This window comes from Litoribacter populi (genome assembly GCF_007483685.1).
Lineage (GTDB): Bacteria > Bacteroidota > Bacteroidia > Cytophagales > Cyclobacteriaceae > Litoribacter > Litoribacter populi.
In genome coordinates this window covers 2,110,777-2,471,538 of the sequence record NZ_VMKN01000001.1, presented here as the reverse complement: position 1 = coordinate 2,471,538, position 360,762 = coordinate 2,110,777, and the positions used below count along the sequence as shown (strand labels likewise).

Here is a 360,762-nt window from a genome sequence, read left to right as displayed (position 1 = left end):
TCCCGTCATACTAAGTTAGAGGTCAGAAAAGTGTTGGTAAATTATCAGAATATTATTTGGTTTGCCTAGTAAGCAGGGCGCTGCTACCAGGTAAAAGCAGAAGGATTAAGAACCGTACCCGTCATTCGTCATTAAAGACTCTTCGCAATGCTGTTCCCTTCTGCTGCTTTTTACCGAAATCAGGACAATTCATTAGGTCAATGAACCTGTTTTAAGTATAGATTGATACGGTAAAAGTCCTCCTGATAGCAACAACCCCATTTGGATCACCGTAAAGTTAACAAGTTTATGCCAAAACCTATACATGTATTTATAGGAGTCGATATCTCAAAGGATAATTTTGATTTTTATTTTAAACCAACTGATGGAAAAGCACTTAAGGGAAAAGTAGTCAACAACGCCGAAGGCTTTCTAGAGTTTTTCTTGAAGTTACCAGAGAATTCTTGGGTGGTTATGGAAGCTTCAGGTCCTTACTATTACCAGCTGGCAAGTTTTCTTTATGACAAAGGAGTGAAGTTGTCCGTCATCAACCCACTGGTTATTAAGAGATTTACCCAGATGCAGCTGAAAAGGACAAAAACCGATAGCGCAGACGCTCACAGCATCGCCACCTATGGAGGTTTGATGGACATTAAACCATGGGAACCATTAAAAGAGTGTTATATGGAGATCAAGCAGTGGTATGTATATAGAAAACAGCTTTTAAAACACCAGCATGCAATCCTGATGAAATTGGAAGCTTTTATAGCCACCGGTTCGGTTAATAAACTCATTAGAAAATCTATGGAGGAGGAGCTTCTAAGGGTGGAAGAAAACATCAAGGATGCTGACAAACAGATGAATATGTTAATAGAAAAGGAAAACGGTGCATTAAAAAAGCAACTGGAGTCCGTACCAGGTATAGGCCCCAAAACAAGTTTACTACTGATAGTAGCTCTAAGGGGATTTGACAGTTTTGAAACCTACAAACAGGTCATATCGTACCTGGGCCTTTCTCCACGAATTTATGAGTCGGGAACTTCTGTGAAGGGAAAAGCAAAGATATGCAAGATGGGCATGGCAGAGGTACGGAAATGTCTCTATATGGCAGCAAGAGCAGCCAAAATACATAATAACACTTGTAAGGACCTTTACCTAAGGCTAAGGGCAAAAGGAAAAGCTCACAGAGTGGCCATGATTGCTGTAGTGAATAAGCTAATCAAGCAGGCATTTGCCATTGCCAAATCAGGTATTGCATATGACAAAAGCTATTCAAACTTCAATGCTGTAGCGAAATAAAATTTGGACTCAAAACTTGACATTTAACACAATTCATTGCGATCCCGACCACCTGAGCTTCCAGAAAGTAATTGTCGGGAGAAGCAATCTAGAGCCGTGAACTAAAAAACGACCCAGATAGCTTCTCCCGACTTAAGCTCTGGAAATACAGAAGAGTCGGGATCGCTATGACGCGGTTGCAGGTTTTAACCTACTCTTTGATCAGGTAAACCTCATGATTTCCTGAGGAGGATAGGAAATAGCTTTTCGAAAACCGGTCGGTATAGATATCCTCTAGTACTGATTTGTCTCCATGTAGGACAGCTACCATCTCGCCCTCCTTATTGATAAAGGTAACACTGGACATTTCCTCCGGAAGGTCAAGTACGATTTCATCTACAATCAGCTCATCCTTTTTCTCCTCTTTGGCCAATGGGAGGACCGAACTTTCGGACATTTTCCATTCCGCTATTCTTTTATCCGGATCTTGTGCATTTATTTATCCCTACTGTCAGCGCCAACATTACCCCTAATACGGCACCTACATTCATTCTGCTAAATATTGACTTTTTCATGGTTTCTGTGATTTAAAGTTTTTGATCATTCTACTTCATATATGCCAAGAAACCTACCAATTCTTAAAATGCCCTTCTGGGGTTCCCTAGGGGCAATTAGCATAAAAAGGCTGTACGGTAATGGACAGTATAGGTCTGAAAACCAGACACTTTTGAAGAAAGAAGAGATTTAACTTTAAGACCCTCATGAAAGAGAAAACGACCGCGACAATTACCCTATATTGCCGGGAAGATGGTTGGTTTTTGCACTGGAACAGCAAAGGTAAATAAGGAACGAGGATAAAAGGATGAGATGAAGAAAACCCTGAAGATCAGGAATGCAAAGTTCCATTTTAGTTTAGTCAGAAATGATTTCTATATCTTTCCATTCCTTTCTGACAATGGTAGCGGAATGGGCATCCATGATGATGTACTCAGCAGAATATTTACCGAATCCTTTATGATGCAGGAGTTCAAATTGGTGGACAATCGATCCAGATGCCGAGTCAAATAAAGTTTTGGAGTTGTATCTGCCTGGAAGTAAATCCATCTTCTTCGCCAATACGGTAGTTTCCGATAAGGACATGATATGGGCTTTTTCGGGAAAATTAACTATATCGGGAAGTTCTATTGGTTTGGCCAGATTTCCATTTTCATCCAATGCCAAATTGAAACTATAGAGATGTTCTCCGCTATTATGGTTGGTAACCATAAAGCAGAGGGAATAACTATATGGAATATTTCCCCGTTCTTTGGCTCCTGGGTTTAATTCAAAAAATCGGTCAAGGTTCACCAGTTGTCCTCCGTTTAATTGGAGCCTGTCATAAAACTCTTCTCCAACTTTTTCAACAAGGACTTTATTCAACTTTTCCACAATTTCAACAGGAAGTTCATCTAAAGAATATGGCTGTTTGGCCACGTAATTGGAATAAGATATTGAAGAGCAAGTATTAGGTACGGAGGAGTCCGTTACTTCCACCAATATTTCCGAAAGGTCTTGTTTTGCGGGGAAAAACTCGTGTCTTCCAGATTTTACCAAGTTCTGTCTCTGGTTTAGGATTTCCATATGATAGCTGGATGTCTCCTCAAAATTCCTGATAATAAAGCTCAATACCCCATCCTCATTTGTATTGCCACAATTGACAAATTGATCATGGTCCTTAAGGATTGTGCAGAATATTCCGGGCAATGGTTTACCTGTCTGTTCATCTAAGACTTTGATTTGGACTTTCATTTGTCCAAAAGCAAAAGTTGTTAAGAAGAGGCAAAGTGCAAAATTGAAAAGCTTCATTAGGCAGATTTATTACTAAAGAATTAAATATAATATAAATCTTAGTTCTCAGCAAGTATGGTTTGCAATGGATGGGGAAAGGTGCTTGTTTAGCTATGGTGTTCAAAACCATAGATAGTAAATAAAGTTAACCTAAGAGTTGCATCTATTTGATCAAAGTAAAACAGTAAGAAATGAGATTATGGAAGACCCGCAAGTTTACAGTGTAGTTCCTGCTATATTACCACCTGACCAATTGTTTGGGCCTTTGTTCCACGATGTTCAGATGAACCATGTTTTTGATGATTCCATAACTTTTGCCGACTGTTTCCCCAAGCGGTCCCCAGAAGAAATCCTCAGCTTATATGAAATTGAAAAGCATAAGAAGGATTTTGATCTGGGTGAATTTGTCGATGAATATTTTGAAATTCCATCACCTATTAAGTGTGATTATGAAAGTGACCAGCAACTGCCGGTCACAGAGCATATCAACAAAGTATGGCCTCTTTTGACCCGGAAATCACAGGAAAATTGCTCCATGTTGCCTGTCCCCAAGTCCTATGTGGTACCCGGGGCAAGGTTTAGGGGATTGTATTATTGGGACAGCTACTTTACCATGCTCGGTCTGCAATGTGCCGGGGAGCATGGATTGATCAGAGACATGGTGGAGAATTTCGCCCATTTGATTGATACCTATGGCCATATTCCCAATGCCAACCGCAGTTATTATATAGCGCGTTCACAGCCACCTTTTTTTGCCAAGATGGTCCGCCTTCTTGCTGAAATCGATGGTCCGGATGTTTTCACAAAATATCTGCCCCACATGCAAAAGGAATACAACTATTGGATGGGCGGGTACTTTCGCCTTTCGGACAGGGAAAAGTGTTTTCGCAGGGTTTTCCTCATGCCGGACGACAGCATATTGAACCGTTACTGGGATGACCTTCCTGCACCCCGCCCTGAATCCTACGTGGAAGATGTGGAAATGGCGCATAGTTCCGCCTCCTTTGGCGTTGAGCCAGGGATCCTCTACAGGCATATTAGGGCGGCCTGTGAATCCGGATGGGACTTTACCTGCCGCTGGTTCAGGGACGAGACCAAAATGGAAACTATCCACACCACAGATATAGTACCGGTGGATCTTAACTGCCTGCTGTACGACCTTGAAATGACTTTATCCCAAGCTTACGGGCACAGCGCCTTTTCAGAGCCTTCTGATTATTTCCTTGAAAAGGCAGAGAAGCGAAAAAAAGCATTGCTGGAAAATCTTTGGGATGATGACCGGAAGTTTTTCATGGATTATGATTCCGAAGCGAATAATCCCACGAAAATAATGTCGCTGGCCGGGGTGTTCCCCCTTTTCTTCAAAATCGCCACGGAAGAACAGGCAAAGCATGTACACAAGCATATTAAAGAAAGCTTTTTAAAGAGAGGGGGAGTAGTTTCCTCACTTCACGAGAGCGGTCAGCAATGGGACTATCCCAACGGCTGGGCCCCCATGCAGTATATGACCTATGTGGCCCTGCGCAATTATGGGTTTGATGACACTGCAGAGGAACTGAAAAGGAGATGGATCGCAAATAATGATAAAGTTTTTAAAGAAACCGGCAAGATGATGGAAAAATACAATGTGGTAGATCCTGATACCGAAGCCGGTGGGGGAGAATACCCCAATCAGGATGGATTTGGGTGGACGAATGGGGTGTATCTTTGGTTGAAGAATAATTAAAAGGGGGCCACTAAGGAGCGAAGACGCTAGGAAAATAGAGGGAGCTTGCCACGAAGGCGCGAAGACGGAATTTTTGAAGCGGACTTACTACGAACCGGATTTTTCCCTCAACACCAAGGGCAGAAATGACGTGGTGATCCACAATGGTAAAAGTGCCAATAGCAATGTTGGTGTGATCCTGGAAACCAAGAAGCCAACAAACCGGGGGGAAATGGTTGCCTTGAAGGAAGTGGCCAGTGACAACGGTAAAAAGGTTTATGAGCTGAAGGCAAAGATTTAAGGGGGGATCTAAGCCTCTAAAGCTAATTCCAATTGGAACAATAATGTATATCTCAGTTTCAATGCTAGGCTTTTTTGGAAAGTCTAAGCCTTATGTTAATTTTCAAATTTTGAAATCCTGTGAAACGAACAGAAATAATTTTACTATTTAGCTGGATTGTGTTTTTTCTTCTAAAAGGGGTATACTTTACTGGGAGTACTGCTTTATTTGTTCTAGCTACTTTCATTTTGAGTTTATATTACCTTATTCAATTACCACGGCATTATTCTAGTTCTAAACCCGAAAAAATCATATCCATAATTGCGGGGATATCAATTGAAACATCTATAATATCAATCCCTTTTAATATTTTTCTTCAAAATTGGTCAGGGCTTCAAATTCTTCCTTACATCAATATTATCTTCACATTATCACTCACGGCCTGGGTTTGTCTAAAATTGTTTCGAAAAAGCAGGTTAGAAAGTAATCTGAAACACATTTTCCTACGTGTTTCAATTGTGTTATTGATCACTTCATTTTTTGCCTTTCGTTTATCCGAATTTTCATTTTACCGGGATACCATTATTTATCTGAACGCTGGAAATGAGGACTTAATAAGCAACATGAAAATGTTCAATTTCCTAGAACAGGCTGAAAGGGAAATTGGTCGAAATAACTGTTACGAGGCCATTGAATATTCCCTCAAATCTTTAGAGGAGGGGTTGAGTTGGCTTTTTATAGATGATGAGGACATCCAAGATAGTGACTTTGAGGAGCTATGGAAAATTCAAGGTGTTAGAGGCTTAAACAATGGCTTTGGAGTCGGAGACTCCTGACTCAGGGTGCACAAGTCGGAGACTTGGCACAACGGGGGCTTTCCGTATTTTCCGCATTTTCCTAATTTTACCTAAGATTCCGTATATTCCGGGTGCATTTGGGAGGTAGATTAAAGTGTTGTTATTTAGGGGGTTGGGTAGGCTTGATAGTGGGTTAAACACGCGTTGAACACGGATTAAACACGCATTAGGGATTACTCGACTTGAAGGAAATTTCAACTTTAATCCAACAATCCAATGGCAAAAGCAAGGGGTATTATCTCCCTGATCGGGACTATTTCGGACATTACATTCTATAGAATGAATGGAAAGTACTTTGCCCGGCAGAAAAAAACATTCAATAGAAAGGCGTTTTGGGATAACGACAGTTACGAGGGAAGCAGAAGGTCCTGCGCCGAATTTGGGACATCAAGTTCCTTTAGTGCGGCACTGCGAAGGGTGTTGTATCCAATGATCTGCACCATACGGACGGGTTATTTCCCTTCCAGACTGACTGCTTTACTACGGAAAGTAATGAAAGGAGATCTGAAAAATGATCTTGGCGAAAGAAAGGTTTTGGAGGGGAATCTTGGCTTACTTAAGGGGCTGGAAGTTTCCACCCATGATAAGGTGTCTCTGCATTTGAGAGGGAAAGTTACTGCGGAAATTGATACCAGCAGGGAAACAGTCATTTTTGATTTCAGCCAAGTAAAGGGCCTGTCTAAAAAGCATCTTCCACCATCGGCAACACATTGCAGGATCATCCCAGGTGTGGTGCTGCTAGGGGAAAACAGCAAGCGGATGGGCCAAATTTTCAATCCTGAATTTTTTCAAGAAAATTTTAAGGAAATACGCAACCTTGGACGGGAGGAAAACCGTATTATCCAGTTCAGTCAGAAGTATTCCAAAATGCTATGCTGCCCCGTTGTGGGGATTTATTTTTACCAGCTCGTCAATGGGGATTATTATGAACTGAAAACCGGTGCTGCCTTACAGATATTGGATGCCGTCAGGCTTCAAAGGCCTGATTTGCCCGAAGATAAGGGGCGCAATTGGAGAGATTGGATCAGGGGGCTGGCATTTGGGGTCCTTTAAAACCCACTTTCCTTCGAGGTTCCCCCGTATCAGTTACGGATCACTTACGGATCACTTACGCATCACTTACGGATCAGTTACGGATATTTCCGAAAATTGACTAGGAAATCGGCCGTAGGAGCTTGGTAAGCTTGATATTGGGTGATTATCGATGGGGGCTTCCGTAGATTTTCTTGGAATAGTTATATAATGAGTGATTAGTTAGCCACAAAGTCGCTAAGGCGCTAAGAAAAATGGAGGAGGCTTGCCACTAAGGCGCGAAGACGCTAGGAAAATAGAGGGAGCTTGCCACGAAGGCGCTATGTCGCAAAGATAAACCTGCCAAGTTTTTCGGGATTTTGATTTAAACGTGGCAGGTTTTCTACGTTACTTCCCAATACAGAACTTACTAAATATATTCGCCAACAGATCATCTGTCGTAATCTCTCCTGTAATCTCACCAAGGTAATGCAGCGACCTTCTGATGTCCATGGCGAGGAAGTCGTTGGTGATTTCGATGTCGAGGCCGTTCAATACATCCAACAGTGACTGACGGGTTTTAACCAGGGAATCGTAGTGGCGGATGTTGGTCACGATGGTGTTGCCGGTCTTGAACTTGTCGAGGTTGACCAGCTCGAGGATCTTGTTTTTAAGGTCATCCAGGTTTTCCTTTTGACCTGCTGAGATGAAAAGGCTGTCGGGGTGCTTTTCCTTTAAGTCACTGATTAATTGAGCATTGGCTTTGTCTATCTTATTTCCTACTTTAAGGAAAGGTACGCCCAGATTTTCCAATTTGTTGACGTCTCGGTTGATTTCCACCATATCGGTGTCCGTCAGGTCGAAAAGATAGAGGATGAGACTGGCAGTTTTCATTTTTTCCTGGGTTCTGCTCACTCCGATGGCCTCTATTGTGTCGGTAGTTTCCCTCAATCCAGCTGTGTCGATGAATCGGAAGATCACTCCTCCGATATTAATTTCATCCTCGATAAAATCCCGGGTGGTGCCTGCAATTTCAGAAACGATGGCTTTTTCTTCGTTCAACAATGCGTTTAAAAGTGTGGATTTTCCGGCATTTGGCTTGCCGGCAATGACAGTGGGAACCCCGTTTTTGATCACGTTTCCTAGGTCGAAACTTGCAATCAACTGCTCAATTACGCGCAATAATTTCTCTATTAAAACCCTCAAATCGTCCCTGCTGGCGAACTCTACGTCTTCTTCCACGAAATCCAGCTCAAGTTCTATCATAGAGGCAAAGTGTATCAACTTTTCTCTGAGTTGTTGTATTTCACCACTGAAACCACCTCTCATTTGATTGAGAGCAGCCTGGTGTGAAGCTTCAGAGTCAGAATGGATCAGGTCGGCTACAGCTTCTGCCTGGGCTAGGTCAAACTGTCCGTTGATGAAGGCCCGCTGGGTGAATTCTCCCGGCTTGGCTGGTCGTGCTCCTTTGCGAATAAAAAGCTTGATGACTTGGTTGACTATATAGGAGCTGCCGTGCGTGGAAATCTCCACCACGTTCTCTTTGGTGAAACTTTTTGGAGCAATGAAAAGCGAAACCAACACCTCATCGATGATTTTTTCCCCATCACGGATGGTACCGAAGTGAATGGTATGGGAATCTTGAGTTTCCAGATTTTTTCCCTTGAATACACTATTGCATAAACTAATGGCCTCAGGGCCGGAAAGGCGGATTACTGCAATTGCACCGACTCCTTGGGGGGTAGCCAATGCCACGATGGTGTCATTTTTTTCGCTTAGATTAAAGCTCATGCTTTAAGGGTTGAATTGTTTAAGTACTGCTTGAAGTGTCTCTAGGAAATTAGCTGCTTCTCTGTATCCTGGCATCTGGGTGATATTCTCCATGGCAGCATCCATGATGATGAAGTTAGGGTAGGAACTTATACGCATTGCTCTTGACATGGATTGCTCGGTGTATTCGTGACCGCGGAAATTGAATTTGCGCTTACTATCCTCAGCATTCATTTTTACCGGATAAAAATTATCGTTTACATAACGGATAACTTCAGGATCGGTAAAGGTACCCTTGTCCATTTTCTTGCACCAGCCACACCAGTCCGTATAGATATCGACCAACACCATTTTAGGGGTTTCCTGATTTTTCTCAACGGCCTCTTCAAATGTCAACCACTTAATTTCTCCTTGCGCTTGGGTGGAAAGGTTAACTGCCAGAAGAAGGGTCAGCGTAAGCAATAGTTTCTGCATCATACTCGAATAAATTTACTTTAATTGGCTTTCGCCAATATTTATCAAATTTAGTAATAAAAACTTTATGCCTTTAGTTCCGTCGGCATCGCGATAGGTTTTCTACTTGTTCTTTTTTGCAAGGTGACGTAAACTATTGCCACTAACAAGAACAATCCTGAAACGCTGGCCATTGCACCCGCAATGGAGCCATCAATAAAGTAGGCAAGATAATACCCGATCAACGAAGTCAGGAAGCCAATCAAAATGGTCAATAACAACATTGGCTTCAATTTTTTGGTGAGAAGGTAAGCCGTGGCAGGGGGCACTACCAAAAGTGCCAATACTAAAATAGCCCCAACTGCCTCGAAGGAACTTACAGTGGTATAGGAGACCATGCCCATAAGACTCAGGTTTATGAAAGAAGTAGAAAATCCTATGGTTTGGGCAAACTGTCTGTCGAAGGAAGTCAGTTTTAATTCCTTATACATAAACCCCACATACAGAAGCACCAAGATCACATTGATGACAGCAATCCATAAGACCCGTGGACCAAGGATGGTGTTGTTTTCAGTAACGATAAGATCTAAGGGAATGTAGGCAATTTCCCCATAAAGCACACAGTCTTGGTCAAGATCAATCTGCCCGGCAAATACCGTGATCAGGATGATGCCGATTGCGAATAGCCAAGTAAATGTGACCCCGATAGAAGCGTCGTTCTGCAGCTTCACTTTGTTGCTGAGGTAGTCGATGATGATAGTGGCAAGGATTCCCAATAGTCCAGCGCCGATAATGATGGCAATTCCTTCACGTTGCCCGGAAAAGAAAAAGGCCAGCACGATACCTGGAAGTACGGCGTGAGAAATGGCGTCGCCAATCATGGCCATGTTGCGCAGGATCAGAAATGAGCCAAGCAAGCCACATGAAATTGCGATCAAGGTTCCGGTCAGGATAATCAGAAATGCGTTAACATCAAAGGTCATTGTCTCTCGGGATTTTGGAGTGATGCGGATCTTGAGTAGGGTAATCTAGAGAAGCGTCAAGTTTGGCTTCCAGTTCCGGAGTAAGCAAATGTTCCATCTTTTCGGCCATATCGTGCACGTGGTCCGGTGCCAGGTTCAGATATTGGGCCAGGTAAAGTTCCCAAAGACGGTGAAGCCTTACTACTCTTTTGGCCTCAACCAATCCGGAAGGGGTGAGCTTAAGTTTTTCACCTTCGAGTTCAATTTTGTTTTCCTGCTCCAATTTTGAAATGTAAGTTCGGGTTAGCTTTTCTTTGCCAGGAAAATATTCCATGATCTCATCTTTCTCCAGGGTTTTGGAATTTTTCTCTAAGGCTTGAAATAATGATTTTAAAATATGGTCCCTATGGATCTTCTGCTGATAATTTCTTTGGTTGTACCATTTGGAGAGGATGCCTTTTTTCCCCGCAAAGAAAAAGGAAGCGAAAGCGATAAAGGAAATAGCCATAACCACCCAGGGCCCAGTAGGCATGTGGGGCACGGCAAAAGAAATGAAAGCGCCGGCAATTCCAGATAGCACCGCAAATAAAACTGCCAACATCAAAATCACATGTAAACGGTTAGACCAAAACCTCGCCGCCGCTGGAGGAGTGATCAGAAGTGCCGCCATTAAAACAACCCCAATGGCTTGAATACCAGTCACAACAGCCATTACAAGTAAAGTATTGAACAGGAGTTTAAGTCTTTTGACCGGAAGTCCAACGCTTTCGGCAAAGCTGGGATTGAAAATTATCAGCTTGAACTCCTTGTAAAACACCAAAATGCATATGATAACCAAAAGAGCCAGAATACCATATACCATCAAATCTTCATAGACTATGGAAATGGCGTTCCCAAAAAGGAAATGGTCAAGCCCAGATAAGGCGGCGTCTCCTGTTTGTTGAAGCTGGGTTAACAATAGAATTCCTATACCGAAAAAGACTGAAAGTACTGCGGCAATCACAGTATCCTCCTTGAGTTTGGTCGAATTGCTGATCCATTCGATGGCATAGGTGGAGATGGCACCTGTAATAAAAGCCCCCAAAACTATCCAGTAGGGGTTTTTGCTTCCGGCAAACATGAATGCTAGACAGACCCCAGGAAGTACTGCATGGGAAATGGCATCACCCAACAGAGCCTTTTTGTCCAAAAAAGTAAATGTACCCACCATGGCAGCGCTGATGGAGAGCAACGTGATGCCTGCCACCACCATGGCCACATTGGGGTCCTGAAATGAAAAAAAGTAAACGAAGTCCTCCATATCAGCTTTTCAATGGGTTAAACCCTTTCTCTTTAATTAATTGTGCTGCGTCAGAAAGTAGACTCAGCTTTCCTCCAAAGGTTTTTTCTAATAGCGCCTCGGTCAAAACCTTCTCTGTAGGACCGGAAGCAACCAAATACATGTTGAGCATGATGATCCAATCGAAGTATTTTGGCGCTGAATGAATGTCGTGATGGACCACAATGACGGTTTTGCCTTCCGCGGTCATGTCTTTTAAGAGGTCGACAATCATGTTTTCGGTGCTGATATCCACCCCGGCAAAGGGTTCGTCCATAAAGTAGATTTCAGCCTGTTGGGCCAAAGCCCTTGCTATGAAAACCCGCTGCTGCTGACCACCGGAAAGCTCAGAGATTTGACGGTCACGGTACTTTTCCATGCCTACTTTTTTGAGGCAATCGAGTGCAAGCGCTTTTTCTGCTTTACCAGGCCGGCGGAAAAGTCCAAGCTTATGATAGGTTCCCATTTGAACGATGTCCAATGCGGAAGCAGGAAAATCCCAGTCCACGGATTCCCTTTGGGGCACATAACTTATTTTCTTCCTGACCTCATTTAACCCTTGGTCAAAGACTTTGATATAGCCGTTGTTGATTTCCAGCAAACCCATAATGGCCTTAATCAAAGAGGATTTGCCGGCTCCATTGGGACCGATGATGCCGGCCAGTGAGCCTTTGGGTAAAGTAAAATCTATATTCCAAAGCACAGGATTTCTTCCGTAACTCACGGTCAAGTCATGAACTTCCAATACAGGTTTTTGAACTTGAGTTATCATGCTATTTAAGGTTTTCTACGATAGTTTCCATGTTGTACATAAGCATATCGGTGTAAGTACCGGCTGGGCCGTCCTTTTCGCCGAGGCTGTCGGTGTAGAGCGGGCCTGCAAGTAGGACTTCCTGACCCCGTCTTCGACAGCCTTCCACCAAAGCTTTAACACCCCTTGGAGAAATGCTTTGTTCCGAAAATATGGCCTTGATCTGATTTGTTACAATAAAATTTACCAGCTTGGATACATCATTCAAGCCGGGTTCGGATAGCGTGGAGAGGCCCTGTAGACCGTGAACGTCCAGTCCATAAGCTCTGCCAAAATAAGCAAAGGCATCATGGGCGGTCACCAATATCCTTCTGTCTTCAGGTAATGCCTCAACCTGCTCTTTCAATCTGGAATGCAGTGAATCAAGGATTTGACTGTATTCTGACACGTTTTGGTCAATGTATTCTGACCATTCAGGCTTGGCCTCCTTAAGGTCAAAGGCCAGGTTTTCGATTGTCTCCTTCCATATCATAGGGTCAAACCAAATGTGGGGATCATATGCCCCTTCGAACTCCTCGTCTTCTAGCAATAGGGTGGGGGAGAGTCGACTTTCGACAGATACCACCGGATTGGTTCGAGAGAATTTTTTCAACACCTCATTCATCTTTCCTTCAAGAAAAATACCCTGATAAATGACCAGATCCGCATCAAAGAGTTTGTCAAGATCTCTTTGGCTGGCCTTGTAAAGATGTGGATCCACACCAATCGCCATCAATGACTGCACCTCTGCGCTGTCCTTCACAATATGCCTTACTGCATCCGCCAGGATATTGGTGGTAGTGACGATGAGGAATTTCTCGTTCCTCTTGCGGTCTACGGATTTACAGCCCATAACTAGCACAAGGATGATAAGGGCGGTGTATTTATTGAAGTTCATTTAATTTCATGTGAATTTAGGGTTGTACTAAGTACTAGGTACTATGTACTATGTGTTTTTAGCAATTGCCCATAATTTTAGCCATTTGGAGTTTCCTATATTTCCATTCTTAACATCACGATCCATTCCCCCATAAAACAACAATGGCCTATTTCCCGCTACCTAATATAATCCGGCAGCCTTCATCTGTACTTAGTACTTGGTACTTAGTACAAAGTTATTGCTGCAACACCAATATATTCTCCGCTACATCCTTCGACATAAACAGCGTCTTCTTATTATCCACTAAGATCTCTAAGGAGCCATCAAATTCAACTTTGTCCAACACCTTTACCCTTGCGCCAATGTAAGCGCCTACTTTGTCGAGGTAGCGGAGGAAGGCTGCGCTGCTGTCCTTCACCGCAACTATCTGACCACCGTCATTTAGAGCTAGTACATTGAGAGGCAATCGAGGTCTGGCCTTTACGTCACCAAACTCATCGGGGATGGGGTCGCCGTGGGGGTCAAACTTAGGATGCCCCAAGAATTCATCCAGGCGTTGTATCAAAATAGGGCTCTTGATATGCTCCAATTCCTCTGCCACTTCGTGTACTTCGTCCCAAGCAAACCTTAGCTTTTCTACCAGAAAGACCTCCCACAAGCGGTGTTTACGAATGACCTGAAGGGCATACTTTTTACCCTCATCGGTGATGTTAACCCCATAATATTTTCGATAGTCTATGACCTTTTTATCCGACAGTTTCCGGAGCATATCGGAGACGGAGGCAGGCTTGGTTTTCATCTCAGCCGAGATGTCGTTAGTGGAGACGTTTTTCTTCCCTTCTTCAGAGAGGTGGTAAACGGCTTTCAGGTAATTTTCTTCAGCAGAAGTAAGCTTGATCATATAGCCCGGATTATAGGGGTGTATAATATTGTTTAGGCAATACTAAAAAAATATTTCCATATAACCTAATCCCATTGTGGAAAACTCATTTTGGAATGTGAACTCGGGATCAATAGTGGCTAAATATAAGTTTAGACCAAACTAAAATAATTTGTAAATAATTGACAACTAGTTGTATATAGAAGTAAGGAAATAGATAAATAGGGAAATAGGAGTGATGTTCTTGCGGGAAAAGGAGTTTCCGGTATGGTTGGATGGGTTTCTGAAAAGGGTATAAAGTTGATAAGTGTGGACAAGATTGGGTTACCCCAATAAGTTATCCACAAGAGTGGTCCATCTAGTGGATTCAGGGGTCCAGGAAATGCTTTCCCCGGGAGAGTTTTGGTAGAAGGTGTGAGCGTGTAATTGCCTTAGGAAATCTAGGCTTGAAGGAGGGTTCAAAAAGTCAAGTTCTAGGCTTGCAGTATACGGTGCTGATATGTCTTTCCATAAAGCATTTGGGCTATGAATTATTGGCTTTCCAAGGGCTAAGGATTCATAAAGTTTGGTAGGTATTTTATACCTAATGCTGGCAATCTGCTGATAAGGTAATAATACTACGTCTGCCATACTGGCAGTAGTTAGAATTTGTGGATAAGATATAGGTGTGGATGAAAGATTATGATGGATGTTCACATTTCCTTCTACCTTTTCTAATATTGTTTGATGGAAACTTTTGAGCGGAACATGGCCTACTATGGTAAGGCGAAAAAGTGGTTCGTGTTGACTCAGATTTAAGAACCAATCAATTGCTTCTTCAACACCATACACTGGGGTGAGCGTACCGTATATTACGAATGTCAAAGCTTGACCAGAGGTCAGTTTGAATGGAGATACTTTGACTGGCTGAATGGTGGTTTTATTTTCAAGGATGGTATAATTATCTCTTAACCCCAATTCAAGTTTGTAGCTTCTTTCGGCTAAGACAAAATGGTCTATAGATGAGAATGCCTTTTCCTCCAAATAGCCAACTGACCCACCCAGTATTCTGCCTAGCCAGCTGGGAAGAGTTTTGTTTGACTTGATGTTAAGGGAGTAATTTTCCTGCACATCATAAATGAGTTTAAATCCCATCCGTTTTTTGAGGTAAACAGCAGCAGGGAGAAGTTCATAGGTGGTTACCACCACTAAGTCCGGTTTGTAACTTTTAACAAAATTAATAAATCTTAATGATGCAGTTAGCCGTGTGTAATGTAAACGGTGGTTGTGCTGGAGGGTGGTGAAAACTATATTTGGCTCGTTCGGTGTATTTTTTGCAAAAAATCCTATGATGTTAACATGGTATTTATTTGTTTCACGCAGAGATAGGGCAAGCTTATGAAAAGCCCGGGTATCGTTGACCGGTTTTAGGACTGATGCGATTATTACCTTCTTCATCTATAGAAAAATCAAACTTAGCGAATCTACCAAATTTTATGGAATTAAAGACGATTATCGAGAAAGCCTGGGACAATAGGGAATTATTGAAAGAAAAGGACGTTATAATAGCTATAAAGACCGTTATCAGTGAGCTTGACCTTGGTACCCTTCGTACCGCGGAGCCAACTGCCGATGGTTGGAAGGTAAATGATTGGGTCAAAAAGGCCGTAATCCTTTATTTCCCTATCCAAAAAATGGCAACCATTGAAGTGGGACCTTTTGAGTTTCACGACAAAATGGCTTTGAAAACTAATTATGCCAAACAAGGTGTAAGGGTTGTTCCTCATGCAATTGCCAGATATGGAGCTTTCTTGGGCAGAAATGTAGTAATGATGCCTTCCTACGTTAACATTGGTGCTTATGTGGACAGTGGAACTATGGTGGACACTTGGGCTACCGTAGGTTCCTGCGCGCAAATTGGCAAAGATGTTCACCTTAGTGGTGGTGTAGGTATAGGCGGAGTTTTGGAGCCTGTACAGGCCGCACCAGTTATTATTGAAGACGGGGCATTTATCGGTTCCCGTGCCATCATTGTAGAAGGTGTGCGGATTGGTAAGGAAGCGGTAATTGGAGCAGGGGTGACTTTGACTGCCAGTTCTAAGATTATCGATGTGACTGGAAGCGAACCAAAAGAATATAGCGGGTACGTACCGGAGAGGTCTGTTGTGATTCCTGGATCCCGTACCAAGAAATTCCCGGCAGGGGAATATCAAGTTCCTTGCGCTTTGATCATCGGTCAAAGAAAAGCCTCAACAGATAGAAAAACTTCACTTAATGAGGCTCTGCGGGAAAACAATGTAGCAGTTTAATCAAATGAATAATTAATGAATTTCAAAAAAAGTATTCTTATCATGTTTGGGGCGGCCACCCTTATGTTTGCCTGTGGTCAGGATGATTCTGAGCAAGGGGACACTTATTATGCCCAAGGGCAATATGAGCAAGCCGTGTCTTCTTATGATAGCTATTTAGAAAAATCCCCCAGAAATGTTAAGGCCCTTTACAACAGGGGCCGCGCCCATGAAGAGCTGGGTAATTTGGAACAGGCAGAAGCCGATTTCAAAAAAGCTCTTGAACATGATTCAAAAAATGTACAGGTGATGATGAGCTTGTCTAATTTATACCAAAAGCAGAAAAACCATTCTGCAGCTTTGTTGTATGCAGACTACGCTACTGAGACTTCCGGAGCTCCGGCCATGGCTAATTTCCTAAAAGCGAGAGCCCTTCATCAATTGGGCAATACAGATGAAGCACTTACTGAATATAGTGCTGCTATAAAAGCGGATAAAGGTTTTTCCCAAGCTTATCATTATAGGGGAATTCTAAAATTGGGAACTAAAAATAAGAAAGGTGGTTGCGATGATTTGAAGCAAGCGGTGTCAATGGGATATGCTCCTGCACAAAGCGCTTTGGACAAATATTGCAGTTAAGAGTTGAAATACTTAAACCAAAAAAGTAAAAGGGCTTCCTGGATATTCCGGGAAGCCTTTTTTTGTGGTCAACTTTGATTGTCTTCATGGCTACATAACTTGTCGGAAGTCACTCTTCCGCTGCCTTTACAGGTTTTGCAGGTTTTCAGTTCTGTTTTGCTGCCCTCGCATTCCGGACAGGTCAACCTTCCTTCTGCATTACACCGGTCGCATTCGTAATATTCGACCAAATTAAAGACGTTTTTTTTGGTTATCATGCCCTTTCCTGCACATCGGCTACAGCCCACGATACCTTTACCCTTACAGTAGCTGCAGTCTTGAGGAGTGTGGGCATGACCTTCACAAGTTGAGCAGGTTTCATATGCATAGCCTTTCCTATCACACAATTGACATGCTCTTATTTCTGCTAAGGGGCCTTCAAGTCTAGTTTGCAGCTCCCTTGCTTCCTCATAATTTTCTCCATTGAAGCCGTTTATTTCCATATATTTCTGCAAGAAATTGGAGCTGTTGTCATATTGCTTAAGGTGGAAAAGGGTTTCCGCAAAATGATATGGCATTTCTTGAGGAATAGGAGCATTACTATCAATGATATGCCTAAAGATGTTGTTGGCCTTATCGTAATCCTCTTTGTCCATAGCATCCTTGGCAGAATTCATCATTCTGGAAGAAGTGCCGAGGTTTGGCCTCTGAGCATAACTTTCCTGCAGATTGCAGAAAGTAAACAGCAAACAGAGAATTGCAAAATATTTATTCAAACCAAATTTCATGATTGTTACTTTTTTCTAGTCGTTTCTCCAAAGAGTCTGGAAGCATAGGGAAGAAATCCAGTCCGGCAAATCTCTCTAAGCTATCCACAGTAATAGCAAAATCCAACAAAGGCCGGTTGGACTTTTCGTTTTTCATCAAAAAGGCAATCGCCTTGTATTCCGGGGGATGGATGTCCAATATCACCTTATAGAAATACTCGGGAACTGCCACCTTGTTTTGACCTAAAGTTAAACTATTTTCCTTAATCACAGGTCCTGTCACCACAAAGATTTGCTCGTTGGCCTGTGCCCAGTAGCGAACCTGATCCTCCAGTTTTTTCCAGATTCCACGGTTAAAACCTGGCAACTGGGGGGACATGTTACTCATGTAGAAGCTTTCGTCCATGGCAGTCTTGGAATAGGTGAAATCACCGGCAGGAGCCAAATGCCCCCGGTCATATCCCGAAAGTCTATAATCTAGCGGAGATGCCGATGAGGTTGAAACGGTCGGATCCTCCCGAAAATTGTTTCCTCTTTTAATTCCCCCGTTGAGCATGTCGGCGGTGAGTTTGTAGCTTACCCAGTAGGCCTGCTCGTTTTCCTCATCGTAGGAAAGGCTATATGCACTGTGAGAAATTAATTCACCGTTTTGATCCACTGAAAAGGTGGGATGGGAAAACTCCGGCATCTCGGTTAAGTCCATAAGAAATGCTTCAAGTTCGAAAACCTCTTTCTCCGAGACTGTTATTGGGGTAGGTTTTTCCTCTTCCTTGCCAGGCTCTGGTTTGGATATCTCCCTGCGGACCTCTGGAGACTTGATGGTTGGACCCTCGAAACCTTTCAGGTAATTCATGGTGTAGATGGTGAGGGAAAAAATTGTCAGCACCAAAAGAAAAAAAATTAGGAAGGAATACTTATTCTTCTTTTTCGGAACCTTTCTTGATCTTTTCGTCTTCGCCATGTCGCTACAAAAAAATGGGATAAAAGTGGATTTGCAAAGTTATGTGAGATAAAAAAAGGACAGAGACTTTAAAAGTAAGTTTTTCGGAAGCTCCTTTTTCGAAATATAGGGGGCTCAAAGAAAACAAAGGAAAGGAAGGGCACAAAGATCGCTATGAGGGAAATATGCGACAACTTGTGAACACGAAGGTTATGGTCAAAAAAGAATTAAGTTTAAAAGTGCTGGGTAAAGTGTGTGGAACTGCATGTGCTTGTTACCAAGTACTTGGTACTTTGTACAATCTAAAATAAACCTCCAACTCTTGACTCCTTTACAAATGTATTGTCTATTTTTGCGGCATGGTAAAAGTAGGTGTGATAGGAGGAGGGGCTGCAGGATATTTTGCGGCTATTACTGCGGCTCAGCAGGGTGCCCAGGTCACTATTTTTGAAAAAAGCCCAAAGACTTTATCGAAAGTCAAGGCTTCGGGCGGAGGAAGATGTAATGTCACTCATGATGCCCGGGAAGTATCAAAGCTTCTAAAATCTTATCCACGGGGTGAAAAATTCCTCAAAAAAGTCTTCCGGCACTTTTCCGTTCCCGATACTATTTCATGGTTTGAAAGCCGGGGCGTAGTACTTAAGACCGAGCCAGATGGAAGAATGTTTCCTGTGACCGATTCCTCCCAAACAATTATCAATGCACTCAGAAATGAAGCCGAAAAGCATGGGGTTGTCCTTCATTCCAAGACTCCTATAGATAAAGTTGAAAATGGGTCGAGTTCATTTGACCTTTATTCAGGAGAAAGTAAATACACCTTCGATAAAATCATCATCACCACGGGTGGTGGTCCCAAAATCACTGCATACAGCATTGTAGAGCAATTAGGTCACAAAGTCGAACATCCCTTACCATCTCTTTTTACATTCAACACCCCTAACGAAAGTATCAAAACTTTGCCGGGTATAAGTGTGCCTTCTGCACATGTTAGACTTGAGGGGAGCAAACTGGAATATACAGGGCCTTTGTTAATAACCCACTGGGGAGTAAGTGGTCCGGCGGTATTGAAGCTTTCTGCTTTCGGGGCCAAGTGGCTTGCGGAGAAAGAGTATAAGGCAAAAGCCCATATCCGATGGGATAGCGGAATAAATGAGGAGGATATAAGAGCTCAACTTACCATTTTCAAAAAAAATCACCCTAAAAAGAAAATTATTTCAAATCCTTTGTTTAATTTACCTTCCAGACTTTGGGAGCACCTTTGTGAAAGAGCATCCATTGAAAATACTGCTTTGTGGTTAGATTTACCTAAAAAGCAGTTTAATAAGCTAGTAGAATGTCTTTTTAATTATGTACTTACCATTGAAGGCAAAACTACTTTCAAAGAGGAGTTTGTCACCGCGGGTGGGGTTGAGTTGTCACAAGTCGACCCCAACACGATGGAGAGTAGATTAACCCCGGGCGTTTATTTTGCCGGTGAGGTATTGAACATTGATGGAATAACGGGCGGCTTCAATTTTCAGGCCGCTTGGAGTACGGGGTTTTTGGCAGGAGTTTCAGTAATAAAATAAAAACATATGGATAACAATTCTACAAATTTAGATTACCAGTTGGTTTTGGATATGGCAGAAGGAGACAAGGACTTCGAAAACGAGCTCTTGGATGCCATCATTACTTCTGTTCAAGATTTAAGGGATAAATATTCTACGGGCTTGGACAATGCGGATGATGAAATGATCATGCAGGCCCGACATAAAATCAAACCTACACTTTCCCTGTTTGGACTCGATAAGTTGACTAACATTCTTAACGAAGGGAAGGAGATAATCGAGGGACAAGGGTTTGGTGCTCCTGCCATCCAGCCCCACAGGGAGGAATTTATGATTGCCACCGGTGAACTTCTTGAAGAGTTGACCAGCATTCAGCAATAAGAATTAATTATGTGAATCTCGAAGGAAATCAGTTAGCTGTCGAATATTCAACAGTAACTGACTTGTGGAAGAAGCTTTCTTCTTCGTTCATGTTAAATTTATCTATTAACATGAATCCGATTAGCAGCATGGTTGCTGCTAGGGTGATTTTAATTTTCATTATTTAAAAATTTAAGGTATAAAATTTATTCAGTTCAAAAAGGCTTCTGAGAGGAATTGGGGTATTAACCGCAATACTGATTAGCAAAGTTCCATCCTGCATAAAATAAAATAAGGATATCTGGAACTGATCGCTCCGGATTATCATTTTGATACAAAAAATAAGCATGCCTTTAATAGAGTCTTCAACTTACCAGGGTCCACCGGCCTATCTTTTTAATGGTCATTTTGAAACCATAATTCCAAGTATTTTTAGAAAAATTGAAGGTGTAAAGTATCACCGTGAGCGGTTCAACACAACTGATGGTGATTTTTTGGACTTGGATTGGTCTAAAGTAAACAGCAAAAAACGTCTTATTATATCCCATGGCTTGGAAGGTAGTTCCGACAGGCACTACGTAAAAGGATTGGTAAAATTAGCCAATTCAAAAAACATGGATGCTTTGGCTTGGAACAATAGATCCTGTAGCGGTGAAATAAACATTGCTCCCAAACTTTATCATCATGGAGCTTCTGATGATTTAAAAGCTGTAATTGACCATGTCATTGCTCAGGGTAGCTACAATGAAATTTACCTTACTGGTATAAGCATGGGTGGAGCCCAAACACTAAAATATTTGGGTGAGTCAGGCCGAAATCTGCCATCTCAAATTAAGAAAGCGGCTGTATATTCCACTCCTTGTAACCTTGCCTCGAGTGCGGCAACCTTGAAACTCAGAAAAAATGCTTTCTATAAGAAAAGGTTTTTAGGTAAGTTAAAGGTAAAAATGATCAATAAAGCCTCACAATTTCCAGATTTGATTGATTTGCAACTTCTGGAAAAGGTTAACAATTTTGACCAGTTTGATACTCACTTCACAGCGCCATTGCATGGTTTCAGGGATGCTTCTGATTTTTACAAATCTGTAAGCGCCGATAATTGGATGACTGAAATTCAGATCCCTACATTGGTGGTCAATGCTTTAAATGATCCCCTTCTTGGCGATGCATGTTTCCCAGTTGAACTTGCGAGGAATCATCCCCATTTGTTTTTGGAAACACCAAAGCGTGGCGGCCATACAGGTTTTGTGCTCAAGAAGCAGGAATTTACCTGGGTAGAAGGTCGGATCATGCAGTTCTTAAAGGATTAAAATCTCTTCAGGGCCATTTCGGCGACGGTGTTTCCAATGGACAAAGAACTCGTCGCTGCTGGAGAAGGTGCATTGAGCACATTTATAGAATGCATGCTTTCTTTTATGCTGAAATCATCCACCAAGCCACCATCACGGTCACAGGCTTGGGCTCTTACTCCAGCGCCACCATCTACCAAGTCGTCTTCGGTCAATTCTGGAATCAACTCCTGAAGGGCCTTTGTGAATGCTGCTTTGGAAAAAGATCTATACATTTCGCCTATTCCTGTTTTCCAGTATTTCCCTGCCACTTTTTGGAATCCAGGCCAAGCCAATGATTCGGCAAGTTCGCTCAAGTTGACATCAGAACGCTTATAACCTTCCCGTTTGAATGCCAAGACGGCATTGGGGCCAGCTTCCACGCCACCTTTCATCATGCGGGTAAAATGCACGCCTAGGAAAGGAAAATTGGGGTCTGGGACAGGGTAAATCAGGTTTTTGACAAGATACTCCTTCTCCGGTTTCAATTTATAATATTCACCTCGAAAAGGAATGATCTTTACGTTGGACTTTTCTCCAGTTATCATCTCGGCAATTTTATCCGAGTAAAGCCCCGCACAATTTATCACCAAGTCTGCACCATAAACATTGTTGCTGGTGATGATTTCTACTTTTCCATTCTTGGTTTTGACTTTTGTTACTTTTTGACCCAAATGGATCGTACCGCCTTTATCCTGGAACTTTTTGGCGTATGCTTCAGCAACTTTTTTGAAATCCACGATACCGGTCTGAGGTACATGGATGGCCGCCAGTCCAGCACAATGAGGTTCATATTCTCGGAGTTCTGTGAGGCTGATTTCTCTAGTTCCTTCTAAGCCATTTTCTATCCCTCTTTTAAGTAAATTATTGAGGAGGGGAATTTGGTTTGATCTAGTTGCCACTACCACTTTGCCTGTAAGTTCAAATGGAATATTTTCTTCTTCGCAAAACTGGATTAAATCATGATAGCCTTGGATGCAATTAGAGGCCTTAAGGGATCCAGGTTTATAATACAGTCCTGAGTGAATCACACCGCTGTTGTTACCGGTTTGATGTTTGGCTAGTTCAGGCTCTTTTTCCAGTAAGGTAATATTTAAGGATGGATTTTTTTCCAAGATCTTCAATCCTGTAGCCAGTCCTACGATTCCTCCTCCGATGATGATGATGTTTTGCAATGTGATGTGGGTTTAGAAAGAACAAATATAATCAAAACAAAAAAAAGCCTCCCTGGTTAGGGGAGGCTCTTTTCAAAAATTCCTCTTTACTTTTCCGTAATCGTGACACGGCAAAAAGAAGTAAAAATTAAAAAAGGTTGTGTAGTGGTTAATCTTAAGTGGTTTTAATCCTTTTTATTAGGGTTGGATACTTCTGGGAATTTATCATCTTCCCTGTATTCATCCTCTTTTGGAGGTCTTGGACCACCGCTATTGGGATCCTTCTTTTTTTTCTCTTCTTCTTTCACTTTTTTCTTGTCCGGAATCGCAGGACCTTCCAAAGCTTCCAGTCTTTCGATATCCTTACTTGTAAATCCTAAAATTTGGGCTTTTGAAAACCCTTTTGAATAGAAGCCTAGATCAAAATCATAGTTCAACATTCCCATAAATTATTCCTTTTAAATTCTCAATATTTTTCAGTTCCTATGCTCTAATGCTTCGAATTATATTCCAAAAGTATTCCAAAAATCTGAAAATACCATGGGATCTGTGATAAAAAATAAAGGAATTTTCATAAAATAGTTTTATCAAAAACGTAAGTCACTGATTTTAAAAGTTTTAAGAGGTAATTTTTCATTCGTTTATGGAAATCGAGTCTTTATATGCCTTATCAGGTTATAAATTTTCTTTTTAGAAGGGCTTTTTTATCGGGATTTCTGCCTTTAAATGCTTTAAACATATCTTCCGCTTCCTTACTTCCGCCTTTTTCGAGGATTTCATACCTTAATTTCTTGGAAAGGCTAGTGTTAAAAATTCCCTCCTCCCGAAAGGAATCGAAGACGTCAGCATCCAAAATTTCGGAATACATATAACTATAGTAGGATGAGGCATAACCTCCAGAAAATATATGCGAAAAATAAGTACTTCTGTATCGGGGAAGGATAGGAAGGTAGTTTTTCAGTTTTTCGTTAAGCTCCGTCTCAAATTGTTCAGGGGAGAAAACCAATGGAGATTTTTGGGTATGATAGGCCATATCGAGGTAGGACGCCAATAGATACTCCGTCAAAGCAAAGCCCTGATTAAACCTCTGGCTTGCTTTCAATTTGTCTACCAACAATTCGGGGATCACGTTTCCTTTTTGAGCATGAAAAGCATAACTCTCTAAAACTTGTGGCTCCATTGCCCAGTTTTCCAGAAGTTGTGAAGGCAATTCCACAAAATCTCTTGGCACAGCCGTGCCTGCTAGACTTTCAAATTTTACATTGGAAAGGAGTCCATGAAGCGCATGTCCAAACTCGTGAAAAAATGTATTGACCTCGTCAAGCGTCAACAAACTAGTGGATCCAGGAGCAGGAGGGGTAAAATTGCAAACAATGGAGATAACAGGTGTCACACGTACACCTTTTTCATATTTCTGGGCCCGATACTTGGTCATCCAAGCTCCACCTTGTTTTGTGTCGCGAGCGAAAAAGTCCATATAAAGTAAGCCAATGCATTCACCAGATTTTTCTTTGACTTCATAACACACCACACCTTGATGATAAACGGGGACCTGATTCAATTTTTTGAATTCAAGGCCAAATAATTTGCTGCAAGTAGAAAAGATGCCTTGTTGCACATTGCCCAGGGAAAAGTATTCGCTGATTTCCTTTTCATCCACCTCATATTTCTGTCTCCTTATCCGCTCAGATAAAAAGTACCAATCGTAAGGTTCCACACTATTTAGTCCCATTTCTTTTGCAATTCCCGCTAACTCCTCATATTCCGAATTGGCCTGCTTAATTGCCGAGGGCCAAAGGCTGTCTAGCAAGTCATAGACAGTGGCAGCATTCTTAGCCATTGAATCTTCAAGTGTGAAATCAGCATAATGTTGAAAGCCCAGCATATCGGCCTTTTCCAACCTCAAGTCCACAATATTTTTGATGAGTTTATCATTGCGAGCTTTTCCTCTTTGAGTATAGGCCAGCCAAATTTTCTCTCTCAAGTTTCTGTTTTCGGCATAAGTTAGGAGACTTAAATAGGTGTTTTGATTTGGGGTGAAAAGGTAGGAGTCTGTGTAACCTTTACTTTTTGCCAGTTCTCCAGCTGCATCAATGATGTTATTAGGGAGTCCATTTAATTCATTAAAATCACTGATTAGTAGCTGATTATTATTTGTGTCTTCAAGTAAGTTTTGCCCAAATTCCAAAGTGGCTTTTGCCAATTGACTGTTGATTTCCTTGAGTCTTTCTTTTTTCTTTTCAGGCAACCCAGCTCCATTTTTTTGAAACACATTATAGAATTTCCTCAAAAGCATTTCTTCTTCTTTCCCCAAGTTTAATGTTTCCTTTTCTCTCCACAGTTGCTCAAAACGTGCAAATAGCTGGACATTCATCTTGATGGCATCCCCGTGTCTGGAAAGAATCGGATTCATTTTTTTGGCGGTTTCCTGAAGTTTAGGACTGGTTCGGGCAAGGTTGAGGTTTGAAAAAATGTTCAGTATCTGTCGGATTTCCTTTCCTGAATCCTCAAATGCGATAACCGTGTTTTGGAACGTAGGAACCTCATTGCTTTGGGCTATTTGGGCTATTCGGTCGGCTTGCAACTTCATGCCATGAGTAAGAGCTTCTTCAAAATGGCTGTCTTTGATAAGTTCAAATGGTGGAAGAGAATAGGGGGTGTCAAAAGATTGCAATAATGGGTTCATATAGATTTTGAATTGATTAGTTGAAACTACAGGATATTTATGGGATTGGTCAATGTTTTGAGGCTTTATTGGAAATAATAAGAACTCCGATATGATTGTTTTGGATAGAGGCACCCATTTTAGCATCATTTATCAAAGGGCCCATGGAATGCTCGCTGCAAAAATTGCCGAAAAACTTGAACCTGCCTTGAGGCCGCCCGCCAAATATTGGTTAGAAACATTGGTGGCTATAGCCGATCACGATGACGGCAGGAGAGAATGGAACGATGATTTCCACCTCAATGAGCATCATTTTCCCAAGGATTTTACCGAGTATCAATTTGACTATGAGCAAGTCACCAGAGTAGTTAATACAGCCGAATGTAAATCTTCCTGGGTTTGTTTGATGGTTTCCATGCATTTAGTAGAGCTGTACAGCGATCTGGAGGAAGCTGCAGAATTGATTGATGATGAATTAAAACGGCAAAAAAATCTTAGAGAACAGTTACATCTTCCAAAAGATGATGCAGAGGCTTACTATAGGATTGTAAAATGGTGTGATGAACTCTCACTGAGAATCTGCAAAGAGCAGTTTCCGGACAATTTCCCTGGAGAATTTTTGGAAAAGTTGCCACGGGGTAAATCCTCATATTTAGGAAAAAAGGCTGATTTGGTAGTCTACCCCTGGGTTTTTGAAAAGGAGAAAGTATGTTTCGAATATGAGTTTCGAAACATCCCCAAACGGGAATACAAGAATGATTCAGACTTGAGGCAGGAGCTTAACAAAGCCAAAATAAACACCTCCCCAGTTGAGTTCAAAAGGGGAGATGCCACTAGATTATTCAACGTAGAGCACCAGCCCTTTTAGGTATTCGGTTTCTGTGTGATAAATGTTGATAGGGTGATCGGCCGGTTGTGAGAGGTAATGCAAGATTTTCACATTTCTACCCACCTCAATGGCTGCGGCCGTAACCGTGTTGGCAAACAGTTGCTTATCCACTACCTGAGAACAGGAAAAAGTAAACAAGATTCCGCCTGGTTTTATATGCTTGAAGGCTTCTGCATTTAGCCTTTTATATCCCTGTACTGCATTATGGCGGCTTTTAATATTTTTGGCGAATGCCGGAGGGTCGAGAACAATCACATCATAATCAGCATCAATTTCACGGATATACTTTACCACATCTGCTACAATTGACTGATGCAGGCCAGAATGGTTTGGGTTCAATGCGACGTTCTTATCTGTCAACTCAATAGCCTTCTCGGAGATATCCACAGAATGGACCTCTCTTGCTCCCTCATTCAATGCAGCGATTGAAAATCCCCCAGAGTAACAGAAGGTGTTCAAAACCTTTTTATCCTTACTATATTGGCCAAAAAGCTTTCTGTTTTCCCTCTGGTCAATGAAGAAGCCGGTTTTCTGACCTTTCTCCCAATCGATTTCATATTTATCCCCGTGTTCCAAAACCTGATTGGTTTCGGGTTCGCCAAAAAGGAAACGGTTTTCGGTTTCCACCACGTTTTTCGAAAGGGTTTCAGCACTTTTATCGTAAACAGCTTTTAATTTTTCACCTATGACCTCCTGAAGGGCAGTAGCTATATCCTCAATGTGGCGGTACATACCGATGCTGTGGGTTTGGATTACCGCTGTTCCGTTATAGAAATCGATGATCAACCCCGGTAGCATGTCTCCTTCACCGTGGACCAGGCGAAAAACATTGGTTTGGCTGTTGTTGGCCAAGCCAATGTTGTGGCGCATTCTATAGGCATTTCCGAGTTTTTCCACCCAGAAAGCCACATTTATTTCTTTGTCTTCAAAACTGATCACTCGAATCATGATGGACCAATTTTGGAAATGTCCGATCCCGAGAAATTCCTCCTTGGAGCTGAGAACTTTCACCAATTGACATTTTCCAAATCCTCATCTCTTCTAGCAATGGCGCCTGAGAAAACCCAGTGGTGACGTCTTTTTAGTGATATTTCCTTACCTTTTTTAAGATATACTTTCGGGTACATATTTTTTTGTTTTAATTTTTTTAGGCTTGAGGAAGGATCCAATTAGCATTCCTGCGGCACTTATAAATAATGCGATAACATGTGGGTAGACGGGTAGGGGCACCATCAGCAATAACAAGTAGGAACCTGTGCCCATGAAAATTGCCATCACCGCCCCAAATCGGGAAGCTTTTTTCCAATACAATCCGGCCGTCAAAGGAACGAATAATGAAACGAGAAGCAATATACTTGCATCGGCCACGAGTTCATAAATATTGGCTTTCCAGGATGCCATGAATATGGCTACGACTGCAACCGCAATGACGGTAATTCTAAGCACCCAAAGAAATTGCTCATCCTTCCAATTTTTTCCAAAAGTCGGCTTGATGAGGTTTTCAGAAATGATGGCCGCTGGGGCCAATAATCCCGAGCTGGTAGTGCTCATAATTGCCGAGAGGAGGGCTCCAAAAAACAGCACCTGTACGGTCAGCCCGCCATGTTGAAGTACCATTTCTGGAAGCAACATTTGTTTGTTTTCTAGGTAAATTTCCGGATATAAAACCTTGGCACCAAGAGCTATAAATAGGGGTAGCAAACCAAAGCTTAAATAGAAACCGCCTGCCATATAAGTGGATCGGACGGCAACCTTTTCCGATTTGGCGGACATTACCCTTTGATAAATATCCTGGCTGGGAATACTTCCTAAACCCAAAATCATCCACGCCCCAAGGTAGTTAACCCAAGAGTCCCAACGGGGTTCAGGAAAGAATTGAAAACTTCCCTCTGGTGCGGATTCCAAAATGGGCATCACTCCACCTGCCTGATTCGCTACCATGGTGGCTACCCAAAGCAATCCGACTACAATCATGGTGGTCTGAATAAAATCGGTAATTGAAATCGCCCACATGCCCCCAAGGAAAGTGTAAAATACTACGATGGCGGCACTGATTATAATTCCAGTAGTCAGGGGAATGGATACAATGGCTCCAAGGATAAGACTAAGGGCTACCAATTGAGCAGCCACATAACCGAAGTAGGCCGGAACCATAAATAAGGAGGAAAGGAATGCGACCCTTTCGCCAAAAAGCTTTTTGAATACATCGCCGAGCGTGAGCACATTCATCCTGTACATGGGACGAAGATAGAACATGCCGAAAAGTATCAGACAAAGGGCCCCTCCAAATGGGTCTTCCATTACTCCCTGCAGGCCATGGTCCAGGTATTCGGATGAGGCCCCAAAAATGGTCTCAGACCCAAACCAAGTGGCAAATAGGGCAGAGGCACTTAGGAATAAAGGAAGTTGCCTGCCCGCCAAAACAAAGTCCTTAGAACTTTTTACAAGTTTTGACGACCAGGCACCTATGCTGACCGTAATCAGGATGTAAATGATTACAGCGGTTAGTAACAATTTATTTTAAGCCTTTTGGTACATTTTTTCTCTTAGGGCTTTCACTTCCTCACTTTCCAAGTAATCATCATACGGCATGCGACGGTCAATAGTCCCGTTTGGCGTAAATTCGATGATCCTGTTGGCAGTTGATTGCACGAAAGCATGATCAAAAGATGAAATAAATACCGTGCCATTAAAATCAATGATGGCGTTGTTAAAGGCGTGAATTGACTCCAAATCCAAGTGGTTGGTAGGTTCATCCATTACAAGAAGGTTAGGGTTTTGAAGCATCATTTTGGAAATCATGCAACGAACTTTTTCACCCCCAGATAGAACAGATGATTTTTTCAGGGTTTCCTCGCCTGTAAATAGCATTCTTCCCAGGAATGTCCTCACATAAGCTTCTTCCTGATTGGTAGAATATTGTCTTAACCAGTCGATTAGGTTCTGGTCAGAGTTGAAGTATTTGCTGTTGTCATTTGGCAAATATGCCTTATTGATCGTCACACCCCATTTGAAGCTGCCTTTCTGAACAGGAAGGTCATCCATGATGGTTTGGAAGAATTTGGTAACCGCCTGTTTGGTTTTGGAGATGAAGGCAATCTTGTCTCCCTTGTCCACCATGAGGTTTACATCCGTAAAATAAACCGTGGTATCATCTTTAAGTGAAAGTTCCTCAGACATGAAGATCTGGTCACCGGCTTCTCTTTCAGGTTTGAAAATGATGCCGGGATATCTTCTTGTAGAAGGTTCAATGTCATCCACATTGAGTTTTTCAAGCATCTTCTTCCTAGCAGTGGCCTGCTTGGATTTGGCCACGTTGGCGGAGAATCTCTCAATAAAGGACTGAAGCTCCTTTCTTTTCTCCTCTGCTTTTTTGTTCTGATCGGTTTTCTGCTTGGCAGCCAATTGGGAAGACTCGTACCAGAAGGTATAGTTACCAGAATATATTTTGATTTTTCCAAAGTCAATATCCACGATATGGGTGGATACTGCATCCAGAAAGTGTCTGTCGTGAGAAACCACGATCACCAAGTTTTTGAAGTTGACCAAGAAATCCTCCAACCAGTTGATGGTGTCTGAATCAAGGTCGTTGGTAGGTTCATCAAGAATCAGGATATCGGGGTTGCCGAAGAGTGCCTGGGCCAAAAGGACCCTTACTTTCTGGTTACCGGCCAGCTCCTTCATTTTCATGTAATGCAAGTCTTCGCTGATACCAAGGCCAGAAAGCATGGATGCAGCATCTGATTCGGCGTTCCAGCCGTCCATTTCTGCGAATTCACCTTCCAGTTCAGAAGCTCTAATTCCATCGGCTTCGGAAAAATCCTCTTTCAGGTAGATAGCATCCTTTTCTGCCATGATTTTATAAAGGTCTTTATGGCCCATGATCACGGTTTTGAGGACTTCCACCTCATCAAATTCAAAGTGGTTTTGGGAAAGCACAGCCATTCTTTGGCCGGGGGTGATGTTAATTTGGCCCGAGGTGCTGTCCTGGTCTCCGGAAAGGATTTTCAAAAAAGTAGATTTACCGGCTCCATTGGCACCGATCACACCGTAACAGTTGCCCGGGGTGAATTTTAGGTTTACATCTTCAAAGAGTGTTCTTTTCCCAAATTTGAGGGATAAATTATCTACTGAAATCATTTAAGTCGTCGCTTTTTTTTGAATTTGCAAAGATAAGAAATTTGGATGGAAATATAAGATGTGAGTAGAAGGGTTTGAGTAGAGGGAAGGTATAATAGAAATAAGGAAATCAAAAGGGACACAGAGTTACTCAGAGTTTAAATGGAGTTTCGCAGAGTTTCCTTATTCCCAGATTCTCTAGCGGGTTTAATTAGAAAAAGTGTCAAGTAAACTTAAGACTTGATATAAGAAAATAGTGGAATTTATGCATGGTGAAAATAGGGTTGTATGAAATATACTAATAGGAATGCTAATTATTATTGGGAAATATAAATTTATATCTCTGACATTAAGTAATGTAGATTCTAGGCAAGGTTTTTTTTAATCACTTGTTTTGCAATAAAAGGAAGAACTGCTACCTTTGCAACACTTCAAACGAGAAGGAATAAACGGAGTGGTAGTTCAGCTGGTTAGAATGCCTGCCTGTCACGCAGGAGGTCGCGGGTTCGAGTCCCGTCCATTCCGCATAAAAATATTGTCAATTTATAACACATTGGAGTGGTAGTTCAGCTGGTTAGAATGCCTGCCTGTCACGCAGGAGGTCGCGGGTTCGAGTCCCGTCCATTCCGCAAAAATTACTGTAAATTGACAACACTGGAGTGGTAGTTCAGCTGGTTAGAATGCCTGCCTGTCACGCAGGAGGTCGCGGGTTCGAGTCCCGTCCATTCCGCAAGCCTTAGAATTGATTTTCTAAGGCTTTTTTTGTTTTATGAGAAGTTGTTTAGAAGTTGATTGTCCCTGCGGGACGGTTTAGGAGGTTAGATCCCGCTAATTTGCTTTCGTTGCTCTGTTTCGTTTTTTTAGAAGTTGATATCCCGACGCTACGCGTTGTGGGAGATTTAGGGGGTTAGTCGCGATGCGTGGCGAAGGGGTGCAGTTTGGGTATGATGCTGCTGGAATCATCAAGAGTTGACCCCGGCAGGCCTTCATTACCTAAACCTCTAACCCGTCCCGATTCGCGTCAGCGCTAATCGGGACATAAACACCTAACCCGACAAATCAAATTTCTAAGTTCTCCGCATCCACCAGCTCCATCATTCCTAAACCCTTCAACCTTCTCGATATGCGCAGCACCCATCGGGAAATAATCTCCTAAACCACCAGAAATCCCTATCTTTGGTCTTCTGATAAATAAACGAAATGGTTTCAAAGCTCGACATTCGTACTGTAAATGTAGAACGGTATATTCTGCCCTTGCGGGAAGGGGGTTCTTTGCCGGCCTTGGCTGATGCTGATGATGGGTTCAAGTATGTCATCAAGTTCAGGGGGGCAGGTCAAAGGGAAAAAGCATTGATTGCAGATTTGCTTGGAGGGGAAATCGCCCGGATGCTAGGGTTCAGAATTCCTGAAATAGTTTTTGCTCAGCTGGATGAAGCCTTTGGGCGTTCTGAGGGGGATGAGGAGATTCAGGATCTTCTCAAGGGTAGCCAAGGCCTGAACCTCGCGCTACATTTTCTTTCGGGTTCGGTCAATTATGATCCGGTTGCGATGAACATTGATGCGGAACTGGCATCGAAGATAGTCTGGCTGGATGCCTTTATTACGAATGTGGATCGTTCTTTTAGAAATACCAATATGCTCATTTGGAAAAGGGAGCTTTGGCTTATCGATCATGGGGCTTCGTTTCTCTTCCACCATTCCTGGACCAATTGGGAGAAGCAAGCAAAGAGTCCGTTTCCTTTAATCAAGGATCATGTGCTTTTACCGGCTGCAGCAGATCTGGAGCAGGTTGACCAAGCCTTTTGCGCTTTGTTGAAACCAGAAGCAATCCATAAAATTGTGGCGACCATTCCGGATGAATGGCTGCTGGCAACAGGAGAATCTGAAGATCCAGAGGAAATGAGATCGGTGTATGCGTCTTTCCTTACCACTAGACTAAATCATTCCGAAACTTTTGTTAATGAAGCTAAAAATGCCAGAAAAGCACTTGTATGAGTATGCCGTCATCCGGGTGGTACCTCGGGTAGAGCGAGAGGAGTTTATAAATGTGGGAATACTGTTGTGCGCATGGAAAAGCAATTTTCTACAATGCAAGATTGCCCTCAACCAGGAAAAACTTAAGGCCTTGGACCAAGAAGCAGACCTTGAACTATTGGAGGATCATCTCAACTCTTTTGAAAAAATCTGTACGGCTTCTCCAGATGGCGGCCCTATATCCAAATACGATCTGGCTTCCCGCTTCCGGTGGATGACAGCCGTCAGAAGCTCCATCATCCAAACTTCAAGGCCACATACTGGGCTGACTGATGATTTGGAAGGGACGTTAGAGAGGTTATTTCGGGAAAACGTTTTATGATCCAGTGGAGCGAGTTGGATTGGTTTAGGAGGTTAATGTCCCTGCGGGACGGTTTAGGGGGTTAGATTCCCTCCAATTGCCATCCCTAAACTTCTAACCCTTCCTGATGTGCGCAGCACCAATCGGGATATAAACTTCTAAACCACACAAAGTATTTCGCTCTTTCTCAATCATTTTTGAAACAGCCAGGGGAGTATCAGGTTCTAATAGGTAAGACTTTCGGTTATATTAATTTTAGGGCTGTTTGATAGGCAGAGTTCAATGTTTCATCCCTGAGTTTTAAGCAAATGGAAACTGTGTTGCAAACAGAATATTATTCTTAAAATTAATTTTTATCTTTGTCATCAGCTTAAAACTTTTACTATGGTATTAGAATTTGAAAAACCAATTGCCGACCTAGAGCAGAAGCTTCAGGAAATGAAAGACTTGGCCCAAGGCAAGAGCATTGATTTATCAGCAGATATACAGTCTTTGGAAGAAAAAATAAAGGCTTTGAAAAAAGAAACTTTCCAGAACCTCACCAGATGGCAGCGGGTTCAGTTATCACGTCATTCCGACAGGCCTTACGCCCTTGATTACATCTACGAGATTACCCAGGATTTTATTGAGATCCATGGTGACCGTAGTGTCAAGGATGACAAGGCTATGATAGGTGGTCTTGGTGATATCGATGGTCGCTCAGTGATGTTTATTGGACAGCAAAAAGGTAGAAATACCAAACAGCGTCAGGAAAGAAACTTTGGAATGGCCAACCCAGAAGGGTATCGCAAAGCTTTGAGGCTGATGAAGATGGCCGAGAAATTTGGAAAACCAATCGTAACTTTAATTGATACTCCAGGTGCCTTTCCAGGTCTTGAAGCCGAGGAAAGAGGGCAAGGAGAAGCTATTGCCAGAAACCTTAAGGAGATGTTCAAGCTTACCGTACCGGTTATCTGTATCATAATAGGTGAAGGTGCCTCAGGTGGAGCTTTGGGTATAGCCATCGGTGACAAGGTATTTATGCTTGAAAACACCTGGTACTCTGTCATCTCTCCGGAGTCTTGCTCTTCCATCTTGTGGAGAAGCTGGGACTATAAGGAGCAAGCAGCTGAAGCCCTCAAGCTTACGGCGAATGACATGCTTTCCAACAAACTTATTGATGGCATCATCGAGGAACCACTTGGTGGGGCACACAAGGATATGAAAGCCATGGCAAAGAATTTGAAAGAAGCTATCACAAAAGCCTTGACCGAGTTGGATAAAATGAAGCCTGAAAAACGCATTGAGTCTCGAATCAATAAGTTCTGCGCTATGGGCGTGGTAAATGAATAATTGAATTAATATTTTAATCAAACCTCTGTTTTAAAATCGCAGAGGTTTTTTTATTTAATAGCTATGAATCTACATGTGATTGATACCGGTTTTTTTAAACTGGATGGAGGAGCAATGTTTGGCGTTGTGCCCAAAGTTTTGTGGGAAAGAACCAATCCGGCTGATGAGAAAAATCTTTGTACGTGGGCAATGAGGTGCCTTTTGGTGGAAGAAGGTGACCGATTAGTCCTTATCGATAACGGCATTGGAAACAAGCAGGATGCAAAATTTTTTAGTCATTATTACCTTCATGGAAATGCAAACCTGCATGATTCGCTACATGGTGCCGGTTTTTCCGCAAATGACATCACAGACAATTTCCTGACACACCTCCATTTTGATCATTGTGGGGGAGGAGTTCAGTATAAGAATGGAAAGATGGACATGCCTGAGATGGTTTTCAAAAATGCCAAGTATTGGAGTAATAAGGACCATTGGCAGTGGGCAACCGAGCCAAATGCCCGTGAAAAAGCCAGTTTTCTAAAAGAAAACATCCTTCCAATCCAAGAAAGTGGTCAGTTAAACTTTACTGACATGGAGTCAAAAAAGCTGTTTGACGGCTTTGAATATTTCTTTGCTAACGGTCATACTGATAAGCAAATGATTCCGAAAATCAACTATAAAGGGCATACTTTGGTTTTTGCTGCTGATCTTTTGCCATCAGTTGGCCATATTCCGCTTCCATATGTAATGGGCTATGATACAAGACCTTTACTCACTCTAGATGAAAAGAAAAGATTTTTGGAGGAGGCAGCCTCCGAAGAGTATGTGATCTTTCTGGAACATGATTCTGAAAACGAGTGTTGCACCGTGAAAATGACAGAGAAAGGAGTAAGACTTGACAAAACGTTTAAGCTTAGTGAAATCTAAGAAGAAAATTGGAATTGCTTTATCGGGGGGTGGTGCTCGTGGGGTTGCTCATTTGGGAGTGCTAAAGGCTCTTAATGAAAAAGGTATTTTTCCTACCAGGGTGTCCGGTACTAGTGCCGGAGCCATCGTGGGTAGTATGTACTGTGAGGGTTATTCCCCCGACGATATCTTTGATATCATTGTACACACTAAATTCTTTAAATTCCTCCGACCTGCAGTAAGTCTTGTAGGGATTCTTAAAATGGAAATATTGGAGAAGTTATTTGCTCAATATTTGGAGCATAATGATTTTGCCAAACTCAAAATACCTCTTACTATAGCTGCAACAGATATTTGCAAAGGCAAAGCCGTTTATTTTTCCGAAGGAGAAATTATTCGGGCAATCATGGCCAGTTCATGTATCCCAGGCATGTTTGATCCTATTTTGATCGACGGAAATTATTATGTGGATGGGGGAGTGTTGAATAATTTACCGATAGAGCCTTTGGATGGTGTATGTGATGTGATCATAGGAGTTAATTGTAATCACCTACCGGATTCACCTAATATTCAAAACATTAAGAAATTGATAGAGAGGACGGTGATACTTTCCATGAATTTCAATGCCTATAGCAGAAGGGAAAAATGTGATTATTTTATCGAACCTACGGGAATGGCAAGGTTTGGGGCTTTTGATATTAAGCGGGCAAAGGATATTTTTACGGCAGGATATGAGGGTGGACTAGAATATTTGGAAAATACACCTTCCCTTTTAAAATTAGCATCCGCACAGTAAACATTATGATGAAATTATTAGCAAAGTTTGTTTTATGGATTGCCGGCTGGAAAGTGGTCGGAGGTTGGCCGGAAGGCCTCAAAAAGGCCGTCTTGATAGCCATTCCCCACACTTCCAATTGGGACCTACTCTATGCCAGAGCGGCGTTTTTTATAATGGATGTGCCGGTGAGGTTTACTATAAAAAAAGAAATTATGGTGGGACCCCTGGGCTGGTTAATCAAAGCCTTAGGAGGGATCGCCATTGACCGGAAAAAGGTGTCAGGTAAGCGTAAGCAAACCTACACTGAAGCTATGATCAACATGCTCAAACAAAGAGACGAGCTGGTAATCATGGTGACTCCAGAAGGAACCAGAAGTTATGCCCCTAGATGGAAGACAGGGTTTTATCACATAGCTATGGGGGCAGATGTGCCTGTTGTGATTGGGTTTTTGGATTACAAGAAAAAAGAGGCTGGTATAGGACCTGTAATTTATCCTAATGGGATGATTGATGAGCAAATCCAGGAAATGATGGCTTTTGGACGGACAGTGACTGGCAGACATCCAGAAAAAGGCATAAGATAATCGCATTTAATAAACATTTTGAGAATAGGTCTATTTTATATAAAAAGTAGACCTATTTTTTTATGATCAAAAAAGGGATTAGCAAAATCAAGAATTTCACAGCCTTCCAGATTATTAAGGAAAGCATTAAGGATTTCACTGGAAGTGACTCCATGACCTTTGCGGCAAGCACTGCTTTTTATACCATTTTCAGCATGCCGGGGCTTCTCATCATTGTTCTTACGATTGCGGCTGCATTTTATAGCGAGGGTGAGGTGAGAGAAGAGATGCTCAATCAAATAAGTGAAACCCTTGGTAGCGATAGTGCGGAGACTTTTGACATGATCATGCAAAACGCTGTTGTGGATGAAACCAGCATGTGGGCCAAAGTGGTGGGGATTGGAGTTCTAATTTTTAGTGCCACTACGGTATTTGTAAGCCTTCAAAACAGCATCAACCATATCTGGCACATTCGTCCAAAACCTGAAAAGGGCCTGCTCAAATTTATCATTAACAGAGCTTTAAGTTTTTCTATGGTGGCTTCCATTGGGTTTGTACTTATCGTTTCCCTTGTAGTAGATGCTTTGATAGTTATATTCTTCAGGTATTTATCCAATTTGATTGATGAAGGCACATTATGGTTGGCCTCAGCGGCAAATTTTTTGGTGGCCCAGGGAATTCTGGTTGTAATTTTCGGCCTGATGTATAAAATACTTCCCGACGCCAAAGTGAGGTGGCGGTATGTATGGATGGGCGCCTTTGTGACCATGTTGATGTTTGCATTTGGTAAATATTTACTCAGCTTTTATATGGCAAATTCAGACGTGGGAAGTGCGTATGGTACAGCGGGCTCATTAGTTTTTGTTCTGATTTGGATTTATTATTCCGTGGTAATTTTTCTGTTCGGTGCCCAGATCACTTTCTACATCGCTGAAAAGACCGGTGGTAATATTAAGCCACTTAAGGAAGCTGTCAGGGTTGAGTTGATGGAAGTAGATTGGAAGAGTGGGAAAATTATTAAAAATGCGGAGGATAGGGATGAGGAGCAGGCTGATCAGGATGAAAAAATAAAGCCGCAGAGACGTAAAGGGGAAAATTAGTAAGAGGTTTGAGTAAATGTAAGAGAGAAAAAAGGCGATCGTTAAGATCGCCATTGTATTACTTTATTTTCTTGTTATGATCAGCCTCCTCGCGGTGAGTCTTGCTTTCATCCTTACCTTCTATCTTTTCGTCTCCGGTTTTATGGTCAAAGTGATGGACTTCTTTTTTCAAGACTTCATCACCTGACATCCTTTTTTTTGTAAACACTTTTTTGAATATCAGAAAAAGCACTAAGGCCACACCGAGAATTATAAGTGCTCCATACAATAGAGTCATATTCTTGCTATTTAGTTACACAAAATTTAATTGTTGATAAATAAATAACAATAAAAATGCCTGAAATGTTAATCTCAACCATTTTATTTAATTTTTCACCAATTTAAGGTTAAAATAAACTCCCTTGTACTGCCGCAGTTTTGGGAGAGGCCAATGAGCCACGTAGCATCACATGAAGCAGCCTAAGAAATCCATGCTTCCAAGTTTCACTGTTGATTTTTATATCATTTCTGTCCATATCTGCTGGTCCATATAATCTTTCAAACCCGATTAACATTGACCAAATGGTATAAAAAGTAATTTCTGGTTGAAGATCAGGTCGCATGCTTCCATCTCTTACACCTTGTGATATCATTTGAATTCCAATCTTTGCCGGCTCATGCTGTAGATCCAATAATTTAAGAAAGTTAGGACTCTCCATTATTAAAGGATCAATTTTTTCTCTGCTTAATGCATGGTTATAAAGGTTCATGATTCCCATGAAATTGACAATGGCATCATGATACATGGTATTTTCCCGGATATAAACGAAATAGGTCTCCACCAACTCATCGACAATTTCGATACCTTTCTTAGTTTTACCTTTTAAAGCAATTTTTGAAAAAATATCAGTAAGCTCATCGTAAGCCTTTTTGGTTACAGCCATATACAAGTCTTCCTTATTTTTGTAATAAAAATAGATCAACCCCTTACTCATTTTTGCCTGCTTGGCTACATCGTCCATTTTTGTGGCATGGTAACCCTTTGCCGTGAAAAGTTTGATAGCTGCGCTGAGTATATCTTTTTCCTTTTGCTGTCTTTCGTAAACACCCATTTTAATAGAATTAGCTGCTTAAATATAGTTTAGATTTCTTGAATCTAATTTAATTTCTTTAACGAATTAAGGGGAAATATTTCAACTTCCCCTTAATTCATCTAGACAATCTCTATGATGTAATAATTCTTTTTACCTTTTTGAATAAGCATATACTTATCTTGCAAAAGATTAAAGTTCAAATCTTGGTTTGGATCTGCTAATTTTTGCTTGTTGATGCTGACCCCTCCACCTTGGATCATTTTGCGCGCTTCCCCCTTTGAAGAGAATACAAGCCCTTGTACTTTATCGCCCAATAGATCCAGCACATTCTCGGCTTCTTGAAATGAGGTTTTAGCCAGTTGTTGTTGAGGAACCCCATCAAACACTTGAAGGAATGTACGCTCGTCAAGCGAAGCTAAATCTTCCGTTGATGATTTTCCGAAAAGAATGCTAGAAGCTTTTAGAGCCATTTCATAATCTTGATCGCTATGAACCATAATCGTTACGGCTTTGGCAATTTCCTTTTGCAACACTCTCAAATGTGGCGCTTCCACATGTTCCTTTTCTAGGCTTTCAATGGTTTCCTGATCTAAAGTAGTGAAAATCCTAATGTATTTTGCAGCATCCTCATCCGACACATTCAGCCAAAACTGATAGAATGCATATGGAGATGTCTTTTCTGGATCCAACCATACACTTCCACCTTCTGTCTTTCCAAATTTTGACCCGTCAGCCTTTGTAATCAAAGGGACTGTCATGGCATGTGCACTTCCGCCTTCTACTCTTCTGATAAGTTCTGTCCCGGTTAGGATATTGCCCCATTGATCGGAACCCCCAAGTTGTACACTACAATTCTTCTCCTTATAAAGATGAAGAAAATCATAACCTTGTATAAGTTGGTAGGAAAATTCAGTGAAAGAAAGACCATTTCCTTCTTCTAGACGTCTTTTTACGCTATCCTTAGACATCATATAATTAACGGTGATGTGTTTGCCAATGTCTCTTATGAATTCCAGAAAGGAGAATTTGGACATCCAGTCATAATTGTTGACCAATTCGGCGTTGTTGTCACTCTGAGCGTTGAAGTCCAAAAATTTAGAAAGTTGTTTTTTCAGTCCTTCAATGTTTCTATCCAAAGTTTCAGCGTCCAAAAGGTTTCTCTCTGCAGATTTGAAGGAAGGGTCGCCTATCATACCGGTTGCACCACCAACTAAAGCTAATGGTTTATGGCCAGCCCTTTGAAAATGCAACAAAGTCATAACGCCGACAAGGTGGCCTATATGCAAAGAGTCTGCTGTGGGGTCAAAACCAAGATAGGCCGTGGCCATTCCTTTGGCCAGGTGCTCTTCGATTTCAGGAGTCATGTCCTGCATCATGCCTCTCCACTTCAGCTCTTCAATAAAATTATTCATAGTGTCTGTTCGTGCTTTTATAAATAAAGCTGCAAATATACATTTTGCAGCTTAAGAAATGAAGGATTTTAAAATGCTTTCATTGCAGGATATGTTAGTTTTCGTGGCGGTCCATAACCAGAAGAAGCTTATTGTTTTTTGGACTTATGGCCATTCTGGAAATGTTTGAATATCCATGTATCTCCACTTTTCCCAATTTTTGCCAATCACCGTTTTTTCGTACGTTTTTGACATACAGTACATCATCTTTGGACATAAGAATCTGATGTTTGTCTACCCAGATGAAATCCTCGGAGTCGGTCAAAGTCAGACCAATAACCTTTCTAGTCCTTTTTTCAAGATCGTAGGCCATAATTTCATAAACCGGTTTGCCGTCAATAACCACATTGTTTGCCTTGTTAATGTAAGTAATCTGGTCGGTTTTGGGTCTTTTTCGAATCGAGCGGCCGATGTTTTCAGCTATGGTTACCACCTCTTCGCGACTGTAAGGGTAAATTAATTTGTGCGGCTGTCCTACGATAAACATGGCGGCCTTGTTATCATACCAGTCATAATATCCCACAGGAGCGATATCATCATACAGCACCTCAGGTTCTCCCATGTTGATGGGGTAGAGCCACAAGCGCTGTGTACTGTCTTCCTCTACAGTAACGGCTGAAATATACTGCCCACAGTCCGTCAGGGATGGGGAAAATTCACTCTTGGATTCCGTACGGGTTATGTTGGTGAATTTCTGGGTTTCAAAATTAAAGAGAATTATATCATGGTAACCAGTTTCGTCTTGACTGGAAAATACCATCTGTTTGTCATTGATGAATCCTGGCTGATTGTCGTATCCTTTTCTATCAGTTATTTTTTTGGCTGAACCAGTGTCAACTTTAAAGTTTCCAAGTACTGGAAGGTAATTGGTCTCGACTGAAATAATGTCTGTTGAACCTTGGGCAATCACTTGGATATTGATTACCAAAACTAGCCCTAGAGTAAACGCTATTAATCTACACATCAATCTTATAAAATTATTGAAAACCTAAATTAACAAATAGGGGTTGAATTTAGGTGGAGAAATTAAAATTATATGCTTCGAAGGACTTGGAAGAGTTAAGAAATCTGCAAGACCCATTGGCTGATAAAGCCGTTAAACCTTTAATTGACAGACCAAATCTAATTGATACTATTAACGAATGGAAAAAGATTCCAGCACAATTGCCGGGAAATTTTCCGACCGAATTGGCTTCATTTTTTGAATTTTATCAAAGTGATAACACCTTATTGGAGCTTCCAAAGATTTTAGCCAGCCAATCGTATTTTGCTCGTGAAGGGAATAAGTACCTGGCATTATTGGGCTTAAACAGCCTTCCTTACTGCTATGCTTTTGCCGACGGTGCCCAGGTGCTAGCTAGGTCTAAACGAATACTTAACCATCCAGGGGAACGACTCCTAGAAACCGCGTGGTTTGTAGTCGATTCTTTTAAGCCGGGGGCATTCCTTCATGAAAGTGGTCCACTTTTATCAATAGCCAAGGTTCGCTTAATTCATGCTATCTCCAGGTATTTTATAAAAAATCATGATCGTGGCTGGAACCCATCTTGGGGGCTGCCCATAAATCAGGAGGATATGTTGGGTACTAACCTAGCCTTCAGTCTGATGGTTTTTAGGGGACTGAGAAAAATGGGAAAACCATTATCAAAAGATATAGCAGAAGCCCTACTACATTATTGGAAAATAATTGGACACTATTTGGGCTTAGAGATTAAATATTGGCCTGAAAACATGGCTGAAGCCAGTTATTTGGAAAAAGCGATTAGAAAGCGACATTTGAAAGCATCCGCTGAAGGTCAGATTCTAATGAAAAACCTGTTAAGCTTTTATGAAATGGGTAAGCAGCCCTTTGCGCCCCTGTCCAAATATCTGGTCCGATACTTTTTAGGACCAGAAATATCCGATTGCTTAAAGATTTCCCAAGGGCCAATCCCGGAAAATTTAACCCCTGTACTTTTGAATTTAAGTTTTACCCGTCCATTTTATACCAGCAGCCATCAAAAACTAGCATTCGAACTTCAAAAACAAGCTAAGGAGATCTTTGGGAGAACCGTACAGCTTTCTTTGCCCAAACTCACATAAAACTGTTCAATATCGTACGATTTTATGTATTCTAACCGTGCAGTAAGAATTACCAAAAATGCCTGTATTTATCCTAATGGCCTATTTTTTCTAATGGCATTCTTTTCGTACTTTTCTGTACGGAATGAAGCAAAGCATTCAACATATCGCACGGAAGTTCCCACTTGAGCTACTGTTTTGGGTTAGCGCTCTTATACTAATTTGGTATTTAGAACCAGCTGGTGACTCCCATTTCTCTCTGTGTCCGCTAGACATGATGGGCGCCACCTGGTGTCCAGGTTGTGGCTTGGGCAGGGCAATGAATCTGCTTATGCATGGAGAATGGATTGCCTCATTCAAAATTCACCCCTTGGCCGGATTCGCTTTTGTGGTAATCTTGCTTCGGATAATTAATTTGATTAGAAACATTAAAATTTATTATTATGGCTAATGTATTGAGACACCTGCCCGAATTGGAAGGTATGGAGCTTGGGTATATCCAAGGTATCCTGAAAAACATGAATGAAGAGCAAGCGCATATGTTTGCCCAGGTCTATAGGGCCCGTCGCAAGGATGCCCAAATGGTGCTGATCCTTTCCCTGGTTGGTTTTGTGGGGTTTGCAGGTCTTCACCGTTTCGTTCTTGGACAGATAGGCTTAGGTATCCTTTATTTATTGACAGCAGGTCTATGTTTTATTGGTACCATAGTCGATTTAGTAAATTATAAGAGTTTGGCTTACGAATATAATGTGAAAGTAGCTCATGAAACACTTTCCATGATGTCCCATATGAACAACCCAGAAAACCCAGCTAGTAATGAACCGATTATTTAAAGTTTGTCTATACGGCATATTCGCACTCTTCCTTTTTCCTTCATTTGGGTTTTCTCAGATGAACACTCTTGTCGATATAGAGAAGACCTTCCATGATGTTGAAGAAATTGAAATTATAGGAGGCCCTCTAGAAGTAACATATGAAGGCAGGTCAAATGATAAAAATGTGTTTCTGAACGCCTTCTTGGAGTCAAATAGGGATAACAGTCATGATATAAAATATACTGTCTCAGGGAAAAAGTTGAAGGTGGAGCTTGAACGAAAAAATACTGGAAATGTGAATATGAAAGGATTCATTAGCCTTACTGGTCCTGAGCGAGTTAAAGTGAATATCAGGTCAAGTTCCGGGCGAGTATATCTCAGTGGCATTAATCATCGCAGTGCGGAAGTTAGGGTTAGTTCTGGCCGAATGGAACTAAGTGATATTATGGTTGACAAACTTAAAGTGACTTCTTCTTCCGGTCAAATCAAAGGTCGGATGATAGGCGGAGATGTTGAAGGGTCAGTTTCCTCAGGAAGAGTAGAGTTGGAAGGAGTTGACGGTAATGTGGACTTCAAAGCTTCCAGCGGCAGAATTAGTCTAAAAGAGGTCAACGGGATTGTAAACGCTACAGTTAGCAGTGGCTCAATCAATTTGCAGGATATCAATGAAGTAGGTAATTTGTCTGTTTCATCCGGCAAAGTGAGCGGTAATAATGTTGGTTTAGGTCCTAATACTAACCTTAAAGCCAGTTCCGGCAAAATTGATATCACCACAAGTAGTGAACTTTCAGATTACAACTTTAACTTGAGTGCTGGAAGCGGAAGCTTGGTTGTAGGAAATGTGAAAACTGGCAAAAGACTGAATTTGGACAACGGTTCAAATCATACAATTTCCGGAAATGTAAGCTCTGGCAAAATCAGTATTGTAAAGTAGTAGGTGAGAGACTTAAAAAAGTTCGACGATAAAACAAAAAGGGATGCTTTAACGGCGTCCCTTTTTGTTTTGTTTAAAACTCCAAGCCAACATACGGCTTTTTTTATGGCCTTGTGACATGTCAACGATGCGATATTTAGCGCCAATATTCTCAACGCTTCTTATCAAAGATGGGAGGCTATCCTTTTTTGAAATCAAGGAAGTAAACCAAGTACAGTTTTCCTTGAACTCAAGACTTTCCCTGATCATTTGAGAAACAAATTTCTTTTCTCCTCCTGGACACCAGAGCTCGTTGTTTTTTCCTCCAAAATTTAGGGTTCTTGGACTGATTTTAAGGTTCCTATTTTTTCTTTGGGTACCTTGGATGGCTTCTTTTGCCGAAGAATGAAATGGGGGATTGCAGACAGTGAAATCTATTATTTCGTTTTCATTTAGGATATTTTTAAAAATATGTGAAGCGTTAGGCTGATGCCTCAATTCTATTTTATTCGAAATTGAGGGGTTTTGGGTAAGAATTTTAGCTACATTTTTTAGAGACTTTTGATCAATATCTGATGCTAAAAAGCGCCACCCAAAAAGGCTTGTTCCCAACAAAGGGTAAATCCCGCTTGCCCCAGTGCCTATATCCAAGCCAATTAATTCAACTTCGGAGTCAAATAAGTCTCGGATGTAGTACAAATAATCTGCCCTCCCTGGGATGGGAGGGCAGAGGTGTCCCGGTGGAAGATCCCAGGCTTGAATATGATGATAAGTCAAAAGCAGTGCCCGGTTTAAGGCCAGCACTGCTTTTGAGTCAGCAAAATCGATTGAAAGGTCTCCATAAGGATTGGGTTTAACAAATGCTTTCAAGGCTGGATCAGCCTTCATAAGTAGCATAAAGTCATATCCAAACCTATGAATGTTATCAGGGTGTAGATTTTGCTTAATTTTCCTCATTTACTGCTTCCATACCATATAACTCCCTTCCGCCTTCTTCATATTTGTCGCCTGGTAACCAAAATGGGCTTTCGTCCATATCTGCCACATGTTGTGCTGACAATAGATAGCTCTTCCAGTATAACATGGCATAATCAAGGTCGAAATTTTCAACTCTATCAGCCTGCTGGTGATAATACTTCCCGATTTCATCATCAAATGCTGTGAAGCCTAAGCTATAAGTTGGAGAAGGAATACCCTTTCTGGCAAAGTTCACATTATCAGACCTATCATATAAGCCTTGCTCAGGTGAAGGGTCAGGTGTGGGTTTCAAGTCAAATGCCCTAACAGCTTCTTCTATCAAAGGGTCAGCAGTCGTTCTGCCCAGACCAATCACCGTGATAAGGCTGGTGTCATTGTATCCGCCGTTGTCAATATTCATGTTGAACACAATATTTTCCAACGGAATTAAAGGATTGTCGGCAAAATAAGCGCTACCCAATAGGCCTTTTTCCTCGGCTGTCCATGCACCAAGTAACACCGATCTTTTAGGTGGGTTTTCTGCGAAATATTTGGCGGCATTTATTACAGCTACTGTTCCCACAGCATTGTCTCGGGCTCCGTTATAGATAGAATCACCTTCTGCATTTGGTTGTCCTACGCCGATATGGTCATAATGGGCCGATAGCATGATGTATTCATTTTTCAATTCTGGATCGGTTCCTTCGATTACGGCGACTACATTTCTACCTTGGATCCGACGGTTCACTTTTCCTTCAATGGTTATTTCCGCTTCTGTTTTATTTCCTTGATTAACTGAAGCATAATGCTCTCCACTTAAATCTTTCAACCAAATGTAGGGTAGGGAGGATTCGTCTTCAGAAGCATCGACAGTCATTTGAATTCTATTCAAATAATTGGTCAACATTCCCCAAGGGGCAGTAGGGGCATTGAACATTTCAATCAATCCTGCTGCTCCATGTTCTTTAGCTAAAGCCTTCTTTCTTCTGCCCAGAGCCATCAACTCTGCAGGGCTCAATTGGTCAGGAGCGCCTACTTTAACTACCACGATTTTCCCATCTACGTCAATATTTTCGTAGTCACCTTCTAAACCATGGCCAGCGGCTACCATGGTGAAGGAACCACTTAAGTCATTGCCATCTAGCACCAAAATATCGGTGCCTTGCTCGTATTTTTGGCCATCAATGGTAACCTCACCTTTTGAAGGAGGACCTGAAACCCGGAATGGCACAAATTGATAAAAACCATCAGCTCCATCAATTTCTTCGGCTCCATAGCGCCAAAATTGCTCTGCTATGTAGCGGGCTGCAAGGTCAATTTCGGGCCGCATAGGATCCCTGCCTTTCATCTCATCAGAAGCCAGGTATCTAAAATGAGAGAGTGCCTCCTTTCTTTCAACGGATTGTTCGATTTTCTCCTTGTGATCTTGGGCAAAAGCCAAGGAACAGGAAAGTAAAAAACTTAAGGTAAAAAGGTATTTTTTCTTCATTTTTCAGATTTTAGTAACACCCCTAAATATAAGTAAAAATGTCGATAAGCCTTATTTTCTGTTTTTATCAAGGGATTTCTATAATCTCAGGGGCTTCCATTTTTTTAAGGATTTCCTGGAAATAAGAAGGCAATGGAGCTTCTACTTTTATTTTTTCCTTTGTGAAAGGGTGAATAAACTCTACCTGCAAAGCGTGAAGCAATAGCTTGTGTAGGTCAAATTGACTTCTAAAAAACTTGTTTTGCTTGTTGTCACCATGTGAGGTGTCGCCTACGATGTAGTTTCTGAGATGACCTAAATGCCGCCTAATCTGGTGGGTCCTTCCCGTATGCGGAAAAGCTTTCACCAAAGAGTAACGGCTGGTCGGATGTTTTGGAGAGGAGGGAAGGGGAACTTCAAACTGAGCAATTTTCCAAAAGGACGTTTGGGCTTCCTGCATCTCCTCGCTCTCCTCTTTCTTCAATGGATAATCCAAATACACTTTATCATCACTGAAAAATCCCCTAACAAGTGCTAAGTAATACTTTTCTATTTTCTTTTCGGAAAACTGTGTTTCGAAAGCACTTGCGGCTTCCGATGACTTTGCAAAGATCAACACCCCGGAAGTGGGACGGTCAATACGGTGCAGCGGATAAACCCATTGCCCGATCTGATCGCGTAGCAACTGCATGGCGAATTCAGCCACATCGTGCTTGGCAAGTTTGGTGCGATGAACCAGCATTCCTGAGGGCTTGTCAATAATAATATAATGTTCGTCTTCGAAAAGAATATTTAGCATATTGTCCCAGATCCTATTGTTTCATCATCTCTATACCAAGCCACAAACTGACCGGATGCAATACCTTTTTGAGCTTGGTCAAATATGACGTAAAGGCCATTTTCTTTCATGATCAATGTGGCTCCTGAAAGTGGTTGCCTATAGCGGATTCTGGCCAAATATTTGGCAGACTCCCCAATGGCTAACTTTAGGTCATTTCTAACCCAGTGGATATCTTCAGTTTTCACGAACAATCCTTTCCTCATCAGTCCAGGATGGTCTTCACCGAGACCTGTATAAATGATATTGTCTTTGGTGTCGGTGTGAATCACGAAAAGTGGCTTTCCAGTCCCCCCTACATTCAATCCCTTTCTTTGACCAACTGTAAAATAGTGGGCACCGTTGTGCTCACCAATCTTTTTACCTTGATCGGGGCTGTAGTGGGTTGGAATACAAATGGCGTCCAAAGCCTCTTTAGGCCAAGTCTCCGGTTCACCCTCCGGAATGGTTTGGTTTTGATATATAGCCAAATCCTCGGGCACCACCTTTATTTCCCCTTTTTTAGGTTTGAGTTGTTGCTGTAGAAAATCAGGAAGCTTCACTTTACCAATGAAGCAAAGGCCTTGACTGTCTTTCTTATCCGCAGTTATCAAATCCCTTTCCTTAGCAATTGCTCTTACTTCGGACTTCTGAAGGTGCCCGATTGGAAATAGGGCTTTAGATAACTGAGCTTGGTCTAGTTGACAAAGGAAATAACTTTGATCCTTGTTGTTATCCTCCCCGGCAATGAGACGATGAACTTCTGTACCGTCTTTTTCTATGGTGTCCTTTTGGCAATAGTGGCCGGTAGCCACAAAGTCGGCTTTGAGCTTTTGGGCGGCTTTGAGGAAAATATCAAATTTAATTTCTCTGTTGCAAAGAATATCAGGATTAGGAGTCCTGCCCGCGCTGTATTCGGCAAACATGTAATCCACAATCCTTTCCTTGTATTCTTCGGAGAGGTCAATTGCCTGGAAGGGGATTCCAAGCTTTTCTGCAACCAACATGGCGTCAGTACTATCTTCCATCCATGGGCATTCGTTGGAGATGGTGACCGTTTCGTCATGCCAGTTTTTCATAAACATTCCAATGACCTCATATCCTTGGTCAAGCAATAAACTTGCAGCAACGCTGCTGTCGACACCTCCGGAAAGGCCCACGACTACTCTTTTCTTTGTGTTCATCTTTGAAAATTTTCATGGGTTCAAGGCCCATGAGGTTTCACATTTAACAGTTAGGTGACTGTTTTGGGTTCACAAAGATAGGGGAGAAAAAGTTACTTCTCTTCAATCGTCTCCAATTGCTTTTCAAACCGGTCGAGAATTTCGCTCATTAGATCGATTTTTTGTTCTGTTCGGCTGTTTGCCGCAAGGGTATTTCCCTTTTTATTTCCCGTATTATCAAGCATATCCAGCGATTGCCTTCGGAATAGGTCCTGATACTTGTTGCGGAATTCCCTTGCTCGTTTGATTTTTTGGTTCAACTCAGCTGCTGATTGGTTTTCAAGCTTTCTTCCGATGCTTTCATCATAAAGTTCCAGTTCTGCGGAATTACAGATCTGTTTAGCGGTATTTCTGTCAAATTTCATGATTATAGAGGTTAAGTTATTTATAAAATCTTTTAGGCGAACAATTGTTTGACTCCTGATGGATCATTCACTTCATCAATTTTTCCCTACTTTTGTGGCTATGAATGATTTTGGACAAAAAGGAAAGGTTGTCATTACCTGCAAGGACAGGTTTGCTCCGTATTTGGAAAAAGAGCTTGTTGATTTGGGTTTCAAGCCCAAAACGGTGAACAGGACCAGTATTGAGCTTTATGCCTCATTGAACGAGTGCATCTATTTGAACCTTCATTTAAGAACAGCTAGTCATGTACTTTTTGAGATAAAGTCTTTTTATCTGCAGCATGCCGATGATATTTATAGAAGGGTTAAGGCTCTTCCGTGGGAAAATTACATAGCTAACGATACTTATTTTTCAGTTTCCAGCCATGTGGAGAATGAAAGTGTTGACAACCCATTGTTTGTGAATGTGCGGATAAAGGATGCCATTGTGGACAGGTTTAGGGAAAACACAGGTTCTAGACCCGATTCGGGTTCGGAATATCTCGGTGCGGTTTTTCAGATGTACTGGAAGGAAAAGCAGGCTATTTTATACATCAATACTTCTGGAGACACTATAGCCAAGCACGGATATCGCAAAATCCCTGGAAAAGCGCCCATGTTGGAGGCCTTGGTTTCGGCTACGCTTATGGCAGCAGAATGGAATGGTGAAGGAGTTTTGGTCAATCCGATGTGTGGTTCAGGAACGGTGGCTATAGAAGCTGCCATGGTTGCTACTAATAGATACCCTGGCCTTTATCGAGATGAGTATGCTTTTCAGCATGTCGTAGGGTATGACAAATCTGTGTTTGATCAAATGAAGGAAGATTTGAAGGCCAAGATAACCGATAATGTTTCTCTCACCATTATTGCCAATGATATCAGTGAGGTCTCTATCAATGGCGCCATTGAAAATGCCAAGGTTGCTGGAGTGAAAGACCATATTGAATTTGATACTGGCGACTTTGCCAATGTGGACCTTCCGGAAACAGAAAATGGGATAATATTTATCAACCCTGAATACGGGGAAAGATTGGGTGAGGAAGATGCTCTTGAGGAGACGTATAAAAGGATAGGCGATTACATGAAGCAGAAAGGGGCGGGGTATACCGGATATATTTTTACGGGCAACATGGACCTAGCCAAGAAAATCGGGTTGAAAGCAAAGAGAAGGATGGAGTTTTACAATGGAACCTTGGATTGTCGCCTTTTTAAATATGAACTTTATAAAGGCAGTAAAGAAAGCAAAGAGTAATAAAAAGGCCGGGTGATCATTTCATCCGGCCTTTTCTGCTTTATAGCGAGTTATTTAACTCTTCAATTTTAGAATTTAGATCAGCTATAGCGGCCGAGTATCTCTCATCCCATTCGGCCAAGCGTTCGGTTTCCTTTTGCTCAACTTCGTACATGATGCCAGGCAACATCCATGAAGCATAACCACTGAATGGATCTGTTGAGGCATAAAGAGATCGGTACCAAGATCCAAAATACATACCCTTAGGGTCAATGAAGCTTTTCTCCAGGGATAGAAGCTTTGTGTTAATCTCATTTCTTGCATCTTGAGATAAGTCTTCACTCGCCATTTTGGAATTCAGTGAGCTCTTATATTGATTTCCCAATTCGCTAAGTCTTTCCAGTTCTTTTTGAGTTTTTACGAATCCTTCAAAATCTGATTTGTATTTTTTGACCAAGCTTTCTGCATTATCGAAATGAAGTTTTAAATCCTTCCCATACCTTGCTACATCATAAGGGATCACTTCCGCATTGGCCAGTCGGAGGGATATCAACCCCATCAACTGTTCTACTGCTGGTCCCATCTTGAAGGTGGGGTCTACGAATTTTTCATAGAAGTGAAAGGTGTCGTAATTGGTATGATAAAGAGTAGGACCCCCGGTACCTCCACTTAAAGAAGGTATGCCGACATGCATATAAAATGCAATATGATCAGATCCACCACCAAGGTTTCCAATAGTAGGTTCATCTTTTTCACCAGCCCAGATTTCAAATACAGTTTTGGAAGAATCCGGAAATGTTATTTCTTTGGAGGACTCTATTATGAGTTTTTTTAAAGTAGGAGAGGAGGATGCTCCGAAATTTCTTCCTGAAACAGCAGCATCAAGATTTATATAAGCCACTGCTTTGGCTTCCAGTTCCTCCTTCATTTGTTCAACCCATTCTGTTGAACCAATAACTCCATGCTCTTCAGCGTCCCAATGGCCGATCAAAATGGATCTTTTTGGCTTGTTGCCCATTTGACCTAAAGTTTCGGAAAGGCTCAAAAGCATCGCTGTGCCTGAATTTGGGTCAGTAGCTCCATGGCCCCATGCGTCGTAATGACAACCTAAGATAATCCACTCATCAGGTCTTTCAGTTCCTTTTAACGTGCCTACAACATTGTGGACTCTTACAAAATCCCTAGGCTGATCGACTTTTACTCTAACTTTTAGGTTTTGTCCACCCTCCAGTCTATAAGTGTAAGGTAGCCCGCCTTGCCAGGTCGGAGGAACAGGCTTTCCTTTCATGTGTTCTAAGATTTGGCTTGCGGAACCATAAGGGATCGGGGTCACGGGGATTTTGTGAAGGTTGGTCTCCTCTGGATCCAAGCGCTCCACCTGAGTGTCTCCATCTAATGGCAGCGCTGGCTCAAATGGAGTCAGAGGGTCACCGGTAAAGTCTTCCGTTAGCAATGAACCTCTTTGGATGGCGCTTTCGTTATAAAAAAGCCCCTCAGGGTATACGAGTCCTCGTGCGAAACCGCTGTCTTTTGGGTCCGTGAAAATCAAAAGGCCTGCGGCTCCGTATTCTTGTGCAAACTTGGCCTTATAACCACGGAAATTTCCACCATATCTGGCCAGTACTATCTTGCCTTCTATGTCGATACCCATTTCTTTCAGCAACTCAAAATCCGCTTTGGTCCCATAATTTGCATAGACCACTTCGGCGGAAACATCTCCGCTACCTGAATAGGCATTCCAACCTTTTAACAAATTAGGATCTGCAGAATAGGGATCTTCTTCTAAAATGTACTCTTGCTGGTTTAACGGCTTGCGGATTGGCAATACTAGTTCTACAACTGACTCTCCGGGCTCCTTTGACATGTAAACATCATAGGGGTAAATCTCCACATCCCAACCGGCAGCCTGCATAGTTTTGGCCATGTAGTCTTTGACCCTTTCGTTGGCTGGACTTCCAGCAACATGTGGTTCCTTCGTCAATATTTTGAGATGCTTTTTGAAACTATCAAAATCAACCGTTTTCAAAAATTCTGCTTCCACATCTTTTTGACGTGAGACACTGCTTTGATAAAACCCATTATAATCCTGGGCTTGTAAAGAGCCCATAAAAAACAAAAGTAGACAATTGAATAAAAGTTTGTTCATATAATAGTCAGGGTGTTAGATTGAAATGGTTAAAGTAAAATCTAATTTATTGAATGAATTTTTCTACTGCCAGAATGTTTTGGCTTTCCTTTCCAAGCACCCTATTTGTTCTTAAATACCTATTTAGTTCATATTCATCATAATGCTCACTTTCCGGATCAAAAGAGCTAATTCTAACGCGTCCGCGAGAATGGATGAACTCATTGTTTCCGATCCACATTCCCACGTGGATGACTCTTTCTGGCGTGGTGTCAGTGGCAGGTTTGCCAAAAAACAATAGGTCGCCAACTTGGAGATTATCCCAGCGTTTATCCCTATCCACTTCTTCACCTTCGTGAATTTGCTGGCTGGCATCACGAGGGATTATTTGACCATTTAGAAAGAAAATGGTTTTGGTAAAACCACTGCAATCCACGCCTTTGATGGAAGTTCCGCCCCAAAGGTAGGGTACACCCATCATGTTTTTGGCTGTGGAAATTAGGTTTTCGTGGCTGGTCTCACGGCTTGCAAGCCAAGTGTTCAAAGGTTCAGACTTGCTCTTCTCCACGATGCCTTTCCTTCCATCGGGAAGCTTAACTTCATAAACATTGCCTTTATCCTGAATTAATTCAAGAACATTTCCTGCAGTAAGGTCAGAGACCATTTGATTTTTGGAATCATCAGTATAAACATATCCCACTAGGGAGGTGAAAACTACTTTGGGAGCGGTATTCCATAGCTCAAGTTCTTCTTTAGTTATAATTTCCACCCCTGCTGCGTCTACCCAAGAGATATATTGATCGGGAGTTTGAATTAAATACCATCCGTTTTCTTTTTTCAGAACATTTACCGGAGTTCCTAAGGTGGCTTGGGTGGCTAGTTCAGCACTGTGTTTAGGCGCACTTCGGATATTGGCTACAGAGATGGTCACCAAACCAAAATTCTTTTCCCCTTCCATCTTGGGAAGTACTTCAACTTGATCCAAGTAATTGATGCTCCTTTCATCTAACCTGTTTTTTAGGTCCTCCAAAGCCTGAGGCAGGTTTGTCTCACCCATCAAAATTCCATCATCATAAGTGATGTCAAATAGGGCCACGCGTTTGTCGGGAGCATATTCCTTTCTTGTTTCGGAAATAATGTCTTCAGGATCCTGCTTGTTTTCTTGACAGGATGAAAATGCATATATAGCTACAAATAGTGCGAAAAATAAATTGAATTGTATTTTTTTATTTCTGAAATGCATATTATTGTTTTTGAACTTGGGTGTGTATGGATGGGTTCAAAAGGAAAAAAGCCCTTGAAAACATCCAAGGGCTTAATTTACTATTATTTTGAATGCTTTTCCAAACCTGGATCTCTTTCCAGAAATTCTTGGTAAAGTTGAATGTGTCTGTTACTCATTGGAACTCGATACCCGTCGATAAATACGTGCTTTATCTGTGTTTTAGTTTCGAAAGGATCACCATCTGCTACGAATAATGTCGCTGATTTTCCGTCTTCCAAAGATCCAAGATTGTCTGAAACTCCAAATATTTCAGCCGGCACTATGGTTACAGCTTTCAAAGCTTCTTCCTTACCCATTCCATATGCGGCGGCAAAACCTGCATTGAAAGGTAAGTTTCTTACATTTTCAGTATCGTTGGTTCTTATGGCCACTTTTACCCCAGCCTCAAGTAATTTGCTTGGGTTTGTATAAGCAATATCATAGCGGTCCGAACCACGAGTTGGGATGGAAAGCATTGGTCCGGTGATAACTGGATATCCAGCCTCGGCGATTTTGTCCGCCACTCTCCAGCCTTCGGCTACCCCGGTCAGGATTACTTTAACATTCTCTTTATCCTCGAGCCATTTGAGAGCCTCCAAAATATCGTTGGCCGCATTTACTTCGATAAGAAGGGGCAATTCTCCTGTAACGGCTTTTGCAAGCTGCTCCATTTCCGGATAATATTCTAACTCGCCTTCAGCGGATTGAATTTCATTATAGGTTTTAGCTCTTTGCCATACTTCATTGATGTTTTTAATAGCTTTTTCAGCATCTTTTTTAATATCCTCGTCGCTTCTTCTATCCCAAGTACTTCTTCTGGCTGAAGAGGGATAGTTCATAACGATGCCTTTAAAGCCTGCATACATTTGATCTGGTGTATAACCATTCAAATTGATCAAGGCTGCGGTACCGGAAAATATTCCGCCACCTGGCACGGCTAGGGTAGTAGTCACCCCACTCACTCTAGTTACTGGTATGGCTACCGCATTTGGGTTGATGGTAGTCAAGGCCTGCATGTTCGGCGTTACTGACCCTAATTCGGTGTGATCAACTGTTTCCTGTACAGAATTAATCTCCACCATGCCCAGTTTGGTCCCCGAATCAAACATACCTGGGTAAATGTAATGACCGGTGCAGTCAATCTCCTCAGCTCCTTCGGCTGAAAGGTCAGTACCTATACCTTGGATTTTGCCATTTTCGATCAGAAGGCTGGCGTTTTCCATGGTGCCATTAGTGACTGTGACGATCGTGGCATTGGTCAGTAGGAATTTTCCTGACCTAGGCTTGATCACCTCCCCATCAATTTGGGCACTTGCCATAAAGGGCAAGAGGGAGGCAAGGAAGCATAATATGATTAAATTAATTTTTCTCATGTCGATGATAATTATTTTTAAATCAGATGATTATCAATGGTTGTGTAGATTGAATAAGTTTTCTGTCTCAGTGTACAGAAAATCCAAATCATGCATGCATTTGTGATCATGCTCCTTAAGGAAAATAGGCTCCACCAATTCGGTTGGGTTTACTCTTAACCTTTGGTCATCTTTATCTTCAGAGATATCAAAATATTTCACTCCATCCACAAAGGTCATCTGAGGAATAGCATAAACAGAAAGCGGGTGGTTATCAAAAATAACCAAATCAGCTTGTTTACCCTCTTCAATAGATCCTACCATGTCACCGATTCCCAATTGCTTGGCAGGATTAATGGTAATCAAGGCCAAAGCCTCGTCATCAGATAGGCCACCATAGCGTTGGGTCTTGGCAGCCTCATGGTAAAGGTGTCTGATCAGCTCACCGCTATCGGAATTGATAGAAGTCAACACGCCATTCTCATTAAGGATAGCAGCGTTGAAAGCGGTGGAATAATAAACTTCAAACTTATAAGCCCACCAATCTGCAAAAACCGAAGCTCCCATGGTGTACTCAGCCAATTCCGGCGCTACTTTGAAGCCTTCGTTAACGTGTGAGAAAACGATGTTTGTGATGTCAAACTCTTTACAAACTTGAATAAGCATGTAAATCTCATCAGCTCTGTAGGAGTGGCAATGGATGATGATGTCACCATCCAAAATGTCGACCAAGGTCTGAAGTCTAGAATCATATTTAGGGGCAATTGCCTTGCTATTTCGTTGCTTGCTGGCCTGTTCGTAATCTTCCCATCTCTTTTTGTATTGAAGAGCTTCATTAAAACCATTTCTGATCACAGCTTCTACACCCATCCTTGTTCTTGGTTGGATATTGTTTCCACGGCCGTGAACCCTGGTAGGGTTTTCGCCTAGTGCAAATTTAATTGTACGTGGGGCTTCTTTCATGAAAAGGTTTTCTGGATCGTGCGTTCCGTAACGGTGTTTCAAGGTTACGTTTTGGCCTCCAATGGCATTTGCTGATCCGTGCATGGCGTGCGAAATTGTAGTTCCACCAGCCAATGCTCTGTATATTCCTATATCATATGGGTCTACCACATCACCCATCCAGACTTCTGAAGTGATGGGGCTAGTTGCCTCATTTACCACGTCTAGACCAATATGGGAGTGGGCATCGATGATTCCGGGCATCACATATTTGCCAGCGGCGTCTACTGTAGTTACGTTGCTACCTGCAGAAAGGCCTTGACCAATGCTTCTGATCACTCCGTTTTCTACCAAGATGTCCGTGTCTTCCAAAGTGCCATTAGTAACAGTAAGAACTGTGGCGTTTTTGATTAATACTGACCCTTTGTCTGTCTGTGCTTCTACTGCATTCCAGCACATTAGGGCAGCGATTGCGTATATAATCTTTTTCATCTGTATCAATTATTTAGTCTCAGGTTGTTTGGTGGCTCTCATAGGGAAGCTTCCAAAGTCCGCAACCGTCAGATTTCCATCAAATTCATTTCCTGAAATGTCCCCAGAAACATTAAAAGTAATATTATTTCCCCCTGCGTCGATGTTGAACTCAAATCTAAGGCTGCTGCCATCGAGTGTGATATTTTTCAATTCAGAGGTAATCTGTCCGCTTCCAGCTGGGTTGTCGAGGGTAATTTCCCCTCTGTAATCGTCCCCATCTTTTTGGAAAACCAAGAGACCTTGAGAATCACCCTGAGGTGATTGAGCACTATAATCCCACTTTCCTTCAAGTTCAGCAGCCTCACCATTACCGTTTGACTTCTTCTTTTCGGAGGTTTCATAATCAAACATATATCCATCCGCAAAAACATGCTTTATTTGGCTATCTTCTTTGAAAATGCTATCTGTGGAAATTACCATATTGGCCAGTTTCCCTTTTTCAAGCGTTCCGGCATAATTGTCGATTCCTAAAATTTTAGCGGTGTTAATGGTCAAAGCAGCTAATGCAGCTTCTTCTGACAATCCATTTTCTATCATCAACCTGATGTTTTTTCTAACATCGCTGGTTTTGGCTCCTTGGGTGGTAAATCCAAACGGCACGCCAGCTTCATGGAATTTGGCTGCTTCCGCTAATCTTTCCTTATATGCTTCTTTCACTCTTTCGATTCTAGCTTTACGCTCTTCGTCGCTTTCGCTATCTTCCATTTTAGAGGATTTGTCTTCAGGTAGTTCTAATGTTAAAAGTACGCCTACTTGACTGTTCTTGATCTGAGGTAGAATTGGGTAAGCGCCTGACACACCGCTCAAAACCAATTTGAAGCCTAATTCTTCTTGAAGTCGTATAGCTCTTCTAGTTGTAAGATCATCCTCGACTGCAAAGATAATAGGAGTGGAACCGTCATGGGAACTGTAAAAGGCTTCCAAGGTCTTATCTCTTTCAGGTCGTCTGATGCCTGGGTTGCTCGCGAAAAGGTTAGCATGTTGGCTATTGTATTCCGAGTTTTTATATAGGTCACGAAATTTGGCCATAACACCTAAAATAGTGGCAGGATACATTCCTCTTGAACCTTTGAAAGTGGCCAACATTGCGGCGTTTTCTTTATAAATGTTACTTGAGGATTTATGGCCGTAGACCACGATTGCCGTTTTGCCAGGAAGCATTCCACCTTCTGGAAGAATTTGCCCTATTGTGAAACCCGTTTTTCGCCATTCGTTGATTTGGTTGCTATTTCCGTCAAAGTAATCAAGTACATTTCTAAACGGTGTTATTCCTGCTACCTCGTCCGGAGGGGAGGAAGCGTTGAAGTTAGATGGCTTTTCTACATCCTTGGGTCTCGATACTCCTGCAGAAGATGCCCCGTCAATGAACCCCGGATAGATATAGAGAGAATCTCCCGCAATACGGTGTGCATTAGATGGTATGGATACATTGGGCCCAATGGCTTCAATAAGTCCATTTTTAATAATTATAGTGGTGTTTTGCTGGGATTGCCCAGGTGATGTGAAAACCGTGGCATTGGTGATGGCAAAAGTGCCGGTTACCCGCTTTTCTCCTGTGTTGTCGCTTTGTGCTTTGACTGGAGAAATGTGGAGAAACCCTACCAAAACCAACAAGCCTAAAAGTAGGCGCAGGTTGTAAATGTTACTCATGCTGATTGGTTAGTTGTTGTTTATTCTGTAAACTAATAAAAGATTTAGGGAATGTAACCCGTTTTTTTTGTCAGTTGCCCAGTATTTTGAGGAACGGCAAAAAAAGCACATTCTAAATCAAGGGCTTGGGGACTATAACTTGGAACATGAAAAAATATTCAATTTTTTTAAATTGTATTTTATTTATTCGGGAATTGTATATATTTACTGCCAGAAGACTGCAATATGAAGAACATTTTACTGATTGAAGACGATGCGCTGATTTCAACAATGGTAAGGTTCCGACTAAAAAAAGACGGATACAATATCACAGTGGCTGAGGATGGGAATGCGGGGATTGAGGCCATACATAAATGTTCTCCAGATCTAATTATAACCGACGTGATGATGCCATTCAAAAACGGTATCGATATTATTAACTACGCACAAAAACACAAGCCGAATTGTCCGATAATCGTGCTGAGTTCTTTGGGAGAAGAGGAAAACACGGTATTGGAAGCTTTTAATCTAGGGGCATCTGACTTTGTCCCTAAACCTTTTAATCCTAATGAACTGGCCATTAGGGTCAAAAGATTAATCAAAAATTGATATAATCAATTTTAATAAATTTTCTATTCTCCAATCTTCTTATATGGCATATAAGGTTGAAATTGCAGCTATTGCTGTATGCGTGTTAGTATGTGGGAATCTTCAGTTGTCTTTTTCGCAAGGATTGGACCCGCATCATATAGATAGCCAGGTTTATATAGAAAGTGGCAATCCTGTCTCTGGACTTTCTTATAAAGTCCAACTGGCAAGTTATTCGGATCCCGTTCCCCATGAGCATTTCGAATTGGAAAGTCAAAATGATGGATTTATTTGGACTTTTGGGGAATTTGAGGATTTCCGTGAGGCCTTAGAGGTACGTGATTCGTTACTTGCTGACCATCCTGATGCATGGGTAAGTTATTATTTTGATGGTGAAAAAGCCACTTATCAAAAAGTGGATTCATTAGTACAATCCCATTTAATTCAATCTCAGAAAGATGAATTGAAAGAAAGCCTTTATTGGTTGGAAAGCGCTGGATATTTGCCTGACGTGAGATACAAGGTGCAGGTAGGAAGTCACAATAAGCCAATCAATAAAGAAGGATTTTCAACGGAAACTTTTGAAGGAAATCATCTATTGCTTTATGGTGAGTTTGTGGATTATCATGAGGCATTAGTTGCAAGAGATAGTTTAATTAATGTGGGATTTAAAGATTCTTGGGTGTCTTTTTACCTTTCCGGCTCCCGTGCTAGCCTTGCAGAGGTCAGCCAACATATAAAAAGTAATTTTGTACAAACTGAAGTACCTGAGGTGAAAGTTGTCGAAAAAACTGACCGGTCCATCAGGCAGGAAATGGAAACTATGCTTTATGCAGATGCAGATAAATCATTTGTTAAGAAGCTGCTATACTTTGAGGGAGAAAGAAAGATTTACAGCATTGCACTTTATTTTATTATTATTTTCTTTGGCACTACGATATCACTTATCATGGTATTGATTTCTCACCGTAGATCGGTGGAGATGGCCAAAGCCAGAAAAAAAGTTTATCAACGAAAAATAGATGATTTCCTTTCCAGTTTGCTATTAGAGGATGATTTGAACGATGAGCTTCTGGATAAAAAGCTTCAGAAATTTAAAACCAAGATTCCTTTTGAGAAGGACTGGTGTAAAGAGCTTTTGATTAAAAATATTGTAGATCTCAAGAAAAACTTCAAAGGAGAAATGGCTGATATGTTTATCACTATTTATCTTAAACTTGAGCTATTGAGCTACACAGAAAAATTAATCAATGATTCAAGTTGGTATGTAAAGACCAAAGGCATTTTTCACTTTCAAGAACTCGGCTATACGAAAGGCCTTCCCATCATTAAAAAATACACGAAAGACCCTAATGATTTCTTAAGAAACGTGGCCATCATTGCTTATATCAGCTTGGAGCCAACTGAGCCCTTATCAATATTTAATGATTACAAAGGTCAAATAGATAAAATTGATGAGTTGAAAATTTTGGATACTATTAAGAAAAGTAGAATTAAGGTTCCAAAAAATATTATCAATTGGCTTAATTCTAAAAATGAGTCCTTAGTCTCCATGACACTCAAAATGGTAACCTACTTTAACCACTTAGAAGCCGGAGATTCAGTGATCAGCTTGTTAGATCACCCTTCCTCAAAAATAAAGAACGAGGCCATAGTGGCTTGTGGCAAACTTTATCTTTCTCAAGCGGAGGAAAGGCTATTGGAAATTTTTAATAAAGAAAATGAGAATAATCAAATTGAAATACTCAAAACATTAAGAACAATCGGATCAATTACCTCTACCTTTTTCCTAGAACAACTGTTAGATGAAAAAAACAGCCGAGAGGTTAAAATTGAAACCATGATTACACTCAAGGAACTTGGAAGCGAAGTCTATGAAAGGGAATTTGAAGACAATTCCGAGCTTGGCCTTATCAAAATGCATGTTGAAAATCCTTTTATCCAATGATTCAGAATTTATTTTCCGATTTCTTAAGAGGTTATGAAGTCTTTATAGGCTTTTACGCTCTTAGCTATATACTATTTTATTTCGGCTTATCAGTGCTTTCATTTATTGCAATCAAAATTTACAGCAATAGAAAGTACAACATCAAGGACGATATCCTCATTAAATCCAACCATGTAGTGGGAGTGTCTGTAGTAGCACCAGCATTCAATGAGGGCGCAAATATAGTCTTCAACGTGCAATCGCTATTGTCCCTCAATTATCCGAAGTTTGAAGTGGTAATCATTAACGACGGTAGTACAGACGACACATTGGAAAAATTGATTGAAGAATTTGAATTGGTAAAAGTTGATTTTTTTTATGAAAGTAAGATCCACACGCAACCGGTCAAAGGACATTATAAATCCACCAATCCAGTATATAGTAAGCTATTAGTAGTGGACAAGGTCAATGGTAAGAGTAAAGCTGATGCATCTAATGCTGGTATAAATTCAGCTCAATATCCGCTTTTCTTATGTACCGATGTGGATTGTATTCTCAGAAAGGATACAATCGTAAAGCTGGCAAAGCCTTTCATGGAAAATAAAAGACGTGTAATTGCGACAGGTGCAGCCATCCGGGCTAGTAATTCGTGCGAAGTAAGAGAAGGCTTTTTAGATAAAATTCACTATCCTAAAAACTGGCTAGCAAGATTTCAAGAGCTTGAATATATAAGAGCATTTTTGTTGGGAAGAATGGCATGGAGCAAAATCAATAGCTTGCTTCTGGTTTCAGGTGGACTAGGCCTTTTTGACAAAGACATTGCGATAAAAGCCGGTGGCTATTGGCACAAATCGCTGGGGGAAGACATGGAGTTGATCACTCGGATGAGAAAGCACATGTATAGCATAAAAGAAGATTTTATAATTCAGTATATACCGGAATCATTATGTTTTACAGAAGTTCCAGCTACTATCAAAGTACTTGTACGTCAACGATCCAGATGGGGCAGGGGGCTTATTCAGACCCTTTATCTACACAGAGATGTGTTTTTCAACAAGAAATATGGAAGAACGGGCTTTCTTATTTTCCCACATTTTCTTTTATTTGAATTTTTGGTGCCTATATTGGAAGCAATTGGCTTTATAACTCTATTGGTAAGTTTTATCATATTTAACACTGACTATGAGCACCTTCTTTTGCTTTCCATTTTTGTGTATTTCTTTTATTTGACGGTAACCTTATTCTCCATTCTATGGGATGAAATCTTGTATAATCACTACGCCAATGTGAGAGAAGTTGCAATTTTGATTGCTATGGCTTTTATTGAGCCGTTCGTTTACCATCCAATCAATATATTTGCTACTTTAAAAGGCTACTACCATTTCTTTAGAGCCAAAGAGCAAAAGTGGGGAGATATGGAAAGGCAGGGATTTGTAAAAGTGGAAAAAGTGGCCAAAGCAGCCTAGTTCATTTATGAAAAGAGTTTTATTAATAGCGTTTGCCTTTCTTGGCGCACTGAGTTTTGAAGTTCAGGCTCAAAAAATTAATACCGATAGTCTGTTGTATAAGTCTTTGGAAGACTTTCAGAAGGGATCTTATGATCTAGTAATCCAACAGGCTCATCAAGCAATAAAGGTGGCCCCAGATTATTTGGATTTTCACCTACTTTTGGGTCGCTCACATTTGATGAAAAATAATTATGACAGTGCCAGATATTATTTGACGCATGTGGTAGAGCAAAATTTAGAATATGTGGAAGCCTTCCAATTTCTTATTGATACCGAACTTAGGGATGGTAAACCTGAAAAAGCCGGATTGGTGGCAGAAGAGGCATTGGATAAGCATCCTGAGGAAAAAATTTTTTACAGGAAAAAAATAGCCTCTCTACAGCTTCAGGAAATGGAAAAAGAGGAAAGGCAATTTATAGAAAGATCTCTCGAGAAATTCCCTAATGATCCTGAATTTCGCCAAAGACTTTATTTTCTTGAAACCAAAAACAAGGCCGATAGGATCGGAATAAATTATAGTATTACGACTTTTGACCGAGAAAATGTAGGTCCTTGGCATTTAGTGGGAGCTCAGTACATCCGAGAAAGGAACTGGGGCAGCCTTATCGGCCGAGTCAATTATGCCGATAGGATGTCTGCAGGTGAAAGTATCACTTCTGGTTATCAATTTGAACTGGAATCCTATGTCTTTATGGGTAAAAATGGATATAGCCATTTTTCAGGAGCATATAGCAATAGTATCGTGTTCCCTTCAATTCGTGCTGGATATTCCTATTATCACAACTTTCGAAATGGTTGGGAAACAGAGGTTGGTGCACGTTATGTAGAAATGGCTGGCAGAAATTTTAGGTCAGGTATACTTGGTGTAGGTAAATATTTTGGATCTTTTTGGCTTAATGGACGTACTTTTTTACAAAACGAAGGTTCTCAGTACTTTCCTGCGTTCCAGCTTACTACTAGATATTATTTTGAAAGCAGATTTGATTATTTGAACTTTATCGTAGGCTACGGTACTTCACCTGATGAACGGGCTACTCTTAATCAATTTGAGTCTCGAGTAGCGATGGATAGTTATCGTACTGGGATAGGTTATTTTCGGCTTTGGAATGACCGAATTTTAACGGGGACTCAATTCACGTTCAATTACCAGGAATTAATGCCAGGGTTGCAACAAAACGAATATGAGGTTTATCTAATGGTTCATTACAAGTTTTAATAGCATATAATAAACCTATTTCAAAAGCCTTGCATATAAAATATGCAAGGCTTTTGTTTTATAAAATCTGTGGTTTATATTTATAAAAATGTACTTTGATATTAATTTAGAAATTTTTCTCTATTTTTGTTTAAAGTAAATTTTAGAAAATGAAGAGAATTTTAATAGTTGAGGATGACCCTTTGACCCTCAAGATTACAGAGAATAAGCTTAAGAAAGAAGGTTACCAGGTTTACATCAGCAAGGACGGTAAGGACGGTATCGAAAAACTTCATACTTTAAAACCTGACTTGGTGATCACAGATCTCATGATGCCCTATAAATCTGGGTTAGAAATCACCTATTATGTGAAAAAGCATTTCCCTAATGTCCCTGTGATAGTTTTTTCAGCATTAGGAGAGGAAGAAAAAACGGTGGTGGATACGTTTAATGTGGGTGCCAATGATTTCATATCTAAACCGTTCAACCTAAATGAACTTGCTTTAAGGGTTAAAAGGCTAATTAAATGAAGAAAATTTAGTAAATTTATTCATTGTAATCATCTGAAAATTTTATAATCAATGGATAAAAGCCTTCTTCATAAAGAATTATTCTCCAATATTAAAACTACAGGAGCCATTACATTTAGTTCCAAGGCTCTTGTCAATAAAATGCTCTCCTACGCAGAATTGAAAGGAGCAAAGACTATCGTCGAACTTGGTGGTGGAGATGGCAGTATTACCCGAGGCATTGTTGAAAAAATGGATAATGATGCCAATTTGTATGTCTTTGAGATTAGTGAAAAATTCTGCGATTCCTTGAAAAAGGAATTTCCTCAGAAAAACATCCACATTATCTGTGATTCAGCTTCAAATTTTGAAAACCATATCAATGGTAGTCAGCCTAATGTAATATTTTCTTCCCTTCCTTTTAGCCTTATACCCAAAGAAGAAAGAGAGAAAATCTATGCGGTAAGCTCCCAAAAGCTAAATGGAAAAGGGCCCTTCATACAGATATGTTATTCCTATCTTCTGAAGTTTCAATTTGCCAAACATTTCAGTAATGTGAAAGCGAGCTGGACAATGAAAAATTTCCCGCCAGCCTTCATTATGGTTTGCAACTAATTCCAGCCAAATTGCCTTCTATAAGTAATGATTGAAGTCATTAATTAAGGCATTTTAGATTAGAATGGAGTCGGACAAATTCAAGGGTAGGGGATCCCACATACATCCAGAAAACAGGTTTTTGAAAAGAAGAGAGGTAACTCAATTCTCTGAAGGTCTGGATGTGCCCAAATATGAGGACAAACCCATTACCAAGTACTTTTCGGAATCGGTGAAAAATCCCTTGAGTAAGAATGATAGTCCCGATCTGCCATTGACATTTTCCATTAATCCTTATCAGGGTTGCGAACATGGCTGTATTTATTGTTATGCCCGGAATAGCCATACCTACTGGGGTTTCGATGCCGGACTTGGTTTTGAGACTAATATCGTGGTCAAGCACAACATTGCCGAAAAGCTGAAAGAAACCTTTGAAAGGAAGGGGTATCAGCCTTCCCCAATAATGCTTTCAGGGAATACTGATTGTTATCAACCAGCAGAGAAAAAATTTCAGCTTACACGTAAGATTCTTCAAATTTGTTTGGATAATAAGCATCCAGTGAGTTTGATAACCAAAAATTCTCTGATTGAAAGAGATATGGATATCCTTATTGAATTGGCAAAGCTGCGGTTAGTTCATGTATATTTTAGCATTAATCATCTTGATCCAGCATTAAAGCAAGTTCTCGAGCCTAGAACGGCCACAGCGGAAAAGAAAATCAAGTTGATTGAAAAATTCACTTTAAATCATATTCCTGTGGGAATAATGATTGCTCCGATTATACCAGGGATTAATAATAACGATATTCTTGAAATCTTACGCCTGGCTTCAAGGGCTGGAGCACTATGTGCAGGCTATACAGTGGTAAGGCTTAATGGGCAACTCGAAGAAATTTTTACAGAATGGCTGGAAAGGGAGTTTCCGGATAGAAAGCATAAAGTTCTCCACCAAATCAAAAGTTTGCATGGAGGGAGTTTAAAAGACAATGAATGGGGCCGAAGGATCAAAGGAGATGGACCTATTGCAGAAGTTATCAAAAGAATATTTGACCAAGGGGTGAAAAAGTATATGGCAGAAAGGAAAATGCCTGATTATGATCTTTCACTTTTCAATCCCAGAAAACAGTTGAGATTATTCTGATATGCAAAAATTGAATTCAAGCAAAAAATATAACTCTTCAGAAACCCTAACGGAAGAGGGGAAAATTTCCTCTGTTTTAGAATCAGCCATTATGGAAATGGGAAGGCAAAGGGGGGATAACACTTTTTGCCCCTCCGAAATTGCAAGATGGATATTTCCCCAGGCCTGGCGTGAATTCATGTCAGATGTCCAGCAGGAAATGATGAGACTTTATCGGGATGGGAAAATCTCCGTTATGCAAAAAGGAATTGAGGTTCATAAAAACCAAATGCCCACTGGCCCAGTTAGGATAAAGGTTCCTAAACCCTAATTACCAATTGAGAAATATCAATGGAAAGATTAACTGTATTTATTTTCGCATTTCTTATGGCTTTTTCCGCCTGCGGACAAAAGTCATCCAACAAGTCCAACAAACCCATGAATGATTTACCCAAAACAGAAGTGAATATTCCCGATGGATACGAAGTGGCCACTTTGGGCAGCGGTTGTTTCTGGTGCATTGAAGCCATCTATCAAGACCTTGAGGGTGTAGAAGAGGTAAAGTCCGGGTATAGCGGTGGACATATAGCCAATCCAGCATATCAAAAAGTAATCTCCGGAACTTCTGGTCATGCTGAAGTTATACAATTTTATTTTGATCCTAAAGTCATTTCCTATAGTGATATATTGGAGATTTTTTGGTCAACTCATGATCCTACTACTTTAAATCGACAAGGTAATGATGTAGGTCCTCAATATAGAAGCGCAGTGTTTTATCACACTGAAGAACAGCGTAAACAAGCGGATCACTTCAAGAGTAAATTGAATGAAGAAAAGGTTTTTGAAAAGCCGATTGTAACAGAGATTACCCCTTTCTCAAACTTCTACCTGGCAGAAGAATACCACCAGAATTACTATAAATTGAATGCAGGGCAGGCCTATTGTCAATATGTAATAAGACCAAAGGTTGAAAAATTCAAAAAGGTTTTTGCTGATAAACTAAAATAAAAAAAGGGACCCTAATTTAGGGTCCCTTTTGTCAATACTGAAAACATCAAAGTTTCTAGAAATCTCTTTACTTTCGGTTTACTGTCTGAATTTTGAAATTCAGTAAGGGTTTGAAAATGCTGTGAGAAATAAAACTGCTCGTAAGTTGTTTCAATAAGGTTGCAGGCTAATGCACGTGGAAATTCATATTCATCATTTACCTCAATAAAGATTTTTGAAATTGTATCAACCAGCTTTTCATAGCTTTTGAAATAACCTTGTTGATCTTCAAGGTCTACTTTTTTTGTCAAGTAAGCTTTTGCGGATTCTGAAAGAACAATTTCGTGAAGACTTCTGATATCCATGTTTTTGATGGAAGGTGAGGCCGATTCAATATTTACTAAAATATCAATTACCCTGTCAAGTTTGTCTTTCGGTGTGACGGTGAATTCTGTAGAAAACTCAATTTTCATATTCAACACTTCCCAATAAACAGAAATCAGATATACCAGCAAGTTATGCTTATTAGTGAAATAGCGGTAAATTGATGCTTCATTAGACTTGATCTCTCGCGCCAATTTTTTGAAAGTGAAATCCTCAATTCCCAATTCTCTGATCATACCAATACTTGAAACGATGATTTTTTTGCCCAAAGCCGAATTTTCCGGATTAATGAGGTACAAATTCTCATTTTTTGGTAAATGAATATCTATTTCCATACGATAATTGAAGCTTAATTCTGTTCCTGTATTTCGTGGGCCGGACGTTTAATTTTCATGATGGTCTTTTTGGTTACTAGCATGGTCATGTCATAATAGGCCACAAATAGCATAATAGCTGCAACTAGATAAAATACGTGAAAGTCAAATCTTAAAAAGAACCATCCGCCTACCAGTCCTCCGAAAATATAGAATGACAATATAGTAAATCTCAGAGTAAGTCTGTCCTTCAAAATCTTGGTGCTTTCCGTTTTAGGATGAAACCACTGGGACAATTCAGCTCCAAGGTCAGTAAAAAGGCCGGTAACGTGCGTAGTTTTGACAACTCCTCCAGTTATAGTGGATACAAGGCTATTTTGAAGTCCCATGCAAAAAAGTAGAGCCCCCACGAGCCATTCTGTTTCTCTTAAGGTTTCTGAATAATAATTATGCCCATAGAAAGCAACACCCAGCAAAACGATAATTTCTATAATAACTGGAACAGAGTGAGCAACGTAAGTTCCTTTTCTAACTACTGAATAGATTAGGTAATTCGCTAAAAAAGCTCCAAAGAGAAAAAGTAATAACCAAATCAAGACGATATACACTTGATGCCAATGGCCTTTCACTATTTCTTCGGCCAAAATTGCCACATGACCGGTAACATTTGAAGTAAAAGCAAAAAAGGCTACCACACTTGCTACATTGACCATACCAGCTGCGGTAGCAGTAGAGCCGGCAAGCATAAGGTTGTCCTTGGTTGATCTTTTTTTCTGATCGTTTCTTAACATTCTGGGATGTATTATTTTTTAAAAGTTAATTTTGCTATACCTCGTGACTCCATACCAATATCAAAATTCAAGATCAATTCATTGTCATTCAATTCTTTAATATCATATCGCTCCACATGACCATCTTCATGGGTCAATTTCAAAATATGCCCACGACCTTTTAATATCCATTTACCTTTTCCTACGACTTCATCATTTTTCATAAATATGATGGTATTATCATCTCCAAAAATCCAATTTTCAGCCTCGTGTTTTCTTACAGTAGTGAGATCATAATAAAACATAGAGGGTTCGTTGGCCTTTTCATAAGTCCAAGCAGCTTCTTCCCAATCCCCGATGATGATATTTTCAGGATTGTTAGAAACAAAGCCAAGGGAAACAGCCACACTAACTATGATGACTCCGGCTGTAATAATGATATTGCTGAACTTAGGCATGTGGTTTAATTATAGGAATAACTCCTTTCATTCGTGAAAGTAATACTATTATTGCTGAAAGTTTAACGTTAGAACCAGTATTTTGGTTTCAATGGCCTATTTCACCTATTTCTCTAATTATTTGGCTGATAAAGAAGCGCTAAAGTCCAATACCTGAACTATTAAAGTTTTGGGTAAACTTTTTTATTTAACTTTGTAGAATTTTAATCTTATATTATTTGCTATGAAAAGAACTAGAGCACAAGAATCCCGGGCAGCCATTGAGAAACTTTATATTACCATGCGGCATTTGTTTACCAGAGGAACTTATAAACCAATGGGGGTTTCAGGGGAATCCTTGATTAGTTCACTTTTAGTGTTAAGTCCAGAGATATATGGTCTTATTACTGATAAGGAAAAAATAGAACTTGATGGCCTTCTATATATTATGGAAAGGCTGCCTAAAGGTATTGAGGAATGCCGTTTTGTAAGATTAATTAGCCGTGAGGGATATGAACACAGTGATTTCCCGACACTGGTTCCACCACGAAGAAAACGTAATTGCTACAGAGTGGATAAAAGCCAGATGTATGTAGAGATGACAAGGGGAAAAAGTGATATCTATGATATTTTAACCCATTTGACTTTTCTTTATATCGAGGCGGAAATAATTCGCCACAACAGCACTGACCATAAAGGCAAGGAAAATCTGAATTGGCAGAAACTTGCCGAAATTGTGGATAAGGAAAAAAGAGGGGAGGAGTTTGACCGAGAGGCGGCATGTTCTTATCTGAGCCATATCACGGGCAGAACTTATGAGGAGACGATTCAAGCGGTTCGCAAATTTGATGATTCTTCTAATAGCAACAGTCTTTTTTCTATTATTTACTACTTAGGCAAGCTCTCCATTGACGAAGCTGTCAATGCTAATGATCGGGAAATAAGTTTTTCTGCAACCTTAAGAGAAAGAGTAGGTCATCATGTCTACGGTGAGTTATGGGCGAATCGAATTAAGGCTTTCCTTGAGGAGGAAAAGCTTATAGATAGACCTATTCATATTATCTCTGCAAATCTTCACAGCGTATTAAATCTCGTGTATGGACACCAGGCTTTGGGGCTAGACACTTACGAAGAATTGGAAACCAGTGCGATGGACATATCTGTAATGTCTAAAACTAATAAGTCGAAGGAAATTGCTTCTTATGCCAAATCACATGGCTTTTATGACCTTCCTGATCTATCGGGAACCAATATTGGCGTGCAGGTTTTTGATACAGCCAAAATGAAGAAAGACACCTTGATTCCGGGTGTTAAAATACCTTCAGACAAAAAGAAAAAACCCGTATTCGTAGTTATGGATTATGCTTTTGGAGAGCAAGCCTATGAATGCATGGATGAACTGCTAAAGCCATATGAATCTGGTGAGGATAAAATATCCTTGGACGTGGTTTCTGTGTCAATTATGGGCAAGGCCGGGATTCTCAAAGGGAATAAAGGTGATATTATGATTCCTGATAGCCATGTTTTTGAAGGCACTGCAGATAATTATCCACTGAAGAATGAATTATCTGTGAAAGACTTTCAAGGGTTTGGTTTAGGAGTATATGAAGGTCCGATGATCACTGTATTGGGCACTTCGCTTCAAAACAGAGATGTTCTTACCTACTTCATGGAGTCTAGCTGGAAAGCTGCCGGTCTAGAAATGGAAGGCGCTCATTATCAAAAAGCCATCCAAGCTGCTAGTCAAATTAGGCACAGCATCCGGAAAAATGTAAAAGTGTTGTATGCTTATTATGCCTCGGATAACCCATTAGAAACAGGAAGTACATTGGCATCAGGAGCCTTGGGAGTGGAAGGCGTCAGGCCGACTTACTTGATAACTTATAAAATTTTGGAAAAAATAATGAAGTAATACAATCATTTGATCTTGATCCTTGGCTTAAATTTTTATCTTTAGGCTGAGGATCATTCATTTTTTTATAAATATTGAATTGAATGATTTTTATCCTTCTATTGTTAGGACTAGAAATATGAAGGATTCTCTTATATTTCTTTGACTTATTCACCATTAACAATTATTGATTTTGACTTTTGATAAATTTAATTTCGTAGACTCATTACAAGAAGGTCTCGATGCAATGGGTTTTGACAAACCTACCCCCATACAACAAGAGGCCATTCCCGCTATTATGGAAGGTAAAGATCTTATCGCCACAGCCCAAACCGGAACCGGTAAGACAGCAGCTTTTATTCTTCCAATTTTGCACAAGATTGCCAAGAGTGGTTCTTCAGACATTAATACTTTAATTTTGGCGCCAACCCGGGAGCTGGCTATTCAAATCGACCAACAAATCCAAGGCTTTGCCTATTTTCTTGGTATTAGTTCGATTGCCGTCTATGGTGGTGGTGATGGTGTTGTGTGGGAACAGCAGAAAAGGGCTTTGGAAACTGGTGCTGAAATAGTGGTAGCAACCCCAGGTAGATTAATTGCACTTTTGGCTAGTGGCAAAATCAAGTTCGAAAATTTGCAACACCTAATCCTCGATGAAGCTGACAGGATGATGGACATGGGATTTTCCGAAGATCTTCTTAAGATAGTCACTTATCTTCCTAAGGAAAGGCAAACTGTGCTTTTCTCAGCAACTATGCCTCAAAAGATTAGACAATTCTCTTCTAAGATTTTGAAGGACCCAATTTCCATTAGTATTGCATTGGGCAAAACAGCCAAAGGTATCACCCAAAGTGTTTATCATGTGCATGATAATCAAAAGGAGGGCTTAGTGAAACATATATTGTCTCAAAAAGCATTTGAAGCTGTGATAATCTTTGCTTCTACTAAAGATAAGGTGAAATCCCTTTATAAGGTTCTTAAAAAAGATTTTGAGGTTGAGGCTTTCCATTCAGACCTTGAGCAGCTGGAAAGGGAGAAAATCATGTCCGCATTTAAAAATCGTGCGATCAAAATTTTGATTGGGACCGATATTATTTCGCGTGGAATTGATGTAGTAGGTATTGAGTTGGTCATTAACTATGACACCCCGTCTGATCCAGAAGATTATGTTCACCGAGTTGGTAGAACAGCCAGGGCTGATAGCCAAGGTGAAGCTATTACTTTTGTAAACTCCAAAGACAAGTTTAAATTCAACAACATTGAGAAGTTGATTGGATTGGAATTAGAACAGCATCCTTTACCTGATCATTTGGGTGAGGCTCCCAAATTAGATAATCAAGGTAGTGGCCAAAGGAAAGCAAATTTTGATCGGAAGAAACCAAATGGCAATAAGAAGTTTTCAAAGCCAAGAGGGAAACAAAATAGGCCAGCCAAAAATGAAGGCGGTAGTACTCCAAATCCTAGTACTGAAAACAATATCGGTGAGGCAAAAAGTAGCTCCCACCAAAAATCTTCCTCAAAACCCAAGTTTAGAGAAAGGAAGAATGTAAATTCAGAAATAGATTAAAAAAAGGGAAGTTTTACTTCCCTTAATTATTTAAACTCTCCAAAACTTTTTTTATAAAGCCGTTCATATGAGGTCCTTCCAGCCACCTGGTGACCACTACCAGATCGTTTTCTTTATCCACATAGATCATGTTCACACCCGCTCCTAAATGGTAAAATGCTGATTCTGGAGCATCAGGGAGTAATGATTTGTCAGTGTTTAGGAAATAATTCATAAACCCATATGTTGGCTGTGCCGATGTGGGAGTTAATGATTTTTTAATCCACTCTTCAGATAATATCTGCTTTCCATTCCAAGCGCCATTTTTTAAAGTCAAAAGCCCAAACCTAGCCTGATCATACGCATTAATAAACATGCCGCCTCCCCAATGGGATCCGCCACTCACCGCTTGAAGAATTTGACCGTCAATTATCACAAAACTGTTTTCATACCCAGTCCATCTCCAAGTGTCACTTGCGCCAATTTTATCCATCAGGTTTTCTTTTAACACCACAGGCAGGGCTTTTCGCCAGATATTCATGCTGGCTAGCGCCAAAACGTTAACTCTAGTATCGTTGTATTCGTAAACCGACCCTGGCTCATTTCTTTCTCTATCTATCCAATTTTCTGAATCTTTTTCCGGCCTATCGGCCCAGTCAGGTTTTCCCCACAGCGTTCCTTCCCAGTCAGACGTCTGCCTTAAGAGGTGATCCCAAGTTATTTTGCGGTTGTGCTCGGTATTGAAAAGCTCGAAAACATCTTCCTCCTCCAAATTATCAGCCTTGTTTCTTTGAGCTTGAAGGGAGGAGTAGGGAATTATAGGAGCCATATATGGGTAAACCAAGTCATTTTCACTCTTTATTAGCCCTTGGTCATAACCTAGCCCCACTGTGGCAGACACCAGGCTTTTCGCAACGCTAAAAGTAAGATCCACTCTTTCAGGTTCTCCCCACTCGGCAATAATATAACCATTTTTAATTACCAGGCCGGTAGGCTTGCCCCGTTGCTTCATGGGCCCGATAGGGTATCCAAAGGGTTCCCGTCCAAATGCCGATTGATAATGAGCTTTTTTCAGGTTTTTATCTGCTTTACTGGCGTTCTGTTGCGCATATTGGATGGCTTTTTGCAGTAATTTTTCATTCATGCCGACATCCTCAGGCTTTTTATTTTCCCAGTAGTTTTTTTCAGGGAAATATTGCTGGGATAGTCCGTATTCAGTAATTCCACAAAGCAAAATGCATGTTGCTATGATGAAGAGTTTGATTTTCATTTTTAATAGGTTGGTTTTATCGATAGAAATAATTCATAGAAACATTTTTTTGAATAGGCAGTAATATAAATAAATCAAAGAATATAATGAACGATAAAAAGGTTTACATTATAGGAGCTGGGATGGCCGGGCTGGTGGCTGCTTATGAGCTAGAGGCGGTTGGATATCGCCCCGTCATTTTAGAGAGTTCTGACAGTGTTGGTGGCAGGGTTAGAACGGATCTGAAAAATGGTTATTTGTTGGACAGAGGGTTTCAGATATTTTTAACCGGTTATCCCGAGGGAAAACGGTATTTGGATTATGATGCCCTCAATCTAAAATATTTTGATCCTGACATGGTAATTTTGCGATCAGATGGCTCCATGCACGTGACAGATCCTTTTCTCAATCCAGCGGGAATTTTCTCTATGGCTTTATCTAAAGTGGGTAACACCAAGGATAAGATCAAACTTTTTACAATTTCTGCGGGGCTGATGCAAAAATCGGAAGAGCAGATATTCAAAACCGATGTGCTTACCACCAGGGAGTATTTTTTAGCCCGAGGCTTTTCTCCGGAAATTATAGCCAATTTCTTAAATCCTTTATTTAAAGGAATCTTTTTGGAAGGTGAATTGAAAACCCCTTCAAGTATGTTTGAATTTGTATTTAAAATGCTTCATAAAGGAAAAGTTGCTATCCCAGAACTTGGTATGCAGGAAATTCCTAACCAGCTATACGGAAAGCTGAAAAACACGGCAGTCCGCTTTAACACCATGGTGAAATTTGTGGATGGTAGCGTTATTACATTAGAAGACGGTGAAGAAATTGTTGCTGATGAAATCATTTGTACAACATTACCAACCTATTTGAAAGATTTCAAGAAGGAAGGTGAGTTTAATTATCATAAGGTAACTAATATTTATTATGCCATTTCCAGGTCCTTCTTAGCTCAACCATCTATTGGTTTGGTACCAGGAGAAAATTTCTTGATCAATAATCTTGTTTTCCACACAGATGTGAGTCCATCGTATTCAACAACGGAAAAAGCCTTACTTTCTGTCAGCATAGTAAATGATACTGTAGGAGTTGAAGATCTTGTTGCCAGAGTGGCAAAAGAACTACAAGTATTGAGTGGTATTCGATCCGAATACTTTGAGCATATCCATACTTATGAAATTGAAGAAGCATTACCCGATATTCCTGTTTTGAAACATGATATACTTGCCGTGGACTGTAAGATTGGGGAAAATGTACATTTGGCTGGGGATTATCTGTTAAACCCCTCTTTGAATGCTGCAATGAGGTCAGGGCGAAGGGCCGCTGAATCCATTATTCTTAAACACAATATGGAGCAAAATGGAGGATTAAAGCCTATTGTAATGGAGACTGAGTTAAAATAAGATTTTCTCTCTGCAAATTGTAGTATCACTTTTGATAAGTAAACGCAGGAGACTTCATGTTAATTTTTAAAGAAATATTATCCAATGAAATCAGTAAAATTTGAGAATGGGGATGAGATGCCCATATTAGGTCTTGGTACATGGAAAAGCAAGCCAGGAGAGGTGTATGATGCGGTGCTTCATGCCTTGAAGTGTGGATATAGACATATTGACTGTGCTCCTATTTATCAAAATGAAAAAGAAGTAGGAAAAGCCCTGCAAAAAGCTTTTAAAGATGGAATAGTTAGCCGAGAAGAGGTTTTTGTCACTTCAAAACTTTGGAACAACGCACATAAAAAGGATCAAGTTATCCCTGCATTGAAAAGAACATTGAAGGACTTAAAGTTAGATTATCTTGACTTATACCTTATTCATTGGCCTGTTTCTCACAAAGAAGATAAGGTTAATATTAGTGAGCCAGGGGATTTTTTATCTTATGATGAAGCACCACTAATGGAAACTTGGGAAGGCATGGAAGAGGCATTTCATGAAGGATTGGCCAATCATGTAGGTGTTTCAAATTTTAATGTGAAACACCTAACTGAAATCCTCGATAATTGTGAAGTAATGCCGGAGATGAACCAAATTGAGCTTCATCCTTTGCTTCCTCAAGATGAGTTAATAGAGTTTTGTCATGAAAATGGAGTTCAAGTAACTGCATATTCTCCTCTAGGAAGCACTGATAGAGCCTCAGCAATGAAGAAAGATGATGAGCCCAATTTGTTGGATAATGAAACAATTAAGAGTATTGCTCAAAAACATCATATTTCACCAGCCCAGGTTTTGATTGCTTGGGCAATTGAAAGGGATACTGTTGTAATTCCTAAATCAGTAAATGAGTCAAGAATTAGGGAAAACTTTAAGAGTTTGGATGTTGAACTAAATCAGGTTGATATGGAAAAAATATCCAAATTAAAAGGGCCTTATCGATTTGTGGATGGCTCTTTTTGGACAATGGAGGGATCCCCCTACAAAATGGAAGATTTATGGGATTAAAATAAAAACCGGATTCAGTCCGGTTTTTTTTATGCCGTTCAAATAGTATTGGTGCTAATTCTTACTTGGACTTTTTTATATTGACACATGAATTATAAATTATTGTTTGCCATCCTGATTTGGTTTGCGTTTTTCTGTAATCTCTCATGCGCACCTAATGCAACTTTTAGGACTTTTGATAAATTTATCAACTATGACGAGGAAAGGATTGAATTAAGTTTAAAATACTTGAATGATCGTCATGGGATTGAAACAGAGACTGTTGAAATTGAACCGAAGATGGTGGTCCTTCACTGGACCGTGGTCCCGACAATTGAAAAGACTTTCGATGTGTTTGACCCATCAGTCTTGCCTGCAGCTAGAGATGGTTTGCAGGGAGCTAGTGCCTTAAACGTTTCTAGCCAATACCTTGTAGACCAAGATGGGACCATTTTTAAGTTGATGCCGGAAAATCATTTCGCTAGACATACCATTGGCTTGAACCACTGTGCCGTAGGGATTGAAAATATAGGTAGTGACGAGATGCCCCTAACAAAGGCTCAAGAAAAAGCCAATGAACAGATCATTCGCTATCTGAAAAGTAAATATGACATCACGCATGTGATTGGTCACCATGAATACCAATTATTCAAAGAGCATCCTTATTGGAAAGAAACCGATCCGGGGTACCTTACCGTCAAAACTGACCCTGGGGATAAGTTTATGAAAGCAGTCCGGAAAAGGATAGCAGATATGAATTTGGCAGGAGTAACGGAATTGGAATCATCAAACAATCAATAGTCCAACCGACCTTAACTCGTTCCATACCCTGGATTGGTGGAGCCTATCCCAAGATGGATTTTGATTTTCTTGCAGATTTTCCTGTAGAGCTGACCAGGCAATGGAGTTGTGTCCTTGAAGATTGTCGAACAGCCATTTTAAGATGGCTTCATTATCTTTTTTAAACCTAACTTGAAGGGAAGAAGTCTTATTTTCAATAAAGAGGATACCTTTATTTTGACCCGTGATCTTAAGTTCAGGCTGATTTCCGATCCATACAAGTTTTGAATTTGAGCTCAATTTTTCGGCCGCCTCATCAGTAATGGCATTATAGATAAAATTGCTGGGAACGGATGTTTCTGGAATTTCAAAATCGAACCATTCCTGTAAGTCAAAATCAAAACCTAAACCATGCATATAATTAAATAGGGCCTTTTTAAGTCCATCGCTGTACCATTCATGTTCGGCCCCTGTTGGATCTTCATGAATGAGATCATTGTCGGCAAACCCACCGAAATCAGGACCGACCCTCGTCACACCAAATTTAGCAGGTTCATGACCGATAGGACTGTGCGCGGTCATGGCAAATAAATGCCAAAACCCTGATTGAAGTACATTGTATTGAAAGAGTTGTCTAACCATTTCTAGACTATCAATCGTTTCCTGATCAGTCTGGGTCGGAAATCCGTACATTAGGTAGGCGTGTACCATAATGCCGGACTCAGTAAAGTTATGAGCCACTTTTGCGACTTGCTCGACCGTTACACCTTTTTGCATGAGTTTCAGCAATCGGTCAGAGGCAACTTCCAGACCTCCCGATACAGCTATGCAACCGGAAGCTTTAAGAAGGCGACAAAGGTCCAATGTAAACCTTTGCTCAAAGCGAATATTAGTCCACCAGGTAATCTTTAAATCTCTCCTGAGAATTTCTATCGCCAATTCCCGCATCAGGGCTGGTGGTGCCGCCTCATCGACAAAGTGAAATCCTGTCTGACCAGTTTGCTTAATCAACTCCTCAATCCTGTCACAAATCAACTGTGCGCTAATTGGTTCATAATGTTGAATGTAATTCAAAGAAACATCGCAGAAGTTGCATTTCTTCCAATAGCAGCCATGGGCCATGGTAAGCTTGTTCCATCTTCCATCTGACCAAAGTCGGTGCATGGGGTTGACAATCTCGATGACAGAAAGATAATTCTGTAAAGGTAGACCTTCGTAGTCAGGCGTTCCTACTTTGCTGAATGGAACGTCCAATGACTGACCTATGGAATAGGCGATCTTCTCTCCATTCTTAAAAAATGTTCTTTTGAGTTTTTCCTGTGGGATTTCCCCATTTAAATATTGAAGTAGGTTCTCAAGAGGCCTTTCGCCATCGTCAAGTGTGATAAAATCCACAAATTCAAATATTCTAGGGTCTTTAATTGACCTCAGTTCAGTGTTGGGATATCCGCCTCCCATGGCTATGGAGACCTTGGGATAATTGGCTTTAATAAACTGCCCAGCTCTTAAAGCCCCGAAAAGATTTCCAGGAAACGGGACTGAAATACAAACAGTTGTTATGCCCTGCATTTTGGGCTCCAACAGTTCAAAAATCATTTTATCGATAAAAGAAGGAGCTGATTGGATCGCTTCATATAACGGATCGAAGGAGCTAGCTGATCTCCCGAGCCTCTCTGCATAACGGCTGAACCCAAAATTGGGATCCACTGCCTCTTGGATAAAATCGCTTAAATCTTCCAAATATAGGGTCGCCAAGTGCCTTGCTTTATCTTGAATCCCCATAGTCCCAAATGCCCAATCAAGCTCTTCCAATTGTTGAAATCTGGAAGCCTGGGGAAGGAAATCCTCATCACAGATATTGTAGGCCAAGGTTGGATTTTTGAACTGAAGAAAACTGATAACCGGATCAATGGTATCAATATAATCCTTCTTCAATTTAAATATACGGTTGGAATTCGGGGTAAGGGTTTCTTTTCGGTCCTTTGGGATTTGAGCGAACATTTCCTCAAGTCCACTTCTAGAAAAAAGTCTCAATATCACCTCAATGCCAAGATCAGCCTGTTTTGCTGACACTCCAATCGTATTAAGAAAACCCTTAAGGTAGGCCGTAGCGGGATATGGCGTGTTTAATTGGGTAAAGGGCGGGGTGATGAGGAGTACTTGTTGTTGCACGACGGTCGATTTTACTGCAAAGTTCGACAAGGTTTTCTCTGAAACCAAATATTACCAGTTTTCATCCTCCTCTTCATCCGGATTAGAACTCAAATTTGACTCACTCGAAATTAAGCCTTTTAGCAACTCCAGGGCTTCCGGCTTATACCTTAATTCCCCCTTTTTCAGAAATTCATTGGTGGCCATCAACGCCTCGAAAGTAGGGTTTTGGATATGACGGGGAACAGTTTTAATCCGAGAATCGCTTTTTTCAAATGGGGTAGGAGTCTTGCTATTGAAAAGGTAGGGTATAAGCGTGGTGGAGCAACTTAGAGCAATTTTACCGACAAAATATTGAGAAAAATATTGGTCAAGCCTTTCATTAATCTCTTCAAAAAACTCCAAAGTTTCAGCCAAACGGACCCGTGAACCCGCCCGGCTTTTGCCTTTTGTCTTGAGATGTTTGATTTGGCTCTTTCCCTGTTTTTTTCTGACCATATATGATCTAAAAACCTTGTGGTCAATGTTTTCCCCATTTTCGAAATAGCCGATAGACGCGATACCTGATCTTATTAGAAGCACGATGTAATTCTGGAGATCCTCTGACTTCAACCGTCCCTCCTCATCCAAATCGAAATGAATAGGAGGACGAAATTTCAAGACGGTCTCATTTTCTTGGAAAAAATACCACTCATGATCCTTAAAATCCTTGTCAGAAGGAATATGGTGAATTATCTCCAATAAATGAGAACTCTCCGCGGCTGAAATTAATTTTTGATCCATGTCAAGGTTTACGGCAATCGTTTTTTAGGCTTATATTTGTAAAAATAGTTTGGATTTACCTTATGGAAATAAATATAGATAGTTTACTGGAAAAAATGTGTAATCCTCAGGAAGAGGAGGCGTATAAATATGCCGATGAATTGGCTGAAGTTGGAGGAGAAGAGACCATAATTAAATTAGTTGAACTGATACAGGGGGCAGATAAGGAGTGTGCATTTTTGGCCGCTAGGGCACTTTCCAAAATGGAAAACAACCAATCTGCTTTAGAACCTCTTTTAGAGGCAATCCATGATAAGGAAAATAAAAATCAAAATGGGGCCTTTGTACAGGCATTGGAGGGATTTGATATCAGCGAAAAATTTGTGGATGTTTTAAGAATCTACTTGTTTGGCAATTTCAAAGCCTCAGCTATTGCCAAGTATTACCTTGATTATACAGAATTTGACATCACGCCCAGGGTAATCAAGAAGGCTGAAAAGCATTGGAATCATTTCACTAACAACAGCAAGTTGGATGAGGCATTTGAGTTGAAAAAAGCAGAAGTAGAGGAAATGCTTTCAGAAATGAAAGGCATGTTTGAGGAAGAATAGGGCCTAAAGCTAGCATTTGAGGGGAAAGAATGGTAGATTTAATAAGCAGATTTTAACCATAAACTTAATATTTTATGAAAGCCATATCTCTTTTTTCATTATTGCTTTTGATGAGTCCGACTCTTTGGGCTCAAAATGTTCCATCAGCTGATTCGCAGATCAAAACAGCTGTTTTGGCTGCTCCCGAGGAGTTTCGGGAAGGAGCCAAAGTCTATGGCTACGATTCCAACGGTGAATGGACGGTTTTAAGAGAGGGTTCAAATGAGATGGTGTGTATTGCCAGTGATCCAAAACGGGAAGGCTTTAGTGCATCCTGCTATCACAAGGACTTGGAACCATTCATGGAACGTGGACGAGAATTAAGTAAAGAGGGTAAGGCATTTCAGGAAATCTTTGATATCCGAGAAAAAGAAGTAAAAGACGGTAAATTAGAAATGCCTAAAGATGGTGTAACCTTGTTTGTACTCTCTGCTGATAAGGAGGATTATGACCCGGAGAAAGGGGAGGTGCGAAACACTAATTTTCGATAGGTGGTGTATATTCCGTTTGCTACTGTGGAGAGTACAGGTTTGCCTTTGAAACCTCAGGCTCCAGGGATGCCTTGGATAATGGATCCGGGAACGCACAGAGCACATATTATGATCACTCCTCCTCCAAGGGATAAGGAATAATAAAAAAGAGGTGCTCAAATGCACCTCTTTACCTTATCAAGCTGATTTCTTTTTCTCCTCTTGCTTGGCTTTCTTGGCCACTCTTTTTTCCTTTAAGTTTTTAGCAGGCTCTTTTTTCCCGCCCTCTTTTTTGATACTTTTCTCTTTTGACATGATGCTTAAATTTTTTTGGATTTATAGAACTTAAAGTTCTCTATACATCATAAAGTAGGTTTGGATAATCCTCCGTACTTTAAGGGAATATATTGAATCTGTATGAAATTTAGCAAACAAATTCCTGATATTTTGTTAAAATAGCTAATTTATTTTATTCGCGAGTTTGCATACTTGTTTTAGATCCATGTACAGTTAGGCATATAAAATTGGTGGAATAATGTTACTTTTGTGACATGAATGATAAAACTCAACTAAACAACCCTCTTCATGGCAAAACTCTCGAAGCAATTTTAAGTGCTTTGGTAGATTATTTTGGATGGGAGTCTTTAGGGCAGAGAATAAATATCAGGTGCTTTACCCATAATCCTAGCATCAAAAGTAGCCTTACATTTTTAAGAAAAACCCCTTGGGCTCGGGAAAAAGTTGAAAACCTTTACATCCGGTTTATAGTAAATTCATAATGACAACAACAGCCTCATTGGTCCAAATAAAAAAAGAATTGAAATTTCTCTGTGAGGAGGATCTTTTTAATTTAATAATAAGATTGGCAAAGCTGAAAAAGGATAATAAAGAGTTGTTGAGTTACCTTTTATTTGAAGCTGAGAACGAGTTCCATTATATAGAAGGCATAAAAAGGGAATTGGATTCGGAGTTTGATTCCCTAAACCCAGGTATTTATTATGCGAAAAAAGGACTCCGCAAGATATTAAGAAATCTGAAAAAGCAGATAAAATACTCGGGAAAGAAAGAAACTGAGGTAGAATTACTCATCTATTTCTGTAAAAAAATGAAAACCTCTTCAATTAGATTTTCAAGCTCTACGGTTTTGCAAAACCTGTATAACAATCAAATAAAATCTATTGAAAAGGCTATTAGCAAACTGCATGAAGATCTACAGTTTGACTTCAAAGGGATGATGGAAGAGCTTTAAAGCTATTCTTCGGTTCTCTTTTTATTCTTTTTGTCTTTTTCCTCGACAGGTGGCTCAGGCGGAGTGTCGGAAATATTGCCGAATTCATCGACATAAGCAATCATGTCCTCGAGTTTACCACTGCTAGGCTGTTCTTTTTTCTCTAGGCGGTTAACGAGTTTTTCTTTACGCTTCTTCGCCTTTTTATCTGCTTTTAATTTTTTGATAAAACTGTTGTTCGATCTTCCCATAAGTGTTTTTTAGGGTTGTAAAATAGAAACACCCCAAAAACAACATCCTGGAAGGAACCTATTTATTCTGAGCGAAGGTGTAAAGCATCGAGCATGATAAATTGAAAAGTATAGTCCTGTACAGATAAATTGTATGTTTTGGAATATTTCTTAATGAGGTACAAAGGTCTTGAATATACTTGACTTTAGCTAATTGTAGCCCATAATTATTCTTTAAGTGCTCAATGCTTCCTTTTTACACCCCGAACAGCCTCCGCCTCTTTAGGGTCTTCTGGCCAAAAATGTTTTGGATACCGCATTTTCAGTTCCTTTTTTACTTCAAAGTAGGTGTTTTGCCAAAAACTTTTTAAATCGGCTGTTACTTGCACTGGTTTATACCCTGGGGAAAGCAAATGGATCAAAACTGCCTGTTTCCCACCATTAATTACCGGTGTCTCCAGCATCCCAAAAAGTTCTTGAAGACGAACAGCCAATATGGGTGATTCCCCGTTATGGAGATATTGCAGTTTGATGAATGAACCACTGGGGACTTCAATCCTATCTGGAGCTAACTCAGCCACCAACTGTTGCTTATCCCAAGCCATTGAATTTGTTAAGATCTCTTTTAAGTTTAACCTGAAAAGATCCTCCTCACGTCGTATTTGGGAAATATAAGGAGAGAGCCACTCAGAAGCTCTTTTTAATATCGAATCTGTGGAAAAATCCTCAAAAACTTCTATGCCGTTCCAAGCCCTTAAGCTCATAACCCTGTTTTGCAATTGGATAACTTCTTCGGTAAAGTTTAACAGTTTTCTACCTTCATTTTTCACTGCTTCGAGAATAGCCTTTTCAGCCTTTACCGGATCAATTTGCTTCAACGGCTGTGATTTCAGCACAATATTTCCAATCCGCATCACTTTCTCGGCCACCAACTTACCTTGCTTAAAGTCCCAATCAATGATTTCCTTATCTTCGACTAAAGGCATCAAATCCTTGGGATTGATCGGAGAGGCTAGAAAAATTTTCCCCATTCCATCTTTGGCGTCCATATTCGCAACAGCCAACCAAGGCTCATGTGCCAAATCATCCCGATGGCCGATCATGGCTAATCTTCCATTGGAGAGTTGGAATTGAGCATTGTTGCCTGGCCGGGCACAGGCAATCCTGTCAGGGTAGGCGTAGGCCAATAGAATTCCCGTTTCAAAGATGTCATAAAAATCATTTGAGGCCTCAATACCCAGCATCCTTCTATAATGTTGAGCAACAGTTTCCACCTTCCGGAAAGCTCCATCAACGTTGTTTTCTTTTCTAAGCCTCCTCAGTTTTTCAATCCGGTGATTGATATCTGTGCCTGCATCTTTACCAAGTGGGTCTTTTTCCTCAATAATTGCGGCCAAATCACTAGCAAGAGACTGCTGTCCGATTTCCTCTGACTTGACCAGCATGTGAGCGATTCTTGGATGGCAGGGGAGACGTTGCATCTTTTTGCCGTGATCGGTAAGCTTGCCGTAGCGGACGGCTTCAAGGCTTTCCAAAAGTTCCACTGCTTGCTCAAAAGCTCCTTGAGGAGGCGGCGTGAGCCAGGCCATATGCCGATAACCCTCAATGCCCCAAGAGTAAAGATCGAGGACCAAGCTTGCCAGATCTGCTTCCAAAATTTCAGGTGTTCTGAAAAGCTCTAGCCTTTCATGGGTGGCTTTGCTCCATAACCTAATACAATTACCGGGGCCCAAACGTCCAGCTCGACCAGCCCTTTGATCGGCGGCATCTTTAGTTATTTTGATAGTTTTCAATCTAGACAACCCTGACCTAGGGTCAAATTTTGATGTTTTACCAAAGCCACTATCAATAACTAATGTGATTCCTTCTATGGTAAGGCTGGTTTCGGCGATACTTGTGGATAGCACAATCTTACGCTTATTTGGATTGGGCAAAATGGCCGACTGCTGCTTATGGAAGGGCAATAGTCCAAACAACGGATGTATGGCAAAATGGGGAAGAGTACTTTTCAAAAAATCATGGCATTGCATAATTTGCGCCTGACCAGGTAAGAAAACTAAAATATCACCTTCAAACTCGTTCACTGCTTTTAAGACAACATTATTAACGGTCTCCACTATGGTCCATTCATCTGTATCACCCCAATATTTTACTTCTACGGGAAACTGTCGCCCCTTACTTTCGACCTCTTTGGCTGAAAGCATTTTAGCCAATTGAGTGAGATCAATGGTAGCGGACATGATCATAATCCGCAGATCTGGCCTCAATACCTGCTGAACTTCCCGGCAAAGCACCATGGCTATATCGGCATGAATGTTTCTTTCATGAAATTCATCAAAAATTACCATCCCGACATTTTCCAGGCTATTGTCCTGTTGGATTAGCCTAGTCAAAATACCTTCTGTCAACACGTCAATTCGAGTGCTTGGAGAGGTGCGGTTTTCAAATCTGATCATATAACCGGTCTGATCTCCAATTTTCCCTGATTGAAGATCCGCCATTCGCATAGCGATGGATTTGGCAGCCAAACGCCGAGGCTCCAACATGAGGATCTTTTTCCCTTTCAACCAAGGCTCATTAACCAGAGCTAGAGGCAGTAACGTACTTTTACCCGCTCCAGGAGGAGCTTTTACAATTAAGGTATTCTCTTCTGCCAAAATATTTTTGACAGAAGGAATAATGTCTGTAATAGGGAGGTCAATTGAAAACGGATCGAATGTCAAGGAAACTGGGATTGATTAGCATGCAAATTTAGCGGAATGGCTTAAAAGAAAAAAGGCTATCAAATTTGATAGCCCCTTTCACTTTATTTTTTGGTTATTTTAACAGGAACTTCAAGTCTTTCCCATTTCAAGACAAATCCATCTGAAGTGACATCGTAGGTTAGTCTTTCATTCATTTCGGCGGACTCTTTTGGAGTAACCTTTACTCTTAGAGCATCCTCAGCTTCTTGGTATTTCATTGATCCCCATTGGGAAGCTTCTTTGTTAAATATAATTGTCCATTCATTTTGTCCAGGAATGGTAAAGAGTGCATATCGACCAGCGTCCAATTCCTTACCTTCTACTTTGATGGCTTGATCAGTTGTAAAAGTAGTGGCTTCATTTGCTCCTGAGCGCCACACTTGATCATATGGAACCAGCCCGCCCCAAATATTCCTGTCATTGACTGCAGGGCTACCATATCCGATTTCTATATTTGCACCATCAACAGTACCCTGAGCAGTACGGGCAGGGCTCGCCTTTTCCTGATCCTGACCTATGGCTAGATGAGAAACTACTAAAAAGGCGCAAATCAGAGTAAGGGATTTCATAAAAGTTTTGCTTTTCATAATTTAAGGTTTTAAAGTTCTGTACTAATTTAAATAAAATCTACTGCATAAATCCCAAAAGCCTACAAAAGGTTTTGAAATATTCTTACCGTTGAGAGAAGGAGTTATAGGTTTGGTGTAAATGCTCAGGAAAATCTTGGCCAAGATAAGCGTCTACTTAAGGATTTTGTTTAAATTATAGCTTCATTCACCAATAAGATGAACATGGCTAATTTTAATCTTAAAATCAACGGTAGGCAGTTTCAGGTTGATGTAGAGGAGGATACTCCACTTCTGTGGGTCCTGCGAGACCATCTAGGGCTGGTAGGCACCAAATATTCGTGTGGAATTGCTCAATGTGGTGCCTGCACAGTCCACATAAATGGAGAAGCCAGGAATTCCTGTGTCACCCCAGTATCAAGTCTGGAATCGGATGAAGTTATCACGATTGAAGGTCTTTCAGAAGATGGTAAGCACCCTGTTCAGCAAGCTTGGGAAGAAGTTGACGTGGCCCAGTGCGGCTATTGCCAGGCAGGGCAAATTATGACTGCTGCGGCACTTTTGAAATCAAACTCCCAACCAAGTATGGCGGAAATCGAAGATGCGATGAACCGAAATCTTTGCCGTTGTGGCACTTATCATAAAATTAGAGAAGCTGTGGCATTAGCCGCTAAAAAATAAACGATATGGCTAGTTTTAAAACTAACAGAAGAGACTTTTTAAAAATGGCCGCAACAGCAGGCGGTGGTTTGTTCATCGGATTTCAATGGTTCAGTTGTGATTCTCCGAAAATGAAGGTGCTGAGCAATGAAGAAATTCTAGCATCAGCTAAGCAATTTAACGCATTCCTCAGCATTACCCCGGAAGGTGATGTAGTCATTTACTCTCCAAATCCTGAATTAGGACAAAATATTAAAACTTCATTCCCCATGGTGGTGGCTGAAGAATTGGATGCTGACTGGGAGAGGGTTCGTGTAGTTCAAGCCAATCTTGATCTCGATAATTTTGAACGACAAGTTACAGGTGGCAGTGGAGCCATGCCCCATTCTTGGGAAAGGTTGCGGAGAGCGGGTGCTACAGCCAAATATCTACTTGTGAGCGCGGCTGCTGATCAATGGGATGTTTCCTACGATTCCTTGTCTACTGAAAAGGGCCAGGTTGTGCATGCTGCTTCAGGCCGAAAAATCAATTATGGCGAGTTGGTGAATGCCGCTTCACAATTGGAGGCACCGGAAGATGTAAGGTTAAAAGATCCAAAAGATTTTAAAATTATCGGGACTCCTGTCAAGAATGTGGACAACAAGGCCATGTTTACAGGTCAGGCTTTATTTGGTCTTGATTTCTACCGAGAGGGAATGGTACATGCCATGATCCAAAGGCCCCCGTTTGGGATGAAGGTAAAGTCTTTTGATGATTCAGAGGCCAGAAATATTAAAGGAGTGTCGGATGTCATCCAATTTGGTGAAAATGTAGCGGTGGTAGGTACTTCCACATGGCCATTGATGAAAGCCAAAAAGGCTTTAAATATAGCGTATGAACCAATTTCTGAAGAAGAAAGTACCGTAAATCACGATAGAATTTTCCGTGACTTACTGGATGGTGATCAGGCAGAGATCATGCGCCAAGACGGAAATGTTGATCGTGCGTTTCAAGGTGCCGCCCAGATAGTAACCAGTGAATATCAATGTCCTTTCCTATCACATTCTCCTATGGAACCCATGAATTTCTTTGCCCATGTAAAAGGTGACAAAGTGGAATTGGTGGGACCAACTCAGACCCCTGAAAGAGCGAGAAATGAAGCGGCAAAACTGCTTGGAATTGAGCCTGAGAATGTATCAGTAGAGATTACCCGATTAGGAGGTGGATTTGGAAGAAGGCTGAGAGCCGATTTCGTTGTGGAAGCTGTAGAACTCTCTAGAATTCTTAATAAACCAGTGAAAGTAACGTGGAGCCGGGAAGATGATATGACAGGTGGGGCTTACCGTCCAGCTGTAAGATATAGATTTCAAGCTGCATTGGATGCTTCAGGAAATATGATCGGTTATAAATTGCGGGGAGCCGGTATAAATGCCGGTAACACCACTCGTCAGGACAACTTTCCATCAGGAGCAGTTGATAATTTATTGATTGAGTCTGTAGAGCACAAGTCCCATGTGACAACCAACGCCTGGAGAGCACCGATCACCAATTTCTTAGCCTATGCCGAGCAATCCTTTTTGGATGAGGTGGCTGAGGTAGCAAAAAAAGATCCTGTTAAGTTTAGGCTTGATCTATTGGCCAGAGCAAAAACAGAACCTGTAGGTGAAATTCATTATGACATAGACCGGATGAAAGGGGTTATTGAGTTGGCTGCTGAAAAATCAGAATGGGGGAGAGACTCTTTAGTAAAACAGGGCTTCAGCGTTTATTTTTCTCACCGATCGTATGTAGCTCAAGTGGCTAATGTGGTAATGGAAAATAACCAGCCGGTGCTGAAAAAAATCATCGCAGCTACCGATTGCGGGATTGTCGTCAATCCTACAGGAGCCAACCATCAGGTTAGAGGTGGTATTGTGGATGGTATGGGGCATGCCATGTTTGGGAATTTGACCTTTCAAAACGGCAGTCCAAAACAGAAGAATTTCGATACCTACAGGCTTATCCGAATGAAGGAAGTGCCTGAAATCGATGTTCATTACATTGATAATGGTATTGACCCAACTGGATTGGGTGAGCCCGCATTGCCGCCAACTGGAGGTGCCATTGCGAATGCAATTTATAATGCTACAGGTAGGCGTTTGAGAAGTCAACCGTTTATTGAGCAAAAGGAGTTTTCCGATATGGAGATAAAAATGGAAAGAGTGTAAGCTCAGCTATATTTTAAATTATTAGTTTAAAAGGCAAGGAGAGGAGCGTATTTAAATTTTCTCCTTGTCAAATTTTAGTATACGGGTAAATAACATTAACTGGCCAGTATGATAGGAGTTGTGCTCTATCAAGATCAGTGCTTCCCGTAAAAGATTATGGTTTTCATTCCTTTGGATAGGCGTGAAAAGTTGTTGGTTATGATTGCTTAACCATTTATTGAATTTTGAGCGATCTTGATAGAAACTATCCTTTATAGATTCCCATTTTTCTTCTGTAATCGTTTCATTGGATTTGGGCCAATAATCATCCGGCCATCTTAATTCCTGATAATTATCGCTGCAGCAATAATCTAGAATATCTTTTTGTGCAATTCGCATGTGCTCTAGGATATCATAAAATGTATAAGGAACACCTGGGACATTTATCTGAATCAACTCAAATGGAATCTCATCCAGAATGTCTTCCAATTTCTTGTAGGCATGTCCTCCCAGAATATGAGTGATGAGTTGAGTTACCGTTCTATAATTGTATAAAATCTCCATAGTATATCAACCGCAGCCTGAAATCAAATGTTTACCTAATTTGTTGTATAATTTATATTATGTTAAATTATGATTAAAACCATAAGCCCCACTTTGGGGCTTATGGTTTTAATGCTTTCTCAATCCTCTCTAATTTGCCATCAATCTCTTCTGATATTTTCAATTCAAGAATTTTAGCTATCAACGGATATACATCTGTGTTCTCCACGGATTCTATCTCAATCCCACTCCGAAAAGCAGGTCCATTTGCATAAAAGATTCCATGCATATCCTTATGTGATGGATCATAACCATGTTCCCCAAAAGCCTCTGTGTCAAACATACTCGCCTTCTGTTGATAACGCATCATGTCTCTGGGAAAAGCCAGGTAATAACCTAAATCTGGAAGAATCAGAAAATCTCCCAACAGGTCTCTGTATTTGTCTATATTCTTGTAGTATTCTTTGTCTTCAATATCAGCTACCGTAAAATTTCCTTTATTCTTATTTAAGGCCCTTGAAACTTTCTTTTTATCCTTTGAATTTTTAAGATGAATATGTGCTAAAGCGCCGTTGTTATACACTTCAACTGGCAAGTCTTTTACAATTTCATCCAGCGCAATTAATCTATCTTTAGTCACATCCGTCATTCCATGATCTGATACCAAAATAATGTTTACATCCAAGTCAAAGCTTTTAACTCCCTCAAACAACGCTCCTAATTGAGCATCCAATGTGGTGAGTTTTGCTTCTAACTTCTCATCATTATTTGGTCCGTAGATATGACCCACATCATCCATGTCGGAAAAGTATAAAGTTATCATTCGTGGCCTCTCCTCATCCGGCATATTTAGCCATTCGAAAACTTTACTAATTCTTTGAAGATTTGGAATTTCCCCATCATACTGATGAAAATATGTTGGGTATGTATCCTGGACAGGTGCTTCAGAGCCAACGAAGAAATAACTTGCAGAAGTAATCCCTTGCCGTTCTGCCAAAACCCAAATCGGCGTTCCGCCATACCAGTATTTGTCTTGTACGACTTCTCTGTTGCCTATGGAATAGATTTGATCTTTTTTTGGATCATAAAATGTATTGTCCACCAAACCATGATTTTCTGGCTTAAGTCCTGTGGCAATGGTATAGTGATTGGGAAATGTCTTACTAGGAAAGGAAGGAATCAACGATTCAGCAGCCACTCCCCCATTGACAAATTCAGTTAAGTTTTTCGGCTGAAATCTTTCGATATAATCATGACGGAATCCATCAAGACTGATGAGGATTACATGAGGTTGCTTGTTTTGGGCAAAAGCATTAGTTAAAGTTAAAGTAACAAGAAAGAATACCGAAAGAAGTCGCAATTGAATAGTTAACATAAATATCTCTTTATTCTACAAATAAAGGCTAATTTTAAAAAATAGGAAATAAAAAAGGCCACTAATTAGTGGCCTTCTATTTTTTGAATTATCCTTCCATCCAGTCAGGACCAAGAAGTTCCTGCAGCTTTTGGTCGTATTCTTCAGCTTTCTCAGTGTTTTTCAACCTAGTATGAATTTGGAAAAGAATTTCCAAAACCTCTGTGTTCTCTGGTTGTAATTCTGAAGCCTTAGTAAAATAAGGTACAGAACTTTCATATAAGTCGTCTGCCTCTTTCAACATATCATCAGATTTAGCTTCCCACTCATCATCAGGAAGGTTGTTTACATCAGAGATAATACCTCTTGCTTTATCAAGATAGATTGCACCTGCGTAAAAATTACCTTCAAAGAAATCAGGATCAGCTTCTACAGATTTTTTATATTCTTCAAGTGCCCCTTCAAGATCACCAGATTGCTCTTTCAAATAACCATATCTCAAACGGATAGCCGTGTCATTTGGATCATCTTCCAATGCCTTTTCAATAGAAGCCATTGCTTCATCCATTTTATCTAATTGTAACAACAATTGGATCTCAAATTCTTGAAGCCCTTTATCTGTAGGATATTCTTCTCTTGCTTCAGATACTAGTCTATAAGCCTCTTCCTGATCATCGTCTACAGAAGTAGCAATCTGGATAAGGAAGTAATAAGCATTAAGCTTGTTGTATTCTTCATCATCAAGTAATTGAGTGAAGTATTTTTTAGCAGGCTCGTATTTTTCGATCATATTGGCAGTGTAGCCAGCATTGAAAACCATAGAAGTATCAGCAGGATCAATATCAGCAGCTATGGCAAAAAACTCATGTGCTAACTCCATATCATCCTCTTCATATCTTTCGATAGCTTTCTCAAGGGAAGCTGCCTTCAATCTCATGATGCCTTCACCTTGCAGGTTTTCAGGCATACCTGGCAATACATCCTTATAGATTTCTTTACCAATTTTGCTTGACTGATCATTTCCATCAAGTTCCATTGCTTTCTCAAAAGACTCATAAGCATTTCTACCTGTAGTAACAGTTTCTTGATTATTGTTTTCGTCCTGCTCAAACATCATGGTTTTGATTTTTCCTTTAACCATGTGGGTATTTGGATCATCACCTGTGTCTTCACTTTGAAGGGCTGCTTCGATATCAGTCAATGCCTCTTCATATTGCCCTTTTTTAAAATTTCGTTCTGCAGAACGAACCACCTTCTTTTGCGCGAAGGCTACCGTGGCAAAGGCCACTAAGATTAACGATAGAATTAATTTTCTCATTTGTCGTATGTTTATTCTATATTGTTTGGTTTTTCTGTATTGTTGTCTTCAGCGTCATTGTCGGTCTGGTCGTTAGCCTCATCAATGGTAGCGTCCACTATTTCTTCAATTCGCTCAATTTTCTCTATAGACGAAATTTCATCATTTTCGTTTAGTTTGATCAACCTAACACCTTGAGTTGCCCTTCCCATAACCCTCAAATCGGCCACTGGAGTTCGGATTGTGATGCCTGATTTGTTAATTATCATTAAATCATCCGTATCTACCACTTCTTTAATTGCAACTAGACTACCAGTTTTTTCGGTTACGTTCATGGCTTTCACACCTTTTCCTCCCCTATTGGTGATTCTATATTCATCCAAAGGTGAACGTTTTCCATAGCCTTTTTCTGAAACAACCAAAAGGGTCGCGTCTTCGCGTAAGGCACAAACCATGCCAACGACATAGTCATTTTCGTCCTTTAAAGAGATGGCTTTTACCCCTGTAGCGGTCCTACCCATCGGTCTTACTGTGGATTCATGGAAGTGAATCGCCCTACCGGATTTAGCTGCTATGATGATGTGTGCATCGCCATGGGTCATTTCCACATTGAGCAATTGATCGTCCTCGCGGATATTCAATGCAATGATTCCATTGGTTCTAGGACGGGAATATTGCTCTAGGGTTGTCTTCTTGATGATACCATTTTTGGTCACCATCACCAAGAAATTATTATTGATGTAATCCTGATCGTTGAGATCGGTCACTTGAATGATCGAGCGGATCTTGTCATCGCTTTCGATGTTCATCAAGTTCTGGATTGGACGGCCTTTGGAAGTTTTGCTGCCCTCAGGAATAGCATAGGTTTTCAACCAGAACAATTTCCCTTTATCAGTAAAGATCAAAAGGTAATTGTGGGTGGAAGCAGTAAACATGTACTCCGTAAAGTCGTCTACTTTGGTAGAAACGCCTTTGGACCCAACGCCACCTCTACTTTGAGTTCTATATTCGGTAAGAGGAGTCCTTTTAACATAACCATGATGAGATACAGTGATTATCACCTCTTCATTTGGAATCATATCCTCATATGAGAAATCTTCCGCGTTATGCTCAATTTCCGTACGTCTAGGATCGGCATAACGGTCTTTCATTTCCTGAAGCTCATCCTTGATAATCTGCATTCTCTTACCTTCATCGGCCAAAATTTCTTTTAGCTCTTCAATAAGTTTCATGATTTCATCATACTCATTCTGGATTTTCTCACGCTCCATGCCCGTAAGCCTCTGAAGCCTCATGTCCAGTATGGCTCTCGCCTGAATTTCGCTAAGCTCAAATCTTTCCATCAAGCTAGTTCTAGCTGTTTCAGGATCCTTTGAACTTCTGATTAGAGAAATCACCTCATCCAAATGATCCAAGGCTATCAAGTAACCTTGAAGGATGTGGGCTCTCTTTTCAGCTTCCCTAAGTTCGTACTCAGTCCTTCTGACCACTACCTCATGACGGTGGTTTACATAATGGACGATAAGATCTTTGAGGTTTAATGTATGTGGGCGGCCTTTTACTAAGGCTACATTATTGACACTGAATGATGTCTGAAGACCTGTGTGCTTATAAAGGTTATTAAGAATGACATTTGAAATTGCATCCTTCTTCAACTCATAAACGATACGCATACCCTGACGGTCTGATTCGTCACGGATGGCGGAAATTCCTTCTAGTTTCTTCTCATTTATTAATTGAGCCGTTTTCTCGATCATATTGGCCTTGTTGACCAGATATGGGATCTCGTGGATCACGATCATTTCCTTACCGTTGTCCTTGGTTTCCACGGTAGCTTTACCTCGCATGACTACGCGGCCTCTTCCAGTTTCAAAGGCGGATTTTACCCCATTGTAACCGTAGATGATACCCCCAGTTGGAAAATCTGGGGCGATAATAAATTCCATCAGCTCCGCAATGGTAATATCACGGTTGTCGATATAGGCAGTAATACCATCCACGACCTCACCCAGGTTGTGGGGAGCCATGTTGGTAGCCATACCTACCGCAATACCACTGGCACCGTTAAGCAAAAGGTTAGGAATCTTAGCAGGTAAAACTACAGGCTCCTTTAAGGAATCATCGAAGTTCAATTGAAAATCAACTGTTTCCTTATTGATATCCACCAATAACTCCTCAGCGATCCTTTTCAATCTTGCCTCAGTGTAACGCATGGCTGCAGGGGAATCCCCATCTACGGAACCAAAGTTACCCTGTGGATCGACCAAAGGGTATCTCAAGGACCAATGCTGGGCCATCCTAACCATGGTCTCATACACGGCTGAATCACCATGAGGGTGATATTTACCGAGTACTTCACCGACTATTCTTGCTGATTTTTTATAAGGTTTGTTATGGGAAACACCCAATTCCTGCATTCCGTAAAGAATTCTTCTGTGAACAGGTTTTAGGCCATCCCTAACATCAGGCAATGCTCTAGAGACGATAACTGACATCGAATAATCGATGTACGCTCCGCGCATTTCCTCTTCTATATTAATTGGTATAATGTTCTCGTTTTGTCCTTGAGCCATAAGTAAATTTCTCAATATTAGTTTGCAAGATAATAAAAAGAATAAGGTTTTAAAACTGTAAATAAGCGTGATTTAACCAAAAATAAGGATTTCATTCTACCACTGGCCTATCTTTCGGTTTTGCATGTTGAATATAGAACTACCGCGATATTCTACGCCGTCATGTATGTGCTTCATTTTCACCCCACAGCCACTGACCTTACACCTTTTTGTGCCCGGCAACCGCAATGAGATTCCAGCATTTAAGGTGAAAAGCTGTTGGGAGAAAATTTGACTTTCTTCGAGTGTTGGATGTTGTAATTCCATTCTTCTAACTTCAAAGTTCGGCTTGGCATACACTTTCACGTAATCAGAAAGGTCTCGTTCTATTCTTACACCGACACCATAAAATGGATCAACGGACACCAAGTTGGGGTCAAAAGATTCCCGTATCATGATCTGTCCGGCCTCCCCTTCCAAAATGAACCTCCAAGGGTAATGCTGCCTCAATCTAAGTTTCCGTTCAGCTTGCATATAGGTGTTGCTTCCTGAATACTTTCTATAGCGCCAATTAAGAAACGAAGCCCTTTTTCTAGCATCGTATATGATAATTCCCACAGAACCATACAGCTTATCAAATACATAAGCGTGCGTGGCATAGTTAAATGCATAATCCCCAAATGTGGGAGCATTCATTCTTCCCCATTCTCGGGCGACCCCTCCTCCAATGGTTGCTATGCCGAAAAGGTCGATTTTGACAGCTGCATTGACAGGAAGGGCAATGTTTGATCCTCTGAAGCTTACTTCCTCCCCCATTCCTATACCTGGGGCGCTTTCTTCACCTAAATAGGAAATAGGATAAGCCAAGTAATCGGTTGAAATAAAATCTAATTTATGAAAATGGTATCCATAGCCGCCAGCTACATCCAAACTGATGCTACTAAGCACATTCCGAGCTGCATTTCCAAAACCAGTATGGCTCTTTGGTTTCCGTGCTTTGGTGTCAATCCCAAAATAGTCCTCCTGAGCCTCTGCCGTAATGGCCAAAAAGGAAAATAGGACAATTAATAATCCAGGTAGCTTTGTTGTAACTTTCATCATTATCGGTCAAACTGAATTTCTAAATTACGGCTAATCGCTCAATAATGGAAATAAAAAAGCCTTCTGTGTGACAGAAGGCTTTTTTATAAGTTTATTTTACTGATTTGTATTACTCAGCATCAGTTGCATCTGACTCCTCACCTGCTCTGGCTTCTCTCTCCTCTTTTTTCTCAGCAATTTTAGTGTCTACCTTTTCTTTCATCTCAGGATCTTCCTTCATAGCTTTGTTGATCTTGTTATAGGTTGCCGCCCCTAATTGATCTTTGTCCATGATGATGTTCGTTTTCAACTCTCTCACTTCTTTGGCTAGTTCCTCCATGAAGTCAAGGATTTCTTGGTAAGCCTCTTTTTCCTCATCAGTTACATTTGCAGCTTCCATTTTCTCCTCATCACCCCAAGCAGCTTTGATCTCATTGTATCTTCCTGCACCTTCGATAGTCTCGTTGTTTTTGATCATGTCAACAAGCTCTTCGTTCTTACTTTCATAGAAGGCCATTACAGAATCTTCCATGGCGGCAAATTTCTCAAGCTCTTCCTCAGTAATCTCATCGGAATTGGCTTCAGTCTGCGCATAGGCATTAACATTCATCAGGCCGGCAAGTAAAATAGCTAATACAAATAATCGCTTCATCGTATTTATTTAGTTTAGGTTAATTTTCGTAATTCAAGGTTTCAATTAAATTGATTCCGGTTAAGATAACAAGAAATATTTCAAAAAATGCGCCATTTCGTTAGTTAAAGCTTCTTAAATCAAAATAAACACATTTTTTATTGTACTTATCTAATATTCTTCAATTGGGCAATAGTTGCTTTTGGATCACTGGCGCTGAAAACAAAACTTCCTGCTACCAATACATCTGCACCTGCTTCAAATAACTTAGGTGCATTCTCCTGGTTTACTCCCCCATCTATCTCAATTAGAGTAGATGACCCTGCCTTTTTGATCATTTCTTTGAGCTTTCGAACCTTCTTATAGGTGTTTTCAATAAACTTTTGCCCTCCGAAACCAGGATTAACAGACATTAAACAAACAAGGTCAATATCTTGGATAACATCTTCCAGCAGGTCAACCGATGTATGAGGGTTAACTGCTACCCCGGCCTTGCAACCAAGATCCTTTATTGCTTGAAGGGTTCTATGCAAATGGTTGCAGGCCTCTACGTGTACTGAAATTATTTCCGCACCGGCATTTTTGAAAGCTTCCAAATATTGATCTGGATTGACTATCATCAAATGGACATCTAAAGGCTTTTTAGCATGTTTTTTAATTGCCTCAGTTACTGGGATACCAAATGAAATATTGGGGACAAACACCCCGTCCATGATATCAACGTGGATGTAGTCTGCTTGGGAATCGTTTAGCATTTCAACCTCGCTTTGGAGATTGGCAAAGTCAGACGCCAGAACTGATGGCGCAATTAATACACTCATTACTTGGGGGTTATATGTAATTGATTAAACTATTTTTTTACAAACTTAATTCGTTGCGGGCGATTTGATTCCCTAACTTGGATGATATACATACCTGCCCGCAGATCTCCAACTGAAACCGAATAGGGCTGGTCGTAAGAGTTTCGGTTGAGGCTAGCAGTGGAAAGTAGTTTACCGTTTATATCATAAAGGCTAAACTCACATTCATTTAAGCGACCGTAATTGATATATAGCTCATTCCCGTCTGATGGGTTTGGGAAAATATTCAATTTTGCCTCTTCAATCTCTCTTTCCACTTCTGTTACTATCCCAAAATAAGCCCTGGTAAAGTTAGGTATGCCATAACCCAAATCATTGTCTGGCTCTTCAGCCTGGCTAGAGGTGGTAAGAATGAGATCTAAAAGTTCGTTTTTGGTCAATTCTGGTTTCGCTTCCCACAAACCAGCTGCCAATGCTGCCACTTGAGGAGCAGAGAAAGATGTTCCACTCGCTGTTCCGATGGCAGAATTATTTCTCCAAAGGGTAACACTGCTTCCAAGTGCGGAGACCTCTGGTTTTATCCGACCATCTGAGGTTGGTCCTATACTGCTAAAATTTGATTTCTGCAGGCTATTGGTCACTGAGCCCACAGAGAGTATTCCATACGCATCAGCAGGAGCTGTTATGCTTTTCCAAGAACCGTTTCCTTCATTTCCAGCACTTGACACAACCATTATTCCCTTTTCAGCAGCAATATTCGCCCCTCGGGTGATCACCGCAGTTTTGCCATCTAGTTCCTCTTTCGTATAATTCATTGAGGACTCATTAAATATATTATAACCTAAAGAGCTGTTGATAATATCCACGCCCAGGCTATCGGCAAATTCTGCTGCTCTGACCCAGTTATATTCTTCAATTCTATATTCTGAACTGATGTCCTCAGTAATGCAAAGAATGTAATTGGCATTATAGGCGCCTGCCACCAATGAATTTGGGTCAAATGCTGCTATTAGTGACAAAGAACCCGTTCCATGTGTGTCAGTACGGTAAACCTCATCAGATCCTGGAATAACAAAATCTTGAGTGGCAATGATCCGGTCATTATCGAAAAGATGCTTCAAAGCATCAATCCTATCCGCATTTTGGAATCCCCCATCAAAAACAGCAATGGTGACACCTTCTCCGGTAAAGCCTTCCTCGTGCATTTCCGGTATGCCCAGTAATTCATTCTGGAATATGTAGGCTTTATCATTTTTTGATTTTAACCTAATCTTAATTGGGATTTTAAAAGCTTCTTTTCTAGCGGATTGGCCATAATCATAAAATCCCCGTCCTACCAGTTCGACATTTTCGACAAAAGGCAATGTTTTTATCTCTTCTATTTGTGCTTCAGAGGCCACCACAATAGATGAATTCAACCATTTGGTATGGTACTGAATTTTGTCCACTAGGGGTTCAATAATTTCAATGTACTTTTCCGAAACAGGAAGGTCTAAACTATCTAAACTAACCTGCTCCCTAACTCTTCTTTTCAAAGTCTCCTCTGTTACAAAATCTAGTGGAGAATCAAGTTGGAAAGAAGTTTGAGGCTTGTACTTGTACTGTATGGCAAACCTATCCTGAGCCATCAAGGTAAGACTCAGTAGGCAAAAAGTAATCCCAAGAAAGGCTATTTTACTATTGATCATATGAAAGCAACTTTATATGCGTTAAACGGCCCGATTCTATCCTTTGTTCCCCAAGGCAATCATTTCGTGAACAGTAGCTAAATCTCTCATGGAAACTTTCCACCATTCCAATGTTTTTGGCAAACACCTCAAAGCGAATGTCCCGTGAAGTAATTTTGTCATCGAAATCCTCATGTAAAACCTTTAACACCTCTGAAAAGTTAAGCTGTCCCACCCTATAATTTTTCTCTTTCAAAATTTCGAAGATTTCCTCTTGAGAAGTACTATAAAGGTTTCCGTCCCACCGTCGATTCTCATTAGGCGGAAATATTAATGGAACGATAAATTCATTTTCCATTCTTCTCAAAAGTTTACCTTGATCTACGTGCAGGGTATATTGACTATCAATTTCCCAAATTCTTCTATCTGTGGATTTTTTCCTGACAATTACAAAGATATCCAACTTGTTTTCGGATTTGTAGCTTTGTGCTACGGAGTCTCTTAGAAAAAAACTATCCGATTCACAGTCATTTTCACCAAAACAAATGGTCTCTGCCAACTCATAAGTCCATCTAAATCCTTGCTGAAGTGGCTGATAATCATACCCATGGTCCAAAGGCATGTCCTCGGATTTCTGACAGGAGAAAAATACAAAGAAGAGAAAGACTAAATAGAGAGCTTTCATGAATTGGGATAGATTCCAGTTTGTTCCAAAAATACATCTTTCTTTTGAAAGTGGTCAGGCAAAAGGAAGAAAATAAATTCTGTGTATCTTTGAATTTTACAGGAAAAACGAACAACTAATGGCTTTAAAAACCTTTGTTAAAATCAGCAGCGTAAACAATCTAAGTGATGCACGCTATTGTGCTGGCATGTATGTCAATGTGATGGGCTTTGCTTTGGAAGAAAACGACTCAAATTATATATCACCACAAAAATTCAAGGAATTGTCCGACTGGGTTTCAGGTGTCGAGTTTGTGGCAGAATTCAAACATTCCCATCCGGAAAATATTCTTTCGACTCTGCAAAACTATGAAGGCTTCTCCTTTATCCAGATTGAAGAGGAGGCGCATCTACAAATGCTCTTAAATACTAATTATGGGTTGATTTGGAAGGTCGAGCTTGAAAGTGTGGATCGTTTGGATGAAATCCTAATCCTTGCTGAATCTCTCAAAGACGGTGGAATTGTCGTATTACTTGAGGGAGATATTGAAATGGATGAGGTGGCGAAAGAAAAAATCAATGAGCTGAGCGCCAAATGTGATGTTTTGGTTGGTTTTGATATAAATGCTGAAAATGTGAAAGGCATTGTGGAGAACACACAGATCAAAGGAATAGCTTTAAAGGGAGGTCATGAAATCAAACCTGGTATTAAGGACTTTGATGAATTGGCTGACATTTTGGAAGCGCTGGAAATAGAGGAATAATTTATATTTCTTCATTAAAAAGCTCTCGCTAGAATATGGCGAGAGCTTTTTAATTTTTACTTGAAAGAAAATCTCAAATATTTGATCTTTTCACCCATGTCGCTGAAGATTTTCTCATACCTGGTTTTTATGCCAAAATGCTCTTTTTGATATGGAGATTGGTAAAAATCAAAGGTATGTTCCAGTTTTTCTATATCCACTCTTGAGTTTAATAGATCCAAGGTATATTCAAACAAGCCTGTATTGTCTGTTTTCAGATGAACGATTCCCCCCTCATCAAGCATAGATTTGTACATTTCCAAAAATCTTGGTGATGTCAGGCGCTTCTTTTCATCACCGTCTCTTGGTCTTGGATCCGGAAACGTTATCCAAAGCTCGTGGATTTCATTTTGGTCAAAAAACTTATCTAATTGTTCTATCTGCGTTCTCAAAAAGGCGACATTTTCCATTTTTTCAGCAATGGCTGTCTTGCTGCCTTTCCATATTCTTGAACCTTTTATGTCTACCCCGATAAAGTTCTGCTCGGAATTTTCTCTGGCCAATCCAACGGTGAATTCTCCCCTACCACAGGCGAGTTCCACGACGATAGGATTTTGGTTTTCAAAATGTTCTGCTTTCCAGTTTCCCTTTATGGTTTCAAATGAAGGTTTCCCTTCCTGAACGACGTTATAATTTTCCTCGTTTTCCTTAAACCTGACGAGTTTGTTTCTACCCATTTTTTATAAATTCTCGATTTCTGCGACCACAAAGGTACTTCCTCCGACAAAAATAAAATCATTTTTCCCCGCCTTTTTCAAAACTTCCTCAATTGCTTGATTCACATCAGGAACAATTGAACCGGTCAACCCTGCTTGAAAAGCAGCTGAATGAAGATCTGAAGCCTGCATTGCTCGAGGAATGTTTGCTTGGCAAAAGATATACTCAGCTTTTTTAGGCATCATTGCAAGTACCTTACTCACATCCTTGTCATTGACCATGCCTAAAATCATGAATAGTTTCTCATGCCTGGTCTCTTCTATCTGTTTTAAAACATATTTGAACCCTTCAAAATTATGCCCAGTATCACAATACATTAAAGGCTGATTATTAATCTTTTGCCATCTACCTTTTAAACCAGTATATGATACAACATTTCGTAGTCCATCAGCTATGTGCTTTGTCTCAATTTTTAAACCTTTCTCTTTCAATACATCAATTGCCTTCAGTATTCCCGCAAGATTCTTCTCTTGGTATTTTCCGGTAAGGTCTAAAAATATTGGTTTTCCATTCGCCTGAAATATTGCTCTCCCCTCCTCATCAATATCATAAAATTGGACTTGGTAAAACTCTTCTGCGAAATAAATTGGGGAATCATTCTCATCCGCTTTTTGGATGAAAACTTTTAGCGTGGCGGGCTGAAGTTCTGAAATAACAACTGGAACTCCAGGCTTGATAATTCCAGCTTTTTCGGCGGCTATTTTGGGTAATGTATCGCCCAGAAACTGGGTGTGGTCTAGCCCTATATTGGTAATGATGCTTAATTCAGGTTTGATCACATTGGTACTATCCAATCTGCCGCCTAGCCCAACTTCCACTATCGCATAATCTACATTTTTCTGAGCAAAGAAATCAAAGGCCATCCCAACCGTCATTTCAAAAAAGCTTGGTTGAAGGTCCTCCAAGAACTCTTTGTTTTTTTCTACAAATTCCACTACAGCCTCTTCCGAGATTTCGTTTCCATTGATTTTTATCCTTTCGGTAAATGATTTCAAATGGGGGGAAGTGTAAAGGCCGACTGTATAGCCGGCCTCCTGTAATATCGCCGCAAGTGAATGGGAAGTACTACCCTTCCCATTGGTTCCGGCGACATGAATGGATTTGAATTTATGCTGTGGATCTCCCAAATGTTTGCATAAGGCAATCGTATTGGTAAGATCTGTCTTATAAGCCGCCGCACCGATTCTCTGGTACATGGGTAAAGCATTGAACAGATAGTCCAATGTTTCTGGATAAGTCATGCAGTTGTTGATTAATCTACTTGGATGACAAACGTGATTTTTCCGGTGGAATACTCGGCTGAAGGGTTTCCGCTTTGCCTCTTAAAGGTCAATTGATTAACAACAGTTCTGTAGTAAGCCAACACATCATTGGAAACATTGTATTCCAATGGGATCGCCTGTACAATCTTCCCGCTGTCATCAATAGTGATCCTAAATACGATTCTTCCGTTTCGAGAAGAAACCTGGTCTTTAATGTTTGGTTTTGATGCAAAATCCCATCCAGCAAGTTCCAGGTTATAACCTGCACCACTGCCAGCACTTCCAGCTCCAGATTGCATCAGCGCTCTTCCATCAACGGAACCAGTGGGGTTGCCCTCATCGCCACGTTGATTTGATGTGCCTTGATTACTGCCAGCTGATTGTTGTGGGCTACTTCCTGTAGAACCGCCAGCTCCAAAAATGGCTCTTTGGTCAATTTTCGGAGTCTCTTCAGCCTGCTTTACTGTCTTTTCGTCCTCAGCTTTTTGAGGCTGGGTGACAGGTTGGTCAGATTTGGCTTTCGCTGTACTTTCCTTGGTTGCCTCAGTTGCGGTTTCGCCGCCTTTTAGAGGACTAGCAACTTTAGACTGGGTTTCAAAGGTAGTTTGCGATTGACTAGGAGCCGGTTTTGCAGTTTTGGTTTCAGGTTGAGGAGCAGGCGTTGCTGGTTCGCTCGGCTGCTGAGTTACCTCGCCCGGGGCCGGAGATTCAGGTCTCACCACTTCACTTTCTGAAGGGGGTGCGGTGGTTTGAGTGGTCCCGCTACCTAAATCAGTAAAGCCGAGGCTCAATTCAAGTCCAAATTGAGGGATAGGTGGCACAGGCGGTTTCCAAACCACTATGAAATAGATGGCCACCAATATTAGGACGTTGACAATAATGGTAATTATCCACGCCTTTTTATTGCTGTCAGCTTCATCTTTACTTAATTCCCAGTAAGCCATTGTAAATAATTATTTATATGGTTTAGTGGCGATGGACACATTTGCCTCCAAAGTGGCCGCTATGCCCCCGATTTCAACAAGGTATTCAACAGGAACCTCCTTATCAATATGCAACACCACTGTTCCTTTGTGTTCCTTCAACAACGCAGTTAACTCATTTTTAATTTCATCACGATTAACTGTTCTGTCATTGACTGAAAATTTCAAGTCCTTGGTTACAGTGACTGTCACTTCCTGCATCACGATATCCGAGGTCTCACTGCTGGGCAGGTTGACCGGCAAACCGGATGGCGTGATAAAGGAAGAGGTCAACATAAAAAAGATCAGCAACAGAAATATGATGTCCGTCATGGAGGACATGGAAAATGCCGCTTCGATCTTGTTTTTGGATTGCAATGCCATATATTATTTCTCCTGTAAAAGGTCAATAAACTCTACTGTGGTGTATTCCATACTGTGGATCAGCTTGGAGACTTGTCCCACTAAGTAGTTGTATCCCAAGTATGCAACGATACCAACCACCAAACCAGTAGCAGTGGTGATCATGGCCTCATAGATACCCGTAGAAAGAAGCTTTGGAGATACCATACCCTCCTCTTGAGCCACACCGATAAATGCACGGATCATACCGGCTACAGTACCAAGGAATCCGATCATAGGTGCCGCACCAGATACGGTTGCCAAAAGGCCCAGATTTTTTTCCAACTTGTAGATTTCAATCTTGCCCACGTTTTCAATGGCCACTTCAATGTTTTTCAAAGGACTCCCGATACGGTCAAGACCTTTTGCGATCATGTTTGCTACAGGAGTATTTTCGCCATGGCATACCATTTTGGCACGTTGGATGTCACCACCCTGCACCATCATTTTTACCTGGTCTACAAGGCCTTTTGGAGTTTTGGCTGCCTTGCGAATCGTGATGACCCTTTCAACGAAGATGAAAATAGCTAGAATAAACAACAAATAGAGGGGAATCATCATATAGCCACCTTTGATCATCAGATCTAGTAGGCCAATGTTTGAACTCGCGGAATCTAAGTTGGTTAAGGTGTCGGCAACTACTTGGTTGTCGGTTGAGATTGTTTGTAATAAGATCATGTTAATATTTCAATACCCATAAATTTTCTTGATAATCTGCTTGAACTCTATTGAGTTCTTCTAATGCCGAGGCGACGTTTTCAAACTCCCCGACGGCTAACCTGTAATAAGCTATCTGTCCATATGGATAAATCAAATAAGTATTTTTCTCATTTTCATTTAAGCGCTCAGAGTAATCCAGCGCCATGTCTTCATCAATAAAGCTGCCAACTACTAAGAAATAACGTGGAGCATCCACTCTTGATTTTATTTGGGTCAAGGTAAATGTTTCAGGCTCCTCTTCTACTACAGGTTCTTCTTCTATTACAGGTGGCGGAGTTGGGGCAGGTTGCTCAGCTACTTGGGGCTCTGGCTCCTGTTCCTCAGTTTGCACATACCAAAATAGTACTGCTGCAAAGCCTAGGAACAAAAGAATCAATGCTGCCCACACCCATCCTTTTTTGCGGCTCTTCTCTTCCTTCTTAGATTCCTCTTTTTTGGAAGTAGAAGCAAAAGTTGAGGTTTTGTCTTTGTTTTCAGCTTTATCCTCAACTTTTGGAGCTGCGGCAACTGGAGTACTTTGCTTCTCCTGCTTTTCAGGTTCAGGCTTTTTAGATTCCTCGGCTGACGGTTCATTTTGCTCCGGTTTGCTTACCGGGGCAACAGGCGGTTCTGAAGGTTTTTCCTCCTTGCTGTCTGAAGATTGCAAAGGTGTAATCTTCACCTTAGGAAGTCCAAAATCCTTGTCTGCATCGTCATTTGACGGAGTATTTTGGTTATCTTTTTCAGCCATTTTTAAAAATTATATGGTGACAATTAATCTACTAAGCTAAGACAAAAGCTTTAATTAGCCAATATTGCCTACAATATTTATAAATGGCCTGGATTAGACTAAAACTTGAAAGTAATCCCCCCAATTCCCTGAATCCCTCGCACTCTGTAATTCCAGAATCGCTGATAATTTTGATTCAACAAATTGTTTCCCATTGCAAAAGCCGAGAATTGTTTGGTAAAGGCATAATCAACTCTTGCACTTAAGTCGAAAATTGGACCTAGCTTATCCTGCCGTCCCGATTCCAAATTAATAACTCTGATTCCACCCATTGCCATTGCAGATGCATTGATAAGCAATTTTTCGTTAGGAGTGATGTTGTTGTTAACTTTCAATTCCCACTCTGGCCGGTGCCAGGCTCCTGTCAAGTCACTTAGGTTATATTGGTAATAATCCGCCGTAGCTTCCAATTGATACCAATCCTCATAATGCCAACCCATCCCAGCATTGATATTTAGCACATCGGATTGATCATCGTACATGAGCTCAAATCTAGTACTGTCGTTGCTGTTGTTTCCGTAGAAATGCATATTGCTAAACCTGCCATATTTGGCTCCGAGAGTGTAAGTAACTTCGTCGTAAATGTCTCCATTGATGCCCGCACTTATCTGAAAGTTTTGAATGGTATTTAACAGACCCTGGCTGGGACCCAAAAATGGATTTTCCATCACAAAATCATAATAGGTGTTTCTGATAACATCTCCTTCCAATCCTGCGAAAATTCCAATTTCTTCGGTAAACTTATAGCTTGCATATACGGTCGGGAAAATATGGAAGTCAGAATTCTTATTAGATACCACATCATTTTCTACTACAAAGTTGGCCCCAGCTTTGATTTTTAACCCATCCCTGATGTACGTAACCTTCGGAGTCACTCGAAGGAAATTTCTGTTGATATTATCATAAAATTGGTCCTGAGGAGTTGTAAAGAAAGCATCTGTATTAACATAAGCTCTTAAATTCTCATTGGCTCTGAAACTCATATATGCCTTAAGCCCAAGTTCAGCCTCTCTGGCCAGGTAAGAATCCCTGAAGATCCTTGATGAAAATGCCGCATCATAGTTAAATGATTGCTGCTGATTGATGTTGCGGATTCCTACATCACCATAGGCCGTATGCATAACCTGTGCAATATCCTCAGCATTGACTTCCAATCCTGGCGTATATCCGTAGAAATGATATTTGTCTCTATTATAGCCTACATGGCCATAAACCTCAGCTGTTTCCAAATAATAACTACCGTCCAACCTTACCGTGGTGTGGTCCTCAGCAGAGTTTTCCCCATCTACAGGTCCTTGATAAAAACCTTGGTGCTTGATAAAAGCTCCAAAATTCATGTAATCACTTTCCTTGCTGTTCAAATGGATTTCGGCAAGTGGAGACATGTAATTACCAAAACCCAGCTTCGTATAGCTGTTGAAAAGCTCTGGCTTGTGGCTTTCAAATCTTTTTTGATAGGCTTGAATATTGGTCTCTACAGGCGGAAGTGTCAAAAAGAAGTTATGCACATCATACCTTAGATTTCCTATACCCTGGGCTGAAGGCAAATTTGGGGTTCGCTGAAAATTGCGCGGCATGGTAGGCAAGGTCAAAACCCTGTCTTTGCGAATTACAAACTCTTGGTCCTTTACCTCCCCTCTCGTGTCCTGCCCAATTGCCGTTTGTGCTATCAAACCCAAACATAAAGTAAAGAATATTAATGGCTTATTCATTGTTTTCAAAATATAACTTCAAGGATAGGTTTAAAGGTTTTCCAATTTCTTCTTGGCCTCTTCTTTTACTTTTTCATTGTTGGACCGCTCGACGATGGACTCCAAAGTAGCTTTCGCCTGGAAGGTCTCCCCTAGTTCGATATAGTTTTCGGCAAGAAGCAGGAAGCTTCTTCCATACCAATAATCGTAAGCACCATAAGGTCCGGACAGGTCGAAAATTGTTTCATTAGATTTATTGAAACGACCACTATCATGATGGCTTTTGGCCAGAAGGAAAAGCGCTTCGGCCCCCTGTTCACTTGGTGAAGCCTTCACTAAATTGGATAGCACCTCTTCAGCCTGTGAATCTTTTTTCTGCTTTTTATAAGCTTTCGCCTTAAGCAGCATCGCCTGGCTTTCGGCATCTGCAGTTACGTTCCCGAGAGCGATTACCTGGTCAGAAAAATAGATGGCAGAGTCATATTTATCCAATTGATAATAAGACTGCATCAGCCTACGGTTGGCCTCAAATTCCTCAATTTTATTTCTGGCATTTTTGGAAGATGTTCTCAAAAACGGTATGGCTTTTTTATAATTTTCTGCCTCGTATTCTATTTCTCCAATTTTGGTTGTTGCCCGCATTGCTTGGGCGGATTCCGGACCTTTTTGAAGATTATAGAAGTATTCCAAGGCTTTGTTTTTATCCCCCATTCGGTAATAAGCATCACCGATAAAGTAATTGGCTTCATGCTGCTGCCCACTTTGGGGATAATTTCTCAAATACCCCTCGAATGCGCCAATTGCTTCTTTGTAAGATTGATTGAAGAAAAGATTTTTAGCGGACTCAAACTCAACGCCTTGAAGACTTTCATTTCCGGGGTTTGCATTTCTATAGGTAGCCAAGTAATTAGAAAACTCTCCTGACCTGCCTTGCAATGATAAGGCTTCCTGTAGACCAACCAAAGCTGCATTGGCATTGGAAGAATGCGGGAAGTTGTCCAAGATCCTTTTGTAATCGCTTATGGTTTGGTCGTACCTTTTCAGGGAATAATTGGCTACAGCCCTACTCTCAAGTGCAAATGGCACAAACGGGCTGTTTGGTCTCGAGTTAATTAAGCGGGTGAAACCATCCACAGCCTCACTGTATCTGGTTTCTTCCATGTTAATCTGAGCCTTTTGGAAAATGGCATCCTCAAGGTAACGGCTATTTGGATAATTATCCGTCACTTGCCCCAATGATCGAATGGCATCCGTGTTTCTGTTCTGAAAATTCAAAACGACACCATTCCTGAAGTAAGCATAATCGCTGTTTCGATTACCTTCATTGATGGCCCTGTTAAAAGTGGCTTCTGCCTGTCCAAATTTCTTCTGAACATATTGAGCGTCTCCCAAGCGCATCATCGCATCCTCATAGTTTTCCCGCTCCACATTAGGGTTTACTTTATCGGTAAACTGCTTGAATTGTTCTTCAGCTCTGCTGTAATTTTCATTATTGAAATAAGCATAACCCAATCCGTAATGTGTACTCACTAGGATTGGCTCTTTTCCCCTAACATTGGAATTGATAACAGCCTCATACGCCCTGATTGCGGCAGGTAATTCTTCCAAACCTGAATAAGCCTCCCCTTTCCAAAAATTGGATTGATTGACCAAGTCTCTGTCCAAGGGGTAAGTCTGGCTTTTATCAAAATAGCTTATGGCCTGCTTAAACTTGGAATCGTTGAAATAGGTGATTCCCTGATAAAACGCCACTTTTTGATAGGCACCCTTGATTCGGTCCGATTTACGTGGCAGTCGTTCAATATGCTCAATGGCTTTTAGGTAATTGTTGGTGTTTACCAATGCATCACTTAGCATCTCTCCCACTTCCTGCACATGGGTACCGGATGGATAACTTTCCAGATAGCTATCAAGGGCCAAAATAGCATCTTGAAACACTCCTCTTTCAAGACTCACTTTAGCATAATTGTACAAGGCTTCTTCGGTGATTCGGCTATCATGGTTGCTTTTGTAAGCCGCGCTGAAGCTATTAACGGCAAATTGCGGATTGTTGAGCTTTAAATAAGAATGACCTAAATAATAGCTGCTTACTTGACCTAGCTTGTCATTTTCTAAGGCTACTTCCTTAAAATAGCTTGTTGCCTGTTCGTGATTTTTGGTTTCAAATTGAGCTACACCCGCCTTGTATTTTTGATCTCGGGACATTGGTCTTCTTTTAGCTGCAACAAAAGCGTCGTAAAATCTAGCTGCATTTGGGAAGTCTCTGCGCTCAAAATAAGCCTCAGCCATTAATAGATAAATTTCCTCCTTTCGGTCCAAATTATTTCTGCTGTTAATAATGGGTTCCGCGTATTGGATTAGCTCGTTATAGTAGCCTTGACGGTAATACATGGCCGAAAGCATGTATGGAACCTTATCAGAATAGGTCCTGCTTTTATCCGCTTCTTTAAAATCAGAAATCGCCTTGTCAAAATTACCCTGTTCCATGGCTATATAGCCAGAGTAGTAATATGCATCCGGAACTAGATTAGTTCTGGACCTTTTAACTCTTTCAAAATAAGTCTGGGCATTACGGTAATCCTTCAGCTGGAAAAATGAATACCCCAACTTAAATGGAACCTGCTCACCATCCTCATCCCTCAAAGCAATTTCATTGACCTTTTGGAAACTAGCTATTGCAGCCCTGTAGTCTCTTTTTTCAAAATGGAAATTTCCCAATACCCAAAGTGCCTCATTTGCTTTAGGATGGTCAGGGTTTGTTTCCGTAAACTCCATCAGCCTACTTGGGCCGTCTGGGTTATCAATCTTAAGGGCCGACACAGCATGAAAATACTCTGATGCCGCTTCTCTGTTTTCGGAAAGAATTCGGTTTCTCAGATGGTCAAAGCTGAATTTTGCGGCAGTGAGATGCTCTTTGTGAAAAAGCTCATAGGCATCGTCAAACTGTTTGAGTGTGCTGGTCTGGTATAAAGTGGACTGCGCGTTGGTTTGCAAATAAAGGCCACACGCAATGAGTAATAAGGAAGACTTCTTCATTCTTGGGTCAAAACGGAAAATAATAAGCTTAATGGGTGAGTTTAAACACCAACTCCTTGAGAATCTGTGCATCGTCCAGTCCGGCGGAATCTACACCTTTGGACCTTAAATCGGCCTCTTTCAAATAGGCCATATTATCAATAACCTTGCCTAAGGCGTAGTTTTTAGCCGCTAGGGTATATTCTTTCACGAAATACGGATTTACCTTCAACATGGATGCTAACGCTGAATCTGGCTTATCCTTGTTACCGTGCACCAATAAAATTCTTGTGAAATGTAAGTACAGCAAAGCAATGATCGGAATCAAGGGATTATTTTTGGTATTTTGGGCAAAATACGAAATAATCTTGTTTGCTTTTATCACATCTCTGTAGCTCAAAGCCTTGGTTAGTTCAAAATTGTTGTACTCCTTATTGATGCCAATAAATTGCTGGATATGCTGGCTATTGATCTCAACCGGCTCCGAAAAGTTGATAAGCATTTTATCCACTTCATTGGTCAACACTTCTAGGTTGTTGCCTATAGATTCTGCCAAAATCTGGGCGGCCTTCACATCGATAGTGAAGCCTTTGGTTTTGAAATAATCATTTACCCATGGGGCCAGTTTATATTCCGGCACCTTATCCGACTTAACCAAAATGGCTTTTTTATCCAACTCTTTTGCTAATGGTTTTCTGCCATCAAGGGTTTTATATTTATGGGAAAAAACCAAAATGGTGCTTGGAAGTGGATTTTGAAGGTAAGACAGCAATAAACTGTCCCCAGCTTCCTTCCCAAGGTCGGAAATTGTCTGAGCCTCTTTGACGATTACCAATTGTCTCTCAGCCATCATCGGGAATCGCTTGGCGTTGGTAATCACGGTGCTCATGCTGGCATCCTTGCCATACATCATGACCTGATTGAATCCCTTTTCATGTTCAGGGATAGCATTTTTTTCAATAAAGTTGACAATCTGATCTATAAAATAGGGCTCCTCTCCTTGCAAAAAGTAAACAGGTGCATACTTACCTGCCTTTAAGTTCTTGAGGACTTCTTCTGGTTTTGCGGGCATAAGTCGGAATTTGACTCAAATATATAAATTATTAGCCTTTTTAAAAGGGATATTGAACGGCTATAACTGCCGATTAAACTTAATTCCTGTTAAATTTGTATTCTTATCAAACCAAACCAATAATTGTGAAAAAACTAGAAATAGCAGTAGGACTATATAAAATAGGGAAGTTTGAGGAAGCACTTGTTCATTTCAATGAATTGGTGAGCGAGGATCCTAAAAATACTGAATACATGCTGTTTAGAGGCCGCATTTTATCCCGTTTAGGAGAATTAGATAGAGCTCTGAATGATTTTGAAACGATCACCGGGATGGAACCCCACAACACAGATTTTATAAGCGACAAGGCTGTGGTCCTGCACCTCATGAAACGTAATGAGGAGGCTTTGGCAGCTTTCAATAAAGCGTTGAACTTGGATCCGCAAAATCCATACAGATACTCAAGCCGAGCCTACTTCAAGGATAGAATCGGAGATCTGCAGGGTTCTATCGATGATTATGAAAAAGCCATACAAATGGATCCAGAGGATGCTGTTTCCTACAATAATAAAGGCTTGGTAGAAGAAAAGCTCGGTTATCAACAGAGGGCCAAGAAAAGTTTCAACAGAGCAGATGAGCTGGTTGGCTACAAACCGAAAGAAACCGAAATACCACAAAAAAACCCTGAGGACCTTCCAACCATTGGTGGCAAAGAAGATTCTCAGGAGGCAAAGATCAATCTCAAGAATTACCTTTCTACCGTTAAGGATGTATTCACTGATGCTAATACCCGAAAGGAGTTTTTCGATTTCTTATTTAGGAAAAAGAATTAAACTGATTTGATAACCCACAAGGGCTTATTGATAAAATAGGACATTTTCTTAGACAAGTTTTCAGTAAAGAGTTGGTCAAACCAGCTCTTTTTTTTGCTTAAAGTGACCAGTACATCGCCTTTCGCTGTGATTAGATAATTTTCCAATCCAAGTCCAGGCTCATCACGATAGCTTTTCAATACATAATTGACTTTCTCGTAGCGAATGAATGGCTCTAATTCTGCCATCATGGTCTGGTGAAGCGCCTTGTCAATTTGTTTCTTTTTGGTGCCCACGTGAACAATGTCGATCTCGCTGTCATAAAAGCTAGCCAGCTCCACCACTTTTTGGATGGCCAGCTTATCTTCTTCCATGTAGTCGGTGGCATAAACAAACTTGCGAGGGCGCTTGAAAAATACTTTTCGCGGAACCACGAAAACATCATGATCGGATTTGGCCACCACTTTAGAAGTCCGTGTGCCTATGTAATTGGCCTTAAAATCATTAATGCCTTCAGTGCCCATGATGATCATATCAACTTTTTGTTCGTCAGCAAACTCCAGAATGGTAGAGCTGGTTTTGCCTTCACGTATGTGACTGGTAACTGAAACCAATCCATTCGGAATGCTTTCCTTTTCCACTTCAGCCACTAGGCTTTCAATCTTTTTCTCTGCGAAATTGAGAAGGTCATATACCTTGGGGTCTTTCGAAAGCAGTTTTTGATAATCATCCGTATTCGGCACATGGAAGAGAATCAGTTCAGCTTTATATTTTTCGCCTAATTTTGCCGCATACTCAATTGCATTAAGTGAGCATTCAGAAAAATCGGTCGGACATAAAATTTTAAAAGTAGTCATAAATGCTCGTTCAGTTTAATAGCCTCTTTCCTTATTAACTACGTTAGTTAATGGTTCACCTTTCAGCCAACGTCTGCAATTTTCGGCGATCTTTGGCGCGGCCGCCTGTGGGTTGGTCACACTAGCAATATGAGGCGTCATGGTGATTTTTTCATTTTCCCAGAAAGGATGGTCTTTTGGAAGCGGCTCCTTGCTATAGACATCCAGCAAAGCACCGGAAATCTGTCCTTTATTTAAGGCCTCAATCAAATCCTCTTCTACCAAATGTTTGCCTCGCGCCACATTAACTAAGTATGTTCCCTTTTTACATTTTTGAAAAAACTCTATATCCAAAAACCCTTCCGTCTCCTCTGTCAAGGGTAACAGGCAGGCAACTACATTCACACTCTCTAAAAAGGGTTGCAACCCCTCCTTTCCATGTAAATATGGGTAAGGAAAATCTTCTTTTGGACTGTTGCCATAGCCAAACACCTCAAATCCCAAATATGACAACTTGTCCAGGACATCTCCGCCCAAGGCGCCTACGCCCATTACACCAATCTTCACTTCCGTCTCGGGATTTTTCATGTCCCATCTCTTTTTCTTTTGGTTAGTTCGAAAATGATCTAACCTGCGATGAAAATTAAGCACCCCCATGATTACATAATTGGTCATGGAGAAAGTCAGCTTCTCATCCTTGATCCTAGTTACCGGCACGTCTTTGGGTAAATGTGGGTCATTTAATATATGGTCCACTCCCGCCCCCATGGAGCTGATAAATTTCAGATTTGGAAATTTTTTCAATATTCCTTTTGGATGTTGCCAAAGCATCACCATATCTATACTCTCTGGGGAGTCTATTTCAGGATAAACCTGAATATTGACCCCATCGGCTTCCCTTTCTATTGTTTCTTTCCAAGCCGCGACATCTCTGCCCGGCGCTATAATAGCTACATTCATTTTTTGCTGATAAACTGGTTATCTTTAATATAATATCTCCAAGGTAAGGCGGCATCTTCCTCGGCGTAATCCACTCCAATTCTTGTGGTTTCTACAATTTCAAACTCAGGTTCCGATTCTAATTTGCCTATCCAAATTGGAGACTCTGTATTATAAAGAAGTGTATCATTGTAATGTTTATGAATCCCCATCGCTTTGGCCAACTTACCGGGACCATTGCAAAGCATTTTAATTTTCTGCATTCCCCTTCTAACTTTCATGACTTCGACACCCTCTAAGGGTTCAAGTGCCCTAATAAGCACCGCATTGGCCTGATTATGCAAGTGGGTCACAATATTAAAAAGATGATGGATTCCATAACAAAGGTATACATAACTACGGCCTCCCTCTTTGAACATTACTTCAGTTCTTTTCGTATTTCGATTGAGATATGCGTGACATGCTTTATCTTTATTACCGTCATAAGCTTCGGTTTCCACAATTCTTCCTGCGGTAATGGCGTCTCCAATTTGAGAAACCATTACTTTGCCAAGCAGCATTTTGGAAATATGGGTAACCTCATTTTCCAAAAAGAATGTTTTAGGCAAGACAGTTAGACTTTCGACCATAGAAAAACTAGCTTAATTTAAGAATAAATTGAATTATAAGCAATAATTTTACCACAATATAAGTCATATTATTAATTAATAATAAAATTTTATGAAGAGAAATTCTATCCTGTTTGTTATCCTGTTGACTATGATAGGATTCACATCTGTAAACGCACAACAAATCCAAATGCCACAAGCCAGCCCGGCAGCAACTTTAAGTCAAAAAGTTGGCCTAACTGATGTTAAAATTGAATACAGCCGCCCTAGCATGAAGGGTAGAAGGATTTTTGGGGAGCTTGTTCCTTTTGGACAAGTTTGGCGGACTGGCGCCAATGCTGCAACGATTATCACTTTTTCAACAGATGTAAAAGTGGAAGGTAAGGATGTGAAAAAAGGCAGCTATGCCATTTACTCTATTCCTCAAAAAGACGACTGGATTATCATACTTTCTGAAAATACGAAACTTTGGGGCTCAATAGGTTATGACGAAGTTGATGATGTTGCAAGATTCAGGGTTAAGCCTTCTCGAACTGCCAATAATTATGAAACCCTAGAGTTTAACTTTGTGGATATGTCAGACACCGGGGCTTCTTTAGCTATGAAGTGGGAAAGAACTTCTTTTAAATTTAGAATCGAGACTGAGGTCGATCCCATTGTGATGAAGCAGATACAGGAAATGGTAATAGATCAAGACCCAGAAAATCCCGGATTATATTACCAAGCTGCCAATTACTATTATACCAATAAGAAGAATATGAACCAGGCGTTAGAATGGATCAACAAGTCAGTAGATGACGATCCTAAATACTGGACGCTTCACCTTAAAGCGAAAATCGAAAACGAATTGGGTATGAAAAAAGAGGCCAGAGAAACGGCTCAGCGCTCAATGGCCATGGCAAGGGAAGCTAAAAACCTGGATTATGTGGGATTGAATGAGAGATTGATCAAATCGATCAGGTAAACTTACTTCTTACTAGATGGATTTATAGTAAAAAGTAAACGGTAAGAAGTGGGGCACTGCAGAGAACGCCCCCTTTTTCTGACCTTTTACCACTTACTTATTAAAGAGGGAGCTCCGAGGCTCCCTCTTTTATTTTACCACCATGATGGGATAATCCTTGTCATTGGAAATGAGTTTTTCGGCCACACTGCCGATTAGCAATTCGCTGTCTCCGGTTCTCCCCTTTTGGCCGATTATAATCAGGTCGGAGTCAATCTCCTCTATATATTTGTAAAGTTGTATGCTGATCTTTTCTTCTTGATTCCCCAGAATGGCCATGTCCTTCAAAAAGGGATATTTAGACTGATATTTCTTGAAATTCGCTCTGGCTTCCTTTTCCAATGTGGACTTGATTTCATCGGTGTTTTGGATAAATGGGAAATATTGGATACCCACTTTCAATGCATGAACTGGATAAATTTCACCTTTGGCCTGGCTGGCGATACTCTGAGCCATTTGGATTACTTTATCCGAATAGGTGGAAAAGTCCACTGGGACAACAATCCTGTCAAACTTAGGCTTTACAGTTTCCGGGAGGAACAAAGTGGTGCAGTTGTTCAGCCGGATTATTTTCCTGCTGAAAATCCCCGAACCATTGTGGCTGGCTTTCAGGCCCAGGATGGCAAGGTCAAACTTTTCCTTTTCAAACCATTCAATGAGGGCCTCAAGGTCGTTTTCCGGCTGGATGTACACTTTGATGTTTTCATTTTTCCTACCAAAGAACTCCACCGCAGATTCTCTTACCTCTTCCTCTATCAAGGCCGTGAGAGGTTTGCCCAAAGAAGGCAATAAATCCAGGATTTCTTTGGAAACCCCTTCCATCTGGATAAAGTGGATCAGGTACAGCTCCTGAAAGTCAAAAAAATCATCCAGACTTTTGATATAGTCCAGCATTAGCGAATCCATCTCTGAGAGATCCACAAAGAGGGCAATTTTCTTCAGCTTATTCATTCTTTTTCTTTTTTGCAAGGTTCTTTAATATGACATCTGAAAGCCGCTTCTCATAATTTTTCCTGTCATGTTCTTTCCCGATCACGACGGTTCTTGCGTATTCAATTTTCAGTCCCTTGTAAAGGGAATATACCATGAAGAGCAACACAAACAGAAATGGCAGACCAGTGGAAATGGCAGCAGTCTGTAATGCCACCAGCCCACCGCCGAAGATCAGCACTGCAGCAACCGCTCCTTGGGAAAGGGCCCAGAAGATCCTTTGGCCCACCGGGGCATCCGTTTTTCCGCCAGCCGTAATAGTGTCAATTACCAGTGACCCTGAATCGGAAGAGGTAACGAAGAAACTGGTGACCAAAAGGATACCTATTAAGCTGCCCAAGGTGGAAAAGGGAAATTCGTTCAAGAAAACAAACAAGGCAGTGGATTCATCTGCCACTATAGTTTCTGCAAGTTGGTGCCCTTCCTGCTGCATATCCAGGTAAATGGCCGATCCTCCAAGAGTAGTAAGCCAAAAGAAGGTTAAAATCGTAGGTACCAAAAGTACCCCGAAAATGAATTCCCTGATGGTTCTACCTTTGGAAACCCGGGCGATGAACATGCCTACGAAAGGTGACCATGAAATCCACCAGGCCCAGTAAAACAATGTCCAGTCTCCTTGCCAGCCCTCCTCTTGGTAAGCCTCAGCCCATGTGGAGACCGAAATGATGTTGTCAATATAGTTTCCGAAGTTTTGGATAAAAGACTTAAAAATGAACAATGTAGGGCCAACAATCAGCACAAACAACAGAAGAATGCCGGCAATCCTGACGTTCCATTCACTGAGAAACTTCACCCCTTTTTCAATCCCGGAAAAGACAGAAATTGTGGCAACCAAGGTAATTCCAATTAAAAGCATGATCTGTACACCAGCAGTGTTTGGCAATCCGAACAGGAAGAACAGCCCACCGCTAATCTGTTTGACGCCAAGCCCTAATGAAGTAGCCAGTCCAAACAGAGTGGCCAAAACGGCAAACACATCTATGGTGTCTCCCATCCAGCCGTAAATCTTATCTCCCAATACAGGGTGGAAAACAGAGCGGATGGTCAGAGGAAGTTTTTTGTTGTAACTAAAGAAAGCCAAAGACAAAGCGACCACGGCATATATTGCCCAAGCGTGGAAACCCCAATGAAGAAATGACAGATTCATGGCCCGAGTGGCAGAAGGTATGGAAAAGCTTTCCCCGGAAGGTGGATTTGCATAATGGGAAACCGGCTCAGCCACCCCCCAAAACAATAAACCTATCCCCATTCCTGCACTGAACAACATGGAAAACCAGGCCAGAGTTGAGAATTCAGTTTCGGCCTGTTTACCTCCCAATTTGATTTTTCCATACTTGCTGAACCCTATGTAAAAGCAGAAAATAATAAAGACATTCACTCCTATGATAAATGCCCAGCCTGTTTTTTCTGTAATGAAGGCTTTGATACCCTGAAAAACATCCTCCATGGGTTGGCCCACTACTAAAGTAATGGTGATGAAAATCACTATCAGTACAGTGGCCGGCCAAAAAACAGGTTTATGTATATCGAAGTATTTCTTCTTGATCATGAGCCATTGGTTTTAAAAATAATATCCAAGATTAATATTCAAGCGGATATTCCATCCTGGGTTGCTGTCAATAGGATTTTGGTCACTGATCGGCTCCCTGAAATCCAACCCCCGGCCTGTTCCCAAGGCATTGCCCCCAAAGGCATCCGTGATCCATGGATGGTTGTAGCCGGATGCCATATCAAAGTATGCGAAAATCTTTCCGGCTGTAACCAGCGCACCAAGCACGTTCTGCTGAGTGGGTGCAAACCTGACCGACTCCCCCCTGATGATGGTGGTATTGAACTTTTGAGTGTAAGTGTAGTCATTGTAAAACTGTATATGGCTGATGGGGCCCCAGCTGACTGGAAGATTATAGGCCAATCCGGCCACATACATGGCGGCTTCCGCGACCACGTCATATGAGCCGAAACCGTATGCTCCCATTTGGACGACATTAAGCATATTCCCGTCATTGTCCCTCACATTGCTGTAATTGTAGTACAAAGCTTCGGTTTTCAGGTTCCATCTTCCTAGATCCTGCTCATAATGTCCGGCCACGGCAAACTGGTTACCAATATTGCGGGTCACCAGATTGTAAATCTGCAGCCTTTGCAAGGAAAGCCCCAACTCTCCGGCCGGGATGACACAAGCAGCCCGGACATTAAACTGGTTTCTCTCGATATTGGAGTTGCCTTTAACAGGAATTACATCATAGGAATAGCGGGCAGACGACAGCTCACCGAAGCTCGGTTCATTGGTCCCCCTCGGTTCTGAAAGCGGGAAATAGGCCAGATTAAGCCTCCAGATATCTAATCTGTGGGTGTAATTAAAGCCCATCTGATGATCATCTTCCAACCCGACATAATATGGTGCCTGGAACCACCAACTATGGGAGGCATAGGTCAAAAGCCCAAACGGAACTTGTGTAATGCCGAATTGTAGATTGGACTCGTTATTGAACCTATAGCCTATCCAGCCATATTTGATGAAGTGGGTATTGAAAGTGGGGTAAAATCGGTATTCAAAAGAGAACTGCAGCCCTTGAGAGTAGGAATCTATATTGAGCCTCCAGGTATCCCAAGTCCAGTCATTTCTCAGTTCTGTTCCCAGCGGAAAAGTTTGCCCTTCAAAATAAGTATAGATTGCATTGAGCCTAAATGCTCCCCCTACCTTGAGCCAAGTGGTATCTTTGTTTTCTTCCCTTAGGGCCCAGTTTCCAAATTCAATAGTCTCTTTGGTAAAGCCATATTCCTTATCGAAGATCCCTTTATATTTGGAGGCCCTGTTTAAGCTGTCCATAGTGTTTCCCCCCAGACAGTCAAAAAGGGTACAAATGAAAAGTAATAAAACCAATTTGAGGATTTTCATAAACTTTACTTTTTTGACTCTTTATCAGTAGGATTAGGAATGATGCTTACTGAACAGGCAAGGCAAAAGAAAGTTTTGCAAGAATGCCTCCGGAAGTGATTTTGGAATCAGAAAGTTTATTTTTTGACCCCTTGGATGAGCATGGATAACCCCATCACTAAAAGGCAACCTATCGCATTGTACCACAAGAATCCTATATCGATTGGCACGCCTAAAAGTGTACCCCCATTGTGCCAGTGAATGATAAGAATGAAGGCTTCTGAAAGAAGCGCAGCAATAAATACAGCGTTACCCTTTACCCATTTCATATAAAAGCCCACTAAAAAAATTCCCAAAATTGTGCCATAGAAAAGTGACCCCAAAAGATTAACCGCCTGGATTAGGTTCTCAAATAATGAAGCATAAGTGGCAAAAATGATTGCAAAAATCCCCCATATCGCTGTAAACCATTTTGATGAAAGCATGTAATGAACAGAACTCTTATCCTTGTTTATTGAGCGTTTATATACATCCACAGTCGTAGTAGAGCCAAGTGCATTTAGTTCAGATGCGGTGGAAGACATCGCTGCGCTAAAAATTACGGCAAACAATAGGCCTATCACCCCGGTAGGTAGGTAATCCATCACAAAACGCATGAAGACATAATCTGTATCTCGAGTCTCGGCAGCTGGATTGTTTTGCAATATCAAAGACTTCACCTCAGTCCTGATAGCCTCCTGTTCCTCAGTTGTCCTTTGGATAGCAGCCTGATAATTCCTGATTCTGACCTCATCGTCAGCCTTAACAGCTTCCAACATGGACATAATATCCTGATTTTTTTCAGTAAACTTTTGATCATAAACCTCCTGAAGCTGTAAAAAATCATCTTGATAAGGAGTCCCAATTATATTTTCAGTTTGTACTTTGTTGAAGAAAATGGGTGGTTGATAAAATTGATAGAATACAAAAACCATAACCCCGATAAAGAGAATTACAAACTGCATGGGGACTTTCAAGAATCCATTCATAATAAGTCCCATTCGGCTCTCTGCTAAAGATTTTCCCGTTAGGTAGCGCTGTACCTGACTTTGGTCGGTACCGAAATAGGATAGAAAAAGGAATAGTGCCCCCGTCAATCCTGACCAGAAATTATACCTATCGGAGAGGTCGAAGTCAAAATTGACAATATTGAGTTTCTCCATTTTTCCAGCGACATGGAGAGCCTCTGTGAATTTGATCGGAAGTAAGTAAATAACAAACCCACCGGCCAGGATCATCCCGCCCATCATCACAGCCATTTGCTGCTTCTGGGTAATGGATACCGCCTTGGTACCTCCAGAAACGGTGTAGATGATTACAAGCACCCCTATCAATATATTTGTCCACGTCAGGTTCCATCCCAACAAAGTGGAAAGGATAATTGAAGGCGCATAGATGGTAATCCCTGCAGCTAATCCTCGCTGAATGAGAAATAAAAGAGCGGCAAGAGTTCTGGTTTTTAGGTTAAATCTATTTTCCAGAAACTCATAGGCTGTATATACTTTCAGTCTGTAATAAAGAGGTATGAAAGTAACTGAAAGAATAATCATGGCAACTGGCAAGCCAAAATAGAACTGAATAAACCGCATTCCATCCTCAAATGCCTGCCCCGGAGTACTTAAAAAAGTGATAGCTGACGCCTGGGTGGCCATTATTGACAGCCCAATTGTCCACCTGTTCATGTCGTTGTTACCTTTCAGGTAGCTTTCCATATCCTTGGCACCATAGGTCTTATAAACACCATAGGAAACAATGGAAATCAAAGTACCGAATAAAATAATCCAATCGATATTGCTCATGAGTAATATCGGGTCATCCAATAAAACAATATTATCAAAAGAGCCAATACTCCAACCAGGCCTACATAATATTTATTCCAGTCAATCTTGTCCATCCTGAGCTTGTTCGATTAGGTTTACGAAGATTTTGATGGCACCAGGCACCCCAGCAGGAAGCAATCTGAACCAGCTGATGCCAGAATAGGCGAAAGTTCCTAGTCCGTAATCTGTATAAATTAATGAACCTTTTTTAGGGCTTTCTCCCGGATCGTTCATAGTAAATGGAGTATTGTATTTCGCATCCCATTCCCCCACAAAGTACAAACCTCTTTCTTGAACCCAATTTTCAAAATCATGCTCAGAAATGCGATTTGGATAGGTCATTATTCTACTTTCGTTATCAAATTTCACGGGTGCCTCTTCCACCGATACGCGATCTCTAGAAAGCTTGAGTGGAAAAGGCCCTAGCTGGCTGGTAAGCAAGGGAGAACTGGTATTATATTGTACAATCATATTCCCCCCCTCTTTTACATAGTCCATCAATTGATCCATGTTGTTCGCAAGATTTTCATTGACGTTGAACGCACGGATTCCTGTGATGATAGTCGAGTATTGCTTCAAGTTATTGGAGGTCAGGCTACCATTTTCCAGCATGGAAACTCTATAGCCCATTTGCCCTAGAACTTCTGGTATGTCATCTCCTGCACCAGGGATGTAGCCAATGTGTTGTTCGCTTAATTGCAAATTCAAATCAAGAACGTTGAATTTGCTTTTGGGGAAATAGGTGAGGTTTGGAATGTGCTTGTATTTGATTCTAATGATATCTTGATCAAATGACCTACCATCTTCTACGGTATATTTGGCAACCACTTCTTGTTTTTCGACACCTGCAGCTAGTTCACCGATGGCAATGGTAAACATCTTCTTCTTTTTTACCTCATCGGTTCTATTGTGTAAGACTTTGTATTGCTGTGGTCTTAAGCCTTCCAGTGTCAAGGTTCCGTTTTTCACCTCATCAAAAAATCCTACTTCGATTTCAATTCTAGTTTCCTCCCCTTTTTTGAGAAAAATATTTTTGGTACTCACATGAACGACCACTTCTGGGGTTATGGTAAAAGGCTGCTTAGTTTCGCCGTCCACTTGGTCATTAAACTTATACATTAGAGGCAATTCGTACTGAAAATTCTGACCCTCAAGTTCAAAGGCCAATAAACCCGAAAGGCTTGCTTTATTGAAAGGCTGTCCTACGCTCTGTTGGTTACTGATCGAAAATACGTTATCCAAAATTTCCTCTTCTAGCCAATAAGGTTGGCTAACAGGATATTCCAATGGAAGTGTGATTTTAATTTCTTTCTTAAATGGATTGTTCTCGTTTACTTTTGCAGAAATGTCCAGCTTTTTATCCAAAATGGTATAGGACTCTAATTTTATACCGGCCTTGGATGGGGAATTGAACACCAGGGTTGATTTAATTTCCTTTCCAGGAAAGGACAATTCTTCATCTGCATTAAATTCAGCTGTAATTCCAAGCACATCAAAAATGATTTCATCAAGTGCTTGACGTTTTTCGGTGAGCCAATTTTCCTTGCCTTCTGCTAATTGCAGTTTTCTTTTTAAATCTAAAAGCCCCTTTAGGTTAGCATCTAAGTTAAAGAAATCAAATTTTTCCAGAACCTGAGAAATCAATGAATCAATTTCATTTCCACCTTTTATAGCATCCCAACGGCTGGATACATTTTCAAATGGGTCATCTGAAAATTTTGGACCATCCACAAGTTGCAGGTGATCTTTTCCTGCGCCTATTTGGGCAGTTGCTCCAAACCCCTGAGATTTGTGCATAGTACGACTCTCAGCTGCAATCTGAGAATATGACCTACCCAATAGATAGTTGTAATCACCTACAGGATAAGTGTGATAAACTCTATTCTCTTCAGGTTCGTAGTCCCCACCCCAGTTGTACGCATTCCAGAAGATTCGCTTAGGCTGCCAAGTGGAAGTATGAATCAGCTGTTCAGGAAATTTGGTACTGTCCCCAGCTATTTTGAATGCTTCTCCGGCTAATATCGCAGAACTGGTATGGTGGCCATGAGTCCCCCCAGCATCAGTATTGAATCGCGTGATGATGATATCCGGGCGGTAGTTTCTTATTACCCACACCACATCACTTAAAATCGTTTCTTTATCCCAGTTATTGAAAGTTTCATCTGGATTTTTACTAAATCCGAAATCAATGGCTCTGGTGAAAAACTGTCTTCCACCATCTACCTTTCTGGCTTGCAGCAGTTCCTGTGTTCTAATCATCCCAAGCTCCAATCCTAGTTCTTTTCCAATAAGGTTTTGTCCTCCATCTCCTCGGGTGAGCGACAAATATGCCACTTGAGCATGCTTTTCATTGGCTAGAAAAGAGATCAGACGGGTATTTTCATCATCCGGATGGGCTGCCACATAAAGGACCCTTTTGGTCTCCTTCAGCTTTAATAGCTCATGGTAGATTTCTGAAGAGGTCCTATTACGGTGTTGAGAAAATGCTTCTGGTAATAAGATCAAGCAAAGCAGAAATGCCAGGAAGAACGACCGCATAAAATTTATCATAGGGTTCAAATACTAATTGGATTTAAATCTAAATGAATAAAGCCAATATTTAAAAGTATTTTATATAAATGGGAAGTAATTCCCGAAGGGATATAAACTAAAAAAAGCAGTCCAAAAGGACTGCTTTCATAAATTTGAGCCTCTTGTCGGGATCGAACCAACGACCTACTGATTACAAGTCAGTTGCTCTACCAGCTGAGCTAAAGAGGCAAAAAAAAAAGAGAGCCTCCTGTCGGGATCGAACCAACGACCTACTGATTACAAGTCAGTTGCTCTACCAGCTGAGCTAAGGAGGCTTTTCTATTTTTAATAAGGGCCTTTCCCCTTATTGCGAGTGCAAATATAGGCCGAAGGCATAGTTTATTCAAATATTTTGAAAGAAAATTTAGGGAGATTAGACTATCTCCCTAAATGTGAAGACCTTAAAATTCCCTGATAATGGAAAGTTTTTTCTTCAATCTGTAAATTTCTTTTTCCGCTTTCTCAATTTTTTCATCAAACTGATCCTTCAATTTGTCTGCAGTTCTTGAAGCAGCAAAAAACTCAAGGTTGTTTTTCCAAAGCGTAATATTGTTTTCCAAATCAGCAATCTGCTTTCTGATTCCGTGCTCTTTTTTGTTCAACTCTCTACTACCGTGAGGATCAGCTTGAAGTTTTGTAAGGTTAAGTCTAAACAGGAATTCATCCTTGTTCCCACTTTCTACTCCCAATTTATCCACATATTGATCCACCGCTTCATTAAACTTAGCGGCAATATCTTTAATATTTTTTCGTGGTACAAAGCCGATATTGTTATACTGCGCTATGTAACCCTCCAATTCCTCTTGAGAAAGATTGTCTCCAGATGCAGAAGCCGTCTTGATTTTTTCGCAAAGTTCTTCTTTCTCCTTAAGGTTTTGATCAAATTCTTTGTTAAGCTCCTTATTTGCCTGTCTCCTTTTATTAAAGAATGAATCACAAGCCTTTTTAAATCTTTTATATAGATCATCTCTAACCTTTTCAGGTGTTGGCCCGATATTTTTCCAATCCTGCTGAAGTTGAATTAACTCTTTACCAGCAGCCTGCCAGTCTGTGCTTTCAGAGAAAGCATTAGCCTTTTCGATCAGAGCTTCTGCTTTTGCTTTGTTTTGAAGTCTTATTTCATCCAGCTCTTTGAAAAACAGGTTTTTATTGTGGAAAAATTGCTTGAACAATCCCCAGAATTTTTTATTGATTTCTTTGCCATTTTCGCGTGGAACTGGACCGATAGCCTCCCACTGCTTTTGGATATCGAGAATTTCTTTAGTCTTATTATTCCAGTCCTTGATGCGATCAGCCTTATATTCCTTATAAGTATCAAGTTTATCGATAAGAGCCTCTTTTTGAACCTGGTTGGCTTTGAATACTTCTACTTGATCTTCGTAGTAATTTTTTCTTCTAGCATATACTGCGTCAGAAGCAGCTTTAAATCTTTGCCATACTTGCTCTTGATCTTCTCTTGGCACTGGACCAATATGCTTAAACTCATCATGAAGGTCGTTAAGAGATTTAATGGCTTCTTTCAAGTCTTCAGATTTCACAAGGTTTTCCGCCCTTTGGCAGATTTCCAGTTTGTGTTCTAAATTCTTTTTGCGATCAAGTTCTTTTAGTTCGAAGTAAATACTTCTATTATCATAAAACCTGTCCATCAGGGCATTATAAGAAGCCCATAGATTTTTGTTTTGTGAAGCCGGCACAGGTCCGATCTTCTTCCAATCTCCCTGAATATCTTTAATTGTGCTGATGCTGTGAGTGGTTTCTTCACTATCTACAAGTTCACGCAGTTTTTGTAGGATCTCGTTCTTAGCACTAAGGTTTTTCTCCTTATTTTTTTCCAGCTCTTTAAGCTGGTTGGACCTTCTTTCTCGGAATTCGTTATAAAACTTAAAAAATTCTTTATCTTCTTCAGTATTTCGATATTGAAAGTCATCGGGATTGCCTTCCTCCTGCTCAAATTTGGCTGCAGCTTCCTTTTTTTCTTGATGATAAAATTCATCAAAGTGGTTTTTAATTTCATGAACTTCCGAATCCTTCTTAATGAGTTGATCTGATGCCACTATACCTTTTAAGGCATTGATCAAATCCTTTTTAGAATGGTTAGAATAATCCACATGATGGTCATCTTCCTCATGTTGGTTATCATCGGAATCATGCTCCAAATTTTGAGCTGCTTGAATACCCTCTTGAGTTTCATTAACTTCTGGGGTCACCTGATCTTGCTTTGACATTTCTTTATCGTTGTCCATAAAAACGTGGGTATTATAAAACTTTTGAAAAGCTATAAACAAAAGTAATAAATTTCGGCTAATTCAATCTTGGATCGATTGGATAATTTGCCAGAAGTTGATATTCCCCTCCCATATTCTTTAATATAATTTTCCAAAGTTCATCGGGATCAGAATTAAAAATGTGTTGGGAATGCTCCGATGGACATACGATCCAAGTCTTTATATCTATCTCTTCTTGCAACTGTCCTTCGGACCAGCCACTATAACCCAAAAAAAACCGAAACTTATCTACATCTAAATCATTGCTTTTAAGTTTATCTACCAATTCAGTAAAATTGCCACTCCACCAAATATTCGGCGCAACCGGAATGCTACCGGTAATCACTTGATCTCCATGATAAATGAAGTGCAGGGTATTTTGCTCAACCGGCCCTCCTACATAAACAGCCGTATCATAATTGCCCAAATCTTGAATCAAATCTCCTAGCCTTACTATTGATAATTTGTTCAACACAAGCCCAAAAGATCCTTGTTCATTGTGCTCACAGAGCAAAATGACTGACCTTACAAAATTTTCGTCTCGCAAAAAAGGTTCGGAGATCAAAAGATCGCCTGCTTCTGGACTTTTATTAGAAGTTAATCCCATGAAAAATAACGTTTACATTATTCTGTCAATTTATACAAAATTTTTTAAATGCAATAAGTATAGTAATTTTATATCATTATCCAACTATCAACTTTTACACATGAATATAGCTGCACTTAGGAATGAATACTCCCTGAAAACTCTTGATGTGGATCATGTCAACCATAATCCAGTGGATCAATTTAAGGAATGGTTTGAAGAAGCTTTGAAAGTAAAGGCCGTTGAAGCGAACGCCATGAACCTCGCTACTGTCAATGATAATAACAAACCCTCTGCCAGGGTAGTCCTTTTGAAGGGCGTGGATCATGGTTTTGTGTTTTTCACAAATTATGAAAGCCGAAAGGGGGCGGAAATTTCCAAAAACCCCCATGCTGCCCTCACTTTTTTCTGGCCGGAGTTGGAAAGACAAGTGAGAATAGAGGGCAGGTTGGAGAAAATTTCTACGGAAGAGTCAGATGAATATTTTTCTTCCCGACCTGTAGGCAGCCAAATTGGGGCCATCACTTCCCCCCAAAGCAAAGTAATTCCTAATAAGGAGTTTCTGCAGAACAGACTTTCTGAATTAAAGGAAACATACAGGGATAAAAAAATCGAAAGGCCTGCGCATTGGGGAGGCTATCGACTAATTCCCAATTTGATTGAATTTTGGCAAGGAAGACCCAGTAGGTTACATGACCGTTTAGAGTTTCAACTTGATGAAACCGGAAGCTGGCAGATCAATCGACTTGCGCCATAATACAAAGGCCTGGGAATATCCCAGGCCTTTGTATTACTTTATATTAAAGAGATCATCAGTCCCAATGGTTCTTTCCACTGTAAAACCCTCCCCATATTTTACATTGATGCTGTGGCCAAATTCTTTAGCCCTAGCTTCAATGAAATCCATAAATTCGGGTGAGGAGATGAAACTTTGAGGTTCATTGCTGTCTGGGTCATGAAACTGTGATTTGAAGGCCTTTATACTGTCTACCTTTTTGTCCCAAAATTCAGAAATATCCATTACAAAATCAGGTTTGATATAATTATTCTGAATGTAATGATAGACATATTTTGGTCTCCAAGGTTCCTGCTCTAGTCCATCCATTTCAGTTACTACTCTTCTTAAGCCGCTGGTAAAGCAAGCTTTTGTTGCAACTTGCGCACCCTTTCCGTGATCGGGGTGGCGATCAGATATCGCATTAGCTAAAACAATTTCCGGCTTATACTTCCTAATGTATTTTACAATTTCAAGATGGTGGGTTTCATCATCCGTGAAAAAAACATCTCTAAACTTTAGATTTTCACGCATGCTTAACCCCAAAACTTCGGCTGCTGCTGCGCTTTCCTCAAGACGGATAGTTGGAGTACCTCTGGTACCCATTTCGCCTTGAGTGAGATCAAGTATCCCTACTTTATGTCCTTTGGCTACATGAGCAGCTAAGGTCCCTGAGCAGGAAAGTTCTGCATCATCTGGATGGGCTGCAATTGCCAAAATATCAAGTTTCATAGTTAAAGGATTAAAAAGGTGCTTATTTGATTTTCAATCGTTGCCCTACCCTAATAACTGATCGGGTAGAAATTCCGTTTAGGCGGGCGATTTGATTTATAGAGACGCCATATCTTCTGGCGATCACGCCAAGGTTCTCCCCACTTCTCACCCTATGAAATACCGCCTGCTGAGCCTTAATCACATGGTCAAAACTGTTGGCTGTAATAGTATAGGAGTCGCCTTTTATCCTGCCTATATTAAAATCAAAGATCTCAGTTGGGTTGATGGATAGTCCCTGGTAGCGGATCTCGTAATGCAAATGTGGCCCAGAGCTTCTTCCAGTGCTTCCACCTAGCCCCAGCACATCTCCTGCTCGAACCTCCTGACCCACTTCCACCAAAATCTTGGACATATGCCCATAGAGCGTCTCTAGTCCATTTTTATGCCTTACTACTACATAGTACCCATAGCCGTTCCTGTCATAAGATTTTATCCTAACGATACCATCAAAAGTGCTGTGAATCGGATCTCCGGTGTTTAGCTTCAAATCTGTTCCGTGATGCCACCGGATTCTCCGAAAACCGAAATCTGATGTAATCCGTGTTTCGAGTAAGGGCACATGCCAGTTGCTTCCAAAAAACGGATCATAAAGCTTAATCTGTACTGTATCCTTAAAATCCTTGGGATTGAAATTGTATATATTAATCTTCTGACTATCCCAGGATGAATAATACTCAAAGGCTGTCACCCAAATGCTATCGATCATAATCTGTTCAGAAACCTTGACTAATTGATTGGTGGGTGCCCATATCAAAGTAGTGGTATCCTCACTTATGGGGCTTAGTCTTTTTTTCAGATTAACGTAATCTTTATAAATCAGGGAATCTGTTTCCTTGCGAAGATTTTTCAGATATTGTTGAACATCGAAAGTTTCAAGGCTCCTAGTAGAAGGGGCCTCGATGGGTTGGGTTTTGGGGGTGTTTTTTTTAAACAAACGTGGAAATTGCTGTGCCTGCAAGCCAAAGCTACTCAGACACAGCAATCCTATTAATAAAACTCTAATTTGGATACTCATTCGGTTACCTAAGCAAGCTCTTTTTCAGCCATATACCGTTCTGCATCCAAGGCGGCCATGCAGCCAGTTCCGGCAGCAGTAACTGCTTGACGATAAATATGGTCTTGAGCATCTCCACAAGCAAATACTCCTTCTACATTGGTTTTAGTACTTCCTGGTTGAGTGATGATATATCCAGACTCGTCCATATCAATGTACGATTTAAATATATCTGTATTGGGCTGGTGACCGATTGCAACGAAGAAGCCACTTACTTGTAGCTCTTTCTTTTCTCCTGTTTGATTGTTGTATAATCTAACTCCCGTAACTTCGTCTTCTCCCAATATCTCTTCAGTTTCAGAGTTCCAAAGGACCTCGATCTTGGGGTTATTCATTACCCGTTTCTGCATGATTTGGGAAGCTCTCATCTCATCTCTTCTCACAATCATATAGACCTTGTTGCAGATATTGGCTAGATAACTTGCCTCCTCGCAGGCAGTATCTCCCGCGCCTACAATTGCGACATCTTGCCCTCTAAAGAAGAAACCGTCACAAACTGCACAGGCAGAAACTCCTCTTCCATTTAGGCGTGTCTCACTTTCCAAGCCAAGCCATTTTGCAGAAGCTCCCGTGGAAATCAAAACGGTATCAGCATGAATTTCTTTTTGATCATCAACAATTACCTTATGCGGCCTTTGGGAAAAATCAACTTGGGTAACCAATCCGTATCTCACATCTGTCCCAAATCTTTCGGCTTGTCTTCTGAAGTCCTCCATCATTTGAGGGCCCATCACCCCTTCTGGGTATCCAGGATAATTCTCTACATCTGTAGTAATGGTCAACTGTCCACCAGGTTGGCCTCCAGTATATAAAATAGGCTTTAGACCAGCACGTGCAGCGTAGATTGCAGCCGTGTAACCCGCAGGACCTGACCCAATAATCAAAACTTTTATACTTTCTATATCTTGGCTCATGGATTCATAAAATTTAAGGTTGGCAAATTTTAACAATTTATCTCTTTTAACAAAGGTTATTCTTGTTAAAAATAGCTAATAAAAGCGAAAAACCTGATAGGCTTTTTACGTTTTAAACAATAAAAAAAGGGGATAGAAATCCCCTTTTCACGTTGTTTTCCAATATGAAATTGTATTAACCGAGGTAAGGCTTCAAAGTCTTGCTTCGGCTGGTATGGCGTAATCTTCTGATTGCCTTTTCTTTGATCTGTCTTACTCTTTCACGGGTAAGGTTGAATTTTTCACCAATCTCCTCAAGAGTCATGGCATGTTCACCGTTCAATCCAAAGTAAAGCGTAATCACATCAGCTTCTCTCTGGGTCAAGGTAGATAATGCTCTTTGAACTTCTTTGCGAAGAGAGTCATTCATCAGCCCATCATCAGGCTTTTCCTCTCCATCATTCTCCAAAACATCCAAAAGGCTATTTTCCTCACCTTGAACAAACGGAGCATCCATTGATACATGTCTACCTGAAATTTTCATGGTATCCACTACTTCTCCGGCAGTAACCTCTAGCACTTCGGCAAGTTCCTCAGGAGATGGCTCTCTTTCAAACTTCTGCTCAAGTTCTGAGAAAGTTTTGCTGATCTTGTTCAAAGAGCCTACTCTGTTCAATGGTAATCTTACAATTCTAGACTGCTCGGCCAAAGCCTGCAGAATTGATTGCCTGATCCACCAAACGGCGTAGGAGATGAATTTAAAACCTCTAGTTTCGTCAAATCTTTGGGCAGCTTTGATCAAGCCCAGGTTACCTTCATTGATAAGATCCCCAAGAGACAAACCTTGATTTTGATATTGCTTAGCTACAGAAACGACAAACCTTAAGTTGGCTTTTGTCAATTTTTCAAGAGCAAGTTGGTCACCTTCACGGATTCTTTTAGCCAGAATCACCTCTTCATCGGCTGTCAAAAGGTCAACCTTACCTATTTCTTGTAAATATTTATCAAGAGACTGACTCTCTCTGTTAGTAATCTGTTTGCTAATTTTAAGCTGCCTCATTCAATTTCTTTTGTTTTGTAAAGACTGGTGATATAACAGATGTATATTGAAAATAAGTTCAAAATACAAAAATGGTTTAAGATTATTTTAATCTTTCTTCTCCTGCTTCTCTGGTTTAGGTAATAGGACCTTTCTGGAGAGCTTGAATTTGCCGGTTTTCTTATCTACGTCAATCAATTTGACCATGATTTCTTCACCTGGCTCAAGCACGCCTTCCATATTTTCCAGTCTTTCCCATTTGATTTCAGAAATATGCAACAGACCGTCTTTGCCTGGCATGAATTCTACAAACGCACCAAATGGCATTATATTTTTCACCTTGCCGGTATATGTCTCCCCTATTTCTGGCTGAGCGACAATTCCTTTGATTCGGCTGATTGCAGCGTTCATTGAATCCTCATTGTTTGAGAATACATTGATCTTACCTGCATTGTCCACTTCCTCAATAATGATGGTAGCACCAGTATCCTTCTGGATTTCCTGGATCACTTTTCCACCTGGCCCGATCACAGCACCGATCAATTCCTTAGGAATCATCATGTTGAATGATCTTGGAGTATGAGGCTTAAGTTCTTCTTTCGGAGCGGCTAGAGTTTTGTTGATTTCTCTAAGGATATGCAATCTACCTTCTTTCGCTTGGTACAAAGCTTCCTTCAGCACGTTGTAATCAAGTCCTTCCACCTTAAGGTCCATCTGACAAGCAGTGATTCCTTTTTCAGTTCCGGTTACCTTGAAGTCCATGTCTCCAAGATGATCTTCGTCACCGAGAATATCAGAAAGAATGCTGTATTTCCCAGTTTTTGCATCGGAGATCATACCCATTGCAATACCAGTTACTGGAGCCTTAATTTTAATACCAGCATCCATCAAAGCCAATGAACCTGCACAAACGGTGGCCATTGATGATGAACCGTTTGATTCCAAAATATCAGACACGATTCTGATGGTGTAAGGGTTTTCAGCTTCAGATGGCAATACTTTTTTCAAAGCTCTCATGGCAAGGTTACCATGACCAACTTCTCTTCTTCCCGGACCTCTGTTGATCTTAACTTCACCTGTAGAGAAACCTGGGAAATTATAGTGAAGGAAGAATTTGTTGTATCCGGAAATAGTAGCACCATCCACCATTTGCTCATCCATCTTGGTACCCAAGGTACAGGTGGTTACAGATTGTGTTTCACCTCTGGTAAATACAGCTGATCCGTGAGCAGATGGCAAGTAGTCTACTACCGACCAGATTGGACGGATTTCATCCGTTTTTCTTCCGTCAAGTCTTTTCTTTTCATTCAAAGTCAGGTTACGAGCTGCTTCCTTATGGATCTTGCTGAAGTAAGGGCCGATTAGGCTTGCTTCATATTCATGCTCGTCCCCTAATGCTTCTACGAATTCAGTTTTGATGGCTTTTACCAACTCCCCTCTCTGGGATTTGTTGGCCAGCTGTCTAGCTACCACTTCGTAGATTTTATCATAAAGCTCAGATCTCATTTTTTCAAAAAGAGCTTTATCTTCTTTTTCGTGAGAGTATTCTCTCTTAGTTTCTTTGCCAACTGCCGCTTCTAGTTCTTTTTGGACCTGACAGTGTCTTTTGATTTCCTCATGCGCAAACTGAAGGGCTTCAACCATTTCATCTTCTGAAATTTCGTCTCCTTCACCTTCTACCATAAGGATATACTCCATAGAACCGGCCACGATCAACTCCATAGAAGCTGACTGCAATTGGGTTGGAGTAGGGTTAATTATTAGATTGCCATCGATTTTGGCAACTCTAACTTCGGAAATAGGCCCGTTGAAAGGAATGTCAGAAACAGCCAAGGCAGCTGATGCAGCCAAGCCTGCAAGGGCATCCGGAAGTACATCTGCATCACCTGACATCAAAGTGATTGCAATCTGGGTGTCAGCATGGTAGTCATCCGGGAAAATTGGACGAATAGCTCTATCTACAATACGGCTGATAAGAATTTCATAATCGGAAAGTCTTCCTTCTCTTTTAAGAAATCCTCCTGGGATTTTGCCTGAAGCAGCAAATTTTTCTTGATAATCAACTGACATCGGCAGGAAATCCACACCTTCGGCAGCTTCTTTTTTAGAAACAACAGTGGCTAATAGCATGGCATTACCCATCCTTACCACTACAGCCCCGTCGGCTTGTTTGGCTAAGGCACCTGTTTCAATAATAATTTCTCTCCCGTCCTCTAATTTGATGGACTTTGAAATGACGTTTGGTAACATACGATTGTGTTAAGAATAACTTAAGATAGTTTTAAAAGTAAGGTTTAATAGCTGGGGGGTAATAGAATCAAAAAAGTAAGGTTCTCCCTAGGAAGAACCTTACAGTCAAGTTTTTATTTACGTAATCCTAAGTCGGCAAGTACAGCTCTGTATCTTTCGATATCGTTTTTGTAAAGATAATTCAAAAGACTTCTGCGTTTACCTACCAATTTCAAAAGGCCAAGTCTAGAAGAGTGGTCTTTTTTATTGGTTTTTAGATGGTCAGTTAAGTGCTTAATTCTGAAAGTAAATAAAGCGATCTGAGACTCTGGAGAACCAGTGTCTTTATCAGATTTTAACCTACCATGATTTTGAAACAACTCTGTTTTTTTCTCTGATGTTAAATACATGCTTAGTTAATTAGATAATGATATTTTTTAAATCAGCTACAAAGATAGCGGTTTTATTTTTAATAATAAAAGCCTATTTTGAACTTTTGAGCCTGATCCGGCCCCAGAGCCCTTTTATATTAGAAAATACCTTTTGGTACATTTCTGCTTCAAATAGACGTGCATCTTTTCTTGCTTGCTTTAAAAAGAAGAATCCAACTGGAATCAGACAAAGATTTGCAAACCAAGTTCCTAACATTGGATCGACTATTCCTTCTTTAGCCCATTTTTCCCCCGTTATAGTCAACATATAAAAGATAATGAAGAAAATGATGGAAAAAAGAACCGGCATACCAAGGCCTCCCTTCTTTATAATAGCCCCAAGTGGCGCTCCGATCATAAACATCACGATGCATGCAAAGGCCTGGGTATATTTTTGATACCAAGCGATTTCAAACCTTCTGAATTCTCTCTCCAGGTTGTCGATCTTGGTTTTTTGGATATTGAACTGGTTTTTCATCGTCCTGGCCGAATTGAGAGCAATGGAAGCCCCTCTCACATTGGTGTGAGAATTTTCGAACAAGGAATCCAGGTCCGCTATTTTCGTTTTCGGAAAATCCATCCATTCAGGCTGAGTAACTGCTGGGGCTGGGACATCCTCCTCTCCAATTTCAGCAGGAATGGTATCTGTATTTAAAGTGTCCGCATATACCTCTCCCACGGATGTTTGGCCCTCCCTAATAGCTCTTAAAGTATCTGCTGCCGCCAATGAGTCAGGGATGCCTTCCATATATTCCTCTTCATCCTCAAATTCATCAAATTCCTGTTCTTGATAAAACAGCTCTACATGGTCAATAGGGATATTAAGATCAACTTCTTCCAGGGACGTAGAGTCTCCTTTGGCAAGCGCTACGCTGTCCACTTGCTGTGCTTCTTCTATGAGTTTTTGTTTCCATCGTTCATTTCGGATGGAATCTGCTCGTTCTTTCTTGGTTAGAATATCCCTAGGAGCCGATATTTTTCTATTCTTGGTGAAATAGGAATAATTTGACTCGGTGTTAATGTAATTGTAATATTGAAAAGAGTTTAAGTCTCTGTCCATGGAATCGAGGTCAAAACGAATTTCTCTTATGTTTTTGATACTACGATTGTTAGACCATTGATCATCCGTAGTCCTGTTAAGATTAAAGGCATCCAAACTAAAAATCATCTCGTTTTGGTTGAAGCTTGTCCTGCTGAAATCCACTGGTTTTTCCTTGATGCTACGTTGATTACCACTTTCTTGGTAACTATTACCCCTGAAAAGTGTCAATTTCATGTACCGGTCATTGAAAAATGGCTCCATTCTTCCGGAATCCGCCAAAGTTACGCTTGTATTACCTTGTCCGGCAGAGTGGTCATAAATGATAATATCCTGCAAAGTAACATCATCAAGCTTCCTGTTAACTTTAATGCTGTAATTAGGAATACCATTATAAAACACCCCTTCCTGAATGTCCAGAGCAGGAGATTTCATCCGTATATCATATAAAAGACTAAAGGTTTTTAGGTTGACCTTTGGGACCAAGTAGTTGTTTGATAGATAGGCGAGGAAAGTAAGGAACACCACAAAAATTCCAATTGGCAATAAGGCCCGCAGAAGGGATATGCCGCTGCTTTTGATGGCAGTGAGTTCAAAATGCTCCCCTAAATTCCCAAATGTCATTAAAGCAGAAAGCAAAACGGCCAGAGGGAGGGCCATAGGACTTATACTGATCACAAAATAGCTGATCAGTTCCATGTAGATACCAAAACTTAACCCTTTACCGAATATCTCATCAAAATACTTGAGCATATTAACAGTAAGCAGGATAAAGTCTACTACTATGAAAGTAAGGAGAAAAGGGCCAATAAATGACCCAAGTATTAATTTATCTAATTTTTTCATGAAGTGCTTGAGCGCTCCTTTCCTGATTTATGACGCTGCAAAGGTCATAATATTATGGCAAAAAAGATAATTGATGTTAAATTATCCTCCAATGATCTCTTTTAGATTGTGGATTAGACTTTCCCATATAGACTCCTGCTCATCTTCATCATAGCCGTTGCTATAATCTACTACTCTAAGAAAAAGTGTCTGCGTGAGTTCATTTTCATCAAGCCGGAACTCCAAATAACTCTTGTCAGTTTCATCAGGCATTGCGGGATCAAAAAATTCAAATTTTACACTGTGGTTGGAACGTAGACCGACCATTTTGGCGTAATGTTCCTCACCATCATAGGTGAAAATATAACTCTTATCCTCATTGATCGTGACATTATCTGCAAACCATTGATTAAGTCCACTGGCAGAGCTTAAATAAGGGAAAATTACCTTTTTGGAAGTATTCACCTGATAGTCAGAAACAAACTTATATTTTACCATATCAGTTGATTAATCATTGAATAAAAATCTAATAATTTTATGCTTTAGCACTTGCATTTATATTGGAAAGCCTCCATATTTGCAGTCCCAATTGAGAGCAGCAATACTCTCAGGCGGCCTAAAAATAGGTTTCTAAACGATAGAAACATAATTTACTTAAAAAATAATTAATTTATTTACTTTTAAGTAAAAAATTAACAAAACGGCGAGGTAGCTCAGATGGTTAGAGCGCAGGATTTATATCCGCCGCGGCGGACGGCAGTTCGATTTACGTATCGAGTAGCTGAATAAATTGAAATAAAAATATTAAATGGCGAGGTAGCTCAGATGGTTAGAGCGCAGGATTCATAACCCTGAGGTCGGCAGTTCGATTCTGCTCCTCGCTACATAAAACCTCCAACTGGAGGCTTTTTTTATTTTCGAACTTTGAAGTAGAGCGCAGGATTCATATCCGCTGCGGCATTCTGCTCCTCGCTACTCAATAGGCTTCCATTGGAAGCCTATTCTATTTATTAATATTTCCTTATTTTTAAATAAACTTTTTAACCTACTCAATATGGATTACTCCGTCTACGTCCTTTACTCCTTTTCCGCAGGAAAACTTTACACCGGGTTTTCCTCCGATCTCATCACAAGATTTAATTTTCACAATTTCAAATCGACCAAGGGTTTTACCAAGAAGTATAGGCCTTGGTATTGTATTCATGTTGAGGTTTACAAGTTTAAATCCTCTGCTATGAAAAGAGAGAAAGAGCTTAAATCTGGCAAAGGAAGGGAGTGGATCCGGTATAACATTCTTCCCAATTATTTAATACTTACTAGAGAGCAAGATCATATCCATCCATTCTCATAAGATTTCATTACTCAATTTTTCAACAACCTATAGTCTACCAAAGCCTTTACCAAATAGTTTTTATATTTGCGCATATGGCTAAATCCATTCAAGAGGTCAAAGAAGAATTAATCGAGAGAATAAATAATATTGATAACCCCTATCTGCTCCATCAGCTGGTAACGATTACAAAAAGGGATAGGTCTGTCTTTGCATTAAAGCACTTTTCAGAAGAATTTCCACTATTATTAGAAAATGGCCTGTCTAGGGATTTGAGAATCAAAAAAAGAATCCCTGGTCCAAAGGACAATCCACTATCCGTCTATGACACCAAAGTGACGCCATACTTTTTCTTTATCAGCTTATTTATGCTGATGCTAATTGCTGCTATCCTAAACTCTATATCCCATACTGAGGAAAACTTATTTGTTGAAGTCTTTCAAGCCAAAACGGCATTAGTTTATTGGTTGGTTTGGCTTATTTACTTAGTAGATTTTGGACTTATTATTTTTCTGGCTCGAAAGCACCAACAAAAAATTGCCAGTGGTGAGTTTGTGTTCCGGGTATTTGCCCTTGCCTTCCCCCCACTTCGGATGGTTTCGAGGCATATTCAAAAAGTAGAATTAGTTTGGATTCCGTTTTTTGGTTGGAGCAAAAGCAATGAGGGACTGCTTAAACTTCTTAAAAGGAAGTTTTCCATTCCCATGATATTTATTGCATTGTTAATTTTACCTGTCTTGGTTGTGGAATGGAAATTTTACGATGAAGTATCCGCATTCCTTAACACAGATTTATCTTTTGTACTCGATATGGTACAAGCCTTTATCTGGATGGCCTTTGCATTTGAGTTTATCTTGATGATTTCAGTTTCCAATGAAAGATTAGAATATGTCAAAATCAATTGGATAGATGTGGTCATTATCCTTTTACCTTTCATTGCTTTTGTACGCTCTGTTCGACTTATAAAAGTAGCCCGATTGACTCAGTTGGCTAGGGGATACAAGCTCCGAGGAATTCTAATGAAAGCGAGACAAGGGTTTATTTTTGCGAGTTTCTTTTATCGGATTCTAACAATTAAACCCGGATATCAAATCAAGAATCTGAAGAAAAAACTTGATAAAAATCAATGGGAAAGGGAAGAGATTGAAGAGGAATTAATTGAGTTATATAAAGTTATAAAAGAAAAAAGAGCGTCCTGATTTCCGAACGCTCTTTCCTCCAATAGCCGGAAAGATTTAATTATTGTCTGGAATGGACAGCAATTTTATTGCCTTCTGTGTCCTGAAAGATTCCCATAAATCCGATATCAGGCGCAATTTCTTCCTTTTGGGTGAGTACTTTACCACCAGCCTCTTCCACTCGTCCCAATTCCATACTTACATCTTCGGAACTGAAATAAATTAGGCTTCCTTGATCGCTAGGCTCATAATATTCAACATGCTTTACCAAGCTTCCACCAGCGCCTTTTCCATTCTCGTCCCAAGGAAACCAAGCCATATCCAGATCCCCCATTTTGTTGCGTGAAAGCTCACAGTCAAATACCTCCTCGTAAAATTTCATGGCTCTTTCCATGTTATGGACAGGGATTTCAAACCAGCCTACAGTTACAGATTTCATAATTTCAAAGGGTTAAAAGTTCTTATAAAAATAACCATTTATTGGCACAATTGAAATAAAAAAAAGCGGGTCATAAACCCGCCATATTTTATTTTCGTATGATGGCTCTGCCAGCCAACTTGCCCGAATACTCTCCTTCATCAATGGCAAATTCCCCATTTACTAAGACATATCGCATGCCTCCTGAAAAGGCACTTGGATTATCGTAGTCTGCATTATTTTCCAGTTCATCAATTTTGAACAATATCAAATCAGCATAATAACCCTCTCTGACAAATCCCCGCTCCTTTAAGCCTAAAGTTTCAGCTGTTAGTCCTGAGGAGCTATGAATAGCAAACTCCAAAGGAATGACATTCTTTTCCAAACTGTATTCTACCAGCTTTTTGGTAAATGAACCATACTTTCTTGGGTGGGCTACCACGCCGTCCGAACCTGTCATCATCCAGGGTTGCTTCATGAAATTGATGATATCTTCTTCTTGCATGTTAAATGAAACTACGCGTACCGCAGAAGATTCCTTTAGAATCTTAAATGTAGCTTCCCAAGGTTCCAATTCCCACTCCTCGGCCATTCTCTCCAATGACTTTCCGTCTATTTCAGGATATTTCGCATCGCTAAGAATAAGAGAAGATGGTCCGCCTCTCCTCCTTATGTTTTCGGTCATGCCTTCGGCAAGCGTGTCAATTAAGCTAGAGTCATTGATCCTTTCCAACAAAGCTTTATACCCACCATCCTCGGCCCAACGGGGGACTACAGCAGCGATTAAACTGGTTCTACTTGCTTCATATGGGTATTGATTGGCAGTTACTTTTAATCCTGAAGATTGGGCAGCCTCGATTTTTTCAATTACCTGATCGCTCATCCCCCACACATCAGCACCTAAGGCTTTCAGATGGGAAAAATGGATCGGAATCCCACTTTCCCTTCCTATTTCCAAAGTCTCCTCTATTGAGTTTAACAAGCCGATGGAATAACTGCTTTCATCCCGCATATGGGTATCATAGATGCCTCCAAAATTATTGGCGACTTTGGCTAATGCTACCACTTCGTCTTTATTGGCAAAGCTTCCTGGGCTATAGAATAAGCCGGTAGAAAGCCCAATGGCGCCATCACCCATACCTTTTTCCACCAAAGCTTTCATTTCCTCGAGTTGGGCGTCGTTGGGAGCGATATCGTTATTACCTAACACTTGACGCCTAACGGTACCATGGCCTACAAATAGCCCAGCATTGGTTCCTATTCCATTTTGCTCCCATTCATCAAGTTTTTCACCGATTGGAAATGGTCCACTTCCATCATTCCCTCCGATAACAGTCGTGACTCCCTGCATAAGATAGGCCAGGTTGCTTTTTCTTTCAGGATGGCTCAGATCACCTTCCACATGGGTGTGGGGATCTATAAACCCAGGAGCTAACACCATTCCTTCAGCATCAATTTCTCTTTGAGCTGTGATTCCATTGGTTTGTTCTCCTACGAATACTATCCTATCCCCTTTTATACCAACATTCTTTACCTCGCTTGTCTCTCCGGAACCATCATAGACTGTAGCTCCTTTAATCAAAATATCAATTTCCTGAGCAGCAAGGTCACTTGCGAAAGCAACTGCCATTGCTACTAACGTGGCTCTAAATAACTTATTCATTGTATCCTTTCCTCTCTAGCTAAACTGGAAGTTTTTTCACTGCTGCTGTTGAACTCTGAAATGATTTGATAGGTGGTAGGGACGGATTTTTTCAACCTTTCCAAGGTTTCATCGGGGATGTTTGAATTATTAAAAGGAACCCTTTTCACGTATTGCTGAACCTCTCCGGCATTTCGGCCATACTTGAAATCATAAGGAAAACGCCCCTTTTCATCCACTTTGACATTTGGATTGTCAATATTGGGAACACTGATGTAAAACTCACTTTCTTCCATGTTCCCATCCAAATTGAAAAGATCTTGCTCATCCAAGAAGGCATAAAGCTCCTCTGCCACATTTATAGCTGGATCCACAATGGCAATGTTTTCAGCCATGAATTCTCGGTATACATATTCACCATTCTGCTGATATTCCCGCAATTCGTTAAGCACTTCCTCGATCTCTTGGGTCAAATATGGATAATGTGTACAACCTAACATCACCACTTTTAAAGGTTTGGGATCCTCAGCTTTTCTGATTTTCTCCATCATCGATACTAGGTGGTAACGAACATAGTTGTCCGAGCTGTTGATTTGTAAAACCTCACAGTCACCACCACTTTGGGCATCGCATAGCATTTTGTTATGGTCAAAATCAAAGTTATAGACATCCATTAAGGTTTGGTCAATTTTAAACTCATCATGGTCCAAAGAAGGTCCTCTATAATCGCCCCTTGGCCTTTCTAAGTCTCTATTGATATAGTCCGGCTCCTCATCGACTGCCTCGGCAATTCCATGTCCACCTTGATTGTAAACCTGGATATTACCCTTATACCCCATTTCTTCCATTTTCTTTAGTATGGTATTTTCATAACCTTTGGAAGCAATAGTACCGACTGTAGCAAAAACAGCAATAGAACCATCTTCATCCTCCTCAAAATGACTTAGGGCTCCTTTTGCCCCAGCGTCTATTACCCCAATAATTTTTAAGGGTAGTCCGGATTTTTGAATGAATGCCTCTATGTTTTCCTTGCCATACGCAGTAGCGGTATTGCAGGCAATTACCATGGCCTTTACCTGTTGTTTGTCTGTACTGTAATTTTCAGCATACTGATTTGGGTAGTATTTATCAGAAAGTAAAAATTGGGCATCTTTGAGGATATGCTCGATCAATAAATCAGTTTTGTTTTCCGCGTAATAATTACCGTAAGGCATATTAGCTTGATCGGCCAGATAGATGAATTTCTCGTTAGAAAAATCTGGAACCTCATCTGCTCCTACTTTCCGGCTTAAATTGTCATGTTCATCAAAATCCAAAAGTGAATTCAAAATGGTAAGCCCCCCAGTGCCAGAGTCAAATACTCCAATGGGCAAACTCTTGTCGCGGTGAGGATAATTCTCAAAATCAATATGGAAGAAGCTGTCTTCCTCTTCAAAAATTGCCTTTTCTATAGGGGTAAGTTCAGAACCTTCTCTAATTGTCTCCTGTTGTTGACAACCTTGAAATGCTAGTGCTGCTGCAATGCCAAGTAGCACTAAATTATGTTTTTTATTTTTGATCATGAGGCCACTCAGGGTTTAATGATATAATTTTCAATCAAATCGGCAATTGAGCGGAAATGCTCGCTGGGAGCACTGCCTTTTGGTTTGGAAGTTAGTACTACAATCATGTCCAGATCAGGAATCGTCATCATGTATTGACCTCCAAAACCAATAGCACAATAAGTAGGATACCCAGCTGCTTCAATTAACCACCAAAGATAACCATATCCGAGGATTTCAAATGGTCTTGAAATCCCTTGCGGTTCAACTTGATGGGAAATGCTTTTTTCAATCCAATCCTTGGAAATAATTTGTCTCCCATCATACATCCCATCATTTTTGACCATAACGCCAATTTTCGCAAAATCTATGGGTTTTAGATGAATGTTGTTTCCTCCTTCGTTGTATCCATTTGGATCTTCACTCCACTCCCCTGGCTGAATATCCATAGGCTCATATAAATACTTTATGGCAAAGTCATGTGCAGACGTACCTACCGCATGGGTTAATGCAGCCGCCAAAAGGTGGGTATCACCTGTGCTATAACCATAGTGTGTACCTGGATCAGCTTCCAGTTCTTGATCCAAGGCAAACTGTAACCAGTCTTCACTCGCTACCCAGGGGGCGTAATTGCTCAGGCTAGTTGGTTTAAGTCCGCTTTGCATCAACATCAAGTGGCGGATTGTAATTTCTTTCTTAGCGGGATCGATACTCTGATGATACAATTGGGGTAAAAAATCTATTATCGGTTGGTCAATTGATTTGATATAACCATTTTCGATGGCCAATCCAATCAATAAGTTCAAAACACTTTTTGACCCTGATTTAATATTGCTAAAATCATTTGGATCAAAGTTGTTGTAATACTCCTCAAAAATCACGGAGTCATTTTTCAATATTAAAAGGCTGTGGATTCTTTCCATTTTCCCAGCTCTTTCATTTATTTTATTTACCTGCTCAGGGGTAAAGCGGTTATTTTCAGAATATGGATTAAGAATTTGTCCTTTCAAATTACCCGCAAACAACATTAATATATATATGGCGATAATCTTTTTCATGCTTGAGGAATTAACATTTATGTATATCCGCTTTATGGGCAAAAGCTCCCATGTACTAATGGATAGATGGCTTAAAACAAGATCCGTGGCCACTTCGGTCATCGGTCTTCTGACTTCCGGCTGCTTAATCAAGGAATTTAATGGTTACTGACATTATTGTGGATAATCATATTAGTATAAGTGCCCCCGACCGGTCCTTTACGGCCAGGGGCTGAATTGTTAATTTAACACTACACCAATTCGCTTATGGTTATTGCTGGCTTCTACTTGTTCGTTACCTACTAGCTCCAAGACCAGAACAATTTGATCATCTTCTTCAAATTCAAGCCTTTCCACCACTACTTCTCCAAAGCTGCTATTCGCCTCAATTTCAAAGTAATCGTCATTAGGCAAAGTATAATGAGTTCCTTCTACTGCATTTGAAGCCTCTTGAGCTACCCTAAATTGAAGGTTCACTGGAGAATCAAGCTGACCGCCGAATAAATTGACCTGGTAACCGGCGTCCCCCAATGCCTGAGTAGGCAACAAGGGATAATCTCTTCCAGGCGCATTGTTTCGCACTACTGCTTCTTGAAATTCAATCCTCAGATCAGTGAAAAGATACCTCTCTTCATAATTTTCAAAGCAGGATGTAGTTAGGGTCATTAACCCCACCAACACCAATAATATATGTCTTTTCATGTTCAGTTTCATTTAATAACCTGGATTCTGTTCTAAGTTAGGATTGATGTCTACCTCACGGATAGGAATTCTGGCTAAAGTTCTAAAGTCCTCAAATGGAATCGTGCCAGACTCTTTTACAATATCCCTTCCATGACGCTTCAAGTCAAAAGACCTGTGACCTTCAAAGGCTAGCTCCACTCTTCTCTGTCGAAGGATTTCCTCAAAAAGTTCCTCGCCTAGAAGCTCCACATCATCGAGCCCAGCTCTGGTTCTGATTGTGTTCAGGTCGGCATTTGCCTCAGCATCTAAACCAAGCATAGCATAAGCTTCAGCTCTATTTAAATAAACCTCTGAGATTCTGATGACCGGTACATTGTCAAGGTTGTTGATACCTCCTCGGCTGAAGAACTTCGTGATTTCGTACTTGTCGCTGTTGTCACCTAACCCCATCCATACTAACTCCCTTCTCACATCTCCTTCGTCATACTGCGCTAAAAGATCCTCACTAAGTACAGCTAGACCTTGAGAAGTTGCCGTAGTGGCAGTTTCATTAAACCTTGTTGTGAAAGTAGCTCTTAAAGACTCATTTTGTCCAATGTTTTCATTCGTCATAAAAACCACTTCAAACATGGATTCAGGATGAACTTCTTGCCTCCAAGCGCTAATGTAATTGTCATTTGGCTGAAAGCTGCCAACCCCTGAGGACAAGGCATTTTCGGCTTCCGCAATCACTCTATCATAATCGCCGTTGTATAGTGCTACCCTAGTAAATAATGCCGAAGCAGCTCCAGAAGTAGCATAGTGAGGAGCTCTTGAATTTGGAGTATCTCCAAGTAAATTTTGAGCAGCCTCTAGGTTAGTGTATATGTAATCGTACACTTCACTGATTGGAGCTCTGGCTTCCAACTCTATCTCATTTGTTCCTCTTACTCCTTGAGTCATTAATGGAACACCTCCTCTATTTGAAGCTTCCACTATTGCAGTTGGGTCATAAGCATATGATCTCATGAGATCATGATAGTAAAGGGAAATAAGAAAACGCATTTGACCTTCTATCCTGTTTCTAAAATCGGGATTCACCTCGACTTCATTGAGTGCTCTAAGGATGAGGTTTGCCTCGTTTATCGCATAATAAGCCGATTGCCAATTGGACAAATGTGCTCCTGCCTGATTGTTGGCTTGACCAACTAGACGAATGCCTGTTCCTGCTGGTATGGAATTATCCGAAAGCACCTCTGGAACTGCAATCATGTCCCTTCCATATTGACTTACCAGCCTAAGACGAGAGTATACCGAATTACTGGCCGCTTCAATTGCCTCAGGGCTTGTCAATGCCTCTGTGGCATCGATGGATTGTTTGGGGTTTACTTCTATGAGCTCCTCGCAGGAGGTAGCGAATAGTAGTAAAGCCGAACTAAATATATATATGATTTTTCTCATAATGTCATTAATTAAAATCCTAACTGAACACCAAAAGTATAGCTTCTAGTCTGTGGCACCACACCTTGGTTGTTTGTGAAATTGCTACCATCAGAATAAAACTCAGGATCATATCCCGTCCATTCTGTCCACGTCAATAGGTTCATCGCTTGGGCATAAACTCTAGCATTGGTCAATCCGAATCTTCCCAAGAATTGTGGGCTGATATCGTAGCCAAGTGTAACTTGCTTAAGTCTGATGAATGAAGCATCTTCCAAGAATCTGCTTGATCTTCTGATGTAGCTATCACCGTTTACTTCAGCGCCACCTTGCATTGGTCTCGGGTGTGCAGTGACTTGTCCAGGCTCCTGCCATCTGTCTTCATAAACTCTCGCCAATGAATTTCTGATGTTGAACCCGTTTCTATACCAGCCTACGTTTGCCTGGTTATAGAATTCTCTACCCATATCGTATGTGAAGAATATATCCAGGTTGAATCCTTTATAGGTAAAGTTGTTACTCCATCCACCAAAATAACTGGACAGCTCGTTGCCGAATACAGCATAATCGCTTGGATTCAATGGATTATAGGTAATGTCTCCTTGCGCATCATACCACATTGGTCGACCAGTCGCCGAATTAACTCCTGCATATTGCGCTTCAAAATTGGTTCTTAGGGGATGGCCCACTCGTATAGATTGGTTACCAGGAAGTACATCTTGATCATCCAATAGTTGAGTCACCTTGTTGTCCAAGAAAGTAATATTAAATGCAGATTTCCATAAAAAATCCTGTCTTCTCACAATATCCGAAGCTATTTCAATTTCCACACCTTGATTGACCACTTCACCAATATTTGAACTTATGTTTCCATATCCACCTATCCAAGGAAGAGGTTGGTTCAAAAGAAGATTGGAACTGGTTCTATGAAAGACATCAATTGCACCATACAGCCTTCTTTCGAAGAAGGAGTAATCCACACCGATGTTTGAGGAAACGTTTCTTTCCCAACCTAGGTCCACGTTGGCTACTCCACTAGGCTGGATGCCAGGATTGCCACCATAATTACCAGCACCACCGTAAAGCCCTCTCGCAGCAAAATTACCCACTTGGTCATTACCGGTCTCACCATAACCTGCTCTCACTTTCAACTGGTCTAACCAGTTGTTGTCCTGAAGGAAACCTTCCTGGGACATATCCCAACCTGCTGAAATAGCAGGGAAGAAACCAAACTTGTTATTAGCACCAAACCTTGAAGAACCATCATATCTCATCGTTCCGCTTACGAAGAACTTTTTACGGAAATCATAATTGGCTTGGGTAAAGACCCCAAATCTTCTGAATCCGGTCCAAGTTCCGAAAGCCGTCAATGGCGTAGATGCGGATGACATTTTTCTAAACTGGTGAGTAGGAAAACCTTCAGCGGTAGATCCTTCTCTTTCCCTAATGTCACTTCTATATTCAACACCAAATAAAACAGACAAACTGTGACCACCGTCAAAAGTGGTGTTATAGTTCAAAGTTTGATTGGTGATGAAGTTGGTATTTTGCATGTTTTCTACTTGCAAAAAGCCTTGACGTCCATATCCACCCTCTGTCCTTGGGTCAATATAGAACTCCGAAGACATCAATCTGAAATCAATTCCGTAGAAAGACTTAAATGTCAAGTTGTCAAGAATTTTATAATTCAGACTGAAGTTACCGATAGCAGATCTACTTCTTGTTTGTGCTGTATTTAGCTCTGCTGTCTGAACAGGGTTGTACCTTAATGTACCTGGCAAACCTCCCAAAGGAGCATTCCACGAGCCATCATCCAAATAGAAAGGCTCTGTAGGGATAATCATTGGTGAAGCAAATTGAGGGGCTGCGAACAAACCTGTTGTCCCGACACCATCATTACCGTTTTGAACGATGGAGCTTAGATTCATATTCATATCCAAGGTAAGCCTTTCATTGGCCTTATGGGTAACACCCAATCTTGCTGTGGCTCTTTCAAAATCAATTCCTACTACATTTCCCTCATGTGTGTTATATGACCCCGACATGATAAAATTAGTACGGTCGTCTCCTCCAGAGGCTGAAAGTTCAATATTATCTACAACACCTGTTTTGAACCCGACATCCTGCCAATCATAAGTAGGCAACCCGGCAATCTGAGCATCAGTCAAATCAGGAGACAATCTTGACTCATTCAATACACCTCTACGAATGGTTTCTTGAGTTCTGCCTGGATACCTGTTGGCCATAGCTTCCATCCTAGAGTTGAGGTACTGCTGAGAGTTCATCATGTCCACTTTCGGCATTGGCTCGGTTACACCTTTATAGTAATTAAGGTTAAATCGAGTCTTACCGGCTTTACCTTTTTTGGTGGTGATCAAAACCACTCCATTGGCTGCTTGGGCACCATAAATGGAAGCTGCTGCTGCATCCTTAAGAATCTCCATAGACTCTATATCATTGGGATTCAAAAAGGAAAGCGGGTTGTTTTCAGTCCTGTTTGTGTTTTGGCTTTCAGCATTGATCTGAACACCATCCACAATATAGAGGGGCTGGTTACCTGCTGTGATGGAACCCTGACCACGGATATTAATATTTACTTGTCCGCCTGGAACCCCAGAAGAGGATTGCACCAAGACACCTGCTGCTCTACCTTGTAAGGCTTTGTCAAAAGACTGAACTGGCATGTTTTCAATTTCCGCTCCGCTCACCTGTACCATTGATCCGGTTATGGCTCTTTTTTCTTGAACTCCATAACCCGTAATCACAACTTCAGATAGATCTGATACATCTGGCGTCAAGGAAATATTAAACTCTGTTTGGTTACCTACCCTTACTTCTTCTGTTCGGTAGCCCATAAATCTAATTACCAACGTGGCGTTATCCGGGACGTCAAGGGTGAAATCACCATCTATCCCGGTTGATGTTCCGGTGGTTGTCCTTCTGACCATAATAGAAACACCCGGCATTGGCTCACCATTTTCATCGGTAACAACCCCTGTAATTGTCTGATCTTGATCAATTGCTTGGCTTTTGGGTTTTTGCGAAGGGTTAGAGGCTGTTACGATTGGTGAAGCTTCTAAAATGGCGATTTGTCTCCCTGAGATCTTGTAGGTTAGGGATCTTTCATTCAAAACTTCTTGAAGAATATCCTCTACATCACGGTTTTCAGCACTTAAATTTATTTTTTTGCCTTGATTTTTTTGAATCACGGCTTCCTTATAAAGGACCAGAAAATCACTGTTTTCCTCAATCTTCTCAAACAATTCAAAAAGAGATCCGTCTTGTATTTGTAGGCTGATGCGGTTGTTTTGGGAATAGCTCTCAGCAGCTACTCCAAATATGCCCACAAAAATAAATAAGAAAGTCAGTTTCATACATAGAAAGACTTTGTACCCCATCCCCGTGGGATACGGTTTTGAATAGATTTTTTTCATACTTTTGTATTGACTTTTGTTTACATAAGTTAATGTGCCTCAGTAAGTATTAATAGTACTTAAGGGGCGGTATACGGGATGTGTTGGCGCACATTCCGTGTACTTTTTTTAATCGGTTTCCATCATTTCATCAATAGATACCTCCTTTCGTTTTTAGTGAATTTTAATGAGGTTGTCGCTGTTAGAATTTCCAGCACCTCTTCTAAATCTTGTTTTAAGTCCAATTTTCCTGTAAAAGTCTCCTCACCAATCGATGGGTCCGCGAGCTCAATTTTTACATTGTAAAACTTTTGCAGCTTTTGCGATATTTGGTTTAGGTTACTTTTTCTTAACTTCATATACCCCTCTTTCCAAGCTACATAATATTCAATGTCCACAGGCTTGACTCTTAACTCCCCAGTTGAGGGACCAAAGACAGCACGTTCGTGGGGCTTTAGTACTTGCTTCTTCTTGTTAAAAAGTGATTTTTTGTCCACAGTCAATTCCACGCTACCAGTAACCAATACAGCTGAAACGGTAGGCTCATTGGCATAAGAGGAAAGGTTAAAGGAGGTGCCCAAAACTTTGAGATCCATGTTTTTACTTTGAACCAAAAAAGGTCTGGATGCATCAGGGGCAACTTCAAAAAATGCCTCCCCTTCTATATATAACTTTCTTTCCTTCTGACTGAAGGCAACTGGATAAATTAACTTTGAACCAGAATTGACCCATACTCGAGTGCCATCTTCCAAGGTGACCTTGCTTTTCTTTCCATAAGGCACAATTAAAGTATTGTATTCACTTGAAGTTTGAGTTGACTTTTCTTGGTTGATACTGATTTGCCCTTTATCCGAATAATCGAGATCAGATTCGTCATTTTCCAATAACAAGGTCTCACTTTCCGAAAGAATCAACTGGGTTTCTGTAACCAATTCAACATCACTTAGGTCTGCAAGTGATTCCATGGAATCCATATTTTCGAAAATAAACTGATAGGTGAAAAATGCCATCAGCAAGCTTACAGAAGCTGCCAGTCCAAGTTTCATCCAGGGGAATTGATTTTTGGCTGGATTATCCAATTTGCTTTCAATCCCTTCCCATATCACTTGTTTCCTATATGCAGAAACTTTTGACTTACGGAAAATCTTGATTATTTCCGATAGGTGTTTTTCAAAAAATCCATCGGGCTCATTAAAGCCATTTTTCTGATCCTTGTCTTGCATTCTCTATTTGCTTCTTTTACTAATAGAGGGAGCATCAACATTCTTATAGACAAGAATTCACATTTATTTTTAAAATACTTTTCTGGAATTAAAACAGGAGAGGTAAAAATGACTGCAGGACTTTGCTAAGAGAGCTTTTTTGAAGGGTGGGGTTTTGAAGAATTTGCATTTCCTGCAATTCTTCTCGTAGATTTTTGGAAGTTCTGTACATTAAGGTCCGGCAGGAGGAAACTGACATTTGCATAATATCCGCTATGTCATCATAGTTCATATTCTTTACAAATTTCAAAAAAATGATTTCCTTTTGGCGTGCTGATAATTTCTCCATTGCCAATTTTAACTTGAGCAATATCCTCTCGTCGGTTTCTTCACTGATCAACTCTTTCTCAAGACTTTCTTCAGCTTTCAAGTCCAATTTCTCAATCTTGAGGCTGAAGGCTTTGAATTTTTGGATATTGGCCAGAAGTTTTCTCCTTAAACAGGAAATCAAATATGCCTTTGGATTTACGGTTGGTGATAGATTCTCCCGATAATGGTGTAGATCCACAAAAACATCCTGAATGGCATCTTCCACCAAATTAAGGTCTTGGCACATACAGCAACCATAATGATGTAGATCATCAAAGTATAATTCATAAATATCCTTCAAAGCACTTCGCTTACCCTCACGAAGCCCTCTCCACATATTTTGCTGTTGTGCAGAATTGACCATTCCTTATTTTGACCTAATTAAAATATCCTTTAACTGAAAGTTATCAAATTGTTAAACCTTTAAATTTAGATCTTTAAACTTAAGCCCCAAACCAATTATGAAATAAAATGACAAACGGTAAAACTTGATAAATAAAAAAAAGGACACCGTGTTAGATGTCCTTCTTTCAAATAGTTTCTTATTTCTCTAGCAGCGGTGATTTATAATAATTGATCCCCATGGCGTCCCAGCGTTTCATGTGAGTTCGGAGCCGATTTTTATAATTATCAAATTTTCTGAGACTTTGCGGAGTCCACCCGATTTCGGCGAGGGCGGTAATTCGAGGGAAAACCATATATTCGATATCATCACGGTTTTCAACGCTCTCTGTCCATAATGGAGCTTCCACGCCTAAAATAAGTTCTTTTCCAACGCCTTCCACTAATTGAGTCGGATTCCAGTTATAAGATTGGTCTATCTCAATTAAGCCTGCCCAAGTGTGGCCAATCCTCGTGGTGGTGTCGTATTTCATGTCCAAGTAGATATGCTTGGATGGTGACATGATGATCTTGTTGCCTTGGTCGGCAGCAAGTTTGATATTCTTTTCCTTTGCCCAAAACTGAGCAATGGTCCCCTCCTCTAAATCAGCATGTGCTATTTCATCCCAACCAATGCTAGTTTTGCCATACTTAGTTACAAGAGCTTGCGCCCTTTCAATAAATGGCTTATAATCCTCCAGTTCCGTAACCAAGGATTCATCCCCGCCAATGTGAAAATATGGTCCCGGTGTAATTTCGGCAATTTCACGAATCACATCCTCTATAAATTCATAAGTAATTTCCTTTTTGGTATCTAATGTACTGAATCCTACCTTGATCCCTGTATACAAATCACTGGCATTGGAATCCTCTCCATCCACTCCAAGGGCTTTCCTATCCACAGGAACCCTTCCGGTTTCCGGTAGCTCCACGCCTGGATTAAACTCTCCGTATGAGGCTAGAACTGCATTGGTATGTCCTGGCATGTCGATCTCAGGAATCACAGTAATGAACTTTGAAGCGGCATACGCCACAATATCCTTATAATCTTCTTGCGTATAATAACCGCCATCGCCACCACCAACTTGGGTGCTTCCGCCAATTTTGGTAAGGTTCGGCCAAGATTTGATCTCAATTCTCCATCCCTGATCATCGGAAAGGTGTAAATGCAATTTATTGACCTTGTATTTTGCCACTTGGTCAATGAGACTTTTTACATCCTCAACTGGAAAAAAATGTCTGGAAACATCCAGCATCACACCTCTGTATTCATACTCGGGCTTGTCGTTAATCTTTCCCGCAGGAATGGAAAACCCATTGCCTCTTCCCTTTTCAGCATCAGCAGGTAATAATTGTCTTATTGTCTGGAAGGCATAAAATAAACCCTGACCGTCGGCTGCAGTCACTTTTATCCCATTGGGATTAATGTTCAATTCATAGCTTTCCGCAGCTCTACTATCATCCATGGAAATTTGAATCTTTCCATTTTCTTTCTGATCTAATTTAATTCCCATAGATTTTTGAGCAAAATCTTTGAAAAAGTCAAGTGCATAATTCAAATCATCAGCTTCTCCAATCAACTGGTAACCCGTACCCTCTTTAAAGGTAAATACACCCTCTCCCTCAGTCACCTCCAAAGGCTTAGGAATTATGCTATGCTCTGATAATTTAAGCTCCTCTTTATCTTTAGGCAAGCCTATAAAACCTACCATGCAAAGTGAAGCCATGGCTAGGAAAAATTTCAATCCATTCATAAGTTTTTTAATTGATTACCTAAACTTAATTAATTTTTTTATAAAAGTATGCTTTAAACTTTTCTTAATCCACTTTATCTAAAAGCAACTTTATCATTTCCTCAGCAGCCACTCTGCTTTTTTCTTCCAAGAAATCACGCGGAGTATTGTCTCCAATTTCATAGACAAGTGACTCTGCTCCAAAAGTTATATAGAAATAATTGCGGGATACCAAAGTGGGCTCCATCTTATTATTTGGGCTTATATTGGGCTCATAACCAGGGATGGCAGACTGAATGTTCACTAACCATTCGGATACCATTCCCGGAATATTTCCTGTTTGGTAATCATCTCCAACTGTGTAATAAATGTCATCCCAAGTGGAGTGAAAATCTATCCCGAAATAAAATGTAGCGTCGTTTTCCTCTGCTTTTTTATGCATAAACTCTTTAACAGCTCTTGTTTCAGGTTGATGAAAATCTGCCCAATCCCGATTCAAATCCACTCCATGCATATTGTGACGCCAATGCCCATTATCCACCCCATCAGGATTCACCATAGGAACCACCAGGATGGTGAAGTTTTCCCTAAACCTTTCAGATAGTTCTGAATCATTTGTCAAAGTTTCTACAAATGACTGCATGGCCAATTGTCCGGTGACCTCTGGCGGGTGTTGTCTAGCGATCACCATCACGAGTTTATCATTCTGGGGTTTACCGATGGTCAAAGCGGAAATCTCACGTCCCTCTAGACTTTCTCCGATTTTCTCATGCTGGACAAATGGCTTGGAGCTGATTAGGTCTGCCCAGGCTTTCACTCTTTTGGAATCATGGATCTCTTGTCCAGCCACCCAAGTGGTATCCTTAGTAACGTTTAGTTTTAAAGTAGCAGCCTCAGGACGGTTTCTGAAGTTGAAGTTTTTCAAACTATCGGGCACCAGAAAATTAGCAGAATCCAGGGGAGACCAGAAGTTGCCGTCATAGCTTATTTTGGGATAATACCGGTGTTTGCTTCCGGCTTGATAGGTCAAACGCACATAAATATCCTTCTCCTCTTTCCCCCAAATCTGAAAGGCATACCAGGGACTTTCATTTATTGGTGTGTTTTCGGCAGTAATTAATGCTACCAAAGTGCTATCATTTTCCTGAAACATTCCATTGAGGCTACCCATGGGAAAATCATTGCTTACCGTTACCCCCATTTTCTCAAATTCATATTGCCCGCGCCATTGCTTTTGCACCGGTCGCGACATGGTAACCGTGCGAACCGAATCTGGAACTTCTGGTAAAACAGTTGTTTGAGCATGGCTTTGAAAGGAAAGAATGAGAAGTAAAGGCAGAAAATATCTTTTCATATCAAGTAGGTTAATAGACATATCAGGAAGACCGAAAAAAGGCAACATTCTTAGCAGATAAAACTTTTATTAAAAATAGCACATTAAAAAAATCAAAAGTAGTAGACCCAGTTCTATCTGGTAGATTAAATGACCCTCGGTACTAATATGGGATAAATGGCAAGGATAAAAAAGTGTCCGAGAAGCCATTTAAAATGTCCGCTGTCGTACATTAGAATAAGCGCTTTCACCTCATAATGAGCAGAATAAAGGTTTTTACGGTTCGGCATAGCTTTTATATTAATACGGTTATCTACCTTTATTTATCCTGTTATGAAAGCCTCTACTATTATTATATTCTATATGGTGTTTTTCATCAACCCTATCATGGGGGAAGCCAAGATTAACACTCAAATCTCCGGACAAGTTTTAGATTCACAGGGAGAAGCCCTTCCTTTCGCCAACGTGGCCTTAGTGGAAAAGGAAAGTGAAAAACTCATTACCGGAACCGTATCTGAAGACGATGGAAAATTCGATTTTTCTACCTCCCAAAAGGGGATTTTTCAGCTTAAGATTACCTCAATAGGTTTTCAGCCCTATCTTTCCGAACCGTTTGAAATTGAAAATGACGGGGCCAGGGATTTCGGGACAATAGTCTTGGAAGAGGAAATGGCCGACCTTGGGGAGGTGACTGTTCGATCATCCCGACCTTCAGTGATCATACAAGCGGATAAGACCATTGTGAATGTAGAAGGAACTGTAATGGCGGAAGGTAGCACAGCTCTCGATGTTATCGGCCGCTCGCCTGGCGTTTATGTAGACAGCGATGGCAATATCAACCTCAACGGGCGCTCTGGCGTAATTGTGCTGATCGATGACCGGCAAACTTACATGAGTGCAGCAGACCTAGCTAATTTTTTACGTTCAATGCCTGCCGACAATATCAAAAGCATAGAAGTAATCAATAATCCTAGCTCTAGGTATGATGCCGAAGGATCTGGTGGAGTGCTCAACATCAAACTCAAAAAGAACACCATGAACGGGGTAAACGGCAGCGTACAAATGGGTCATCAATACAATGGAATGCACGCCCCTTTTGCTGGTGCAACTGTAAATGTTCGGTCAGGTAAATGGACCACACATGCCAATCTAAACTATAATGAATGGGCTCGAATAATTGACTTGGACATTTATAGAAGATTCCAGGTTGATGGCGGTACGTCTAATTTTGACCAAGAGGCCAACATCAACATACGCAGGAGAACACTATTTTTTAATGGGGGCGCTGATTACCAAATCAACGACAAGCATTCTGTGGGCGTGAATATACAAGCTTCCAAATCAGATGGACCCGACCGGGGCATTTCCCTTACCAATATCAGCAATCCTATCTCATCGGACCTCAATTTCTTGGAGGCCATCAACAATAACAATACACACAGCCAGCGAATATTTACTAATTTTCATTATATCGGTAACCTAGATACGCTCGGCACCAAGATCACGTCTGATTTTGACATCACCCGTATGGAAACAGGCAGCCTCGGATATTTAGATAATTTTTATTGGTTAAATGAAAGGATAAACCTGGAATCCGACCGCATTAGAACTGAAAACGACATGCTCTATACTATTTATACCGGCAAAGTGGATTTCACCAAAGCTTTTAAGAATGGTAATGTGGTAGAAACGGGAGTAAAAGGCAGCTTTGTAAGGTCCGATAACAACCTTGACATTCAGCGAGGAGTGACCGGAGAGCCCCTCCAACCCGACCCAAACAGCAACATGTTTATTTACCATGAAAATGTATTGGCCGGATATGTAAATTATAAAGGCAAGTTCAGCGAGAAGTTTGAATATCAAGCAGGCTTGAGAGGGGAACACTCCGACATCACGGGCAACTCAGTCACCATGAATCAGGTCAATGAGCAACGGTATTTTGACCTTTTCCCAAGTGCTTATTTGAAGCAAAACGTGAGCGAAAATTATAATATCGTTTACAATTATAACAGACGCATTACCCGCCCAAATTACAGGTTGCTCAATCCATTCGTCTTCTACGTCGATCCATTGACTACTGAGCGTGGAAATCCAAACCTGCAACCTCAATATGCGCAAAACTTTGAAATGAGCCACAACATCAAAAGTGCTTATCAGATCACTTTGGCTTATGCAAGGATCACCAATTCCTTCAACCAGATCATGTCCCAAAATGAAGAAACCCGGGAGTCTGTGTTCCAAGTTCAAAACCTTGACCGAGCAGATAATTTTAGCTTACGGTTTACCCTTCCATTTGAGCTAACCGAGTGGTGGAGCACCAACAATATGCTTCAAATATACTATAATCGCTTCCAATCTCCTCTTGGTGATGAAATGCTGGACATGGAGCAATGGTCCGGCATGGTTAGATCACAGCACAACATTACTTTGCCGAAGGGCTTTAAAGTAGAACTTATGGGTTTATACCTGTCACCATTTCTTGAAGGTCAGGCCAGAATCAGAGGGGTAGGTTGGGTAGACGCGGGTGTGACCAAATCCTTCAAGGACGACAAAATCAGTTTAACGGTAAACGCTACCGACATTTTCAGAACTCAGGTTTTCCGTGTCGATGTTCTATTTGACCAGATAGACACCTCCGTCCAACAATACAACAGCAACCAGGCTATCAGATTTACCCTACGTTATAAGTTCAACAGAGGTGAAAACTTCAATGTCCGCAGCCGCTCCGGCAGCACGGAGGAACAGAAGAGGCTGGATTAAAAGTAAAAAGTGAGAAGTAAGAAGTAAGAAGTTTCACCTTTTACTTCTTACCTTTTACTTCTCACTTACTACCCACAAAAAACTCTGCGACCCTTGTGGCTCTGCGGTTACTAAGTCTCTACTTAATATCAACTTTGTAAACCCTAAAAAAGTCCTCCTCCTTCTCAGCGTTTGGCTCGCCCATGAACCAAAGTTGGTCATTTCTTACAATGAACTGACGGTTATTTAGTTTAGTGGGCACTTCCATGTTTTTAAGGGGCTCCAAATCTGCATTCATGATATGAAGCCTAGCAGGGTATTTTGCCCCCAACTCATCTAACTGCTTATTCCGCTTTTGTTCATCTGATTCACTTTTTAACCTTTCACTATCAACTTCATTAAAACTTGGCAGATAACTTAAGATCAAATAATCGCCATACTTTTTCAAACTAATAATTTTTCCAGCTTCTATATTTATTCTGATCATATCTGGATGCAAATCATTAAAAGAAACCCCTGGATCTTGTTTGAATCCTTCCAGCTCCAAATCAGCTGATTTAAGTAATGTATATGGTGGATAAGCTTCATACACATGTAGTCTAGCATCCTTTCCCACCACCATGTAGATTTTCCCATCTTCATAATGCATTGCTGGAATCATATCCGGAAGTTCATGCCCTTTCCCATTTTTAAAAATACTGTTCTCCTCGAGGTTCATAAAATGTGTATTGGACATGGAGTTTACATCTAACCAATTTAGAAGCTTAAAATTTTCATAGTATTCCGGGGTATTTCTGGGATGTTCACTCCAAGCTTGCAGACCGACCGACAAAATGCTGTCCTCTCCTACTTGGTAAAACTCCCATTCAGCTGTACTTCTCCCCATATAGCTGACCGGTTGCTCATAGGTATTTTTGCTCACTAAGCTACCTTCAATGTCATACTCGAAAATCCCATTGTAAGTAAGTATGTTGAAATTCCCTTTCGAATTGAACTTCCCAGGTGTGGTCGGAAAATTTCCAAAACTGTCAGGCCCATCCCCCGTTTTATTGAAAGTGTTTATTTTTTCACCCTCCCAGTCAGTTACTATGAAATCCCGCGTTTGAAAATCAAATAACAGCATGCGCTCATTTTCGGGATCAATATCCATCAAAACCAACTGCCCCATATGCTCAATTTGCACGGAGTCCTGGATTGTTAATCCCAATTCTCTATCAGTTGTAGACTCCTCCGTGGGGCCAGAACAGGCCATTAAAAACCCCATAAGGGAATAAAGATATCGTTTCATAGTAAAAAAGGTTAGTTAAATAATATTTAAAACTAATGATTAAATATTAAATTTAAAATATTTCCTAGACCACTTATAAAAAAAATCCTGCAAAGAAAATAAGGTTCTTTGCAGGATTATTAATTCACTTCAAAATATCAACTAAAAACCGTCTGATGTTATTTCCTTTTCGACCGTTTCCCCGTATTTTTCCGCAATTGTTCTAATATCCTCAGCCTTTCCAATTAAAAGCAACTGCAGGTTTTCCTTCGGAAAATACTCGGCAATTATTTGTTGGGCTTTTTGGGTATCTAGCTCTTCTACATTCGCTTGAAACGTATTGATATAATTTTCATCAAACCCATACCAAAACATCTGGGTCAATAGGGTCGCTAATTGACGGGATGTCTCATAATTTGGAGGGAATTGACCCTTGACATAATTTTTTGCAGAGGTAAGAGTTTCTTCATCTATGCCTTCCGTATGCATTCTTTCATATACCTGCAAAGCCCTATCTATGGTTTCTTCAGTGTTTTCGGTAGCAGTAAAGGTTGAAATGGCAAAAGTCCCAGCATGCTTCATAGGAGTAAACCTGCTGTTGGCCCCGTAAGTCAACCCCGTATTCACCCGCAACTCATCATTGAGCCAAGAGGTAAATCGACCGCCCAAAACCGTGTTGACCACCTGGATGGCCACATAATCTTGGTTGTCTCTTTTCACTCCTTTTCCTCCAATCAGAAAGGTAGTTTCCCTGGCATCTCCCTTGTTGACCAACATGACCTTGCTGGATTCCAAAGCCAATTCAGGCTCTCCAAAACCCTCTGTAATTTGATCTCCTTCATTTTCCCACTCAGAGAACATTTCCTCAATTTTAGATTTCATATCGGCAACTGAGAAATCACCCACAAGTGCAATCGCTGAACTACCCGGCTGATAATAGTTGCTATAGAACTCTTTTAAATCCGAAGTATTGAAAGACTCCACAGATGTTACAGTTCCTCGTGATGGATTTCCATAAGGGTGATTGGCAAAAATAAACCTGTCCCAATACGAACCGATTACAGAACGAGGGCTCTCCCTGTCCCGCTCCAAATTGGAAATCATCCTCTTTCTTTCCTTTTCAACCTCCTCTTCCTCAAAAACAGGAGCAGTAATCACATCTTTCAGAATAGGAAGAACAGTATCCATGTCCTTTGTGGCAAATCTTGCCGATACTTGCGCATACTCCTTCGTGGAAGATGAATTGATGTTAGCACCAATAAAGTCCAGCGCCTCCTCAATATCAGATTTGGTATAATTCTCCGTTCCAAACTGTAAAGCGGTTGCCGTCAAAAAAGACAACCCGGATTTTTCTCCGTCCTGAATGGCTCCGGCAGGGATTATAGCCGCAAAACTTATTGTCGGAACTTCGGATTGTTGCATCAGATAAACGGTCAGCCCATTTTCCAAGGTGAATTTCTCGTAGTCCGGAAGCTTAAAGGTCCCGGCAGTTTGCGCAAAGGTCAATTGGGATATCATCCCTAAGGCCAACATCAGCGCACTTACTCTATATATAATATGTCTCATAAAAATTAGTCTTCAACATTAGCTTTTAAAACTCCCACAGTACGGTTGGATTTCTTGAAATATTCATTTGCCACCCGCTTGATATCCTCTTGGGTTACCTTTTCATATTCTTGTGGGGCATCAAACATTTTCCTGAAATCTCCAAAAAACAGTTCGTAGGTCCCGATGTTGTTGGATTTTCCATTGATGGTTTCAATCTGGCCGTAAAAATCCATCAACTTTTGGTTTTTGGTCTTCTGTAATTCGTCCTCTCGGATGCCTTCGGATTTTATTTTTTCTATTTCTTCGAAAATAGCTTTTTCGAGATCTAATTCTTCCACGCCACTCGCTGACACCGCATATATTTGAAACAGGTTTGGATCAAAGCTTTCTCCCATATTAGTAAAGACTGATGTGGCCAATTGCTTTTCGTCCACCAAAGCGGAATATAGACGGGAAGTGTTTCCTCTAGATAAAATGGAGGAAAGAATGTCAAGTGCATAATAATCCTCATGCTGGGCCTCTGGGGTATGGTAGCCTATAAGCATGTATGGACTGCTTACCTCCTTTTGGACCGTAATTCTCCTCTCCCCTGTTTGCGGTGGCTCTACCAAATGCACCGGCTTTGGCTGTCTGGTAGATGGGATGGGCTCCATATATTCCTGAGCTAACCTTTTGACCTCATCATATTGTACATCCCCAGATACTACAACCACACAATTGCTCGGGTCATAATAGGTATTGAAGTATTCCTCCAAGTCTTCCTTTTTCCAGTTTTTAATATCCGACTCGTAACCGATAACGGACCAATTATAGGGATGCTCTAGAAAGGCAGTGGAATTTACAGCTTCACCAAGGACTCTCCAGGGCGAATTTTCCAAACCAGTACTTCTTTCTGAAAGGACCACTCCCCTCTCGCTTTCCACCATGGCAGAATCAATACTCAAACTACCAATACGGTCTGCCTCCAAGTCAAATATCACTTCCATAGAAGAGGAAGGAAACCAGTTGGTATAGACAGTGACGTCTTGTGTAGTATAGGCATTATTGGCCCCACCGTTGTATTCCATCACCCGGTCAAATTCCTTTGGCCCATATTTTTCCGCTCCATTGAACATCATGTGTTCAAAGAAGTGGCTAAGCCCAGTGATGCCGGGATGCTCATTGCGGGAGCCCACCTTATAAAATAGATACATGTTGGCATTTGGGATAGATCCATCCTCGATGACCAAAAACTTCATCCCATTATCCAGGGTGAAGGTCTGCACGTCATCAGCTTTCATCTGCCCAAAGACGGGCACGCTGAGACAGACACAAAGAATGCTTAATAGCTTTTTCATCAGTTTTTTCTTAAAAACACATTATTCCGATGAAATTTAGCGATTTTTAGGTTAAAAAGCTTTGCTGTGGGGGAAATTAATGGCCTTCCTCCTATTTGTCCTCAGAAGACCCAAGGTACAAAAGGTAGATTTTACGCTACTTGGAGATACAAATCCCCATAGTTAGGAAAACATCTCTTTTCACTGCACCATGATTTCTGTAGGTCTTATACATGGCTTTGCTATGCCTTTTCCCATAGAGGACTCGAAGAGGAGTCATACTGGAGGCGAATTGGTGGCATAGTAGAAGTAAGGTCAAAGTAGCTTAAAGGAAGGTACAACGTTTCTGGTTTTTATCGCATACCTACCTAAGGCTAGCAAGAGGGTGGATCAGGACCTGAAATGTGGAGAAGCTGTAAATGAAACAAGCTGCCTTTAGGAAAAGCAGCTTGTCGTGGTAGGTTAGTTGGTTATTATGAGGTAAATCTTAATTTGTGCCTCGGGTTCCGACTCTTATTGGAGTGGAAGAGTACCCCGAGGGCTTAAGGTCTTATATATTTGAGTTTCTTTTCGTTTCGTAATTCGAGATATCATTAGTAAGAATAGTGCCATAAATAATTATCCATATCTTTTTTTATATTATTCTAAGCTTTAACCTAGTATTTTGAATATATTTAATATTGAATATATGGTTGATTTATTATTTTACAGCCCTATTTTAAGGCTATACTTGGATGTTTTCCAAAGCAAAAATTATATTGTACAGAATTTTTTATCGAAATTAGCAGAATTACTTTTTGAAGGTTTTCCTTACACAACTTGGCTTTAATAAGGTGCAGAGCAACTTCCAGCCTGGGTATTCATTTCTCAATCTAGGGATATTTGGGTAAGAACTCCCCTAAATTAAAGACTTGTTCCAAGGAAAATCGTATTAAGGGGGATTTATGTTGAACCTAATAGCTCTTATTTTAAACAAGATGATTTTATTGAATATTAGCCCTATTCTACACTTTGTACCCTCAAATTATACTTTTACCTGATTTTTGGGGACTTTAATCAAAAAAAATCTTTACTTTGCGGTTAATCCCGTTTTAACCTATTGAATTAAGGGTATAGACATCATCCTTTAGACTTACACATAATGTTACAAGCCTATCAGAAAGTGTTCAAAGAGTCATTGGTTCCTACAGCGATATTTGATGTTGATGCTCCCACGTTCACGATTTTGGACGTGAACAAAGCTTACACAGAGGTCGTCAAATCTACCTTTGACAAAATTGTAGGAAAGAGTGTCTTCGAAGCTTTTCCCGATTTGGGAGAAGGTGAAAACCACGGCAGTAGTGATCTTTTGAATGCTCTGCAAGAGACCATTGCCTCAAAAGAAACCTTTAAAATGCCCGTCCTCAAGTATGATGTAATCAACCAGAAAACGGGACATCGCGAAGAAAAATACTGGGAACTTAGCTCCTCTCCTATGATAGATGATTCTGGAAATGTGAATAATATCCTTATTCAAATTAATGACATTACCACAGACATTCAAGGACTTATGGGGAGTAAGTCAGGGTCTTTATTTGAAGAGATTGATTTTAAATTTAAAAATATATTCGACCTTTCCTCTGCGGGTATTGCATTACTGGACTTAGAAGGCTATTGGATGGAGGTGAATCCCAAAATCTCCGAAATGTTCGGCTATAGCCGTTGGGAGCTTCTTAAAATGAATTTCCGCGAAATGGCCCATCCGGCTGATTTAGATGCTTGCTTGCAAAGCTTTGAACAATTGGTCGAAGGGGAAACCGATTCATTTAAATCCGAAAAAAGGTTTTACCATCGGGATGGTAAAGTAATATGGGTTTTTACCAGTGTAGCCTTAGTACGGAAAAGTAGTGGTGAACCCTATTATTTTGTCGCCCACTTTCTGGACATTACCGAGAAAAAAGAAGTCGAACTTGCTCTCCTAGAAAGCGAGCAAAGACACCAGTCTTTGATCACACATAATCCAGACGCAGTATTTTCATTTGATTTGGAAGGACGGTTTACCAGTGTTAACGAGAACACCTGCAAATTGGTCGAGGCAACGGAAGAGGAGATAATTGGTAATTTGTTTTTACCCTACATTCCATTTGAAGATAAAAGAAGGGTGTATGAAAATTTTTTGAAAGCAACCGAAGGCGAGACCGTCACCTATATTTGTGGCGCCACCACTTCTACCGGAAAGGAAAGAATAACGCAAGTCACCAACATACCCATATTTTCTCAGGATAAAATTGTAGGTGTTTACGGTATCACAAAAGACATTACAGACAAAGTATTGGCAGAGAGGCAAATCATAGCGGCCAAAGACCAATACGAACAGTTAATATCAACGGTGGATGAAATAGTATGGGAATCTGATGACAACTTGAAGTTTCATTTTGTCAGTCCCCAAACGACAAAGATTTTGGGATACAGTCCTCAAGACTGGTATTCAAATGACAATTTTCTGATGGATCATCTCCACCCTGAGGATAAATTGAGGATTTGGAAGGAATTTCTCAATGGTATGGAGAAAGGAGCCAATTTCAGTTTCGAATTTAGGATGATTGATTCTAAAGAAAACACGGTTTGGCTGAGAACCAATGTGGCTGTAATTCGCCAAAGGAAAAAAACCTTGCTCCGTGGTGTTCTGTCTGACGTCTCTGAGGCTCGAAAGGCTATTAAAGCTTTGGAAATCAATGAGGCTAAATTGACAAAAATCATTGATAGGTCTGTAGATGTCATCTGCACCATCGATGGTGAAGGGACATTTGTTGACATCAATCCTGCCTGTGAGGATATGTGGGGCTATAAGCCGGAGGAAATGAGAGGCAAAAAAATTTATGACTTCATCTATGAGGAAGACCTTGCTAAAACCCATGCCATAGCAGAGGCCATTGTAAACGGTAAAAGTGTCAAGACTTTTGAAAACCGATACGTACATAAAAATGGCTCTTTAGTAGACAATATCTGGTCGTCAAGTTATGACCAAAAGGATAATTTGATGTTCTCTGTTGCCAGGGACATCACCGAAAAAAAAGCCGTGGAAATGCAGCTGCACCGCAGCGAACAACGCTTCAAAAACCTAGTACAAAATGGTGCTGATATTGTTGGCATCATAAACGACCAAGGTATTTTTCAATATGTGAGTCCCAATACAGAAATCATCACTGGCTTTAAAAGTGAAGAAATTGTAGGGGTCAATGGGTTTGACTTTGTCCATCCTGATGACATTGAGAAAGTATCCAATTTTGATGAAGAATTAGCGGTAACCAACAAGATTTTACTGCCACCCCATAGATTTAGATGTAAAGATGGCTCCTATATATGGGTGGATAGTGTGATCACCAACCACCTCTCCGATCCAGCTATCAACGGCTTGGTCTTCAACAGCCGGGATATCACTTTAAAAATACAAGCTGAGCAGGAATTGCGTAAATCAGAAGAAAGGCACAAGCTATTGTTCCAGTTAAGCCCAATCCCTCAATTTGTATATGATAGTGAAACCCTCCGAATAATTGATGTTAACCAAAAAGCCATCAGTTTTTATGGATATTCATTCGAGGAGTTTACATCCCTATCCGTAAAGGACATTCGGCCAAAAGATGAAGAATCAAAATTTCTTGCCTCATTAGAAAAATTCAAAGGTAAACAATCTAAGGCATTCGGAATTTTTACCCATCTCAAAAAAGACGGAACTCAGGTAAGAATGGAGATCTCCGGCTATGAGGTGGATTTTTATGGAACCAGCAGTGTGATGATTGTGGCCGTAGACGTGACGGCTAGGGAAAAAGCACTTCGTGAAATAAAGAACCAAAAGGAAAAGCTAATCAAAGCTCAGGAAATGGCTAAAATGGGCTATTGGCAAATTGATTTGAAAGACAATTCACTTTATTGGAGTGAGGAAACTTACAAAATCTGGGAGCAATCTGTCGAAAATGTTACCGATGTAGATTGGTTTTATACCACTGTGCATCCGCAGGATTTACATATTATACAAGAGGCTTTTGAGCACTCTATCAATACGGGCAAAGAGCTGGACATAGAATTCAGGATACTTTTTAATGACAACCGCATAAAATGGATTCATGAGCTCGGGCAAATGGTAACCGACAAAAATGGAAAACAGGTTTTCTTTGAGGGAACCGTTCAGGATATTACAGACCGTAAGATTACTAAAGATAAGCTTGCTGAAAGCAACCAACGTTATGAGCTGATCACGCAGGCTACTTCAGAGGCCATTTTCGACTGGGATATGGTCACTGGGGAGGTATATCACGGGCAGGGTTTCGAGAAAATTTTCGGGCTTTCCACTGATACACTTGGCCAATCTAGGGAGGAGTGGAATAAATATATTCATCCCAATGACAAGAAGGAGCTAGACTCTAAATTGGATGATTTTCTGGAAAGCACTGATAAAACTTGGGAACATGAGTGCCGATTTATTGGGGATCAAGGATCTACTTTCCATGTTAATATTAATGCCATTGTAGTTAGAAATAATGAAGGTATTCCCCTGCGTTTGGTAGGCAGTCTCCAAAATATCACTGGCCACAAACAACAGGAAAAGGAAAAACAATTGAAATTTGAATTGGGCCGGGCTTTTACAAAAACAGACTCACCTCAATTGGCTATGGCTAATTGTTTGGAAAAGTTGTTAAAATATGCTGAATTGACATATGGAGAAGTCTGGTTGACTTCTTTTGAAGACTCTAATAAACTTACATTGTTGGCGCATAAGGGAAAATTGAAGGTTGACCCATCCGTTTTCCCAACAATTATGAAAAATAACCAAGGTTTACAAGGTTTTGTATGGGATCACGATAACATCACCTTGATCAATGACTTACCTGAAAGTCAACATTATTATCGTAAAGAGTTTGCCAAGGCAAATAAACTGAAAGCTGCAGTAGCTTACCCAATTAATTCGCTTGGAAAAAGCCTAGCTGTCCTTGTACTGTATTCTAAAAATAAGATTAAGAGTTTGGATGAACTGAACTCAATCAGCCCATCCACTTTAGAACAATTGGCCAGTGATATATACCGCAAGTTAGCCGAAACTGAATTAAATCTCTTCTTTGACTTGTCCAAGGATATACTGGCAATTGCCGGATATGATGGGTATGTTAAAAAAGTTAACAACGCAATCTATTCCATCATCGGGTATACTCCGGAAGAGATGATGGAAATGCCTTTTGAAAGTTTGATTCATCCCGAAGATTTGGATAAAACTAGAGAGTTTATATTACAAACAAAGCAAAATAAATCCTTAGCCCACTTTGAGAACAGGTATAAGCATAAAAAAGGACATTCAGTCTGGCTATCGTGGACAGTGAGTCCTTACGAACAGGAAAACGTGATGTTTTGCGTAGCTAAGGACATTACCGAGAGTAAAAAGAAAGAAATGGAACTAAAGGAAAGTTCCGAGCGGGTTTTCAATATCTTGGACAGTATTCAAGATGCCTTCTATGCATTGGATAAGGATTTCAAAGTGACCTATTTCAATGACGAAGCAGAAAGAATGCTAGGTAAGAAAAAAGAAAATGTCATTGGGAAGTCGCTATGGGAGGAATTTCCAGAAGCCAAAAGTCAAGACCTTAAATTTTATAGCGAATATAAAAAGGTAATGGACACCCAAAAACCCTCAAACTTTCTAGAATATTATGCCCCCTTACGGGGCTGGTATGACCTTACCGCCTACCCTTCTGAAAATGGCATTTCGGTTTATTTCAAAAACGTAACCGATAAAATTAAGAAAGACGAGGAAATTGAGCGTTCCAGAAAAAGAGTAAACCAAATCCTTGAAAGTATTCAAGATGCTTTCTTTGCTGTGGAAAAAGATTGGACAGTGACTTATTGGAATAGAGAAGCCGAAAAACTTCTTGGTCTTGGTAGAGATAAAGTTATAGGAAACAATTTGTGGGAAGTCTTCCCTGATGCCGTTGAGCTACAGTTTTATCCCAAATACCATGAAGCCATGGAATCAAACACTAAAGTTACATTTACAGAATATTTCCCCCCAGTGGACAAATGGTTTGAGGTAACTGCCTATCCGGCCGAATCAGGGCTATCTGTATACTTTAAGGATTATACAAAAAATAAGAATATGGAATTGGAATTACAGCGATTTAAGGAGGCGTATATTAAAAATCCTGAGGATTTCAGCATGTCCGATTCTTCATCAAAATAATGGTTTAATTTTTGCCCCCTGAAATTAACGATCCATTTATATGCCGTGATGAAATTCAGAATATTCCCTATTAAAGCTTGGCTCAAAGGCCAGGCTTTTGTGTTATATTATTAAAAGAAGGCTTTTAGCCCAAATTTACCTATTTTGGCTAAATTGCCACATAACCTAACCTTACTAAGGCTTTTATAAGCTATGGATAAGATATACTCTCAGATTTTCCAGCATGTATCTACACCTGCTGCCATTTGTCTAGCTGATGACCCAATTTTCACCATTCTTGATGCTAATCCCTCCTACCTTTTAGCAGTTAAAGCTGAGATCGGAGATTTGGTTGGAAAAAGTATTTTTAAAGCTTTCCCAGACATTGGAGAGGATAAGAATGTGGGTGGCGGCTCTACTCAGCTTTATTCTGCTTTGAAGAAAGTAATTGATACTAATAGTGAGGTTAAATTGCCTATTATCCGATATGACATCACAGATCCCAAATCGGGAGAACCAATTGAAACTTATTGGGAAAGCGTATATGTACCTCTTTTTGACAACACAGGTGGGGTCTCTAGGATTTTAGCTAAAATTGAAAATGTAACTGAACACGTCAAGTCCGTAGTCTCCCCACCCACTACTTCATCCCTTTTAGATGAAGTAGACCTTAAATTCAAAAATATTTTTGACCTTGCTTCCGAAGGCATTGCTTTGGTAGACCTAGACTTAAACTGGAAAGAGGTAAACCCAAAAGCCTGTAAAATCTTGGAATATAGCCGTTGGGAAATTCTTAAAAAGAACTTCAAGCAAATGATCCCCCCTTCTGATTTTGATGAATTAGAGGCAGGGCTCAAAGAGGATGTGGATAATTATAAATCCGAAATCAGGTTCTACAGCAAGCAAGGGGAAATAGTTTGGACATTTGTCAGCATGAACCTTGTTCGGAAAAAAGATGGGGAGCCTTTTCATTATGTAGCTCATCTGCTTGACATCACAGAAAAAAAGGAAATTGAACTGGCCCTGCAAGAAAGTGAACAGCGCTATCAATCCCTTTTCTTGAATAATCCTGATGCTGTATTTGCATTCGATATGGATGGCCGTTTTGTCTCAGCAAATGAGGCAACACTTAACCTAAGTGAATCAAAAATGGAGAGCCTTATTGGATCCTATTTCCTTCCTTTTATCCCTTTTGATGATAAGCGAAGGGTTTACGAAAATTTTCTGCAGGCTTCCATGGGAAACCCCATCACCTACAATACCGGGCTAGTTTCTGCAAAAGGAACGGAACGTACTTTGACAGTAACTAATATGCCTATCAAAACTGGTGGAAAAATAATTGGGGTATTCGGCATTGCCAAGGATGTCACTCAGAAGGTCAAGGCAGAACAAATTGTTCAAAAAACTAAAGATCAGTACGAGCAACTTATTTCCACCATTGACGGTATTGTGTGGGAAGCTAATGAAAACCTCAAAACCATTTTCATTTCCCCTCAGTCTCAAAAGATATTAGGATTTAAACCTGATCAATGGTATAGAAATGAAAATTTCTGGATGGAGAGAATACATCCTGATGATCATCAAACCTTCTGGATGCAATTTTTGGAAGGAATGGATAAAGGGTCAAACTTTACCTTTGAATACCGGATGATAGGATCCTCAGGCCAAACGGTTTGGTTCAGAAACCAAGTCACCGTAATCAAAAGACCTGGTAGAGCCACCGTACTAAGAGGCGTGATGACAGACATCACAGCGGGTAAAATAACCGCCCAGGAACTGGAAGCACAGCAGGGAAAACTTTCCAAAATCATGGAAAGATCCCTAGATGTCATTTGCACGATAGATGAAGATGCGAAATTCGTTGATTTGAGCGATGCGTGTGAGAGGGTCTGGGGATATAGTAAGGATGAACTAGCGGGGACTTCCTTTTATAACTATTTGCACCCTGATGACTATGATAATACAGTAAGGGCTACCGGTCAGATTCTTTTAGGTGAAGACCTTAAATCCCACGAAAACCGGTATATTCATAAAGATGGACATGAGGTTCCAATGATATGGTCTGCACACTATGACCCGGAAACCAGACTTATTTATTCGGTGGCTAGTGATATAACGGTCCGAAAAGCTGCAGAAATCAAAATGCAACTGAATGAGAGAAGATACCGTAACCTAGTCCAAAACGGGGTCGATATCATCGGCATCGCCAGCCAAGATGCAAAATTCATCTACATAAGTGATAATGTGGAAAAAGTCACTGGGTATAAACCCGAAGACCTTATAGGTAAAAGCGGGGATGAACTGATCCATCCAGAGGACAAGCACATCCTAAAGGAGGCTTTACAAAGAATACACACAGAAAAGCAAGTCACCATTCCACCTCACCGCTTCGTTAAGAAGGATGGTAATTTTATTTGGGTGGACACTAGTGCCACCAACCTCTTGGACGATCCAGCCATTGAAGGACTTGTTTTCAATTCCAGAGATATTACCCAAAAAATTGAATCTGAACAAGCCCTTAAGCTTTCCGAAGAAAGGCATCGCCTACTTTTCCATTCAAGTCCCATTCCTCAATGGGTTTTTGAAGAAGAGACCCTAAAATTTCTTGATGTAAACCAAACCGCCATTAATAAATATGGCTATTCGAGAGAAGAATTTCTCTCCATGACTATAAAGGACATCCGGCCAAAGGAAAACGTTAGTAAACTTAATAAAGCTCTGAATGAATATGACCCAAGTAATGGTGTTCACAACTATGGGGTTCATACCCATCTCAAGAAGGACGGAACTCCAATAGAAGTTGAAATAAGTGGGTACGATTTTCATTTTTATGACAAAAAGGGGATAATGATCGTATCAGTGGACGTCACCGAACGGGAAAATGCTCTAAAACGAATTCAAGAACATCAAAAACAATTACTTACCGCCCAAAAAATGGCTCAAATGGGCTATTGGGAAGTTCGCATGGAAGACAACCGCCTTTATTGGAGTGAGGGTGTCTATGAAATTTGCGAAATGGATAAGGATGAAAGAGTCAGCTTAGATTCCTTTTTCTCCACGGTACATTCCTCCGATGTTAATTTTGTAAGAGAAGAAATCAATCATTCTCTTGAAACCGGAAACCCACTTGATATTGAGTACAGGTTGGAACTTCCGCAATTTCGAACCAAATGGGTTCAATCGATTGGAAAAGTCGTAAAAGATGAAAGCGGGAATGCTAGAATCTTCGAAGGGACAGTACAAGATATTACCAATCGAAAGAAAGCTGAAGCTGAACTGGAAGAAAGCAATAGAAGGTATGAATTAGTAACCTATGCTACCTCTGAGGCTATTTATGATTGGAATTTGGAGAAGGAGGATATACTTTTTGGTGAGGGATTTTTAAAAATATTTGGTTATGAGAAGGCTCCTTTCAATAGCCTGGAAGAATGGGGAAAAATGATCCATCCAATGGATCAGAAAGAATCATTACAAAGTATTGCTGCTTTTTTAAGCAGTACAGCATTGCATTGGGAGTGCCGATACAGGTTCAAAAAGGCCCATGGAGAATACGTCATGGTTTTAGACAAAGCCATGGCAATACGGAATCAAAACCAGGAGGTCATCAGGTTGGTGGGCGCCATGGAGGATATATCGAAGCAGACTTCACACGAAGATGAGGACAGGCTACGCATAGGCTCGACAGATATTTTTTCCGAAAACGTTTCCCCTCAAGATGCCTTAAATAAATCTTTGAAAATGCTCTTAGAATTTACCGAGTTGGATTATGGAGAGGTTTGGCTACCTGAAAAGCAAGATGGATCCAAACTTACCTTAATTGGGACGGCCGGAAAATGTGATGCAGGTACAAATCATCAAACCATGGACGCCGACAAGCATGGTTCTCTTCCAGGCAATGTTTGGGATAATAAAAAGATATCTTACTTCAAAGATTTAACTCAAAATCCCTTGTTTCTCAGAAAAACATTTGCCAAAACCAACAACCTAGAAAGTTGCGTTGGATACCCAATGATATTTAAGGATAAGGTCAAAGGTGTAATGTTGCTGTTTTCTCAAAATAAGAATTGGGAAATAGAGAAAACTACACCTATCTATCAGAATATTTTAGACCAGTTGGCGAGAGATTACATCCGTAAAAAGACTGAACATACGCTTAACTTGTTCTTCGATCTTTCTGAAGATATTCTTATTATTTCCGATTTTGAAGGTAGGATCAGGAAAATGAATAAAGCCGCAGAGGAAAAATTTGGCTATTCAGAGGCTGAAATGAAAAAAATCACAATTAAAGAAGCCATCCATCCCGATGATTACGCTGCATCTATGAAAATGATGGAGGCCTGCCTTGCAGGCCATCCTGTTCAACAGTTTATAAACAGAATTCGCACAAAATCCGGAACTACACTTAAACTTTCCTGGACTACCAGTCCAGGGATGGATGAAAGGCTAATGTTCTCAATAGCTAGGGTAATCACACATTTGTAGAATTTAGGAATCAATTTACATCCTCAATTTACATCTATCAACCCCATTTTACTTCAGTATGATTGGGTTGTTTTTGTTTAATATTATGCTAAAATCATTGACAAACTCGCAATTTTTAAAAATAAAACCCTATTTTTTGTAAATAAATGAAATTTGAAATTCCCAACAAATTGGTCTATTTTTGAGAATCAACCTTTTATAAAGGATAATCTAAGTGATATAACCTTTTCAAAATTTTGTTTTATTTCCAGCGTAAAAATTTAATTTTGTTTTTATAATTGACCATATTGTACATTTTTTATTTTAATAACTATACAATTTACAGATGTTTATTCTGATTTATATATTTTAATAAAACTTGATAAGGAATTTTAACCATTTACAAAATTACTTAACAATTCGCTTTTCCCAATATAATTCTATGATAAGGGAATTTATTAGACACTTTACCCCTTATGAACATCAAATAATAGAATAATTATCAGTAATTTACAGCAAATTGAATCACTGGCATAGTATTCAGTTTCCTTAAGTTTATAATTTCGCATTCCTATGGATCTTATTTTTAAGCAAATATTTAATCATGCCGATACCCCATCAGTGGTATTTGATATTGATTCCCCTCAATTTACCATTGTGGATGTCAATGATGCTTACCTTAAAATTGCTTTTGTCTCGCACGAGCAAATAATTGGAAAGACCTTGTTTGAAGCTTTTCCTACATTGGAAAATCAGGAGCAAGGGGCGGAGGATTTACTATTCGCCCTTGAACATACGTTAAATTATAAAGAACATTATAAACTGGCCGTACTTAGGTATGATATTTACAATCATATTTCCGACCAAAAAGAAGAAAAATACTGGGAGTTTTCCAGTCAACCCATTTTGGATGAATCAGGTGAAGTTAAACTTATCCTTGTCAAAGCGTATGACATCACCGACCATATCATCAATCTGATGGCTCCAAAAATCCAATCTACATTATCTGAGGAGATTGACTTTAAATTCAAGAACATATTTGAACTCTCATCGGTCGCCATTGCCTTGCTCAACCTGGACGGTATCTGGGTGGAGATCAATCCAAAGATGACGGACTACCTGGGATATAGCCACTGGGAGTACCTTAACCAAAGATACGCTAAGATTGTCCATCCTGGAGACATCGATGGATTCGAAGCTGGTCTTGACCAACTCCGGTCAGGAAAGAAAACTATATTCAACACGGAAATGAGGTTTTACCATAGAACAGGTAAGACCATTTGGTTTTATGCAAGTATTACACTGATCAAAGACCGCAAATACAAACCCCTTCATTATGTGGCGCACTTTATTGATATCACTGACCGCAAGGAGATCGAACTTGCCTTACTGGAAAGTGAGCAAAGGTATCAGTCACTATTCCATCATAACCCAGACCCTGTTTTTGCCTTCAATCTTGACGGAAAGTTTATCAGTGCCAATGATGCGACCTGTAAATTGATCCAACTTTCTTTGGACGAATTGTTGGGCAACCTGTTCTTGCCTTATATTCCGCTGGAAGACAAACGAAGGGTATTTGACAACTTCCTGCAAGCTTCAGAGGGAAAATCTTTAAGTTACAACACAGGCTTTTTAACCTCTACCGGGGAAGCAAAGACTATGCATGTCACCAACATGCCAATAATTTCGAATGGGAAAATTGTAGGTGTCTATGGTATTGCCAAAGACGTTACCGACAAACTGCAGGCTGAGACTGCCATACTTAAAGCCAAAGATCAATATGAACAGTTGATCTCAACCATAGATGGGATGGTATGGGAATCGGATGAAAATTTAAAAACCATCTACGTTAGCCCCCAAACTAGGGAAATCTTAGGATTTTCTCCGGAGGAATGGTACAATCATGAAAACTTCTGGTTTGAGCACGTCCTGCAAGAGGACCGAAATGCCTTGTGGAAGGCATTTTTAGAAGGTATGGAAACCGGGAAAAACTTCACCTTTGAATCTCGTATGATTGCCGCTAATGGAAATACGGTATGGTTACGTAACAACGTGGCCATAATCAAAAGGAAAGGCCGAACAACGATTCTTCGGGGTGTAATGACCGACATTACCAAGGCCAAAGATGCACAGCAAGCTCTGGAGGGAAATGAGGCCAAGTTGAAAAAAATACTTAACCAATCATTAGATGTTATATGCACAATCAGTCCTGATGGTAACTTTATTGACGTTAGTAATGCCTGCATGAAGGTTTGGGGATACTCTCCCGAAGAGTTGGCAGGTCAACCCTATGAAAATTACTTGTTTGAAAATGATAAGGTTAAAACCGCCCAGGCCGCTTCGGATATACTTTCAGGAGTAGATCTTACTAATTTTGAAAACCGGTATATTCATAAAGATGGTCATTTGATTGATATGGCTTGGTCTGTACATTTCGACTTCGGAGAGAAAATAATGTTTTGCGTAGCCAAGGACGTTACCGAGCGGAAATCGTATGAGGCTGCTTTAAATCAAAGTTTTCACCGATACGAACTGGTGACCCAAGCCACCTCAGATGCCATTTGGGATTGGGATTTAAAAACCGGCCATGTATTCCGAGGTTCTGGTTTTCTCAAAATATTCGGTCATGATCATGCAATTATGGATAACGACACCGCAATATGGAAGAAGCTAATACATCCTAAGGATCAGGAAAGAATAACAGAAAGTATATCCAGATTTTTAGCTAGTGAGGAGACTAATTGGGAAGAAGAATATCGCTATATGAAGGCGGATGGTGACTATGCATATGTCCTAGATAAAGCCATGGCCGTAAGAGATCATAATTATGAACCCCAAAGAATGGTGGGGGCACTAGCAGATGTGACCCAAGATAGATTCTTGGAAAGAGAAGATAAGCTAAGAATAGATTTAGGGGCGGTGTTTCGAAACGAAAATACCCCACATAAGGCTTTGCGCCAGTCCCTGGATGTGATTTTGGAATTTACCGAGTTGACCTATGGAGAAGTATGGTTCAAACCATCCGACAAGGATGAACTCACCCTGTCTGCATTTACCGGTAACATAATCCATTCACCAAGAGATTTTCCAATTAGCTTTGCAAAAGGAGAAGGAATTCATGGAAAGGCGTGGGATAAAAATCAAAAACTTTTCTTTACTGATCTTAAAAACTCTGATGAATTCGAAAGGAAGGAATTTGCCATGGCCAATGAGCTTGAAAGCGCAGTCGTATTCCCTATTGGCTGTAACGGAGAGACCATAGCCATTTATTCCCTATTTGCCCAGGATAAAAACACCTTAATTCGCTCCACTTCACAGATCAGTTTGAGCATATGTGAACAGTTGGCCACAGATTTTGTCTGCAAGAAAGCTGAAAATGACCTCAACCTGTTTTTTGAAATCTCCGGTGACATGCTCTTTATCGCAGGCATGGAGGGGAAATTTAAAAAAGTCAACAAAGCAGCCAAAGATTTGCTTGGCTATTCAGAATCCGAGATGCTCAATTCCTATTTCATGGACTGGGTCCACCCTGAAGACTTAGCCAAGACAAAAGAAGTGTTTAAGGGTATGACAGATGGCGCAACTGTTCAGAAAATTGAAAACCGAATTTTAACCCAAGCTGGTCAATATATTTGGGTTTCTTGGACTTCCACCTCAGTCATTGAGGAAGGTGTGATTTTCTCGGTTGGCCGGGACATAACTGAGCGCAAGGCATATGAAGAACAACTCAAAGCCTCCAAAGATGAGGTGACAGAGACCTTGGATAGTATTCAGGACGCCTTCTATGCTATGGACAAAAACTGGACAGTAACCTACTGGAACAAAGAAGCAGAAAGACTCTTGCATCGAACCAAAGAGGAAATGATCGGTGCTAATCTATGGGAAGAATTCCCTGCCGCTGTGGAGCTCATGTTTTATGATAAGTATAATGAAGTTTTGGAAACCAAAACCCCCGTTTCATTTATAGAATATTTCCATCCCTTAGAAAACTGGTATGAAATGAGCGCCTATCCAAAAGCAGACGGGGTGAGCTGTTTTTTCAAGGAAATCACTCAAAGAGTAGAGCAGGAGAAAGAGTTAGAAAAAGCCCATCAAAAAGTAGGACAAATATTGGAAAGTATCACTGATGCCTTTCTTGCATTGGATCGCAATTGGAATATTACATATTGGAATCAAGAGGCAGAAAGGTTCTTGGGAGTAAAAAGGGATGATGTGATAGGCAAAAGCATTTGGGACTCATTCCCGGAAGCAGTCACGCTTGCCTTTTATGAAAAGTATCACAAAGTTATGAATGAGAGAGTACCGCTAAACTTTGAAGAGTACTTTCCTCCTGTCGAAGGTTGGTTTGATGTGACGGCATATCCTTCTGAAGATGGCATTACTGTGTATTTTAAAAATATTAATGACCGCAAGCGACTCGAGCTGGAGCTATTGCAATTCAAAAAAGTGATTGAAAACTCTAAAGAGGGTGTTGGAATTGTGAATTTTGAGCAGAAAACTCACTACCGCAACCCTGCCCTACTTTCAAAACTTGGCTATTCGAATGAAAATTTTGCTGGGATTGACCGCCCATCCCAATTTTTTAAAGATCCTAAAAAAGCCAAAGAGGTTTTTGATGTGCTTTTGGAAGGAAACTACTATGACGGAGTGGTCACCTTAATCAGAAATGATGGCGAAGAGGAAGAATTTCACTTGAGTGCCGGACCTATACTTGACGAAAAAGAAAGAGTGGTGGCTGTTTTTGGAATCCATTCGGAGATAAAAAAAGAAAACCATATTCTTCAGTAGAATTGCATTTGGATCCCCAGTTTCCAAAAATGTTGCTGATCAAACCGAAATATATTATTTGAAACCAGAATCCCCATGAGTCATACATTATGGGGATTTTTTATTTTGCCTCTTTTTTACAAACTTAGTAATACTGTTTTATAAAATCACCATCTCAGTCGCCTTGCCACATGGATCAAAATCTTTTCAAGACTATTTTCGAGAATGTCCCTACCTCCTACCTTCTATTAAATGCAAATAGTCCCACATTTACCATACTATATGTCAATAAATCCTACTTACATGATACAAATAGAGAGGAATGCGATTTAATCGGCAAAGGAATATTTGAAGCGTTCCCCGAATTGGGGGACAGCAATGGACCGATAAATTTGGCCAATAGTTTAAATAGAATCATCCGGGAGAAAAAGTCCCACGAAATGCCCATTGTCAAATATGATTTGCGCAACAAACGTACGGGCAAAATTGAAGATCATTATTGGGAACCTATCAACACGCCAATTTTAGATGATAAAGGGGAGGTTTCTTGTCTACTTCACCAAGTCAAAGAAGTTACCGCTTATGTTAATCTTCAAATTAGAAAAAACTCCGCTAAAGCACAATTAAAAGAAACGCAACTGAAATTTGAATCCCTTTTTAACTATAGCTCTGCGGGCATAGCCATGTTGGACCTGGAGGGCCGATGGATTGAAGTAAATCCCAAGCTCTGCGAAATGACAGGATATTCCCGAAAAGAATTTTTTGAAATGACTTTTCAGGATCTCACCCATCCTGATGATTTGGAAAAAGATTTGGAAGAGGTCAAAAAGCTTATCGAGGGTGAGAAAGAATCCTATAAGCTTGAAAAAAGATATATAAAAAAAACGGGGGAAACGATCTGGACTTGGCTAAGTGTCACTTTGGTGAGAAAAGGGAATGGGGAACCCTATCATTTTGTCTCCCACATTTTAGACATTACCGACAGAAAAAACGATGAAATTGCCTTAAAGCAAAGTGAAGAAAAATATGAATCTCTTTTTTTCCATCACCCCGATGCAGTTTTCTCATTTGACAAAGATGGGAATTTTATAAATGCCAATTCGGTATCAGTAGATTTGGCCGAGGGAACCCTGGAAGAAATTTTGTCAACTGATTTCATGACTTTTCTTCCAGAGAAGGAAAAAGATCGGGTTTTTAGCTTTTTTAGCCGGGCCAGAAATGGCGAAAAGCTGAATTACAACATGGACTTCACTTCCTTTAAAGGCACCAAAAGAATCCTGAACATTACTAATCTTCCCATTTATAAAAATGATGAAATTGTAGGGGTATATGGCATCGCCAGAGACGTAACAGTTACTGAAAAAGCTAAAACTGAAATTGTGCGGTCCAAGGAACGGTTAGAGAAAGTTTACAGCAGGTCCTTGGATGTGATTTGCACCATTGATGGAGAGGGTAAATTTCAAGAGGTCAGTTTAGCGTGCCTAAAAATGTGGGGATATACTCCAGAGGAACTTACCGGCAAGCTTTATATGGAGATGGTACACCCAGATGATAGGGATCTTACTATCGCTGCTGCCAAAGCCATAATGGAGGGCACCGATGTGACTGCTTTTCAAAACAGATACATAAGAAAAGACGGGACAATTCTGCCTGTGATATGGTCAGCCCACTACGACAAGGAAGAAAACACAATGTTTTGTGTGGCCCGTGACGGAAGAGAAAAAATGGAAGCTGAGGTCATTTTAAGACGCAATGAAGATAGGTTCCGTAAACTCGTACAGGACGGCTATGACCTTATTGCCATTCTAGATTACCAAGCCAATTACACCTACGTTAGCCCTACATCCTTTACAGTATTGGGAATGTATCCTGAAGATTTCATTGGTAAAAATGCTTTTGACTTTATCCATCCCGAGGATGTGGAGTACGTAGGTGAATATTTCACTAAACTAGAAACCGAAAAGCGGATCAGTCTGCCTCCATTCAGATTCAAAAACAAACAAGGCCAATGGAGGTGGCTGGAAACTGAATTGACCAACCGATTGGATGATACTACAATTAAAGGGGTGGTAGCTAATTCCAGAGATATAACCGAAAGAATCGAGGCTGAGGCAAATTTACAGCTAACTGCAGAAAAATACTGGACACTGTTCAATTCCAGCCCCTTGCCGCAGTGGATTTATGACTTGGATACTTTGAAGTTTTTGGACGTCAACCATGCTACGGTGGAATTCTATGGATATTCTGCAAAAGAATTTCTTAAAATGACCTTAAAGGATATCCGTCCTGAGGAGGAAATTGAAAAGATGGTTGCCTCACATCAAGAAATGCTTCACCAAAATGTTACGCATAAATTCGGGATCTTTACCCATAGAAAGAAAAATGGGGAATTAGCCAAGATGGAAATCTTTGGATATGCGCTTTCCTATCATAATATCCCAGCGAAAATGATCATTGCCATAGATGTAACCGAGCGGGAGGAGGCTTTAACACAACTCCAGGATAGGGAAGGAAAACTCTTAGCAGCCCAAAAATTAGCCAAAATCGGTTATTGGCATGAGGATATGGAGGAAAAAATTATCGAATGGTCTGATGAGGTTTACGATATTTTTGGAGTTCCTAAGGGGACTGTGATAACTGATGAGTATTTCTGGACCCTGATTTTAGATACCGACAAGGAGAAGTTCAAAACTATTGTAAATAATTGTATTAAGGAGAAAGGGTCCTATCAATATGAGCATAAGATTAAACTTTCTGATGATACATTCAAATGGGTAAGGGAAAACGGAACCTTTAAACAAGATCCTCATGGAAACTGGGTTTTATCAGGGACAATCCAGGATATTACAGCCGATCGACTGACAAGAGAACTGATTATAGAAAGTGAGTCTCGCTACAGAGCTATCATTGAATCGCATACCAGTTACGTCATTCGAACAGACTTGGAAGGAAAATACACTTTCTGTAATGAGAAATATGAAGAGACCTTTTCATGGTTACATCCGGATGGAGTCCTAATCGGAAAAAGTGCCAGTGATTCCATTATGCCTTATCACATGGAAAGATTGCATCGGACTATAGAAAAATGCCTACAGGCAACAAATGAGCCATTTAAGTTAGAAATTGATAAGAAAACCAAAAGTGGCGAGCCTATTACCAGCATTTGGGAATTCATGGCCCTTTCTGATTATAGCGGTAACATCACAGAAATCCAATGTGTAGGGATAGATATTACGGAACGGAAAAAGGCTGAAATGGAGTTGATGGCCAGTAATCAGCGGTATGAATTGGTGACAATGGCCACCTCGGACGCTGTTTGGGACTGGGATGTGATCGAAAATAAAATTTATAGATCGGAAGGGTTTAAAAGCATGTTCGGATTTTCTGGTAAAGAAATCACTCTTGGCCATGATTTTTGGCAAAAGAGGATCCATGAGAAAGACGTTCATTGGCTTAATGAGTCAATATATAATTTTATCCATCATTCAAAGGACAATAACTGGGAAGCAGAGTACCGCTTTTACAATGCTTTTAATGAAGTTATTTACGTAAAGGACCGTGCGGTGGCAGTTAGGGACAAACAATGGAAGGCTACGCGATTGGTGGGGGCCATTCAAAACATCACAGCTGAAAAGACCAAGGAGAAAGAAGACAAAATAAAACTTGCCCTTACCAATATCTTTGCCCAAGAGGAATCAGTAGAAAGAATCTTTCATGATTCATTAGGGGAGCTTTTAGCATTTACAGAACTGGACTATGGGGAGATTTGGGTTACCAATTTGGAAAACACCAAATTGAAGCTCATTACTTATAAAGGTGATTTGGAAACCTCCCCTACCCATTATAATATGACCTTTAAGCACGATGAAGGACTTCCAGGAATGGTTTACCAATCCGGTGAGATAGTTCTTTTGGAAAAACTTGAATCTGAAGAGAAATTTATCCGTCAGGAATTCATAGTTAACAACAAGTTTACTTGTGCAATTGGATACCCCATTAAATTCGAAAAGGAAATTATTGGAGTGATTTGTTTATTTAGGCATGAGAACAACGACCCAATTAGTAATCATCCGCGTATTTCCCTAAGTACTCTTCAACTACTTGCCCTTGATTTTAAGAGAAAAAAGGCAGAATTAGATCTCAACCTTTTCTTTGATCTTTCACCCGATCTCCTGTGTATTGCCACCTTGAAAGGTTACTTTAAGCGAGCTAATAAATCATTGACTAACCTCCTTGGGTATAATTTTGAAGAAATTAAGGAATTGAATTTTCTGGATATTATACATCCAGAAGACCTTGATAAGACTAAAACTGCATTAACCAATCTAGAACAAGGCAAAACTGTCTACAGCTTTGAAAATCGGTACATTAAAAAAGATAAAACAGTAATTTGGTTGTCTTGGACAGCCACGCCACTGGCTGGTGAAGAGCATATATTTGCAATTGCAAGGGATATTACGGAAAGAAAAAATTATGAACTAGAATTAGAAGCTTCCAATAAAAGAGTCACTGACACTCTCGAAAGTATTCAGGATGGCTTTTATGCCTTGGATGACAATTATATAGTTACCTTTTGGAATAAAGAGGCTGAAAAGCTTCTCTATCGAACCAAAGATGAAATTATAGGGACAAAGCTTTGGGATCACTTCCCAGAGGCATCAAAACTGGCATTCTTTGATTCTTATGAACAGGTAAAAAATACAGGTATACCCAAAAGGTTTGAGGAGTTTTTCCCACCCCTAAATGCCTGGTTTGGAGTTAGTGTATTTCCTGCCGAAGGAGGTCTCACTGTATATTTCAAAAATATCACTAAGGAGAAGTATGCCGAAAGGGAGCTGTTAAAATTTAAAAAGGTAATCGAAAACAGCCAGGAAGCCATTGGTATTATTAATTTGAACCCTAAAAGTATCTATCTCAACCCTACTTTTGAAAAGGACCTAAAAATGTCTTCAAAGGAACTTGAAGAATATGGGGAAGTAAAACTATATGCAGACTCGAAGAAAGGAGAAAAGGTTTTTGAACGGCTTTTAAATGGAGAATTTCTAAAAGAGGAGGCTGAATTGCTTAGCAAAGTTGGAGAGTCGCTCCATTACTCTTTGAGTGCAGGTCCTATCTATAATGACAATGGAGAATTAATGGCTATCTATGGTATCCATGCAGATATCAGCGAGAGAATCAAAAACGAACAAAGGTTAAAGGAACTCAATCGAGAACTCGAGAACCATTCCCGAGAACTTGCCCTTTCTAATTCCGAACTGGAACAGTTTGCCTACGTGGCCTCACATGACCTTCAGGAGCCGCTTCGAATGGTAACAAGTTTCCTCAATCAACTCGAGAGGAAGTACAATGACCTGCTGGATGAAAAAGGGAAAAAATACATTTATTTTGCTGTTGATGGTGCCAAAAGGATGAGACAAATTATTCTCGACTTATTAGAATATAGTCGTGTTGGCAGAATGGAAGATAAAGTTGAGGATGTGAACCTTAATGTTATAATTGATGAAATACAAACTCTTCATCGTCAACAAATTGCTGAAACCCATGCAGAAATCCAAACCCAGTCTCTGCCCACCATTATAGCCCCTAAAGCGCCAATCAGACAGGTATTTCATAACCTAATTAACAATGGACTGAAATACCATAGCCCTAAAAACAAACCTTTGATACAAATAAGGGTCAGCGAAGATGAAGATTCTTACGAGTTTGCCATTCAGGACAATGGCATTGGTTTCAACTCTGAATACAGAGATAAAATCTTTATTATTTTCCAAAGGCTTCACCAACGTGAAGAGTATAGCGGAACAGGTATGGGGCTGGCAGTCACCAAGAAAATTATTGAAAATCTTAACGGAAAGATTTGGGTTGAATCAGAAGAGGGAAAAGGAAGCACTTTCTATTTCACCATTCCCAAATAATTCTTTATCTTGGGTCTTATGAATGCTATTAAAATTCTTTTAATTGAAGATAATGAGGGTGATATCCTTTTAACGCTTGAAGCCTTCGAAGAAGGGAAAATTTTTAATACAATAGAGGTCATCAGAGATGGTGAATCTGCGATAGACTATTTGGAAAAAAGAAATGATCATATTCGCGCTTCTCGGCCAGATCTCATATTATTAGATGTCAACCTTCCCAAAAAGAATGGACATGAGGTATTGAAGTATGTAAAGCAAACCGAACATTTAAAAAGCATACCAGTCATCATGCTTACCACATCTTCCTCCCAAAGCGATATCAACAGTGCTTATAGTAATTACGCTAATTGCTATATCACAAAGCCTGTGGAAGTTGAGGAGTTTATCGAGGCGGTGAGCAAAATAGAAGATTTTTGGATCAACATTGTTCAACTACCAACCTACAAGCAATAGTGTACAAAGACCAAAAGAAATACAGGATATTAGTCATAGAAGACAATCCCGGGGATTTTGCGTTGATACAGGATTATCTACAGGAATACATTGCTACCCCTGACATCCTACAAGCCAAAAGTTTTAAGGAGGCAGAAACTTGTCTTTGCGCTACTGTAGAATGCCCTTATGATGTAGTCTTACTTGACCTTTCCCTGCCGGATGTTAGCGGGGAGAGATTGATAAACGACCTAGTAGCCCTTGACCCTGGCTGTCCTGTAATTATCCTTTCAGGCTATTCAGATTTTGAATTCAGTGTGCGATCCCTGTCCATGGGTATTGCTGACTATTTAATCAAAGATGAACTCTCTCCTTCCATTCTATATAAGAGTTTGGTTTACAATATTGAAAGGAAAAGAATTCGTCAAGATTTAGAGGAATCCAAAAGACGGTATAGTAACCTTTTTCATTTGAGTCCACAGCCCATGTGGGTTTTTGATTTGGAGACATTTCAGTTTCTGGATGTCAACGAGGCTGCACTTAATCATTATGGTTATAGCAAAGAAGAATTCATTTCTATGTCTATTAAAGAAATTAGACCAGCAGATGAAGTAGCCAAATTGGAAAACCATATACAATCTTCTATCCTAACTCAGAAACCTTTCTATGGAATGGCAAAGCATAGGAAGAAAAATGGAGAGATAATTAATGTGGAAGTGAAAACCAACCTTATTCAGTTTAAGGACAGAAAAGCTGTGCTCGTCCTCTGTTCAGATATCACTGAAAGATTAAAATATATCAAAACTATAGAAAAACAAAACCAACAGATTAAAGAAATTGCTTGGATACAATCCCATGTGGTGCGTGCTCCTATTGCCAGGTTGATGGGACTAGTTAACCTGATTGACTTAGAAAAGGCTACTGATACAGACCATAAAAATCTACTCTCCCATATTATGGATTCTGCTAATGAGCTTGATCAAATTGTACGGGACATTAATACCAGGACAAAAGAAGTGTAAAGTCTTACACTCATCATATTTAAAAGGCCAATGGAAAATTTCTATTGGCCTTTTATTTTTATACCCAACTACAGATTCTATTTATTTATAGGGTCCAAACTTACATTAACACACAATTTAAAGTTCCTCATACCTTAAGCTACCATATTGACAATAAAAATAAATTATAACGTTTAATTTAAAAATTTGTAATTATTTGCTAAATTTACATTATATCTTAATAAAATCACTTAAAGTTGTTAATTAATGAGTAAGATTAATCCCTTAATTATCATTGGACTTTTTGGAATAGGAGTTACCTTGTGTATGCAGCTTTTTCTTTTAGCTTTTTATGACATACCTTCTACCCAAAAATCCTTCATGGCAATCCATCCCATATTTGTTTCGATGATAGCTATTGGATACGTAAAAAATGCGTCTTCTAAGCCTAAAAATAGGTTGGTTAAGCGGTAAAAAGTTTAAATACTATATACTAGGTTCAAAGTCTCTCAATTCTTCATTCATCATTCTTACTTTCAATTTCCTTTTCCAATTTTTTACTTACGATGTAGTTTCTCTATATTTGGTTATGGATGAATTCTACAAAGAGGCCTTAAAGGAGGCAAAGAAAGGGTTGAAAGAAGGCGGTATACCAATCGGAAGTGTTTTGGTTTTCAATGGCCAAATCTTAGGTCAGGGTCACAACAAACGCGTACAAGAAGGCAGCTGTGTATTGCACGGAGAAATGGATGCCTTGGAAAATGCCGGAAGGCAGCCTGCTTCAGTTTACCAAAATTCAGTCATCTACACCACCCTATCCCCCTGCCCTATGTGCACGGGTGCAATTTTACTTTATGGCATTCCCAAAGTGATTGTGGGTGAAAACCAAAACTTTCTGGGTGCCGAAGATCACCTCAGAAATAACGGAGTAGAAGTAGAGGTAATCCAAGATCCAGCTACGATCCAGATGATGCGCCAATTCATCGAGGAAAAACCCGAGCTGTGGAATGAGGATATTGGGGTTGATTGAAATAGTTAGAAGTAAGAGGTAAGTAGATGAAAATCTTTCCCTTTTCACTTATCGCTTAGCTTTTTCTTCAACATCTCATTCTCCACTTCGAGTGCTTCAATTTTCTCCAATAATTGCATTATAGCCCCAATTCCTTCAGCGTTGATACGAAGTTGCTTGTATAACCTGACCATCCTTTCCAATTTGCTCAATTCTTCCTCCCGAATGAAGGTCTCCTCTTCTATTTGTAACAACTCCAAAAGCCCCTCTTCCTGCACTTGAATTACAAAAGAAACTTCTATTTCATGAAAGTGACAAAAACTTCGGAGGGTTATCAATTCGTTTCTATTTCTATCCATGACTGATTTCTTTTAACTTATAAAACAACTCCTTTTGTGACTCAGTCAAATTTTCAGGAATTTTGACCTGTAATTCCACATATAAGTCTCCAAATTGGTTTTCCATCTTGTACTTAGGAAATCCTTTTTCTTTCAATCGAATAGTTGATCCTGATTGAGTACCAGGCTTAATTTTGACCTTTACCTTGCTTTTAAGTGTAGGAATGATTACTTCTCCCCCAAGGACAGCTGTAAACAGATCAACATCAAACTTGCCATATAAATGATCTCCATCTCTAACAAAATCCGTATCATTGCTAATTTTGAAGGTTATATAAAGGTCACCATTCGGCCCCCCATTAATACCTTCCCCTCCATAACCTCTAATCTTAATGGTTTGCTCGTCTGAAATTCCTGCTGGTACTGTAATTCGGATTTGCTTTTCATTTACGGTCAAGGTATGTTTCTTTGTCTCCAATATATCGGTCAAATTTAAGTGAAGTTCGGCCTTGTAGTCTGCACCTTTATATTTTACACCAGCACTTCCACCTGCCTTAGAAAAACGACTCCCCTGTCCTCCGAACATAGAATTGAAAAACTCTGAAAAATCCTCTTCAGTATAATGTCCAGAATAAGCACGTTGTTCTCCGCCAGAAGCATAGGTTTTACGCTGGGACTGTTCTTTTTCAAAAGCATCAGCATGTCTCCAATCCTTACCATATCGATCATATTTTTTCCTTTTCTCCGGATCACTTAACACCTCATTGGCCTCATTTACTTGCTTAAACTTGTCCTCTGCAGACTTGTCTCTAGGATTGAGATCTGGATGGTACTTGCGTGCCAACCTCCTGTAGGCCTTCTTTATATCACTCTCACTTGCCTTTTTGTCGAGCTCTAAAATCTTATAATAATCAATGAAATCCATAGCTTATTTTCATCAATTTTCATTTAGTAGTCATACTCCTTTTTCACCCAGCCAAGAAGTAGGTGTTACCTTTGATCTTGGCTTCAAATTAAACCCCTTTACTGCATAGTGATAAATATGGTCTTCCATATCATCCACGCTGTCGGTCAGCAAAAACAACTTCAAGTCCTCCTTTTTAATAGTGCCATATTCTGCCATAAACTTAATATGCTCATAAATCTTCGTGTGAAAATCACTGCACATCAACACAACTGGAAATGACCGCATCACCCTGGTCTGGATCAAAGTCAAAGCTTCAAAAAATTCATCCAAAGTACCAAACCCACCAGGTAACACCACAAATCCATAACTGTATTTAGATAGCAGGACTTTTCTAACAAAAAAGTAATTGAAGTTCATATATCTGTCCAAATACGGATTAGGATGTTGCTCAAATGGGAGTACGATATTGCAGCCCACTGATCTGCCTCCAAATTCCTTGGCACCACGATTGGCAGCCTCCATGATTCCAGGGCCGCCACCTGTCATGACGGTAAAGCCCATCTTGCTCAGTCGCTGTCCTACATTCATTCCGAGCTGATAATATTCATCTTTTTCCTCGAATCTTGCAGACCCGAAAACTGTTATACACGGACCCACAAAGTGAAGGGTCCGAAATCCTTTTACGAATTCCCTCATTACTTTAAGGGCAAACTTAAAATCCTTGATTCTACTCTGTGGACCAGCAAAAAACTCCTTTTCATCCGGACGAGCCAATGGAGTAAATTCTTCCTTACTTTTCTTCATCATAAAAAATCTGGTTTGTCCTATTAATGTAATTAAACCACTGCCAGTATCCATTGTTTTAATAAAGGGTACATCAAATAGGAATCATCAAGAAAGTCTCTAAAATTCAATTAAAAATTTAACTTTGCCTACTTAATCTTTCGATACCATCCAAAAAGTATAAAACAGTAAACCGTGACCAATATTCTTTTGGTATTTTTCTTTTTAGGACTAGGTTTAGCCCTCAGCCGATCAAGAATATTGCCGGCCCAGACCCCAAGTTACCTAAACTGGTACCTTATCTATCTGGTCCTGCCTGCGGTTGCGTTGCGTTATCTGCCTGCTATCGAATGGAGTCCTGAACTCGCCTTGCCAGCACTTTCAGCATGGCTTTCGTTTTTGGTAAGTTGGATGCTTTTTGGTTATTTGGGAAAAAGATTTAGCTGGAAAAAATCCACAACAGGTTGCCTAATTCTCACTGCAGGCCTATCAAATACTTCCTTTCTTGGATTCCCCATCATCGAAGCATTATACGGTTCTGAAGGGTTAAAAATAGCCTTTTTAGTAGATCAACCAGGATCCTTCTTGATTGTAAGTAGCCTTGCTGTAGTAGTTGCCGCTTTATATGGTGACAAAAAGTTGAGAAAGCGGGATATCAGTAGAAAAATATTACTCTTTCCTCCATTTCTTTTCTTCTTTTTAGCCTTGGTAATGGGCATTTTCAATTTGGAAGCAAGAGGAAATTTTGCAGATATGTTGGATCTTCTCGCCTGGACCTTGAGTCCCGTAGCCTTAATTTCGGTAGGCATGCAAGTGAAACTCGCAGTAAACGACCTAAAGGAAAAAAAGCTATGGCTCGGTTTAGCTTATTCCCTTTTATTAGCCCCATTTATTATTTGGCTTGCGGTCGGAAGCTTATTAAACTTTGAAGGGATAGTCTACAAAGTCACCGTTATGGAAGCCGCCATGCCTCCCATGATTACCGGCTCCATCGTAGCTATTTCCTACAACCTTAATCCACGGTTAGCTTCACTAATGGTCAGTTTTGGATTATTGGTGGGGATGGTGACGCTGGCGTTTTGGTACGTTTTAGTGTAACGTAAGTTCACTTCATTATTCATTAATTCACCATTCATCATTCATTATTATTTTGGTACTAAGTACCAGGTACAAAGTACTAAGTACACCGCATGACGATCTGCTTTCCTAGGCCAATTGTGCGTCATTGCGAACCCGGCGCAATAATATTTTTCAAACTGCCGGGTGAAGCAATCTGAACCAGTTATTCAAAAAAATAGCCACTAATGCACGATTAATATTTCAATATATCTCCCTATTTCCTTATTTCATCCCTTCCCAATTAGCGCATTCGTGGCAATAACTTTTATCAAAAAATCTTCCTTTTTACCTTTGCGTTCCTTAGTGCCCTGTGCGATTTATATTTTTTTTATTTTGTATTTTCTCTATGCCCTCAGTGGCTCTGTGGTTAATGTGTTGTTTACTCCTAAACTCGGGGTCACTTCGTACCTCCCACTTCGTACTTCGTACTTCCCTTCACCCCGTTTTCTCCACATTCAACGGAATCTTCCTACCATCGGCTGTAAGGCTAAGAATGCGGTGTAGATCATCCCATACATACAGATCTCTTGGAATTTGAACCTGATAATCATTTTTATCCTCCGAAGCTTTGATACACAGCTCAAATTCATTGAGTTGCAGGCTCCGTACCTCTTCCCATGGAATATAGTTTTTGCCAAAGAACATGTTTCTCTTGATAATTATACCTTGGCTGCCGAATCGAATCTTAGGGGTAAGGAAATTATTCGGACGGGACAGCAACAAAAGAATCAAGGCAACCAATATCCCGGTCACCATCATACCTGACCCCACCAAGAGCTTAAGGTCGGAAACCCGCTCCCTGGAAAGCAACCAAAGGCCTGCAGCAAAACTGCCGATGCCAAAAAGCAGCATGATCAACTTATAAATTCTCGGTGTCAACTGAATAATTGTCTTCATGGTAAAAATTTAATTAATTTTATTCAAAACCTTTATCATGCAAAAACCATGAAAAAGTTGGTGATAAAACATTAAACTTTGAAATTACCAATCAATTACTAAAAACCCTGCCTGGCTATGGGTTTCTGCACAAACTATTTCACCTGCTAATATTTAAGTCTTTTCTCCTTGTCCTTCTGACTGTTAGGATAGGCAAGAATTAAAATCCTGAATTCTCATCTATTCCAAATAAGAAAAAAAATAATTAACTTTTGTATGGTTTTATACACCCAAAGCCATGAAAAACAATAACACTAGACTTGTGGTAATACTTTCTTCCGCAGTTCTAATTCTAATGCTACCTTTAGTAGCCATGCAGTTTACAGATGAGGTGTTCTGGACAGCGTCCGACTTCATTATCGCCGGAATCTTACTTTTCTCTACAGGCTTAGGAGTTGAGTGGGCCCTCCGGAAATTACAGAAAGCTACCCATCGATTGGCCGTTTGCGCCATCATTTTGCTGGCCTTTTTTCTAGTTTGGGCGGAACTGGCAGTTGGTATTTTCAATTCGCCAATTGCTGGATCATAAAACTTGTTGAAAAATTAAACCTGCCAGGTTTTCGTGAATATTTGATTAAAACTGAAACCATCCAATTTTTCGTGATATTTGATTTAAACCTGGCAGGTTTATTCCCATCAAAACACCTAGTATTTTCGTAAAAATTGATTTAAACCAAACAGGTTTCTTACATTTCCCAAATCATTTCACCTTCCAAATCACTTATACATATATCTGCCATCCAGTGCAAGCGGATAGCAGCAGACATCGGTCATCTGTCATCCGTTATCTGACATAGTTCATACGTCAACCTCAATTTAAAAAAACCACTAAATGAAAGCCTCAGACCTATTTGTAAAAGCCCTTGAAAACGAAGGGGTTGAATATATTTTTAGCGTTCCAGGTGAGGAAAATCTGGATTTCCTCGAATCCCTCAAAGACTCCAGCATCAAACTTATCCTAACCCGACACGAGCAGGGAGCGGGATTTATGGCCGCCACATATGGGCGGTTGACGGGTAAACCTGGCGTCTGTCTGGCCACACTTGGCCCAGGAGCTACAAACTTGATGACCCCAGCAGCCTATGCCCAGCTTGGAGGTATGCCCATGGTCATGATCACCGGTCAAAAACCAATCAAGAAAAGTAAACAGGCACGCTTTCAAATTATAGATGTGGTTGAAATGATGGGACCGGTGACCAAATTCACCAAACAGATCGTGGATTCCAATGTCATCAGCTCCAATATTCGGGAAGCTTTCCGCCTGGCAATCGAAGAAAAACCCGGAGCGGTCCACCTTGAATTTCCGGAAGACATAGCCCAGGAGGAGTGCGAAGAGAATATTTTCGAAGTGGTCGGCCATATCATCCCCAAACCAGATGATAAGGCCATTGCAAAAGCTGTAGAAATGATACAGGCCTCCAAGAAACCCCTTCTCCTTATCGGAGCAGGAGCAAACAGGAAAATCACTTGTGAAGCCTTAAGGGAATTCGTAGATCATACCGGCATATATTTCTTTACCACTCAAATGGGAAAAGGTGTGATCGACGAAAGGCATGAGCAATATCTCGGCACCGCAGCCTTGTCCAGCAATGACTTTCTTCATGCCGGAATAGAGGAAGCAGATCTTATCATCAACGTGGGACATGATGTTATCGAAAAGCCACCTTTCTTTATGGAAAAAGGTGGCAAAAAAGTCATTCATGTGAACTTCGATCCAGCAGAGGTTGACCCGGTTTACTTCCCCCAACACAATGTGGTCGGTGACATTACAAGTGCGGTTCGCAAACTGTCAGACGAAGTGCAAAAACAGGATTCTTGGGATTTTTCATTTTATAAAAAAGTCAAAGAAGAAGTGGACCAACATCTCAGCAAATATGTTAAGGATGAGCGCTTCCCAATGCTTCCCCAGCGATTGATCCATATTCTGAGAGAAAAATTAGCTTCGGAAGACATCATTACCCTCGATAATGGTATTTACAAACTGTGGTTCGCCCGAAATTACACCTGCCATAAACCCAATACATTGATATTAGACAATGCCCTGGCATCTATGGGCGCTGGGCTTCCTTCAGCTATGGCGGTCAACATAGTTTATCCGGACAGAAAAGTTGTGACCCTATGCGGAGACGGTGGCTTCATGATGAACTCTCAGGAATTGGAAACGGCAGTACGCTTGAACCTAAATCTAACCGCAATCATACTGAATGATGAAGCATATGGTATGATCAAATGGAAACAGGAAGACATGGGTTTTGCCGATTTTGGATTGGATTACAAAAACCCAGACTTTATCAAATATGCCGAAAGTTATGGGGCCAAAGGGTTCAGACCAAGCAATGACCAGGAGTTTCAGGAGATTTTGTACAAGTGTCTGGAAATAGACGGTGTAAAAATCATTGATCTACCGGTGGACTACTCTCTAAATCACCCTATACTAAATGTGAAACTTAAAGAAAAATCAAAAGAACTATGAGCAAAAAATTAAAGGTTTACGCTCCATACGACCAATCATTAATCACGGAAATCTCCATGGTGGGTAAAGATGAAGTCGAAAAAACCTTGCAAATCGCCCATAATCTATTTTTGGATAAATCTAAATGGATTCCCGCTTTCGAAAGGAAGGCAATACTAGAGAAGGTAGCTGCTCTGATGCAAGACCGCGTCGAAGAACTGACCAAAACAGCAGCCCAGGAAGGCGGCAAACCTTATAAGGATTCTAAAGTTGAAGTCATCCGAGCCATCAATGGAGTCAAAATCGCCAATGAGGAAATCTCCCATCTAAAAGGGGAGCAAATCCCCATGGGCTTGACAGAAGCATCCACAAACCGCCTAGCTTTCACCATGAGGGAACCTATTGGTGTGGTCCTGTCCATTTCCGCTTTCAACCATCCGCTGAACCTCATTGTGCATCAGACCATTACCGCTTTTGCAGCCGGATGCCCCGTAATCATCAAGCCGGCAGCCAACACTCCCCTATCTTGCCTCGCTTTTATGGACATCCTCCAAGAAGCAGGATTGCCCAAGGGATGGGTTCAATGCGTCATCTGTGACAACGAGGTGGCCGAATATATGGTTACTGACGAAAGGGTAAACTACCTTTCCTTTATTGGTTCAGCCAAAGTGGGCTGGTACCTAAAGACCAAAGTAGCCCCAGGTACAAGGGTAGCCTTAGAACATGGTGGTGTGGCACCAGTAATTGTGGAGAAAGATGCAGATATGGATGAAATGCTTCCTATGTTGTCAAAAGGTGGTTTTTACCATGCTGGGCAGGTTTGCGTTTCAGTTCAGAGAGTGTTTGTTCATGAGGAAATCGCCGAGGATATGGCAAATAGATTGGCGGAACTTGCTGACCAACTCAAAGTAGGTGACCCCTTAGACGAAGAAACCGAGGTTGGACCTTTGATCTCTACCGATGAGGTGGAGAGAATTGAGGAATGGGTTCGGGAGGCCGAAAAAAGCGGCGGAAATATCCTTTGTGGAGGAAAGAAGCTTTCCGAAACATGTTATGCTCCTACCGTAGTATACAATCCACCCCAGGACATACAGCTAAGCCAAGAAGAGGTTTTCGGCCCAGTTGTCTGCATTTATTCCTATTCTGATCGAGAGGAAGCCATCCGACTGGCCAATGAAATGGAATACCACTTTCAGGCTGCCGTCTTCACCAAAAATATCGACACCGCCTTAGAGTGCGTAGAAAAGCTCAACGCCACCGCCGTCATGGTCAACGACCACACAGCCTTCCGCGTTGACTGGATGCCATTCGGAGGCCGGGACGCCTCAGGCGAGGGTCTTGGCGGCATCCCCTACTCCATGCACGAAATGACAAGGCTAAAAATGATGGTTATCAAACGTTAACCACTTCATCATTCCCGCCACAGCGGGCAAGCATCATTCGCTACTCATCAATCATTATTATTTAAACAGAAATATAAAAGACCTAGCAGGTTCTAAAGACCTACTAGGTCAACTTTTTTTTACTCATCCTTCCGCGCCTTTCACTTCGTACTTCGTACCTCGTATTTTCGTACTTCATATTCAAAACTTCATCCTCCAATTCCTACGCTTCAGTCAGCTTTAATTTTTCCTTGCTCGGTTTCTCTCCAAATTTGAATTAAACAAACAGGGCATGAAAACACTGATTTTTAATAGCATTCTATTTTTACTTCTACCGTTTTTCACAAATGGCCAGACACAGCTTACCGGTATGGTAAAGACCTCATATGGGGAGACGGTGCCAGGGGTGAGTGTTTTTCTTAAGGGGACTTATGATGGGACCACCACTGACGTAGATGGGAAGTTTGCTTTCGAAACTCAGGAAACCGGACTGCAGATTCTCGCCTTCCAGGCCATGGGATTCAAGTCGCAAGAATTGAGTATAAACCTTAATGAAAGCGCTCCCTCATTTTCAATTATTCTTAAAGAATCCATAAACGAACTTACGGCAGTGACCATTTCCGCAGGTGCCATGGAAGCTTCCGATGAAAAGAAGGCTGTGGTTCTTAGGCCACTGGATATTGTAACCACACCTAGCGCCATGGGAGATATCATCGGGGCATTTCAGACCCTACCAGGCACAAGTACCGTTGGCAATGATGGTCGACTATTTGTTCGTGGCGGGGATGCTTCGGAAACGGCCATTTTCATCGACGGCATGAAAGTAGGGAATGCGTTTGGCACCACTGCAAACAATGTTCCTACCCGAACACGATTTAACCCCAATCTCTTCAAAGGTTCCTTTTTTTCCACTGGAGGGTATTCAGCCGAATACGGGCAGGCTTTGTCATCTGCTTTAGCCTTGCAAACCATTGACCTTCCTTTACGAAACCAAGGGGACATCAGTCTGATGTCAGTGGGAATGGGTTATACCCAAACTCTTGCAGGAGAAAAGAGCAGCCTCACTGCGTCTGCAAATTTTATGGACCTCTCCCCTTATCAGGCACTGATCAAACAAAACTTTGACTGGGAAAGGAGCCCCTACAGTTGGGATGCGGAAGTTTCAGCCAGAAGGAAGTGGGGCAAAAACGGGATGGTAAAGGCCTATTTACACACCGAAGCGGGAGGAATGCAGCTTTGGCAACCTCAACCAGGACAGGAAGGTCGTGGTCAAATGATTACCATCCACAACCGCTACACCTTTGCTCAAACCTCCTTTCGGCAGAGTGGGAAAAAGGATTGGAATTATTATGGTGGCATTTCTTATTCGGACAATTCAGATAAAATTAACCTGAACACTATTGATGTAAAGCAAAGAAACCGTTTAATCCATGGGAAAATCGTTGGAGTCAAAGGCTTTTCAGACAGGTTTTCCATTAAAAACGGTCTGGAAACCTTTACTCACAACTATGTAGAGCACTTGGTAGAAGAAGGGTTGAGCCGCTCCTATCTGGACCAACAGGTCAATATTTTTACCGAAACGGATTACTACTTTAGCAGCAAAATGGTTTTCAGAGGGGGACTGAGGTCAGGCTATAGTAGTTTGGCCGGGGAAGGTTGGTTGGACCCACGGGTATCCCTGGCCTATAAACTTGAAAATGAGGGCCAATTTTCCTTTGCAGCAGGTACATTCAGCCAGTTGCCCTTAGAGCAGCAAAGGGTTATCAATCCGGAGCTGGGAAACACAAAGGCCAGCCACCTCATCCTTAACTATTTCATTTCCAAATCCGGCAGGACTTTCCGGGCAGAAGCATTTCACAAAGACTATAAGCAACTGGTGACCTTTGAGGGCTTGCCTCAGGCAGCGTTAAACCTGCGGCAAGATGGTGCCGGATATGCAGGGGGCATGGATGTGTTTTACAGGGACCGGAAAACAATCAAAAACACCGATTTCTGGATCACCTATAGCTATGTAAACAGCAGAAGACAATTCGCCCACTTCAGCACTAAAGTTCAACCAGGTTTTGCCCCCGTGCATAACGGTTCAGTGGTGGTCAAGCATTTCATTCCAAAATTACAATCCCAACTTGGTACCTCATCTTCCTTCAACGATGGCTATACTTTCACGGATCTAAACCATCCTGGGGAGATGAACAGTAAAACTAAAAGCTTTCAAGACCTGAGTATCAGCTGGAGCTATCTTCCTAAGCCTAACCTTATCATCCACCTGGCCTGTTCCAATGTACTGGGAAGAAATAACATTTTCGGACACCAATTCACCCAAGAACCAAACGAAGCGGGGCAATTTGAATCACTGCCCATCCGTCAGGGCGCTCCGAGATTTCTATTCCTTGGGATATTCCTTACCCTTTCAAAAGACAAAACAGCTAATCAATTAAATAACCTATGAGACGGACATCGGTCATCCGACATCGGACATCATTATCATTTATCCAAAACCCTATAAAAGATCAAAATCATGAAAACATCAATCCTAACACTCGCCTTATTCATTTCTTGGGTTTCCTTGGCCTTTGCAAATGATCCTGCCTATGAAAAAGCTATGCTCACTCAGCTAGAAAACCTGAAATCAGCAAACAGCAAAACTGAATACCAAGCCGCTGCAAATGCATTCGAAAGAATCGGCAACATGAATACCGATGCCTGGCATCCCCCCTACTATACTGCCTTGGCCTATACCCAGATGGCAATGAGAGCAGAGGGAAGCATGAAGGAAAAAGATGCACTTTTGGATAAGGCTATGGAACATGTCAAAAAAGCTGCTGATATTTCACCTTCCAATTCCGAGATTGTCGCAATGGAAGGTTATGTTATCATGGCCAAATTGAGTGCCGATCCAGGTAGCCGTGGCCAAAGTTTGTCGCCTATCGTTCTACAGACCTTTGGCAAAGCTATGGGGCTTGACAAAACCAATCCTCGAGCAATGGCCTTGATGGCTCAAATGGAAAACGGAATGGCCCAGTTTTTCGGTCAAGGCCCCGAAAAAGCTTGCCGACTGGCAAAAACCAGTTTAGAACTCTTCGACAAAGAATCAGAAACCACCCTGTCAAACACACTCAACCCAACCTGGGGCCGGGAATTAGCTGAAGGACTAGAGAAAAGCTGTTAATAAGCCGGAAGACCGGAGACGGAAGACCACGCTATTCCGTCTTCCGTCTCACCCGACATCGGTCATCCATGTCACGTCCTAAATTTACTTGACACTTTTTTTCTTTCAACTCTCTCCTAAATGCAACACCAGTTTTAGCCGGGGTTCTGTCAAGGCCGGAGCGGAGCGGAGTTCATTTAGCCTTGACAGGTTCTCGGCTAAAACTATCTTTGCGTTTATGGGAGGGGTGAAGTTCCGGCCGGTCATGAACCCTTGCTGGAATTTCCAACTTAAGTGACCAATGTGGCCTTCCCTCATTGTAAAACTTTACCGCCTGCTTGACAGCCGTAAAAGCTTCTGCACCGCTCTGATAAGTCAAATCCAACCCATATTCTTCTTTTAGAATACCGTTGACCCTCTCAGCCATTGCATTATCGTAACAGTATCCCGCCTGGCCCATGCTAGTGATAATACCATTCTTTTTCAACAGGTTTATATAGTTTTTGCTGCAATACTGGAACCCCCTGTCCGAGTGGTGCACCAGCCCAGCCGTACTGGAACACTGTTTTATGGCCATTTTTGCCGCCTCTACAGCCCACTTAGACTCCAATGTCCCAGCCAGGTGCCAGCCGACAATTTTGCGGCTGAATGCATCTGTCATCAAAAACAGGTATTTAAACGTATCCCGCACCCTGATGTAGGTAATGTCGCAAACCCAGGCTTGCCCAGGCATATTCCAGGTCTTACCGTTGAAATGGTCTTTGTACTGGTGGTACCTGTAGAAGGTCTGGGTGGTTACCGCATATTTCTTTTTGCGGATTACCAAAAGCCCTTCCTGTCTGAGCAAGGCTAGAAACTTGTCCCTTCCCATCCCAGGGTCAATATCCCTGATATTAGCTTCCAGAAGCCTGTAGACCTTTTTACTGCCCATCCTGGGGTGGTTTTTCCTTACCCTGCGGGCCATTTCAAGAATAAGGGTTCTGTCCACTTCTTGTCTGGCCAACTGCTTCACGCGGCTGTAATATGCTGAAGTCGAGTAACCGAAATACCTGCAAAGTGTCCTTATACTCAGTTCTCCCCTTTTTTTGCTGACGCATCTGACCCAAAGTTTTTTTTTAGATCAGTTTTATACTCCTTGTTGGCCTCTTCTATTAGCGCCTCAAGACACTGTTTAGCAATCAGGGAGTCAGCCAGGGCAATTTTTGTGGCTTTCAGTTCTTCCTCAAGTTTTTTTAACCTGTTCTGGTCAGACATATTCTCTATCCGTACAATTTTGTTCAACAATTGGTATTTACCGAAACGCTTGGCCCAACCTTGGATGGTGGCAGCCCCGCCTATTCCGTACTTCTTTTGGAGGAAGCCAACCGAGGCTCCCTCCTCTAATTCCGAAACTACCATTTTTTTGAATCCAATGCCGTACCGGACCACTTTTCTTTCACTTTTTGCCATAATCTGTCATGTTTATCTGTCAATAACAGTCAAGCTATATCAGGACATGACACCAACAACCACCATCCGACATCGGTCATCCAACATCCGACAATTTTATTTATCTTTAACCAAAACACCTGTCCTCCTTGGAAAAGACTATTAAGAAAAAAAGCACAACCGGCATCTTCAATTCCCTTTGGAAATTCCTGCTTCTTAACCTGGGCATTGTCGTAGTCTTGTCGCTATTTTACTGCCCTACATGTCTGATGTCATTTTCAGGTTTTCTGGAAGTATTGGATTTCCTAATACTTTCCTTCCTGCTGTCCTGCTCCCTGAGTTTCGGTGGGGAAAGAGTGGATACCTATTTTGAGGAAAGGATCTCTTGGGTGGAGTACCCCATTCGAAGACTCCTTTTCACTGCTGGCACATACTTCCTTTACACCTTTATCATCAGCTTTATATTATTTACCCTCTTTGTGGTTATCACTGTCGACGGCATTGGCTTCCACAACATGCCGTGGGATAAAATGATCGAAAATACCAAGCAACCTATTGCCATTGCCTTTGTCATTATCACGATCTTCATCACCCGCTCCTGGTTGGTGGAATGGAGAAAGGCAGCCATCGAGGCTGAACAGCTCAAGACGGAAAGGATTGCCAGCAGGTACCAATCCTTAAAGGACCAATTGAACCCACATTTTCTTTTCAATTCCCTGAATGCACTTTCCCATCTGGTATATGAGAATGCTGACAAGTCGGCTCACTTCATCCGGCAGCTTTCTAACATTTACCGCTATGTACTGGATGTGCAGCAGGAAGAATTGATCCCGCTGGAGCGGGAGCTTGAATTTGCTTCACATTATCTTACTCTGCAGAAATTGAGGTTTGAGGAAAGTCTGCGGTATAATATAATGGTCAACGGAGCCAAAGATTTATATCTACCACCCCTCTCTCTTCAGTTGCTCTTGGAAAATGCAATCAAACATAACGTTGCCAGTATGGCCAAGCCACTTATTATTGAAATAGAACAAAAAGGCAATCAACTGTGGGTGAGCAATAATTTTCAGCCTAAAAGTTCAAAACCAGAAGAGAGTTCCGGTATTGGTTTGGACAACATCAAAAGCCGCTATGAGCTACTCAGCAACCAAGAACCAGAAATCGCCCAAGAGAACAGTACCTATACAGTAAAACTTCCCCTATTAACTTTGTCATCATGAGAGTACTAATCATTGAAGATGAAAGACCCGCTGCCAATAGGCTCAAACAGCTATTAAAGGAGATGCTTCCCGATGCAGAGATTTTCGGGCATATGGACAGCATTGAAACAGCTATGGAGTGGTTAAATTACCACCCAGCTCCTGACCTGATATTCTGCGACATACAATTGGCCGATGGACAGAGTTTTGAGATTTTCGAAAAGGTCAAAATTGAGAGCCCCATCATCTTCACCACAGCCTTTGACCAATATGCCATTAAGGCTTTCAAGCTCAATTCTGTAGATTACCTGCTCAAACCCATTGACCCCAAAGAGCTGGATCAGGCCCTAAGCAAATTTAAAAGCTTAAAAATGGTCCCTACGCTGGATGCAGGTTTACTGAAATCCATTTTACAGCAAAACGAGAAAACTTATAAGTCTAGATTTATGGTGCGCTACGGAGAAACCATCCAGAGCATTGAAACGAATGACGCTGCCTATTTTTTCAGTCAGGAAAAGATGGTTTTCCTTCAGACAAGGCTCGGAAGAAAGTATGTGCTGGACTACACCTTGGACCAATTGGAGGAAATGCTTGACCCCAAGCGCTTTTTTCGTCTCAACCGAAAGTATTTAGCAGCTGTGGACGTGATTGACGGGATTTACACCTACTCCAACAGCAGGCTTAAAATCAAATTGCAAAAATGCGAGGACAATGATATTTTGGTAAGTAGGGAAAAGGTGGGGATGTTTAAGGATTGGTTGGATCAATAAAAATGAGGCTTCAAAATCCTTGCGGTGTTCAATGACAATTGCCCATTAAGATTTCAACAACTTTTAGCATACAAATTGAGCCAATAGGTTCAAACTTAATTTTTGAAAATGGCAGAAAAGAAAAAACTTGGCAAATCCAAGTGGCCTATTTACCTGTCTCTGGTGTTGGTATTGGGTTCAGTTTTGCTTTATTTCACCATTCCAGCTGTAAAAGATTTTGTCACAGAAGCATACGAAGTGCTTAGCAGTGGAGATGAGAATCGAATTTCCGAATGGGTGGACCAGTTTGGTTGGACAGGCCCCCTTGTACTGATTATGGCAATGACAGCACAAATGGTGGTGCTAGTGGTACCTACACCTCTAGTAATGGTCGTATCTGTTTTGGCCTATGGACCCATTATTGGTTCGGCAATTATTCTTGCCGGCATATTTATAGCTTCTTCAATTGCTTATGCCTTGGGGTCCGCATTAGGTAATCCTATGGTTGAAAAATTTCTCGGCTCCAAATCCAAGAACAACATAAAGGGGTTTCTTTTGGATTACGGTTTTTGGGCGGTCGTTGTGGTTCGCTTTTCCCCCTTTCTGTCCAATGACGCCATCAGTCTTGTCGCTGGAATAATGAAGATGGGGTACTGGAAATTTATAGGAGCCACCATGCTTGGGATTCTACCACTAACCCTACTGATCGCTTATTTCGAAGAGGCTGAAAGGTTGCGTACAGGCCTGATATGGATTGGTACAATCAGTATTGTAGGCTTCATTGGATATGTCTGGTGGGACAAGAAAAAGAAAATTAAAGGCAAACATTGACGAAGGAAAACAACAGAGTGATGTCCAACTGTTTCCAAACGCACTAAATCCATCCTACTGCCCTCCTAGTGAGATGATGCCGCGTACTCTTGCCATAGATTTGATTGGGTTAAAGTTGATTCTCCTTTAAAGTCGAATAGCCCCCATCCCGTGTTTAACCCGTGTTCAACGCGTCTTCATCCCGTCACAATGTCCATCCAACCACCTAATTAACAAACCTTTAAACTCCCCTACAAACGAACGTGGAATATATGGAATCTATGGAAAAAAAAAGGTAAAAATCGGACTTCTCGGTAAGGGAAATGACCCATCCCCCCGAAGTATCTCTATATTTTTATTCCAAATCCGTGCAATAATATTAATCGAATACCAACATAAAACACAAGGATTGAAGTAAGAATACCCAGAAATTTTAGATTAAATTTTTTACTGGAAAGATACGAACCAATGATTCCGCCAAGAATTACTGCAATAATTAATTTATATATTAGGTCGTAGTTTATTTGAAAAGTCCCAGCCATCTGTAACCCAACCAGCCCAGCTATAGAGTTGACCAAGATGAATACTGAAGCCAGTGAAGCGATAATTCTGGGGTTTGCCCAATTAACAATGTTTAAAACAGGAGATAAGAATATCCCCCCTCCTATGCCTGAAATCCCTGAAAGTAAACCTACAAATCCTCCCAATAAGAATTTCTTATGATTAAGAAAGTCTTTTGATTCTATGGTATGCTGAAGAAATTTAAGCATCAGAAATAATCCCGAAAGGACCAAAGCGCCACCTAAAATCAAAAAAAAGATTTGTTGCGATAGATTGAATTGAGCTCCTAAAAAAGCAAGTGGAATGCTGGAAAGTAAAAACGGCCAGAATAACCTAAAGTTAAATACCCGATGCCTTATAAATATAATAGTGCTCATACTTACCACACAAATATTAAGCAATAGTGCAGTAGAACGTATCTCATAAAAGTCTGTAAAAAAAATACTAAGTATGGCCAGGTAACTGGATCCGCCTCCAAAACCTACCGAGCTGTAGAATAACGCAATAAAAAAAAATATCAATGGGAGATACTCTAGGGGCATATCAGGAAATTTAAGTGAAATTTACATATTTCCCCATTTTCCACCCATCTTTCAGCAAAATGATTTTCGGTCCTTTGTATAGGTGATTGAGCGGGAGAGACTGGCTGACTTTTCTTGAATAGAATCGGAAAGTTTTGATGGTACCACTCATCTGCTTGAAGCCTAGGTGGAACAGGATGCCTAGATTGTTTAGGTAATCCTTCTGCAGGTGGGCTTAGGCAACTCCACATTGAAATTATAGACGGCTATCCGGTACAGCTTTTTTGTAGCTGGGCATATTAGATCGATTTGAAAATCTTCCTTTTGTTTTATGGTTTGGCTAAAGTCTGGCATGTTTGTAAAAGGGCTACTACCAGCAAAAGTGAGTTACACTGTAATGCTAATAGCAGCCCTTCAGTCAATTATAAAAAATTAAACCTATTTTAGATTTCCGGCAGCCGCAGATCGATTTATATTAACCAGTTCTTCGTTAGAAGGAAAGGTCTTAAAATGCTGGATTTTATCCATTATAGCATCCCATACGGCAGGGGCTTTTCCTTTTTCAGCTGCAGCAAGCGCTTGGTTTAATTCTGCAACATTCAGTTCTGTGCAATAGGCAGGTGTCCCAGGTTCTTGTCTCCATGATTCGGCAAGACTTCCGCCGTCCACGGTATTAAAACCGGTCTGGTCTACCAGTTCGGCGGCTATTTTTTTGTGTGCATCGTTATCCCCGGCAACCGAAATAGCTATTCTGCCATCCTCACCGGCAGCTTTCCCTTTATGTTTCAGGGTGTATTCCATGATATTGTTGAAAACCTTGATAACAGGTCTTCCCAGGGTTTCAGAAATGTATTCACTTTCTGTCTTGCCTTCGAGGCCGGAAAGCTCGCCATCACGAAAAGGATAATAATTAGAAGTATCCATAATGATAACCTCCTGGGGTACGTCCTGAAGGAGATTCTTCGGCAGGTCCTTATAAGCATTGAAAGGGATAGAAAAAATAATAACCTCTACCTCTTTTACTACATCTTCAAGTCTAGCCGCTTCGGCACCCAGATCGGCAGCTATATCTCTGAGTGTAGCCATATCCCTGGTGTTGGTTACTTTCACCTGATGCCCTGCACTGGAAAATTTTCTTGCAAGGATGCTTCCAATAGCGCCTGTTCCAATAATTCCGATTTTCATTTTATATTTCATTTAAATTGTTAATCAATATTATAAATACTAATGCTTTCTTGGTGGCAGATTATTGATAGAGCGGACAATGTCTACTGCATGGTCTACGAAACCTTCAGGGTAATCTCCTGACAATATGATTTTAAAGTATTCCTCGCCTATCTCCTGCATTTTACTAAACAACAGTTGTTGCTTTTCTATTAGTGTTTCTCTGTTGGCTGACGCCCGGGCTTGGACAAGCTCAGGTAATATCAGATCTGTGCAATAAGCCGGCGAACAAGCCTGTTGTCGCCAAGAATCTTCCAGCTGTCCGGCATCTACTGCGTCGAAACCTGCGTCATCCACTAGGCCTAGTACCACATCTTTTGATCTTTGTTCATCTCCGGAGACAGCCAAGGCAATCCTGTCTTTATTCCCTTTGGGTTTACCTTCTACTGCCAGACTGTACGCGCCAATATTGCTGAACGCTTTTACTACCGGTCGGCCAAACTGCTCCTGTACCCATACACTATTCACCATCCCGTTTTCAACCGCTTCTACTTTATTATCCCGGTGCGGCCAGTAGTTAGTCGTTTCAACGATCACTACATCATCGGCAATCTTGCCTTCCAGTGTTTTTACCAGGTCTGGAATATTGCCAAACGGAATGGATACAACAAGCACATCCACATCCTCTACAACATCATCTACTTCCACTGCTTTTACACTAGCCCAGTTTGCAATTGCCTGAATACTTTCCACGCCTCTGGCATCTGCGAGTGTAACTTTATGTCCGGCTTCACTAAACTTCTTGGCCAATGTCTTGCCAATTACTCCGGCGCCAATGATTCCTATTTTCATATGTTATCTATTTTATTTTAATCTATCGAGGGTTACTTATTTCTCTCTAGTTTATTTGCGCTGTGTAGAACACGAGGGTGTTTGATAGTCTCACTTTCAGCTATTGCAAATTTACGAATTTTTACTTTCCTTTGTATAGTCCTTTCCTAAAGGAAAGTGAAAAACAAGCGTACGAAGACCTATGGCAGCAAAAAAAAATTATCTACCCTGTCTTGAGACAGTAAAGCCCGTGCGGGATGCACTCGATGTAATCAATGGTAAGTGGAAATTGCCTATCATCATCTCTGTTACTGTTGGCAATGAGCGATTTACCGATATACAGGAGAGTATTCCCGGAATTACTCCGAAAGTTTTGGCTAAGGAACTTAAAGATCTTGAACAGCACCAATTGATAAAAAGAACAATAATAGAAGATTACCCGGTTAAGATTCTGTATAAAGCAGAACCTTATGCCGATACCTTAACTCCCATTATTTATGCCTTGAAAGATTGGGGGCTAAATCATAAGAATAAGTTATTCGGAAGGGAATAATTTGGTTTATAAACCTTTCAGTGACAAAGAAGCTTCTAATTGAACAAATGCATTTTAAAATCAATCTCACTAATGAATAAGACAGCCTTAATAGTCGGTGCCAGCGGTATTACCGGTAGCAACCTGGCTGAAGAACTGATATCACAGGGATGGTCAACCTATGGTTTGTCACGTAATCCCAACAATAATATAAAAGGGCTCCAACCTGTCCCGGCGGATCTACTCCGTCCAGAGGGTCTAGAAGTTGCCCTGACTGATATAGCCCCTACCCATGTCTTTATCACCACTTGGATGCGTATGGATACGGAAGCCGAAAATATCAGGGTCAACGGTACCATGGTGCGAAATCTTCTGGATGCTTTATCTCCTAAGAAATCAGTACAGCATGTTGCCTTGGTCACTGGTCTTAAGCACTACCTGGGGCCATTTGAAGCCTATGCAAAGGAAGGGTTTCTACCGGAAACACCTCTACGCGAAGAGCAGCCCCGCTTGGACATAGAGAATTTTTACTATGCACAGGAAGATGAAGTATATGCTGCTGCGGATCGGGATAATTTCACCTGGAGTATCCATCGGCCCCATACGGTCATAGGAAAAGCGGTCGGTAACCTCATGAACCTTGGTACCACGCTGGCCATATATGCCAGCATATGTAAGGAAACCGGGCGCCCCTTCAGATGGCCGGGTTCCGAAGCACAATGGAACGGTCTATCTGATGTGACAGATGTGCGGGTACTGGCCAAACATTTGGCATGGGCGGCAACTACAGAGCAAGCTAGCAACGAAGCTTTCAATGTGGTCAACGGGGAATACTTCCGTTGGAAATGGCTTTGGGAGAGACTTGCTGGCTATTTTGGGATAGAAGCTGTTGGTTTTGATGGTACCATCCATCCCCTTGAAGCCGAGATGGCACAGGATGCATCTATCTGGCATGAAATCGCAGAAAGGCACGATCTGATAGAATCGGATCTTAACAAACTGGCCTCACCATGGCACACAGATCTGGATCTGGGCCGCCCCATAGAAGTGATGACAGACATGACAAAGAGCCGCAAGCTCGGCTTTACTGCATACCAAAGTACGGAAGAATCGTTTTTTGATCTGTTTGATCAATTGCGTGCGGATCGTTTGATTCCGTAGAAAATGAATTAGGACGGTATAAAATCCCATCTTTCTTTTATAGATACTTCATTCAATAACCATACATCTCATATAGATACTTAGTTGGTGTCCTATAGATGAAGCATAGGTGTCCCATAGGTGTCCCATAGGTTCGTTAGTATTTGGCTAAATCCCAAGAATACATATAATTTTTTCAAGCCAATTGTAGATCTTGTAAACTACTTGACTAAACAATCCCTCAAACTTGCTCTTTTAGGCTAAATTGGCAATATTTGATAGACTAGTATTGACAAAATGATCTCCAAACCAATTTACCTTGACTTCAACTCCACAACTCCCTGTGACCCCAGAGTGGTGGAAAATATGCTACCCTACTTCACCCAGCATTTTGGCAATTCAGCAAGTAAGGACCACTTTTACGGTTGGCAGGCCCAAGAAGCAGTCGATGACGCAAGGGAGCAGGTCGCTGGCTTGATCAGAGCCAAGGTGGATGAAATAATTTTCACTTCAGGTGCAACAGAAGCCATTAACCTTGCACTTAAAGGATTGGCTGAGAATACACAGGGAGAAAAAACACACATTATCACCTGTAAGACAGAGCATGCAGCAGTACTTGACACCTGTGTCTATTTGGAAAGCAAAGGCTTCATGGTTACCTACCTGAAAGTCAATGAACACGGGGAAATTTCCCTTCAAGATCTAGAGAAAGCCATAACGCCTAAAACTCTTTGCCTCGCCCTTATGTGGGCTAACAACGAAACTGGGGTTATACATCCAATAGACAAAATCGCCGAACTCGCCAACAGGCATAATGTGGCTTTCTTTTGTGATGCAACCCAGGCGGTAGGTAAAATCCCTATAGATGTCAAGCATGTAGGCATTGATCTTATGGCCTTTTCATCCCATAAAATGTATGGACCCAAGGGAGTAGGTGCACTTTATTTCAATCAAAATTCAACACTATCCAAAATCATCCCTCACCTTCATGGGGGCAGTCATGAGTGGGGACTCAGAAGCGGTTCGCTCAATGTCCCGGGAATAGTGGGTTTTGGGCATACTGCCAAGCTATGTAGAACAGAAATGGCCACTGAAAACAGCAAACTTGTAAAGCTACGTGACAGACTAGAAACGTCCCTTTTAACCAATATTCCAGGTTCTCGGATCAATGGCCTGTCAACACGTCTTCCCCAAGTGACTAACCTGCGATTTCCTGAAGTCAATGCCGAAAATTTACTTCTTTCCCTTTCCCAAGACCTGGCCTTGAGTCGGGGAAGCGCCTGTTCGAGTAATGTCCAGAGGCCTTCACATGTGCTGAAAGCCATGGGTTTGACTGACCAAGAAGCCTTCGGTTCCATTAGGATCAGTTTGGGAAGGTTTACCACAGAAGAGGAAGTAGAATTTACTATAGACAAGCTGACTACCTCCATCCTTTCCTTATCTCCAGCTCAACAATAAAATGAAGGAAATCAAACAAATCATCCAAGCATACCAACAGGCTCACTCCAACGGAAAAAAGGCTGTACTGGCCACGGTCGTCCATATTGAGGGTTCTTCTTACCGGGCTCCAGGCGCACGAGTGTTGGTAGCTGAGGACGGCTCACTGACCGGGGCCATCAGTGGTGGATGCCTGGAGGGAGATATCCTACGAAAGGCCCTGATGGTTATGACTACTGGTAATCCTCTTCTGGTCACTTATGACACATCGGATGAAGAAAGTAACATCATCACCGTCAATTTGGGCTGTAATGGGATCATCCGTGTACTATTAGAACCAATTCAGGAGGAGAATCCTCTTAATCCTATCAAGCTGCTTGAAAAAGCAGTCCATAAAAGACATAAGACGATCCTGGTTACTTTTTTCTCCACCGAGGATAAAAAGAACCAAGCGCAAGGTACTAAATTGCTTTTTACCCCAACCGGCATCTTTACTGATGAAGAAAGATTGCCGATGAGATTTCCTGATTTAGAACCTGATATTCAAAACGCATGGAAGCAAAAGCACTCCATATTTGTGAAATACCCACCTATCGGGGCTGGCGAATCTGTTTTCAATGCATTCTTTGAGTATATAGAACCCACCCCTGCCTTGATTATAGCAGGCGCAGGTAATGATGTTTTTCCTTTAGTGGCAATAGGAGAAACCTTAGGCTGGGAAATCACCATCGTGGACGGGCGTCCCATGTATGCCAATGAAAACAGATTTCCAAGTTGCCAGTTGGTCCTAACAGAACCGTCAGAGGCCATTTCAAAAATCAACATTGATGAAAAGACAGCTTTTGTACTGATGTCCCATAACTACGATTATGACAAAGCGGTGCTCAAAAGCATTCTGCATAGTCCTGTCAAATACATAGGCCTACTAGGCCCTACAAAAAAGCGGGACAGGATGTTGGAGGAATTGGCACAAGAAGGCATACAGCTTCCTGAGGCTATGGAAATTCCAGAAAACCTTTATGCACCCACAGGCCTGCAGCTTGGAGCCGAAACCTCAGAGGAAATCGCCCTCTCAATCATCGCAGAAATTCAGGCAACCTTCACCGAAAACATAGGCGGGCCATTAAGAGACCTCAAAGGACATATCCACCATAGAAAAATGGGAATGGTACTTTCCAAAAAAGCTTACGGAGTGTTACTGTTGGCTGCCGGGGAGTCGAAAAGGCTAGGTTCTCCAAAGCAGGCCGTGCCCTTCAAAGGCTCTACCCTATTGCAACATGCCATCACTCAAGCGTCTACGCTCAAAACAGCAGTAACCCTAGCAGTGATTTCCGCAGGAGACGAAACTCTTTTTGATCTGGTGGAAAAGACAGGTGCTGAAATGGTAGAAAACCCTGATTACAAAGAAGGCATGGCAAGTTCCATCAGGGCGGGAGTCAATCATATCATGATTCATTATCCTCAATTGGAGTATCTGATGATCATGCTCTGCGATCAGCCCTATGTGGAAAGCGACCATCTCCAAACCCTGATTGACACTCAGCAAAAAACCGGAAAGAAAGTAGTGGCAAGTCTATATGAAGGGAGAAAAGGAGTTCCGACACTTTTTCATAAATCTTTATTTCCGCAACTATTGGAACTCCAGGGTGACACAGGTGCCAAAAATTTGATTGAAGCATTGGGCAATGAAGTAATCAGCGTGGCCTTTCCATTAGCCGCCTTCGATGTCGATACCCAAGAAGCGAAGAAACGACTAGAAGGGGGGGTAAAAAAGATCACAAAAGACCCTCATTAAAGGAAGCTGATCACAGAATAAGCGGCCGTACTGCAGGGCACTTTATGCCTACTTCATCGTGCTTAGTACTATTTTTTCACCATAGTAAACATCACCGCCCCCGCATTTCCTTCCGCATCCCAAAGCACTTCCTCATTTCGAACTACCTGAATAAGTTTTTTCTCACTATTGAACCTATGATCTAATATATCTCTATCGCCTTCAGACCATTGGATGATACTTGTAAAATCTTCGGTGCGACCCTCAGAGTCATAAAAAAGCCTCAACCGTTTTTCATCTCCAACCTCAACTGTCACTACTCCATGACGGCTTTCAATCTCTACTCCACCCTCTTGTCTGACCATGACTTCTTCCCCGTTTTCAACAATAAAAATTCGGATATCTGATGGAATAATATGGTTTGGTGTTTCTTCCGAAATGAGATTTCTACCCTGTTCATCCACCACACTCATATCATAGTGAAAACCCGCCATATCGACACAACCGCATAAATCACCTATGCAGCTAGAAAGGAATAAAATAGGACAAGCAAATAAGAAAAAGATTTTTTGAGAAAAGTTCGATTTAATCATGTCAGTAGTTTAAAATTAAAAATCATGAATGCAACAATATTGCTATTGGGTATAACGAAGATAGTAATTATAATTAAAACTCCATACATTTTGGTACGAATTTGATAGTTAGGGTAATGAAACAACCAAATTCATAAACAAATGAACTAAAGGGCATACCGGAAACATCAATTTACAACCACTCATAACCATTTTAGAGCAGATCATCACTTATGAATAAATAAGTTGATTTAAACATGAATAAATATAATTCTTTTTATCCCATATTTGCTTTTTGGTAATTAATAAAAGAATGTCTGCCTTTTGAGTTTGAATAGATATTTAAGGTACACTAACCGCAAAAATGAGCCTAGCAACCCTTATAAGGAGGCTGGATTTTCCGATAAGGAAGATTTTTCAAAATTCTGTACCCGTTGTGAGTATAATTTTTTGGATGCTATTAGTTCCCACCCCAATCGGACCTTTATGCTAGCTTGTTTCAATATCGTAATCCTTCAACACACTTATAATGCTGTCAAACCAGAAGTTGGCCCCCTTTTCTCTTTGGTGGAGTATCATTCAGTTGTGTATTTTCTCAAGTTTGATGAAAATAAGAGCTTCTCCGTCAATCGCCTCGACTCTCACCTAACCTTTGAAAGTCCAAAAGTCCAAACCTTTCTTCAATATTCATACGCCAATAAGCTTGCTATCCAGTTGGATAATTCTATGTTAAAAGGTGATTATGATACTTTTGAGGATGTATTTGAAGCTTTGCTAATCAAAAAGTAAAATACCAGACGAGAGACCCGCTCCTAACTTCTAACAGAAACCTTTGAAAAGCCTCAACACTAACTTAGTTCAAATGCTAGGGATCAATTATATTCAGCGGAAAGCCCATTATTTCAATAAAACCAGCCATTAAGGAGGCAATATAGTGGTCTATGAAACTTTCATCCTCCTCTTTTTGCCGATCAAAATCGACCTTCTTAGGTGGGTCGGATTTATCTTCGGACTTATCTTCATCTAGAACCAAGGCATTGGCTAAATAAGCCCCAATCTGGAAAATCACTCCCGCAGGGTCTGGAGAATCACTTTCACTCAACTGAATGCTCAGGTTCTCATAGCTCAGTCCAAAAATTCCAGCTGCGTGATCATTCCCAGCATTAAAATCCCATCTTAAAGTATATATCATTCCGCTTTCGAAGCCGAAAAGTGATGTGTATTCAGTATACCTATTCAATGCTACCAGATTCAAAGAATCGATATCTCCCGAGAACCTAGCTTTAGCATATTCATCATGCATTGGGATCGAAAGTTGGGCTTGAAAATGTCCTTCTCCCATCACGTGAGCGTCTAAATTAATCCTTGTTTCGGAGTTTTCGGCAATTTTCTCATCCACATTAGTAACATTGTCCATATTGACAAAAAGCTCCTCCAAAGTAAATTTCCCAGGTACTTCCCCTCCCTCAGCAAGTTCCTCATAGGTTATATGGCCATTGTTCAACGTAAAATCACCAAGATAAATAGGCATTTCAATATCCATTATCAGCTTCTGAATTGTCGCCGGCAACTCTTCTTCGCTTTCCTCAGCAGGGAAGTTGTTGTCCAAAAACACTCCCACATCTAGCCCGTCAATTGTAATTGCATCTGCAAACACCCCCTCCAGGCTCATGGCTTGGGAGAAGTCGAGCCCTTCAATTAGGAACTTCTCATTTCTGGCCTTAAACACCATGTTGGTCTCGGGGCCTTCCATAATTTTAGGATAGTTTTCGTTGTAGTCATAAAGAAATCCATCGGCTTGAAGATACCTTTCACCAGTGCTGATATCCAAAAGATCCAATTTTACCCTATGTACGTTGTCAGGAAGAGGCATATCTATATCCTCCATCCTCAGAGCAATATCATCAGCGTGTAGAATTTTGCTATTTTGGAAAGCTGTCCCTTCGGCAATTTTAATATCAGTCACCCGCAAATTGATCATTGGCAATTGTCCCAACATCTCCATATCATCCGAGAGCCCAGCCAAAGAAATATCCGCTTCCTTCAAGGCAAAATGATAAATTTGCAACTCGTCCAGGTAATCTTTGATGGCTGGATAAAAATCAAGATCCATATCCTCCTCATCGGTTTCTGCCTCATCATTCTCCTCACCCATACCACCAAGGTCAGCTATAATTTTGGGATAATCGATGGATATGGAGTCAATGCTAAACTTTCTATCCATTAACTCTTGGGTATTGATACCTGTAATCTTGAAGGCATCCACTTCTGCCTCTAGTTCCATATCACCATCATGATCCTCTTTATGCTTAGCCTTGATGTTGTGAATTCCAAATTCCCCTTTACCATTATCTATGGCAAATTTGAAGTCTTCCAATGCAAACTGAATATCCTCAACCGGCTCGATATAATTCAGAGAATCTATAGTTAACTCTAAAGCTTTGGTATGGAGAAACCTGTTTTCAGCAAAAGCTGGACGCTGGTCAACAACAAACTCCTCGACGGAAAATCCAAACCCTTTTAATTTCACTAAATCTTCTTGCTGTAAGTTGATATCTTCTAAGGAAATCCGGCCTATAGCCAACCGCTTCATCCCCTCAGGCAATACACCTAGCATAGAGTATTCAGAAATTTCCATCAAATCCATATTTTCAATCTCTTTCTCAGCTTCTTTAGCAGCTTCCTCTGAGGCTTCTTTTACCGCTTCTGGAATCTCTCCAAAAATCTCCACACCAAGCCCATTCAGATTAATGGAGCCAGCAATGAATTCGTCTTTCATCAAGCGGGAGAATGATAGATTTTCAATTGAGAAATACTTGTTTGTGATGGTAAAAACCTGGTCCATATCGCCTTCATCCAAAACTTCCTCATGATCTCCTCCATGCCCATATTTGAAGCCATTTGCTCGAATAAAACCCTCCCGGGTACTCATTCTGAACAGATCCAATTCGATTCGATGTGCATCTTCTGGAAGTGGAAAGTCAATTCTTTCAAGCCTCAACGCAATATCATCGGCGTGCATGAACCTGCTTCCGGCAAACGCATTGCCTTCAGCGATATGCAGATCGGAAACCTGAGCATAAACGGCCGGCAACCGGGCCGTTTCACCATTTTCTTCGAGCCCATCCACACTAATATTGGCCTCAATTAATGCAATTTTATTTATTCTGAATTCTCTTAAATACTCTTCTATGGCAGGATAAAAATCCAGGTCGATTTCTTCCTGAGGTGTCTCTGCGTTTTGCTCCCCCTCGTTTGCCATTCCTCCCATGTCTACATAAAGTTGCGGGTATTCAATAGAAATACTGTCGATGGCAAAAATCCTCTCATATAATTCACGGGTATCAATTCCCGTGATGTTGAAACCACTTAATTTGGCTTGAGCAAACAACTCTCCTTGCTTTCGCTCTGTGTACTTCGCTTGAATATTATTGAGACCAAAATCTCCCACACCATTCTCTATATCCAGTTTCAAATCAGAAAATCCAAGATGCATCATCTGATCAGGTTCATAAAAACTTAATGTATCAATAGAAAACTTAAATTCCTCTGCATGTAAAAACCTTTCATTCCTAAAAGCAGGAACTTTGTCAATTACCATATCCCGACTTTCAAAGCCAATGCCCCAAACTTCTATATCTTCCTTTTGGCGAAAGTCTATATTCTGAAGCGAGATTGTGGTAATCTTCACCTTGTCAAGCAGCTCTGGTAAAAAATCACCTAATGTGAATTCGCCCAGATTAATATCAGGGGTTTGTTCCTGCCCTTGCTTTACTTCCTCCTCCTCTACTTCCATATTGTTGATTACCCTCATCCCATCGAGCAGTATACTTTGAATCGAGGCAACACTATCTTCCTGTACTCGGTTGAGGTCAAGTTCATTGACATCAAACTTTTCGGCAAGTGCAAAGAAAACTGTATCCTGGGGACTCGTTCCTTTTTTGAAAAAATAGGCATTTTCCGACAACATGCCGAAATCACTTTCCCTTGTTTCAAACTCTATAACACCAAGACCAATTTCATATGGATTGAGTCCTGATCTGATGACATGAATATCCTTGCCGTCTATATCTATGCGGGAGGCGAAAAATGCTCGGCCATCGGTAAAAACCCTGTCCGCATCTATCAAAATATCATCAGTGTTAACATGAAATTGTTCGGCATCAAAAAAGAGCGTGTCATCCGTATCAATATTGATCAAAGTCAAGTCAATATTTCCAAAAGTGATATCCCTAAGTCGCACACGGTCCACCTGGTCTTTAATCATCGGGTAAATATCCAAATCCTCCCAGCGGAATGGGCCTGCATCTTCATCGTCGTCATCACCTACTGTCCGAACTTTGGCTTCTACAACTAGGTCCAACATTGCGATTTCACCAACGTCCACTTTGTCTCTAAGGAGATAATTAAAATAAGATAAACCTCTAATCGAAAGCTCCTTTGCTTGAAAGTCTATAACTGGAGTTTCATTTTCTCGAGCCACAGCAGTATCGGTTTGTATCCTAACCCCATTCACCACCACATTTCCCCAAAGTAGAGAAATGTTAACATTGTCGATTTGTGCAGAATACTGCCCCTGATCAGCTTCATTGATTTGGTCTACCATCATATTTTTGGCAATAGGGTCAATGATGATCCCTGCTACCAAAAGCAATAGCATTATTCCTACAAGTATAAAACCTACTATTTTTAAAGTTTTTCTTAAAATGCTCATGGGATTTTACCTGATTATCAGATGGTTCACTTAGAGATAGTGACTAGGAGTTTCCATGTATTAAAGCATAAACTATAGGCTTTTGTTTAGAAAAATTTGGATTAATCTCCACGAATTCACAAAAAAAAATAAAGCACAGCAGCATACAGTCATGTTAATCCTCTATGAACTCATCTGCAAACTCTGCGAACCACTAAGTCCCTTTTATCCTCCCGAATTCACTTCTTTTGGAAACCCTGTCTAGTCATTTCACCCCAAGTCTTTTTACCTCTCATTTTTTCCCAATACCCAAGTAAGGAGGAGTACACACCCAGTGGATGAAAATAAACAGGTTCAATTATTGCCGCCCCCAGCAATTTTAGGAAGTCCCGCACCTTGGGATATTTGTGATAGGTTAATTCCTCACTGAGCAAACCCAATACAGAAAACATCACCGCAAAAACATATACAAATAGTAACAACAAAAGAAAAAGTTTCCAATTCAAAAGTCCTAAAACAAGAAATACCAACGTGATTACTACTCCAATAAACTCTATTAATGGAGCCAAAAACTCAAAAAAGGTCCAATATGGCACCGATATTATCCCCAAAATCTTATACTTGGGATTCATAAACATTTTTTTATGTATAAATAGTGTCTCAATAGTTCCCCGCATCCAGCGACTCCGCTGCTTTTTAAAAATATTGACACTTTCCGGCGCTTCGGTCCAGCAAAGAGGGTCCGGAATATAAGAAACAGTATATGGGAGCTTGTTTTCCAACATGTACCTTCTCATTCTAACCACCAGTTCCATGTCCTCTCCGACGGTCTTGGTATTATATCCACCCGCCTGAATGGCAATTTCTTTGTCAAATGCTCCAAATGCACCACTGATCAACAATAAACCGTCAAGCCTTTCCCAAGCCATCCTTCCCAATAAAAATGCCCGCAGGTATTCCAAAACCTGAATCCTGGGAAGCATGCGGTCAGGCACATTTACTTCGATCAAGCGCCCATCTTTGATTACACATTGGTTAGCAATACGTACCACTCCACCGGTTGCAATCACCCGTTTACCATCATTTTCCATGAAGGGTTTAGCCAGTTTCAGAAGGGAATCTTTATCTAAAATGCAGTCCACATCAATACAAACGGCATAAGGATTACCGGCAATGTTTAACCCAACATTGAGGGCATCAGCCTTACCACCGTTTTCCTTATCTACTACAATTAGCTTTTTGAAGGCTTGGTTTTTGGATTTATATAAGCCTCTTACTGGTTTGGTGGCCAGCTTTATATCCAATTCCATCTCCACAGGTTCCAAATCATACGTTTTGATAAGGATATCCATGGAATTGTCCTTACTACCATCATTGACCACAATGACTTCGTAATTGTTATAGTTTAGAGAAAGCAGGGATTTTACATTTTCCTCAATGGTCAAGCCCTCATTGTATGCCGGAGCAATCAAAGAAAGTCGGGGCGCGAATTCACTGGACAACAACACTTCATAATTTACAAAGCTGTTTCGGGTGAGATAATCCTTCAATTCTATCACCGACAAATATCCCAGCACCATATAAGATCCCATAATGGTCACAGCATAGAGCAGTATCAAACCGAGGTAAATTTCGATAATCCAACTTAGTTCGAAACCTAAAGTAAAGGTATCCAGCATCAATTTAGATTTTCAAGTTTTTCCATTACCCTACGTGCCTCCGTCTTGATCATAAGGTTTTCTGTTTTGCTATGGAGATTAATTACCGCAGAAGTGTTTTCGGATAGTTTTAGGGCTTGGATAATCTTTAGTCCTAAGCTTACTACCGATTTGTTTGATGAAGTAAGCAATTTGTCTATACCCTTTGTAGTTTCAATATCTCCTTTTTTCAAAGCATGAATGATGGATAACTGCGTCCAGGTGTCAATTAGATTTTTGTGTCTGACCAAATGGCCAAGCCCTTGAGTTCCATTCAATTTGATACATCCTTTGATAGCGGCAATTTTAAGGGGGCGGACCTTGGATTTTGAAAGTTGAACGAAAGTATTAAATGCCTGCCCTACTTCCATTTCAGCCAGCTCCTCTATTCCCTGACAGTTTTTCGCCCAATTTCTGTGTTTGATTTTTTCGAAGGAATCCCGAATCAGGTGAGATTCGGCGTAGAATTTTTCCAATTTTTGGGCATACTGACCCTCATAATTTCTATGTAGGTTAAGCGTTCCTTCCATTAAAGTGTCCCTAAACAGGCGACTGCGAAAAAGTTTCGCTATGGTGGCATCATTTACCATAGTTGCATAGATGCTATCGGAAAACATAACACCCATCAGGATTGCCTCTATTGTCACCTGATATTCTGTAACTAAAGTTTGTCGATGTATCCTTCTATAACGAATCAGGATAAGTGTCAAAAACATCATCACGGAACCTAATACAAATATGGCGATTGAATAAACCAAAAATGATTCCACCCAATTTTTGTCGGCATACAAGTCCCAAAATTTCTCCATCAACCCAATCCTAAATATTCAAGCTTAATTTACCTGTTTCAGTAATTTATTCATTCTTACCAGCAAAACTGCAGGACTTACAGGTTTAGGAATAAATTCATTAGCACCTATATCGAAGGAGTCTAACTCTGTCTGCTCAATATTGGAAGAAGTAAAAATGATAATTGGGGTTTGATGCTTTAATACCGTCCTCACATATTGGGTCATCTCCATACCGTTAATGCCCGGCATATTAATGTCAGTGAGGATAATATCATATTCATGGGTCTTTATCGCCTCCAAAGCATCCTTCCCATTATCAAATTGATCCACCTCAAAGCCTTTAGAGCCTAAAAAGAAGGATAGGGATTTGCGTAGTAGGTCGTTAACTTCAGCGAGTATTATCTTCATTATTCATCATTTTTTGGTACTAAGTACTAAGAGTACCATGTACCAAGTACATCGGAGGACAGACCGTTGAATTTAGCACTTTTAGCCTTGTTTTTTGGTCACTTTTACATCTTTCGTACTTCGTACCTCGTCCTTCGTACTTTTACAAATATTCTTTCTCCAGCAATTCCAACAAACTCTCCTTGGTCTCGATGAATCTTTGCTTAAGTTCCACCAGTCCGTTTTGGACTTCTTGAGAGAGTTCAGTGGCTTCGGATTTCCAGAGTTCGGTAGCTTCTTTTTCCGTTTGGTTCAAAATATAAACACATTTTTCCAAAAGAAACAAGGATGCGCTGGATTTCATTGCATGTGCAAATTCCTTTACTCCTTTAAAATCCCCTTCTTTCACTGCCAATTCCAAAACCTCCATCTCGTTTTCCACCTTCTGGCAAAACATTGTGATGATCTCTTTCTCAAACTCTTTGTTATTATCTGAAAGCTCCTTCAGGTAACTCAAATCTATCTTTGAATCTAACTTGTGTGTAGCGTCCAACTTCTCCCCGTTCAAATTCTCCACTTCCTGCTTTCCTCCATGCTGATCCAAAACCTCCAGGATTTTGGTATATAGTTCTTCTTTTCTGAATGGCTTCGGGACATAGGCATTCATTCCCATGTCGAAACATTTTTGCCTTTCCCCAATAAACGAATGGGCTGTCATCGCCACTATAGGAATGTCGGATTTTAATTCTTTCCTAATATGAACAGTGGCCTGATAACCATCCATAAGTGGCATTTGCAGATCCATCAGAATGAGGTCAAATTGCTTGGTGGAGAACAACTCTATTCCTTCCCTTCCATTATGAGCTATATCCAGATCAAATCCAAAACCTTCAATAACTTTTCTCACCAATCGCTGATTGATTACATTATCCTCGCATAATAAAATTGAGACTTTTTGAGAAACCTCAGGAAGTTCAACTATTTTTTCTTTTCCGATAGTTAAATCATTGGATTTCTGATAAGTAAGAGAAAAATAGAATTCCGATCCAAATTCCAGTTTACTTTTCACCTCCAATTTTCCATCCTGCAATTCTATAAGTTGCTTGGCTATGTTAAGACCCAATCCTGTACCCCCAAAGTTGCGGGAAGTACTTTCTTCTCCTTGGGAAAAACGCTCAAAAATACTTTCCAATTTACTTTCCGGAATTCCTATACCGGTATCTTTTATGGTAAACTTCAAAGTGATTTTATTATCGTCTTCCTTTAGCTTCTTTACTAAAATATTGACTTCACCTTCAGACGTAAATTTGATGGCATTTCCGGCCAGGTTCATTATTACCTGATTAAGTCTACCCTTGTCCCCGATGATCATTTCAGGAAGTCCAGCATCTAAGAAAAGGTTAAATTCTAACAGCTTTTCATCTGCTCTAATTTTTAGAAGCTCATAAATATGCTTCAGGTCCTCTTTAATTTTGAATGGCTGCGGATCAATTACCAACTTGCCTGATTCAATTTTGGAAAGATCCAGTATGTCATTAATAATCAACATCAGGTTTTCTCCGGCCATTTTAACATGACTCACATACTCCTCCTGAGACTGACTGAGCGGTGTCTCTGATAATAGGTCAGTAAACCCAATGATGGCATTCATAGGGGTGCGAATTTCATGACTCATGTTAGCCAAAAAGTTAGCCTTCATGGCTACTGCCTGTTCAGCAAGCAATTTTGCCTCGATGAGTTTGGATTCAGCTTTTTTCTTTGAGGAATAATCTTCCGCTACACTTAAATACCCCTGAACTTGTCCCTCTTCGTCATTGATGCAAGTAATAGTTTGCCATACGGGGATACGTTTGCCAGATTTGGTGATGAAAGTCCATTCCCGAGAATCAGCTGAATTTTCCCTCTGGGCTTTTCCTACCAGCACTTCAATTTCACTGGACAATTCATTGCCCCACTCCATTTCGAGTTCTGCCTTCCTGCTTTGTAACTCCAGCGGATCATGAAATATTAAAGGCGATTTTACCTTGACCAGTTCATTTTCCTGATAGCCCAACAGTTGAAGCCCAGCCTTATTGATCCTTCGGATATAACCTTTGGTATCGGTGAAAATAATACTATAACTTGCACCATTAAAGATAGAACGCTGAGTTTTAATAAGATTGAGGATCCTTTGCTTTCTCTGCTTTTCTTCAGTAATGTTCCGCTTTATGGACACAAATTTATAAGGCTTTCCCTGGGGATTGAGAAATGGAACTACAACTATATCTTCCCAGTAATAGGTCCCATCCTTAGCCTTATTCTTAATCTCATTTTTAAAAACCTTGCCTGATAAAAGAGTTTTCCAGAGGTTTTCAAAAAAATCTTTGCTGTGAAAACCGGAATCAATGATTTTATGGGTCTGCCCTAGCAATTCCTCTCTTCTATATTGAGAGATGGCACAAAACTTATCGTTGACGTAAGAAATCACCCCAGTCTCATCTGTGATTGAGACAATAGAGGTTTCGTCAATAGCCATTTTGTAATAATCAAGTTCCTTGGCGATGCCGTCCAAGGCTTTTTCTGCGAGCCTACCAACTTCCCCTTTAAGTTTCTTGTTTTTCCTCTTCAGCTCCAAATGGGCCATAATATGGTTGGCCAAGGTTGCTAGAGCTGACTTTTGGTTTTCATTCAGCTCTTTTGGTTTGCTATCAACCACGCATAAGGTACCTATATGATGACCACTTGGGGTGGTAAGCGGCGTGCCTGCGTAAAAACGAACCAATCCCTCTCTTACTGACGGATTGTTTTTTAGGGTTGAATGTTCCGCAGCATCGGGCACATAGGTAAGGCCATCATCCATTATAGTATATTGGCAAAAAGTCAGGGGACGAGGGGATTCAGCAACACCATCCATTCCAACATTGGCTTTGAACCACTGCCGCTCCTCGTCAATAAAGGAAATAAGTGCAATGGGTACTTCGCAGATATAGGAGGCAAGTTTGGCTATACTGTCAAATGTCTCTTCTTCTGAGGTATCCATGATCTTGTATTCGCGTAAAGCTTGGAGTCTTTCCTGCTCGTTTGCTGGAATGGGTGGGTTGGATGCTGACATGCTACTGGTAGTATGAAAAAAAGTCCCTTAGGACTTTTTATTGTATTTTTCGTAATTCTCTTTTGATTCAAAATAGAGCACTCCTCCATAAGGGTGGCCTGGCTCCAAAGTGATAAAAGCTTTAGACTTGTCCACTTCCTTACCTGTCAAAGGATCCTTGGCATATCTTACACTACGGTCATTTTGGATTGTATTTACGCACATTTCACAGCAGCCATAGTACATCTTGTCGCCAAATTCGACCGGAAACTGTTTTTTGCCCATAAAGGCATTGTTAACCATACAAACCAGCTCTTTCTCAAGACCGTCCTCATGCATTTCGGCTTCAAATGTTTCCAAATTTGAGGCTACAGGTGTAGTCTGAGGTTCGTGGTGATTAAAAACTTCACCGTTTTCCCCTGTAGTTACAGCATCCACTTGTTGGCTGGAGTTTTGGGAACAAGAAAACAAAAAGACAAAACATAAAACCGGAAGTACAAATAAGATTCTTTTCATTACTATAATGGGGTTATTTCGTTTGAGATTGAGAATTCAACATCCGCTACTATACACGATTGTCTATCCAAGTAGTTCCATGATTGTCTGTTTCTTGCCACGAAAATATGACAGTAGGATGATAATTGAAAGTAAATAGATGTTAACTAACCTATAATTGTGAGCATTTTCAGTTAATAACGTCCTGATTCCTCATTTCCTGTTATTTGAACTTGATTTTCAGCTTCTTTCCGGCTGATGCCCTGAGTGAAAATTCTCCAGACTAGATTTTTATTTTTAAGCTACCGGCACTTGGGTTCTGTTCAAAGCTCCTGCAAGATAAGCCATTGGCAGGTAGGCTAGAAAGAGATCAGCAAGAATAAACCACATAGGTGCGGGAATCAATATTGCACTCATTATTCCTCCCAGCAGAAAAAAGCATCCCACAAATATGGCCATTTTCTGTTTATGACTGACGGCAATATAGGCTGCTATAAATGCCCCTACAAAAGTCCCTAGGGCATGAGCTAGAAAAGGCATAAAGAAATGTCTAGCCTCAAAAAGGTGTATGGATGCCTGAAGTCCTTCCTTGGTGGTCACATCAGCACCTTCAGGGGGTGGAATGACTTGTCCGCTAATCATAATGATCCCCATATTGACCAAACTGCCTATTACGATACCTGCAATTAGCCCTATTACATTTCTTAATGTACTACTCATATCAATTGTATTAAGTAAAAACAATCAAATTTTGACTAAATATAAACCTTTTCAGTTAAAATCTTGGTAAGCTTAGGTTCTCATAACTGCTTAGCCAAATAAAAAGCCCGAGGACAGCATCCTCAGGCTTTTTGGCTAATAGGTTTAATAGGTATAGTTTATTATTCTGCTTTCGACATAGGGCTTAATCCTTCTGAAACACTCTCACATAGTCCACAACCAATTGCTGCGGAAATATGGTCGAGTCGTCTGGACTCCCAGGCCAGTTGCCTCCAATGGCCAAGTTGATGAGAATGAATTGCGGATCTCTGAACTCATCCATGTGGTCTGGAGTGATATCAATGGTATGATATTCCTCCCCGTCCAAGAGCCAAGTGATCTTTTTTTCATCCCAGATAATGGAAAATACATGGAAATTATCATTCAGAACCCCTTCCGGCAGACTTTTCTTTCCCCCTGCAGTCGCATAGGTTCCATTGTTTGACCAATGCAAGGTACCATGGGTAGTGTTGTCTCTGCCATTGGCATTTCCACCCACCATTTCCATAATGTCAATTTCACCACAGGCGGGCCAGCCGATCTCCGTGATACTTTCTCCAAGCATCCAGAAGGCAGGCCAAATACCTTGACCTTTTGGCAAAACAGCACGGAAATCAATTCTTCCAAAAGTAAAGGATTGCTTGCCTTGCGTCTTCATTCTAGTGGACGTGTAATTCTTGCCACCAAAATTCTCCTCCTTGGCTGTAATGATGAGCATACCATCTTTTACTTCCGCATTTTCACGTCGATAAAACTGCAACTCATTGTTACCCCAGCCACAAAGGGAAGGGCAACCATCCCCAGTTTCAAAGGTCCAGTCTGGGGAGATTGCTTCCTTAAATTCATCACTCCAAACCAAAGTATATCCCTCATATGCCTCTGGGCTTTCATATCCCTCAGTCGGAATTCCCAGCCCAAGAGCCTGTTCGGTGATTTCGATTTGAGTATCTTCAGTTATGAAGTCATCCTCAGTGGTATGCGCTTGTACTGTGATAGTGTAATTACCAGGCGATCTATAGCTGTGGGTAGCCTCACGTCCTTCAGCACGCTGCATATCAGCTTTGGCTTCCCCAAAATCGATTCTAAAGAAATTGACGTCTCTGGCAGAGAAAACGGCTTTCACTTTCCCGTTACCCAACTCCTCCACCTGGACTGTCAGGTCGGATGGAAGGGTAACCCCTTCATCCGATTCCTGTTGTTGACAGCCATTTACCCCAGTAAGGAGTAGAAATACTATTATAATTAACTTCATTCGTTCTCTCATTCTTTAAAATTACTCTGCTGGTACTAATACAAATGACCAGAATATTCCTCCTTCTCCTGAGATATCAATGGTAATTGTCATCTCCTCAGACTCTTCTTGGTAATCTATAATCGTATAAGTTACTGATTGGTTAGCAGTAGGAGGACCTGTTTCGTACTCCCCTCCGTTAAATGCTTTAGGCAAGGCTATAAATGCACCTGTTCCGGTTACAGTAATGGTTGGGTTGCTCTCAGGAGTGCCTTGCTGGAAGGCAAACTCGTGGACACCTGGACCCCAAGCCTCACCTGGAGTTCCCTGCAGATTGTCCACACTTTGACATCCGTCATCTACTCCCATATAGGCCTCACCGTAAATATCTCCCTGAGGATCATACTCGTAGTAACCACCCTCTCCGAAAATGAATAGGTCGTTGAACAAGCATTCACGCTCACTTGAAATATCTGCACCACCAGGATACCACTCATCACTGCCTGGATTTGGACCTACGCCGAAGGCTCCGGCAGCTGGCTTAAGCTTCCAGGCTTTTTGACCGCTTCCGATCAAATCACCCAAAGTAATCGCAACATCTCCCAAATCTGGTTCTGGCTCAGGCTCTGGTTCAGCCCCGCTATCGTAACCTTCAGGGACAAGCCTGATATACCAAGCAAGCCCATTATCGGCCTGGTCAACAAACCTTAGGGACAACTCATTTTCCTCAATATTCACGATCTGGTAAGTTCGCCCACCGGCATAGTAACCTATGAAACCACCATTTGAGATTGTCAATTCAGGATAGGAACCTTCTGGCTCGGCCATGGACCATGATAGACCATCTGGAGCCGTATATGGTGCGGTATAATCACCAACCTCAGAAGCAAATGAACCTGGGAATTCACCAGCTTGAGCGGCGTTGATATACACATTCCCATTTGTTTCCATCACATACCTGAAATCCGCCAAGAAGAAAGTGTATTTGTCATCATACATTCCACCACCTTCTTTTTCAAAAGGTCCAGCCTGATACCACTCAGGAATATCACCCGCACCTGAAGATGGGTTCGGACCTACACCAAAGTGGCCAGACCTTGCAGCATCTATTACCCAAGTCTTCCCCTCAGGGGCATCAACGCCACCAGTTAGCATGTTGTAAAGCGGCTTGTCAAGCAAAAGCGGATCTGTGTTTTCAATCACCACATCTTGGCTGAAGGTAGCACTCCCTCCTTTGTTGAACACAGTCAAAGTAACCGTATAAGTACCCGCCATCGGATAAGTTGCCGTAACATTTCTTCCAGAGGATTGAGCTCCATTGCCAAAATCCCAGTTCATCATGAAAAACTCCTTTGAAGCAGAGAATTGGATGATGTTGTCATTTTCCTCTGTAGACTGAAAGGAAAATTGCGCATCTTCCTCGGTAGGCGGATTTGCCTCCAAGGTATAATCTTCCACGCAGGCTGCCAATGCAATGAAAGGCAACAGGAGAAGCAGATATTTAAAATATTTCTTAATCATTTTTCAGAAAATTAATAGTTAGGATTTTGCTGCCAGTTGCCTCCTGCAAGGTCGATTTCCACCTGAGGGATCGGGAATAGCTCATGCTTGCCTGGGACAAAGCCTTGAATAACATCAGATGCTCTACCAGTTCTTACCAAGTCGAAGAATCGGTAACCTTCACCAGAAAGCTCCAATCGTCTTTCTCTATAGATGTCTTGCAGTAGCTGGTTGCCTGAGCTAGTTATGGCCGGCATGTCAACACGCTGTCTGACTTTGTTAAGCTCGGTTCTGGCTCTTTCGTCATTTCCACTTTGCTGGAAAGCCTCAGCCGCCATCAACAACACATCAGCATAACGGATCACTCTGTAATTCAACGGGCTGGTCAAGTCATCATCAGGAAGACCTCTTTCGTCAAGTCTTTTGATATACTTGTTGTTGAAATAGCCAGTATGTCCACCTGCACCGACAGCATAGGAAATCTCGCCAGCATTTGGTTGGGATGAGATAAAGGCATCAATGTCCAAAATAGTACCTTCTCTCCTAGGATCATTTTCGCTGAAGAAATCGTAAAGATCTTGGGTTGGAAGGTTGTAGCTGTTTCCATCCCCGTAGAAAGGACCAGTGTACTGTCTTACGCCATGAAAACCTACAGCAGGATTGCCTTGAAGACATACGAAGCATCCGTAATCCCCACCTTGTTGGCCAGAATACTGCACAGTAAACACATCCTCACTGTTGTTTTCGTTGATCACATAAAACAGAGTTTCAAAGTCAGGGAAAAGGTCGTAACCCGCCTGGTTTTGACTGATGATTCTATCCAAAGTTTGGGCAGCCTCACTGAACTTGTTTTGGTACAATTGTACCTTCCCTAAAAGAGCAATAGCAGCACCTTTGGTAATTCTACCAATTTCAGCTTGCTGATCAGGTAACACATTGATTGCATCGTTGAGATCTGCTTCCACCTGTGCATAGACTTGTGAACGAGGAGTTCTTTCACTTGCAGAAACTTCAGAAAGTGAAAGTCTTCTGTCCACAATCAATGGTACATCGCCGAAATAAGTTGTCAGCACAAAATGATAATACGCCCTGAGGAATTTGGCCTCAGCTAGGATTTGGTCCTTACCTTCGAAATCGATTTTATCCTTATGCTCAAAGATGTAATTAGCCCTGGCAATACCGGTGTAGTTCCATCTCATGATGTCCCTCAACTCAGTGTTTACGCCCCCATGGGTCATGTTGTCGATTTCGTGAAGTCCCCGACTATCATTCACACTTTCACCTCCAGCAATGGAATTGTCAGAAGCAATTTCCCCAATCCAAATATGCAGGTAGCTAGTTTGAAGTAGGTCATAAACCCCCACCAAAGCCCTTTCGTAATCCTCGGGCGTATCAAAGAAGTTTTCGGCATCCTGAGTATATTCCGGCTCAATGTCCAGAAGGTAATCACAAGAAGTGACCATAATCCCCATTGCCAATATTATGGATAAATATATTTTTCTCATCTCAATTAGAATTTAATGTTTAGACCTCCCATTACTGTTCTGGCTTGCGGATAAATACCGTTGTCAACACCAGCAAAAAGCGGGTTGCCAGCTCCCACATCCGGGTCAAAGCCCATGTAGCGAGTAAGAGTAAACAGGTTGTTGGCAGCTACATAGAATCTTAAGGATGAGATTTTCAGGTTTTCGGTTACTGTTCTAGGAAGTGTGTAACCCAAGGTCACGTTTCTTAATCTTACGAAAGAACCATCTTCCACATAAAAATCAGAGAACACTGTGTTTCTGGTCTGTCCAGTAGTTAATCTAGGATAGGTGTCAGTAGTACCCGGACCAGTCCATCTTTCTAAATTGTAAGAAAGCATGTTGGCATAAGGCTGCTGACGCTCATAGTTTCTGATGATGTCCTGTCCAAGTGCTGCATAAACATTGGCAGAAAGATCAAAGCCCTTGAAATCCATTGCCATATTGAAGCCCATGATCACATTAGGAATTGGTGAACCGATCATGGTTCTGTCGGAATCATCCCCGAAATTGATTTGACCATCTCCGTTTTGGTCGACGAATCTAAGATCACCTGGTCGAGCTCCGGGTTGGGCAACGGAACTAGAAGCAATTTCCTCTTCTGATTGCCAGATACCGTCGGTCTGGTATCCTACGAAGTAACCGATTGGATAACCAACCTCAAATCGGGTAGCTACACTCCCGCCCACTCCAAATGGAGCACCTGGAATAAAGTCTAAACCTGTAGGCACGCTTGTTACTTTGTTATCAAGGAAAGTCACGTTGTAATCCAACCTGATGTTAAGACCGGATGCTCTTCTCAGGTCATATCCTAGCTCCAATTCGATCCCTCTGTTTCTAACATTACCGGCATTGATCACAGGTGGGAACCCACCGGCACCATAAGAGCCAAGCAAGGCAGATACTTCAGGCTGGAACAAAAGGTCTCTGGTATTTTTGATGAAGTAGTTTGCGGTGAAATCTATCCCACCGAAGAAGGTTGCATCTACACCAAAGTTTGTCTGTTCGGTGGTTTCCCACTTCAAATCAGGATTGCTTGTAGTACCGATAGCGGCACCGTTGACAATAAGATCATTGAAAACATAACTCGCTTGACCATTCAATAGGCCTCTATAGCGGAACAGCCCAATCTGATCATTTCCTGAAAGTCCATAACTGGCTCTAAACTTCAAGAAATCGATAGCACCTGACCCAAAAAAGTCTTCTTCAGAGATTATCCAAGCAGTAGAGATGGATGGGAAATAACCGATTCTGTTGTTGGCTCCAAAGTTTGAAGAACCATCTCTTCTTACGATTCCAGAAATAAAATATCTTTGCTTGTAATCATATTCAGCTCTGGCAAATACTGAAGTTAATCTTTGTCTGGTTTGGAATGAACCTACGTTGTTCAAAAATCCTCCAGCAGCTTGGTTTGCTGAAATGTCAGCCAAGGCAGGATCGTTGTTTGGTATATTGAAACCAACACCACTTAGCCCCATACTGCGATTACCTATATAGGAAACCCCCGCTGTACCTCTTACTCTATGATCCTCGTCGAAGGTCTCAGCGTAATTCAAAAATGCCTCAAGATTGTAATCAAAGAATGTGTTTCTGGCCTCAGACACGTTTGCACCTCTTTCGATTTCCAATTCACCGATATTCAGAATAACCGGATCCAAATTGGCATTTCGAGCTGTGTTAGGAGCTTTACCTGTACCGTACCAAACCAATGGATTGAAGTTTTTGGTATCTACTAAAGCGTAGTTATAACCTGCTCTACCTACAGCTGTAAACTTGTCGTTGATCTCATAGGAGATTTCCTCCTTACCCACAATTTTGTTTACCCAAGCATCATTGTAGGTATTAGCCATCTGAGCTAATGGGTTGATGATGTCGTTTACATTGTCAAGATATGAGTATCTCCCATCAATCCTAAGAGGCTCGGTTGGATAGGCATTGACCGTATTGTAAAGGACCGAGCCTATACCTCCTTGCGGAATGGTGGAACTTTGCTCATGCGTGTAAAGCAATACGTTGGTAAGCCTCACTCTAGGCGCTAGTTCAGTAGTGAAGTTGATTCTGGCATTGTATCTTTCAAAATTGGCTTTTGGACCACCCACAATACCTTCTTGAGCAAAATAAGATCCTCCTATTGAATAGCTTGACTTAGCTGTACCACCTGTCACAGACATGTTATATTCCTGAATTGGCGCTTCAGCAAATACGGCGTTTTGCCAATCAGTACCCAATCCTAAATTGGTATTCCCAAAAGGAAGTGGTTGACCACCTGCTGCAAATGCCTCATTTTTGAGTATGGCATACTCTCTGGAATTCAACAAATCGAGTTGGCGTGCTGTAGATTGCACACCGTAATAGGCACCTACATTGAAGGATGGCTTGGAGTTAACTGCTCCTTTTTTGGTTTCAATCAAGATCACACCGTTGGCAGCTCGTACTCCATATATACCGGCAGTACCATCCTTAAGAACGTTTACTGACTCAATATCATTTGGGTTCAAAGCGTTCAAGCCCTCTGCGTCATAAATTACCCCGTCGACAAGGATCAAGGGGTTGTTTTGACCTGATGTACTGACACCCCTTATACGTATGTTTGAGGTTCCCCCTGGAGCACCAGAGTTAGTGGAAATATTCACTCCGGCGATTTTACCCTGAAGGGCTTGATCCACACGTGGCATGTTCATTTTCTCAATACTTTCCCCTCTTACCTGGGAAGTTGCTCCTGTAAGTTCTTTTTTCTTGGCCGTACCGTACCCCACTACGACCACCTCATCAAGAGAAGAAACATCAGAATCCATTTCCACATCTATAGTAGTGGAAGAACCAACCGTTCTGGTAACGGTGGTAAAGCCGATAAAGCTAAACCTCAATTGATCTCCTTGGGAAGCATTTATATTATACCTTCCGTCAAGATCAGTGACCGTACCAACGGTGCTGTTTACTTTTAAGACACTCACGCCCGGGAGCGGTTCCCCGGTTTCGTCAGTGACTGTGCCAGATATTGCAATCGTTTGCGCCCAAAGGCTACAATTGATGCACATGGCAAGACAAAACCATAAAATTTTTTTCATGCGGTAAATTTTGGATTTATGAAATAATCCCCGAAATCAAATCATTTACCGCCCCACCGCAAAAAAAACAGTTACAACAATACTACATCAACCCCTCTTTTTCCTTTTCACAAAAACACATCATTTTGTCCTAAAATCCAGCTTAAATTAATTTATTGGCTCTTTTTCAGTTTAATAGAGACCCTAACTTTACAGCTCATATCACTACATCATGAAAAAATTACTACTTTAGTCCTCTTAATCCGCCAAAATGAAGTATTCGTTAATTCTATTCCTTTTCTTAACATTAAATTTTTCTGCCTCAGCCCAAAATCTGGGTCTCCCCTTCTCTAAATATTACTCAAGCGAAGAGTACCAAGGGGGCATTCAAAATTTTTCCATTGCCCAGAGTGAAACAGGACTTATCTATGTGGCAAATAACTTTGGACTCCTAGAATATGATGGTACCACCTGGAGGCGGTACTCCTTGCCCAACAGTACCAAAGTAAGAGATGTTGTTATTGATGATTCAGGAAAAATTTTGACGAGTGGCCAGGCGGATTTTGGCTATTTTTCTCCAGACCGAAAGGGTAATCTGGAATTCTTTTCCTTGATAGAAAAGATTCCTTCTAAGCTTCAAAATGTCAATGAGGTCTGGAAAATCTTCAAAGTCCACGATCGCATCTACTTTTGTACAGTGGAACACATCTTTATTTTCAACCATAACTTTGATTATATAGGAAACATTGAAAGTGATGGTGCCTTTGAAAGCTATCACATCACTGGAAATCAAATCTATATAAATGATTCCTATAAAGGAATTCATGTTATTGGAAAAGATAATTTAATACCCATGCCGAATGGTCAGAAACTTGCAGGATCCATTCTCTCAGGAGTCATTTCCCTTTCCCAAGACCAGCGACTGGTTTTCACTAGAGATGAGGGGATTTATTTACACACTGCCTCCAGTCTCAAAAAATGGAAATATCAATTACCGAGAAACTCTAAAATCAACAAGGTTTTTCGACTGAAGGAAGGAAGCATCGCTGTCGGCACACAAAATGACGGCATGTATCTCATCCATGAACTGGAAGGCATCACCCAGCACCTTCATAAAGGTAACGGAATACAGAACAACACAATCCTCTCCTTTTTCGAAGACATAGGTGGCAACTTGTGGATGGGTCATAATAATGGTATTACCCTACTCGAATTGAACCTGCCTTTCAGGAAAATAGACCAGTTTTCAGGCTTAGAGGGGACGGGTTACGATGCGCATATGGCACAGGGAAAATTGTATTACGGCACCAATGATGGCGTTTATATGCAAAGCTTGGAAAAGCCTCAAGGTAATGTCACTGCCCTTCCCAAAACCGATGGGCAGGTTTATTGGATTTCAGACCATCAGGGTGAGTTGCTGGTAGGGCATAACGATGGAGCATTAATTTATAAAGGTGACCAATTATCCAAAATCCAAGAAACAAGTGGTATTTGGAATTTTCAACCTTTGAAAAACCATCCCAATCTGGTTCTAAGCGGAGGTTACAACGGGTTATTTCTTTTTGAAGAGCACAATGGAGAACTCAAGTTTAAAAAGAAGCTGGGGGAGTTCAGTGAAAGTTCCAGAATTGTGGAGCAGGATGAAGATGGGACTATTTGGATGGCACATGGTTATAAAGGTGTATACAAGTTGCAGTTGGATGAAAATCTGGATAATTTGACCGTTCAACATTTTGGCCAAGAGCAGGGATTGCCCTCAAATCTGCTCAACGGTGTGTGGAAAATCAACAATCGCATCGTATTCACAACCGAAAACGGGATCTATACATTTAACTCTTCTAGCGAAAGTTTCGAAAAAGACGGAATGTTCAGCGCCTATTTTGATGAAGGCACAGTAATCACCAGCATGGCTGAAGACCCTTTGGGCAATATTTTTTATATAGCCAGTCAGGAAGTGGGGGTTTTGGAAAAGCAGATAAACGGCGGATATCTAAAAAATCATCAGGTCTTCAACAAAATCAAACCCTTACTAAATGACGACCTACAGAACCTAGCACTCATTCAATCGAATGAAGTGCTCTTTGCTGCCAAGGAAGGGTTTATTTGGTACAGGCTAGACCAAAACAAACCTGCTTCCCCAGCCTACCCGACTTTGATCCGGTCGATTTATCTCACTAACCCTGTCGATTCGCTAATTTTCAACGGCAATTATGGAACGGTAGAAAATGAGACCATCATTTCCTACCCATATGAAAATGGCAACATTAGATTTGAGTTCAGTAATCCAGTACCAAACCAAGAAAATTCCACACAGTTCCAGGTTTGGCTGGAAGGGCTCGAAAATGAATACGGAGAATGGTCACCCAGACGGGATCGCTCCTACACCAACCTAAAGGAAGGGGATTATATCTTTCATGTTAGAAGCAAGAATCTGTACGGAGAGCTTGGCGAGGAAGCTAGATTTGCTTTTACCATTCTACCGCCCTGGTACCGCTCCTCATGGGCTTATATCCTTTACGGGTTGATAGCAATTTCTGGAATCTACTCATCCTATCAATGGATCGAAAAGCGCAATAAACTCAAAACAGCCAAAATAACTTCCGTTCAAAGACAGGCTTTGAAGCAAAAGGAAATGGCCCTTAAGGACTCTCAAGCCGAAATCGAAAGGCTCCAAACCGAAAAGCTTGAAAACCAGATTCAAAGCAAAAACAAGGAGCTAGCCTCAGCCACTATGCACCTAATCAACAAAAACGGTTTTATCAACCATTTAAAAACTGGAGTGACTTCTGTAATCAAGAAAACCAAAAACCAGGAGGTAAAGCACGAGTTGGAAAAAGTGGTCCAAAGCATAGAAAAGAACATCGCAGCTGATGCGGACTGGGAGCAGTTTGAGATTCATTTTGATCAGGTTCATGGTGATTTCTTGCAGCGTTTTAAAAAAAGGTATGAAAATCTCAGCCCTCAGGAAATCAAACTTAGCGCCTACTTGAGGATGAACCTTTCCTCCAAGGAGATTGCCAACTTGATGAACATTTCTACCAGAGGAATTGAGATTGCCCGCTATAGATTGAGGAAAAAGCTGCAATTGGAAAGGTCAGAAAACCTACAAGAATTCATTCTCAAGTTTTGAGTTTAGGTGGTATGGTGAAAAAGATAGTCGGAATTATTAACTTGCCACTTCAAAAATAACGGCTAAATGAACAACAACGACATACTTCGCGCCATTCGGTACGCATTCGACTTCAATGATGATAAAATGATGAGCTTTTTGCCCTTGGCGGTTATGACGCATCCAGATCCGAAGTCAGCGATTGGATGAAAAAGGAGGATGACGAAGCTTTTATACCTTTATACGATAAGGATCTGTCCGCCTTCCTTAATGGCCTTATCATCGATAAACGTGGAAAGAAGGATGGTGAGCAACCTAAACCAGAGAAAAACCTTAACAATAACCAGGTATTCAGAAAGCTAAAAATAGCCCTTGAGCTAAAAGACGAGCATATCCTGGAGATCCTCATGCTCGCAGATTTCCGCTTCAGCAAGCATGAACTGTCAGCCCTCTTTAGAAAACCCACCCAAAGTCAATACCGAGACTGCAAGGATCAGGTATTGAGAAATTTTCTTAGAGGATTGCAGGTTAAATTGAGAGGGTGAAAAAGCACCCTATCTCACCAATGTTGCCAAGCCATTCTCCACATCCTCTGCCAGTTCACGGATCGAACGGGTTTGGAGGAGTTGGGTGAGGTCGTCACGGATGGCCTTGAAATCTTTGTGGATGGGGCAAGGGTTGGTTTCAGAGCATTGCTTTAACCCAAGGGCACAACCTTTAAATATCCCATCCCCATCAATAGCTACCACTAAATCGATGAGCTTGATCTCTTCCTGCTCCTCGTCTATGTAGAACCCTCCATTCGGCCCCTTAGCTGAACTTATGATGTTCAACCTTGCAAGGGATTGCAAAACCTTTGCCGTAAAAAACTCCGGTGCATCGATCTCCTTACAGATATCCTTTACACCCATTTTGAGACCTTTATTACTTTGGCCCCATATATAAATTACGGCGCGTATGCCGTATTCTGCTGCTTTTGAAAACATATTCTTTCTAAATATTTTGGCCCAATCAGATTAAACTGTGCCGATAATTACATTATTCCCAGAACCGGTCGCTCCAGGTATCCTCAACTTTTCTATGAATAAAAGCTAGTTTTTCTTCCAGCTCCTCGAGCTTATCTTCTGGAATTACTTGCTGTATATGTTCAAAAAGTTCGCGCTCCTCAAAGCGGATATGCTCTTCTAGCTTTTCTGCGAAGTCACTAAGCTCCTCACCTACACCTTTAGGAAGGTTATTTATCCCTTCAACTTTTGTCCTCAAATCCTTATGCTGCCTTTCGGCCACCGTTCGCATAGGATGATCTTCATCTAAAAAGGTGAATATGTACTTTTCTTCAAGCTCGAAATGAGGTTCCAAATGCTCAGCAAAGAAATACTCCAGATATCGAACAATCCTTTCTTTCTCAAAGCCAACATTAAGGCCTTTTTTTATTTTCCAAGAAAGTAGCAAACCAAAATGGTGATCCCTACTCAATGGAACCAATGCGGCATGTCTCTTCAACGGCTTACCCATATTTACCTTTATTTAGATATTGGCAAATATAAACATATTTCGGATATTTTTATCCCTTAATAAGTTCAACGTACTGGATTTTTTAAACCTACATTATTTTTATATTTTTGGTATATATGACATAGGTCATAGTTTCGCTTTTTGAGTCTACCTATTTTGAACAAAACTTTTAACCTATGGGCCGACTTCCCAAATTTAAGCGGTTTATGTTCCGCTACTCCTTGATCCCCCCAAGAAAATGGCGACCCGCTGCTACTATTTTGGTGGCTGCAATCATAGGTCTGGGGTTATATATGGTCAAACTTAGCAATGCTGCTTCCTACCTTTCGGATGACCCTCAGGCCTGCGTCAATTGCCACGTGATGACCCCTCAATACATTACCTGGAACCACAGCGCCCATCGGGAAGTGGCCCATTGCAATGATTGCCATGTGCCTCATGATAATGCATTTAATAAGTATTATTTCAAAGCCATGGACGGGTTGTACCATTCAGCCATTTTTACGCTACGAGCCGAACCAGAGGTAATAAAGGCGAGAGAGCCTTCAGTGGAAGTAATCCAAAATAACTGCATCAGATGTCACACGACTCAGGTTACGGATGCTAAAATGGCAGGCTTTGTCGAGGATCATCATGCCAAGCGAACTGATAGACTCTGCTGGGAATGCCACCGAGAGGTGCCTCATGGAAGGGTCAAAAGTCTTTCCTCAGTGGGCCACCAGATTGAACCAATCCGGGCCCATGCTCCCTCCGACTTACAAATTGTCCCCAAATGGCTAAGGGATACCATGAAAGGAAAAAATAAAAGAAACACTCCGTCCACATCTAAATAAGTTTTAAAATGAGAAATTGGATTCTTTTCATCGGCACCATCGTAGTCGTGTTCCTCCTGGCCATGCTGGCCTACACGATTATGGACAGAAAAACTGAGGCCAGATTTGCCTATCAGCCCAAAGTGGCCATAGATGGCATTGAGCCAAGAGATTCAATATGGGGCCTCAATTACCCAAGACAGTATCAGTCCTACCAAAGAACTGCCGATACCACTTTTACTAGTAAATACAATACCAGTGCTCTTCGAGATGCCCTCGAAGAGCAACCCGAAATGGTAATTCTTTGGGCTGGTTACGCATTCAGTAAAGGATACAACGAGCCTCGCGGCCATGCATATGCGGTGCACGATGTACTTCATTCTGTCCGAATCGGCGCCCCTATGGAGGCTGGAGAAGGTGTGATGCCAAGTACCTGCTGGACCTGTAAAAGCCCGGATGTTCCAAGGCTTATGAGCGAAATGGGTGTAACTGAATACTACAGCAAAAAGCTTTCGGATTTGGGTCCAGAGGTGATCAATCCAATTGGTTGTGCAGATTGCCACAATCCGGAAACGATGAACCTTACCATCACTCGGCCTGCCCTAATCGAGGCATTTAAAGCCATGGGCAAGGATATCAATGACGCCACCCACCAGGAAATGCGCTCCTTAGTGTGTGCTCAGTGTCACGTGGAATACTATTTTGATAAGGACAAGCCTGGAAAAGAAGGAGCACAATACCTGACTTTCCCTTGGAAGGATGGTATGGACGTAGAATCCATTGAGGCATATTTCGACAACATCGATTTTGCAGACTGGATTCACCCGATGAGTAAAGCTAGGATGCTAAAAGCTCAGCACCCCGACTATGAAATATTTTCAATGGGTGTACATGCTAAAAGGGGCGTAAGCTGTGCTGATTGTCACATGCCCTACAGAACCGAAGGCGGACAAAAATTCACAGATCACCACATCGGTTCTCCCTTGAACAATGTCGAAAACAGCTGTTTCGTGTGTCACCGAGAAAAAGTGTCGGATCTTGTAAACGATGTGTATGAGCGCCAGCGAAAAATCAAGGAAGGAACAAATAAACTTAGAAGACTGATTGCAATGGCCCACTTTGAAGCCGAAAAAGCTTGGGAACTCGGGGCTACCGAGGCTCAAATGAAGGATATCCTAACCGGAATCAGACATGCCCAATGGAGATGGGATTATGCCGTGGCTTCCCACGGAGCGGCATTCCACGCCCCACTTGAAACTAGCCGGATTGTAACTTCTGCCACTGACATCATTCAGGAAACCAGAATCAAATTGACTAGAGTTCTTGCAAATTTTGGGCACAATGAACCAGTTAATACACCAGATTTGAACAGCAAAAGTGCATTGCAGGCCTATATTGGTATTGATCTAGAGAAAGAGACCGAAGCAAAAGGCAAATTCCTAGAACAGGTAGTACCTAGATGGTTAAAAGAAGGAAAGGCTAGAGAGGCTCAAAAGGAAGTAAAAGTACTCAGCAGTAAATGATATAAAACCAAGGAAATAAGGCACTTGTAAATTTTGTATATTTACTTGTAATTCAAGCTTTTATACTAAAAAAAATCCTTTTTCCTTTTAAATATATCAAGGTTATGAAAAAATTATTAACCATCGGATTGGTCATGATAATGATGCTTTCCTACCACAGCGCAATGGCCCAATTTAGTATTGATGGGCAGTACATTATCCGGGGTGAATTTCGTAACGGATTTGGAAGGCCTATCGCCGAAGGTGAAAACCCGGCGGCTTTCATCGCGCACCGAGCCAGGCTTCAGGCTAGTTACCGACTTGATGGTTTTAATTTTTTCATGAGCGTACAAGATATCCGTACCTGGGGAAACACGTCTCAGGTCAAGCTAACAGATAATTTTTTATCTGTACATGAAGCCTGGCTTGAGGCAGACCTAGGGCCATTGTGGAAGATCAAGCTTGGTCGTCAGGAGTTGAATTATGACAATGCTAGGTTTTTGGGTAACCTGGACTGGGCACTTCAGGCCAGAGCACATGATTTTGCTCTTGTAAAATACGAGAAGGAGGACATAAAATTCCATTTTGGTGGTGGCTTTAATCAGGAGTCAATGTTTCTGTTTGAAAACACCTATGTGGTACCTAATCAATATAAAGCCGCCCAAATGGCTAGGTATGAAAACAAAATCGGCGATTTCCATTTTTCGGCCTTATTATGGAATGATGGAAGGCAATTTTGGACGGTGGAAGATGGTGAATTTTCCACCACCGGAGTGGATTTCCGCCAAACCATTGGTCTACCTACCCTGAGGTATCAAATGGGAAATACGACCTTTTCGGGATATTACTATCACCAGTTGGGAAGAGACAGGAATGGTGTGCAAAGAAGAAGGATCAATGCTTACAATGTAAGTGCCCAGGTAACCCAGCAGTTTGACATAGACAATGAAGCAGGCCGTAGATTTAGACTCGTGGGTGGATTTGAAATTCTTAGTGGTGGTGTGGATTCTACGACCAATAATGCCTATACCCCATCCTACGGTACCAACCACCTATTCAATGGATACATGGACTTATTCTATGTAGGGGGAGCCCACGAAAACAATGTTGGCCTACAGGATTATTTCCTAAGAGGCCGGTACGATTTCAATAATAGGTTCTTTCTCCAGGGCGATATTCATTTGTTCTACTCATACTCCAGCGTGTTTGGCCCCACTATTTCGCCTGAGCCCTTGAGTAACTTCATGGGAACCGAACTTGACTTAAGCTTTGGGTATGTTTTCACAGATGCAATTTCCCTTCAGGGAGGATACAGCCAATTTTTCTATACAGACACTTTCCGTGCAGTACAAGGCAATAGAAATTTAAGAGATACACAAAACTGGGCTTATCTGATGATGATCTTTAGGCCAACGATGAAAAATAAATTTATAGGAATATTACTGTAGGAAGAATGAGGTTTGTGAAGTTAGTGTTTTCCACCAAAATCACCTTGGTGCTGTTGATTGCTTTTGCCGGTAGTATGGCTTGGGCAACTTTCATAGAAAATGACCATGGAACCGCCGTCGCTCGAGGGCTGGTGTACGATTCCTGGTGGTTTGAGATTATCATGATATGGCTTGCCATTAATTTTCTAAGCCACATTCAGCATTACAAATTATTCAGCGCCAAGAGGTGGCCAATTGGGTTGTTTCATATTGCTTTTGTGATCACTATCATTGGTGCGGGGATCACCAGGTATATGAGTGAAGAAGGTATGATTCACATCCGCGAGGGAAATGCAGAAAACACCTTTTGCACCACTGCCCACTACCTTCAGGTCAAAAGACATGATGCTGACAAGGCCAACAGTTTTGAGAAACCGGTAACCCTGATCAGTCATAATTTCAAACCTCAAACCCACAAGGTTTCTTTCAACGAGCCTAATTTTAAGTTTACCTTTGAGGATTATATTGTCGGGGCAAGGGAAGAATTTGAACCTGGAGATAATACCTATATAGGTCTTGCTGTGGCAGTGGGTGAAGGTAGAGAGGACTATCTCATCAATCCCGGCCAAACGGTAAAGCTAAAAGGTTTTGAATTGGGGACCACTATGGACTCAGAAAGTCCGGTTAAGATCTTCCGCACGGATTCCAGTTGGGTTATTCAAACCGATATCCACCTGCAAGTCATGGATATGACCACCCAGCAGATTGGCGTCATGCATGCTGGAGAAACACAAAAGATAAGATACCGCTCCCTTTATCAGTGGGATGCGGGTGCGTTTATTGTTAAATCAATAGAAGAGAATTCCGAATTACATTACGGCCCCGAGCCAGATCCTCAAGTTGCCAAAAACAGAGCTGATATAATCAAGATCGGTGTGCGTGACCAAGATGACCAAATCATTTCAAATGCCTATGTTAAACTTACATCCCTTAATCCAAGTTGGCATTCATTCGATTACAATGGCCAGCAGTTTAGTTTCGCATACGGTCCTAAGGCGATTTCCTTCCCTTTTGACCTTTATCTCAATGCCTTTGAACTGGATCGCTATCCTGGTAGCCAAAGCCCGGCAAGTTACGCCAGTGAAGTAATGGTACGGGACAATGGAGAGGAATTCCCGTATAGGATATTCATGAACAACGTGCTGGATTACAGAGGCTATAGATTTTACCAATCCTCCTATGACACCGATGAAATGGGAACAGTGCTTTCGGTCAATCAAGACAGACCGGGAACCTACCTAACCTATTTCGGCTATTTCTTGATGACCATCGGGATGTTTATGACCCTGTTTGTCAAAGGCAGCAGATTCCAAATGCTGAACACAAAACTTGGAACCTTGAGGAAGAAAGCAATGGTACTTCTACCCATATTTATCCTCAGCCTTGCAAGTTTACAGTCGCAAACAATTACGCCTACCGTTGCTCCTGAGAGTATCGTTCCAGTGGAAGTTGCCGATGAATATGGCAAACTGATCGTGCAGGATTTGGATGGGCGGATGAAGCCCCTCAATACACTCGCCAATGAGATCGTCCGTAAAATCGCCGGGAAATCCTACGTGGATATTCCAACGGATGCAGGGACAGAGAGATTGACTGCTGAGCAGTTTTTGCTGGCCATACAATTGGATCCGGTTAGCTACAGCCATTTGCCGATTATTAAAATTTACAAGGAAAAATCACTCCATGCTTTTGCAGCTTTGGATTTGGATCCGACTGATAAAATCAGCTTCAGAGATTTCTTAACTGATGAGGGGGAGTACAGGCTATATGATTTGGTTGAAATCGCCAACATGCTAAAGCCAGCGGAAAGAAATGAAGGGCATAAAGAATTGCTCAAAACCGATGAGCGCTTCAATATCTTCTATGCCTTGCTGACTGGTGATTTTCTCAGGATTTTTCCAAATAAACTGGACCAAAACAACACGTGGTTTACCAGCCAGCAGCATCAGCAAGGCTTTGAGGAAGAAGATGCAATCTTCGTCAAAAACATTACTCCGCTTTTTCTTAACGGAGTCAAAAAAGGTTTGGAAGAAAACAAGTGGGAAGAAGCCTACGAGGCGCTCAATTACATTAATGTGTTTCAGCAGTATGCAGGTAAAGAGGTCTACCCAAGTGAAAACCTGATCATGGCAGAAGTCCTTTACAACAGACTTAACCTGGGTACAAGGATGTTTGGTCCATTCTGGCTGCTGGGGATTTGCATGCTGATGCTGGGAATTACCATGCTTTTCAAAGAAAACAAGCCTATGAACATAGCCTGGAATGTGGGCAATGTGATGGGCTGGATAGGACTTTTGGTCTTTACTTTCCACCTCGGATTGAGATGGTACATTGCCAAGCATCCGCCATGGAGCGATGGCTTTGAAATGCTAGTATTTGTGGCTTGGGGTGTGCTTTTCTTCGGACTGCTATTTTCCAACAAGTCAAAGTTTACCATTCCTTTAGGACTTCTTTTTGCAGGAACCCTCCTATTTGTAGGCTTCCTGGATTGGCTGAATCCTGAGATTACCAACCTGATGCCTGTTCTCCACTCCTACTGGTTGAAAATCCACGTGGCGGTGATTGTAAGTGGCTATGCACCTTTAGCCCTTTCGGCTATAATTGCACTTCTAAGCTTGATGCTTTTGATATTCAAACCTGTAAGTCCAAAAGCCAAATGGTGGCTCAGCATGCAGGAGCTGAATGTGGTGAACGAAATGTCCATAACTATAGGTCTTTTCCTGCTGACCATTGGGACCTTCCTTGGGGGCGTTTGGGCCAATGAAAGCTGGGGACGCTACTGGGCCTGGGATCCAAAAGAGACTTGGGCTTTGATCTCGGTGATCATTTACGCAGCAATTCTGCACCTGAGATTGATCCCCCCGTTGAAAAATAGCCTCCTTTATAATTTGGCCAGTCTTTGGGGCTTCTCCACTATCATCATGACCTCATTTGGGGTAAACTATTACCTTTCTGGTTTGCACTCCTATGCCGCTGGAGATCCTGTACCGGTGCCAAATTGGGTTTATTATATTGTAGCTGTGCTGTTGGTGATTTCAATATTAGCGTGGTGGAAATATAAGAAACTGACGCAGGAGGAGAAGAAAAGATTGGTAGTATAACGGGAGTATCAAGTAGGCATCAAGCGTGTATGAAGCGTCTATAGCCCAACCATGACCCAACCTTCACCCAACACTGACCCAACCCTCACCCAAGGTTTTGTTGGGTGAGGGTTAGGTTGAAGTTGGCTTGAGGTTGGGTTTTAGTACCTTTATCAACCAACCATATAACTATGAAACATTCCTTTACTTATCTCATCACTTTCCTCTTCCTTTACTCTTGTTCGGAAGCAGAAAATAATGCCTCAAACAATGACCATCAGGCTATCACTGAAATGAGCAAGGCAAGAGCCAAAGCTTTTAATAATGGTGATGCCAAAACAATTGCAAGCCACTTCACTGATGATGGAGTTTTGATGGCTCCAGGTGAGGAGGTTGCCATAGGTACTGAGGAGGTGGAAGCCTATTATGCCAAAATCTTTGAGGAATATGAAGCGGAACTGGACAGCTGGTATGAAGAAATTGAAGTTTCCGGAGATTTAGGGTTTGCCCGAGGTGAAGCAAGGGTTACCTTAATTGACAAAACTTCAGGCGACACGACCCAAAGCAGTTCCAAATACCTCAACATTGTGAAAAGACAGTCGGACGGGACATGGAAGACCAGTCATGATGTGTGGAATGATAATTAAGATGGAAGACCGGAGACTGTAGCCGCAGGACAGGATATAAAAAGAACCGTGATTCAAGGAGCCACGGTTCTCTGCTTTCAATTAGCCTTATGAAAATTTAATTTTTTAATGTCACCTTTTTGTTAATCATAGCAAACAACGTTTGGCCATAGACCTTCCATATCAACACCAATGCCATCAACCCAAACATGCCTAATACCGTCCAGCCATTTACTACGCCAAAACTTTGTCGGACTTCCGTGTATTTAAGGGTCGCAGCTAACATTCTTCCTGCAAGGGTCACTTGAAATAGCACCCACCCATACCATAAAATTGGATGGTAGATGGTTTCAGTTGAAAACCGGATTTTCGGATGGAAATGCGGGCCAGGTCAAACTTGATCAGCAACACATTTTAAAGAAGGACAGAGTTGCCAGGCCGATATTTAATATCACGCCATTCACCCTGCTAGATTATCCTGGACATACAGCCTGCATCCTTTGGTTTGCAGGCTGTAATATGAGATGTCTGTATTGCTACAACCCCCAAATCGTGACGGGAAAAGGCAAACTGTATCTTGCCCAAGCGCTAGATTTTATCTATTCTAGGAGAACATTGCTTGACGGAGTGGTTTTTAGCGGAGGTGAATGTACCCTTCACAGTGACTTGCTACCATTAGCAAGGATCATAAAAACCTTTGGGTTGAAAATCAAAATTGATACGAACGGAGCGTTACCTTCGCGAATTAACCAACTATTGGAAGAAAGACTAATTGATTATGTGGCTTTGGACTTCAAGTCTCTACCAAAGAATTTCCAGCACATAACTGGTTCCAATTTATTTCAGCAATTTGAGAACTCATTGATGTTGCTAATCAATTCCCGTATTGAATTTGAAGTGAGGACTACTGTACATTCGGAGCTAATTGACAGGGAGGAAATCAAGCGTATGGTTAGCTATCTGGAAAAAATTGGATACAGAGGTATCTACTATATACAGCAATTCAAAACCGATACCGATACGATTGGTAAAATGGGCAGATCTTCTACTTTGCAGGATCTAAGGAGCCTTTCGACTCCAAAAATTGAAGTGGTGGACAGGTGATTTATTTAGCCAGATAAATGGATAGCTTGTCATACCATCTTTCACCTTTGTAAAAATGATAAAGCACCTTTGCCAGCTCAGCCTGATATTTTTTGGAGGTGACCATCAAGTTACACTTGGTCTGGGTGGCGTATGACCAAAAGTCAGCGATCTTTCTAAAATTGAACTTGATGAAAAACGTTTCGTCAAAATGTTCATTTATCAATGTCACCAATTCCTTTTCCTCCGACAGTTTTGATTTGGGTATAAAGCTGGGGGAAATGATGGTCGCTTGACTAGATTTGAGACGTGGGTTAAAAAGCTTGATAAAGTGTTTAATGATCTGAGCCGACCCTTCACTTCCGTCATAATGGAAAAGGACTTTCTCAGTATTCACCTCATGGTCAAAGAGCAGCAATGGGGTATCACAAGGATTCTTCTCCAGCTCTCTAGGCTTGTCCATGTTATGCAGCCATTCCAATACTTGCGGGAGATTAGCCGTGATCAGAGTAGGGTTTTCGCCACTCTTCACATCACCACTCTTAGGATCGAATTCCCTCAGGATAGACTCCAGCTCGTGGAACTTGAGGATATTTTCAGGAATTTCGAATTGAAGTGCTGTTTCTGCTATCGTCGCCATATCTCTTAATGTTTATGCAAATCTACTGTGGGAATGCAAAAAGTATTATGACAATTACTCGTATGAAAAGTGATTATTGTCAGTTTTTAAAGCAGTTATTGATAAAAATCCGCCACTTTCGAAAGGGTTTTTTTATCCAAAACCAGAATGTATTTTCCTTGAAGTGCAATGAGCTTATCTTTTTTGAATTCAGATAGTAGCCGGATGATGGTCTCCGTGGCAGTACCCACCAGGGAGGCAATCTCCTCGCGACTCAGCACAATTTCTATTTTCTCCCCTTTTTCGCCTTTCACTCCAAAAGTGTTCACCAGTTTCAGCAGCACATAAGCTAGGCGTTCCCTTATTGATTTTTGATTAGCATCTGTAAGCCTTTCCTCCATATTGCCGATATCCCGGCAGATGCTTTCAGTGACCTTGTAATGAAAATTCACGTCTTTTCGAAGTACATCCATGAAGGCTTCCTTTGGAATAAAGCAAACCCGAGCATCCTTGATAATGGTGGAGGTGGAGGAATACACATCATCGCTAAGCAGTGAAGTATAACCCAGAAAATCTCCCTCTTTGGCCAAATGGATGAGTTGTTCTTTGCCGTTAGAAGCCGCTTTGACCGTTTTGACCACTCCGGATCTCACGCAGAAAATCCCAAGTGGCTTGGTGCCTTCATAAAAAAGCGTCTGTCCTTTTTTATGGGAAATCATGTTCTTGGCAGCCGAAATTTTCTTCAACTCCTCCTCTGTCAGGTTAGCAAAAAGGGATAATTTTCTGCTTAGACAGATCTCACAGGCTTCTTTGGGATCTCTCATCGTTTGATTGGTTATTAGGGTTTATTCAATTTGCCTCTAGTATAAGGTCAAAATTTACGGTTACTTCATCTTTGACTCTCACCGCACCTAGAAATTTTACAGGTGGATCGATTTGGAAATCAGAGAACTTAAAGGTTTGCTCTCCAGTAAGCTTTTTCTTGCCATTTCCGGGATCTTTTAGCTGACAAGTAATGGGAAATTGGTTGGCCACCCCAGCTAGGGAAATCTCAACTTTGCCTTCAAACTGCTCCTTGGATCTGTTTTTGGGATTTTGCTGAAGGCTGATAAACCTGATCTTAATTTCAGGATAATCGTCTGCTTGCACGGTTTTGCGGAAATCCTTAGTCATGATGTTGTTGGCACAATCGAAGTTGTTGGCCTTCATCACGATCTCACCAGACCAGATGAGGTTTTGTGCCCCTTGTATATCATTGGCAAATAGCACATCATTACCTGAATAGTCGACAGACACACAATAGAAAGGAGTCACATTAGTGGAACCGTTGATTTCCAGCCGGCTGTCTTCCGAAACCTTCCACTTAGCTGTCTCGATGGAGCCAGTTGGCATCATTACAGCCTGTCCAAGAATCAAGATAAGTATGAATAGCTTTGCCATGGTTTCTACACTTTTTATTCAATAATAATATTATAAAAAAGTGAACTGGTTTTTTCAGGAACAGCAAATCCTCCGGTAAGAGAGGTTGCACTTGTTTTCCAAAAGGAAAATAGAAGTGGAGACCTTATGTCCCCACCTCTGATGAATTGTTAAAAACTTATTGCAGCTTCTATGTTTACCCCATGGAATCTACCTCCGTTGTATTTGCTGGTAGCTGCAAAACCCTCATATCTTTGGTCCACATACTCAAGTTTGGTAAGGATGTTTTTGGTCATAAACCAGCCACCGCCTAGGTTCAATCTTGTAAGTTTAAGCTCACCAGCTGCCTCATTCATCTTGCCCTGTACCTCATTGTAACGTCCGCCGATGTAGAACTGCTCCGTGTTACCGAATCTGTAAAGCAACTCACCTGCGATTTGGTTAAAGTTACCGTTGCCCTGCTCAGAGCTGTTGTTCACCATTTCGTAGATACCGAAGAACTCAAGACCTTTGAATTTCACGAATGGGTTGAATTGAACCGCAGTCATTTGAGTGAATCTAGGATTGAATCGACCCTCGAAGTTTGTACCGTCACCCTCAACAGTTCTCATGATGGCGTAGTATCTAGATCCAGCTCTATCCCCTCCGAAAAGGTTTTGTCCAGTTGTAGTACCGTTGTTTTGGTAAACAGATCCAGTGAATCTCACTCTAAGATCATCAGTGATATAGTCATCGTAACCTAGCTTACCGAAGAAGGAGAGCCTGTTGTCAGTATTCTCATTCACGATCACGTTCTGATTAAGTTTACCGTTTGTCACACCGGCCATACCGATGAATCCACTTCTTCTATACATCACCTGACCGAAACCTTCTGTAGAAAACGCATCCATGATATAGTTTCCAATGAAAGGGTTGAAGATTGCTCTAGCGTTATCCGATCTTCTGTAAACCGCATCACCGTAGCCGAACTCATCCAAACCTACTGTAATGGTGGTGTATTGCATGAGGTTTTCCAAAAAGCCTGGCTTGATGAAATCCAACTGGTCAATCTGTAAGTGACCACCCTTTACCCAAGCTTCATTGTGGTGCTTAGAAGAAAGGTAGGTTCTCAGGTGCATTCTCACACCATGGTAAAGCTGTACATCCAAGTTCAGGTTGGCAGCAGGAAGGTTTAGGTTTCTTTCCATGTCTACCAGGTTGTTCATGGTGTTGCTTTGCTGCAAACCTTGGAACTGAAGTGCAAAATCCCCCCCTACTCTTACTCGTACGCCTTCAAATGTTCCTTTTGCTTCTTTTGGCGCCTCAAACATGTTGATGCCATCCTTGTTGTTTGGTCGGAAATACTGGAGATCAGTGTCTCGCTGGATATCCTGGGCCAAAACGTTGCCTGCCATTAGTACAGCGGCTGATAACAGTCCCGTTCTGTACAAGTTTTTATAAGTTTTCATAGCTTATGGGGTAAAAGAAATTAGTTGAATGTTGTGTTAAAACTTACTTTGAGGTCATCTCCTGTTTTGATCGTATTGAACATCGCCGTAGGAGGATCTATGTTGAATTGTGTGAATTTGATGTTTTGGTTGCCCGAGAAATTTACTTTGTTGCCACTTACTGTGTAATTGACATCCATTGGCACATTTTGGGTTTTACCCGCGATGGTAAGGTTTCCTTTGGCCTTGATCACCTTGTCAGAAATATCGAGGACTTCGGTTAGTTCAAATAGGATCTCGGGATGCTTTTTCACATTTAGAGCTTCGTAGGCATTTTTGTCCATTCCGTTTTTACCACTTTTTAAGGTGTTAGCTGGAAAGGAAACCTTCAAAGTTTCAATTGAGGCGATCTTACCATTATCAAGTTTGATCTTAGCACTTCCCTTTTGACCATTGTCAGAAATCATGTCCCAATCATGAATAGTGGAGGTGCCAGAAACCTTAAACTCCGATTTACCATTCAGGGTAAGCGTTTCCTGGGCATTTACCGTAAAAGCGGTAAACATTAGAAAAGCCATCAGAAAAGTTTGGAAGGTTCGGTTGACAGTTTTCATAGCATTATTGTTTTGGTGAATGTTGATTTTTTCTCTCTTTCAACATTACAAAGCTAGCTATACCCTACAGCCTAGGTTATGACCCCGGTTACAGAAAAACATGATTATTATCAGTATTTGATACCAAAATTACTTTAAGCTCCTGATTTTAATAAGGATAGCCTTTTAAAAGGGTTTTAAGAAAAAACAAACTATTTACACCCCTTTAACTCATTGGCATTCTTGGTTTTGAAAGCACAATACTGTAACTTAAAAGGAAAGTCAGCAAAAAATATAAAAATATGTTTTGGCCATTTTTGATCATGTTTTTCACTATATTCCCTCAGGAGGAGAAATATGCTGCCGCTAGGGATAGGTTGGTTAAAGATCATATACAGTCTCAAGGTATTCACAACAAAAAGGTGTTGAAAGCAATGAGAACCGTACCCAGGCACAAACTCGTGCCTCCAAGCCAACGCCCCAACGCCTACCTGGACAGACCACTACCTATCGGGGATGGCCAAACAATCTCTCAGCCATTCATAGTAGCCTTCATGACCCAACTGATCGATCCCAATAAAGACATGCGGGTTTTGGAAATCGGAACGGGCTCCGGGTATCAAGCCGCCGTACTCGCCGAAATGGTTGACCAGGTTTATACCATAGAGATTATAAGGTCTCTAGGGGAAAAAGCCGAGAAGGACCTCTCAGATCTGGGTTATGAAAACATCAATGTCCGCATAGGCGATGGCTATGCGGGCTGGCCGGAAGAGACGCCTTTTGATGCCATTATCGTGACCGCTGCACCGGACAGACTTCCCCAGCCGCTTATTGACCAACTTGCCGAAGGGGGAAAGATGGTCGTACCGATCGGGCCTGTCAACCAAATCCAAGAGCTAACCCTGATCGAAAAGAAGAACGGCAAAATCAGAAGCCGAAGTGTCGCCCCGGTGCGTTTTGTGCCTTTTACCCGAGATACCCTTTAAAATAAATGCTTAAAAGGACATCAGCTTTCAATGGCTACCGGTGTCTCCAAATAAAACCAATACCGTCATTACCGATATAATATTAATGCTTATCTTGGTGCTAAGAATTTAAATATAGAATAGCCTATGCTTATAGACAAGCACCATAGAGTACATGACTATTTACGAATTTCACTTACCGACAGCTGCAACTTTCGATGCAGCTACTGCATGCCGGATGAGAACACTCCTTGCCTGCCCCAGTCCCACCTGATGAGTGAAGAGGAAATAATCACCATTGCTAAAGTGTTTGTTGAATTAGGCGTTAGAAAAATCCGATTGACCGGAGGGGAACCCATGGTAAGAAAGGGGTTTGCCTCCATTTTGGGTAAATTAGCCAAACTCCCAGTGGAGATTACAATGACCTCCAATGGCGTGCTGGTGGACACCTACCTTGAAAATCTTAAGGAAGCGGGTATGAGAACTATCAATATCAGCCTCGACACCCTAAATCCTCAAACCTTCTTTTCCCTCACAAAAAGAAACCAATTCGATAAAGTTTGGAAAAACATCAACCTTTTGATAGAGAATGGTTTTCGAGTGAAAATAAATGTGGTGGCGATGCAGGGTATGGTGGAGAAAGAGCTGCTAGACTTTGTCAGAATCACCAAGAATATGCCATTGCACGTGCGCTTCATAGAATTTATGCCTTTTGATGGCAATGCTTGGGATAGCAAGCAAGTTATCACCTCTAAGCAAATGCTAGATAGAGTGATTGAGGAATTTGACATTGTCAAGCTTAAGGACGAGCCTCATGCCACCGCCAAAAAGTTTAAAGTCATCGGACACGAGGGAACATTTGCCTTTATAACCACCATGACCGAGCATTTTTGCGGCAGCTGTAACCGGATGAGATTGACAGCCGACGGGAAAATGAAAAACTGCCTTTTTGGAAATGAAGAAAAGGACCTGCTTGGTGAATTGAGAAATGGAAAGGACATCAAAAAACTGATAATAGAATCCATTCAGGAAAAACACGCCGTCATGGGTGGGCAATTTGCCAAAGGTTATGAAAACATTGATGCGGGGACCCTTAAGAACCGCAGTATGATCAAAATCGGAGGATAAATTAAATATGATTGCTGTAGAAAAAGCCAAAGAAATCCTTTCTGATAATGCCAGAAGAGGGAAAACCATAAAATTACCAATAGCACAAACCTTGGGCTTAGTAACGGCCGAAGATATTTATTCCCCTTGCGATGTCCCCAATTTTGATAATTCAGCCATGGACGGCTATGCAATCAAATGGGACGAGGGCAACAACAGGCGTAAACTCAACCTTTCGGTTAGCGGAAAAGCCGGGTCCGGCCAAATCCCACAATTATCTCCAGATCAAGCTTTCAGGATTTTCACAGGAGCTCCGATGCCAGCTGGATCCGACACTGTCATTCCACAAGAATATGTGGAGTCAAGTGCTGATGAACTAACTTTTGAAATAGATAGATTCAAAAAAGGCTCAAATGTTCGACTTCAAGGCAACCAAAATAATAAGGGTGACTTGATTTTGAAAAGTGAAAGCAAAATAACTCCTGGAACAATAGGTCTGCTGGCTTCTGTTGGCATTACTGAAGTCCCAGTGTATGCACCGCCGTCTATTGCGGTGGTGGTGACAGGTGATGAGCTCAAGGAAATTGGTGAGAAATTAGCTTATGGAGAAATTTACAACTCAAACGGCCCAACCCTTCAGGCTTATTTAAAGCACTTGGGAGTTGAGAGCTCGAAAGTTTACAAAGTAAAAGATGATGCAGAAAGTCTAGGAATGCTAGTGAAAGACCTTCTTTCTCAATATGATATCCTTTTGTTTTCAGGTGGTATTTCCGTAGGGGATTATGATTTTGTCAAAGAGGCCCTGTATGCTAACAGAGTTGAAGAACTATTTTATAAAATAAAACAACGCCCTGGTAAGCCTCTCTTTGCAGGAAAAACCGAAAACCAATTGGTCTTCGCGCTTCCAGGAAATCCCGCATCAGTTATTAATTGCTTTAACCAGTATGTAAAACCCATGATCAAACATTGGATGGGCCATTCCGACGTTTGGGCATCTTCCGCATATTTGCCGACCGCCAATTCCTTCGAAAAAAAACCACCCCTCACCTTTTTCTTAAAAGGACAAATCACTCCAGAAGGGGTTCGGATTTTGGGAGGCCAGGAGTCTTTCAACCTGATCAGTTTTGGCGTTTGCGATGTGTTCGTAGAAATTCCTGAGGAAATGTGCACAGTGGAGGAAGGAACGTTGTTAAAAGTGTACTATTGGTGAAAAAATTTATCAAACAGACGAATTTTTTACACATCAATTTAAAGAGTAATTTAAAAAAAATGCATACTACCAACACAAAAATAACAATACTTGCATTTGGGGTGATTGCTGAAAAACTTGGCGACAAAATCCTTATACTGCCCCAAACAGAAGACACCAACCAACTCAAAAAAGAATTGGTTTCCTCATATCCCGAGCTTGAGAACCTTAAATTTACCATCTCAGTCAACAAAAAATTGGCAACGGCAAATACGGCCATCAGCCCTTATGATGAAATAGCTTTGTTACCCCCATTTTCAGGTGGCTAATATGGATAGATTTGTCAGACAGTATTCGTTAAGCGGTTTCGGTCAGGAAAAGCAGCAAAAATTAGCCACCGCCAAAGTTTTAATTATTGGGGCTGGAGGGCTTGGTTGTCCGGCCTTGCTCTACCTGGCAGCTGCTGGCGTCGGCCATATTACCGTTGTGGATGGCGATATTGTTTCCCTTTCCAACCTTAATCGGCAGGTGTTATTCGGCATTTCAGACATTGGCAAGCCAAAGGTAGACGTTGTGAAAGAGTATTTCTCCCAAAAATATAATGATATCCAAATAGACGGTTTACCCTTTTATCTATCTCAGGAAAATTGTCTGGGAATAATTGAAAATCATGATTTGGTAATCGATGGATCTGACAACTTTCAGACCCGCTACATGGTCAACGACGCATGTACTTTGCTGGAAAAACCTTTGATCATGGGATCCATTTTTCAAAATGAAGGACAGGTTTCATTCTTGAATGCCCACGGAAGTAAAAGTGTAAACTATAGGGATATTTTCCCCGAACCACCCGAAGCCCACGAAGTTCTCAATTGCAGCGAAACTGGCGTGTTGGGTGTTCTACCTGGGATTATCGGATCCCTGCAGGCCTCAGAAGCTATTAAATTCTTAGCTGGATATGGAGAAGTTTTGGATGGAAAGTTATTGATTTATGACTTGTTAATCCATAATTCAACTATTTTCGAAGTGGAAAAAAATCCAGAAACACAAGGTCATTTTCCAAAAACGCCTACTGAGTTCTTGAGAATGAATTACGCCTTATCTTGCGGAACAGTACAGGAAATCACTTGGGAAACGGTGGCAGATTTGCTGACTGAAGAAGACAACCTACTATTGGACATTCGGGAACCGCATGAGATGCCTAAATTGGAAAAGATAGACCATACCCAAATCCCAATGTCAGAAGTTGAAGACCACTTGGAAGATTTTGCTCAGAAGAACAGGATATTAATTTGTTGCCAATCAGGTGTGAGAAGTGTGAAAACTGCTCAGAAATTAAGTTCTATTTTAATTGGTAAAGAGTTTTTCTCAATCAAAGGAGGTGTAAACGCCCTTTCAGAAAACCTTAAATAACATGACAGAAAAGAAAAGAACACCCAAAAACATATTTCGACAAGGACCCATCAGCCCAGATTCCATTGCCACCTCAATTGCCAACCATAGCAGCAAAACTGGAATCGGCGGACACAGCATATTTCTGGGACAGGTGCGGGCTGACGAAAAAGAAATAGGCCAAGTTACCGCCATCGAGTACTCCGCATATGAGGAAATGGCTTTGGAACAGGCATTTGAGATCCGGGAGGAGATTTTCTCCAAATACCCACTTACCTGCATGCATATATATCACAGTCTTGGTACCGTAAAGGCAGGTGAAATTTGTCTGTTTGTCTTCACATCTTCCAAGCATCGCAAAGCGGCCATGGATGCATGCGAAGAGCTTGTCGAAAGAATAAAGAAGGAGCTTCCTATCTGGGGCAAGGAAATCACCGACAAGCAAAAATCAACTTGGAAAGAAAATAATTAAAATCTTAACTTTTAACCTCAAATGGTTGATATCACCCATAAAAATTCCACTTTAAGAAAAGCAATGGCCCAAGCCATCATCAGGGTCTGCAAACCAGAGACAATCCAGGCCATAAAGGACCGCACCGTCCCAAAGGGGGATGTTTTGGAAATGGCCAAAACGGCCGGGCTTTTTGCTGCCAAAAAAACCAGCGATGTAATTCCTGATTGCCACCCCCTACCCATTGAGTTCACGGGAATCAGCTACCAGATTCAGGATATGGAGGTGCAGATTATTGCAGAAATCCACACTATCTATAAAACTGGAGTGGAGGTGGAAGCCATGCATGCGGCTTCGGTGGTGGCGCTCACCATGTACGACATGCTCAAGCCAATAGATAAAGGGGTGAGTATCCATGAAATAAAACTTTTGGAGAAAAAGGGAGGAAAAACTGATTTCAACAAAAAAGAAGTCGATAATTTAAAGGCGGCAGTGATCGTCTGCTCGGACTCCATTTCCAAAGGAAATAAGGAAGACAGAGCTGGAAAGGCCATTATAGGCAAGTTGGAGCAATTTAAAGTTTCAATAGAAGATTATATAATCATCCCTGACGAGTTTGATGAAATCCAGGAAAAGGTCAAAAGTTATTGTTCAGCCGGCATAAACCTCATCATTCTTACAGGTGGCACGGGCCTTTCTCCACGGGATGTTACCCCAGAAGCGGTAGCCCCATTGCTGGAAAGAAAAGTTCCAGGAATTGAGGAGGCCATCCGGAATTATGGACAGCAGCGTACCCCCTACTCCATGCTTTCCCGAAGTGTTGCAGGACTGATCGGCAATACCTTGGTATTGGCTCTCCCGGGCTCCACAAAAGGAGCATCGGAATCTATGGATGCCGTTTTCCCAGCAATATTACACATCTTCAGGGTAATGGAAGGCGCCAGACATTAGAATTAAATTTTAAAAACACAACCTACAAATTAGCCACATATCTATTTCTTGTATCAATTGAACAAATTGATTGTTCGGTTTGCTTTTTGGTTACAAAAACCAAATATATCACCGAAAGCAGTACGCCTACAGCTCCAACTTGGTGCAGCACACCCAATTCTATTGGTACTGCGGCCAAGAGCGTCCAAATGCCTAATCCAAATTGAACAAATACGGCCAAGCCTTGATAGAAACTTACCTTTCTGAGATACCCGTCTGATTTCACTCCATTCAACAAGATGATAAAGGACAGAATCAATACAGTCATTCCTAAGATTCGGTGGACGAGCTGTACTATCCCATGGCTTTCAAAAAGCCCCCCCCAACCAAACATATCCACCCCATAGGACAGCTCAGCTGGCACCCAATTTTGCCCCATCTTGGGAAAAGTGTTGTACATCAATCCTGCTTTCAGTCCAGCCACAAAAGCTCCGTAAAGAATTTGAACCGACATCAGAACCAGCATTGACCAACCCAGTTTGTTAAGTAGGGCATTTGGTTTCTTTTTTACTCCCTTTACTTCCATTGCCACCCAATAAATATATCCCACCAATGCTAGTGCAGTTAGTAAATGAGCGGCGAGTCTATAATGGCTGACATATGGCTTGTCCACAAGACCACTTTTGACCATATACCAACCCAATACTCCTTGGAATAACCCGCCAAGAAATATAATGATCACCTGCTTTTTCAACTTTGAACTAAATGCCCTTTTAGCCCAAAAGTAAATGCAGGGAACCAGGAAGACCAAACCGACTATCCTGCCCAGAAGTCGATGAAAATATTCCCAAAAGAATATTTTCTTGAAATCTGAAAGCTCAAAATGGGTATTAAAGAACTCGAATTCGGGGGACTGCTGGTATGCCTCAAATTCAACCTGCCAGGCTTCTTCGGTTAAGGGAGGTATGGCTCCTGTAATGGGCTCCCATTTTACCATAGATAGACCCGATTGCGTAAGCCGAGTAATTCCCCCAACCACCACCATCATAGTAACCAACAAGGCTCCTGAAATCAACCAGAGATAAATAGACTTTTGAAAAGAAGTATGCATAACGACTATTTTAAAGGCAAAACTCTTATAATTTCCTTGAACAAAGTATGATAATTGTCAGGATTGAATTTTTTATTTCCGAAATTAGCAGAGACTCAAGGACAAAACCGGTTAGGTTTTGTTACTTGAAAACTACCAGAGTTAATTTTACAGATCCTCCATGACTAAAATCAAAAATTCGACTGTACTAATTACTGGCGGGGCGTCCGGAATAGGGAAGCTAATGGGCCGTAAAGCTCTTGAGCAAGCTGCAAGTCACCTTATCATTTGGGACATCAACGAAAAGCAAATGCTGGAGACCTCCGCAGAACTCGGCAAGTTCGGTAGTGTCCACACCTACCGGGTAAACATCGCTGACCTTAATGATATCAATTCCGCGTTTGAGCAGATGCAATCGGATGGACTGACTGTCGATATCTTAATCAACAATGCAGGAATTGTGGAGGGTAGTTATTTTTGGGAAAACACTCATGAGGATATAGATAAAACAATACAGATCAACACCACAGCTTTGATGCACATAGCCTTGAAGTGCCTACCGCATATGATGGCCAGAAACAGAGGTCATATTGTCAACATCTCCTCAGCGGCGAGTTTGGTGGGAAATCCCAAAATGGCTGTATATGCAGCCAGCAAATGGGCGGTAACCGGATGGTCAGAGTCATTGAGGCTAGAGCTTGAGCAGGTTAATTCAAACGTCAAAGTCACCACTGTAACACCAAGTTACATTGGTACAGGAATGTTTGAAGGGGTTAAAACCCACTGGATTCAGCCAATAGTCACTCCGGAAAAGGCCGCAATTTTGACTATTGAGGGGATAAGAAGAAACAGCGTTTTTGTAAGAATGCCTAAATCAGTTTACCTAACGCCGATTTTGAAAGGCATTCTTCCAACCAGATGGTTTGATACCCTGGTAGGTAAATATCTTGGCGTATACAGTTCCATGAATAATTTTAAGGGCCACTCCATTAAAAAAGAGGAAAAATCCACGACAGAATAAATTTAACCACTATAAATTTTTAAAAACATGCAGGAAAAATCAGATATCGTTAGCCTTTATTTTTCAAAAAAGTTGAAGGGAATGATCGGGGCGGAGTTTTTTGATATGGCTACCGTGCCTGAGGATAATATTGAAGATGAGTTTTACAGATGGTACGGGGACATATTTTATGTCAACCGTAAAAAGTTTTTGGTTTTCAGCAACGGCCTAACCAAGTTTGCTTTTGTCATACCGGATTATAGGGTAGAAAAGAAAGCCAGTTTCTTCAAAAAATTCTGCCATTACCTGTCCGAGTCTATGCGGCACAACAATTTTGACCCGGACATTTACTTAGGGTCGTGTGAGTTTTTCTCCCATGATACAGTCGTAAACCGTTCTGCCATGGCTCATCTTAGCCAATTAAAGGAAATGTGTACCCATGTGATTAAAATCGAACATTACCTAATTAAGAAAAAGGAAGAGTTGGAATACCTCAACCACTATGTCAATAACTGGATTACCACTTATAAGAACAAAAAAGGTTATCATAGACCGAATGAGGTATTTCTGGAGGAGCTAGAAAAAAGGGGATTATTGGTCGAAAAATAGAAAAAGCGGGAGAACCCGCTTTTTTTTTATTTCTTTGGTGGCTGAGAAGGCCTTACCTCAATTTTGCTCGGCAAAGTTCTGGAGTTGAGCTCAAACAAGCCCACGACCATTTCCCCGATATCCTCGATTTGGATTTTCCAGGCATCTTCATCATTCACGGTGTGGTTGTTGAAATTGGTGGCCACTGAACCTGGCATAATGGTACTGACCCTGATTCCCGCATCCCGCAAGTCCAACATAATTGCTTGGGTGAATCCGGTCAGCCCAAACTTACTGGCATTGTAAGCGGATCCTCCTGCGAAAAAGTTGGTCCCTGCCAAACTTGAAATAGTGATGAAGTATCCTTTTGAGGCCTTCAGTGGTTCCAGAGCCGCTTTGATACTATAAAACACACCAGTAAGGTTAGTGTCAATGGTTTCGCTCCATTGCTCAGGGGTGAGTTCTTCTATACTTCCAAAGTGACCCAATCCGGCATTTGCCACAAAATAATCCAACTGGCCCCACTTATCCGTTACGGCTTTTACGGCATTCTTCTGAGCCTCAAATTTCCGAACATCTGCCTGGATGGGAAGTACCTCCCCTCCTAGTCCTTCTAAATTCTGGGCAGCCTTTTCGATCCGTCCTTTATCTCTTCCGGTTATTCCGACATTTACACCTTTCTTAAGAAGCTCTTGGGCTATTCCATAACCTATTCCTGAACTCCCACCGGTAATCAATGCTACTTTTCCTTTCATAATTGTGATTTCAAAATGTGCTAAAAACTACTAGGACAACCATAACGAAAACATAAAGTTTAACAACGGCCGTCTGTGTCGCACGAGTTAGAATTCGACACCTGTTCTTCATAAGCTTGATTCAAAGCCTGAAGAAAAACATCGGAAGACTGGGCTCCACTTAAACCATACTTTCTGTCAAAGACAAAAAACGGTACACCCTTTACTCCAAGCTGCTGAGCTTCCAAATATTCCTGCTGTACTCTTTCGGAAAACTGGTCTGAATTTAACATTAATTCAACCTCATCGCGGTCAAGGCCTAACTTGTCTCCCAATTCTAGAAGTACATCCGGATCATCGGTATTCATTTTTTTTTCGAAATGAGCTTTAAAAAGCAGTTCCTCAGCCAAATCACCTTTTTCATGCACTTTGGCCATCTGAATAAGGCGGTGGGCATTGAAAGTATTGGCCACAACCGTTTTGGTTAAGTCCATTTTTAACCCCTCGCCTTTCCCCATTTCTTCCACTTGAACCATCATCTGTTTTATTTGGGAAATATTCATTCCTTTAGATTGGGAGAGATACTCTACGGGGGAAAGAGTGGTATCTGTTTTAAGGTCAGGGTTAAGCAAAAAACTTTTCCATTCTATTTCAATATCATTTCTGCCTTCAAAATCTTCCAAAGCCTTTTCAAATCTTCGCTTTCCTATATAGCAGAAGGGGCACATTACGTCCGACCAAATCTCAACTTTCATAAGTTTTTTCTTTTCCAAAGGGGAAATTATCGAATAGAGTTCCCGTTGGTCACATTTAATAATCTCAGTGAACTTATGGCATAAAAGTTGGACTATTTACCATAACAAGATTTGAATATCGTTGAAGGATTAATAAACTCCTGTGAAGGTTTTTTATCATTACTTCAAAGAATTGAAGTTTTGTTTGTTTTTAAAATTATTGTTTTGAAACTTTGTCTTGAGAATTCAACAATGTCCAATAAGATAAACATAACCGCCGAATACCCAACCCCTGCTCTCCAGCAGGCGGATTTCACGGATATGAACTTTTCAATAAGGACAAGGAACTTTTATAGGGCCTAGTCCCTGCTATATTTATGGTAACCTATGGGGTTGCCGCTTTCCGATTCTATTTCCAAGATAATTTCATTTCAGACGCTTGAAAGCCGAGCCTACAATTAGGTCGGTTCTAAACCATATTACAATTATCATGCATATGATAAACAAGCAATTTATTATTCAAGTGGCCAAAGAGGAGCACTTGAAGTATGCCGACACCATCGTAGAGGAGATGGCCAATTCCGCCCAGGCTCGAGGTACCGGCATTGCTAAGCGTAGCCCCGAGTACATCATGCAGAAAATGCGGGAAGGAAAAGCCGTAATTGCCTTGAGCAAAACCGGTGAGTGGGCTGGATTCTGTTATATTGAGGCTTGGGGGCACGAAAAGTTCGTGGCCAATTCAGGATTAATCGTATCCCCAAATTTTAGAAAGTCAGGCTTAGCGAGAGAAATCAAAAATGCCATATTTAAACTGAGCAGAAAAAAATACCCAACTGCCAAGATTTTCGGTCTTACCACTGGTGCAGCCGTGATGAAAATCAACTCCGAGTTGGGTTATTATCCCGTGAGCTATTCGGACCTTACCGATGATGAGCAGTTTTGGAAAGGTTGTCAAAGCTGTGTTAACTATGCTATCCTGACTAGCAAAAACCGGCAGAACTGTCTCTGCACAGCCATGCTCTATGTCCCAAAAAACCAAAGACAGCCTAACAGACAAAAACTAAGAAAAGATTTTTATGGCAACCTCAACCTGTTTGAACGTTGGACCAAGATCAAGAAAAGTATTTTAGTAAAATTCAACAAAGCGTTAAAACTCGACCTTCAATCATGAAAAAAGTATTACTGGCCTACAGTGGAGGCCTGGACACCACTTACTGTGCATTGTATTTAAGTAAAATAAAAAACTACGAAGTCCATGCCGTTTTGGTGAATACTGGTGGGTTTGAAAATGAGGAGTTGGAAGCGGTTGAAGCCAGAGCCAAAATACTAGGACTGAAAAGTTTTAAAGTGCTGGATGTCACTCAAGATTATTACGAAAAAGTAATAAAATACCTGATTTTTGGCAATGTTTTGAAAAACCAAACTTACCCCCTTTCGGTAAGCGCAGAAAGAATCGTACAAGCCAAAGCACTGGCAGATTATGCTGCAAAAATCGATGCAGAAGCCATCGCTCATGGCAGTACCGGTGCTGGAAATGATCAGGTGAGGTTTGACATGATTTTCCAAACGGTGATTCCATCAATTGAAATCATCACTCCAATCCGGGACATGCAGCTTAGCCGTGAGGAAGAAATTTCTTTCTTGAAGGAACATGGAGTAGAAATGAATTTCGAAAAAGCCGCCTACTCCATCAACAAAGGTATTTGGGGAACGTCTGTGGGAGGGAAGGAAACTCTCAACTCCCACGACACCTTGCCGGAAGAGGCCTTTCCAACCCAATTGACTAAAAAGGATCCGGAAGATTTAAAACTTACTTTTGAAAAAGGTGAAGTTGTCGCCGTGAACGGTGAGAAAATGGACCCAGTAAAGGCTATCCAAAAAGTGCAGGCACTCGCAGGCCCTTTTGCCATCGGTCGTGACATTCATGTTGGTGACACCATTATCGGCATCAAAGGCCGAGTGGGTTTTGAGGCTGCTGCAGCATTGATTCTTATCAAGGCTCATCAACTTTTGGAAAAACATACCTTGACCAAATGGCAGACCTTCTGGAAAAACCAAATGGCCGAGTTTTATGGTAATCACCTGCATGAAGGCCATTACCTGGATCCTGTGATGAGAAACCTGGAAAGCTTCATGGAGTCGACCCAAGATTTCGTTAATGGTACCGTCAATGTCAAGCTTTTGCCTTACCAATTCAAATTGATCGGCATTCAGTCCGAACACGATCTGATGTCCAATAAATTTGGGGCTTATGGTGAAATGAACAAAGGTTGGACTGCCGAAGATGTGAAGGGATTCACCAAAATATTCGGAAACCAAACTGCAATTTTTCATCAAGTAAACAAGACTTTAGATAATGGATAAAATCAAAGTAGGCGTCATTGGTGGAGCTGGGTATACCGGCGGAGAACTTATTCGACTGCTCGTTTTTCACCCCCAGATTGAATTGGTATCCATCCATAGCAACAGCCAAAAAGGTAAAAAAATATATGAAGTGCACCAAGATCTTATTGGCGATTCGGACTTGGTATTTACCGATGAGGTGAACAAAAATGTAGATGCGGTATTCTTAGCTTTGCCACACGGCGAGGCTAAGGGTTTCTTAGAGAAAAATGAATTTTTACCTTCCACAGTAATTATCGATTTGAGTACGGATTTTAGGGATGAAAGTGAAAATTTCGTATACGGCATGCCGGAAATCAACAAGTCGAGAATTATAAACGCCAAAAAAATTGCAAACCCGGGCTGTTTTGCCACAGGAATTCAATTAGCATTGGCCCCAGCAATCGCCCATCGAATTATAGAAGGACCCATCCACATCAATGGAGTAACAGGCAGCACTGGTGCCGGTAAAAAATTGAGTGAAACCACCCATTTCAGCGAAAGAAATCAGAATGTTTCCGTTTATAAGTTGTTTGATCACCAACACTTAAAGGAAATCAAGAAGACCTTTCATGAGCTTGACATGAAATTCAAAAACAACCTGTTTTTTGTCCCCTACCGCGGTAATTTCTCAAGAGGAATTTGGATAACAGCCTACGGAACTTTGGACAGGTCTATTGAGGAAGTGAAAGAAAAGTATCAGGCTTTTTATGCTGATGAGCCCTTCACCCATGTTTCAGATAACGAAATCATGCTGAAACAGGCCGTAAACACCAATAAGTGCCTTATTTCCTTGCAGGAAAAAGAGGGGCAATTGGTCATTTATGCAGCTATTGACAACCTGCTCAAAGGTGCGGCCGGACAAGCTGTACAAAACATGAACCTGGCATTTGGATTGGATGAAAAAACTGGCCTCAATTTGAAAAGTATCGCATTCTAACCACTTTAATTATGAAACCATACGCAGTTTACCCCCTCATGAACATCACTCCCGTAAAAGCGGAAGGATGCAAAATTTGGGACTCCAACGGCACAGAGTACATGGATCTCTATGGAGGTCATGCAGTCATTTCTATCGGCCACAATCACCCACACTATACAGATAGAATCAAAAGCCAATTGGATAAAATAGCTTTTTATTCCAATTCAGTTCAGATTCCCGAGCAGGATGAACTAGCCCAGCTTTTGGGAAAAGTGTCCAACTACGAGGAATACGATCTGTTCCTGTGCAATTCCGGTGCTGAGGCAAACGAAAACGCCTTGAAACTCGCATCCTTTGAAACAGGAAAAAATGCTTTCATCTCCTTCAAAGGCGGTTTTCACGGGCGGACCAGCGGCGCTGTAGCCCTTACCGACAATCCAAAAATCATTGCTCCTTTCAACGCCTCCCATGAGGTACATATTCTTGAAATGGACTTGGAGAAGGTAGAGCAGGTCTTTAAACATCATGCAGTTGCAGGAATTATAATCGAAGGAATTCAAGGCATTGCAGGTATCCATACACCATCTTCAGAGTTTCTACTTAGCCTACAAAAGCTTTGTCAACAATATCAGGCGAAATTGATTCTTGACGAGGTACAATCAGGGTATGGTCGAACAGGCAGATTCTTTGCCCATCAGTGGGTGGAAGGATTGAAGCCAGACATCATTACCATAGCCAAAGGTATGGGCAATGGTTTCCCAATCGGTGGAGTGCTTATCAATCCTGATATGGAAGCAAAGTTCGGCATGCTGGGAACAACCTTTGGCGGAAATCATCTGGCATGCGTGGCAGGATTGGCAGTTTTGGAGGTGCTTCATCAGGAAGATCTTTGCTCCAAAGCCGAAGAACTTGGAAATTACCTTATGGAAAAACTTAAATCCATAGAGGGGGTCAAGGAAGTCAGAGGCAAAGGTTTGATGATTGGTGTGGACTTGGAAACTGAGGCCGCACCAATCCGAAAAGCGCTTATTGAAAAGCACCATATTTTCACCGGAAATGCTGCTACTAAAAATACCATTAGGATACTTCCTCCATTGACCATTACCCAGGAGGAGCTCGATATATTCTTGGAAGCATTACCCCATACCTTAAACTCAACTTCAGTTCAAGTAAATTAAATAAAAGTTAACACGATGCAAAACTTCACCTCATTCACAAATTTTTCAGAGGCACAAAGTCTTATTAATCTAGCATTAAAGTATAAAAAAGACCCATTTTTGGATAAGCATCTGGGAAGAGGAAAAAGGATAGGATTGATATTTCTCAATCCTTCATTGAGAACAAGGATAAGCACACAGATCGCAGCCAGCAATCTTGGCATGGAGCCTATTGTTTTAAATATGGACAAAGATGGTTGGGCCCTGGAAATGAAAGAGGGCGCTATCATGAATAAAAATACAGTTGAACATATCAAAGATGCTGCAGCTGTATTGGGTTCATATTTTGACATTTTAGCTATTCGGGCTTTTCCTTCCCTTACCAATAAAACTCAGGATGTGAATGAATATACTTTCACCCAGTTTCTAAAATACACTGGGAAACCAATCATCAGTTTGGAAAGTGCAACCCGCCATCCTTTGCAAAGTCTGGCCGACATGGTGACCATCAAGGAAAATACTCAGGAAAAAAAGCCGAAAGTTGTCCTAACTTGGGCTCCTCACATTAAAGCCATCCCTCATGCCGTAGCTAATTCTTTTTGCGAATGGGCACTTGGCTGTGATTATGACCTTACCGTCACCCACCCCGAAGGCTATGAGCTGGATGAGCAATTTACAAATGGCGCCACAATTACCCATAACCAGGACAAAGCCTTGAAAGATGCTGATTTTGTCTATGTAAAAAACTGGAGTGCATTTAATGATTATGGAAAAATTCTCCATGCAGGAGAGGATTGGCTTTTGGATGAAGAAAAGCTTAAAAACAGCCCCAATGCCAAGGTGATGCACTGCCTTCCGGTAAGAAGGAATTTGGAACTTTCCGATGAGCTATTGGACAGCGCCAGAAGTTTGGTGCAGGAACAGGCTCACAACAGAATTTTTGCAGCTCAAGCGGTAATCAGCGAAGTACTTAATTCACAGGCAGGTCACCCACATAAAAATATTTAGCAGATGGAAGAAAGGCTGCAAATCAATATCGTCAAAATTGGAGGGAATGTAATCGACAACCCTGAAACGCTTAAAAAATTTATTGAAGAGTTTTCACGTATCGAGGGGCCAAAAATATTGGTCCACGGAGGTGGAGTTCTGGCCTCAAGACTTAGTGAAAAATTGAACATTGAGCCTAAAATGGTAAATGGCCGTAGAATAACTGATGAAAATTCTCTCGATGTGGTAACTATGGTATATGCCGGATTGGTTAACAAGAAAATTGTGGCCTTACTACAGGCTCAGGACGAAAATGCCATTGGATTGACTGGTGCAGATGGTAACCTTATCACTTCAGTAAAGCGACCTGTAAAAGACATCGATTATGGCTATGTTGGAGATATTATTGAGGTGAATGTTCCTTTGTTGGAGACAATTCTTTCGCATAATTATGTACCAATCGTTGCAGCTATCACCCACGATAAAAATGGTCAGTTACTTAATACCAATGCTGATACAATTACAGCTGAATTGGGTTTGGGGTTGGCAAAGCATCATGAAGTTTCCTTATTTTATGGATTTGATAAAAATGGTGTATTAAAGGACATCAATGATGACGACAGTAACATTCCTGAAATAAACTTTGAGGAATATCAGCACCTCCAAACGGATAAAACAATCCACTCCGGTATGATTCCAAAATTGGATAATGCTTTCAAAGCAATTTCCAAGGGAATAAACCAAGTTTGGCTAGGAAAAGCCGAAGATGTACGACAAGCAATTAATTCAAAATCCAAAGGAACATTTCTAAAAACCCAAACCAATTAAAATTGACTGAAAAGGATCCACATACTTTAAGCCAAGAGGCAAAAGAGTTATTAAAATCCCTAATAGAAACCCCGTCTTTGAGCAGGGAGGAGGAGAATACGGCCTCTTTGATTGCGGGATATTTTCAAAGTAAAAATATTCCCTTTTTCCAAAAAGGAAACAACATCTGGGTTAAGAACATGAGCTTTGATCCAAAAAAGCCCAGCGTACTCTTGAATAGTCATCATGATACGGTAAAGCCAAATGCTGGCTATACTAAAGATCCATTTAACTGCAAATTTGAGGATGGTAAAATGTATGGCCTAGGTTCCAATGATGCGGGAGGCTGTCTGGTTTCCTTGATTGCTGCTTTTAGCCATTTGTACGACCATTACCTTCCGTTCAATCTAATCTTGGCCGCCACCGCAGAGGAGGAAATCAGCGGGAAAAATGGAATTGCTTCCATTCTGCAAGAACTACCGGAGATCGAATTGGCAATAGTCGGAGAACCAACTTTGCTTCAAATGGCTGTTGCCGAAAAAGGACTAATGGTCATCGATGCAGAAGTTACCGGCAAAGCAGGCCATGCTGCTCGAAATGAAGGGGAAAATGCAATTTATAAGGCTTTATATGACCTGAACGTTTTAAGAAACTTCAAATTTGAGAAAGAGTCCAAGTTCCTCGGTGAAAGTAAAGCAACGGTCACTATTCTGAATTCCGGCAGCCAACACAACGTGGTGCCTGATAAATGTATTTATACCATAGATGTACGGGTGACGGATGCGTATAGCTTAGAGGAAGCTTTGACCGAGTTAAAATCAAGTCTGCAAGCCAGGCTAACCCCAAGAAGCTTGAGGCTGAATTCATCCAGAATCGCTGAAGACCATGACATTCTCAAAGTTGCCAATATTCTCAACATTCAAAAGTACGGAAGCCCTACCCTATCCGACCAAGCATTGATTCCTTACCCTTCAGTAAAAATAGGCCCGGGGGACTCGGCAAGGTCGCATACCGCAGATGAATTCATTTACGAATACGAAATTGAGGAAGGGATTGCGCTTTATATAAAATTAATTGAAACCTACGCAGCAATGCGACCAACCAAATAGAATACCGACATGAAGCTTTGGCAAAAGGAAAAAAGTAACCTCAAGGAAGTAGAAACTTTTACTATCGGAGATGACCCGCAGTTTGATATTTTATTGGCACCTTATGACGTGTTAGGTTCACTAGCACATGCTGAAATGCTGGAAAGCATCGGTCTGCTAACCAAAGATGAGTTTGAAACCCTTCAAAAAGGACTTCGAGATATATATCAGGAAATCCAGGATGGGACTTTTACGATAGGCGAGGGCGTGGAAGACGTACACAGTCAGGTGGAGTTTGTTTTGACACAGCGTTTTGGAGATGTTGGCAAAAAACTACACAGTGGAAGGTCCAGAAATGACCAGGTTTTGGTTGACCTCAAACTTTATTACAGAGCGGAAATTAAATCCTTGATTGGTGAGGTGAAATCCCTCTTTGACCTTTTGGTGAAATTGGCCGAAAAGCATAAAACTGATCTTATGCCTGGCTATACCCATACTCAATTGGCAATGCCTTCCTCCTTTGGGCTTTGGTTTGGCGCCTTGGCTGAGAGTTTTGCCGAAGACTTGGACCTGCTTCATGCTGCTTATCTTTTGGTAAACAGAAACCCACTCGGTTCTGCGGCAGGGTATGGATCTTCTTTCCCTTTGAACAGAAGTATGACCACCGAACTCTTGGGTTTCAAAGAGATGCATTATAACGTCATCAATGCCCAAAACAGCCGTGGAAAAACTGAAAAGACCTTAGCTTTTGCCTTAGCGGGAATTGCGGGAACATTAAATAGACTAGCATCGGATTCCATTACCTTCATGAACCAACATTTCGGCTTTATCAAGTTTCCTGATGAACTGACCACAGGCTCCAGTATCATGCCGCATAAGAAAAACCCGGATGTATTTGAACTTGTAAGAGCAAAAACCAACCAAATCCAATCCAGTCCAAATACTTTGGCTCTCCAGTTGACAAATTTGACCACGGGTTATCACAGGGACCTTCAAGTGATGAAAGAAACCATTTTTCCAGACCTTCAAAAGTTGAAATCCTGTATCAGTATATCCAGGTTGATGCTTGAAAACATCCAGGTGAAGTCAGATATCTTGAGAAATGATTTCTATCAGCACTTATTCAGTGTGGAAGAAGTCAACAGGATGGTATTGGAAGGAAAGCCTTTCCGTGATGCCTATAAGGAAGTCGGAATGAGCATAGAAAATGGTACATACAGCCCTCCTACGGAAGTAAAACATACTCATGAAGGCTCAATTGGGAACCTTTGCTTAAATGAGATTAAGGAGAAAATGGACCAAGCCGTGGCAAGGTTTGAGTTTGAAAAAATGGAAAAGCAGCTGGATAGTCTGTTAAACAAATGATATAAAATAAAAGCCCATCAAAATGATGGGCTTTTATTTTATATGCCTAATTCCACTTGGAAGCGTAATTGCCAGTTGGAAAAGTCATTGGATGGATTAGTGTATTGCCTGTCCTCATAGGTGAGGTCTGTTTGGACTTTCACCCGATGACCTTTTAAATATTTTGTCACTCCTACGGTATAATGCTGAACCAATGGTTCTAATTCATCAATCAATGAGCGAGGTGCCAGTTGAGTATATCGCCCTGCAATTTCTACGTTGTTGAAAAATATATAGCTGGCCTGATAATTTTGTCCCAAACCAGTATAAATATATCTTCTATCCCCTTCTTGACTGAAAGTAAGGGGATTTGGCGAGGTTCTGTATAGTAATTCACTTGCAAAGGCAAACCCTCTATATTTCAAGAGCCAGTCTGTCATATAGGTGTCCATATCTCTTCTGTCATAAAGAAAGGTTCCAATTTGACCACCGGTTCGAAGTGTATTTCGGTTGAGACTGGAGGTTACTCCTATGGAAAGTTTGGGTGTTTTTTCTCGGATAAGGTCCCCTTCAAAATAATCTCCAAAGCGTTCAAACATGCCAAATGGCAAAATTTCCACCCTCCCAGTATATGCCAATCCTCCATCAGTGGCGAGAATATTCCTTCCTTCCCCTGTACTGACTGCCCCACGGAGAACGTAGTGAAAATTATTAATAAGTTTATCCGTATATGCTGCTTGAAGGCCAAAATCACGGTCAACGTTTAAAGTAGCATTGACAATACTTCTATCTACAAATTGCAAATCCCCGGAACTGTTTACTCTTTGCCTATTTCCCGGCAATTTAGTCTGGCCAAATCCAAGTACCAATTTATCGGTAACTCTATAGAAAATCATCGCATCCCTGACAATGTTGGGAAATTCAGTATTTTCCCAATCCATATCCCCGCGCGTGAAAGAAAGTTGGAGAACATAACTTAGCCGAGGATTATATACAAAACCATCAAATCTTAACCTCAATCTCCGCACCCTGGCCTCAATCTGTGTCGCTTCATCATCTTGAAAGGTAAACCCTGCCCTATTCTGCATCCTAAAACGAATATTCATGGCGAAAAGACTATCTGGAGCCATGATCCCCAATCCTTGACCATAAGTGAAATAGGGCACCTCCGAAAAGGCCAAGGGTATGGATTCCATAATCCTACCGGTATCCAATTCAGCTCCTCTCCCTGTCACTTGTGCCCAAGCAGTGGTGACATTTGTGAAAAATAAAAAACAACAGAATAGTTTCGCAAAGTATTTGTACATACAATAATTCGTTAAACCCAAAATTAATGCAAATTAAATAAAACTCGGTTGAGAAACCTTATTTTGTATAGTTACTCATATTGTTAAGCATTTTTCGATCTATGGAAAAAGGAAAAAAAGTACTTTTATATAGCACCCTTTTTATTGTTGGCATTTACTTTTTGTTTCAAGGACTAGTTTATTCTAAGGCTTTTTTGGCCCCCTTGGCCACTGCCATGATTTTAGCTTTTCTGATGTTGCCGGTCACCTATATGTTTGAAAGATGGGGCATGAAAAAAGTTTGGGCAACCTTGAGCAGCACTTTGATTTTAATCATGTTAACTTTCGGCATAGTGGCTTTAGTCTCTTGGCAAATTAAGGACTTTGTCGATGACTGGGAGGAAATGAAGACCCAGATGTTCACCAAAATAGAGGAATTCAGCACCTACCTAGCCGACAATACCATGCTTGAGGAAGAGCAAATTGAAGAAGTGACTCCCGACTCCGAGGAAGAAGAGGGTGAAGATGAAGAGGAGGAGGAGTCAAGCGATGAAGATGAGACGGCAGAACAAGCCATGGGGGTAGTTACCACTATCATGACCTATTTAACAAATGTCTTGTTGACAACAGTATACGTATTTCTATTTATCCATTTTAGAGGTCGTTTCAAGGAATTTATACTTAGATTTTTCCCTGTCAAGAAAAGGGCTAAAGTCTCCAACATAATTTCCAAAAGCTCAAAAGTAAGCCGCCATTATTTAGCGGGTAGGCTATTTCTTATGGCTATTTTAACCGGATTTTATTTTACAGGACTGCTGATCTCAGGTTTGGAAAATGCTCTGGTTATCAGTTTGATAGCAGCCATGCTTTCAATTGTACCATTTATTGGCAATATGATCGGCTACGTCATAGCTCTAAGTTTAGGATTACTAACCGACGGAGGTTCTGGTGCTTTAATTGGGATTACGATCACCTTTTTAGTTACTCAGTTTATCGATAGTTACATACTCCAGCCCATCATTTTGGGAGACAAGGTGGATGTTCATCCGTTTTTCATCATTTTATCGGTCATCCTTGGCAATGAGGTTTGGGGAGTAATTGGAATGGTGCTAGCCATACCGATCTTTGGTATGGTTACTGTTGTATGCCGCCATGTTCCAGTTCTCAACCCGTTTGGCTACCTGTTTAGCAAAAATGATATTGAGGAACCTAAGGATAAAAACCGTCTTTTATAGCATCGGTTAAGGTTATTGAAAAAAATCACTTATTTTTATGCCTTAATCAACACTACTAAGATGTACACAGGATTTTTACACCTACACTCCTACTTGGCTTATTTGGTAATCATTGGTATTTCCATCAGTTTTATTTATGCCATGATTGGAGCTTTGTCTAATAGAGAATTTACAGCTAAAGACCAGAAATTTGGCCTATTCGGGCTTATCCCTGCCCATATTCAACTACTAGCTGGATTGGTTTTATATTTTATCAGTCCCCTGGGTGTTTCCAATTTTGGAAGTCACACTATGGGAGATGCGACTTCCAGGCTTTATGCTTTAGAGCACCCATTAGTTGGCCTTATCGCGGTCATTTTAATTACTGTCGGTTATAGCCGAGCAAAGAAGATTTCCATACCTAGAAACCGTTACAGAAGCATTTACATATTTTATGGAATCGGACTTTTATTGATACTCTCTAGAATACCATGGTCAGCTTGGTTGAATTAAAATGCTAAAAACCTAGAAAGAGCCGGAATTTGATTCCGGCTCCTTCTATTTAAAATAACAGTAAGCACGATTTGGAGTTAATTAAGTAATGTTATTTTTAACCTAACCCCAATCTTGTATGTCTGAAAATAATGATTACAGCTTATTCGATGAAGTTAATTATTTTGTCGAAAGTGCTGCCAAGCATTTGGACCTAGATAAAGCACTTATAGAGCAAATTAAACAGTGCAACAGCATTTACGAATTCAATTTTCCTCTTCGAAATGACGATGGCTCCAAAGAAGTGCTAACTGGCTTCCGAGTTCAACATTCCCACCACAAAGTCCCCGTAAAAGGCGGTATCAGGTATAGTGAAGAAGTAAATGTCGAGGAAATTAAAGGATTAGCTGCTTTGATGACCTATAAATGTGCTCTGGTAGAGATACCATATGGAGGGGGAAAAGGAGGTGTAAGAATTAACCCCAGAAACTACACCGTTTCCCAATTGGAAAAGATCACCCGAAGATACACTTCCGAACTCATCAAAAAGAATTTTATAGGACCAGCCCTTGATGTCCCAGCCCCTGATTATGGAACTGGGGCCAGAGAAATGGGATGGATCACAGATACTTATATGGCATTCCATCCAGACTCTATCAATGCCAAAGGGTGTGTAACTGGTAAACCACTCTCCCTTCATGGGATTCCCGGAAGAAACGAGGCCACTGGCCGTGGGGTATTTTTCGGTCTAAGAGAGGCGGTAAGCGTAGAAGAGGACATGGAAACTCTCGGCCTAAAAACCGGACTTAAAGGAAAAACTGTAATTGTGCAAGGTTTAGGTAACGTAGGTTATCATACCGCCATGTACTTGGAGCAAGCTGGCGCTAAGGTAATCGGGATTGCAGAATACAATGGAGGAATATACGATGAAAAAGGCATCGACATCCAGAAGATTAACAAATACAAAATGGATAACGATGGCTTTAAGGATTATAATAAAGGTAAGTTTATAGAAAACTCCACTGAACTACTCACCTATGAATGCGACATTCTCGTACCAGCCGCACTAGAAAACCAAATCACTTCGAACAATGCCAAGGATGTGAAAGCTAAAATTATTGCTGAAGCAGCCAACGGTCCTGTTACTCAAGAAGCTGAAGAAATACTTTTGAAAAAAAATGTGCTGATAATCCCGGATTTATATATCAATGCTGGTGGTGTAACGGTCTCGTATTTTGAGTGGCTGAAAAACTTGTCTAGGGTTTCATTTGGCAAACTTCAGAAAAGATATGAAAAGCAAAAGTTTCAAGATTTGCTTGATATGATGGAAGAAAATACGGGCCAGAAATTTTCTGAGAAGCAAAAAGAACTTATCATAAAGGGAGCCTCAGAGAAAGACCTAGTAGAATCCGGACTGGAAGAAACCATGGTCAAGGCTTACCACAATATGAACGAAATCCGTAAGAAAAAGAACATCAAAAGCCTAAGAACCGCGGGCTTCGTGCTTGCCCTAGAGAGAATTGCCATCTCATATATGGATCTGGGTATTTTCCCATAAATGAAAAAACCGCAAAATAGCTTTCCTATTTTGCGGTTACCTGTTTCTTACTTTTTCAAATGTCTTGAAAATGCCTATTTTACTCTGGGGCATTCCCTGGAAGCTTTTTTCTCCGGATTTTTGCATGGCTCCACTGCAGAAGCATGACAGATGGGACATTCGTTGATTGCAGACTCTTTCTTTAATGGTTTCATGGTATTTAGTTTTTGGTTATAACTATTAAACGACCTCTACATCCCATTGTTCTTTTCTTAGAAAATTTAGGATTAATCTAAATAAACTCTTCTCCCATAAATCACCGATATTTACAAAGTAAGCAAATAGATTTACCTTAGCGTGATGGAAAACGAAGTATTAAAAGAGGTAGTGACCAAACGGATGCCATTTGGAAAATATAAAGGATTTATAATTTGCGACATCCCTGAACACTATCTGGTTTGGATGAAAAGAGAAGGATTCCCTGAGGGAAAACTCGGCATGTGGCTCAGCACCATGTATGAAATCAAATTGAACGGACTAGAATACCTCCTAGTCCCCCTTCGAGAAAAGTACACAAAAAAAATGTGAATGACCTTGGGCCATTCACGCTGCTAGTGACATATGAAAAAGTTATTTGCTTAGTGATATAAATGTACGTTAATAAAACTTAAGAAACAAACATATAACACACTTTTTTTTATTCAATTGACTTTTTTTTGTATTTGAAATATATTATTTGGTCTAATGGTCTTTACTGCCCTATCTTAAAAATAAAAGAGGCTGTTCCCTTTTTAAAGAAAACAGCCTCAATGGTTAGTTAGGATATTAGATTACCTCACAGCAATTTTGTCTGGATTGCCATCAGGATCATTCTGAACATTTCCGTCTTGCTTCACACTTCCAAGTAGTCTAATACCAGCTACGTGAGGTGCAGCCATGGAAGTACCGCTGATCGCTCTATAACTGTTGCTGATCCAAGTAGAATTGATGCCTACACCTGGAGCACACCAGTCAACAGGTGGATTACCCCAATTGGAGAATGATGCAAACCTGTCGTTGGAATCCATAGCAGAAATAGTGTAGATATAATTGCCATTTACTCTGGCAGGGCTTGAAAGGTTAGCATCTCTACTTTCATTTCCAGCAGCCAAAACAAACCAAATCCCCTTATTCGAGGCAGCCAAGACTGCATCATCCAATGCTTGAGAGATTGGACCACCCAAACTCATGTTAGCTACGTCTCCAGCTTTACCGTTGGCTCCTACAAAGTTTACACCTGCGATAACACCGGAATATGAACCAGAACCTCTTGAATCTAATACCTTAATAGGCACTACGGGAGCTCCAGCAGCTACCCCTACCACACCTAAATTGTTGTCAATTGCAGCAATAGTGCCTGCTACGTGAGTACCATGCCCATTACCGTCTGTTAGGGAATTACCATCACGGCCGCTAGTAAATGCGTTGAATCCTTTGGATGCATCAACATTCAAATCCTCATGATCCAATTCAATGCCCGTATCCAATACATAAGCTACATTGTTACCCGTATAATTTACGTGGCCTCCAACTCTTGTAATACCATAAGGAACAGTTTGGCCGGTGGATCCACCTCCGCCGCCACCGTTTCCTCTACCTGGAGGTGGAGCCAGAGCAACAAATCTATCCTGCTCAATATACTTTACGTTCGGATCAGACTTCAATTGATCGAATTCAGCTTCAGTCAACATTGCAGCAAAACCGTCAATGGATGAACCGTAAACCTCACGTAAATTTTCACCGCTGATGCGGTACTTAGCTAAAAGGTTGGAGGCATCTTTTCTCATACCGGCCTGAACTTCCTCATAGCTTCCATCTTTTCTAAAAGAAATCCCGCTTTCATTTAGAACTACAATATATTGACCCGGAATCAGGTCGCTATCTGAAAAAGCGATAAGATCATCCACTTCTAATTGGTTTTTCTCATCAATGTTGTCTTGACATCCCGACATTACTAGCGCGAGACAAAAAGCTGAAAGCGCGAATGGCTTTCCAATAAATTTGTAAACTGGTTTAAACATACATTTAGTTAATTAAGGGTGTTAAAATAAGTTTAGTGATACAATATTCTGTATCGGTTTGTAATTATGAAAAATTAGTTGGCAAAAACCAAACCAGACAAAAACACCACCAATTTACCATTATTCAAAAAACAAAATATATTATTGTTATTTTGATAACTCAATAAACGTAATCAAAATTATTTTTAAATAATTACCCCTTATGAATACGAATAATTATGATTTTAACTTTTTTAAAATTTTTTAGGAAAGTTTTCCATATTTTTACGCAAAATTATTTTTATAAAGGTTAGTTTCATAAAATATTACTTAGGCCACACCCCACAACACATTTATTTCCAACCATTTAACCGTACAGCATTTCACTTGAAGTGATTATCCAAAAAAAAAGTCACCCTTTGCAGGGTGACTTCCATTAAAAAATTTGAAAAACTTTATTTTACAGCTATAACATCTCTGTTTCCATCAGGATCGTTTCTTACCCGTCCATTACTGTTAATCTCTCCCAACAATCTGATGCCTGCCACGTGAGGTGCAGCCATTGATGTTCCGCTCAAGACTCTATATTCATTGTTTAACCATGTTGAATTTACTCCCACACCAGGAGCACAATAATCGATTGGAGGATTACCATAGTTGGAAAACGATGCAAATCTATCTCTGGAGTCCATAGCGGAAATGGTGTAGATATTCTGTCCATTTACCCTTCCCGGGCTGTAGTTTTCTGCATCATTATTATTGTTTCCAGCAGCCAAGACAAAGTAAATCCCTTTATTGGCTGCAGCAATCACTGCATCATCCATGGCATTGGAACCCGGGCCTCCAAGGCTCAAATTGGCCACATCCCCGGCATTACCATTAGCGGCGACGAAATCAATTCCAGCAATTACGCCTGAGTATGGTCCACTTCCATTGGCGTCTAGCACTTTGATGGGAACAACTGGTGCGCCTGCAGCAACTCCGACCACGCCTACAGAATTATCAAGGGCGCCTATAATTCCTGCCACGTGAGTACCATGACCATTTTCATCAGTCAGACTTTCCCCATCACTCCCACTTGTAAATGCATTAAAACCTCTTGATGCATTTACATTCAAATCTTCATGCTCTAAATCAATTCCCGAATCTAATATATAGGCCACATTGTCGCCAGTATACCTAGTATGTCCTCCCACTCTTGCCACACCGTAAGAAACCTCCTGAGTATTGGAAGGGGCACTATTATCCCATCGGTTGGAACGCCTTCTTGGACGCGATACCGCCATCATTCTGTCCTCTTCTATATATTTAACTCTAGGATCTTGGCTTACCCTATCATATTCTTCCTCACTCATGCGAACGGAAAAACCTTCCACTGAAGCACCAAAGACCTCTTTGAGGTTTTCGCCTCCGATTTTATGGGACACCAATAGGTCGGTTGCCCCTTTTTTCATAGCTTCCTGAATTTCAGCGTAGGTACCGTCTTTTCTAAAAGTAATCCCCTGCTCATTCAAAATAACAATGTATTGTCCTGGTATCACGTCACCGTTAAGATAGCCGACGAATTCCTCATCTACTTCCATATTATCGGGGTTAATACTTTGCTCGTCAAGACTGTCCTGACAACCTGAGGCCATTATGGCCAGACAAAAAGCTGAAAGCGTCAAAGGCTTTCCAATGAAACGGTAAACTGGCTTAAACATAATCAATTATTTAATAAGGGTTATAAAATGTAATTATCCGAAAAATGAATTATTGAGTAAAAATTTACTCTATAATACTAAACAATAAATGAATTATAACATTTTACGGATTTACTGTGTTTAAGGCAATGACCAGACCAGTTTTTGAAAAATAAAATAGAAGGAGGGTTATTTATTATTGCTTTAAATAAGAGTTTTTAAGAAATAAATAATGAACTAAGCTTATTAAAAATCATTATTACTTAATTATGGTTTTTATGCATTACTACCCACATTCCCCAAGGCCAAAATCACCTGATATTCTGGCCCATCCTCGGCCAAATGAATTTTGATATGCCCGTTAAATTCTGAAAATCTTTCGAAATTCATTTCTGTTCCATCTACCAAATACCGAAAAGTTGTGATACTCAGCAATACTCGGGCATCTACAGGATTAAGCATAAAAGCCATATCAGTGCTTTGTTCGGTAGCTTCACCAAAATGCAAGTGGGCTGGATAATAATACACATCATTACTACTTTCGCCCTCCAGCTGAATTTCAATCTCAATGCCTCCTCTAATCAATTCCCTTACACTAGCTACACCGAAATAATCGTATTCACTACTAGAGAAAAGCTGGTATTGGAGTTCACGGCCGGTGTATAGTTCATCCTCTTGAGAGTTGCAGGCAAAAAGAAAAATTAAAATTAGAGCGAGGGCAATTGGGAATCTTTTCATAAAGGAAATTAAATCTAAAATTTATATCCGCAAATGTTAAATCCAGAAAGATTCTTGGTCGGTATCTACATTGGCCGATGTTTGGGTCCCCAGTCTTCGGCCTTCCTACTCTTAAATCAAAGGGGAAATGCCTACTGCCATCATTTTGGTTGATCTTAAAATCTAATTTGTAAACGTTTTATTCCTTTCCGAGTTATTTTTTGTGTATATCCAATTTCATATATTTTATTTCATCATCCAAATTTTCGAAATATGGCCAAAGATAAAAGACCAAGCGTAAAAAACGAGGAGCAATATGAAGCCTTGCGGGACCAGGGTTTATCCAAGGAAAAATCAGCCCGAATTGCTAATTCCGATAGCTCTACAACAGGAAAGAAAGGAGGAAAATCTCCCAAATATGAAGAGTGGACTAAGGAAGTACTATACAGCAAGGCTAAGGAGGTTGGTATAGAGAATAGGTCAAAAATGAGTAAAAAAGAACTCATCGAGGCTTTAAGAAACCATTGAGATGAAACTTTTCGCCTCACTGTTTGCGGCGCTAGACCAGACAAACAAAACTTCAGACAAACTTGAAGCTCTCCATAGTTACTTTTCTCAGGCTGGAGACAAGGACAAGCTTTGGTCGTTGGCGCTGTTTACCCATAAAAGACCAAAAAGACAGGTAACCACTACAAGGTTGAAACTTTGGTGCCAGGAGATTGCCCAGATTCCGGAGTGGCTTTTCCAGGAATCCTATCATGTCGTGGGAGATTTGGCAGAAACCATCAGCCTGCTCCTTCCTCATAGCGGTGGCAAAGAGGACAAGCCGCTGCATTTCTGGATTAATTATCTGCAGCAAATGGAAGGACTAGAGGATGAAGATAAAAAAAGCAAAATTACCTGGGCTTGGAACGTCTTAGATAAGCAGGAAAGATTTGTCTTCACCAAATTGATTACAGGAAGTTTCCGAGTTGGAGTGAGCCAAAACCTTGTCACCAGAGCTGTGGCAGAAGTGTATGAAATGGAAAAAACCGAGGTGGCTCACCGCATCATGGGCAACTGGGATCCGGACAAGACCAGTTTTGATAAATTGTTGATCGAGGAAAATCAGGAAGATAACCTATCTCGTCCCTACCCGTTTTACCTAGCCCATCCCGTAGAGGAACCTGAAGAAAATCTGGATGATTTTTCTCAATATCTGGCCGAATGGAAATGGGACGGCATCCGCGGGCAATTGATCAACAGGAAAGGCGAAGTTTACATCTGGTCTAGAGGTGAGGAATTAGTTACTGAAAAATTCCCCGAACTTCTGGAGCTTGGCCAACAACTGCCGGGGGGAACCGTGTTGGATGGAGAAATCATCCCTTTCCAGGACGGTTTTCCGCTTTCCTTTGGTGTATTGCAGACTCGGATTGGCAGGAAAAATCTCACCAAAAAAATATTGAATGAGGCCCCCATTTCATTTATCTCCTACGATATTTTGGAATGGAAAGGGCTAGATATCAGAGACAGGCCCCTTCTGGAAAGAAGAAAGCTTTTGGAAGATCTAAAATCAACTTATCCGCATGAAAAGTTTGAACTAAGCAAAGTGGTGGAAGGTAACTCTTGGCAAGAATTGGCAAACATCCGTGAGGATAGTCGAGCTATGATGGCTGAAGGACTTATGTTAAAGCGATTGGACTCCGCTTACGGGGTTGGTAGAAAACGGGGAGATTGGTGGAAATGGAAAATTGAGCCACTCAGCATCGACGGAGTACTGCTCTACGCACAAAAAGGCAGTGGTAAACGGGCCGACCTTTATTCAGATTACACGTTGGCAGTTTGGCAGGATGGACAACTGGTGCCTTTTGCCAAAGCTTACTCAGGCTTGACTGACGCGGAACTCAGGCAAATTGACAATTTTATTAAAAGAAACACCAAGGAAAGATTTGGGCCGGTGAGGACAGTTAAACCCGAGTTGGTTTTTGAGATAGCTTTTGAGGGCATCCAAGAAAGCAGCAGGCACAAATCAGGGATTGCCCTGAGATTCCCCCGGATTGCCCGATGGAGAAAAGACAAAAACCCAGAGGAAGCGAATACTCTAACAGATTTAAAGGAGCTATTAAACTTATATGGAGGAAAAACCGCTTGACATTATTGAACGCTGGTTTGCGCAGAAAGGCTGGAAACCATTCCAATTTCAACATGATACCTGGGAGGCTTATTTAGCAGGAAAAAGCGGGATTCTGAATGCCCCTACCGGAAGCGGAAAAACATATTCCTTATGGATTCCCACTCTTTTGGAATACATGAGGGAAAATCCAAATACTTGGCAAAACCAACAAAAAAACGGCTTGAGAATAATTTGGGTGACTCCCTTGCGCGCTCTGGCAAAGGATATACAAAAAGCAATGTCAACCCTCTGTGAAGAAATAGGCCTTCCTTGGACAGTCAGCATCCGTAATGGTGACACAAGTCCTAAAGAAAGGCAGGCCCAAAAAAAGAAAATGCCCGAATGTCTAATAACAACGCCCGAGAGCTTGCATTTGCTTTTCGCCCAAAAAGACAACTATCTGTTATTCAAAAACCTCAAAACCATCATTATCGATGAATGGCACGAGTTGATGGCCAACAAGCGCGGAGTTCAGATTCAACTTGCGCTGAGCTATCTTCGCCACATCATTCCGACCCCTATCAAAACTTGGGGCATCTCCGCGACAATAGGTAATATGGAGCAGGCCTACACCACGCTCATGGGTCCTGGGGATTACACGCCATTCATAATTAAAGCAGATATCGAGAAAGAAATCATTGTTGAGTCCATCTTGCCCGATGAAGTTGAAAAGTACCCTTGGGCAGGGCATCTGGGTGTAAAGCTGATTGATAAAATCATACCCATTATTGAAGAAAGCAATACTACCCTACTTTTTACCAACACCCGCTCGCAAACGGAAATCTGGTATCAGAAACTTATGGACAAATACCCAGAAATGGCCGGCTTAGTCGCCATGCACCACGGTTCACTGGACAATGAAGTGCGGTCTTGGGTGGAGCAAGCCCTTCATGAAGGAAAACTTAAACTAGTTATCTGCACCTCAAGCCTTGACCTGGGAGTGGATTTCAGGCCTGTGGATACGGTTATTCAGGTAGGCGGACCGAAAGGGGTTTCCAGATTTGCTCAACGGGCAGGTCGCGCTGGCCATCAACCAGGACTTCCAAGCAAGATTTTTTTCGTTCCTACGCATTCCCTTGAACTGATTGAAGGCAGCGCATTGAGGCGTGCTATCGCAGAGCAAAAATTTGAAGTACAATATCCGCACGAATTAAGTTATGATGTACTCTGCCAGTTTTTGGTGACCATTGCTGTCGGTGATGGGTTCGTCAAAGAAGACTTATACAAAATACTCACGGCCACCTATGCTTTCAGAAACTTAACCCAAGAGGCTTACGACTGGGCCTTACAATTTGTAACACAAGGCGGAAAATCTCTTGGCAGCTATGAGGAGTTTTCGAAAGTAGAAGTCATGGAGAACGGTCTCTATAAGGTAAACAGTCGCAAAATCGCCATGCGCCACAGACTTTCCATGGGTACAATTGTAAGCGATCCAATGCTGAAAGTGAAGTATATGACCGGTGGGTATCTAGGGGTAGTTGAGGAAAGCTTCATAGCCAAGTTGAATAAGGGTGATGTGTTTTTCTTTGCAGGTAAAAGTCTAGAATTTGTACAATTAAAAGAAATGAGCGTGCTGGTCCGGCGTTCCAAGAAAAAGACCAACATCATCCCCCGTTGGATGGGAGGACGGTTGCCGCTTTCCTCCCAAATGTCAGAGATGCTTAGGGAAGAACTGGAAAATGCCATTTCTGGCAAAAGGAAATCAATAGAAATTCAAACCATCCAGCCCATTTTGGAACTTCAACAGGAATTATCCATCGTGCCCGACAGAGGCACCTTACTGATAGAAAAGGCTGTTTCCAAGGAAGGTTCACACGTCTTCATATACCCTTTTGAAGGTCGGTTTGTACATGAGGTTCTCGGCGCCTTGGTAGCCTATCGAATCAGTGTTAGCTATCCCATCAGTTTTAGCATTGCCATGAATGATTACGGTTTTGAACTGCTTTCTGACAGTGATATCCCCCTCGAGGATGCCTTGGCAGAAGACCTTTTCAGCACCAAAAACCTTTTTGAAGACATTTTTGCCAGCATCAACGAAAGCGAGATGGCAAAAAGAAAATTTCGCGATATTGCCTCCATTGCAGGATTGATTTTTCAGGGATATCCTGGCAAACCTATCACCAACAGGCACCTACAGGCAACTTCGGGAATCATTTACGGCGTTTTTGCAGAATATGATGCTGACAACCTGTTGCTTCAGCAGGCTAAAGACGAAGCCCTTTCCATGCAGATGGAAAAAGATCGGTTACTCAAGGCAATTGACCGCATCAACCAACAAAAAATCAAACTTGTCCATACCCGTCGTTTTACGCCATTCGCTTTTCCCATAATGGTAGATAGACTACGAGCGACCCTTACATCGGAAACACTAGAGGATCGGATTGCAAAAATTCAGGCGCAACTAATAAAATAAAGCAAAAATATTTTGCAGAATATGCCCAAAGTAATAAATTGCGTTAGGTTTAGACAGACACAAATAAACCTAAGATTATCAATCACATACCAAATAACTGCAAAAGCATTTTTACATTGACAAAATTCATTTCTTTGAAGCCCGCGTTTATTCTGCTTCTCTGGCTGATTACTACTTTGACTTTTGCACAGATCCCTGATACTGATCCGCAGAAATTGTATGTCCAACTTCAAGAGGAAAAAGATGACCATACCAAACTCAAGTTACTCACTGAATTTGCTTGGCTGATTCATAACTCTGACAGTTCGCAAAAATTCTACAAGGAAGCCATACAGTTAAGTTTAGTATTGAACGAAGCGAATTACCTTGTTCAAAACTATAATAGAATTGGAGTAGTATTTCGAAATCTAGACCTACAGGAAAGAGCCTTAGAGTATTATGAGCATGCCCTTGTGCTTTCCAAGGAAATAGGAAACAAAAAAGAAGAAGGGTACGCATTAAACAACATTGCCCAGATTCTGAATTATCAGGGTCATTCTAGAGAAGCCCTAGATTATTACAAAGATGCTGAGGCTATTTTTAAGTCCATAAACCATCAGGAAGGTTTGGGCTACACCTATATCGGCCTAAGTGCGGTCTATAGAGGAATGGAAAAATACATAGATGCTATCCAGGCCATTGACAAATCATTGGAAATACGCGGCAGCCATATTGACCGGAATTACCTAACCTCCATTTTATCTCGGGGCGACTTTTATTTAAAATTAAAGGATTTTGATAAAGCCTATCAGGATTATGAGGTTTATTATAAGCATGTAAAAGATATCTATCCACGTGGAGAACTGACTGCTTATAAGCGATTTGCTGAATGGAACTACCAGTCAGGAAATATCAGAGAGGCATTGGAATACGCTCACAAAGCTTTGGAAATCCATGAAGAAACCCCATCATTGGAAGCCATACTTTCTGTTTACCACAGAATGGCAGAAGTTTATTCTTCATATAAGGAGTTTGAAAAAGCTTTTGAATATCAGCAGGCCTATATTAATGGTAAAGATCAGTTGCTAGACGAAAGGACCAACACCTACCTGACCAACCTTAAGATCAGAAGGCAGGAAGCTGCTATAAAATCCCTAGAGTTAGACAGGAAAATCCAGGAAGAGCAAGCAAGCAAAAAGAGACTAATCAACATTGGACTGTTGTTTCTATTGTTCCTTTCCGGATGTATGATTTTCATCTATTACCGCTCTTATCAGCAGGAAAGACTCAACCTGGCTAAACTCAACGCCCAAAAGCAGGAAATTGCCACACAGGCCGAAGAGTTGAAAAACCTAAATGCAGTAAAAGACAAACTATTTTCAATTTTGGCTCATGACCTTAGGGGGCCATTGAATAGTCTTCGGGGATTAATCCAGCTTATCGAGGAGGAAAGCTTGACAGAACAGGAGTTCCGGGAAATACTTCCATTGATAAGTCAAAACGTGGGTAACAATAGCATCCTTCTTGAAAACCTACTCATGTGGTCCAGGTCTCAAATGAAAGGGATGAGACCTTTGAGGCAAAAAATCAAAATAAAAAACATTTTCGACGAAAACTCCGACCACCTGAATCAAATTGCCCAGAAAAAGCACATCAGTCTTAATAACCTGATTGATGAAAGTGTCTTAGTCAAAGCGGACCGCGGAATGATTGACATTGTCATGCGGAATCTTTTAACTAATGCGCTAAAGTTTACGCCTGAAGGAGGGGAAATAAATGTTGAGGCAGAAGATTTGGGCAATAGCTGGAAGATCCTGATTTCGGATTCTGGAGTCGGCATCGCTGCGGAAAATATAGACCAGATTTTTGGAACAAACTTCTATACAACCGTAGGTACCAAAAAAGAAAAAGGCAGCGGTTTGGGTTTACTGCTTTCCAAAGAACTGATTGAAAAAAATAATGGCACCATTTCCCTAAACAGTGTTCAGGGAGAAGGCACCACGTTTTATTTTACTCTTCCAAAAGCTTAAATCTCTACTGTACAGGTCTCAATTATCTGATACTTCCCTTCGAGATAAACCTTATTTCTATCTTCTCTAAATCTACATACGAATCTCCCTCCCCTGTCACTCAGCTGCAAGGCAGTCATATCATCACTCATCAATTTTTTAGACCAAAAGGGCACCAATGCAGCATGGGATGATCCGGTGGCATGATCTTCAAGTTGATGATAATGTGGCACCAGAGTTCTACTTACAAAATGTGAATTCTTACCTGGAGCAGTGATGGCATAACTATAGATGTCAGAACCCCTCAATTTGGCAAAATCTGGATTCATCTTCTTTATTATCTTTTCATTTTCCACTAAAATGATATGCTTCCCATCGGTTTCATACATGGCCATGATTGGGATCCCCAACCCCTCTTCAATAGCTGCCGGCACCTCAATTTCTTTAATTAGGTGGATGGCCTCTAATTCTATAATAAACGTGTCATTTTCCTGCCACTGCACCCGAACACTGCCTTTCCTGTGGTGTAGGGTGAAAGGTTCGTGGGTATCAAATTTTTTGCCCAGAAAAATAGCAGCAGCGGCAGCTCCATGCCCACATAGGTTTATTTCATCATCTACGGCAAACCATCTGACATTGAAATGTCCTTCCTCCTCTGCAGGCCACAGAAATGTAGATGCAGGTTGACGAACTTTAGTGCTGATTTGCTGCATCTGCTCATCAGTAAGGGGGCTTTTATAATAAAAACATGCGGCGGGATTTCCAGTATAATTTAGGGATCTGTCAGTAAAAACAGCAATCACTTGATAGTTTAAGATCATAAAAAGGCTCTTTCCGGTTTAATTCTCAAAATAAGCAAAACCCTGCTCATCATCAAATTTAAAAACCAATTCCATCAATTGGCCCGCCAAAAGTAAGGAGAAAACAATACCAAAATAGTAAAGAGCTCCAACCTTCCCAGAAGCATCAGGAAACACAGGAATATTTTGGCAAATGGAGAAAAGAAGGCAAAGTTATCCAATGGACCCACCAGCGAAACCGCTGGACCCACATTTCCCAAACTAGTAGCTACAGCCCCAAAAGAGGTCAACATATCATAACCAGCAAAAGACATCACCATACTTCCAATTACAAAAATAGCCAAATAAATTAACAGGAAATTCATGATATGAGTAATGACCCTGCCTGTTACTCTTTCCCCATTGATTTTCAAGGGAACAACAGCTCTTGGGTGAACCATCCGTTTAAACTCCAGAAAACTGTTTTTAACAAAGGTAAGGTGACGGATAAATTTAATACCCCCACTCGTCGAGCCAGCACTTGCACCTGAGAAAAGTAGCATGAAGAAGATAATCACCATCTCATCAGAATAAGCCGTATAATCGGCCGTGACGTAACCAGTGGTCGTGATCAAAGAAATAATCTGAAAGGAAGTATCACGGAACGCTTGTTCAAATGTAGTTCCTGATAAAAAGAAAATCGGACCCGTAAGGGCTATTATCAAAAACAAAACGGTTGCGAAATATGCCCTAAACTCATCACTGGCCCAGACCCTTCGAAAATTACCTTTCAAGCCCAGATAAATCAATATAAAATTTGTTCCGGCCACAAACATAAATATAATGGCCACATAATGAATAAAAGAACTATCAAAATGGGCCATACTGGCATTTTTGGTAGAAAAGCCACCAGTTGCCATTGTGGTCAAGCCATGGTTTACTGCATCGAAAAGGTCCATTCCACCAATTCTATATAATATCATTACCAAGACAGTCAGACCTACATACACAAACCAAAGTCTTTTGGCCGTTTCCCTGATTCTGGGGTGAAGTTTGTCAGAAGTAGGGCCAGGTGATTCAGCCACAAACAATTCAATTCCACCTATTCCAAGTAAAGGAAAAATGGCCACCGTCAAAACGATAATACCCAAACCACCAATCCATTGGGTCATGCTTCTCCAGGTAAGAATTCCTACCGGCATACTTTCGATATCTTCCAATATCGTAGCCCCGGTGGTGGTCAGACCTGATACCGTTTCAAAAATCGCATCCGGCAAATAAGAAATTGTACCGCTGAAAAGATAGGGCAACATCCCGAAAATTGACATAAAAACCCAACTCATGGCTACTATAAGGTATCCTTCACGTTTTCTAATCAGGTTATCCTGACGCTTAAAACTAAAAAAAAGCAAGGCTCCAAAACCTCCTGATATCAACCCTGCATGTACAAGTGGTAGAAGATCTCGACTTCCATAATACAGGGAAAAAAGTATGCTGGGCACCATCAAAATAGCCAATAGCATCAATAGCCCACCCATTACTTTTCCAATCGCGGTGTAATGAATCATAACTTAATTGAAAAGCTTTTCTAAGATAGGTTGGGCTGCCGGCAAGGCAAAAACTATCGCCTTGTCATTCAGCTCCAGCCTGAAATCCCCATCCGGAATGAAGACCCTCTCCCCTCTAATCACCCCAGCCACGATGGCGGTATTGGGGAAATGCAGCTCGCGGATAGGTTTTTTAGTTAATCTATTGTTTTTCGTAACCACGTATTGCACAAATTCAGCATCCACTCCATAGATGCCTGTCACCGCTTCCACTTTTCCTTTTCTCAAATACCTGCTCACTTGGTTGGCCGCCACTAGCTTTTTGTTGATAAGAGAATCCACCCCGATACTGTGCGAAATATGGATATATTCTCTTGTGTCCACATGCGCAATAGTTTTGTAGACTCCGTGGTTTTTGGCGCTTAGACTGGTGATGATATTGGTTTCCGAGCTTTCTGTCAGGGCTAAAAAACCGTCCATTTCCTCCAACCCCTCATCCATCAGCAAATCAACATTTTTATAATCCCCATGAATCACCAATGTCTCCGAAAGTCTTTCGCTTAGCCACTTACAGCGCTCTTTATCCTTATGGATCAGGGTAAGCCTGTAATTGTTTTCCATTCTCAGGGCTGTGCTGTAAGCCAAATCATCCCCCCCGATCATCATGAGGTTGCGGATGGGAACTTCCTTGTGATTAATCAGCTCCTTGATAGAATCTACAGCCTTTTTATTACTGATAAAAAACACGTGATCATTGCTTCTGATCACGGTATCCCCACGTGGAATAATTGTAAGTTGGTCGCGGATAATGGCAATAATTCGGATGTCCTCAAAAATCGGGTTGGTGCTGGAATCGGAAAGCTTTTTATTTATCAGTGGACTGTTGCGGTCCAAAGTGATGCCCACTACATTCAGTTTGCCTCCTTCAAATTCAAAAACGTCGGAAAAAGTGGAGTTTTTCATCATCCTTGAGATCTCCACGCTGCAAAGCATGGAAGGCGAAATGATGGAATCTATGCCCAAATTATGGAAGTAACTCTGGTTTTCAGGCTCTAGGTAATCATGGTTTCGAACCCTTGCGATCACTTTTTTGGCCCCCAGTTGCTTGGCCAGCATAGCCGTCACTATGTTGGTCTTCTCCGAAGTGGTCACCGCCAACACCAAACTGGCTTGTCCAACATTGGCCTTTTTCAAAATATCTAGAGAGGCCGAATCCCCCCAAACAGTCAACACATCAAGTCTACTCGAAATGTTTTCCAGAATATCCTTCTCGGTATCAATTAGGATGATATCCTTATTTTCATAACTCAAATGCTCAGCTAGGTGGTAACCCATATCCCCAGCCCCTGCGATGACTATATTCATATCCTGAAACGTTACGTTTTTTTAGGCAGGTGGCAAATTTACGTACATTATTCTGAAAACTTCACAATTAAACTTTAATTCAGAAATCATCTATATTATCACTTGCAGAATTGGTTGATATATTTCGTGGCTGCGTCACTCCCTTCTTTTACAGATTTTCTCCAATCCTGACATGCCTGATTTTTTTTTCCTAACCTATAATAGCTTATCCCCCTGTTTACCAATATATCTGGATGTCCTGGGTTCAGCTTCAAGGCGTAGCTGAAATCGTCAACGGATTTTTGATATCGTTTGAGTTTTAAATGAGCATTGCCCCTGTTGAAATGATAGGCATACACCAAAGGAAAATCCTCACCGTTAATCTTACTGTAGCGGATGGCCTCACTGAAGAGCGCAATTGCCTTTTCCAGGTTATTATTTTCATAATATACATAACCCAAATAATAAGTAAGCTCATCATCTTCCCTAAATATCCGGCTGCCCTTTTCTAATAACCGGATAAGTTTAGATTTGTCACCTTGGGTGTTAGAATACGCTGAATACAAATTGATATAAGCAGGATGGAATGTGGAATCAATAGCAATGGCATCCTCAATATCGCGGATAGCAGCGGGATAATTCCCCCTTTCCATCTGGCTTATCCCTTGGTCAGTCAGGCGAATGGCCTTCTCCCTATCTTCAGCATCAACCTCAATTTCCACTTCCTGAGCCAAAGAAGTCTGCACAAATGAAAAGAAAAGCATTATAAATATTGGTACAAAAGGTAGTGGTTTCCTTTTAATTAAATCCTCGCACTTAAAACTTATTTTTATCATGTTTTGCTACGCTAATTGAAGTGATGCATCTCGTACCGTTCATAATCATTTTGGGCCTGAATGTACGATTTGTCACTTGATAATAGTTATTAAGGTAGTAAATTTCAGTAAAATTAGCCTTTCAAGGACCGTTAAAAATTATGAAACGAATCACCCTCCTCTCCTGCTTACTCTTATTTTCCATGGAAGTATTCAGCCAAAGTCTGGTCAATAATGAAGTTGGGGGGTGGTTGATGTTTTTTAACAGGACTAGGTTTCATGAAAAATGGAGTTTGCATACTGAAATCCAGGATCGGTTTTATGATGTTTCGGCCAAAGAGGAACAACTCCTGATTCGGGGTGGCTTGAATTACCATTTGAATCAAAAAACTTGGTTAACTGCCGGTTATGGCTATATTGAAAGTTATCCACCTGATGACGTGGTCGCCGATAAAATTGTGGAGCACCGCATCTGGCAGCAGGTGATGCACTTTCACTCTATAGGACGTGTGGCATTTGAGCACCGCGGCAGATTGGAGCAGCGCTTTGTAGGGGACCGCTATAGGGACCGTGTCCGCTACCGCTTGATGGCAACCATTCCTTTCAACAACCGCCTAATGCAGCCCAAAACCTTCTTTGGCGCAATTTACAATGAAATTTTCTTGCACCAATTTGAATCCAGCCCATACGACCGGAATCGCTTCTATACAGCATTAGGTTATCAATTTACCACCGGAACTAACCTTCAAGCCGGCTATATGGCCCAGAACTTCTCCGGAAAAACTAAAGGCTATCTGCAACTGGGATTGACTTCTAATTTATATTTATTAGGTAAATAATAAATGCGATGGGTATATTGTACCCATCAACATGAAACTTAACCTCAAAAAATATATCGGTCCAGGCCCCTTGATTGCAGCAGCTTTCATTGGACCTGGCACCGTCACCGTTTGCACCATAGCCGGAGTGAATTTCGGTTACGACCTTTTATGGGCTATATTGCTGTCTATTTTGGTCACTATCGTCTTTCAGGAAATGTCATCTCGAATTGGTTTAGCCACCCAGTCAGGCCTCGCCAATCTACTGAATCAAACCATACAGAATAAAATTGCACGGTTCCTGGCCATAGGACTCGTCATCATGGCCATTTTTCTAGGAAATGCCGCTTATGAGGCCGGCAACATTGGCGGCGGAGCCTTAGGGGCTGCACTGCTTTTAGACCTTCCCACCCTAGATTTTGGTGATTTCTCCCTTAATCTATATAGCCTGTTCATTGGTGTTGTAGCCTTGCTTTTACTTTTGCTAGGCAGCTATGAATCTATTCAAAAGTTCCTCATAGCGCTTGTTATCCTGATGAGTATAACTTTTCTTACTGCAGCGATCATGACAAGGCCAAGTTTGGCTGAGCTTTTTCGGGGATTGACACCTACCGTACACCCCACAAATATTATCACTATTGTAGCACTACTGGGAACCACCGTAGTGCCATACAACTTGTTTCTCCACAGTGCTCTTGTAGCCCAAAAATGGAAAACAAGAGCTGATTTGAAATGGGTTAGACTTGACACCATGCTTAGTGTAGGGTTGGGCGGCTTGGTTTCTGCTGCCATCGTAGTCACCGCGGCGGGTGGTTCGGCTATAGGGGTTGAAAGTGCCGCAGACCTAGCCTTGGGATTGGAACCCACCTTTGGTGTTCTGGCAAAGTATCTGATTGCCCTAGGTCTACTCGCTGCAGGCATTACTTCAGCGATGACCGCTCCACTGGCCGGGGCATTGGTTTTGACAGGGTGTTTTGGCCTATCACAGGACATCCGAACCAAGCCCATGAGGCTATCGATGGGTTTCATCGTGCTGTTAGGGTTGATATTTGCCTCCTTAGGCATACGGCCCGTTCAGCTGATCACATTTGCTCAGCTTACCAATGGCATCCTTCTTCCATTAATTGCGGCTTATATTTTGGTGGTCATCAATCAGAAAAAACTGCTCAAAAACCTGGTGAATTCTCCATGGCAAAACCTTTGGGGGATTGCCTGCTGGTTGCTAACTTTAATACTTGGGGCAGGTAGTTTGTTAAAAGTAATAGGTATATGGTAGATTTAAATTGTGATTTGGGTGAAGGGGGCCTTGAGGATGAAAAGCTGATGCCTTACCTCACAAGTTGCAACATAAGCTGCGGAGGCCATGCCGGCTCTGAACCAGACATAACTGCGGCTATTCAAGCAGCAGCTCAGCATAGAGTGAAAATAGGTGCCCACCCCTCCTACCCGGATAGAGAAAACTATGGGCGAAAAGTTCTGACTATCTCCAAATCAGAATTACAAAGCTCCTTGATTTCCCAATTGGATTATTTTAAGAGCCTGTTGCAACAAGAAAAAGCCAAGCTCCATCATGTCAAACCCCATGGGGCATTATACAACCATGCTGCTAAGGATAAAGAAACTGCCCAATGCGTGGTAAATGCTGTTCGGGAGGTTTTTCCAGAGGCAATTATTTATACCTTAAAGGACAGTGAACTGGAAAAGGCGGCAAATACACATGGCTTGAAAACCTGGAATGAGGGTTTCGCAGACAGAAACTACACCGATGACTTAGAATTGGTAGGTCGACAATTGCCATATGCTGTTTTGACTGATACCACTAAAATATCACCCCATGTATCTGCTATGATTAGGGACAAAAACATCATAACCATTAGTGGAAAAGCTGTTCCAACTGAAGTTCAAACCCTCTGTATACATGGGGACAACCCAAATGCATTGGAAATAGCAAAGCTTCTCCGGTTAAATTTCCCTGAATTCAAATGATCCAAGTATTTCAAATAGCGCCAAACATTGTAGAAATACAATGGCCGAAAGAAATTTCAGTGAATATTTTAATGCGAAAAGCTTATTTGAAAAAACAGCTCATTCAGCAATTCCATGAAAAATTGCTGAGAGCCATCTCCGGTTACCACATGCTTGGGCTATACTTTTCTGAGCCTATGCCATCAGAGAAAATTTCTCAGATCTCTAAAGAAATATTGGCCAAATTCTCTGAGGGCAAGAAAATTGGAAGTACTCTTTGGAGAATTCCTGTCTGTTATGACGGAAAAGACTTGAACAATCTTGCCAAGCAGAAAAACATATCCAAAGCCAAACTCATAAAGCTACACGCCTCACAGCGCTATCATATTCATTTTTATGGATTTTTACCTGGATTTATATATCTGGGAGGCTTAAATGAAAAGCTGGCAACAGCAAGAAAATCCACTCCAGACAGAGAAATCCCGGCAGGCAGTGTAGCTATTGGAGGCAACCAAACGGGAATATATCCCTCCAACAGCCCCGGCGGGTGGCATGTGATCGGCCGAACTCCTATCCGAATGTTCGATACCAGTCAATCTCCACCAGTTTGGGGAATCGAAGGCGACATGGTGGAGTTTTTCCAGATTTCTGAAGAAGAATTCTCAGATTACCTAAGTAAAAAACCTGAAAAAGTAGAGCATGCTTGAAGTTATTGATCCCGGACTTTTTTGTAGCCTTCAGGATGAGGGGAGAATCAACCAAGGTAGCTTTGCCCTTCCTTTTTCTGGGGCCATGGACCTCCAATCCTTCCATCTGGCCAATCATATTCTTCAAAACGACCCTAACACTAGCTGTTTGGAATTCACATCGCCGGGCCCAACGCTAAAATTCCACGCACCTGCGTCGATAACCCTAACAGGTGCAAAAGCAAACATATCCCTCAATGGAAAAAGTCTGGAATTAGCCAACAACAGCATTCTTAACCTAAAGCCCGAAGACGTTTTAAAAATAAATAACCTGGAATCAGGATCATGGGGTTACCTAGGTATTTATGGGGGTTTTGAATCCGAAAATATACTGGGAAGTCAAAGTTTATCTCCAGGCATTACCCGAATCTCAAGTTTGCCTAAAGGCTACAAAATCCCATATAGCAAACAAAATCTTGAATTTTCACAATCCTCCGCCAAGGTGAAACCGGAATTTCCATGGGAAAAGGTAAATGTGTTAAAGGCCTTTAAAGGTCCAGAATTCAATCTTTTGCCGGAGGATATTGTTCATAAAATAAAGAAGGACAGCTTTAGCTTTACCTCCGAAAGAAACCGCATGGCTGCTCCAGTTCAGGAATTTCTTCCAGAAAACAGGTTTGAAATCCTCACCTCTCCCATTTTTCCCGGGATGGTTCAGCTTACCCCGAGTGGAAAGATGATTTTGCTTTTACGGGAGGCCCAAGTAACCGGCGGCTACCCCAGAATCTTGTTTTTGGAAGAAGGCCAACTGAATCTGGCCGTACAAATGAGACCTGGCCAAAAGTTTAAGTTTGAAATTGTCTAGGAGCCGGAAGTCCGATGACTGAAGGCCATAAATCTAGAATGACTTTTAAAGAAAAATATATGTTGGGATAATACCCAACACGTCATTATGGGTGGCCTTTGCACACAAGGTTCAACCACCTCCGGGGTTGCCTGTATTCTCACCTTTACCGTCCCCCAGGTTCCACCTGGGGTTGTTTGAGTTGAGAGAACTAAGACCTTACCTACCCAAGTCTGGAAGACTTGAATGTAAGTATCCACGGGTGAAACCCGTGGATACTTACATTCAATCTCCACAACTCCGGAGGAGTTGAATATCGACTAGTAAACTTGCTTGCAGATAATCATTTACTAGAAAGTAAACTTTTCCTTCTGCTCTTTCAGGTATTCTAAAAGCTCCTTCCCCTCTTCCACATGAATTTCCCCAGGAAGACCCAAAATAAACCTGCCCACTCCGGGGAGTTCTGCTACTTCAGTCTCCAAATAATAATGCTTCCTATTTTTTATGGTGGTATAGGGTTTCGACTCGGGAAACCCTTCGATTAACAATTGATAGGCTTTATGCGAAAGCTTCAGCTTTACCTTGTATTTAGCCTGACCGGAGTAACCGAACATGGATTCATTGACCTCCGCGTGCAGACTCCCATACACCTGCTTTTTATTGGTTACTTTAAGGTCACTGATCCGCTCGAGTTTAAACTTCTTCATGGACTTGCTTTCCACATCAAAGGCTTGGATGTAATCATAGTCTTTGGTGAAAGCCACAGGTTCAATCACCCTGTCCCTAACCGAGTCGGTATGAAGTGAATAATAGTCCTGTAATTCCACTTGCAGCCCTTTCTTCAAGGCATCGGCCAACTCATCCACAAAAAGGCCCAATTTGGCATTGAACAGACTTTCTATGCTTTGCTGAAACTCAGTCCTTGCATTAACTTTTTCAAGCAGGGAATCCTTTAGACGGCTCTTCTTACCTGCTTTTGATATGGCCTGAGCGAGAAATTTTGTCTCCTCCTCGGTAAAGGTGCCCACAAGATTTTGGGATGATGTCTCCACCATATCCACAATCTTAAATTTGCCATGCTCCTTTTCTATCCGAAACCCTACCTCCTCCAAAAGCTTGAAATATCGGTATATGGTCCGAGTATCCGTCTCTAATGTTTCCGCTAAACGGTGAACATTTTTACCGACTCTGGTCCTTAAAAGATTGATTAATTTAAATACGCGAAGAATTTTTTGTTGCTCTACTTTGGCCATACTTCATTCAAAAATATATGAGACCAAATTTACTAAAAACCCCGGTTTTATAAAGGCTCTTTGACACTAAATGTCCCGCCTATTCTTCGGTCTTCGGTCTTCCCTCATTTTACCCTCACCTTATAAAACACCATATAATCCTCTTCCTCCTCCTCATTTTTCACCTTGTTAAAATAAAGGTGATCATGTCGGGCTAGGTATCCTGCCTGTCCATCAAATTTATCATGCAGTCGTAAGTCCACTTTTTCATTTCCTTCCGCATCAAACTGTTTCAGTCTGTTTTCTCTTGTACGCAATTCCTCCTCATAAGCTACAATCCACTTGTCCATGTCATCCATCTGCTCAAGTTCGGCCATTCTTTCTTTAGGAATCCCCTCAAAATATTGAAGATAAACAGCCTTGTTATCTGTTTGCAAAAATCTCAAACCACCCTTTGCAGGATCAAAATAGACAGACACATCGGCATACTCCATTGGCATTCCCTCATTGGGTTGTATATTCTTTAGATCCAAAGGTTTTTTGAAAGCCAAATTATAAGGTTCCTGTTTTTCGTAAGCATATAGGGTAGGATCCCCATCATAGCTAATATAAATTTTATTCTCACCCACAGCCAATCTGGAATAGAGGTCCCCATTGTCATAAAGATTTCCATCCCGAAAACGGCTGTCTTCCTCTAATGGAAAAAGGTCAGTCACTTCAAAATTATTGACGTTGATAAGGGTACCTCCTCTCACTTCATCCATATATCTTTTTTCCGTCCTTTTGGAAGTAGGCATATTACCCTGATGCAAGAGGTACTGCTCATCCCCTAGAGAAATTTTCTGGGCTTGCCCTCCTGTGTATCTCATGGTTACCGACTTTTGATAATCCCCTTTCATGGGAGTACTTTTCACTTGATTGCCTTGCAGATCATACCATTTGATGGCTTTGGTACCCATGATAAATACCGTTTGGTCATCCCAAAACCCCATTTCGGATAAATATTGACCATACGTGTCCGGAGTATCTCCCCCCTTCTGGAGTTCATGCAATATCTCACCGGAATCATTAATTATAAAATAAGAATTTTTTCTATAATCAGCCGCTAGCAGATGTCTCCCATCAGGCGATATATCGGAAAGAGTCATATTTCCAATGTAATTTACAGTAATTGAATCCACCAAAGCCCATTCACCATCCAAAGAGCTTTGAGCACCTTGTTCGGAAGGGTTATTACAGCCAATAACAATTAAAGTTGAAACGAGTAGTAAAAGGTTATTCTTCATAAAAACATTAAGCTAAAACATTAGGTCAAATTAAATGGATTAAGTTTATAATACAATAATAGTATTATTTATTCTTAAATCATTAGTGATTTATTCCAGTATCGACAGGGGCTATCATGCACGACACACAACCAAAAAAAGTAAGTCAAAGAAATTTAACTTGGCATAACTTACCTTTAACATGAATATTTATACTCTCTATCGTTAAAAGCTTATCTTTGAAAAAAAGTCAAATGAGAAAGTTAATTTTTGCCTCCTTGCTGGTTGCAGCTATTGGCTGTAAAAATGACTCCGAAGTGAGTCATCTTTCAGCAGAGGAGGAAACCACAAATCCAAATAACATCATATTATTAATCGGGGATGGAATGGGTGTTACCCAGATTTCCTCTCTATATGCTTTTGAGGATAAGACTGCCAGCTTTGATCGGTTCAAAAATATTGGATTTATTAAAACAGCATCTTCCGACAGCAGGATTACTGACTCTGCAGCAGGTGCAACCGCTTTTGCTAGCGGCATCAAAACCTACAATGCAGCAATTGGTGTAGATAATGACACCGTTGCAGTAGAAACCATTGTGGAAATTCTGTCCAAGGCAGGCTGGAAGACAGGTTTAGTGGCCACAAGTTCTATAACCCATGCCACCCCTGCGGCCTTTTTCGCCCATGTAGCCCATAGAAAAATGGAAGAGGAAATAGCCAAGCAGCTTTATGAGGCCGATCTAGATATCGTAATCGGGGGAGGTGAAAAATATTTTAAAACCAGAAAAGATGGCATCAATTACTTGGACAGTCTCAAGTCAAAAGGTTACCATGTAAAAACAAGAAGTGATCAAGACTTAGAGATTGAAAATCCAGCTGGCAAAGAAGCCCATTTGATGGGCGAAAGTGCCATGCAAAAAGTATCTGAAGGCAGAGGAGATTTTTTGACAGAAGCCTCCCTTTATACCATCAATAAGCTGCAAAAAACAAATGATAACTTTTTTGTCATGATTGAGGGATCCCAAATAGATTGGGGTGGACATGCCAATGACCATGATTATATCGTGGATGAAATGCTTGATTTTGATAAGACCATAAATGCCGTTTTGGATTTTGCCGAAAAAGATGGGAATACTTTAGTAATAGTGACTGCTGACCATGAGACTGGAGGGTACGCCTTATCCAGCGGGAAGGATGGTTATAAAAGCGTAACAGGCACATTTTCTACAGGTGGGCACACAGCAGCTTTGATTCCTGTATTTGCCTTTGGCCCCGGCTCTGAAAATTTCCAGGGTGTTTATGAAAACAATGAAATCTTCCATAAAATGCTGGAGTCGATTAAATAGAAGCTTATGGACCGGAGACGGAAGCCCGAAGACGGAAACAGGCCTACTTCTTCGGTCTTTGAGTCCGAATTCATCAATTACTTCAAAAAAACGGGCAATGAAAAAATCGTCAATACTATTTGAAATCGCAAAATTATCCATCAATCTTTTTGCTGGAATTTACCTATTCCATTTAGCTTCAGGTATTAGGCAGGACTATCAATCCCATCATATCTTTGTGTCATTATATATATTTGGGATTTTCTGTTTAATCTTCTTTTTTAATGGGCTGAAAAACTTGTATAGAAAGTATAAATCCGATGAGTTAGGGACGGAGTAATGACTTTTAAATATCCTTATCAACCTCGAAGGGTTTAAAAAGGAACAGCCAACCCCTTTTCGACCTCATGCATAACTACCGCATTTAGCAAAATAACACTATTATTAAATCATTAATAAAATCATATTTTACCAGTTATGGCACAATATTGGTTAAGTTAATAGCTTTTTAATACTAATTTTTGCCTAATGAAAAAGCTTTTACTTGGAGTACTCTTAAGTTCATTTTTCTATTCCTGCGCACTTGTAGAAGAGGTTCCGGATTTATTAGAGTCCCATGAAATTATTACGCTGGGTATTGAATTAGATGGTGCCGAATGGAAAGCGGCTCAGGAAGGGCGCATAAACTCCAGACAAATTGATCATCTTTTTTATAGCTACCAGGTCAAAAAGATCGAAGGAGACAATGATACTGTTGTTATAGCGGGAATAACAAAGGATATTTCCAGCGTACAACTTCAATTGGAAACAGGCCAGCAATACCAAATAGATATGTCTACGGTATCCTTCAATGGTGACTACCAACAAGATGGTAAAATATCTCTATTTGGTATAACAACAGAAAGCGCGGACTCCATTTACAATTATCTGGAAACGTACCCTGAGCCAAACAAACGGGCCTACCCTTATGTAACCGCAATTGGCAGTACTAGAGATGATCACTTTGAACTCCAAAATTGGCCTGCCTCAGACAAATTCATAGGCCAAGTCGACCTGACCGTCACAGACCAATCGGCCATTTCCATCGATATGGTCAGATTTTCCGCAGGTATTGCCTTCAAAGCACTAAACCTAAAATCGGGAGAGATACATTTCCGTATTGAGGATACGAATCAAAAAAAGGAGTACAAACTCCTTCCAAACAAACTCTCTGTCCAAGAAATTTTACCACTATATAACGTTTTTCCATCTACCCCCTTGTTTAGAAACAATTCTTTGGCAATTGAGGGTATAAAAGAATACAACATTGATATCATCTATATGGATCAGGACAGTGAAGATGAAACTGTCGAGACTGTTTTGTTATCAGGTTATACCATTGCACTTAGAAGAAATCACCTTCGAACATAGGAGCTTGATCTGGCGGATTTCATAGACATTAACAACGAAGATGAAAATGAAAGCGGCTATCCAGATGAGGAGTATGATGGAGAAAGGAAAAGTGGAGAGGTAACCTTGGATTTTGTAGAAGAAGGAATGAATGACAGAGGTACTGTTAGACTTTAATATTTTAAATATTATTTTTTATGAAAAAACACATAGTATTTTGCTTAGCTTTTTTATGGTTTGGGTGTAGTGAAGAGTTGGTAGACCCTCTACCACTTGATCAAACTGATGAAATATCGGAAGATGTGGTGATTATGGGCTTTCAACTAAATGGGGACGAATGGGAAAAGGCAAGAGAAAGTCAGTTGCAAAACCGACAAAAGGAACAACCCTTATATTACGGATATGATGTATTCGAATTACATGACGGGGGCTCAATATACCACGCAAGTGGGGCTACTAATGATATTACTGAAGTAGAGATACCCTTTCAAAAGAGGTTGGAATACCTAGTTGTGGTATCCAGCGTCCAATTTGACGAGAAGTTTGACATGTCAAAAGCTTTCCTTTTCAACATGAGAAGAATTGGTCCAGTCTCTGATTGGCCAATTTACCGGCTTCATGACCCAAGCCAAATACGAAATAGGCCCGAAATCCGCCCTTTTACAACCTCCGTGGAAAGTGCGAGTTATCAGCAAGTTAATATCGATCACGATAGATTTGAATCCGACAAGTTTATTGGATATACCAAACTCTATATTGAAGAAGACAAGCCTTTTCTTGAAATTGACATGTATCGACTTTCTGCTGGACTAGCTTTTCAGGCAATTAACCTACAAGATGGGGAGTTAGAAATCATAGTAAATCCTTCAACCCAATCTGAATTTTCTGAAACAAGAAGTGTCAAATATGTATTGACCCATGACGAGGATTACATAAAAGATTTAAGACCTTATACTTCTCTTTCTCGGTTTGATGAAAGATATGTAGATGATATAAAAGCAGATCCTGATAATAATACTCAGGAATACAATGTAGAAATATATTATAAATCCCATAATCAAAACGGGACTGGGGATACTTCCCGAAAGCTGACCAGCTCCACTATTTCACTTAAAAGGAATCATCTTATGACCTACGAAATTGATATGTCTGATTTTGATTTAGATGAGGGTGAGAATGAAGAGGAGTCTGGACCTAGACTAAACTTTGTGGATGAAGAATTAATCGAGGGTGAAACTATTAGAATTGGTAAATAGAATATCATGAACTTAAGAAAAGCATATTTTTTAATTTCTCTATTAATAGTAGGCTGTAATCTCCAACAAGAGGAGTTTACTTTACCTGACCCTGAAAGCGATAAGATAAAAGGTGTCATAAAGCTCAATGGTGGAGATCTAAGTACTAGCGAAACTCCCCTCAACGGTATGATAAGGTATCAGGAAGTGTATGGATTTTCGATCAAAGAAATATTTGAGGAGGATACATTTCATTATGCGAATGGAGTAGCCAGACAATTGAGTCAGCTGGAATTGGATTTCATACCTAACCGGAAATACATTTTACAAATGTCATATGTGAGGTTAGACGAAAGTACAGATCTTTCACTTAGAACTACGGTATTTGGTAACACATTCAGCGATGGAATCCAAAACGTTGTTTCCTATAAAAGACAGGAAAGCCAGCAGATTAATCCCTTTATTACAAATTTAAATTTAAATGGTTCCCCTCGGCCCACAGGAGGGAGATATCCAGAATCCGATAAATTTGTGGGTGAAGCTATATTTGAGGTTGCCCAAGAGCCAGTAGAAATCGAAATAGAGATGTTTAGACTTTCAGGAATGCTGAATTTTAGAATATTAAATCTAGAAGAAGGAAAAGTTGATTTCCTCTTTAAAGATGATCCAGACACCTGGAGAAGAGGATATCAAATTGAACAGACATTCACTCCCACTGATGCAGATCAACAAAAGTATAGGCCTGCACTTTATATACCTGGTAGTTATGAGGAAGATTTAATTCATCAAATAAGGATAGAAGGTGATGAGGATGTACCACCACCAAGACGGTCTAGAAGAAGAAGGCCTCCAAGTCAAGACCCCATTGAAGAACCCGAGGAACCAGAAGTAGGACCAAAAATTTCTACTGAATTTGAAGTAACCGTAAGACATATCACGGAAGAAGATGGAGAAGAAGTTGGTCGAAATGTTTTAATAGCTACAGTAAGTATTTTTAGAAACGAATCTATAACCTACGAACTGGATTTGCTAGAACATTCAGATGAGAACAGCCGGAGGGATCCAGAGTTTAATGGCTGGACTAAGATCATTAGAGAAAGGCTATCAGATCATTGATTAGTGGCAGAAATGATTGATAAAAGAGGAGGCACAGCCTCAATTTTCAGGGTTCCAAGGCAAATCCTTGGAACAACAGGTGTGGCCCGATCTTGTAACAGTATGTATCCTAATTTGAGATACGTTTACTTTATAGGACATCCCTTAATATTTGGGAAGTACTATTACAGGTATATTTTTCGGAAGGGAGAAGGTTAATTACTTGATTAAATGACTTTTAAGCTAATCCATAAGCTATGATAGCCATGGAATAGAATTTGGAATTCAACTGAAAATGAAACCATTATTCCAACCTAAAACCACAATGTTATGAATCAGGAACATAAAGAAGGCAAACTAGCAAAAACCTTAGAGGACCAAACTGCAAAACTACCCTCAGATGTATATCTTTGGGCTGCAGTGGCATCAATGGGGGTTTCTTTTACCCTAAAACTCTTTAAGCAGGACCAAACGGCCCTTTTTATCGGCCAGTGGGCTCCATCGTTTTTGTTATTGGGACTTTACAACAAAATCGTAAAAGTGGAAGGTCACGATTAACTGCACCCAAAACCCAACAGTATGTAAAAAGGCATCACATTGGTGGCGCCTTTTATGTTTAGAGAGTTAAAAGGAAGCACAGCCTCAATTTTCAAAGTTCCAAGGCAAAGCCATGGAACAACGGCAACCATTAACTTTGTGCGACTTCTTTGAAACTATGTACTACTCCGTGACCTTTTTTTTCTTTCCCGAGTCGGAGACTCTATACTCAGGGATTCGCAAGTCGGAGACTTGGCAGAACGTTTAAAAGTATTTCCTATTTAGGATTTCCGTTAAAATCACCGCGTCTTTTACCGTACTCGGGTTTTTAAGGAGTTTTGCGTAAGGGTTTACAGCACTTTGAACCTCGGCGACATCCTCTACTTCACCGATGATTTTATCATCAATACTGATGTCGACCTGCTCATCTAGGGTCTTGAGCGGGGCCTTCTCTGTGTTTTTGAGACTGCCCTCCCCTCCTTCATAATATTTGCGATAAGGGTTGGTGGGCTCGGACTGAGGCTTCGGTTTTGGCTTGGGTTTTGGCTCAGGTTTGGGTTCTGAATACTGGTGTTCTTCATAGGTATCTACTTCCTCCAATACTTCTCCCTGACCTGAATCCTCAAAATCCCGGGTCCGCTCCTGCTGTTCCCGACGGATCTCCTTCAGCATATCCTCGAAAGAGGCCGGGCGACGTTCCCCCTCCTGTTCACCTTCAAACCTTTCATCTTCCTGCGGCTTATCCTTTTTTCTAAAGGCCGTGAAAAGAAAGTATAAAATGACTAAAGCAATATAAATGAGAGTACCCGCGTCCATGAAATTATCTGTTATTCCTCACTAAGGTAATTAAATTTTCCCTTTTCGACCATTTTAAAGTGCGAAATGCGGGAAGCAGAGTGAGAATTATTAGGGCAAACTTGGTAATTGCCTCGATCTGTTTAATTTTGTTTGTTTTTGAATATTATCAGAAGAGTAAATGCAGCTTACCAAGCTAGAAGTTAAGGGGTTTAAAAGTTTTGGGGACCGGATAGTCATCCATTTTGACAAAGGCATCACGGGTATCGTAGGTCCCAACGGCTGCGGCAAATCCAATGTGGTCGATGCCATCCGCTGGGTGCTGGGTGAGCAAAAAACCAGGATGCTACGTTCCGACAAAATGGAAAATGTCATCTTTAATGGGACCAAAAACAGGAAGCCTACCAACTTGGCCGAAGTATCACTCACTTTTGAAAACACCAAAAACCTCCTGCCCACCGAGTACACGCATGTCACCATCACCCGCCGGTATTACCGGTCTGGGGAGAGTGAATACCTGTTGAATGGGATTGCCTGCCGTCTAAAGGATATCACCAACCTTTTCATGGATACTGGCATAAACTCAAACAGTTATGCCATCATCGAGCTCAAAATGATTGATGAGCTTCTTAATGATAAAAACAACAGCCGTAGAGATCTTTTTGAAGAAGCAGCAGGGATTTCAAAATTCAAAACCAGAAAGAAAGAAACCCTTAAGAAATTAGAGGATACCGATGCGGATCTTGACCGGGTGGAAGATGTACTTTTTGAAATAGAGAAAAACCTCAAACAGCTGGAAAAGCAAGCTAAGCAGACCGAGAAGTACTTTCAAATCAAGAAAGATTACAAAGCTGCAAGCATCGCTTTGGCAAAAAAGAGCGTCAGCAAGCAGACCGAAACACTCCTAGACCTAAGTGGTAAAATCACTCAAGAGCAGGACCGCAAACTCAGCTACAACACCCACTTATCGGAAAGGGAGGCGCAACTGGAGCAGTTAAAAGCAGACCTCATCCACCGAGAGAAACTTTTGGCCAGCCGCCAGAAAGCCCTGAACGAACAGGTCAATAAAATCAGGCAGTTTGAGAGCGACAAAAAGATAAAGAATGAGAGGCTGCGATTTTTGGAGGACAGAGCGCAGAAACTTCGCGAGCAGATAGACCAGGACCGCAAGAGCAATGACAGGGCTGGGTTCAGCATACGCTCTCTTCAGCAGGAAATGGAAAGTGCCGAAAAGCAGCTTTTGGAGAAAGAAATGGTGGTAGAAAACCTGAAGGCAACTTACGAGGAGCAAAAGGAAAACCATGCCCTGCTTCAGGAAAAGCAGAAGGTGCTAAGCAGGGATTTTACCCAGAGAAAAGATACCATTTACCAGGTTTCGAAAGATCTTGAGATCAAGCAGATCCAGCTTTCTACCCTCAAGCAGGAATTGGAAAAAACCACCCTGGATGATGATTCTCAAGAGGCCAACTTGGCAGAATTTGAGGATAAGCTCTTAATACTTAAGGAAGATCTTGACCAGAAGTCGAGTAAATTGACCCAAATCAAGTCTTCTGAAAATGAACAGCTTGAAAAAATTGAGGAAACTACTCACACCATTGATCTGATCAAAGAAGAGGTAACCCAGATAAGCCGAAAACTGGATGCCAAACAGAATGAATACAACCTGACCAAATCTTTGGTTGAAAATCTGGAAGGGTTTCCGGAAGCAATCAAGTTTCTGAAAAAGAATAGCAGCTGGGGCAAAGACACCCCTTTGCTTTCGGATATTCTGACCACAGAGGAAAACTATCGTGTAACGATTGAAAATTACCTCGAGGGGTATATGAACTATTACGTGGTCGACACGGAGGATCAGGCTGTGGCAGCGGTTAACCTTTTGAGCGATTCGGCTAGAGGTAAGGCCAATTTCTTCATCCTTGAGCATTTTGAAAGGTTCAAGCCATCGGTCAACAAGCTTTTTCCAAATGCCATTGCGGCTACAGAGATCATCGAGTTTGATGTCAAATATGCCAAGCTGATCAGCTTCATCCTCGATGATGTCTATATCGTGAGAGGGGAATACAGAGACATTCCTAAGGATGAAAATGCCATATTCATTACCGAAAGCGGGAAAGTAACCAAAAGAAAATTCAGCCTCAGCGGAGGTTCGGTGGGGCTTTTTGAAGGAAAAAGAATTGGTCGGGCCAAAAACCTGGAGAAACTTGAGCGGGACATCAAGGAACTGAACAAAAAAGTAAGCCAAACCCGAGCCGACCTTGACCGAAAAGTGGGTGACCTGATGAAGCTTAAGGAAGTCTCCTATAAATCCCAAATCGAAGAGCTTCAGCAGGAAATCAATGAGGTGAATCAGGATTACATATCCGTACGCACTAAAAAGGAGCAACTTTTTGAGATGCTTTCCACCAATGCCAACAAGAGGGAGGGCATATTGGAGAGGATTGAAACGCTCAATGATGAGGTATCGGAACTCGGTCCAAAGTTACAGGAAAGCAAGGCCGGATTCGAGGATTTGGAAAATGAACTGGCTGAGTTGACCGAAAACCTGCAGCTCGAAAGTGAAAATCTCACCGTGAGGTCCAATGCCTATAATCAGGAAAACATCCAATATCATCAACAACTCAATAAAGTCTCCAGCCTGGAACAGGAAATTACTTTCAAGCAAAATGCTTTTGAGGGAAGTAAGCAGCGAATTGAGGTTTCACAAACTGAATTGAGTGGAATTGACCAGGAGATTCGTGGGCTGCTGGACAACAATGAGATCAAAGACGATGAGCTTATCGAGATGTATTCCGAAAAGGAAACCATTGAGAATGGCGTCAACGAGGCTGAGAAGGATTATTATGCTGCGCGGGGTGACATTGATGCCATTGAAAAAGGTATGCGGGAATTCCAGAAGCAGAAAGAAAACATCGATACCATCATCATGGAACTCCAGCAGGCACTCAATGAGGTCAAACTCAAGATGAGCAGCATGAAGGAAAGACTAAGCGTGGAATTCGAGATTGACTTGGATAAGTTGATGGAGGAGGACCCCGAGGTCAATGAGGAATACCTTGATAAGGAGGAATCTACTATTCGGACTGAGGTAAACAGGGCTAAGGAAAAGTTGGATAAAATCGGTCCTATCAACCCTATGGCCATGGAGGCCTATAATGAGATTAAGGAGCGCCACACCTTTATTACTGAGCAGAAAGAGGATTTGATAAAGGCAAAAGAGTCTTTAGTTTCCACAATCAAAGAGATCGATTTGGTGGCTAGAGAGACCTTTTTGGATGCCTTTGATAAGATTAAGGTTAATTTTATGAAGGTTTTCCGTAGCTTATTTACAGCTGAGGATGACTGTGACTTGAGATTGACAGATCCGTCTAACCCCTTGGAATCCACTATTGAAATCATGGCCAAACCGAAAGGTAAACGACCATTGACAATCAACCAGCTTTCCGGTGGAGAAAAGACACTAACGGCAACTTCCCTGTTGTTTGCCATCTACCTACTCAAGCCTGCACCTTTCTGTATTTTCGATGAGGTGGATGCCCCCCTTGATGATGCCAATATCGATAAGTTCAATAACATCATCCAAGCCTTCTCAGAAGAATCCCAGTTTATCATTGTGACGCATAATAAGCGCACTATGGCGAGCACGGATATTATTTATGGCATTACCATGATTGAAGCAGGAGTATCCAGGGTAGTCCCCGTTGATCTGAGGGAATTGGTTTAAAGGTTTAGCGTCCCGAAATGCAGAGCTTTGCTTTCTGCACTTCGGGACTGTTTAAAGGTTTAGATCCCCCGTATCCCCTCTCCGATCTTCAGTCTCCCGTCATCCGACATCCGACATCCGTCTTCAGTCTCCGGTCTTCCGTCTCCCGTCTTTCATACATTTTTTGAAAACTGGGAACCTTTGAATGGTCTAATAGTTGCATATATACTAGTGACATTACTTTTGACCACCTACCACAATTACAATAAATGACAGTTATTGGAGAAATTATTAAGAAGGCAATTGAATTTGGTGAGAAGCTAAACTCTGACCAAAGCCCAAGAGAAGCTCAATTAGAGGTACTGGAATCCCTGCTTGATAAAGCGAAAGATACCTCTTTTGGGTTGTACTATGGTTTTCAACAAATTCTCGACGATGACGAGAATATTGAAAAGACTTTTGCTAAAAAGGTTCCCTATCACGATTATGACGATATGTATAATAAGTGGTGGTGCAAACTTCGGGATCGACACGAGGACATCACTTGGCCAGGCCTCAACGAATATTTCGCCGTCAGTAGCGGCACAACCAGTGCCAGCAAATACATTCCGGTGACCGACGATATGCTTGATGCTATCAGGAAAACCGGTTTAAAACAGATAATGACCCTCTCCAAATATGATTTGCCAGGAGATTTCTTCGAAAAGCAAATCATGATGCTTGGAAGTTCCACAGACTTAAAAGAAGAAAATGGATTTCTCGAAGGGGAAATTAGTGGAATCAGTGCCAGCAGAATTCCTTTTTGGTTTAAGAACTTTTACAAGCCCGGCGAAGAAATCTCCTCGATTGAGGACTGGGACGAAAGAGTGGAAGCTATAGCAAAAAAGGCCAAGGAATGGGATATAGGAAGCATAAGCGGCATTCCGTCCTGGATTGAGCTGATGATGAAAAAGGTCATCGAATACCATAAGGTTGAAAATATCCATGACATCTGGCCCAACTTGGCAGTTTACACCCCCGGAGGCGTAGCTTTTGAGCCACACAAAAAGAGTTTTGAGAAATTGCTTGCCCATCCCTTGATTTATATAGACACCTATTTAGCTTCAGAGGGTTTCTTGGCATTTCAAAGTAGACCTGATACCTCTTCCATGACCTTGGTGGTGGATAATGGGGTTTTCTTTGAATTTGTACCCTTTAAGCCTGAGAACATGACAGAGTCTGGTGGAATACATCCCGATGCCCCAGCGCTGACCATAGACCAGGTAGAAGAAGGCGAGGATTATATTTTGGTTATCTCTACCGTTGCAGGAGCTTGGAGATATATGATTGGTGACACGATCCAGTTTACCGACAAGGAAAAATGTGAGATTATCATCACCGGCAGGACTAAGTTTTTCCTAAACGTGGTAGGCTCCCAGTTGAGCGTACATCAGATGGACATGGCCATAGAGCAAATTCAGGAACAGTTTTCTATAGCCATTCCAGAGTTTACAGTGGCTGCAGTCAAGAAGGATGGTGAGTATATCCACCGCTGGTACTTTGGCGTAGATGGGGATGGAACCGATGAAACGGCTTTGGCCGAAGAGCTGGACAAAATCCTTCAGGAAAACAATAAGAATTACAAAGTTGCCAGAAGCAAATCACTTAAAGGCGTGGAAACCAAGATCATCCCCGTAGACCTTTTTAATGACTTCAACGAGTTCAAGAAGAAAAAAGGCGGACAGGTCAAATTTGCCAAGGTGATGAAGGAGGAGGCTTTTGAGGAATGGGAAAATTTCGTAAAAGAGAAAAACCCGCCACTGAGCCCAACAAATGAAGTTTAGGCCTGTTTTTTTAATCATAAACTAACCATTAATGACCATGAAACTGAACACGAAAACACTGGGTATACTTACCTGTTCTTTGCTTATCGCGGGCGTATCATGCACAAGTGATCATGCCTATAAAACTTCCATATCCGGTAAAGAGGAAGTGGTGGTGGAGCAATATGAAGGCAGATTTTTCAAAGAAGCGGATGAAAACAGCATCATATCTGTCCGGTTAGATGAAAATACAGGATTTGATGCCACAAAATTCCAGGAAAACTTAAATGAATCGGGCCAAGAAAGCCGTCAGGTAGCTGTAGTCGACGAGGAAGAGGATGATGAAAATGGGGATACTGACGTTCAGGCCGCCTCCATGGAAAGGAAAAGCGATAAAGTGGACGCAAAACTTATCGGATCCTCACAGAACAGAACTGCAAACAATCCTTGGATAGCTTTAAACGACAGTGTTTCTTATAGGATTACACATTTGTATCATGATAATCAACTACACTTAAAAGCCTTCTACATTAACCACAAGGATAGCGAGTTTCCCAAATCCGGCAGAGTAATCAGTCAAAGTCGGGCACAAGAGGAAAACCTGATGACTGCATGGGATCACATGATGAGTGTGGCCAGGCAATACGGTAGCAATGTTACAACCAGATAGCAAAAAAGGCATCCAAATTTGGATGCCTTTCTTTATTTAAGCTTATGCAGAAGACTATTCAGCTCTAGTCCATTCAACTGTTCTACCGATTAGTGATATTCCTACATAACCTCTTACTTCAAGAGTGTTAGGATTTTTCATCTTGATGATGCAGGAATAAGTTTTCCCTTCTTTAGGGTCATAAATGGTACCGTCTTCCCAAGCCTTCCCGTCAAATTCAAAATCGCGAAGTAGTCTCATGCCCATGATAGGTCTGTCTCTTTTTGATTTGTCTGAATTGTTTTTATCTACTTTCGGCTGGCCGTTTTCCTCCGGCTCTTTTAGCCATACTATCTTTCCAAAATATTTATCCCCTTCTTTAAATATTTCCACTTTGGCATCTTTCTCGGTGTTGTACCATACGCCTTTAATATCATCTGCAGACTGGGCAAAGACATTTTGAGTAATCAGAAAAACAAACAAGAAAGTAATCTTTGTCAATACAGTTTTCATAATTTTAGGTTTAATTGATTTCAAAGTAAACTTATTTAATAGTATATGCAAAATTTTGCAGGTGAAAATTTGTTAACCAAAACTCCAAGCCAATAGGCTTACAGCAAAGCCGACTAAGGAAACAATTGTCGTCATAATACTCCAAGACTTTAAAGTTTGTTTTTCTGTCATCCCGAAGTACTTACTAACCAACCAGAAACCGCTATCATTGACATGGGAGTAGATGGATGCTCCCGCTGCAATAGCTATCACGGTAGCGGCAAGTTGAACTGGACTTAATTCCGTTCCTGCAAGCACTGCAGCACTCATACCTGCACTGGTAATCATCGCCACAGTACTGGAGCCTTGCAGCAGACGTATGGCAACTGCAGCAAGGTAAGCGAAGAAAATGGCACTCATTCCTTTGGCCATAAGAAAGTCGGCGATCATCAGTCCTGCCTCCGTTTCGGTCAGGATTTCCTTGAAAGCCCCACCTGCTCCGGTAACCAAGATTATCAAGCCCACTGGTTGCAATGAACGGTTGCTTATGTTTAATAATTCCTTGCGTGAAGCCCCCCGTCTGGTACCCAAAACATACCAAACCAGTAAATTAGCTATGATAAGGGCAGAAAATGGATGTCCTATAAAACTTAAAAGCGTAATAAGATCTGGATTGGATTGCTGAAAATTTTGGGGAGCCATCTGAGCCAACGTGCTCATAAAAATAAGAATCAGGGGGACCGCTAGTAATAAAACTATCAAACCGACTGAAGGTAAATTGTTTTGCTCCCTTGAATGGGCGATTTCCTCCGGTGCGGTGATTTTAATTTTTTCGGCAATAAAGTTTCCAAAAACAGGTCCGGCGAAAAAGGCAGCGGGAAGCCCAGCAAATAGGCCTAATACGATCACCCAGCCCATATCTGCGCCCAGAATGTTGGCCACTGCCACAGGACCAGGAGTAGGAGGCACAAAAGCATGGGTAATAGCAAGCCCTGCCAAGAGCGGAATGCCATATTTCAACAGGGAATGGCCAGTTTTTCGCTGAAGTGCATAGACTACTGGCATCAACAGCACTACCCCCACGTCGAAAAACACGGGGATACTTACCAAAAACCCGGTAAACATCAGTTTTAAGGATACTTTGTTCTCCCCTCCCCCTTTCAATATGGAAGCGGCCAAAGTCTGTATGCCTCCGGAATTTTCCAAAATAGCCCCCAGCATGGCACCTAAACCCACTACTATAGCAATAAAGCCAAGAGTTCCGGCCATTCCTTCCTGAACCCTGGCCAAAACCGCCATAGGAGCCATCCCAGCCATAAGACCAACACCTATGCTGGCAATCAATAAAGCCAAAAAGGGCTGAATCTTAAAATAAAGGATCAAAAAAATCAATACGGCAACTCCCGTGAGTACAGCCGCCAGGAGCCCAATATCAATCATTTGCCTGCCAATCTGTGTGGAAATAGGTTCCTCTCTCCTTATCCGTCCTCTGATAGGTGTGGGCACCGAAGAAATCCCGTTGGGCCTGAATAAGGTTGGCAGAAGAGGATGCTGTAATGGAACTCAAATAGTAATTCAGGGCTGAGGAAATCACCGGAATGGCATGTCCGCTTTCAATTGCTTGGGTTACCACAAATGCCAAATCATGTTGACTTTTCCCAAAAAGTTCCAAGGACTGCTTGGCCTCCAGTAAGCTTGAATTTTCCTTGAAAACATCGACAAGATCTTCCATCAGGGCAGACCGGATTATACAGCCATTAGTCCAGATTCTGGCGGTCTCACTCAGGTCAATTCCCCAATCGTGTTCATCCGAAACTGTCTTGATTAAATCAAACCCTACCGTATGGTTTATCAAGCTTACCATAGCAAAGGCATTTCTAAGGATTTCAGGTTTTTCATCAAAAACAAACCCTGGGTCAGGTTTGAAAGCTATTTTCTTGGCCAGCTTCTCTCTTTGAGGCTTCCTTGCACTGATATTTCTAGCCATTACGGCCTCTGCCAGTGGTCCATAGGGCACCCCATATTCAAGCGCCACATTTACTGACCATCCGCCAGTGCCTTTCTGTTCCGCCTGGTCCAATATTTTATCCAACAGAAACTCCTCCCCGTCTTTCTTTCTCAAAATGCAAACTGTTATTTCCAGTAAATAGCTGTTCAATCCATAGCCGGCCCAATCTTCCAATATATCAGCAATTCTCTCCGGCCCAAAGCCCCACCCCTGATGCATGAGGCTATAGATTTCTGCAAGCAGCTGCATTTCCGCGTACTCAATGCTGTTGTGCACCATTTTCACGAAGTGACCGGCTCCACCTGTACCCACGTGTGTAATACAGGCCTTGCCTTTTTTGTCCAAGGCGGCAATTTTTTCCAGGTAGGTTTTGAGGTGGTTGTACCCTTCAGCGGTACCACCAGGCATAAGACTCGGGCCTTTCCTGGCCCCTTCTTCCCCACCAGATATTCCCATGGGAAGAAAGTGAAGCCCTTTTTCTTTCAATTCCATTGCCCTCCTTTCACTGTCCTTGAAAAAAGAATTACCCCCATCCACGATCACATCCCCTTTGGAAAGCAAAGGCTCAAGTTGCTCAATCTGCATATCTACGGCCTTTCCTGCAGGTATCATCAGCATGATTACCCGGGGGGACTCAAGGCCTTGGACAAATTTTTCCAAATCATCAAATGGCTGCAGAGGCAATTCGGAATGTTGATCAGACACAGCTTGGGCAACCCCTTCTTCACTTCCAGCCACATGCCGGTTATATATGCTTACCGTTTCCCCTTTTTCGGCTAAATTTAAGGCGAGATTCTTACCCATCACGCCCATACCTATTATTCCAAACTGTACTTTTTCTTGATGTAGTCTGTCCATGATTTCCTTTACAATTAAATGTGGTGAAGAATCAATATCTATCCGTATTCCGTAATCAGGCTCCTCGAGAATTTCAAATTGGGAATCCAGCAACCGGGGATTCATAAAATGTTTCCTTCGCTTTATCAATCTTTCCCTGATGGTTTTGTAACTACCAGCGAGATATACCCAACTGACATTTCCAGAAGAGGAAAGCATGGCTCTGTAATTCTCTTTAAGTGCCGAACAGGCAAGTACCGCCCCACCATCTTTATCCCAATCTCGGATATTCGAAGTTAAAATTTCGAGCCATGGAATTCTATCATGGTCCGAAAGAGGTTCGCCGTTAGACATTTTGGCGACATTTGCAGGTGGATGATAAAAGTCAGCATCATGAAAGGGCATGTTCAACTGGTCGGCCAGCAACTGACCTATTGTCGATTTTCCACAGCCCGACACTCCAAAAACTATTATAACCATGTTTTAAATTAAGCATTTTTATGAAGCATTCCCATTCTATATGTAATCCATTGATGGGAGAAAAGTTTGGTTGATAAAAAACCAATAAATAAATCCACTCAAAATGAGCCCCTTAAAATATTTTTCACCAAAAACCACCATCGTAACTTGCCAAAAAACCATAATTGCACCATATTTGCATCCGAAAAGATGATGGTCTTCTAGCTCAACTGGATAGAGCATCCCGTCCTTTCAGGTCGGGAAGGTTTCAGATTCGAATCAAATTTTAAATAAATGGTCTTGTAGCTCAACTGGATAGAGCAACTGCCTTCTAAGCAGTAGGTTTCAGGTTCGAGTCCTGACAGGATCACACTAGCCTTCCATCTGGAAGGCTTTTCTTTTTTCTCATTACAAAGTATAAATCAACCCCACTACGCCGAAATTCACAATTGTGAAATTGTAAACCGTATCATTGGAGGCCCCACCTTCCAAGACTCTATAACCCGCTTTCAGATCAAGATTTGGCGCGATTTTGCCCTTGCCCCCAACGAGGAAGTCAAAGGCCCTTCCTTGGGGTGCAGCGAGCCCATCCCCTTCTAGATAAAGACTCCACTTGGGAAGCTTGTATTCGGTGTATAAATGAATCAGGGGAACAAAGCCGACGTCATCGTTGAAATCATAGGAACTCTCGTCACGGAGTCTCACTACAGCATCCCGGATTTTCCCGGTAAACCCTACCCCTACTATCCAACGATCGTTTCGTACCAGATCTCTTCTGTAGGTGAGCCTATAACTGTTGAACTGGTAATAGCCATCAATATTATTGCCTTGTGGAAAAGTGCTGTTTTCAAAGTCAATGGTTCGAGGGGCGGCTCCATCATACCGCAATCCCAAAGGTGCGTATAAGGCAAAAATGTGATTCCTTTCCCCGAAGGTAAAACCGAGGCGAAGTCTTATAGGGATCACTGGTCCCTGCAGGTTGAAATCCTGATTAAAATCAAACAAGGTTCCACCCTCATCAGGAATCCGTATTTCATTATATCCTTGGATGGCTATTCCGGGCTCTACATCAATCGACCATTGAGCAAACAATGGAGTGGTTAGAAAGGTGAGAAAAAATAAAGTGAGGAAATTTTTCATAATCTTTTTTAATATAAAGCCCTTCCTTTTAGATTTGTTTTGATTAAACCTTCATCCGTCACCGGTCATCGGTCATCCGTGATCTACCAACCGTCATCGGTCATCCACCATCCGCCCCCTTTTATTTTTATTATTGTATCTCAGGAGGTTAAAAATTTATTGTCGAAAAAGGCAAAAAACTTCCCATTTAATGGCCCTAGAAGTTTGTTTCTTTCCGAAATTATGGTTTATATTTGCAACGCTTTAAGGGAAAAACGTTTCCCAAAAACAGAGAGAGTTGGGTGAGTGGCTTAAACCAGCAGTTTGCTAAACTGTCGTACGGGTTAAACCGTACCGGGGGTTCGAATCCCCCACTCTCTGCCATCAAAGTTCGGGGTGTAGCGTAGCCCGGTCATCGCGCCTCGTTTGGGACGAGGAGGTCGCAGGTTCGAATCCTGCCACCCCGACATAGAAGCCTGTCCTTTGGACGGGCTTTTTTTGTTTGTACATACCATCAACCACTACTGGTGACTTAAACCATCCGCCGCGGAGGATCAAACCGTTTCCCCGCGGCGAATCGAATCCCCCACTCTCTGCACCGTTCGGGGTGTAGCGTAGCCCGGTCATCGCGTCCCGAGCCAAAGGATCGGGAAGGTCGCAGGTTCGAATCCTGCCACCCCGACACTGAAGCCTGTCCATCTGGACGGGCTTTTTTTTGTTTTAAGCTAGGGAAGTTTCTCGAAAAGGACGCAAAGAGTGGCGCGAAGAGCGGAACGTAATATTTTTTCATAATTCCCAACCCTCTGCGTAATCTACCTAATCGCAAGCTGCTCTGTGACATTAGTTGAAGGGATTAATGTCCTGAAGGGAATAGCTGCTCTATATTCCCTTTAGGACTCATGAATGGATTAAAAGCGGTAATATGAAACGTTATCCCTTAACCCTCGGCTGTTGGCAGCAATACAAAATCTCACCCATCAACCCTGATGCGGTTTAGCGTAGCCCGGTCATCTAAGGAGTGATACTTGCACCCCAGTCACTGCTATGCCTATTAAATCTCATTTCATATTCCTAGTATCCCCATCTTACATCGAAGCATGGTACGGAGGAGCTACGGACTAGGTATGGACAAACTGTAAATTTGAGATAACCGGCTATGGGGGTAGACCTAGCTCATCCCTAATTCAATATCCCTATAAGGTCCCTATAATGTCCCTATAAATTCCCTGTAAGGTCCCTATGATAGATGAATTGACTTTCTAAAGAATCACCAAATTTAAGTACAATAAAATATTTTTAGGATTTTAAAACTATATTTATCCTATATACGTATCTGAATACCTGCACCTTACACCATAAACAAAATCCATAAATGGCAAAAATCAAATCCAAATTTGGCCCTCTTTCCGGCACTATCGGAAACCAAACTTTTGTAAACAGTGAGACCTATGGGGAGCATTTACGCGCTCCTAGGGGAACACATAAAGAGGCGGTACTAAACGATGTATTGCAAGCCAGAACTAAGGCTCCTGCTGTCAAAAACAAGATGGCTGGCTTGTTGAACACCGTAGTCAAAAATAATTCCGGCATCCTTTTCAGCACCAAGAATTACCAACCCATGCTGGCTAAGTTGGACAAGTATTACAATTTGCATGGGGAGTATGCTTGGGAAGCTTTGGTGGGAATGGAGTTGGTTCAGAAAAAACCATTTGACCGATTTGGGCTGTCCTTTGGCAAGGAGTGGGTGAATAGGCAAGGTAACGTACTTAAGTTTAATTGGTCCGCCATTCAATATTTGTCTATGAAAGCCACTGGGTTGATAGGCTTTGACCTTCACCTGTATTTTTTGGGTTACATCCCGGAAATTGAAAACTTTGAAATCTCCACCCTCAAATTGACCGCAGATGGCGAGCAACTGGAACCGGTCACTACTCAGCAACTGAAGTTCTCAAAGGACGTGAAGGATATCATAATAGTGGCCAAATTCCTGGGCTATTCGGATAGATTTCACCTTGAGATGGTGGGGAATTCTGGCATGAAGGTACTTCAGGTGGTTTAGGTAAAGATTTCTCGCAAAGGCCGCAGAGAGAGGCGCGAAGGGTGATACGTATTGTTTGTCCAAAATCCGCTAGCCTCTGTGAAACCTTAAGAATCTGTATTTTTTTAACATCGACATCTGACCTCCGACATCCAACATCCAACATCCAAAAAAATACCTCAGGGACATCACGTCCCCGAGGTAAGGTTAGGAGTTTAAAAAAATATGGTCGTTAATCCTCATCCATATCAATGACCCCCAAATCATCCACAAAACCCATAAAAGTGCCTTGAACAGAAACCCGCGTGGCATTATCCATCAGATTGGCAAATGTTAAAGCAAGATTTCCTTCTACATATTCTCTTCCGCCTATTGTCCTTCTCTGGTCAATCCTAAAGGTGCCTCCGGTTTCCTCCCCATAAGTCATATACATCGCGGCATTCCCGGTCATGGTCAGCGAGGCATAAAAACCTTCCGTAGGGTCGTCATCTTCCGTCCAAGCAGGAATTGTATAACTCCCTGGGGCGAAATTAAAAGGCTGGGACATTAGGCGGCTTATACTTAAGGTATATGTATCGGGATCTTCATCGGCCATCACGATCGTCATGAAATGCCCCCCGTCGCTGGTGATAGCCTTACCAATAAATGTTCCCCCAACTTTTCTTCCCGTCTCGGCCCCCGAAAAGGTCAAATCGGAAACCGTCAGTATTTCTTCATCATCATCCCGCAGTATGGGATCTTCGTCACCATTACCGCTGCAGCCCACGATCAAGGCTACCGCCAGCAGCCCTATCATGTAGGATTTCAATTTGTTTAGTCCTTTCATTTTTCATCATAAAAAGTGTTTTGTAGTACTTCATCTTACCTCTTGCTTTGGGCTTCGGTCAAAACTCGACTGGAAGCCTGTAAGCCACCCTTAAGCCAAGCGTATTAAAGCCTGTCCCATAACTCTGGTATCGGACAGAAAAATCGAAATCCTCATACAAGTACCCTCCCCCGATTGCGACTGATCCGTTAAGCGTACTGCCGGAAGCCCCAAAACCTTCCACACGAAAAGCACTGTTTACAATGGCTAACCCAAGTTGAGCCTCCCCATAAATACTTTCGAAATGATGCCGGTAGCCTCCCATGATGGGAATCATACTCACTCCTCCATTGACAGTGCTTGCACCTTGGTAGCCATGTCTGATATACCCGAGGGTTCCGCTCACCTGTCCGGCTTCACCTACCCCGTATAATCCTTTGGCTGTAACCCCAAGCCCTACCGACAACCAATTGCTTTGTACACCAACCGGCAGCCCAACTTCAAGGCCCGCATTTAATGAATTGTTATCTTTTTGAGCATAAAGAGAAAGCGTAAGGATAAAAAAGAATAAGGTTATTAGAGACTTTTTCATAATTAAATAAATTAAGTTGTGAAAAATGATTAGCTAAAGTTGGTCAACTTAAGCCATTAGCCCAATAGCAGATGAGTATTCTGTTAACTTGGTCTCTTATATACTATATTTCATTGAGTATATATATTCCCCCATCTTCTTAAAACCGCTTGAGGTTGATTTGCAATTAGTTAATGAGTAACTTTATAATTACCATGAACCAATTATTTTTGAAATGAGATATTTTTTACTTTTTGCTTTTTGCTTTGTATTGCAAGGCAGTTTTGCCCAAGAGGATAGTCTGCGTCATGAATTACAACTGGCCGCTACATCCGAGGATAGCGTTAATCTTTTAATCGACCTTTCGAGAGTCATCCACAAACAAGAACATGACGAAGCCGAGGAATTGGCCTTGGCCAGAAAAGCCTTAACTATTGTAAGTAAAGAGGACACCCTGCTCTATACGAGGGCTTTGGATAATATAGGATTGTTGCACCGGTACCATCAAAATTACTCCCAGTCATTTCAGCTTCATGCACAAGCTTTCATGATGGCAAGGAAAGCCTCCCTACCGTCACTTAACCAGATGATTTTTGCCAATAATGCAGGAGTTGCCGCCAGGTATGACCAGGCTTATGACAAAGCAATTTCCCATTATTTAGAGGCTCTGAAGTTGGCTGAAGGGGAAAATGACCTGAAAAACATCGCTATCAGTTGCAATGGACTCGGTAATACTTATAGCCACATCAACGGAAAGGAGGAGTTGGCACTATCCTATTTCGAAAGATCCCTAGAAGCAGAATTGGTAAGGAACAACAGTTTGGGGGTGGCAATGAATTACCTTTCCATTAGTGACCATTACACCAACCTGAAAGACTATCTAAAATCTAGGGAATACCTTCAAAAGCTATTAAAACTTAACCAGGAGAGAAAGGACACTTTTGGCTTGGCTATCACTTACGAATATTTGGGGCATAACTATTTTTCCGAAGGAAGAAATCTTAAAAAAGCGAAGGGCTATTTCCAGGAGTCCATTGAGCTTTTCGCAAAACTGGGAAACCAGCACAAGCTTGCCGGACTATTGAACAGTCAAGCCATTCTTCTGGAAAAAATGGGAAACCAAGAGGAAGCGAGCACCCTTTTTCATAGATCATTGGCCATCTCACAAGCCATGTCATTGAAATCTTTAGCAAAAAGCAATGCTCTTGGCCTATCTAACATAAGCGAAACCAACAGTGATTTTGAACTTGCCTTGAAATACCTCAAACTGGCCGAGACTTATAAAGACAGTATCAATCTGCATGAACAAGAGACCCAGATAGCAGCCCTTACACGGCAATATGATATAGAGAAAAAGGAAACCCAAATCGAGTTACTGGAAAAAGATAAGGACTTGCAACAGGCCGAACTCAGTGCCCAGGGTGAAAAACTTAAAAAGCATCAAGCTTTTATTATTACCCTATCCATTTTCCTTTTGGCGATAGTAGTTGTAGGAGTACTTATTTTGAGGAACATAAAAAATCGAAAACAAGCAGAGAGAAGGATTCAGGAGCAGGAAAAAATGAGGTTTAAGGCTGAGTATGAAAGAAATCTTCTTCAGGCCGAAATTTTGGTCACGCGTCTCCAGATGAACCCTCACTTTTTGTTTAATTGCCTAAATGCCATCAAGTATTTGATCCAGATTGAGGATTACAAATCCGCTAAAGAGTATCTGGTGGTTTTCAGCAGATTTGTCAGAAAGGTGCTGGAAACTAGTAAAAACCCCTTAATCAGTCTTAATGAAGAACTGGAGCTGATTTCTCAATATTTACAATTAGAGAAAAACAGGTTTGATGACCATTTCAGTTATTATCTGAACCATGATGGATTAAACAAATCGGAACTGGAGGACATTTCCATTCCACCCTTGCTCTTGCAGCCTTTTGTAGAAAATGCAATATGGCATGGCTTGTTGAAAAGTGACAAACCCGAAAAGAGAGTCACGATTGATATCAACTCCACTCCGAAAGGCTATGAAGTTTGCATCATAGATAATGGTGTAGGGAGAAGAAAATCCTCAGAAAATGGCCAACATAACAGCCTAGGCACCAAAATAACCCAGGACCGGGTAAAACTCTTCAACCAAACCAGTAAATGGGAAATTGGATTTGATATTTATGACTTGGAAGAAGGCACCAAAGTCTGCGTCACCTTAAATTCTAAAAGTCTCAAAAAACCACAAGATTCACATGAATATAGCGCTATTGGATGATGAAAAGCATTGTTTGGAAAGTTTAGCTTTAGACTTAAAGCAAGTGGTTCCTGATGCGGAAATTGTTTTTAAAAGTACCAAACCTGAAAAAGCTTTGGAAAGGCTTCCTGAACTAGAAGTTGATCTACTATTCTTGGACGTACAAATGCCAAAGCTAAACGGTTTTGAGTTACTCGAACAGCTCGCTCCCCATGTGCCAGATGTAGTTTTCACTACAGCTTACAGCCGCTATGCCATTCAGGCATTTAAGTACCATGCTTTCAATTACCTCCTTAAGCCTATTGATGAAAATGAATTGGCCACCGTCATCACTCATTGGCGGCAAAAAAGGGAAAAGGATCAGCAGAACCAACTTCAGAGTCTAGAGGGATTGCTCGAAAAGATGAAAAGGGATGGTTTGTTTCAAAGCAAAATCGCTATCCCTGTCTCTGACGGATATGAATTTATAGAAGTAAAAGAAATTCTATTTTGCCGAAGTGAAAACAACTACACCACATTTTTCCTAGAAAATGGTGATCAAATCCTGATTAGTAAAACTTTAAAAGAAGTGGAGTGCATTCTGAATAAGCATCACTTTATTCGCATCCACCAAAGCTACCTAGTCAACCCACACCATATGGCTAAATTTCAACGAAGTGATGGAGGTTATGTGATTATGAAAAATGGAGAAAAAATCAAAGTTAGCCCACAAAAGAAGGACCTGGTCACGGGCTTATTTGAGACAGTGAGGAAAAGTTGACCTTCACGAGGATATTTAGGCTATTTTTCGGAGTTTAGTAAAATGAAGGAAGACTTACCAGACTCTATCGCCTCTGAGATACTTAAAGCCTACAACAACTACATCGATACTTTTAACGCGCTAACTACTCTTGCTTCTGAACTTTTCAGACGCAAAGACTGGAAGCGTATGCAGGAAAACCACATTCGAAGGTTAAGACTTTACAAAGATGAAGTTCGAGATTCCAAACTCCGGATATTAGACCAACTAGATGGCTCAAAGGACAAGTTGTTTTGGGAAAAAGTCAAGGAAGAATATAGGCATCAAATAACAGAGCTGAAGGACAGGGAGCTGGCGGAGACCTATTTCAATAGCGTGATTCGCAAAACTGTCCCCGGTGTGTCAGCAGAAGAGGACATTATGTTTGTTCGGGAAGGTTTTGATGCATGCGACATTTACCCGAGTGAGCATCTTTTTCACAACTACCCCGCGGAGTGGGGATTACAGCGGATAATCCGCAAAATCGTAGATGATTTTGACATGGGCGTTCCCCATCTTTCAAAGGAGAAGGACATTCAGTTTTTGGTCAAAACGGTGAGGGACGTGATTCTTAGCCGCTACAAGGCCGATGACAAAACCACCACCCAAATACTAAAAAGCGTTTTTTATAGAAACAAAGCTGCATACCTGGTCGGCCGAACTTATGTGGGAAAAAAATGGATGCCCTTCATCATCCCCCTACTCCACGGACCCAACGGACTGTATGTGGACACCTTTATTTTTGACCCAAATATCATGTCCAACCTATTCAGTTTTACCAGAAGTTACTTTATGGTGGAAACTGAAATTCCTTCACAACTGGTGGCCTTCCTGAAATCCATTCTTCCCCAGAAGAAGGTGCATGAGCTTTACAACGCCATCGGTTTTAACAAACACGGTAAGACAGAGTTTTATAGGGATTTTTTGGCTCATTTGGGGCAGAGCCATGACCAATTTATTATTGCAAAAGGCATCAAAGGGATGGTAATGACGGTTTTTACTCTACCCTCCTATGACATCGTATTTAAGCTTATCAAAGACCATTTTGAACCGCCCAAGAACATGACTAGGCAGGAAGTCAGGGCAAAATATAAGCTGGTTTCCCTACATGACCGGGTGGGCAGGATGGCGGATACCCATGAGTTTGAAGATTTCAAATTGCCATTGGACAGAATCCACCCTGAACTCCTTACTGAGCTAAAAAATACGGTCAATTCACTTTTGGAAATTAGGCATGACACTTTGATTATCAAACACCTTTATACAGAAAGAAGGATGACTCCGCTAAACATCTACTTGGACACCTGTAACCAAGAGGACGCTAAAGCAGCTGTTGAGGATTACGGCAGGTCCATTCTCCAACTCGCCCAAGCTAATATTTTCCCGGGCGATATGATGATTAAGAATTTTGGGGTGACTCGCCAAAAACGTGTGGTTTTCTATGATTATGATGAAATTGAGCTTTTAACAGATATGAACTTCAGGTGGAAGCCAAAAGCGGAAACCTATGAGCAAATCTATGCCTCAGAGCCTTGGTATGATATTGCCAGAAACGATGTGTTTCCGGAGGATTTCAAGCGGTTTATGATTGGAAGGGCGGATGTTAAAGAGCACTTTCATGAATTTCATGCAAAACTATTCAATCCTGACCATTGGAATTCGATTAAGGAAAGTATCCTCAACGAGGAATTACTCCATGCATTTCCTTATCCAAAAAGTATAAGATTTAGGCCGGAAGAATTAGATTAAAGGTCTCCCCCCATCCCTGAAAACAGGGATTTATAAAAATCACCATGGCGGGATCGGTATTAAGTCCTATTTTAGTTACCAAGACCCATCTCTAGCCTATGTTAAATACCATCTTTGCCATATCATTTACCCTTCTGACCTTTTCCGCATTTGGTCAGGCTGATGTTAACACTTCCATTCAAATTATGCAAAGGGAGGAGTGGAAGGCCCTTCCCCCGAAGTTTGACATCCCTTCGCACACTCCAAAGTTTATCACCATACACCATACCGGGGTAAAGAAGAACCCAGATGTTACCCTTGAACAAAAACTCCGTAACCTTCAGGCCTTTTCTATTTCCAATGACCCTTTGGCGGATGGCACACCGCGAAAAGGTTGGGCGGATGTTCCTTACCATTTCTACATCGACATGGAGGGAAAAATCGCAGAAGGCAGAAAGGTGACTTTTCAGGGGGATTCCAATACCAAATATGACCTTGATGGGCATGTATCCATCGTTTTGGAGGGTAACTTTGAAATGGAGGAGGTTTCTCCGGAGCAGCTAGCAAGTCTCCAAGACCTGATTTTTCACCTTTCAGAGCAATACGCATTGTCCCCCACCACCCTATCAGGACATTTGGACCAAGCCATGACCTCCTGTCCTGGAAAAAATCTATATAATTTGATTCCCCAATTAAAATCCGAGCTATGAAGATTAGAATATGCTTATTTTCATTTCTTCTGTTTGTACTTACCAGTGTATCTGCTCAGGAATTCACCCTGGAATGGACAGAAAGATCGGACCTCAATATTTTATTACCCCATTCGGTGCAAGTCTTTGAAGCCCATGGCAAGCTTGCGGATGGTTCGCCACTAAAAGCTACCTATACCATTATTGACTTGGAGGACCAAAGCCTGCAATTTAAAGCTGTGGGCAGCAACACCAAGCGTGAGACAACTTTGGAGACTGCTCAGCAGAATCAAGCGCTGATCGCCATAAATGGCGGCTACTTTTCCTCAAATGAATCGGTTAGCTTGCTGATTTCCGATGGACAACTGATTGCCAGCGGACCTGCAAAAGGCACAGCTCGTGGAGCATTCGGGATGGTAAATGGTCAACCGGAAATAGTGTGGCCCCATATACACCCAAACAAACAGGAAGTTTATGCTTTCGAGAATCCCAAAATTAGTGAGGCAGATTTTTCCAACGCACAACGTTGGTCTGCCAACCAAGCAATTGGAGGAGGACCTGTCTTGATGAAAGAAGGTAAAGTCAAAAACTTTGGAAAAGAAGAGGGTTTTGGCGGTAGCCATTTGGCAAGACATCCCCGCACAGCGGTGGGTTATACAAAGAACAATGAACTCATTTTGATGCTGGTGGATGGCAGACAGGAATCGAGTGCCGGCGTAACGCTGGATGAACTGGCAGCATTGATGGCCAGCGTGGGTTGCCATGAAGCCTTAAACTGGGACGGAGGTGGTTCCTCGGCTATGATTGTGGCAGACGAGGTGGCTAACATCCCCTCAGATATCCCCGGTGGCAACAGAAACAGCCTCCGCAAAAATGCATCAGCTTTTGTCATCAATGAAAAGGGAGATAGAAAGCAGCCAAAAAGCCATGTTTATGACACCGAGAATGCGAATTATTCTGAAAAAGGCATTTGGAAAGACAGCAACCATTCCAATTACTACGGTAAGTCTCCCAGCCGTATCGCCAATGCTGAAAGTGAGTTTAATTCGGCAGAATACTCTCTTTCAGAAATTGAAAATAAGAAATACCAACTGGCAAGTTGGTGGACTGTCAATACCAAAACCAATTCGGAAAAGACCTTGATTGTAGTTAATCACACTGAAGGTCTTGACAGTATGTATGTTAATCAAAGTGATCTTAAAACCAGCGGGAAATGGAATGTCTTGGGTGAGTATGAGTTTGACCAAGATGCCAAAGTCCAATTTTTCCCGCAGGGTGAGGGCAAAATTATCATTGATGCCATAAGACTAGTTGAAGTCAATGATCTTTCAAAAATCCCGAGAAAAGGAGATCTGAGGCTTGCGGTGATCAGTGACCTAAACTCCGGTTTGGGAGCCGCTGACTATGAATGGCAGGTGGATAGTATTATTCAGCGAATTCCAAGACTTTGGCGGCCAGATATGGTGGTATGTGGTGGGGACATGGTTGCAGGCATGGGAGTCAATGATACTGCGGTGATCAGCAAGATGTGGAAAGGCTTTGATAAGCACATTGCGGAACCTTTAAGAGCAGCTAAAATACCATTTGCCTTTACGCTTGGGAATCATGATGGCCCTAGGTCCTACCCCATTGAGCATAAAGCCGCCAGGGAATTTTGGCAAAATCCAGAAATGGAGACCGGACTCGAATTTGTGGACCAAACCCATTTCCCTAATTATTATTCATTCAAAAAAGATAAGGCATTTTTTATCTCGTGGGAAGCAAGTTCGCCTGTGATCACTTCTGAAAATTTGGTATGGCTTGAGGAGCAGCTTTCCAGCGAGATAGCCCAAAATGCGCAGTACAGGTTTGTGATGGGACATATGCCTTTGTATGCAGTGGCACAAGAGCGGGATTCAAAAGGAAATGTGCTAGAAGAGCCGGAGAAATTGAGAGGTATCCTTCAAAAATATGATGTCCACACTTATATCAGCGGGCATCAGCATGCTTATTATCCGGGAAAGCGGGGGGAATTGGAGCTTTTGAACGCAGGCGCGGCCGGGTCGGGGCCTCGAGGCTGGCTGGACATGGATTATGCACCGCAGCATACGATTACGATAATGGATATTTTTTATGAGCAGGACAGCATTGTCTACACCACTTATGACATCAAAGAAAAAGATGCGGATAAGATGCCGGTTTTCGATGAAAAGAAATTGCCTCCAGCTGTTTTTGGAGTGAATGGCCACCTTATCCGTAGAGATTTGGCTTTGAATAAAGAGTTTGAAGCGGGGCATGAAACCCCGATCAAGTTATCGGTCAGCAATGATGCCTTTGTCTTCAGGGGCAATTCTAAAGCGAGAACTGAACTTGTCCTGGAATTTTATAAGGGAAGAAATACCGAAGAAGGGAAGCTTGTGGAAAAGATTAGCCTCAAAACGGACCGAAACGGGGATTTTGAACAAACTTTTCAATATGATCGGGATTGGCATGAGTGGCTTTCCTCGGGAGCATTATTTGTCCTAATTGATGGAAATGATAAAAGCCATTTCTTCCATCAATCAAAACCAGGTCCTACGCCAACTTCTTTCACCAGCCACCAGGAAAAAAATGTGTACGGTGTAAGAAATATTGAGGCTTTGTACCCCATTGAATGGGAAAGAACTGGAGATGGATTGGGGCATTGGGTGAGTTATACTTACCAAATTTCAGCTGATAAGAACTTTAATGAATTGCTATTTGAGAAGGACACCAAAAGGGTGAACTCTATCAAAATGCTGGAAAGTGATTGGTATGGCTTGTTGGGGGATGCAGAAGAAGGTGAGCAGGTAACCCTTTATCACCGAGTTTTAGCCTCTGACGGTAAAAACATTAGCCCCACAGCTCCAAGTGCCATCCATCTTATGAAAAGTAACGAGCCATTGGATGATTTCATCGAGGTGCCTGCTCCAAACTTTGAGTACATGGGTAAAATTGAAGAGGCAAGTGGCGCCGGATATGGAGCCATCTGGGATAATGATAGCAAATTATGGTTGGCTGATTATGGGGGAAAAATAACCGTTTTGGATTCCAATGGGGAAGAAACGGCCTTTTCACCTCTCCAATCAGTAAGTTTTGCTGAAAAAGAAATTTCATTAAATCCAGTAAATGGAATTGGTTTGGACAACGATGGAAACATACTGATAGGCAAAAACAGGCATTTGATCAAGGTGAACTGCAAAACAGGGGAAGGAATAGCCCACTGGGAAGTCCCAGAGGGGAACCGAGCCATAACTTCGCCCCGCGCTGCCAGGAATGGAGAAATCTATGCGATGTCTCTTTTTGGAGAAGACGGGAATTTTATTTTGAAACAAAACGGGGAGACATTTGAGTTGGTTCGAACACTTGACTTGCCCGATAGAATTCTTGCCAGAACATTTGAGATGGAAAGTGATGGGAAAACACTTTACTTTCCAAATCCAGGAAGTCCCTATATACAGGTTTTCAAAAGTGAAAATAAAAAAGACTATGAAGGCAAGGCTGATATAACAAGCATATCAGCGGGGTCGAATGCCATCCATGTAACGCAAGATGGCAAGCTTTATCTGGCCGTGAGGGCAAGTGGGGTCAAGCCTTCCACTTTTCACTTTAGAGATGAAAAGCAGCAAAGAATGTGGACTATGGAATTACCTGAAGTGGATGGTGCTGAGGCAAGAGGAATTGGCGTAAGTCCGGATGAGAAAACCTTGATTTTCTGCAGTTATGATAAAGGCGGGGGATATTATATTTATAAACTTAAAGAGTAATTAGCTAAGAAACCTTTTTCCTATTTTCTTCAGCTCGAAATTTCACAATTCGGCTGATCAGGTCCAAAGGAAGCGGTTTGTCCAATGGGAATTGAACCGCTCCCCTACTTTTGCGGTAAGGCCCGAGTTCTTCCTCAAACGCCTCAATTCCAGAAGGAATGGGGTAAAAACCAATATGGTTCTTAAATGCCCCGAAGTGAACCAGGTTGCCGTTCAGCTTATAAGTGGGCATTCCATAGCTAATTACCTCCTCCGCATCGGGGGCGGTCCGGCGGACCACCGCTCTAACCAACCCCAACATTAATTGAACATTTTTAGGGAATCCAGAAATATAATCTTTTATCGTCTGTGGTTGATCTTCCATAAAATTTAAAGAAATTACCGCAAAAAGCAGGCTCGTTTTCATTTAACGAAAAACAATCCCTTTTGATCTCAATATTAACAAGAAATCACACCTTTTCTTCCTGATTATCATGATCATAGGTCACCCCCATAGCAAACATGAAAAACCCATAAAAAATCGTCCCTATAGCTACCACGGCAAAGGCAAACTTGCCTACTTCTTCTCCGATAAAATTAAAGGCCTTATCTGTGTTTACGATGACTTCGGGATTCTGATCAAATCCGGCTTCAATGTAGAAATAGCCAATGATGCCGATGATTATGCCTCTGGCAAAATACCCCGCCCAAGCCAAAATATGAATCAATGTTTCCTTCCATGAGGTGAAATGGGAGATCTCCTCCCGCTCATCATAGCCTTTGGTCACCCCATAATAGAACTGCACCAAAGCGACCAAAACCCCCAACACTCCAATCGCAATGATTAAATATTCTCCTGCCCCATATTCCAGCATCTCCCCTACCATTTCCCTTTCCTCTTCGGGCTCGCCATCCTCACGGATACCTGTGGCACCAAATACCACCATGATGCCGGAATACACAATAAAGGCATCGGCCAAAGAACTGAGGCCTATTCCTATTCTTCTGCCGATGCCTATACATCCGCTTCCATAATTGTAGGGGTCTTTGTAAGCTTCAATGATCCTCCAAAAGACAAAACAAAGTCCACCTGTGAGGATAATCCAAATAAATATCTGACCAGCAATGCTATCTTCCATTACGGCCATCATACTACTTTCATCCGCTCCCCCTTCTTTTATTTTTAAGAGAGAAAGCATCGCCATCACGCCGATAGCCGCATATAAAAGTCCAGTAGCAAATGACCCGTAAATTGGTAAATAATGGATTATTGTACGCAGGTTTTTGTTTTCGACCATGTGGAGTAGGTTACTTCTTGCTCCATATTTTAAGTCTAAAAGCTGGCCTTTTGTTCAGCGGCACTTTCCATGGCTTCATAGATCACCTGCATTACATTTGTCCTTGTATTCAACTTGTAAAGCTGGGTGTTTTCCCTTGTGGGATGTACACGGTTGGAAAGGAAAACATAAACGATTTGATTCTCCGGATCTACCCATCCGTAAGTGCCCGTAAAGCCTGTATGCCCAAAACTTGTTGCTGGAGCACTAGGTGCTGTGTTTCCTTTGGGATCACCCGGACGATTGGGACGGTCAAAACCCATGGCCCTATAATTTCCATCCTCGCAATGCACGCACCTACTATATTCACTCACCACGTTACTTTTTATGATTTCCTCACCACCATATTCACCGTCTTGAAGATAAAGTTGAAGTAGTTTAGCTAAGTCATTGGCAGTTCCAAAAAGGCCCGCATGCCCGCTCACCCCACCAAACATAGCAGCACCTTCATCATGGATAGTACCTTTGAGCAATTGCTTTCTGAAAAGGCTATCATATTCGGTCGCTACAATCCGGTCAAGAGGGTAAGTTTTGTATGGATTGAATGTAAGGTTAGTGGCTCCTATTGGAGAGAAAATATTTTCGTCAAGGTAAGCAGTAAATTCCTCTCCGGTGATACTTTCCACCACCCTTGGAGCCAAAATGAAAGAAAGGTCGCTGTACACATACTTTCCTCTTTCCAAAATTGGTGAATGCATGATTTCCTTGTAAATCTTCCTTGCATAATTTCTATGGATATAAAGCTGGTCGGCAGATTTGATCGGGAAACGTCGTGACGAGTCAGACTTGAAGGTAAACCACTTGAATTTGCCGCTTTTCCTTACAGTGTTTTTCCAAAAAGGGATCCAAGCTTGCAGCCCGGCTTGGTGGGTGAGGATATCAGAATAAATTAAGTTCTCTTTGTTAGTGCCCTGTGCCATGGGAAGGTAAGTACCTAAGGTCTGATTTTCATCAAACTTACCTTCTCCTTTCAACTTCATCAAAGCCGCTAAGGTAGTTGAAATTTTGGTCAGGGAGGCCAAATCATACAGGTCGTCCAAGTGAACCTCCTGTTCATCGTCATAAGTATGATGGCCGAAAGCCTTATGATATATGACTTTTCCTTCTTTAGCTACCAAAACTTGGGCACCTGGTGTGGCCTTTTGCTCTATAGCTTCATGAATCAATTCCTCAATTTTATTAAAATCATTCGAAACCAATCCAAATTCCTCCGGTGAAGAATAACCTATACGGAATCCTCCTTGGGTAGTCAGTCCATCTCCAATTTTAAACTGAGAAGAGACGTTTACCGGAAGCTTCCCTTTAGCTCCAATTCCACCGAAAATCAACTGGGAAGCCACCTCTTGTGCCATATCGGTTTCCTGATAAGCCGCGATAACTCCATGGGCTTTTGCTAGGCCTTCAAATTTCTCCAAGCTATAAACATTTCCGAAAATAGTTATCACTGTAGGTTGTTGCTCTATCAGTTCTTTGAGAAACAAATTGACATTTGAGGTAACTCCGAAATTGCTCCCTCCTGCTTTAAGCTGAAGTTTATGAACTCCCACTAGAACTGTGGTATAATCTTTCAACTTTTCCTTCATGTCCGCAATCTCTTCTAGGCTGGCATTTGGGGACAGGAAAAACCTCTCAACCTTAGTATATCTTTCAAGGCCTTTTTGAAACTGGGTGGTATTGTCTGTTCCTATAGCCATGGCTGCGATTTTCTGCTCCCCGAGGTTTTTGATGGGTATTATATCATCCTTGTTTTTTAAAAGTGTCAGGGATGCTTCAGTAAGCTTTCGGTTTAAAAATTCAGCTTCCGGACTGTTCAAGTCTTCGATAAGGTTTTCGGTTTCTATTGGCCTCATTTCATCCATCCCCAGCCAATGTTTGGCTTTAAGAACCTTCATCACCCTGCGGTCAATTTCCTCCATGGTAATCTCACCGTTTTCCAAAGCCTTCTTCACCTCTTTAATGGTATTCTTGACGTCCATGGTATTCAGCAACATATCGTTACCTGCAAGCAGGGCCTTCACGTCCACCACTCCAGGTTCGTAGAATTTAGCTACCCCTTGCATGTTAAGCGCATCAGTAAAAACCAGACCTTCATAGCCCATTTCATCTTTTAATAATTCAGTAACGATGGGTGTAGACAAAGTTGAAGCAAGGTTTTCGGTGGGGTCAAGGGTGGGGATACTCATATGTGCAACCATGATGCTGCCCAAACCTTCTTTGAAAAGCTCCCTAAATGGATAAAGCTCAAGTTCAGTCAACCTCTGTTTGGAAAAATGAATTACAGGCAAGCCGTAATGGGAATCTACATTGGTATCACCATGTCCGGGAAAGTGTTTGGCGTTGGCCAAAATTCCTTCATCCTGCATGCCTTTCATGTAGGCGATTCCTTTTCGTGCTACGTTTTCCTTGTCCTCGCCAAATGAACGAAATCCAATCACAGGGTTGTTGGCGTTGTTGTTGATATCCACCACTGGTGCAAAATTGACATGGATACCCATCCTTTTGCAATGACGGGCGATTTCCCTTCCCATTTCATAAATGAGCTCTTCGTCTTCGATACCACCGAGCGACATTTGATAGGGAAATCTCATTGTGCTGTCCAGTCTCATAGCTAGCCCCCACTCCGCATCGATGGTAATCATCAAGGGAATCTTACTTTCTTGCTGAAAACGGTTGGTCATCTGCGCCTGTCGCACTGGGCCGCCTTGAAAGAAAATCAGCCCCCCAACCTTATGTTCTTTCACCAAGTTGCTGATGGAGTCAATATGCACTTGGTCTTTGTTGGAATACACCGGGATCATGATCAGCTGTGCAATTCTTTCTTCTTCGGTCATCGTGTTGAAAACAGAATCGGCCCAATCGCTCTCTTGGTTCAAAAATACCGGTTTTTGATACTCCTCCTGTTGGGCCATTAGCACTGAAGCAGTCATTAATTGAATCAAGACTAGCATCAGCATTAGAGGAAAGGCTTTATAGAAAATTCTCATGAGGTTAATTAATGGGATTTAGCTTTTTTGAAAAGGTCTTCAATTGATAAAATTAGACAATTGGGTGGAAGAGGCAAACAAAAGGCCCTTCACAACGAAGGGCCTTTTGGTATTAATTGAAGTGATTGAAATTACCAACCTGGATTTTGCTCCAGCGTCACCCCATTTTCCCTGTAAAGGGCAATCTGATCGATTGGAATAGGATCAAGATAAACTCTTGGGTTGTTGAATACTCGCTGAGCAGCCTCAACTGGAGCAGGAATAATATAACCTTCATCCCCTTCAGAAAGAACTACACTGCTTTGAAGTCCTGGAAAATCAGATTCACGGATCCAAGCACCTCTGTTGATCGTTGGGTTTTCTCTAGTATCCGTGTATTCCATTTTCTTCCATCTTCTCAAATCGTTCAGACGGAATCCTTCCATCATCAATTCGATTCTTCTTTCTCTTCTGATTTCCCAAATCAATGGAGAAACAGATTGGTCTTGGTTTGGATCCTGATAAGTCACTCCATTAACGGAGAACTGCTCACCAGCTAGCTGAACAGCCGGCATATCTACTCCTGGTCTTGCTCTTAGCACGTTGATGGTTTTATCGATATCCTCTTGTGTAATACCAGCGCCACCCAATACGCCAAGTTCAGCTGCAGCTTCCACATAATTCATCAAAACCTCTCCATAACGGATTACAGGGGCATCGATTATATTAAGGTTGGAGCTACCTTCGGGAGTATTTCTTATGCTTTCATTCAAAAACTTGTGAGTAGAAATACCGGAAGTACTGTATTCTGGGATGATACCATTTACTCTATACTCATCAGTTACGAAAGTTTCGTACATTCTACCGTCACGGTTGGAAAGGTACTCCTCACGAGTTCTGTCTCCCTGATAGTTAGGAGAAAGAGAAATCGGAAGACCATCTACCATTAAATAGGAATCGATGGCATTTTTAGACACCCCAGTCTGGGGCTCAAAGTTATTGTAGCTCATCAATGAATGTGACAACATTCCAGGCTCGTAGTGTCTATAAAGGATAACCTCAGGGTTTCCAGCAAGATTTAATGAAGTAAAAGTCTCACGGTAGTTACCCAAGGAATAACGTCCTGAAGCTATCACTTGGTCAGCAGCCCATTTGGCAGCTTCGAAATATTCAGAAGCTTTAGCATTGTTGCCGTCGTGGTATTTCTGCCAAGAACCTTCAAAAAGCATGGCTCTAGACATAAAGGCCAAAACCACATCTTTATTTACAGTCAACCCAGATACGCCATCACTCACTCTTACATGCTCAGCTGCAAATTGGAAATCTTCCAACACTCTGTCCATCACATAAGCTCTAGGATCTCTCGGTCTGTAGATCTGCGCCTGATCCTGTTCATCCACTTCTTCACCTATCCAAGGTACATCTCCAAATTGGTTGACCATATTGGAATACTCCATGGCCCGAAAGAACCTTGCAACACCTACCCAATGGTTGATAGCAGCCTCTTCCATCGGTAAAGTCTGAATTCTGTCGATGAAGATATTAGCCTTTCTTACCCAGTTAAAGTTGTAATAGGTAGTAGTTGAGGCCGTCACGGGGTTTAAGCGGTACTGAGGGGGGGTAGTAGGTGAAAAATCATCATTCAAGCTTTGGCCTGAAAAGTAACTTCCCCAAGTCCAACCTGTACCATATCCTGTGAAGTATTTGGAATAAAAACCCCAGGCAAAAGTCCTGACATTTTCTTCTGTAGTCCAATATGTTTCATCTGTCAACTGATCGATTGGTGGCTTTTCGAGAAAATCCTCTGCACAGCCCCCAACCGCCACCATGGCAGTGAGTAAACATCCGATTATTTTATTTTTCATTATGCTAAAATTTTAAATCTTAAAGTGTGAACTGGAAACCTGCTGAATAGCTTCTTCTATAAGGGTAAACTCTACCGAAAGAAGCTGGATCATCTAATCCCGCCTGAGTGTAATCGGTCTCCGGATCAATTGGAAGATCCAAGTTTGTAAACTCAAATAGGTTTTCACCAGAGATGTAAACCCTCACCCTGTCAATTTTTATCCTTTGAGTCAATTCAGTTGGAAGTGTATAACCAAGGGTTATGTTCTTCATTCTCAAATATGACATATCAAGAAGGTATTGCGTCTGAGGCAGGAAGTTTCTTGCATTTGCAGACTGTCCTTGGTCAGTAGGCCTTGGATAGAAGGCATTCGGGTTTTCAGGCGTCCAATAATCCAACTGGTGCGCATACCAAGCCTCTCCTGGACGGAATCCTGGAACGGCCAAAGGTCCACTGGCCCAGAAATCTCTTTTCCCTACACCTTGAAGGAAGAAGTTGAAATCAAAACCTTTGAAATCACCACCTACTCGCAAACCATACTGATACCTAGGTGTAGAGTTACCAATTATTCTCCTATCACCTGGATCATCTACAGTACCATCACCAGGAGTAATGGAACCATCACCGTTAAGGTCTCTGTATTTCACATCCCCAGGTCCGTAGAAGAACCAGCCACTTTCATAGAAAGACTGATCAGGAATCCCGTCTCTCATGATGTACCGGCCATCCTCCAATACAAACTCACCGTTTGCATCCTGCACAAAATCATTAGCAGTGAACAATCTGTCGGTTTCGTAACCCCAAATCTCCCCCAATACTTTTCCAGGTCTGTCTTGATCGATACCTCTGTTATCAGCGAATTCAGTGATTCTTTCTTGGAAGTCAGAAAGCATTAGCGTGGTGTTCAATCTGAAGCCGTTGTTGAAAGCGTGGCTATAATCTACGGCCAACTCCCAACCTCTAGTCTGCAATTCACCCCAGTTTTGCTTGGTAGGCGTGGTACCGAAGGTTGTTGGCACTACCAAACCGGCACTGTGCATGTCGCTGGTGGTTCTTTCGTACCAGTTGAAGCTCACGCCGAACTTGTCTCTCCAGAATCTGGCATCAAACCCGATGTCCAAAGTACTGATGGTTTCCCAGGTCAAGTTGGTAGGTAGTGCACCTGGAGTGGCCGTAGTGATCATGTTTTCATTTCCAATCATCCAATTTGAAGTGGATGAACCCATGATTCTATAAATGTCTCCTAGGAAAGCATTTTGGTTACCAATTGAACCATAAGAGCCCCTAAGTTTCAAGAAGGTCAAAACTGGTGCGAGTGGCTGCATGAAATCCTCTTCTGTAACTACCCAACCCGCCGACATGGATGGGAAAAATGCCCATCTGTCAGTTGGAGAAAGTCTGGACGAGCCATCATATCTACCGTTAAGTTCAAAAAGGTATTTTTCTTTGTAGTTATAGTTGAAACGGCTAAAGAAACCCAAAGTAGCCCAAGCATTTCTATCACCATCCACAAACATATCGCCCGTTGCAAGAGAAATTTCTCCTCTATTCGGATCCATCAAATTTCTTCTCTGAGACCAGTGCGACCAGAATTCAAAAGATTCCATATCCGAACCTGCCATCACCTTGAAGTTATGGTCATTGTTGATGTCAAATTCATAGGTGGCAATTGCTCTACCAACATGTCTCTTGGACCATTCGGAATCATACTGCACTCTATTGTAGGCAGGGCTACTATATGGTTCATAAATCAGGTTAGCACCTGTTGCCCAGAAATTATAGGCAGAAAGCACACCCCCAGTTTGGTGCAGGTTGGTGTTGTTATTCGAATAGGTATAATCCAAATTAATGGAAAGTCCTCTTAGTGGTCTCAAGGTAGTACCCAAGTTGATACGGGACATGGTCTCGTTTTCTTGGTTCATGTGAGCCTGCTCTACTTCAGAAATGGAATTTCTGAAAGGTCTCCCCTCATAGGTACCGTAAGGGTACACAGACTGCCATCTAAAGATGTAATACCAAGGGTCATAGGTCTCGGAGGAGAAGTAGAAAGGTCTTGTAAAATTACTTTCTGTATAAAGTACTTTGGCTCTTACATCCATCCAATCGGTTACCGCTGTATTTACAGAAAAGTTAAGGTTGTAACGGTTATACTCATCAGGATTGACTTTCAACTGGCCACTTTGGCCCAAATAACCGGCACTTAAGAAATAGCTTGTTTTTTCAGTTCCTCCAGATACAGAGATATCGTGCTTCTGCTGAGGGGTGTATTGTCTTAGGAATAGATCTGCTGGGTCCCAAGAGCGGTAGAAGAACAGACGGCCGTCACGGATTTCAAAATCACGTCCCATCACCATTTCCATTCCTAAATCCTGTCCGCCATAATTGGCTTCCCACTCACGCATTTTTTGGATCCCCTCTTGGTCAAAGAACATCCCCACTGCGCCAAAAACGTTGGTTGAAGGGTTGGTTCTCTGCAAAGCACGGAAAGCCATTTCAGCGCCATCAGCACCAGGAGCGATTACCGGAGTAGTGGTAGGCGTGCTATAAGCAATGTTATTGGAATAGGTGATTTTTGGCTTGCCACCTTTCACACCTGATTTGGTAGTGATCAAAATCACGCCCCAAGCAGCACGCGAACCGTAAATGGAAGATGCGGCAGCATCCTTCAATACGGAGATGCTTTCGATATCCTCTGGGTTAATGAGCTGAAGGCTTTCAATCTCCACGTTATCCACTAGGATCAAAGGCTGGGCACCGTCGGTGTTACTCAAGGTTCCCGTCATCCCTCTTAATCGGATATTTGGATTCTGGCCAATCTGCCCACTTGGCGTGGTGATGGTAAGGCCGGGGGTAGTACCCTGAAGCCCTCTACCCACATCGGTAATTGGTCTACTTTGAAGCACTTCGGTATCTACGGTCTGTACAGCACCGGTCACCAAGCTTCTTTTCTGAGTACCGTAACCAACAATTACCACCTCATCCAGGGTGTTGGTGTCAGTTCCAAGTTCTACATTAATAACCGATTGGTTACCTACTTGCTTTTCTTGGGTTAGCATCCCGATAAAGCTAAAGCGAAGCACGGCATTTTCATCCACCTCAATGGAATACCGGCCGTCGATATCGGTGGAGGTGCCTGTGGAGGTGCCTTTGACCATTACGCTTACACCTGGCAACGATTCACCGTCATCTGCCGATGTAACTACCCCGGTCACGGTCCTCGTCTGCGCTAAGGCAGAAAAGTGCAACAGGAGAAAACATAAAGACCAGATGGAGGCCTGTAAAAGTTTTTTCATGTGTTTAATTAATTAAGGGTTTTGATAATAGTGTTTTTTAGTTAGTTCAATAGGTACCAAAACCTTCCACCTCCTTCACAAACAGCAGGTTAAAAAGCTAAGGTTACTTTATAGGTTTTTTGTTGGGTAAATTTTTGGATTTTTCACTTCCCATCCATCCCTGAAAACAGGGATATTGGCAAATCACTGATTTAAAACTCAGATGTAAAAGAGAGAAAAAATATGGCTGGAGAATAAGGGACGTTTTGATTGAATAAAGCCTTAACTAGCTTTAATAGTACTTAAACCTTAATAAAAATTTTATTCTTTTCCATGAAATAGCCCACTACCCACAGGGTAAGCATAAAGGAAATGGCAAACAGCAAAGAGGCTGTTTTATCCACATTCCAGCTTAAAAAAGCATTTTGATAAATCCATCTGGAAAGGGGCACCCCTCCCACCCTAATGATGGAAAGTGTCTTAATCAGGACTCCTGACAGGATAAAAAGAATTAAAGGATTTTTGCCGAAGACTTCGAAAAAATAGGTCCACTTCGATATTTGCATTTTCTCTATGAGGAAAATTAATCCCGATAAAACTATCAAACTCCAGCCGGCACTGTATACGACGAAGCTACTTGTCCAAATGGGTTTATTGATAGGAAACCAAACATCCCAAAGCAAACCGAGCAACACGCACAGTGCCCCGGCAAGTCGTAGCATTCTGGTTTTGCGAAGCAGGCCAGTTTCCTTTTGGATAAATAGTCCTGCCCAAAATCCAGCAAGTACATTTACTACTGCTGGTAAAGTGCTAAATAAACCTTCAGGGTCAAAAGGTAAACCAAAGCCTTTGTATAAGTTTGCAGCTGGTATTATTAAAGCATCAAATTTTAATGTAAAATTTCCCTTAAGGCTATACGGATCAGCAGCGTCTCCATAAAAGAACATTACTGCCCAATAAGAAAGAAGAATCCCAGCGCCTACCCAATAAGTAGTTTTAATTTTACAGAAGTGTATAATAAAGCCTGCAAATAAATAACATAAAGCAATTCTTTGCAACACCCCCATTATTCTAACAGCTGAAAAATCTTTGACCAAAATTTGTCCCTCACCATCTCGATAGATGAAAGGAAATAGGGTAAGCAATAGACCAAAAAGAAAAATCAAGCCTGCTCTTTTAAACAGCTTACTTAAAACTTCAGTACGTTCACTTTCTTTGAATTTACGCAATCCAAAGCTCATGGCATTTCCAACCACAAACAGAAACGATGGAAAAACCCAATCTGTCGGTGTGAACCCATGCCAGGGAGCATGTTTAAATGGTGCATAGATATGCCCCCAGCTGCCAGGAGTATTCACCACAATCATAAGACATACTGTCAAACCTCTCAATACATCAAGGGAAAGATAACGCTGCCCCTTGGCAGATAATAGTGGTTTGGATATAATGGTGGGTGCCTTCATTGCTGGGTACTTATTTTTAAAGCCCCAATATTAGGCAAAATAACGAGCGATGAAAAAGATTTTTTATTTATTTGATTAATGGCAATTCCATTGACAAAATTTTAAGTTAAGTTCAGTTTTGAAAAACAATCAGTTTCCCTAGTCAATAAAGGCTGGTATATTGCAGTTATAATTATTAAAGCCCACAATAATGATTAAAGTATTGGTTGCCGATGATCATCAAATGTTTATAGATGGTATAAAATCCATGTTGGAAGCATCGGAAAAAATTGAAGTTGTAGCAGAGGCCATGAATGGGAAGCAGGTTTTGACCCTTTGCGAAAACCAAGAGGTGGATTTGGTTATCATGGATATTAGTATGCCGGAGCTTGATGGTTTGGAAACCAGCAAGCAACTATTAAAAATTCAACCAGAAATAAAAATTCTGGGGCTTTCCATGCATAATGACCGTAACTTCATTTCCGACATGCTCAAAACTGGAGCTCATGGGTATATTCTCAAGAACACGGGCAAGCAAAATTTAATCACTGCCATAGAGTCCATTTATGCCGGAGAGACATTTTTAGGCGAGGAGGTTCAGCAGACCTTGCTCAACAGTTTTATGAAAAAAAGCAAAAGTCTTCAAGTCGAAAAACTATCCAGCAGAGAACAGGAAGTACTCGAAAGCATCGCTACCGGACTTACCACACAGGAGATAGCCGACCTACTATTTATTAGCAAAAACACCGTGGAAACCCATCGAAAAAACTTACTTTTTAAGCTAAAGGCCAAAAACACAGCAGAGTTAGTAAACAATGCCTACAAAGAGCGGCTAATTCAGTGATTATGGTAAATCCCTATTTTCAGGGATGCAGGAAAAACCAATTACCTACATATTTGTGGGCAACAGTTTTTCTTTTTAACCAATAAGCATGTTATTAATCGCTGACAGTGGCTCTTCTAAGACCAATTGGAAATATATCAACGGAAATGGGGAGGTTTTGGAGTCCATCAAAACGATCGGCCTTAATCCATATTTTCTCTCAGAAGACAAAATCACAGAACTAATCCATGAACAGATTGCTCCTAAGATAGATAGCATAAGGTCTGTACATTTCTATGGGGCTGGTTGCGGTACGCCTCAAAAGCAAGAGGTTGTCAAACAAGCAATTAAGAATGGCTTGTCCGTGTATGATGTGAAGGTCAATGGTGATATCTTGGGTGCGGCCAGAGCCTTGTTTCATGACTCTGCAGGAATCGCCTGCGTAATCGGGACGGGCACCAACAGCTGCCTTTACAACGGCGAAGAAATCACCCAGACAGTACCATCTCTTGGCTACATGCTGGGAGATTTTGGTAGTGGAGCGGTAATGGGCAAGGAGTTTTTAGCATTGCTGTTCCAAAAGAGACTTCCGAAGATGGTCGAAAACAGCTTTCATGAAGACTTTACTTTAAGCACATCTCAGATACTTGACAAAGTTTACAACAAGCCGTTGGCCAATCGATATTTAGCAAGCTTTGTTCCTTTTCTACGAAAGCATGCTGAAACACCGGAATTGAGAAAGATGATTAAGCTTGGGTTTTCTCAATTTATGGATTATTACATCCGCCCCTATCGCTCCAATTCAGAAATCACAATTGGTGTGGTAGGATCAGTTGGATTTTATTTTCAGGAATTTTTACTGGAGGTGGCCGCTGATAAAGGGATAAAAATCAGAACCATCATGGCCGACCCTATGGACGGTCTAATCCAATACCATTGTTCCCACCAATATAAATCGAAATGATAAAAAACCTTCTTGTCGCCATATTTCTACTTATTTCCACGAATTTGATTGCTCAAAACCAGCCAAAGAGAGAATTGAGAGCTGTATGGATAGCAACAGTAGAAAACATTGACTGGCCTTCAACGCGCAACATCAGCGCTCAAGAGCAACAAGAGGAGTATGTTAAGATGCTGGACCATTTTCAGGAGTTGGGTATGAATGCCATCATCATGCAGGTGAGGCCTACGGCTGATACATTTTATCCTTCCTCCTACGAACCTTGGTCTGCATACCTAACAGGTTCACAGGGCCGTTTGCCGAACACCTATTATAATCCATTGACATTTTTAATCCAGGAGGCGAAAAAAAGAGGCCTAGAGTTTCACGCATGGTTTAACCCATACCGGGCGAGTAATTCGAAAGATTTTATTCCAAATGAAAATCACCCCCTGATATCTAATCCAGATTGGTTTGTCCATTATGGGGGCAAGTGGTATTATGACCCAGGGATTCCTGAGGCTAGGGAATTTGTATTTAATTCTATCATCGAAACGGTTAAGCACTATGACCTAGATGCAGTGCATTTTGACGATTATTTTTATCCATACAAGGTTCCCAATGAGGATTTTCCTGACTCTTTAAGCTACAAGGTTCATGGCCAAGATTTTGACCATATTGATGACTGGAGAAGACAAAATGTCGACACTTTCGTAGAGGAACTTGCCGAAAGAATTAAGCAAGAAAAACCGTTTGTGAAATTCGGAATCAGCCCATTTGGAGTTTGGAGAAACAAGGATATGGACGAAATGGGCTCGGACACCAAAGCTGGTGTGACAAATTATGATGACTTGTATGCTGATGTGCTTAAATGGCTTAGAGAGGGCTGGATTGATTACATCACTCCTCAGCTTTATTGGCAGATTGGCTTTGAGAGAGCTGAATATAAAACCTTGGTGGATTGGTGGGCCGACCACACTTATGGAAAACACCTATATATCGGCCAAGGCGTATATAGACTGGGACAAGACGGCTGGAAAGATCCTAAGGAAGTTCAAAATCAAATTGCCTATAACCGCGACAATGCCAACGTAAATGGCAGCATGTATTTCAGTGCAAAAACCTTCATGAATGACCAAGGCGCTTTGAATGAAAAGATGAGGGAAGTTTACCCACACAAAGCTTTGGTCCCGACCATGCCTTGGATAGAATCAGATGATCCAGCTGCTCCAATTTTGGATGAAATAGAGGGCTCACAAGGTGGGGGAATTACTTTAACCTGGAGGGATGGTTTGCCATATAATAACTCCTATTATGTCGTATATAGAGCGGAAGGCTCAGAAGAACAGTTGGATCTAGAAAACTCTGCCAACATCATTGCAATCGTGCAACGCTCTGCTTACAGTAATCAGCAATGGACGGATCACACTGCCGATAGAAGGACTAACTACACATATCAAGTTAGTACATTTGACAGGCTTCACAATGAAAGTGAGCCAAGCAACGCGGTGCAAATAAGAACTCGAGGAAGAAGGGGGAATATTAGAATACGTTGATTTTAGAATAACAATAAAGAGTTTTTGGTTTAGTTGGATTGTGGTTGTAATTAGGGGAGACTTTGTAGTTTCCCCTTATTCTTATTTTATTTGCTCCAACCAACCATATTCTTTATGGCTATTTCCCAAACCTCCCCCACCATTCATAATACAGATCCAAATTGGAATAAGCTTAAAGCTGCCTTCAGTAAACTGGATTCCAAAACGGACCACCCCCTGCATATAGGCATCTTGGTTTCTGGATTAGCAGGAACCGGCAAAAGCCATTTGATTCAATCATTCCTCACGGAATATTATTCTCTATATCCCTTACTTCAAACTCAACATAAAAAACAGCAGAGGTACATCCCTTACTCAGATTTTAAGGATGCCATAGGAGGATTTATTGGGCAATTGTATCAGGATCAGTCTTCCGAAACCTTTTATACTTTTTCGCAGGCACTGAAGGAATATTTTGGTAAGGATTTTCCCATTATTTTGGATTATATCCCTGAGCTTAATTTATTGGCTGGTCAGCACAGTACCGAAGTAGACAAAACTGCCCCTTCGATAGAAAACCAACTTTACCCTCTTATTTTAAGGCTATTTCAGTTTTTGAGGCGTTTTTTTGAAAAACCCATTCTTCTTTTCACTGATGACCTGCAGTGGATGAGTGAAGCTGAATTGAACTTACTCAAATACCTCCTTACCCATTTACAAAAGGACTCTCTCATTTGGGTTGGGGCATTTAGGCCTTCTCAAGGTAAGGAATCTCCTATCCCCCATCTCATAGATAGTCTCGGTTTTGAAAATAGATTAATTGAGCAAATTAGTATTGAAAATCTTAACAAAGCTCAAAGTACCCTCTTTATTGAGAAGCAGCTTGATGGAACTTGCTGTCCAAAAGTGGTAGAATTATGCCATAAACTTAGTCAAGGGAAACTATTGCATTTGCAGTTAATACTGGAGGACCTCAAGAGTCGAAACCTGATATGGAAATCAGATAGCAGATGGTCTGGAAATACAGAAGCGATACAGCTTCTATTCAAAAACCAACATGTGGAAAACTTCCACCAGATTAAGTTGAAAAATCTAAGCTCAGAAGCACTTGAGTTGGTTTATAAGATGGTTTGTGTAGGCTCAATCCCCAAAAAATTATTGGGAGAATGGTATGGGGGAAATGAAAAGCTTCTGGAGAAGCTTTTGCAGGAGGGGTTTGAACAAGGGATATTTTCTCAAAAGGGGCAAGATATCCATATTCGTGACACTCATTTGGGGGAGTTGATTTACAAAAGCATCCCAGAAAAGGAAAAGGATATTTACCATTTCAGCTTTGCAGAACTTCTTTATAAAACGGAGGAAAACATATCTAATCCGCAGTTATTTATCATTGCGGCCACTCATACCAACTTGGTCATTTCCTATCTAAGAAGAAGTGGAAAACTTGAATTTGGTGCCATTCTGAATTATAAGGCTGGGATGATGTCCAAGCGAGAAAAGGCTTTTAGCCAATCAAAATCATTTTTTAAAATCAGCGGTAACTTGCTCAAAGAATGTGATTGGGAAAAAGTGTCAGACCAAATCTATCAGGTTTACATGGAAAGGGCCAAGGTGGAATATTATCTTGGAGATTTTGATTTGGCTGAGGTCCATTTGGATTTTCTATTAGAGAAATTCAAGGATATGGAAAAAAGGACGCCTGTTTACCGTCTGAAGATTGTCATCAACAATCATTTTGGGAAATACCGTAAAGTCCTGCAGATATTAAAACAAAGTCTCACTGAGCTGGGACTGATTTTGCCTCCAAAAAAAGCATGGAAAAATGAGGTCAAACTCTTAGCTGAGAAACAGGAGAAAGGGGTAGACTTTGGAAATGACCTACCTGCGATAAACAATCAATATATAACCGATTTGCTAAATGTTGGTGGCATGGCTCTCCACCATACTTCAGACCTGCTAATGAATTGGGCAGCCCTACAAATAATTTTACGCTCAGAATGGTCAGAAAATCAATCCATTAAGGCTATTGGCTTTGTCTCTTATGCCAGACTGAAAATTAATACCGGGGATTATAAAAAAGGATTGGAGCTTGGGAAAAAAGGAATGATTTTCAACCTTAAAAACCATGATCATCAATATCGTTGTAGGGTTTTTGGAGTTTATGGTTTTTATATTTTGCCATGGAAAGAGAGTTTTTCGAAAAGTAATGAAATACTCAATGAGGGAATTGAGGCAGGAAGGCTGACAGGGGACCTGATTGGACTGTACATTCTGAAGACCCATTTGTTTAACCTTCATTTTATTTCCGGGAGGCCTTTGGAAAACCTTCTTCAGATAAAATTTGAAGAAACCCCTCCCCGCATGGAGTTGACTTATTACATCACCCAATATCAGCAACATTTAGTTAATTACTTGTTAAGGCGAACTTCTACTTTTTTGCTACCACTGCAGCAACCTTCCTATTTGGCGGCGGTTTTGACAATACAAGAGGAAACCTTTTATAGAAATTATGTTCTTTCTATCTACTATTTCTTGGGTGGCCATTACGAAATAGCCAAGCAAACAGCACTGAAAGCTCAGGAGAACAGCACTTTGCAGGAGGGATCCCCCCTGCTTTCAGCCAATCTGTTCTTACTTGCACTATCCATTTCCCAAAACCATTCTAGCAATAATAGCCTTGCAGATTATAACAAATTTGAAGAAATCTTGGCTCAATTTGAGACTTGGGCAACACTTAACCCATCCAATTTTCTTGCCCAGCTATTACTTTTAAAAGCAGAAAGCTGTGTGACTTCTCAGAATTTTGTAGAGTCAGAATCCTTCTATAGAAATGCATTTCAGGAAGCTCCTCAGGACAATTATTTTCTACAGGGACTAATCAAGGAGTTGTATGCAAAATCAAGGCTGACGAATAATGAAAATTTGGAAGATGCTCGAGAGTTATTGATTGAATCCAAAAAACTATACGCCGAATGGGGAGCACTTTCCAAGGTTGACCAATTAGAGCTCCAATATGATTGTATCTTATCCTCTTCGACTATTTATAGTCTAGACCATTTGGATATTGAAACCATACAAAAAGAATTAAGTGGGGATTTAAACATCAAGTCTTTAGTTCAAAAATTGATGGTGTTGATGCTCAGATTTACAGGGAGTTCAGGAGTTGGCATATATTTGTCAGAAAATGGTGGGAATTTAACTCGGGTAGGTAAGTCATTCTCCTACCCTCAAGCACCTATTTCCAAGGAGAAATTTCCAAAGTCATTAATTCTAATGGCGCATAAAACTATGTCTCCATTAATCATCGGGGACACTGAGTCAGGTACTGCCCAACATGTACCAGAATTGACTAAAAGGAAGGTTAAGTCTTTTGCCATTCTTCCAATTTCCATCTCGGGGGCATTGTCAATGGTAATATTTTTGGAAAACACCCTCGCCTATGATTGGTACAATCAAAAGCTTATAAAATGGGCCAAAATGATTGCCAATCAGGGTTTGATCATCATAGAAAACGCTCTTATCCACGAAAACACAATTAAGCTAAACCAGGAATTGCGCCGAGAAATGGAGGAAAAACAGCAGCTAGCAGAGCTCATCCAAAGGCAAAAAGACGAACACCTTAAGGCCATGGTAGAATCCCTTGACTCAGAAAGAGGCAGAATTGCTGGCGATTTGCATGACAGCATTGGTTCTTTGCTTTCCAGTGTGAAATTCAGATTTGGCGACGTACAAGAAAACCTAGAATTGATGGATAACCCCGGATTCAACAGTGCCATTAGTATGCTAGACATAGCCATTGAGGAAGTACGGAAAATAGCCCATGAGATGTCACCGGTCGGTTTAAAGAGATTTGGTCTGAACGCGGCGCTTGAAAGCTTCATCTCCAACCTGAGGACTTCCCAACAACTTAACATTAATTTTCAAATGTTGGGATTCGATAAAAGACTTCCCGAACAATTGGAACTCATTCTTTACCGGGTATGCCAGGAACTAGTCCAAAACGTATTGAAACATGCCGGTGCGAGTGAGTTGGGTATACAGTTAATCCACCACAAAAAATCAATCAATCTTACCGTGGAGGATAATGGTAAAGGTATGGACACTTCCAACATACTCCATGGCTTTGGTTTTCTGACTATTCAAGCCAAAATCAAGCTGTTAAAAGGTGAGTTTAATATTGAGAGCGGGAAGGGTAAAGGTACTTTGGTATGGGTTGACGTTCCGCTTTAAAAATGCAAATTAGCTTTCTTTAACGGTGGGATTTCGGAAATACGGGCGATTTTGGCTAATTTGAGCATACTTTTCAAACCCACATCTTATGAGTATTGTCAAAGAGCATTTGAAAATCCAGGCACCCGTATCTACTGTTTGGGAGGTATTACTGGATCCAAGTTTGATTCCCCAATGGGCAGCACCTTTTGGGGAAGGCATATGGATTGAGGCGGACTGGAAGAAAGGCGGCTTAGTGGCTTGGAAAGATAAGTCGGGGAAAATAATCGCAAGTGGGATCGTAATGGCCATTGATCGTAACCGTCTTGTGGAGATTGGCTTTTTCGATGAACCTCAAGCCCATCCCAATTCGACACTTGGAAGCTACCGGGAACAATATTTATTGGATTCTACTGAAAACAAAACCCTTTTATCCATTTCAGCGGGCCCTGTGCCCTCCGAATCCCTAAAAGAATTTACAGCCACTTGGAAAAAAGCCTTAGAAATTATTAAAACAATATCCGAAAAACGATAACCCATTCTGACATGTCCTATTCCTTTAGGATACTAATTTACCTTTTTGTATTCCTTATCTGTGGCTCTGCGGCTTTTGGGCAAGCATTGACAGGTAATGTTATTGATGTGCTTGACAATTACAATTTGAAGGATGTCAAAGTGGAAAATTTAAGAACTTCGGAATCCTTTATTTCAAATGACCGTGGGTATTTTAGAATAGGTGCTTCCATAGGAGACTCCTTGTTATTTACCAAGGAGGGCTACGTACCACATTATTGGGAAGTAACAGAAATGGAACATCAATTGATTCCGTTGACTTTTGATGCTGTGGGATTGCCTCCAGCGTACGTGTTTGGCCAACGTCCTTCCCTTTATATTCCAGGGATATCAAAGGACTTGGATCCGAACCGTAAGCCGGCAGGACCAGGAAGAGTCTACGGTGGACACAGCGGCAGTGCTACGGAAATGACCCCTGGTTTTACTGTGGATGGTCCGATTTCCTATTTTACCAAAAGGGAGAGGAATAAGCGGCAATACAGAAGAGCCATGGAAAAACAATCGCGGCAAGCTCCCTACTTAGAAATCATCAAATCCGATTCTGTGATGCAAGTACTAAAAAGCAAGTATCAGCTCAATGACAAGGAGCTCGATAGCTTGATCATTGAATTCAACCTACATCACATTGAGCATGAATTTCTTGACCTTGATCACGAGGATGTTTCCAGTTTATTACATGCCTTTTTTGAACGCTATTATTATTTCGGAAGAAAATAAAAGTCTAAAGCAACTTTGACAAGGGCATTGATTTTGAGGGATTATTGAAGAACTTTTTTCAAATCAAACCACAAACAACATGTTAAGCAGTTCATATTTGACTAATGACAGGGTTAGAAACGTTTCAGACCCAGAAATCAACGAAGAGATAGACAACGATATTGAGGAAAATGTCCGGTTTTATTCCATCCAAAACCCCATTACGATTCGCAGAAGAATCAAAGATTTGGATGAAGAATGGGATGTTGAAAGGGTTCTGCAGCTGAATGCATCCACCTTGGCCTTTACTGGGGTAGCGCTTGGAGCTTTGAGCAGCAAGAAATGGTTACTGCTATCAGCCATAGTTACAGGATTTTTGGCTCAGCACGCAATTCAGGGCTGGTGTCCGCCACTAGTGGTTCTTAGGAAACTGAAGATCCGGACGCGAAAGGAAATCGATATGGAAAAATATGCACTCCTTCAGGCACTTGAAAAAAGAGAAGCGAACAAATGATATTAAACCCCGTATTCTAACGGGGTTTTCTACTTTTCATACCAGATTAATTTTTGGGGAAATTAATTACCATTCCATCCTCCGCCATTTCAAATTCAACAGATTCTGCATTATCCAGCATCTCTTCACCCATATGGGTAAGCATCAGTCTTTTGCAAGTAAGCTTTTTGGTTTTCAAAGTGGAATAGGAAATGTGATTTGGCCCCCCATCTAAATAAAAGTTGCATTCGCAAATGAAAAGGTCAGCCCTGTCAGAGAGGGCATACAACTCATCTGTCCATTCGGTATCTCCTGAATAAGCAATCACCCTATCCCCCACCGTCACTCTAAGACCATGCGGTAAGGTCTCTTGGGAATGAACTACCGGGAAACTCTCGATCTTGATTTTCTCCAAATCTAATGTTTGGTGGGACCCGAAAAATACGTACCTAATATCCAGTTCTGAAAGAGTACTAGATCCAGGGTAATATAATTCAACCGCTTGTTTTACTTTTTCATCCATCCCGACCGGGCATACTATGCAGATGGGCTTTTTCCGCTTGTTTTTCTTTTCCTCCAACAAGAAAAAAACCAGCCCACCAAAGTGGTCCCCATGCATATGGGAAATAACAATCATATCAATATCCCCAGTCGGGATCTGATACTTCTTCAATGCCAAAAGTGTAGTAGCTCCACAGTCAATCAAAAAGTTAATTTCCGGGGAAGAAACATAAAATGATGTATTGGACCTTCCCCCACTGCAAAATGCATCTCCACATCCTAAAATTCTCAAACTTACTTCCATGATGTCAAGGTGATTAATGTAACAGGGAGTAATACAAATAGCATTCTAAATTTCGTTTCTTTTACTTTTTATTCTGATTTTTATACAATTTTTTTAAAATATAATTAAACCAAGCTTTTTTATTTCAGTTATCCCCTTAAGCAAACTTTTAAAAAAACCACTTATGCCTAAACTTTCTGAACTCAAATTCAAATATATCAAAGAGGTTTTTCTACAGACTGCCAAGCGTTGGAATGATGCGGATCCGTTTAGACAAAGTGCTATCATCGCATTTTACGCCATATTTTCCCTTCCTTCCCTATTGGTAATAATCATCGCTATTGCTGGATATTTCTTCGGAGAAGAAGCCGTATCGGGCAATCTGCAAAATGAAATTTCTGAAATGATTGGATCGGATTCGGCTGAAATGGTCGAGGACTTGGTAGCCAATGCCACCCTTGCTGACAGCGGCACCTGGGGCGTGATCATGGGTGTTGCCCTTTTGATTTTTGGTGCTACCACCGTCTTTTTCCAATTGCAAAAAAGCCTTAACCGAATATGGGGAGTATTACCCAAACCAAATCAAGCCATTAAAAAAATGCTGGTTGACAGGCTTTTTTCATTTGGGCTGGTATTAGTGATAGCCTTTCTGCTGCTTATTTCCTTAGTATTGACATCGGTCATGGCCGTGCTTGGGGATTGGTTGATGTCTTGGTGGCCTTCATACCTCTATGTTTTATTTTATATTTTTAATTTCATTGTTTCTTTATCGGTGATAGCAACTCTTTTTGCCATGATGTACAAGCTTTTGCCCGATGCTATCATCAGGTGGCAATCTGTATGGGTCGGGGCTTTTCTTACAGCCTTCCTTTTTGAGATCGGCAAGTTTGCCCTTGGCTTATACTTTGGCTTTGCCGAACCTGAGTCAGTTTACGGAGCGGCTGGTTCCATCATTTTGGTAATGATGTGGATTTCCTACGTGTGTATGATTGTTTTCTTCGGAGCAGAATTTACCCGCAACTGGGCAGTGAAATTTGGTCATGGCATCAAACCAAAAAAACATGCTATACTCGTGGAAGACAATTTGCAAGACCCATATTACATCGAATAGAAAAATAATTAAAAAATGGAGCCGTTATAAGCTCCATTTTTTTTACCAATCATCGTCATCATTCCGATCCATATTTTCATAATCAGGATCTTCCTCATCAGGAATGGCCATAGCGTGGTATTGTTTCATAAATGCAATTTTGCCATCCTTGTTAATTCTCCAAACTTCATGAATGGGACTTATTACTTTCTCCCCATCTGAATTAATGAAGGAATCCTCACCCCAGATAGCAACCCAATCCTCATCTTTGTCCACACTCTTCAGACTGACATAAGAAATAATTTTGCTTTGGTAATTGTCAAGCGTTTCCCTATGTTGCTTGGTCACCTGCATTAACTTTTCAAGTCCAGATACCCTCGTGCCGTCAGGAAACTCCATTGTAACATCGTCTGCAAAATATTCGACATTTCTTTCGAGCATATTTTCCTCATAATCCTTCCAAACTTCCAACACTTTGAAAGAATGCCTATCATCCCCCAATTTAAATTTGGATGAATACTCAGCCTCGTAAGGCATTTCCATTTTTTTGGTGATCTTTTTCATTCTTTCGGGACCTTGCGCAAAGGAAACCCCAATCACCAAAACAAATACAACCACTAACGATAAACATTTTTTCATAACATTATTTGTTTATATAAGTGAATAACAAAACAAATTTACACAATTATTAAACATAAACGTTATCACATTTTATATTGATTTAGGTATATTTAATCCGAAAAACCATCTTAATCCTCCCTATTATCCACGAAAAAACAAACCATAACAGATCTCAGTAGTTCTATTATTGAATTCAAATGTTATACATTTTAAAATATATTTAATTATGTCAGATCAGAAAAATTCGCCCTCTCCACAGGGGAAATCAAACCCTTCAGATCCTGGACAACAGGACAAGGCGGCAATCAAAAAAGGGAAAACTGAAGAAGAGATCCAAAAAGAGAAGGAATTGAAGAAAAAGCATTTGGAAGAAGATGGTTCGATTCCCCCTCATTTGGAAAAAGGTACTAATCGAAACCCCGACAAACCAAATATCCATAAGCCTCCATACGGAGGCGGTACAAAATAATGTCCAACCCTTAACCTGGTCTATACCAGGTTATTTTTATATATTTATATATGAAAATTTTTCACACATTTTTACTCGGTTTGATGCTAACCAGTATAGCTTCCAATGGTCAAAGTAATTTGAAAAGCTATCAGAGCCAATATGGTTTTGATGAAACTATCCAGCTTATCAAATCATCTCTCGATGAAAGGGACATAGAGGTTATGCAAGTCATAGACCACGACGATAATGCAGAAGGAGCAGGAATGGAGCTTGAAAAAACAAAAGTAATCGTTTTTGGCAACCCCCAAGTTGGTACAAAATTAATGCAAGCAGATCCCGATATTGCCATAGAGCTTCCCTTGCGGCTACTTATCATAGAACGGAATGGAAATGTAACTGTTAAATACACCGACCCCACGCTTTGGAAAGAGAAGTATAACCTTGAGGATCAAGTTGAAACTTTGGAAAATATGACAGAATTGCTCAATAATATTGGTAGAATAGTAGAGGGTGGAGATAAGAGGACGTCAATTCTTTAGCTTTTCTATAGATTTTAGGCTAATTTTGGACATTCGTACGTCCAAGAATGCATTCCATATTTAAAGGAATACCCAACCTTATTATAATAATGCATTTCTATTCGCATTCTGGAATTTTATCTTAAAACACCCTTATGGATACTGTGGAAAACACCGCTGAAAATCAATTAATCAAACCTTTGAAATGTCTTTTTTATCTGCCCAAAGCAGCAAAGATCAAACTTCCTGCTTCCACCGACAAGGTAGAGACTTTCCAACTCTCCTATGATTCGACTGTGGATGATGAAACACTGAATTTTAAATTTCTAATGCCTGCTGTGGAAGAGGCCAAGACTGAGGGTTATGATGTGATTTTGGGGTTTGACAGCTCAATGCACAGAATAATTATTGGCTATAAAAATGCAGAAGGCCGATTTCAGGCTTTCAACGCACATCAACAAGCCGCACTCATCAGTGATCATTTGATCCAACAGGTAATCTGGGACCGTCCATTTGGCGAATCTGGCATGATGATTATCAAGTCTGTGATCCTTTCCGACCAGCTCGACGGCATTGCAACTAAAAATGGAGTCCCTGTAAAAACCACTCACTCCGGGCTTGAAAACCTTTTAAATGGAGTTAAGGCTAATATTGATTCGGTGGAGCAAATTATTGCCATTGATGACCGGAACACCGTTCTTTTAACCCCCGAGGTTGACAAAAATCCTGAGGCTATTTTGGAAATGTGGATGAACTTGCTCAGTGATATGGCTGAAAAGGATAAAACTGTTCTTGACAGACACATTGATTTGCAGGTTAAATACAGGCTTTATCTGGAAAAAACATTCCAAATCAGCCGTGAAACAAGCATCAAAAAGATCTTTGACAAATTCAGGACAAAGCCTCCTGTAGATGATTTGGCCGATGAATTAGTCCTACTTTCCGATTATAAGAAACAGACTTTTCATAACAAGCTAACGGGAAGAAAAGGCACACTTGAACTTGAAGCCAAAAACATGGTTCAGATTGAGTATTCTAGCGGCCTCAAACTTACCGTAGAGCTTGAAGAAGGTGAAAATCAAATGTCAATCCACCTGAGTAAGTATACTAACTTTTCCTTCAAACCAAAATATGCCGAGATTAGAAAAGGGCTTCACGACAGCCTTCTTAAGACAGTAGTAATATTGGGGAAAATGTAAATAAGTAGAAAATGGCGACCAAATGGGTCGCCTTTTTCTATTTAAGGTTTATACCGATTATAAGGTGATTTTTACGTTTATAAGATAATTTTTATTTGGGCCGGAAAATTATTCCTATTTTAGGCCTGTGCCAAGTAATGGCCACACACAGTCAACACATTCATATTTTAGATTTAAATATTTTGTTATGCGCAAAAGTTCGTTTTTGGTGCTTTTTCTAGTTGCATTTGGGTTTACCGCTCAAGCTCAAGAAAAAGACCAGGTAATTGAAAACATGATCAAAGAAGCTAAGGAGAATTCCCAGCTCAAAAAATTAGCCTATGAAGTTACTGACTTAATTGGTCCTCGCCTAGTAGGTACTCCCCAGATGCAACATGCTCATGATTGGGCAGTTGACACTTATGGTGAATGGGGTATCGAAGCCGAAAATGAGAAATGGGGAGTATGGAAAGGTTGGGAAAGAGGTGTTTCTCACATTGATCTAGTTGAACCGAGAGTGACTTCTTTGGAAGGAATGCAGTTGGCTTGGAGTCCTTCTACTGACGGGCCAGTTACAGCCGAGGTGGTTATCGTACCAGATCTTGAGGACTCAGTGGCCTTCCAAAACTGGTTAGCCAATGATGTTAAAGGCAAATTTGTTATGATTTCCATGATGCAGCCTTCAGGTCGTCCTGAGTACAACTGGAAAGAATTTGCAACTGAGGAGTCGCTTGAGAAAATGAGGAAGGACAGACAGGAAGCTGGGCAATCCTGGGCTGATAGAATTGAGAAGACTGGTTACAACAACCGTACACTTCCGGCAGCTTTGGAAGAAGCAGGTGCAGCTGGTGTGGTAGCTTCATACTGGTCTCAGGGATTTGGTGTGCAAAAAATCTTTGGAGCCACTACTAAAAATATCCCAATGGTGGATATCGCCTTAGAAGACTATGGTATGCTATACAGAATGGTGGAGAATGATGCTAAGCCAAAGCTTAGAATCAATGCGGAATCCAAAGATCTTGGAGAAATGCCAACATTCAACACCGTAGCTACAATCAAAGGAACTGAGAAGCCTGAGGAGTATATAATTCTTTCAGCTCATTTTGACTCATGGGATGGTGGAACAGGTGCTACTGACAATGCTACTGGTACTATTGTAATGATGGAAGCCATGAGAATTTTGAAGAAAATGTATCCTAACCCAAAAAGAACCATCATTGCAGGACACTGGGGAAGTGAAGAGCAAGGTTTAAACGGTTCCAGGGCATTTGTAGAAGACCACCCAGAGATAGTCGAAAACATTCAGGCAGTATTCAACCAGGATAACGGAACCGGTAGAGTGGTTAACATTTCCGGTCAAGGTTTCCTTCATTCTTATGAATTCATCAATAGATGGTTGGAACCAGTGCCACAGGATGTGCGCAAACATATCGAGACTACTTTTCCTGGCAGCCCAGCTGGAGGTGGATCTGATTACGCTTCGTTCCTAGCTGTAGGCGCTCCAGGCTTTTCCCTAAGCTCACTTAACTGGTCTTACTTCAATTATACCTGGCACACCAACCGTGACACGTATGATAAGATTGTATTTGATGATGTTGAAAACAACGTGATTCTTACCGCTATCCTTACTTATATGGCCAGCGAAGATGATCAAAGCTTCAACAGAGAGAAAAGCATCCTACCTGTAAATCCAAGATCAGGAAGACAAATGACTTGGCCTAATCAGCGAAACGCAACTAGAAGAGGAATGTTAGATTAATCCTGCAATCGCACTTTGAAAAAGCCCGACCAAAATATGGTCGGGCTTTTTTTATTTTTACTCATAACTCAAAAGGCATTTTGATAGTTAACCAGAAACACTATCACCTAAAAAACAAAATGTCAGAAAAGTCCACCCAAAAACTACCCTCGCTCCCTTTAGAAGAATGGGAAAAAAGTAAAATTACCCTACACTTATTTTTACAAATTGTCGGCAAAGTGAAACTTGCCTTGATGCCGCCCAAAAACCATTGGTGGAACATAACCTTTAGAGTTTCCTCCAAAGGTTTGACCACCGGTCCCATTCCCTTTCAAAATGGCCAAGGAAACTTTACCATTGAATTTGATCTCCTAAAGCATGTAATTCAAATAAATACCTCAACTGGAGGGGTTAGAAAGTTTGAAATAATGTATGGCTTAACCGTGTCCAAATTTTACTCACTTCTTTTAGATCAACTACTGCAACTCAACATTTCGGTAAAAATCAAAAACCCATCTCCATATGATATGGGAATAGAGGGCACCTTTTCGAGCTTAACTAGGCATTACCATTATGATCCGAATTATGTTCAAAAGTATTACAAAGTGTTGTTGTGGGTAGATAATATTTTTAAAGCATTCGAGTGTGAGTACAAAGGTAAGTCTTCTCCTGTCCAATTGTTTTGGCATCACATGGATCTGGTGGTAACTAGATTTTCTGGCAAAAAAGCTGACAACAGTGGGATGTCAACCACTTCGGATAAAGAAGCCTATTCCCACGAAAATATCTCCTTTGGCTTTTGGGCCGGAGATGAAAAACAAAGAGAACCCGCATTTTATTCTTATACTTGGCCAAATCCGGAAGGCTTGGAAACAAACCCTTTGAGCCCTAATGAGGCTAAATGGATAGACAACAACGGCAGCCCCATGGCTTTGCTTCATTATCATGACCTGATAAACAAGGATAATCCTAGTCAGGAATTGAAACAATTCTTGAATAGTGCCTACTCTGCTGGAATAAAATCAGCAGGTTGGGATACCACATCTTTTTAAATCAACATACATTTTCAATTTTCCCAATGGAAAACAGTTACCCTATGGGAGCTTGCCTGCATCAGAACGGCTGCTATTTCAAGTTATGGGCTCCCCATGCCCAATCGGTTCATATAATTGGTGATTTTAACAACTGGGAAGCCAATAATCCTTTACAAATGGATGAGTATGGCATTTGGCAAGGCAACATAATCAAAGGAAAAGAGGGCCAGGAATATCGTTACCTTCTCAAAAAAGGCAAAGAGGAATTTTCTAGACTGGACCCCTATTCCACAGAGGTGACCAACTCTATGGGAAACAGCATCATTTGTCATTCCTTGCCACCAATTGACCCATTTGACCCACCACCATTGCATCAAGCGGTCATTTATGAACTACATGTGGGGACCTTCAGTAAAAGCACAAAGTCAGGACCTGGGACTTTTATGGATGTCATTGCTAAACTTGACTATTTGAAAGAGTTGGGAATCAATATCATCAAGGTGATGCCTGTACACGAGTTTGCTGGAAGTTTTAGCTGGGGATATAATCCCTCCCATCTTTTCGCAGTGGAGACGAGTTATGGAGGTAGGCTACAGTTTCGCAAAATGATAGAGGAATCGCACAACCGAGGAATTGCTGTGATCTTGGATGTGGTGTACAACCACTGGGGCCCAACGGACCTTGACCTTTGGAGATTTGACGGTTGGTATGAAGGTGAAGGTGGTGGAATTTTTTTCTACAACGATGATCGCGGGGAAACACCTTGGGGACATACCCGCCCAGATTATGGAAGGGAAGAAGTGAGGAAATTCATTTTTGATAATGTGATGTTTTGGATCAATGAAATTGGTGTGGATGGGTTAAGATGGGATGGAACGGCGCTAATCAGAAATTGTAAAGGTGAGGAACACCTCAAGGACCAAGACTTGGCTGATGGTTGGTCACTTATGAAATGGGCCAATGAGGAAAGCCGAAAAGTGAAACCGAAGGTAATTCTAATTGCCGAGGATGTGAGAGGAAACGGTACTCTTACCCTTAAAACCGAGGATGGGGGTGCCGGATTTGATGCACAGTGGAACTCCACCTTTGTGGAACATATCAAACCATCCTTGGTCGATGATGACCAATGGCACCTCGAAAAAATTATAGAAGCATTGGAATTTCGCTACAATCATAATGCATTTGATAGGATAGTTTTTTCCGAATCCCATGACGCTGTGGCCATTGAAGACCAAAGATTGCCTGAAGAAGCCTCCCCAGGAGAGGCTGACTCTTGGATTGCTAAGAAAAAATCCGCTCTAGGGGCCGTCTTGACCTTCACAGCACCTGGCATTCCTATGGTTTTCCAAGGACAGGAATTTCTCAAAGCAGGAGCCTTTAATGAAAAGGATTTCTTGAACTGGGTCAAATTGGAGGAAAGAAAAGGAATTTATAAACTTTTCCAGGACCTCATTTCTTTACGACTCAATAAAGAAAACGAAACTCTTGGACTTAGCGGACAACACATCGAAATATTACATGCAGATGCTGAAACTCGCGTCATTGCCTATAAGCGATGGGCGGATGAAGCTATAGAAAACCCTGTGCTTATAATCATAAATTTCAATGGAAAAACCCATGAAGAGTACATTTTACCATTGCCTCAGGAAGGTAAATGGGTAACCATCTTCAATAGCGACAGCCAAATCTATGATCAAGCATTTGGAAATGCAGGTCCTACGGAATTGATTGCCCATCAAGAAGAGGAGCAAAAGTATTCAGCGAAATTGATGATACCTGCCTATTCGGCAATCATACTCAGGAAGGATTGAACCCAACCCAAACAATATTTTAAACTCAATGTTAATTTTAGGAAAGACTGCATTTTTATCAACCATTTAAACCACTGACAATATGAATTCATTTTCAAAATTATGCCTGCTCTCAGGAGCTGGTCTTCTTTTGGGCCAGCCTTTAATAGCTCAAAGTGTGACTGAGGAGGTAATCGAGGAAAGTATTGAGACCGAAGAAACCAATATCAAGATTACCAAGGTTGTTGACGGGTTGGAAAATGCCTGGGGAATTGATTGGCTTCCGGATGGGAGAATGCTCATCACTGAAAGACCGGGGCGTTTTCTTATCATGGATGGAGATAACATTCATCGATTAAGAAATCTTCCAGAAATTGACCTTTTCGAGGATGACAAAACTCCCGATGAAGGGGGAAATCAGGGTGGACTATTGGATGTTGCCGTTCATCCTGACTATCAAAATAATGGGTGGATCTATTTCACTTACTCCAGTCCTGGGGACGATGACTCAAATTTTAGCGGTGATGAAGATTACGCTACAGGTACAGCCCTAGCCAGAGCAAAACTAAATGATGAGGGAACTGATTTCAGTGAGTATGAAGTCGTGTATGCTCAGACGCCAAGAACAGAGCCTGGTAGACACTATGGATCGAGGATTATTTTCCCTGGCGATGGAACTGTTCTATTTTCCATTGGAGACCGTGGCATTCGATATCCTTCCCAAGACTTGACTGATCCCGCGGGCTCTATTATCCGATTAAAAGAAGATGGAGGGGCAGCTGAGGACAACCCCTTTGTAAACAAGGAACCAGGCAATTTACGACCTGAAATCTTCAGTTTTGGTCATAGAAATAACCAGGGTATGGTGATCCATCCAAATACCGGTGAAATCTGGGCTTCCGATCATGGCCCAAATGGGGGCGACCTGCTTTATAAAGTAGAAAAAGGCAAAAACTATGGCTGGCCACAAGTATCCTTTGGAACCGAATATGATACGGATGAAAAAATAGGTATCGGCCGAGAAGCCCCTGGTGTTGAAAAGCCTGCGCATATATGGGAAGACAATATGGCCCCTTCAGGATTGACCTTTTATACCGGCAATTTCCAAGCATGGAATGGAAACCTATTTTCTGGTTCTTTGAAACAAAAAGCAATTTATAGACTAGTTATTGAAAATGGAGAAGTCACCCACGATGAAAAAATGTTGGAGGACAAAATCGGTAGGATCAGAGCGGTGAAACAGGGGCCGGATGGCAATCTTTATATCCTCACAGACGAGGAAGAAAGTGGCGTATATAAACTTGAAATAGTAGATTAATTAAAAAGCCGGGGAAACCCGGCTTTTTTTAGCTCAAATTCTCAAGTACTTCCTCCATGCTGTTTTTTTGATTCAAAACCCCTTCAAAAAGATCACCATATTTTTCGATTCTCTCTGGCATGGTCTTAATCGTAAAATCTTCCTTTTTCAAACCAACTTTTACCTCTTCCCATTTGAGCGGAGAGGAAACCCTTGCTCCAGGCACAGGTCTTACACAATAGGGAGCTGCTAATGTCTGCCCCTTTCGATTTTGCATAAAATCAAGATATATCTTATCCTTACGCTTTTTCACGGCTCTCTCCATACTTGTAAGCTTCGGTAAAAGTTCATGCACATGATAGCACAGCAATTTTGTAAAATCTCTGGCTTCATCGTAGCTATACCCAGCATCCAAAGGAATATAGATATGTAGCCCGCTAGAACCTGAAGTTTTGCAAAATCCATTAATCTTGCCTTTTTCCAGCACTTCCTTAGTGGCTTGAGCAACTTCTATTACCTGCTCAAAAGTATTCTTGTCGCTAGGGTCAAGATCGATCACAACCATGTCGGGATGCTCTAGGTCTTCTTTCCGAGAAAGCCAGGGGTTTATTTCTATGCACCCAAGATTAGCCATATAGATCAATGTTGCCTCATTCTGACAAAGCATATATTCAATCTGATCTTCTTTTGATTTGGAGTGAACCTTAAGCGTTTCTATCCAATGGGGGAAAATTCCAGCGGTATCCTTCTGATAAAAGCTCTCCCCATTGATCCCATTTGGGTGGCGGTGCATGTTTTGAGGCCTTCCTATTAAATAGGGTAGCATTAAATCAGAGACCTGTAAGTAATAGTTGATCAAATCAAATTTAGTATATCCCTCATCCGGCCAATAAACTTTTTCCAAATTGCTGATGGGGACGTTGACTCCATCTATTTCTAAGCTTCCTTTAGAATCCTCCTGCTGTGAATTTTGCTTTGTGGTTTTTATAGAAACTGATTTCTCCTTAGTAATATCTATCGGTTTTTTATCCTTCCTTAAGCCCTTGTAAACAGGGTGCCTCAAACTTCCCGACCGGGTCCATTCCGTAAAACTAACCTCGCAGATTAACTCCGGGGCTACCCATATTGCTTTTCTTCCTTTTAGGTTGATTTTGGAAGAAAATGGTGACTCTTCCCTTTCGATCGGGTCCAAAAGTTTTAATAATTTCCTTATTTCCTCTTCTCCAAAACCGGTTCCGCAGTTTCCAATGTAAACCAGTTTTTTATCTTTAAACATCCCAAGAATCAGTGAGCCTAAACCTCCCCCACCTTTGTTTATTACATATCCACAAATTATGGCTTCTTGGCTTTCCATAGCTTTGATTTTCAACCAAAACTCAGAGCGGGCTCCGGGATAATATTTGGAATTTGCTTTTTTTGCAATCACGCCTTCCATGCCCATATCGATAGCTTTTTCATAGAAAACGCTGCCCATATCTTCCAAATGGTCACAATAGACAACCTGGTCAACTCCCTCAATCACCTCCTGAATCAAACTTTTCCTTTCAAGTAAAGGCAAACCAGTCATATCATGGCCATTCAGCCTGAGCATATCAAAAACATAATATCGCAGTTGACCTTCTTCTGAATCTGGATAATTTTGTAAGGCTTGAAAAATGGGCAATCCATTTTCATCCAAGGCAACTATCTCACCATCAAGCACTACGTCATAGGGAACTTGTTTGAGATTTGTATGAATATTGGAAAACTTGGAGTTAAAAGAAATGCCATTCCGAGAATACAAGTTCACCTTACCATCATGGATGCTTGCAATTGCCCGGTAACCGTCCCATTTGAGTTCGTAGATCCAGCCAGCTTTGTTGAAGATTTTATCGGTTTTGGTAGCCAGCATAGGTTTTAGGAAACCACTTGGCATTTTACCTTTTTCAGAAAAATCCTGAAAATCTTCAGCATCATATGGGGAATCGGTAGAATGTTCATCTTTCTTTTTGATCAATAGCCACTGGTTGCCTTCCTTTCCCCGGTCTGTTCGAACCAAAGCAAATGTACCATTGATCTTGTTACCGTTGAATTTTATCTTGAGGTCACCTTTTTGGTAGGCTTTAAGCATTTCTTCTGGCGTTTGGCTTCCTGCAGATTGAAATGTACCGGTGTCCCAAATACGCATCCGACCTGCCCCATAATTACCTTTAGGTATATCACCTTCAAAAAATAAATAATCCAATGGGTGGTCTTCGGTATGGATAGCCAACCTTTTGTCGCCAGAGTTCATGGAAGGTCCTTTGGGCACTGCCCAACTTTTCAATACCCCCTCCATTTCAAGCCGCAAATCATAGTGCAAGCGGGTAGCTTCATGGCGCTGTATAACAAACCTCAGCTCATCACTCTTAGCTTCTCCCCCTTTAGGTTCTGGTGTTTTGTCAAAATCTCGTTTATCAAAATACGCTGAAAGACCCATTTATTATGATGCTTTTTTTGACTTTTTCTTATCCAAACTGGCTTTGAGTTGGGCCATAAGATCCTTGGCCGGAGTAGGTTTGCTTTCAAATTTGGCAACCTTTGCCGTCTTCCCAGTCTTTTTACTTTCAATGATTTTCATCAACTGATCATTGTACACATCTTTAAATTTCTCAAAGTCAAACTTTTCTGTATAATTATCTATCAGGCTCAAGGCCATATCCACCTCTTTTTTGGTGACCTTCGTGTCCGGCAATTTGAGTTCTGAAGGTTTCCTGATCTCATCAGAAAAGCGAATAACATGAAGAACCAATGCGTTTTCATAAACTCCTATTAAGCTTAAGTTCTCCTTTTGACGCATCACAAATGTGGCAACGCCAAGTTTTTTGGTTTTTTTTAAAGCATCTCTGAGTAGGTTGTAGGATTTCCCTCCCTCCTTTTGTGGTTCCAAATAATAGGGTTTTTTGAATAGCATATCGGCCACATCAGAAGAATCAATAAATGACTCGATTTCGATAGTCCTGCTCTTTTTGACATTAGCTTGATCAAAATCTTCATCACTCAAGACGATATAGTTACCGTCATCATTTTTATATCCTTTGACAATATCCTTCCAAGCAACCTCCTCCCCTGTATTTTCATTGATACGCTTATAGCGGATACGGGCGTGGTCTGCACTGTCAAGCATGTCTAGGTCCAATTTCCGGTCCTCAGTAGCACTATACAGCTTTATCGGGATGGATACCAGACCAAAGCTTACCGAACCATTCCATATTGATCTCATAGGTATTGAGGTTGAAAGGGTGAAAAAAATAAAACCTCCTGAAAGCTCAGGAGGTTTTGAAAGTGCAATTTTAATACCTAATTAATTGATAAATTTAAAATTTAAAACATGGTAAAATGGTGCTTTTCCTGTTTCTATCCTTAGCATTTCCATAAAGGAAGGAATACCGGACAGACACCTCATGGGCACCACCAGAATTTCTCAATCCAAGCCGTGAAGTGTTAAAATCAAAACTGTAACCAATATCCAGACCCGAATCAAATGTGAAACCAAAGGAAGCAATGATAGCCTCGTTATTTGGCAGACTGTATTTGACAGGAAGACCTCTATACCACAATCCCAAAGTGATGGGTTCCAACAACAGTTGAGAACCCACCTCAAGCTGATTAAAAGGCTCTTGATGCCTAAAGTTGAAGGCAAATAACAGCGCACGTTCCTGTCTGCTATGACTCAAATAGCTGTTGTATGTCCCATCTGGCAGATTGATCTTAACCCCACCATGAGCCGAAAGCTTCATAGGCAGTACGCTCAGCTGGTCATCCAAAAAGGACATATTGGGTTCATTGAGGTGATGGCCTGACATTCCCAGCCAGACATGCTCATTGTTATAAAGCATTCCAAAGCTGAAATCAGCAAATTGCCGTCGGCTGTCCACCATCAATTGCCCATCATAGCGATCGGTGATAATCCCACGGGCTATGTCCATCTGAGTACCAAGAATTACATCCCCAAAGTAGGCATCACGAGAAACATAACTCACCTGCCCGCCAAATCTCAGGAAATTATTGAACCCTAGCTGCAACCTATATGAATAAACTAATCCAACCTCCATTGTACTCAATGAAGACATGCTTTCCTGTGACCCATTGACCTGGAGCCCAATTCCACTATTGATATCAAACATATAATGATCGATATAGGCTGAGTAAGAGTTGAAAGTATGATCCAGTCCTGGCCATTGATTCCGGTAATTAAGTCCAACCCGCGTAAGCTCAGCTGACCCCGCAAAAGCCGGATTCATATACATCGGAGCAGCATAAAATTGAGAATACTGCACATCCTGTCCATATGACTGGATGCTACAAAGAAGAAAGACTACAATCCATAACTTTTTCATACCCTACCTTATCGTATCAATGTGAATACACCTGACCTCGTAACTTGCTTGCCATCTACCGTGGTAAATGTTCCTTTGAACACATAATTTCCATTAGGGGATAATTTGCCATTCGTTTTCCCATCCCAACCTGGATCTTCCATACTGTTCATTTCGTAGAGCAGGTCTCCCCATGTGTTGAAAATCAACATTTCATAAGAAGCTACACCTCTCATTTTCGGCTTGAAGGTCTGATTTTCCTTATCCAGTGGTGTAAACCCAGTAGGAATCATGATTAGATAAGCCTCATTAACTTCAATTCCCATTTCCATAGATGAAGTACAACCATAAGCATTGGTTACCGTGAGGGATACCAAATAGCGGCCTTTCTCATCAAACTTAAATTTCGGAGACTTTTGAACACTGGTTGTCCCATTGCCAAAATCCCAATGATAGCTCAGATTTTCACCTAATGAATGGCTTTCAAAGACCACCTCGTCATTGGCTAAAACTTCTCCTTTTTGACCCAAACCGTTGATCTTGTAATCGAACAAGGCATGTACCGGGTCATCGGAAACTTCAACAATGATTTTTTGCTTTACTGAGGCGCAATCCAAATCTTTGTAATTGGCCTGTATTTGGTACACCCCGCCCTCATCCACCACTGGAACATCCTGCAAACGGTGTTTTTTTCCAGAAGGCATCTCTACTGTGTACTCGAAAATTTCCGGGTCATACCCGTCGATGGAGGCTGTAAAATCAATACTTCCACCCTCGCATAGTACTGCAGGTTGCAAAACTCTTAGGTTTGGTGGTGGAAGGAAGTTGACAATAACCGCATCTGATACTTCTGAACTACAGTTGAGATCATTGATAGTCATGACCTCATAAACCCCGTTTTCGGTGATTTCTATGGTTGGTCCCGCATCCGAAATCGGTTGACCATCCCTCAGCCATTGGAAGCCTGTAGCATTCTTTCCAGCTGCGGTCAACTCAATGGATTCCCCTTCGCAGAGCCGGACAGTTTGGTTTTGATTAGTTGTGGCAAATGCTTGAGAAAAAGACATACCCCCTCCGATAAGGAAAGCCAAAGCCATTCCTTTGATCGAAGGGGGGTATGGAGCTATTTTGCTCAACTTTTACTAATTTACTGACCTCTTGTGTGACCTGTTGTCCCAATTTGAATCTCTGGCTTCTCAGGAGCTGGAGTAACCGTGATTTGAGCAATAGAGTGATTTTTTAAACAACCCCCATCATTCACGGCAAATGAAATATCAACAGAATATTCAAAAACTCCGATTTCTGTTTCGTCATCTATAGAACCAACTATATATGTACTGTTAGTGGCACCTGAAATTGCCTCTCCATTCTTTTTCCATTGGTAGAAAAGTTCAAATTCATCGTCGAAACCTGATTGATCAATTTCAGCAAGTAATTCTATAGAACCCTCAGACCCATCGGTAGGAGGCAAATCATTCACACAATATTCTTCATCATCCATTCGATCTACAGAGATTTCTGGAAGGACATAGACACCTATTTCCTCTTCTTCAAAACATCCTGCATCTGTAAATGCCAAGACACGGAAAATGTGATAACCTGGACCATAACTTCCTGTATAAGTTGAAGTGTTTTCATCGGGTAGTAAGGTTTGCGAATTACCTTCTACATAATACCATTCATATCTATCATGTGATTCATCTTGTTCTACTTCTAAGGACACATTATCCCCAAAGCAAAATGTTCCATCTACAATAATTTCCGAATATTTTGCATCAAAGTCTTCATAGGTACTAATTGGGGTTTGGCCAAAAGCATTGGCATTAACCAACATCGCTACAATTCCGATAAATAAGTAAAATTGCTTTTTCATAATAGGTACTTTTAAATGTTTCTTAATTTATATTTCTGGGATAGCCACCGTTGATTTGCACCAGGGGTGCCTGTGGCTTGGGTTTTACATGTACTGAGATTTTGGTCATATCATCCGGCTTGGATTCGCAAAGGTCCACACCCGACACATCCACGAAGTATTCGTAAGCGGATTCAGAGAAAGGCAGGCCTTCAATTTTAAGGGTACCGTCAGGCAGAATGGTATAGACTACCTCCTGTCCAAGATCCCCATTGGATATAGGTTGCTGCTTAGCACTGTCACGGTACCAATTGAATTGATAATCTGTAGAGCCGGAGGAGATGGATGGTGAAAAGCTAACCGTTTCCCCTTCGCAAATTTCCTGGTCTTCAAAATCCATTTCGATGGGAGTCGGCTGGCTTTTCAGTTCATATTCTTTCACAAACTCGTCACAGTTGCCATTAACCAACTCATTGAGGATCAGGTAATATGTTCCTGCTTCCACATTCGTGATCCCGGTTTCATCACCGGCGATGATCTCCCCGGTTTGGGGGTCATCCTTGCGCCACACGAGCTCATGTCGGGCATAGTCAAGATTGGAAGAAGTGATATTTATCGCCCCATCCGATGCGCCGCAGGTAGGCTGTAGAAAATCTGGTTCAATAGACACTGCGTCATTTTCAGGGACAATTATATTATCGACCGTCTCGTAGCAACCCTCTTTATCGGTCACAGTGACCGAATAAGTACCCGGGGATAGTGCCGACACGGTTTGAGAAGTGGCACCGTTGCTCCATTCATAAGTGTACTCACCCCAGCCACCTTCGGGAAGGACCGTGACATGGTTTACTGGGCAAACGTCTAATTCTTGGATGACGGAGGCGGTGAGAGGTTCTGAAGGGGGTTGAATTTTTATGTTAAAATCAACATAGCAAGCATTGGAATTATTTCCACCACTATTTCTACGTATACGAAAAATATATTCACCTTGGGGGAATTCTGTAGTGCCGTCTTCGTATTTCACAAACTCTGAAACATTATTGTTTCCCTCAGAAATGATACCTGCATCCAAAAAATCTCCTCCTCCCTCCTCTTTAACTTCTTTGTAACTTGCTCGGATCGCCCGAGGAGCAGACATCTTCTCTAGGTTAAATCGGATATTACCTGTAGTTCCATCATAACACTTAATGTTTTGAAACATTAACTCGATAGAAATATCTCTATTATCAACTATATTGAATTTATGTTCTACCGGAAATTCAATACTCCTATATCTATCGTAAATCAAGAGTGTATACTCTCCATGACTGAGGTTGGAAAGATTTAGGTCAGGGCCTTCAAATTCTGTCCAAGCTTGAATTTCTTGCCCTGAGCGAATTAGCCTATAATATGAAACCTCAAATAAATTAGTAATATTAAACTCTGCTTTTCCTTCTTTTTGGCATATTTCTGATTCCCTTTTTACCAAGTCTATTTCAATATTCGGAGGAATGTTGGTGGTGATAGAAATGACATTTGAAGTCATTTCACAGCCCTTCTCATTCCTAGTTATGACATGGTAGTTGCCAGATTCCAGAGCTTCATATTGCGAATCTGTTGCGTTTGGAATAATTTCTCCATCCTTATACCATTGATAAAAAATGCCTTCCCCAACATTTGCAGATAAAGTTGCTTTATCTCCAAGATAAAAAGTAGTCTCATCCTCCGTAGTGATAATGGCTTCGGGAGAAGAGTTGATTTTGACCTGAATTGCTTTTGGCTCGGATGTCTTTCCAAAATTATCAGTTACTGTATAATAAATTGTAACTTCCTGCCCTACTAAATTTGGATTTGGAGTAAAACGAATAATTCCACCTTCTGCATCTGACTCAAAAACACCGTAAGAAGTGTTTAGATTTTGGTTAGAAGGGTCGCATTGTTCGGTGGTGCAAATATCAAAATCATCAGATTGGAAGTCTTCCAGGTTTTCTGCTAATTGAAGACAACGAACAAAATTATTTTCAGAGTCATTCAACAACTCAACATCTTCCGTGGCTTTTATTTCAAAAATGTTCACAACCCCATCACAAGCCTGTACAGATTTATTCTGTGCGATAGGATCTTGAAGATCTGAATCATCGGAAACCTCTACAATGACATTTCTAATTTCGTGGTTATTATTACTCCCCCCAGTAGATGCGGCAAATCCAAGTTTCAAATTTTGCGGTGCTTCATACGGATATGGCTCGTTCTTAAAAATTTCAACAATCCGGTTACCTGTCGAAGTAGTGACCTCGATAGCCATGTTTACCAAATACCCCACCCCATTAGGATTAGGCTGAAGTTCAAAATAGGCTTTTCTATAGCCATTTTGGGTGGGTGAAGTTACTCTTTCGGTTCCGGTGCCTCCAGATGAGAGAGGAAAACGTTGGTTTTGTGGCAAACTGAAATCGCCATTATTATTTGTTCTTACACCTTTTATAAATTTGTAATCATCAGATTGAGGTCCACGAATTATAACACTGTTTTGATAACGAGTACTTCCGGTACTAAATCCACCCGTTTTTCCTTCAATGGTGTTCCCGTAATTCCCATAAACATCCAGTCCAATCCCGATATAACCTTCAGAAAGCCCTAAATTACTTTCGGAATTAGTATTGGGAGCATACCCTAAAGATCCACCATAGCCTCCTGGATGAAAGTTTTGGATGGCTGCATCAAAAAGGAAAAAAGTCATACCATCTGCTCCATTTCCACCATAGATAAAAAACTCAAACGAAGTCTTTATTCCATATTTAGAAGAAAAAGGTATATCTACATATGCATAACCGTTTTGATTACCTTGGGCAGGTGTAAGTTGCAAAACCCCATCTCCATCACTATCTGGATTTGGCGCAGTCAATTTAGCGTTTCCTCCAAGCCTTGTTGCGGCACGGGTTTCAATTCCTGTAAATGGTTCACAATAGGGAAAGCCACTCTGGCCTAAAGCATCAAATGCCAAGGTCATTAGCGCAAAACAGATCAATAATCCCCTATTGTAAAGTTTTCCCATTTAAACTACTTTAATTATAAATACATTAAATTGCGATTTTACATATAAAAAATGTAATTCCTTAATTAGAATATAATTTTATGTTTTTCACAAACACTTATATGATGTACTTAAAATCATCTATACACCTGAAATTAAAGCATTAATTAATGAATTAACAAAACATATTTAGAACTATTTACCAGTATTAATTACTTTGTTTTCACCAGATTCCGGGATTAGGTATTTAAATAGAATTTGAACCATCCATAAAGTTTAACTGGAGTAGTGAGATCGGAATCGCTATAATAGCTTTGCATTAATTCATTCTTTCAAAATGTCCAGTAGACGAAAATTCTTAAAAACCTCACTCTTATCCTCAGGGGCACTACTTCCTTTAAGCCTTTATGCTGATAATATAAACTTTGTAAACCCTTATTCGAGTCAGGGGCCGCTTCTCTTATCTACCTGGAACCATGGAATTCCTGCCAATGAAAAAGCCTGGGAGGTGTTGGGAAAAACTGGAAGCATTGTAGATGCCGTCGAACAAGGCGTAATGGTTACCGAATCAGATTTAAGTAATCTTACTGTAGGGTTACAAGGCTTGCCTGACAGAGAAGGTATTGTCACGCTTGATGCAGCCATCATGAAGGGAAATGGTGCGTGTGGCACAGTGTCTTTTGTTCGCCAAGTAAAACATCCCATAACATTGGCTAGGAAAATTATGGAGGAAACCCCTCATGTAATGCTTTCTGGGGAAGGAGCGCGACAATTTGCAATCGAACAAGGCTTGGAAATTTTGCCTGAGAGGTTAAGTCCCGAGGCGGAAAAGGCTTATAAAGAATGGAAGCTAGAATCTGAATATAAACCAATTATCAACATAGAAAACCATGACACAATTGGAATGGTAGGTCTGGACAAAAATGGAAATTTGGCAGGTTCTTGTACTACTAGTGGACTTGCTTTCAAAATGCACGGCCGAGTGGGTGACAGCCCGATCATTGGTGCCGGTCTTTTCATTGATGATGAAGTTGGTGCTGCAACAGCTACTGGATTGGGTGAATCGATAATCAGAATATGCGGAAGCTTTTTGATTGTAGAACTGATGCGTCAAGGCTGGGAACCACAAAAAGCTTGTGAGGAGGCTGTAAAGAGATTAATCGCAAAAAATAAAGACATTAATAATATTCAAGCAGGCTTTTTGGCTATTAATAAAGAGGGAGAGGTTGGAGCCTATTCAGTGCATCCTGGATTTAATTATGCAAAGCATGACAAGAAAGGGAATTTTTTAATAGACTCAAAAAGTAAATTTTAATGGCAAATATTTTATTGGAAGCACCGGTTTTCTCTGTGGAAGCTGCTTTCCACGCAGCAGAATTCGGAGTGGACAGGCTAGAACTATGTTCAGATTTCACAGAAGGAGGTACTACGCCCAGTTTGGGAATGTTTCAAACTTTAAAGTCCCAGATTGACATTCCAATATTTGTAATGATCCGGCCTCGGGGTGGGAATTTTGTATATACTGCCAGAGAAATCGAGGTTATGGTTAGGGATATAAAAATTTTCCTTTCTGAAGGAGCCGACGGTTTTGTTTTTGGGGTTCAAAAGACAAATGGAGAAGTCGACTTGGAAAAATGTTCCAGACTTTTAAATATGGCAGGCGATAAGTCTTGTACTTTTCACCGAGCATTTGACAACACACCCAACTTAGAAAAATCCTTGGAAGACATTATTTCTTTGGGTTTCCATAGAATACTGACCTCAGGAGGACACAACACTGTTTCTGAGGGAATGGCAAATTTACTTCAATTGATTGAAAAGGCGCAGGATCGTATTATTATAATGCCTGGCGGTGGAAGTAAACCAGAGCATGTGCACAGTTTATTTCAAAAAGTTCCTTTACAGGAAATACATGCAAGTTGCAAGAAAATCATAACCACTACAGAGGTTTATAGAAATGAGAGCCTCCAGATTTCCGCTAATCCTAAAACTCAAGTGGATATTGACCCGGAAATAATCAAACAATTTAAAACCGCATTTAATCGAGTTTAAATAGAAAAGAGCTGGAATATACCAGCTCTTTTTAATGTCGGAGTGACTGGATTCGAACCAGCGACCCCTTGCACCCCATGCAAGTACGCTACCAGGCTGCGCTACACCCCGATTGAATAGCAATTTTAAGAAAAATGATTCATTTCAAAAAATTTATATCCCTTTTAAATCCCCAAAATTTCGCTCTTTTTTCCCATGTAATTTTTCCGTAAATTAGCTTTACACCTATCCTATTCATCATGAGACTTTTAGTGGTTGTTTTATTTATGCTGACCAATACCCTCAGCGCACAAACTTATTTAATAAAAGATGTAAATATTATAACTTTTGATATTGAAAATCATGTTCTAGAAAATCAAACCATTTTTGTAAAAGATGGAATCATACAATCTATAGGTTCTAACCTCGAGGTTGCGGCCGATTCGGTATTTGAAGGTGGCGGGAAATATATCCTACCAGGACTGGCTGAAATGCATTCACACATACCAATTGCTACTAATGGGGATT

291 protein-coding genes, 11 tRNA genes and 4 pseudogenes (1 of these 306 only partly in view) are annotated in these 360,762 nt (G+C 41.2%); 150 read left to right on the top strand and 156 right to left on the bottom strand.

What is annotated here, in order from left to right:
- Nucleotides 1-288: 288 nt before the first annotated feature.
- A complete protein-coding gene (locus tag FPL27_RS10730; protein ID WP_143959665.1) occupies nucleotides 289-1,278 on the top strand; it encodes an IS110 family RNA-guided transposase in 990 nt (329 codons plus the stop codon).
- A 190-nt stretch (nucleotides 1,279-1,468) separates the two neighbouring features.
- Here FPL27_RS10730 and FPL27_RS10725 read toward each other — a convergent pair whose 3' ends face one another.
- Both FPL27_RS10725 and FPL27_RS10720 read right to left on the bottom strand, forming a co-directional pair.
- Nucleotides 1,469-1,714: a hypothetical protein gene (locus FPL27_RS10725; protein WP_143961090.1), complete on the bottom strand. Its 246-nt coding sequence runs from the start codon at nucleotides 1,712-1,714 to the stop codon at nucleotides 1,469-1,471.
- A 455-nt stretch (nucleotides 1,715-2,169) separates the two neighbouring features.
- The gene (locus tag FPL27_RS10720) at nucleotides 2,170-3,102 is read right to left on the bottom strand and encodes a hypothetical protein (protein WP_143961089.1); all 933 of its coding nucleotides are present in this window, start codon (nucleotides 3,100-3,102) and stop codon (nucleotides 2,170-2,172) included.
- A gap of 181 nt (nucleotides 3,103-3,283) precedes the next feature.
- Here FPL27_RS10720 and treF point away from each other — a divergent pair, with 181 nt between their 5' ends.
- From treF to FPL27_RS10700, 4 genes are all read left to right on the top strand, one after another.
- On the top strand, nucleotides 3,284-4,810 hold the full coding sequence (gene treF / locus FPL27_RS10715) for an alpha,alpha-trehalase TreF (RefSeq protein ID WP_143961088.1): 1,527 nt from the start codon (nucleotides 3,284-3,286) through the stop codon (nucleotides 4,808-4,810).
- Complete coding sequence (locus FPL27_RS10710; protein WP_456237249.1) at nucleotides 4,803-5,090, top strand: DUF7149 domain-containing protein; 288 nt, start codon at nucleotides 4,803-4,805, stop codon at nucleotides 5,088-5,090. Before treF ends, FPL27_RS10710 begins: the two co-directional genes overlap by 8 nt.
- A 608-nt stretch (nucleotides 5,091-5,698) precedes the next feature.
- Entirely contained in the window at nucleotides 5,699-5,905 is a 207-nt protein-coding gene (locus FPL27_RS10705; protein WP_143961086.1) for a hypothetical protein, read from the top strand.
- Nucleotides 5,906-6,142: 237 nt separating this feature from the next.
- The gene (locus FPL27_RS10700; RefSeq protein ID WP_143961085.1) at nucleotides 6,143-6,979 is read left to right on the top strand and encodes a hypothetical protein; all 837 of its coding nucleotides are present in this window, start codon (nucleotides 6,143-6,145) and stop codon (nucleotides 6,977-6,979) included.
- 366 nt (nucleotides 6,980-7,345) lie between these two features.
- On the opposite strand, the gene mnmE is transcribed toward FPL27_RS10700, so the two are convergent.
- The 8 genes from mnmE to FPL27_RS10660 form a co-directional block, all read right to left on the bottom strand.
- Complete coding sequence (mnmE, locus tag FPL27_RS10695) at nucleotides 7,346-8,728, bottom strand: tRNA uridine-5-carboxymethylaminomethyl(34) synthesis GTPase MnmE (protein WP_143961084.1); 1,383 nt, start codon at nucleotides 8,726-8,728, stop codon at nucleotides 7,346-7,348.
- Between the two features lie 3 nt (nucleotides 8,729-8,731).
- Nucleotides 8,732-9,184 carry a thioredoxin family protein gene (locus tag FPL27_RS10690; RefSeq protein WP_394348493.1) on the bottom strand — a complete coding sequence of 151 codons (453 nt, stop codon included), beginning with the start codon at nucleotides 9,182-9,184 and terminating at the stop codon, nucleotides 8,732-8,734.
- A gap of 62 nt (nucleotides 9,185-9,246) precedes the next feature.
- Nucleotides 9,247-10,143 (bottom strand): metal ABC transporter permease, encoded by an 897-nt coding sequence (locus tag FPL27_RS10685; protein WP_143961083.1) that lies wholly within the window; start codon nucleotides 10,141-10,143, stop codon nucleotides 9,247-9,249.
- On the bottom strand, nucleotides 10,133-11,422 hold the full coding sequence (locus FPL27_RS10680) for a metal ABC transporter permease (protein ID WP_143961082.1): 1,290 nt from the start codon (nucleotides 11,420-11,422) through the stop codon (nucleotides 10,133-10,135). Before FPL27_RS10680 ends, FPL27_RS10685 begins: the two co-directional genes overlap by 11 nt.
- A gap of 1 nt (nucleotide 11,423) precedes the next feature.
- Nucleotides 11,424-12,212 (bottom strand): metal ABC transporter ATP-binding protein, encoded by a 789-nt coding sequence (locus FPL27_RS10675; protein WP_143961081.1) that lies wholly within the window; start codon nucleotides 12,210-12,212, stop codon nucleotides 11,424-11,426.
- Between the two features lies 1 nt (nucleotide 12,213).
- Nucleotides 12,214-13,128 carry a metal ABC transporter solute-binding protein, Zn/Mn family gene (locus tag FPL27_RS10670; RefSeq protein WP_143961080.1) on the bottom strand — a complete coding sequence of 305 codons (915 nt, stop codon included), beginning with the start codon at nucleotides 13,126-13,128 and terminating at the stop codon, nucleotides 12,214-12,216.
- A 217-nt stretch (nucleotides 13,129-13,345) separates the two neighbouring features.
- The gene (locus FPL27_RS10665; protein WP_143961079.1) at nucleotides 13,346-14,011 is read right to left on the bottom strand and encodes a metal-dependent transcriptional regulator; all 666 of its coding nucleotides are present in this window, start codon (nucleotides 14,009-14,011) and stop codon (nucleotides 13,346-13,348) included.
- A 303-nt stretch (nucleotides 14,012-14,314) separates the two neighbouring features.
- Nucleotides 14,315-15,427 (bottom strand): glycosyltransferase, encoded by a 1,113-nt coding sequence (locus FPL27_RS10660; protein ID WP_143961078.1) that lies wholly within the window; start codon nucleotides 15,425-15,427, stop codon nucleotides 14,315-14,317.
- Nucleotides 15,428-15,465: 38 nt separating this feature from the next.
- Here FPL27_RS10660 and FPL27_RS10655 point away from each other — a divergent pair, with 38 nt between their 5' ends.
- Entirely contained in the window at nucleotides 15,466-16,278 is an 813-nt protein-coding gene (locus FPL27_RS10655; RefSeq protein ID WP_143961077.1) for a 2,3,4,5-tetrahydropyridine-2,6-dicarboxylate N-succinyltransferase, read from the top strand.
- Between the two features lie 15 nt (nucleotides 16,279-16,293).
- Nucleotides 16,294-16,896, top strand: coding sequence for a tetratricopeptide repeat protein (locus FPL27_RS10650; protein ID WP_143961076.1), 603 nt, complete (start codon nucleotides 16,294-16,296; stop codon nucleotides 16,894-16,896).
- 68 nt (nucleotides 16,897-16,964) lie between these two features.
- On the opposite strand, the gene FPL27_RS10645 is transcribed toward FPL27_RS10650, so the two are convergent.
- Together FPL27_RS10645 and FPL27_RS10640 are read right to left on the bottom strand one after the other, a co-directional pair.
- Nucleotides 16,965-17,663: an outer membrane protein assembly factor BamD gene (locus FPL27_RS10645; RefSeq protein ID WP_143961075.1), complete on the bottom strand. Its 699-nt coding sequence runs from the start codon at nucleotides 17,661-17,663 to the stop codon at nucleotides 16,965-16,967.
- Nucleotides 17,644-18,495: a DNA/RNA non-specific endonuclease gene (locus FPL27_RS10640; protein WP_221936595.1), complete on the bottom strand. Its 852-nt coding sequence runs from the start codon at nucleotides 18,493-18,495 to the stop codon at nucleotides 17,644-17,646. Before FPL27_RS10640 ends, FPL27_RS10645 begins: the two co-directional genes overlap by 20 nt.
- A gap of 446 nt (nucleotides 18,496-18,941) precedes the next feature.
- Here FPL27_RS10640 and FPL27_RS10635 point away from each other — a divergent pair, with 446 nt between their 5' ends.
- From FPL27_RS10635 to FPL27_RS10625, 3 genes are all read left to right on the top strand, one after another.
- Nucleotides 18,942-20,150 carry a BaiN/RdsA family NAD(P)/FAD-dependent oxidoreductase gene (locus tag FPL27_RS10635; protein ID WP_143961073.1) on the top strand — a complete coding sequence of 403 codons (1,209 nt, stop codon included), beginning with the start codon at nucleotides 18,942-18,944 and terminating at the stop codon, nucleotides 20,148-20,150.
- A 6-nt stretch (nucleotides 20,151-20,156) separates the two neighbouring features.
- Nucleotides 20,157-20,510, top strand: a complete 354-nt coding sequence (locus FPL27_RS10630; RefSeq protein ID WP_143961072.1) for a hypothetical protein — start codon at nucleotides 20,157-20,159, stop codon at nucleotides 20,508-20,510.
- A gap of 326 nt (nucleotides 20,511-20,836) precedes the next feature.
- Entirely contained in the window at nucleotides 20,837-21,799 is a 963-nt protein-coding gene (locus FPL27_RS10625; RefSeq protein WP_143961071.1) for a YheT family hydrolase, read from the top strand.
- Here the strand turns inward: FPL27_RS10625 and lhgO are convergent.
- The 3 genes from lhgO to FPL27_RS10610 all read right to left on the bottom strand — a co-directional run bounded on the left by lhgO (nucleotide 21,796) and on the right by FPL27_RS10610 (nucleotide 25,657).
- The gene (gene lhgO, locus FPL27_RS10620; protein ID WP_143961070.1) at nucleotides 21,796-22,992 is read right to left on the bottom strand and encodes an L-2-hydroxyglutarate oxidase; all 1,197 of its coding nucleotides are present in this window, start codon (nucleotides 22,990-22,992) and stop codon (nucleotides 21,796-21,798) included. The two genes, FPL27_RS10625 and lhgO, sit on opposite strands and share 4 nt — an antisense overlap.
- A gap of 164 nt (nucleotides 22,993-23,156) precedes the next feature.
- Entirely contained in the window at nucleotides 23,157-23,417 is a 261-nt protein-coding gene (locus FPL27_RS10615; protein WP_143961069.1) for a hypothetical protein, read from the bottom strand.
- Between the two features lie 224 nt (nucleotides 23,418-23,641).
- Nucleotides 23,642-25,657, bottom strand: coding sequence for a M3 family metallopeptidase (locus tag FPL27_RS10610; RefSeq protein WP_185974340.1), 2,016 nt, complete (start codon nucleotides 25,655-25,657; stop codon nucleotides 23,642-23,644).
- Between the two features lie 91 nt (nucleotides 25,658-25,748).
- Between FPL27_RS10610 and FPL27_RS10605 the strand changes: the two genes are divergently transcribed.
- The gene (locus FPL27_RS10605; RefSeq protein ID WP_143961067.1) at nucleotides 25,749-26,504 is read left to right on the top strand and encodes a DUF3891 family protein; all 756 of its coding nucleotides are present in this window, start codon (nucleotides 25,749-25,751) and stop codon (nucleotides 26,502-26,504) included.
- Here the strand turns inward: FPL27_RS10605 and FPL27_RS10600 are convergent.
- The 3 genes and pseudogenes from FPL27_RS10600 to FPL27_RS10590 form a co-directional block, all read right to left on the bottom strand.
- Nucleotides 26,475-27,652 (bottom strand): annotated as a pseudogene (locus tag FPL27_RS10600) (class I SAM-dependent rRNA methyltransferase). The gene FPL27_RS10605 and the pseudogene FPL27_RS10600 overlap by 30 nt on opposite strands.
- Nucleotides 27,630-29,039 (bottom strand): sodium:solute symporter family protein, encoded by a 1,410-nt coding sequence (locus FPL27_RS10595; protein ID WP_143961066.1) that lies wholly within the window; start codon nucleotides 29,037-29,039, stop codon nucleotides 27,630-27,632. Before FPL27_RS10595 ends, FPL27_RS10600 begins: the two are co-directional and overlap by 23 nt.
- A gap of 6 nt (nucleotides 29,040-29,045) precedes the next feature.
- Entirely contained in the window at nucleotides 29,046-30,665 is a 1,620-nt protein-coding gene (locus FPL27_RS10590; protein WP_143961065.1) for an ABC-F family ATP-binding cassette domain-containing protein, read from the bottom strand.
- A gap of 430 nt (nucleotides 30,666-31,095) precedes the next feature.
- Between FPL27_RS10590 and FPL27_RS10585 the strand changes: the two genes are divergently transcribed.
- The 10 genes from FPL27_RS10585 to FPL27_RS10540 all read left to right on the top strand — a co-directional run bounded on the left by FPL27_RS10585 (nucleotide 31,096) and on the right by FPL27_RS10540 (nucleotide 37,640).
- A tRNA-Asp gene (locus FPL27_RS10585) sits at nucleotides 31,096-31,169 on the top strand.
- A 30-nt stretch (nucleotides 31,170-31,199) separates the two neighbouring features.
- Nucleotides 31,200-31,273, top strand: a tRNA-Asp gene (locus tag FPL27_RS10580).
- Between the two features lie 27 nt (nucleotides 31,274-31,300).
- Nucleotides 31,301-31,374 (top strand) — tRNA-Asp (locus tag FPL27_RS10575).
- Nucleotides 31,375-31,844: 470 nt separating this feature from the next.
- The gene (locus FPL27_RS10570) at nucleotides 31,845-32,639 is read left to right on the top strand and encodes a HipA family kinase (RefSeq protein WP_143961064.1); all 795 of its coding nucleotides are present in this window, start codon (nucleotides 31,845-31,847) and stop codon (nucleotides 32,637-32,639) included.
- Nucleotides 32,605-33,000, top strand: coding sequence for a DUF3037 domain-containing protein (locus FPL27_RS10565; RefSeq protein ID WP_317129436.1), 396 nt, complete (start codon nucleotides 32,605-32,607; stop codon nucleotides 32,998-33,000). The genes FPL27_RS10570 and FPL27_RS10565 overlap by 35 nt, the downstream gene beginning before the upstream one ends.
- Before the next feature lie 363 nt (nucleotides 33,001-33,363).
- Nucleotides 33,364-34,311, top strand: coding sequence for an acetyl-CoA carboxylase carboxyltransferase subunit alpha (locus tag FPL27_RS10560; RefSeq protein ID WP_143961063.1), 948 nt, complete (start codon nucleotides 33,364-33,366; stop codon nucleotides 34,309-34,311).
- Nucleotides 34,312-34,374: 63 nt separating this feature from the next.
- Nucleotides 34,375-35,220, top strand: coding sequence for an MBL fold metallo-hydrolase (locus tag FPL27_RS10555; RefSeq protein ID WP_143961062.1), 846 nt, complete (start codon nucleotides 34,375-34,377; stop codon nucleotides 35,218-35,220).
- Nucleotides 35,210-35,995 carry a patatin-like phospholipase family protein gene (locus FPL27_RS10550; RefSeq protein WP_143961061.1) on the top strand — a complete coding sequence of 262 codons (786 nt, stop codon included), beginning with the start codon at nucleotides 35,210-35,212 and terminating at the stop codon, nucleotides 35,993-35,995. Before FPL27_RS10555 ends, FPL27_RS10550 begins: the two co-directional genes overlap by 11 nt.
- Nucleotides 35,996-36,000: 5 nt before the next feature.
- Complete coding sequence (locus FPL27_RS10545) at nucleotides 36,001-36,561, top strand: 1-acyl-sn-glycerol-3-phosphate acyltransferase (RefSeq protein ID WP_143961060.1); 561 nt, start codon at nucleotides 36,001-36,003, stop codon at nucleotides 36,559-36,561.
- A 62-nt stretch (nucleotides 36,562-36,623) separates the two neighbouring features.
- A complete protein-coding gene (locus FPL27_RS10540) occupies nucleotides 36,624-37,640 on the top strand; it encodes a YihY/virulence factor BrkB family protein (RefSeq protein WP_143961059.1) in 1,017 nt (338 codons plus the stop codon).
- A 58-nt stretch (nucleotides 37,641-37,698) separates the two neighbouring features.
- Here the strand turns inward: FPL27_RS10540 and FPL27_RS10535 are convergent, their stop codons facing one another.
- From FPL27_RS10535 to FPL27_RS10520, 4 genes are all read right to left on the bottom strand, one after another.
- The gene (locus FPL27_RS10535; RefSeq protein WP_143961058.1) at nucleotides 37,699-37,917 is read right to left on the bottom strand and encodes a hypothetical protein; all 219 of its coding nucleotides are present in this window, start codon (nucleotides 37,915-37,917) and stop codon (nucleotides 37,699-37,701) included.
- A 109-nt stretch (nucleotides 37,918-38,026) separates the two neighbouring features.
- A complete protein-coding gene (locus FPL27_RS10530) occupies nucleotides 38,027-38,731 on the bottom strand; it encodes a TetR/AcrR family transcriptional regulator (RefSeq protein WP_143961057.1) in 705 nt (234 codons plus the stop codon).
- Nucleotides 38,732-38,832: 101 nt separating this feature from the next.
- The gene (tyrS, locus tag FPL27_RS10525; protein ID WP_143961056.1) at nucleotides 38,833-40,125 is read right to left on the bottom strand and encodes a tyrosine--tRNA ligase; all 1,293 of its coding nucleotides are present in this window, start codon (nucleotides 40,123-40,125) and stop codon (nucleotides 38,833-38,835) included.
- 94 nt (nucleotides 40,126-40,219) lie between these two features.
- Nucleotides 40,220-41,128 carry a TolB family protein gene (locus tag FPL27_RS10520; protein ID WP_143961055.1) on the bottom strand — a complete coding sequence of 303 codons (909 nt, stop codon included), beginning with the start codon at nucleotides 41,126-41,128 and terminating at the stop codon, nucleotides 40,220-40,222.
- A 53-nt stretch (nucleotides 41,129-41,181) separates the two neighbouring features.
- On the opposite strand from FPL27_RS10520, the gene FPL27_RS10515 reads away from it, so the two are divergent.
- From FPL27_RS10515 to FPL27_RS10500, 4 genes are all read left to right on the top strand, one after another.
- The gene (locus tag FPL27_RS10515; protein WP_143961054.1) at nucleotides 41,182-42,246 is read left to right on the top strand and encodes an oxygenase MpaB family protein; all 1,065 of its coding nucleotides are present in this window, start codon (nucleotides 41,182-41,184) and stop codon (nucleotides 42,244-42,246) included.
- Nucleotides 42,247-42,370: 124 nt separating this feature from the next.
- Entirely contained in the window at nucleotides 42,371-42,676 is a 306-nt protein-coding gene (locus FPL27_RS20205; RefSeq protein ID WP_143961053.1) for a DUF2752 domain-containing protein, read from the top strand.
- A complete protein-coding gene (locus tag FPL27_RS10505; protein WP_143961052.1) occupies nucleotides 42,669-43,058 on the top strand; it encodes a TM2 domain-containing protein in 390 nt (129 codons plus the stop codon). Before FPL27_RS20205 ends, FPL27_RS10505 begins: the two co-directional genes overlap by 8 nt.
- The gene (locus FPL27_RS10500; protein ID WP_143961051.1) at nucleotides 43,042-43,974 is read left to right on the top strand and encodes a DUF4097 family beta strand repeat-containing protein; all 933 of its coding nucleotides are present in this window, start codon (nucleotides 43,042-43,044) and stop codon (nucleotides 43,972-43,974) included. Before FPL27_RS10505 ends, FPL27_RS10500 begins: the two co-directional genes overlap by 17 nt.
- Before the next feature lie 48 nt (nucleotides 43,975-44,022).
- On the opposite strand, the gene rlmF is transcribed toward FPL27_RS10500, so the two are convergent.
- The 5 genes from rlmF to FPL27_RS10475 all read right to left on the bottom strand — a co-directional run bounded on the left by rlmF (nucleotide 44,023) and on the right by FPL27_RS10475 (nucleotide 48,783).
- Nucleotides 44,023-44,910 carry a 23S rRNA (adenine(1618)-N(6))-methyltransferase RlmF gene (rlmF, locus tag FPL27_RS10495; RefSeq protein ID WP_143961050.1) on the bottom strand — a complete coding sequence of 296 codons (888 nt, stop codon included), beginning with the start codon at nucleotides 44,908-44,910 and terminating at the stop codon, nucleotides 44,023-44,025.
- A complete protein-coding gene (locus FPL27_RS10490; RefSeq protein WP_143961049.1) occupies nucleotides 44,897-46,399 on the bottom strand; it encodes a M28 family peptidase in 1,503 nt (500 codons plus the stop codon). The genes rlmF and FPL27_RS10490 overlap by 14 nt, the downstream gene beginning before the upstream one ends.
- Before the next feature lie 67 nt (nucleotides 46,400-46,466).
- On the bottom strand, nucleotides 46,467-47,177 hold the full coding sequence (locus tag FPL27_RS10485) for a pseudouridine synthase (RefSeq protein WP_143961048.1): 711 nt from the start codon (nucleotides 47,175-47,177) through the stop codon (nucleotides 46,467-46,469).
- Nucleotides 47,171-48,379 carry a tRNA 2-thiouridine(34) synthase MnmA gene (gene mnmA, locus FPL27_RS10480; RefSeq protein WP_143961047.1) on the bottom strand — a complete coding sequence of 403 codons (1,209 nt, stop codon included), beginning with the start codon at nucleotides 48,377-48,379 and terminating at the stop codon, nucleotides 47,171-47,173. The genes FPL27_RS10485 and mnmA overlap by 7 nt, the downstream gene beginning before the upstream one ends.
- A 92-nt stretch (nucleotides 48,380-48,471) precedes the next feature.
- A complete protein-coding gene (locus tag FPL27_RS10475) occupies nucleotides 48,472-48,783 on the bottom strand; it encodes a hypothetical protein (protein WP_143961046.1) in 312 nt (103 codons plus the stop codon).
- Nucleotides 48,784-48,883: 100 nt separating this feature from the next.
- On the opposite strand from FPL27_RS10475, the gene FPL27_RS10470 reads away from it, so the two are divergent.
- A complete protein-coding gene (locus FPL27_RS10470; RefSeq protein ID WP_143962139.1) occupies nucleotides 48,884-50,053 on the top strand; it encodes a THUMP domain-containing class I SAM-dependent RNA methyltransferase in 1,170 nt (389 codons plus the stop codon).
- A gap of 40 nt (nucleotides 50,054-50,093) precedes the next feature.
- Here the strand turns inward: FPL27_RS10470 and FPL27_RS10465 are convergent, their stop codons facing one another.
- The 5 genes from FPL27_RS10465 to FPL27_RS10445 all read right to left on the bottom strand — a co-directional run bounded on the left by FPL27_RS10465 (nucleotide 50,094) and on the right by FPL27_RS10445 (nucleotide 57,899).
- Nucleotides 50,094-52,178: a M28 family peptidase gene (locus FPL27_RS10465; RefSeq protein ID WP_143961045.1), complete on the bottom strand. Its 2,085-nt coding sequence runs from the start codon at nucleotides 52,176-52,178 to the stop codon at nucleotides 50,094-50,096.
- Nucleotides 52,179-52,224: 46 nt separating this feature from the next.
- Nucleotides 52,225-53,400: a C40 family peptidase gene (locus tag FPL27_RS10460; RefSeq protein WP_143961044.1), complete on the bottom strand. Its 1,176-nt coding sequence runs from the start codon at nucleotides 53,398-53,400 to the stop codon at nucleotides 52,225-52,227.
- A gap of 83 nt (nucleotides 53,401-53,483) precedes the next feature.
- Nucleotides 53,484-54,794: an amidohydrolase family protein gene (locus tag FPL27_RS10455; RefSeq protein ID WP_143961043.1), complete on the bottom strand. Its 1,311-nt coding sequence runs from the start codon at nucleotides 54,792-54,794 to the stop codon at nucleotides 53,484-53,486.
- Nucleotides 54,795-54,827: 33 nt separating this feature from the next.
- A complete protein-coding gene (locus FPL27_RS10450) occupies nucleotides 54,828-56,207 on the bottom strand; it encodes an amidohydrolase family protein (protein ID WP_143961042.1) in 1,380 nt (459 codons plus the stop codon).
- 9 nt (nucleotides 56,208-56,216) lie between these two features.
- Nucleotides 56,217-57,899, bottom strand: a complete 1,683-nt coding sequence (locus FPL27_RS10445; RefSeq protein WP_143961041.1) for an amidohydrolase family protein — start codon at nucleotides 57,897-57,899, stop codon at nucleotides 56,217-56,219.
- 225 nt (nucleotides 57,900-58,124) lie between these two features.
- Here FPL27_RS10445 and FPL27_RS10440 point away from each other — a divergent pair, with 225 nt between their 5' ends.
- The 9 genes from FPL27_RS10440 to msrA all read left to right on the top strand — a co-directional run bounded on the left by FPL27_RS10440 (nucleotide 58,125) and on the right by msrA (nucleotide 66,327).
- A complete protein-coding gene (locus FPL27_RS10440; RefSeq protein WP_143961040.1) occupies nucleotides 58,125-58,487 on the top strand; it encodes a response regulator transcription factor in 363 nt (120 codons plus the stop codon).
- Between the two features lie 43 nt (nucleotides 58,488-58,530).
- On the top strand, nucleotides 58,531-60,414 hold the full coding sequence (locus tag FPL27_RS10435) for a HEAT repeat domain-containing protein (RefSeq protein ID WP_143961039.1): 1,884 nt from the start codon (nucleotides 58,531-58,533) through the stop codon (nucleotides 60,412-60,414).
- Nucleotides 60,411-61,859 carry a glycosyltransferase family 2 protein gene (locus FPL27_RS10430; protein WP_143961038.1) on the top strand — a complete coding sequence of 483 codons (1,449 nt, stop codon included), beginning with the start codon at nucleotides 60,411-60,413 and terminating at the stop codon, nucleotides 61,857-61,859. The genes FPL27_RS10435 and FPL27_RS10430 overlap by 4 nt, the downstream gene beginning before the upstream one ends.
- Nucleotides 61,860-61,866: 7 nt before the next feature.
- Nucleotides 61,867-63,117: a YaiO family outer membrane beta-barrel protein gene (locus FPL27_RS10425; RefSeq protein WP_143961037.1), complete on the top strand. Its 1,251-nt coding sequence runs from the start codon at nucleotides 61,867-61,869 to the stop codon at nucleotides 63,115-63,117.
- Between the two features lie 149 nt (nucleotides 63,118-63,266).
- Nucleotides 63,267-63,626: a response regulator transcription factor gene (locus FPL27_RS10420; protein ID WP_143961036.1), complete on the top strand. Its 360-nt coding sequence runs from the start codon at nucleotides 63,267-63,269 to the stop codon at nucleotides 63,624-63,626.
- 51 nt (nucleotides 63,627-63,677) lie between these two features.
- Entirely contained in the window at nucleotides 63,678-64,220 is a 543-nt protein-coding gene (locus tag FPL27_RS10415) for a class I SAM-dependent methyltransferase (protein WP_143961035.1), read from the top strand.
- Nucleotides 64,221-64,284: 64 nt separating this feature from the next.
- The gene (locus tag FPL27_RS10410) at nucleotides 64,285-65,340 is read left to right on the top strand and encodes a PA0069 family radical SAM protein (RefSeq protein ID WP_143961034.1); all 1,056 of its coding nucleotides are present in this window, start codon (nucleotides 64,285-64,287) and stop codon (nucleotides 65,338-65,340) included.
- Between the two features lies 1 nt (nucleotide 65,341).
- The gene (locus FPL27_RS10405; RefSeq protein ID WP_143961033.1) at nucleotides 65,342-65,650 is read left to right on the top strand and encodes a DUF3253 domain-containing protein; all 309 of its coding nucleotides are present in this window, start codon (nucleotides 65,342-65,344) and stop codon (nucleotides 65,648-65,650) included.
- Nucleotides 65,651-65,670: 20 nt separating this feature from the next.
- Complete coding sequence (gene msrA, locus FPL27_RS10400) at nucleotides 65,671-66,327, top strand: peptide-methionine (S)-S-oxide reductase MsrA (protein WP_235893416.1); 657 nt, start codon at nucleotides 65,671-65,673, stop codon at nucleotides 66,325-66,327.
- An 11-nt stretch (nucleotides 66,328-66,338) separates the two neighbouring features.
- Here the strand turns inward: msrA and FPL27_RS10395 are convergent, their stop codons facing one another.
- From FPL27_RS10395 to FPL27_RS10385, 3 genes are read right to left on the bottom strand one after another with little or no spacing between them, the layout of a single operon-like run.
- On the bottom strand, nucleotides 66,339-67,025 hold the full coding sequence (locus tag FPL27_RS10395; protein ID WP_143961032.1) for a TetR/AcrR family transcriptional regulator: 687 nt from the start codon (nucleotides 67,023-67,025) through the stop codon (nucleotides 66,339-66,341).
- 14 nt (nucleotides 67,026-67,039) lie between these two features.
- Nucleotides 67,040-67,795, bottom strand: coding sequence for a YoaK family protein (locus tag FPL27_RS10390; protein ID WP_143961031.1), 756 nt, complete (start codon nucleotides 67,793-67,795; stop codon nucleotides 67,040-67,042).
- Nucleotides 67,796-67,806: 11 nt separating this feature from the next.
- Complete coding sequence (locus FPL27_RS10385; RefSeq protein WP_143961030.1) at nucleotides 67,807-68,232, bottom strand: lipocalin-like domain-containing protein; 426 nt, start codon at nucleotides 68,230-68,232, stop codon at nucleotides 67,807-67,809.
- Nucleotides 68,233-68,455: 223 nt separating this feature from the next.
- Here FPL27_RS10385 and FPL27_RS10380 point away from each other — a divergent pair, with 223 nt between their 5' ends.
- Entirely contained in the window at nucleotides 68,456-70,123 is a 1,668-nt protein-coding gene (locus tag FPL27_RS10380; RefSeq protein ID WP_143961029.1) for a DUF6909 family protein, read from the top strand.
- A gap of 172 nt (nucleotides 70,124-70,295) precedes the next feature.
- Nucleotides 70,296-71,669 (top strand): DEAD/DEAH box helicase, encoded by a 1,374-nt coding sequence (locus FPL27_RS10375; RefSeq protein WP_143961028.1) that lies wholly within the window; start codon nucleotides 70,296-70,298, stop codon nucleotides 71,667-71,669.
- Nucleotides 71,670-71,691: 22 nt separating this feature from the next.
- Here the strand turns inward: FPL27_RS10375 and FPL27_RS10370 are convergent, their stop codons facing one another.
- Nucleotides 71,692-72,918, bottom strand: coding sequence for a serine hydrolase domain-containing protein (locus tag FPL27_RS10370; protein ID WP_143961027.1), 1,227 nt, complete (start codon nucleotides 72,916-72,918; stop codon nucleotides 71,692-71,694).
- Nucleotides 72,919-73,004: 86 nt separating this feature from the next.
- Between FPL27_RS10370 and FPL27_RS10365 the strand changes: the two genes are divergently transcribed.
- The 3 genes from FPL27_RS10365 to FPL27_RS10355 all read left to right on the top strand — a co-directional run bounded on the left by FPL27_RS10365 (nucleotide 73,005) and on the right by FPL27_RS10355 (nucleotide 76,112).
- Nucleotides 73,005-74,297, top strand: a complete 1,293-nt coding sequence (locus FPL27_RS10365; RefSeq protein WP_143961026.1) for a protoporphyrinogen/coproporphyrinogen oxidase — start codon at nucleotides 73,005-73,007, stop codon at nucleotides 74,295-74,297.
- 84 nt (nucleotides 74,298-74,381) lie between these two features.
- On the top strand, nucleotides 74,382-75,332 hold the full coding sequence (locus tag FPL27_RS10360; RefSeq protein WP_143961025.1) for an aldo/keto reductase: 951 nt from the start codon (nucleotides 74,382-74,384) through the stop codon (nucleotides 75,330-75,332).
- An 87-nt stretch (nucleotides 75,333-75,419) separates the two neighbouring features.
- Nucleotides 75,420-76,112 carry an N-acetylmuramoyl-L-alanine amidase gene (locus FPL27_RS10355; RefSeq protein WP_143961024.1) on the top strand — a complete coding sequence of 231 codons (693 nt, stop codon included), beginning with the start codon at nucleotides 75,420-75,422 and terminating at the stop codon, nucleotides 76,110-76,112.
- Here the strand turns inward: FPL27_RS10355 and FPL27_RS10350 are convergent.
- Both FPL27_RS10350 and FPL27_RS10345 read right to left on the bottom strand, forming a co-directional pair.
- Nucleotides 76,098-78,263, bottom strand: a complete 2,166-nt coding sequence (locus FPL27_RS10350; protein ID WP_143961023.1) for a B12-binding domain-containing radical SAM protein — start codon at nucleotides 78,261-78,263, stop codon at nucleotides 76,098-76,100. The genes FPL27_RS10355 and FPL27_RS10350 overlap by 15 nt on opposite strands.
- A 51-nt stretch (nucleotides 78,264-78,314) precedes the next feature.
- On the bottom strand, nucleotides 78,315-79,025 hold the full coding sequence (locus FPL27_RS10345) for a hypothetical protein (protein WP_143961022.1): 711 nt from the start codon (nucleotides 79,023-79,025) through the stop codon (nucleotides 78,315-78,317).
- A gap of 62 nt (nucleotides 79,026-79,087) precedes the next feature.
- Between FPL27_RS10345 and FPL27_RS10340 the strand changes: the two genes are divergently transcribed.
- From FPL27_RS10340 to FPL27_RS10325, 4 genes and pseudogenes are all read left to right on the top strand, one after another.
- Nucleotides 79,088-79,615, top strand: coding sequence for a HEAT repeat domain-containing protein (locus FPL27_RS10340; RefSeq protein WP_143961021.1), 528 nt, complete (start codon nucleotides 79,088-79,090; stop codon nucleotides 79,613-79,615).
- Nucleotides 79,616-79,689: 74 nt separating this feature from the next.
- Nucleotides 79,690-80,286 (top strand): annotated as a pseudogene (locus tag FPL27_RS10335) (hypothetical protein).
- A gap of 389 nt (nucleotides 80,287-80,675) precedes the next feature.
- Nucleotides 80,676-80,903 carry a VF530 family protein gene (locus tag FPL27_RS10330; RefSeq protein ID WP_143961020.1) on the top strand — a complete coding sequence of 76 codons (228 nt, stop codon included), beginning with the start codon at nucleotides 80,676-80,678 and terminating at the stop codon, nucleotides 80,901-80,903.
- An 83-nt stretch (nucleotides 80,904-80,986) separates the two neighbouring features.
- Complete coding sequence (locus FPL27_RS10325; protein WP_235893415.1) at nucleotides 80,987-81,373, top strand: hypothetical protein; 387 nt, start codon at nucleotides 80,987-80,989, stop codon at nucleotides 81,371-81,373.
- A 2-nt stretch (nucleotides 81,374-81,375) separates the two neighbouring features.
- Here FPL27_RS10325 and FPL27_RS10320 read toward each other — a convergent pair whose 3' ends face one another.
- The 3 genes from FPL27_RS10320 to FPL27_RS10310 all read right to left on the bottom strand — a co-directional run bounded on the left by FPL27_RS10320 (nucleotide 81,376) and on the right by FPL27_RS10310 (nucleotide 84,913).
- Nucleotides 81,376-81,603 carry a cold-shock protein gene (locus FPL27_RS10320; RefSeq protein ID WP_143961018.1) on the bottom strand — a complete coding sequence of 76 codons (228 nt, stop codon included), beginning with the start codon at nucleotides 81,601-81,603 and terminating at the stop codon, nucleotides 81,376-81,378.
- Nucleotides 81,604-81,824: 221 nt separating this feature from the next.
- Nucleotides 81,825-84,305: an ATP-dependent helicase HrpB gene (gene hrpB / locus FPL27_RS10315; RefSeq protein WP_143961017.1), complete on the bottom strand. Its 2,481-nt coding sequence runs from the start codon at nucleotides 84,303-84,305 to the stop codon at nucleotides 81,825-81,827.
- Between the two features lie 83 nt (nucleotides 84,306-84,388).
- Nucleotides 84,389-84,913, bottom strand: a complete 525-nt coding sequence (locus tag FPL27_RS10310) for a DUF2911 domain-containing protein (RefSeq protein WP_143961016.1) — start codon at nucleotides 84,911-84,913, stop codon at nucleotides 84,389-84,391.
- Between the two features lie 204 nt (nucleotides 84,914-85,117).
- Between FPL27_RS10310 and FPL27_RS10305 the strand changes: the two genes are divergently transcribed.
- Both FPL27_RS10305 and FPL27_RS10300 read left to right on the top strand, forming a co-directional pair.
- Nucleotides 85,118-85,573 (top strand): (2Fe-2S)-binding protein, encoded by a 456-nt coding sequence (locus FPL27_RS10305; protein WP_143961015.1) that lies wholly within the window; start codon nucleotides 85,118-85,120, stop codon nucleotides 85,571-85,573.
- Nucleotides 85,574-85,578: 5 nt separating this feature from the next.
- The gene (locus FPL27_RS10300) at nucleotides 85,579-87,738 is read left to right on the top strand and encodes a xanthine dehydrogenase family protein molybdopterin-binding subunit (RefSeq protein ID WP_143961014.1); all 2,160 of its coding nucleotides are present in this window, start codon (nucleotides 85,579-85,581) and stop codon (nucleotides 87,736-87,738) included.
- Between the two features lie 51 nt (nucleotides 87,739-87,789).
- On the opposite strand, the gene FPL27_RS10295 is transcribed toward FPL27_RS10300, so the two are convergent.
- The 9 genes from FPL27_RS10295 to FPL27_RS10255 form a co-directional block, all read right to left on the bottom strand.
- The gene (locus tag FPL27_RS10295) at nucleotides 87,790-88,281 is read right to left on the bottom strand and encodes a DinB family protein (protein WP_143961013.1); all 492 of its coding nucleotides are present in this window, start codon (nucleotides 88,279-88,281) and stop codon (nucleotides 87,790-87,792) included.
- Between the two features lie 100 nt (nucleotides 88,282-88,381).
- On the bottom strand, nucleotides 88,382-89,635 hold the full coding sequence (locus FPL27_RS10290; RefSeq protein ID WP_143961012.1) for an alkaline phosphatase family protein: 1,254 nt from the start codon (nucleotides 89,633-89,635) through the stop codon (nucleotides 88,382-88,384).
- A gap of 88 nt (nucleotides 89,636-89,723) precedes the next feature.
- Nucleotides 89,724-90,932 (bottom strand): tetratricopeptide repeat protein, encoded by a 1,209-nt coding sequence (locus FPL27_RS10285; RefSeq protein ID WP_143961011.1) that lies wholly within the window; start codon nucleotides 90,930-90,932, stop codon nucleotides 89,724-89,726.
- 11 nt (nucleotides 90,933-90,943) lie between these two features.
- Complete coding sequence (gene gyrA, locus FPL27_RS10280) at nucleotides 90,944-93,484, bottom strand: DNA gyrase subunit A (RefSeq protein WP_143962137.1); 2,541 nt, start codon at nucleotides 93,482-93,484, stop codon at nucleotides 90,944-90,946.
- A gap of 96 nt (nucleotides 93,485-93,580) precedes the next feature.
- Complete coding sequence (locus FPL27_RS10275; RefSeq protein WP_235893414.1) at nucleotides 93,581-94,564, bottom strand: hypothetical protein; 984 nt, start codon at nucleotides 94,562-94,564, stop codon at nucleotides 93,581-93,583.
- A gap of 109 nt (nucleotides 94,565-94,673) precedes the next feature.
- Nucleotides 94,674-95,195, bottom strand: coding sequence for a hypothetical protein (locus FPL27_RS10270; RefSeq protein ID WP_143961010.1), 522 nt, complete (start codon nucleotides 95,193-95,195; stop codon nucleotides 94,674-94,676).
- Between the two features lie 146 nt (nucleotides 95,196-95,341).
- Entirely contained in the window at nucleotides 95,342-95,995 is a 654-nt protein-coding gene (gene rpe, locus FPL27_RS10265) for a ribulose-phosphate 3-epimerase (RefSeq protein ID WP_143961009.1), read from the bottom strand.
- Between the two features lie 29 nt (nucleotides 95,996-96,024).
- Entirely contained in the window at nucleotides 96,025-97,662 is a 1,638-nt protein-coding gene (locus FPL27_RS10260; protein WP_143961008.1) for a S8 family serine peptidase, read from the bottom strand.
- The gene (locus FPL27_RS10255) at nucleotides 97,652-98,326 is read right to left on the bottom strand and encodes a hypothetical protein (protein ID WP_143961007.1); all 675 of its coding nucleotides are present in this window, start codon (nucleotides 98,324-98,326) and stop codon (nucleotides 97,652-97,654) included. Before FPL27_RS10255 ends, FPL27_RS10260 begins: the two co-directional genes overlap by 11 nt.
- A gap of 118 nt (nucleotides 98,327-98,444) precedes the next feature.
- Here FPL27_RS10255 and FPL27_RS10250 point away from each other — a divergent pair, with 118 nt between their 5' ends.
- Nucleotides 98,445-99,068, top strand: coding sequence for a beta/alpha barrel domain-containing protein (locus FPL27_RS10250; protein WP_143961006.1), 624 nt, complete (start codon nucleotides 98,445-98,447; stop codon nucleotides 99,066-99,068).
- Nucleotides 99,069-99,124: 56 nt separating this feature from the next.
- On the opposite strand, the gene trmB is transcribed toward FPL27_RS10250, so the two are convergent.
- The 9 genes from trmB to holA all read right to left on the bottom strand — a co-directional run bounded on the left by trmB (nucleotide 99,125) and on the right by holA (nucleotide 109,717).
- Nucleotides 99,125-99,784 (bottom strand): tRNA (guanosine(46)-N7)-methyltransferase TrmB, encoded by a 660-nt coding sequence (gene trmB, locus FPL27_RS10245; protein ID WP_143961005.1) that lies wholly within the window; start codon nucleotides 99,782-99,784, stop codon nucleotides 99,125-99,127.
- 3 nt (nucleotides 99,785-99,787) lie between these two features.
- On the bottom strand, nucleotides 99,788-101,065 hold the full coding sequence (locus FPL27_RS10240; RefSeq protein WP_143961004.1) for a bifunctional folylpolyglutamate synthase/dihydrofolate synthase: 1,278 nt from the start codon (nucleotides 101,063-101,065) through the stop codon (nucleotides 99,788-99,790).
- Nucleotides 101,066-101,076: 11 nt separating this feature from the next.
- Nucleotides 101,077-102,030: an energy transducer TonB gene (locus FPL27_RS10235; RefSeq protein ID WP_143961003.1), complete on the bottom strand. Its 954-nt coding sequence runs from the start codon at nucleotides 102,028-102,030 to the stop codon at nucleotides 101,077-101,079.
- 9 nt (nucleotides 102,031-102,039) lie between these two features.
- Entirely contained in the window at nucleotides 102,040-102,432 is a 393-nt protein-coding gene (locus FPL27_RS10230) for an ExbD/TolR family protein (RefSeq protein ID WP_143961002.1), read from the bottom strand.
- A 3-nt stretch (nucleotides 102,433-102,435) separates the two neighbouring features.
- Complete coding sequence (locus tag FPL27_RS10225; protein ID WP_143961001.1) at nucleotides 102,436-103,128, bottom strand: MotA/TolQ/ExbB proton channel family protein; 693 nt, start codon at nucleotides 103,126-103,128, stop codon at nucleotides 102,436-102,438.
- A gap of 1 nt (nucleotide 103,129) precedes the next feature.
- Nucleotides 103,130-103,900, bottom strand: coding sequence for an SPOR domain-containing protein (locus FPL27_RS10220; RefSeq protein WP_143961000.1), 771 nt, complete (start codon nucleotides 103,898-103,900; stop codon nucleotides 103,130-103,132).
- A gap of 98 nt (nucleotides 103,901-103,998) precedes the next feature.
- On the bottom strand, nucleotides 103,999-105,651 hold the full coding sequence (locus FPL27_RS10215) for a TonB-dependent receptor (RefSeq protein ID WP_143960999.1): 1,653 nt from the start codon (nucleotides 105,649-105,651) through the stop codon (nucleotides 103,999-104,001).
- Nucleotides 105,652-105,681: 30 nt separating this feature from the next.
- Complete coding sequence (locus FPL27_RS10210; protein ID WP_143960998.1) at nucleotides 105,682-108,666, bottom strand: tetratricopeptide repeat protein; 2,985 nt, start codon at nucleotides 108,664-108,666, stop codon at nucleotides 105,682-105,684.
- A gap of 28 nt (nucleotides 108,667-108,694) precedes the next feature.
- Nucleotides 108,695-109,717 (bottom strand): DNA polymerase III subunit delta, encoded by a 1,023-nt coding sequence (holA, locus tag FPL27_RS10205; protein ID WP_143960997.1) that lies wholly within the window; start codon nucleotides 109,715-109,717, stop codon nucleotides 108,695-108,697.
- 125 nt (nucleotides 109,718-109,842) lie between these two features.
- On the opposite strand from holA, the gene FPL27_RS10200 reads away from it, so the two are divergent.
- Nucleotides 109,843-110,529, top strand: coding sequence for a tetratricopeptide repeat protein (locus FPL27_RS10200; RefSeq protein WP_143960996.1), 687 nt, complete (start codon nucleotides 109,843-109,845; stop codon nucleotides 110,527-110,529).
- Here FPL27_RS10200 and FPL27_RS10195 read toward each other — a convergent pair.
- From FPL27_RS10195 to FPL27_RS10185, 3 genes are read right to left on the bottom strand one after another with little or no spacing between them, the layout of a single operon-like run.
- Entirely contained in the window at nucleotides 110,526-111,365 is an 840-nt protein-coding gene (locus FPL27_RS10195; RefSeq protein ID WP_143960995.1) for a universal stress protein, read from the bottom strand. The genes FPL27_RS10200 and FPL27_RS10195 overlap by 4 nt on opposite strands.
- Before the next feature lie 15 nt (nucleotides 111,366-111,380).
- Nucleotides 111,381-112,304, bottom strand: a complete 924-nt coding sequence (locus FPL27_RS10190) for a 2-hydroxyacid dehydrogenase (RefSeq protein WP_143960994.1) — start codon at nucleotides 112,302-112,304, stop codon at nucleotides 111,381-111,383.
- Complete coding sequence (locus tag FPL27_RS10185) at nucleotides 112,301-112,912, bottom strand: DNA-3-methyladenine glycosylase (protein ID WP_143960993.1); 612 nt, start codon at nucleotides 112,910-112,912, stop codon at nucleotides 112,301-112,303. Before FPL27_RS10185 ends, FPL27_RS10190 begins: the two co-directional genes overlap by 4 nt.
- Before the next feature lie 91 nt (nucleotides 112,913-113,003).
- Here FPL27_RS10185 and FPL27_RS10180 point away from each other — a divergent pair, with 91 nt between their 5' ends.
- Nucleotides 113,004-113,855, top strand: a complete 852-nt coding sequence (locus tag FPL27_RS10180; protein ID WP_143960992.1) for a DUF2911 domain-containing protein — start codon at nucleotides 113,004-113,006, stop codon at nucleotides 113,853-113,855.
- A 129-nt stretch (nucleotides 113,856-113,984) separates the two neighbouring features.
- Here FPL27_RS10180 and FPL27_RS10175 read toward each other — a convergent pair whose 3' ends face one another.
- The 9 genes from FPL27_RS10175 to FPL27_RS10135 all read right to left on the bottom strand — a co-directional run bounded on the left by FPL27_RS10175 (nucleotide 113,985) and on the right by FPL27_RS10135 (nucleotide 125,063).
- Complete coding sequence (locus FPL27_RS10175; RefSeq protein ID WP_143960991.1) at nucleotides 113,985-114,845, bottom strand: universal stress protein; 861 nt, start codon at nucleotides 114,843-114,845, stop codon at nucleotides 113,985-113,987.
- Nucleotides 114,838-116,433 (bottom strand): BCCT family transporter, encoded by a 1,596-nt coding sequence (locus tag FPL27_RS10170; RefSeq protein ID WP_235893413.1) that lies wholly within the window; start codon nucleotides 116,431-116,433, stop codon nucleotides 114,838-114,840. The genes FPL27_RS10175 and FPL27_RS10170 overlap by 8 nt, the downstream gene beginning before the upstream one ends.
- A gap of 12 nt (nucleotides 116,434-116,445) precedes the next feature.
- Entirely contained in the window at nucleotides 116,446-117,783 is a 1,338-nt protein-coding gene (locus tag FPL27_RS10165) for a porin (RefSeq protein WP_185974339.1), read from the bottom strand.
- A 116-nt stretch (nucleotides 117,784-117,899) separates the two neighbouring features.
- Nucleotides 117,900-119,600: a sodium:solute symporter gene (locus FPL27_RS10160; protein WP_143960990.1), complete on the bottom strand. Its 1,701-nt coding sequence runs from the start codon at nucleotides 119,598-119,600 to the stop codon at nucleotides 117,900-117,902.
- An 81-nt stretch (nucleotides 119,601-119,681) separates the two neighbouring features.
- Complete coding sequence (locus tag FPL27_RS10155) at nucleotides 119,682-122,171, bottom strand: PIG-L family deacetylase (RefSeq protein ID WP_185974338.1); 2,490 nt, start codon at nucleotides 122,169-122,171, stop codon at nucleotides 119,682-119,684.
- A 137-nt stretch (nucleotides 122,172-122,308) separates the two neighbouring features.
- Nucleotides 122,309-122,381, bottom strand: a tRNA-Thr gene (locus FPL27_RS10150).
- 13 nt (nucleotides 122,382-122,394) lie between these two features.
- A tRNA-Thr gene (locus FPL27_RS10145) sits at nucleotides 122,395-122,467 on the bottom strand.
- A 126-nt stretch (nucleotides 122,468-122,593) separates the two neighbouring features.
- Nucleotides 122,594-124,435, bottom strand: a complete 1,842-nt coding sequence (locus FPL27_RS10140; protein ID WP_143960989.1) for a DUF349 domain-containing protein — start codon at nucleotides 124,433-124,435, stop codon at nucleotides 122,594-122,596.
- A gap of 58 nt (nucleotides 124,436-124,493) precedes the next feature.
- A complete protein-coding gene (locus FPL27_RS10135) occupies nucleotides 124,494-125,063 on the bottom strand; it encodes a YqgE/AlgH family protein (protein ID WP_143960988.1) in 570 nt (189 codons plus the stop codon).
- A gap of 100 nt (nucleotides 125,064-125,163) precedes the next feature.
- Between FPL27_RS10135 and pdxH the strand changes: the two genes are divergently transcribed.
- Complete coding sequence (gene pdxH, locus FPL27_RS10130; RefSeq protein ID WP_143960987.1) at nucleotides 125,164-125,799, top strand: pyridoxamine 5'-phosphate oxidase; 636 nt, start codon at nucleotides 125,164-125,166, stop codon at nucleotides 125,797-125,799.
- A gap of 33 nt (nucleotides 125,800-125,832) precedes the next feature.
- On the opposite strand, the gene bshB1 is transcribed toward pdxH, so the two are convergent.
- The 8 genes from bshB1 to FPL27_RS10090 form a co-directional block, all read right to left on the bottom strand.
- On the bottom strand, nucleotides 125,833-126,549 hold the full coding sequence (gene bshB1 / locus FPL27_RS10125) for a bacillithiol biosynthesis deacetylase BshB1 (RefSeq protein ID WP_143960986.1): 717 nt from the start codon (nucleotides 126,547-126,549) through the stop codon (nucleotides 125,833-125,835).
- Nucleotides 126,550-126,571: 22 nt separating this feature from the next.
- Nucleotides 126,572-127,606, bottom strand: coding sequence for a M23 family metallopeptidase (locus tag FPL27_RS10120; protein WP_143960985.1), 1,035 nt, complete (start codon nucleotides 127,604-127,606; stop codon nucleotides 126,572-126,574).
- An 8-nt stretch (nucleotides 127,607-127,614) separates the two neighbouring features.
- Entirely contained in the window at nucleotides 127,615-128,559 is a 945-nt protein-coding gene (gene trxB, locus FPL27_RS10115; protein ID WP_143960984.1) for a thioredoxin-disulfide reductase, read from the bottom strand.
- Nucleotides 128,560-128,734: 175 nt separating this feature from the next.
- Nucleotides 128,735-129,598, bottom strand: coding sequence for a sigma-70 family RNA polymerase sigma factor (locus FPL27_RS10110; RefSeq protein ID WP_143960983.1), 864 nt, complete (start codon nucleotides 129,596-129,598; stop codon nucleotides 128,735-128,737).
- Between the two features lie 87 nt (nucleotides 129,599-129,685).
- Entirely contained in the window at nucleotides 129,686-131,827 is a 2,142-nt protein-coding gene (pnp, locus tag FPL27_RS10105; protein WP_143960982.1) for a polyribonucleotide nucleotidyltransferase, read from the bottom strand.
- 113 nt (nucleotides 131,828-131,940) lie between these two features.
- Complete coding sequence (gene rpsO, locus FPL27_RS10100) at nucleotides 131,941-132,216, bottom strand: 30S ribosomal protein S15 (protein ID WP_143960981.1); 276 nt, start codon at nucleotides 132,214-132,216, stop codon at nucleotides 131,941-131,943.
- A gap of 73 nt (nucleotides 132,217-132,289) precedes the next feature.
- Nucleotides 132,290-134,122, bottom strand: coding sequence for an LptF/LptG family permease (locus tag FPL27_RS10095; protein ID WP_143960980.1), 1,833 nt, complete (start codon nucleotides 134,120-134,122; stop codon nucleotides 132,290-132,292).
- 81 nt (nucleotides 134,123-134,203) lie between these two features.
- Complete coding sequence (locus FPL27_RS10090) at nucleotides 134,204-134,599, bottom strand: START-like domain-containing protein (RefSeq protein ID WP_143960979.1); 396 nt, start codon at nucleotides 134,597-134,599, stop codon at nucleotides 134,204-134,206.
- Nucleotides 134,600-134,911: 312 nt separating this feature from the next.
- On the opposite strand from FPL27_RS10090, the gene FPL27_RS10085 reads away from it, so the two are divergent.
- From FPL27_RS10085 to FPL27_RS10075, 3 genes and pseudogenes are all read left to right on the top strand, one after another.
- Nucleotides 134,912-134,985: transfer RNA gene (locus tag FPL27_RS10085), tRNA-Met, on the top strand.
- Nucleotides 134,986-135,155: 170 nt separating this feature from the next.
- Nucleotides 135,156-135,314: pseudogene (locus FPL27_RS20040) on the top strand (GIY-YIG nuclease family protein); the annotation flags it as partial.
- Nucleotides 135,315-135,526: 212 nt separating this feature from the next.
- Complete coding sequence (locus FPL27_RS10075) at nucleotides 135,527-136,630, top strand: hypothetical protein (protein WP_143960977.1); 1,104 nt, start codon at nucleotides 135,527-135,529, stop codon at nucleotides 136,628-136,630.
- Nucleotides 136,631-136,670: 40 nt separating this feature from the next.
- Here the strand turns inward: FPL27_RS10075 and FPL27_RS10070 are convergent, their stop codons facing one another.
- The 11 genes from FPL27_RS10070 to FPL27_RS10020 all read right to left on the bottom strand — a co-directional run bounded on the left by FPL27_RS10070 (nucleotide 136,671) and on the right by FPL27_RS10020 (nucleotide 151,802).
- Nucleotides 136,671-137,048 (bottom strand): VOC family protein, encoded by a 378-nt coding sequence (locus FPL27_RS10070; RefSeq protein ID WP_143960976.1) that lies wholly within the window; start codon nucleotides 137,046-137,048, stop codon nucleotides 136,671-136,673.
- 88 nt (nucleotides 137,049-137,136) lie between these two features.
- Nucleotides 137,137-138,690 carry an N-acyl-D-amino-acid deacylase family protein gene (locus tag FPL27_RS10065; RefSeq protein WP_143960975.1) on the bottom strand — a complete coding sequence of 518 codons (1,554 nt, stop codon included), beginning with the start codon at nucleotides 138,688-138,690 and terminating at the stop codon, nucleotides 137,137-137,139.
- Nucleotides 138,687-140,231, bottom strand: coding sequence for a glutamate racemase (locus tag FPL27_RS10060; protein ID WP_143960974.1), 1,545 nt, complete (start codon nucleotides 140,229-140,231; stop codon nucleotides 138,687-138,689). Before FPL27_RS10060 ends, FPL27_RS10065 begins: the two co-directional genes overlap by 4 nt.
- Before the next feature lie 8 nt (nucleotides 140,232-140,239).
- Entirely contained in the window at nucleotides 140,240-141,268 is a 1,029-nt protein-coding gene (locus FPL27_RS10055; protein WP_185974337.1) for a serine hydrolase domain-containing protein, read from the bottom strand.
- Nucleotides 141,269-141,487: 219 nt separating this feature from the next.
- On the bottom strand, nucleotides 141,488-141,949 hold the full coding sequence (locus FPL27_RS10050) for a hypothetical protein (protein ID WP_185974336.1): 462 nt from the start codon (nucleotides 141,947-141,949) through the stop codon (nucleotides 141,488-141,490).
- Nucleotides 141,950-141,961: 12 nt separating this feature from the next.
- Nucleotides 141,962-143,371, bottom strand: coding sequence for a RagB/SusD family nutrient uptake outer membrane protein (locus tag FPL27_RS10045; RefSeq protein ID WP_143960971.1), 1,410 nt, complete (start codon nucleotides 143,369-143,371; stop codon nucleotides 141,962-141,964).
- 11 nt (nucleotides 143,372-143,382) lie between these two features.
- Nucleotides 143,383-146,724, bottom strand: coding sequence for a SusC/RagA family TonB-linked outer membrane protein (locus FPL27_RS10040; RefSeq protein WP_221936594.1), 3,342 nt, complete (start codon nucleotides 146,722-146,724; stop codon nucleotides 143,383-143,385).
- 182 nt (nucleotides 146,725-146,906) lie between these two features.
- On the bottom strand, nucleotides 146,907-147,986 hold the full coding sequence (locus tag FPL27_RS10035) for a FecR family protein (protein WP_143960969.1): 1,080 nt from the start codon (nucleotides 147,984-147,986) through the stop codon (nucleotides 146,907-146,909).
- A gap of 88 nt (nucleotides 147,987-148,074) precedes the next feature.
- On the bottom strand, nucleotides 148,075-148,698 hold the full coding sequence (locus FPL27_RS10030) for an RNA polymerase sigma factor (protein WP_143960968.1): 624 nt from the start codon (nucleotides 148,696-148,698) through the stop codon (nucleotides 148,075-148,077).
- A gap of 178 nt (nucleotides 148,699-148,876) precedes the next feature.
- Nucleotides 148,877-150,469, bottom strand: coding sequence for a beta-N-acetylhexosaminidase (locus FPL27_RS10025; protein WP_221936593.1), 1,593 nt, complete (start codon nucleotides 150,467-150,469; stop codon nucleotides 148,877-148,879).
- Between the two features lie 64 nt (nucleotides 150,470-150,533).
- Nucleotides 150,534-151,802, bottom strand: a complete 1,269-nt coding sequence (locus FPL27_RS10020; RefSeq protein ID WP_185974335.1) for a M14 family metallopeptidase — start codon at nucleotides 151,800-151,802, stop codon at nucleotides 150,534-150,536.
- 312 nt (nucleotides 151,803-152,114) lie between these two features.
- On the opposite strand from FPL27_RS10020, the gene FPL27_RS10015 reads away from it, so the two are divergent.
- Entirely contained in the window at nucleotides 152,115-154,541 is a 2,427-nt protein-coding gene (locus tag FPL27_RS10015) for an outer membrane beta-barrel family protein (RefSeq protein WP_143960966.1), read from the top strand.
- A 118-nt stretch (nucleotides 154,542-154,659) separates the two neighbouring features.
- Here the strand turns inward: FPL27_RS10015 and FPL27_RS10010 are convergent, their stop codons facing one another.
- The 3 genes from FPL27_RS10010 to FPL27_RS10000 all read right to left on the bottom strand — a co-directional run bounded on the left by FPL27_RS10010 (nucleotide 154,660) and on the right by FPL27_RS10000 (nucleotide 158,672).
- Nucleotides 154,660-155,808, bottom strand: a complete 1,149-nt coding sequence (locus FPL27_RS10010; protein ID WP_143960965.1) for a hypothetical protein — start codon at nucleotides 155,806-155,808, stop codon at nucleotides 154,660-154,662.
- 141 nt (nucleotides 155,809-155,949) lie between these two features.
- On the bottom strand, nucleotides 155,950-157,353 hold the full coding sequence (locus tag FPL27_RS10005) for a M16 family metallopeptidase (RefSeq protein ID WP_221936592.1): 1,404 nt from the start codon (nucleotides 157,351-157,353) through the stop codon (nucleotides 155,950-155,952).
- A 5-nt stretch (nucleotides 157,354-157,358) separates the two neighbouring features.
- Complete coding sequence (locus FPL27_RS10000; RefSeq protein WP_143960964.1) at nucleotides 157,359-158,672, bottom strand: M16 family metallopeptidase; 1,314 nt, start codon at nucleotides 158,670-158,672, stop codon at nucleotides 157,359-157,361.
- A gap of 1,120 nt (nucleotides 158,673-159,792) precedes the next feature.
- Between FPL27_RS10000 and FPL27_RS09995 the strand changes: the two genes are divergently transcribed.
- The 7 genes from FPL27_RS09995 to FPL27_RS09965 all read left to right on the top strand — a co-directional run bounded on the left by FPL27_RS09995 (nucleotide 159,793) and on the right by FPL27_RS09965 (nucleotide 182,441).
- Nucleotides 159,793-164,856, top strand: coding sequence for a PAS domain S-box protein (locus FPL27_RS09995; RefSeq protein ID WP_143960963.1), 5,064 nt, complete (start codon nucleotides 159,793-159,795; stop codon nucleotides 164,854-164,856).
- 192 nt (nucleotides 164,857-165,048) lie between these two features.
- Complete coding sequence (locus FPL27_RS09990) at nucleotides 165,049-169,317, top strand: PAS domain S-box protein (RefSeq protein WP_143960962.1); 4,269 nt, start codon at nucleotides 165,049-165,051, stop codon at nucleotides 169,315-169,317.
- Between the two features lie 552 nt (nucleotides 169,318-169,869).
- Nucleotides 169,870-174,084, top strand: a complete 4,215-nt coding sequence (locus FPL27_RS09985) for a PAS domain S-box protein (protein WP_143960961.1) — start codon at nucleotides 169,870-169,872, stop codon at nucleotides 174,082-174,084.
- 170 nt (nucleotides 174,085-174,254) lie between these two features.
- Nucleotides 174,255-179,978, top strand: coding sequence for a PAS domain S-box protein (locus tag FPL27_RS09980; protein ID WP_143960960.1), 5,724 nt, complete (start codon nucleotides 174,255-174,257; stop codon nucleotides 179,976-179,978).
- Between the two features lie 18 nt (nucleotides 179,979-179,996).
- On the top strand, nucleotides 179,997-180,431 hold the full coding sequence (locus FPL27_RS09975; RefSeq protein ID WP_143960959.1) for a response regulator: 435 nt from the start codon (nucleotides 179,997-179,999) through the stop codon (nucleotides 180,429-180,431).
- Nucleotides 180,392-181,432, top strand: coding sequence for a PAS domain S-box protein (locus tag FPL27_RS09970; protein ID WP_235893412.1), 1,041 nt, complete (start codon nucleotides 180,392-180,394; stop codon nucleotides 181,430-181,432). The genes FPL27_RS09975 and FPL27_RS09970 overlap by 40 nt, the downstream gene beginning before the upstream one ends.
- A 412-nt stretch (nucleotides 181,433-181,844) precedes the next feature.
- Nucleotides 181,845-182,441, top strand: a complete 597-nt coding sequence (locus FPL27_RS09965) for a nucleoside deaminase (protein WP_317129435.1) — start codon at nucleotides 181,845-181,847, stop codon at nucleotides 182,439-182,441.
- Between the two features lie 44 nt (nucleotides 182,442-182,485).
- On the opposite strand, the gene FPL27_RS09960 is transcribed toward FPL27_RS09965, so the two are convergent.
- From FPL27_RS09960 to FPL27_RS09950, 3 genes are read right to left on the bottom strand one after another with little or no spacing between them, the layout of a single operon-like run.
- Nucleotides 182,486-182,779: a chaperone modulator CbpM gene (locus FPL27_RS09960; protein ID WP_143960957.1), complete on the bottom strand. Its 294-nt coding sequence runs from the start codon at nucleotides 182,777-182,779 to the stop codon at nucleotides 182,486-182,488.
- Nucleotides 182,772-183,683: a DnaJ C-terminal domain-containing protein gene (locus FPL27_RS09955; protein ID WP_143960956.1), complete on the bottom strand. Its 912-nt coding sequence runs from the start codon at nucleotides 183,681-183,683 to the stop codon at nucleotides 182,772-182,774. The genes FPL27_RS09960 and FPL27_RS09955 overlap by 8 nt, the downstream gene beginning before the upstream one ends.
- A 30-nt stretch (nucleotides 183,684-183,713) precedes the next feature.
- Complete coding sequence (locus tag FPL27_RS09950; protein WP_143960955.1) at nucleotides 183,714-184,472, bottom strand: LOG family protein; 759 nt, start codon at nucleotides 184,470-184,472, stop codon at nucleotides 183,714-183,716.
- A gap of 171 nt (nucleotides 184,473-184,643) precedes the next feature.
- Here FPL27_RS09950 and FPL27_RS09945 point away from each other — a divergent pair, with 171 nt between their 5' ends.
- Nucleotides 184,644-185,546 (top strand): AEC family transporter, encoded by a 903-nt coding sequence (locus FPL27_RS09945; RefSeq protein ID WP_143960954.1) that lies wholly within the window; start codon nucleotides 184,644-184,646, stop codon nucleotides 185,544-185,546.
- Between the two features lie 456 nt (nucleotides 185,547-186,002).
- On the opposite strand, the gene FPL27_RS09940 is transcribed toward FPL27_RS09945, so the two are convergent.
- Nucleotides 186,003-186,464, bottom strand: coding sequence for a hypothetical protein (locus tag FPL27_RS09940; RefSeq protein WP_143960953.1), 462 nt, complete (start codon nucleotides 186,462-186,464; stop codon nucleotides 186,003-186,005).
- A gap of 277 nt (nucleotides 186,465-186,741) precedes the next feature.
- On the opposite strand from FPL27_RS09940, the gene FPL27_RS09935 reads away from it, so the two are divergent.
- From FPL27_RS09935 to FPL27_RS09915, 5 genes are all read left to right on the top strand, one after another.
- Nucleotides 186,742-187,032: a hypothetical protein gene (locus FPL27_RS09935; protein ID WP_143960952.1), complete on the top strand. Its 291-nt coding sequence runs from the start codon at nucleotides 186,742-186,744 to the stop codon at nucleotides 187,030-187,032.
- 303 nt (nucleotides 187,033-187,335) lie between these two features.
- Nucleotides 187,336-188,976: an acetolactate synthase large subunit gene (locus FPL27_RS09930; protein WP_143960951.1), complete on the top strand. Its 1,641-nt coding sequence runs from the start codon at nucleotides 187,336-187,338 to the stop codon at nucleotides 188,974-188,976.
- Nucleotides 188,973-190,358 carry an aldehyde dehydrogenase family protein gene (locus FPL27_RS09925; RefSeq protein ID WP_143960950.1) on the top strand — a complete coding sequence of 462 codons (1,386 nt, stop codon included), beginning with the start codon at nucleotides 188,973-188,975 and terminating at the stop codon, nucleotides 190,356-190,358. The genes FPL27_RS09930 and FPL27_RS09925 overlap by 4 nt, the downstream gene beginning before the upstream one ends.
- A 271-nt stretch (nucleotides 190,359-190,629) precedes the next feature.
- On the top strand, nucleotides 190,630-192,786 hold the full coding sequence (locus FPL27_RS09920; protein ID WP_143960949.1) for a TonB-dependent receptor: 2,157 nt from the start codon (nucleotides 190,630-190,632) through the stop codon (nucleotides 192,784-192,786).
- Between the two features lie 69 nt (nucleotides 192,787-192,855).
- Nucleotides 192,856-193,506 carry a hypothetical protein gene (locus FPL27_RS09915; protein ID WP_143960948.1) on the top strand — a complete coding sequence of 217 codons (651 nt, stop codon included), beginning with the start codon at nucleotides 192,856-192,858 and terminating at the stop codon, nucleotides 193,504-193,506.
- A gap of 172 nt (nucleotides 193,507-193,678) precedes the next feature.
- On the opposite strand, the gene FPL27_RS09910 is transcribed toward FPL27_RS09915, so the two are convergent.
- The gene (locus FPL27_RS09910; protein ID WP_235893471.1) at nucleotides 193,679-194,551 is read right to left on the bottom strand and encodes an IS3 family transposase; all 873 of its coding nucleotides are present in this window, start codon (nucleotides 194,549-194,551) and stop codon (nucleotides 193,679-193,681) included.
- A gap of 2 nt (nucleotides 194,552-194,553) precedes the next feature.
- Nucleotides 194,554-194,934, bottom strand: coding sequence for a transposase (locus FPL27_RS09905; RefSeq protein ID WP_143960946.1), 381 nt, complete (start codon nucleotides 194,932-194,934; stop codon nucleotides 194,554-194,556).
- Between the two features lie 128 nt (nucleotides 194,935-195,062).
- Between FPL27_RS09905 and FPL27_RS09900 the strand changes: the two genes are divergently transcribed.
- The 3 genes from FPL27_RS09900 to FPL27_RS09890 all read left to right on the top strand — a co-directional run bounded on the left by FPL27_RS09900 (nucleotide 195,063) and on the right by FPL27_RS09890 (nucleotide 197,692).
- On the top strand, nucleotides 195,063-196,133 hold the full coding sequence (locus tag FPL27_RS09900) for a sensor histidine kinase (protein ID WP_235893411.1): 1,071 nt from the start codon (nucleotides 195,063-195,065) through the stop codon (nucleotides 196,131-196,133).
- A complete protein-coding gene (locus tag FPL27_RS09895) occupies nucleotides 196,130-196,882 on the top strand; it encodes a LytR/AlgR family response regulator transcription factor (RefSeq protein WP_143960945.1) in 753 nt (250 codons plus the stop codon). Before FPL27_RS09900 ends, FPL27_RS09895 begins: the two co-directional genes overlap by 4 nt.
- A gap of 108 nt (nucleotides 196,883-196,990) precedes the next feature.
- On the top strand, nucleotides 196,991-197,692 hold the full coding sequence (locus FPL27_RS09890; protein WP_143960944.1) for a TVP38/TMEM64 family protein: 702 nt from the start codon (nucleotides 196,991-196,993) through the stop codon (nucleotides 197,690-197,692).
- Nucleotides 197,693-198,018: 326 nt separating this feature from the next.
- On the opposite strand, the gene FPL27_RS09885 is transcribed toward FPL27_RS09890, so the two are convergent.
- The 3 genes from FPL27_RS09885 to FPL27_RS09875 form a co-directional block, all read right to left on the bottom strand.
- Nucleotides 198,019-198,774 (bottom strand): sulfite exporter TauE/SafE family protein, encoded by a 756-nt coding sequence (locus FPL27_RS09885; RefSeq protein ID WP_143960943.1) that lies wholly within the window; start codon nucleotides 198,772-198,774, stop codon nucleotides 198,019-198,021.
- Between the two features lie 417 nt (nucleotides 198,775-199,191).
- Nucleotides 199,192-199,938, bottom strand: coding sequence for an NADPH-dependent F420 reductase (locus FPL27_RS09880; RefSeq protein ID WP_143960942.1), 747 nt, complete (start codon nucleotides 199,936-199,938; stop codon nucleotides 199,192-199,194).
- Nucleotides 199,939-199,977: 39 nt separating this feature from the next.
- Complete coding sequence (locus tag FPL27_RS09875; protein ID WP_143960941.1) at nucleotides 199,978-200,769, bottom strand: NADPH-dependent F420 reductase; 792 nt, start codon at nucleotides 200,767-200,769, stop codon at nucleotides 199,978-199,980.
- 181 nt (nucleotides 200,770-200,950) lie between these two features.
- On the opposite strand from FPL27_RS09875, the gene FPL27_RS09870 reads away from it, so the two are divergent.
- From FPL27_RS09870 to FPL27_RS09855, 4 genes are all read left to right on the top strand, one after another.
- The gene (locus tag FPL27_RS09870; protein WP_143960940.1) at nucleotides 200,951-201,301 is read left to right on the top strand and encodes a winged helix-turn-helix transcriptional regulator; all 351 of its coding nucleotides are present in this window, start codon (nucleotides 200,951-200,953) and stop codon (nucleotides 201,299-201,301) included.
- Between the two features lie 72 nt (nucleotides 201,302-201,373).
- The gene (locus FPL27_RS09865) at nucleotides 201,374-202,441 is read left to right on the top strand and encodes an SDR family oxidoreductase (RefSeq protein ID WP_143960939.1); all 1,068 of its coding nucleotides are present in this window, start codon (nucleotides 201,374-201,376) and stop codon (nucleotides 202,439-202,441) included.
- Nucleotides 202,442-202,717: 276 nt separating this feature from the next.
- Nucleotides 202,718-203,878, top strand: a complete 1,161-nt coding sequence (locus FPL27_RS09860; RefSeq protein ID WP_143960938.1) for a cysteine desulfurase family protein — start codon at nucleotides 202,718-202,720, stop codon at nucleotides 203,876-203,878.
- A gap of 1 nt (nucleotide 203,879) precedes the next feature.
- Nucleotides 203,880-205,652, top strand: a complete 1,773-nt coding sequence (locus FPL27_RS09855) for an NTP transferase domain-containing protein (RefSeq protein ID WP_143960937.1) — start codon at nucleotides 203,880-203,882, stop codon at nucleotides 205,650-205,652.
- Between the two features lie 68 nt (nucleotides 205,653-205,720).
- On the opposite strand, the gene FPL27_RS09850 is transcribed toward FPL27_RS09855, so the two are convergent.
- Entirely contained in the window at nucleotides 205,721-206,224 is a 504-nt protein-coding gene (locus tag FPL27_RS09850; protein ID WP_143960936.1) for a hypothetical protein, read from the bottom strand.
- Nucleotides 206,225-206,533: 309 nt separating this feature from the next.
- On the opposite strand from FPL27_RS09850, the gene FPL27_RS09845 reads away from it, so the two are divergent.
- On the top strand, nucleotides 206,534-206,992 hold the full coding sequence (locus FPL27_RS09845) for a hypothetical protein (protein WP_143960935.1): 459 nt from the start codon (nucleotides 206,534-206,536) through the stop codon (nucleotides 206,990-206,992).
- Between the two features lie 76 nt (nucleotides 206,993-207,068).
- Here FPL27_RS09845 and FPL27_RS09840 read toward each other — a convergent pair whose 3' ends face one another.
- The 11 genes from FPL27_RS09840 to FPL27_RS09790 all read right to left on the bottom strand — a co-directional run bounded on the left by FPL27_RS09840 (nucleotide 207,069) and on the right by FPL27_RS09790 (nucleotide 225,417).
- The gene (locus FPL27_RS09840; RefSeq protein WP_143960934.1) at nucleotides 207,069-210,917 is read right to left on the bottom strand and encodes an AsmA family protein; all 3,849 of its coding nucleotides are present in this window, start codon (nucleotides 210,915-210,917) and stop codon (nucleotides 207,069-207,071) included.
- Nucleotides 210,918-211,135: 218 nt separating this feature from the next.
- Nucleotides 211,136-212,575, bottom strand: a complete 1,440-nt coding sequence (locus FPL27_RS09835) for a glycosyltransferase family 2 protein (protein WP_221936591.1) — start codon at nucleotides 212,573-212,575, stop codon at nucleotides 211,136-211,138.
- On the bottom strand, nucleotides 212,575-213,402 hold the full coding sequence (locus FPL27_RS09830; protein WP_143960933.1) for a hypothetical protein: 828 nt from the start codon (nucleotides 213,400-213,402) through the stop codon (nucleotides 212,575-212,577). Before FPL27_RS09830 ends, FPL27_RS09835 begins: the two co-directional genes overlap by 1 nt.
- A gap of 24 nt (nucleotides 213,403-213,426) precedes the next feature.
- Entirely contained in the window at nucleotides 213,427-213,792 is a 366-nt protein-coding gene (locus FPL27_RS09825) for a response regulator transcription factor (protein ID WP_143960932.1), read from the bottom strand.
- Nucleotides 213,793-213,934: 142 nt separating this feature from the next.
- On the bottom strand, nucleotides 213,935-216,862 hold the full coding sequence (locus FPL27_RS09820) for a PAS domain S-box protein (protein ID WP_143960931.1): 2,928 nt from the start codon (nucleotides 216,860-216,862) through the stop codon (nucleotides 213,935-213,937).
- A gap of 27 nt (nucleotides 216,863-216,889) precedes the next feature.
- Nucleotides 216,890-217,357, bottom strand: coding sequence for a hypothetical protein (locus FPL27_RS09815; protein WP_143960930.1), 468 nt, complete (start codon nucleotides 217,355-217,357; stop codon nucleotides 216,890-216,892).
- 276 nt (nucleotides 217,358-217,633) lie between these two features.
- Nucleotides 217,634-218,056 (bottom strand): hypothetical protein, encoded by a 423-nt coding sequence (locus FPL27_RS09810; RefSeq protein WP_143960929.1) that lies wholly within the window; start codon nucleotides 218,054-218,056, stop codon nucleotides 217,634-217,636.
- Between the two features lie 184 nt (nucleotides 218,057-218,240).
- Nucleotides 218,241-219,347 carry a family 16 glycosylhydrolase gene (locus FPL27_RS09805; protein WP_235893410.1) on the bottom strand — a complete coding sequence of 369 codons (1,107 nt, stop codon included), beginning with the start codon at nucleotides 219,345-219,347 and terminating at the stop codon, nucleotides 218,241-218,243.
- Between the two features lie 21 nt (nucleotides 219,348-219,368).
- Complete coding sequence (locus FPL27_RS09800; protein ID WP_235893409.1) at nucleotides 219,369-220,847, bottom strand: PKD domain-containing protein; 1,479 nt, start codon at nucleotides 220,845-220,847, stop codon at nucleotides 219,369-219,371.
- Nucleotides 220,848-220,858: 11 nt separating this feature from the next.
- Entirely contained in the window at nucleotides 220,859-222,331 is a 1,473-nt protein-coding gene (locus tag FPL27_RS09795) for a RagB/SusD family nutrient uptake outer membrane protein (protein ID WP_143960927.1), read from the bottom strand.
- A 5-nt stretch (nucleotides 222,332-222,336) separates the two neighbouring features.
- Nucleotides 222,337-225,417: a SusC/RagA family TonB-linked outer membrane protein gene (locus FPL27_RS09790; protein ID WP_143960926.1), complete on the bottom strand. Its 3,081-nt coding sequence runs from the start codon at nucleotides 225,415-225,417 to the stop codon at nucleotides 222,337-222,339.
- 250 nt (nucleotides 225,418-225,667) lie between these two features.
- Between FPL27_RS09790 and FPL27_RS09785 the strand changes: the two genes are divergently transcribed.
- The 3 genes and pseudogenes from FPL27_RS09785 to FPL27_RS09780 all read left to right on the top strand — a co-directional run bounded on the left by FPL27_RS09785 (nucleotide 225,668) and on the right by FPL27_RS09780 (nucleotide 229,050).
- On the top strand, nucleotides 225,668-228,526 hold the full coding sequence (locus FPL27_RS09785; protein ID WP_143960925.1) for a triple tyrosine motif-containing protein: 2,859 nt from the start codon (nucleotides 225,668-225,670) through the stop codon (nucleotides 228,524-228,526).
- A 66-nt stretch (nucleotides 228,527-228,592) separates the two neighbouring features.
- Nucleotides 228,593-228,741 (top strand): annotated as a pseudogene (locus tag FPL27_RS20295) (DUF1456 family protein); the annotation flags it as partial.
- Nucleotides 228,739-229,050, top strand: coding sequence for a YehS family protein (locus FPL27_RS09780; RefSeq protein WP_394348520.1), 312 nt, complete (start codon nucleotides 228,739-228,741; stop codon nucleotides 229,048-229,050). The pseudogene FPL27_RS20295 and the gene FPL27_RS09780, both read left to right, overlap by 3 nt.
- Before the next feature lie 9 nt (nucleotides 229,051-229,059).
- On the opposite strand, the gene FPL27_RS09775 is transcribed toward FPL27_RS09780, so the two are convergent.
- Together FPL27_RS09775 and FPL27_RS09770 are read right to left on the bottom strand one after the other, a co-directional pair.
- Entirely contained in the window at nucleotides 229,060-229,491 is a 432-nt protein-coding gene (locus FPL27_RS09775; protein WP_143960924.1) for an RrF2 family transcriptional regulator, read from the bottom strand.
- A 52-nt stretch (nucleotides 229,492-229,543) separates the two neighbouring features.
- A complete protein-coding gene (locus FPL27_RS09770; RefSeq protein ID WP_143960923.1) occupies nucleotides 229,544-230,020 on the bottom strand; it encodes a hemerythrin domain-containing protein in 477 nt (158 codons plus the stop codon).
- Between the two features lie 176 nt (nucleotides 230,021-230,196).
- Between FPL27_RS09770 and nrfH the strand changes: the two genes are divergently transcribed.
- The 6 genes from nrfH (at nucleotide 230,197) to FPL27_RS09740 (ending at nucleotide 238,631) form a co-directional block, all read left to right on the top strand.
- Nucleotides 230,197-230,853: a cytochrome c nitrite reductase small subunit gene (gene nrfH, locus FPL27_RS09765; protein ID WP_143960922.1), complete on the top strand. Its 657-nt coding sequence runs from the start codon at nucleotides 230,197-230,199 to the stop codon at nucleotides 230,851-230,853.
- An 8-nt stretch (nucleotides 230,854-230,861) separates the two neighbouring features.
- Entirely contained in the window at nucleotides 230,862-232,355 is a 1,494-nt protein-coding gene (gene nrfA / locus FPL27_RS09760) for an ammonia-forming cytochrome c nitrite reductase (protein ID WP_143960921.1), read from the top strand.
- A gap of 104 nt (nucleotides 232,356-232,459) precedes the next feature.
- A complete protein-coding gene (locus FPL27_RS09755) occupies nucleotides 232,460-233,782 on the top strand; it encodes an alginate export family protein (protein ID WP_143960920.1) in 1,323 nt (440 codons plus the stop codon).
- Between the two features lie 5 nt (nucleotides 233,783-233,787).
- Nucleotides 233,788-236,922: a cytochrome c biogenesis protein CcsA gene (ccsA, locus tag FPL27_RS09750; RefSeq protein ID WP_143960919.1), complete on the top strand. Its 3,135-nt coding sequence runs from the start codon at nucleotides 233,788-233,790 to the stop codon at nucleotides 236,920-236,922.
- Between the two features lie 170 nt (nucleotides 236,923-237,092).
- A complete protein-coding gene (locus FPL27_RS09745; protein ID WP_143960918.1) occupies nucleotides 237,093-237,548 on the top strand; it encodes a YybH family protein in 456 nt (151 codons plus the stop codon).
- 333 nt (nucleotides 237,549-237,881) lie between these two features.
- Complete coding sequence (locus FPL27_RS09740) at nucleotides 237,882-238,631, top strand: anaerobic ribonucleoside-triphosphate reductase activating protein (protein WP_235893408.1); 750 nt, start codon at nucleotides 237,882-237,884, stop codon at nucleotides 238,629-238,631.
- A 1-nt stretch (nucleotide 238,632) separates the two neighbouring features.
- Here FPL27_RS09740 and FPL27_RS09735 read toward each other — a convergent pair whose 3' ends face one another.
- The 5 genes from FPL27_RS09735 to FPL27_RS09715 form a co-directional block, all read right to left on the bottom strand.
- Nucleotides 238,633-239,250 (bottom strand): hypothetical protein, encoded by a 618-nt coding sequence (locus FPL27_RS09735; RefSeq protein ID WP_143960917.1) that lies wholly within the window; start codon nucleotides 239,248-239,250, stop codon nucleotides 238,633-238,635.
- A gap of 95 nt (nucleotides 239,251-239,345) precedes the next feature.
- A complete protein-coding gene (locus tag FPL27_RS09730) occupies nucleotides 239,346-240,053 on the bottom strand; it encodes a Crp/Fnr family transcriptional regulator (RefSeq protein WP_143960916.1) in 708 nt (235 codons plus the stop codon).
- A 25-nt stretch (nucleotides 240,054-240,078) separates the two neighbouring features.
- Complete coding sequence (locus FPL27_RS09725; RefSeq protein WP_143960915.1) at nucleotides 240,079-240,669, bottom strand: YceI family protein; 591 nt, start codon at nucleotides 240,667-240,669, stop codon at nucleotides 240,079-240,081.
- A 149-nt stretch (nucleotides 240,670-240,818) separates the two neighbouring features.
- On the bottom strand, nucleotides 240,819-242,096 hold the full coding sequence (locus tag FPL27_RS09720) for a hypothetical protein (protein ID WP_143960914.1): 1,278 nt from the start codon (nucleotides 242,094-242,096) through the stop codon (nucleotides 240,819-240,821).
- 20 nt (nucleotides 242,097-242,116) lie between these two features.
- Complete coding sequence (locus FPL27_RS09715; RefSeq protein WP_143960913.1) at nucleotides 242,117-242,689, bottom strand: YceI family protein; 573 nt, start codon at nucleotides 242,687-242,689, stop codon at nucleotides 242,117-242,119.
- Nucleotides 242,690-242,970: 281 nt separating this feature from the next.
- Here FPL27_RS09715 and FPL27_RS09710 point away from each other — a divergent pair, with 281 nt between their 5' ends.
- The 7 genes from FPL27_RS09710 (at nucleotide 242,971) to moaCB (ending at nucleotide 248,723) form a co-directional block, all read left to right on the top strand.
- Nucleotides 242,971-243,654, top strand: a complete 684-nt coding sequence (locus tag FPL27_RS09710) for a protein-L-isoaspartate(D-aspartate) O-methyltransferase (protein ID WP_235893407.1) — start codon at nucleotides 242,971-242,973, stop codon at nucleotides 243,652-243,654.
- Between the two features lie 126 nt (nucleotides 243,655-243,780).
- Nucleotides 243,781-244,761, top strand: a complete 981-nt coding sequence (moaA, locus tag FPL27_RS09705; protein ID WP_143960912.1) for a GTP 3',8-cyclase MoaA — start codon at nucleotides 243,781-243,783, stop codon at nucleotides 244,759-244,761.
- Between the two features lie 7 nt (nucleotides 244,762-244,768).
- Complete coding sequence (locus FPL27_RS09700; RefSeq protein ID WP_143960911.1) at nucleotides 244,769-245,950, top strand: molybdopterin molybdotransferase MoeA; 1,182 nt, start codon at nucleotides 244,769-244,771, stop codon at nucleotides 245,948-245,950.
- Between the two features lie 59 nt (nucleotides 245,951-246,009).
- The gene (locus FPL27_RS09695; protein ID WP_143960910.1) at nucleotides 246,010-246,258 is read left to right on the top strand and encodes a MoaD/ThiS family protein; all 249 of its coding nucleotides are present in this window, start codon (nucleotides 246,010-246,012) and stop codon (nucleotides 246,256-246,258) included.
- Nucleotide 246,259: 1 nt separating this feature from the next.
- A complete protein-coding gene (locus tag FPL27_RS09690) occupies nucleotides 246,260-247,342 on the top strand; it encodes a HesA/MoeB/ThiF family protein (RefSeq protein WP_143960909.1) in 1,083 nt (360 codons plus the stop codon).
- 1 nt (nucleotide 247,343) lies between these two features.
- Complete coding sequence (locus FPL27_RS09685; protein ID WP_143960908.1) at nucleotides 247,344-247,793, top strand: molybdenum cofactor biosynthesis protein MoaE; 450 nt, start codon at nucleotides 247,344-247,346, stop codon at nucleotides 247,791-247,793.
- Between the two features lie 21 nt (nucleotides 247,794-247,814).
- Complete coding sequence (gene moaCB / locus FPL27_RS09680) at nucleotides 247,815-248,723, top strand: bifunctional molybdenum cofactor biosynthesis protein MoaC/MoaB (RefSeq protein ID WP_143960907.1); 909 nt, start codon at nucleotides 247,815-247,817, stop codon at nucleotides 248,721-248,723.
- A gap of 22 nt (nucleotides 248,724-248,745) precedes the next feature.
- Here moaCB and FPL27_RS09675 read toward each other — a convergent pair whose 3' ends face one another.
- The gene (locus FPL27_RS09675; RefSeq protein ID WP_143960906.1) at nucleotides 248,746-249,813 is read right to left on the bottom strand and encodes a COX15/CtaA family protein; all 1,068 of its coding nucleotides are present in this window, start codon (nucleotides 249,811-249,813) and stop codon (nucleotides 248,746-248,748) included.
- 160 nt (nucleotides 249,814-249,973) lie between these two features.
- Between FPL27_RS09675 and FPL27_RS09670 the strand changes: the two genes are divergently transcribed.
- Nucleotides 249,974-250,813: an SDR family oxidoreductase gene (locus FPL27_RS09670; protein WP_143960905.1), complete on the top strand. Its 840-nt coding sequence runs from the start codon at nucleotides 249,974-249,976 to the stop codon at nucleotides 250,811-250,813.
- Between the two features lie 27 nt (nucleotides 250,814-250,840).
- A complete protein-coding gene (locus tag FPL27_RS09665) occupies nucleotides 250,841-251,401 on the top strand; it encodes a DUF6933 domain-containing protein (RefSeq protein ID WP_143960904.1) in 561 nt (186 codons plus the stop codon).
- Nucleotides 251,402-251,427: 26 nt separating this feature from the next.
- Here FPL27_RS09665 and FPL27_RS09660 read toward each other — a convergent pair whose 3' ends face one another.
- Complete coding sequence (locus FPL27_RS09660) at nucleotides 251,428-252,135, bottom strand: SDR family oxidoreductase (RefSeq protein WP_143960903.1); 708 nt, start codon at nucleotides 252,133-252,135, stop codon at nucleotides 251,428-251,430.
- Nucleotides 252,136-252,194: 59 nt separating this feature from the next.
- Complete coding sequence (locus FPL27_RS09655) at nucleotides 252,195-252,869, bottom strand: DsbA family oxidoreductase (RefSeq protein WP_143960902.1); 675 nt, start codon at nucleotides 252,867-252,869, stop codon at nucleotides 252,195-252,197.
- A gap of 475 nt (nucleotides 252,870-253,344) precedes the next feature.
- Here FPL27_RS09655 and FPL27_RS09650 point away from each other — a divergent pair, with 475 nt between their 5' ends.
- Genes FPL27_RS09650 through argH form a run of 8 tightly spaced genes read left to right on the top strand, consistent with a single transcriptional unit; the run spans nucleotide 253,345 to nucleotide 261,556 of the window.
- The gene (locus tag FPL27_RS09650) at nucleotides 253,345-254,019 is read left to right on the top strand and encodes a GNAT family N-acetyltransferase (protein WP_143960901.1); all 675 of its coding nucleotides are present in this window, start codon (nucleotides 253,345-253,347) and stop codon (nucleotides 254,017-254,019) included.
- Entirely contained in the window at nucleotides 254,016-255,212 is a 1,197-nt protein-coding gene (gene argG, locus FPL27_RS09645; RefSeq protein WP_143960900.1) for an argininosuccinate synthase, read from the top strand. Before FPL27_RS09650 ends, argG begins: the two co-directional genes overlap by 4 nt.
- Nucleotides 255,205-256,170, top strand: a complete 966-nt coding sequence (gene argC, locus FPL27_RS09640; RefSeq protein ID WP_143960899.1) for an N-acetyl-gamma-glutamyl-phosphate reductase — start codon at nucleotides 255,205-255,207, stop codon at nucleotides 256,168-256,170. The genes argG and argC overlap by 8 nt, the downstream gene beginning before the upstream one ends.
- Before the next feature lie 11 nt (nucleotides 256,171-256,181).
- Nucleotides 256,182-257,330 (top strand): aspartate aminotransferase family protein, encoded by a 1,149-nt coding sequence (locus tag FPL27_RS09635; protein WP_143960898.1) that lies wholly within the window; start codon nucleotides 256,182-256,184, stop codon nucleotides 257,328-257,330.
- A gap of 15 nt (nucleotides 257,331-257,345) precedes the next feature.
- Nucleotides 257,346-258,317 (top strand): Rossmann-fold NAD(P)-binding domain-containing protein, encoded by a 972-nt coding sequence (locus tag FPL27_RS09630; RefSeq protein ID WP_143960897.1) that lies wholly within the window; start codon nucleotides 257,346-257,348, stop codon nucleotides 258,315-258,317.
- A gap of 15 nt (nucleotides 258,318-258,332) precedes the next feature.
- Entirely contained in the window at nucleotides 258,333-259,124 is a 792-nt protein-coding gene (argB, locus tag FPL27_RS09625) for an acetylglutamate kinase (RefSeq protein WP_143962125.1), read from the top strand.
- 2 nt (nucleotides 259,125-259,126) lie between these two features.
- Nucleotides 259,127-260,212: a M20 family metallo-hydrolase gene (locus tag FPL27_RS09620; protein ID WP_143960896.1), complete on the top strand. Its 1,086-nt coding sequence runs from the start codon at nucleotides 259,127-259,129 to the stop codon at nucleotides 260,210-260,212.
- A 9-nt stretch (nucleotides 260,213-260,221) separates the two neighbouring features.
- Nucleotides 260,222-261,556, top strand: a complete 1,335-nt coding sequence (gene argH, locus FPL27_RS09615) for an argininosuccinate lyase (RefSeq protein ID WP_143960895.1) — start codon at nucleotides 260,222-260,224, stop codon at nucleotides 261,554-261,556.
- Nucleotides 261,557-261,594: 38 nt separating this feature from the next.
- On the opposite strand, the gene FPL27_RS09610 is transcribed toward argH, so the two are convergent.
- On the bottom strand, nucleotides 261,595-262,842 hold the full coding sequence (locus tag FPL27_RS09610) for a porin (RefSeq protein ID WP_143960894.1): 1,248 nt from the start codon (nucleotides 262,840-262,842) through the stop codon (nucleotides 261,595-261,597).
- 101 nt (nucleotides 262,843-262,943) lie between these two features.
- On the opposite strand from FPL27_RS09610, the gene FPL27_RS09605 reads away from it, so the two are divergent.
- The 4 genes from FPL27_RS09605 to FPL27_RS09590 all read left to right on the top strand — a co-directional run bounded on the left by FPL27_RS09605 (nucleotide 262,944) and on the right by FPL27_RS09590 (nucleotide 266,652).
- Entirely contained in the window at nucleotides 262,944-264,056 is a 1,113-nt protein-coding gene (locus tag FPL27_RS09605) for an AI-2E family transporter (protein ID WP_143960893.1), read from the top strand.
- Nucleotides 264,057-264,116: 60 nt separating this feature from the next.
- A complete protein-coding gene (locus tag FPL27_RS09600) occupies nucleotides 264,117-264,548 on the top strand; it encodes a hypothetical protein (RefSeq protein ID WP_143960892.1) in 432 nt (143 codons plus the stop codon).
- Between the two features lie 118 nt (nucleotides 264,549-264,666).
- Nucleotides 264,667-266,085, top strand: a complete 1,419-nt coding sequence (locus FPL27_RS09595) for a Glu/Leu/Phe/Val family dehydrogenase (protein ID WP_143960891.1) — start codon at nucleotides 264,667-264,669, stop codon at nucleotides 266,083-266,085.
- Between the two features lie 339 nt (nucleotides 266,086-266,424).
- Entirely contained in the window at nucleotides 266,425-266,652 is a 228-nt protein-coding gene (locus tag FPL27_RS09590) for a DUF3820 family protein (RefSeq protein WP_143960890.1), read from the top strand.
- Between the two features lie 242 nt (nucleotides 266,653-266,894).
- Here FPL27_RS09590 and FPL27_RS09585 read toward each other — a convergent pair whose 3' ends face one another.
- The 3 genes from FPL27_RS09585 to FPL27_RS09575 form a co-directional block, all read right to left on the bottom strand.
- Nucleotides 266,895-268,124 carry a S8 family peptidase gene (locus tag FPL27_RS09585; protein WP_143960889.1) on the bottom strand — a complete coding sequence of 410 codons (1,230 nt, stop codon included), beginning with the start codon at nucleotides 268,122-268,124 and terminating at the stop codon, nucleotides 266,895-266,897.
- A 434-nt stretch (nucleotides 268,125-268,558) separates the two neighbouring features.
- Nucleotides 268,559-269,806, bottom strand: a complete 1,248-nt coding sequence (locus tag FPL27_RS09580; RefSeq protein ID WP_143960888.1) for a S8 family peptidase — start codon at nucleotides 269,804-269,806, stop codon at nucleotides 268,559-268,561.
- Nucleotides 269,807-270,061: 255 nt separating this feature from the next.
- Nucleotides 270,062-270,523, bottom strand: coding sequence for a hypothetical protein (locus FPL27_RS09575; protein WP_143960887.1), 462 nt, complete (start codon nucleotides 270,521-270,523; stop codon nucleotides 270,062-270,064).
- Nucleotides 270,524-270,775: 252 nt separating this feature from the next.
- Here FPL27_RS09575 and FPL27_RS09570 point away from each other — a divergent pair, with 252 nt between their 5' ends.
- The 4 genes from FPL27_RS09570 to FPL27_RS09555 all read left to right on the top strand — a co-directional run bounded on the left by FPL27_RS09570 (nucleotide 270,776) and on the right by FPL27_RS09555 (nucleotide 277,076).
- The gene (locus FPL27_RS09570) at nucleotides 270,776-271,030 is read left to right on the top strand and encodes a DUF7218 family protein (protein WP_143960886.1); all 255 of its coding nucleotides are present in this window, start codon (nucleotides 270,776-270,778) and stop codon (nucleotides 271,028-271,030) included.
- Nucleotide 271,031: 1 nt separating this feature from the next.
- Nucleotides 271,032-272,633, top strand: a complete 1,602-nt coding sequence (locus FPL27_RS09565) for an ATP-dependent DNA ligase (protein ID WP_143960885.1) — start codon at nucleotides 271,032-271,034, stop codon at nucleotides 272,631-272,633.
- The gene (locus FPL27_RS09560; protein WP_143960884.1) at nucleotides 272,614-275,067 is read left to right on the top strand and encodes a ligase-associated DNA damage response DEXH box helicase; all 2,454 of its coding nucleotides are present in this window, start codon (nucleotides 272,614-272,616) and stop codon (nucleotides 275,065-275,067) included. The genes FPL27_RS09565 and FPL27_RS09560 overlap by 20 nt, the downstream gene beginning before the upstream one ends.
- A 116-nt stretch (nucleotides 275,068-275,183) precedes the next feature.
- The gene (locus FPL27_RS09555; RefSeq protein WP_143960883.1) at nucleotides 275,184-277,076 is read left to right on the top strand and encodes an ATP-binding protein; all 1,893 of its coding nucleotides are present in this window, start codon (nucleotides 275,184-275,186) and stop codon (nucleotides 277,074-277,076) included.
- Here FPL27_RS09555 and FPL27_RS09550 read toward each other — a convergent pair.
- The 4 genes from FPL27_RS09550 to FPL27_RS09535 form a co-directional block, all read right to left on the bottom strand.
- A complete protein-coding gene (locus FPL27_RS09550; protein ID WP_143960882.1) occupies nucleotides 277,073-277,876 on the bottom strand; it encodes a PhzF family phenazine biosynthesis protein in 804 nt (267 codons plus the stop codon). The genes FPL27_RS09555 and FPL27_RS09550 overlap by 4 nt on opposite strands.
- Nucleotides 277,877-277,950: 74 nt before the next feature.
- Nucleotides 277,951-279,402: a TrkH family potassium uptake protein gene (locus FPL27_RS09545; RefSeq protein WP_143960881.1), complete on the bottom strand. Its 1,452-nt coding sequence runs from the start codon at nucleotides 279,400-279,402 to the stop codon at nucleotides 277,951-277,953.
- Between the two features lie 3 nt (nucleotides 279,403-279,405).
- On the bottom strand, nucleotides 279,406-280,746 hold the full coding sequence (gene trkA, locus FPL27_RS09540; RefSeq protein ID WP_143960880.1) for a Trk system potassium transporter TrkA: 1,341 nt from the start codon (nucleotides 280,744-280,746) through the stop codon (nucleotides 279,406-279,408).
- 98 nt (nucleotides 280,747-280,844) lie between these two features.
- A complete protein-coding gene (locus tag FPL27_RS09535) occupies nucleotides 280,845-281,489 on the bottom strand; it encodes a tetratricopeptide repeat protein (protein WP_185974334.1) in 645 nt (214 codons plus the stop codon).
- A 212-nt stretch (nucleotides 281,490-281,701) separates the two neighbouring features.
- Between FPL27_RS09535 and FPL27_RS09530 the strand changes: the two genes are divergently transcribed.
- The 5 genes from FPL27_RS09530 to FPL27_RS09510 are packed head-to-tail and all read left to right on the top strand — an operon-like array spanning nucleotide 281,702 to nucleotide 285,874.
- Nucleotides 281,702-282,379, top strand: a complete 678-nt coding sequence (locus FPL27_RS09530) for a DUF2490 domain-containing protein (RefSeq protein ID WP_143960878.1) — start codon at nucleotides 281,702-281,704, stop codon at nucleotides 282,377-282,379.
- A gap of 31 nt (nucleotides 282,380-282,410) precedes the next feature.
- Entirely contained in the window at nucleotides 282,411-283,634 is a 1,224-nt protein-coding gene (locus FPL27_RS09525; RefSeq protein WP_143960877.1) for an Nramp family divalent metal transporter, read from the top strand.
- A complete protein-coding gene (pxpA, locus tag FPL27_RS09520) occupies nucleotides 283,628-284,344 on the top strand; it encodes a 5-oxoprolinase subunit PxpA (protein ID WP_143960876.1) in 717 nt (238 codons plus the stop codon). Before FPL27_RS09525 ends, pxpA begins: the two co-directional genes overlap by 7 nt.
- A complete protein-coding gene (locus FPL27_RS09515; RefSeq protein ID WP_143960875.1) occupies nucleotides 284,341-285,030 on the top strand; it encodes a 5-oxoprolinase subunit B family protein in 690 nt (229 codons plus the stop codon). The genes pxpA and FPL27_RS09515 overlap by 4 nt, the downstream gene beginning before the upstream one ends.
- Nucleotides 285,023-285,874, top strand: a complete 852-nt coding sequence (locus FPL27_RS09510) for a 5-oxoprolinase subunit C family protein (RefSeq protein WP_143960874.1) — start codon at nucleotides 285,023-285,025, stop codon at nucleotides 285,872-285,874. Before FPL27_RS09515 ends, FPL27_RS09510 begins: the two co-directional genes overlap by 8 nt.
- Before the next feature lie 329 nt (nucleotides 285,875-286,203).
- On the opposite strand, the gene FPL27_RS09505 is transcribed toward FPL27_RS09510, so the two are convergent.
- Nucleotides 286,204-287,106, bottom strand: coding sequence for a helix-turn-helix transcriptional regulator (locus tag FPL27_RS09505; protein WP_143960873.1), 903 nt, complete (start codon nucleotides 287,104-287,106; stop codon nucleotides 286,204-286,206).
- Nucleotides 287,107-287,210: 104 nt separating this feature from the next.
- Nucleotides 287,211-288,371: a hypothetical protein gene (locus tag FPL27_RS09500; protein ID WP_143960872.1), complete on the bottom strand. Its 1,161-nt coding sequence runs from the start codon at nucleotides 288,369-288,371 to the stop codon at nucleotides 287,211-287,213.
- A 233-nt stretch (nucleotides 288,372-288,604) separates the two neighbouring features.
- On the opposite strand from FPL27_RS09500, the gene FPL27_RS09495 reads away from it, so the two are divergent.
- The 5 genes from FPL27_RS09495 (at nucleotide 288,605) to FPL27_RS09475 (ending at nucleotide 293,952) form a co-directional block, all read left to right on the top strand.
- Nucleotides 288,605-289,696 (top strand): alkaline phosphatase, encoded by a 1,092-nt coding sequence (locus FPL27_RS09495; RefSeq protein WP_143960871.1) that lies wholly within the window; start codon nucleotides 288,605-288,607, stop codon nucleotides 289,694-289,696.
- Nucleotides 289,697-290,203: 507 nt separating this feature from the next.
- Complete coding sequence (locus FPL27_RS09490) at nucleotides 290,204-291,085, top strand: hypothetical protein (protein ID WP_143960870.1); 882 nt, start codon at nucleotides 290,204-290,206, stop codon at nucleotides 291,083-291,085.
- Between the two features lie 176 nt (nucleotides 291,086-291,261).
- Nucleotides 291,262-292,320, top strand: a complete 1,059-nt coding sequence (locus tag FPL27_RS09485; RefSeq protein ID WP_143960869.1) for a hypothetical protein — start codon at nucleotides 291,262-291,264, stop codon at nucleotides 292,318-292,320.
- A 6-nt stretch (nucleotides 292,321-292,326) separates the two neighbouring features.
- Nucleotides 292,327-293,415, top strand: coding sequence for a hypothetical protein (locus FPL27_RS09480; RefSeq protein WP_143960868.1), 1,089 nt, complete (start codon nucleotides 292,327-292,329; stop codon nucleotides 293,413-293,415).
- 309 nt (nucleotides 293,416-293,724) lie between these two features.
- Complete coding sequence (locus tag FPL27_RS09475; RefSeq protein WP_143960867.1) at nucleotides 293,725-293,952, top strand: hypothetical protein; 228 nt, start codon at nucleotides 293,725-293,727, stop codon at nucleotides 293,950-293,952.
- 243 nt (nucleotides 293,953-294,195) lie between these two features.
- Here FPL27_RS09475 and FPL27_RS09470 read toward each other — a convergent pair whose 3' ends face one another.
- The gene (locus FPL27_RS09470; protein WP_143960866.1) at nucleotides 294,196-294,747 is read right to left on the bottom strand and encodes a hypothetical protein; all 552 of its coding nucleotides are present in this window, start codon (nucleotides 294,745-294,747) and stop codon (nucleotides 294,196-294,198) included.
- Between the two features lie 160 nt (nucleotides 294,748-294,907).
- On the opposite strand from FPL27_RS09470, the gene smc reads away from it, so the two are divergent.
- From smc to FPL27_RS09455, 3 genes are all read left to right on the top strand, one after another.
- Nucleotides 294,908-298,447: a chromosome segregation protein SMC gene (gene smc, locus FPL27_RS09465; protein ID WP_143960865.1), complete on the top strand. Its 3,540-nt coding sequence runs from the start codon at nucleotides 294,908-294,910 to the stop codon at nucleotides 298,445-298,447.
- 248 nt (nucleotides 298,448-298,695) lie between these two features.
- Nucleotides 298,696-300,249, top strand: a complete 1,554-nt coding sequence (locus FPL27_RS09460; protein ID WP_143960864.1) for a GH3 family domain-containing protein — start codon at nucleotides 298,696-298,698, stop codon at nucleotides 300,247-300,249.
- Nucleotides 300,250-300,286: 37 nt separating this feature from the next.
- Nucleotides 300,287-300,898 (top strand): hypothetical protein, encoded by a 612-nt coding sequence (locus FPL27_RS09455; RefSeq protein ID WP_143960863.1) that lies wholly within the window; start codon nucleotides 300,287-300,289, stop codon nucleotides 300,896-300,898.
- A 54-nt stretch (nucleotides 300,899-300,952) separates the two neighbouring features.
- Here FPL27_RS09455 and FPL27_RS09450 read toward each other — a convergent pair whose 3' ends face one another.
- The 3 genes from FPL27_RS09450 to gndA form a co-directional block, all read right to left on the bottom strand.
- Nucleotides 300,953-301,390 (bottom strand): DUF2147 domain-containing protein, encoded by a 438-nt coding sequence (locus FPL27_RS09450; protein WP_143960862.1) that lies wholly within the window; start codon nucleotides 301,388-301,390, stop codon nucleotides 300,953-300,955.
- A 72-nt stretch (nucleotides 301,391-301,462) separates the two neighbouring features.
- Complete coding sequence (locus tag FPL27_RS09445; RefSeq protein ID WP_143960861.1) at nucleotides 301,463-302,809, bottom strand: GntP family permease; 1,347 nt, start codon at nucleotides 302,807-302,809, stop codon at nucleotides 301,463-301,465.
- The gene (gndA, locus tag FPL27_RS09440) at nucleotides 302,802-304,694 is read right to left on the bottom strand and encodes an NADP-dependent phosphogluconate dehydrogenase (protein WP_143960860.1); all 1,893 of its coding nucleotides are present in this window, start codon (nucleotides 304,692-304,694) and stop codon (nucleotides 302,802-302,804) included. The genes FPL27_RS09445 and gndA overlap by 8 nt, the downstream gene beginning before the upstream one ends.
- A gap of 275 nt (nucleotides 304,695-304,969) precedes the next feature.
- Between gndA and FPL27_RS09435 the strand changes: the two genes are divergently transcribed.
- A tRNA-Arg gene (locus FPL27_RS09435) sits at nucleotides 304,970-305,043 on the top strand.
- 38 nt (nucleotides 305,044-305,081) lie between these two features.
- Here the strand turns inward: FPL27_RS09435 and FPL27_RS09430 are convergent.
- Nucleotides 305,082-305,813 (bottom strand): hypothetical protein, encoded by a 732-nt coding sequence (locus FPL27_RS09430; RefSeq protein ID WP_143960859.1) that lies wholly within the window; start codon nucleotides 305,811-305,813, stop codon nucleotides 305,082-305,084.
- Between the two features lie 271 nt (nucleotides 305,814-306,084).
- Here FPL27_RS09430 and FPL27_RS09425 point away from each other — a divergent pair.
- The 4 genes from FPL27_RS09425 (at nucleotide 306,085) to FPL27_RS09410 (ending at nucleotide 307,851) form a co-directional block, all read left to right on the top strand.
- Nucleotides 306,085-306,176 (top strand) — tRNA-Ser (locus tag FPL27_RS09425).
- 8 nt (nucleotides 306,177-306,184) lie between these two features.
- A tRNA-Pro gene (locus tag FPL27_RS09420) sits at nucleotides 306,185-306,259 on the top strand.
- 136 nt (nucleotides 306,260-306,395) lie between these two features.
- Nucleotides 306,396-306,474 (top strand) — tRNA-OTHER (locus FPL27_RS09415).
- Between the two features lie 690 nt (nucleotides 306,475-307,164).
- On the top strand, nucleotides 307,165-307,851 hold the full coding sequence (locus FPL27_RS09410) for a hypothetical protein (protein ID WP_143960858.1): 687 nt from the start codon (nucleotides 307,165-307,167) through the stop codon (nucleotides 307,849-307,851).
- A 211-nt stretch (nucleotides 307,852-308,062) separates the two neighbouring features.
- On the opposite strand, the gene FPL27_RS09405 is transcribed toward FPL27_RS09410, so the two are convergent.
- Together FPL27_RS09405 and FPL27_RS09400 are read right to left on the bottom strand one after the other, a co-directional pair.
- Complete coding sequence (locus FPL27_RS09405; RefSeq protein ID WP_143960857.1) at nucleotides 308,063-308,656, bottom strand: hypothetical protein; 594 nt, start codon at nucleotides 308,654-308,656, stop codon at nucleotides 308,063-308,065.
- A gap of 58 nt (nucleotides 308,657-308,714) precedes the next feature.
- Complete coding sequence (locus FPL27_RS09400; protein WP_143960856.1) at nucleotides 308,715-309,227, bottom strand: hypothetical protein; 513 nt, start codon at nucleotides 309,225-309,227, stop codon at nucleotides 308,715-308,717.
- Nucleotides 309,228-309,441: 214 nt separating this feature from the next.
- Between FPL27_RS09400 and FPL27_RS09395 the strand changes: the two genes are divergently transcribed.
- From FPL27_RS09395 to FPL27_RS09375, 5 genes are all read left to right on the top strand, one after another.
- On the top strand, nucleotides 309,442-311,457 hold the full coding sequence (locus FPL27_RS09395) for a tetratricopeptide repeat-containing sensor histidine kinase (protein ID WP_143960855.1): 2,016 nt from the start codon (nucleotides 309,442-309,444) through the stop codon (nucleotides 311,455-311,457).
- Entirely contained in the window at nucleotides 311,435-312,196 is a 762-nt protein-coding gene (locus tag FPL27_RS09390) for a LytR/AlgR family response regulator transcription factor (protein ID WP_143960854.1), read from the top strand. Before FPL27_RS09395 ends, FPL27_RS09390 begins: the two co-directional genes overlap by 23 nt.
- A 42-nt stretch (nucleotides 312,197-312,238) precedes the next feature.
- Nucleotides 312,239-313,963: a bifunctional isocitrate dehydrogenase kinase/phosphatase gene (aceK, locus tag FPL27_RS09385; protein WP_143960853.1), complete on the top strand. Its 1,725-nt coding sequence runs from the start codon at nucleotides 312,239-312,241 to the stop codon at nucleotides 313,961-313,963.
- A gap of 98 nt (nucleotides 313,964-314,061) precedes the next feature.
- Nucleotides 314,062-314,652, top strand: a complete 591-nt coding sequence (locus tag FPL27_RS09380) for a peptidoglycan recognition protein family protein (protein ID WP_143960852.1) — start codon at nucleotides 314,062-314,064, stop codon at nucleotides 314,650-314,652.
- Complete coding sequence (locus FPL27_RS09375) at nucleotides 314,649-318,395, top strand: phosphodiester glycosidase family protein (protein WP_143960851.1); 3,747 nt, start codon at nucleotides 314,649-314,651, stop codon at nucleotides 318,393-318,395. Before FPL27_RS09380 ends, FPL27_RS09375 begins: the two co-directional genes overlap by 4 nt.
- Nucleotides 318,396-318,399: 4 nt before the next feature.
- Here the strand turns inward: FPL27_RS09375 and FPL27_RS09370 are convergent, their stop codons facing one another.
- The 6 genes from FPL27_RS09370 to FPL27_RS09345 all read right to left on the bottom strand — a co-directional run bounded on the left by FPL27_RS09370 (nucleotide 318,400) and on the right by FPL27_RS09345 (nucleotide 329,255).
- Nucleotides 318,400-318,759 carry an iron chaperone gene (locus FPL27_RS09370; protein ID WP_143960850.1) on the bottom strand — a complete coding sequence of 120 codons (360 nt, stop codon included), beginning with the start codon at nucleotides 318,757-318,759 and terminating at the stop codon, nucleotides 318,400-318,402.
- 85 nt (nucleotides 318,760-318,844) lie between these two features.
- A complete protein-coding gene (locus FPL27_RS09365) occupies nucleotides 318,845-319,672 on the bottom strand; it encodes a DUF1206 domain-containing protein (protein WP_143960849.1) in 828 nt (275 codons plus the stop codon).
- Between the two features lie 35 nt (nucleotides 319,673-319,707).
- Complete coding sequence (locus FPL27_RS09360; RefSeq protein ID WP_235893406.1) at nucleotides 319,708-322,695, bottom strand: glycoside hydrolase family 3 N-terminal domain-containing protein; 2,988 nt, start codon at nucleotides 322,693-322,695, stop codon at nucleotides 319,708-319,710.
- 131 nt (nucleotides 322,696-322,826) lie between these two features.
- Complete coding sequence (locus FPL27_RS09355; RefSeq protein ID WP_143960848.1) at nucleotides 322,827-324,539, bottom strand: RagB/SusD family nutrient uptake outer membrane protein; 1,713 nt, start codon at nucleotides 324,537-324,539, stop codon at nucleotides 322,827-322,829.
- 19 nt (nucleotides 324,540-324,558) lie between these two features.
- Entirely contained in the window at nucleotides 324,559-327,813 is a 3,255-nt protein-coding gene (locus tag FPL27_RS09350) for a SusC/RagA family TonB-linked outer membrane protein (RefSeq protein WP_143960847.1), read from the bottom strand.
- Between the two features lie 281 nt (nucleotides 327,814-328,094).
- Nucleotides 328,095-329,255: an acyltransferase family protein gene (locus FPL27_RS09345; RefSeq protein ID WP_143960846.1), complete on the bottom strand. Its 1,161-nt coding sequence runs from the start codon at nucleotides 329,253-329,255 to the stop codon at nucleotides 328,095-328,097.
- A 190-nt stretch (nucleotides 329,256-329,445) separates the two neighbouring features.
- Between FPL27_RS09345 and FPL27_RS09340 the strand changes: the two genes are divergently transcribed.
- The 7 genes from FPL27_RS09340 to FPL27_RS09310 all read left to right on the top strand — a co-directional run bounded on the left by FPL27_RS09340 (nucleotide 329,446) and on the right by FPL27_RS09310 (nucleotide 338,524).
- Nucleotides 329,446-330,078: a response regulator gene (locus tag FPL27_RS09340; protein ID WP_143960845.1), complete on the top strand. Its 633-nt coding sequence runs from the start codon at nucleotides 329,446-329,448 to the stop codon at nucleotides 330,076-330,078.
- 88 nt (nucleotides 330,079-330,166) lie between these two features.
- A complete protein-coding gene (locus tag FPL27_RS09335; protein ID WP_143960844.1) occupies nucleotides 330,167-331,021 on the top strand; it encodes an N-acetylglucosamine kinase in 855 nt (284 codons plus the stop codon).
- Complete coding sequence (locus tag FPL27_RS09330; RefSeq protein ID WP_143960843.1) at nucleotides 331,018-332,553, top strand: glycoside hydrolase family 10 protein; 1,536 nt, start codon at nucleotides 331,018-331,020, stop codon at nucleotides 332,551-332,553. The genes FPL27_RS09335 and FPL27_RS09330 overlap by 4 nt, the downstream gene beginning before the upstream one ends.
- Nucleotides 332,554-332,667: 114 nt before the next feature.
- On the top strand, nucleotides 332,668-336,762 hold the full coding sequence (locus tag FPL27_RS09325; RefSeq protein WP_143960842.1) for an AAA family ATPase: 4,095 nt from the start codon (nucleotides 332,668-332,670) through the stop codon (nucleotides 336,760-336,762).
- Between the two features lie 88 nt (nucleotides 336,763-336,850).
- Nucleotides 336,851-337,276, top strand: a complete 426-nt coding sequence (locus FPL27_RS09320; RefSeq protein WP_143960841.1) for an SRPBCC family protein — start codon at nucleotides 336,851-336,853, stop codon at nucleotides 337,274-337,276.
- An 11-nt stretch (nucleotides 337,277-337,287) separates the two neighbouring features.
- On the top strand, nucleotides 337,288-338,031 hold the full coding sequence (locus FPL27_RS09315) for a hypothetical protein (protein WP_143960840.1): 744 nt from the start codon (nucleotides 337,288-337,290) through the stop codon (nucleotides 338,029-338,031).
- Nucleotides 338,032-338,110: 79 nt separating this feature from the next.
- Nucleotides 338,111-338,524 carry a YgaP family membrane protein gene (locus tag FPL27_RS09310; protein ID WP_143960839.1) on the top strand — a complete coding sequence of 138 codons (414 nt, stop codon included), beginning with the start codon at nucleotides 338,111-338,113 and terminating at the stop codon, nucleotides 338,522-338,524.
- A 46-nt stretch (nucleotides 338,525-338,570) separates the two neighbouring features.
- Here the strand turns inward: FPL27_RS09310 and FPL27_RS09305 are convergent, their stop codons facing one another.
- Entirely contained in the window at nucleotides 338,571-339,308 is a 738-nt protein-coding gene (locus tag FPL27_RS09305; RefSeq protein WP_143960838.1) for an MBL fold metallo-hydrolase, read from the bottom strand.
- Nucleotides 339,309-339,471: 163 nt separating this feature from the next.
- Here FPL27_RS09305 and FPL27_RS09300 point away from each other — a divergent pair, with 163 nt between their 5' ends.
- A complete protein-coding gene (locus FPL27_RS09300) occupies nucleotides 339,472-340,398 on the top strand; it encodes a YihY/virulence factor BrkB family protein (RefSeq protein WP_143960837.1) in 927 nt (308 codons plus the stop codon).
- A 42-nt stretch (nucleotides 340,399-340,440) separates the two neighbouring features.
- Here FPL27_RS09300 and FPL27_RS09295 read toward each other — a convergent pair whose 3' ends face one another.
- Nucleotides 340,441-341,016, bottom strand: a complete 576-nt coding sequence (locus tag FPL27_RS09295; RefSeq protein WP_143960836.1) for a nuclear transport factor 2 family protein — start codon at nucleotides 341,014-341,016, stop codon at nucleotides 340,441-340,443.
- 208 nt (nucleotides 341,017-341,224) lie between these two features.
- On the opposite strand from FPL27_RS09295, the gene FPL27_RS09290 reads away from it, so the two are divergent.
- The 7 genes from FPL27_RS09290 to FPL27_RS09260 all read left to right on the top strand — a co-directional run bounded on the left by FPL27_RS09290 (nucleotide 341,225) and on the right by FPL27_RS09260 (nucleotide 349,025).
- Complete coding sequence (locus tag FPL27_RS09290; RefSeq protein WP_143960835.1) at nucleotides 341,225-341,467, top strand: hypothetical protein; 243 nt, start codon at nucleotides 341,225-341,227, stop codon at nucleotides 341,465-341,467.
- 50 nt (nucleotides 341,468-341,517) lie between these two features.
- Entirely contained in the window at nucleotides 341,518-341,988 is a 471-nt protein-coding gene (locus FPL27_RS09285; RefSeq protein WP_143960834.1) for a DUF302 domain-containing protein, read from the top strand.
- 134 nt (nucleotides 341,989-342,122) lie between these two features.
- Nucleotides 342,123-343,166, top strand: coding sequence for a hypothetical protein (locus FPL27_RS09280; protein WP_143960833.1), 1,044 nt, complete (start codon nucleotides 342,123-342,125; stop codon nucleotides 343,164-343,166).
- A 187-nt stretch (nucleotides 343,167-343,353) separates the two neighbouring features.
- Nucleotides 343,354-344,904, top strand: a complete 1,551-nt coding sequence (locus FPL27_RS09275; protein ID WP_143960832.1) for a M20/M25/M40 family metallo-hydrolase — start codon at nucleotides 343,354-343,356, stop codon at nucleotides 344,902-344,904.
- A gap of 119 nt (nucleotides 344,905-345,023) precedes the next feature.
- Entirely contained in the window at nucleotides 345,024-345,935 is a 912-nt protein-coding gene (locus FPL27_RS09270) for a DUF5996 family protein (protein ID WP_143960831.1), read from the top strand.
- 44 nt (nucleotides 345,936-345,979) lie between these two features.
- Nucleotides 345,980-347,728 (top strand): alpha-amylase family glycosyl hydrolase, encoded by a 1,749-nt coding sequence (locus FPL27_RS09265; protein ID WP_185974333.1) that lies wholly within the window; start codon nucleotides 345,980-345,982, stop codon nucleotides 347,726-347,728.
- Between the two features lie 82 nt (nucleotides 347,729-347,810).
- The gene (locus FPL27_RS09260; protein WP_143960829.1) at nucleotides 347,811-349,025 is read left to right on the top strand and encodes a PQQ-dependent sugar dehydrogenase; all 1,215 of its coding nucleotides are present in this window, start codon (nucleotides 347,811-347,813) and stop codon (nucleotides 349,023-349,025) included.
- Nucleotides 349,026-349,053: 28 nt separating this feature from the next.
- On the opposite strand, the gene ligD is transcribed toward FPL27_RS09260, so the two are convergent.
- From ligD to FPL27_RS09230, 6 genes are all read right to left on the bottom strand, one after another.
- Complete coding sequence (ligD, locus tag FPL27_RS09255; RefSeq protein WP_143960828.1) at nucleotides 349,054-351,462, bottom strand: DNA ligase D; 2,409 nt, start codon at nucleotides 351,460-351,462, stop codon at nucleotides 349,054-349,056.
- Nucleotides 351,463-351,465: 3 nt separating this feature from the next.
- Entirely contained in the window at nucleotides 351,466-352,245 is a 780-nt protein-coding gene (gene ku, locus FPL27_RS09250) for a non-homologous end joining protein Ku (protein ID WP_143960827.1), read from the bottom strand.
- 94 nt (nucleotides 352,246-352,339) lie between these two features.
- Complete coding sequence (locus FPL27_RS09245) at nucleotides 352,340-353,362, bottom strand: PorP/SprF family type IX secretion system membrane protein (protein ID WP_143960826.1); 1,023 nt, start codon at nucleotides 353,360-353,362, stop codon at nucleotides 352,340-352,342.
- Nucleotides 353,363-353,370: 8 nt separating this feature from the next.
- A complete protein-coding gene (locus tag FPL27_RS09240; RefSeq protein WP_143960825.1) occupies nucleotides 353,371-354,477 on the bottom strand; it encodes a PKD domain-containing protein in 1,107 nt (368 codons plus the stop codon).
- 11 nt (nucleotides 354,478-354,488) lie between these two features.
- Nucleotides 354,489-355,214 (bottom strand): hypothetical protein, encoded by a 726-nt coding sequence (locus tag FPL27_RS09235; RefSeq protein WP_143960824.1) that lies wholly within the window; start codon nucleotides 355,212-355,214, stop codon nucleotides 354,489-354,491.
- Nucleotides 355,215-355,236: 22 nt separating this feature from the next.
- Entirely contained in the window at nucleotides 355,237-358,224 is a 2,988-nt protein-coding gene (locus tag FPL27_RS09230; protein ID WP_143960823.1) for a lectin-like domain-containing protein, read from the bottom strand.
- Nucleotides 358,225-358,540: 316 nt separating this feature from the next.
- Between FPL27_RS09230 and FPL27_RS09225 the strand changes: the two genes are divergently transcribed.
- Both FPL27_RS09225 and FPL27_RS09220 read left to right on the top strand, forming a co-directional pair.
- Nucleotides 358,541-359,518: an isoaspartyl peptidase/L-asparaginase family protein gene (locus FPL27_RS09225; protein WP_143960822.1), complete on the top strand. Its 978-nt coding sequence runs from the start codon at nucleotides 358,541-358,543 to the stop codon at nucleotides 359,516-359,518.
- Entirely contained in the window at nucleotides 359,518-360,255 is a 738-nt protein-coding gene (locus FPL27_RS09220; protein ID WP_143960821.1) for a copper homeostasis protein CutC, read from the top strand. The genes FPL27_RS09225 and FPL27_RS09220 overlap by 1 nt, the downstream gene beginning before the upstream one ends.
- Before the next feature lie 37 nt (nucleotides 360,256-360,292).
- Here the strand turns inward: FPL27_RS09220 and FPL27_RS09215 are convergent.
- Nucleotides 360,293-360,366 (bottom strand) — tRNA-Pro (locus FPL27_RS09215).
- A gap of 128 nt (nucleotides 360,367-360,494) precedes the next feature.
- Here FPL27_RS09215 and FPL27_RS09210 point away from each other — a divergent pair.
- Nucleotides 360,495-360,762 carry the 5' end (the start) of an amidohydrolase family protein gene (locus tag FPL27_RS09210; protein ID WP_143960820.1) on the top strand. It continues 1,073 nt past the right edge of the window, so only the first 268 of its 1,341 coding nucleotides appear in the window; the start codon lies at nucleotides 360,495-360,497; its stop codon lies beyond the right edge, outside the window.

Coding starts and splice junctions, on each gene's coding strand:
- FPL27_RS10730 (WP_143959665.1), top strand. CDS start 289: ATGCCAAAACCTATACATGTATTTATAGGAGTCGATATCTCAAAGGAT.
- FPL27_RS10725 (WP_143961090.1), bottom strand. CDS start 1,714: ATGTCCGAAAGTTCGGTCCTCCCATTGGCCAAAGAGGAGAAAAAGGAT.
- FPL27_RS10720 (WP_143961089.1), bottom strand. CDS start 3,102: ATGAAGCTTTTCAATTTTGCACTTTGCCTCTTCTTAACAACTTTTGCT.
- treF (WP_143961088.1), top strand. CDS start 3,284: ATGGAAGACCCGCAAGTTTACAGTGTAGTTCCTGCTATATTACCACCT.
- FPL27_RS10705 (WP_143961086.1), top strand. CDS start 5,699: ATGTTCAATTTCCTAGAACAGGCTGAAAGGGAAATTGGTCGAAATAAC.
- FPL27_RS10700 (WP_143961085.1), top strand. CDS start 6,143: ATGGCAAAAGCAAGGGGTATTATCTCCCTGATCGGGACTATTTCGGAC.
- mnmE (WP_143961084.1), bottom strand. CDS start 8,728: ATGAGCTTTAATCTAAGCGAAAAAAATGACACCATCGTGGCATTGGCT.
- FPL27_RS10690 (WP_394348493.1), bottom strand. CDS start 9,184: ATGATGCAGAAACTATTGCTTACGCTGACCCTTCTTCTGGCAGTTAAC.
- FPL27_RS10685 (WP_143961083.1), bottom strand. CDS start 10,143: ATGACCTTTGATGTTAACGCATTTCTGATTATCCTGACCGGAACCTTG.
- FPL27_RS10680 (WP_143961082.1), bottom strand. CDS start 11,422: ATGGAGGACTTCGTTTACTTTTTTTCATTTCAGGACCCCAATGTGGCC.
- FPL27_RS10675 (WP_143961081.1), bottom strand. CDS start 12,212: ATGATAACTCAAGTTCAAAAACCTGTATTGGAAGTTCATGACTTGACC.
- FPL27_RS10670 (WP_143961080.1), bottom strand. CDS start 13,128: ATGAACTTCAATAAATACACCGCCCTTATCATCCTTGTGCTAGTTATG.
- FPL27_RS10665 (WP_143961079.1), bottom strand. CDS start 14,011: ATGATCAAGCTTACTTCTGCTGAAGAAAATTACCTGAAAGCCGTTTAC.
- FPL27_RS10660 (WP_143961078.1), bottom strand. CDS start 15,427: ATGAAGAAGGTAATAATCGCATCAGTCCTAAAACCGGTCAACGATACC.
- FPL27_RS10655 (WP_143961077.1), top strand. CDS start 15,466: ATGGAATTAAAGACGATTATCGAGAAAGCCTGGGACAATAGGGAATTA.
- FPL27_RS10650 (WP_143961076.1), top strand. CDS start 16,294: ATGAATTTCAAAAAAAGTATTCTTATCATGTTTGGGGCGGCCACCCTT.
- FPL27_RS10645 (WP_143961075.1), bottom strand. CDS start 17,663: ATGAAATTTGGTTTGAATAAATATTTTGCAATTCTCTGTTTGCTGTTT.
- FPL27_RS10640 (WP_221936595.1), bottom strand. CDS start 18,495: ATGAATTACCTGAAAGGTTTCGAGGGTCCAACCATCAAGTCTCCAGAG.
- FPL27_RS10635 (WP_143961073.1), top strand. CDS start 18,942: ATGGTAAAAGTAGGTGTGATAGGAGGAGGGGCTGCAGGATATTTTGCG.
- FPL27_RS10630 (WP_143961072.1), top strand. CDS start 20,157: ATGGATAACAATTCTACAAATTTAGATTACCAGTTGGTTTTGGATATG.
- FPL27_RS10625 (WP_143961071.1), top strand. CDS start 20,837: ATGCCTTTAATAGAGTCTTCAACTTACCAGGGTCCACCGGCCTATCTT.
- FPL27_RS10615 (WP_143961069.1), bottom strand. CDS start 23,417: ATGGGAATGTTGAACTATGATTTTGATCTAGGCTTCTATTCAAAAGGG.
- FPL27_RS10610 (WP_185974340.1), bottom strand. CDS start 25,657: ATGAACCCATTATTGCAATCTTTTGACACCCCCTATTCTCTTCCACCA.
- FPL27_RS10605 (WP_143961067.1), top strand. CDS start 25,749: ATGATTGTTTTGGATAGAGGCACCCATTTTAGCATCATTTATCAAAGG.
- FPL27_RS10590 (WP_143961065.1), bottom strand. CDS start 30,665: ATGATTTCAGTAGATAATTTATCCCTCAAATTTGGGAAAAGAACACTC.
- FPL27_RS10570 (WP_143961064.1), top strand. CDS start 31,845: ATGGTTTCAAAGCTCGACATTCGTACTGTAAATGTAGAACGGTATATT.
- FPL27_RS10565 (WP_317129436.1), top strand. CDS start 32,605: ATGAAGCTAAAAATGCCAGAAAAGCACTTGTATGAGTATGCCGTCATC.
- FPL27_RS10560 (WP_143961063.1), top strand. CDS start 33,364: ATGGTATTAGAATTTGAAAAACCAATTGCCGACCTAGAGCAGAAGCTT.
- FPL27_RS10555 (WP_143961062.1), top strand. CDS start 34,375: ATGAATCTACATGTGATTGATACCGGTTTTTTTAAACTGGATGGAGGA.
- FPL27_RS10545 (WP_143961060.1), top strand. CDS start 36,001: ATGATGAAATTATTAGCAAAGTTTGTTTTATGGATTGCCGGCTGGAAA.
- FPL27_RS10540 (WP_143961059.1), top strand. CDS start 36,624: ATGATCAAAAAAGGGATTAGCAAAATCAAGAATTTCACAGCCTTCCAG.
- FPL27_RS10535 (WP_143961058.1), bottom strand. CDS start 37,917: ATGACTCTATTGTATGGAGCACTTATAATTCTCGGTGTGGCCTTAGTG.
- FPL27_RS10530 (WP_143961057.1), bottom strand. CDS start 38,731: ATGGGTGTTTACGAAAGACAGCAAAAGGAAAAAGATATACTCAGCGCA.
- tyrS (WP_143961056.1), bottom strand. CDS start 40,125: ATGAATAATTTTATTGAAGAGCTGAAGTGGAGAGGCATGATGCAGGAC.
- FPL27_RS10520 (WP_143961055.1), bottom strand. CDS start 41,128: ATGTGTAGATTAATAGCGTTTACTCTAGGGCTAGTTTTGGTAATCAAT.
- FPL27_RS20205 (WP_143961053.1), top strand. CDS start 42,371: ATGAAGCAAAGCATTCAACATATCGCACGGAAGTTCCCACTTGAGCTA.
- FPL27_RS10505 (WP_143961052.1), top strand. CDS start 42,669: ATGGCTAATGTATTGAGACACCTGCCCGAATTGGAAGGTATGGAGCTT.
- FPL27_RS10500 (WP_143961051.1), top strand. CDS start 43,042: ATGAACCGATTATTTAAAGTTTGTCTATACGGCATATTCGCACTCTTC.
- rlmF (WP_143961050.1), bottom strand. CDS start 44,910: ATGAGGAAAATTAAGCAAAATCTACACCCTGATAACATTCATAGGTTT.
- FPL27_RS10490 (WP_143961049.1), bottom strand. CDS start 46,399: ATGAAGAAAAAATACCTTTTTACCTTAAGTTTTTTACTTTCCTGTTCC.
- FPL27_RS10485 (WP_143961048.1), bottom strand. CDS start 47,177: ATGCTAAATATTCTTTTCGAAGACGAACATTATATTATTATTGACAAG.
- mnmA (WP_143961047.1), bottom strand. CDS start 48,379: ATGAACACAAAGAAAAGAGTAGTCGTGGGCCTTTCCGGAGGTGTCGAC.
- FPL27_RS10475 (WP_143961046.1), bottom strand. CDS start 48,783: ATGAAATTTGACAGAAATACCGCTAAACAGATCTGTAATTCCGCAGAA.
- FPL27_RS10470 (WP_143962139.1), top strand. CDS start 48,884: ATGAATGATTTTGGACAAAAAGGAAAGGTTGTCATTACCTGCAAGGAC.
- FPL27_RS10465 (WP_143961045.1), bottom strand. CDS start 52,178: ATGAACAAACTTTTATTCAATTGTCTACTTTTGTTTTTTATGGGCTCT.
- FPL27_RS10460 (WP_143961044.1), bottom strand. CDS start 53,400: ATGCATTTCAGAAATAAAAAAATACAATTCAATTTATTTTTCGCACTA.
- FPL27_RS10455 (WP_143961043.1), bottom strand. CDS start 54,794: ATGAGAAAAATTAATTTAATCATATTATGCTTCCTTGCCTCCCTCTTG.
- FPL27_RS10450 (WP_143961042.1), bottom strand. CDS start 56,207: ATGAAAAAGATTATATACGCAATCGCTGCCCTAATGTGCTGGAATGCA.
- FPL27_RS10445 (WP_143961041.1), bottom strand. CDS start 57,899: ATGAGTAACATTTACAACCTGCGCCTACTTTTAGGCTTGTTGGTTTTG.
- FPL27_RS10440 (WP_143961040.1), top strand. CDS start 58,125: ATGAAGAACATTTTACTGATTGAAGACGATGCGCTGATTTCAACAATG.
- FPL27_RS10435 (WP_143961039.1), top strand. CDS start 58,531: ATGGCATATAAGGTTGAAATTGCAGCTATTGCTGTATGCGTGTTAGTA.
- FPL27_RS10430 (WP_143961038.1), top strand. CDS start 60,411: ATGATTCAGAATTTATTTTCCGATTTCTTAAGAGGTTATGAAGTCTTT.
- FPL27_RS10425 (WP_143961037.1), top strand. CDS start 61,867: ATGAAAAGAGTTTTATTAATAGCGTTTGCCTTTCTTGGCGCACTGAGT.
- FPL27_RS10420 (WP_143961036.1), top strand. CDS start 63,267: ATGAAGAGAATTTTAATAGTTGAGGATGACCCTTTGACCCTCAAGATT.
- FPL27_RS10415 (WP_143961035.1), top strand. CDS start 63,678: ATGGATAAAAGCCTTCTTCATAAAGAATTATTCTCCAATATTAAAACT.
- FPL27_RS10410 (WP_143961034.1), top strand. CDS start 64,285: ATGGAGTCGGACAAATTCAAGGGTAGGGGATCCCACATACATCCAGAA.
- FPL27_RS10405 (WP_143961033.1), top strand. CDS start 65,342: ATGCAAAAATTGAATTCAAGCAAAAAATATAACTCTTCAGAAACCCTA.
- msrA (WP_235893416.1), top strand. CDS start 65,671: ATGGAAAGATTAACTGTATTTATTTTCGCATTTCTTATGGCTTTTTCC.
- FPL27_RS10395 (WP_143961032.1), bottom strand. CDS start 67,025: ATGGAAATAGATATTCATTTACCAAAAAATGAGAATTTGTACCTCATT.
- FPL27_RS10390 (WP_143961031.1), bottom strand. CDS start 67,795: ATGTTAAGAAACGATCAGAAAAAAAGATCAACCAAGGACAACCTTATG.
- FPL27_RS10385 (WP_143961030.1), bottom strand. CDS start 68,232: ATGCCTAAGTTCAGCAATATCATTATTACAGCCGGAGTCATCATAGTT.
- FPL27_RS10380 (WP_143961029.1), top strand. CDS start 68,456: ATGAAAAGAACTAGAGCACAAGAATCCCGGGCAGCCATTGAGAAACTT.
- FPL27_RS10370 (WP_143961027.1), bottom strand. CDS start 72,918: ATGAAAATCAAACTCTTCATCATAGCAACATGCATTTTGCTTTGTGGA.
- FPL27_RS10365 (WP_143961026.1), top strand. CDS start 73,005: ATGAACGATAAAAAGGTTTACATTATAGGAGCTGGGATGGCCGGGCTG.
- FPL27_RS10360 (WP_143961025.1), top strand. CDS start 74,382: ATGAAATCAGTAAAATTTGAGAATGGGGATGAGATGCCCATATTAGGT.
- FPL27_RS10355 (WP_143961024.1), top strand. CDS start 75,420: ATGAATTATAAATTATTGTTTGCCATCCTGATTTGGTTTGCGTTTTTC.
- FPL27_RS10345 (WP_143961022.1), bottom strand. CDS start 79,025: ATGGATCAAAAATTAATTTCAGCCGCGGAGAGTTCTCATTTATTGGAG.
- FPL27_RS10340 (WP_143961021.1), top strand. CDS start 79,088: ATGGAAATAAATATAGATAGTTTACTGGAAAAAATGTGTAATCCTCAG.
- FPL27_RS10330 (WP_143961020.1), top strand. CDS start 80,676: ATGAATGATAAAACTCAACTAAACAACCCTCTTCATGGCAAAACTCTC.
- FPL27_RS10320 (WP_143961018.1), bottom strand. CDS start 81,603: ATGGGAAGATCGAACAACAGTTTTATCAAAAAATTAAAAGCAGATAAA.
- FPL27_RS10310 (WP_143961016.1), bottom strand. CDS start 84,913: ATGAAAAGCAAAACTTTTATGAAATCCCTTACTCTGATTTGCGCCTTT.
- FPL27_RS10305 (WP_143961015.1), top strand. CDS start 85,118: ATGGCTAATTTTAATCTTAAAATCAACGGTAGGCAGTTTCAGGTTGAT.
- FPL27_RS10300 (WP_143961014.1), top strand. CDS start 85,579: ATGGCTAGTTTTAAAACTAACAGAAGAGACTTTTTAAAAATGGCCGCA.
- FPL27_RS10295 (WP_143961013.1), bottom strand. CDS start 88,281: ATGGAGATTTTATACAATTATAGAACGGTAACTCAACTCATCACTCAT.
- FPL27_RS10290 (WP_143961012.1), bottom strand. CDS start 89,635: ATGTTAACTATTCAATTGCGACTTCTTTCGGTATTCTTTCTTGTTACT.
- FPL27_RS10285 (WP_143961011.1), bottom strand. CDS start 90,932: ATGAGAAAATTAATTCTATCGTTAATCTTAGTGGCCTTTGCCACGGTA.
- gyrA (WP_143962137.1), bottom strand. CDS start 93,484: ATGGCTCAAGGACAAAACGAGAACATTATACCAATTAATATAGAAGAG.
- FPL27_RS10275 (WP_235893414.1), bottom strand. CDS start 94,564: ATGATGAAAGTTACAACAAAGCTACCTGGATTATTAATTGTCCTATTT.
- FPL27_RS10270 (WP_143961010.1), bottom strand. CDS start 95,195: ATGAAGCGATTATTTGTATTAGCTATTTTACTTGCCGGCCTGATGAAT.
- rpe (WP_143961009.1), bottom strand. CDS start 95,995: ATGAGTGTATTAATTGCGCCATCAGTTCTGGCGTCTGACTTTGCCAAT.
- FPL27_RS10260 (WP_143961008.1), bottom strand. CDS start 97,662: ATGATCAATAGTAAAATAGCCTTTCTTGGGATTACTTTTTGCCTACTG.
- FPL27_RS10255 (WP_143961007.1), bottom strand. CDS start 98,326: ATGAAAGCTCTCTATTTAGTCTTTCTCTTCTTTGTATTTTTCTCCTGT.
- FPL27_RS10250 (WP_143961006.1), top strand. CDS start 98,445: ATGGCTTTAAAAACCTTTGTTAAAATCAGCAGCGTAAACAATCTAAGT.
- trmB (WP_143961005.1), bottom strand. CDS start 99,784: ATGGGTAGAAACAAACTCGTCAGGTTTAAGGAAAACGAGGAAAATTAT.
- FPL27_RS10240 (WP_143961004.1), bottom strand. CDS start 101,065: ATGACTTATCCAGAAACATTGGACTATCTGTTCAATGCTTTACCCATG.
- FPL27_RS10235 (WP_143961003.1), bottom strand. CDS start 102,030: ATGGCTTACTGGGAATTAAGTAAAGATGAAGCTGACAGCAATAAAAAG.
- FPL27_RS10230 (WP_143961002.1), bottom strand. CDS start 102,432: ATGGCATTGCAATCCAAAAACAAGATCGAAGCGGCATTTTCCATGTCC.
- FPL27_RS10225 (WP_143961001.1), bottom strand. CDS start 103,128: ATGATCTTATTACAAACAATCTCAACCGACAACCAAGTAGTTGCCGAC.
- FPL27_RS10220 (WP_143961000.1), bottom strand. CDS start 103,900: ATGGCTGAAAAAGATAACCAAAATACTCCGTCAAATGACGATGCAGAC.
- FPL27_RS10215 (WP_143960999.1), bottom strand. CDS start 105,651: ATGAATAAGCCATTAATATTCTTTACTTTATGTTTGGGTTTGATAGCA.
- FPL27_RS10210 (WP_143960998.1), bottom strand. CDS start 108,666: ATGAAGAAGTCTTCCTTATTACTCATTGCGTGTGGCCTTTATTTGCAA.
- holA (WP_143960997.1), bottom strand. CDS start 109,717: ATGCCCGCAAAACCAGAAGAAGTCCTCAAGAACTTAAAGGCAGGTAAG.
- FPL27_RS10195 (WP_143960995.1), bottom strand. CDS start 111,365: ATGACTACTTTTAAAATTTTATGTCCGACCGATTTTTCTGAATGCTCA.
- FPL27_RS10190 (WP_143960994.1), bottom strand. CDS start 112,304: ATGAATGTAGCTATTATAGCGCCGGGCAGAGATGTCGCGGCTTGGAAA.
- FPL27_RS10185 (WP_143960993.1), bottom strand. CDS start 112,912: ATGGTCGAAAGTCTAACTGTCTTGCCTAAAACATTCTTTTTGGAAAAT.
- FPL27_RS10180 (WP_143960992.1), top strand. CDS start 113,004: ATGAAGAGAAATTCTATCCTGTTTGTTATCCTGTTGACTATGATAGGA.
- FPL27_RS10175 (WP_143960991.1), bottom strand. CDS start 114,845: ATGAATAAGCTGAAGAAAATTGCCCTCTTTGTGGATCTCTCAGAGATG.
- FPL27_RS10170 (WP_235893413.1), bottom strand. CDS start 116,433: ATGATCAAGAAGAAATACTTCGATATACATAAACCTGTTTTTTGGCCG.
- FPL27_RS10165 (WP_185974339.1), bottom strand. CDS start 117,783: ATGAAAATCCTCAAATTGGTTTTATTACTTTTCATTTGTACCCTTTTT.
- FPL27_RS10160 (WP_143960990.1), bottom strand. CDS start 119,600: ATGAGCAATATCGATTGGATTATTTTATTCGGTACTTTGATTTCCATT.
- FPL27_RS10155 (WP_185974338.1), bottom strand. CDS start 122,171: ATGATAAATTTTATGCGGTCGTTCTTCCTGGCATTTCTGCTTTGCTTG.
- FPL27_RS10140 (WP_143960989.1), bottom strand. CDS start 124,435: ATGGACAACGATAAAGAAATGTCAAAGCAAGATCAGGTGACCCCAGAA.
- FPL27_RS10135 (WP_143960988.1), bottom strand. CDS start 125,063: ATGGGATTAACTTCTAATAAAAGTCCAGAAGCAGGCGATCTTTTGATC.
- pdxH (WP_143960987.1), top strand. CDS start 125,164: ATGAATATAGCTGCACTTAGGAATGAATACTCCCTGAAAACTCTTGAT.
- bshB1 (WP_143960986.1), bottom strand. CDS start 126,549: ATGAAACTTGATATTTTGGCAATTGCAGCCCATCCAGATGATGCAGAA.
- FPL27_RS10120 (WP_143960985.1), bottom strand. CDS start 127,606: ATGAGTATCCAAATTAGAGTTTTATTAATAGGATTGCTGTGTCTGAGT.
- trxB (WP_143960984.1), bottom strand. CDS start 128,559: ATGAGCCAAGATATAGAAAGTATAAAAGTTTTGATTATTGGGTCAGGT.
- FPL27_RS10110 (WP_143960983.1), bottom strand. CDS start 129,598: ATGAGGCAGCTTAAAATTAGCAAACAGATTACTAACAGAGAGAGTCAG.
- pnp (WP_143960982.1), bottom strand. CDS start 131,827: ATGTTACCAAACGTCATTTCAAAGTCCATCAAATTAGAGGACGGGAGA.
- rpsO (WP_143960981.1), bottom strand. CDS start 132,216: ATGTATTTAACATCAGAGAAAAAAACAGAGTTGTTTCAAAATCATGGT.
- FPL27_RS10095 (WP_143960980.1), bottom strand. CDS start 134,122: ATGAAAAAATTAGATAAATTAATACTTGGGTCATTTATTGGCCCTTTT.
- FPL27_RS10090 (WP_143960979.1), bottom strand. CDS start 134,599: ATGGTAAAATATAAGTTTGTTTCTGACTATCAGGTGAATACTTCCAAA.
- FPL27_RS10075 (WP_143960977.1), top strand. CDS start 135,527: ATGGCTAAATCCATTCAAGAGGTCAAAGAAGAATTAATCGAGAGAATA.
- FPL27_RS10070 (WP_143960976.1), bottom strand. CDS start 137,048: ATGAAATCTGTAACTGTAGGCTGGTTTGAAATCCCTGTCCATAACATG.
- FPL27_RS10065 (WP_143960975.1), bottom strand. CDS start 138,690: ATGAATAAGTTATTTAGAGCCACGTTAGTAGCAATGGCAGTTGCTTTC.
- FPL27_RS10060 (WP_143960974.1), bottom strand. CDS start 140,231: ATGATCAAAAATAAAAAACATAATTTAGTGCTACTTGGCATTGCAGCA.
- FPL27_RS10055 (WP_185974337.1), bottom strand. CDS start 141,268: ATGAAAAAGATTATCGCCATATATATATTAATGTTGTTTGCGGGTAAT.
- FPL27_RS10050 (WP_185974336.1), bottom strand. CDS start 141,949: ATGAAAAGACATATATTATTGGTGTTGGTGGGGTTAATGACCCTAACT.
- FPL27_RS10045 (WP_143960971.1), bottom strand. CDS start 143,371: ATGAGAAAAATCATATATATATTTAGTTCGGCTTTACTACTATTCGCT.
- FPL27_RS10040 (WP_221936594.1), bottom strand. CDS start 146,724: ATGAAACTGACTTTCTTATTTATTTTTGTGGGCATATTTGGAGTAGCT.
- FPL27_RS10035 (WP_143960969.1), bottom strand. CDS start 147,986: ATGCAAGACAAGGATCAGAAAAATGGCTTTAATGAGCCCGATGGATTT.
- FPL27_RS10030 (WP_143960968.1), bottom strand. CDS start 148,698: ATGGTCAATTCTGCACAACAGCAAAATATGTGGAGAGGGCTTCGTGAG.
- FPL27_RS10025 (WP_221936593.1), bottom strand. CDS start 150,469: ATGAATGGATTGAAATTTTTCCTAGCCATGGCTTCACTTTGCATGGTA.
- FPL27_RS10020 (WP_185974335.1), bottom strand. CDS start 151,802: ATGAAAAGATATTTTCTGCCTTTACTTCTCATTCTTTCCTTTCAAAGC.
- FPL27_RS10015 (WP_143960966.1), top strand. CDS start 152,115: ATGAAAGCCTCTACTATTATTATATTCTATATGGTGTTTTTCATCAAC.
- FPL27_RS10010 (WP_143960965.1), bottom strand. CDS start 155,808: ATGAAACGATATCTTTATTCCCTTATGGGGTTTTTAATGGCCTGTTCT.
- FPL27_RS10005 (WP_221936592.1), bottom strand. CDS start 157,353: ATGAGACATATTATATATAGAGTAAGTGCGCTGATGTTGGCCTTAGGG.
- FPL27_RS10000 (WP_143960964.1), bottom strand. CDS start 158,672: ATGAAAAAGCTATTAAGCATTCTTTGTGTCTGTCTCAGCGTGCCCGTC.
- FPL27_RS09995 (WP_143960963.1), top strand. CDS start 159,793: ATGTTACAAGCCTATCAGAAAGTGTTCAAAGAGTCATTGGTTCCTACA.
- FPL27_RS09990 (WP_143960962.1), top strand. CDS start 165,049: ATGGATAAGATATACTCTCAGATTTTCCAGCATGTATCTACACCTGCT.
- FPL27_RS09985 (WP_143960961.1), top strand. CDS start 169,870: ATGGATCTTATTTTTAAGCAAATATTTAATCATGCCGATACCCCATCA.
- FPL27_RS09980 (WP_143960960.1), top strand. CDS start 174,255: ATGGATCAAAATCTTTTCAAGACTATTTTCGAGAATGTCCCTACCTCC.
- FPL27_RS09975 (WP_143960959.1), top strand. CDS start 179,997: ATGAATGCTATTAAAATTCTTTTAATTGAAGATAATGAGGGTGATATC.
- FPL27_RS09965 (WP_317129435.1), top strand. CDS start 181,845: ATGCGTCTTCTAAGCCTAAAAATAGGTTGGTTAAGCGGTAAAAAGTTT.
- FPL27_RS09960 (WP_143960957.1), bottom strand. CDS start 182,779: ATGGATAGAAATAGAAACGAATTGATAACCCTCCGAAGTTTTTGTCAC.
- FPL27_RS09955 (WP_143960956.1), bottom strand. CDS start 183,683: ATGGATTTCATTGATTATTATAAGATTTTAGAGCTCGACAAAAAGGCA.
- FPL27_RS09950 (WP_143960955.1), bottom strand. CDS start 184,472: ATGATGAAGAAAAGTAAGGAAGAATTTACTCCATTGGCTCGTCCGGAT.
- FPL27_RS09940 (WP_143960953.1), bottom strand. CDS start 186,464: ATGAAGACAATTATTCAGTTGACACCGAGAATTTATAAGTTGATCATG.
- FPL27_RS09935 (WP_143960952.1), top strand. CDS start 186,742: ATGAAAAACAATAACACTAGACTTGTGGTAATACTTTCTTCCGCAGTT.
- FPL27_RS09930 (WP_143960951.1), top strand. CDS start 187,336: ATGAAAGCCTCAGACCTATTTGTAAAAGCCCTTGAAAACGAAGGGGTT.
- FPL27_RS09925 (WP_143960950.1), top strand. CDS start 188,973: ATGAGCAAAAAATTAAAGGTTTACGCTCCATACGACCAATCATTAATC.
- FPL27_RS09920 (WP_143960949.1), top strand. CDS start 190,630: ATGAAAACACTGATTTTTAATAGCATTCTATTTTTACTTCTACCGTTT.
- FPL27_RS09915 (WP_143960948.1), top strand. CDS start 192,856: ATGAAAACATCAATCCTAACACTCGCCTTATTCATTTCTTGGGTTTCC.
- FPL27_RS09905 (WP_143960946.1), bottom strand. CDS start 194,934: ATGGCAAAAAGTGAAAGAAAAGTGGTCCGGTACGGCATTGGATTCAAA.
- FPL27_RS09895 (WP_143960945.1), top strand. CDS start 196,130: ATGAGAGTACTAATCATTGAAGATGAAAGACCCGCTGCCAATAGGCTC.
- FPL27_RS09890 (WP_143960944.1), top strand. CDS start 196,991: ATGGCAGAAAAGAAAAAACTTGGCAAATCCAAGTGGCCTATTTACCTG.
- FPL27_RS09885 (WP_143960943.1), bottom strand. CDS start 198,774: ATGCCCCTAGAGTATCTCCCATTGATATTTTTTTTTATTGCGTTATTC.
- FPL27_RS09880 (WP_143960942.1), bottom strand. CDS start 199,938: ATGAAAATCGGAATTATTGGAACAGGCGCTATTGGAAGCATCCTTGCA.
- FPL27_RS09875 (WP_143960941.1), bottom strand. CDS start 200,769: ATGAAAATAGGAATCATTGGCGCCGGAGTAATTGGCAAGACATTGGCC.
- FPL27_RS09870 (WP_143960940.1), top strand. CDS start 200,951: ATGGCAGCAAAAAAAAATTATCTACCCTGTCTTGAGACAGTAAAGCCC.
- FPL27_RS09865 (WP_143960939.1), top strand. CDS start 201,374: ATGAATAAGACAGCCTTAATAGTCGGTGCCAGCGGTATTACCGGTAGC.
- FPL27_RS09860 (WP_143960938.1), top strand. CDS start 202,718: ATGATCTCCAAACCAATTTACCTTGACTTCAACTCCACAACTCCCTGT.
- FPL27_RS09855 (WP_143960937.1), top strand. CDS start 203,880: ATGAAGGAAATCAAACAAATCATCCAAGCATACCAACAGGCTCACTCC.
- FPL27_RS09850 (WP_143960936.1), bottom strand. CDS start 206,224: ATGATTAAATCGAACTTTTCTCAAAAAATCTTTTTCTTATTTGCTTGT.
- FPL27_RS09840 (WP_143960934.1), bottom strand. CDS start 210,917: ATGAGCATTTTAAGAAAAACTTTAAAAATAGTAGGTTTTATACTTGTA.
- FPL27_RS09835 (WP_221936591.1), bottom strand. CDS start 212,575: ATGCTGGATACCTTTACTTTAGGTTTCGAACTAAGTTGGATTATCGAA.
- FPL27_RS09830 (WP_143960933.1), bottom strand. CDS start 213,402: ATGGAGAAATTTTGGGACTTGTATGCCGACAAAAATTGGGTGGAATCA.
- FPL27_RS09825 (WP_143960932.1), bottom strand. CDS start 213,792: ATGAAGATAATACTCGCTGAAGTTAACGACCTACTACGCAAATCCCTA.
- FPL27_RS09820 (WP_143960931.1), bottom strand. CDS start 216,862: ATGTCAGCATCCAACCCACCCATTCCAGCAAACGAGCAGGAAAGACTC.
- FPL27_RS09815 (WP_143960930.1), bottom strand. CDS start 217,357: ATGAAAAGAATCTTATTTGTACTTCCGGTTTTATGTTTTGTCTTTTTG.
- FPL27_RS09810 (WP_143960929.1), bottom strand. CDS start 218,056: ATGAGTAGTACATTAAGAAATGTAATAGGGCTAATTGCAGGTATCGTA.
- FPL27_RS09805 (WP_235893410.1), bottom strand. CDS start 219,347: ATGAAGTTAATTATAATAGTATTTCTACTCCTTACTGGGGTAAATGGC.
- FPL27_RS09800 (WP_235893409.1), bottom strand. CDS start 220,847: ATGATTAAGAAATATTTTAAATATCTGCTTCTCCTGTTGCCTTTCATT.
- FPL27_RS09795 (WP_143960927.1), bottom strand. CDS start 222,331: ATGAGAAAAATATATTTATCCATAATATTGGCAATGGGGATTATGGTC.
- FPL27_RS09790 (WP_143960926.1), bottom strand. CDS start 225,417: ATGAAAAAAATTTTATGGTTTTGTCTTGCCATGTGCATCAATTGTAGC.
- FPL27_RS09785 (WP_143960925.1), top strand. CDS start 225,668: ATGAAGTATTCGTTAATTCTATTCCTTTTCTTAACATTAAATTTTTCT.
- FPL27_RS09775 (WP_143960924.1), bottom strand. CDS start 229,491: ATGTTTTCAAAAGCAGCAGAATACGGCATACGCGCCGTAATTTATATA.
- FPL27_RS09770 (WP_143960923.1), bottom strand. CDS start 230,020: ATGGGTAAGCCGTTGAAGAGACATGCCGCATTGGTTCCATTGAGTAGG.
- nrfH (WP_143960922.1), top strand. CDS start 230,197: ATGGGCCGACTTCCCAAATTTAAGCGGTTTATGTTCCGCTACTCCTTG.
- nrfA (WP_143960921.1), top strand. CDS start 230,862: ATGAGAAATTGGATTCTTTTCATCGGCACCATCGTAGTCGTGTTCCTC.
- FPL27_RS09755 (WP_143960920.1), top strand. CDS start 232,460: ATGAAAAAATTATTAACCATCGGATTGGTCATGATAATGATGCTTTCC.
- ccsA (WP_143960919.1), top strand. CDS start 233,788: ATGAGGTTTGTGAAGTTAGTGTTTTCCACCAAAATCACCTTGGTGCTG.
- FPL27_RS09745 (WP_143960918.1), top strand. CDS start 237,093: ATGAAACATTCCTTTACTTATCTCATCACTTTCCTCTTCCTTTACTCT.
- FPL27_RS09735 (WP_143960917.1), bottom strand. CDS start 239,250: ATGGCGACGATAGCAGAAACAGCACTTCAATTCGAAATTCCTGAAAAT.
- FPL27_RS09730 (WP_143960916.1), bottom strand. CDS start 240,053: ATGAGAGATCCCAAAGAAGCCTGTGAGATCTGTCTAAGCAGAAAATTA.
- FPL27_RS09725 (WP_143960915.1), bottom strand. CDS start 240,669: ATGGCAAAGCTATTCATACTTATCTTGATTCTTGGACAGGCTGTAATG.
- FPL27_RS09720 (WP_143960914.1), bottom strand. CDS start 242,096: ATGAAAACTTATAAAAACTTGTACAGAACGGGACTGTTATCAGCCGCT.
- FPL27_RS09715 (WP_143960913.1), bottom strand. CDS start 242,689: ATGAAAACTGTCAACCGAACCTTCCAAACTTTTCTGATGGCTTTTCTA.
- FPL27_RS09710 (WP_235893407.1), top strand. CDS start 242,971: ATGTTTTGGCCATTTTTGATCATGTTTTTCACTATATTCCCTCAGGAG.
- moaA (WP_143960912.1), top strand. CDS start 243,781: ATGCTTATAGACAAGCACCATAGAGTACATGACTATTTACGAATTTCA.
- FPL27_RS09700 (WP_143960911.1), top strand. CDS start 244,769: ATGATTGCTGTAGAAAAAGCCAAAGAAATCCTTTCTGATAATGCCAGA.
- FPL27_RS09695 (WP_143960910.1), top strand. CDS start 246,010: ATGCATACTACCAACACAAAAATAACAATACTTGCATTTGGGGTGATT.
- FPL27_RS09690 (WP_143960909.1), top strand. CDS start 246,260: ATGGATAGATTTGTCAGACAGTATTCGTTAAGCGGTTTCGGTCAGGAA.
- FPL27_RS09685 (WP_143960908.1), top strand. CDS start 247,344: ATGACAGAAAAGAAAAGAACACCCAAAAACATATTTCGACAAGGACCC.
- moaCB (WP_143960907.1), top strand. CDS start 247,815: ATGGTTGATATCACCCATAAAAATTCCACTTTAAGAAAAGCAATGGCC.
- FPL27_RS09675 (WP_143960906.1), bottom strand. CDS start 249,813: ATGCATACTTCTTTTCAAAAGTCTATTTATCTCTGGTTGATTTCAGGA.
- FPL27_RS09670 (WP_143960905.1), top strand. CDS start 249,974: ATGACTAAAATCAAAAATTCGACTGTACTAATTACTGGCGGGGCGTCC.
- FPL27_RS09665 (WP_143960904.1), top strand. CDS start 250,841: ATGCAGGAAAAATCAGATATCGTTAGCCTTTATTTTTCAAAAAAGTTG.
- FPL27_RS09660 (WP_143960903.1), bottom strand. CDS start 252,135: ATGAAAGGAAAAGTAGCATTGATTACCGGTGGGAGTTCAGGAATAGGT.
- FPL27_RS09655 (WP_143960902.1), bottom strand. CDS start 252,869: ATGAAAGTTGAGATTTGGTCGGACGTAATGTGCCCCTTCTGCTATATA.
- FPL27_RS09650 (WP_143960901.1), top strand. CDS start 253,345: ATGATAAACAAGCAATTTATTATTCAAGTGGCCAAAGAGGAGCACTTG.
- argG (WP_143960900.1), top strand. CDS start 254,016: ATGAAAAAAGTATTACTGGCCTACAGTGGAGGCCTGGACACCACTTAC.
- argC (WP_143960899.1), top strand. CDS start 255,205: ATGGATAAAATCAAAGTAGGCGTCATTGGTGGAGCTGGGTATACCGGC.
- FPL27_RS09635 (WP_143960898.1), top strand. CDS start 256,182: ATGAAACCATACGCAGTTTACCCCCTCATGAACATCACTCCCGTAAAA.
- FPL27_RS09630 (WP_143960897.1), top strand. CDS start 257,346: ATGCAAAACTTCACCTCATTCACAAATTTTTCAGAGGCACAAAGTCTT.
- argH (WP_143960895.1), top strand. CDS start 260,222: ATGAAGCTTTGGCAAAAGGAAAAAAGTAACCTCAAGGAAGTAGAAACT.
- FPL27_RS09610 (WP_143960894.1), bottom strand. CDS start 262,842: ATGTACAAATACTTTGCGAAACTATTCTGTTGTTTTTTATTTTTCACA.
- FPL27_RS09605 (WP_143960893.1), top strand. CDS start 262,944: ATGGAAAAAGGAAAAAAAGTACTTTTATATAGCACCCTTTTTATTGTT.
- FPL27_RS09600 (WP_143960892.1), top strand. CDS start 264,117: ATGTACACAGGATTTTTACACCTACACTCCTACTTGGCTTATTTGGTA.
- FPL27_RS09595 (WP_143960891.1), top strand. CDS start 264,667: ATGTCTGAAAATAATGATTACAGCTTATTCGATGAAGTTAATTATTTT.
- FPL27_RS09590 (WP_143960890.1), top strand. CDS start 266,425: ATGGAAAACGAAGTATTAAAAGAGGTAGTGACCAAACGGATGCCATTT.
- FPL27_RS09585 (WP_143960889.1), bottom strand. CDS start 268,124: ATGTTTAAACCAGTTTACAAATTTATTGGAAAGCCATTCGCGCTTTCA.
- FPL27_RS09580 (WP_143960888.1), bottom strand. CDS start 269,806: ATGTTTAAGCCAGTTTACCGTTTCATTGGAAAGCCTTTGACGCTTTCA.
- FPL27_RS09575 (WP_143960887.1), bottom strand. CDS start 270,523: ATGAAAAGATTCCCAATTGCCCTCGCTCTAATTTTAATTTTTCTTTTT.
- FPL27_RS09570 (WP_143960886.1), top strand. CDS start 270,776: ATGGCCAAAGATAAAAGACCAAGCGTAAAAAACGAGGAGCAATATGAA.
- FPL27_RS09565 (WP_143960885.1), top strand. CDS start 271,032: ATGAAACTTTTCGCCTCACTGTTTGCGGCGCTAGACCAGACAAACAAA.
- FPL27_RS09560 (WP_143960884.1), top strand. CDS start 272,614: ATGGAGGAAAAACCGCTTGACATTATTGAACGCTGGTTTGCGCAGAAA.
- FPL27_RS09550 (WP_143960882.1), bottom strand. CDS start 277,876: ATGATCTTAAACTATCAAGTGATTGCTGTTTTTACTGACAGATCCCTA.
- FPL27_RS09545 (WP_143960881.1), bottom strand. CDS start 279,402: ATGATTCATTACACCGCGATTGGAAAAGTAATGGGTGGGCTATTGATG.
- trkA (WP_143960880.1), bottom strand. CDS start 280,746: ATGAATATAGTCATCGCAGGGGCTGGGGATATGGGTTACCACCTAGCT.
- FPL27_RS09535 (WP_185974334.1), bottom strand. CDS start 281,489: ATGCTTTTCTTTTCATTTGTGCAGACTTCTTTGGCTCAGGAAGTGGAA.
- FPL27_RS09530 (WP_143960878.1), top strand. CDS start 281,702: ATGAAACGAATCACCCTCCTCTCCTGCTTACTCTTATTTTCCATGGAA.
- FPL27_RS09525 (WP_143960877.1), top strand. CDS start 282,411: ATGAAACTTAACCTCAAAAAATATATCGGTCCAGGCCCCTTGATTGCA.
- pxpA (WP_143960876.1), top strand. CDS start 283,628: ATGGTAGATTTAAATTGTGATTTGGGTGAAGGGGGCCTTGAGGATGAA.
- FPL27_RS09515 (WP_143960875.1), top strand. CDS start 284,341: ATGATCCAAGTATTTCAAATAGCGCCAAACATTGTAGAAATACAATGG.
- FPL27_RS09510 (WP_143960874.1), top strand. CDS start 285,023: ATGCTTGAAGTTATTGATCCCGGACTTTTTTGTAGCCTTCAGGATGAG.
- FPL27_RS09505 (WP_143960873.1), bottom strand. CDS start 287,106: ATGGCCAAAGTAGAGCAACAAAAAATTCTTCGCGTATTTAAATTAATC.
- FPL27_RS09500 (WP_143960872.1), bottom strand. CDS start 288,371: ATGAAGAATAACCTTTTACTACTCGTTTCAACTTTAATTGTTATTGGC.
- FPL27_RS09495 (WP_143960871.1), top strand. CDS start 288,605: ATGAGAAAGTTAATTTTTGCCTCCTTGCTGGTTGCAGCTATTGGCTGT.
- FPL27_RS09490 (WP_143960870.1), top strand. CDS start 290,204: ATGAAAAAGCTTTTACTTGGAGTACTCTTAAGTTCATTTTTCTATTCC.
- FPL27_RS09485 (WP_143960869.1), top strand. CDS start 291,262: ATGAAAAAACACATAGTATTTTGCTTAGCTTTTTTATGGTTTGGGTGT.
- FPL27_RS09480 (WP_143960868.1), top strand. CDS start 292,327: ATGAACTTAAGAAAAGCATATTTTTTAATTTCTCTATTAATAGTAGGC.
- FPL27_RS09475 (WP_143960867.1), top strand. CDS start 293,725: ATGAATCAGGAACATAAAGAAGGCAAACTAGCAAAAACCTTAGAGGAC.
- FPL27_RS09470 (WP_143960866.1), bottom strand. CDS start 294,747: ATGGACGCGGGTACTCTCATTTATATTGCTTTAGTCATTTTATACTTT.
- smc (WP_143960865.1), top strand. CDS start 294,908: ATGCAGCTTACCAAGCTAGAAGTTAAGGGGTTTAAAAGTTTTGGGGAC.
- FPL27_RS09460 (WP_143960864.1), top strand. CDS start 298,696: ATGACAGTTATTGGAGAAATTATTAAGAAGGCAATTGAATTTGGTGAG.
- FPL27_RS09455 (WP_143960863.1), top strand. CDS start 300,287: ATGAAACTGAACACGAAAACACTGGGTATACTTACCTGTTCTTTGCTT.
- FPL27_RS09450 (WP_143960862.1), bottom strand. CDS start 301,390: ATGAAAACTGTATTGACAAAGATTACTTTCTTGTTTGTTTTTCTGATT.
- FPL27_RS09445 (WP_143960861.1), bottom strand. CDS start 302,809: ATGATTGATATTGGGCTCCTGGCGGCTGTACTCACGGGAGTTGCCGTA.
- gndA (WP_143960860.1), bottom strand. CDS start 304,694: ATGGTTATAATAGTTTTTGGAGTGTCGGGCTGTGGAAAATCGACAATA.
- FPL27_RS09430 (WP_143960859.1), bottom strand. CDS start 305,813: ATGAAAAATTTCCTCACTTTATTTTTTCTCACCTTTCTAACCACTCCA.
- FPL27_RS09410 (WP_143960858.1), top strand. CDS start 307,165: ATGGCAAAAATCAAATCCAAATTTGGCCCTCTTTCCGGCACTATCGGA.
- FPL27_RS09405 (WP_143960857.1), bottom strand. CDS start 308,656: ATGAAAGGACTAAACAAATTGAAATCCTACATGATAGGGCTGCTGGCG.
- FPL27_RS09400 (WP_143960856.1), bottom strand. CDS start 309,227: ATGAAAAAGTCTCTAATAACCTTATTCTTTTTTATCCTTACGCTTTCT.
- FPL27_RS09395 (WP_143960855.1), top strand. CDS start 309,442: ATGAGATATTTTTTACTTTTTGCTTTTTGCTTTGTATTGCAAGGCAGT.
- FPL27_RS09390 (WP_143960854.1), top strand. CDS start 311,435: ATGAATATAGCGCTATTGGATGATGAAAAGCATTGTTTGGAAAGTTTA.
- aceK (WP_143960853.1), top strand. CDS start 312,239: ATGAAGGAAGACTTACCAGACTCTATCGCCTCTGAGATACTTAAAGCC.
- FPL27_RS09380 (WP_143960852.1), top strand. CDS start 314,062: ATGTTAAATACCATCTTTGCCATATCATTTACCCTTCTGACCTTTTCC.
- FPL27_RS09375 (WP_143960851.1), top strand. CDS start 314,649: ATGAAGATTAGAATATGCTTATTTTCATTTCTTCTGTTTGTACTTACC.
- FPL27_RS09370 (WP_143960850.1), bottom strand. CDS start 318,759: ATGGAAGATCAACCACAGACGATAAAAGATTATATTTCTGGATTCCCT.
- FPL27_RS09365 (WP_143960849.1), bottom strand. CDS start 319,672: ATGGTCGAAAACAAAAACCTGCGTACAATAATCCATTATTTACCAATT.
- FPL27_RS09360 (WP_235893406.1), bottom strand. CDS start 322,695: ATGAGAATTTTCTATAAAGCCTTTCCTCTAATGCTGATGCTAGTCTTG.
- FPL27_RS09355 (WP_143960848.1), bottom strand. CDS start 324,539: ATGAAAAATAAAATAATCGGATGTTTACTCACTGCCATGGTGGCGGTT.
- FPL27_RS09350 (WP_143960847.1), bottom strand. CDS start 327,813: ATGAAAAAACTTTTACAGGCCTCCATCTGGTCTTTATGTTTTCTCCTG.
- FPL27_RS09345 (WP_143960846.1), bottom strand. CDS start 329,255: ATGAAGGCACCCACCATTATATCCAAACCACTATTATCTGCCAAGGGG.
- FPL27_RS09340 (WP_143960845.1), top strand. CDS start 329,446: ATGATTAAAGTATTGGTTGCCGATGATCATCAAATGTTTATAGATGGT.
- FPL27_RS09335 (WP_143960844.1), top strand. CDS start 330,167: ATGTTATTAATCGCTGACAGTGGCTCTTCTAAGACCAATTGGAAATAT.
- FPL27_RS09330 (WP_143960843.1), top strand. CDS start 331,018: ATGATAAAAAACCTTCTTGTCGCCATATTTCTACTTATTTCCACGAAT.
- FPL27_RS09325 (WP_143960842.1), top strand. CDS start 332,668: ATGGCTATTTCCCAAACCTCCCCCACCATTCATAATACAGATCCAAAT.
- FPL27_RS09320 (WP_143960841.1), top strand. CDS start 336,851: ATGAGTATTGTCAAAGAGCATTTGAAAATCCAGGCACCCGTATCTACT.
- FPL27_RS09315 (WP_143960840.1), top strand. CDS start 337,288: ATGTCCTATTCCTTTAGGATACTAATTTACCTTTTTGTATTCCTTATC.
- FPL27_RS09310 (WP_143960839.1), top strand. CDS start 338,111: ATGTTAAGCAGTTCATATTTGACTAATGACAGGGTTAGAAACGTTTCA.
- FPL27_RS09305 (WP_143960838.1), bottom strand. CDS start 339,308: ATGGAAGTAAGTTTGAGAATTTTAGGATGTGGAGATGCATTTTGCAGT.
- FPL27_RS09300 (WP_143960837.1), top strand. CDS start 339,472: ATGCCTAAACTTTCTGAACTCAAATTCAAATATATCAAAGAGGTTTTT.
- FPL27_RS09295 (WP_143960836.1), bottom strand. CDS start 341,016: ATGAAAAAATGTTTATCGTTAGTGGTTGTATTTGTTTTGGTGATTGGG.
- FPL27_RS09290 (WP_143960835.1), top strand. CDS start 341,225: ATGTCAGATCAGAAAAATTCGCCCTCTCCACAGGGGAAATCAAACCCT.
- FPL27_RS09285 (WP_143960834.1), top strand. CDS start 341,518: ATGAAAATTTTTCACACATTTTTACTCGGTTTGATGCTAACCAGTATA.
- FPL27_RS09280 (WP_143960833.1), top strand. CDS start 342,123: ATGGATACTGTGGAAAACACCGCTGAAAATCAATTAATCAAACCTTTG.
- FPL27_RS09275 (WP_143960832.1), top strand. CDS start 343,354: ATGCGCAAAAGTTCGTTTTTGGTGCTTTTTCTAGTTGCATTTGGGTTT.
- FPL27_RS09270 (WP_143960831.1), top strand. CDS start 345,024: ATGTCAGAAAAGTCCACCCAAAAACTACCCTCGCTCCCTTTAGAAGAA.
- FPL27_RS09265 (WP_185974333.1), top strand. CDS start 345,980: ATGGGAGCTTGCCTGCATCAGAACGGCTGCTATTTCAAGTTATGGGCT.
- FPL27_RS09260 (WP_143960829.1), top strand. CDS start 347,811: ATGAATTCATTTTCAAAATTATGCCTGCTCTCAGGAGCTGGTCTTCTT.
- ligD (WP_143960828.1), bottom strand. CDS start 351,462: ATGGGTCTTTCAGCGTATTTTGATAAACGAGATTTTGACAAAACACCA.
- ku (WP_143960827.1), bottom strand. CDS start 352,245: ATGAGATCAATATGGAATGGTTCGGTAAGCTTTGGTCTGGTATCCATC.
- FPL27_RS09245 (WP_143960826.1), bottom strand. CDS start 353,362: ATGAAAAAGTTATGGATTGTAGTCTTTCTTCTTTGTAGCATCCAGTCA.
- FPL27_RS09235 (WP_143960824.1), bottom strand. CDS start 355,214: ATGAAAAAGCAATTTTACTTATTTATCGGAATTGTAGCGATGTTGGTT.
- FPL27_RS09230 (WP_143960823.1), bottom strand. CDS start 358,224: ATGGGAAAACTTTACAATAGGGGATTATTGATCTGTTTTGCGCTAATG.
- FPL27_RS09225 (WP_143960822.1), top strand. CDS start 358,541: ATGTCCAGTAGACGAAAATTCTTAAAAACCTCACTCTTATCCTCAGGG.
- FPL27_RS09220 (WP_143960821.1), top strand. CDS start 359,518: ATGGCAAATATTTTATTGGAAGCACCGGTTTTCTCTGTGGAAGCTGCT.